We start from the raw sequence: 461,373 nt of genomic DNA on the forward strand, positions 1-461,373 counted from the left end.
CATTAATGCGCAGCTGCTCGATAAAGTTACTGCCAGAGTATTGATCAAAAAATGCCTCGCTCCAGTAATCCAAAGCCGGCTGCTCAAGATTACCTTGAGAGTTTGTACGCTGCTTGATATGGCCCTCTGTGCCATGGCCATGAACCAGGATATAGCAGTTATCTGCACTCGCTGATGTCGACCCCAAAAGCCCCGCTAATAAAAGAGAAAGGCTTGCACCCAATCGTTTATAAAGTGTCATTGTGATGTCCTTTTATTTTTGCTCGGACTTAATTCCCAATTTATTAAATTGTCTTTTTATATTGCCGAGACTGTTTTTTGGCTTACGAAAGGTATCTGGTTAATAAGTGCCAAGAATATGACTAATAGCGCCACATAGATCTCCAGGGCGACAATGAAATTGACCAATCGGTCAAGAAGGGCTTCTGAACTTAATGCAGTGTGATCCATTTCTCAAAATCTCTAATTTCCCAAGCCTAAACCGTGTCAAGTGGACCAGAGAGAAAGTGAGTAATGCTTACACAAATTTGAGATATAGCCCCCCAAAATTGAAAGATTGATATATTTGGAGAAGGTAGGCTTCGTATAAAATTTGACTTAACCCATATAAATTAAAGGAAATTATTTAAGTCTCATTTTTTATGTTTATACATATATCAAGATAGGTAATTAAGAATAAGCTATCTCCCCAAAATAAATACACATTATATTTCTAGTACAAATTCTGGCGTGGAAGTTAAACACTTAGTAGAAATTTCGAGATATAAATATATGCAGTAATCACCTTTGGGTAGAGAACAATGGTAGCCACTAAAATTCCAAAAATATGGAAAGCTTACTTCCATCCTGAAAAGTTAGCCGGCAACAACTAGAAACTATGAGAGAAATTTATATTGAGCATATTATCCACAGTTTACATAAATATCAGCAACCAAGCCTAAAGAGGGAATAAAAAGTGATAGATTCAAAAACATTTTGGGACAAAACTGCAGCCCGATACGAGAAAAGCCCAATAAGAGATTTAGATGCCTACAAAAGGAAATTGGCTATAACACAAGGGTATTTTAAATCAAACTGGTCTGTACTTGAGTTTGGATGTGGTACCGGCAGCACAGCTATTCATCATTCACCACATGTGAACAACATTATTGCTACCGACATCTCTGACAAGATGCTGGAAATTGCCAAACAAAAAATGATAGATGCCTCAATAAAAAATATTATATTTCAGCAAGGAACGTTAGATACACTGGAGCTTACCAATGAGAGTTTCAATGCCATTTTAGGATTAAATATCCTACATCTACTGCAAGATATAGATACAGCAATAGCTAGAACCTATGAACTATTAAAGCCTGGAGGTATATTTGTTTCTAGCACAGTGTTACTCAAAAAGAGCAATTGGAGACTTATATTGCCCATTATACAGTTCTTAAAGTTAGCCCCTTATGTTAATCCGCTTGACAAGCAAGACTTATCAAATAAACTCACTCAAGCTGGGTTTAGCATTGAAAAAGAGTGGCAGCCAGGAAAAGGGTCAGTATTTTTTGTCGCGAAAAAACAAGCCTCACCCAATAAAACATCACCTTAAATAATACTTAAGCTCACACCACTAAATTCCTATAAACACTAAACAACCTACAATAACCATCCACCTGAAACCCCCAAATTATTCGAGAGTTTCAAGCTCAACAAGCACAATTACTGGGATACTAATAATCCCTCAAATAAACTAATCACGAAGTAACTATGGATTACTTAAAGCTAATACCCATAAAGTCACTGGTTTTATCGCCATCTAAATCGGCACATACAACATTATCGTCCGTATGTAGTGGTCTAATCCTTCCGGACACTTCGCTAAGATGGTAAAACTACCAAGCGAGGTGAAGTATGACAACAAAAGGTACACGTCGGCATTTCAAGCCGGAATTTAAGAAAGACGCCGTAGCGCTAGTCTCTGAGCAAGGGTATTCAATTCCTAAAGCAGCAGAGGCTGTAGGAACAACAACCAATAACCTGCGACGCTGGATAAAGGAACTGAAGCAGGAAGAAGACGGTGTGAGGTTGGATGTAGGCGAGCGCGCAGAATTAGAGCGATTACGACGTGAAAATAAGCAGTTGCGGATGGAGAAAGAAATCCTAAAAAAGGCCAGCGCCTTCTTTGCGAAAGAAATGAAATAAAGTACAGCTTTATTGAAAAACAGCAAGGCAGCTTTCCTGTTAGGGTGCTCTGCCGGGTAATGCAGGTAAGTAAGACTAGTTATTACGACTGGTGTTACCGTGGCAATAGCTCAATAGATGCTCAAACATGGCAATTATGCCATCGTTTGAAGGCCCTATTTGCAGAATCTAGACAGAGTCTCGGAAGTCGTCGGCTAATGAAGCTGTTACGTAAAGAAGGCTTTGAAGTCGGGCGCTATCGAGTCCGCAAGCTCATGAAAAAGCTAGGCTTGGCAGTAAAGCGCAAGAAGCGATTTACACTGACGACAGACAGTAAACATCACCTGCCGGTCGCAGAGAACCTTCTTAATAGGGAGTTCTCACCGAGTGCTAAAAACCAAGTCTGGACGACTGATATTACATATATTTGGACTTCGCAGGGCTGGCTGTACTTGGCGGTAGTGATTGATCTCTATTCTCGCAGGATTGTTGGTTGGCATCTAGATCGAAAGATGGAAACGGCCCTGGTAACTCGTGCGTTGATGATGGCTGTCAATTTGCGTACGCCCCCAAAAGGTCTCCTGCATCACTCTGATCGTGGCAGTCAGTATGCCAGCCATACCTACCAAACGTTATTGAGTCAGCAGGGGATGGTGTGTTCAATGAGCCGTAAGGGAAATTGTTGGGACAACGCACCGACTGAACGTTTCTTCAGTAGCTTGAAGCGGGAGTGGTTAACGGAAAACCTCTATCCGACAAGGGAGGATGCGGTAGCAGATGTAAGGGCCTATATTGCTTATTACAACTCACGCAGAATACATACAACACTGGGAGACCTAGCCCCGATCGAATTTGAGAAATGTGCTTAAAGAAGTGTCCGGTTGGAGTTGACCACAACAGTATACCTGACCACAATACTTCTATCTGAGGTAATAGCAGCCATCGTCATAGACAAAATTGAATTAAGCTGGCGATCGGTTGCTTGATCAGAAGTTTTGAAGATCCAATTTCCCTCTTCAAACCTCACCCAAACATTTTCGGCGTCAAGGCCAAGCCAAACATGCTCAGGGGTAAAGGTACACTCAGTCCAAGCAAGTGCTGAATTGGAAAAACCAATCGCAGCCAAAAATAAAAAAATCTTTTTCATAACTAATACTCACTCTAGCTAACAGAATATAAATACTCACTTGCAAATACAAAACTGTAAAGGTTCAAAACCCGGATGAGATTACACCAACATTCACACCAAGTCACCCTTAAAACTATATTGTTCCTATATTAATCGCCACATGACTGAAAAGTGACAACTACCCTAATTGGTTTAGTCAAATACAGGGTAATCTTATATTTTTGGACTGGAAAAAGAGGTGACGACATCGTCCTGACAACATAACAGGTCAAAATCTATATAGTTCAAAAAAGGTACGGAAATCTTACCTTTAATAGGACTATTTAACCAGTTAAGGCATAAAAACCCCTGAAGCCATCATTAACAACCTGAGAAAAAGGATGAAGTAATACAAATGTACAAACTAGAACGTACATTATATCCTGTTGACCACAATGAATAATCAAAACTTGAACCAGAAAAATACACCATCCACAGAGCGGATGGATTAATGCGAACCAACATCATATAATAGTAAAGTCTCCCACCTTACTCTAACTATCTGTGTATTAAGATACACAAAGTCAGAAGTTGCCGATAAAACTGTGGAATAGACAATTAACACAATCATACCAAAAGCAGGGGCCAATATATATTATGAGATCTAAACTAGCAGCAATTCTAACAGCAGGTCTTCTAAGTACTCATAGCTATGCAGCAGAATACTCTGGGAGGACAACCATCGAACAGATTTCTCTTGGATGGGGCACTAAAAGAGTAAACCTAACACTAAAAGATGAAATGCCGGACCCACTTGATTGTAGCGATGCAGTGTACATGGTTCAGGCCGATGAAAGTGCACCGAATTTGGACCATATTCTTTCTATTGCCCTTAGCGCTCATACCGCAGGAAAAGAAGTAAATCTAATAATAGATGATTCAAACTGTTCAGCTGGAGGAAACATTAAATTACTTTCCATTCTAATTAGATAATCAATAGAATTTAATGTAAAAATATCCAGATCAGAATAAGAATTTTTGTTTTAACAAAAGCTAATAAAAATTACTGATCTGGATTTATCAAATAAATATTAATGTTTGACAAGATTGAAATCATCCACTAACGGTCCATCATCCTTTCATTCTACTAGAGTTTAGTATAACTTAGTGTTTTATTAGGTGAGGCTACCCACACCAATCCAAACTATAAGTTGATCACAGATAAACGTCATGGGCCTGTTATCCCTTAGAGGATTAAATTGGGCTCTATAAATTGGAGAGGTCAAAGCTAAGTCTCGCTCTTTTCATTTGAATCTAGAAAATAAACACACTCCGATCACAATGACAATTAACCAGAAAACGATTTAAATCAAAAAGGAATAAGCGCACAGCAAGCTCGAATGGACCCCCAAAAAACTACCACTTGTGGTTGGCGAGCGTATGAACACGTTTAAGAGACTGCCTTTTCAGTTAGATCGCTACTTGGTACTGGTAAACTGGAGAGCCGGACATTTAGATCCGAGGAAGCGCGGCGCTATTTCTCATGACATCTTCCCTGTTCTCAAACGGATGGGTATCTCACCAAAACACTGGCTCTACCTAAATCGAAATTTTGAAAGCCGCTTTAAAGGCCTGGTGAGTCAGCAGGGGGGGTAGATAAGCTTGCATCCAACTCGACAATGCTAGTTCAGCGTTATAAACGACTGCCGGCGCTTCCTTTCTGCTAAACCCTGCTAATTCCCATGTGGTTTCCCAACGCTATTCTTCTGCTTTTATCCAAATTCAATATTTCAAGCCCCAGGTGAAACTCTCCACAACTTCATAGCGCTTAGCGCTAAACCAAGTTGAGATGACTGTTAGAGATAGTCATCAACAATACTACTAGAACCCCTCTCTAATCTATGGAGCTTATTGCCACATTACTTTAGACTCGAGCTATTTAGCGCTGATGACCATCGGAAGAAGTTCTACTCTATTCTAAATATATCATCACCTCAACTTCTAACTTTAAGAGCTAAATCTTCACAAATTATATCAATGATAGTACTTCCATGAATTTTAATTATATGAAATTTTCTATTAATCATACTTTGAGCATCTAAATCAAACAAATAATAACTAACATCTTTTTCTTCTATTTCTCGATATTCATGAGAAACATCAACCACTGCTATCTCATCTTCCTCCATATCTAATATATCGTTGGATATGCTGAGATATAAGATTCTCAAAAACTGAACATCTTTAACACCTTCATTGGTAGACACCGTTAATATAAATTTTTTTCTATCGGACAAGTTAACATTTTCAATAAAACTAATATCAATTGATGATAAAAGTGTCACAATATCTCCTTAAGGATTAAACACTTCAAGCGGATGTTCACTATGATCCAAGTGGCGAGGGATTTCTGCACCATCTGGCCCAAGTCGCTGACCTCTATTTATTCGTGCACCATCTGCCCCATATCTAGGCGCCGCGTTTCGTACAACTCGGCCTGTCTTCCAATTAACCCATACCTCTGACCCATCACTATGTCTGAAGCGTTGATAGCCCGATTTTGCTACTGACTTTCCCTCAAACCCCGCATCCCGAAGAATCTCAGCAACTTCCGATGCACTTCTTGACCCTAGATTACCCAATTCAGATGCTGCACCATTTCCACCAACGCCTCGTGAATGAGGTAATAGTTTTTGCTCTTTGATTTTCTTTTTCTTTCCGTAATGTGCTATAGCCAGACTGGCAGCAATAGCAGCAGTAATTCCGCCAGCTTTTACACCCGTTTTAATAGATTCGTCAAGTGTGCTTTCTTCAAATAGCCTCTGATTATTGATATAAAAATCATCACCTGAAACTAAAGTATGAAATTCGGCAAAGCTCTGCGCATAATGAGGCTGGGACGAGTAAGCTAGGTAATGTAATGACATCTTCAGACTTGCCATTAGCTGCTGTTGATAAGCTAACTGCTGAAGTTGCATCTGATGCTGCAACATATCCATCTGTGTAGGAGTTGGCCCACAGTCTCCACCATACACACCCGTTGGTCTACCAGCAGAGTACCACTGATAACAAGCTTCATATCCATTTGGGTCAATTAAGCTCAGCGGGTTATTAAAGGCATAGGTGTAGCGATTAAAGCTCTGGGTATTGTAGGGCGACTGAATCAACAGATCTGCACTCATAAAGCGCCCAACAATTGGGTCAAAGACACGCCCATTCATATGCACCAAAGAGAGCTGATCCAGCATTTCATGACCGGTGAAACCCTTTGCAGTCGGTAGGGCCTCTGGGTCACCACCAGTTGGGTCGCCATCACTCCAATCATCCAGGCGGCGCAATCCAAATGGGCTGTAGGCTAACCGCTCCACCGGGTTGCCATCAGCATCGGTAATACTCTCTACAGACCCCAGGTGATCCAGGTGCATATAGAGTATTTGCGTATCGCCGGAATCAGCTTCACTGTGCAAAAGGTAGCTACCCAGGTAGCTCTTTTGGATGGTGCCGCTCTCCCCAACCACTACTTCATACTGGCCTCCCGCCAGGTAGTAAGTAGTTGCTGAATCATTGACCTGCTTATAGCGAGCGCGGTCCGGACCATAACTGAAGTAGGTGCTATCGATACGGGTGGGCTTGTTAAATACATCGTACTCCGCAGCAACACCTGCCCGGCTCGTCATATTGCCGTAAACGTCGTACTGGTATGAAAGACCGCCCGCTTCAGTTACCGCATGGACGCCAGCATTACCGCTACGCTCGTACTTAAGGGTGCCCACATCGGTACGGGAGGTCAGATTACCCAGGTCATCATAACCGTAATTGATAACCCGACTGCCAGAGGAAAGGCCCGTGGTACTCGCTTTGGTCAGGCGGTTAAGATCATCAAAAGTAAAGCTCTCGACAATAGCTTCCTGCGCAGAACCCGCACTGTCCTCTCTGCTACTCGCCCGATTCAACAGGTTGCCCATGCTGTCATACTGATAACTTAGGGATTGAATATTGCCGGTAACCGTCCCCCCCAGGCTTCCATCTCCAGTAATAATTCCGGTGAGCAAGCCACTGTCGCTATCGTAGGTACTTTTACTGACCAGGCCATTACCGAATTGCTGATAGATCAGGTTGCCCCGCTCATCCTCAGTATCATCCGCCTGCCACAGCAAGGCCGGGGCACTGAGATCGGTAATATCGTAGGCGTACAGCAGGAAACCATTGCTGTCATAGCTCTGCTCAACAGCAAACCCTCCCGGATAAGTAGCAGATTGCTCCCGGCTGAAAGCATCGTAACTATAAGAAAAACTCTTTGTGCCCAGCCCAGTGATTGTTGTCGATATCTGGTCGACTCGAGTCAGGCTGTCGTAATGATAGGATTCACTAAAGTCCGCCTTGGATTTACTACTGAGCAGACCGTACTTGGTTGTATCGTAAACCCAGCTGCTGGTCTCAGACGTACTATCTGCGGCGGTATCTATACGGGAGGTAACCCGGCCCAGTAAATCAAACTCCTGGGTAAAATACTTTTCATTAGCCGTTCCCTGCGCCCAAGTCTGCCTGCGCAACTGACCCAGCCCATCGTATTCAAAATTGAGCTGCCCCGAGTCGGGGTCTAGTATCTGAACTTTATTGCCAGACAAGTCGTAACCAATAGAAATCTGACTATTCGAATCACCGTTAACTTCAGTTTGCACCAGGTTACCCTGGCTATCGTACTCATAGGAGATAGGTGTGCTATTAGCATCAACTACACGAACAACCTGACCCAAACTATTCAAGTAGGTATAGTGCTCTTGCTGGCTACTGCCTCCATCACCATCTTCTACCGTCACCGTACGCTTTATTTTTTGTGCGTAAGTACTGTCGCTACTGTAACTAATTACAAGGCTGCCTCCTGCATCACGCTGCTTAGTCTCCATCCGCGACAGCTCGTCATAGGTATAAGTCGTCCAGGCCGTCGCTGAGCTTCCAGTAAAAGGCTCTGACTCACGGTAGACTTGGCCAGCCGCATTGTACTCAGTATCCACTTTAACGCTGCCGCCACTCATGGTGAGCTGCTCACTGCGCACCTCTCGCCCCAGCATATCGTAGTAGACCGCTGAGGTCGGGGCGCCCAGATAGCCAGGCAGCGCGTCATTGGTTACCTCAGAAATTACCGCATATACAGCGTCTGCAGGGCAAGACACTTCACCAGAATCACAGAAATAACGGAAAATTTCTGTGTAGGTGCCATCTGCAGACTGCTCAACCTCAGCACGGCCAAATGCGTCATACAGCGTAGTTTGGGTCAGCCCGTTGGCATCGGTAGTAGAGTTAACCAGGCCATACCGCGTGTCATAGGTTAAGGTGCCGGTATGTTCCAGTGCATTTTTTTCAGTCTGGGGATAGAGCTGATCCAGGAAATCACTGAGCGTTTCAATGGAGCGGCTACTTAAAGTGCCACCATCGATATCGCCACCGGTAACCTTGGTATTGGTCACCAAGCCTTGGCTATTGCGTGTGTAAGTACTTTGCAGCCAGTTATCTTCGCCCACAAACTCCTTACTGACCGCTACCGCAAGAGTATCCGGTTCTGCAGTGTAGGTGTGGGTATAGGAACGCTGGTCAGAACTACTGCCATTATTGGTGGTTACCGTACGGCTATCCACAAAGGAAATCAGCCAGTCACTTTCATTCGGGGAAACACTACTAACTGTTTTCTTAGTGCCCTCCATCCCTGTCACCGTACTGCCAGAGAGGCCTGTACCGGAGGTTAAAGTAACTGTTAGCGGGTTTCCGTAGGCATCAAAACTGCTCTCTATTTTGCTAACTTTTAGAGGAGACGATGCACTACTCGTTGTTAAGCCGTATTCACGGGTAATACTATCGGCTAAATAGGGGAAGCGATCATTACTGCTATGCAGCTTGTAACTATTGTCGATTAGCTCTACCAACTTGCCATTGGAGTTTTTAATCGTCTTGGAAGACAAAAATCCAGTATAGGGAAACTCTTGTAAGTATTCGCTGGTTGTAACCAAATCGGAAACAGTATCTTCTATTGTCTGCTCTTCGAACCCCAGATATCCACGGCCATGAAGATCTAACTTACTCCCCTTGTAGTGGTAGAAGCGATTATTAAAGCCCCCCAAACCATTACTAATTTGCGTTTTATAGACTACATGCTGGCCCCGTATTGTATTAATAACAGGAAACTTTAACCCAACTCCCCCTTCATACAGCGGTGAACCATTTACTAGGCGACTATCTAATGGACTAAATAAAAATTTAGTCTTAACACCATAGCTGCTCTCCACTTCGACAAGTAAGTCAGATTTGCTTCCTATATCAAATAGAAGCTTGGCATCACCATCAGAGTTCTCATCGCGATAATAAACATCTTTTAATCCATCATTATTTATATCCTCAAATAATGGCCCACTATCAGAGGATATATCAAAGTCAAGTAATCCATTCAGGGCACCATCAAATGGATCAGCGTCAACACTTTCAAAGTCGGCAACTACTTCTCCAGACGGCATTATTCTCTGAGTAGTTATTAATACACGCCAAGCGGATCCATCAGCTTTTTGAGAAACAATATCTGGAGTTCCATCCTTATTGAAATCTAACAAAAATGAAATTTGATTTTTGTGATCCCCAGAGCTAATCCCCGTATCTATTTCCGAACCAAAAACACCCCCCTCATTTAGATAAATCCGCCAAGATCCATCTATCTCACCATCATCAGTTACACGAACAACGTAATCGTTTAACCCATCATTATTAAGATCTACAAATATACCATTATAATTTGTTGCATAGGGTGTTGACACTTCACGCTTCGAACTGGACAACCAATAAGTAAACCCGTTTTTAGTATCATAGCGCTCAATTAAACGACCAACTGTTTGAGTGACTGTGATATCTTCTCCATCACCCCTTGGTAAGCTCACTTCAGCATATTTAACTAACTCACCATCACCGATATTTCGTAAAAAGAAACGTTCAGTATCCCTAGAAGAGATATCTAGTAGGCCATCACCATCTACATCAGTTACTAAAAGTCCTCTACTGGAGTAGCTATCTGATGACCAGAAAAGAGTTCCTTCACTTTCCACATAAGTAAAGTTATCTCCGCCGTCAATCCAATTGTTATCATTCCTCAACCAAATTCTGCCAGCAGCACCAAAAGGGCTTAGAAAAAAATCATCTAGTCCATCATTATTGAAATCTGCAACCAGAGCTGAAGCAATTGGAGAGACCATATCACCACAACAAATTCCATCCTGAGGATAAATATTCGTTACAGTTGAAGCTCCAGGGGTATCGAGATCAAAACGAAGAACATACAAATATAATGAATTTTTTCCATTTGAATCAATGCTCTTGTTGCCTAGCAATAACCCATATTCTTCTCCCAACCTTATAGGCTGAGCAATTTCACCCGAATCCGTACCATGCCTAATAACCCCCTCCTCTGTTGTAGGCTCTACAAGGGTGAAGCAACCATCATCTCTTCCACGAGCAACAGCCCAATTAAACTTAGTGAATACTCCTTCTACTTTTCCGAGCCTAAAAACTATATCTTGAAAACCATCATTATCAACATCAATAACCTTTGGTGAAAATGCATCATCTAAATAAGGAGTAATATCCAAGTCACACTGACCAAAATTGCTCTCTTCTAACTCTGTATTACCATCTTGCCAAGAAAATTTTGTTGGTCGAGCACAATCCTGAGTAAAACCATCATCGCGGTATCCGCACTCAATAACACCAGCTAAGCGATAACGATGAGAAAGGCCTCCTCGCTCATAATACAGATTGTATTCACGCACAGGGGTTCCACTGGTAGAACTCGAGGGGCTGGTAACACCAATATAGGTGGTTACAGATTTAAGAAGTTTACTAGTGACGAAACTGCCACCATCATCATAACCCCAGGGGCGATCTGTCAGATAGCTGGCACTACCAGTCTCGCGATCTTCATATTCAAAACGCACAGCTGAATCGGGACTATAATCCACTCGCTGGGGATAAAACTCACCGGAAGAATTATCCTCGTAATAGGTAACCGTATAACTATTACCAAAACGGTCGGTTACTTTATTGACAGCCCAAGTACCTATAGGACCGCTGGATTGGCCTGGGGCCTCCACCCGACTATCGGAAGTATTACCAAATTCCAGAATCAGGCCACTTCGGGTCCAGGCTTTAAAATACTTGGGCCCATTACTTTGTGAGCCACTGGAAACTATCTTGGTAAATGTATCAATCTCAGTGCGGTACTCTGTACCGCTTGCCCAGTATTGGCTATTGGTTGCAGGATCACTGGCAGCGCTAACTGCAATCAGTTTTTTCCCGTCCAGACAAAGGCGCTCACTGGTGCTGTAACGCTCCGCCCCCGACTGGGCAGACGTGCCCTCTGTTGCCAGAGTCGGCTTGCAGCGATGAATATAGGAAAGGCCGTTTAGTTGCCACCCCATTCCCAGCAAGCCGTTACCACTTTGACTGCTGTATCCTAAAGAGAGCTTAGGCTCTATCCCATTAATACCCACAGGGATCTCAAGGGGCATATTATATGAAGCTGTTCCGGTGGGCCCCACCCCGGCATTGCCTTTCGAAAGGGCAACAAAACTACTACTGCTATCCAGGTAAACCTTAAGCGCTGATAGCTCACCACTGCTATCACCGTAAGCTACTTCATGAACACTATCAGAGCCTTCAAGTAGCAGATCATCTATCCCATCACCATCAACATCCGATACCGACACCGATGCCCGATTAGATGCAAATAAATTACTATCCAAATAATCTGAGATAACAGGAGTATTCCCCGACAATAAAATCAGGCTGTCATCACTGGCGCTGGTGCCTTGCAGGAAATAGTCAGTATTACCATCCCCATCAAAATCGCCCGTCAAAAGTGATTGGTGTGCACTGGACCAACTGACACTATCCAGCGTTGACTGATTGGGAGAAGAGACTACAATGTAAGTCCCATCACCATTAGAGAGCAGTACAATTGCCTCGTACAACGAATCGGTAACAATAGGGGTAATTACATCTCCGTGAAGCAAGACATAATTAGGATTTGGTGACAGGTAGAGGTCATCATTACCATCTCCATCATAATCCCCAGTTAATACTTCATGGCCAACACTTGTCCACTCTGCTTCATCAGCGTTTGCCACTCCTGAAAAAGCTGCAAAAGTCAAAAACAATGCTAATTTAATTGGTTTCGGCAATTCCAAAAGACAACCCAACATCGATTTAACTTTTAACATGTTTCTTCATTCCCCAGAGTGATGCTTTTTTTCAGACCACTTACGATTCTCTAGCTAAAAAGTAGGGGTCCAATTCTTATTGTTTTAAGCATGGAATCGGAAAGGATAAATTAACTTCCAGAAACAACGATACTTAAAACACGGTTTTTAAAGTGCTTAAAATTGGCGGGATACTATTCCGTAAAAAAAACTTTTACAAGAAAACTTTAAATTAACAAATCACAAGTTAAATAAAATATACAAATGCAAGAAAAGTCATACTTTGATTACGCATACCCTCTGAGGTTTTTATAAGCACCTGCAAATAGAAAATCCACATTATCGTAAAAAAGATCCGCAATATCCCAAAACGCAAAAACCCGGGTTGACGTCATAAGAAAAAAAGGAATCAATTCAGCCAGAGGAATGGAGATACCTCATAAATATTTACGAAAAGGCTAAATTTAAGTTAAAGACAGATAATAAAACTTGGCGCAACCAAACAAAAAAATGGGGTATCGAGATAATTACTATTAGAAACCGATATTTACCCAGACGGAGGCGGGAGTATGAGAGCCGCTTGAAGCCACTTACAATTATCAATAAGGGGGAGACATAGCTCCCCCAAATACCATTAGTTCACACTATTCGAATGATAAATCATCGCCTGCCATATATTCTGTTGACCGCTAACATAGTTATCAAATGTTGGGTTCTTGATATATGTCCAAGCAACCTTGCCATTCCCAAGATACATGGGTTCATCAAGGCCACCCCAACCGTAGTTTGGTAATTCAATTGGACCTTCAAGAATGTTCATGTCCGCATCAATCTCCATCACATAGTAAGATTTTGGCACCAATAAACGCTTAGAACCATTAGCAGAATAAATGCGATCATAGGAAAGGTTATCGGAGATACACTGGAACTTAGCGTAACCAAACAGATAACGACCATTCTTGAGGTCAATAAGCTGAGGATCACTAATTTGACAATCATTGTCCTCTACCAGCCAATTGTAGCCCTCTCCAGAAATACTACCGCTGCCATCAGTTTTGGCAATACCAACACGAGTCAGCGAGGAAGCGTCCAACCCGTCACCTGAATAAAGAGCTTGGCGACTTATGATTGGATAATCAGTAGCATAAGCCATGTAGGAAAGAAAGCAATTAGTGGACTCATATCCCGCACAATCCTGATCAAAAGAATCACCACTGGAAGTGTCAACCCCTACTTCATCGCTAAGAAACTGCTCCATATCGGAATCTTCGATATATTTAGGCGAGACAATAACAGATAAATTAGTATTCTCATCCAAGGGTACAACTGTATGGCCTCCTCCGTTGGATACCATCGCTGAAGTAGATGGTACAAAGTGATTAAAATACCCTTCGAAGAAATCACTCCACTCCATCTTTATGGCGATAGTTCCTAACTGACCACGCGCACTTCCCATCCAGTCATTCCAGTCACTGGTACACAGAGCACCGTAGCTTTCATTGGCAGGGTTATAAAACGCACGAATGTTCACCACGTGACCATTACCGCAGGCCCAATCCCAGCCCCGATTATCCGAGCCGCCCATATTCAGAGACCAATCATTTCTATTAATGACTGTTAAGCCGGCAGAATAGTGAGAACCACCGCCATCATCGAATACCCTAGCCGAAGCAGTGAACGCGTAACTAGCACGCCCCTCACTATCCGTATCTACATAGATTAGCTCCTGAGTTCCTAAATGTGTGCCGCCGTGTATTTTACTAACAACATAAGTATCGGGCGTTTCACTAAGGGACTCATTGTCCCACTCCATTAACCATATCTGGTCGTTATACTTTTCCTCTGCATCAGTACCTTCAACCTTGTCCAGGTTATCCTCCATTCTCATGTAGGTAGTACCATATTGTTCGACAAGGTCACCCTGAATATCGTAACGCTCATGTGCTCGATACTCCGTATTACACAATACAGCCACCCGGGAACAGTCCTGGCTAACGGCAATACCATGAGACTCGTAACACTGGTTTAATATCGTCGCGTTGCCAGTCTGATCAAAACTGGAGGTATCAGGATTATATTGTAATTCATATACAGAGCCATAAGTGGTATCTGAAGCACTGGTGCCCTCCGATAAGGTGGTAGACACGAACATACGCGGTATATCAGAGCCTGTCGCGCATGTAGCTACATAGCTGCGAATGGGAATATCAATGTTATCCTCATCCTGCTCTCCGTCGGTTCGGGCAATATAGTGAGCCAATTGATACACTTCTTTAGCATTATTCATCGCTTCAGGCAAAGTCACATCTACAGCCGTCAGCGATGCAAACCCTAAATCTGTAACCTCTACCTCTCCTATAACAACCGTAGTGCCAACATTATCCGAAATCGGGGTATTGTCATCACCAGAGGAGCCTTGATCACCTCCGCTACTCCCCTGCCCACTTCCACCTTCTGTAGAAGATGTATCTGAATCCGAAGAGGAGCTCCCTCCTCCACCGCCACAGGCGGCTAGTAATGCCGTCAGAGAAAGCGCCAATAGCTTTTTATTAATCAATAAACTCATTAGTTCTGCCCAACTAAATTTTCGTTAAATATTTTTCCATCAATTGCAGTGGTGATTGGGTTTGTCCTCCCAGTCTCAAAGCAGGCGAGAAACTATAAGCGTTGCAATCGATTTTCTGTGACATGCGTCTGATAGTGAACGTAGATCGATAGATGGTAATCCCTAATTGACAAACGGTAATAATGGAACCTCTGGGTATTTTCGCAAGTCATTCAATATCAGATGAGGAACTTGTTATTAGCCGTCAGCAGTTGCCCTTGTTCCAATTGGCCGAAGACGGAAAAAACGATATAGTCTTTTATTGGAAACACCAAACCAACCAAATACTGGCTTTTACTACACACAATATGGAAGTGTTGAAATGAAGAGATTGGCCATATTAGTTAGCCTGATTATCCCCAGCCTTGCACAGGCTACTCCTGAGATTACAGGTACCCCACAAGATCTGCGTGAACTGATTTACCCTGAAGCAAGGGTTGTCACCTTACACGGTAAGGCAGAAGAAACGGCCTATTCAGATCAGGCAATTGTTAATGTAATAGTTACAACAGAAGAGTCATTACTATCAGGTGCCATCGCAGCGAACAGTTCTCTGCGTGAGAAGTTAACGGGCAGCTTAATTAAAGCCGGAATCGATCAATCCAAGATTAAGAATTCAAAATTTTCTTCCTCTCCACAGTTTGGTTGGCTTGGCAAGAATCCTTCCAGCTATAAAGTTGTTAATAGGGTAGCCATAACTATTGACACAGAAAGTCAGCTGGAGGCTATTGCACAGCTGACAGATCAAAATAAGGAAATAGAGATAGTCAGTACTTCCTTTGAACACTCAAAAGAATCTGAATACAGGAAAAAAGTACAATCCAAAGCGCTGGCAAAAATTATGGAGCAAAAAGCAGATTATGAGAAAACCTTAAGCATTCAATTAACGCCTATCAATATCCGTACAAATAGTATTCGTCACTATGGTACAGATGGTGCCGATGTAATGGAGGAGGTAGTTGTTACTGCCTCCAGGGTCAGAAGTGGCAAATATAGAGATAGCTATTCGGATTCCGACTCCTATATTGAAACGGAATCGAATTCTTTCGATGAAGTTCAATATGAAGCCTCACTATCAGTGGAGTTTCGTGTTCAGCCAGTGAATGAAATAAATTAAAAACTCACTAGTCACGGGGCCGGTAGGAACAACAATCAGAATTCCTACCTGCTAACTCTCAACTCTACAAATAGAAGTCATATCTACGCATCACCCTACCGAGAGCGATAATATCTGGCTGATTTCATTCAAACTGCGCCCAGATTGAAGCTGCCAGATTTCAATCGCCTCTTTTAATGCCGCCCAGTCCCTTTTTGATGAGGGTGATTTATCGACAACGCCCTCCCGAATAAGAGCTCGGATAGTATCACTGGCAAAAACGAGGGTATCCACCCCCATACGCCTTAAAAATACTTGTGCAGTCTTGCCCCCAAGACGATCGCCCCCCTTGCGAAGGTACTGGAGATTTTCTATATAGTTAGAAGTGTTCCAGGTAGCAAAATATTCCCCCAAACCTCCATATTCATTAGAAAGATGCCAAAAAAAATCGGCATTTCTCTGGATGGATCGAGTTTTGGTCCAGTGCTTGATCATCCCCTCCTGTCGCATTAAGTCATCCAGAGCTTCTTCCGATAAATAGCGACAAAATGAGACATCAAAATCATAGAAGATCTTTTCGATATCCGGCCATTTTTTTTCAACCACTTTCCAACTGAAACCGGCTTGAAAAACCGCCCGGGATGCCGACGATAACCACTGGTTATCGGGTATTTCTATCAACGACCGTGTAGATTTCGGCTTAATCAGCTTCGCTTGAAGACCATTTAACCCTCCAAAACGATCAATCACAGGCGCCTCAATGGCAGCGAACTCACGCATAAATCAGATCATCCAGTAAATTCATTTTCCATTCTACGCCTCTATTTAAGAATTGAAAACAAGAGGAAGTCTATCGATAAATTAAAAATATGTGCCCGGCGTGAAATAAAAAAGGGGAGCAAACTCCCCTTTTTTATCTGGTGTTTATATAAATATCTGAAAATTAGCTAACTATCCAAAGCTAATCATAAACCTATAAAGTAAACCTACTAACTTTATTGGTTAAACCAACTTACTCAACCTCTTTATCACTCTCGCTACCGTTGTAATCGAGCAAATCGAGATAAAACGCATACTGTAAAGCCGTTTCCTTATAACGGCGAAAACGTCCCGAAGAACCTCCGTGACCTGCTTCCATATTGGTATTGAATAACAGCTGATTTTCATCGGTCTTCAATTCCCGCAACTTTGCCACCCATTTCATAGGTTCAAAGTATTGCACCTGGGAATCATGTAGCCCAGTGGTTACCAACATATTGGGGTAGTCCTGAGCTTTCACCTGATCATAGGGAGAGTAGGAAAGCATATATTCATAGCTGTCCTTGTTATTAGGATTACCCCATTCATCATATTCGTTGACGGTCAGGGGAATTGACTCATCCAGCATGGTAGTTACTACATCAACAAATGGCACCGCAGCAGTAACGCCCCGATACAAATCTGGCTCCATATTGACTACCGCGCCCATCAACAACCCTCCTGCACTACCGCCTGAAGCAAAAATCTTATCAGGTGCACCGTACTTTAATTCACTCAAGCCTTTGGTAACATCGATAAAATCAGTGAAGGTATTTTTCTTATTGAACATCTTCCCATCTTCATACCAGGCGCGCCCTAACTTCTCACCACCACGGATATGGGCTATAGCAAATACAAAACCGCGATCAAGCAGGGATACCACAGAGGAGCGGAACCAGGGGTCGACGGTGCTACCGTAGGAGCCATAGGCATATTGCAGCAACGGGTTAGTGCCATCTTTCTTGAATTTATCCTTGTGATAGACCAAGGATACCGGAACCTTTACACCATCTCTTGATGTAATCAGTATGCCCTCACTCTGATAGTCCTGGGAGTCAAAGCCGCCAGGTACCTTATCTTGCTTGAGCAACTCGAGATCACCAGTTTCCAGCTTCGCTTCATAAATGCTATTGGGTGTCGTCAGGCTCGAATAAGAAACCCGCACACTTTCCGAATCCAGGTTGGGATTGGCACTCAAACCCAACCTGTAAACCGGATCATTAAAACCTACCTTAAGATCTTTATTGTTATCTAAATTAATAACCCGGAGCCCTGTTTGCCCTGCTTTTCGCTCTATCAGGGCCAGATGATGGTCAAATAAGGTGAAATCTTCCAGTAAAACATCACTATTATGAGGTATAACTTCCTGCCATTTAGTCTTATCTCCTGCATCCTTCATGGCAACCTTCATCAGGCGGAAATTTTCAGCCTGCCAGTTAGTAAGGATATAAAAATCATCTCCTAACTTTAGAGCTGAGTATTCATGATCCTCTTCGCGAGGATGTAGAGGGGCAAAGTTTGCAAGAGGGGTATTAGCATCCAGGATTGACTCGCCACTGCTGGTTGTAGAGCTGTGGTGAATTCGGACCAGCTCACCATCCCGGGATTTGGAAATCCAGGTATAAAAAGCCTTATCCATTTCTTCATAAACGACAACATCTTCACTCTGTGGCGTGCCCAACTTATGGCGCATCACTTGATAACCCAGCAGGGTCTGATGGTCTTTGTTGATATAGAAAACAGTCTGGTTGTCATTGGCCCAAACAGCAACTGGTGATGCATTTTCCAGTTTGTCTGACAGCAACTCGCCGGTTTTTAAATCTTTAAAGCGAATCGTATAAACACGACGCCCAACGCTGTCTTCCGGATAAGCGAGCAAATTGTTATCAGGGGAAACCGCCAGGCGCCCAACACTGAAGTAGCCACTGCCTTCAGCCAGGGCATTCACATCCAGCATAACTTCTTCAGGGGCTTCCTGGGTACCTTTGCGCCGCGCATGAATCGCATACTCTTTTTCCGGCAGGTAACGGCTGTAATACCAGTAACCGTTATAGTAAACCGGAACCGTCGACTTATCCTTTTCCAGCCGTCCCGTCATTTCCTCAAAGAGCAATTCCTGTAACTCTTTGGTGTGCTGCATCACAGCTTCGGTATAAGCATTTTCCGCCTCAAGGTGAGCAATAACCTCAGGAGCTTTACGTTCGTCATCACGCATCCAGTAGTAGTTATCAATACGCTCATGGCCGTGCATAACCATTTTGTGCGGCACTTTCTTGGCCACAGGGGCAGAGGGTTGCTCACTAAACAAGGGCTTCTTCTCTACTGCCTGCTTGTTCTCCGCTTCACTACACCCCACTAAACCGAGGGCGAGTATTAATGTTGCAGTGGTATTTTTCATCGTACTCAATCTCTCCAATCTATTTTTCTTTTATCCATTCGCCTGTTTATGCCACGCCTTACTTTTACCTCACAGGCAAATACTATCAGGCCAATATCAGCCAACTCATCCCCGCAATAATCAGCGATGCCGTCACACTAAGTATTGCGCCCTCTCGCACCATATCCTGTATGCGCACCTTACCGGTTCCATATGCAATAGCATTGGGCGCCGTAGCCACGGGCAGCATAAAGGCACAGCTGGCACTCATCGCCGCCGGTATCATCAGCACCATAGGCTCAAAGCCCGCTGAGGTTGCCGCTACGGCCAGAATTGGCATAAGCAGAGTTGCGGTGGCCGTATTACTGGTGATCTCTGTCAGGAAGGTCACACTCAGACACAGTATCACCAACAACAACCACAGTGGCATCTCCGTCAGGAAAGAAAGGCCGTTGCCGAGCATATCGCTCAGGCCGGAACTGGAGAAGCCTTTTGCCAGAGCTATACCACCGGCAAATAGTAACAGCATCCCCCAGGGGATCGTCTCTGCAGTCTGCCAATCCAGCAGACGCCCGCCTTTACCATTAGGTACTAAAAACATGGCAACCACTGCCGCGAGAGCCACGGTGCCGTCGCCAGCAGCATCGATACCAATCAGGTCACTCCAACCACCGAAGGGGGCGTTGCGAGTAACCCAAAGCACGATCGCCACTCCAAAAACCATCAAGGTTCGCTTCTCTTCTGGTCTCCACTCTCCCACATTTGGGGGCTCAATCTCATTTTTCAGGTGAACATGACGAGTCAACCAAAGGGCCATAATGGGCAGAGTCACCAAAGCGACGGGGAATCCAATTTTCATCCAGCCCAGGAAGCTAAACTCTCGCCCCGTTACTTCCTCATAAATCCCCATAAAAATAACATTTGGCGGTGTTCCCAATGGAGTCCCCACGCCTCCCAGGCTCGCCGCATAGGCGATACCCAGGATCAGAGCAATACTCAGGCGTTGGTTGTCGATTCTGGAAAGAATTGCCAGAGCTATAGGCAACATCATCAGAGTAGTAGCGGTATTGGATATCCACATACTTAGAAAGCCCGCAGCCAGCATGAATCCAAGCACCAACCTGCGCCCGCTGGACATACCCACTATGCGCAACATGTACAGAGCAAGCCGCTCATGCGCACCACTTTTTTCCAGGGCCTTGGACAAGATAAAGGCCCCCATCAACAACAGAATGACATGACTGCCCAAAGAAGCTGCCACATCCCGGTGATCAGCTACTCCAAATAGAGGCAAGAGGACAAAAGGTACCAGTGAAGTAGCAGGGATTGGCAACGCCTCTGTAATCCACCAAATCACTGTAAGTAAGGTAATTGCCGCTGTTACCGCAGGCAGGTACTGCATTCCCATGGCTGATAAAAAAAAGTAGAAAGCCACTGCAAGAAGAGGACCTAAAATAATAAAGCGCTGTCGCGCGATCGACATATCTGCCCCCAACTACTCAAGGGTTTAATTTTTATTAGCGTGAAACCTGGGAGGGATGCAAAGTCCGCTTCCAGAATGGCCAACAAAAATACAAGAAACTTGCCCTTTTGCGCAGCTCTTTTAGTAAGAATTTATATGGATAGTAATCTCTACCCATCCAGTCAGGTACAGACCGGTCACCAAATGCTAATCGTTTTAGTGGGTAGTCGCAGCCACCACCAAGGTTTGCAACCACTTACATACATCTGTAAATATGTATATATATGACTATTGGAACTGAAAAAGTAACACTCTCTGCCACCTACCCTGTACATCTCACTGGTATCCGTCAAACTATCGCCCACAATAGCTAGTAGCAAAAAGAAGGCGTAAGGGAATCATGAGCAATATACCCAACACTGTGGAAGTCCTGGAGAAGCTCCGCTGGAATGCCCACCTGTGCAAGCACAGCCACTTTCGTGCCTCTATGAAGGGTCGCAATTTGCATGTGCTTTGCGGGGTTCCCATCGTTGTTGTCAACCTGTTCCTCGGTTCACTGTTCTTCTCCCTGATCAATGCAGAGTTGCCTGACTGGACCAAGTGGAGTGGCGCGGCGCTGGCTCTGTTGGCTGCTTTACTTGGCGGCGTTCAGACTTTCTTCAATTTCAAAAAGAACTATGAGGGGCATCGGCAAGTTGGTAACGAGTACCTGGCAATCGCCAGGGAGTGCGAGCGACTGATCGCCCTTTACTTTGACGATATCCTGGATCTCGAACATTTATCCAAAAAGATCTCAGAGCTGAATACACGCTACAGCGAAATCAACCAGCGAGCGGAAGAGTTTATTGTGTCAGATAAGGTGTACAGACAGGCGGTGCACATCCAGAACCAAAAGGCCAATCGTGAGCCCTCTCTGGTTGAGCAGATGCGCAATCGCCAGGCTGCCGCGCAAAGGGTTGCGGAGGAAGTTCTTGAGATAGCAGAAAGCAGCCACTAACCCAATCTTCAATACCTCCGTATTATTTCGGGGAGGTAGCAACCTCCCCCTACGATATTAAACCTAAAATGCAAACAGATCACAGCAACCACCAGCCAAACGTGGACACACATCCCTTTTGCTACTTAGCGACAGACATAGGCACTCCAAGTAACGTGGGAGGGTTATTTCGCATCGCCGATGCACTCGGTGTAGAGAAAATTTACTTAACCGGTGAAAGCCTCGCTCCACCCAACTCCAAGATTCGAAAGGTCTCCCGGTCTACGGAAAAGTACGTCCCTTATGAGTATCACTTATCGGCAGTTAAGGTTGCAAAAAGCTTACAAGATAAAGGTTACCGATTAATCTGCCTGGAAATTTCCTCAAACAGTATCGAACTCAGACATGCTCCCGTTTCTAAAGGAGATAAAATATGTCTGGTATTGGGATCAGAAAAGGATGGGGTAGCCGCTGAGCTCTTGGAAATGGCAGATGTTGTGGTGCACATACCCATGCAGGGAATCAACTCATCGATGAATGTCACTTCGGCTTGTGCAATTGCAACTTATGCTTTGCTGGAAAAGATTTAGTCGGGAACTTTAACCATTATATTTTTCTGGCTCACATAATCGGGATCACCACCAAACCTTTTATTGCAGTTCAATCCATTAATTGCCTGAATCTCCGCCTGGCTTAAATTGAGGTCAGACAATAAAAAGTTGTTGCGTATATGATCCAGGCTCTCCGCCTTGGGTATTACTATGCGATGCTGCTGAATATTCCACTTGAGGATAACCTGACCAGCCCCCACACCGTGGTTTTGTGCAATGTCCAGAATTACCGGGTCTGCCAAGGGCTTCTCGCTGTCTTCTACACCACTCCAGCTCGATCCCGAGCCCAGAGGGGACCAACAACAAATAGCAATTTTATGAAACTGACAATAATCCACCAAGGGCTGCTGGGTGAAATAAGGGTGCAATTCAATTTGATTACATACAGGATGTACTTCTGCGAAAGTGGCAATTTGTTCTAAATCTGATTTACGGAAGTTCGACACCCCTAAGGCTCGCACCTTCTTCTGCTGATAAAGCGCCTCCATGGCTTCCCAGGTTTCCCGAGTGTAAGCGGGCATAGGCCAATGAATCAGATACAGGTCCATATACTCCAGCTGTAAACGCTCCAAACTCCGTGCAAAAGCATCGTGAGTTTTACTGGTCCCCTGCTCGGTATCCCAAACTTTACTGGTAATAAATAGCTCTTCCCTCGCCAGACCAGATTCTTTTATGGCCCTTCCCAGCGCTCGCTCATTGCCATAAACAGACCCTGTATCAAAGTGACGATATCCCACAGACATGGCCTTCAAGATAACTTCAGTTACATACTCATCATCTTGCTGCCAACTGCCAATCGCAGCCATCCCCATACCGAGTTGAGGTATCTCTACACCGTTACTCAATTCGAGAAAATACATAATTAATATCCTTTCAGACTACTGTGCGGCAAACCAGCAGGGACCTACGGAGAATACAACAGGGGTCACAATTATTTCGCTGAGTGTAGGCCGTCCAGAAATCAACGCGTAGAAAACAGCGAACTCACACCAACTCCTGGCCGCTAATCACTCACCACACAGCAGAAAGAAACTATTTTCTAGATTCTACATACATAACGGATTATTTTGGGGGAAGCGACCCAGCGAACACGGCCCCACGACTGACCCAGTTATCCAGGTCCTCAGCGACAGCATCTTCCTCTACATACACCATGCCTTTTAAGGGGCGCCCAGTATAATCCATAGGCCTGGTGTAGCGTTCAGCCAAAGCAGTTTGATAATCATCAGGCCCAACCCGGACCATCAGCTCCTCCCCAACTACACCGCAAGCCATATTGCCATTCAGCATAAATGCGAGCCCTCCAAACATCTGCTTTTCGCTGAGGCCTTCATTTCCCTGAAGTAATTTGCGCACTTTTTCAGCCAGAGTTTCGCTGTACGCCATAGTTTTCTCCTTAATCACTTTTACCAGGCAGGAATATCCCTTCAGATACCATTTTTCTCTGAAAAGGTTGACAACGATGAAATTAGAAAAGATTCGAATGGAATTAAATGTGAACCCTAATCCCAACAAGACATTGGATGGAGCAATGAGCAAGTAAACTGCAAATACAACAGATAACTGCACCATAGCAAAAACGTTATTTCGAATAATCGTTTAAGTATAGCAGTAGGTGAAGTTTCTACTTTAGGTAAGAGGGAAAGTGCGCCAGGAAATGAAAGGGCTGAAAAATATTAAACAAATATTTCTATTTTTGCTAAAGATTGTGGTGACCTGAAACGGCCACCACAATCTTCACGTGTACTTCGGCAGGCAAAAACCGAGGGAATGACTTGTCTTAGTCGACAAACACCCGCGCGTTGCGGAACAAGCGCATCCAGCCGGAATCTTCTTTCCACTCATCTGGATGCCAGCTATTGCTGACAGCTCGAGCAACACGCTCAGGATGCGGCATCATAATAGTCACGCGGCCATCCTCAGAACTCAGGGAGGTAATACCATTTACCGAGCCGTTGGGGTTGGCCGGATAAGTTTGGGTGATTTCCCCTTTGTTATTCAGGTAGCGCATCGCGATAGTGCCGGAAGCTTCACACTTCTCCAGCGCCTGCTGGTCAGCAAACTCCACTCGCCCCTCACCGTGAGCAACGGCAACCGGCATGTAAGTACCCGCCATACCTTTAAACAACACGGAAGGTGAGTCTTCAATGCCTACCAGTGCGAAGCGTGCTTCATACTGCTCAGAGAGGTTGCGCACAAAGCGCGGCCAGTGATCCGCACCTGGAATCAGCTCTTTGATCACTGAGAACATCTGGCAACCGTTACACACCCCCAAGCCGAAGGTATCGTTGCGATTGAAGAAGCCCTCAAACTGATCGCGGGCACGATCGTTAAACAGGATGGTTTTAGCCCACCCCTCACCGGCACCCAGTACGTCGCCGTAAGAGAAGCCACCACAGCCCACCAAACCTTTGAACTCATCCAACGCTACACGGCCAGACAGGATGTCACTCATATGTACGTCGACAGCGTTAAAGCCAGCGCGGTGGAAAGAGTGCGCCATTTCCACTTGGCTATTCACGCCCTGCTCTCGCAGTACAGCAACTTTCGGGCGAACACCTTTAGCGATATAAGGTGCGCTGATATCGTCGTTGATATCGAAAGTGAGGTTTACTGTCAGGCCCGGGTCTTCTTTGGCAATTGCAGCAAATTCCTGCTCGGCGCACTCGGCGTTATCGCGCAGGGACTGGATACGGAAGCTGGTTTCCGACCAGATCTGCTGTAATTCAGCTCGAGAGCGCTTGAAGATTTCAACACCGTTATTGGTGATGCACAGGTGTTCGTTATTGTTCAGGTAACCAATCTTGTGGGTAGGTACACCGACAGCGGCAAAGCGCTGTACCAGCATATCCGCTTCACAGGCGGGAACCTGTAATACCGCACCCAGCTCTTCACTGAACAGCGCCGCAATCGGGTCTTCACCCAATTCATAGATTTCCACATCCATACCCACGCGGCCGGCAAAGCCCATTTCCGCCAGGGTTGTAAACAAACCGCCGTCGGCACGGTCGTGGTAGGCCATGATCAGGTCTTCATTCAGTGCCTGCTGTACCACCTCGAAGAAACCTTTCAGCTTCTTGGCATCATCCAGATCTGCGGGCTTGTCACCCAGCTCATTGTAAACTTGCGCCAGACAGGAGCCGCCCAAGCGGTTTTTACCGGCACCCAGATCGATAAACAGCAACTCGCTCTCACCTTTATCGGTGCGCAGCTGCGGAGTCACTGTTTTGCGGACATCAGTTACCGGAGTAAAGGCAGAAATTACCAGAGACAGCGGTGCGGTAACCGCCTTTTGCTCGCCCTCTTCCTCCCAGGCAGTGCGCATGGACATGGAGTCTTTGCCCACCGGGATGGTAATGCCCAATTCAGGACACAACTCCATACCCACCGCTTCTACGGTTCGATAAAGTTTTTCCTCTTCACCCGGATGGCCCGCTGCACACATCCAGTTGGCGGAGAGTTTGATATCGGACAGTTGCTTCACTGGGGTACAGGCGATATTGGTAATTGCCTCACCCACTGCCAGGCGGCCCGAGGCCGGTGCATCCAGCAATGCCACCGGGGTGCGCTCACCCATAGACATGGCTTCGCCGGCGTAGCTGTCATAGGCAACGGTAGTTACCGCGCAATCGGCCACCGGCACCTGCCAGGGACCGACCATCTGATCGCGAGAAACCTGACCGGTTACAGTGCGGTCACCGATAGTGATCAGGAAGCTCTTGCTAGCAACTGTGGGCAGGCGCAGCACCCGCTCAGCCGCTTCATTCAGGTCGATATCTACTGTGGAAAATGCCTTACTTTCCACCTGGCGAGTTTCTGCTTCACGGTGCATGCGCGGCGGCTTGCCGAACAACACCGACATCGGCAGGTCCACAGGCTTGGATTCGAATTGCTTGTCATTTAACAGCAGGTGCTTGTCTTCGGTAGCTTCACCGACAACGGCGTAAGGCGCGCGCTCGCGCTCACAGATTTGCTCGAAGCGCTCCAGGTCTTCCGGCATCACTGCTAGTACATAGCGCTCCTGGGATTCGTTACACCAGATTTCCAGCGGGCTCATACCCGGCTCATCACAGGGCACATTGCGCAGTTCAAAATTACCGCCGGTACCCCCATCTTTCACCAACTCGGGGAAAGCATTGGACAAACCGCCCGCACCCACATCGTGGATAAAGGCAATGGGGTTGCTCTCACCCAGCTGCCAGCACTGGTCGATCACCTCTTGGCAGCGACGCTCGATTTCCGGGTTCTGGCGCTGTACTGAAGCGAAATCCAGATCTTCAGAGCTGGAGCCACTGGCCATACTGGAGGCTGCACCACCACCGAGGCCAATCAACATCGCCGGGCCACCCAGCACTACCAGTTTGGCGCCAGGGGAAAACTCGGGCTTGTCTACATGCTCTTCGCGGATATTGCCGTAACCACCAGCCAGCATGATCGGCTTGTGATAGCCGCGACGCTCGCCATCGAAATTTTCTTCAAAGGTACGGAAGTAACCGCAGATATTCGGGCGGCCAAACTCATTGTTAAATGCTGCACCACCGATCGGGCCTTCGATCATAATATCCAGAGCGGTAACAATACGCTCAGGCTTGCCATAGTTGGCTTCCCAAGGCTGCTCCCAGCCGGGAATGCGCAAGTTGGAAACCGTAAAACCGGTCAGGCCCACTTTTGGTTTGGAGCCACGGCCAACTGCACCTTCATCACGAATTTCACCGCCAGCCCCGGTACCAGCACCGGAGAAAGGAGCAATCGCGGTAGGGTGATTGTGGGTTTCCACTTTCATCAGCAGGTGAATGGCTTCAGTGCTGAAACCGTATTCCTTGCTGTCAGGATCCGGGTAGAAACGCCCCGCTTCGCTACCAGTAACGACGGCTGCATTATCTGCATAGGCGGACAACACATTGTCACCACCCTTCTGGTAGGTATTCTTGATCATGCCGAACAAGGAGTGCGGCATTTCTTCGCCGTCGATGGTCCAGGAGGCATTGAAGATCTTGTGGCGGCAGTGCTCGGAGTTTGCCTGGGCAAACATCATCAGCTCTACATCTGTGGGATTGCGCTCCAGCTCTTGGAAACTGGTGAGCAAGTAATCAATCTCATCTTCGGCCAAGGCCAAGCCCAAGGTGACATTGGCATCTTCCAGAGCTTCGCGACCGCCCTCGAGAATATCCACACCGCGCAACGGGCGCGGCGCTTCTTCCACAAATAATTGCTCAGCTTGAGCAAAATCGGTGAATACCGCTTCAACCATACGATCGTGTAAGCGGGAGGCCAGCACAAGGCGTTCAGCTTCGGTTAACTCGACACCAGTAACGTAGTAGGCAATGCCACGCTCCAGGCGATGAACTTTGTTCAGGCCAGTGTTATGAGCAATGTCAGTAGCCTTGGAAGACCAGGGAGAAATTGTGCCCGGACGCGGCACTACCAGGATCAACTCGCCTTTCGGCTCGTGCTTTTCCTCGGTTGGGCCGTATTGGAGCAATCGCTCCAGCAGGGCCATCTCCTGGTTATCCAGTGAGTCGCTGTCTGCAAAGTGAACGAACTCAGCGTAGAGATCGTCGATGGTCGGTTGCAGCGCGCGCAGTTGATTGAGCAGGTTTTTATGGCGGAATTTCGACAGTGCAGGAGCACCACGCAGAACTAACATTGCGGGAGATAGCCTCTTGTCTAAATGAGAAAGATTGCGCGAATGGGATTTCGCACAAGGCCCCGGAAATTTGAGAGGCGCAATTGTACCTGAAGCATCGCCACTCCAACACACCCGCCCAACACTTGGGTTCACATGAACTAATTAGTAACCTGAATGTTCAAAAGACCAGCAAGCTTGGCTGTAAATAAACCAACTTTATATCAAAGTCAGGTTCGTCTACCTAAGTCTGTAATGCTTTGCAAGCGCGCAGATCACAGTGTTCAAAAGACAAACTGGGCAGATTGTCGTCAAATAATGTAAAATTGGCGGACTGCGTCAAATTTTGCCCTCGTATTTGAGAACGAAATCGACATACAGGGCCTTAGGCACAACAGCAAATAAACCAACGGACTAGCTAGAGAGGACAGCCTATGATGATGAAAAGCCGTATGCTGCGCTACGTCCGCCGTGTGTGCAAAGGGATCGCCCTGTCCTGCTGCGCCTCCCTGCTGGTTGCCAGTAAAGCACCGAATACACTCGAGCGTGTTAAAGCCACCGGTGAATTGGTTGTCCTGTCACAAAACGGCCCCACCACTTATTACGAAGACGCCTCCGGCAACCCGACCGGCTTTGAATACGGCATGCTGCGTGCATTTGCTGAAGAGCTGGGGGTGAAATTGGTAATTCGCGACGTGCACGATCTGGACGAAATGTTCAATCAGCTGCGCGACCCGGAGGGTGGTGCGCACTTCGCGGCTGCCGGCCTCACGGTAACTCCAGAGCGTCGCGAACAAGTCCGCTTTACCCCATCCTATTTTGAAATTCGCCAGCAGGTGATCTACCGCGTCGGCGAAGAACGCCCGCGCAAGACCAGCGACCTGGAAGGAAAGAAGGTAGCTGTCATTGCCGGTAGTGCACACGCGGAAGAAATGAAGAAACTCTCCGCCCGCTATACCGAACTGGACTGGGAGGAAGTCTCCGACGTGGACGCCATGGAATTGGTGGAGATGGTGCAGGAAGGAAAATACAGTTATGCGATTGTAGATTCCAACGCTTACGCAGTTCACCGCGGCCTTTACCCCAACACTGCTGTCGCCTTTAACCTCACCCAGTTCCAACCGGTTTCCTGGGCCTTCCCGCAAAGTGACGACGACAGCCTGTACCGCAGTGCACGTCGTTTTATGTTGCGCGCCAATACCAACGGCATGATTGCCCAGTTGCGGGAAGAGTTTTTCGGCCACGTCAGTGACCTGAATGTAGGCGGCGCCCAGGCCTTTGCCAAGCGCAGCCGCGAACGCCTGCCCAAATGGCGCGGCACCATGCAAAAAGTTGCCGACCAATATGACCTCGACTGGCACTTACTCGCGGCCCTCAGTTACCAGGAATCCTATTGGAATCCCCGCGCCCGCTCCCGCACCGGTGTGCGCGGCCTGATGATGCTGACTCTGAACACCGCAAAAGATCTCGGTGTAAACCGCCTCAATCCCGAAGAGAGTATTGAAGGTGGCGCCCGCTATATCGTACAAATTCGCAACAAGCTGCCGGATCGTATTCGCGAGCCCGACAGAACCTGGATGGCGCTGGCCGCTTACAACGTGGGCTATGGCCACCTTGAGGATGCCCGGGTACTGACAGAGCGAATGGGCGGCAACCCGGATCTGTGGCCCGATGTGCGCGAGCGCCTGCCCCTTCTGGCCAAGCGCCAGTATTACAAAACCACCAAGCACGGTTATGCCCGAGGCTGGGAGCCGGTGACTTATGTACAGAATATTCGCCACTACCAGGCTCTGCTGAGCTGGAGCAGCCGCATCGAAGAGCAACGCCTGGCGGCCGCAGCCAATGATGAAAATGGCGGGATTCTTGCCGAGAACAGCGCAGTGAAAACGGAGGCCAGTGCCGCCCCCGCTCTCTAACCACTTACAAGGCCAGCTCAGACTGGCCGAATAAAACCTCCTAATTTAGTCGCGCTATCCTATATTCATCTGATCTGGGATCGGAGCACCGGAGTGATGGATAATCCAGACATCGTCAGAGAAATCGAGCAGTTTATTGACTACCTCGTACAGGCCGGGGTGTACTGCAGAGAGGATCAGCTTGAAAGTGTCTATCACCGGGATATGAAGGTCTTCATACTAGACCCATCCAGTCGAGTGACGGTGGCAGACAAAACGGCCTTCATCGATATGTTTAAGGCTAAGCGTGATGCCGGTGAATTACCTTTAAACGACTGGAAAAAAATTCACCATGTAGCGGTAAACAAACACAGTGCCCTGGTGATATTTTCTCGAAAAAACAATCTTTCTGGCCAGGAGCAGCTCCTTAAGCTAGCCATTGATATAGTCCATGAAGATGGGCGATGGCAGGTCATGCGGGAAGTTATATTTCTGGAGCCAGCTCTTCCAGATCCTACCTAGAAATACCGCTTATTCCCAATTGCTTTTTATTCAGTCCCCTGCCTTGCGCCAATAAGTTCAGCGTTTTTTAATCTACCTACCCAGAGACTACCAGGGTATCCGACAAAGTTTTGGGTAAAAATTGCAAATCCTCGGGATCATCAATATCCGCAAGCACTTCCAATTGCTGGCAATCCATATCACATTCCTGCAATCGATCCAGGGTTTGCTGGGCAACGACCTCGGTACTCCAACAAATATCTTCAAACAAGCGCGGGGCCAGTCGCTTTAATCCGAGCAGGGTGTAGCCACCATCTTTTGCTGGATACATTACCGAATCGGTATTCGCTAGTGCCACAGCTGCAACTCGGAGTCGCTCAGCATTTAATGCAGGACAGTCTGTTCCCAGTAAGAAGAGGCCCTGCCCCTCAATACGAGAACTTGTTGCAGCTTCCCAAAGGCGATGGCCGAGACTCCCTTCTGACTGGCTGTAAAGTTTTATTTCGGGGGGCAACTCGAACGACTGCCAAAAGGAATGCTGGGAATCGGGGGCGACATGCAATTCCACTGTGCCGAGACCAGCCTTCACAGCTTCTGCCAATGTATTCCTCAATAACCTCTCTGCCAGAACAGCTGCTCCGCTTTCACCCAAAGCGGGGATCAATCGAGTTTTTGCATAGCCGGGCAGCGGTGCCTTGGCCATTACGACAAGACGCACAGGTGGCAATACAGGCTTACTCATAGCGTTTTGCCAACCGCTCTGCCGATACACCGCGCCAATAATCAAAACGCAACCGCCACATCAACAGGATTGTTCGCAGTACACCAAACTTTTCCCAGCGACGCCCCGAGGTTTTCACTTTTTTCCAGAAACAATGAGGTCGGTAGTAACTTCGCAAACGGCAACTCAGTTCCACATCCTCCATCAAGGGCTGTGCAGGAAATCCACCAATGGCTTCAAATAAACTACGACGCACAAAAATAGCCTGATCCCCAGTAGCAATTCCGCTGAACCGAGAGCGCAAATTAATCAAGGTGGCGATCAAGGGAAACCAGAAACTATTTCCTACAATTTGGATATCAAACCTCCCCCAATGGACATTCTCCTTTTCAAGGCCACTAATGGATCTAAAAGCCTCTCGCGGAAGCTGGCTATCAGCATGCAGAAACAACAACCAGTACCCCTTAGCCACCAGCGCGCCAGCATTCATTTGTACCGCCCTTCCCCGAGCAGCATGGACTAACTGCAAACCGGATGGTTGCAGAGTTTCCACACTGCCATCGGTACTACCCCCATCGACTACGATAACTTCACAGCCTTCCAGGGCTTGTAAATCCTGCAAATGCCGCAATAAAGGGGCAATTTGCTCTTTTTCATTTAATATGGGCACTATCACGCTGAGTTGCATTACTTGCGTCTCCAGCGATTAAAGGTCTCCAGGAAGCGTAAAATTCCCTCTGGGGCGTGGGCGCGTTTCCAATTGCCCGCTACAAACTTATTGGCTTCACTCATGGTGGGATAGATATGAATAGTAGAAAGGATTTTATTCAGCCCCAGCCCATGTTTCATCGCTAAAATAAACTCCGCAATTAATTCTGCAGCATTCTCCCCAACAATAGAAACCCCCAGAATTTTATCTTTTCCAGGCACTGTAAGGACTTTAACAAATCCTCTCCGTGCACCATCGACTATCGCTCGATCCAAATGCTCGATATCGTAGCGGGTTATCTCGTAATTGACTCCCTGCTCATGGGCAGCCTTTTCAGAAAGGCCGGCACTGGCCACTTCCGGATCAACAAACACAGCACTGGGAACCAGAGAATAGTCTACGGCAAATTTTTTAAAGTCACCGAAAAGGGCATTTACCGCTGCATACCAAGCTTGGTGAGAGGCCATATGGGTAAATTGATATGGCCCGGCCACGTCCCCGGCTGCAAGGATATGTGGATAGCGAGTGCGCAGGTAGCCATCAAGTTGCAGCCTGCCATTTTTCAGCAATCCCAGGCTCTCGAGCCCTTCGCCAGTCACTTTCGCCTTTCTGCCGAGAGCTAGTATCACTTCATCAAACTCGAGCTTAACTCTATCGCCCTTATTTTCTACAATGAGTATGCCTCCTTCTCGATCAGGGGCACCTTCAAATTCAACAGCTTCATGATCTGTCAAAATTTTAACACCATCCTGAGTAAGTGCCTCAGTGACAACCGCGGATACGTCAGTATCCAACTCCAATAATATAGTGTCGGACCTCTCCACCAGAACCACTTCCGAACCCAGTCTGGCCATGGCTTGTGCCAGCTCACAGCCAATAGCTCCCCCACCCAGTAATACCAGCCTGCGGGGAGGCGCTTTTAACTGAGAAAACCGCTCCCATAAAGTGTCACTGGTAAGGTAATTCACTTGATCGAGCCCAGGAAAAGGCGGAACACTGGGTTCGGCACCCGTGGCCAGTACAATAGCCCTTGCTGTCAGGGTTTTCTCCCCTCCATTATTTAGTTGGGTTTTAACTGTCCAGGGATCGATAAGCTCTGCAGTTCCCTGGAGCACTTCAACTCCCAGTCTGTTATAGCGCTCCACACTATCATTGGGTTCAATAGTTTTAATCGACTCCCTGATATGTTGCATCACCCGGGGGAAATCAATGGTTGGCTCTTCGAGCACAATTCCAAACTCACCTGCAGATCGCGCTCTATGAGCCTGCCTGGCACACATAATTAATGCTTTACTGGGTACACAGCCTGTATTGAGACAATCCCCTCCCATTTTACCTGCTTCAATAAGGGTAACTTTCGCTTTTACCGCAGCAGAAATATAAGCAGTGACCAGACCAGCTGCACCAGCACCAATCACAATTAAATTACAATCAAATTTTTTTGGCTTCTGCATAAATCAATCACCCAACCTGACGCCTGCGCTTAAGCCAGTTGAGCGCATATTTTGCAATTAAGGGAAAAACACCCAATAAAACAAAGGATAAAAGCAATGGCAGAGATAAAATATCTTTTAAATTTTCTACTCGCGCCAACTGAGTGCCTGCATTGACATACACCACTGTGCCCGCAAGCATTCCCAGCTGGCTGACCCAGTAAAAAGTCCAGACTCTAATATGAGTGAGCCCCATCAGGATATTGATCAGGAAGAAAGGAAAGGCCGGCACCAGTCGCAGGGCAAAAAGGTAAAATGCCCCTTCGCGCTCGATTCCCTTATTGACTATCTGCAGGCGACCGGAGAAACGCCCTTGGATATAATCGCGGAAAAGGTACCGCGCCATTAAGAAAGCCAATGTAGCACCAATACTGGATGCAAAAGAGACTATCACTGTCCCCCAGAAAAGCCCAAATAACGCTCCGGCCGCAATAGTGAGAATTGCGGCCCCGGGAAGTGACAGGCCGGTTACCAGAATATAGAAAACCAGAAATAAGAAGCCCACCAAAAGTGGCGAAGACATTTGCCAGCGCTTAAAATCCTCCGCCCCATCTTTTAACTTTTCCAGGCTCAACCAATGATGTAAATCGAGCGTATAGAAAACCACTACCAATACTACAATAGCGACAACAAGCAGGATTTTTTTACTCATAGTTTCCAGGTTCCATTCACCATAACAGAAGCTAGAGAGCCCCACCGCAACTACTACCCTGCCCGGCTGTACAACCATAACAGTGATCTGCAACGCAAATTGCCGAGCCTTCCAGGTCCATGTCGAGTAAATCGCGCAGATGTAATCGACCGGGAATAGGCATTTTGAGCTGCTGATTAAAATCGCAATCAAACAGATTCCCCTGCCAGTCGACACTGACCAGGCTGCGACACATAACACCCGCAAGGTTATCGGCACTGTAACTGTCTTTAAGCAACGCCATATAATCGTGGAACTGCCCTTTAGAAATCAGCATGGAACCAAAGCGCTTGATTGGCATATTGGCAAGAGCGAACAAATGATTAAATTTAATAGAGAAGTGGTTAGCCAGCTCACGTCGATAGTCCGCCTCCAAAGCACTTTGCTCAGGGGGTAAAAAAGGACCCTGGGGGTTATAAACCAGGTTGAGCTGCAAACCACTACCGGACTCGCCGTAACCAAGCGAATTCAGTTTCTGCAAGGCTGCGATACTCTTATCAAAAACGCCTTTGCCGCGTTGCTTATCCACATTATCGACCGAATAACATGGCAGTGAGGCAATCACCTCAACCTGGTTTTCGGCCAGAAACTCAGCAGTATCTTCCTGGCCCGGTTCAAACAGGACAGTCAGGTTGCAGCGATCTATCACATGAACCCCGCGCTCTCGCGCCCCTCTTACCAAGGAACGAAATCCCCAGTGCAACTCCGGGGCACCTCCAGTGATATCCAGCACGCGGGTTTTACGAAGTTCCAAAACCTCCAATAACAGCATCAGGTTTTCATCGGACATCATCTCGGTGCGATTAGGCCCGGCATTGACGTGACAGTGTAAACAGCGCTGATTACAGCGGTAGCCAATATTGACCTGTAAGGTCTCAATGACTTCCCGGCGAATAGAGGGAAAATCCGATAATTCCAGCAGAGGTAAGGTCTCGCGCATCGATATCACTGCTCCATTTCTTCAAGCTCTGGTTCTGTCGGAGAAAGCAGCGGTTTTATTACAGCCTGTTTTTCCTCGGGCATTGCTTCAAGAGGGGTCACCAAACCGCTTAGCAATGCCGTATGGGCGGGGGATTCTGGCAGCTCGTCGCCCAAAATGCGTATCGTCTCCTTCGCAATCTGCTGTGCCCGCGCAGCATTTTGCTGCAGGTTGGCAATGGCCACCTCTGCGGTTACTGCCTCCTCGCGGGGATGCCAGCAATCGTAGTCAGTAGCCATGGCCAGCGTGGCATAGGCAATCTGGGCTTCACGGGCCAGCCTTGCCTCAGGCATATTGGTCATACCGATAACCGACGCCCCCATACTGCGATACCAATGGGACTCAGCACGGGTAGAAAACTGGGGGCCTTCGATGCAGATATAGCTGCCACCTCGATGTAACTCAATTGGCTCCTCAGCCTGGGTCAGCGCAAAAGCCCGCGCCAGGCTATCAGCAACGGCGGTACATACCGGGTCGGCCATAGACACATGTGCAACCGCGCCATCGCCAAAAAAAGTACTCTCCCGCCGGCGAGTCATATCAATAAACTGGTCGGGAATCAGCATATCCAGCGGACGCACTTCTTCCTGTAGGGAGCCCACAGCAGATAGAGAGAGGATATAACGCACACCCAGCTGACGCAGAGCATGAATATTCGCCCGATAGGGCACTTGGGAGGGAATCAAGCGATGACCACCACCGTGACGGGCAAGAAAAGCCACAGGGATACCCATAAGCCTACCGCAAACGATGGCGTCTGAAGTATCGCCAAAGGGGGTTGTTACCTGGACCTCTTCAACATCGGTCAGCCCTGGCATATCGTAAAGACCACTCCCCCCAATTACCCCAATCAAAGCCCTGGTCATGTTCACTCCTAAACAATTGGTTTTTCGGCAGTATAGGAGTGCTCGCTGACCGTGTATATCACTCATAAATGATCAGCTATTAACCACCGAGCGCCAGCAGGAAAAGCAGGCAAGCACAGCCAGAAAAACTCGTTCTTTATTAATGCCGCTTCGAATATCGCCATTCGGCAGAAAATTACACTTGCAGGTTAACTAGCCGACGAACTACATTTACCCGGATAAAAATATTTAATCCGGGTAAATAAGGAACAAAACTTTGAGCACCGACTATATCGCTATCGATCAGCAACAGATCATCGCCCGAGGATCACTGGAAGTCGTTATTCGCCAAGTGAAAAATATGGGGGCAAACCATGAACCCATTGTTTTCGAGGCCCAAAGCTGTAAACGGGTTGAAGTGGATTGGCATGGGGACACGGAGGAGGTGTTGGCAGTATCAGCTGCAGATACCGCGGCCCACAAGGCCAAGCGCGGACGTCCCAAATTAGGAGTTATTCCCAGGGAGATTACCCTGCTTCCCTGCCACTGGGAGTGGCTGAGTCAGCAGCCCGGCGGTGCCTCCGTCACACTTCGTAAGCTGGTTGAGCAGGCACAAAAACAGGTTTCTCCTGAAGAGCGCATCACCCGCAAACAACAGGAACTGGATAAGTTCATGTTGTTAGTTGCAGGGGATACTCCAGGCTTCGAGGAAGCCAGTCGTGCTCTGTATAGGAACAGTAGGATCAGTTTTAAAAAAGCCATCCACTCATGGCCGAGTGACCTTAAAAAGCTAGTATTCAGTAAATTTGAAGAGATTGCAGAGATGCACAGCGGCAAACTTTAAAACGGACTTACTATGAGTGAACAACAAGACAATATATTTGTTAGTGGGGACTTGCTGCCGGTTTTCTTTAAAACGGCTGCGCCTATTATTCTAATAATGCTGGTAAACGGTTCTTTTACTTTATTGGATGCCTACTTCCTGGGGGAGTATGTAGGAGCCGAGGCACTAGCCGCAGTGACTTTGACCTTTCCAGTGTTTATGTTTCTGATAGCGCTTTCTTCATTGATTTCCAGTGGATATTCGAGTGTCCAGGCCAGATTACTTGGTGCAAGGGATATAGATAAAGCGAAGAAGGCCTTCTCTCAAGCCATTACACTGGCACTAATTGTTTGCATTTTATTAATATTGCTTTTTTTAGCTGGAGGCAAACAATTAACATTATTGATTGCCAATGGCTCGGTAGACCTTGCAGAGATGGGGTACACCTATTTAACAATATTGATATTTCTTTCACCAACGCTATTTATCTGCTCAGTGAATTCCGACACTTTACGATGCGAAGGGCGATTATCTCTAATGGCCGTGGTTTCCCTATCATCGGTTATGCTCAACATTATTTTCAATTATATTTTTATCGCCCACCTGGATATGGGTGTGGCTGGCTCTGCCTATGGCACCGCCCTGGCACAGGCAATTGCCCTTCTGATAATTGCAGGCTACCGTCATTACGGCCAACCAGTGATTGATATGCAAATTATCCGACTCTCGATTAAACGGAATTTCTGGCCTGAGTACCTGTCTTTAGGCCTCCCATCCAGCTTGAGCTACATCGGTGTATCACTCACATCTATCGCTGTAATTTTCAGTATCCAGGCCTGGAGCAGTACCAACTACGATACAACAGTGGGGGCCTACGGCATTACTACCCGAATCATGACCTTTATTTTCCTGCCTCTTCTCGGATTAAGCCAGGCATTTCAAACCCTCGCAGGCAGTAACTTTGGTGCTAAAAGCTGGTCCCGTGCCGACAGCAGTATCAATATAGCTTTGACAATAGCCTTTTCTTATTGCCTGGTATTACAGCTTGGCGTGCTATTACTAAAAGACACTTTGGGAGCCCTGTTCGTCAGCGACCCGCAAATTATTGCAGAAGTTGCACGTATCCTGCCGATGATGACGCTTGTCTACTTTTTGGCGGGACCATTGATGATGATCAGCACATTTTTCCAGGCCATTGATGATGCCAAACGTGCAGCTATTCTCGGGGTGACAAAAACCTATATTTTTGTACTGCCATTAATTTTGATTTTACCGTTGATATTTGGTGAAGTGGGGATCTGGTATGCAGGACCAGTTGCAGAACTGATGCTGCTTGTTTTAACAGCTTTTGTACTTTATCACCGTAGTCGCAACCAGGGGAATAAATATGGTTTATACACTTCCCGGGTATCTGCTTAAGTAAATTCTTTGCCGGAATTCGTAGCTGCTGATTACCTCGATTAAAAATTCAGTTAAGATTTATAAATTGAAGGGAGTCTTTGACTCCCTTTTAAAGTTACGTCTCCCGCCTCTTAGCCCAAGGGGCCAGCAAAAGAACGGGGCAAGGTCTGACGATTGCCATCATAGAGGTATGAAAGCATATCCAGATCCCCAGCACTGGGATTCCAGGTAGAACTATTCACCTGATTGGCCGATATTTTACAACCGCCATCATGGGTATTACTGACAACTCCCAATGCTCTTGCCTGATCGTCATACATCATTATAGAGCTTCCATCGAAAGCAGAATTATGTGTTAAGAACCGGGATAAAGTCTGGACGCGGGTTTGCTTTTGCAGGGAGTCCAGTGTGTTCTGCACGGACATAGGGGCATCGGAACGCATATGCTCATGGGCAAGACCGAGAGTATGCCCTATTTCATGGGGAAGGGAGGCTATAGAAGCCCTGTTAGTTCGCCAGGCCACGCCGCAGTATTGATCAGTTTTATTGGTAAACCCGACTGTCGCACTGTTACGGTCATCTTTAATCGTTACCACTCCACGTCCAGCCGCATTAACCTGTAGAAATTTAACTGCAGCAAACCTGAATTTTCGATAAATACAAATCTCCCAATGTGACATTGCCTTTTTCACTGAACTGATATATCCGGCATCCAAACTAGAAGGCACATAATATTTCACAACACCATTTGGCCAAACCCCACCAACCTCCTCATTCCTGCCTAAGGAAAACCCGCCAAAATTTATCTTGTAGGATATTTTTCGAATATTTTTATCTACAGCTAACCCCATACTGCCACACCCCTCAAAATTAGTTTCACGATTAACCTCGAAGAAAATAGACACTGCAGTACCATGCACAACAAGTCAAAGGCCGGATGGAGGGACAAAAAATTAAAAAAGGAAATAAATCACAAAAAAATATTCACCTTAGCCACAAGCAATAAACCACACCAATAAAGCACACTGAATTACGCCCAACAAATAAAGCTAAAAATTCCTTACATAGCGGGAAGTTAATTTATCTAAAAAACAGGAGCAGTAAAAAAAACAAATAGAAAAGAACTTTCAGCTACAGGAAGAAAAATTAAAAAATCAAGAAATTTGCAAGCACTATGAAAATGTAAAGATTGGTAAAAGACAGAAATATAATAAATTATATCCCAACCTTATCCAGATCACCTGAACTGTTTTCAAGCATAAAAAAAGCCACCCAATGGGTGGCTTTTTTGAAAACTAAAAGTTGGCAATTACTTACCAGCCAGTAATTTCCTTCAGGGCGTCGCCGATCTGAGCCAGGGAGCGCACGGTTTTAACACCAGCGTCTTCCAGAGCAGCGAACTTCTCGTCAGCGGTGCCTTTACCACCAGAGATAATCGCGCCCGCGTGACCCATACGCTTGCCGGGAGGAGCAGTTACACCAGCGATGTAGGAAACTACCGGCTTGGTAACATTTTCCTTGATGTAAGCAGCTGCTTCTTCTTCAGCAGTACCACCGATCTCACCGATCATAACGATTGCTTCGGTCTGCGGATCGTTCTGGAACATTTCCAGGATATCGATGAAGTTGGAGCCCGGAATGGGGTCACCACCGATGCCCACACAGGTGGATTGGCCAAAGCCGTAGTCGGTGGTTTGCTTAACCGCTTCATAGGTCAGGGTACCGGAACGGGAAACGATGCCCACTTTACCCGGCTTGTGGATGTGACCCGGCATAATACCGATCTTGCACTCACCCGGAGTGATAACACCCGGGCAGTTCGGGCCGATCAGGCGTACGCCCAGCTCATCGCACTTCACTTTAGCGTCGAGCATATCCAGAGTCGGGATACCTTCGGTAATACAAACAATCAGTTTGATACCTGCGTTGGCCGCTTCCAGGATGGAATCCTTACAGAAAGGCGCAGGTACGTAGATTACAGAAGCTTCAGCACCGGTTTTCTCTACCGCTTCTTTAACGGTGTCGAATACTGGCAGGCCCAGGTGAGTCTGGCCGCCTTTACCCGGAGTTACACCACCAACCATCTTGGTGCCGTAAGCAATCGCTTGCTCGGAGTGGAAAGTACCCTGGGAGCCGGTGAAGCCCTGGCAGATTACTTTAGTGTCTTTGTTAATCAATACTGACATGATTATTTACCCTCCGCAGCTTTAACCACTTGCTGAGCCGCATCGGTCAGGCTGGTCGCCGCGATAATGTTCAGGCCGCTGTCGCTCAGCACTTTCGCACCCAGGTCTGCGTTATTACCTTCCAGACGCACAACAACCGGCACTTTAACGCCAACTTCTTTTACTGCGCCCACAACGCCTTCGGCGATCATGTCACAGCGAACGATACCACCGAAGATATTGATCAGTACGGCTTTAACGTTCTCATCAGACAGGATGATCTTGAACGCTTCAACAACGCGCTCTTTGGTCGCGCCGCCGCCAACGTCCAGGAAGTTAGCGGGCTTGCCGCCGTGCAGGTTTACGATGTCCATGGTACCCATGGCCAGACCAGCACCGTTTACCATACAGCCGATGTTGCCATCGAGAGCTACGTAGTTCAGGTCGAACTTGGCAGCGTGCGCTTCACGGGAATCTTCCTGGGAAGGATCGTGCATTTCGCGCAGATCAGCGTGGCGATACAGGGCGTTGCTGTCGATTACCACTTTGGCGTCCAGGCAGTGCAGGTTGCCTTCGGTGGTGATTACCAGCGGGTTGATTTCCAGCAGGGCCAGATCTTTTTCTTCGAACATCTTGGCGAGGCCGAGGAAGATCTTGGTGAACTGCTTAACCTGGGTCGGGTTCAGGCCCAGTTTGAAAGCCAGCTCACGCGCCTGGTAAGGCTGAGCACCTACCAGCGGATCGATGGTAGCCTTGAGGATTTTTTCCGGAGTCTCTTCCGCTACTTTCTCGATCTCAACGCCGCCTTCGGTGGAGGCCATGAAAACGATACGACGGGTGGAGCGGTCAACAACAGCGCCGAGGTACAGTTCTTGATCAATGTCGGTGCAGCTTTCAACCAGGATACGGGAAACCGGCTGGCCATTTTCGTCTGTTTGATAAGTTACCAGACGCTCGCCCAGCCACTTCCTGGCAAACTCTTCAATTTCTGCCTTGGAATCTACCAGCTTTACACCGCCAGCCTTACCGCGGCCACCAGCGTGTACCTGGGCCTTTACTACCCACTTATCACCGCCAATTTCGTCAGCCGCTGCTACTGCCGCTGCCGGGGTTTCCGCTGCAATGCCTTTGGAAACCGGCAATCCGTATGCCGCAAACAGTTGTTTGCCCTGATACTCATGCAAGTTCATAGTCAATACCAATTCACATGTGAAATGTGTTTATTAATTGCAGATCTCTCTGCACCTGAAAGACAAAACTCAAAATTTCCGTCGTTGCAAATTCTGAATTCCGTAAATGAAACCGGGGCGCTAATTAATCAATAATTAGTGCCCCGACATCGAAAAATATTCTTACTTGCGCTTCTTGCGATTTACGGTATGGATCGCATGACCATTCACGCCCAACGCCGCTTCTTTCACGGTCTCAGACAGAGTCGGGTGTGCAAATACAGTCATACCGATATCTTCAGCGCTGGAACCGAATTCCATCGCGATCGCCACTTGCTGAACCAGGTCTGCGGCAGACGGGCCAACGATGTGGGCACCCAGTACGCGGTCAGTTTCCGCATGAGCAATGATTTTCACAAAGCCCTGGGTATCGTTGGCGGCCATAGCGCGACCATTGATAGCAAACGGGAAGCTGCCTACGTTGTAGGGCTCGCCATCGGCTTTCACCTGTTCTTCAGTGCGGCCAACCGCAGCGATTTCCGGGTGAGTGTAGATAACGTTGGGGATCACGTCGTAGTTCATCATCGGTTTCTGGCCGGCGATGCGCTCGGCAACCACAACACCTTCTTCTGAGGCCTTGTGCGCCAGCATTGGGCCGCGTACCACGTCACCAATCGCCCATACGCCCGGAGCAGAAGTCATGCACAGGTCGTTGACATAGATGAATCCACGCTCGTCCATCTTCACACCGGCATCTTCAGAAAGAAGGCCTTCAGTGTAAGGGCGACGGCCAACGCAGACGATCAGCTTGTCGAAAGTTTCCTGGTGCTCTTTACCATCTTTGTCCTGGTAAGTAACAACCACTTCCTCGCCTTTCACTTCGGAGCCGGTTACGCGGCAAGCGAGGCGGATATCCAGGCCCTGCTTCTTGAAGATTTTCTGGGATTCTTTGGCAACCTGCTGATCCATAATTGCCAGGAATTTATCCATCGCTTCCAGAACAACCACTTCGGAGCCCAGGCGGTTCCATACGGAGCCCAGCTCCAGACCAATTACGCCGGCACCGATAACACCCAAACGCTTTGGAGTTTCAGTGAATTCCAGAGCACCAGTGGAATCGACAATAATTTTGTTGTCTACCGGAGCGGGCGGAATATTTACCGGTACAGAACCGGAAGCCAGAATGACGTTTTCGGCTTCGTAGACGGTGCTGTTGCCTTCGTCGTCAGTCACTTCCACTTTCTTGTTAGCCAGCAGCTTGCCGGTGCCGAAAATGGAGGTCACTTTGTTAGCTGTGAACAGGCCAGCTACACCGCCGGTCAGCTTGTTAACAATCTCGCCTTTGCGCTCGATCATCTTGCTCACATCCATCTTGATCTTGCCGACTTCAATGCCGTGCACGTCGAGAGCGTCTTTGGCCTCGTGGTACTTCCAGGAGCTGTCCAGCAGTGCCTTAGAGGGGATACAACCTACGTTCAGGCAGGTGCCGCCATTTACGTATTTACCTTCCTTGTTTTTCCACTTTTCGATACAAGCGGTTTTCAGACCCAGCTGAGCGGCACGGATGGCAGCGACATAACCACCAGGACCGGAGCCAATTACGATTACGTCAAATTTTTCGGACATGATCAGTTCCAGATATTTCTAATGCAGTGTGATCGAGGGGGCCCTTAGGCCCCTGGACTTATTTTTTAAACTTCGAGCAAGATACGCGCTGGATCTTCGATCATTTCCTTGATCGCCACCAGGAAGCCAACAGCTTCCTTACCGTCGATCAGACGGTGGTCATAGGACAGCGCCAGGTACATCATCGGCAGGATTTCCACCTTGCCATTCACCGCCATCGGGCGCTCCTGGATTTTGTGCATACCCAGAATTGCGGTTTGTGGTGGATTCAGAATCGGGGTGGACAGCAAGGAACCGAATACACCACCGTTGGTGATGGTGAAGGTACCGCCAGTCATCTCTTCGATAGACAGTTTGCCATCGCGGGCGCGAACACCCAGGTCGCGGATATTGTTTTCCATATCCGCCAGGCCCATGTTCTCCGCATTGCGCAGAATCGGCACAACCAGGCCTTTCGGAGAGGAAACCGCTACACCGATATCCTGGTAACCGTGGTAAACGATATCGTTACCGTCGATAGACGCGTTCACCGCGGTGTAGCGCTTCAGCGCTTCTACTGCAGCTTTTACGAAGAAGCCCATAAAGCCCAGACGAGTGCCGTTGTGGGTCTTCTCGAAAAGGTCTTTGTAGTTCTTGCGCAGGTCCATAATCGGCTTCATGTTCACCTCGTTAAAGGTGGTGAGCATGGCGGTGGACTGGGAAGCGTCCAGCAGGCGCTCAGCGATACGCTTACGCATACGGGTCATAGGAACACGCTTCTCTACGCGCTCACCCGGAGCAACCGCAACTTCAGCAGCAGCGGCGGCAGGTGCAGCAGCGGCAGCCGGCGCAGTGCCCGCTTTCATTACGTCTTCCTTGAGAACGCGACCACCCTTGCCAGTGCCTTCAACACCCGCCAGATCTACGCCCTTCTCAGCAGCCATTTTCTTGGCAGATGGCATAGCAATTTTGTCGCCAGCCGCAGGAGCAGCCGCTTCGGCAGCCGGAACTTCTGCTTTTTCTTCTGCGGGGGCAGTGGCTGCGCCAGCGCCCGCTTCAAACTTGGCAATCACCTCATTGGAGAGGACGGTATCGCCCTCACCCTTGATGATTTCAGTCAGGGCACCATCGGCAGGTGCAACAACTTCCAGCACAACTTTATCGGTTTCGATATCCACGATCAGCTCATCGCGGGACACAGCTTCACCGGGTTGTTTATGCCAGGTGGCGACAGTTCCGTCCTGAACAGATTCAGGGAAAGTTGGCGCTTTAATCTCGATCGTCATTTTTTCTGTTTCCTGAGATTGACTCTTCACTTATTACTGCCGCCGGTTATTTGACGGTCAGCGCCTCGTTGATGAACTTATTCTGTTCTTCAAGGTGCGTGGACATATAGCCCGCCGCAGGTGCTGCGGATGGGGCGCGGCCCACGTATTCCAGATCCAGCTTCGGATGGGTTTCCGACAACAGGCGACGCAAGTGGTGCTGGCTGGAGTACCAGGCGCCCTGATTCATGGGCTCTTCCTGACACCAGGCAACACTCTTGATCTTCTTGAATGCGGAAACCGCTTCCACAAACTCTTCGTCCGGGAATGGGTACAGCTGCTCGATTCGTACGAACGCCACATCTTCCTGCTCGCGCTCCATACGGGCTTCCAGCAGGTGGTAGTAAACCTTGCCGGAACACAGAACCAAACGCTTCACTTTGTCTGGATCTACGCCCTGGTCCTGGATCACGTTGTGGAAACGACCCTCAGCCAGCTCTTCCAGGCTGGAGGTTGCCAGCTTGTGGCGCAGAATCCACTTCGGGCTCATGATTACCAGAGGACGACGCATGGGGCGCACAGCCTGGCGACGCAGCAGGTGGAAAATCTGCGCAGGGGTAGTGGCGTTACACACCTGGATATTGTGTTCGGCACACAGCTGCATAAAGCGCTCAAGACGTGCAGAGGAGTGCTCTGGGCCCTGGCCTTCGTACCCGTGCGGCAACAGCATTACCAGGCCGCACATTCGGCCCCACTTGTGCTCACCGGAAGTAATGAACTGGTCGATCACAACCTGGGCACCGTTGGCGAAGTCACCAAACTGAGCTTCCCACACCACCAGAGACTTAGGTGTAGTGGTCGCATAGCCGTATTCAAACGCCAATACCGCCTCTTCAGACAGCAGCGAGTCGTAAATATAGAAAGGCGGCTGGTCTTCGAACATATGCTGCAAAGGCACATAGCTCTGACCGTCTTTCTGGCTGTGAATCACCGCGTGACGATGGGAGAAGGTACCGCGACCCACATCCTCGCCAGTGAAACGGACCATAAAGCCGTCTTCCAGCAGTGTGCCGTAAGCCAGGGTTTCCGCCATACCCCAGTTCAGAGGCAGGGCACCGCCGGCCATCTTGCGGCGGTCTTCATAGATTTTGGAGACCTGGCGCTGCATCACAATGCCATCGGGCACATTGGTCATGCGCGTGGCGACATCCTGCAGTTTCGGCAATGCGTAGCCAGTATCTGCGGGCTCGTTCCAGTCGTGGCCCAGGTAGGGGCTCCAATCCACAAACATGGAGGAGTCGGGCTTCTTCACAAGACCGGTAGCAACGTCTTCACCGGCATCCAGTTTGTCGCGGTAGTCGTTAGCCAGCTTGTCTGCGGCAACCTTGTCCAGGATGCCCTCGCCCACCAGCTTCTCGGAATAGAGCGTGCGGGTAGTCTTGTGCTTGCGGATGGTCTGGTACATCAGCGGCTGGGTACCAGAGGGGTCATCGGTCTCGTTGTGGCCGCGACGACGGTAGCAGACCAGGTCGATAACGATATCTTTCTTAAATTCGTAGCGGTAGTCCACCGCTAGCAGCGCGGCCAATACGACCATTTCCGGGTCGTCGCCATTTACGTGCAGCACCGGCGCATCGATCATCTTAGCGGGATCGGTGGAGTACTCAGTGGAGCGGGCGTCTTCGCGCTTGCTGGTGGTAAAGCCCACCTGGTTATTCAGTACGATGTGCACAGTACCGCCGGTGTAGTAACCGCGGGTCTGGGACATCTGCAGGGTTTCCTGCACAACACCCTGACCAGCAAAAGCCGCATCGCCGTGGATGTTGATCGGCATTACCTTCTCGCCAGTTGCATCTTTACGGCGGTCCTGGCGGGCACGCACGGAACCAACAACAACAGGGGCACTGATTTCCAGGTGCGAAGGGTTAAAGGCCAGCGCCAGGTGAACTTCACCACCGGGAGTCATCACATTGGAGGAGAAGCCCTGGTGGTATTTCACGTCGCCGGAAGTATCGAGAGTTTTCTTGCCTTCAAACTCCTGGAACAGGTCCGCCGGATTTTTACCGAGGATATTGACCAGGGTATTCAGGCGGCCGCGGTGGGCCATACCGATCACGACTTCCTTCACCCCGTAAGTGCCGGAGCGACGGATCAGAGCGTCCATCATCGGGATCAGGCTCTCACCACCCTCTACACCAAAGCGCTTGGTGCCGGGGTACTTGGAGTCCAGGTGGCGCTCCAGACCTTCAGCAGCAGAGAGACGCTGCAGAATTTCAATCTGGATATCGGTGCCGAAATTGGCTTTGGACTGGCTGCGCTCAAGACGCTGCTGGAACCACTGCTGCTCTTCCAGGTTGGAGAGATGCATGATCTCAGCGCCCAGGTTGCCACAGTAAGTGCGCTCCAGGCCCTCGACAATTTCGCGCAGGGTTGCTTCTTCTTTGCCGAGAAACAGGCTGCCGGTATTAAAGGTGGTGTCGAAGTCACCTTCGGTCAGGCCGTGGTAGCTCAACTGCAGGTCAGGCACCTGCTCGCGGGCCATCAGCCCCAAGGGGTCGAGGGTCGCTTTTTTATGGCCGCGATGACGGTAGGAATCGATCAATTGCAGAACTTTAATCTGCTTGCGCTCGTGCTCGATATTGGCAGAGCCTGCCGCACCGGGAGCCGCTACCGGGCGCGCGCGATGCTTGCTGAGCAGCTCAAAGTGCTGGCGTACAGCAGCGTGGGAAACATCACTGCTGCCTTCAACGCGGGGGAGGCTGTCGAAATAATTGCGCCACTCCTCGGGGACACCGTTGGGGTCGTGCAGATAGGTCTCGTAAAGCTCCTCCACGTAGGCAGCATTGCCCCCGGAGATATGGGAGCTACGCCACAGCTGCTCCATGGTACTTTCGTGCATGTTGATGCCTACCTCAATTGCAGTGTGCTGATCTTCTCTTGAGCCACTGCGCTTTCCTTTCACTCACAAAAGGGGAGGCGCACAAAGCCACCTCCCCTTTTCAGTTTTTTGCCGGTTAAAACCGGCTTTTGTCATTTGCTTGGCACCCTACCTGGCACCGGGTTCACAGAACGCGAACCCTTAGCGGGCCGATAATCGGCCGCAACATCCCCTTACACGGCACGGGTCAGCAGCATATTGCGGATATGGCCGATCGCACGCGTCGGATTCAAACCTTTCGGGCAGACATTGACACAGTTTTGAATACCGTGGCAACGGAAAACACTAAAGGGGTCATCCAGATTTGACAGGCGTTCATCAGTAGCCAGGTCGCGGCTGTCCGCCAGGAAGCGGTAAGCCTGCAACAAACCAGCCGGGCCGATAAACTTGTCCGGGTTCCACCAGAAAGACGGACAAGAGGTGGAACAGCAGGCACACAGGATACATTCGTACAGACCATCGAGCTTCTCGCGGTCTTCAGGAGACTGCAGACGCTCAATAGCCGGTGCTGGTGTATCGTTCTGCAGGTACGGCTCAATCTTCTTGTACTGCTCGTAGAACTGCTCCATATCCACGACCAGGTCGCGGATAACCGGCAGGCCCGGCAGAGGACGCAGAACCAGTTTACCCTTGGGGGCAGCTTCAGACAGTGGCGTAGTGCACGCCAGACCATTGCGACCGGAAATACTCATGCCGTCTGAGCCACAGACTCCCTCACGGCAGGAGCGACGGAAAGACAGGGTCGGGTCTTCGGCTTTCAGCAGCTCCAGAACATCCAACACCATCAGGTCCTTGCCCTTGGTGTCCAGTTCATAGTCCTGCATGTAAGGCGCTTTATCGGTTTCCGGGTTGTAACGGTAAATGCTTACTTTCAACATACTCTATTCCGCTCCCGAATCAGTAAGTCCGAGCTTTCGGTTCAAAGGCTTCCATAGTGTTAGGCGCGAAGTTTACCGCACGCTTGCCAACACGTTTTTCCGCAGGGAAATACATAGAGTGGCACAGCCAGTTTTCATCATCGCGCTCCTGGAAGTCCTCGCGGGCGTGAGCACCACGACTTTCTGTTCGAGTCTCTGCGGCAACCGCAGTGGCCTCGGCAACTTCCAGTAAGTTCTGCAGTTCCAGTGCTTCAACACGGGCAGTATTGAAGGCTCGGCTCCGGTCGTCGAGGCGTACATTTTCAATACGCTCGCGCAGATCTGCAAGTTTCTTCACGCCTTCAGCCATAAAGTCGCCGCGGCGGAAGACACCAAAATGGTTTTGCATCACACCCTGCAGCTCTTTGCGCAGGTCCGAAGCCTTCTCACCGGTCTCGTTGGTCTCCAGGCGATTCAGGCGAGCCATTGCGGCTTCGAGATCGGACTCTGAAGCTTCGCGGTGCTCGATACCCTCACGCAGGGATTTCTCGATAAACAGACCGGAAGCGCGACCGAACACCACCAGATCCAGCAGTGAGTTACCACCCAGACGGTTAGCACCGTGTACAGATACGCAGGCAACCTCACCACAGGCGTAGAAACCATCGATAATCTGGTCGTTACCGGCAGCGTCCTGAGTCAAAGCCTGACCGTGAACGTTAGTCGGAATACCACCCATCATATAGTGACAGGTAGGTACTACCGGGATCGGCACCTTAACCGGGTCGGCGTGGGCGAAAGTCTTGGACAGTTCACAGATACCGGGCAAGCGGCTGTTGAGCAATTCCTCACCCAGATGGTCGAGCTTTAGGAATACGTGATCGCCTTCCGGACCACAACCGCGACCGTCGAGAATCTCGAGAACCATAGAGCGAGCCACAACGTCGCGGGAAGCGAGGTCTTTGGCGTTAGGCGCGTAGCGCTCCATGAAACGCTCGCCATCTTTATTGATCAGATAGCCACCTTCACCGCGACAACCTTCAGTCACGAGTACACCGGCACCGTAAATACCAGTGGGGTGGAACTGCCACATCTCAATATCCTGGACCGGCATACCGGCACGCAGGGCCATACCGACACCGTCACCGGTATTGATGTGTGCGTTGGTGGTGGAAGCGAAGATACGACCGGCACCGCCAGTAGCGAATACAGTCGCTTTGGATTTGATATAAACCACTTCGCCATCTTCGATGCACATGGCGATCACACCCACAACAGCACCGTCCTGGTTCTTCACCAGGTCAATCGCAAACCATTCGTTCAGGAATTCGGTTTTGTGCTTAACGTTGTTTTGATAGAGAGTATGCAGCAGTGCATGGCCGGTACGGTCAGCAGCGGCACAGGTACGTGCAGCCTGGCCACCGCGGCCGAAATCTTTGGACTGACCGCCGAAGGGGCGCTGATAGATGCGGCCTTCCTCTGTACGAGAGAAGGGCAGCCCCATGTGCTCAAGCTCAAATACTGCCTCAGGGCCTACGGAACACATATATTCGATAGCGTCCTGGTCACCAATGTAGTCGGAACCTTTAACGGTATCGTACATGTGCCAGCGCCAATCGTCGTTGGGATCTGAGCTGGCGATCGCACAGGTAATTCCGCCCTGGGCAGATACCGTGTGAGAACGCGTCGGGAATACTTTGGTAATAACCGCAGTTTTATAGCCGGACTGGGCCATCTGCAGGGCAGCGCGCATACCGGCACCGCCACCACCAATTACAATCCCGTCAAAAGAAATAGTACGCATGTTCGCCATTGCTTATACACCCCAAAGAATTTCAATGCCCCACACCGTGTAGAGCACGGCAACCGCAGCCAGAATCACTTCTACGAACAGGCGCAGAACAGTGGCTTTACCACCCATCATCCGGTTGGTGATGTAATCGGTAACCACGGACCAGAGGCCAATCCAGGCGTGAATAATGGTGGACAGCAAAGCAACCAAGCTGAAAACACGCATCCAGCGCTGGGCGAACAGTTCAGACCAGGCCTGATAGCCGAAGTCCTTACTAAAAAAGATAAAACCCACTATAAAGAGGGTATACGCGAGCAGTATTACCGCTGTGACTCTCTGATAGAGCCAGTCGAAGGTACCACTACGACCAAAGCTTGTTACTGTTTTTACCACAACCATACTCCCGCAAGAAGAATAAGGATTACAGCCAGTACCAGCACTGAAACAGCGCTGCGGCGGCCGCCTTCGAGACTTTCACCCATTCCCATATCCATAAACAGATGACGTACACCTGCCAGTATGTGGTAAATAAGTGCCGCCAGTGCCGCCCAAAGAATGAGCTTTGCAGGGATACTGTTAAATATCGCTGCGACTTCGGCGAATCCCTGCTCTGATTCCAGGCTGACATCGAGCATCCACAGTAGTAGTGCAACAACAGCAAAGAGCACTACACCGGAAATACGATGCAAAATGGAAACCACAGCGGCAGCGGGAAGCTTTATAGTGGAAATGTCTAAATTGACAGGTCTGTTTTTGTTCACAGGAAAAACACCTTGTTGCCCTGAACGACCGGGCGCCCGTTAGCTTTTCAATGGAGGGACGAGCTGCTTGCTGATCACTTTGCACTCGACCTGATTAAGTCTTATACAAAGTAGCCGTACCGTGGCGCAAGCCGCGCGGATTATAGGCATTCAATAGTCAAAACACAACGAACGCCTGCGATTGCGCGGGGTTCCCGCCAGTATCGCGCAGTTTTTTAGTAGCTGCGGGATTTCCTCAGACTTTCCTGCACACTATCTAGACAAATACTCTACAAGCACGGGTCGGAGCCGGATATCCTGTCGCCAATAGACTGGTCGTCCATTCCTTTTGGTTTGACAATTTGCGGCGCGGCACTTAAGTTTGGCCCCGCTCAAAAGGCCGCTAGCACCCGAAAACAGCGGGAGAAGGCCGGCATAAGAACATTTTTAGGAGTCCGCAATGTCCGATAAAAAAGCGCACCTCACAGTCGATGGTATCGACGGCGCTCTTGAGATGCCCGTTCGCTCCGGTACCCTCGGCCCCGATGTTATCGATGTCGGCGGTCTGACCGGCAAAGGCTTATTTACTTACGACCCGGGCTTCGTGTCTACCGCCTCATGTGATTCCAAGATCACCTTTATTGATGGCGGCAAAGGCCAACTGCTGCACCGCGGCTACCCCATCGAGCAACTGGCAGAAAAATCCGACTACCTGGAAACCTGCTACCTGCTGATGAATGGCGAACTGCCCAATGCACAAGAAAAGAAGAAGTATGTAGACACTATTATGTCTCACACCATGGTTCACGAGTCCCTGGTGAACTTCTTTAAAGGCTTCCGTTACGATGCCCACCCGATGGCGATGATGTGCGGTGTAGTTGGAGCCCTCGCTTCCTTCTACCATGACTCCCTGGACATCACCAATCCAGAGCACCGCGAGATTTCCGCCCATCGCCTGATTGCTAAAATGCCAACCCTGGCAGCCATGTGTTACAAGCACTCCCAAGGCATGCCTTTCATGTACCCGGACAATAGCCTCAGCTATTCGGAAAACTTCCTGCACATGATGTTTGGCAACCCCTGTGAGCCCAGCAAGATCGACCCGGTTGTCGCCAAGGCAATGGATATTATCTTCCTGCTGCACGCAGACCACGAACAGAATGCATCCACATCTACTGTTCGCCTGGCCGGCTCCTCCGGCGCCAATCCCTTCGCCTGCATCTCCTCTGGTATTGCCACCTTATGGGGGCCCGCTCACGGCGGAGCCAATGAAGCTGTATTGAACATGCTTCAGGAAATTGGCGATGAAAGCCGCATCGACGAGTTCGTGAAGCGCGCCAAAGACAAAAACGACCCATTCCGCCTGATGGGCTTTGGACACCGCGTTTACAAAAACTTTGATCCTCGCTCCCGCGTAATGCAAGGCATCTGCGATGAGGTTCTGGGTGCCATGGGCGCAGAAAACGATCCTCTACTGAAAATTGCCAAGAAACTGGAGAAAATCGCCCTTGAGGACGATTACTTCGTAGAGAAGAAACTCTACCCGAATGTAGACTTCTACTCCGGCATTATTATGAAGGCTATCGGCATCCCCACCGATATGTTCACCGTAATCTTCGCCACCGGCCGTACCTCAGGCTGGATCGCGCACTGGAATGAAATGATTTCCAACCCGTATAAGATTGGCCGCCCTCGCCAGCTGTATACCGGCTACCCGCAGCGCGATTATGTGCCGCTTGAGCAGCGCTAATTTCAAGTATAAAAAACCCGGCTAAGCCGGGTTTTTTATTACCTAAATAGCAAAAGCTTCTCTAGTTAAGTCAGCGCTAACCAATAACTTTTCGATAAAATTACAAAAGCAAAGAGCTGAAATGTGACGCGCATCCCACTTTTGGAATTTTACCGAATCCAGTCCTTTTATAGCGGTTAAACCTGCTGTCATCCAATGTAAAATCCGCCACGCCCGCTGGGACTCAAATAGCTTTGCTTTCTTTAAGCTACCCCCAACTTCGCGGCACGATCAGACCTAATAACAACCCTTTAAAATTTACTGGGACTAAACTCATGCTTAGTTTTATCTCTGGAATGTTCCGAAGTAACAAATCAGAAGACGCGGCGGACCTTGAAGAAAAATACACTCGCAGCTCCTACGCAGGAACTAAAGGAACCCGCACCATTTCTTACGACCCGACTTTAATCAAGGCTCTGGAAGACGATCACCGCACCTTGATCGGCATTTTTCAGCGCATGTGGTCCGAGGGTTACGAAAAGCAGAACTATCGCCAGCTGTCACAGTTACTGACCCAATTTAAGTCCGGCTTTCAGGCCCACTTAATTAAAGAAAATGTGCGTTTTTATGTATACCTGGAGCAGGCTCTGGTTGGCGATGCCCACACTCTACAGGTAGTAAAAGACTTCCGCACTGACATGAACGAAATTGCAAATGCTGTTGTTCAATTTTGCAAGCGTTACAACCACGAAGCCTTTACCCCAGAAATGGTTCGCGATTTTAAAATGGATTACCAGAAAATCGGAGAGGCATTGACTCGCCGAACAGCTCTGGAAGAAAAAGAACTCTACGTCCTTTACCAACCCTCCTAAAAGCAACGTTTAGTTTTTTTATCAGGAGTGATGAGATATTTAACCTAGAAATACCAGCAAGAAACAATTCTTTACAGTAGCCATACCACTTTTTGCAGTCAGCAGCCCACAAGGACGGGGCCGCACACTTTGCGACCCGCAAATGGTCTTAAAAAAAACTGAAAAGCCGCACTTCCCATCCCGCACTTTTATACAACCAACAAAATAAGCACCTAATTTGGGCAAACTACTTTTGCCTACCTTCCAGGAATATTCCAAAACTGTGGACACCGGTTAAATCTAACCCAATTTTCCGACCTGACCTTACTTTACACCCATTTCTCTATCGTCATCATCTAATCGGCACTAGACCTTTATTTAATTTTGTTTAAACATATAGATATTAGAATTCAAAAAAATACTCCAGAGTGGGATATTAGTCTAAGAATTTTTATAAGCCATCTGGCAAACAAATTAAAAAATAGAAAGGCTGATAGAAAAACCAAAGCAGTCGGGGGGGAGGTATGACTGAGCTAGACGATACACTTGTCGAGCAATTACCAAGCGGTATACATGCTAATGACAGCAGTTACCCAATTTATGTAATTATCGGTACGGGCCCTGTGGGCGTACGCTGCGCACAAAAACTGCTGGAATTCTGTGATGAAGCTCAAATTGTTATCTACGGAGCGGAAACAGAGACTCCCTACAACCGGGTTAAGCTCTCTCAATATTTATCAAGCCATGTAGAGCTGGAGGAACTTGATAATCCTATCCTCAGCCAAAGTGATCATCGGCTTGCCGAATATATTGACCGCAAGATCATCTCTATTGATCGCTCACAAAAAACGGTTACCGATGCCGCTGGAAATATACAGCCCTACTCCAAGCTGATAATAGCGACTGGGTCAAATCCTATTATTCCAAAGATCCAGGGCGCGGATCTGCCGGGTGTTTATCCTTTTCGAAGCCTAAAAAATACCAACGATTTGCTCGACTTAAGGGAGCAAAATGCTGACATCTGTGTGGTCGGGGCTGGAGCCCTGGGACTTGAAGCAGCGACCGCATTAAAAACGCCTAAAAATAATGTCACCCTGCAATCCCGAGGCCACTTGTTGAGCGGCCTGTTAGGAGAGGAGGGAGAAGAGTTTCTCAAGTCCGCCCTTACTGCACTGGGCGTGGAATTAAAAATTTCGGATTCCCTTGTAGCTATTGAGGAGAGCGATAGCAAGCGCACACTCACTTTTGCCAGTGATGAAAAACTTTCCGTGGACGCCATCGTATTGTGTACGGGAATTCAGCCGGAAATTAGTCTGGCTGAACAATGTGGACTCGCTACTGAACGTGGGATCCTTGTCAATGAGTGGATGCAAACTTCTGACCCGGATGTTTATGCGGTAGGGGAGTGCGCTGAATTTGATCAAAAAGTTTACCAGTTGGTCCGACCAGGATACGAGCAAGCCGAGAGCTGCTGCTCGCATATTCAGCGAAATCACAGTGGAAAATTTCAATCACAACCCTATTCCGGCAGTTACACCGATATCCAACTGAAAATTGCCCATATTCCCTGCGGAATTATGGGTGAAGTAGACCCGGAAAACCTCGATCAGCAGGGGGGGGTAGAAAGCCACATTTATCGTAACCGCTTTAAAGGAATTTATAGGCGCTTATTTATCAAAGGCGAATATATCGTTGGAGCCATTTATATTGGCAGCTGGAATGAAGCCAATGAACTGCGCCAAGCTGTAGCGCAGGAAGAAAAAATTTCTCTGCGCACACTCAAGCACTTTGAAAGCGAAGGACGGATTTTTGCCAAAAAGTCCGGCAATAGCATTAAAGACTTCCCCGATAACTACCTGGTCTGTCAGTGCAACTCCGTCACCAAAGGTCAATTGTGCAAAGCAATTTCCGCAGGCAAGCGCAATATAAATGAACTGCAGCAGGCAACAACTGCGGGATCGGTCTGCGGTAGTTGTCGACCTCTGATGGCAGAGCTTCTTGATGTGCCAGCGCCCAACCTGGTGATGCGGCACTCCAAGGGAATACTTATAACCTCTGTGCTGTCATTAATTTTAATTGCATTGGCTTTCCTAATGCCGCCAGCTCCAGTTTCACCTTCAGTACAAACTGCACCTTTTTGGGAAAAACTCTGGTACGACAATTTTTGGAAGCAGGTTACTGGCTATACCATTCTCGCCATGTGCCTCTTTACTGCCGCTCTCAGTATCAGGAAGCGCTGGAAGAAACTCAGCCTCGGCCATGTCGATCACTGGCGCTATGCACACAGTGTCACAGGCCTGATTGCCCTACTCACACTTGCCGTTCACTCGGGTTTCCGCCTAGGTGAAAACCTGAATTTAGCATTAATGCTGGTATTTCTGACTGCAACCGCAACCGGTTCGCTCGTCGGTGTTTTTATGGCGCGCAACCACCACTGGACCGACTTGAAACTTCGCGAACACCGAAAATGGTGGTCCCGAGTCCACTATGCCCTGCTCTGGGCCCTGCCAGTCCTCCTCGCCTACCATATTTTTGCGGTTTACTACTTCTAGATGAAATCTTATCAATTTAAATTCTGGCATTACGGCGTATTGCTGACCCTGGTTATTGGCTCTGCAGTGGCATATAACCTTAACGTCGATGATAAATCTCTATTTATCAGTGGAGATGCCACTCACGGCCACCATCAAATTGAACTCGCTTGTACCTCTTGTCACACCGATGGCTTTGGCGGTGAAGATGCCGTTCAACAAGCTTGCCTCAATTGCCATGCTGAGGAACTGGAGCTGGTCGACGACTCACATCCACGGCAAAAATTTTTAGACCCACGCAATGCAGTGCTTTTAGAAACACTGGATGCTCGCCTGTGCGTAAGTTGTCATACGGAGCACAAGCCACAAATAACCGGGGAGATGGGCGTTACTTTGGCAGGTGATTTTTGCTTTCACTGCCACAGTGATATTGCCCAAGAACGCAGCAGCCATAAAGACCTGGGCTTTGAAACCTGTGCGAGTGCAGGCTGCCACAACTATCATGATAACGGTTCTCTCTATGAGGACTTCCTTATCGCTCATGTTGATCAACCTGACCTTTTGGAAACGGCAAATCTCCCCGCACGCACAGCCGTTCAATCCTGGCTGAGTGAACACCCACAAACAACGCCGCTGCAAGTCAGTCATGCCGATATTGAAAAAGGAGACCATGCCGCCGAAATTGCTGCGGAATGGGCACAAAGCATTCATGCAAAAACGGATGTGAATTGCAGCAGTTGCCATGTCGATGGACAAATGCAATTCAGCAGTTTGGAAGTTGTGGAGCAGTGTGCAAGCTGTCATAGCGAGCAAAAAGAATCCTTCACAGGGGGGAAACACGGTATGCGCCTGTCCAATAAACTGGAGGAAGGATTTATTCAGCAGGTCGGAGTTATCTCACCACAGCAGGCCCGCCTGCCTATGAATGCAAATGCTACTGAAGAATTGAGCTGTATCAGTTGTCATGGCCCACATGAAGTTAATATGCAATTTGCTGCTGTTGAGGCCTGCCTGAGCTGCCACAATGATGAACACAGTCTCGCTTACAAGGAGTCCCCTCATTTCGATACCTGGAATTCAAACCCCGAAGGTGGAGTCAGCTGTGCCAGCTGTCATTTACCCCGGGAAACACATGGTGAGCAGATTGTGGTTAACCATAATCAGAACCACAACCTTCGCCCCAATGAAAAAATGATGCCAGTATGCCTGAGCTGTCATGGAGCCGAGTTTTCTCTTGCCGCGCTGGCTGACAAAAATCTAATTAATAGTAATTTCAAGCATAAACCCGTAGAGAAGCATAAAACCTTCGAGCTGATCCGCGAGCGTATTGCAAGGATTTCAAAAAGCAAAAACAAGTAAAATCAATCCCAATAGGAGGGGAATAATATGCGTATTGCCGCTTGTATTATCGCTGGACTAGCCCTGCTCACAGGCTGTGAAAAAAACCAGGGAATTGCACCAGAGCGAATGGCGGATGCCATCTTTGCTGTGATCGAGGCTGACAGGGCCAACTACACCAACAAAGTTGTAAACCGCCTGCAGAATGAGGAAAAAATTCTCGACGCGGATGAACACTGGCAGGACAAGAAATTATTGCCACTCCCCGCACAGATGATGCGCATGGGTGCTGAGCGTGTTGCCGAAAAAGAGTCAGGGTTTAACTATGCCCTGCTCTCCCTGTGGCCGATCAACAAGCAAAACAAGCCGCGTACTGAAATGGAAAAAGAGGGTTTGCAGTACGTAATCGACAACCCGGGCAAGAATTTTTACGGCCGCGAAAAGCTGGGTGATACCGAATACTTCACTGCAGTCTATGCAGATGTAGGTGTATCTCCTGCGTGTGTTAGCTGCCACAATGACCACGTAGACAGCCCGCGCACCGATTTTGAGCTGGGCCATACGATGGGCGGTGTTGTTATTCGAATCCCACTCTGATCAATTACTACTGTCGCCCGACTTTTTGGTCGGGCAATGGTCGGTTGAAGTAGCCAAGGGGTGAGTAGACGTACCCATAAGAGTGGCGGCCGAATTCATTTCGACCGCTCCCTCTTTTAAGCTGACTGGCTCTACTCCCGCTACTACCTCGCTGAAATCATTCAGACCAGTGGTTACCCGCTGTGGGCCTATTTCCGGGTCAGTCCAGTCTCCATTACGGCCCGCTTTTTCTTGGGCTTTGCTCCGCAAAGCACACCTAGGCATATCTATATTAATGTCAAGTAGTCAGAGACCAAACTGGCCTAAATCAGCTAAATACTTACCCTGAAGTCAGCGCAGTGGATCGATAAGTTTCTCTAATCCCTCAACCTTTATCTCCAAAGCCAGTGTCATCAGCTGCCCCAAGCGCCCCTCGGGAAACCCCTTCTTTGCGAACCAAAGCAGGTACTCCTCGGGTAAATCTATTAAGACTCGACCTGCGTATTTCCCAAACGGCATTTTAAGACGGGCCAGTTCCACTAAGTCCTGTTTTTCGAACACTCAACAATCACCTAAATATCAGTAAAAAAAGGGAATGAAACCCCAACTTGGATTTGTTACCCGTGACAGCGGACTCTACACTGGCACCGAAATTGTTCGGCCTGTGCCGATCTCTTATACCTCAACCTTAAGTAACAGAGGTGCCTATGCGTATCAAAGCTATCAAGTATCTCAGCTTGGCCGCGGTATTGACCGCAAGCCTCGGAGGTACGGGCTGTGCCAATATGAGTGATACGGACCGCCGGATTGGCACCGGTGTCGGTATCGGTGCTGTGACAGGTGCCTTGATTAGTGGCGGACGCCCCGGCGGTACTGCTGCAGGTGCCGTTATTGGTGCCGGTGCAGGATATCTCTACGACAGGGAGAGAAAACGCAGAGATTATTATCGCTATCGCGGCCGCTACTATCGTTATTAATTTGCGGTTTCTATTTAGAAGCCAATAAAAATGGTGCGAGTGTGATTCTATCTCCACACTCGCACCATTAAATTAATCAGGGGAACCAAACTCGAGGGCAGTTAACTTATCGGGAGATAAAAATTACAGGAGCTTCGTTTTGGTCTTACCACAGCGTGCACAGCGATATTCAGTCACCAACTTTCCCTGCCTTACGTCAAACTTGCGCTCAGTAACCACTTTCCATTTGTGAAAGCCTTCCCTGCACAGGGTGCTGCCTTTATGCTTTTGCCAGGTGGTTTTTCTTTTGAAAGGAATAACATCTCCCATTAAGCCACCTCCCCTGCGGCATGTCCCGAAGCCCAGGCCCACTGAAAATTAAATCCGCCGAGCCAGCCGGTTACATCAAGAACCTCACCGACAAAATAAAGCCCTCGCTGGGTTTTACATTCCATAGTTCGAGAAGAAACCTGTGCTGTATCGACCCCGCCTAAAGTCACCTCCGCAGTACGATACCCTTCAGTGCCCGCCGGCGTTAACTTCCAGTGTTGTAATTTATCACCAGCTTGCCGCAATTCAATCTCCCCAAACTGCTTTAGGGGACGACTGCTGATTTGTGCCCGCTGCAAGAAAAACTGTACCAGCTTTTTACTCCAAATCTCAGCTAAAACGCTGTGCAAGTGGCTATCTGGACTCTGTTGTCGACGTAACTGTAACCACTCCGCCAGATTTTCTTCCGGGGCTAAGTCAAATTTTACAGTTTGCCCCTCACGCCAGTGGCTGGAGATTTGCAAAACAGCAGGACCACTCAATCCCCGGTGTGTAAACAGCATCTGCTCGTGAAAACTACCTTCAGCGCAAGAAGCTGTCACCGAAAGAGAGGTACCAGGCAGAGTGTTCTGGCGCTCCAATTGCCGTTTATTCTGGGTAAACGGCACCAGTGCTGCTCGAGTAGGAACAATATCCAGCCCAAACTGACGAGCAACCTCGTAGCCATATCCACTCGCCCCCATAGTTGGGATAGAGAGGCCACCAGTTGCCACAACCAGGGACTCACAGGTAACCGCGCCCATGTTGGTTTCGACCCGATACCCCTGCCCCAGAGCTTTAACTTGAGCAATGCTGCAGCGAGTGCGAACCTGCGCCTTAGCTACACGGCACTCCGCTAAAAGTAAGTCGACAATATCTCTTGATTTATTATCGCAAAACAGCTGGCCGAGGGTTTTCTCGTGATAGGCAATCCCATGTTTCTCAATCAGTGCTATAAAGTCCCACTGACTGTAGCGAGCCAGAGCAGACTTACAAAAATGGGGATTATTACTGTAGAAATTCTCTGCACTGGTATAGAGATTGGTGAAATTACAGCGGCCACCACCGGACATCAGAATTTTTTTCCCAACCTTATTGGCGTGATCCAGTACCAGCACGCTGCGCCCGCGCTGGCCCGCTGTAGCTGCGCACATCAGTCCCGCTGCCCCAGCGCCAATGACCAATACATCGACGCTGTCAGGTAGCTGACTGTTAGAAACCTCTAACATAGATAGGAAACAGTACCGCAGTGAGATCAATGATCAGGTGCGGGGCAGGGTTACGCCGCGCTGCCCCTGGTATTTGCCGCCGCGATCGGCATAGGACACATCACAGATTTCATCGGACTCGAAGAACAGCATCTGCGCCACACCCTCGTTGGCATAGATCTTTGCCGGCAGGTTAGTGGTATTAGAGAACTCCAAAGTCACATGTCCTTCCCACTCCGGTTCCAGTGGCGTTACGTTGACGATAATACCGCAACGGGCATAGGTGGATTTGCCCAGGCAAACCGTCAACACAGAGCGCGGAATGCGGAAATACTCCACTGTGCGCGCCAAGGCAAAGGAGTTTGGCGGGATAATACAGTAGTCGCCCTCTACATCCACAAAGCTGTTTTCGTCGAAGGTTTTCGGGTCAACCGTGGCAGAGTGTACGTTGGTAAAGATTTTAAATTCACGGGCACAACGAACGTCGTAACCATAGCTGGAGGTGCCATAGGAGATGAGCCGATCGCCATTCTCGCTATGACGCACCTGGCCTGCCTCAAAAGGCTCAATCATGCCGTTCTGCTCGGCCATGCGGCGAATCCACTTATCGGACTTGATACTCACTCCGTCCCCCCTGAATAAATTAAAAAGCGCTCAATAAAAGAGGCGGAATCATAGCGGGTTTGGGCTGTACAAAAAAGTGCCAATGCAATGATTTCTCACTTGTTGCCATTGAATGAATACTGTATAAATAAACAGTATAACTGTATACACATACAGATTTAGCCGGAGATATGGGCCAGCTAGGGTCAAAAATGAGTGGTGAAATCGTGGGCAGCGTAGAAAACCTTATAGAAAACAAACAGTTAGATAGTCATTCAAAAAAGCAGAAACTGGCACAGCTACTCGCCAGGGCCGATATCTGGCAGGCAGCCAATGAGCCCCGGCGGCGGCGGACCGGTATCTCCAGCGGCTCCTCCAGTCTCGATGCACTGCTAACAGCCCACGGCTGGCCACGAGGAGCCACAACAGAACTACTGCTCGATCAGACCGGTATTGGTGAACTCACCCTGTTACTTCCAGCAATGGCAGATCTCACCCAGCGTGGTCATATGGTGATACTGGTCAACCCACCTCATATCCCCTATGCGCCATCGCTGGCCAACAGTGGCGTCTGCCTGGAAAACCTGCTGATCCTGCATCCTCGTGGCCCCAAAGATACACTTTGGGCAATAGAGCAGTCTCTGCAATCCGGAAGCTGCGGTGCCCTGCTCAGCTGGCAAGGGCGGCAGTCACTGGGGCACAAAGACCTTCGCCGTTTGCAACTCGCTGCCCGCAATGGAGACTGCCTGCATTTCCACTTCCGCCCGCAGAGTGAATCAGCGACCCCCTCGCCGGCAAGCCTTCGCCTACAGCTCAAGCCTGGAGAGGGGCGGCTCGCACTAAAGCTATTGAAACAATTGGGCGGAACCTCTGGCCAACACCTGTACCTGGCAAGAGCAGCAAAACTGATCCGCCGCGACCGGCCGCTGCACTAAACAGTTTCAAGGGATAACATCATGCTCTGGCTCTGTATCCAATTTCCCAAGCTCCCTCTGGAGGTACTGATCCGCGCACAAGAACAAGGAGAAGATGACTCACCCCAGGTCGTGGTTGAAAAGCAGATGGTAATTGGGAGCAGTCCGGCTGCACTCCAGTGTGGGGTTGAAAGCGGGCTCAGTATTGCCACTGCAACTGCCCTATGTGCAGACCTGCAGCTATTACAGCGCGATTTGCAGCGGGAGCAACAAGAGTTACAGCAACTGGCCCAATGGGGGTACAGCTTCACCCCGCTTGTCTCACCTCAGCCGGCAGGCCCTATGAGCAATGGTGAAAGTACATCAGCTCACCTTTACCTGGAGCTAAGTGGCAGTCTAAAAGCCAATGGCGGCTTCAAGGCATTGATAAGGCAGATAGAAAGCGAACTTGAACAGATGGGGATCGACAGCCTAATGGGCCTCGGCCACAGCCCCAGCGCAGCCCATTTGCTGAGTCAGCTAGCGGAACACAGGCACTGGCTAATACAAACGAATACCCCCCCCAGCCCACAGCAGTGGAAGCAGTGGATCAGCTTTACCCCAACCAAGCTTCTTAATTGCGACAACAAAACCATTTCCAAACTCTACGCATGTGGCATCAAACGAGTAAGCCAGCTACTCGCCATTCCCCTCTCAGAGGTAGGCTCTCGTTTTGGTCGCTCATTTGTGGATTACCTGGCACGCCTTAATGGAAGTCGACAGGACCCGGTTTGCAACTACCAGCCACCAACACAATTCCGAAATGAACTGTTTTTCCCCAGCCCTCTGGATAATAGCGAGCAACTGCTATTCCCTATCGGGCGCCTGCTCCGAGAACTTTGCTCACAGTTACAGCGACGCCAGCTCTATACCCAACAATTAAACTGGCACATGGACTTCGGCAAAAACAAAGTCCAGGTAATAACTATAGAAACCTCCAACCCACAGCTCGACCCCCAGCGCTTGATAGCCCTGACCAAACTACAGCTGGAAAGAGTAACACTCGATCAGCCAGTGCAATCCATCTGTTTAAGTTGCAACCATTTACACCCCTTGGAAAAGGGATCACTGGATGAGGATTTATTTGGTGAAGGCAACCAACTTCAGCGCAACCAGCAGCTTTTAGATAAATTAAAAGCCCGCCTCGGCCATCAAGCCTTATCGGGAGTTACCTTAAAAGAAAGCTACCTGCCGGAACAAGCCTGGCAAAGTGCCGACACTCTAATAATTAAAAGTAACCCCAAGGGACAACAAGTTAAGCCCATCCAAGCATCACGCCCCAACTGGCTACTGGCCCGCCCCACTAAACTGGAAAGTAGCGAACACAAATTATATTACCAGGGGGAACTGCAACTATTACAGGGACCAGAGCGAATTGACGGTTACTGGTGGCAGCATGGACGCCACGGACGGGATTATTACATCGCAAAAAATTCAGGAGGCGAACTCTACTGGGTCTTTCAGGATCTTACCACTGAAGAGTGGTTTTTACATGGAATTTATAGCTAGCACTTAGCCCCTTATGAATGCCGGTTTTCGCCGAGATCCAGATTCCACCACAACCAATAGATAGACACCGAGAGAATCCGCATGAGGTACGCCGAACTCTTCTGTCAAAGCAACTTTTCTTTTCTACAAGGGGCCTCACACCCGCAAGAGTTAGTACGCACAGCTTATAACTTGCAATACTCAGGCCTGGCCATCACAGACGAGTGCTCTCTTTCAGGAGCTGTAAGAGCTTACAAAGAATTACAGAATATAAAATTAACAGATGAAAAGAATCCAGACTTTAAGCTGATTTATGGCAGTTATTTTCACCTACACGAAGGCAAGGAAATAGTTTTACTAGCCCCCTGCAAAACAGCATATAGTGAGCTGTGTCAGTTAATTTCAAAATCACGCTTAAGAGCTGAAAAAGGAAAGTACATCACCTACTTAAGTGACCTGGTAGAAATATGTAAAAATTTAATCGCCATATGGATTCCAAATTCCACAGAATTAGAAATACCTGAAGAAATTAAAGACAGCTTCAAAAGGCGTCTATATATTGCCATCAATAATCATCTACATGCAGAGGAAAACCTTAAGCACAATAAAATTATCGAATTTTCAAAAAGAGAAGGCATCCCCCTTGTTGCAACTAACTATGTATTGATGCATTGCAATAGTAGAAAACCACTACAAGATGTACTCAATGCAAATTATCATAACTGCACGCTGGATGATCTAGGGTATCGTATAGAGCAAAATGCGGAACGCTACCTACGTAGTTTGGACGACATTCAATCCCTAAACTCCAAAGACGCCATCGGAAACACGTATTCTATAGCCAACCAATGTACTTTCTGCTTAAGTGAGCTCAATTATGAGTATCCATCAGAAGTCATTCCAGGCGGAAGTAACGCCAGCAACTACTTAAGGGATTTAGTAGAAAAAGGAAGGTCAGTCCGCTGGCCGCAGGGTCCAGAAACGCGAATTGATGAAACAATAAAGAAAGAGCTCTCCTTAATATCTGAATTGCAATATGAGCATTACTTCCTGACCATCTACGATATAGTCCAGTTTGCCCAGAAAAATCATATTTTGTACCAGGGCCGCGGTTCTGCAGCCAACTCTGTGGTTTGCTACTGTCTATTTATTACAGAGATAGACCCTCATAAAATTGGCTTACTGTTTGAACGTTTTATTTCCCGGGAACGCAATGAGCCCCCAGATATTGACGTAGATTTTGAACACGAAAGGCGTGAAGAAGTCATTCAGTATATTTACAGAAAATATGGTCGGGAAAGAGCAGGACTTGCTGCCAGTAAAACCACCTATCGGTATAAAAGTGCCGTAAGAGATATCGGCAAGGCCCTCGGTATCAACACTGCAACAATAGAACACCTGATTGCCGAACGCGCCTGGTGGGATACTCTAGATAGTTTTCCCCAGCAGATGCAGAAAGTGGGAATAGACCCGAGCAGCGTAACAGGAAAAATGTTCCCACAGTTACTACAACAGATATATGGTTTTCCAAGACACTTATCGCAACATGTCGGTGGCTTTGTTATTACTGAGCAGCCATTGCACCAGCTGGTTCCTATTGAAAATGCCGCTATGGAGGATCGCACCCTAATCCAATGGGACAAAGAGGATATCGAAGATTTAAAGCTAATGAAGGTCGATGTGCTCGCGCTGGGCATGCTGACTGCACTGCGTAAATCCCTGAATTATATTGCTCTATACGGCCCCAAATGGCGATTGCAGGATATTCCCGCCGAAGATCCACAGGTCTATGAAATGATGTGCAGGGCCGATACCGTTGGAGTCTTTCAAATTGAATCTCGCGCTCAAATGAGCATGCTGCCAAGATTACAACCTCGAAATTTTTATGAGCTTACTATAGAAATCGCCATTGTCCGCCCAGGTCCAATTCAAGGCGGCATGGTACACCCCTATTTGAAACGCAAGCAGGGATTAGAGACCGTACGCTACCCTCATAACAGTTTACGCCCAGTGCTTGAGCGCACTCTCGGTGTGCCTATATTTCAAGAACAAGTTATTCAGCTGTCGATGGTCGCAGCAGGGTTTAGCGGCGGTGAAGCGGATGAGCTTCGCCGAGCCATGGCAAGCTGGGGAAAAAATGGGGACTTGTATAAATTCAGGGGTAAGCTTGTGCGGGGGATGCAAAGTAATGGCTATAGGGAAAGTTTTGCTGAGCAGCTCTTCAACCAGATGAAGGGGTTCGGCTCCTATGGCTTCCCCGAATCTCACTCTGCAAGCTTTGCGCTTTTAGCCTATTTTTCTGCCTGGATTAAATACCATCATCCAGCGGCCTTTTACTGTGGGCTGCTCAACAGTCAGCCGATGGGGTTCTATGCTCCGGCACAGCTAGTTTATGATGCTCAACGCCACGGAGTTAAGGTTTTGCCTATTGATGTACTTTATAGCTATTGGAATCACAGCTTAGAGATACAAGAGCTCTCTTCACCTCAAGAAAGAGCTTCATCGAAAAATTACTGCGCTAAAGGAAAATCAGTAGTTAATACGCCGGCAGTGCCGCTCAGGGAAAATTCAACATTCAGCAATAAAACTCCCGCTTTACGTCTGGGCATGCGTCTAATTAAAGGGCTAAAAGAAACCACAGAGAAAGCTATCCTAAAGCTTAGAGCGGATACAAAACTCCTTTCTTTAGGACAGTTTCAAGAACTTTTAGAGCTAAACCATGAGCAGCTTTCCTGCCTTACTAAGGCTAATGCATTTATCAGCTTGACTCGAAATCGCCATAACGACAATTGGACTTCTATAGAAACCGATCACAGCAAGCCACAGACAAGTTTTTTACCGCGAAATTATATAAAAGACAGTAGCGACATTGACTATAGTAGCACAGGGCTAACCCTTGGCGAACATCCTGTCGCATTACTAAGAAGGCAAAAAAAGTTTCAGAAATATACTAAAGCAAAGGACCTTACCTACTGTTGTGATCGGGAAAGAATTGAGATCATTGGACTGGTAACTTGCCGACAACGGCCCGGAAGCGCATCTGGAGTGATGTTTTTAACCCTGGAAGATGAAACAGGCTGCATAAATGTAGTGATTTATGAGGCCTATCAAACCTTATATAAAGCAGAGATTATCCATGGAGGCATATTGATTGTTCATGGGGAGCTACAAATCTCTAAAGAGGCCAATAACAACAGCTATAAGACCACTCATGTCATCGCCAGAAGAATATCAAGTATCAGTGAGAAAAATTACCAGAAGACAAGAAATTTTCATTAAAAAAACTCCCCTAGAGATGCCCCAGTGTTTTATCAAGCAGTTTTCAATCAAGCAGCTCCACTTCATTCAGTGACGAGAATGGAAAGAGGCGCTTGAGGTCTGCCGACTCGAAGCTAAACTAAATAACTTCGTTCAAATTTAACCCTATATAGGAGTATTCTACTGAAAGGTCAGTGACACTATGAAAAGCATATTGCAGAAGCTAAAAACCTACTAGACTTCAAGAAATGAAGTAAAAATGGAATGAGCCTCTCTACTGTCACTATCACAAAAAACGTCCTCCAAAAATGTTACACACCACTCGAAGTATTTCCAATAACACAGCCTGAGATAATGCGGTCAATAAGACAAAAACAAAATTGTTAGAGGGCACCCTTCGACGATCAGCCGAGAGCTACGACATAAGAGGATATCGTCCATGGCAAGCACATAAGCTTGCAGAACTAAGACCCCAGTAAGTGTAAAAAGCACAAAAAGTGGCTGATAGAGTGTAGCAATAAATAGACATCCTAACTCGGAAAGAATTAAATCCTCATCAGACAGCAAGCTACTTAAAGAAACAAACGGATGTATCGCTACATCATGAGACGATTTACCAACTCATTTGTTTAGGTCTGGCAAATGATGGAGACTTATACAGGCATCTTAGAATTACATCAAAGCCCTATCGCAAGCGCTACGATAAATATGATCGCCGCGGAAAGACCAAAAATAGGGTGAGCAAAGATGATCGAACAGCTGTTGTGGACCGAATGAATCGAATAGATGACCGGAAAAATGATACCACTATAGGCAAGGAGTATGGTAGAGCTTTACTGACAATGGTTAAGGGTAAGACGTTAATTACCGTTATCATTAGACTGACAAGTAAGCGATCAGACCTGATGACTGAAACAGCAGCTAGTCATATCGTGAGTTTAAAAAATGAGGTAAAAACAATTACCTTCGGCAATGGGCCTTGAATTCCCTAGCCATGAAACAATTGCAAAAGACTTCTAAGCTGGCATTTATTTTTCCTCCCATTCATCTTGGGAAAGAGGAATCAATGAAAATACTAACGGTCTCATTCGGCAGTATTTCCCAAAGGGTACCGTTTTTTATAAAGTAACAGATGAGCAGATTCAATTTGTAATAGATCACCTAAATAGGTAACCAGGAGCGAATCTGGATGGAAGGTTACTGAATGATTTATTTACGGGGCTGCAAGATGATTTTCTTGCAGCATAAAGAAATTGCAGTTATTACTTAAAAATAAGCACAATAACATTTTCTCACACATTAATTTACAAAACTTGCAGCTTATTTATGCGAGCACGCAACCCTTCCCTTTGAATCCTTTTTTGATAACTTCGGTACTCAGGAAACCTTGAAAGAAAACGCTCCTCCTCCCGCGCACGCATAAAATATATCCAGGAGATACCACTGAGGCAAATAACATTCTGAATAACTCCCCAACTGCCAAGAGGAGATACAAAGGGTACCGTCAGCAGCCACCAATAACAGACTTTACTTAAATAAGCAGGGTGCTTAACATATTTATAAGGCCCTTGATCAACCAACCCTCGATAGCTAAGATTTGAAAACCTCAGACCAAAGGAGAGCGTTGACCACCAGTAAATAACCCAGAGAGCACCCAGCATTCCACCCCAAATATAAAATTGCGCACTTCCGCTCGTAAAAAAATCCCCCCAATAAACATCATCTGAGGGCTTCAACAAAAGTTGAACAATATTATAAAAAGGCGGATAGCAAGCAAGGCAAAATATCCAGCTCCGCCACCCATCGTCCACATGCATTCCTGAACCGTTTAAACGAGAAACAAGCAAGTAACCCAGGAAGCCTATATACAGGTCAAATATCGTTCCAATTTTTATAAACTCTACAATAAAGGTTTCTGGTGATAATAGCCGTGAGATCCCGCCATCCATAAACTTCCAGATCGAAACATCAAGCCAAAGAAACATCAGTGGTAAAAATAGAGCCTTTAATACAATTCCCCTCAAAACCGGGAACAATCCTGCCTTCCCTCCATCAGCGAAAAAATATCTAAAAGCACTCCACTCATCATCTTTAAGAGCTTCAAACTTGTCGCAATAAATAAAATAAAGAACAAAAAAAAGAAATATAGAAAAAATATATGGTAAGTACCCCAAAAAGAATTTCTCATGGGGGACAGACACAATTGACAGGAACTTTACTAGCAGCACAAAAAGCAAGAAATAGACTAGAAGGCCAAATAGCTTTTGCTTTATTCTTTGAATATCTCTAGGAATTTCCTTCTGCGACCCTAAGCCCTCTTTCCAAATTGATAGCATGAAGCTAGCCAGACTAGCCAGAAGAATAATAGCCACACTATAGTTTGGAGCACCTAAAATTAGCCCCCCTAGCAAAACCACTAAAAGAAGAGCTAGAGATGCTACCCCCAAAAATAGCCCATTAACGTTATACACAAAAAACCCTACTTATTAACAATAGAGGTAGGATAATCCCACCAAAAATTTAAATTATACCCTAGATTTTCATAATAACCGATGCGCGTGGCAATAATGAAAGAAGCCAGATGACTATAGGCTGACCAGCTTCCACAAACAAGCCAGGGAATCCGCACCAACCAGTCACCCCTGAAAGAACGATACCAGATCAAAGCTCTCAATTGGGGGGAGCTATTCAACCTAAACCCTTGTGCCGTAGCTAAATCGTCCTAAAGAAAACAAAACCCCTGCAATCCCTACATTCATAAGCACTCCTTGACCCTGATGAAAAGTGCGAATCAGGCCCAGGGAGCGGTAACGCTGCCTATCGGAAAGACCCTTTGCTAGCAACTCCGGCGAAGAGAATATCCATACTACCGCTTAGCGTACGAGTGGCAATTAAAAGTGAGCAAGGTAATCAAGCGCCTGCTCAAACCTTATCAGATGGCATTTAAACTACGCTAAGTTCGACAATGGTGAAGAGCTTGCAGGGCACAAATCAATAAATTGAATACTGAAGCGTAAATCCATTCTGCAAAGTCTTATCATTCCTGGGGCGAGACCTTAACGAAAATAACAATGAGTTTCTAAGACGATTCACACAAAGAATATAGCGATCGCCATACCTTCGAAGAGTGAGCTTATTGAAGCCTTTTCGTATAAATAATCAGTTATGAAAGGTGTTAAATCATAGGAGAGCATTGAAATTTTGGTGACCAAGCGTGTGCCACTTATTCTGGGAATCTAGCCACTATATGTAATACTATTTAAGTGCCAAGCCTTACCATAACTACCAAGGAGCCAGTGCAGCTTTACTAAAATGCTGCCCGCCCCAAAAGGTTGAGATAAGCGGTCATCCCCTCCCCTTTCACAGCATCCAAAGTATCAGAGTTCCCAAGCCACACAAAGATTTCCGCCTCCTCATTTACTGCAACAAAGCCTGCAGATCCCGGCATGTACCCTTCTTTTACATTAAATCGCCGACCATTCTGCGACTGAAATAAGTAGAATGCAGCCCCATAGCAACTACGAATCTTTTTAATATCACATATAGCACTAATCTCTCTCGGCTCCCAGTGCAGAAATCCAGGAAGCTTTTTATCTAAAATACTCTTCAAAAGAAGCGCATAAGCAGAAGCACTACCGGTCATACCTGCAGTAGCAGAAACAGCTTCATAATCAAATCGGGGCAGATAGGATTCTCCATAAAAACTATTATATCGATAGTCATGCCAAACCTCGTCTGCTTCATTAGCATGCCCGGCAAATAGAATCCCTCGATCTTTCAACTTAAATAATTGTTCTACTGTCTCTCTATACCCACGCTGATAAGCTTCAGAAAGTACTTCGCCCAATACGCAATAACCAAGATTAGAATAATTTGTCTCCTCTAGTGCCCTTTCCGACAATCGAACATTTACTATATTCGACATATTATATGGGCACCATAGGGACTCACGCTTACCAAAAGCTTTCCCTTTTAAACCCGATTGATGGGTCATTAGATGCGTGACTGTTATTCTTCCCAGCTTCGAATTGCCTATACCACTCTCTATGTTGAGTAATTTTACAAGAGGCGTATCAAGGGAAAAAAGCCCCTCTTGCGCTGATAGCAATATGGATGCAGAAGTAATGGGTTTTGTCATGCTTCCATAGCGGAACCGGGTCTCTTGGCTCACTGGCTCAGAAACAAAAGGGCCATCACTCCAGCCAACATTACAATAGTGTAATTGCCCAATTTTATCTATAAAAGCAATTTGAGAAGAAAGGGCCCTAGGTTCCCACACACTTCGACGAATCATTTCCCCCATCCAATCAGGGGCATCGTCGCTACAGCGCATAGTTATTAATGAGAGAGGCGCAGAGAGCGGGTAAATTTTTCGCAGAGTATTTTTTTGATCCAGCATCCAGCTATGCACCCCAGCACCGCACAAAAAAAGCACAGCCGCCCAAGACAATACCTTGAACCAGGAAAGATTACACTTACCCATCTATAAGCCTGATTAATAACCAATAGACAAACCAGATCCCATAAAAAAGGCACCCGAAGGTGCCTTTTTGACTGCAATGCTAACTAAAATTAGCCACCACTGGTGCTGGTGCTGGTGCTGGTAGTAGTATCAGCAGCAGCAGAGCAACCAGTAGGTTCATATGCTGCGCTAACGGTACCGACGGTAGTGTTGCATTCCCAAACACCAGCGGAATCACGGGTCCAGGTCAAAGTTGAATCGTGAAGTGCGGCAGCAGCATTGCCGCCAAAAGTAGCTTCAATAGTACTATCGCCAGTAGCGCTTAACTCAACTTCCAGGCCAGTCTGAATTGTAGCACCGATCAGGTTGCTGTCAGTCCAACCCAGCTCACAGCTACTTGCGTCGGTAATACCTTCCAGTAAGCAGGTCTCAACAGCTGTTTTCAGCGCTGCAGTTTCAGTCATTACGCGGCTTACCTGGGACTTAGCCACGTAGTTTTGGTACTGCGGGATCGCTACCGCAGCGAGAATACCGATGATCGCTACTACGATCATCAATTCAATAAGAGTAAAACCCTGTTGCTTTTTCATTGTAACCGTCTCCATACAGACTTTAGATATTGAATCCCGCTAGGGAAAGCATCCCGTGAGGAAGTCGAGAAGCAAGATACAAGGTTTATGCCAACTCTGGCAAGACATACGATGGTACGGGCTTTATTAATGCGACCAGAAGCACAATTCAGTTGCTAAGGCAAAAAAGCCAAGCCGCTAGCCGACAAACTTGCATGCTAACTGACAAAAAATGTCAGAACCTGCCAAGCTGAGACTTGATAAACACTTAACGGCTTTAGGGGGACGGCCATTTGGCTAGTGACATCTTATTCGCTATATTGGAATCTTTATACAGCAGTTACTTAAAACACAAACATTTAGCTGTAGAAATAAGCCAACCTTATGGCATGGCAAAAACCACTATCAGCGACTCTTTTCGTGAGTAATTTTTCATCATGAGCACCCCCCCCTTAAGCGGCCTTGCCAAAAAATTGGTGGCAGATAATATTCTCGATGAGACAACTGCCCTATCGACACTAAAGGCAGCGCAAAGGGCCAGGCAGACTTTTGCCCAGCATGTTATAGAGACCAAGCTCGTAAAGAGTAAAGAGCTCGCTGTTATTGCATCACAGGCCTTTGGCTCACCTCTGATGGACCTCAGCAGCTTTAATTTTGAGCAGCTTCCCAGGGATGTTCTAGATGAAAAATTGATCAATAAACATTTTGCTTTACCTCTCTACCAAAGGGGAAATCGGCTTTTTATTGCTGTTGCGGACCCCACTAACCTGGCGGGTCTGGATGAAATCAACTTTAATACCGGCCTGAATACCGATGCCGTTCTGGTGGAGGCCGATAAACTCAGCAAGGCGATAGAGAGCTATCTTTCCAACGGAGAGGATATTGGAGCGGGTCTTGAAGGTATAGACGATGAGGAGCTGGACTCTTTAGATGTCAGCAATGGTGAAGATAACCAGGACAATGACGATGCCCCGGGTGGCGATGAGGCGCCGGTGGTCCGTTTTGTCAATAAAGTACTGCTCGATGCCATCCGTACCGGCGCATCTGATATTCATTTTGAGCCCTACGAAAAATCGTACCGCGTACGACTGCGCACCGACGGGGTTCTCCACGAAGTGGCCAAGCCCCCGATTCAGCTAGCACCCCGTATTTCTGCGCGCCTAAAGGTGATGTCGAAAATGGATATCTCCGAGCGACGCGTGCCGCAGGATGGCCGTATCAAAATGAAGCTGTCTAAAACCAAGGCCATTGACTTCCGAGTAAACAGCCTCCCAACGTTATGGGGAGAGAAAATTGTACTGCGTATCCTGGATCCATCGTCAGCCAAACTGGGGATTGATGCTCTCGGCTATGAAGATGAGCAAAAAAAGATCTACATGGATGCACTGGCTCAACCTCAAGGAATGATTCTGGTTACAGGCCCTACAGGGTCAGGAAAAACGGTATCCCTCTATACAGGCCTAAATATTCTCAACACGCCAGAACGCAATATATCAACCGCCGAGGACCCAGTAGAAATCAACCTGGAAGGCATCAACCAGGTTAACGTGTCTTCCAAGGTAGGACTGGACTTCGCTGAAGCCCTTCGCTCCTTCTTACGACAGGACCCCGATATCGTCATGGTGGGAGAGATTCGGGACTTAGAGACAGCCGAGATCGCCATCAAGGCCGCACAAACCGGCCACTTGGTTCTTTCAACTCTCCACACCAATTCTGCACCTGAAACTCTCACTCGCCTTATGAATATGGGTGTACCCAGCTTCAATATTGCAACCTCTGTTAGCGTTATTATTGCCCAGCGCCTAGCGAGACGACTCTGTGGTGAATGTAAAAAACCAACGACTCTTCCAAGTGAAGTATTGAAAGCCGAAGGCTTTGAAGCTGTGACTATTCCTGAAAAAGAGTGGACAATCTTTCAACCTGTCGGTTGTGAGCACTGCTCCAAAGGGTACAAAGGGCGTGTTGGTGTGTATGAAGTGGTTCGCATCACCGATGGCATAGCAAGAATTATAATGGAAGGAGGCAATTCAATTCAGATCGCTGACCAGGCAAAATCAGAGGGGTTCAATAACCTGAGGGTGTCCGCACTACGCAAGGTTGTTATGGGAGTAACCAGCCTAGAGGAAGCTAACAGGGTTACCAAAGATTAAGTAACCCCAAACTAACTTCTGGCGATGGCAGAGATAATAATCGAACACCATCAGGAGCTGTTTACACATCGTTTTCAGCGCCCCTAAACACCCAATGGTCTGATAACATTCAGAGTCCCAGCTTGAAAACTGGTATCAAGAGACAATAGGCAGGAATAATAACTATGGCCAACGCCGCAGCAGTAACATATATCTATAAAGGTATAGACAGTAAGGGCGCGAAGGTCGAGGGTGAAATCAGTGGAACTAGCCCTGCACTAATCAAAGCCCAACTTCGTAAGCAGGGTATTATTGCCAACAAGGTGCAAAAGAAGCCAAAACCCCTTTTTGGCGGTGGCAAGGGTAAGGTTAAACCTGCGGATATTGCTATTTTTACACGTCAAATGGCAACAATGATGAAAGCGGGAGTACCCCTGGTTCAAAGCTTTGACATAGTTGCAGATGGCTCTGATAACCAAGCACTAAAGGAGCTTATTTTAAAAATTCGCGAAGAAGTCGCCTCCGGTACAGGTTTCTCCGAATCCCTGCGCAAACATCCTGTTTATTTCGATGATCTATTTTGCAACCTAGTCGCCTCCGGTGAGCAGTCTGGCGCTCTGGAGACTATGCTGGACAGGATCGCCACCTATAAGGAAAAGACAGAGTCCCTTAAAGCAAAAATCAAGAAAGCAATGACTTACCCTATTGCAGTGGTTGTTGTAGCCGTAATCGTTACATCAATCCTCTTGATTAAAGTGGTACCACAATTTGCACAAACCTTCGCCGGTTTTGGTGCTGACCTACCTGCGTTTACTCAGTTAGTAGTAAACATTTCTGATTGGATGCAAGCAAACTGGTTTTTTGCATTGCTGGCTGTAGTTGCAATCATCTCAGGCACGATTGAAATAAAAAAGCGCAACAAAAAAGTAGCAGAGGCTTTTGATAGACTCATGCTTCGTCTACCAATACTTGGCACGATTACATACAACTCAATTGCCGCCCGCTTTGCTAGAACCATGTCTACCACTTTTGCTGCCGGTGTCCCTCTAATTGACGCCCTCAAATCTGTTGCTGGAGCAACCGGTAACTGCGTGTACGAAGAAGCCACACTAAAAATTCGGGATTCCGTTGCCACCGGCGTTCCCTTGAATCTGGCGATGCGCCAGTCAGGGCTATACCCAACCATGCTTATCCAAATGACAGCCATTGGTGAAGAATCTGGGGCTCTCGATGAAATGCTTGGAAAAGCTGCCGATTTTTATGAAGAGGCAGTAGATAATTTAGTAGATAACCTTACCACCCTACTAGAACCAATGATTATGGCCGTCCTGGGTATTTTGGTTGGCGGTCTAATGGTGGCCATGTATCTACCTATCTTCAACCTGGGAGCTGTTATCTAGAAAAAATGTTAGAAGTATTATCAACATACCCAGCGCTGCTCATAGGTAGCGCTTTTATTTTAGGCCTCCTTATAGGCAGCTTCCTCAACGTCGTAATCCTGCGCCTCCCCGTTATGATGGAGCGGGAATATAAGCGGGATTTCTACAGCTACTTTGGCACAGAGCCATCTGCCGAAGAGCAGAAAGAGTTAGAAAAGCCTTTTAACCTGATACTTCCACACTCCCATTGTCCAAAATGCCAGGTTGAGATCAAAGCCTGGCAAAATATCCCCATCATTAGCTACCTTTTACTTCGCGGCAAGTGCGGCTCCTGCGGTACCCCGATTTCCAAGCGCTACCCAATGGTGGAATTGGTTACCGGTATTTTGACCGCTATTGTTGTCTGGCAGCTGGGTTTCACCTGGCAGGCACTAGCTGGATGTTTCTTTACCTGGGCTCTAGTCGCCCTGACAGGTATTGATTTTGACAAACAATTACTCCCAGACAGCATCACCTTGCCTTTGCTCTGGGCCGGTTTACTGATCAATATTTGGGGAGTATTTACCTCTTTGCAGGATGCAGTGATCGGCGCTATCGCCGGTTATCTGTCACTTTGGCTGGTCTTCCATATCTTTAAGATTGTTACCGGTAAGGAAGGCATGGGAGCCGGGGACTTTAAAATCCTGGCGGCTATTGGAGCCTGGTTTGGCTGGCAAATGCTGCCGCTGGTGATACTGCTTTCCGCTGCTGTTGGCGCAGTTGCTGGCATTTCTTGGAGTATCGCAGTTGGGCGGGATCGCAACCTGCCCATTGCTTTTGGCCCCTATCTCGCTGGTGCCGGCTGGATCGCAATGCTCTGGGGTGATCAAATCATGGGTTGGTATTTCAATATCTCTGGACTTACCAGCTGAAGCGATCAGTTCACTATTTTTCACCCAATTGCATTACTATGACCCCGGCCAGCGATCTGGCCGGGGTTTTTATTTTTACTGCAACCTTTTTGGGGAGGCTTGCCATTGTTTACAGTAGGTTTAACCGGTGGAATCGGTAGTGGAAAATCAGCAGCAGCTGGGTATTTCCGAGACCTGGGTATTCATGTGGTAGATGCCGACTGGGCGGCAAGGGTTGTGGTACAACCGGGAAAGCCCGCCCTGGAACAGATTGCCCAACACTTCGGTGCTGGTGCCTTATTGGAAAGCGGCGAGCTAGACCGGAGCAAACTGCGCACATTGATATTTGACAACCCAAGCGAACGACAATGGCTTGAAAGTCTTTTACACCCGCTGATCAGAAAAGAGATAACTTCCTCACTAAACGGAAGCCAAGGCCCCTACGCGATATTGGAATCCCCCCTTCTGATTGAATCAGGCCAATATGAGCTGGTTAACAGGGTTTGCGTAGTCGACCTACCTGAGGCTTTGCAGCTTGAGCGCGCCAGTGCACGAGATAACAGCCAGCAGGAGCAAATTCGTAAAATCATGGCAACCCAACTCACAAGACAGCAAAGACTGGAAAGAGCCGATGACGTGCTGGATAACACTACAGATTTAGCCATCCTTAGGGGGCAAGTAGAACAGCTTCACCAGAAGTACTTACAGATTGCCCAGGCGGAGCAATCGGGCTAAGTTAATTAGAGTACAATTGTAACCCTGACGATTTTTAAGCCCGAATTATCTTATGCCTAAATCCAGCGTAACGCCGACACTCAATTGCCCCACCTGCAAAAAGCCCATTGAATGGAGCGATAAGTTTCCCTTCAAACCTTTTTGTAGCGAAAGATGCAAGCTGATTGATCTCGGCGAATGGGCCAGTGAGGGACACAAGATTCCCGGGGAGTCAGTGTATGACGATGTGCTGAGTGATGACCTGGATCCAAACAAACCCCGCCATTAAGAAGACTCTGAATAACTCCGTGATGCCTCTGGCATGCAGAGCGGTTCACAATCAAGGAGCGGCTTCGCAGGAATGTCTAGACCTTTCAAGAAGACGTAACGCGGAGTGTGAATCGCTCTGCAAGCCCCGGAGGGCGAGCCTTGAAGGCCACAGCTGCTGCGTTGCAGCTTTTGCAAAGGGCTACGGCCATTCACGGCGAGCTGCGCCTAACATCTGCAGCCTTCAAGACCCGCAGAGGTATTACGGAGTTATTCAAAGTCTCCTTAAGCCCTGGCCATCCAACCCCACCCGAACAGCTGCCTGCAAGCAGCTGTTCGCGCTAAAGCTTAAGAGAAGCTCCCTTTTACCGCTTCAATAATGGCTTGGTTGGCATCGGGAAAGTGGAAATTGTCCAGCTCCCCAACAGGCACCCACTTAATTTCCTGCTGCTCCCGTCCAAGAGCTTCACCGGCAAATTGCGTTACCTGCCAGGTATCCAGCAGCACAGTCTTTTCAGGGTAGTCGTGGCGAATTTCTAGCAGCGGCTGCAACTCCTGTACCTCAATAGCCACTTCTTCAAGTAACTCCCTATAGAGCGCATCTTGCACAGACTCACCAGCTTCCACCTTGCCACCGGGAAATTCCCAGCGCCCTCCCATATGCAAATGGTCGGGGCGGCGGGCAATCAGGATCTTGCCATCCCCTCGGGTTACTACACCGACAGCAACATGGACAACCTTACTCACCCTACTACCTCAAGTCCGATATTCTGCGTTGATGGTGACATACTCGTGAGAGAAGTCACAGGTCCAGATATGCTCACTGCTCGTGCCTCGACCCAGCTCAATACGAATCATAAATTCAGGCTTTGAAAATACCTGCTCTCCAGCCCGCTCTAGATACCCAGACGCGCGCCCACCGGCGCTTACCACCTGTACAGCATCAAGGAAAATCTCCACCTTATCAGTGTCCAGCTCGCCTTTGATGGCATTGCCGATCGCCATAACCAGCCGACCCCAGTTAGGATCTGAGGCATAGAGTGCAGTTTTCACCAGTGGAGAGTCTCCCACTTCAAAAGCCACAGCCAAAGCCTCTTCACTGCTGAGTGCGCCATCCACTTGCACGGTAACGAATTTTGTCGCTCCCTCGCCATCCCGGACAATAGCCTGGGCGAGCTCTATATGTATTTCTGTAATTGCCTCATGTAGCTCCCGATAGCCGATATCCTCACTGCTGCTGATCACCTCTCCACGCGCACCCGTTGCCATTAGTACACAGGCATCGTTCGTCGAGGTATCTCCATCTACGCTTATACGATTAAAGGAGGCCTCTACGGCTTCACACACCATTTTTTCCAGTAGTGGTTGCGCTACGCCTGCATCGGTGGCGACATAGGCGAGCATGGTCGCCATATTCGGTTGGATCATGCCGGAACCTTTGGCTATGCCAACCACTGTTATTTCCTCGCCATTAACTTTCAGTGTGCGACTCGCAACTTTTGGTCTGGTATCTGTAGTCATGATGGCCTCGGCCGCCCACTCCCAGCCACCGGGATCAAGCTGCGTTACAGAATCTGGGATTGCAGCAAGCAACTTATCCATTGGCAAGTGCTCGCCAATCACACCGGTACTAAAAGGCAATACCTGTTCCGCAGAAATCTCTAAAGCATCTGCCACGGCCTCACATGTAGCCCGTGCATCCACCAACCCTCTGGCTCCAGTGGCAGCATTGGCGTTGCCGGCGTTGACTACCAAAGCTCTCACACCCCCCTTGGAGATATGTTCTTTGGCGACAGTAACCGGGGCCGCGCAAAAAGTATTCTGGGTAAACGTTGCAGCGACTGATGTTCCTTCAGCAAGCTCAACCAACAACAGGTCGTTGCGCTGCCAATCTTTGATCTTGGCGGGCATACTGGCGAGACGAACCCCTTCAACAGAGGGTATAAGTGATTCAGGCATAAGAATAACGACTTAGAGCTATCACAACACTCTGCAAACCTGTAAGCAGTTCACTAGAGCGAAATTGCAGAAATGAATAGGTGGCAGACATTATCAAAGCCGCTCTTAACCAAGGCAAGTCAAAAATGAACTTATCTGCGGAATAACTCGAGATATCCGCAGATAATTCTTATCGAAATTAAAAAAATACCCTGCTAAGCAGGGTATTTCTAAATCCAGGCAGTGGAAACTTAACTCTGAGTAGAGGAAGCCAGCTTGCCGTGACACTGCTTGTATTTCTTCCCGGAGCCGCAGGGGCAGGGGTCATTCCTTCCAACTTTAGGACCGCGGCGCTCCGGTACAGGAGTCGCCGGTTGCTGTTCCTGGGGTTCACTCTTTGGAAGTGCTGAAGCCTGGGCATGCTGCAGTTCGAGCTGCTGTTTGCGCTGCTCTTCCAGGCGGCGCTGCTCCATTTCTTCTGCCTGCTCACGAGTCATCGGCTCTACGTGGGCAAGGATGCGCACTACTTCATGCTTGAGGTTCTCCAGCATGCTCTGGAACAGGTGGAAAGACTCGCGCTTAAATTCCTGCTTGGGGTTTTTGTTGGCATAAGCCCGCAAGCCAATACCCGCACGCAAATGATCCATGCTGGAAAGGTGCTCTTTCCACAGTTGATCCAATACCTGTAACATAATTTGACGCTCGATAGTCGGCATCAAATTGGCATCACCGGAAGACTCACCAATGCGTGAAACTTTTGCCGTATATGCCTCCTGAGCAGCGGCAGCAATTTTTTCCCGCAGACTCTCTTCGTGCAGGGTGCGGTCCTCGTCCAGCCACTGCTGTACCGGAAGCTGGATACCCAATTCTCCGGAGAGCTGTTGCTCCAGGGCCGGGATATCCCACTGCTCTTCCACACTCTGCGGCGGAATTGAGCTGGAGATAATGCCATCGACCACATCGTCACGAATAGCTGAGATGGTGTCACTGATGCTCTCAGCCTCAAGCAGTTCGTTGCGCTGGCCGTAAATCACCTGACGCTGGTCATTGGCCACATCATCGTATTCCAGCAACTGTTTACGAATATCGAAGTTACGCCCTTCAACGCGGCGCTGGGCTTTTTCAATAGCGTTGGAAACCATACGGTGCTCGATCGCCTCACCGCGCTCCATTCCCAGCATCTGCATAAAGTTCTTCACCCGGTCGGAGGCGAAGATGCGCATCAGGTTGTCTTCCAGGGAGAGATAGAAACGAGTAACACCCGGGTCGCCCTGGCGACCAGCGCGGCCTCGCAACTGGTTATCAATACGGCGGGACTCATGACGCTCAGTACCGATAATATGCAGACCACCGGCCTCAATAACCTGCTCGTGACGCTCCTTCCAATCCTCTTTGACCTGCGCCAATTCTGCTTCAGTCAGCTCGCGGCCTTTCTCCTGCCCCAGGGCTGCCGCTTCAGCTTCCCAGTTTCCGCCCAGAACAATATCGGTACCACGACCGGCCATATTGGTGGCGATAGTCACCGCACCCGGACGACCCGCCTGGGCAATAATCTGTGCTTCACGCTCGTGGTACTTGGCATTAAGGACCTGGTGCTTAATGCCGGCCTTCTGCAAATTGCGAGACATCTCTTCCGAGGTCTCAATAGAGGCAGTACCCACAAGGATCGGAGCCTGCTTTTCACGGCAGTGCTTCACATCCTCAATAATCGCTTCCATCTTCTCTTCCTGGCTCAGGTAAACCAGGTCATTGAGATCTTCACGCTGAATTTCTTTATTCGTGGGAATTACCACCACGTCCAGCCCGTAAATCTGCTGGAATTCAAACGCCTCTGTATCTGCAGTACCGGTCATACCGGCGAGCTTGGGGTAGAAGCGGAAAAGATTCTGGAAGGTTGTGGAGGCGAGGGTCTGGCTCTCACTCTGGATCTGAACACTCTCTTTTGCTTCCAACGCCTGATGCAGGCCCTCGGAGAGGCGACGACCGGGCATAGTCCGGCCGGTGTGCTCATCAATTAAAACCACCTGGCCATTCTGCACTATGTAATCCACATCGCGGTTAAAAAGTACATGAGCGCGCAGAGCCGCATGCACGTGGTGCAACAAACCCAGGTTCCCAGGGGCGTAAAGTGATTGATCGTCTTTCATTAATCCGCTGCGTGACAGCAGATCTTCGATCAATAAGTGCCCCTGCTCGGTAAGTTCAACCTGACGGGTTTTTTCATCAACCGTATAGTGGCCCTCGCCACCTTCTTCGGCGCGCTCCAGCTGAGGGACCAGCTTATTCATCGCCATATAAAGGTGAGAGGAATCTTCAGCAGCGCCAGAGATAATCAGCGGGGTACGGGCTTCATCGATCAGGATCGAATCTACTTCATCCACAATAGCGAAATTCTGAGGACGCTGTGTACGATCCTCTTTGCGCAACACCATGTTGTCACGCAGGTAATCAAAGCCAAACTCGTTATTGGTGCCGTAAGTGATGTCAGCCTCGTATGCTGCTTTTTTATCTTCCGGCGGCTGCTGGGAAACAATAACTCCCACAGTCATACCCAGGAATTCATACACCGGGCGCATCCAATTGGCATCCCGCGCAGCGAGGTAATCATTCACCGTAACAATGTGAACACCCTTACCTTCTAATGCATTAAGATATGCCGGCAAGGTTGCAACCAGGGTTTTACCTTCACCGGTGCGCATTTCTGCGATGCGCCCTTCATGCAAGGTCATACCGCCTATCAGCTGGACATCGAAATGGCGCATGCCCATAGTCCGGCGGCCCGCTTCGCGCACTGCGGCAAACGCTTCGGGCAGAATTTGATCGAGCTTTTCCCCATCAGCGAGACGCTGCCTGAACTCATCTGTTTTAGCCCGCAGGCCTGCATCGTCAAGCTTCTGAAAATCCTCTTCCAGAGCATTGATCTTTTCCACGACGCGTCGCATGCGCTTCAGCTCGCGGTCATTTTTTGAACCAAAGACCGATTTAATCAGTTTGCCAATCATTATCTAGAAACCACTTATCTTATTTGCGCTGTCGGCGCTAATATCGGGCAGATCAATGCACCGACGCTCCTTTATGCGAGGGGTGCAAGTAAACAGGAAGGCGCAAGCGCTGGCAACTCTTATGCCAAGCTGCCAACAATTACGCGTAAAGGAAGGATAGTTCTTATCTGCCTGTGCGGCGGATATAGGTGGCCGGATCAACCGTGCGGTTATTCTTGTAAATCTCGAAATGGACATGGGGCCCGGTAGAGCGGCCACTGGAGCCCATCAGGGCAATGACCTGGCCCCTCTTGACTACATCACCCAACCCCACTTTCAGCTCACTGTTATGCCCGTAACGAGTGGAGTAGCCATTACCGTGATTGATCTCCACCAGCTGGCCATAGCCGTGACGCTCATCGGCCCAGGTAACAACGCCTGCAGCTACTGAAACAACGTCAGAGCCCATCTTGCCAGCAAAATCCACACCCTTATGCCAGGTTCTGCGGCCGGTGAAAGGGTCGGTACGATAACCATAGCGGGAGGACATCCACCCCTTGCTGATAGGGCGGCCTGCCAGGAATTGCTCATCCTCGAGCTTGAGGTTAGCCATCAGGGATTCGAGCGTATTCAACTGCATCTGGCGATCTTCAATCTGGTGAGAGAGATCTCCAATAACATCTAGGAATTCGGGTGGCTGATATGGCAGTTCGGATGCGCCTGCAATTCCGGTATCTTCCGGTCCACCGATAGCCGGTGCACTGCCAAACTCAAATTCCCCTTCATCGAGATTGGCTACAGAGGTCAAACGCTCACCCAGCGCATCCAGGCGAGTTAAACGTGCCTGCAACTCAGCGAGTTTAAGCGTGAGGGCTGCGAGCTGCTCCCGCGCCTCCCTATCGGCTTCAGCAATTTCGTCCTGCTGCTTGCGCAGGGCGCGGCTCCAAGCCTTGGCAGTTCGGGAATCAAACAGATCGGTTTTGGTAACCGGCAGGTTGGCCCCCAGCAAAAATGCCCCCACAGGCAGGCTCAGCAGACACAAGCCCAACAGAGCTTTACTCAAGCTGCCGAAATTAAAGCTGCGAGTCGCACCGCGCTCATTGACCAGGATTACTTTCATAGGGGCTGTGAGGAGTTCGACATTTTTAATTTTCGTTAGTCCCCACTATAAGGTGAGGTGCCAAACCAAAAAGAATACCAAAAATCTACAGGCTTTCTCTGTGAAACAATCATACAAAAAAGCCGGCACTATAATGCCGGCTTCCTGCAAAAGTATCAAACTGCCAAAATAGGCTTGATATAAGAGATCGGAGCCTCTTCCTGCTCACCTTCAAAGGTGACCATTTCCCAGGCATCCTTCTGTGTCATCAGGTTGCGGAGGGATTTGTTGTTGAGTGCATGGCCTGCTTTATAGGCCTTAAACTCACCAATGAGGCTGGTGCCAAGGAGGTAAAGGTCGCCAATAGCATCCAAAATTTTATGCTTCACAAATTCGTCTTCATAACGCAATCCACCCTCATTCAAAATGCGGTACTGGTCAATCACGATTGCATTATCAAGGGAGCCACCTTGAACCAGGCCTTTGGAGCGCAAGTATTCAATCTCGTGCATAAAACCAAAGGTACGGGCGCGACTCACTTCCTTCACAAAAGAAGTGCTGGAAAAGTCCACAGATGAACTGAGGTTACGCCCCTGAAATACCGGGTGGTCAAAATCGATTGTGAAAGAAACTTTAAAGCCATTAAAAGGCAGGAAGCTGGCTACTTTATCGCCATCCTCTACGGTTACTGGCTTTTTAATACGCAGGAATTTTTTCGGAGCCGCTTGCTCCTGGATACCTGCGGACTGAATAAGGAAAACAAATGGGCCGGCACTGCCATCCATAATGGGCACTTCTTGGGCTGACAACTCGACAATCGCGTTATCAATACCAAGGCCCGCCATTGCCGAGAGCAAGTGCTCTACTGTAGCAATGCGAACATCACCCTTTTCCAGGGTGGTCGAAAGAAGAGTGTCGCCGACATTTTCCGCACGAGCCTCGATTTCAACAACCGGATCTAAATCGGTTCTACGGAACACGATTCCGGTGTCTACGGGCGCTGGTTTAAGGGTAAGTACAACTTTCTTGCCAGTGTGCAGACCTACGCCAGTGGCGCGAATAGCATTCTTAAGCGTGCGCTGTTTGATCATGAAACTATCTTTTCCCCGTCGGTGGACCACGCCCCTGAGGCGCAGCAAGCCATCGATACTAGCACAATTGCGACGCCAATACCAATTCTGGGCGAGTGGTCACTACAACTGTGCACCACCTACCTATAGAGGATAGATCAAGCAAAGATTGCAGCGCCAACGCATGTCGCTATGACAGCATTTTAAGATCGTAAGCTTCACAAGCGCTGTTAATAATTGTTAATTATTTTAGATAGTTATTGCGACCCGCCAGTTCTGATTAAAATTCACACAAACGAAGCAAGGGCCCACCCATTCGACAAGGTGGACCCGAATAAAAGCCGCACCGCAGCGGCAATACCCAGCCGGAGCCGGGCAGACATGAGCGGTGTTCTTGCCTCTGCGGTACCCTTTCCCTAGTCTGCCTGACGGCGCAGGAAGGCGGGAATATCCAGGTACTCCATATCCGCATCAGCGGGGTTCAGAGTAGAAGCTGGGCGCTTGGGACGCTCCGCTTCAGCACGGGGACGCGGATCAATAGCCTCGCGGCTTGCCAATCCTGCAGAGCTGTGGCCAGCGTGAGCGCTGTGGCTATCGCGAGCTTCACGGGTTTCCCGAACTGGCTCGCGGGGTTCCGGGCGGCGGGTGTTATCCACCACCTTGGCCGGGCGCGCTGCCGGGGTACCCTCTCCGAGGCCCGCCGCCACCACGGTAACTCGCATCTCATCACCTAGCTTGTCATCCACAGCGGTACCGATCACTACCGTCGCTTCGTCGGAGGCAATTTCCTGGACAATCTCACCCACCTCTGAGTATTCACCCAAGGTCAGTTCCTGACAGCCCGCCTCTTCGCTACCGGTGATGATATTCACCAGGATACCGCGAGCACCTGCCAGGTTGACGTTATCCAGCAGCGGGCTGCGTACTGCTTTCTCTGCAGCTTCACGCGCACGGTTTTCACCAACGGCTGAACCGGAGCCCATCATTGCCATACCCATCTCAGACATTACGGTGCGTACATCGGCAAAGTCTACGTTCATGATGCCCGGGCGAATCATCAGGTCGGCAATACCCTGAACAGCACCGAGCAAAACGTTATCCGCTTCTTTGTATGCGGACTTCATTGTGATCTTGCTGCCGAGTACTTCCAACAAGCGATCGTTGGGAATAGTAATCAGGGAGTCAACTTTATCGCGCAGCTCAAGGATTCCCTCTTCAGCCACTACAGTGCGTTTGCGCCCTTCGATCTTAAATGGACGAGTGACCACTGCAACGGTGAGGATGCCGAGCTCTTTTGCAATCTCAGCAACAATTGGCGCACCGCCGGTGCCGGTACCACCGCCCATACCGGCAGTGATAAACACCATATCCGCACCGTTTAATACCTCAGCAATACGATCGCGATCTTCAAGCGCGGACTGGCGACCAATGTCCGGGTTTGCACCCGCACCCAGACCGCGTGTAATTGTGTTACCCAGTTGCAGGATAGTGCGAGCCTCAATATCTTTGAGAGCCTGTGCATCGGTATTTGCACAGATAAAATCTACACCCTCAACATCATTGGCGATCATATGCTTAACAGCATTACCACCGCCACCGCCGACACCAATCACCTTGATGACAGGCTTATCCTGTACGCTATCAACTAGTTCGAACATTGCTGTTCCCCTTTCTTGCTCATGTCGAATTTTACAGCCATGCCTAAAAAAAATCCCTCATGGGATGGCTAAATCTGGTTGCACTCTATTACAAATTTCCGCGAAACCAGTGCTTTACCTTGTCCCACCACTGATTATCGTTGCGCACAGGTTGTATTTTGCCCTCTCGAGCCTCTTCCTGCTGCATCGCATACATCAATAATCCAACTCCAGTGGAATAAATTGGGTTGCTGACGATATCCGTCAAACCTGCAATACCCTGAGGCACTGCTAGGCGAACCGGCATATGAAAAATTTCCTCAGCCAGTTCAACTGCGCCCTCCATTTTTGAAGAGCCGCCGGTAAGTACTACACCCGCCGCACACAAGTCTTCGAAGCCGCTGCGACGTAACTCCGCCTGTACTAATGTAAACAATTCGTCGTAGCGCGGCTCAACGACCTCGGCCAATGCCTGTCGGGATAAATCCCTGGGCGCGCGATCACCAACGCTTGGCACCTTGATGGTTTCACCTTCGCGAGCGAGCTTTGCCAATGCGCACGCATATTTGATTTTCAGATCTTCTGCGTGCGGTGTCGGTGTCCGCAAGGCCATGGCAATATCATTGGTAACCTGGTCTCCAGCAATCGGTATCACACCGGTATGCCGAATAGAGCCGCCAGTAAATACTGCGATATCGGTAGTTCCCCCACCAATATCTACCATGCACACTCCCAATTCTTTTTCATCTTCAGTGAGGACAGCGTAACTTGAGGCCAATTGCTCAAGAATGACATCCTCCACTTCCAGGCCACAACGGCGAATACATTTTTCAATATTCTGCGCAGCATTCACTGCGCCGCTAACCAGGTGGACTTTTGCTTCGAGACGTACACCGGACATTCCCAAAGGCTCTTTTACCCCTTCCTGATTATCAATCAGGTATTCCTGGGGAAGCGTATGCAAAATTTTCTGGTCCGCCGGAATAGCGACAGCTCTAGCCGCATCAATAACACGATCGAGATCCTGTTGAGTAACTTCTCGATCCTTGATGGCAACTATACCGTGAGAGTTCAAGCTGCGAATGTGACTTCCCGCAATCCCTGCGTACACAGAGTGAATTTCGCAACCCGCCATCAACTCAGCTTCTTCCACAGCGCGCTGAATAGACTGTACAGTTGATTCAATATTAACCACTACGCCCTTTTTCATTCCCGTGGAACGATGAGAGCCGATACCGACAATATTGAGTTCCCCATCACCGGAAACCTCACCGACAATAGCGACTACTTTAGAGGTGCCTATATCCAGTCCAACAATCATGCGCTGATCGGTTACCTGTGTCATTTTCGTACCAACCTCGCTGAGCTGCATTCCGGTTCAGGTTCTACTATCGGACCAGAATACAGCGTTCGCTTTTAAACTTTTATCTGTAAAGCAGCCAACTGGGCTGCCTCCATATTTACTTTTCTTCGTCTTTCCACTGAATCGCTACTGCATTGCTGTAACGTGTATCAACACTGACTACTTTTTGTAAGTGTGGAGCCAGTACACCGCGACTTAAATACAGAAAGCGGTGTACCCGTTCCAATAAAGCATCATGGCCAAGTTTTAATTCAATTCCCGACACCAACTCCAGATGCCAACCCCTCAGGTCATCAAAGGACAACCGTTTTACTTCCATGTCCCGCGTCGTGAGTAACCCCGCGAGAGCTCGGTACTGCAACATAATGCGCTCTACCAGCTCTTCATCCCCTGCAAGCTCTGGCAGGGCCTGAACCCCCATGTAAGCCGGTCGCGGTAACAAATCCCCACTCGCCACCAACAATTTCTCTTCGCCCCAGGTGGCTAAGGGCTGCGCCTCAGTGATATCAACCTCAACCCCCTTCGGCCAACGCCGGCTCACTGAAGCGGAAACAATCCAGGGATTAGCGAGTAATGTCTGCCGCATTGCCTGAATGTCCGCTGAAAAAAAGCCCGCTTTCAGGTGAGGAAGGAGCGCCTCCCTTATTTCCTCTTCTGTTACCGCATTAAAAGCGCCGCGTACTTGCACCTGCTCCAGGGCATCAACATTACTGAGTTCAACCGATGGAGCCCATTGCCATAACCAGGCTACACCAAAGAGTAATGCTGAAAAGTTCACGAATATTGCCAGTAAAAAAAAACACCGCTTCCAATTCAAGCGTAGTTTATCGGGATCACCGGCCCCGAGAGGGCTTGCACCGCGAGCAGCCTTTTTTTTTCTCGAGGTTGTTTTCGTTCCAGCGCCTTTCACTACTAGCTCAGTCTCCACCGCCCCGCTCACCAAGGCGCCACTCTGCGAGTTTTTGCGAGAGCGCTCCAACATTACCTGCGCCCTGAGTCAGTACAATATCACCCGGCTCCAACAAATCTGCCAATACTGGAGGAACCTGATCAATGGTCTCCATAAAAATCGGATCTACCTGACCCCGGTTGCGTAAACTTCGCGCAAGTGTTCTTCCATCAGCACCAGCGATCGGCGATTCACCGGCACTGTACACATCCAACAAAATCAGCTTATCCACCTCGGAAAGTACCTGTACAAAGTCTTCAAACAGGTCCCGTGTCCGGGTATAGCGGTGGGGTTGGTAAATCATTACCAAACGACGATCCGGCCAACCATCTCGAACAGTCCTTACCGTAGCAGCCACTTCACGTGGGTGATGACCGTAATCATCCACCAACATCACTTTTTCAGCCTCAGTATCATCGCTAACCGCATAATCACCGTAGATCTGGAATCGACGACCAACACCCTGGAAACCTTTCAGCCCCTGGCGAATCGCCTCATCGCTGACGCCTTCATCACTAGCTACAGCAATTGCTGCTGTCGCATTGAGCACATTGTGAATACCCGGCGTATTTACAGAAACCTGTAATAGATCACCCTTGGGTCTCTGTACGGTGACGTGGCTACAAAGAGGCTCCTGCTTTACTTCAACGATGCGGTAATCATTACCCTCATCAAATCCATAGGTCAAAACCGGGCGAGAGAACTTGGGAATGACCTCCTGAACATTGGCATCATCCCCACAGACCACCGCCAAACCATAAAACGGCAGGTTGTGTACGAAATCAATAAAGATCTGCTTCACCTTTTCAAAATCGCCACCATAAGTTTCCATATGGTCCGCATCGATGTTGGTAATCACCGTAACCATAGGCTGAAGATGAATAAAAGACGCATCGCTCTCGTCAGCTTCCGCCACCAGATAACGACTTTCACCTAGGGCTGCATTAGCACCCGCAGCGTTGACCAAGCCACCGATAACGAAGGTCGGGTCTTTTTTGTCCGCCGCAAAAATTGAGGCGATCAGACTTGTAGTGGTTGTCTTTCCATGAGTTCCTGCCACGGCGATACCGTAGCGATAGCGCATCAGTTCGCCGAGCATTTCGGCACGGCGTACAATAGGGATTCTTTTCTCCCTCGCCTCGACCAGCTCCGGGTTATCACCGTGTACCGCAGAGGAATTAACCACAACATCAACGCCACGAACGTTTTCCGCGCTGTGTCCAATTTGAACTTTAACACCCAGTTTACGCAATCTGTCGGTTACCGCAGATTCACGCAAGTCAGAACCGGAAACTTCGTAGCCCTGATTTTGTAACACCTCTGCAATACCGCTCATACCGGCACCGCCGATCCCAATAAAGTGGATTCGGCGGATACGGCGCATGGCCGGTACCGCATAACTTTTATCTTCGCTTGTCCGCACTGAAGACATTACTCTAACCTTCGTCCACTTATTCTCTGTTACCTGGCCGGGGCCAGCTCTTCTCCGCAAGCATTAACCACTTGCTCCGTCGCATCGGTTTTTGCCACTTGCCGTGCAGCACTCGCCATTTGTAATAGCTTCTGGCGATCTTCTAATAAACTCTTCAATAAACCAGATAACTTCTGTTCATCCAATTCACGCTGCTGAATAACAATCGCTCCGCCGGCATTTTGCAACCACTCGCCATTACGCGTTTGATGATCATCAATTGCAAAAGGAAAAGGCACCATAATTGCGCCGACACCTGCAGCTGCAATTTCGGAAACTGTCAAAGCTCCGGACCGACAAATAATCAAGTCTGCGGAGCTATAGGCCTCAGCCATATCCGCTATAAAGGGGACTACCTCAGCCTCTACGCCCGCCTCTTTATAGGCTTCTCTGGCGACCTCCAGATGGCGCTCTCCTGCCTGGTGGAGCACTGTCGGGCGCAAAGAGGGATCCAACAAAGCAATCGCCTTCGGAACCAAATCATTTATCGCCACAGCACCGAGACTGCCCCCTAAAACCAAAAGTCGTAGAGACACCTGGCTGCCAATTCGCGCCTCTGGTTCTGGCAGCTCTGCAATTTCCTTACGCACCGGGTTGCCCACCTGTCTGGCACCAGGTAAACCACTGGGAAATGCTTCGAGCACCTGGCTGGAAATCCGCGCCAACAAGCGGTTAGTCGTTCCAGCAACGGCATTCTGTTCGTGAATAATCAGTGGTATCCCGCCGAGACGGGCCGCAACACCGCCAGGCCCAGTCGCAAAACCGCCAAAGCCGAGCACCGCATCAGGTCGTACTTTCTTAACCACCGCTCTAGCCTGGGCAATTGCTCGCAAAATTTGCAGCGGGGCCTTGAGCAAGGCCAGCTTTCCCTTTCCTCGTATGCCCTCTACCTTGATACAGTTCAGAGGAATATTTGCCTTTGGAACCAAGCGGGATTCAATCCCACGCTCGGTGCCTAACCACTCGACATCGCCTCCCTGTTCTTGCAGTGCCTTAGCCACAGCCAGTGCTGGAAATACATGGCCTCCAGTGCCACCCGCCATCAACAAAAACTTTTTCCCGGAAAAACGTTTATTTACTTCAGACATCAAACGGTTTCTCCGCTACTGCCCTTCATACTGGACTTGGGTTGATGGAATATTGGCAGCTGACGCAAAAGTTCAAGCCCCTCTCTTCCGTTTTCAGCAGGCTGCTTTAATTCAGCCCGGATCCGCATCGCCAAACCGAGTAATGCACAGCACACAATCAGGCTGCTGCCACCAGAACTGACAAATGGCAGGGTCAAGCCTTTGGTTGGCAGCAGGCCAGAAGCAACGCCCATATTGACGAAAGCTTGCCCCGCCAATAGCACAGCCATACCAAAGGCTAACAGTGCAGCAAAGAACTTCTCCTGCACAAGAGATTCCCTTACCAGCCGGAGCAATGAGTAAGTGAGCACAACAAAAAGTCCCACAAGCACTACACCGCCCAACATTCCCCACTCTTCAGCCAGAATGGCGAAAATAAAATCCGTATGGGCCTCGGGCAGATAAAATAGTTTCTGCACGCTATTGCCCAACCCCACACCAAACCACTCTCCTCGCCCAAACGCGATCAGTGACTGGGTAAGTTGATAACCACTGGCAAACTGGTCCCCCCAAGGGTCTAGAAAAGTCAGCAATCGCTGCAAGCGATAAGGGCTCATCAACGCCATTAACGCTAAGCCACTGGCAGCGGCAGCCACCAATAAAAAAGTATGGGGAAGGCGCGCTCCCGCCAAAAAAACCATTGCCAGCACAGTGCCAGAAATTACAACTACAGAGCCGAAATCCGGCTGCAAAAGTAATAACAGAGCAACGCTACCCAGAATCACCACCGGGACCATAAAACTGCTCCAATGGCGCAACTGCTTATTTCGGCGCGTTAAAAAACTGGCAAAGAAAACCAGCAAACAAAACTTGGCCACTTCTGCAGGCTGCACAGTGATACCTGCAAATACCAGCCAGCGCCGGCTACCGTTTACCTCCCGGCCAATCCCAGGCACAAGCACAGCTACCATCAACAGACAGGCAAACAACAATAGCGGCCATGATAATCGTGACCAAATTGCCAGGGGAATCTGACTGACGACGAGTCCAGCCACACCACCAACCATCAAGAAAGCCAAGTGACGTCTGAGGAAATACCAGGGATCACCGTAAATATCCGTTGCAAAGGCAATGGAAGCTGAGGCAACCATTACCACCCCGATACTGGCCAGGGCCAGAACAGTGAACAGCAGCAGTCCATCCTGACATTCGCTATCCTGATTCTTCACTGCCAGAGTGCTCACAGGACACCTCCAGCTGTATCGCGTAGCGCAAGAACTGTCTGGCGAAAATCATCACCACGGGCTTCAAAATTACGGTACATATCAAAGCTGGCGCACGCTGGTGACAACAAAACATAGTCGCCACTATTCGCCAATTTCCTGGCCTCTGCGACCGCTTGCACCATCGAAGTAGCTCTGCGAATTTCACACTGGCCATCAAAAACGCTGGCTATCTTGTCTCCATCTACTCCAATACAAACCAATCCCCGCAGCGCCCCAGCACTTTTTCGCAAGGGAGCAAAGTCAGCGCCTTTGCCATCCCCCCCGGCGATAAGCACTATTTTTTGAGTTGCCGTAGATAAGCCATCCAATGCAGCTTGAGTTGCACCTACATTGGTGCCCTTTGAATCGTTGACATAAACAACGCTTTCAAAATCTGTCACCCGCTCACAACGGTGCTTTAAGCCGCGAAAACGGCGTAAAACTCGCAGCATCGCTTCGGTCGGCAACCCCAGTGCATAGCCCATCGCCAGGGCAGCCAAACCGTTGGCAATATTATGTTTGCCTACCATGGCCAAATCGCTTACCGGCAATAAAAGTTCAGTGCCTCGAGCTAACCAGCTCTGCCCTTCATGTGAGCGCAGGCCAAACTGATTGAGATCAGGTTGATCAAGCCCAAAGCTCCACTCCCGCCGCTCACGGGAGAGAGGCCCCTGGGTTAAGGGGTCCGCACGATTTATCACGAATTGATCCGCACCACGATAAATGCGCTGCTTGGCCCGGTGGTACTCCACCATGCTGGGGTAGCGGTCCATATGGTCCGCGCTCATATTCAAAATGGTGGCAACGCTGGGAGCCAAAGAATAGGTAGTTTCCAGCTGGAAACTGGAAAGCTCCAGAACAAACACTTCTGGTAGCGGTTCCTCCAGCAAGTCCAGAACCGGCACACCGATATTTCCACCGACACCAACTGTCAGCCCAGCTTCTTCTACCATTTCCCCCAACAGTGTGGTTACTGTGCTTTTACCGTTGGAGCCCGTGATCGCGGCGATCTTTGCTATCGACTGCCTTCGTGTCAGGGCCTGGGCAAATAACTCGATATCCCCAACCACAGGGATGCCATCGGCAATCGCCTGTTGCAATACGGGTTCTGCAAGCGCAACCCCCGGACTGGCAATAATCAGACTTGCGGCTAGTAAAGTGTCTGAACGTAATGGACCCGTTTCCACGGCCACTTCTGGGAACTCCTGACGGAAAGCTTCAAGTCCGGGCGGGTTGTCGCGACTGTCTGCAACAACCGGAGTATGACCGTGACGCAGCAGGTAGCGCACCACCGATTTCCCGGTAGCGCCAAGACCTATTACCACTTTCTGCTGTGAAGAAGTCGCGATCAGGCTCATTTATCTACTTATCGAATTTTCAGTGTTGCCAAACCAGCCAAGACCAGAATGACGGTAATAATCCAAAAGCGCACAATGACTCGAGGCTCCGGCCACCCTTTTAACTCAAAGTGGTGGTGCAGAGGCGCCATGCGAAAAATTCTCTTCCCCGTTAATTTAAAGGATGCCACCTGCAAAATTACGGAAACCGTTTCCATCACAAACACACCGCCCATAATGAAGAGGACAATTTCATGACGGGTAATTACCGCAATAATGCCCAATGCTGCTCCCAGAGCCAGGGCGCCTACATCTCCCATAAATACCTGGGCCGGATAGGTGTTAAACCATAAAAATCCGAGCCCGGCACCACCGAGGGCAGCACAGAACACTGCTAACTCACCAGCACCAGGGATAGGCGGGATATGCAGATAGTTGGCAAATTCCATATGGCCAGATAGGTAAGCGATAACCCCGAGTGCACCGCCCACCATCACTGTAGGCATAATCGCCAAGCCATCGAGACCATCGGTCAGGTTGACCGCATTACTGGAGCCTACAACAACAAAATAGGTCAGCAATATAAAAGTTACCGGCCCCAGATTGATCGCAACATCCTTGAAAAAAGGTACAAAGAACTGGGTTTCCGCCGGGCTTGAAGCACTCATATACAGATAAATAGCAGCGCCCAATCCGGCAACTGACTGCCAAAAATACTTCCAACGGGCAATAAGGCCACGGGGATTTTTGTAAACGACTTTTTTATAGTCATCTACAAAACCCACCGCGCCGAAAACAAAAGTAACTAATAAAGTTACCCACACGTAGCGGTTGCTGAGATCGGACCAGAGCAGAGCCGACGCAAAAATCGAGGCGAGGATCAGCGTACCCCCCATAGTTGGGGTGCCAGATTTACTCAAATGGCTTTGCGGGCCATCATCCCGCACTGCCTGCCCCACCTGTAAATGATTCAGCCAGTGAATCATACGCGGGCCCACGAGTAGTGATATACCCAGCGCCGTCAACGCAGCAAGAATTGCGCGTACAGTCAGATAGTTAAATACCGAAAAACCACTGACGTGTTGTTGTAATAGCTCTGCAAGCCAAAGCAGCATTACTTCTCCCCTCTGCTGTTGCCAAGCAGTGCCTGCGCTACCAATTCCATACGGGCGCTGCGTGATCCCTTAACCAATACTGTGGTTTTTTCATCCAATTGTTGAGTGAGAGCTACAACCAAGGGTTCTCTCTCGCGATAATTCCGCAGTGACTCATGCCTCCCCGCAGAAAAGGCCATACTGGCGGCAGTACCCAGTGGCCCCAATGTAAACAGTGCATCCAAGCCGCGCTCCCGCGCTAAAGCTCCCACACTCCGGTGCATTTCTTCGGCATCGGGACCCAGCTCGGCCATATCCCCAAGCACCAGGATCTTTTTGCCTGAACGCTGTGATAGCAATTCAATGGCCGCACCTACAGAGCCAGGGTTAGCGTTGTAACTGTCATCAATAACGGTTGCACCGGCTATACCTGCCTGCTCCTGCAAGCGCCCAGCAACCCCGGTCACCGTGTTAAGTCCGCTGATAATTTCAACCGCAGGTATTCCCGCAGCAAAAGCACATCCAGCAGCAACCAGAGCGTTGTGAACGTTGTGCTCACCAAGCAATTTCAGGCTAACAGGGTGGGCAACGCCTTCAATTACCAAGTCAAATGAAGGGCAACCATTAGGATTCAATACAATATTATCCGCATGGATAGCACACTCATTAGATAAGCCAATACCCAGAGTCTTTACCCCTTCGGGCATATTCTCCAACCAGTAATTCGCATAGCCATCATCGGTATTGATCACCGCCGTCGCCGATACATCCAAACTGGTATAAATTTGGCCCTTGGCTTTTGCGATAGCATCAACAGAACCAAAGCCCTCGACATGCGCTGGCATTACGTTATTTACCGCCGTCACCTGCGGCTTGCCGATACTACACAGGTAGCCAATATCGTCAGGGCCGTTAGCTCCCATTTCGAGAATCAACACATCGTGTTGCACTGTCAGCCCAAACAAAGTCATAGGTAAACCGAACTGGTTGTTCAGGTTTCCCTCGGTTACACAGGGTGTATGACTCTGGGAAAAAATTGCAGACAGCATCTCCTTAACGGTGGTTTTTCCGCAGGACCCTGTGATGGCCACAACCGGACCGTCAAACTGCTCACGGCACAGTAAGCCAATTTGTCCTAATGCGACCGTCGTATCTTCAACGCGCCACTGCGGTAAACTGCAACTGGGCACTTCACGATCGACGACCAACCCCAATACCTGGCCATCCAGCTCACCGACAAAATCGTGCGCATCAAAATTTTCGCCAACCAGAGCAACAAATAAAGATTTGGGGTCCAGCTTGCGGGTATCCGTACAAACCAGTTCAAACTCCACAGAGCCATTGATTAACTCACCACCAAAACGGCTTTGCAGTTGCTGCAACGTAAGGGAATTAATCACCTTGGCTCTCCTTGCCTTCACTTGACTGGCCCGATTCATCCACGCGGGCTTTGAGAGCTGCAGCAGCTTGCTCACGATCGCAGAAGTGAATTTTTTCACTGCCGATAATTTGGTAATTCTCGTGCCCTTTACCGGCGATCAATACAATATCCCCCGGTTGTGCTGCAGATACCGCCTGAGATATCGCTGTCGCGCGATCAATTTCAACTTCGATATTACTGGCAGCCCCTTCGAGAATATCGTCGATAATTTTTTGTGGTTCCTCGCTGCGGGGATTATCGCTAGTCACAATGGCACGGTCCGCCATCTCGGAGGCAATACGCCCCATCGCCGCGCGCTTACCCGTATCCCGGTCACCGCCACAACCAAAAACACACCACAAATTACCGCGACAGTAAGGGCGCGCTGCTGCTAAAGCCGCGCGAAGAGCATCTGGTGTATGGGCATAATCCACCAATACACCCACATCATCGGAACCCTCAACCAGGACACGCTCCATACGCCCCGGCACCGCTTTAATAGTGGGGAAAGCGTCAAGAATATCTTCAAAAGGCATGCCCTCTGCCGCTGCAGCAGCTACGACAGCCAGAGCATTGTGAATATTGAAATCGCCGATTAAGGGTGCGTGCAGTTCACCGCTGCCCCAGGGGGAATTTAGCTTTACAGAAAATCCGCGCTCATGGCGACGCAGGTCAGCAACATATAAATCACCCGCCTGCAGCCCATAAGTAATAACGCGCAGGCCACGCAATTTGCAGCGTTCTGCCAACTGGGCGCCAAACGGATCATCCAGGTTAATGATTCCTCGCTTCAATTTTGGCAGTCCGAAAAGTTTCTCTTTGGCTGCGCCGTAAGCGGCCATATTGCCGTGATAATCCAAATGATCGCGGCTCAAATTGGTAAAAATTGCCGTATCAAAAATCAGCCCATGCACACGTCCCTGAGAAAGGGAATGCGAAGAAACTTCCATTGCGGCAGCGGCAACGCCACTATCGCGATAATTTGCAAAGTCCGCTTGTAAACTCACCGGGTCAGGCGTTGTTAAACCCGTTTCCTGCAATTCGATTTGGTTATCTTTCCAGACACCATTACCGATGGTGCCTATCAATGCTGCACTGCCAAAGTGGCGAGCCAGTAATTGGGAAGTCAAATAGGCGCAAGTGGTTTTACCGTTGGTGCCAGTCACGCCGACCAAGTGCATTTCAGCACTGGGATTACCGTGGAAGCGCGCGGCAATTTCCCCTACCCGCTTTGCCAGACCGGGAACACTGACCACCTGGATATCACCACGGCTTTTACATTCCAGCTTGTCGCCGTCGGCAAGCACTACCGCAGCACCTGCAGTAATTGCCGCATCGATATATTCCCGACCATCGACCACAGAACCGCGCAAGGCCATAAATACATCGCCCGCTTTTATCTTGCGGCTATCCAGGGCAATACCAGTGACAGAAATATCGGGAATACCGGCGTAACCCGGCACTAATTCTTTGATAGAAACAGAATGTTGTTCGCGCTGACTCACGATTTTGAACCCCTCTCGCTTAACTGCGCGGCCAATTGCCCTTCCGCCGATCCAATTTTTTCCGGCGGAACCTGCAACAGGCGCATAGCACCAGTCATCACCGAACCGAATACCGGTGCAGCAACTTCACCACCGTAATATTTGGCATGACTGGGATCATCAATAACAACTACCGCCGCAAGACGCGGATTATCAGCGGGGATAAAGCCCGCAAATACTGAGCGGTAGCGATTATCCGCATAACCACTACTGCCAACTTTGTGCACAGTACCGGTCTTGCCGGCGACACGATAACCTTCTACAGCGGCAAGGCGTCCGGTACCCCGGGAAATCACCGTCTCCAACATCGCTGTAACCTGCCCAGCCAAGGATTGCTCAATAACCTGCTCAGGCTCGCCCGGCACTTTGTCACCGGATAAAACCAGGGAAACAGGACGCTTAACCCCTTCATTCGCTAGCACGCTGTAGGCTTGTGCCAGTTGCACAGCGTTAACTGTTAAACCGTAGCCGAAGGCGAAATTAGCCCGCTCGATTGGATGCCAGCGGCTACGACTGGGCAAGATCCCCTGTGCTTCACCGGGGAAGCCGCTGCCCACTGCCTCGCCCAGACCCAAGCGATAAAAGAGTCCCCGCAGAGAATTTGGTTCCAAATCGAGAGCAATTTTTGTAATTCCCACCTGGCTCGACTTAGTAATAATCTTAGTGAGGTCTATTTTTCCGTAATTAACCGGGTCCACCAGGGTTTTTCCCGGCACGCGAATATATCCAGGGCTGGTGTTTATTTCTGTCTTTGGCGTATAGCGCCCAGTTTCCAAAGCGGCCAGTACCGTTAAAGGCTTTACCGTAGAGCCCGGTTCAAATTGGTCGATCAGGGCTCGGTTGCGCATGGCTGCTGACTTAGCGCCCTTACGGTCATTGGGATTAAATGAAGGCTGGTTGGCCATAGCCAATACATCACCACTGTGAGTATCGAGAATCACCATAAAACCCGAGGCGGCGCCGTTTTCCGAGACTGCTCGTTTTAATTCCCGGTAGGCCAAATACTGCAGGCGCATATCGATAGACAAACGCAGATCCCTGCCCGGTTGCGCTTCCTGGTGGATCGCTAAATCTCTTACAGTACGCCCTTTCAGGTCTTTAATTACCTGGCGGGATCCCGGCTGTCCCGACAGCCAGTCATCGTAGGCCAGCTCCATTCCTTCCTGGCCGCGATCATCAATATTGGTAAAACCGAGAAGCTGGGCTACCACCTCTCCAGCAGGGTAAAAGCGCCGGTATTCTTTTTTACTGAAAACACCTGAAATACCCAGCTCCAGCACTTCCCCAGCCTCCTCTGGAGACAGGTGGCGATGCAGATACATAAATTCTTTATTGCGGTACTTCTCCAGGCGGGCACCCAGTTTGGATGGCTGTAAATCCAGCGCGCGAGCCAAGCGCACTAAATCTTCATCACTTATTTCGCGTAACAGTTTCGGATTAGCCCACAGACTGTGCACCGGTGTACTTACGGCGAGAAGCTCACCATTTCGGTCGACGATCGAGCCCCGATACGCGGCAATTTCTTCAGTGCGCAGGGTACGAGCCCGGCCCTGATCCTGCAGAAAACGATATCCGCGCTCAGCAGCAGGCACCACTTGAAGTCTGGCCAAATGGAAAACCAGGGCCAGGGCGAGCAGGCACAGCAGAACTGCCACCAGCGCAAAACGCCAGCGGGCAATACCCGGCTGAATATCCTTTTTTTTGACTGCGCCCATGTTTTTCCAGTTGGCGTTATCTATTTATTCTGTGCCCAGGCTGAGCGTGTCACTTTCCCGGCCTGAGTCCCGAAACCCAATTAATACAAAACTCTTTATAATTATTTAAAGGCCAAAGCCCCCAAACGCAGAAACCCCACCGGGCAAACAGTGGGGTAATTACGTCTTCACCTGATGGCAGCTAGGGTTTAATCCACTACCACCAGTACCTGTTCCGAAGGCGCAGGCATGTGCATTTTTAATTTTTCTTGTGCGACCTGTTCGACCCGGCTATAGGCAGACCAGGCACTTTTTTCCAAAAGGAGACGCTCCTGCTCGTAGCGCAACTCATCGTGGGCTTTTTGCGCCTTACCCAACTCAGCGGTCAACTCCCGACTTTGCTGGGTACTTTGAATAACCGAAAGCGACGATAGGATTACCGCTACCCACATCACTCCCATTCCAAGCAGAGCCTTGCCGGACATAAACTCAGTTTCCACCCAGTTTTTCTGCCACTCGCATTACTGCACTGCGAGATCGCTGATTTTCATCCAGTTCTGCAGTGTTGGCTTTCACCGCTTTGCCCACTGAACGCAGCGACTTGGCTATCTGGCTATCCATAACCGGAAGGCCACGAGGCAACTGGGGACCGCGCTCTTTTTCCCGAATAAAACGCTTCACCATTCGGTCTTCAAGAGAGTGGAAACTGATAATCACCAGACGTCCACCCGGTGCCAGTAACTGCAGGGATTTATCCAATGCACTCTGCAGATCATCCAACTCGCCATTAATATGGATACGGATAGCCTGAAATACCCGGGTAGCAGGATGTTTACCTTTTTCCCAAGCCGGATTCGCCTCTTTCACAACCTCGGCAAAATCGAGGGTGCGCTCAAATGGCTTTTCCAGCCGGCGCTTTACAATGGCAGCAGCCATTCGACGGGCAAAACGCTCCTCTCCGTACTCCTTAAACACCCGGACCATTTCGGCCTCGGCCTCAGTGTTAACCCACTCCGCTGCACTGATACCCCGACTGGTATCCATACGCATATCCAGCGGGCCATCCTGCATAAAACTGAAACCGCGCTCGGCTTGATCCAGTTGTGGCGAAGACACTCCCAGGTCGAGCAATATTCCACTGACCTTACCGGCAGCTTGCCCGGCAGCCTTATCCATATCGGCAAAAGACCCATGCCAAATGGAAAAACGGGATTCACCGGCAAACCGCTGCTCTGCAAATTCAACAGCCTGGGGATCTTTATCCACCCCTACCAACTGACCATTGGGCCCCAAGTGCTCAAGGATTGAGGCGCTGTGCCCACCCCGGCCAAAGGTGCCATCGATATAAAACCCATCCGGCTCAGTCACCAGAGCGTCTACGGCCTCGCGTAACAACACACTGCGATGCAATTCTTGAGACACCCGGTACTCCCCTTATAAAGAGAGGGATGCCATTTCCTCAGGCATACCCTCTTCGTCTTCACTATCATCGAGCCAGGACATCCAGCGCTCCTCACTCCAGAGCTCCAGCTTTTTCCCCTGGCCCACTAACATCAATTTCTTTTCCAGCCCCGCGTACTCACGCAGAGTTGGCGGAATCAATACCCTGCCGTTGCCATCCACCTGCAGTTCACAGGCATACCCGATCAGCAGGCGCTGAGCGCGCCGAGCCACTTTGTTAAAACTGGGCAAGGCTTCTATCTTCGGGAGAATCTGCTGCCACTGGGGCGACGGGTATACCAGCAGGCAGCGCTCCTCTGTATGGGCCGTCACCACCAAGCAACCCCCACACTCATCTACCAGCCTGTCGCGAACGCGCGCCGGTATTGCCAGACGCCCTTTTGCGTCCATATTGATTGCGTGGCTGCCCAAATACACTTTCAGTGGTACTCACTTTGGAGATCGCGACTCTCGTGACTCACGCCTTTGTGGCGGGCCAGTGGAAAAAGATGTTCGATTTTAACCAGGCGGTGTGAACGCCCACTTACTTATCGCGAATAAACCACAAATTTCCACGATTTTCCACTTTTTCCCACTTTCGACACTATAAAACTGGTCGACACAAAGTCAAGGAATTCGACCCCAAAGTCCCCATAACCCCTTGTAAAATCGCGGCCTACAGAGAAGTGGCGCATATTGGCACATCGAAACTGATGGGAACAGCCCTATCTGGCACGATTGATCCCCTAACAGTTATTCAATTTTTTTTAGCCAGAAAGGGATTCACGCCGAATGAAAATGGAAAGAAATAAGCGAACGACAAGGGACTATCAGGCCGCCAGAATCAGCATAGCCCGCCAAAACCTAACAAAAAAGCCCGGCAAATGCCGGGCTTTTAAAATTGTTGAGCTGGCCTGTAAGCCGGGTTCTGTCGAGGACAATCATTCATCTGGGATGCCTGTCGCCAGACACCTCAAGCGACCTACCCGCCCTCAGTGCGGGTCACACCTGTAGAGGGCCTATTTGGTCTTGCTCCGAACGGGGTTTACCGTGCCGCGGACTGTTACCAGCCGCGCGGTGCGCTCTTACCGCACCCTTTCACCCTTACCTGTACTCCCAAAAAAGGAGCCATCGGCGGTCTACTCTCTGCTGCACTTTCCGTAGGTTCACACCCCCCAGGCGTTACCTGGCGTTCCACCCTATGGAGCCCGGACTTTCCTCCATCGCACAAGGCGACAGCGATTGCCCGGCCAGCTCGCGGCGAAGAGTAAAGAGGCGACAAGCGGATTGCAACAGGCAATTGCAGCAATCGATGCCTTATTTTTGCTCCAGACTCCAGTTGTACAGGACTTTCTTTTTAACCCCGGTTATTTCTGCAGCGATCGCAGCCGCTTTTTTCGGCGGTAACTCTGCCAGCAACAGTGACATCACACGCTGCGCCTCCCCATCCAGCTCACTGTCACGAGAGCGCTCCGCACCACGCACCATCAAAACAATCTCACCGCGCTGCTGGTTGCTGTCAGCGCGGACCCACTCAACCAACTCTGCCAGAGGCATCAACTGAAAAGTTTCAAAGGCCTTGCTGACCTCGCGGGCTATCACCGCTTCGCGATTGCCGCCAAACACGGCCGCCATTGCCTCCAAAGTGTCGGCAACCCGGTGAGGGGCCTCGTAGAACACCAGGGTACGGGTATCACTGGCCAACTCCTGTAGAGCTCGCTCACGGGCACCGGACTTAGCCGGCAGGAATCCCTCGAAACTAAACTTGTCGCTGGGGAGTCCGGCGGCGCTCAGTGCGGAGACAAAAGCACAAGCCCCCGGTATCGGGGAGACTTTGATTCCACGCTCCCGGGCTTCACGTACCAGGCGATAACCGGGATCTGAGATCAGCGGGGTGCCCGCATCGGAAATCAGGGCAATGGTCTGGCCCTGCTCCAAGCGCTGCAAAATCTGCTCTGTGCGCTTGTCATCCGAGTGATCGTGATATGCCATTAGTGGCGTATCGATATTAAAATGGGAAAATAATCGCTGACTGTGACGTGTGTCCTCCGCCGCAACCAGATCGGCACATTGTAGAACTTCGATCGCTCGCGGTACCATATCGGCCAAATTACCAATGGGCGTAGCGACAATGTAAAGCAGCGCCTGATCCGGCCCCATAGTTGTTCACTCCAAATATAAATATTGCGGGAGAAGATTATGTCCGCCTCTTCCCGGCGCACCTCTACTGTAATCACCAGAATGGCAGCTGCCTCACTGGCAGTAGCACTGGCTGCTTGCCAGACACCGGCTTCCCGGCCAAACGTTTACCAGCCGAATTACTCGGCCGGACACAATGCCAGTCGCAGTGAAGCTGTGCGCATGCTGCGCAGTGCCGAGACCCTGCCGGCGCCGGCACGGGATCAACAGCGCCTGCAAGCGGCCGCTATTCTATACGAGCTCGGGGATAAAGAGACGGCAAAAGAGGCGGTAATCAAAATTACCCCTGAACAGCTGGATGACAATCTCTTTGCCAGCTATGCACAGGTCTATGGCCGTTTGCTCGCTGCAGACGACGATTTCTTTGAGGCCCTAGACCTGGCGGCCTCTCCACGCCTGGAAAATGTTTGGCCGCAGTTGCCACAAGAGACCGCTCTGCCCTTACGCACCCTTCGCGCCGATTTGTGGGGGCTTCTGGGCAACCTGGACAGCGCAATCAATGAGCGACGGGAAATTTCTTATATTGCCCGGTCCGATAAAGCGATCACTGAGAATAACAACGGATTTTGGCACCTCCTGACGCAATTGCCGTCCAGTGAGCTACAGACCCGTGCCACCCAAAGCAACGACACCCAGATGCGCGCCTGGTATCAGCTGGCTCTCTTAGGCCGCGATACTCAAACTGACATCAGCTCACAGTTGACCGCCCTCAGCCGCTGGCGAGAGCGCTGGCCGGCCCATAGCGCCAACGCTCATCCGCCCCAGGCCTTGCAGTTACTTGAGCAGTTAGCTACCCAGCGGGCGGACCGCGTGGCGCTGCTACTGCCATTATCCGGTCCTCTGGGCAACGCCGGCAGGGCAATCCGGGATGGCTTTATGGCCGCCCACTACACCGCCCTGAATGCTGGCGGCGCCACGCCAAAAGTGATGGTCTACGACACCGGGGTCGATCAGCCTTTCGAGGAAATTTACCAGAGCGCAGTAGATGCCGGCGCGCAGATGATTGTTGGCCCCCTGGATAAGAGCAAAGTGGCCAACCTGCTCGCCACCGAAAAGCTGCCGGTACCCACCCTCGCCCTCAACTATGGCGATGAGGGGCGTCTGACCACCGACCTGGTCCAGTTTGGCCTGGCAATTGAAGATGAAGCGCGGCAAATTGCCCAGCACGCCTACCGGCAGGGCAAACGACAGGCAATGGTCCTCACCGCTGACAATAGCTGGGGACAGCGCGGCGCTGAAGCATTTGAAGAAGAGTGGTTGCGCCTCGGTGGCTCCATTAGCATTCGCCGGACGTTTAAGGACAACAGCAAGTTCTCGGCTCTGGTCAGCGACTCCCTGTTAATTCCCGCCAGTAACGCGCGCAAGAAGGAATTGCAGAGTCGCCTGGCGGCAAAGCTGGAATTTACCCCCAGACGCCGTGACGATGTCGATATGGTATTCCTGGCAGCACAACCCCAGCAGGCGCGCCAGCTCAACCCTATGCTGACCTACTACTACGCCAGTGACCTGCCCGTATACGCTACCTCCCATGTCTTTGGTGGCAGCATCAATCGCAATCGCGACAGGGACATGAACGGTATTCGCTTTACCGCTCTTCCCTGGCTGTTTGAAAGCAATCAAACCAAGCAGGATATCGAGGAGCAGGCGTCGCCCGCACCGGCTTTTGCCCGACTCTATGCCCTCGGTGCCGATGCCTTCCGCCTCTACCCGCGCTTACCGATGCTGCGCCAGTTCCCGGAACAGAAAATGCACGGTCTCACCGGCGCACTGAGCCTGAGTGCCGATGGCCGCATAGTCCGCGAGCAAATGTGGGCGCGAATCGACAAAGGGGTGCCGGTGCCCATCACTACCGTCGAGCCCCAGCTGCCACAGCGAGAGCCGATCGAGTTAAGTGGGAATCGTGAGGCTTTTTAAGGGTTCAAGCGGCACTGTCGGCAGCCAAATGGAGGCTGCCGCAGCCCGCTATTTAAAGCGCGCAGGGCTAACTCTGCTGGAGCGCAATTATCGCGGTTCACACGGAGAGATAGACCTTATCGCCCGTGAAAGCGATACTGTCGTGTTCGTGGAGGTGCGCTTTCGCCGCAAGAGCAAATTCGGCGGGGCCGCAGCCAGCGTGGATTCACGCAAGCAAGCCAAGCTACTGGCCACTGCCAGCCGCTATTTGCAGCAACAAAAACTGGATTGTCCGTGCCGCTTCGATGTCCTTGCCATAGACGGCGATGCACAAAACATTCAGTGGATTAAAAACGCCTTCGAAGCCTGAGGCGAAACCGAGATTTACCCCGTCAAGTTATGGTGAGTTTTAGCTCGCCTGAATTAAGGACACAATGGAACAGCGAGTCGTAACCCTTTTTCACCACAGCCTTGAAGCCACAATGAACGCTGGCGAGATACTGGCCCCGCTGATAGCAGAAGCCAGTGAAATGGTGGTGCATACTCTCTTGGCAGAGAGCAAAGTCCTGCTCTGTGGCAATGGTGTCAGCGGCGCCCTGGCGCAGAGTTTTAGCTCGCAACTGACGGGTGGGTTCCAACGCGAGCGCCCCGGCTTGCCGGCAATGGCGCTTAATAGCGACGGCGTTTCCATGGGAACCGTTGCCTCAAACCACGGCGGTGCGGACACCTTCGCACACCCTGTTCGCGCCCTGGGGCAACCCGGTGATCTTCTCGTGATTATCAGCAGCGACGGGCGCGACTCAAACCTGGTTCAGGCCATGCGTGCAGCTCGGGATCGGGATATGGGCATACTCGCACTCACCGGTGGTGATGGCGGCGACTGCGCCGCGCTTCTGGATACCCACGATATTGAACTCCGAGTGCCATCCGATGTCGCAGCAGAGGTACACCAAGTACACCTTCTGACTATTTTTTGCCTGTGCGACCTAATCGACAGTAGTTTGTTTGGTGGCTACGAGGAATAAACGATGAACAACAAAAAGTTGACCCTGGGGAAATATCTACTGGCTGCCCTCGCGGCGACCACTTTGCTAGCGGGATGTAGCACCCTATTGGAGGCCACCCATGACGGCCCCATTCAGCAGGACCCTGGCGAGCGATCTTTTGGCACCTATATTGATGACCAACGCATCGAGACAGTGACCACAGTTAATATTAACAAGGCCCACCCGGACCTGAAAACCTCAAATATCAATATCAATTCTTTTAACGGTGTCGTTCTGCTCACCGGCCAGGTGCCCAGCCAGGAGCTGCGCTTATTAGCTGGGCGCACTGCGGAGCAGGTGCAGAATGTCCGCCAGGTCTACAACGAAATCCAGGTACGCGGTCAGGTCACCCTGCTGGCCAGCACCAGCGATACCTGGCTGACAACCAAAGTGAAAAGCAACCTGTTCGCCAATAAAGAAGTGGACAGTGGCCGTATCAAAGTCGTGACAGAGAATGGAGTAGTGTATCTGATGGGACTGCTGACACCCGCCGAGGCAGAGCGAGCGGCAGAGGTAACCCGCTCAGTGGGCGGGGTACAGAAAGTTGTGAAAGCAGTGGAATACATCAACTAACCTTTCCCGCACTTCGCAAACAAAAACGGAGGCAACCGCCTCCGTTTTTTATTGGCCATCAAACATGCAATTTATACGCGCTCAATAGCAACCGCCGTGGCCTCACCACCCCCGATACAAAGGCTCGCCACGCCTTTCCTGGCATTGCGCTTCTCCATCGCCGCCAACAGGGTTACCAGGATCCGGGCACCACTGGCACCCAGCGGATGACCTAAGGCACAGGCACCGCCGTTAACATTAACCCTCTCCCAGGGCAAATCGAGTTCTCGCATAGCAGCCATAGTCACTACTGCAAATGCCTCGTTAATCTCGAAAAGATCCACGTCCGCAGCTGACCAACCAGCATTTTCCAACAGCTTGTGCATAGCGCCGACCGGGGCTGTGGTAAACCACTCGGGCTCACGGGCAAACTGGGACTGACCTTTGAGCACCGCCAGAACTTTCAATCCACGCTTCTCAGCTTCGCTTCTGCGCATCAGCACCAGCGCTGCAGCACCGTCGGAAATTGAGCTGGAATTCGCTGCAGTTACGGTGCCATCTTTACGAAATGCTGGCTTTAACTGAGGGATCTTATCCGGGCGGGCATTGCCTGGGGCCTCGTCAACGCTAACCTCAACCTCACCTTTGCGGGAGGCAATCGTGACTGAGGCAATTTCACGAGCAAAATCTCCACTTTCAATCGCAGCCTGGGCGCGCGCCAGGGATTCCAGGGCAAAAGCGTCTTGCTCCTCCCGGGTGAAATTGTACTTATCTGCGGTAGATTCAGCGAAAGTGCCCATCAGCTTGCCATCGGCAGCATTTTCAAGGCCATCCAGGAACATGGAGTCTTTGACCTCTCCGTGACCCAGACGCATACCAGAGCGAGCCTTGGCGAGCAGATAAGGCGCATTGCTCATACTTTCCATACCACCAGCAACGATAACCTTACCCTCGCCCATAAGCAGGGCATCGCGGGCCATCATCACCGTCTTCATTCCGGAGCCACAGACCTTATTAACGGTGGTACAGGGAGTACCCACCGGGATTCCAGCCCCCAGAGATGCCTGGCGCGCCGGAGCCTGGCCAACGCCCGCCGGCAGCACACAACCCATAAGTACTTCATCCACATCGGCAGGTGCCACACCCGCATCCTCCAGGGCTGCGCGAATTGCCGCTGCTCCCAACTGCGGGGCAGTAAGGGCTGAAAGGCTGCCCTGCATAGCGCCCATCGGCGTACGCGACATTCCGACAATCACCACGGGGTCCGAAGTTACATCACTCATTCTGGCTGCTCCAAGTTCTGTGCCGCCATCAATGTAGTGGCGGCAATTGTTTTAATGTCGCCGCATTATAGCCGAAGCGCCACCCCGCTCCGCCAGAGGCGTGCGACGGATGCACAGTAGTATCAGCCTATCGTGTTACTATTTACGCCATTAACAGGGATATATAGGGAGGCGCCATGGGGTCTACGGGACTTATTGTGTTGGTAACCATTGCCGCACTTTTGTTTTACATCATCAGTATTTTCAACAAACTGGTTTCACTCAAAAACCACAGCGAAAACGCATTTGCGCAGATTGAAATACAGTTAAAGCGACGTCACGACCTCGTACCAAATCTGGTAGAAAGTGCCAGGGCATACCTGAATCACGAGAGGGAAACCCTGGAAGCGGTTATCAGTGCGCGAAATACCGCGATTTCAGACCTCAAAACCGCCGCTAGAAACCCCACTAATGCCGCCGCAATCGATAAGCTCGGCCGCGCCGAGGGGTTTCTCAACAACGCATTAAGCCGCCTGAATATGGTGATTGAGGCCTACCCGGAACTGAAAGCCAACCAAACCCTCGCCGAACTCAGCGAGGAGCTAAACAGCACCGAAAACCGGGTGGCATTTGCCCGCCAGGCCTTTAACGACTGCGTCACCATTTACAACATCTACAAGCAGAGCTTCCCACCGGTATTCCTGGCCGGCTTATTCGGGCACAGGGCCAACGCCAAACTGCTTGAGTTTTCAGACTCAGAAACCCTGCAAGTCGCCCCACAAATCGAGTTTTAAACCATGAACTTCTATGTTCATCAGGATAAAGCCAAGCAAAGCAGTCGCTTACTGGTTTTCTTATTTAGTCTGGCGCTTATTACCCTGATTGCCCTGAGCACTCTGGCTACAGCTGCGATGGTATCACTATCCCGCGGCCAGCCCTTTCTCCCCTCGGAAGTTGTACAGGTTCTGGGCTGGGAAACCCTCGCACCAATAGCCTTTGCCATCGCCATCATTGTTGCCTTGGGCAGCCTGTACAAATTCCATCAGTTATCCCCCGGGGGGAAAGCTGTGGCCGAATCCCTTGGCGGACACAAACTCAATATTGCTGCGAGAAGTGACCGGGAAAAGCGCGCACTGAATATCGTAGAGGAAATGGCTATCGCAGCGGGTATCCCGGTGCCCGATGTCTATATCATCGAAGATGGAGCAATCAATGCATTTGCCGCAGGCCAAAACCCGACCGACGCTGTTATCGGTCTGACGCGAGGCTCATTAGAAAAACTCACACGAGAAGAGCTGCAAGGAGTTGTCGCCCACGAGTTCAGCCATATTCTGAACGGCGACATTCGCCTTAACACCCAGATCACTGGACTCCTGCACGGAATCTTAATTATTGGGCTTTTGGGGCAACTTTTGGTCAGAAGTCCTGCGCCACACAAACGTGTAACCCCGTTAAGGTTCCCTCTACTGGGCCTTGGAATAATCCTGATCACCCTTGGCTATATCGGCACACTGACCGGTAACCTGATCAAGGCTGCGGTCAACCGGCAGCGAGAATTTCTTGCCGATGCCTCTGCAGTACAATTTACCCGCAACAACCTCGGCATTGCCAACGCACTGAAAAAGATCGGTGGCCACAGTTCAGGCTCGGAGCTAAGCAGCCCCAGCACCGCGGAGTTCAACCACATGCTTTTTGCAGTTGGGGTGAAACGTTCTTTGCTCAGCCTTTTTGCCACTCATCCTCCGCTAGCTGTGCGCATCAAGAGGCTGGAGCCCACCTGGAGTGGCCACTTCGCCAATTCAGAAAAACAGGCGTACAGTGAAATGCAGACTGCAATATCCCAAGATCCGAAAAATGCGCAGCTAGCCATGGTTGCTCCTACGACTCCTTTTCAGGTCGCACTGGATGCGATCGACAACAGCATCACTAAACCAGATACACACCAAGTCGAATTTGGGCACCAGCTGCTGGAATCCATCCCGATCTTGATCCAACAGGCTGCACACGAACCCTTTACAGCCCGGGCGCTGGTTTACTTTCTTCTTTTACACAAGGAGAAAATCGAGAGAAACAAGCAGCTGCAGCTTTTGGAGAAAATTGCCCACCCCGCTGTTATCCGGGAGATGCAAAGACTTAAACCGCATATGGAGTCAATGCCTGGCAGCGCCCGCCTCGTATTAATTGACCTGTGCATCCCTGCTCTGCGCGCCCTTGTTCCCCAACAGTATCAGGTTTTTAAGCGAAATCTGATTAAGCTTCTCCACAGCGATGGGAAAGTAGAAGTTTGGGAGTGGGCCCTTTATAGGGTTTTGATGCACGCACTCGACGGCGCTCCAGATCAACAGCGCCTTTCCTCCAACAAAAATGCCAATAAGGATGCGTCGCGATTTATCATTGCCGCTATAGCCCACGCGGGAAACAGCCAATATCTCCCAGCAAAGCGTGCTTATGAGAAGGGACTTACTGCTCTCGGCCTTGAAATAACCCCGCTACCCGGTATCGCTGATATCACCCTGCCGAGACTGGACAAAGCCATTGCCATCGCCAGCCTTATTCCACCCCTGGAAAAACCTAACCTGCTGAAAGCGATAGTGACGACCTTAAATCACAACGGCGTTATTAAAGCGGAAGAAATCGAATTATTGAGAGCCGTCGCTGACAGCCTGGACTGCCCAATGCCTCCAATTATCAACAAGACTTACTAATATCGATAGCGCCGACGCAGAGGACGGCGCTGCGAGCCATCATGGAACATGATGCTGATAAACCGGCCCAATACCCACGCTCCAAAGAATTACTGAGCCAATAAGCACCGTAACCATCATTACCAGCGCGACTGTCAATACAGCGCAAGCATATAGAAAAGCCCGATCCTTATTCATATTCATCAGGATCGGAATACCGGCAAAGACCAGGTAAATCGAATACATCCCAGCAATACCCACTGATGCCATTGTCAGCCAGGGATGTGGATAAAGGACGACAATACTAGCCAGAAAAATTGGTGTAGTAATAAACACCGCAAGTGCCGTGCCCTCGTAGTGGCGTGTGGGTTCATCACCCTCAACACCGTAGGACCGCGCCATCCAGTTGATAAACTCACCGAGGCAATAGACGCCAACCAGCAACGCAAAATAGGTGACAACCGACAGAACAGCCGCGCTCTCCGGCGTCAGCTTTGCAAGGTGCCCCCCAACCTGGAAACCCACTCGGGTCACACCAAAGTAACCGGCAACAGTAGGAATCAACGCTAAAAGCGGCACATGGGTTACGAACACTTCAAAAAATGAGTGTCGATCAGCGCGTATCGCCTCCCACTCTTTTTCGGGGTTGGTAAGAATACCTATTGTATGACTGAGTAACCGCACGCCAAATCTCCCTTTTAATACCCTGTTTTGCAGTATCGGTGGCGCGCAACAGATTGACCAATGCCAAAAGGGAATTAAGCGTCAGTTTCAAATTTACTTGATTTATATCAGCTGTGAACAGACAGACAGTTTCGCCCATTTCTCTTTGCTTTATACAGCGCCTGGTCAGCCGCTTTGAGGATACCCTCAGGTTTCCTAAGCTTTTTACTGCGGTGGGCAACACCAATACTCACGGTAATTTTTAGAGGTTTTCCCCCACCCTTACCTCTCTGTGACACCCCTGTTGAGATACGCCCCGACGATCTCAGACGCAACGGATAGCATGCAATTTTTTCTCGCAACGCTTCCAGCTGGGCCTCTTTCGCCTTGCGATTTCGCCCCGGAAGATAAATAACAAATTCCTCTCCTCCATAGCGAAACACAGTACCATTAGCATGACGGACGAGCTGGACAGCAACCATTTGCAAAGCCTGATCCCCCACTTGATGGCCATAGCGATCATTCAATTTCTTAAAATAATCTATATCCACCATGGCGATACTGTAATTCCATGCAGGTGTCAGCATCTGATAGCGAAAAGCCCGCCTGGAATGAAGCCCTGTCAATTCATCGCGAAACGCCAACTCATAACTGGCTCCAAGTAGCGATGCAACCAATAATATTCCCGCTACAGACCCGGTAAATTCGAGGGGAAGCTCTATCCAAACACTAAACAGCAGCAAAAGTGTGCAACTAAAAAGACCCATTGCAGTGGGACCGGGATAGAGGAAAAGTAAGGCGAAGGCACCAACTGCAGACACACTGCCAACGAGTTGCGGCAGCGAAAATGACTCGGGGGCAAATCTGGACAACCAGCCAGGTAAATTTTCGATAGGGAAAGCCAGTCTCAGGGGAGAGCAACAATCGTAGAGCAGGACAAAACCCACACCTTCAGCCAGTAAGAGCAGAGTCCATAGCACCCCAAAAATACTGAATACACTGCGGTCTCGGCTACAGGTAAATAGTACCAAATTAACCGCGACCAATGAGAGAAAAAGCGGAAGCTCCCTGGGTGAGCCGGGTAGAAGCTGAGAACTGGCCGCCATGTAAAGAGCCATAATAAGCAGCGCTGCAAGCACCACCCGGCTCGAGCGAAAACCAAAACCGAGCAACGCCGCCATCCCCAGCAGTAAAATTGGAAATTGTGGGCTGTATAAGGGGGTCAGATCGATCCAGGGAAGATACTGCGCAACGAGAAGCACCAGAAGCATCCCTGGCAGCCAGATAAAGCGCAGCCATTGAAGATACGGCGGCATGAGATTTGCGGCAATAAAATATAACGCGCCATTATACAGACTTAGAGCAAGAGCATACCCGGAACTGGATCACAGAAAAAAAGGAAAGGGGGCTGGCAGGGCTACAGGGTTTCGCCCTGCCAGAGAAAGGGAACGTTATTTGACGACACGTAATGCCGGCTTTTTAACCGACTTTTTACCCAAACTGGTAGGCGGTGTAGGCTCTGGCGGCTCTGGAGTTTCCTCGGCCTCAAATACCATTCCCTGTCCATTTTCCCGCGCATAGATGCCGACCACAGACCCCACTGGAACCTGAATATCCGTCGGCACACCGCCAAAACGAGCATTAAACCTGATGGCGTAGTTATCCATGGTCAGGCTGGCAACCGCTGACTCCGAGATATTCAGAACTATCTGACCATCATCGTTTACATGCTGCTGCGGTACCAGAACACCAGGGAGGTGTGTATCAACCAGAATATATGGAGTGCACCGGTTATCGGTTATCCACTCGTAAAACGCCCGCAGAATGTAGGGACGATTGGATGTCATGGCCGGCTTGCTCACCAGTATTCCCTCAACGCATTTCCCGTTCGTATTCGGTCAGACTCTGCTGGAACGCCTCACGGGCAAACAAGCGGTCCATATAATCCAGCAATGGTTTAACCTGCTTGGTTTTCGGAAGGCTGATCTCAAACTGCTCAAGGCGCCACAACAGCGGAGCCATGCAGCAATCCACCAGAGAAAACTCTTCATTAAAGAAGTACGGCAGGTCGGTAAACATCGGTGCAATACCAACCAGGTTATCGCGTAACTCTTTACGAGCAGAGGCCGCGTCCTTACCGCCAGCAAGGATCTTGTCGACCAGGGGACACCAGTCGCGCTCGATACGATGCATAATCTGGCGGCTCTGTGCCCGGGCAACCGGATAAACCGGCAGCAGCGGCGGATGCGGGAAACGCTCGTCCAAGTACTCCATCATCACCTTGGTCTCAAACAGAACCAGATCGCGATCTACCAAGGTTGGCAAGGAGTTGTAAGGGTTGAGGTCAGCGAGTTCAGCTGGTTTATCGTCGGCGTCCACATCAGTGATATCGACGGAAACCCCTTTCTCGGCAAGTACAATACGTACTCGATGGCTATAGTGGCTGCGACCATCAGAGAAGAAGGTCATCGAGGAGCGCTTGTTGGTAGGCACACCCATGTTCAAACTACCTCAAACTTTAAGCCGGCTGGAGCCGGCCTTTTATTCAAAATATAAAAGGGCAGTGAGTAACCCCACCACCCATTAGAGACAAAATATCGACGGCCTTAGTGGTGCACGTCTTTCCAGTATTCGCGGTTCAGCAACCAGGCGAAGATAAAGAACACAAAAATAAATGCCAGCACATAGAAGCCAATACGTTTGCGATCCTCAGCCATCGGCTCAGCAATGTACTCCATAAAGTTGACGAGGTCATACATAGCCCCATCAAATTCTTCTGGAGTCATAGAGCCTTTCACCTTGCCTACCTCCAGGCTACCACAAGCAGCATCCATAATCGGGTTACCCAGCTCATCCCGGACAATTTTTCCGTGATCACGCTTGGGTCCGGGGGCACATTCCTGCAAACCCTGCAGTTCCATCAGGACATGAGGCATGGCCACGCTGGGGAATACCTTGTTATTAACCCCAGTTGCACGACTGTCGTCCTTATAAAAGCTGCGGAGGTAAGTGTAGAGCCATTCCGGTGAGCGAGAACGAGCAACCAGCGTCAGGTCCGGCGGCGCGGCGCCGAACCATACTTTGGAGTCATCTGGACGCATGGAGATCGCCATCAGGCTGCCGATCTTGTCGTCACCCAAAACCAGATTCTCCATCATCAACTCAACCGGGATATCCAGGTCAGTGGCCACACGCTCCCAACGGGAGTAATTGGCACTGTGACAACCCATGCAGTAGTTGACGAAGTACTTGGCACCGCGCTGCAGGGACGGTTTGTCCCGCAGGTCGATGTTGATGTGATCCAGCTCCACCTCAGATTCTGCACCTACCGCTTTAATCGGGATAAAGGTCAGCAGGCCAACAACGATAATACCGATAAACAGGATGCCGAAAGTTTTACCGCCAGACGGGCTGGTTACACGCTCGGGCTCAGGGTAGACCTCATCACGATTGGTAATCCAAGGCAGCAAAGTAAAGAAGGCAGCGAGCAGCAGAGTTACAACCACCATGAAAGTATTCACAGAGTAATTAGCTACCGCCATCCACAGGAACAGCACGCCGAAGATGACACAAACAGCCCAGGAGCCAATGCCTTTCTTACTCTTCGGATTCGTCCAAACCGGCATGGTCAGGAAGAAGGCAAAGTAGAACAGGGTCGCTACCTGAGACAGGAAGTTGCGATCCGGGGTCGGAGATTTAACGCCCAGATAGCCAAGGATAATAAATACTGCAGCAAACAGAAGCAGCAAGCCCTTCGGCAACCAACCCTTGTAGCGGATCGAGCGAACCGGGCTCTTGTCCAGCCAAGGCAGCACAAACAGGATCGCAATAGCGGCACCCATGGCTACCAAGCCAAGGAATTTCGCAGTAAGCGGACCGATATCCATAGTAACCGCACGCAGGATTGCGTAGAACGGCGTAAAGTACCAAACCGGTGCAATATGAGGTGGTGTCTTCAGCGGGTTCGCTTCTTCGAAGTTAGCGTGCTCCAGGAAAAAGCCGCCCATCTCCGGGAAGAAAAACACCACGGTAGCGAAGATAAACAGGAATACCGCGATACCTACCAGGTCGTGAACAGAATAGTAGGGGTGGAAAGGTATGCCGTCTTTGGGGATACCATTCTCATCCTTGTTCTTCTTGATCTCGATACCATCCGGGTTGTTGGAGCCCACTTCATGCAATGCCAGGATATGAAGAACTACCAGCAGCACCAATACCAGCGGCAGCGCAATGACGTGCAGGGAGAAGAAGCGGGTCAGGGTAATACCGGAAATCAGGTAATCACCGCGAATCCACTCAACCAGACTGTCACCAATGCCGGGAATCGCTCCAAACAGGGAAACAATCACCTGGGCGCCCCAGTAGGACATCTGGCCCCAGGGCAGCACATAGCCCATAAAGGCTTCTGCCATCAGCACCAGATAGATACACATGCCGAAGATCCACACCAGCTCGCGAGGCGGCTTATAAGAGCCGTACATCAGACCGCGGAACATATGCAGATACACCACTACGAAGAAGGCGGACGCACCTGTCGAGTGGAGATAGCGTATCAACCAACCCCATTCCACATCGCGCATGATGTACTCAACTGAGGCAAATGCCTCCTCGGCGGAGGGGTTGTAGCTCATAACGAGCCAAATACCGGTTAACAGCTGGTTAACCAGCACCAGCAGGGAGAAAACACCAAAGAAATACCACAGGTTAAAGTTTTTGGGCGCGTAGTACTTGCCCATGTGCTTATCCCAGGCCTGATAGATTGGCAGTCGCTGATCTACCCAATCACCGAAATTTACAAGCCATTTCATGCGGTGCCCTCCTGGTCTACGCCAATCACGATTACATCGTCGTTCTCATAGGAATAAGGCGGCACCTCCAGGTTGGTAGGCGCGGGAACACCGGTGTAAACACGGCCAGCCATATCGTACTTGGAACCGTGACAAGGGCAGAAGAAGCCACCCATCCACTCATCGCCGCCCAGGTCGGCGGCACCTACTTCCGGACGGTACATAGGCGCGCAGCCCAGGTGTGTACACAGGCCAACCAATACCAGAAGTTGTGGTTTGATGGAGCGATTTTCCGGATCTACATAAGCCGGCTGAATGGATTCCTCGGAGTTGGGGTCGCGCAGTTGAGGCTCCACTTTCTCCAGGTCTTGCAATATTTCGTCGGTACGGCGCACAACATAGACCGGCTTGCCGCGCCACTCTACGGTGACCATCTGGCCCGGTTCAATTTTGCTAATGTTGTACTTAACCGGAGCTCCAGCAGCTTTCGCCTTGGCACTCGGCTTCCAGGAAGCGACGAAGGGAACGGCAACCCCCACCGCACCCGCGCCACCAACAACTGAGGTGGCAGCGGTTAGAAAACGGCGCCGTCCTACATTTACACCGTCATCACTCATGACGTAGTTCTCCCATCACAGCGACCCCGATAGCCCGGAGATTCGCTGGCCCAAACCCAAAAAGTCTTGAAAGAAGTCCCGCCCCGGCAGATTGCCCGCGCGAATAAACCCCACAAATCAAGCGGATACAAATCGGCGCAATGTTAAAGAAAATGCCAATTTGATACAAGGCAATGCTATGGGGAACGTCGGGAATCACGCGGCGAAAGCGCGATTAATCCAGCAAAAGTCATAAGAGCGCTGAATAACCACAGATACGGGAATATAAAAAAGCCCGGCAAAAGCCGGGCCAAAAAGAAAGCTTAACGCTTGGAGAACTGCGGCTTCTTACGCGCTTTGCGCAGACCCACTTTCTTACGCTCAACCTCACGGGCGTCGCGGGTAACATAACCAGCGGCGCGCAGCGGTTGACGCAGCGCTTCGTCGTACTGTATCAGGGCACGGGTCAGGCCGTGACGGATAGCACCCGCCTGACCAAAGGAACCGCCACCTTTAACAGTAACAGTGATGTCGAATTTCTCGACCATTTCAACCTTTTCCAGCGGCTGGCGCACGATCATGCGAGCCACTTCACGGCCGAAGTATTCGTCCAGAGTGCGACCGTTTACGGTGATCTTACCTTCGCCTGCTGTGAGGAATACACGAGCAGTAGAGGTTTTGCGGCGGCCGGTACCGTAGTATTGAGTAGTTGCCATCAGATTTATTCCCGTTTAGATCGCCAGTTCAATCGGCTGTTGAGCCACATGAGGATGTTCACTGCCGCTGTATACTTTCAGCTTCTTGAACATGGCACGACCCAAAGGACCTTTCGGCAGCATGCCTTTAACGGCGCTTTGAACGGTGCGCTCGGGCGCTTTTTCGATCAGCTTTTCGAAGCTGATGGATTTAAGACCACCGGGGTAGCCGGAGTGGCTGTGGTAGATCTTGTCTTTGGCCTTATTACCGGTCACGCGAACCTTTTCAGCATTGATTACAATGATGTAATCGCCAGTGTCCACGTGGGGCGTGTATTCAGGCTTGTGCTTGCCGCGCAGGCGGGTTGCGATCTCGGCAGCAATACGGCCGAGGGTCTTGTCCGCAGCGTCAACAATATACCAGTCGCGTTTTACCGCCTCTGGCTTGGCACTGTAAGTCTTCATGTTATAAACACCTGTAATATGACCCCCAGAATTAGGGGCCGTCCCACAAAAGAGCGCGGATAGTACAAAAGGAGTGTATGCTTTTCAAGCGGAATTTACCCCGACTCGACAGACTTATTCGGGGCGGTGGGGCCGCTCCAGATATTCGCGGGACTGCATCTCCAAAAGCCGACTCACCGTGCGCTCAAACTCAAACTTAAGATTCCGGCCGACGTACAGTTCCTCAGCTGGGACTTCCGCAGAAATCACCAACTTCACGCACCGGTCGTAAAATTCATCCACCAAATTAATGAAGCGACGCGCCTGGGCATCCATACGCTCATCAAACTTGGCCACCGACCCCAGAAGCACCGTATGGAACTCCCTTGCCAGCTCGATATAGTCATTTTGCGATCGCGGCCCATCGCACAGATCCACAAAATCAAACCAAGCAACATCATCCGCTACTTTCAGGGCTCGAATTGGGCGCCCCTCCACTTGCAGCTGAACCTCGCTACGAGCTTCGCAGCCGCTGACACTCAGCTGTGAAAAACTCTGCTCCAGACTGCTATCCGCCTCAGGCCCCAGCGGAGAATGATATAACTCCAATATCTCCAGGGTACGCAGCCGGTAATCGGTACCGCTATCGACATTGACCACCTTGGTGTATTTCTCCAGCAGATCGATGGCCGGAAGAAACCGCACCCTCTGCAACCCATCCTTATATAAGCCTTTGGGCACAATATTCGAGGTCGCCACCAGGGCCACCCCCCGGCGGAACAACGCATCCAACAGACCGGCCAATATCATGGCATCGGCAATATCTGAGACGAAAAACTCATCAAAGCAGAGCACCCGAGCACGACGGGCAATCTTATCTGCCACCTTCTCCAACGGATTCTTCTCCCCAGCGTACTCCTTTAGGTCCTGGTGAACCCGCCGCATAAAGCGATGAAAATGAGTGCGCTGTTTTTCCGCGAACGGCAGAGACTCGAAAAATGCATCCATTAAGTAGGTTTTTCCGCGACCTACCCCACCCCAAAAGTAGAGACCCTTCTCAGGCTCAGTAGCACCACTGCGAAAGCGGGACAAAAAACTGACGATGGCACCGCGCTCAGACCGGGCCACCAGGCGCCGATGAAGATCCTGCAACTCCTCAACCGCCTGACGCTGGGATTGATCCTCAACAAAGTCAGGGCGCTGAAGATCGCTCTCATAACGCTCAAGAGGGGAAGAAAATAGTGGTTTGGCGGGCAACATAGAGGAAAATTTCTTCGACTACTGAATAACTGGCGCGCACTCTATCAAATTCAACCAATCTGCGCATGACCACAGAGCAACGGAGTTGGCACCCTTTACAACAATGTAACCGCCCGAAATAGCCAGCCCTCCCCACAAACTGGAACCAGGCACCAACCATTCTGTCGCAATTGACCGACAACATTAATTGTCAGCGTAATAATCGCGTATACTGGCCACTCTATTATGAGAGCCAATAGTCACGTAACAGGGGCTACCCATAGTGCAGAAGCCAGCATAGCCAGACTGAGGCTGCTTCACCTCCCCTGCGAGGTAATCTGTACAATAAAAAGTAAGTTGAGGAGGTAGTAAGTGCACTCTACATCGGTATTAATTCTAGTTGGCGTCCTCGGTATGACACTGGGTGCATTCCTCGCATTCCTTGCTGTGCGTGGGCGTACCAGTGTGGAGCGCTCAGAAGAGCTGGAACAAAGACTCCGCGAGGCCAACAACAAACTGGAAGACTTCCAGCTGCAGGTTAACGACCATTTTGACCAGACGTCACAACTTGTTCACAACCTCACCGAAAGCTATAAAGAAGTTCACGAGTATCTATCCAACAGCGCCCTGCGCCTATCCAGCCAGGATATCGGTCGCCAGATGCTGAAAGCTGGCAGTGGAAAGTTGAAAGACAACGATGAGAAGCTCCAGGATATAGAGCCCCCTCGTGATTGGGCCCCCAAAGAGCCTGGCGCCAAGGGCACCCTTGCCGAAGACTATGGGCTCGAAAAGGAAGCTCACGAGAGCAGCTAGAGGGTGAGAAAACCTCGCGCGACAGTAAAGTAGATGCAGTTTCCAGAATTAAAAAAGGCGGGTAATTACCCGCCTTTTTTAATCGACACTTACAGACTCTGATAGTAATCCATCAAAATCTGTGCAACTTCAGGACGGGAAAACTCTGGGGGCGGTGCGATACCATCACCCAACATTTCACGAACTTTGGTCCCCGAGAGCAGAATAAAGTCTTCTTTAGTGTGATCGGGAACATCACGCATCATCACCACCTTATTCAGCTTCTTTGAATAAGCGGTGTGGTCTGCACGGAAAATTTCAATCTCAAGAGCACCTTCAGGAACCTTCTCATCAAAGATTGTCTGCGCATCAAAAGCACCATAGTAGTCGCCAACACCGGCGTGATCGCGACCAACAATCAGGTGGCTACAGCCACAGTTCTGGCGGAATACCGCATGCAGTACCGCTTCACGCGGGCCGGCATACAACATATCGAAGCCATATCCGGTAACCATCACAGTATTCGCCGGGAAGTACAATTCCACCATCTTGCGAATCGAGGCATCACGCACCGGAGCGGGAATATCGCCCGGCTTGAGCTGACCGAGCAGCATGTGAATCAAAACACCATCTGCTTCTACGCCATCCAGAGCCATCTTACACAGCTCTTCGTGCGCACGGTGCATCGGGTTGCGAGTCTGGAAAGCCACAACCTTATTCCAGCCGCGCTCTTTAAATTCATTCCGAATCTCGACCGCAGTGCGGAAGGTATCCGGGAAGTCGTTCTGGAAGTAACTGAAGTTCAGCACTTCGATCGGACCTGAAACCAGGGTTCGACCAGCAGATTTGAAAGTTGCTACACCAGGATGCTTTTCATCCAATGTACCAAATACCTGCTCAGCCATAATATCCATCTGCTCTTCAGAGATGGTTTCAATCGCCTCAACATCCATAACGGCGAGAACAGGGTTGCCCTCTACGTTCGGGTCACGCAGAGCAATACGGGAAGCACCGTCAATTTCACTGGCATCTTTGATGACATTGACAACGGGTACCGGCCAAAACAAACCATCTACCGTACGCAGGGTTTTAGCTACGCTCATGGCATCAGCCAGGTTCATATAGCCGTGCAACGGATTAAAGTACCCCGCCCCAAGCATCACCGCATTAGCGGCGGCAGCAGAACTGACCACGATTGACGGCAGAGACTCTGCTTCGTGCATCAGCTCGTGATGCCTTTCACTGTCATATACAAAGCGTGGCTGTAGCTCAACACTGCCATGGGGGCGAACTAGGGACATTTAGGTCTCCAAATACAGTAGTTACCGGTTAGTCTTAAATTTTCGATTGGCCATTATACGCATCTATCGCATATGACCAATGTCAATGGGATACAGAGGGCATATTATACTCATCAAATGCGCCTCCCCCTGAGTGCTTTCTCAATTCTCCAGCCCCCCCAAACACAAAGCGAGCCCATCCAGGGAAGAGGAATCACTATAAGAAATAACCCCAGGCCCAGGGACCCTACAAAATATGCCAAACTCCGCGGCCACACCGTGATAAAAGCTCGTAGTAAATGAAGCAACAATTTCCTCTATCCAGCGCTATATGCAGCGATTCCACCTGAAGACGTGTGTATAATCAGCGCAAAGAGGAGTCACGAGTGTCCCAGAACCGATTTCTACAAGATTGGGCCCTACCCGCCCTGATAGGCCTTGCCATGGCCGCCCTGCTCTTGGTTATATTCCCACAACTGCGTGGCGTCGCCCCCAAAGCCAATGGAAATAATGTCCAGGGCCCGGTTTCCTACGCCCACGCCGTGAATATGGCTGGGCCCGCTGTAGTCAATATCTACACCCGCATGGCCATGCCTCAGCGCCAACATCCCCTGTTTAACGACCCCCTTTTTAGGCGTTTATTCGACAACATGGATGTCCCGCAAAGACAGAGGATGCAATCTAACCTTGGGTCAGGGGTCATCGCCAGCGACAATGGTTATATTTTAACTAACCATCACGTGGTCGATCAGGCAGATGCTATCGTTATTCTTTTGGCCGATGGAAGGGAAGCACAGGCCAAGCTTGTAGGAAGCGATGCAGATTTTGATCTGGCCGTTCTCAAAATTGACCTCGACGGCCTGACTTCCATCTCTGTAGGCGAACCCGACAGGGCTCAGGTAGGTGACGTCGTACTGGCAATTGGCAACCCATTTGGAGTCGGACAAACCGTTACCCAGGGTATAATCAGCGCAAAAGGTCGCCACCTCGAGAACTCTGGTACCGGTAGCTACCTGCAGAACTTTCTGCAAACTGATGCTGCGGTCAATCCAGGAAACTCCGGCGGTGCTCTGGTTGACTCACGCGGACGCCTGCTCGGCATTAACACATCAATCCTCAATCAATCCGGCTATTCCGGCGGCATCAGCTTCGCTATTCCCGCCAATATCGCCTTTAAGGTAATGCAGGATATTATTGCTTACGGCCGCGTCGTACCCGGCTGGCTGGGTATTGAAGCTCGCGGCATCAGCCCTCAAATGGCCAAGGAGTTCAATTTAAACTCTACTGGCGGCGTAATGGTAACAGCCATTTACAATGAAGGTCCCGCTCACATTGCCGGCCTCAAGCCAGGAGATGTCATTACACATATCGATGGCCTGCCCATCGGCGATGGCAAGCAAGGGGAGGCAACCATGGCCACCCTTCGCCCTGGCGACACTATCTCCATTACCTTTATTCGTAATGGAGCGTCCCACACTGTTGAAGCAACTGTTTCAGAAGAGCCCCAGACAAAGACAACAATAGAATAAATCCTTAAGGAGAAGTCTCTATGCGCTCACTGTTTTTAGCCTTGCTTTTTACAATAACTGCAACTCCCGCAGCGGCTGGGGATCGAGAAGATTTACATAAACTGCTGACCCATTTTCTTGGCAAAGCTGCCACTGACTCCAAGGCCCACCAACGATTCTGGGCCGAGGAGCTCGTATACACCAGCTCCGCAGGGAAACGCTTTGGAAAAAGCGAAATTATGCAAGGAATGCAAACCCCTCCTAAAGAGCCCATAACAATGAGTTATGCCGCCGAGGAAATTGACATCAGACTACTGGGGGATACCGCTATTGTTGCATTTAAGTTATCTGCAAACGACAGTAGTAAAGGTGAGCAAAGTTACTACTTCAATACCGGTACATTTATAAAGCGGGATGGTGAGTGGCGTGCTCTAGCCTGGCAGGCTACCCGCACCCCCTCCACAAACTAAAATTTTTTATAAAAACCCCGGCAGAAGGAAACCTGCAGGGGTCTATAAATCAAGATTCCTTGACCCGAAAACCCGCAGAGCGGGCATGGGCTTCCAACCCCTCACCGAGAGCAAGGGTACGCGCTACGCGCCCCAAAACATCGGCACCTTTTTCCGAACAGTGGATAACCGAGCTACGCTTCTGGAAGTCGTAGACTCCCAAAGGGGAGGAAAATCGGGCAGTGCCACTTGTGGGAAGGACGTGATTGGGGCCTGCACAGTAATCCCCCAAAGCCTCCGCTGTATAGCGTCCAAGGAAAATCGCTCCGGCATTGCGAATCTTTGAAAGGTAAGCCTCCGGATTATCTACCGAAACTTCCAAGTGCTCCGGTGCAATACGGTTAGAGATCTCTATCGCCTGCTCTACGGACTCTACCTGAATCAAGGCCCCGCGATCAGCAAGGGAGCGGGAAGCGATCTCAGCTCGGGACAACTCAGCCAGGAGTCGCTGCAATGAGCTCTCAACCTGATCTAAATACTCGGCGTCCGGGCACAACAAAATAGACTGCGCCTGCTCATCGTGCTCAGCCTGCGAAAGCAGGTCCATTGCAATCCAATCTGGGGAGGTTCGCCCATCGCAAATCACCAGAATTTCAGAGGGGCCCGCGATCATATCGATAGCAACATGACCAAAAACAGCCCGCTTGGCACTGGCAACAAAGATATTACCCGGCCCCACTATTTTATCTACAGCAGGGATTGACTCAGTACCATAAGCCAGCGCCGCTACTGCCTGGGCACCCCCTATCGTAAAAACCCGGTCCACTCCGGCAATTGCCGCCGCTGCCAATACCAGGTCGTTCAGGTCCCCTTTCGGCGCCGGCACTACCATATTAACCGCATCCACTCCAGCCACCTTTGCTGGAATTGCGTTCATAAGGACGGAAGAAGGGTAGCTTGCTTTACCCCCGGGAACATAGATACCGACACTTTGCATGGGGGTAATTTGCTGGCCCAATACAGTTCCATCAGCTTCCGTATAGTGCCAGGATTCCTGCCGCTGATGCTCATGGTAGCGCCTAACTCGATCAGCAGCCGTCTCCAGGGCATCGCGCTCCTCGGTATTAATACGCTCCAGAGCTGCAGTGAGCTCAGTTGCCGGAAGGGCAAACTCTTTTGCAGCTTCGAGATCTCGATGATCAAAGCGGTTGGTAAACTCGATAACAGCCTTATCACCTTGAGAGCGAACCCGCTGCAATACTTCCGCAACGATATTTTCGACCTCTTGATTTGCCACTGCTTCCCAGGCCAGTAGCTGCTTCAATTGGCCATCGAAATCTTTATCGACCGTATTTAGCCGACGAATTACTTTGTTCGTCATAATGCTTCAGAGATCTACTTGGTTTGTGCCACAGCCGCTGCCAGCTTCTCAATCAGACTGTTGATTCGTGCATATTTCATTTTCATGGCTGCTTTGTTGACAATCAATCGACTACTGATTTGCGCGATAGTCTCTCGAGCTTCAAGGCCATTGGCCTTTAGCGTATTGCCACTATCCACAATATCTACAATCTCGTCGGCCAAATTCATTAGCGGAGCAAGCTCCATAGCCCCATACAGCTTAATGATGTCAACCTGACGACCAATAGAGGCATAGTGCTTTTTGGCACTTTGTACAAACTTGGTAGCGACCTTGATTCGGCCACTGGGCAGTTGCCCTCCTTTGACACCAGCGGTCATCAGGCGACAGCGAGCAATACCGAGATCGAGGGGTTCGTAAATACCATCGGAACTGTGCTCGAGTAGCGTGTCTTTTCCCGCCACACCGATATCAGCAGCTCCATGCTGCACATAAGTGGGCACATCCACGCCCCGCAGCAGAAGAAGATGCACCCCTTCGCAATTCGTTGGAAATATCAACTTGCGACTCTTAGTTAGATCCTCAGCAGGCTCCAACCCCGCCGCTTTGAGAAGCGGCAGAGTCTCCTGCAGAATCCTTCCTTTTGTCAGTGCGATTGTAATTTGTGCAGTCATTATGGTTTACGCCAGTCCGTCAATCGGCTTTAAAGATAATTTGGCAGCAACTAGCCCGGAACACGCCGAATATTCGCGCCGAGCTGTCGAAGCTTCTCTTCGATACATTCGTAGCCGCGATCGATATGGTAAATACGGTCCACCATAGTGGTACCTTCCGCCACCATGCCAGCAATAACCAGGCTGGCTGATGCACGCAAGTCAGAAGCCATTACAGGAGCACCCTTGAGTTTTTCAACACCGGTAACAATTGCCGTGTTGCCCTCCAGTGTGATATCCGCTCCCATTCGATTCAGTTCATGCACCTGGATCAGGCGGTTCTCAAAGATTGTCTCGACTACCGTACCCTTTCCTTCCGCCACAGCATTCATTGCTGTGAACTGCGACTGCATGTCAGTGGGGAAGGCAGGGTAAGGCGCTGTGCGAAAGCTCACCGCTTTAGGGCGATTGCCTTTCATATCCAGCTCAATCCAGTCGTCGCCACAACTTAAGTGGGCGCCGGCCTCTTCGAACTTGACCATCACCGCATCGAGGATATCAGCGCGAGTATTGAGCAACCGAACTTTACCTCTCGCCGCAGCAGCTGCAGCCAGGAAAGTGCCGGTTTCAATACGGTCAGGCATAACGGTGAACTTGCAGGGGGTGAGCTTGGGAACACCGTGAACACGCAGGGTGTCAGTGCCAACCCCTTCTATCTGAGCCCCCATCGCGATAAGGAACTCTGCCAAATCGACGATTTCAGGCTCCCGCGCAGCGTTGTGCAGAGTCGTAGTTCCCTCTGCTAGTACCGCTGCCATCAGCAGGTTCTCAGTGCCACCAACCGTCACCTTCTCCATGACGATATTGGCGCCCTTAAGGCGACCATTGGAGCGAGCCCGGATAAAGCCACCATCGATAGTAATCTCCGCACCCATAGCCTCGAGGCCCTTAAGGTGTATATCGACCGGTCGACTGCCGATTGCACAACCTCCGGGGAAGGAAACATTTGCCACCCCATGCCTGGCCAGCAAGGGCCCAAGCACAAGAATCGAGGCCCGCATGGTCTTAACCAGCTCATAGGGAGCAGTCAAGTCATTTACTGAACGGGGGTCTATTTCAACACCCAGCTTTTCATCAATAGTGACATCACACCCCATACACCTGAGCAGGGTAATCATGGTGGTAATATCGTTGAGATGCGGCAAATTATCGATTTGCACAGGCCCGTCAGCCAATAAAGCAGCAGCCAATATTGGCAAGGCTGAGTTCTTCGCGCCGGAGATGCGCAAAGTTCCGGAGATTGGGCTGCCGCCCTCTATTATCAACTTATCCATTCGATCTCTTATCTAGATCGCCAACACCTCAGCGGCAATGGCAGGTTAACGACTGGCTTCTTCTGGAGTCAGAGTCTGCATTTGCACGGCATGCAAGGTGCCATCGGCGATTTTTTCACCAAGAGCGGCATAGACAAGCTGTTGTTTTTTTAAGCGACTCAGACCTTCGAAGGCACTGCTCACCACAGTCACCATCAGATGACTACCTTCGAAAGCCACTTCAACAGTGCTATCGGGAATTTGCCCTTCGATCAGGGACTTGATTTCGTCTGGTTGCATAGGAGGGAATTGCGATTAGTTAAAAACAGCACGCAAGTGTACTTGAATCAATCGGAGTGCGCAGCTGCGCACTCCGAAGTTCGCAGATCAACTCACTTTATTCGCTGCATCGTCTGCCGCCGACCAATTGGAAATCACCTTATCGATATCTCCATAAGTCTGCATTGACTGCGAGAACTGGCTGCGGAAAGTTTTACCCAGGTTAACTCCGTTTAGAATTACATTGATCAACTTCCACTGGCCCGCTCGATTGCGCACCAAGGTATACGAAACTTTTGTGATCCCCTCTTTACTGCGAACTTCCTGCAGCACATTGACGCGATTGCCCTGCGGGGTAGTACCAGGGTTAACCACTTTTACATCAAGGTCGCCAAAATTTGCCACACCGCGGGCAAATGTTGCTACCAGGTCACGGCGGAAAGCATTCGTAAAGCGTGAGCGCTGCTCCGCGGTCGCCTGCTTGGCATAGCGCCCCATAACACCCCGAGCGATAAAGTCGAAATCAACAACTGGGGTCAGCACCCCCTCAACAGCACTGTAATATCTTTGCGGATCTGAATTTGCATACTGAGCGTTGGAGCGAATTACACCCAGCAACTCATCGGAAACCCCTTTAATCATTACATATGGATTTTGGGCTGCATTGGCTGCAGGCACCGCTGCAGACGCAAAAACAACACAAAGCGCAAACCTAATCCACCGCGACAAACCGTTCCGGCCAATCCAAAATGATGCGTTCACAAATTATCTCCAATTAGCAAATCATTCCTTGGACGCATATGGCAGAATTTAGTGCCATAGCAATACCACATATCAACCTTCCCGCAGCCCAACTGAGAGTGTGTCGATCATCCATTGAGTGACATAGCTGACAGCGGAGACGGCAAACTATACCATGGCCGCACCCGGTAATGTGGCGGTGTACGAGTGTGTCATTTGACACTACTGAGAAGAATACTGGCTTTTTCCACCGCCAGCAGCCCGCTAATATAGATTAGCACGACAGCAAAAAGTCGAGTCCTTATCGAGAACTGGGCTCATATGACAAAAATTATCCACGCTGTCACATAAGGAAATATGGAAACTGCCGCATAATAAGGCAGTTCACAACAATTTGTTATAGAGCATTAGTAAGCGATTTGAGGCAGTTGATGACACAGGATCTAATTTTGGAAGCTGGGCGCCGCACCGTCCGCATGGAAACTGAAGCGGTTGCAGCACTGGAAAACAGAATTAACGGCGAATTCCAGCGAGCCTGTGAAATGATTATGCAATGTCGCGGTCGCACAATTGTTACCGGTATGGGGAAATCTGGACATATCGGCCGCAAGATTGCTGCAACACTTGCCAGCACTGGCACACCAAGCTTCTTTGTTCATCCCGGTGAGGCAAGCCACGGTGATCTCGGCATGATCACCCGAGACGATGTTGTTATTGCTATTTCCAATTCTGGTTCCTCTGCCGAAGTCCTCACCTTACTTCCTCTGCTAAAGCGCCTGGGCATCCCGTTGATTAGCATGGCCGGAAAAACCGACTCCCCACTTGCACAAGCAGCGGAAGTCAATTTGGATATTTCTGTAGCCACAGAGGCCTGTCCTCTCAATCTGGCCCCCACTTCATCAACCACGGTTACTCTCGTGATGGGAGACGCCCTTGCAGTAGCACTACTTGAGGCCCGCGGCTTTACCGCCGAAGATTTCGCTTTCTCCCATCCAGGAGGTGCACTCGGCCGAAGGCTTCTATTGAAAGTAGAAGATGTGATGCATGCAGGGGATGAACTTCCGCAGGTAACCCCAGATACCCTACTATCAAAAGCCCTATTGGAAATGACTAGTAAAGGCTTCGGTATGACAACCATTGTGAATGCCGATGACGAACTGCTCGGGGTATTTACCGACGGGGACTTGCGCAGGGTAATCGATCAAAAAATTGAACTCGACAAGGCTACTATGGAAGAAGTAATGAGCCGCCGCCCCAAAACGGTCTCCGCTGACACGCTCGCTGCAGAGTCCTTGCGAATTATGGAAGACTATAAAATCACTGCACTCGTGGTGGAAGATAAGGCGCACCATCCAGTAGGTGTACTCCATATGCACGATATTCTGCGCGCCGGTGTTATCTGAGATAATCACAAGCTATTAATACGCAGTTTTGCCCACGCGACCAAAGGCGAAGAGAGATAATCCCGGTGATACCCGAACAGCAAATAAATGATTCTTTGAAAAATATCCGTTGGCTTGTCCTGGATGTAGACGGTGTACTGACAGACGGCAAGCTTTATTTTGACAACAGCGGCAACGAACTCAAAACGTTCCACACTCTGGATGGACACGGCATTAAAATGCTGCAGAATTCCGGAGTTCGCGTAGCAATTATTACCGGCCGGCGCAGTAACGTCGTAGAGCGCCGCGCACACGACCTGGGTATCAATAAATTGATCCAAGGACGGGAAGACAAGTTTACCGCCCTACAGGAACTGCTCTCTGAGGAGTCGTGCCGTCTGGAAGATATCGCCTATGTGGGTGATGATTACCCCGATCTATTGGTGATGACCAAAATCGGATGCCCTATTGCGCCACCCAACGCTGCCCCGCCTGTGCGGGAGCGGGCCCTGTGGATTACCGGCGCCCGCGGTGGTGAGGGGGCCGTGCGCGAAGTGTGTGATCGCATAATGATTGCCCAGGGGACTTTTGACGCCGCGCTCGCCCCCTATATTGGAGAAAAGTAATGCGCTCCTGGCTGCCTCTCGTACTGGTCATTCTGCTCATCAGTGCAGGGCTCTGGTTTTCCGAGAGCCCGCCAGAACAGTTCCTTGGCAAAAGACCCACTCCACAGCAGCAAAATCGCGCTGCCGACCTTATTATCAAAGGGGCTGAGACTCGCCATTTTGACCAAACAGGCAACCTAGCTTATCGCGTCGATGCGGAACAAATTACCTATTTTCAATTTAAACGCCGAGATCGCGCCAACCTGAAAGAACCGCGCATGCTCTTCTATACGGACGACCAACCCAAGTGGGCAGCCCGCTCTAAGCGCGGTATTGCCTTCAATCGGGGGAAACGCATAGTGCTCAATGGTGATGTTCAAGTTGATGAACTCCCAACCCCGGATGGCATCCAATTAAAAACGCAACGGCTTACGATCTTCCCTGACAGGGAATTCGCCGAAACCGACAAAGTTGTTACTATTAGCTCTGGCCCCAACCGGACTGAAGGGACGGGCATGCGCGCTTACCTGAAAGAAAACCGGATGGAAATTCTATCCGACGTGAAGAGCAGCTATGACACCCAATAACCGCCACCTCCCAATCTTGAAGGCCTTCGCTGCAATTACGCTGGCAGCTTTTACTGCTGTAGCGCAGGCATTGCCCGATGACCGGACCCAGAAAATCTCTGTGGGCTCTGACTCCATGTCGGCCGACCGAGCCAACAACCTGGTGGTTTATACCGACAATGTAGTCATCACCCAGGGATCTTTGCAAATCAGGGCGGACAGAGTAGAAGTTTACTTTACCGCAAGTGATGAAATAAGCAGGGTTGTCGCCGTGGGCCGCCCGGCACACTTCCAGCAACGGATCCTGGACAGCCAGGAGCCGGTAAAAGCTCATGCTGAGCGCATAGAGTACGTCATCAGCTCTGAAGAACTACAGCTCAACGGCCAGGCTTATATCGACCGCGATGGCAACACCCTGACTGCCGAGAAAATTGACTACGATCTCGCAACCGAGCAAATGAGCGCTCGCAGCCAGCCGGGCCAAGGCAGAGTTGAGATGATCTGGAAACCTGAAAGCACCGAGACCAGCGAACCCGCCGGCACCGACGCCAATCAGTAACCCAGCAGAGCTTTAAAGCCTGTAAAAACAGCGCTATTTACAATGATGTAATCCGCAGCCTTATATGGCTGCGGCCAGATTTCAGGACTCACTATGCCAACGCTACAAGCGTTACACCTCGCCAAACAATACAAGAAAAGAAAAGTTGTTCAAGATGTCTCCGTCAGTGTCTCCAGTGGACAGGTCGTTGGCTTGCTGGGACCCAACGGAGCCGGTAAAACAACCTGTTTCTATATGATCGCAGGGCTGGTGCAAGCCGACGCCGGGCAAGTCCTGATCGACAACGAAGATATCACCCGCCTCTCAATGCACGGCCGCGCCCGTAAAGGAATCGGTTACTTACCCCAGGAGGCCTCTGTATTTCGGCGCCTGTCAGTACGCGACAACATTCTCGCAATCCTTGAAACCCGCAAGGGACTCAGCCGGGCCGAGCGCGAAAAACAGGCCCAGGAGCTGCTCGAGGAATTCAATATAACCCACATTGAAAACAGCCTCGGAATGGCCCTCTCCGGGGGGGAGCGACGCAGGGTAGAGATTGCCAGAGCCCTGGCTACAGACCCCAGTTTTGTCTTGCTCGATGAACCCTTTGCCGGTGTCGACCCTATTTCTGTGAACGATATCAAGCAAATCATTCGCCACTTGCGCGACAGGGATATCGGTGTCTTGATCACAGACCACAACGTGAGAGAAACCCTGGATATCTGTGAAACTGCCTATATTGTCAGCGAAGGCCACATTATCGCCTCTGGAACACCAAATGACGTACTGGCCAATCAACAGGTACGCGAAGTCTATTTGGGACACGAATTTACCATTTGACGGCAAATGGTGACAAATGTAATCAAACAGTCAGTATATCGAGAATCACATCATATTTTACAAGCGGACTGACTCCTCAAATCACAATAGTCGGCACGCTTATTGCTTGTAATAGTTTGTAGGCCGGGGTAGTCTGCGCCATCTCGGGTTAACTTTGACAACCCCATTGTCGCACTGGCCTGCACCCCTAAACTATGAAGCAGTCTCTCCAGCTCAAGCTCGGCACACAGCTAACCATGACCCCGCAGTTGCAACAGGCAATACGCCTCTTGCAACTCTCAACACTGGATTTACAGCAGGAAGTCCAGGCAGCCCTCGACGGCAACCCAATGCTGGAGGCTGAAGGTGAGGATCTGGCTCCAACAACAAACACAGAGACTAACGGACAGCAAGAACTGCCACCCTCCACCACAAGTGAAGAGATAAACCACACCGCCAGTGAGGAAAAAGAGCTCGGAGAGACAGACTGGAGCCAGGATATCCCCACAGAGCTGCCGGTTGATTCTCATTGGGACGATATTTACAGCAGCTACAGCGCTCCTTCGGAGGGCGAAGACCCCAACTTCGAGCGCAACACCTCCACCGACACACTCCAGGATCACTTGCTCTGGCAATTAAATCTCACTGCACTATCCAGCCATGACAAGTGGATTGGCGAGCACCTCATTGATGCCATAAACCCAAATGGCCTGCTCAACACCAGCGTTAATGACGTTGCAACTTCCCTTCAAGTTGAAGAGGATGAGGTGGTTGCAGTCCTAAAAGCCGTACAACAATTCGAACCTGCCGGCTGCGGCGCACGGAGCCTTCAGGAGTGCTTGTTACTCCAGCTCCACCAGTTGCCAGAGGAAACTCCTTGGTTAAAAGAAGCGCAGACCATTATTGAGCGCCACCTGGAATTACTAGGGAAAAGAGATTTCAGGCAGCTCAGCCGACGTACACGCCTAAATGAAGCCCAGCTCGGCGAGGTAATTCGCCTTATCCAAACCCTCACCCCTAACCCAGGAGAAGAATTTAACGGCGAACAACCCGCCTATGTCATCCCCGATATTATTGTGTCTCGCAAGGAGCATCGCTGGCTTGTCGAGCTGAACCCGGAGATTACCCCCAAGATCCGTATCAATGGCCACTACGCTTCTCTAGTAAAACGGGCTGATAACTCGCAGGAAAATAACTTCCTTCGGGACCATCTTCAGGAGGCACGCTGGTTCCTTAAGAGCTTACAGAGTCGCCACGACACCCTACTAAAAGTCGCTACGTCCATTGTGGATAAGCAGCAAGGCTTTTTTGAGGAAGGCCCAGAAGCAATGAGACCGATGGTTCTGGCAGACATTGCTGAAACCATTGGCATGCATGAATCCACCATATCCCGAGTGACCACCCAGAAATACATGCTTACACCACGCGGGGTGTTCGAACTCAAGTACTTCTTCTCAAGCCACGTCAGCACAGATTCCGGTGAAGATGCCTCATCCACTGCTATTCGGGCCCTTATTCGTAAACTGATTGATAGTGAAGTGCCACGAAAACCGCTTTCAGATAATAAAATCACCCAGGAATTGGATAAACAGGGCATCAAGGTTGCGCGCCGAACGGTAGCGAAATACCGCGAATCCATGGGTATCCCCTCGTCAAGCGAAAGGAAACGGCTAATTTAGTGCCCTCCCCTGGCCGACCAATTATTTTGACCCACGATTCACCAGCAGTCACCACCTGCTGGCGCCCTCCACCGCCCAGCCTGCAACCAAAACCCAAAATTTGAGTGTATCCTTCCATTCTGGCCCACTTCCTAGTAGGGTTGCGACCCGATAGGGGGGTGAGTGCCGGCTTGTGATGCACCGTTAAGGAGAAATCCATGCAGATCAATATCAGTGGCCACCACGTCGACGTTACCTCACCTATGCGCAGCTACTGCGAAAGCAAAATGGAGAAGCTGTCCAGGCATTACGACAACATCACCAACGCGCAGGTTATTTTATCTGTCGAGAAGCTGATCCAAAAAGCTGAAGCGACAGTACATATCAATGGTCACGACCTCTGTGCTGGATCTGAGGACAGAGATATGTACGCGGCAATTGATGCGCTCACCGATAAGCTGGACCGCCAACTGAAAAAACACAAAGAGAAGTTGCAGAACCATCGCTGAACTATGACACTGGAAGCATTACTCTCTCCCCGCCTCAGCCTTTGCCATCTGGCGGGGAGCAGCAAAAAAAAGCTACTGCTCAATATTGCCCAGGCCATCGCCGAACAATATCCCCAACACGACTCCGATACAGTTTTTAACCAGCTGATCGCCCGTGAGCGCCTGGGCTCCACCGGTATAGGTGATGGTGTCGCCATCCCCCATTGCAGGCTGCCCGGCTGTGATAGCCCCATCGGGGTTCTCTGCACCACTCAGCCCGCCATAGATTTTGACTCTGTCGATCGCCAACCTGTCGACTTACTGTTTACTCTCCTGGTCCCCGAAGATGCGGAACAGGAGCACTTGGATACGCTGGCAGAGATTGCCGCTCTGTTTTCCGATAGCTTGGTAAGAGATAAGCTAAGGCAGGCACAAAGTAGTGATGAGCTCTATGCCCTAGCTATTGACAGCACTGCGGCCGCCTGAGGACGTTTCGGTTAACGACTGACGCCCAGCACTGAAATGCGCCCCCGGTGCCCGGGTAGTGCAGCAAGCGGAATAATAAAGACTTGACCAAAGAGAAGGGCTCTCTATGCGCTTGGTGATAATTAGTGGCCGCTCTGGATCCGGCAAAAGTTCTGCCCTACAGCTATTGGAGGATGTCGGTTTTAACTGCATCGACAACCTTCCCACCAGTCTGCTCCCGGAGCTGGTTAAACGGGTAAGAGCACAGCCGCCTAAAGAAAATACCCCGCTGGCCCTGGGTGTCGATGCCCGTAATCTCTGGCAGGACATCAGACAGGCTCCGGGCGTTATTGAGTCCCTGCGCGAGGCTGGTGTCCAGTGCGATGTTATCTACCTCGATGCCCGCGAGCCGGTGTTGGTTCAGCGATTCAGCGAGACACGGCGCAAACACCCCCTCAGCAACGATTGCACTCATTTGCTCGAAGCTCTCAATCAGGAAAAAGAGCTGCTCACCCCCATCTCCACTATCGCGGATATGGTTATTGATACCAGTACCCTGAGCTTGCACCAGTTGCGCGAATTGATAAAAAACCGCGTTGTCGGTGAACAATCAAGCAGTATGGCAATCCTGTTCCAATCCTTTGGATTTAAGCATGGGGTACCTGTAGATGCGGACTTGATATTTGACCTCCGCTGCCTACCCAACCCTTATTGGGAGCCGGCCCTTAGGGAAAAAACCGGAAAGGATATTGAGGTTGCGGAGTTCTTGCGCTCACACCCTGAGACAGCAAAGATGGAGGCCGACATAACCGGCTTTCTGGAGAACTGGCTGCCCTATTACCAGAAAAGTAACCGCAGCTATACCTGTATCTCTATCGGCTGTACTGGAGGGCGGCATCGATCTGTGTACATGGTCGAGCAGCTGGTAAAGAAGTTTTCCAAAGAGTTCGATAATGTGCAGATCCGCCACCGGGAACAGCAAAAATAAATTTTCGCCAACCAGAGCTATGCAGAAACACCAGCTTACCATCATCAACAAACTCGGCTTGCACGCCCGTGCCGCAAGCAAGTTCGCTCAGACCTCCTCTCGGTTCTGCTCCAATATCAAAGTGCACTGCCAGGGCAAGGCCGTAGATGGAAAAAGCGTTATGGCCCTGATGTTACTGGCCGCAGGCAAGGGCACAGAGCTGGAATTGGAAATAGAGGGCGCTGACGAAACGGCTGCCCTGGAAGCTATCAGCTCACTGATCTCCGATCGATTCGGCGAAGCCGAATAGAGGCCGGTATACTATTGCCGGGAAAAGGCTCATCCATAAATTTTTAATCATTGGGCTTTTTCACCACCTCCCACATTCACCATTAGCAGTAAGGATTTGTTGTGCCCAGCTCCCCCCAAGCCGAAATTAAATTCCGCGCGCAGAATCAGCTGGGTGAGCTGTATGCCGCGCTGGATAGCGGTACAGGGCAAGAAGTTCGGCGCATGCTCAAGACCCTGACTCCCCAGAGTATTGCGCAGCTGCTGGAGAGCTCCCCACCGCGTATTCGCCAAGTGCTTTGGAATCTGGTGGACAGGGAAATAGAAGGTGAAGTCCTGCAGGAACTCACCGACGATGTGCGCAGCCAGATTCTCGCCACTATGGATACCGAGGAAATGGTAGAGGTGATGGAAGGCCTGGATGCCGACGACATCGCCGATATACTCCAGCAGCTGCCAGAGCGAGTCGTTGCCGAAGTGCTCTCGTCGATGACGGAGACCGACCGACTCAGGGTTGAAAGTGTCCTCGCCTACGATGAGAGCACTGCCGGCGGCTTGATGGATACAGACACCATCTCTGTCCGCCCCAACCTTACGCTGGATGTAGTACTTCGTTACCTGAGGCGCCATGAGCAGTTGCCAGAGTCCACCGACAGCCTTTTTGTTATTAACCGCAGGGGCCAGTATATCGGCCTCTTACCACTGTCCAAACTCCTTACTACCGACCCATCGGTAACAGTTCGCGAAGTGGTCAATACCGATGTGGAGCCAATTCCGGCAGATATGCCCGACACCGAAGTTGCGCGGCTATTTGAAAAGTATGACTGGATTACCGCTCCCGTAGTCGATGAGGACAATCGTCTTCTAGGGCGTATTACCATTGATGATGTGGTAGACGTAATCCGCGAAGATGCGGATCACTCACTGATGAGCCTCGCTGGCCTCGATGAAGAGGAAGATACCTTCGCCCCCGTAAGACGCACCGCACGGCGACGGGCCGTATGGCTGGGTATAAACCTGCTCACAGCACTTCTCGCCTCCTGGGTAATCAGCCTCTTCCAGAATACCCTGGACAAAGTGGTAGCACTGGCAGTCCTGATGCCAATTGTCGCCAGTATGGGAGGCGTGGCCGGCAGCCAGACGCTGACGGTTGTCATTCGCGGTATGGCCTTGGGCCAGATAGGGCGTAGCAACTTGAGTTGGCTGCTCTCCCGTGAATTGGGCTCTGCAGCGCTCAACGCCCTGCTCTGGGCTTTGGTGATGGGACTGATAACCGCCATGTGGTTTGGCGATATATGGATTGCGGTCATTATCGTTGCTGCCATGATAATCAACCTGTTAACCGCCGCACTCGCCGGAGCCATATTACCCGTTGCATTACGCGCCATGAATATAGACCCCGCACTGGCCGGCGGGGTAGCCCTGACTACAGTCACCGATGTAGTGGGCTTTATGTCTTTTCTGGGCTTGGCTACCTGGTACTTTACCTAAGCCCCCTTATCTACCGAAAGCGAATTGAAGATGTACGAATACGACGATTACGATGGCGACCTGCCAAAAAGTAAAACTCAGGTCAAAAAGGAAATGCATGAACTGCAGGATCTCGGCAAGCAGCTGACCGAACTCTCCAAGGCCCAGCTGGCCGAAGTCCCCATTGACGAGGACCTTCAGGAAGCGATCGAGACCCTGCACCGGATCAAATCCAACGAGGCCCGCAGGCGTCAAATGCAGTACATCGGCAAGCTGATGCGCAGTGCCGACCAAGAGGCCATTGAAGCGATATTAAACCGCTTTAAAGAGCGAGACCAACAGCACCTGCGATTCGACAAAATGGCCGAGGATTGGCGCAAACGGCTGCTGAAAGAGGGCAACAGTGCCCAAGGCGAATTCTTCAATCAATACACTGGTGTCGACCACCAGCAACTGCGACAACTGATTAGGGATTCCCACAGGGAAATCAAAAATAATAAGCCACCAACCAATCAGCGTAAGCTATTCCGCTATCTTCGCGACTTCTTTATTCAGGAAGCAGAATAAGGTCTCAGGGCGCTGTCGTGTAAACTAGCAGTCAGCGCCCCGCCCCCACTCAGACTACAGGGAATTATGGTGCATTCTTATCCCCTGGGGCGGGTACAAAATCCAGGGCAAGAGAATTGAGACAATAGCGAAGCCCGGTTGGCCCTGGACCATCTTTAAAGACATGCCCCAAGTGCTCCCCGCACTTCGACAGCACCTCCGTTCGCTTCAATCCCCAGCTGTAATCGTCCTTTAAAACAATATTTTGTGGGTAGGCAACATCCCAAAAACTTGGCCAACCGGTGCCCGATTCATATTTTTGCTCGGAGCTGAAAACTGGTAAACGACAGCCCGCAGTGACGTAGACCCCCTTCTCTTTGTTGTACAGAAGCTTTCCACTAAAAGCCCGTTCAGTGCCTTTTTTCCAAAGTACCTTATAGCGGTCTTCCGGTAAAATTTGCTTCCATACCGACTTCGGTATCTGATCGAGGTCTGTCCCTTCGGCAATATGCTTCTCAGCTTGAGCGACTGTCATCGTCTGGTCGCGCTGGTGGTCATCTGCCTCAGAGCACGCAGAAAGAGTGACGGCGGTAAAAAGAAGGAAGGGAAATAATGAATACAACGCCATCTACAGTGCTCCTTTCACAGGGGATCATCACTAAGATTAGATGGCTATTGCACGCTATCCCTGGATATTAAAACTCAGGCTGCAGGTGGGGACTTCTCTTCAGAACTGACCCCAACCTGTGTCTTATTCTCCTCATTCTCCAGAACCGCGCCCTCACGTTTGGCGCCATCTCCATCAAACAGTTTCTCAAATCGCATTTGCGGGTCTGCCCAGCCACCACTAATTCGGTAACTGACACTGGCGACCTTTTTAACCTGCTTTTTAAATGCCTTACTGATCAGGTAGACACCAGCAGCTGCAGGCAGACCACCGGCCAAGGCTGCAACCAGAGCCAGGTTGTTGCCTACTGGCAAAGTAGCCACCAAAGTTAAATCCAGATCCTCGCGGATTAAATTAACCCTTCCCGCCATCTGCAGCTCACTGGTGGGCCCCTCCACCTGGATGGGTACTGCGATAAGGAGCTGGCCATCGCCTTCAAAGACCACTTCACCACGCACCCGATCAAAGGCCATACCACTTTTGTAGAGATCGGTAAAATCCAGGCGCAAACGCCGGGCCCAGGTATCAAAATTAAACAGTGACAGTAGGCGCAATACAGTGGAGCCCGTCGCGCCGGTTGAACGCAGGAAGCGTCCGTCGCGAATATCAATCTTGAGCTCTCCAGAGAGAAGACTACCTTTTAGCTGGGTTGGAGGTCCGGCCCACTTCAAAGCAGTTTCAAAGCTCGCAGACTTGCTCTCAATCAACGGTTCATGGCCCATCTTCCGCTGGATATCTGCAAGATCATCAGCAACCAACCGACCGATAAACTGCGAGGATTGCTGTCCCTCAGAATCCCTCATCCACACCAGTTCTGCACCTACCTCACCACTGTGTTTGCCCTGTCCCTCAAGACGGAACCCCCTTACCGCGCCATGGATATCACTCACCACCAGGCGATCTGCTGATGGCCTCAGCTTAAACGACCAGGGACCCAGCGCCTCCTCACCAACCTGGAGGCTTTCAGTACTGAAATCGATCTGCGGCAAACTGGTAAAATCAAACTCCGCCAATGGGTCCGATACCACCTCCTCCATAAAGGGGTCCAGAGACAACACCTCTTCATCAAACCCAGGCCGCTTCTCTGGCTGAGGAAGACGTAAGTGAGCGAGTTTAAAGCGCAGCGGAGCGCTGCCATCCAACACTCCAGTTAGATCACCCGCAACCCTTTCACTATCAAATTTCAGCTTCCAGTTTGCCCCTACTCCTTCACCGGTAACATGGATATGCTCAATATCCACAGAGCCCAACTGCAACCGATCGGTACTGAGATCCAGTCGTATCGGGATCGGCTCGCTCACCACCTCGGCGACTTCTACGGGCTTTTCTTCTGCATCAACAGCGGCATTATCTTCGCTTGGGCTCACCGGCTCAGAGGATTGATAAATACCCAACAGCGCCTTCCAACGGGGAAGGTCCACACTGGAAATATCCCCGGTGACTGTTAACTCTCGATTAGAGGGCAGAATTGCCTCAGCATTCAACGCGATTGCAGCGCGATCCAACTCTCCATTGATGAGCCAAAACTGCCCCTGCAAATGCTCTCCGTAGTCCATATGGAACAGGCTGCCCTGCTCTCCAATCGGCGCACGCAATACAAAGTTGGTTTCCACTTCCGCAGTCTTGCCTAGGGGCTCAGGCAGGTTTACAGCCACACCAGCGAGGTTGGAAGTGAGTTCAAACACTGCGGCGTAAGGCGCTTCCTTTGATTTTGCAGGGATGGTAACCAAAGCCTGGTAATCCATCTCACCTTCCAACCATTGCAGCTCCGGGCGCGAACTCCAAGCGTGTACTGATTCAACCAGCGCATTGCCATCGATAACCACCTGGGTATCCCGTGCATCCCCTTCACCAAAGTGCTGGATACGCGCAGTTAGTGGCCGTCCCCACAACTTGCCATCCAGCCGGGTCCCCTCAAGACCCGACCTGGTGTCATATTTAACCAAGCCTCTCAGCTCGGTCGTATTCAGGCGCAGACCTTCCAGTTCGAGAGCAGCACGATTTAAGTTGAGTTCAACCTGCTGTTTAGGCTCTATCGATGCCTGTCCCAATGGCAGAGTCAAAGACACAGCGCCATCAAGCTGCCCGTTAAGGGTCCAATCATCAAAGGCCGTGCCTAAGTGATCCCTGAGAGGTGATTCACGCAACAGTCGCAGCCCATCGGCTGCGGGCCCAGTCACGTCAGTTTGCACATCCAGGCGCGAACCTCCGCCTGCCTGGGGAATTACCGCAACATGAATATTCCCCGCATCCATATTCCAAAGCTTGGCTCTGTCAGCGTTGACCCGCACAGTGTCATCATCCAGCAACAAGCGACCGTCAACGCTCCTGACCCCGGGCCAGTCACTGGCGTAGTCCAAGCTCGCATTAGAAAAGTCGAGCGCCAACTGAATAGTTCTGCGCTTGGCGTGAGCGCCGAGAAGTCTAAGGGCTTCATCCTTGCCATCTTTGCGATAACTACTGCCGCGATAGATAAAGGCCGCACTCTCAACTCGCCCCTGATTATCCTTGCCCAGACCGGTTTTCAACCACTTGCGCAAATCATCACTGACAACAAATGGCACCAGCTCTTCCTGGGTAACCACTCCCGTATCTTTCAATGACAGGGAGAGGACCAGATCTGCCGGCCTTGTCTGAGCGTAAAAAGGAAGTGACAGCATAAACTGGCCACCAACCTGGCCAAGTTCCCCGTCCAGCATCAGTGGTCCCGAAAAGACACTGACTTCGTTCAACTCCTTATTAACACTCCAGGCGATGGTGCCGCTGGCCTGCTCAAACCCGAAAGCGTTTTTATACAAGCTCGGAAAGTGCGCACCGAGGGGAGTGCCATCGAGTTCAACCCGACCGTTAGTGCCCTCAACCCGCAGGTATCCACTCAGCTGGTCAATAGCCGGGGCTCCCCGGAACGCCTCAACCGAAATATCTTTCAGGTTTGCACTGATCTCTAACTGCTGGTCAGCACCTGCTCGCAGACGCACTCGGTGTAACTGGCCGCTGGGCTTGAGCGCACGCAACCACTCATCGGCAGCCCCCTCAAGCAGTGACAGGCGATTTAAGATACCACTCCAACCTGCAAGATCGACCACATCGGCCATCAGGGCCAAACCCTCTTGATCGCTGCTGACCTGCAGGTTCAGTGGCGGCATCTGCAGGTCCTGCCAATCAATTTGAATATCCTGCAAAGCCAATCGCCAGTGCTCCCCCGGCAACCAGCGTCCGGACAAATCTCCGGAAAAAGCGCGCAACGGAGCCAGTGTCTGCTCCTCTATTTCAGTATCGGCTGCCTTTTCCATAGCGGCCAGGCTTTCAACCTGAGCCAGATCCACCTGTCCAACTATGCGATAGCCGCTGAAGGCATCACTGTGAAGCCACAGGCGACCGTCTGCCCACTTCTTTCCCCTCCAGTGGAATCGGTCAGGCAATGGAGTAAGTTCATGAAGCAAACTGACAATATCTTCATCGAGCAGCAACTCGTTGAGCTGCATATAGCCGCGCAGGGAAAAGTGTTCTTTATCTTTTGGGTTGCCACGCCCCTCCAGTAAAACCCTTAAAGTCTCTTCGTCAACTTGGCTATTTTCCCCCTCTCGAGAAATAAATGCCCTCGCGGTCAACCTCTGGAAATCTCCACTATTTTCCAACTGAATTTCCGGCAGATTAATTTCAGCCAACTGCTCATCGGGAAGGCGAACAGTGATAGCCGCATCACTAATCTGGATTTTGGGGCTCAACTGGAAGAGACGAGCCGGATCTGCCACCTCTGGATTGGGTGCAGTGCCGCCTTCAAGTTTTAGCGGAGCGTCGGGGAAGCCCTCCAGGCGCCAGAGACCATTTTCATCGCGACTGAGTCCTGCGGAAAACTTGTTCATCTGCAGGTCCTTCCAGACCAGTTCCCGATTCCAGAGGCTGGAAAGCAGATCCAGTTGGAACAGCCCGTGCCCCATGCGCAACTCGCCGTGTTCACCCAGGCGCAGCCCATCCAACTGTAAGGCAACTTCAAGGGCCTCCCAGCGCAAGGATATGCGATCCATTTGCACCGGAACACCGAGCTGCTCGGTCAGCCATCGACTAATCTGCGGGCGATAATTCTCTACCTGCGGGGAAAGCAGCCGGCCCGTTTGCACGATGATTGCCAGTGCAATCACCAAACTTACCGACAGCAACCAGAATTTTCTTGCGATCCAGCGTATTACAACCATCGCTATACCCTCGCCACCGAACAGACATCGGCCAAGTGCTGACAACAGACACTGAGCACCTGCGGGCGGGTGAATAATGGATTACACAAGAACAATGTCATACTGCTCCTGGTTGTAAATGGGCTCCACCTGGAACTGGATCGGCCGGCCGATAAATTCCTCAAGGTCCGCGACATTAGCCGACTCTTCATCGAGCAAGAGATCTATCACTACCTGACCGGCCAGCACCATAATTTTTTCACTGTCATAAGAGCGCGCTTCGCGGATAATCTCGCGGAAAATCTCGAAGCAAACTGTCTCCGCACTCTTTAATGTTCCCCTCCCGCTACACACAGGGCAGGGCTCACATAAAATCTGTCCCAGGGATTCCCTGGTGCGCTTGCGAGTCATTTCCACCAGCCCAAGTTCGGAGACTCCTGTAATGCTGGACTTGGCATGATCCCGCTCCAAGGTCTTTTCCAAGGTGCGCAGGACCTGTCTCTGGTGCTCGGGGTCTTTCATATCGATGAAATCGATAATAATAATCCCCCCCAGGTTCCTCAGCCGCAGCTGGCGGGCTATTGCGGTAGCAGCCTCCAGATTGGTTTTGAAGATAGTCTCCTCAAGGTTGCGATGGCCAACAAAAGCACCGGTGTTGACATCAATTGTACTCATCGCCTCCGTCTGCTCTACGATCAGGTAGCCACCAGACTTCAAGGTTACCTTGTTATGCAGCGCCCTTCTTATTTCCTCTTCAACACCATATAAGTCAAACAGCGGCCTCTCACCGGGGTAATGCTCCAGCCGGCCGGCAATTTCCGGCGCATATTTGCCGGCAAATTCTGCTGCGCGGCCGTGAGCCTCACGGGAGTCTATACGAATCTTTTCGGTATAAGGGCGTGCGAGGTCACGCAACGCGCGCATAAACAGTGGCAGGTCCTCGTAAATTACCGAAGGCACTGGGCGCTCTTTAATGCGCTCGTCCAGTTCCCCCCACAGCTTGTAGAGAAATGGGATATCACGCAGTAGCTCTTCCTCACTCACTCCCTCGGCAACAGTGCGTAAAATAAAGCCACCGTCAGCGGATAACCCCTCCTCCGCGAGACGCAGGGAAGCTGCTTCAACCAGCTTACGCAATCGCTCCCGCTCGCTTTCGTCTTCAATCCGATTGGAAATACCGATATGGCGAGTTTGCGGCATATATACCAGGTAGCGGGCAGAAACTGACAAGTGTGTCGTCAAGCGCGCTCCCTTACTGCTAATCGGGTCTTTTACCACCTGCACGACCAGTGACTGCCCTTCCCGGACCAGGGCACGGATGTCTGCCACTTCCGCATCCCGAGCCTCCATACCCTCATCATCAAGAGGCGCAATATCCGAAGCGTGGATAAAGCCCGCGCGCTCGAGACCAATATCGACAAAAGCCGCCTGCATCCCAGGCAGTACGCGAATAACCTTTCCTTTATAAATATTACCTACAATCCCACGCCGCGCACTGCGTTCCAGGTAGACCTCCTGAAGCACACCATTCTCTACCAGAGCCACCCGGGTTTCGGTCGGCGCGACATTAATTAACAGCTCTTCGCTCAAGATTGGCCCTCCTGCCAATAGGAAATCCCCGCATGTTCCAGCATCGGGACCAGGGCTTCCAAAGGAAGCCCAACAACATTGCTATAACTGCCACTAAAGCCTTCTACCAAAGCGGCACCAAAACCCTGGATGCCGTAACCACCCGCTTTGTCGGCGGGTTCTCCGGTCTTCCAATAATTTTCTATCTGGATTTTGGATAAATGACGGAATCTGACCCGCGTTTCCACCATGCGGCTAAACTGACGCTCATTTGAGCGCAGGCACACTGCTGTGAATACTGAATGCTCAGTTCCCGATAGAGCCAACATCATGGATTCGAAGTCAGTGAAGTCTTTGGGCTTTTCCAACAGCCTCTCACCCGCCATAACCACAGTGTCCGCCCCTAAGGACCAGAACCCTTCTGGAGCACCAGCAGCTTGAAATCCAGCAACGGCCTTGTCGTGAGCCAGGCGTTCTATGTACTCAAGAGGGCTTTCATTAGGTTGCTGCTGTTCTACAATTGCGGGGGAAAATTGGGAGAAAGACACCCCAATTTGAGCCAATAATTCGGCGCGGCGCGGCGAACCCGAGGCTAGAAGAAGTCGACTGTCTGAAGCGCTTTTTGTCACTCTAATACATATTCCCTGTGGGCCAGCGGCTGATTATAGCGGTACTGTTCGAAAAGTGATCGATTTTTTACACTGATTTACAGTGCCGACGAGACGGTCAACGAACGTGCAAACGCCCGGAAAGGCTCCTAAGCCATGGGATCACCCAAGGCCAGAGCAGGGCTGTAGTCAGGGCAGGCCATAGGAAAGTCAGCCCGGGCACCGATTTGCCTTCTAGACCATGCACCCAATTGCCCACTACCTGATGAATACCAACAAGAACAAATACCCACAGCAGTTGCTGGGCCGGGTTAAATGCCCGGGTGCGCTGGTAAGTGAGCAGGCTGAAATAGGCGAGGACCGACAGCGCGAGGGCGTGGGTTCCCAGGCTGGCTCCCGTAGCTAAATCCTGGACAATACCGATCATCCAAGCGAACCCCACCCCCAGGGTCTGGGGCATTCGGGTAATCCAGAATATCACCAGCAAAGCCGGAAATGCCGGCCGAAACCAGAGCCACTGCTGTGGCAGGGGCATAACCGCGAGAAGCAGTGACAGCAGAATAGTGACCGCGATAAACCAGCGGTTATTCGCTTGCAACAGAATGTCCTCCATTGCCGATAACTGCCAATACAAAACGGCTGCGATTCATGCGCCCCCTTGGCAACACTTCAGCCTCCGCAAAAGGTTTACCCGGGTCTCTCTGCACCGAGATAACCTCCCCAACCGGATAACCCGCGGGAAAGCGACTACCCAACCCAGAACTCAGCAGCAAATCGCCCTCGCGAATATCGCTGGTATTGGCTAGATGGCGTAACTTCAGGCGATACAGGTCACCAGTGCCCTCAGCGACGGTGCGCATACTGTTGCGCAGAACCTGGACGGGAATAGCGTGGCTGGAATCAGTAATCAGCAGGATACGGCTATAGGAATCACCAGCTTCAATGACCTGCCCCAGCAATCCACTGGCATCCATTACCGGCGTGCCGATATCAATGCCGTCATCGCGGCCCTTGTCGATCAGTAGCACATGCTCCAATGGATCGGGGGTAACGCCTATCACCTGCGCCACCAGTACCCGGTCGTCAACCATTTCTGCCGAGTTCATCAGCTCTTTAAGCTGGGTATTCTCCGCTTTGACGGCAGCCAATAGCTGGCTGCGCTGCTCCAGTAGCAGCACCTGGCGCTTGAGACGACTGTTCTCCTCTTGCAACTCCTCACGGGAGCGAAACTGTTCATCTGCCCAGTCGCCAACGCGCTCAGGAGCACCCGTAACCCAGTAAAGTGGGGCAATAATCCCGGATAAACGTTCGCGCACAGGCTGGAACCAATTGGTGTAATGATCGGAAACAATCAGCGAGATGGCGAGTATGGCGAGAAAGCCCAGGCGGTATTCGGCAGAGGGACCGCGGGTAAATAGCGGTTTCACAGGCAATCCCCTCTTAGCAGGTCAGTCAAAGATGGTGAGAGCATTACAAGTCACAAAGACTGCTTGCACTGTTTTTATTAAGGGAGCTTACGGATCAACCCCAGGCCCCCTACTCGTTTATACAATACCGTCTAATTAGACATCAGGTAGAGGCGGCTGCGATCCAGCATATCCAGTGCTTTGCCGCCGCCCCGAGCCACACAGGTCAGAGGGTCATCAGCAACAATCACTGGTAAGCCCGATTCTTCCATCAACAGGCGGTCCAGATCGCGTAACAGAGCACCACCACCAGTCAGCACCATACCGCGCTCAGCGATATCGGAAGCCAGTTCGGGGGGAGATTGTTCCAGCGCACTTTTTACAGCCTGAACAATACCTGTCAGAGGCTCTTGCAGGGCCTCAAGAATTTCATCGGAGTTCAAGGTAAAGCTGCGAGGTACACCCTCGGCCAGGTTGCGTCCGCGCACGTCGATTTCACGAACTTCACTGCCTGCATAAGCACAGCCGATTTCCTCTTTGATCCGTTCAGCAGTTGCATCACCAATCACGCTGCCGTAGTTGCGACGCACATAGTTGACGATAGCTTCATCAAAACGGTCACCACCGATACGCACTGAATCGGAATAAACCACACCATTCAGGGAGATAATGGCGATCTCAGTGGTGCCCCCACCGATATCCACCACCATGGAGCCGCTCGCTTCCTCGACATTCAAGCCTGCGCCTATGGCAGCAGCCATGGGCTCTTCAATCAGTGACACTTCGCGAGCGCCTGCACCCAGGGCCGACTCGCGAATGGCACGGCGCTCCACTTCTGTGGACTGGCAGGGAACACAAACCAGCACTCTCGGACTCGGGCGCATCCAGCTATTTTCGTGCACTTTCTTGATAAAGTGCTGCAACATTTTCTCGGTCACTTGGAAGTCGGCGATAACACCGTCCTTCAGCGGGCGAATAGCGGTAATATTGCCAGGAGTCCGGCCGAGCATGCGTTTGGCTTCTACTCCGACAGCCTCAACGATTTTCTGGCCATTGTAGTGACGGATTGCGACGACTGAGGGTTCGTCGAGTACTACGCCGCGATCGCGAACGTAAATCAGCGTGTTGGCAGTTCCCAGGTCGATGGAGAGATCACTGGAAAACATACCCCGCAAACGTTTAAACATGGAATTCGATTACCTTGTACTAATTATCAGCCCCCAGGTCGGGCACTGCGGGCGCGGCTTCTTTTATGGATACAAATCCTAATTAGTCCGCAAAAATAATTCTGAGTTCCGAGCCGCATTTCGAATCGGATTCTACGCAAAATACCGGAGTCTCTCATCACTCGGCAGGATTCGGCAAACTCTAACAACCGCTAAGCATCAGGGCAAGGCTGAAGGGAGGTCATTTGAGGCCCACTATCCATTACTGCCGGAGCCGGTGAGAATATACCCTCATTGTGCTAAATTTGCCGGTTCTGTCCGCCACATATCATACGGGCAGCTTTCGACTCGCAACTCAAGCTGGAGGAGTCCATCACCATGACAGTGGATACGCAAACTGTAGAAAAACTTGCGGAACTGGCCCGAATCGCCATATCCAAAGAAACCATCGAAGAAGTCAGCAACCGTCTCGGCGATGTATTGCAACTGGTCGACCAGCTGCAATCCACCAATACCGATGGTATCGCCCCGATGGCGCACCCACTGGACGAAGTCCAAAAGCTGCGTACCGACGCAGTGACAGAGACTGACAATCGAGAAGACTTCCTAAAGCTGGCTCCCCAAACCGAAGAAGGCCTCTACCTGGTTCCCAAAGTGATTGATTAGCCGGCCCAACACTGACGAAGTTCACCTAAAAACTCAGCCCTCAGCCCGTCAAGAGCCTTTAAGGGAATAACATGCATCAGCTTACTATCGCCGAGATCATCCGTGGATTGCGGAGCAAAGAGTTCTCAAGTACAGAACTAACCCACCATTTACTCGGCCGCATCCAGCAACTGGACAGCAACTACAACAGCTTTATTACCGTCACTGAAGAGAGCGCCCTAGCGCAAGCCGCGGCCGCCGACCAACGCCTGGCCAACGGGGAGGCACCAGCACTGTGCGGTGTGCCTATTGCCCACAAAGATATTATTTGCACTAACGGCGTGCGCACCAGCTGTGCCTCAAAAATGCTGGATAATTTTATCCCTCCCTACGATGCCACAGTGGTAGATAACCTCAACGCTGCCGGCACCGTCTCCCTGGGCAAGACCAATATGGATGAATTCGCCATGGGCTCATCCAACGAAAGCAGCTTTTACGGCCCAGTAAAAAACCCTTGGAATACCCGCTGTGTGCCCGGCGGTTCCTCCGGTGGCTCAGCTGCGGCAGTTGCTGCACAACTGATACCCGGCGCCACAGCTACCGATACCGGCGGCTCTATCCGCCAGCCGGCAGCGTTGACAAATACCACCGGGCTGAAGCCCACCTATGGGCGCATTTCCCGTTACGGTATCGTTGCCTACGCCTCCAGCCTGGATCAGGCCGGCCCTATAGCCCGCAATGCGGAAGACGCTGCTTATTTGCTCTCCGCCATGGCCAGCCACGACCCGAAAGATTCCACCAGTCTGAAGCAGCAGCCCACTGACTTTACCGCCGAACTGAATAACCCGATCACCGGGCTGCGGATCGGAGTACCCCGAGAGTACTTTGGGGAAGGCCTTAACCCTGAAACCGCAAGTCGGGTTCAAGAGGCTTTGAGAGCGTTTGAAAAGCTGGGGGCGCAACTGGTCGATATCAGCCTGCCACATACCGAGTTAGCGATACCTGCTTACTATGTGATCGCCCCCGCTGAAGCCTCTGCCAACCTGTCTCGATTCGATGGGGTTCGCTATGGCTACCGCTGTGAAGAGCCCAAAGACCTGCGCGATCTCTATATGCGCTCCCGTGGTGAAGGCTTCGGCGAAGAAGTGCAGCGTCGAATCCTGGTAGGCACCTACGCCCTGTCCGCCGGTTATTACGATGCTTATTACAACAAAGCCCAACAGGCCCGACGCCTGATCAAGCAGGACTTTGTCGAAGCATTCGAAAAAGTGGATGTGATTATGGGCCCCACGACCCCCTCCCCCGCTTTCGAGCTTGGCGCAAAGAGCGCTGACCCGGTAGCTATGTACCTGGAGGATATCTACACCATCGCCACCAACCTAGCCGGACTACCGGGCATGTCTGCACCCTGTGGCCTGGTGGACAATATGCCGGTGGGCCTGCAAATAACCGGCAATTACCTGGAAGAGGCGCGCATGCTCAACATCGCCCACCAATACCAACAGGTAACCGACTGGCACAAAGCCAGCGCCGTATAAGGAGATAAATTGTGGAATGGGAAATCGTTATCGGGTTGGAAATTCACGTCCAGCTCTCCACCCAGTCAAAACTCTTTTCCGGCGCTAGCATCCGCTTTGGCGCCGAGCCGAATACCCAGGCTTGCGCCGTGGACCTGGCTATGCCGGGCACACTGCCGGTACCGAATGAGGAAGCATTTCGTTTTGCAGTAATGTTCGGCCTGGCGATGAACGCAGAGATCGGCAAGCGCTCTGTTTTTGAACGCAAGAATTACTTCTATCCCGACTTGCCCAAGGGCTATCAAACCACTCAATTGGAACAGCCGATTGTCGGCCCAGGTGAAGTGGAAATTCACCTGGAAGATGGCAGCAGTAAGAAAGTGCGTTTGCATCACGCTCACCTGGAGGAAGATGCCGGTAAATCCCTGCATGAAGATTTCCACGGAATGTCCGGTATCGACCTGAACCGCGCAGGTACGCCACTGATTGAGATTGTCTCTGAACCGGATATGCGCAGTGCCGCCGAGGCTGTGGCTTACCTGAAAAAAATTCACAGTATCGTAACCTACCTGGGCATTTCCGATGGTGATATGTCCCAGGGCTCACTGCGCTGTGATGCCAATGTATCCGTGCGTTTGAAAGGCGAAGAAAAACTCGGCACCCGCACAGAATTAAAAAACATCAATTCTTTCCGTTTTGTCGAGCGCGCAATTAAAGTCGAAGCTGAACGTCAGATCGACATCCTGGAAGACGGCGGCACCATTACCCAGGAAACCCGCCTCTACGACGCGGACAAAAATGAAACCCGCTCTATGCGCAGCAAAGAAGTGGCCAATGATTACCGCTACTTCCCCTGCCCGGACCTTCTGCCAGTTGTACTCACTGATGAATATGTCGAGCAACTGCGCAACATCCTGCCAGAACTGCCTGATGCAAAAGCAGCCCGCTTCCAAGCGGAATACCAGCTATCTGCTTATGATGCAGACCAGCTGACACAGGAGCGTGCCAGTGCAGACTATTTTGAAACTGTGAGCAAATCCTGTGGCGAATCCAAGCTTGCCGCCAACTGGATTAACGGTGAACTGGCAGCGCTGCTCAACCGTCGTGAACTAACCATTTCACAATCCCCGGTTTCTGCCGACCAGCTGGCTGGACTAATCGCGCGCATCAAAGACAACACCATTTCCAGCAAAATCGCCAAACAGGTATTCGAGGCTATTGCCGACGGCGAGGGCAGTGCCGACGAAGTCATCGAAAAGCGTGGCCTGAAACAGGTTTCCGATACCGGCGCTATCGAAAAAATGGTGGATGAGGTGATCGCTGCAAGCGATGCTCAAGTGGAAAACTACCGCAAGGCCGATGAATCAAAACGCCCCAAAATGATGGGGTATTTCGTCGGGCAAATTATGAAAGCGTCCAAAGGGCAGGCAAACCCGCAGATGATTAATAAAATCCTCAAGCAAAAATTGGACGCACTACTTTAACCCTCAACATTTCAAGACCTGGGTCGGGCTTCGCCCGCCCCCTATTTATGTAGCAAGGATATAGTTTTGAGCCTGAAAAAAGACAAACAGAAAGTACTCGGAGAAGTTTTTGACGAGGAGCGTATTGCTGGATTCTTGATTGGTGAAGCCCCCGCAGGCGTAAACCGGGATTTTCATCTGCTCGAGCGCGCCTACCGAAGCATGAAAGCAGAGAGCTTTGCCACATTTGTTAAGCTGTTTCTCGCTGAAGGCCTGGATCTAAACAGCCCCGGCCCCGATGGAAAAACCCTGCTGGCACGTATTGCTGAACACCGCCAGGGCGCAGAATATAGCGAGATTTTAAAAGCCGCTGGTGCCAACTGAGAACTCTGGAAGTTTAGGCATCGTACCAGCGAAAGGTGAGAGTATGACTTCAAATCCCGTTCACGGTATCGACGCATTGGTGCGCGGTATCCACTTGATTACCCGGCGAGAGTTGCGCCCTTTTATCCTGGTGCCGCTACTGATAAATCTGGTGCTGTTTATTATTATCACCGGAATTATGATTTCTCAGCTGGGAGGACTTAGCGACTATATCGGCAGCTTGCTCTCCCACACGCCGGTAAATACGGAAAACATGTCCTGGTGGGAAGCCATTATGGCCAAGGGCGCTGCCTGGACCGCCAGTGTTTTTCGCTGGCTGGCCTGGATTATTGCACTAATAGTGCTTTTTCTATTTTTCCTTGCCTACGGCTATTTATTTAGCGTTATCACCAACATTATTGCAGCTCCCTTTAACGGTTTGCTTGCTGAGAAAGTGGAGGAGCTACTAACCGGTAAAGCTCCTCCTGCCGAGCCGATAATGCAAATGGTATGGCGTACCCTTGGCCGGGAATTGCGTAAGCTGGGTTACTTTATATTTTGGGGTTTGATCGTATTTATTATTGCCACCATCACCAGCTGGACCATTATTATCCCCGCAGTGCTCACCGCAGTTTGGGGCGCTTGGTGTATGGCTATTCAATACGTTGACTACCCACTGGATAACCACCAACGGCCATTTGATGAATTAAAAACGGTACTGCGCCGCCGTAAGCTCACCAGCCTTACATTTGGCGGGACCGTGATGCTTGCCAAAATGGTGCCGATTTTAAATATCTTTATTATGCCTGCGGCAGTAGCTGGCGGTACGGCTCTGTGGATTGAAAGATTGCGTATCGAGGGAGATCCGGGAACTCAAACTCCGGTACTTCAATAACCTTACCAGCAAAATAAAAAGCCCTCTCGTACAGAGGGCTTTTTATTTCGACACTATCTTCCCGATGTTTTCTTCTTTTTCAGTGCGCGATACCAGGGCTGCTGATCCTTGGCAACATAAGCGCTAGCCGACAGGCAATTTGCCAAATCCTCGAGTTCCTGGGTGAGCACTTCACCTGAAAATTTTTTCCTTACCATCTGCTGGAGTTTGTCTGCCAACAATGCATCACGCAATCCCTCTGGCCTCTGAATACCTGCAGAAAGAATTTCAGGAGTCCACCCAGACAGATCCCGAACCGTTATCCAATCATTTCCCTGCTCAGGATAGCCAGAAAAATCAGTATCGAATGCCAGGCCGGAATCGTTATTAAGAAAAGTATTATTTAACAAATGATTAGATTGCTTGAACCTCATAAAGAATTGCCTGGCATCACTCCTTGATGGCAGCAACTGAGAGTCATCCTCCAGCATCATTGGCTTCAGCTTAATCAATTCAGACTCCGCCACCCCCAGCTCCAGTAATTTGTGGGTCAGTAGGAACTCCTTTCTGCCTACTCCCTCATTCACCCGGCGAGCAGAAATCTCCATATCCCCATCAAGCAAAGCGAGGAAGTCACTCACAATATCACCACCGTGTAGGGCTTCCCGGCTGAAAAGCCTCACCTGGAGGGAATCAGTCCCAAATACAGTCTCCCATAGCTTCAACTTGCTAAAATAATCGTAGTAAATCTCAATATCTTTATTGAGAGTGGGAAAAGCCCCCTCACTATGGCCAAGCAACTTACTAGAGGAGCTTCGATTGGAAGCGGCCCCACGAGCTCCTTGTTTTTTAAAAGATATTGCCTGTAAATCCTGCCTGCGCAGATAAACAATCACCTTAACGTTATCAAAGTACTTGGCACACACCTGCTGAACCAGCTCAATACTCTCGCGTTGATGCAAAAAGCAAAGGTGCTCCGCCGATACAATGGTTTGCTTACCGCGGCTAGCTGCAAGTAGCTCATCGAGCCGGGAATTGAGCTTAAAACGGACCCGCCCTTTCTCCCGCAAAACTTCAATACACCCAGAGGAGTTTCCTTTTTTTCCAAGGGAAAGGAATTCAAAGCCCGCCTTATTCAGGGCTTGTGTCTGCTCCTTCATTGCCAACTGGAGAGAGCTGGAGCCGGTTTTATGGAAACCGATATGTAAGTAGAGGGTGCGCATCCGAGTATTTACTTTAATTCTTATTGAGTAATGGATGTCAGAATGCAAGCTAGCCCCATACTATAGGAGCAACTTCAACCTGCAGAGTCTTGACTCATGCAACTGGCTAAATCCGTTTAATTTTAGGACAGAAATGGACATTAGAAAGAAATATAAGCCATTAGTGGTACATTTGTCACAACTTTAACGCTAACAAAGCACAGAAAGATTGAACAGAAAAGTGGATAAAAGCCACTGCTGTCCAATTCTGGGCAGTGGCTCATAGTCACAAGTGGAGGGAAGCTGGTGTGTAAGAGAGGGGAGACTTCGATTCCTACTATTTTGAGTAGTGGTATCAGCTAACCACCTGGCCTTATATTCGAGCTCGCCATTAATAGTCGATTCATCAAGCCTGGTACCAGCATCTCTGAACCAAAAGTGCTTAGATGATCATCGTCGCGATACAGCGACCGCCCCTCCACCTGTATTTGGCATTCTGAAGGGCAAAGCTCCGGCACAAGACTACCTCGCTGTATTTCAAACTCCTCCGACAAGGCCTCAAAAGTCGCCCTTACCCGACTGTTACGCTCCACCACTTGTTCTAGTGTCGGCGCCGCTTGTACCCGAGCCCCAATAAACTCCGCGCTAGCAATAGCCAATGGTACGGAAAAAGAAATCTCTGGAATCCCCTCAATAATCACCACGCTGCGGCCCGAAGCACGAATTCTGGCGATAGTTTGCCGAAGTCCATAATCAAATAACTCATAGTTTCGACTGGATTGGACTCCATTTATCTGAGGGCCATCTTTATCTCCCGCCAATCCCAAAACTGCCGACGGCCCGCCTTCTCCAGGAGATCGAGTGCCCTCGGCTAATAGGGCCCAGCGAGCCACCAAAACAACTGTGCCTATATCAGAGCGACGCTCCAGCATCCCCATGACATCTTCATTAAAGCGGTCACACCCATGGGATGCACCCATTTCCAAACGAATTACATCCAGAAGCGGCGCACAAGCAGACTTTGCAGCTACAATTCCACTGTACCCCTCAGCCTCAAGCCAACGCTCAAACCCTGGAATAAAAGCACCCGCATGGGAATCTCCCCAGAGTAGATAGTCTACCTGGGAGTCGTCGTCGGGTGCCCCCACCTCACAAAGCCCCTCGGAGGGTGCAAGCTTCATACAGCGGCGCTCTTCGGGTGTGCGTGATCTAGCGCTCTCATAAGCTGAATATACCGGCTCCGGCAGCCTTGAGGGCACTCCTTTTTTTATATTGATAACCAGGGAAACACTCATGATAAGTGTTCCTACAGCTCCCAGTGACAAAGCCAGGCCCCGACGGGAAAGCCCCTTCGCGGGGGTACGGCGAAACGGGGCTTCTACAAACCGCCAACTGAGCCAGGCTAAAATGAGAGATAAAACAATCGCAGCCAACGCCAGTATCAGGGGAAGTTCTGCTGCCCCGTTAAGAAGCCGGAGCAAAACCAGAATTGGCCAATGCCATAAATACAGGGAATAGGAAATTAGTCCTACCGCCACTAGAATCCGTAATTGCAGCAGCCGAGCAACAACCGTTTGCCGACACCCTCCTGTCCATATAAGCGCGGCAGCTCCAATACAGGGCAACAAAGCGGCGATTCCAGGAAAGGGCGTGGAGGAATCGTAAACAAAGACACTGCAGAGAATCATCGCGATTCCGGCAGCCGCCACCAGCTCCAGCAGCCAGGCTTTACGCACCTGTGGGAAGGCCCCCAGGGCCAGTAGAGCCCCGAGCCCCAACTCCCAAATTCGAGAAGGGGTCAGGAAATAATTGGCAAAAGGCAGGGCATTGGTTGCCCAAATTGAGTAGCCGAGAGAGAGTATTGATAGCCCCGCCACAACCAGCAATTTAGAGCGCCGGCTGCGAGAAGCCAGCAAACACAGCAATAATGGGAAAAACAGATAAAACTGCTCTTCAACTGACAGTGACCAAGTGTGCAACAGCGGCTGCCAATCTGCCCCCGCGCCAAAATAATCTTCAGTGCTCTGCCAAAACCAGAAATTTGATACAAACAGGAGTGTTGCCAGTACCGACTGCCCAAGCTCTTTAAACGGTTCTGGCGGCAATACAAACCAGCTCGCGGCAATCGTGGCCGCCAGCACAAAAAATAATGCGGGCAGGATACGGCGAGCGCGACGCTCGTAAAAATTAGCCAGGGAGAAACGGTCTTCGCCGATTTCCTTCACCAGGATACTGGTAATCAGGTAACCGGAAATAACAAAAAAGATATCGACCCCAACAAAGCCACCGGAGAAACCCGGTAACCCTGCATGGGCCAAAACAACAGGAAGAACTGCTAATGCGCGCAACCCATCGATGTCTCGACGGTACCCAATACTGCTCATAGTGTATAACCGTAAAACCGTAAGTCCCTTTATCCCCAAACTTAATGTCTGCGGGAGCGACGGTTACCACCAGGGCCACCGCGTCGTCCGTCACGATCACCGTGACTGCGCTGGACCTTTACTTTAGGAGGCTCTACCAATAGCTCTTCGGGCGGAACTTCACACTTGAGCTTACCACCGAGCAGCTGCTCAATAGGCTCCAGGCGCATGGCATCATCTTCACAGGCGAAACTGATAGAGGTGCCCGTTTTACCTGCTCGGCCAGTTCGACCAATGCGATGAACGTAGTCCTCCGGCTCTTCAGGCAAGGTGAAATTCACCACATGGCTGATACCATCAATATGGATACCGCGCCCGGCGACATCCGTAGCCACCAGCACCTTGGTTTTGCCAGATTTAAAGTCATCCAGGGTCCGAACCCGCTTGTTTTGAGCCACCTCACCTGAGAGCAGGCCCGCAGAAATGCCGTGGGCCAGAAGCTGCTCGTGCAAGCGGCGGCACTGGTCTCGGCGGTTGGCAAACACAATGAGGCTGTCTACCTCCTCTCGCTGCACAATGTTGTAAAGCAAGGTGTACTTTTCTTCGCTGGCAGAAAGGTAAACATGCTGTTCTACGGTATCCGTGGCGACCCTCTCAGGCTCAATCTCAACAACCACTGGATCATCCGTCCACTGCTCCACCAGATCATCGACTTCAGGGGTGAATGTCGCGGAGAAAAACATGGTTTGACGGTGGGTTTTGCGCGGGGTCTGGCGAACAATACGACGCACCTGGGGAATAAAGCCCATATCCAACATGCGATCCGCTTCATCAATCACCAGGACTTCCACCTGATCCAGGTAGCAATCCCGATTACCGACAAAGTCCAGCAGGCGGCCCGGCGTTGCAACCAGGATATCCACCAGTCGCTCATTCAGGTTTCTCTGCTGCTTGTCGTAATCCATACCGCCAACCAAGGTATGGATTTCAAGGTCCGTATGTTTACACAACCCCTTGGCATCATCGGCAATCTGCATCACGAGTTCGCGAGTAGGAGCAATAATGAGTGCGCGAGCTTCTCCGGCATAGCGCTCACCTTCAAACGGGTGCTTTAGCAGATCATCGATCACGGTGATCAGGAAGGCTGCGGTCTTACCGGTACCGGTTTGCGCCTTACCCACCAGGTCATGGCCATTCAGGGTGTGGGGAAGGGATCGGCCCTGGATAGGCGAGCAATACTGGAAACCCAGGTCGTAGATAGCGCGCATCAACTCATTCGGCAGTCCAAGGTCGTGGAAGCGAACCTTGCCCTCTTGCTCCGGAACCTGGAATTCATCCAGGGACCAAGGGGCAACCACGGGTGCCTTTGGCTTTCTGCTGCGTTGGCGCCCTTTTTGAGCGCCTCTGCTACCGCCTCTGCGCGACTTCCCCTCCGTCTGTGCGGATTTTGTACGCCCCTTGGCAGCCTTGTCAGACGGCTTTTGCCCTTCTTTTCGGCGTCCGGAGCTGTCTTCTCCCCGGCGGGAGCCCTTATCCTCTTTGGAGGAGGATCGGCGGAACAACTTTCCTATCAAGTGAAATACTCGCTCAAATGTTCAAATAATCGGCGAGTATAACATCTCTAGGTGGTACCCTGCCCGCTATAGTGACGGCACAGCCAGTAATCCACACTAAAAAACCGCCCCGCACCACTACACAACAGTGCTAACAGCATAATGAAGTAGGTTGCCGCAAACTCAATACCATTCTTCAGGATGGTCACTCCCCCGGTTTCCACCAGCCATTCATAGTTACCGTGCTCCTTAAGCAGATCGACAATTTTTTCTTTGCGTACCGAGGCTTCATCAATCAGGTCCTTGCGCCACTCCCAAGGTACGCTCAGGGTTTTATCCGGCAGGGCCGACCAACCATTCTCCCAGTGGGCCGTAAATGCTGCTACTGCCATCACAAACATTAAGGGAATCGCTACCAACCGAGTCGCCACCCCCAGCAAAATGGCAATACCGCCAAAAAACTCTACCAGGGCCGCAATCCACGCCATCAACATAGGCGCCGGAAGCCCCAACCCCCAATCAGGATTGCCAAACCAGGCGGCAACATCTCCAATGTTATTCATCTTGTTCATACCGGCCAGGATGAAAATCGGTGCCAAATAAATCCGCAGCAACAATGGCCCCAGCCAGTCTATTTTGTGCACATAGTGTACAAAGCAGTTGTACCAGTGGCTCAGGCTATTCATAACTCCACTCATCTAGCTCAATCTCTCATCAGTGTCTTTGTTCACTTTAGTCGAGTGATACCGCCAACTCTTACACTGCCTGCACTCCAGCCATGTGAAAAGCACATCTATGCTTGCAGGATTCAAGTAACTTGAGAGTGATCAGGTGGGAAAAATTTACGTGCTGGTCCACGGGTTATTTCACGGAGGCTGGTGCTGGAGCAGGGTCGCCCATATCCTGAGAGGTAATGGACACCGGGTATTTACTCCCACGCACAGCGGCCTGGGGGAGCGCAAACATTTACTCTCTCCCTCCATCGGCCTGGATACCTTTATTGAGGACCTGATCAATATGATCCTGTGGGAGGAGTTGCAGCAGGTAACCCTCGTAGGGCATAGCTTTGGGGGAATGGCCGCCACCGGCGCTGCCGATGCCCTTCCTGAGCGGATACACCGACTTATTTATCTGGATGGGGCTGTTCCCGAATCCGGACGACCATTCAGCAGTCAGCTCCCCAGCGGTATTGAAGAGCAGCGGCTCAAACAGGCCCAAAATATCAATGGCACTCTGTGTATTCTACCCCCGCCACCAGAAGCACTGGGGATTACCCAGCCCAACGACATCCATTGGCTGAAGCGCCGTATGACTCCACACCCTATCAAAACCCTGTTGGACCCCATCCACTTACAGCGCTCACCGGAGCAGGGGCCTCCATGTACTTTTATTCACTGTACCCAACCCGAGTACCCACCGGCTATCTACAGTAGCCACAGAGCAAAGCAGATACCTGGATGGTTGTATCGGGAAGTGGAAATTAACCACGATTGCATCATCAATAAACCGGAAATGGTGGCCAAACTACTTGAGGAAAGTCCTTAATCAACTCTGGGCGCAGGCGCCATTTGTACCGTAGAATGTCGGGCCTTTTTGCAGTATCGCCTCACCAGCTCCCAAGCAGGCTGAAGGCCTTTCCGAACTTTGGCCCACCGTCCGTTTTCAGCAGCATTGCAAAGGTCAGGGCCTGTTAATACTCCCTCGCAGGATTAATTTTTTGTCAAAATTAGCCCAGACCCCAGAACCCCTTATCGAGATCAGTAACAAAAGCTCAGGTTTTTCTTTGTTCAAGCTTTACCGGAATGCCACTAAAACTGAATTGTCGCACCTGACCACTTTGGGAGGCCCTCTGGTGGTCAGCAACCTGGCAGTGGTGAGCATGGGGGTTGTCGACACCCTGGTGGCTGGGCGCGCCGGTGAAGTGAGCCTCGCTGGACTTGCACTCGGTGCCAGTATTTGGGCCGTTTGTGCAGTGACATTAATTGGCCTGCTCGCCGCTATCTCCCCTGTCGTTGCACACTTGCGCGGTGGTCGCGATGAAGCCGGCTGCGCCAGGCAATTGCACCAGGCGCTGTGGATCGCACTGATCGGTGGCATTCTGGTGTTTTCCGCCCTGCTTGCGGTTCCTATCTGGAGTCACTGGATAGACACGGAAGAGCCAGTTCGCAAGGTGATGGAGGGCTATGTACTGGCCCTGACCGTCGGCACCCTGCCTTTTGCACTCGGCACAGCGTTACGCGGTTATTGTGAAGGTATGGGGCAGGTGCGCCCGGTGATGCGCATCTATATCACTGCCGCAATTTTAAATATTCCCCTGGATATTCTTTTGGTCTTTGGTGCCGGCCCCATACCGGCAATGGGAGGAGCGGGATGCGGATGGGCTACAGCAGCGGTCAGCTGCTTGATAGCACTGGCGCTCTTCTGGCACGCAAATACCGATCCGGTTTATCACAAACTTAAACTCAAGCTGCTGCCGCCTCGCCCCCACTGGCCAACCCTGCGCCACTTACTCGCAGTTGGCCTGCCAATTTGTGTGGGTGCAGCTAGTGAAGTCACTTTTTTTGCCAGTCTTACTATTTTGCTTGCCCCCTATGGCGCTGCAATTGTCGCTGCACATCAAATTAGTATGAATGTAGGTTCAATTTTTTACCTGGTTGCTCTGGCCCTGGCCCAAGCTCTGAGTATCCGCACCGCGCACCTACTCGGTCAGGGACGGCCAAAGCGTGCCCGCTTTTGCGGCAAGGTGGGTATCAGTACCGGGCTGATCTATGCACTGGGCACTGGTGTACTTTTGATTATCCTGCGCACCCTGTTTGTTCAGGCCTACACCAGCAACGAAGAAATTATTGCAGTGGCAACCAACCTGCTACTGCTATGTGCCGCATTCCAGTTGGTGGATGTCACCCAGGCAATGACCTGGGGCGCCCTCCGCGGATACAAAGACACCAGCGCCCCAATGTTTATACAACTCTTTTCCTATTGGCTGGTGGGGCTTTCTAGCGCCTATTGGCTGGGGGAAAATTTCTGGGGCGTGTACGGCTACTGGACCGGAGTCTGCATTGGCTTGGGAGCAGCTTCAATTCTGTTGGGAATTCGCTTTTGGCGAACCAGCCGCAAAGCGATCGAGCGCACCTACGGATACGCGTAATTCGGCGCGTATCACATTCCTCGGGAACGTATTGACTATACTGGCGCTCCAAAGTCCCAATCTGTGCCGGACACAAGGCTCTCCGGCACGCCCAGATATACGAAGTTGACCGGAGTGCCGAATGACCCCGCGCCTATCCCCCATAAGGACCCGCCACCTGTTAAGCCTGGCTCTATTGCTTTCATCCACCCAGGCCCTAAGTGCAGATGACAGCGCTGATGCACAAGCCGAAGAGATGCCCCAAGCCGCCAATTTACAATTGGACCAACCTGTAATTACCGAACTGGGGCCTCCGACAAAAACCGACTCCACCGTGAAAGATACTGAGGTAGCGAGTGAGAGCTCCGAAGAAGTATCATTGCCAAAGGCGGAAAACCTGCAACTTGACCAGCCCATTCATGAACTGGAGCCTCAACAACCTGCCGCAAAGGCAGAAACAGCGCCGGTACCTGCCAAAGAAGCCGAAGTCATCAAACCAAAAGCTGACCTGCCAGAGCCCGGCACCATTTCCCTGGTCCCAGGCGAATCCGCCAAGCCGCTGCGCTTGCTGGGTTCTGAGGTTCCCCCAGCAACCTCCACACGCCTGGCCTGGTCCCCTAGCCAGCACTTCGAGGGAGTCTACAGCCCCACCGCAGTACTGGTAGTTAATGGCGCCAAACCTGGGCCGGTGCTTTGCCTTACCGCTGCAGTCCACGGTGACGAATTGAATGGTGTGGAAACTGTGCGTCGGGTTATGTACGACCTGGACGCCGATCACTTGAGCGGTGCTGTGATCGGCGTACCCATTGTCAATCTGCAGGGTTTTCACCGGGGCTCACGCTACCTGACAGACCGGCGCGACCTGAACCGGCACTTCCCCGGCGACCCCAATGGCTCCTCGGCCTCACGAATTGCCAATTCATTTTTCCACGAAGTGATCAGCCACTGTAACGCCGTAGTGGATTTACATACCGGCTCTTTTTATCGAACCAACCTCCCACAGTTACGCGGTGATTTAACCAATCCCAAAGTGGTGAAAATGACCCAGGGTTTTGGCTCCACCGTGGTACTGCACAGCGCCGGAGCCAAGGGCACCTTGCGCCGCGCCGCCGTGGAAGCCGGTATTCCCACTGTCACCCTGGAAGCAGGGGCACCGATGGTGCTCGATGAGCTATCCGTAAGTCACAGCGTCAAAGGTATTCGCACTCTGCTCAATCAACTGGGCATGGTGAGCAAATTCCGCCTCTGGGGCGATCCCGAGCCGGTTTACTACACCTCGACTTGGCAGCGAACTTCAACCGGAGGGGTTATTTTCAGTGAGGTACAACTAGGCGAGTTTGTACGCAAAGGGGACCTGCTGGGAACAGTTACCAACCCGATTACCAATGTGCGCACGGAAATTCGCTCCAAACACAACGGCCGTATTCTTGGGATGGCTTTAAACCAGGTCGTCCAACCGGGATTTGCTGCCTACCATATCGGCATCCAGGCTCCCCAGGAGCAAATTAGTCAGCCTCAGGAGGTGATAGCGGAGGAGTCGGTTGCTGACAAATCAGAGAACAAAGTACCTGCAACCCCAGAGAGTCGCCAACCACCAACAGAGGGTGAGGAGTAAATCCTCATCTAAGAGTCACTGACTTTGTCGACCACCTTAACTTCAGGCTTAATTAAAGGTTCCGGCTGAAGGGTGATGTGGTCGATATCGAAGCGCTTGACCAGGGTTTCCCGCAAGCGCTCCAATACACTGGGCCAAGCCAGCAAATCATCCACCACAATATGAGCTGAAAGGGAAATGGTGCTGGAATCCAGCCGCCAGATATGTAAATCGTGCACGGAGCGCACACCGGTTACCGCCGCTAAAGTCTCACCTACAACCGGTAAGCTCAACTCCCTAGGCACCCGCTCCATCAATACATCCACCGCATCCCTGAGAAGACGTACACAGGAAACCAGGATTAACAGGCAAATAAGAAGTGATAGCAGGGGATCAATCGGGACCCAACCAGTAAAGTAAATCACAATCCCGGAAGCCAGTGCTGCAATAGAGCCCAGCATATCACCCATCACATGCAGAAGTGCTCCGCGAATATTGAGCGTACGCTCACCTTTTAGTAAAACCCAGGCCGCAAGGATATTGATTAATAAGCCCATCGCAGCAATTAACATCACCGTACTACCGTGCACCGGCTGGGGGTTGCGCAAACGGTTAATCGCCATAAAAGAAATGCCGATCACAATCAGCAGCATAATCAGGCCATTGGTTACAGCCGCCAAAACCTCCGCCCGCCCCCAGCCGAACGACAATTCCCTATCAGCCGGTTTCTTTGCCAATACCGCGGCAATAGCCCCCAGTGCCAAGGCAAAAGTATCGGTAAGCATATGGGCAGCATCGCCGAGCAAGGCCAGGGAACCAGACAGCCAGCCACCTATGGCTTCAACTATCGAAAAACTGAGGGTGAGAACCAGTGCAATAATCAGTGGGCGCAAAGCGCCATTGCCGGTTCGGTGGTGGACATGATCATGCATAGGCTCCCTCCTCAAATCCCTGTGGTAGCTCCGCAGGTATAACTATTTTTGCCCTAAGGTAATTCGCTCCCAACCGGAATAATCCCTGCGACTTGAGACTTTATTCAATCCCGCCGCAGAAAAAATATCCCGCACACGCTCAGCTTGCTGCCAACCGTGCTCGACCATCAGCCAGCCACCGCTTTCCAGGTAATCACTGGCCGTTATGGCGATATGCTCAATATCTGCCAAACCCTGCCGCTCTGCCACCAACGCAGAGCGGGGCTCAAAGCGCACGTCGCCCTGCACCAGGTGCGGGTCAAATGCATCGATATAAGGAGGATTGCTGACGATCAGGGAAAACTGCTGTGGCTCCAAACTGGAAAACCAATCGCTCTGGATGACTTCCACATTTTGCAGCTTGAGGGAACGCCGGTTTTCCTCTGCCAGTGCTATCGCAGCGGGTGATTTCTCCGCTGCGATAATTTCCCATCCTGGTCGCTCCGATGCCAGAGCCAGTGCAATAGCACCAGTGCCAGTGCCCAGGTCCAATGCCCGCAATCTGCCCTGAGGGAAAAACTCTAGCGCGGCCTCTACCAATAATTCAGTGTCCGGGCGGGGGATCAGGGTGGAGGAATCCACCTTTAGCGGCAGGGACCAAAATTCGCGTTTACCAATAAGGTGCGCCACCGGCTCTCCCGCTTGCCGGCGCTGGAGCAACTGGTCAAAGCGCATTTGCTCAGCTTCATTTAATTCGTATTCCGGCCAGGTATAGAGCCAGGTGCGCTCGCGCCCCAATACACTGCCGAGCAGAAGTTCTGCATCCAGGCGTGCGCTGTCGCTTTCGGTTAATTGGGCGCAGCGTGCGATATTTTCCTTGACGCTGGTCATGGAGAAAAACCTATAGAAACGCCGCTCGAGGCGGCGTAAAAAATCTGGATTTATTGGGCCAGGGCCGCCAACTGATCGGCCTGGTATTCCGTGCGCAATGGCCCGATCACCTCCTCCAGAGCCCCCTGCATAATCTCATCGAGTTTGTAGAGCGTGAGGCCGATACGGTGATCGGTAACCCGCCCCTGGGGATAATTGTAGGTACGGATTCGCTCAGAGCGATCACCGCTGCCCACCAGGCTGCGGCGTGCATCGGAAATTTCCTGGGCCGCTGCCGTTTCCTGGGCAGTATTGAGCTTCGCTTGCAACAGTGCCATCGCCTTGGCTTTGTTTTTGTGCTGGGAGCGCTCGTCCTGACACTCCACCACAATCCCCGTGGGAATATGGGTTAAGCGCACAGCGGAGTCGGTTTTGTTAACGTGCTGACCACCGGCACCGGATGCGCGGTAGGTATCCACACGCAAATCCGCTTTATTAATTTCAATCGCATCGCGCTCATCCGGTTCCGGCATCACCGCTACCGTACAAGCCGAAGTGTGGATACGACCCTGGGATTCTGTTTCAGGAACCCTTTGTACCCGATGCGCACCGGACTCAAATTTTAATTTTGCGTAGACATCTTCGCCAGCGACGCGAGTGATAATTTCCTTGTAGCCACCGTGCTCACCGAGATTTTCGCTGACAATTTCTATGCGCCATCCCTGCTTCTCCGCATAGCGAGAGTACATGCGGAATAGATCGCCAGAGAAAATAGCCGCTTCATCACCACCGGTTCCTGCGCGAATTTCCAGGAAGACATTTTTTCTGTCATTGGGATCGCGCGGCAACAACAAAGTCTGTAACTCTCGCTCCAGCGGCTCCACTTGACCTTCAGCCTCACGCAACTCTTCCTGAGCCATATCGCGCATTTCCGGGTCATCTTCCCCCAGCATCTCCCGAGCCGCGACCATATCTTCCTGCAACTGCTTGTAAGCGCCATAGCATTTCACTACTTCTTCCAGCTCAGAATACTCGCGGGAAAGATCGCGGAATTGATCCTGATCAGCAATTACGTCGGCGTCGCCCAACAGCGCAGATACTTCCTCGTGGCGCTCAAGCAAGGTTTCCAGTTTATTCAGTAACGATTCTTTCATTGATGCTTTTTCTCTAAATCGATATCGGTGAGATCATCCAAGCCAACGACCTCGCGAGCGATACGCAAACGCTCAATATCACCCTCCGCCGTAGCTTTTTTCAGGCTGACGGTGGGTGCATGAATTAATTTATTAGTGAGAGAGCGCGCGAGCTGCTCCATCAGTCGACGAGGGTCCTCGCCTTTTTCCAGCTGTAACAGTACCCGTTCAAGTTCGGAAGTACTCACTTCCTGGGCTCGCTGCCGGTAGCTGCGAATACTATCCACAGCCTCCAGGGAGCGGCTCTCTTTGGTAAATTCAGCCGCAGCGGCATTCACAATTTCCTGAGCTGCCTCCGCCGCTTTCTCGCGGGATCGCTTGCCCTCGTCAATGACTCCGCGAAGATCATCCACCGTATACAGGTAAACATCATCCAGTTCACCAACCTCAAATTCGATATCCCGAGGTACTGCAATATCCACCATAAACATGGGCCTGTGACGACGCTTACGCAGCGCCGATTCAACCGCACCTTTTCCCAGAATCGGTAGCTGGCTTGCAGTGGAGCTGATCACGATATCCGCACGCGCCAGATACTCTGGAATATCCGCAAGCAAAATTGCCTCGGCCCCAAAGCTCTCGGCGAGCAACTGTGCCCGGCTCAGTGTTCGATTGGCAACGATGACCTGCTTAATCCCCTGATCGAGTAAGTGACGGGCAACCAGCTCAACTGTCTCCCCCGCACCAATCAGTAGAGCGGTCTGTTTTTTCAGGTCGGTGAAAATACGCGAGGCCAAAGAGACAGCGGCATAGGCGACAGAGACGGGGTTCTCACCAATTGCGGTTTCGGTTCGAACCTTCTTGGCGACCGTAAACACTCGCTGGAAAACCCGGTGAAGTTCACTGCCAACACTGCCGGATTCCCGCGCCACCGCATAGGCGGACTTGATCTGGCCGAGGATTTGCGGCTCTCCCAACACCAGGGAATCGAGACCACAGGCGACGCGCATCATATGGCGTACCGCTTCTTCGTCGCTGTACACATAAGCACAGCCCTTGAGCTGCTCCAGGGGCACCTGGTGGTATTCAGACAGCCATTTCAACAGGGCTTCTGACTCGACATTTCCGTATATTTCGGTGCGATTGCAGGTAGACAGGATGGCCAGCTCGCGGCACCCCAGTGCCTTTCGCGCATCTCCCAGTGCGCCGGGCATCACCTCGGGGGCAAAGGCCACCCGCTCACGCACTTCGACCGACGCGCTATCGTGGTTGATACCCAGGGTAAGAATTGGCATAGACTTCCGTTAGCATTAAATCTTAAAAGGCGGAAACCGCACTGGGAGCGCATTTTCATAGGCAGCCGCCTCCCTTGCAAGCGTATGAGACAGTAAAATTGCCCGCCGATTTGGCAAGAGCCCCTGCCCACTACCGTTCCAAACCCGATTCACGACTAGAATTATATGGCGATAATCGTTTAAAACACGCCAGTAATACCCCGCTTTCAGCAACAACGTAACGTATGGACACGATCTATGCTCCCACCTCGCGCACATCGGCTTCCAGCCCGTATTTTAAGCCACTTGCTCAAAGCTGCGGCGGTACTAACGGCACTTGTAATATTGGCCGCCTGCAGCCATAGCCAGGCTCCAGCGACCTCTTCAGGGGATCTGGCAGGCGCAGCGGTTGAGCCGAGTAACCTGAACAAAAGAGGGACCAGTGAGTCAGTCGAGCCGGAAGCGAAAACCTTCCCGATTGATACCTTCTACACCCTACTGGTTGCTGAAGTTGCTGGCATCCGCGAGCAGTACGATGTCGCACTGGCCAATTACTATCACCAAGCGGAGATCACTAAAGATGCCGGGGTCGCCGCCAGGGCAACACGCATTGCCCGTTTTCTAAATGCTCGCCAGGCCGCTTTGGATTCAGCTCAACTATGGGTGGAACTGGAGCCACAAAATGCCGATGCACAACTGGCTCTCACCGCGGAGCTAACCCTGGCAGGCGACTTACACACAGCCCTAATTCACGCCTCCAAAACCCTGGAACTCGGCGGTAATCCGCCCATGCAATCCCTCGCGGCAACTGCTATTGGTCACGAGCAGCTGACAGAACAGATCAACCGGGAGTTTGCCCGTCTGGCCAAGGTCTATCCCCTGAATGATGAGGTCGTACTCGCCTACGCCATGGTATTGCGCACGGAAAAAAAGTTCACCCGCGCACTCTCCCTGGTGCGCCGTATCCAGGAACACCACCCGGACCAACTGGATGCCCCACTGCTTGAGAGCCACTTATTAGTTGATCAAGGCAAGCGCAAAGAGGCGATTTCCCTGCTCGAACGGCTTGTCGGTATCCACCCCTCGGAGAGTCGCCTGCGTCTTCAATATGCCCGCCTGCTCATTCGAGAGGATCTGGCCCTGGCTCGCAAGCAGTTTGCCGAATTGGTCAAGCAGCGCCCAGAGGACGGCAACCTGATTTTATCCCTGGCTTTAATTCAGTATGAGACCGATCAAACTGACGAAGCCAAAATCCTGTTTACCCAGCTGCTTGAATTGCAGCAACATGAATCCGCCGCACATTTTTACCTGGGTGGCATCGCAGAAAAGTCTGGAGAATTCTCCAAAGCAATTAGCCACTTCCGCCAAGTGGGTCCCGGCAATGATTATGTGGAGGCTATTACTCGGGGCACAGAGTTGCTGGCAAATCTAAGGGAGTACGAAACCAACCGGAAATGGTTTGCTGAACTGAGAAAAAAACACCCCACTCAAGAAGAACATTTTTACCTGATGGAGGTCGAATTACTTCGTAAAAGTGGTGAAGCCAGCGCGGCTTTGCAACGAGTTGAAGAAGCACTACAAACTAACAGCACCAGCGGTCGCTTGATGTATACCCGCGCGCTGCTGCACGACCAGCTCGGCAACACACAACAATTTGAAAAGGATTTGAGAAACCTGCTGGAAAGAAACCCCGATAACGCGACGGTTCTCAATGCTCTCGGCTATAAACTGATTGAAGATAAATCCCGGCACAAAGAGGCCTACCAATTAATCAGCCGCGCCCTGGAACTCGAACCGGAGGACCCGGCGATAATCGACAGCATGGGGTGGATAGAGTACCGTCTTGGCAATTTCGACGCAGCGGAAAAGTATCTGCGACAGGCGATGGATAAATTGCCCGACCACGAAATTGCCGCACACCTCGGCGAAGTATTATGGGTTCAGGGCAACAGGGAAGCAGCGCTGAAAATGTGGAGAAAAGGTCTTCTTCTCAACCCTCACAGCAAGATTATTCCCGCTGCCATGAAGCGCCTACAAATCAAAGAGTCACTGGAACAACATGCATCAGATAGCTGAAACCACAATTGCGCGAAAAATCTATCTGTTATTGCTGGTAAGCCTGGCAATGATGATTGCCGCCTGTGCAGGGCAAAAAACCAAACCGGAAGCCGAGCCGGATTCCACCACTGAAAATCCAGCGCCGCAAACAGTAGCGCAATTTACCCAGTGGAATCTCAAAGCCAAGCTGGGGGTTCGCTCCCCCAAAGAAAATGGCAGTGCAAACCTGGCCTGGCTTCAGGGCGGTGCCGAGAATTTCCGCCTTCATTTGAGCGGCCCCCTCGGTGCAGGCACTACAGTCATCACCGGATCAGCCGGGGGCGTCAGCCTGGTACGCGGCAGCGAACCGCCAATTTATGCTCGCAATCCGGCACAACTGACCCAGCAAGCACTCGGCTGGCCCCTGCCCGCCCGGGAAATGTTTTATTGGGTGCGAGGCCTTCCTGCGCCCGGAGCCAAGACTGGTGAGCAACGCAACGCCCAGGGCCAACTACAGAGCCTGCAGCAATCGGGCTGGGCATTGAATTTCAGCGATTACCGCAGCGAGGGCAGCTTCGTCCTGCCAACCCGGATAAAAGCACAAACCAACAGCCCAACCGGTCCCGTATCGGTCACCCTGGTGATTAAAGATTGGGGTTTATAAATGCTCAAGTGACAGCATGCAGGTATTATGTCGGTCTGTAATTAATCAACCGCACAACACCTCATGCTGCTGACCCTGCCCGCTCCTGCAAAACTCAACCTGATTCTGCGCATCCTTGGTCGCCGCCCGGATGGTTACCACGAATTGCAAACCCTGTTCCAACTTCTCGATTTCGGCGACTCACTGGAATTCAGTGAGCGCAGCGATGGGGTTGTCAGTGTCGATGCCGGCCAGCTGGATGTAGCTGAAGAAGACAACCTGGTTTATCGCGCAGCCCAATTACTGCGCAAACAAGCTGAGCCGGACCGACAAAATTCTCTCGGGGTCTCTATTCAGCTGATAAAAAAATTGCCTCACGGCGGTGGCATCGGCGGTGGCAGTAGCGATGCAGCCACCACTTTGCTCGGGCTCAACCACTTATGGCAGTGCAATTTATCGATCGATAAACTGGCAGAACTGGGGCGGCAACTGGGCGCCGATGTCCCGCTTTTTGTGCGTGGACGTACGGCCTGGGCTGAGGGCGTTGGTGAAAAATTAACCCCAGTAACGACCGGGCAACAGCACTACCTGGTAGTCTCAACTGGTTGCGAAGTGAGCACTGCAAAAATTTTTCACGATTCACGTTTGACAAGAGATTCAGTCGCAATTACATTAGCGGCCCTTCGCGAGGAGCAGGCCAACGAGATGCGAATCGGCAGCGAAAAACTGGAAGCATTTTCCGGTAATGACTGCCAGCAATTAGTTGAGAAGCTCTACCCTGAAATACGCGATGCCAGAGAGTGGCTCGAGCAGTTTGCTCCAGCACAGCTCACCGGCACGGGGGGCTGTGTTTTTACAGTATTTCCCACGGCAGAGGCAGCCCTTGAGGCACATGCCAGCTTGCCAAAAGCGTGGCAGGGTTTTACAGCAGCAGGCGTGCTGGTTTCACCCACACATCGAGCGCTAGCGAAAATCTCCTCACTTTATTGAGGAAACATTACTGGGGCGTAGCCAAGCGGTAAGGCAGCGGGTTTTGATCCCGTCATGCGAAGGTTCGAATCCTTCCGCCCCAGCCACTTTCTTATATGCAATGGCACACTCAAAAACCGGTCCCGACATGATTCAGTCTACGCTGATCCAGCCGGCCCAGGCCATTCGCACAGGGCTTTGCAAAGCCACCCCCCAAGTTTTAAAGAATCCTGAAGGCAGGCTTGAATACAAGCACCCGATGGTTGTGCGAGCACGCACTCAGAGCAACCTGTTGAGCAAGGAAAAAAATTGTGGCCAAAGCCCAGTTTTTATCCACACAAAAGTGCACCGCCCAACGGAAAAGTGTTGCAGCAAAAACCCTGACTGCTAGCAAATATGCAGGCATCTACACTTCAATTCACTTCAAGACAGAATTAAAGGAACTCGCAGTGGCTGACTTAATGGTCTTTACCGGCAACGCAAACCCGGAACTGGCGCAGAAGGTTGTCGACCATATGGCGATCCCCCTGGGTGAAGCCACGGTTAAGCGCTTCTCCGACGGCGAGATTGCAGTAGAAATTACCGATAACGTACGTGGCCGCGACGTTTTCGTGGTGCAATCCACCTGCCAACCTACCAACCGCAACCTGATGGAACTGATCCTGCTGGTAGACGCCCTTCGCCGCGCCTCCGCCGGCCGCGTTACCGCAGTGGTCCCCTACTTTGGCTACGCTCGCCAGGATCGCCGGGTAAGATCCCAGCGCGTGCCGATCTCCGCAAAAGTGGTTGCCGATATGATGGTGAGCGTAGGTATCGACCGCGTACTGACCGTCGACCTGCACGCAGAGCAGATCCAGGGTTTCTTCGACGTGCCTGTGGATAACGTTTACGGTTCCTCTGTCCTGCTCGACGATATCGAGCGCCAGAAGTACCAGAACCTGGTTGTCGTATCCCCGGATATCGGTGGTGTTGTACGGGCCCGCGCCGTGGCCAAGAGCCTCGACTGCGACCTAGCCATTATCGACAAACGCCGCCCGGCGGCCAATGTTGCCGAAGTTATGAATATTATCGGTGAAGTCAGCGGCCGCACCTGCCTGCTGGTAGACGATATGGTGGACACCGCCGGCACCCTGTGTAACGCCGCCAACGCCCTGAAAGAGCACGGCGCCGAGAAAGTTGTCGCCTACTGTACCCACCCGGTACTGTCCGGCAACGCCATCACCAACCTGAACAACTCCGTTCTGGATGAGCTGGTGGTTACCGACTCCATCCCCCTGGGTGACAAAATGGAGAAGGCACCAAAAATTCGCCAGCTGACCCTGTCTGCAATGCTGGCCGAGTCCATGCGCCGCATCAGCAATGAGGAATCCCTGTCCGCAATGTTCCGCTAGGAGCTTGCCGGTCAAGGTATCCCTGCGCCCCGTATGCCGGGGCACTTTGCGTTTAGCGCTGATTCCCGTAGAATACGCGCCCGCCCGGCACTGCCGGGCAATTACTTTTGGGCCCAGTGCCCATTTAACATCCATGCCAGAGCGGTCCGGTCGCAGGTCACTCTGGACAGACAACCCGAGGTTTATCCCATGTCTGATATTAAATTGAACGCCATTGCCCGCAGCGATGAAGGGAAAGGTGCGAGCCGCCGCCTGCGTCGCCTGGAAGGCCGTGTACCCGGCATCATCTACGGCGGTGAAGCAGAGCCTGCTTCTATCTCCCTGCTGCACAAAGACCTGACCAAAGCTCTGGAAAACGAGGCTTTCTTCTCCTCCATGCTGACTGTGGACGTAGACGGCAAAGAAGAGAAAGTTATCCTGCGCGACCTGCAGCGTCACCCGGCCAAGGCCCTACTGCTGCACATCGACTTCCAGCGCGTATCTGCCAACACCAAAGTACACGTTAAAGTACCTCTGCACTTCCTGAACGAAGAGAGCAGCAAAGGTGTTAAGGCTGGCGGTATCGTTTCCCACACCCTGACCGAGCTGGAAGTTAACGCTCCCGCCGGTAAATTGCCTGAGTTCATCGAAGTGGACCTGGCTGACCTGGATATGGACGGCGTACTGCACATCTCCGACCTGAAACTGCCAGAAGAAGTTGAGTCTGTGGCCCTGAGCCACGGCGAAGACCACAACCTGGTTGTAGCTTCTATCCACAAGCCTCGAGGCGCTGTAGAAGCTGAAGCCGAAGAAGCTGGCGAAGGCGAAGAGTAATCGCCTTGGCTGCGGCACCGGACACCCCGATCCAGTTGATTGTCGGCCTGGGAAATCCCGGACCGGAATACGATCGGACGCGACACAACGCCGGTGCCGACTTTGTTGTCGAGCTGGCCCGCCAACAAGGCACCCAGCTCAGCCTCGACAGCAAATATCATGGCCTCTCTGGCCGTGTGCGGATCGGCAGCCAGGATATTCGGCTGCTGATTCCCACCACCTATATGAATCGCAGTGGCCAGTCTGTCGGCCCACTGGCGAACTTCTTCAAGATTCCCCCGGAAGCCATTCTGGTCGCTCACGATGAGCTGGACCTGGCCCCCGGTATCGCGCGCCTGAAAGCCGGCGGCGGTCACGGTGGACACAACGGTCTGCGGGATATCATTGCCGCACTGGGCAACAACCGAAACTTTATGCGACTGCGGCTCGGCATTGGCCACCCCGGCAGCTCGAGCGAAGTGGCCCGGTTTGTACTCCAGCGAGCCCCCAGGGCGGAACAGGAAACACTGGCTGATGCGATCGATCGCGCAATCGACGTACTGCCCACCGCCGCTTCCGGCGACTGGGGCGCAGCCATGAAAACGCTGCACACCAATAAATAGATCCTAACCGTCGGCTTGCCTTTTGCCGCGGAAATCTCGATAGTGTGCTGCGCTAAATTGCCGGTATTTTCCCGGCTGGCCCGGACCCTGTGGTGGCCGAGACACCCCGCCCATCCAAAATCCCGCCAGCGCAACCACTACCGGACTTCAAACGCAATTAGCAGAGCGCGCGGTACGCGCCTCGGGCAAACGGAAAAATATCACCATGGGTTTTACTTGCGGTATTGTCGGCCTGCCTAATGTGGGCAAATCCACTCTATTCAACGCACTGACCAAAGCGGGAATCGATGCGGAAAACTTTCCTTTCTGCACTATCGAGCCCAACGCCGGTGTGGTGCCGGTGCCTGATCCCCGCATCGATAAGCTGGCTGACATCGTCAAGCCGGAAAAGGTAATTCCCACCACCATGGAATTTACCGATATCGCCGGTCTGGTTGCGGGCGCTTCCAAAGGGGAAGGTCTGGGTAACAAGTTCCTCGCCAATATCCGCGAGACCGATGCTATCGCCCACGTTGTGCGCTGCTTCGAAGACGATAACGTTATCCACGTCGCCAACCAGGTACACCCGGTAGCGGATATCGAGGTAATCAACACCGAGTTAGCCCTGGCCGACCTGGACACTGTGGAGAAGGCCCTGCAGCGCTTTACCCGTGCCGCCAAGGGACAGGACAAGCACGCGATCAAGATGAAAGCGTTGCTGGAAAAAATCCAGCCACACCTGGATGAAGCCAAGCCGCTGCGCTCTTTCGAGCTTTCAGAAGACGAACTGGCGGACCTGCGCGAGCTAAGCCTGCTCACTATCAAGCCCACCATGTATATCGCCAATGTGGACGAAGATGGCTTCGAGAACAATCCGCACCTGGATGCTGTAGCTGCCATCGCCGCTGAAGAGAACGCGGTACTGGTACCTATCTGCAACAAGCTCGAAGCGGAAATTGCCGAGCTGGACGACGATGAAAAGCAGGAGTTCCTGGAAGAGCTGGGTATGGAAGAGCCCGGACTGAACCGCGTGATCCGCGCCGGCTACCAACTGCTGGGCCTGCACACCTACTTCACCGCTGGCGTGAAGGAAGTACGCGCCTGGACAATTCCACTGGGCGCAACGGCTCCCAACGCTGCCGGCAAGATCCACACCGATTTTGAGAAAGGCTTTATCCGCGCTGAAGTGATCAGCTACAGCGATTATATCGACAACAATGGCGAGGCCGGCGCTAAAGATGCTGGAAAGTGGCGCTTGGAAGGCAAGGACTACGTTGTCGCCGACGGCGACGTAATTCACTTCCGTTTTAACGTCTAACTGTCTCCCCTTTTTTGCCTCTCCAGCCCGGGGAGGCCCTCCCATCAGCGTAAAACCCATGGCGCAATCAAACTGGAAGATCGGTCTGCCCCTGGCATTGATTACCGTAATTATGTGGGCTGCCCTGCCCATCGCCCTGAAAGGGCTCCTCGAATATATCAGCCCTGGTACAGCCACCTGGTATCGTTTTGCCGGAGCAGCCCTGCTAGCAGGTCTCTACTATGGCCAGGCGCGCAAGCTGGATCTCAAACCTCTATTCAGTCGCGGGTTGCTGCTATTCACCTTCCTGGCCGTTGCCGGCCTTCTGGTGAATTATCTCGCCTACGCCAGCGGACTCAATTACATCACTCCCGGTGCCGCCCAGGTCGTGATCCAGCTGGCTCCCCTGCTCCTACTGATATCCAGTGTGCTGTGGCTGGGCGAAAGCTTCTCTCCGCGCCAGTGGGGAGGTGTAGCGCTGGTGGTCATTGGCCTGATGTTATTTTTTAACCAACGGCTGGAAGAGCTGACTAGCGGAACGGGCGGTGACTATCTGCTGGGGCTCGGCTATATCCTTATAGCTGCCGTCACCTGGGCAATTTATGGCTTCTTCCAGAAAAAAATATTGAGCCGCGCCACACCCCAGGACTTATTGGTGGTGATTTATATCGCGGGGACCCTGTGCTTCCTACCCATGGCGGACCCAATGAAAGTCTCACATCTGGGCTGGCTTGAGTGGGTGCTGCTGGCATTCCTCACCGCCAACACACTGATCGCCTACGGCGCCTTCAGTAAGGCACTGGTGCACTGGGAGGCATCCAGCGTCAGCGCAACCTTGGCACTGGTTCCCGTGATTACCCTATTGTTCAGCACGGTGATCAGCAGTATCTGGCCGGACTATATTGCAGTAGAGCCCCTCAACTGGATCAGCTGGGCCGGCGCCGGCGCAGTAGTACTCGGTTCCGCCCTAGCCGCAATCAGTTCCAGGCGCCGTTCTGAGCAGTCCCGCGCTGTAGATGAAAAAAATCGCTAACTAACTGAAAAGAATACAAAAAAAGTGTTGACACACCCAGCCCATCGATTAATAATGCGCGCCCTCGGGACAGCCGAGACAACAAAAGAAATGGCAAGGTAGCTCAGCCGGTTAGAGCGCAGCACTCATAATGCTGAGGTCGGGAGTTCGAGTCTCCCCCTTGCTACCATTTCAAACCATAGAGACTATTCTTTGTGGACCTTGAAACTGGGGCGTAGCCAAGCGGTAAGGCAGCGGGTTTTGATCCCGTCATGCGAAGGTTCGAATCCTTCCGCCCCAGCCATATTCTCAAATTACCTAGCAGGCCCAATTCAGGGCAGCAATCAAAAGAACTTAAGCCCAATATTTTTTTGCACCCTGTGAATAATTCGCAGAAGTCTTCCAGTGGGCCTTAGCTACCAATAAATTACTCAGGCAGCGGCACACCGTTAGCCCCCACCGATCCAACTCCAGCGTTTTCGGACTTCAGACTGCAAGCCGCTGTATTGGGAGCAAGAACACGTTTTTGTTCCCTGCGTAAACCCATGGCCCGCAACCATTCGAATCCCGCCAGGCAGAGCAGCAGTGCCAGCAATACAAGTGGACCGCCATACCCCTTAAGAGCATCTCCCTCAGAAACGCAGGTCCAAACAAGCTGTACAACGCATAGGAAAGCCACTATCAGCAGTGTCGGCTTGCGCCCCAGCAAACTCACCACAAAAACGCCCAGAGGCGCTCCCAGGGCCACTACCGGCGCTGCCGCCAGCCAATTCCCAAATACCCCCGGCTGCCAGTCCCCGGCAAGCGATTTCACCAGCACACCAAGCACCGAACAAAATGCCATGATTACCACCGAAGTGGGAATGGCGACCTTGAGATCGACGCGGCTTAACAGTACCAGTGCTGCGTATATCAGCATATCCACACCCACACCGGTAACCGCCACCACACAAAAGCCTGCAAAAACGCCCAGCAACAAGCCAACACGAAAATCTGTCGGGCACTGGGGGTCTCCGGCATGTTCGCAATCAGTAATTTCGCTCAGTCGGTACAAATGGAATATCCCAAAGCTACCCCACAGGACGGCGAAGGAGAGTTTCACCCAAAGCTCAGGTATCAGAGGTGCAAACAGCAGGATACCGGCAGGAGTCGCCAACAGAGAACCCAACAATGCCCCCCTTAACATCGACCAGGCCAACTGCTGGCGCCGACAGAGGATAAGCAGGCTGGCACTGACCATCCCTATAGACTGCACCGCAAAACTAAAATCGCGACCTAGACTCGCCGGCATATCAAAAAGCAGCACCAGCACGGGAAACCCAACCGTTCCCCCTCCCATAGGAGTAGAGCCAGCTGCGTAGCTACCGAGTGCCATCGCAAGCGCCATAGACCAGTGTTCAAGCGCCAAGGCCAGGTTTCCTCCCTGAAAGATCAGGAACAGCCATACACCGTAAAACAGGACTAACCCGGCAAACCAATAGCGGAGTGAGAACCGCGCCACGTTTTTCATCTTATTATTTGTGAGCTTAAGCGTCAGAGGGGGCTAATAGTGGTACGAGTATGAGATGGGATCAAGACAAGAATTGAAGAGCTGCCAACCTATCGCCAAATGCCGATGGGAATAGCTGCCCGGCAGTCACAACTGCCGGGCAAAGCGCTGTTAGTTTAAGCGCTTCTTGCGAATCAGGCTCTGAACCTGCATAGAGGACATCATGGAAGCGTAGATCGCTGGCAGGGCACCACGCTTACGCAATTCCAGGAAGTCTTCATCGGAAAGTTTATTCAGCTTCTCTTCGTCAATGACGAAGAAACCAGTCAGGTCGTATGGCTTGTCATCTTCGCTGACACGCAGGGTCAGCTTCTTCTGGGTCAACAAGTCCTTGGAGACCAGGAACTCGATAAAGGAATCGGTAACCGCAACACGCTGTGCAGTTTCCACAACCGCCTGGGCACGATTCTTCAGAAATTCAGTTTGCTCACCTTCACCATCGAACAGAGCCTCACCCTCAGAGTCGCTCAGCATCTTGGAATCTTCATCGATGCACAGCACGGCCTGATCAGCATTATCTGGATTCTTAACCAGGATAAAGGGATAAGTGCGAACCTGCAGCGGAATGTAGCTGCCGTTCCAGCCATCAGCGCCGGAGAAAAGATTTTCGCCGGGACGCAGGCCAGTCAGCGCGACTACTTTGAACTGATCGGTATTCTGGTCTTTGACGAACAGGATCGGGTAGCTCTGGGCTGCCTGTACGATCTCCTGAACCACCAGCGGCAAAATGTGGTTACCGCTTACATGATCAAAAGTAATGTCCTGGGTGAGTTTCAGGTTGGCATGTGCCTTCTTATCCAAAGCTTTGATCTGTGCCATAAGTACAACTCCTAGCTACTTTTATAGTTACTAAATTTCTGAGATACCCTAACGTACCACTTTTTTGCGCATCTACGATGACAAGAGCTTCCCGGCAGTCACCGGAAACCAAACCCAGCATTAAACAGGGAAGCGGCCCAACAGGCAAACAAAGTCCATCACAACCACCCTAAAGACAAATTTATTTGGTTATTTTTGCACCACTTAAGACTATAGAGACAGCTAAAGTCACAACCCGAGTCTCTAGTGACTCAAGCCCCCTCCCAAAGCATTATTAAAGTACCAATTAGCTATTCCTGGCAGATAGTTCCACAAAACAAACGCAGCCTACAGCTATCGTAATAGGTGGTTGTTTTTTAAGCGGTCGGGGAATGATAGGAATGAGGGCAGTACTAAAGCCGCAGGAAATCTCATCATGATGAGCCTGCTATTCCTCTTCTACCTACTGGCAATGTCCCTGGCCATTAAGAATTACCGTTCCCTCGCAACTGCAACATTCATTTTTGCTTTGGTATTAAGTTTCGCGTGGCTGGGCCACCACGCCAGTAGCACCCTCGATTTAGCCTTGTAGTCAGGCGGAGACATGGAGCAAGCGTTTAGAAATCTGAATGCACTGGGCATGATCACAATATGTGCAGTGCTCGTCGTCGCTGAATACTTTCAGTTACGCAATGGGGAATTACCCTGTCCACTGTGCTTACTTCAGCGCATCGGCCTCACAGGAGTATCATTCGGCCTGATGCTGAACCTGCTCTACGGCAACCGTCCCCAACACTACAGCCTGGCCACACTCGCGGCCCTGTTCGGTGCAGCAACTGCACTGCGCCAAGTGAGCCTGCATGTTATTCCCGGAACGCCGGGCTATGGCAGCCCAATAATGGGGTACCACTTCTACACCTGGGCATTCCTTACCTTCTGCCTGATTATCACCGGAATCGCGATTATTAGCGCATTTGAAAAGCAGTATGGAGAAAAGAAATTTGTCAGCTTTCGCGATCAAGGGTTACTGGGAAAAACAGCCATACTTGCCACACTTTCCATGGTGACAATTAACACTTTTATAACTTTCACAGAGTGCGGTCCCGGTATCTGCCCTGATAATCCAAATGGTTACTGGCTATTTGGGTCTACCTGAAGCGCTATAAGTTCGCTGGGACCATTCAAGAAAGCAACCAAGGAAACTCCGGCTGAAATATCTTTCCCCATACATCCAGAAAGCTGATTTAAAGGCGGGGTAAGGCGAAAAAAAACTTTCCTTACGCAATCTATAATACTGCCGAATATAAACCGTATATCGACAAAATAAAAAATTGGAGGCCAGGACCGGATTCGAACCGGTGGAAAACGGTGTTGCAGACCGTCGCATTTCCTCTCTGCCACCTGGCCATAAAAAAACCCGGCGCTTTCGCTCCGGGTTTTTTAGACACGACGGAAGCGAAAGCGCTTCCGAATACATTTACAGAAGCGCAGGGTTTGCCTGACAGCAACATATACAACGATATTTGTGCGCACGCTTCATAGTAAAGTGTCCTGTTAAGATGCGACCAAGAATAATTGAATAAAACTTCAATTTCAACCTTATCTAAATAGCCTCTGTGTACTGCCCGACCTTAACCTCATTACCTGGCCCCGGTTGCTCTGGAACCAACTGCGCTAACCCAAGGGAAACCAGAGCCATCAATGAACCCGCAAAAAATACCATAGCCGGAGAACTCAGCCAAAGTAAGCCAAATAACACAGGGATAACAACTGCTGCAACATGATTAATGGTAAAACTAACCCCAGAAGAGGCTGAAATATCACGCTCATCAACAATCTTCTGGAAATAAGTTTTGATTGCAATGGCCATGGAGAAGAATAAATGATCAATAATATAAAGTGCGGCCGCAACCACGGCGCTCTCTACCAGAGCATAGCCGGCAAATACCATGGCTAAACCGATATATTCCAAAGTGAGGATACGACGCTCACCAAATCGAACAATAAATTGTCCAATCTTAGGTGCGATATACAAATTAAGTAGATGGTTAACCGTATAGAGTGCAGCGATCTCCCCTACACTGTAACCAAATTTTTCCACCATCAGGAAACCGGCAAATACAATAAAAATTTGCCTCCGCGCGCCGCTCATCATAGTGAGTGCATAGTAGAGCCAATAGCGCTTTCTAATGACCAATGTTTTACGCTGGCTATGTGGCTGGGGAAACTGTGGAAAAAGAACCCAGGCTGCTAAAGCAATGATGACAGTCGCACCACCACCAATCAAGTAAACCCACGTATAACCCAGGTTCACTACATCCATCAAAATCCAAACTATGCCATAAGCTACCAAGGCGGCAAAAGAACCTGCGGCAGCCATGCGTCCCATCCAAACTGCTGCTGTTTGTTTAGGAAACCACTGGAGTGCCAGCGAGGTCTGCAAGGTTTCATAAAAATGAAATCCCGTAGACATTAATAGTGTGGTGAGCAACAACCCCGTCAATGACGGATACAGCCCTGTCAGCATCACCCCAATACCAGTTGCTACCAGGGAAATTATCGACAGCCGCTGCTCTCTAACCAAAAGTAATACAAAAACTACCAGGAAGGCTAAAAAGCCAGGTATTTCACGCACACTCTGCAGCAAACCAATATCTGCACCGGTAAATGAAGCTCTATCAATCACAAAGTTATTAAGCAGTGTATTCCAAACTGCAAAAGAAAGCGGCATTGATGCTGCCAGCAAAAGTAACAGAATTTCTGGGCGACGAAGACCTTGTAGCATGGTGGAACTCCAGCGATGAGAGCCACAATATACGCCATTTACTCTTTAAGTGAAAATTGCCCAAAGTTAATGGGTTTGTAAAAAATTAAAACTCCTTGTCATCTCCCCTGCTACCTATAATGATGGTAAATATGATACTTAGTGAGAAAACACCTCTGACATTCACCAACGAACTGGAGAGCTTTGGCTTTGCTGCCATCATCCATCCAAATACATTCACTTATGTATCTGCCAAGATTGCCACATAACTCGTGGAAGGTTTAAAGTAAACTGGCTCAATCACTAACAGGGTGGACAGAATGATCGAATTCCCTGAGTTCAATACCCTAGTCGGCCTCAATGAAATCCGAAGAAATGAAAAAATATTATCGACAAATAAACTCTTAGGGCTTGAATAGAAACCTATAAAAATCAGCTTACAAAGCTTATTATCTTTTTAATAGTTCTTTAAGATAACCACGAAATCTGAAAATAGAGACGTAATATCTCTGCATAGCCTGATGAACTCAGACGTAGTCGTAATTCTCCGCATATAATCGCAAAACTTCGTTGCAGCAGATACAGGTTTCACGAGACACCTTACTAAACTCATTTTTCTGGTGGCACTTCAATCATCACGGTTTATCACCCCCGTTAACTCCGAGGTAATAAGCCAGTCACCTATACTTGGAATAAGAAAATAAAACTATTTATCCACTATACCGATTAATCACAGGAGTCAGTAAATGTCCCCTCAAAGTAAGGCAAGCCACCACCTGCCGTTCATCATCACTGTCGCCATTTACTATCTCTTTTTTGCTCCTTACAGTTTTTCACAAAACAGTGCACTACCCGATAAACTTGATCTAAATGAGTGGAAGGTCCCATGGGAAGGCTTACCCCGTGACCCCTATGTAGATAACAAGGGAAATGTCTGGTTTTGTGGACAGGCAGGCAACTATATTGGCCGGTTTACACCCAGTGATCAGCAATTCAGGCAGTTTGAAGTTCCTGAAGGCACCCATCCACACAACCTAATTGTGGATAAACAGGATAACATCTGGTACGCCGGTAACCGCAACGCACATATTGGAAAAATGAATCCAGAATCCGGGCAAATTCGTCAATTTGTCATGCCTAAAGGGGTCAACGATCCCCATACCCTGGTCTTTAACAGCGAGGGCAATATATGGTTTACCGCCCAGCAGAGCAACCGTATTGGCCTGTTAAATGTCAACAATGGGCAAGTGAAGATCGCTGCGCCACAAACTGAAAATGCCCGCCCTTACGGTATCAAGGTTGATGCCCAGGACAGACCATGGACAGCATTATTTGGTACCAATAAATTAGCTTGGGTGGATCCAAAAACCATGGATGTCACCGAGATTAACTTGCCACGGCCCGGCGCCCGCCCACGCAGGCTCGATATCGATCCCAATGGCAACATCTGGTATGTAGACTACCCGGAAGGCTATCTAGGACGCTACTCCCCAACGACAAAGAAGTTTAAAGAGTGGAAACTACCAACCAAAAACCCACACCCCTATGGAACAGCACTCGACAACAAGAACCAACTTTGGGTAGCTGACACAGGCGCCATTCCAAATATCATCTTTGCATTTAATACATTGACAGAACAGTTCACCAGTAAAACTGCTGTACCAAGTGGAGGCAATATTAGACATATGTATTTCAATAATAAGGATGGTAGCTTTTGGTTTGGAGTTGATTCTGGGTTTCTAGATCAAGGAGTACCAAAATAAACTCAAAAATCAGAAAATCATATAAATCGAATTCAAGCAGTACCACAAAAGAAGAAGTAGATTTTATGAACCCTAAACAGACTGGAGAAGCATATAACACAATCACTCATCTATGGGATAGTGAAGTCTTCAATATGGAAAATGGTATTGACCAACATAAACGGGCACTTACTTTTGCTAAAAATAGATATACTGCACTAGATGTAGGGTGTGGCTGTACAGGGAGATTTATTAAACTCTTGAAAAATGAAGGCTTCATCCCTGAAGGAATCGATATTTCAGAGAGGATGATAGAAACTGCCAGAAGCAAGCATCCAGAGATCAATTTTTATCTTCAAGATATCTGTAAATGGGAAACCTCAAAGAAATATGATTTTGTCAGCGCTTGGGACAGTATTTGGCATATCCCAATCAGAAAACAAGAAGCAACTTTAAGAAAACTAGTTTCATATCTTGATAAAGCAGGGGTCTTAATTTTCTCTTTTGGTGGCACCAATAAAGAAAGTTACCACATAAATAATTCAATGGGCCCAGAGTTATACTATTGCACTCTAGGCACAAATAGATTTGTGAGGCTTATAACTGAGTTGGGCTGTATTTGTCGACACCTTGAATACGACCAGCCCAAAGAGCTGCATGCCTACTTGATTGCACAGAAAATATAAACTTTCTTATCTACAATCATTAGACCACTCCCGCCGATCTATGAGCATATAGTATGTTAACTGGAGCAATGCTTGTCTGGTTCTTTCTTACCTGCCTGAGCGTAACCTTCGTTATCTGGGATTCAATCACCAATGCGCCAACCAGCTGGGTACAACGCCTGGCGTGGATATTAGTTGTAGTTTATACCGGTGCCATAGGTCTATTTTTCTATCTTCTCACTTGCCGCCGCCCCTTCCCTGGGGGCCATGACAAGTTTACGAAAGCAGCCTGGAAACAAAGTGTAAATAGCGAAATGCACTGCCTTGCAGGTGATGCGACAGGAATTCTAATCGCCGCATCCATCGTGCCTACGCTAGGCCTTACTAACGGGTGGGACAGTATAGTGGAATACTTGGCCGGCTTTATCTGTGGACTATTCGTCTTTCAAGCATTGATGATGCGGAATATGTACCAGGGTAATTATTTAAAGGCCGTACGCAAAACCTTCTTTGCTGAGACAGTATCGATGAATATGGTTATGGCTGGGATGATTCCCACCATGATACTACTTACTTCTGTATGGCCTGACTCTGAAGATCCAACAAATGCAACTTTCTGGTTCCGCATGAGCTTGGCGACCATTGTCGGCGGTATCATTGCTTATCCAATTAACTATTGGCTGGTAAAAAATCATCTAAAACATGGATGCATGACCCTTCCAGGTAAAGATGGAGCTGCCCCCAATCTAGGGCATTGTTCTTATGAAAGGACCGACAATTCAAAATATCAAAGTCACATGACCGAGCATAATGCTACCGAGAAAATGGAAATGCGCTCCTTACCAAGGATTATATCAAGTGCATGGGTAGTGGGAACTTTTATAGTTCTCTTTATTGTTGTCTATATCACAAGTCAAATCACACCAATATATTTTTAAAAATCACGATTTTATATTCATAGCAATAACCTGAGTAATAAATGGAAGTTTTTCTTCTATTTAAAACAAAAGTAAACACTACTCTAAAGGCGGCAGCCAATTGATTACTGGGCTCACAGCCTCCAAATTACAAAGCCAAATGACTGCCCTAACACCATGCTCAACCCTCCCCTTTGCGTCAAACAGCCCCTCCCAATCAACATTCTGAAAAGGCTTGCTCCGGAGACGAAACTGCCCAAGAACCTCCTGCCAATTCGGCATAGTGAGATGCATATATTCATTTGTTCCGTGGTCAGTAGAAATCCATACCTTGACACCATTCCTCTCTCGCTCAAGCTTAGTAATTACCCCTTGCCAGGAAGTTAATTGATTTCGATCGCATGTCACATACTCAGGAACAGAGAGCCTTTGAGCAAAAAGATCATTACTGTTAAGAATCAAGCTAAAAAATAGAAGTAAACTTTTTCTTACTTTCATAATTTTCAGAAAAAAGGGGGATCCCCCCCTTTTTTTCAACTGTTAAAGACCTCGATAGGTTGCGCTTTGTTCATCTGCACGAGTGGCTTGCCCCTCAGTGAACTCGTACATACAACTATCGTCAGTGTAATCCATAAAGTTAGTTACTGGATCTTCCCCTTCAGAATTTCTTCCCCAAGTGCACGTATCTCTCCCTATCGGGCAACCGTAAGCAGCTGACCTCTCTGCCGGGGTATCTGAAACATAGTCTCCTCGGCCAAAACATCCCCCCTGAAATGTATGGTATAGACCCAACCAGTGGCCGACCTCATGAGTTAGTGTATCGCCCTCATTGTAAGGGGACGCATCACCTCCAGGCACTGACCCTGTCAAAATTACTACACCGTCATCCAGTGGATCAGAGGAATAGCTGCTTGGGAAGGTTGCCCATCCCAGTAAACCATCACTAATTTCAGCCACATAAATATTCAAGTCCCCCGCATTACCAACCCGCAAGGAGGATTTCATAGCTTGCTCGGCTGAAGAGTTGTAACCAACGTTATACCAGGAGTTATTCGCTGTAACAGTAGTGGAAACCAAGTTAAAGGTGAATGGTGTACTTGCATAGGCAGCGTTCAATACATCCATCTGTGCATTGATAACACTATTAGAAAGAGCTCCATTATTGGCCGTGTCAGTAATCACATGAAAGTAGACATCAACCTCTACAGAACCCACAGGACGCAGGGTATGCGCCACATTGCTATCACTTGATAAACCACGCAGTGTAGAAAAGTGTTGCTCCTTTAATGCTGCTTCTTGAATAGAAGGGTGGTCAGTCCCACAGCGTTTTAGTCCGCTATCATTATCAGCTTTCTCAACTGAAGAAATACTTTGGGCAAAACCAATGGTTGAAGATGCTAGCACACACAGAGATAAAGCAGTTTTTACTGAAAAATTGGAAATAATCTTTCTCATGACCTAAGCCTTAATTTTATTATTGATTTTCGCTCCAATTAAGAGCCAGCCAACTTTCCACGTTCATACAAACTTTTGTCAATAGCACCAATTCTTAAATTGATGATAATGACATCAAACTCTTTAATACGGCGTAACGTTCGACAAGAATAATAAAAAAACCAAAAACACCAAGATCAAAAAAACAAAATATAGATATATTTTTATTGATATTAGTTACAAATGAAATCTATTTACGAAAAAAATGATATTCGCAAAATAAAAAATCAATCAAGAAAAATTGAAAGCCTAAATTATTGACAAGCAAGCTTTCAACAAAAAAATACCAAACTTTATTTAAACAAAGGCAAAAAAACCTATTTTTTGTGATATATCACCTCAAAAAAAATAAATTCAGATAACTTAGAGTTAATTAAATAACAATTCAATCAACAGGCAAACAAAAAGGCAAACTGTGAAGGAGAAGGGCCACTTTCCTCAGATAATACTGGAGATAAGTGGCCTGTATGAGTTCTGCAGATATTAAAATAGAGTGAACACTCTACCTTCAACTAGCCCCACTGTTCTTGAGAGCTAAGGTCATTTCCTTTACTGGGTGAGCGACAGGCAGTGAAGTGAAGCTTGTTATAACCTAACTTGTTTTCAGTAATGACTTTTAGAACATCATCTAAATGAATGTGGGCCCCATCTTCAACCAAAATCAAATCATGATCATGAAGACCATTTTGCCAAGCCTTTTTAATATTATCCACATGACCAGGGCTTTTTTCATTGTATGAAAGGTTGTAGTTATAAACACTCGCACCGCCACCAGCTATAGAGTGCACTTTTCCTGACCCCATATTGAGGTACTGTACAGTTCCAAAATCTGCTTTACTATTTTCCTCTTCAGCAGGCTTACCTGTTTTTGTCAAACTCTTGACTGCATGATCAGAAGAAGCAGAGCCATGAAATGAGTAGAAATATAGGGCCAAATTCTCTGGTAATTCGGCCTTACCAAAAGAGCCATTATCAAATGAACCATGTGCATAAAGAATCGCCTCATTACCACTGGCTTGCTCTTTTTTATGAATTATTACTTTTCCAAACTGAACAGTTTTCATCACAATCCTTATTAATCAAAAGGTTGGCGAAGCCTTAATTTTGAACGCAATTATTGAAACTGGTCACAAATCTAAGACTACCTCTAGTACCCAATCGGGCCTAACTACACTCAATACTTACAGATTAATAAGTTTGGATCAATGATATAAAATATCAACGTATTACAAGATACTCGCTCAAACCTGCAAAGCCGGGGTGCTAAACAATATCATAACAATTTAACTCGATAGCAATATCAATTTTGGGATATAGATTTCGCACAAAGCACGGAAAGATATGGATTCATTAATTAAGGATTTTTTCGTTCACAATTCAAGAGTGTTACAAATAGAAATACACTGAGAGTAAAAACTCATACTTATCCGTAACAAAAAGTATGACCCAGATAAATATATCGTTCCTAAAATTACAAAATTATTAAACATCCAAATTCGGTACATGTGTAATGGCTATTCCACCAACCAAGATTGCTAAAATCTCAAGTAATACCCTTATATAAACTACTGATATTAGAAGTTACACAAGAAGTATTCAAAATATTACATCTCCATGATCGCTTATACACAAATGACAGGATAATGCTTAATGCACAGAAATTGCCAACTTGATCGATGAATAAAAAGCACCCAGACCGTCAAGGAGATACCGTTGCACCAAAATTAGAAATTTGATTTTTAAAAATTTGTGCACTGCATGTTAAGTAAACGACGATAGTCTCAATGAAATACAGTATTTGACTAATAAATTTGGTTTGCCTTCTCAATTTCTACGATTTATATACAATGGCAGCGAGAAAAATGTCTACTCAACGATAAGATTTCTCAGGTCACTCTATTTTTATTAACGATTTTTTGAAAACTTCCCTATACAGCGATGGGCAACTTTTACTAACGAGCATTTCTGAAAATGGCAATGGTTATTAAGGTCCGTCTTACTTGCCATATCGCTTTGGGTCTCATGAGGAAGAGAGGTGCGATCTCATGGGGAATCAGTTTATTAAGTATTAGCAGACTTACCCATACAGTGCTCTAAGAAGCGTATTGATAGTAAGCTCTCTAGCTTAAGCCTTTCTAAATGCACCGACTGCTGGCGACTGTTACAGCGTTAGCGGGTTTGTAGCTGTTCCCCTTTACCACGAATTTCAGCTATATGGTGCCATAAGGAAGGCTAAGTGATTGCCTTTAACTTGTGCGGCAGTGGCCTGCTGTTTGGCTTCGCTTTTTGAATTGGCGGTGGCAAAAATATTGTGTGCGGGATCGTGCATTTAATACTCTAGGTTGGGACCATCTACCTGGGTGAGGCGATCCAGGGCGTCGTAGTGGTAGCTGCGCTCCAGAATATAGTTTTGGCTGAGTAGGGTCTGCTCTGGCTCCAAGTTACCGAACAACACCCCTGACTCGGAGCACCAGCGGTTTGCTAGTCCTTACCGGGTAGAGGGCCTTCATCTCCAATCTTTTACCGATTTAGCTCGGCGCACTGGGTATCCAGAACTGTTCAAATGCAGGACAAATTTTTCTGTAGCTATCTAACTACATCAGCTGTCTCGTCTAATAATTTAAACCACTCATTCCCTAGGGGCTTTGGAACGTATAGATCAGCAAACGCTCTTGGATTCGTAATAGTAGCCAATAAACTACGAAGTAACTTACAGATTTTACTAATTTAATCGTCACTTGGCTGAGAAGTTTCAAGCTCTTCAACCCCAGTCAATATCTTTAAGGCACCCGTAAAATCAAATGGTGGACGTTTAGGATATTCATTCTTTACGGCAGAATCGATTTTTTGAAGATTATTTTTGACCAAAGTAATCATCATCCATCCTTCTTCTTCGTTTCAATAGAACCAGAAAATCTACCGCCCTCAGTTATAACCTGTTGACGCCTCCCAGGAAAAATTGTCGGGCCAAATATATCTTGATCCCTATCAATAGAACCTTTTGGCTTTTATCCACCGTTACTACCCTGGAACTATCAGTAATCTATGGGTGCCCAGAAACTTGCTCTTCATTTTTCGGCCAGGAACAACAGACGGAACAACTCTTCTTCCTTTACACAACTCTTTATTTTTCTGAAATTCCTGCACTAACTTAGCAGTTTCTTTCTGACTGATACTCATTAATCTATCTGCATCCCTCAGGCTTTGCTGCAAATATTACACTGTCCCTCCAGACTCTTCACCATTCAACCCCAGAAGTATAAAAGATCATCTATCATCTCTCTCTCTTCTGGCGTATACATAAAGTAATCTGAATATTCTTTTCTATATTTCATTAATTCCTCATGAACGTATCGAAACCCTAATCTTTTATTTTTTCTGCACACCCCCAAATAATCAAGAAATTTGCGACATGACTCCTGATTTTTAATATTTTTTTTAAAAAAAATTTCTAAGTCATCAATTGCTTCATTGTAAGGATAGTCTTTTCTATTGGACACAGGTTAGCTCTCTGGAAGAATATCAATTTTGTCGTATTTAATTTTGGCACCATCCGCATGTAACTGTTGAGCACCTCCATCTCCAAACTCAGGGTAGGCAGATGTAAAGTGTTCCAATTCGGCACCTTCCTTATCACCAAACGCTCTAGGAACTCTTACAGTAGGATTGCCATTTTCATCAAAAACCTGAAGAGTATTAAATTCACTTCTCAAACGGCTATCACTCCAAGATCGATCTTCAGGGTCAAGAGGATTCAAATGTTTTTTGGTTTTTATTTGGAAGGCATTAGCAGCCGCCTCTCCAGTATCAAATTTTTCAAAACCAAAGTAAGTTACCCTCCCCTCACCATTCTCAATTATTTTCTCTGCCCATTCGTTCTTAGTATCATCATCATTAAAATATCGATCATACCTGTATGCTGTAGAAGGAAGAGTAGCATTGGGTCCATCTGGACCAACATAAAAGTCAGGCTTAGACGCTGCTACCGATCCAGCTTGCCTTGTGGAAGACTCCTTTTGAGCTGTAAGCCCAAGTGGGTCAACCCAAACAATGGGATTGGGAGTATATTGATAGTTATTAACTCCCCCCAACAACCCAATAGGGTCCTGCTGAGTAAACTCTCCTACCTCAGGATCGTAGTACCTAAACCGGTTGTAATGCAGTCCTGTCTCTTCATCGAAGTACTGCCCCAGGAAACGAATAGGCTGCTCTACTTGATTCTCATGGGCTAACGCAATATTGCCATAGCTTTTATAAGCAACACTCCATACGACTTCACCTTCCTGATTGGTAAGGGTATCAGGTGTTCCAAGATGATCCAGATGGTAGTGGTAAAACTGTTCATCTTCTTTCAATGCAACCGGTTTGAAAGTCCCCGGCTCGAAATAGTAGGTCCGGGTACTCAGATCCTGCTGGGTGTGGATATCGGCTTTGTTTTCGCGAAGCAGAACATCCCCATCCCAGAGGAAGCTGGTTTGTTCACTGTTAGTTACCTTGCCAATACGACGGCCGAACGGGTCGTACTGGTAGTGAATCTCTTGTTGAAGCTGTTCGCCTCCCTCTTCCACCTTGAGCTTTTCAACCAGCACCAACTGCTGGCGACTGTTGTAATGGTAGCGGGTCTGCAGCTTCTGCCCTTTACCGCGCAGCTCTGCGATGCGGTTGCCGTGGATATCGTAACGGTAGTGGGTGTCACCACGGAAGGCTAAACGATTGCCCTTGACTTGAGTGGCGCTGGCTTGCTGCTTGGCTTCGTCCTTCGAATTAGCGACAGCAAGAATATTGTGCGCGGGGTCGTGCACAAAATGCTCTGGGTTAGGGCCATCAACCTGGGTGAGGCGATCCAGGGCGTCGTAGTGGTAGCTGCGGGTGCCACGTAGACTGTCCTCGATTTTGGCAATCTGCCCAGCTTTATTGTACTGGTAGCTGCGCTCCAAGATTGAGTGAGAGTTTTGAGTTGGGTCGGAGACTGGACCACTAGCTTTGTTTAGACATAGCCTTTGCAGGCGCCCTTGAGGGTCATAGTCTCGCTGACTCTCCAGCCCATTTCCGTGCTGTCGCTGACTCTCCCTGCCCTGCTCATCGTGATTAATACTGGTAATCAGCTGATCAGAGTTGCTGCCTGCCGGGCGACGGTACAGGCTCTGGAATTGGCCGGCGGGGTTGAAGGCGAAGTTGAGCACTTCACCATCGGGCAAGGTCGTGGCGATGCGATTGCCGGCGGCATCATAGTTATGGCTCAGTTTATCTTTGCCCTGCCAATCCGCAGTTACGCGTCCGTTGGCATCATATTCCCAGCGCAGCTTGCGGTGGGCATTTTCCGCTTCGATCAGCTGGCCGCTGCGGTTATAGCGGAAATTGGTTGCACCATCCGGGGTAACTTCCTCCAATAGGCGGCCAAAGGGGTCGCGCTCGAAGATGGTGTCGATACCTTTGCCACTATCAGCATCCGTGACTGCCCTGGAACTGATCAGGTGCCCGGCGCGGTTATAGGCGTAGCGAGTCACGCGTCCGTCGAAGCCCACTTCTTCAATCAGGCGTTCGTTCAGATCGTATTTGAGCTGGTACCGCTCACCATTTTCGTTGGTGAGGCCAATTAAGTTACGTTCACCATCATAGTGGTATTCCAGACGACTGCCATCCGGGTTAGTGCGTGTCTTAACCTGGCTGAGACCGTCGTAGGCGTAGCAGGTGCTGCGGCCTTCGGAGTCCATAACTTCCGCAAGCAGCCCTTGGGGGTTGTAGCTGTACTGAGTCCTGGCTCCATCTGGAGTAATTACCGCGTGGATACGGTCCTGGGCATCGTATTCATAGCGGGTTATCTGGTCGTGGGCATGCTGAACTTCTTCCAGGCGGCGGGCGCTGTCGTAGCGGTAGTGCTGGGTACGGCCCATGGGGTCTTTGACCGCTGCCAGCTTACCTTCCGGGTTCCATAGATAGCGAGTGGCGTTGCCCAAAGGATCGGTAACACTGCCAATCAAGCCTACCGGGTTATAGCTATATTGAGTGCTGTTGCCGAGCGCATCTTTGGTGGTGACGATCTGGCCTTTCTGGTTGTATTCACGCTGCCAGGAGTTACCGGCGGGGCCAGTCACTTTGGCTGGCAGACCTTCACCGTTGTACTCGATGCGGTGGCTATTGCCAGCAGCATCGGTCTTTTGTACCAGGCGGCCCTGATCGTCATATTTATAGCGTTCTTCTCGCAGGCTGCCGTCATCGCTGGGCAGCTGGACTTTGGTCACCTGCCCCAGGTCGTTATAGGTGTAGAGAGTCTCTGCACCTTCAGGGTCGCGGTGATAAATCGGTAGGGCTCGATCGTTAAAGCGGTAGCGCTCCCGACCTCCACGGGTATCCGTAACGGTAACCCCGTGACCACCCTCATCCCAGGCAAACTCATAATTGTAGGTAGCTTGCCCATCAATGGAGTCGCCCCATTGACGTACGCAACGGGCAGATGGGCCTTCTTTGTCCCATTCAAAATAAAAGCGGTAACCGGTTTTTAAAGTACGCTTCGAAATAACATGCTTGTGATATTCATATTGTTCACTGTAGCCATCCGCATCGGTGGCTTTTATCAGATCACCTTCATCACTGTATTCGTATTTAGCCAGTATTTTGATGCGGCCATCGCGAGTTTCTTTCTTCAGCTCGCCAATACGCAAGCTATTGGGCTGCCCTTCCGGCGGGCTGATATGCAGAGCTTCACCGAGGCTGCTCTCGATACAAATCAGGCGCTCATCAATATAGTGGAAGAGGTAATAGTTACCGTAGCCATCGCGGATTTCAGAGAGTTTTAGAGCCCCATTAGTACCTGTCGCCTTGAAGTGTTTTTGCACACCATTTTGGGCTCCGTAGGGGGTTACAACCCAGTGCTCATCGTTAACGCGAGTTAACGATAAATTTTCCACCACATTGTGGCTGCGGCGGCTATTACCCGGTGCGGGTAGGCTAATTACCCGGCCCTCGGCATCATGAAACTGTACCGCTTTGCCTGGACGCCATACCAGGCGCTCATTCAACGTGTGGGTCCAGCCGTGGCCCAAACCGAAATCCCTAGCGTTACTGCTGCGGTAAGTGCGCGCTAGAGTTAGTGGCAGCGGGCCATCCAGCACCGTATCCACCAAAGTCAGACGCTCTTCACCTGTTTTTAAGTTGATCGGTTCACCACCTTCACAGGCATTGGCATTGCACTGGGAGGTGTCACCATTCTGGTTTTCCCCGGTGTCGCTATTGGTATTGTCCGGCTCGTTGCTATTATTCGCTTGGCTACCTTGCGACTCACTTGAATTATTATTGGAACCACTATTGCTTTGATTGGAATTTGAGGCAGCGCTGCTGGCCCCCGAGCCACCAGAACTGCCGGAGCTGGCTGGCGGAGCTGCCGCTTCAGAGGAACTCAAATCAGAGAAGCTTGCACCGCCTCCCTTGGAATTACCGCCCCTTTTCTTGGAAACCAGCTGTTGTTGCTTTTTCAGCTTGGCCAAATCCAACATCAGCTCGCCGACATTTTTAAAAGACTTCAGCAAGCGCGCATTTTTGGCCATAGCCACAGCTGCACCGACACCCCCAGTAATCGCTGCGAGGACGATGGTGAGGATAATTTCAAAGGCACCGCCACCGGCTATTTCGGTAATTTCCAGGCTGTGCTGTGCTTTTACATAATCCTGGGCAAAGCGGAAAATAATTTCGCGCAGGGCCGGATCGTCATAAATAATTTGAGCAACGTCGAATGCCAAATCCAACTGCTGCCGGGTAATCTTTGAAGGATCAAAACCGAGTACATCCACCACTTCCTTTTGTAAGTCTGTGACGTATTCCTGGCCAGATTCTGTAAAGCTTTTGTCATTCCAGAAGTAATTTGCTGTGGCAACACCCAGCCTTTGGGATTGGCGCATGGGATTCAGCATTTGCGCCACTTCAAGCACATCTTTTGTCCATACCGCCAAGCCCCAGGCGGCATTGCCAAAACCGGTCGCGCCACTTTCAATATAGGCACCCACTTTTTCCAGCGTTGAGCGCTTCTCATGCTGCTGCTGGATCTGGGCCGCCTCTGCGCGCTCTTGAGCAATAATCTGCTGCAAACCCAGACGAATCTTAGTTATCAGTTCAGACTGTTTATCAGCAATAACAATGGCAGCCGCAGGTGCCTCTTCAATTATCAGGCGGTTCTGAATTAATGCGCGGTAGATTTCCCGTTCAGAAGAGGATAAATGGCCTGGCGGCTCAGATAGGGGCCCCAGGAAGATTGTGCCCGACGTACCAGCTTGGATACTGGTACTGAGCAAATTGCAGGAATTGCCTCCCAGGCTAAAAAAGTGCTGGTAAATTTTCTCAATAACGGCATCGTCGAACATCGAAAGCAAGTGGCTGGCATCGACCTGCACAGGAATCCCCAGCGGGTACGCCCACCCTACCCTCACTTCGTACTGGATGCCTTGCTTATTTTCAACACGTAGCTGCATGATAATCCTTTAAACACTTACGCCTATCTGGATCTAGTGAGGACCTGGTTCGGTTAATACTCACCCGAGAGCACTAGAGAAGCCCCAGAAAACTCCGGTAACTTTTTGATCGAATCAATTGATCGAGTAAAATTCCCTTTGACTGAAACCAATTAGTCACATATTAGCGATGACTTCAGACAAAGCTGACATCGATTAAAATCGAATTTTCAAGATCTGCCAATACCACGTCATTACAGAAAGAGGCCACTGGGGAGAACCGTCTCTATCAAAATAAGGGGGTTTAAGGGCTACTACGCTAGGAGAAAACTAACGATTAGGTTTTTTACTGCAATTCCGCTCTGGATAAGTAACGAACCCTGGTGGCACCTAATAAAACATAGGACTGAGATCTATTTCACGAGGGTACCGCAAATTAGATAAAGGCGATAGCTAGCAAATGTTAAGAAAAATGGTGACGATCCGTAGAGCAGGAACTAAAAGCTCAATCGCATAAAATCGATTTAACATTATTGTCGATATTTTTTTACTATATAAAGAAATTTAGTACCTCTGTATCAAAAAAATATTCTCTTAAATAATTTTTTTTGCACAATTATTATTCATTTATCGAGAATTACTAAACGACTTTTCAACAGCAGACATCAATAAACCGTTATCGATAGAGGTATCTAATTGATTAGAACTTGGCGGACAAAAAATTGGATTGTTAAATTTGTGATGCAGATCACAAATAAACCCAGTCATAAGAAGAGGGACAGCAAGTGAAAGATAAGAAGCTGAATAAACCTGGAAATTGAAATAAATTGCAAATAAAGAGTTGGAAGGAATGTAGCAGGCCCAGCGCACCTAATTATCTGGTGCCTGGGCCTTCTGTGGGAAACTCTATTCGATTTCTTTGATTCGCATAGAGTTGGTATGCCCTCCCATATTCAGGCGTTCACCTTGGGTAATCAATACGCGCTGACCTTTCTGTAAGTCAATTCGTGAATTCAATACCTCAATAACCGCTTCCGTTAAATGCCCCAGAGGTACTGAAGCGGGGTCAAAGCTCACCGTCTCTACGCCGCGCAGCAACACCAATTGACGGGCAATTCGGGGGTGCCGGGTTAAAGCATAGATCGGCAAGCGAGTATTTGCACGGGACATCATTCTCGGCGTCCGACCGGACTCAGTAAGTGCGGCTACAGCACAGAGATTTTCCACTCGCGTTGCAACGTCAATCGCCGCCTGGGCAATCACAGTATCGATTAGAGGTGAAGAACCGTGGTCATCTGCAGTATAGGGAACACTGCCCAAATACTGTTCAGCGCCGATAATCACTTCACTCATAGATTCCACAGCGGCAACCGGGTAATCGCCCGCTGCTGTTTCCGCCGACAGCATAACTGCGTCTGTACCGTCCAGAACCGCATTGGCAACATCCATTACCTCTGCACGCGTAGGAGTCGGGCTGGTAATCATCGACTCCATCATTTGTGTCGCAGTGATTACGCCGCGATTGAGGGCATTGGCGCGGTTGATCAGTTTTTTCTGCACCCCTACCAGAGCGGGATCACCAATCTCTACACCCAGGTCACCGCGAGCTACCATGATGGCATCGGAAGCGAGAATCAGGCTGTCCATTTGCTCATTGTCGGCAACGGCTTCTGCCCTTTCAACTTTGGCGACGATCGCCGCCTGGCTGCCAGCCTCGGCCATGGCTTTGCGGGCGGTATCCAGATCTTCCGCACAACGCGGGAAGCTGACTGCGAGGAAATCCACTTCGAGATCTGCTGCCAGTTTGATATCCCGGTAGTCTTTTTCTGTCAGTGCCGGTGCAGACAAGCCCCCGCCCAACAAGTTGATGCCCTTGTTATTCGACAGCTTTCCACCTTGCAAAACCCGGCAATAAAGCTTGCTTGGAGTGGTGCCGGTTACTTCGAGGCGAATCTTGCCGTCATCCAGCAGCAGAATATTGCCAGACTGGCAGTCACTGATCAGGCTTGGGTAATCAACACCAACGCGATGCTCATCTCCACCTTCAACCGGGCAATCCAGATCGAGGGTAAACTCACCATTGTTTTCCAGCTGCACACTGCCCTTGGCAAAACGGGCAATGCGGATTTTTGGGCCCTGCAAATCCCCCAATACCGCAACAATTTTTCCCTGCGCTTCGGCAGCATTGCGCACTTCGGTAACCCGCCGGCGGTGATCCTCTGCCGATCCGTGGGAAAAGTTCAGGCGTACAACATTGACTCCAGCGCGAATCATTTCATCAATTACGCGAGGTTTGTCCGTGCCGGGGCCCAGGGTTGCTACGATTTTTGTATGGCGAATCATAAGATCCCGTCATCTAATAAATTTAAGAGAAGGTTCAGAGGGCTATCAAACAGGAATTCTATTTCCATTTAATGGCCCTCAGTAATTGAATTACCAAAATATGGTGAATGAGGGGAATCAGGCGGACTCAGCAACCGGCTGGTTCAGCTGAAGTGACTCAGCCATAGCCAGGCTGGTATCCAGCATACGGTGGGAGAAGCCCCACTCGTTATCGTACCAGGCCATTACTTTCACTAAGTTGCCATTTACCCGGGTGTGGTTAGCATCAAAGTGACTGGACGCACTGGTGTGATTAAAGTCTACAGATACCAGGGGCTGATCACAGTAAGTCAGTACACCGCCACTGGCCCCGGCAGCTTCTTGCATAATCCGATTCACTTCTTCGGCAGTAGTATCGCGGCCGGCAATAAACTGGCAATCCACCAGGGATACATTGCTTACCGGTACACGGACAGCCATGCCATCGAGGCGACCTTTTAATTCAGGCAATACCAAGCCTACCGCCGCGGCCGCACCGGTTTTAGTGGGGATCATGTTGTCCGCCGCCGCACGGGCGCGGTAAATATCTGCGTGTACCGCATCCTGGGTGTTCTGGTCGTTGGTATAGGCGTGCACGGTGGTCATAAAGCCCCGCTCAATACCCAACTCACGATGCAACGCCTGGGCTACGGGTGCCAAGCAGTTGGTGGTGCAGGATGCATTGGAAACCACGCGGTGGTCTGCAGTGAGGTTGCTATCGTTCACACCATAAACAACGGTAAGATCCGCATCTTTTGAGGGTGCAGAAATCAGCACCGCAGCAGCACCGGCTTCAATATGAGCCGAAGCGGAAGCACGATCGGTAAATCGGCCGGTACACTCCAGGACCAAATCCACACCAAGTTGCTTCCAAGGCAGCTTGGATGGGTCCCGCTCCTGGCAAACCTGCACGCGATCACCACCAATAACCAGTGCATCGCCGTCGACTTTGACGTCTGTACCAAAGCGACCGTGAATAGTATCGAATCGAGTCAGGTGAGCGTTAGAAGCAACCGGGGCGAGATCATTAATTGCGACCAGCTGTACGCGATCGCTGTAGCCTGATTCGTAAATAGCGCGGGTGACATTTCTACCGATACGACCGTAACCATTAATGGCAATTTTAATTTTCATCTCGCTTTACCCTCTGTATATGCTTCTGGTTTATTAAGTGACACCCGCCTGCAGGTGCACCTTACCGAGTGTGTTATTTCAATTCCGCAGCTTGTTTTGCCAGGCGAGTCACCTCTGCCCAATTTTGTTCACGGACCAGAGCGCTGCTCGCCATCCAGGAACCACCGACACAAACCACATTGTCCAGTGCCAGGAAATCAGGGGCATTTTGCGGGCCTATACCTCCTGTGGGACAGAAGCGAACGTCCTGCAGCGGACCTCCAATGGATTTAAGCATTGGCACGCCCCCTGCTGCCTGGGCAGGGAAGAATTTCTGGTAGCGATAACCGTGCTCATAGAGGCGCATCACTTCTGAAACGCTGGCGGCACCGGGCAGCAACGGTACTGAGCTGCCTTCAGCCGCTTCCAGTAAACGGTCGGTTGCGCCGGGGCTCACCATAAAACTGGCACCGGCATCGATAGAGCGACGCAGATCATCACCATTAAGTACAGTACCGGTTCCCACATGGGCTTCCGGCAGGTGTTTTGCAATTTGTTCAACAACGTTCAGGGCTGCCTCAGTGCGCAGGGTTACCTCAAGTACTTTCAGGCCACCTTCAATTAAAGCGCCAGCGAGAGGGAGGGCATCTTCAACTTTATCTACAACCAGTACTGGGACAACACCAGCTACCTGCAAAATCTCGGCGATATTTTTCTGCATCAGTTAATTCCAAATAATTCGTTAAGGCGCCCAGTAAACAGTGACTGGTTTAAGCCCCTGCTTGAGAATACTGCGCACCGGCATTTCCATCTCATCACTGCCGAGCAACGCCTCGCGATAAACTTTTAGCTTCTCTTCGCCAGTGATCAACAACTTGATATTGCGCGCTTGCAAAATTGCACTCAGGGTCAAAGTCATACGCTCAGTATTGGAGCCGGTAACTTCACTTTGATTAGCAGTAATTGCTTTGCACAATTTTTTTGATTCAGGATTTAGTGCATCCTGTAAGCCCTGGGCATGGGGAAATAGTGATGCGGTGTGGCCGTCACTTCCCATACCCAGCAAACAGACATCAAACGGTTTTTGTAGCTCGCTATATGCAAACTCACAGGCTTTTTCACCTTCTGCAGCAGTTACATGTGAGTTTTTCATTCCAAGAAAATTGGCTTCGATGCCAAAGTTCTGTAAGAGTGACTTTTCAATAAAGGCTGCGTTACTACCACTTTCGGTTTTTTCCACCCAGCGCTCATCAACGAGAGCGGCTGTAATTTGCGACCACGGAAGTGGGCGCTTGGATAGCTCACGATAAACTGGCTCCGGCGTGCTGCCACCAGACACCAGGAAGCTTGCGTGATCGTTTTCTTTAATACCTTTTTGCAGTTCACAAGCACAATCGTGGGCTAGAGCCTGCACCAGACGCTCGCGATCTTGGAAAAACTTTTCTTCAGCCATGGATTATTCCATTTCTCTTAGTGAAAACTGGCGCGATAAAATTAATAGCTGCGCCCGCTTTCCAGATTATTACTACGCGTTAAACCAATGACGATCACTTCTAGACACCAGGTTATCTGCCTCTTCCGGCCCCCAACTGCCTGCAGGATAAGGCTGTGGCTGATTTTTAGTTTCGCGCCAATGCTCAATAATCGGATCCACCCACGCCCAGGCAGCGGCAACTTCATCGCGGTGGATAAAGAGCGCGGGATTATTTGCTGCAGCATCCAGCATCAGGCGTTTATAAGCGTCGCTGCGGAAGCTGTCATAAGTATCCGAGAGGGTTAAATTCAATTCAGCCGGTTGCAACTCGGTGGTGAGACTATCCATTTTCTTCGCCATCAGAACCAGCTTGATACTCTCTTCTGGCTGTAAGCGAATAACCAATCGATTGGGGACAATATTTCCGGCAGACTCATCGTATACATGGTGGGACACATTTTTGTACTGCACTACGATTTCAGCACAACGCTTCTCCATACGTTTGCCAGTGCGCAGATAAAATGGCACCCCCGCCCAACGCCAGCTATCAATATGTGCGCGAATAGCAACAAAGGTTTCGGTTGAACTGGTTCCACCGTCGAGTTCATCGAGGTAACCGGGTACATCATTGCCATTGATTTGCCCAGCCACATATTGGCCGCGCACAACATTTTTATCGACCAAATTACCAGTAAGCGGACGTAAAGCCTCAAGTACCTTAATTTTTTCTGCACGGATATTCTTCGCCGACATACTGTTGGGAGATTCCATAGCAATAAGGCAAAGCAACTGCAACAGGTGGTTTTGCACCATATCCCGCATAGCACCAGTTTCATCATAAAAGCCCGCACGCCCTTCCAGACCTACGGTTTCTGAAATACTGATTTGTATGTGATCAATGGTTTTGGCATCCCAAAGATGCTCGAACAATACATTGCTAAAACGCAGGGCGAGAAGATTTTGTACCGTTTCCTTACCCAGGTAGTGGTCGATGCGGAAGATGCTATCCTCTGGGAAGTAACTGGCAATCTTACTGTTAATTTCATCAGAGGTTTGAGCGTTATAGCCCAGTGGTTTTTCCACCACGACTCTGGAGTTTTCAGTAATCAGGCCTTTTAAGGAGAGATTTTCACAACAGGGGCCAAAAACCGCTGGCGGGATTGCCAGATAGAAAATACGAACCCGTTCCGGGTCGGGACCGAGGGTTTCTGCCAGGTGATCCCACTGGGTATCAGGTACTGCGATATCCAATGCGATGGGGCAGAGTAACTGACTAAATTGATCCCAACTCGAAGCACAGTACTCACCTTCACGAAGATGCTTTTGCAGTGCCTGATGGGCTGTTTCGATATACTGATCAACATCTGATTGGCGGCGACACACCGGAAGGATACGACAGCCATCAATCAAGCTGCCCTCTCTAAATGCTCGGTAAAGCGCAGGTAGCAGCTTGCGCAGTGCAAGGTCACCGCCTCCACCAAATAACACCATATCAAAAGGGTTAATCATAAATTTTGCTCTGGGGTCGTTCTTGTCTCGGAGCCTTTTGGGCTCCGCAATAATCAATAAAGAATGCTTGCACCGGTCTCTGCACCACTGGCAAGCCCGCGCATATTAGCGAATAGTTCACGGCCTGTACCACGGGCACTTTCAGTGAGATCACACTGTGCCGTTTCGCGAGCATTAAATTCAGCTTCATCTACCAGCACGCGCAGAACACCAGCCTCTGAATCAAGTTCAATCATGTCACCCTCATGCACCTTGGCAATCGCACCGCCTTCCACGGCTTCGGGGGACATATGAATCGCTGCCGGAACTTTTCCGGAAGCACCGGACATACGTCCATCAGTCACCAGCGCCACCTTAAAGCCACGATCCTGCAATACCCCCAGAGTTGGGGTCAGCTTGTGTAGCTCCGGCATACCGTTAGCACGAGGGCCCTGGAATCTCACCACCGCCACAAAGTCGCGTTCCAACTCACCGGCTTTAAAACGCTTGAGCAGATCATCCTGGTTATCCAGAACAATGGCCGGCGCTTTCACTTTGAGATGCTGAGATTTAACTGCGGAAACTTTAATAACGCTGCGCCCGAGATTGCCTTCGAGAAGCTGCAAACCACCGTGCTGGGAGAAGGGGTCGGTAACCGGGCGAATTACGGTCGTATCACCGCTCTCTTCTGGAGTTGGTTTCCAAACCACACCACTAGCATCACTATTCAGGAAGGGGTCTTCACAGTAGGGTTCGAGACCGGAGTCGCCGAGCACCGTGTGCACATCATCGTGTAGTAGGCCTGCAGAGCGGAGTTCGCGAATCAGGAACTGCATACCGCCAGCTGCGGCAAAATGATTGATATCCGCAGTACCGTTCGGGTACACATGGCAAAGCAGCGGCACCACTTCAGAGAGATCAGCCATATCCTGCCAGGTCAGCTGAATACCTGCTGCACGTGCCATCGCAATAAGGTGCAGGGTATGGTTTGTAGATCCGCCAGTTGCGAGCAACCCCACCACCCCATTAACGAAAGCTTTCTCGGTGAGGATTTTGGCTACCGAAGTGTGCTGACTGGGCTCAGTAATTTTTACCAGTTGTGCCACAGCAGCCTCATTTAAAGCCGCGCGCAAATCGGTACCGGGATTTACGAAGGAACTGCCGGGCAATTGCAGTCCCATAATTTCTACCAGCATCTGATTGCTGTTGGCAGTGCCGTAAAAGGTGCAGGTGCCGGCACTGTGGTAGGAAGCACTTTCTGCTTCCAATAATTCAGTGCGCCCGACTTTACCCTCGGCATAAAGCTGGCGAACCCGCACTTTTTCCGCATTGGACAAACCCGTAGGCATTGGGCCTGCGGGTACAAAAATTGAGGGCAGGTGGCCAAATGACAGGGCGCCAATAACCAGCCCTGGAACAATCTTGTCGCAGATCCCCAGGAATATAGCCCCTTCAAACACATCGTGGGACAGGGAGATCGCCGTGGACATGGCGATCACATCACGGGAAAACAGGCTGAGTTCCATACCGGCGCGCCCTTGAGTCACCCCGTCGCACATCGCGGGCACGCCGCCGGCAACCTGGGCCGTGGCGCCATTGCGCACAGCAGCCTCTTTCAGTTGAGCGGGATAGGCACCGTAGGGCTGGTGAGCGGACAGCATATCGTTGTAGGCATTGACGATACCCAGGTTGGGCCCACGGCCGGAGGCAATCAGCTGCTTTTCATTCTCTGGGGACGCGGCTATCGCATGAGCCAGGTTTCCGCAGGACACATGAGCTGCTGCCCGACCTTCAATATGCGCCTTCTCAATCTGCGCCAGATACTCTGCACGAGTTTCTTCACTGCGCTTGATGATGCGTTCGGTGACGGCCTGAACCTTGCTGTGAACCATGACTATTCCGTATTAACTCTGTTGGGGTGGCCCCCGAAAACAGGAACCACCAAGGTCACATTTCAGTGGCAACGGCCACCTGTGATTGTCTTTCCGTGAAAGGCCTCTCGGCGGAATGGCTCCCACTGCAACTCTACGGTTGTAGTGCCATCGGAGTCCTATTGCCCAATGGAAAATCTAAAACCCGGGGAACAAAATTGCTTTAAAAGACCACTCACAACTCAATCATTTCAGCAGCAAATTATTTAACCCTCAGGAAGACTGTCTCTGGAGCCTTACGGGGAACCTTGTTGCCGGGAGAACACCTCATTGTCGAGTTTCTCCCCTTCCATAGAGCTGAATGTTAGTGATCCACCAATGTCGGAACCTCCTCCCCACCGAGGTGGTAGAGGCTTCAGGCGCCGGAATTGAGCAATTAACCCAATTTGTAGCCACTCAATCTTATTGATGTACATTATGTAGTAAAACTACAAAAACTTTCAAGAGCTACCATTGAGATACAGGAAATGACCATTAGGGCAAGATGGTTTTCAATGGCTATTAAGCATAAAAATCAATTATTTTACTGAAAACGAAGACCAAAGGCTTACTTGTGGTCATATAGCGAGCCTGTAAGCCTGAATTCAATGTAGAATTTTTACAGGTATATGAAGAACTTCAGAATACAAAAAAAACGGGATAAAAAACTACAAGCTAACCCCAGTGTAGAAAGAGAACACTAGCCAAAACACTTACTGAAGACCCGTAACTGTTAAAATCTTATCACCCAGCAATACTTACTTATCGATAATCACTGCCCGAGGCCACGGCTTCAAAAAGAAATGAATGATGTATGAAAGTCACAATTAGCGATGTTGCAGAGCGCGCAGGCGTTTCTATCAAAACAGTGTCCAGGGTTATCAATAATGAGCCCTCTGTGCGCGCTGCCACTCGGCAAAAAGTGCTCGATGCCGTCAAAAGCCTGAACTACACGCCAAACCTCGCTGCGCGAAACCTGGCGGGAACACACTCCTACTCCATCGCATTTATTTATGACAACCCTAATGCCTACTACGTGATCGATATGCAAAACGGCATATTGGAAGCCTGCAGAGCCAAAGGGTATGAGCTGCTTATCCACCCGTGCAAATCAAAATCCCCAGTTATCCACAGCGACCTGAAAAAATTGATCGAACATGGCAAAGTAGCAGGACTGATTCTGACCCCACCTTTTTCGGAGTCATCTTCTTTTATCGAAACACTCCAATCCATGGATGTTGAATTTGTGCGGATTATTTCCTCAACCAATAAGGAACAGATAAAGGGAAAATCAGTACAGATTGACGACCGCCAGGCTGCCTACAATATTACCCAGCACCTGCTCTCACTGGGGCATAAGCGTATCGCTTATTTAAGTGGGGGCGAGGAGCACCTTTCCACCCTGGGGCGCCAACAAGGCTACAGCCAGGCACTCGAAGATGCAGGAATATCGGTAGACAAACAACTGATTATTGAAGGTAAATATTCATTTGAATCGGGTGAGATCAACGCAAGAAAGATCCTCGATAATGACAGACCACCCACAGCAATATTTGCTGCAAATGATGAAATTGCAGCGGGTGCTTTATTTACTGCACGTATGTTAAAGATTGACGTTCCCGGACAACTCTCTATTGCAGGATTTGAAGACAGCCCTTTTTCCCGGCAGACCTGGCCCAAACTTACCACTGCTCACCAGTCCAATCAGGAAATCGCACGCTCTGCGGCAAAGTTGGTACTTGAGCAAATTCAGAATAAAAGTGCGAAAGGATGCAACGGTTCTGACTCCGAGGATAAGACTCAGCGCAGCTTCATCCCCGAATTAATTATTCGGCAGTCCACCGGCCCCGCCCCTGAATAACAACCTTAATTTAAGTAGAACAGAGGATTAACCCCTTCGGTAAACCTCACAACCCCGGCTCCAGGTCCTGCTTACCTGTAATCCTTCATCCAGTAAAACCATATCTGCACGGGCGCCCTCTTTTATCACTCCCGCTCCCAGGCCGAGAAACTGTGCCGGATACAAACTTGCCATTCGCAGTGCCTCTGGTAGTTCAACTCCACACCATTCGTGGATATTTCTCACCGCGCCAATCATATCCAAGTGCGAACCCGCCAACTCTCCAGTACTGGAGGTCAGCTTATCCCCATCACGTGTCACCACACGATCGAATAGGGGGAAACTGGTAGCATCACTGCCCACTAATGACATCGCATCGGTTACCAGCAACAACTTGCCGTGTGGCTTCGCCTTTAAAGCCAGAGTAATTGCACCGGGGCTAACATGGTGCCCGTCGACGATTAATCCGCACCAGGCGTCATCTCGAATCAGTGCCGTTCCCACCATGCCTGGCTCACGAGAATGTAGCGGGGACATTGCATTATATAAGTGGGTAAACCCTGTTGCGCCGGCATCCAATGCAACCTCAACAGTGTCAGCACTCGCATTTGAGTGACCGAGGCAAACATGAACCCCCAGGGACACTAACTTTCGGATATCGGAAACCGCCACACACTCTGGTGCCAAGGTTACCAAACGGATACCCAGGTCTTCCCTGGCATAAAGGGATAGCTCCTCATCACTCAAGGAACGGATAAACCCCTGCTCATGAGTCCCCTTTTTTGCCTCGCTTAAGTGAGGGCCCTCGAAATGCACACCGATCACTCCTGGAACATCACTGGATAAGGCCTCGCTCACTGCATCAGCAGCTCGCTGCATCACGGGAAAACGATCTGTGATTAAAGTTGGCAGAAATGCACTGGTACCATACTGGCTATGGGCCTCGCTTATTTTCTGAAGTGCGGCCACGGTGGGGTCCTGATTAAAAAGTACTCCACCACCACCATTAACCTGAATATCAATAAGACCCGGTACTAATAAACCCGATAAACGCTCTGCACTGGAAATCACTCCACCCCCCACTGCAGAAATTATTCCATTGTCCCCAATAGTGACGGCAACATCCGTAAGAATGTGTTCGCCATCAAAAAGCCTCTCGGCGATCAGGGTAACCCCCACTCTCCCCTCCAAAAGTTTTTCTAATTAATTCAGACCGTCTGGGTAACCTTCTTTAAACCCGCCGGCTCATCGGGGTTAATCCCCCGACTTACCGCCACGTGGGCCACATCGATATAAAAACGCTGCAAAAGCGCCAACGGTGCCACCCTGGGATGAACTCCCTTACTGGGCACATGCAAATTAATCAGCGTCGCCCCACGCTGCCGAATTTCATCAATTTGCTGGCTGTGAGTGGGGAATGACTCGTCCTCGATCGGAACATTCACCACTGTCAACTTTCCCTCCACCAGGGTGACAGGGCCGTGTAAAAACTCCGCGCTGGAATAGGACTCCGCATGGATATTGCACACTTCCTTTAATTTGAGTGCCAGTTCCCTAGTAATTCCATAGCCCGGGCCCCGCCCCAAAACCACCAGATTTTGCACCGAGGCCAGATCCTCCGGACGCAATTGAATCTCTGCCCGCACCGCAGATCTGAGGGTTTCCGGCAGTTTCCTCAGTGCATTACAAAGGGCGGTATCCTGATTCCAATTGGCCACCATCTGCAATATGGCGGACAGGGTTGCCAAATAGCTCTTCGTTGCCGCAACCGCTTTTTCCGGGCCCGCTTTTAATGGGATCACCAGGTCGACCACATCTTTGATCGGCGCATCCTCATCATTGAGCAAGGCAACCGTGTAAGCGCCTTCCTCCCTCGCCATACGGGCCTGCGCCAGAATATCCGGACTTCTTCCAGACTGAGATATGACGATGACCAAAGCGCCATCAAGCTTTAGCTTGCGTCCATATACACTGGAAACCGATGGTGCGGCAGCGAAGGTTGGAGTACCGGTTTCGATCTCTATTAGATACTTGGCAAATACCCCCGCATGATCAGAAGACCCCCTCCCCACAATCATCACAAAACGAGGGGGCTTCTGGCGTAAGCGCTCCCCCAGGCGAGACATTATTTTGGCATTAGAATGCAACTGCTCAGCAATTCTGTCGGGTGCTTCGCGAGCTTCCGCCTCCATAACCGTGCTGATCATAATACAACCCGCCTGAATCACTCAAAATAAGGGCCCAGATCCCACACTAATACCGGGCTCCATCAATCAGTCTATGCCCTAGCACCGCGTTATCACGGTTAATTGGCGCCAATAATCTTTCCAGCTTCACTTGCGCATCTCCATGAGTTCACTTAAGCATCCCTCTAACTGTCACGAAGGAGGAAGCATTCCTATTCCTTTTTAATCTATGCTTAGGGCATACCTATCAGTCGCTACCGATCAAAGCTACAGGAAGGATCAATGCCCCAAAACCAGGGCAGTTACAACCTACAGAAGTGGCGCTTAATTGTTCTTTTTCTGGTAGCCAGCTTACTCAGCAGCTGCTCCAGTATCCAATTTGCCTATAACAATATCGACTATTGGATACGCTGGAAGCTGCGCGACTATGTCGACCTGAATTCTCAGCAGGAAATGGAATTCCAAGGGGCCCTCAATAGCTTTTTTCATTGGCATCGACAAACGCAACTCCCAAAATATGCCGATTTTCTCAATCAGTTGGCAGATAAGGTGGATAAGGGACAGTTGGAAAACCCTCAGCTGGCCCCGGTCGAGCAAGAAGTACGCCATTTTATCAGCAACGCCAGCAACAACGCTTTTAACCTGATACTTCCTATAGTCGCGCAGCTGACACCGCAACAGATCGATCGACTGCAACACAACCTGACAAAAAAGCAGCAGAAAACATTAGAAAAATGGCAGCGCTCGCCATGGAAAATCCAACGCCGCCGCGATCGGCAAATTCGCAGGGAAAGTAGACGCTGGCTGGGCACCTTGACCGAACAGCAGAAGCAGCTCATCGCAGCCTGGGTAAAGCAAGTGGAGTACAACCCTGTTTTACGTAATGAACAGCAACTGATCTGGCAAAACCATGCCATCAAGCTGCTCCGACAGAAACCGGATGGATATTTACAACAGTTGCGCGACCTGCTGGAGAACCCAGAACAACTTTGGTCCGATGAATATCGCAAGACCCAAGAGCAACGTAAGAATCAGGCTCGCGAACTGGGAGAGCAGATTTTATCCAGTACCAGTCCCACACAACGTCGTCATTTAAGCAGAACTCTGCGCGAGTACGCCCAGGACTTTCGCACATTAGCCAACCAATAATCAGATGATTAGGTAGAAACAATATCTCTGATCAAGCTACCTCAATGCAGGTCAAATCATTCAAGGGGCCGACATAATTTATGCCATATAGATTCAATAGAAACTAATTTTTATGTGTGATTTCCTGCTGACGAAACCAGCCCTGGACTGATAAGCTCGCCAACTCAAATTACCAGCCAGGGGAATTCAAGTGCATATCGAATCCGCCACACAGGAACAATTAACCGAGTGGGAAAAAGAATTAAGTGCCCACTACGACAAAATCTGTCAACACGAGTTAAGCCTGGATATTACACGTGGCAAGCCCTCGGCGGAGCAATTAAAACTTTCCGATAAACTGGATGGTATTCTCTCCGGTGACTATCGAGCAGCAGATGGCACCGACACCCGCAACTACGGCGGCTTAATCGGCCTGACCTGTGCAAGAAAACTAGGAGCCGAAATGCTCCAGATGCCGGTCAGTGAAATAATTGCCGGTGGCAACAGCTCTCTTACATTAATGTACCACGCCGTTGTCACTGGTTACCTGTTCGGCTTTGCCGGCAACACTCCCTGGCGCGAACTAAAGGCGCCCAAGTTTCTCTGCCCTGTTCCCGGTTATGACCGCCACTTTACTATCTGTGAGCAACTGGGTATCGAAATGATTAACGTGCCCATGGGAGATCAGGGACCAGATATGGAGCTTGTGGAAAAGCTCGTGCGTGAGGATGCAGAAATTATCGGCATCTGGTGTGTCCCCAAGTATTCAAACCCTACAGGGGTAACTTACAGCAAGGAAACTATCGAAAGATTGGCGCAGCTTGGGCAAATTGCCGCCCCCGGCTTTCGAATATTCTGGGACAACGCCTATTCGGTGCATGATTTGGGCAACTATGCAAACCTGCCGAATATCCGTACTGCAACTCTGGAAAACGATACAGCAGACTCCGTATTGCAGTTTGCCTCGACTTCAAAAGTAACCCACGCAGGTGCAGGTGTTGCATTCGTCGGGGCCAGCCAGGCAAACCTGGATTCGCTTAAGTCCCAAATGCAGGCAATGACCATTGGACCCGACAAAGTCAACCAATTGCGGCACTCACGCTTTTTTACCGAATACACCAGCCTAACAGAACATATGCATAAGCACGCAGATATTCTGCGCCCTAAGTTCGAGTGTGTTCTGGAGCATTTGCACAATGCCCTGACGGATGCAGCTATGGGCGCCTGGGAAAAGCCCGAAGGTGGATATTTCGTTTCCTTTAATACACTTCCAGGTTGTGCAAAAGCAGTCGTAAAAATGGCTGCGGATGCTGGGGTAAAATTAACACCCGCCGGTGCGACATTCCCTTATGGGCGGGACCCTGATGACAGCAATATTCGAATTGCACCGAGTTTTCCACCGCTGGAAGAATTGGATACCGCAATGTCTATTTTCGTCCTCTGCGTCAAACTGGTGAGCTTACGTAAAAAACTCGGAAAGATTTAGTAATCAGCAATATTCAACAAGAACTTCTAAATGATAAAAAGGCGGCTTTAAGCTGCCTTTTTATCAAATAAATATCTTCAATATCAGGCGCCCAAATAGCGTTTGGCAAACTTCTCATCCACTTTGGATAAATCAACAACTACCAGGCCATCCACTGCATCGCAAAAATCCGGGTCAATATTAAAGGCGTGAAAGCTGGTTCCTCCCGGCTTGGTAAGAGAGGCGTACTTCTTAAAAAGCGGAGGTAACATGACGCCTTCCTCGCGCAGAACCTGCTTCAATTGGCGCATATCTGACACCGAATCCCCAAGCAGTTCGGGCAATTCAGATTGCGCTTCTGGAAATGGCAACCGCGCATCTCCCAGTGAATTTTCAGGGGCGAAATAGTGAGAAAAATAGCGCACAATAACGGACTTTGCTCTTACTGAAAATGTACCGGGCATTGATACGGGACCAAACAGAAAGCGCACTTTATTGCGTAAAACCCACTGACCAATAGCACACCAAAGCAAGTCCAACCCGCGTCCTCTCCAATAATCCGGCAATAGGAAACTACGTCCCAGCTCAGCGGAATCCGGCAGGCACTGCCGAGGCGGCCGCGGGTAATTAAAGAGGGTGCTGCTGTATATCTCATCATCCGAGAGTGCCTCGGTTGCCGCTATACGGTAGGCCCCTGCAATCTGTCGATTTTCTCCATCCCATAAAAGAAGATGATCATAATGCGCATCAAACGCATCCCAGTCCCGGCTCTGCCCGGTCCCCTCTCCCACTGCACGAAATGCAATTTCCCTCACCCTTGCCAGTTCCCGCATAACGGGGCAATCCGCTCTCTGCCGATACAGGCGAACGGAAAAAGTACCCGACTCTGAAAGCGGTATGCAGGACTCAACTACTCTCGCAACCTCAACTTCTGGCTCCGCCTCAACAATTAATTCGGGCCCCAAGGGGGACGGTGAGCGATGTAACTGGTAGACATGTTTGCGCCATAGGGCGGCCTTGGCACGGGGTGTCAGAGGCCAGCTGCGAAAATGTTCCGCTTCCAGTGGGCGCCCGATACGAATATCGATACTGCGGCTGGCTTGTTTAAACATCTCCCTGATAAGCCATAAAGTCGAGAGCGGCTTATTCAGCATGGAAAGACCATAAAACCACCAGGAGTTCCGCCCCAGTACCTGTACTGGCAATATTGGCGCATTGGTTTTTTCCGCAAAACGGGCAAATCCCGGGTTCCAGCGTCCATCGCGTACACCCTGGGGAGTGAGCCTGGATACCTCACCCGCCGGGAAAATAATAATGGCTCCCCCTTCGCCTAAATGACTGTAGATACCCTCAATATCCGATCGACGAGTACGGCCATTAAAATTATCTACGGGCAACAAACAGGGGCGCAGGGATTTTATATTCCACAATAGTTGACTCGCCACTGCGCGCACATCTTTGCGTACTCTAGCAATCATATCGATAAGTGCGAGGCCATCCAGGCTCCCCAGGGGGTGATTGGAAACAATCACCAGCGGACCGCTAGTTGGGACCCGAGCCAGTTCCGATGGATTTAATTCGTAGCGAAAATTCAGGTCATCAAATACCTGGCGAATAAAATCCAGGCCACCAAGATGGGGGTAACTGCTGGTAAATTCCTGTAACTGCTCTTCACAACATATTTTCTTTAATGTCGCTGAGACCAGTTTGCGCGTGGTTTTCTGCGGGGCCGCGCTGTACCAGGCATTTTTCTGTAAAAGGCTTTCAAGTTGAATCATGCCGCAACCACCTCTGTCATTATGCTGGCAATTTTGGGGGTCCGGTACCAATGCAAAAGATCCAGATTGCCATCTTGTTGTTCTACAACTGCACTCATAGAGTCAACCCAATCACCACAGTTGGCATAGGTCACACCACTCCCTGATACAGTTTTATGTCTCAGGGCTGGTCTATGGATATGGCCACAGATAACACCGTCAAGTCCTCGCGATATAGCCTCGCGGGTCGCAACATCCTCAAAGTCACTCATCATCTGCCGGGCGGCACCCACACGATTTTTTATTTGGCTGGCCAGCGACCACCATGGCTTATTAAAGCGATTACGCCAGTAATTAATCCAGCGGTTAAAACGCAGCATCAGGTAATAACTGCGGTCGCCAATGTGATAACTGATTGGGTTAATTTTGATTCGATGTTCAAACTGATCGCCGTGGGTGACCCAAAAGCGGCGCCCATTGGAAGCGGTGTGGATATAGTCTTTTTCAATTCGGATATTGCCGAGCTGCTTTCCGGCCCAGCTGCGCATTGGGGCATCGTGATTTCCGGGAATATAAATAACCTCAGGCGTCAAGCTGCTTAACTCGGAAAGCATCCCCAGTAGCAGCGAAGAGGCCTGGCACCATGTACCTCGTCCTTGAGCGAGTGCCTGCATATCAAAAATATCCCCAACCAGATAGACCGTATCGGCGCGATTCTGAGCCAGAAAATCTGCAAGTCGATGGGGCTCACTGTCCTTGCTGCCCAAATGGACATCGGAAATCCACAGTGCGCGGTAGCGATTGCTCATAGCAAAGTTCCAATCTGTACCAGTTATCGACCCACAATTACCTGGGGCGGATATGCGGCAAAATGTAGGTCGTCGCCTGAGCTAACTTGAGAAAAATCGATAAATCCGTATTTGCTCTCTTGCTAGCAAATTGAGACCAACTGAATACAGTGCACAGTCGATCGTCAGCGCAACCACTTTGCAGCGATTTGATGACAGACAGGAGGATTTTTATTGAAGCTTATATTGCAGAGGAAAAAAAGGTGCAGCAGTTGAATTTGGCGCTAAAAACCGGGCGCAAAGCCCGGTCTAGCTCGGAGTAAGAAATGAAACTTACTCAGTATCCTGAGGATGTCGAATCGGTGGGGCAAAGGGGAACTGGGCGATTTTGTCACCCTTTACTTCAACAATCTTACCAGTTCCTTCTTTCTCCACTTCATCGATACGCACAATACTGTGCATCGGAATATAGGAGCGGGCTACCGAAGCAAATTCGGTTTTCAGCTTTTCCTCACTGGGATCTACCACGAGCTGAGCCTTTTCCCCAAATACAAACTCTTCCACCTCGATAAAGCCGTACATATCACTTTGATAGATAGCCCGAGCGTAGAGTTCGTACACCTGGTTTTGATTGTGGAAAATAACTTTATAAATCGGGTTGGCCATAAGTCTCTCAGGATGGGGATGACCCCGAAGCTCAAATTGATCAAAGAACGGGCAAAGCCCGAAAAAGCGCGCAAGAATAGCACAGGTTCGCAACAGCTAATATAGCCATCTATGCAGTGCCGGGCCGGATCGCTATAATGCCCCCCCTAATTGTTGACCAGTTTTTAACCAGGCACGATATGTCCGAAACATCGGTGAAAAAGCTATATATTAAGACCCACGGCTGCCAAATGAATGAGTACGATTCCGCGAGGATGCGCGATCTGCTCGGCGAGTCCCACGACATGGTACCTACCGACGACCCCGATGAGGCGGATGTACTACTGGTCAACACCTGTTCTATCCGCGAGAAAGCACAGGAAAAACTGTTCCACCAGCTGGGCCGCTGGAGACACCTCAAAGAAAAAAATCCCGAACTGGTGATTGGTGTTGGCGGCTGTGTAGCCAGTCAGGAAGGCGAGGCAATTGCCAAGCGCGCCCCCTATGTAGACCTGATCTTTGGTCCGCAGACCCTGCATCGACTGCCGGAGATGATGGAGACCAAAGAGCAAAAAAGCGGCGCCGTTATCGTCGACGTGAGCTTCCCGGAAATCGAAAAGTTCGATCGCCTGCCCCAACCAGAGGCCGACGGCGCTACTGCGTTTGTCTCCATTATGGAGGGGTGTTCCAAGTACTGTACTTTCTGCGTGGTTCCCTACACCCGCGGTGAAGAAGTCAGCCGCCCCGTAGCCGACGTACTCGAAGAAGTTGCCCACCTGGCAGATCAGGGTGTTCGCGAGGTAAACCTGCTCGGACAAAATGTAAACGCCTACAGAGCGGCTGGAGAAGACGGCCACGATGTCGATTTTGCCGAACTGATCACCTATGTAGCGGCTATCGATGGCATCGACCGCATTCGCTATACCACCTCACACCCAGTTGAATTTTCCGATGCGCTGATAGATGTCTATGCACAAGTACCAGAACTGGTTAGTCACCTCCACCTACCGGTACAAAGCGGCTCTGATCGCATATTGATGGCGATGAAACGCGGACACACCGCCCTGGAGTACAAATCCAAGATTCGTCGCCTGAAGAAGATTCGCCCTGATATCTGCCTGTCTTCGGACTTTATTATCGGGTTCCCCGGCGAGACCGACAGGGACTTTGAGGCCACCATGAACCTGATCCAGGATGTTGGCTTCGATATCTCCTTCAGCTTTATATATTCTCCACGCCCGGGCACCCCTGCTGCCGACTTGGCCGATGACACTCCGGAAGAGGTGAAAAAGCAGCGCCTACAACTGCTGCAAGCACGGATTAACCAGCAGGCGGCAGCTATCGCCCGCCGTATGGTTGGCAACACCGAGCGAGTGCTGGTAACTGGCGTTTCCAAAAAGGACCCCGGACAATTGCAAGGCCGCACCGAGAACAACCGGGTGGTCAACTTCCGTGCGGACGACCTCGCCCTGATCGGCAAATTTGCCGATGTTGTGATTGAAGAGGCCCTGCCAAACTCCTTGCGCGGCACTTTAATTACATCCGAGCTGGAAGAAGACCTGTTCTAAGGCTCCGAGATCACGCCAAATAGCGGCAGTATGTACCCCAAAAGCACATACTGCCGCCAAATTAGGCTCAACTTCCCCCGCAAATTACCCCCTGTAATTAAAATTAGGTACAGTTAGAACCTATTTGTAGGAATCACCTCTTTCCCCTTTAGGGAAAATGGGTATACCCTAGCAATATAACCCCTGGATTAAAGGTGCCGGAAACCAATTTGGAAACACAAACCCTCGCTCACAGCATCACTCTCGAGCCCAACGACGCACGCCGTCTCGCCAATCTCTGCGGTCAGTTCGACCAACATCTCCGCCAAATAGAACAGCGCCTGGATATCGAAATTCGAAATCGCGGCAATCAGTTTTCATTTTTCGGTGATGCAAAGTCCGCCCGTGCTGCTGGCGAGCTGCTCAGTAGGCTTTACAAGGAAACCGGTACCAAGGACTACCTCACACCAGATGAGATTCACCTGGCTCTGCAACAAGCGGGGATTGAAGAACTCACCAGCAACGATGATGGCGGTGATTCCGGTGAAGCTGACCAGGTAGTACTGATCCGTACCAAGAAATGTTCGGTACGCCCCAGGGGGCTCAACCAGCGCAAGTATGTTCGCGCTGTACAGACCAACGATATCAATTTCGGTATCGGGCCTGCAGGTACCGGCAAAACCTATCTGGCGGTAGCCTGTGCGGTAGAGGCACTGCTAAAGGATGAAGTTGAACGAATTCTTCTGGTCCGCCCCGCCGTCGAGGCCGGCGAGAAACTGGGCTTCCTGCCCGGTGACCTGAGCCAGAAAGTAGACCCCTATCTTCGCCCTCTCTACGACGCTCTCTACGAAATGCTCGGTTTTGAGACTGTCGGCAAGTTGATTGAACGCAACGTTATCGAGGTGGCTCCCCTAGCCTATATGCGCGGACGCACCTTGAACAATGCCTTTGTTATCCTGGATGAAAGCCAAAACACCACCCGTGAGCAGATGAAAATGTTTCTGACGCGGATTGGCTTTGGCTCCACTGCCGTTATTACCGGAGACCCCAGCCAGGTGGACCTGCCACGCGGCCAAGCCTCCGGCCTGCGACACGCCGTTGGAGTACTGGGACGGGTCAATGGAATCAGCTTCACCCACTTTGGAGCCAAGGATGTGGTTCGCCACCCCCTCGTCCAGCGTATCGTGGAAGCCTACGATATTCATGAAGCCGAGCTGGAAATGGCCTCAGCAGATCGAATCTCCAGCAAAGCCGATGAGAACGCTGCTTAGAGCCCGCACCTGAGTTATGACTGATTTAACACTCGATGTGCAGCGGGCCAGCCGCTGCCAGGACCTCCCTTCCGATGAGGCTATCAGTAGCTGGGTATCCAATGCTTTGCACGGTCATCGCAACGAAGCGGAACTGTCAGTGCGAATAGTGGACGAAAGTGAAAGCCAGGAACTTAATCACCAATACCGTGACAAGGACAAACCTACCAATGTTTTGTCCTTCCCTACCGATTTTCCTGCGGAGCTGGATCTCCCCATGCTCGGCGATCTTGTGATCTGTGCCCCAGTAGTTCAACTGGAAGCGGAGCAACAGAGCAAATCACTATCGGCACACTGGGCACATATGGTAGTCCATGGCACACTGCACCTTCTAGGTTATGACCATATCGAGGATGCAGACGCTCAGGTTATGGAAAGTCTGGAAACGAGACTGCTCGCCAATCTCGGTATTGCAGACCCCTACGCCCCACTGGATGAAGTGGGATGACAACCGCTGTACCACCGAATTAATGGCAAACTGCTACTGAATTTACCTACAAACGAGAGAACCCCGGAGCATGGCCACTTCCATGACCACAGACGAGCCCCCAAGTAGTCACTCAGCGAGCAAATCCCGCGCGAGTGAAAAAAGTTGGCTGGAAAAACTGTTCAGCGCTTTTTCAGCTGAACCCAAGTCTCGCGACGAATTATTGGACATCATAAAGGACGCCGCTGAAAACCAGCTGGTAGATGCTGAAGCACTCTCTATTATCGAGGGAGCCCTGGACGTTTCCAGCCAGCAAGTCCGCGAGATTATGATTCCACGCTCGCAAATGGTTGTGGTGGGCCTGCACGATAAACCGGAAGAGTTCCTGCCCAAAATTATTGACTCGGGGCACTCCCGATTCCCTGTCGTCGGCGAAAGTGTCGATGATATTCGCGGTATACTGCTCGCCAAAGACCTGCTCCCTCTCCTGTTGAAAGGTTTCGATGGATTTCAGCTCGAAGACCTGATCCGCCCCGCCAATATTATTCCCGAGAGCAAGCGCCTGAATATCCTGCTGCGCGAGTTCCGTGAAAACCGCTACCATATGGCCGTCGTGATAGACGAGTACGGCGGTGTATCCGGCGTTGTGACTATCGAAGATATCCTCGAGGAAATTGTCGGCGAAATTGAAGACGAAACCGATGAGGAAGAAGCGGATAGCTATATCCGCAAAGTTGGGGAAAACGATTTTATCGTCAAGGCCCTGACTCCCATTGAGGAATTCAATGAATTTTTCGAGAGCGCCTTTAGTGACGAAGAATTCGACACTGTCGGCGGTCTTATTATGCAATCATTTGGCCATCTGCCGGGCCGCGACGAAGTCACCCGACTCGGTGACTTTATGTTCCGGGTACTCTATGCAGACAGCCGCCAGATACACCTTTTGCGGGTTGCCCATATGCGCAAACCGCCGGAAGAAGACATCTGAGTGCAGCTTCGACACAGCAAGCTTTAACACACTGATACCCCGCGCGAACGGGGTATCCTGACAACAAACCTATGCGCAGATTATTTTCTCCTCTCGCCAGCGCTGTAGCTGGCGGGTTGATGACACTTTCGCTTGCCCCATTCAACTATTGGGTCTGCGGCCTGCTGTCTCTGGCACTATTCGCCTGGATTCTGCTCTCCGCAGCCAAAGGGCGCTTACTGCCGGGCCGCAAAACCTTCTGGCTCGCTCTTTGTTACGGGTTGGGCCTTTTTGCCAGCGGTGCCTCCTGGGTTTATGTATCAATTACAAATTTTGGCAATTCATCAGTCCCATTAGGCCTGGCCCTGACCGGGGGCTTTGTAGCGATTATGGCGTTGCTGTTAGCCGCGCCTTTCTACTTTCTCGGCCGTTTCACGGATAACAAATTCAGCTTCGCTCTGGCTTTTGCCGCTCTATGGTTTATCAGTGAATGGCTGCGCAGCTGGGCCTTCACCGGTTTCCCCTGGCTCTTCGCCGGTTATGGCCACACAGAGACCTGGCTATCGGGCTGGGCACCGGTGCTGAGTGTCTATGGCATAGGCCTGCTATTAGCTTTTACCGGTGCAGTGCTGGCCCTGGTTGTCAGCGGCCGCCTGTCACCAATCAAGCGCCGAAGCCATATCGCTCTGCTCTCTGCGGCACTGGTGCCCTGGCCAATTGGAGCTGTGCTCTCCCAGGTGGAGTGGACCTCTCCTATGGGCCGCCTTATCAGTGTTGGACTGGTACAAGCCAATATTCCCCAGGAAAAGAAATGGCTGCCGGAGTTTCGCGGGGAGACTATCAGCCGCTACCAGGAGGGCACTCGCGTCCTCAGCGATCAGGACGTAGACGTTATTATCTGGCCCGAAGCCGCCCTGCCCATGCTCTATGGGCAGGCCCCCAACCTGATGCAGGCCCTGCAACGCAATGCTGAGAGCACCGATATCGATTTGATCACCGGTATTCTTTATGACACACGGGACCCGGCACAGGGGGGGAGAAGTATTCACAACTCCGCAGCAGTATTTGGGCGGAGCCCCAGCGTGTACCACAAGCGCCACCTGGTCCCCTTCGGTGAGTATGTACCGCTGGAGGATTTTATTCGGGGCACTATCGAGTTTTTTAACCTGCCCACCTCTTTTATCCGTTCAGGACCCGATGAGCAGTCTCCGCTCAATGCTGCGGGCGCAAGCTGGGCGCCGCTTATCTGTTATGAAATCGTCTACCCCAGACTGGTTGCCGACTCAGCACTGGCATCCCAGATCCTCCTGACCATTAGCAACGATGCCTGGTTCGGAACCTCCATTGGCCCTCTGCAGCATATGCAAATGGCACAGATGCGCGCACTGGAAACTGGTCGCTACCTGGTGAGAGGTACAAATACCGGGGTCACGGCGATTGTGGACCCCAAGGGGAAAATTGTTAAAGAGCTACCCCAATTTGAGCGCGCCAATATGACCGGGGACATCAGAGCTATGAGCGGCACTACCCCCTTTATGCTCGCCGGCATCTCACTGGTCTTTGCCCTGGCAGTTCCCATGCTGGCGCTGGCCCTGTTTTTACGCCGCAGGGTGGAGCCTCAATCCAGCTCTCCCCTTAGCGGCGAACTTCCCGATTAAGACCCGCCTCCCGGCCACCCCCAATAAAACCCGGGGTGGCCTATTTACAATCCCCCGCCATTGAATATCACTGCTATGCTGCATTCAGTTTTCTAGCGAAGATAAGGCAAGGTGATTCCCCAATGCATTGCTTGATTAGCGGTGGCACCGGACTTATAGGCAGGCTCTTTTGTCAGCGCTGGTTGGAGCGAGGCAATACCGTTACGGTATTAAGCCGAACCCCCGACAAGGTTCGAGATTTGTGCGGCGAATCAGCCAGTGCCTGCCGTGACCCCTCTGAGGTTAACCAGCCAGTAAACATCGTCGTAAACCTTGCCGGAGCCCCCATTTCCCGTCGCTGGACAGAGCGCTATCGCACTGAAATCCGCAGTTCACGCCTGGAGACAACAGAGAAACTGGTTCGCTGGACCCTGAGCCAGAGAGACAAGCCGACTTACTTCCTGTCCGGTTCCGCAATCGGTTATTACGGCAATCGTGGAGGGGAACTGTTAAAAGAGAACAGTGCTCCAGGAGGTGGTTTTGCGGCACAGCTATGTCGGGATTGGGAGGCAGCCACTACCCCCCTGCACCACTCCGGGGTTAAAGTGGGCATTATTCGCACTGCCATCGTTCTCTCAATGCGCGGCGGTGCCCTGCCCCAGATGCTGCCTCCATTTCGCCTGGGGCTCGGTGGCCCAATGGGCTCAGGCGAGCACTGGATGAGCTGGATACACGAAGAAGACGAAGTCGGGCTGATGTTACACGCCATAGACAATCAACTCAGCGGTCCATTCAACGGAAGCGCACCGGAACCTGTGACCAATAACAGCTTTGCCCGGATTCTGGCCAAAGAATTGCACCGGCCAGCGGTTTTTCGTTCACCCGCCTGGGCATTAAAGATGGCTTTTGGGGAGATGGCTGATGAATTGTTGTTAGCCAGTGATCGGGTCGAACCCTGTATGGCCCTGGAAACTGGCTATACCTTCCAGTTTCCAACCCTTGAGCAGGCCCTCTCAGATCTGCTCAAGGGTGACGGCGCTGCCACTAAAGCCAGCGCCTGACCTGAATAGTGTATTTAAGCGGCAACCATATCGCCCTCAAGCGCCTGAGCCAGGTAGCGGCGGCTGGATTCGCTGGTAACCAAGTCACTGTGGCACTCCATCGGTGCAGACCCAACCCACTGGGCGTGCCAGCGATACCATTGGGACTCCTCAGCTTTTGCACGAAGCTCTATAAACTCCACCTCAGCGGGTGCAAAGCCGAACTCCCGGACTATCTGCCCGGCAAAGGTTTCAAAGTTCTTACTGAGTTGGGCGCCGCTTTCACCACCGGCACACAGAAAAACCAGTGTGCGGCCATCTTGCTCAACCCGCTTGAAGCCGATCCAAACAGCCCGGTTCAACCGGTTATGTAACTGTATCGGAGAGAAAAAAAGTGGGATGCCCTTCATCATAAGGTTATCTCGATTATTGTTATGTTTCTTATCCACAGCCGCTACTCCATACAAAAAGGTAATCAATGGGTAAGTCCTGTGGCGCCAGTCATCCTAAGCCCGGTACAACTAGCAATCAAGAGCTCTCAATTATTTGGGCTCGACGCCTGATCCCTCAAATCCTGTAGGCCTCTGAGATTACATTTACCAAAAAGTTCCTTGAAGAGCCTTAACAATCTCTGATTGGCGGCAGCGGATTCCATCGGTACCACACCCGCGCCAGTACTTCCCGCCAATAGACCTGAGTCCTCAGCTGGGAGACAGCATTGGGCAGCCAGCGTCCAAGTCCACTCTGGGCCCGGGCCATCAACTCACCGGCACTTCCTATCGGCAGAGGCTGAACCTGTAAGCCAGCGCGGGAAAATATTTCCGCTGCGCGAGGCATATGCCACCAGTGAGTGGCCAGCAATACTGATTTCACGTCAGCGCTGCGCAAAATATCAGCACTATTCACTGCATTCTCTGCAGTAGTACGACTGCAATCATCACGCCAAGTAACAGGAGTGGAAAACTTCCCCTCCAACAAAGCAGCCATCAACTCGGACTCTGCCAGTTGCTCCCCGGGGTGGACCCGGCCGCCAGATACTAATATCGGCAATTCCTCTGGCGCTTGCTTGACAGCGCCCACGACTCTTTCGAGGCTCGCCGCAGAAAGCCTTTCCTTGCTCGAATACCTATCGCGGTAACGCCCCGCACCGAGAATCACAACGGCTTCGGGCCTTAAATAGGGCTGGTCGGGGGCCTTGCCTAAGCGGTTGCCAAGCCAGGATGAAAATGCCGGGGTTGCACCTAGCCAGAGCACGCAAAAGGAAATTACAGCCAGCGGCAGGGAACATTTCTCCAGCAGTGACCCTGTTGTAGAAAATCGCAACAGGAATGCAACCAACAACCCCAACAGCGGAGCAGCCGGAGGCATCAGAAGGGTAGCTGCCGCTGTATAGAGCCCATTCAATACTCGAGACCACCCTCAATCTGACGGAAGCATCCGTAGCCACACCGATGACAGGGGGTGATCTGGGTATTTGCCGGTGGCATAGCCCGGTATCCGCAGCCCAGACATTGCAACTCCTCATCCGGCCCTACGAATTCCCCCGCCAGGGCCCAGGGCTTGCCCTCTTTGATACAGCGCATTAAATTTGGCCATGCAGTTTCCGTCGGGTCTGCCGCGTCCAGTAACCAATCACCACTGCGCTCTTCCAGGGTCTTCAACTCACCACCGAGCCCTCGTATGTAATCGGCAGCCCGATGCAGGTCATCTTTTAACCAGGCGCGCAAAAAGGCCATTTTATTGGCGGTGAGATTCTCAACAGCCAGCTCACCTTCGACCAAATCCTCAAAGTCTTCACGAAACTCATTAATGAGATCGTCCTTCGGCGGCAACTTTGGTTCCTTCGTCACGGTATCCCTCCTATAATCCCGCGTTTACGCATCGTAAAAGATGCACCGGGAGCGGAACTTGATCGCGATCAATCTTTACCTATTGTGATGCGCTCACCGCCCCCAATTCACACTGAACAGTTTCCCGCTAATTTTGATCACAGAGTATAGGTCCCGAATCGATGGAAGAGCAGTACAACCCCTCCGCAGTCGAAGCTTCCGCCCAGGAATTCTGGGAGGCCGAGAAGAGCTTTGAAGTAAAGGAAGACGCCGGCAGGGAAAAGTTCTACTGCCTATCCATGTTCCCCTACCCCAGCGGCAAACTGCATATGGGACATGTGCGCAATTACACCATTACCGATGTAATTACCCGCTACCAGCGCATGCAGGGCAAAAACGTATTACACCCCATGGGCTGGGACGCTTTTGGCCTGCCCGCAGAAAACGCAGCGATCCAAAATAAGACCGCGCCAGCCAAGTGGACCTATGCCAATATCGAATACATGAAGGGCCAGTTGAAAGCCCTGGGTTTTGGTTTCGACTGGTCCCGCGAGCTGGCCACCTGCCAACCCTCTTACTACCGCTGGGAACAGTGGTTCTTCACTCGCCTCTACGAAAAAGGGCTGGTCTACAAGAAAAACTCGGCAGTGAACTGGTGCCCTCACGACCAAACCGTACTGGCTAATGAACAGGTCGAAGATGGCGCCTGCTGGCGCTGTGGCACCACCGTTGAGCGTCGCGAACTGGCCCAGTGGTTTATCAAGATCACCGATTACGCGGAAGAGCTGCTCGAAGACCTGGACAAGCTGCCCGAGTGGCCGGAGCAGGTGCGCACCATGCAGCGCAACTGGATCGGCAAGAGCCGGGGTGTAGAGCTGAGCTTCGCCCTGCCAAGGCCCGTTGCGGGTATGAACCACTTCGATGTGTACACCACCCGCCCGGATACACTGATGGGGGTTACCTATGTTTCCCTCGCTGCCGAGCACCCCATCGCCCTGGAACTTGCCGAGTCCAACCCTGAGCTCAAAGGCTTTATCGCCGAGTGCAAAAAGCAGTCCCTGTCCGAAGCCGATATGGCAACGATGGACAAGAAAGGTATGGATACCGGGCTAAAGGCGATTCACCCCATCAGCGGTGAAGAAGTCTCCATATGGGTGGCCAACTACGTACTGATGGATTACGGCTCCGGTGCAGTGATGGCGGTACCGGCGCACGACCAGCGCGACTGGGAGTTTGCGCAAAAATACCAGCTGCCCGTCACACAAGTTATCGGGGCTGCCGATGGCGAGCCTGTCGACCTGGAAAAAGAAGCTTACACAGACAAAGGCAAGCTGGTGAATTCCGGCAGTTTTGACGGCCTGGATTTTGATGGTGCCTTTACGGCTATTTCTGAAGCATTGATAGCCGCAGGCAAAGGCCGGGTAAAAACCAACTACCGCTTGCGGGACTGGGGTGTCTCACGCCAGCGCTATTGGGGCGCGCCCATTCCCATGTTCAACCTGGCAGATGGAGGGGAGATCCCGGTACCGGCCGACAAGCTGCCGATCCTGTTACCGGAAGATGTCGAACTCGACGGCGTTCAGTCACCCATCAAAGCCGACCCGGAGTGGCGCAAGGATGTGCTTAACGGTACTCCTGTAGAGCGGGAAACAGACACCTTCGATACCTTTATGGAGTCCAGCTGGTACTATGCCCGCTATACCTGCCCAGATTTTGAGGAGGGTATGCTGGATCCGGACCGCGCAAACTACTGGCTCCCCGTCGACCAGTATGTAGGTGGTATCGAACACGCTATTCTGCACCTTCTCTACGCGCGCTTCTTCCATAAGCTGATGCGGGATGAGGGGCTGGTTAATAGCGATGAGCCCTTCAAGCAGCTGCTGTGTCAGGGCATGGTGTTGGCCGAATCCTTCTATAAGGAAGAGCACGGCCACAAGACCTGGATCAACCCCGCAGATGTGGACGTCGAGCGCGATGACAAGGGCAAGCCGACCAAAGCGATTGAGCGAGCCACCGGCGAAGAGATTATTGCCGGCGGCGTGGTAAAGATGTCCAAATCCAAGAACAACGGCATAGACCCTCATGCTGCGGTTGAGGAGTACGGTGCCGATACCGTGCGCCTGTTCACCATGTTTGCCGCCCCTCCGGAGCAGACCCTTGAGTGGCACGATGCCGGTGTGGAAGGTGCGAGTCGCTTCCTGCGCAAACTCTGGAAGACCGTTCACGCCCATATTGCCGCAGGCTCCAGTGAAGCACAGATCGACCAGCAGTCCCTCAATGACAAGCAACAGCAGCTGCGCCGCAAAACCCACGAAACGATCCAGAAAGTGGGCGATGACTATGGCCGCCGCCAAACCTTTAATACCGCTATCGCTGCGGTAATGGAACTGCTGAATGAGATCGGTAAGCTGGCGGATCGCAACAGTGGTCAAGGACTGGCAGTAGAGAGAGAGGCACTGCAGGCAGCAGTTTTACTCCTGGCTCCGGTAACCCCTCATATCTGCCATCAGTTGTGGCAGGTTCTGGGTAATATCAGCGCCCTGATTGATGCACCCTGGCCGGCAGTAGATGAAAAAGCACTGGTGCGCACCTCGATTACCTTGGTAGTCCAGGTCAATGGGAAGGTGCGCGCAAAGCTGGATGCGCCCGCCGACGCAGACAAAGAGAGCCTGGAAAAGCTCGCCCTTGCCGATGAAAACGTCCAGAAATTTATCGGTGAAGCTACTGTGCGTAAAGTTATCGTAGTGCCTGGCAAATTAGTAAATATTGTCGCCAAGTAAAGACCCACAATAAGATCGCCGGGAGCTGTACTCCCGGCCCGCTTAAGTCAGCTTCCTGTAGCCGACAAGACCAAGGCAAGTAGTTTATGAAAACAATCGCAAGTCGAGTCTTTATTTTCCTTCTCGCTATCACCATTGCCGGTTGTGGCTGGCATCTAAGAGGCGCACCTAAAAACTTTCCTCCTGGAAGCACACTATATATATCTACAGAAAATCCCCGCAGTGACATTGCAGATCAATTAACTCGACTGCTAAACAATGCTGGTATACCTATGGCGGAGTCTCCTGCAGAATCAGACTATGTTTTGATTATTCACCAGGAAACTGAGCGGAAACTGACGGTAGCTGTGGACTCTGAAGGCCGGGCCTCAGAGTACGAGCTGATTACCAGTGCAATATACAGTGTACGAACTGCTAGTGGAGAAGTACTCCTTAATAAAGCGCAGGCCGATGTTTACCGAACCTTGGAATGGGATACCGATGAAATTGTCAGTAAGAGTGAAGAGGAAAATACGTTGCGTGCTGAAATGCAACGGGAGCTTATCGGCCGCATTATCGACCGCTTACGACGCATAGACGTGAATGCCTCATTAGAAGACAAGAGCTACTAGGTTAGTTTTATTAATGCGCGTTAACCCCCATCAATTATCACAAAATCTAAAAAAGGGCCTATCACCAATCTTTATTATCACTGGTGATGAGCCCTTAATAGTACAAGAGTGCTGCGATTTAGTTCGCTCAACAGCAAAAAAGCACGGTTTCACCGAGCGAGAACTTATTCACGCAGAACATAATTTTGACTGGAGCACGCTGGTTGCTTCAGCCGGAAATATGTCTCTTTTTGCAGAAAAAAAACTCGTCGAGCTGCGTTTGCCCGGAGGTAAACCGGGGGATAAGGGCAGTAAAGCCCTGCAAGAGTTTGCTTCACTAGCAAGTGAGGATCTTTTGCTTTTACTGGTATTACCGAAACTTGATAAATCACAGCTCAACAGCAAATGGGTCAAGGTCTTAGAACAATCGGGAGTACTGGTTCAGGTATGGCCTGTGACTATTCAGGAAATGCCCCGTTGGATCAACCAGCGCCTTACATCAGCAGGCCTCTCAGCCGAACCCGAAGCAGTACAAATCCTGGCAGAAAGAGTAGAAGGCAACCTGCTTGCCGCAAGCCAGGAGATAGAAAAGCTTAAGCTTTCCAGCCCCGGGCAAGAGATCACCCGGGAAATGATGGAGCATAGTGTTACCAGCTCCGCACGCTACAGTGTCTTTAACCTAATCGATACCGTTTTATCTGGTGACTCAGTTAAGGCTGTCAAAACACTCGACGGATTACGGATTGAAGGTATTGAGCCGCCCATTGTACTTTGGGCCATAGCAAGAGAAATTCGCACCCTTCTCGATATCATGGAAAAACTGGATCAAGGCCAACCTCTTGCAAGGTTAGTCAGGCTACAAAAGCGACAACCACTGATCCAGGGAGCCCTCCACAGACTTAACAAAAGGCAGCTGGAGAGTCTGTTAATTCGTGCACGAGCGATAGATGTTTCTATCAAAGGGGGAAGTGGGCAGCAATCTCCATGGACAGGGCTATTAGAGTTGACTCTCAATTTTTGCGGACAGAGAACCATTTAATCGATCTTACTCTGGATAAAACTCAGTTTCTCTTTTTATATATAAAAAACCGCCCCTTTGGGGCGGTTTTTTCATATCTGAAACTTTTTAGAATCAGTTCTGGGAGATAGTAGCAACGTTGCTGGTACCAACCTGCTCAATGCTAGCCATATTATATGCACTGGACTGATTAACAGTAGCGATATTCTCGTAACCGCCCTGCCCAACATGAGCGGAATGCTCGTAGCCAGTTTGAGCCACAGTAATCAGGTTATCGCCACCAAAGTCTTGGTGAACATCTGCCAGGTTCAAATCTCCCGCCTGATCAATATCTACAGTATTTGCAACACCAGCACTGTAACCATAGGCATAGTTGCTGTTGCCTGTCTGACCAATATTTGCCAGGTTTGCATCGCCATACTGACCGAAGTCAGCACTATTCATGTCACCGGTTTGAACAAGATTAGCAGTGTTATCAAAGCCGGATTGAGCCATATAACCCAAGTTATTGGTCTCATTCTGGGTAATATTGGCAACGTTGTTAGCACCTGATTGGTAACCAAAAGCAGCGTTAGCATCACCTTGCTGCAGGATAGTAGCGGTGTTGCTAATGCCTGATTGAGACAGGTCGAGCAGGTTAATATCACCGTTCTGCATCAGGTTTGCAGTGTTTTCAGCACCTGACTGATAGACAGCACCCACGTTGAAGTCACCTACCTGACCCCCAGCAAAACCATCAAATGAAGAGTACCATGTGCTGTTCCAAACACCGTTATTATCGCCTACCTGGGTGCTGACGAAATAGTTACCATCACCTTCCTGTTGCAGAACACCCATGTTGTCGTTGCCGTCCTGATACATATCGGCATAGCTGAAGTTTGAGTCAGTATACTGATCCAAGTGGATCATATTCTCACTACCAAACTGCGCAGCGTAGGCTCTATTGTAAGAACCGGTCCACTGGTGGATAGTTCCTGAGTTACCTTCCCCATCCTGGTAGGCCATAGCCTCACTGCCCATTTGGTTCGTTTGGCTCGTGTAAGCTATGTTGCGGTTACCAAGTTGGGTTTGATCGATGTAGTTATCATCGGCTGACGCCTGATATGTAGTAGCTACGTTATCATTACCTTCCTGCCACTGATAGGCAGCGTTGTTGTTAGCGGCAGATACCTGGGTAACATCTGCATAGTTATCCTCACCGAGCTGTACCTGATCACCGTAGTTACTATCAGCTACAGCCTGGCCTGCGCTAGCAATCAAAGCAATAGCAGCAGCAAGTGTAATCTTTTTCATCTATCAATCTCCCTCAGAATAAAATTATAAATACAAGTAAAATAGTGCAATGCCTTAATCGTACTGCACCAGTTGCACCGCATGGTCGTCACCGAACTGCGCGACAAAACCAAACAATCCATCACCATTTTGAATAATATTTGCAGAGTTTCCGTAGCCCACCTGGCTGATTAAAGCCACATTGTCTACGCCATTCTGTATCGCTGTAGCTTGGTTGTAGGCTCCCGACTGAGATATCGCAGCATAATTAGAATCGCCTGTCTGATGCACCAACGCCGCATTGGAGTCACCCTCCTGTATCAGGACAGCCTGGTTGTAAAGGCCAGACTGGGTAACTTCAGCAAGGTTGTGATCACCCACTTGTGAAACCTGAGCCAGGTTACCCGTAATAGAATCTTTCCTTAACAGGAGAAGATCCAGAGCTCCCTGCCCTGCAGACAATTCATTGTGGTCATCTAAATCAGAAGCCCAGCAAACCGAAAGCGGTAAAACCAGAAACAGAAATAAAATTGCCGTTACTCGTTTAGCTGTAGCAATCACCAACCACCTCTCTATAAAGAACGGTTAACAACTATAAGAAACAACGTAAACAACTATAGGTAAAAACAAATAAATATTAAATCAGAAGAAAGATTATATTTAATGAAAAAGAGCAAGAGGAACGTAAAACTTTTGTATTAGGCTTGAATATAAACCTAATACACACAAAATTTAATAAAATTCCATTCCATTAAATTACATATAAAAACAGAGATATACACCAACAATTTTTAAATATCTTTAAAGATTTATAAAATTTTAACTGGAGTAGCCGCATATTCACTAAGGACAGACATAGGATACTGACTGTTATCTTCCAAAGCCCACAAATTAGCATTCACCCCCTGGGATATTAGGTGAATTACCGCAGACTCTATTGCTGATAGAACGCATAACTGGGCGGGGTCATTAGTTGTCATACCAGCTTCAATTTCAAGTAAGCGTTTATACTCTACAAAAGTATATACATCACCCTGAACCTGCCTGGACAAGATTTTTTTGCTAGTTAAAACACTGCTGAGTACTCGCCCGCTTCGCACATCCACCGCACGCAGATTTACCGTGACTTCATCCACACGATATTGTTCAGAAATGCCAATTCCAAAATATCGGGCACCCGCTCCCCCCGTCTTAATATTGGTATCGTAACCGACTATCCCACCTTCAAGCATAATGTTGGCTGACATAAGTGAAGGTAGATCAAATACAGGACTGGCAGAGTTATCCTGCTCCTTTAGTGCTGCACGAATTATCTTTCTCTCAGTCAGAAGGTTTTGCAGTCCCTCGCGCTCAAGCGTAACAAACCAGCCAGATTCATTTAGGACCTGGACCAGCATGGCAGCAGCTCCTTGAGTAACAGCTGTAGAGAATGAGCTGGAGGGCGCAGGTCTGTATTGGCCAGTCTGATCACTAAAACCATACACAGCTGCAACTATTTTTCCTCTGGGAGCAGGTAAACTGACTAAGTCAGAATAGGTACTCATTCGATCTGTCAGCGTTGCTTTCTGCTGGCCGGGACCAAATAGTGCTTCCTTGACGGAACTGCATCCACTTAGACTGAAAATAATTAGAAAAACAAATATTCGAGACAACATCTCACCACCCCACAAAACCAAAGCATTTAAATAATATTTATTAGTTACTTGGATTGAGACCCACTACTACAATCTCTGATATTTCGCCGGTAACGGCATCAGTAATTGTTATTGTTAACTCACCATCCAGATCGACAATATTTACGATATAGTCATCGGTTACCAAAGTGCCATCATTGCCATTTCCCACATCTGTTAATAGTTGTGACAACAGTCGTGATTCCAATGTATCAGTAAATCTATCCAAAGAAGACGAGTCAGAGTAAGGTGATTTCTTAGCATCAGGGTCTTTTTTGCTATTCTGTGCACTGGCATTATTTAGCAAATAATTACCATTGAGAGGGTTTCCTCCAAACGAAGGATTAACTGGTGTATACACCAACTCCGTTGCATTCACTAAATTAGAAAAAGAAAAAAGGAACACAACAGCTGTAAGAAAATTTTTCATCATATTTCATCCCCCGCCAAGTCAATATTTTGCGATAAAAGGTCCTGCAGCCTTTGCTGTCGCACATTGTTATTTATTTGTGCAGCAGCCTGCTCAACGATTGCACCAAATTTTCTACGCCCTGGATAAATAACTGTCTTAAAAACCTGCTTGCTCTCAAAGGTTACCCAGACAACACTGCCCCACCTGGCGGATGGCCTCTCATGTACCGTAAGGTTGTAATCAAAACCCACTAAATTAGTCGTAATATAAATAGAAAGAGATCTGGCAAATTCATGACCGATGCCACTTACTGTATTATCAATCACTAATCCGGTAAGTAAGGATTCCTCTCCATCCTGATCATCCGTTTCCTGAGCGTGGATTTTGCAAACGATACACGAAAGCGCAACTGTAAACACAGCTGCACGCAAAAATAACAATTTCATAATATTACAAGTTTTGACTGGCCCAGCTACTGGCTTCGAGGCGATTCTTACAGCCTATTTTTCTATATATTTTATATAGATGACTCTTAACTGTGTGCTCACTGACACACAGAGTTTCGGCTATATTGGCATTGGTATTACAGTCACAGATCAACTGCAAAATTTGCCTTTCCCTCTGTGTAAGATTTGAAGCCTTATCGCACCATTTTTTTGGCTTTCTATGCTGTCTGAGAAAGTTATGGAGAACATCTCTTGGGAACCAGTACTCTCCTGAGAATATTCTACCCAACCTCTCCATAATGACTTTTGCTTCACATTCGGAAGGTATTAATCCTAGTACTTTCTCCCAGTGAAGAACAAAATCAATATCCGATTTCTGGTCGACATTAATCAGCACAATATTGGGTGGAGTGGGCAGGGAATGTAAATCCCTCAAAAGCTGCTCAAGATCTGCGGAGGAAATATCGGCACAATCAAGGAGAAGATATTCAGCCTTAATACCACTTATGGAGGAAAGCGTGGAGCGCTGTACAATAGCGCAAGTCGTTTTAAATTCATCTTCAATCCGCCCGGCAAATATTGAGGATTGTAGATTCACGCATGCAGTTAAAAAGGCAACTGTAACCCCTGTTTTTTCTGACTTAGGGCTAACGACCTTTAGCGGTGCATAATCCTTATGCAAATTCATCTGGGTTCCCCCAATGTGCAGTCCTTTTATATTTCAGCCTGTTACCAGCCTAACTATTTTTATCAATTTTCCGCGCTCATCTTACGCTGTGAGCTAAATCTATTCGATCAACTCACTGACTGCAACCAGTAGTGATCTAGATATCAAAAATTCAATCTTAAGTGTGCCAACCTGGTTCCCTCATACCATTTTATAATACAAAGGTATCACGAAAAGGTAAGCTAAAATGAAAAAGCTACATGCTTTGGTATAGATTTTTTAGCTGAAACATAAACTCCAAAATATCAAACTTTTTGTACTGATCCACAGTATTATCAGATTTATTTTGAGTAATTTTAGATAAAAAAACTCAATCTGGAAAATATGGCGACAAACATAAGATAACTCGAGGCTCAACAGAGATAGGGAGACGAAATAGTATTCGATAGTAATAAAATATAAATTTCACACCATTACTTTTAAGCCATATTTGATCGAGTAAATATCACTGAAAAGTCACAACATCATTGGCTGCAAGCAAAAACAGCATAATTACTTCGTATCGACAAGCAGCTTAAATAGTAATCAGGAGAAGCTTGTTTTATGCTCACATTCAGCTATTTCTTGAACTATTTCCTCCGGGAAATTGGCAATATTGTACAACTTAGAGTGCTGTACTGAGTAAAATAAACCCACATCCACTAGGGTGAAGTTATGAACAGTAAAAGCTATACGCCGGATTACAAATCTAACTATCAGGTTGCCAACCAGCCCCCCCCACTTTCTGGCCATAACCTTTATATTGGTGACCAAGCGTTACAGGAGGCCGTACTTATCAATGGGGCCCACTGGGCTGAGGATGAGCTACAGCGCTATGGGGAGGTGTGCGGCAGACCGGAAATGATTGAGCGGGGTTATGCTGCCAATGAATTTAAACCTATCTTTGAAAGCCACGATCGCTCTGGTCACCGCATAGACTTAGTTCGATACCACCCCTCTTACCACCAACTCATGCAGCTGGCACTTTCCGAGGGGTTACATAGCTCACCCTGGACCGACCCTCGCCCTGGAGCCAACGTAGCCAGGGCCGCTAAAAACTATCTGCACTCTCAACTTGAGACCGGCCACGGTTGTCCGGTGACAATGACTTTCGCCTCGGTGCCATCTATAGAGTTAAACCCAGAAATTGCGCGTGAATGGATACCCAAAATAACCAATCGTACCTATGACGGGAGCAACCGCCCCTATTTTGAAAAAAGCTCATTAACCATAGGTATGGGCATGACTGAAAAACAGGGAGGATCAGATGTCAGGGCAAATACCACAACCGCGATACCTTTTAGCGATGGCACCTATGAGTTACTGGGACACAAGTGGTTTATGTCCGCACCCATGTGCGATGCATTCTTAATTTTGGCCCAAGCACCTGGAGGCCTATCCTGCTTCCTGGTGCCACGATGGAGGCCGGATGGGTCTAAAAATCAGCTGGAAATTCAGCGCCTGAAAACAAAGTGTGGCAATGTATCCAATGCATCTTCTGAAGTTGAAATACGCGGCGCACTGGGATGGCTTATTGGTGAGGAAGGTCGCGGAGTCAGCGCCATTATCAAGATGGTGGCGCTGACCCGGTTTGACTGTATGGTGGGCTCATCGGCAGGACAACGACAAGCTGTTATACAGGCAATATATAATGCAACTAAACGGAAAGCTTTTGGAAAAAAGCTGATTGATCAACCACTGATGCAAAATGTATTGGCAGATTTGCAATTGGAAGTTGAGGGCTCAATTGCCCTTACTATGCGCATGGCCAGAGCTATGGATCAAGAGGACAACGAACACGAGAGAATGCTATTGAGGCTTGGTGCCGCTGTCGGAAAGTACTGGATATGCAAGCGCAGCCCTCACCATGCTTATGAGGCTATGGAGTGCCTGGGAGGTAACGGAGCTATTGAGAACTTTATTACAGCGCGACTGTACAGGGATGCCCCGATTAATGCAATCTGGGAGGGCTCTGGTAATATCCAGGCCATGGATGTCTTGCGCGCCATCACTAAAACCCCTGCAGTAATTAGCCACTGGTTTGATGAGTTGGCAATTAGCCGGGGTATTACTACAGAATTTGATACTGCAGTCGACAATCTGCGAAGAGACCTTTCCGACTTAGACCAATTTGAATATCGCGCTCGCCATATTGTTGATCAAATGGCTCTCACCATGCAGACACACTTGCTCCTGCAGGGAAATAATAGCGGTGTAACTGACGCTTTTATCAAGTCGAGAATGACACTCAGCAGCGTACACAATACCGGGTGCCTTCCAACTGGTATCGATATTGCCACGTTACTTGAGCGTGCCAACCCACTCACTCTCTGAATATTACAGAGCCCTCTGTATACACTGAACTTTCGTTGAAGAGGCGTTGCTGCCGACTGCTTGCAAGGCGAGGAGATTCAGAGATTCAGAAGGCATACAAGAAATAACAGCTGTTACTCACGAAAGTATTTTGAAAACTGGCTCTACCAGGGTATTTGACTTCCATCCCAGGACAGTAATTTACCTGTATCTGCTGGTGCTAACTGGCTTAGAACATCCACAATCCGATTAGCGCTCAATTCAGGGCTATAGAGTTTATCTGGAGGTAAATTAGACTGAAACGGCTTGGATAGTGAAGTATCCGTAGTACCAGGATGAATTGCAACCACACAGCTCTCTTCCAGCTTCCGCGCCCACTCGATAGACAAGTTTTTAACCAGCATATTTAATGCCGCTTTACTAGTACGGTAGCTATACCATCCACCGAGCTGATTATCGGTAATACTTCCCACTTTTGCCGAGAGCGATGTCCACAATAGAGGCAGTCTACGCTGTAAAAACCCATCCAATGCCCGCGCCAAATGTAAATGGGAGAGCACATTGACCTGTATGGACTGCAAAAACCAGTGATCATCACATTGTGAAAGTGACTTTTCTGGCCCATGAAATTGATCGTGCAATATACCGCAACAGTTAATTACCCAGTCTGGAGGTACTGAGTGCTCGGTCAAAAAGTTTTCCACAATATCTATGGACTCAGCTTCTTCTAAAGAAACCGATAAATGATGACGCTCACCCACATGGCCAGGAATCATATCGACTGTAATTCGGCTCAGGGTAAGCAAAGTGACTTGCGGATGGCGCCGAATAATTTCGGCGCCAATTGCCTGTGCGATGCCACCGGAGGCGCCGGCAATTAACACAGATTTTGGTTTTTCAAGCATACCGGCCTCCATGCCGGATTGTGAAGCTTTACGATTTCCCCGTCTTTTTCCCTGTGGGAGATGGCGCTTTATTAGATTTAACTTTGGAAACTTCCTTTACCACTCTCAACATCGGTTCATCAGAGCGGAAAATCAGGCCGTGGATTTCGGTTGTATTTTGTCCCTGAAGCAGTTGCTGTAAAAACTGTACTATTTGAGCAGATATCTCCTGGCCAGGTACAAGGACAGGAATACCAGGAGGATAGGGAACAATTTCATCAGCACTGGTCCGGCCAACCAGATTTTCGATAGCATCAGTTCCATTATCCATCAAGGGCAATTCTTCTGCTTCCGAGAAGTAAGCATCTGCCGGCAAGCAAGTAAAACGTGTAAATTCTGGCAGACGTCTCGGCGATCCAATATGGATCCGCTTGTGAGTATTTCCAGCCAATTGTTTAAGAGCATGAATCAAGCGAAGCAACTTGCTCTCAGTGCTACCAAGGGTCACAAGCACAGTGATGGTATTGTAGGTGGTCTTTTCCACCTGGATACCATACTGGTCAAATAATTTAATCTGCATCTCATTGCCAGAGTAACCACTCTTGGAAATATCAATGGTTACCTTGGTGGGATCAAGGCGGATATTGTCACCGGCAAGGGGCTCAGCAATCAGGTCATCGCGAGTTAACGCACGGAATACTCCAGTCTCATTTACCGCGTTACGCAAAGTTTCTACCATTTGTAGACATTGCTTTAAGCGGCCATACCCCTCCATCGCCATCTGCTTACGAGCCACGTCAAGGCTCGCAATCATTGCGTACTGTGGACTGGTAGAAGCGTGCATATTCAGGTTTTCGCGAAAACGGAATTCATCAAAATCCGGGTCTTGCACGTGAATCATACTGGCCTGGGAGAAGGCGGATAACATTTTATGGGTACTTTGAGTCACATAATCTGCGCCACACTCCAGCGCCGTAGGGCGCAACTCGGGATGGAAGAAGCCGTGAGCGAACCAGGCCTCATCCACCAGCACTTTCACACCACGCTCATGGGCATAATCGATAATTGGCTTGAGGTCATAGCGCAAACCATCATAGGTACAGGAAGTAATGACCAACAGGCGTGCATCACCATGTTCATCCAAAGCGGCTTCAATATCTGAACGCTTCACCGGCCCATAAATACCAAATTCAGGGTGCAGGACAGACTTAAGGTAAACCGGCTCACAGCGATTCATCACAATCGCGTGATGGACTGACTTGTGACAAGCCTGGTCAACAACAATTTTACCGCCACCGCCAAGAATTTGTTGAATAACCACTTTATTGGCGGTGGAGGTGCCATTGGTCAGGAAAAAAGTGTGACGAGCTCCGAAGGCCTGAGCGGCTAAATCCTGAGCTTCCTGAATAACCGAGTGGGGCTCCAGCAAACTATCCAGAATTTGAACCGACACGGACAAATCCGTATTGAAAACATGCTCACCCATAAAGCGGTAAAAATCCCCCACCCAGGGGCTATTGCGCAAACTGTCACCACCTGAATGGCCTGGGGTGTGCCAGGCATCCCTCGCCGAGAAAACATACTCTTTTAGAGTATCGGCAAAAGGCGTCGATGCCCTTCGAGCAATAAACGCTTGCACCAAGCGAAACATGTGATTGAAATTGCCTTCACGACGGTCGAACAACTCATCAAAGCGGCGGCGTAAATTTGACAGGGATTTGGAGCCGGATTTACCCGGCTTGGAAGAAGTGCCCGCAAAGCCACTGTGAGCAACCAGGAAGATATTAAGCTGGGAGCGCAATGCGTGGACCTGGTCAGCAAGATCATCTGCGGCATCCAGACCATGACCATCACTTCCACCATCAACAATAATTGCCTGCAGACAATCCTCTTCTCTTGCCAGTCTCTCCACATCTGCTGGCACTACCGCCTCAAAGCAGAGGCCGAAAGGATTGTCGTGCGCTGCCGCAGTAGTATTGAGAGCAGTAATCCACTCATTGGCCAATTTGCTGTCAGAACTGACCAGAGCGACCCGGCACTCCAGCTTAAGGCTGCTTTCACTTAGGTTGCCCAACTCAGGCATCTTCAATTCCAAACCCATAATTCTTATCCATCAGCATAGCCTGCAGCTGTGTACAGCTTGCTGTATCAATTATTTAACTATTTGATTTTATTTACTTTTATACGGCCCCTGCGCATTACAGAGACTCTGGAATTCCAGGGCAATAAACACCAGGGGGCAAATACTAATGTAGGCGAGAGGGGAATTCTGCGACTGCAATGCATTTGGCGATTTTCGCCAAATGTACCCAGACACACCAGATCTATTGCCAAGGAAGATAATAAAGTTAGAACTTTGCGCTACGCACAATGCCGTCAAAGCTCAGGCAATCCTCAACCCTATAGCGCTGCACCTCAGATAATTTATGCAGGGGAAAGTAAGCCCATTGAGAGTGCTCATCGGAGAGAATGCAATCACCCTCGCTAATAAAATGGGCTCGAAAAATAAAGACGTGAGAATTGTAGGCATTGTGGTAATAGACGCCACTGAGATACTCAACTCCTACTCCACGGCCAAGTTCTTCCTGGCACTCTCGCAGTAAAGCCTCGTGTACGGTTTCACCCGGATCTATTGCACCGCCAGGTAAGCCCCAGCTCCGCTCAGCGTAAGTTGCTTTCAGCTGCAATACTTCTCCAGCATTATTCGTGATTACAGCATGAGCACTTAGGCGATAGCTATCATCAAAGGCCATGAATGAACCCTGACATTGAGTCAGTTTAAAAAGGAAAAACGAGAGCCTATTCATAGCGAATACACTCTCGTCGTTAAAACTAAAACCCCTGGGCTAAAATAAATCCGAAGCCCAATGTCTGTACCGACTCATCGTAATCAAGAAGGCTTTCACCGTAGCCATTGAAATAGCGGATATAACCATCAACGCGCCTCCCGAGGGGGAAGCCCCAGGTCAGCTCCACTGCACCGCGATTATCTGAGCGCAAGTTGTTACGCAACATCAGGGAAACGGAGTGATTACCATCCCGATAGCGCCCACCCAGTTCAAAATGCCCGAGGTAATGCTCGATATCCGGGTTATCGTCGTCATCTTTGTCTTCTGGGACTCTATACCAGGGCTTTAGGCTGATCGAATAATTATCACGCTCAAAAATAAAATTCGCATATATCCGGTTCCAGCTACGAGAATAAGGTTCACTGCGACCATTTGACTGGTGATTGATCGCGACCTGATTGGCGACGTTATTCCAGCCAAAAAGACTCCAGTCGTTAAGCCAGCTTAAAATCAATTCCGGCTCGTGGTTTGTCTCGCGGAAGGGAGCAGAATCATCGGAGTTATATGCCTGCCAGAAGCTGCGGTTTGTATAGGCCACACTCAGAACAGAAGCACTCCCCAAAAAACCCCGCCAAACGGGCACCTGGACAGAGAGTTGGAATTGAACCTCTACGTTATCCAGCTCCTCTGCCTCAGCCAACCCCTCAATATCCGCCACTCCCCCCTCTTCAGGAGCCGGGTTATAGACCATAGGCAGCACGTAGTTGGCTTTATGAGACGCCAAAGTAAAAGGGTTATTGGCGGCATCCCTAATCGCCTGAGCCCTGCCTCCCAACAATACCTTGTCGGTCGGCAATTCCTCTTCATATTCATCGACGATGAAGTCCGCTATCACAGGATCCTCTTCCAGTGTGAGCTCGGCTCTAACCCTTTCAGCGCAGATACGTCGAATCTCCCTTATTGTGACATCGGCATCTGAAACCAGGATTTGCTCATGCAAACAGCGCTCGTGCAGAGTTTGCGGGCTTTCCTCCTCACCTATAGAGAAAGTTGATTTAGGTGCTTCTTCAGCGTAGGCAGTTGGCAGCTGTGTTATGAATCCAACAGCAGAAAGTAGTGTGAGCCCAACATAAACCCCTCTCCGATAGTAGGACAAATCGCTTCTCCCCAGTCATTTATTGCAAACTTGATGCAAGCTTACACCGGAGAGGATTACAAGTCCCACTACATAATTTCGCGATTATCGTGACAATAAATACAAATGAGCTTGAGAAATTATTATCTCAGTTTATGTAAAAAAAATGACTCAAATACTTGGCTATTTAAGAAATCTGATCTTATTCCCAGATAAATCTGTGACTAAAATCAAACATTTAGTCTAAAAAGATAAGGTTAAAGCAGGCCTTTCAGGCTTGACGACCATTCCAAGTCCCTCAGTCGAACCTGCCAAAGGCGTCCGGTGCTAGACGGCCAGTCATACCCCACCAACAGGCTTCGGCTATCGACATAACAATGAGCATCTCTCTCAGCTTCATCCCCCTGATAAATATAAGCACTGATATCGGGCCCCAACTCCTGGGCTCTCTGGCTGGAAACATCCCCAGCCATTGATCTTGCGGTGCGATGGCTAACCCTTGGTGAGAGCAACTTGCCCCGCTGGGATGGGTCGACAATATCTGGAGAGACAACTTCCAATCCCCCCTCGTACTGCACCAGTCTTGACAGCAGAGGCCCCATGAAAACCCGCATCAAAGGGAATAAGAGACGCTGCTCTCCTTCAAGGTTGAGATGCTGTGGGCCATTGGGTCCTGTCCAGCTCGCTTCAATATCATCTCCTAACGCCGGAGACTTCCCCTCCTCCGATACCAGCTTGTAGTGAGCACTTACATCATCAACTTCATCCCGCCAGTGCACAACACACTCACTCACCAGCCCTTCCGTCAGGAGGGCAATCACTTCGATACCAAATCCCTTTTCACCCACTAAGCGCCGGCTAACAAGCGAACGTCGGCCCTGCTCATCATCGCCTAGCTGCCAACTATCCTGCACAGGCATTTCCCTGCCATCACAGCTGTAGTGATAGCGGCCCTGAGCCAAAGTTGAATTTAAACGCATAGCAGGTTCCCTCCTTGCTCAGTGCACACCAGACCGATGGTCCAATACCCAAAAAGTATTGCACATGGGAGAAAGCTAACCTCGTTTTTTACGCCACCTTTAATATAAACTTATATTTAAAGAACGGTGATTACTACAGTTACGAAAAAGCGCCTGAATAAAGTGAAATGGCAAAGTACTTCAAATTTGAAAAACTCAGGTCATTTAGGACATTTCTAGACAGATGCACCAACAGGGTGAAAGCTCCACCTATAACGTAAGTGCGAATAGTTTATGACTCCTAAAAACAGGATTGCAGAGAAATAGAAAATCTCCAGTCAACCTGTCTTTTGCGATCAAACATTGATATCTGTAAAAGTACTTACAAACTTCTCTTTTATTCTTATAGTTCCAAATGGGAGTTCATAATCACTTGGGTGAAACCATTTCAAAATTAATCTACCCAAAGTGAACTTTATAAAAGGCAGAGTAGTACTGACATTAAAATCTTATAAAAGTAAACTTTAAACAAAAATGGCACTCCATACCCGACTCAAGGATGATCACCCTCTATGCCTACTTTTGCCTATCAATCCATTAATTCCAATGCCAGTGCGAATTGTGGAGTTGGCGCGTCTAACAGCCAATATTTCACCCGAATGGCGCATAATCATCAAGCCTCTGACCAGGACCGCTGGCATTTAGTCATGCCAACAGCAGCGGGATTAAAACCCCAAATCCCAATCCACGGTCCAGCCCAACTGGTAGCACAGGCACCCATGGGGTATATGGGTAAAAATCAGCACAGCAATGCCCAATTCCTGAGTATGATCGAGGGAAAAGCACGCCAAACCCACCAACACCTCTACCGCTCTCTCGGTCAAGCCTGTGATTTTTTGGTTTATGGCGAAATGGATGGTAGCAATAGCGAGTGGAATTCCATGCAGCATCACGCGGGAAGTTTGGTTGGCTCAAATACAACAGGAAAAGCCTGTAACAGTTTTAGCATTCATGCAGCCAACACCGCACAGCATACAATTTTGGGATCAGGCATGGGTTGGACAGCCGTAAGAACAGGAAACGTTAATGCCGTTTTTGTACATGTACCCAACAGCATTGCGAAAAAACAAGATGACGCAATCAGTTTCTATCGTTCGATCAACAATCACTTGATACACGCAGGCTATGGCGCCATCGACTTAGTTATGGGAGATACCAATCAGGGAACGGATAGTTTTACCGCCGATGTGCTTAGCAAAGCTACAGGGACAACCTTTTCAGACGCCCACAGTGAAGCCAGTATCCACCCCTCTGATTCCTATCATCGCAGTTTCTCTGGTACCAACAGCACTGCAAGTAAAAAGTATGATGTGGCCATCTACAACACAAAGACCATTCACGTAAACAAAGTGGATTACCTCTCACAAAGCACTCCGGTTACAGTCAATGGTGAAAGCGCATCCGCTGCCGTGACCGATCATATGGGAATCTTTATAGATGTCAGTAAATAATTATTGTTCTTCTCATATCGGTTAACAGAATAAATTATTAAACGTATTAAAAAGTTAACTCAGCAATTACCTGTTTTAAGTGATAATTGCTGATTTAATATATGAAATCGAATTTCTAACAGTTTAAATTTAAAGGTAGCGTTGCCAAAACTCTGCTTGACCCAGCTCTTCATCCAGCGTGTATGGCTTAAATCCTGTCTTAAGGTAAGCAGCTTGGGCAGTATAATTTTTTTGCAGGACTTCCAGGGTGAGTTTGCAACATCCCCTGCTTTTAGCTTCTTTTGCGAGGAAGTCCATCATTGCGGTACACACACCCAGCCCCCGAGCAGATTCACTGACAATAACATCGTGAATATTAATCAAGGGCTTACATAAAAACGTAGAAAACCCAGTAAAACAGTTAACAAGTCCAACCGCACTTTGATCTTGATAGGCGAGGATACTAAAAGCCCCGGGGAAACCCCTCAATGCCGGAAGCAAGCCAGATCGACAGTTATCGCTTAAGGGTTCGCCCCCACCAAACGGATGTTGGGCATATTCATCCATCAGAGCCAAAATATCATCTGCATGGCGCAGGTCGTCATAACTCGCCAAACCAATCTTTAATTCGGTACCAATTTCACAGTCTGGTAAAGCCATAAATCTCTATATCCCACCTAAAAATCACTTCAAAAGATTACCCAGTGATGCCAGTTCGAAAAATTAATTCAAGCCACCGATGTACCGGACACATTACTCAATAAATGCACCAGGGGGAAATATCCGATTCACTCAACTGTTTCAATATCAACCCGCTGTGCATCCTCCCCTGAGCCAGTCTTATCGTCGTTCAGGAAGTACTGTAAATAACTGCGCAAGCGGGTTCTTCTAGCCAACAATTGGCGCACCCTGAGTCGATGGCGGCCAGCCGTCTTGGAATGCCGGGAGACCCTTTGCCTCCTGCCGGGAATGGAGCTTTTTTTTCTTCCCATAGTCCTTAAATCCTTTTTAGACCCAGTATGGGCTGGTGGTCACACTTTAGCTTAGACTACCTATACTTGGCGCGCACGAACAAAGCCGCTATCCTGCTTCCTTAATGTCCAAATGGTCACATCAGGATACAACTGCATTGCACCCGCTAAATCATTTATTAAAAAATAACCAACAATGGTCCGAGGCTACCCGTCAAGACGAGCCTGACTTTTTTCTCAAGTTATCTGAACAGCAAACCCCTGAATACCTGTGGATTGGCTGTGCCGATAGTCGTGTTCCCGCCAACGAAATAGTCGGCCTACTTCCCGGCGAGCTGTTTGTACACCGAAACGTCGCCAATGTGGTTGTACACACAGATCTCAACTGCCTGTCGGTTCTGCAATACGCCGTAGAAATATTAAAGGTAAAGCATATTATCGTCTGTGGTCATTATGGTTGTGGCGGTGTTCAAGCAGCCCTGAACAATGATCAGCTGGGCCTGATCGATAACTGGCTGCGACATATCCAGGATGTCAGAGATAAACATCACACCTTGATCGACCTTTTTCAACAGCAACAGCGCACAGACCTGCTCTGCGAGTTGAATGTACTAGAGCAGGTCATACACGTTTGCCAGACAACCATAGTTCGAGATGCATGGCGTTCCGGCCAGGAGCTCACCGTGAATGGATGGGTATATGGCCTTAAAGATGGTCTGGTGCACGATTTAGGCATTTCAATCAAACACCCCGGGGAAATTGCTGATGTTTATCAAGGCGCCCTAAGCAAAATCGCCCAGCACAGCGACGACTAATACAACCTAGCCACAACCCTTATCGTTTTTACCACTATAAATGGGAAAGACCCGGTAATTTTGGCTTCCGGGCCAACCCTGTTTGGTGGAGAAACATGTCGGTTTACAAAAAGTGGCAATGCCAGAACTGCGGCTGGATTTATGACGAGTCCAAAGGTTGGCCTGAGGATGGCATTGCTCCAGGTACTCGCTGGGAAGATATACCTGACGACTGGTACTGCCCACAGTGTGGTGCAGCCAAGCAGGATTTCTCCATGCTGGAGATCTGCGGCGATACCACTGGAGAGAATCCAGAAAAAAGCGCTGGTTTTCGGATCTGGGAGTGTATGGTTTGCGGCTGGACGTATAACGAGGCCGAAGGGTATCCACAGGATGGCATTGCGCCTGGAACTCGCTGGGAGGACATACCAGACGACTGGAGCTGCCCACAGTGTGGCGTTAGTAAGCAAGAATTCGATATGGTTCTGGTGGGACAAGCCCCCACCAAACCGCTTTCTTCTGCCAGCCAACAAAGCAACACTACCACTGCAGCGTCGTTGGTAATTATTGGGACAGGGCTGGCCGGGTATAATCTTGCGCGGGAATTTCGCAAGCTTGCCCCCCGGTCTCCCCTTCTATTAATCACCGCCGATGATGGAGCCTTTTACTCCAAACCTCTACTGTCAGCCTCTTTCTCCCACGGCAAGACAGCACAGAAACTCAGCACTTCCAGTGCCGAAGAGATGGCCCGGGAACTGGACGCGGAGATTCTGGTACACACACGGGTAATACATATAGATCGCCCCAAAAAAATACTGACGATTCAGCAGGATGGCACAGAGCATGTTTCCAAGGTTCACTATGGGCAGCTGGTGCTGGCAACCGGAGCCAAATGCCGGAAGCTTCCCCACTATGAAGGCGACGCCCAAGCGCATATTTTCCGTATCAATAACCTCAGGGACTACCACCGCTTTCGCACTGCCATGATAGGCCGCAAACGCATATTGCTCTTGGGTGCAGGTTTGATCGGCTGTGAATTTGCCAATGATCTGATACAGGCCGGCTTTGAAGTGGACCTGGTTGATCAGGAGAAATGGCCGCTGGCAACACTGTTACCGGAAATCGCCGGCCGCGATCTCCAGAGCGCCCTGGAGGGTTATGGCGTGCGCTTTCACGGGGATACATCACTGACCCGTATAGAAAAATCGGGTGCCAGTTTCAAAGCCCAATTGGACAATGGAGAAGTGATAAAAACTGATATCGTTCTCGCCGCATTGGGACTTGAAGCCAATACAGGTTTGGCGAACATGGCCGGCTTATCTGTGCAAAGAGGAATTGCAGTGGATAGGAACCTGCAAACAAGTGATCCCTCTGTTTACGCTCTCGGCGACTGTGCAGAAATCGACGGCCACCAATTGCTCTTTGTCGCCCCTCTTATCGCTTGCGCGAAGAGCCTGGCACAAACCTTATCTGGCAACCCTAGCCAAGTTAATTTTGGCGTAATCCCGGTAGCCGTTAAAACGACCCTGCATCCAACTACCATTTGCCCTCCTCGCCCGGGCGCTGAGGGTGCTTGGCAAATCAGTAGAGAAAAGTCTGGCGTTTGCGCCGAATTTCGCAACAGCAGGGGTGATTTGCTCGGTTTTGCACTCACCGGAAATGCGATTGCCCACAGGGAAAGACTCAGCCAGGAGTGTCAACCAATAATGAATAACCAGTCAACAAACAATCGATAATCGTATTTGTTTCAACAATGACTCGAGGTAAAGCGCGCAAATCCTTCTCATTTGCCTTAAAATGGCCGCCCTTTACAGTTTTGGTACAAGTAGCCTTAGTATGACGACAGAGAATAGCCGTACGATTTCCCCATCACCCGAGCGAAGCCGGCTGCTGCGGGACACCCTCGGCCACTTTGCTACTGGTGTGACTGTCATTACCACTCAGGATGCCAACAGCCAACCAGCCGGCATGACGGCCAACAGCTTTAATTCTGTCTCCCTGGACCCTGCCCTGGTTTTATGGAGTATCGACAAGCAGTCCATGGGCTATAAGGCATTTACCACTCAAGAGCACTTTGCCGTGCATATCCTGCGAGCAGACCAGCAACATGTCTCCAACCTCTTTGCCGGTCGAGGGGCAGACAAATTCGGACAGGTCAACTGGTATGAAGGCCCCAACGGGATACCCCGTCTTGACGAATGTGCAGCCTACTTCCACTGTCGTCGCGCGCAATGTATTGATGCGGGTGATCACACAATACTTTTAGGAGAGGTTCTGGAATTTGCCGCCTTTGGCGGTGAACCTCTGGTTTTCCACCAAGGGTGTTATCGGGCCCTGGCTGGAGACTAACGGCAAAGTTTCCAAGCTAGCACTTCTTCCCATAGGCTATAAGAATTAATTTTTAATGCCAATTAATCACTATTTGGCAGAAACTTTGGTGTTGCTTTAGTGGCCTCGTAATAATTCAAGGGCAGTCTGCAACAAACCGTGAGAATGGACTGATAAGCCATGACTTCAGCTACGCTCTTCTGTTTCGCCCACCGGGGCTATCAGCAGCGAGCCAGTGAAAACACCCTCCAAGCGATCGGGCATGCGTTGGAACTCAACGTAGGAGGCATCGAAATTGATGTATGGAATATCGGCGGGCAACTCCTGGTCAAGCACGACCGGCGACTTGGGCGCCTGATTGCAGGCTCTGAGCTAATCACTGAAATGCGCCCAGAGGCACTGAAAGAGAGGCCTCTACCTTGCGGAAACAAGGTTCCCACATTGCGGGAAGTTCTCCAGCTGGTGGGAAATAATGTCCAGCTCAATATCGAACTAAAAGGGCCCAATTGCGCGGGCCTTCTCGCGGAAGAAATTCACACTTTTACCAAGGATACTGGTGCAAGCTACGAGCAATACATCGTTTCCTCTTTCGATCACCGACAGCTCTACCAGTGCTTGCAATTAGTTCCACAAGTCCGCCGCGGTGTTCTGGTTTCCGGCGTTCCGCTCGATCTTGCCGCCTGCTCCGCGCCCTTAAAAGCCTACTCATTACATACGAATGTAGATTTTGTAAATGCAGATTTAATAGCTGACGCAAAACAGCGCGGACTTAAAAACTATGTATTTACGGTCAACGACCCCAACGACCTGATACTGCTGGCGGCTCAAGGGGTCGATGGAGTTTTCACCGATGAACCCCAGATCGTTTTAGATTTCAATGCCCGCGCTGAATTCACAAAAACTGGCTCTTAGGAAATAGCTAAAAGCCCGTCAAAGTTAATCCAGAACATCAGGAAGCTGGCACGGGGGGCAGCGCTACTGTTGTGGATTGGAGTGTAAATCAAGGATAGTACCGGCCTCTCAGATACTATCCTTGCACCAGACTAACTAAAAATCCGCGCTCGCACGTAAATACCAATAACCACCATTAAATCCAAACGGCGATGTGAGGGCATGGCGCACTCCGAGATATCGAAGGGTTGGCTCCTGTTCATCATCAGGCATAACGTCAAAAATATTCTCCCCCCCGAACGACAATTTGTAATTTTCATATAGAGTAAAAGTCGCTTCGATATCTACGAGAATTTCACTGCTATAACTGTAGGTATCACTGGCATCACCTGCACCAAACAATCCACCCGTAGACTCCCAGCTGCCATAGCGGTTAAAACGCAAATACCCGTTAAAAAAACCGCCGGTGTCGAGATCTAAGGTTAAAGTCGTCCTATCGTTGGGAACCTGATTCTCAAGATCAAATACTCTTGAAGCATTGATCGTATTTGCAGCAACACTGGTTACCTCCTGGCGATTATGATTGTGACGCAAGTCCACCACCAATAGACTCTCAAAAATCTCAAAATCACTGGTAATTGCCAAGTCCACACCGGACACTTCAGAGTCATAAGCATTGACGAAATAATTCGCATTACTGCCGTTGAGCAATGCTGCATTTTCTATACCGGCATTTTGCAGCAGAACTACTTCATCATCCCCAATGGCATTGTTGCGCAGGGCCAGTCGATCTTCGATATCGATGTTGTAGTAATCAATTGTCACACTGGTATTGTCTATTGGAGCGAAAACCGCGCCCAATGTAAAACTGGTGGACTCTTCAGGCTCTAACTCAACGGCTCCCAGGGCTGAAGCTACTGGATGCGCTACAGGATAGGTACCATTGGGAATCAGGTTGCCACTGGAGTCCGTCGTAGTGGTAACGTTCAAGGTGTTAACCTGGCCTGGAGTAGGAGCCCTAAACCCGGTATTCATTGTCGCTCGAAGTGCCAGCTGCTCATTTACATCATATCGAGCTGACAACTTCCAATCCGATGTCGAGCCAAATTCATCATACTCCTCTAAACGCAGGGCAGCTCCCAAGGTCAGTGCGTCAGTGACATCGGCTTCAAGATCAATGTAAGCCGCGATACTCTCACTGCTGAAACTGCCTACCGCCTCAACCGGGAACCCCTGGAAACCATCTGAACCCAGACCAAAATACGCCGCTGTTGGACCTACTGCGATAGATGCCGCATCCCCCCGACTAATTGAATAGGTCTCTTCGCGCCATTCAGCTCCAAATGCAAGGTTTAGCGCGGACGCAAAAGCCATAACATCAATGGGATAGACAAAATCTGCATTGAGGCTGGATTCTTCCTGCGTCAGACTGCCCGGCTTGAAAGAAGTAGGGGACAGTAAACCCAAGCTTGGGTTTATTGAATTTTTCAGGACATAGTCCACTTCATTTTCAGCCAAGCGTCCACGCAGATCCCACGACAGGCCACTGGCAAACTCCCCGCGCGCGCCCACTACAGCAGCGATATCATAAATGTCTGCGCCAAATTCAGGGTTATAGCCGCCGGGAAACTGGGTATAAATTGGGTTGCGCAACACGTAGCCACTGTCGCTGGTTGAATCTGCCACCAGATAGTCCGAGGGGTTGAGGCCCTGTGCCAAAATAGAATCCACTAAGGATTGAGGGGCCGGGTCGGGAATGTAGTCAATACTACCTGGGTCCAGGGGGTCATTTGGGCTGTCTACTTGCAGAGTACCTCTCGCTGTGAATTGATACTCAGGATCGAGTACCGGGCCACGATAAAAGAAGTCTGAAATCGTCTCATTTTCTGAATACCCCAGATTTCCATAAAGTTCCAGCGAGTCAGAAATTTCCAGGCCACTGTTAATGAAAAATTTTAGGGACTCTACATCGGGATCACCCCACCTCTGTCCCAGACCATCCAGGGGCACCAGATTGTCGCCGACGACTGATCCTACAAATTCAGCGTCCGGCCGTGCTTCACCGCGCCAGGTTTTATCAGCTTGGGAAAACTCCACAGTACCGTTAACAAATCCGGCCTCACCCACAGCAAACCCTGCATTCGCGGCAAGACTCATCCTGGTCCCATCCCCTTCAAAATACTCCCCGGTCTGGGCAGACAAGCTGAATCCCTCTGCATCATCCTTCAGGATAATATTAATAACGCCCGCAATCGCATCGGAACCGTATTGTGCAGAGGCACCATCCCGTAAGACTTCAACCCGTTCAATAGCCATGGAGGGCAGCGCGGCAAAATCTACAGCTTGAGCCCCCTGATTTACTGTACCCAGGGGAGCGAGCTGCAAATTGACCAGTGCGGAGCGGTGGCGACGTGTCCCATTTACCAATACCAGGGTTTGGTCTGGGGATAAATTGCGTAACGTTACTGGACGGATAAAAGCCGTACCATCTGCAATAGGATATCTCTGCGTGTTAAATGACGGGGCAATTTTTGCTAAAGACTCAGTGAGATCAAAACTCGCCTGGTCAGCAATATCTTCTCCACCAACAACATCTATCGGAGAAAGTGTCTCAGTGGGAGATACACCCTCTTTGCGTGTACCTGTAGTTATAACTTCTTCCATTGTTTGGTCGGCCGTATTGGGTGCTCTCTCCTCCCTATCTTCAGCAACAGCCTGTCCACCGGAATTTAAAATAACAGCGGCTACTGCCAGTGACAAAGGCCTCAACAAGTAACGCTTCATATTCACCACCCTCTCTTCTCATAATTAACGTCAAACAGAAAATTTTCGAGTAAGCAGAGCAATGCACTCTGGGATCGGCAGTAGTACGGAAGCTAACCCCAATAAAAACCGGCATACTAAAATTCTGTTAATTTGCATCCATGCCAGAATTTAGTGCACGCTTGGGATAGATCTTTTACGCGAATAAATGCCAACTTCCAACAAATCAAAAAATTAATGACGCTTTATTTCTTATGAAAGAAGGGAGTACACGTTCAGCAAAAACCAAAAACTGCCAAACGTGACTTTTTGAAAGGCTGCAATTTAATTGATTAATGCAAATTCATTAAAAAAATGCAACACACAAATTAGAACTGATTATTGAGGCGTATAGGTAACATCAACTTCATAATCTGATCCCAGGCGGCTGTAACCCCGCACCATAAAATAGGCTTCACTTTCACCACTCGGCACGGTTAAAGAGCAACTCTCAGAGCTATCTCCCTCGTAGGGGCGACAGTCGTAATAGCGCCAGGTAGGTGCTGCACCAAAACGAACATACAAATCAGCATCATTGGTGCCTGTCATATCCGCAATAAAATCAGTACCGGGAGTCACACTGAAGGGGCCATAGTGTTCTTCCGAGCCACGGTCAACATTACCACTGAAGGTTTCTGTCTGCTCCTCACCTGGATCGGGGTCGGGGTCGGGGCCCGGATCGTCTCCTATATAGCCCTTAGCCAACTCAGCCACATAGGCAGCCGCAAGTTTTCCGAATTTCACTGCGTGACTGGCATCCCCACCGCTATTAGCAAGGGTGTCACTCGAGGTGTGGATATAAGGATTTGATCCATTAAAAGTCGCTTCAAAAGGGAAAGAAACAGGATAACCCTGGTTGTACCAGGAGGCGTGATCGGAACAAGCATATCCGCAATAAGTCGTTCCGACAGTGAGATCACTCAAATAGGTCTCTGCCAGATCCTCAAGGAAGTTATTTTGATCACTATTGGTGTAATCACCAATAATATAGATATCACTATTTGAACCATAATAATTAGTCATATCCAGTTGCAAAGCACCGATCACATTCTTGTTCTGGGACTTGTAGTCACTAGCGATATCATCTGAGCCACGCAATCCCACTTCCTCGGCGGCGTACCCCATAAAAGCCAATGTTTTATCCGGTTTATAATCTGTGGCTACAATCGCATTAATAACATCCGTCAGTGTTGCGATCCCCGAAGCATCGTCATCTGCCCCCGGCGCTCGGGTGCCCTCCCCCGTTCCAAAACCGACCGTAGAATCCAGGTGTGCCCCCAATACAATAATCTCATCCGGGTCTGTTTGGCCCTGAATCGTCAAAATTACAGAGGGTTGTGCCCAGCTATGGTTATAAAGTTCAACAGAGGCATCACTGCGTGAACCTGTTATCGCCTGCCACTCATCTCTTATCCACTCCGCGCTATCTACACCGGTTGAGGTTGTGTAATAGCGATTGGTAAAATTCGACAAACTTTGAATAGTTGACCGGATATTGGACTCTGAAATCTCGGCCTGAAGAGCATTAACCACATCCGCATTATCAATGGAGTAGGTGACCAAGGTATTCACTGTTGTCGTTAACGATGAAACCTGTGCAGCCTGTGCTTCCTCCAGTGAATCGTGCACCATAAAGCCACCGCAGCGATTGTGGTTTATATGCATCAGTGTCGAGATACTGGAAAGGTTCTTCTCATCAACCTTTAAAATGGTAACTCCATTGCGCTCCTCACCATGAGTCGTCAGTGATTGTTTGGCGACCAGGCTACTATTTGTCTTTAGTGTTTGATAACCATCGCTACCTATAGTTATCCACAGCTCCTCTGCCATGACAGCGCTGGGGATTGCAAGGACCCCAACCAAAGACCTACTAATAATTTTTTTCATTATCTTCTCCACATTGAGTTAGCCCCCTGCGAATTCCTAACATTTCAAAAACACACGCAGGCAATAAACAAACATGCAAGAAGCCTGCACAAACAGCAGTTTTGAATTTCAATAATATTCAAATAACGCAAAAACTATCGAGAATGGAACTTCAGACCTTACCAACAAAAACCCGCAGACAATCCAGAAATATTTTTATTATTCGAATTTTGAAAAACGCAGAGGGAGCAAACAAAACCGGATTGATCAATCCAGCAAAGAAAAACTAGCACATTCAAAAAAATACTAAAACAATTTGGCACCATTCAACATAGGAGCCACAATAAACTTTAAGTGGATCACAAATACACGAAAAACATAGAATATAAAAAAGCTATTAATAGCAAACGGAGCTAGGAATAATTTCTGAACTAAAGGGTTTTTATATCCTTTATTAAAATTGGATCTACAAGAAAATTTTCAAACTGAAACTTACACTGTTTTCACCCAGTCAGGGAGGCCCACTTTTAACCCTTGCCTACTTTGCAGGGCAGCAGCGGCACACAAAACAATCTCATCAGCATATTTTCTGCCCACAATCTGCAATCCAATCGGCAGACCACTCTTTGAAAAACCACAATTGAGTGATATCGCCGGATGCCCGGACAAATTGAAGGGATAGGTATATGGTGTCCAGGAGTACCACATCGAACCGGGATTATTCTCAGGAACATTGACACCTGCAGCAAAGGCCGTAATCGGCAATGTCGGGGTCACCAACAGATCATATTTCAGAAAAAAAAGCTGCAAACGCTCAACAAAGTTATCGCGCCATTTCAGTACATCAAGGTAATCGGGTAAGGATATTTTGTCTGCTTGCTCTGCGACCTCCAATAACTGGGGTTCTACCAGTTGACGCCTAGTGGAATCCATCGCCCTTAAGATACTCGCTATTCCAGCGCAAAACAGACATCCAAAAGCTGCACTGGGGTCATCTATATCAGGATCAACCGCTACAACATCAGCACCCAACTCCTGGAATAGCATGACACTATCAGAAACACTGCGCTCAACGATGGGATCAGGGTTTGCGTAGCCGAGACTGGGGCTATAGGCAATACGTAATTTTTTTATCCCCGCAACCTGTCTGCCCCCTATCGCCGCGAGGAAATCAAATTTACGTCGCGGTATTCCCCGGATATCCCGGTAATCCGGCTCACTGATTACATTCATCATCAGTGCGCAATCCTCCACAGTCGACGCCAGCGGTCCCACATGCATCAAAGAAGAGAAGGTTCCTAATGGCCAGTGGGGAACCTGCCCAAAACTTGGTTTAAATCCCACAACCCCGCAGAAACTGGCTGGAATCCGAATAGATCCGCCGCCGTCGGCTCCCACTGCCAATGGGCTCAGCCCCAGTGATATAGCCACCGCTGCCCCACCGCTGGAGCCTCCCGGAGTTCTATCCCTATCCCATGGATTTCTCGTGATACCATCAATGGCATTATCTGTAACCGCTTTCCAACCAAATTCCGGTAACGTGGTCTTTCCAATTGGAATGTAACCATGGCGTTGCAGCGCAGCGATACAGGGCGCTGCACAACCCAGTGTTGTCTCTGGATCAATCACTTGGGAGCCAAAAACCGTAGGCCACATCGGCGTATAAAAGACATCCTTTACTGCCACCGGTACCCCATCGAGTAATCCTTTCGCAGCATCGAACATATAGCGGCGCTCCGATTCCCGCGCATAGGCGAGGCTCGTCTCTCTATCAACCAGGCAAAAGGCATTAACATGCCTGTTTAATCGCTCAATTTGGTTGAGCAGCTCTTCGGCAACCTCAACCGGTGAAAAAGTTTTCGCCCTATATCCACGCAACAGTTCAAGGGCTGTCATCCCAACGAAATCGTTCATTGGCAAAGAGTTCCAGTTACTGGCCCGCTGACACCTTCAGACTAGCCGTCAGTAGAAAATTACTGGCGCCACCTTCCCTTAAAAAGAGCTGGAGAAATAATTTCACGCAATACAAAAGCTTCAGCTTCCAGTCAGGATCGGGAGAGTAAGCTGTGGTGAATTCACCGATATGGAAAACCGCCGTGAAATTTACTTCTGTAATTGCCCTCCTCTCTCTTTCAGCTTCACTGATCTCAGGATGTGCCACCATGAGTGAAGATGAATGCTATGTCGCAGATTGGCAGGCAATTGGGTATGAAGATGGTGCAGCAGGCCGGGACTTCTCCTATTTAGGTGAGCGCCGCGAGGCCTGTGCCAAGTACGGGGTATCGGTCAATACCAGTGCTTACCGCAATGGGAGAAATGAGGGGCTGGAGCTGTTCTGCACGGAACTACGTGGATTTGACCAAGGGCGTTCTGGCAACAATTACAACGGTGTTTGCCCCACAGATCTCGAAGGGTTATTCCTTCGCGGATACAATTCGGGCCAGGATATTTTTCTTGCCAAATCAGCCGTAGAAGCTCTCGTTTCAGCAATTCACGACCTGGAGCTTGAGAGAGAACATATTCTCGATGATATGACAGAAATCGGCGCACTGTTGGTGGTTGATACAGTCGACAACTCTGAGCGGGTGACACTCCTTGCCGATATCGCCCGCCTCAACGTTAGACATTCAGAGCTGGGGATGGAGATAACAGACTTACAATTCGAACTGATGCAAAGAGAAGCCGAATATCAGGAAGTCCTGGCCCGCTCTCCCTACCTATAGCTCTCCACTGTAAAAACCCACAAGCATCTAAGAATACCTCTGCGGGAATTTGAATCCGTGGAGGTTAATTCCCACTGATATTTATTCCCCTTACCTATCGTCAAAAGCCTACCCCAGATTACGGTAGGAGGAACCTGTTTCACGTACAACAGGTAGGGAAAGCCGTACTACGGCACCAGTTAAAATAAGCTTAGAGAAAAACCTTTCTCCGCTCCCAGAGAAATCCAGTCAATTCTGATCTTTGATCCTGCCCCTCATTGCTTTCACCTTAGAGCGGCGATTTTTTGCTTGTAGACGACGCTCCTTTGCACCACGACTGGGCTTGGTTGCCACGCGAAATTTTGGCTTGAAAGCAGCTTTATCTATCAACTCCTGCAGCCGATCCAAGGCATCCGCACGGTTTTTTTCCTGGGTGCGAAACTTCTGAGCTTTAATGACTACCACTCCATCAGAGGAAATTCGGCGATCTTTTAACTTCAAAAGACCATCCTTAATCCGCTGTGGAAGTGAAGAAGCCATAATGTCGAAACGCAGGTGAATTGCACTAGAAACTTTATTTACATTTTGGCCTCCGGCACCTTGAGCACGTATTGCACTCATTTCGATCTCATCTTGAGGGGCCGACACCCTGCCTTTCTCATGAACCATAAATATTCAAAGCCCGCGCTACATCATTTTACTAAAAGTACAAATTTCAGTGACCATTCTGCTCAAACAGTGTGGCTAATAACCAGACCAGCCATACAGATACAATTCGCCATTGACAGAAATCAAATTATAAAAAATTGGTTCCTATAAAGTGAGAGTATCGAGGGTTAAACCTCATTTACCGGAAAACTCTCGTTAAGTAATATTGCGCCAGCCGAATAAAAGCAATCAAAGCGGCCTTGAAGACCAGCCAAAATAAGCGGAATGATTTGTGACTTATTTTAAAGTTTTAGTCAAATCCGCTAACATTGCTCAGCTTCCTCGAAGTACTGGAGCAAAGAACAATAAAGACTCGCGCCCTGTAGTTTCCTCTGGACTGCTCCCGATGTCTCCGCGGGTGTGAGATTACCGCGACAAGGAGAAAACCATGCAAAATGCCAAGCGTAGCCTCGCAGCGGCCATTGCACTCGCAACAATGACAAGCTCTGCGGCCTTTGCCAAAGACACAGCCTTTTCCCAGGTTATCGCCTTTGGTGACAGCCTGACCGATGTCGGCAACTACGATGTCTTCACAAACGGTGGCGATGATCGTGAAGTAGCCATTAGTCTTTTATCCCAGAATCTGGGCCTGGGTGCCGTAACTCCGTCTTGTGCAGGTATGCAATCTTCCTTCTGCCTACCCACCATAGATCCCACTTTGAGTGAAGAAGAGCTTGAAGCTTCAGTTACAGCTCAAATTGCGGAAGGCATGAGTAATGGCGGCACCGGCTGGGCTGTAGGTGGCCATAAAGCTGCCGACGTGCTGATGAATATTATCGGCCCGGACAACTACGAGGCTTACCTGCAGGCCTATGGTCTGGAGGCTGACCCCAACCGTCATAACCTTCTCAGTGCTCTGATGCCTACTACTGGTGACGACGGTTTAACTCCCAGCTACCCGGACTCCGAGCTCCTGACCCAATTACTGGTACAACAGGCCACCGAAGCCCAATTGGTAGCCCAGGCCGAAGCTGCTCAAGCGGAAGGTGATACGGCAACTTATGACGAGCTGATGGCCCAAGCCGACGCTATGAGCGACGCCATTGATGGGACCTTTGCTGATCTTATCGCCACTACTGGAACCTCCGGTAACCCACACCCTCTGGGAATGGGCTACTTGGAAAGCACTCTCGGAAGTGCTGATCACAACGCTCTTTACTGGGTAAACGGCGGTGGTAACGACCTGCTCAGCGGTTTCGAAGAGGTCGTCGCTGGCACCTCAACTATCGAAGAAGTCACCGCGGACCTCGACGTTGCATCAACGATGCTGGCGAGCGCAGCTGGCGCCCTGTCCGATGCAGGCGCCAATTACATCCTGGTATCCAATGTACCGGATGTTAGCAAGACCCCCGGCGTTTACGCTGCTGCATATGAAGCCGTTTACTCCGGCGACGATGCCGATACTCTGCAAGCCGCAGTTGATGCTGGACTGATGAGCCAGGAAGATGCGGATGCCCAATTGGCCACAGCCTTCGAGGAAGTAATCCTGGAGGCCAGTGCCACATCTGAAACTTTCAACTCAGCACTCTTAGCTAAGGCCAAGGATATTGACGGCGTTCTGATGGTTGACCAGGCAGGTATCCTGAAAGTCGCCCTTAATAACCCGACCATCTTTGGATTATCCTCCTCGGAGGACCAACTGTACTGTTACGATGGCAGTGGCAACGACTGTATTGAGCACACAGTTTATGGCATTAATGGCACCTCCCCCGATGCGGACAAGCTGATCTTCAACGACAGTGTTCACCCCACCCAGATTGGCCAGGAAATCCTCGCTGACTACTACACCGCAATCGTCAATGCTGCTCAGGTTGCCGGCCAGCTACCGGATATCGCAATCCAGGCTACTCGCACCCACACCAACAGCCTCGACGAGAGCCTGGCCAGTGTTCGTTATCGCTCAGCTCAGACTGGCGTTTTCACCGGCAGCTCCCTGGGTAACGTCGACTACGATACCGATTACATCGCCAATATCAGGGGAGACGGCTACGCCAATATTCTCGGCCTGACTTACGCCGTACGCGACAATGCGGAAATCGGTTTTGCAGTGAGCCGCTCCAATATTGATGTGGATAATTCACAGCTCGCTATTGATTCCACCTCAACCAACTACAGCGTATTTGGCCGCATGCACTACGACATTTTCTTTGTCGAAAGTAACGCGACCCTGACCGATGTAGATTACGATGACGTCAGCCGTTCTGTCTCTCTGGGCGACACTTATAACGGTAACCTGACCGGGAATACCTCTGGCGAGAACTTGTCCTTAGGTATTACTGCCGGTGCAAACCTGCTCAATAGCGAAACCTTCCAGTTCGGCCCATTTGTAAGCTTTACCAAGGTAACTACGGATGTAGACGGCTACACCGAAGACGCTATCGAAGGCTTCACGTATACCGACCTGAGCGGTAATGAGCTCGACCCTCTGGGTATGCACTACGGTGATCAGGAACGCCGCCTGAGAAATATGCGTTTTGGTGCCTTCGCTAATAAGAACTGGGATACCATTAATGCCTATGCAGAAATCTGGTACGAAGACACTAACGGTACCGAAGAAGACACTATTGAAGTGGGCGTGAAGTCCATGGAAGGCAATATGAGCGCTATGCCTAGCTATGCCAGTGTCGACGAAGGCATCTTCAATGGTGGTATGGGCATGATTGCCGGTATTCGCTGGCAGGCGGCTGACGCTATCGCAGTTAGCGCAACTGTCGCTTCCCGCCCAACGACTGAATCTGCTTCCGTCAATTTGACTTACCGCTTCTAAGTGGTAACTGTGCCCCCTGCCGGGGGCACAGTCCCCTCCCTCTCTGTATCTAAGATTTTCCACTTCCCAAAACCTTCCCTCACCGGTGAAGCCGAAAAAATAGGGGCTATCCAAATGCTCGGGTTGGAAACTGCCAACCTGATTATTCAAGAGTTAAATGAAGACCGGGATGCCAGGTTAATGCTGGCACTGCTTAACGATTCGGATTTTCTACAAAATATTGGCGATCGCGGCGTTCGGTCTGAAGACGATGCACGCAACTACCTCCTGAACGGTCCTATCGCCATGTATCGAACACATGGCTTTGGTATGTATAAAGTTTCCATGAAAAATGGAACTGCAATAGGCATCTGCGGGTTGGTTAAGCGTGCGGGGCTCGATGGCGTGGATATTGGTTTTGCTTTATTGCCCGATTTTCGCGGCCTAGGCTTTGCTTTGGAATCTGCGCAAGCTGTAATGGAATATGCCAAGAATGAGCTGGGACTACAGAGAATCCTCGCTATTACACAGCCGGAAAATACACCGTCTATTCGATTGCTGGAGAAGCTCGGCTTAAACCGCGAGTCAAATGTTGTCCTGCCTGGTGAGACTGAGGTTCTGGATCTGATGGTCTGGCACAAAGAGGCAGCAGAAATAAATAACTAGAAAGAATATAAATTACTCATAAATACACTTATTGCGATAAATAGTGCGACTGAATATCAATTACAAAAATACCCCACGGGTTCTATGGTTTTTTCGTTGACATGTAACTAAGCTGAGCTAGTCTCCAACTTACCAGTAAGGAGAGGACTGCCATGATTATCGCAACAGATATGCCAGAAGTCAGTCGATGTGCCGCCAGCCAATGCGCCTATAACTCCAATGATGCCTGCCACGCCAGAGCAATTACTATTGGTGACGGTGCAGATCCCGACTGTGACACTTTCTTCACAAACTCCCGCCACACAAACAGTTCCCGCACCGCCGGTGTCGGTGCCTGCAAAATGGAAGACTGTAAATTTAATGATGATTTCGAGTGCTCAGCAGATAGCATTCAAGTTGGGTTGAGAGGAAAATCCCAGCACTGCCAGAGCTATACGCACTAATTGCATACCAAGAATCCAATAAAAAAGCCCGGCTCAATCTTTGCCGGGCTTTTTTGTTACAGCTGGAGGATATTAACTGACGGGCTCAAGTGAAGCCTCTTTTGAGCTTTCACTAACTGGGGCTCGTGGCTCCCATACAATCCCTTTGGTATCGACATGCTGATTAAATAGTGGCTGGTAGTGTGCCTCAAGTACCTTGCGCTTGATCTTTAGCGTCGGCGTAAGGAACTCATTGAGGGGTGTCCACTCCTCCTTGGTAATAAAGATAGTTTTAATTCGCTCATGTTGAGGCAACTTATCATTCACTGAAGCCAGCAACTTCTGCAAGTGTTCATTAACTTCCTCGCGGGGTAATTTTTCAGCAGATTCGGAAATAGTCACCAGCATTACCGGCTGGTCCATACCGTGCCCTAATACGCAAAGCTGTGCCAACAATGTCTCATTGCCAAAATAACCTTCAAGACGACTAGGCTGAATAAACTTACCCTTACTGGTTTTAAAGGTTTCTGAAATACGCCCGGTAATATGTACCAGACCGTCCTTATCAATAAATCCCGAATCTCCGGTATGGTAATAACCGTCCTGTATTACCTCTGCGGTTTTTTCCGGTTCGAGATAATATCCCTTCATCAATGAACCGCTCTTAAATAGTATCTCCCCGTCCTCAGAAATCTTAACTTCACATCCATGGTAGGGCTTTCCAACGGTTCCCGGCACAGGATCTTCCCCCGGTGGTGCAAAGCAACCATAAATAAAGTTTTCAGTCATACCGTAACCATCGGCTACCTTCATCCCCATACGGTGGTACCAACGGAGCAGCTCAATAGAAATGGGGGACGCGCCGCTAACCAATATTTCTGCATCATCCAACCCCAGACCATTGCGAACTTTCTTTCTCAACCAGGTGTTGATTCCAGGAATACGCAGCAGTACTTCTTGCAGTGACGGCGGGATTTTTTCATCAATTCCCTCTTTAAACTTGGTCCAGAGTCGGGGAACCGAAAAGAACATCGTAGGCCGCGTACGCTTTAAATCTTCCAGGAAAGTGTCCAAGGATTCGGGGAAATGAATTGGAGTACCAGAATACAAACAATGGAATTCAACCAGTATCCGCTCTGCAGCATGGGCTAAGGGCAAATAGGAAAGAACACGGTCATTTTCATCCATTCCATAGCCGCGAATCATATTTGGTGAGACAAAAACCACCGAAGACCAGCTATGCATAACACCTTTTGGATTACCGGTGGTTCCAGAGGTGTACATAATCGTAAAGGTATCGTCCAAATCGAAGACCGGCTTCTCCTCAAAACGGTCGCTCTCTTTAATTAAGGACTCCAGATCCTTATCACAACGGATCTCGCAACGCTGAATTGCGACGGAAGGCAGTAGGTCAGCAACTTCCTGCAGAGCAGCATTATTATCTGTAGCTCCACAGAAAAGCATCTTTGATTCAGAGTGTTGCAATACATAGGTCATCGAGGAAACAGATTGACCCGGGTAGAGAGGCACGCTGATCATTCCAGCCAGCATGATACCCACGTCCACAATAATCCAATCTGCACAGTTCTTGCCGTGAATAGCGATGCGGTCACCGGGCTCAAACTGGCTACGCAAATACCCAGCTATCCTGCGCGCCCGATCCATTACTTCTCCCCAGGTATAGTCTCTCCACTGCCGCTGCTGCATTTGGCGAAGAAAGACCGTATCAGCCTGCTGTGCCTCCCTCTGGTAAAGAATCTCCAAAGGTTGCAGGCCTTTCACCTTCTCGTACTTTTCTTCCGGGGTCATCGCTAGTCCTCTCTGATTATTGTGTTTTTTTAATTATGAGTAGTGTCGTTCACCCGGGCAGATTGCACCAATATGCAGCACACCCTGCGCAGAGCTACCAAGATCACTAAGCACTAAAGCCATTAAATAACGACTTTTACCCAGCTTGGCTAGATCAGCCTAATGAATATGGCAGATGAGACACCTAATAAGGCAGAATCTCTGACAATTATTGTTTTACCTTAAGTTACTGAAGATCGGCTATTAGTGCAATTATTGTTATCAACTGGGAAATGCGGATGGCTGGTCACAAATAATCAGCATCTTTGTTGCCTAATTGGGACATTAAGCCTAACAAAATATCCCTTTTATCAGAGTTTTATTCACTAGCTGGGCTTATGAAGCTAAAGCATTGTGGTACACAGTGTTACATGAATGTAATTCAAAATTACTTTTTGATTTCTTAAAGAGTTAATCCACACCAATTTCTAAGTTGGTATCAGGGTTACAGAAAAGTAACCCGAGGCAACAAGTTAAAATAAATAGCGACACCCAACTTAAAAAATCTGCAAACTACAACAGCTTCCTTTTAGCAAGAGCGAACATCCAGGCAAAATATAAAAATCAAACACGACAAAAAAATCGTGGAGACTTAAAACCTACCAGAAGAAATAAATACGTTAATTTCAATTTAATTGATAAAATTAATGACTCTTAAATATTGGAAATAACAAGCTCAATACGTTAGAGAGACCAACATTAGTATCTCAACCAAGAATAAATCTACAGGACTCGTAACATCGAAAGTACTGTCAGAAATTAATAAAAAGAAACGTGATTAACTGGAGGTTAAAAGCGAGATGATGAAAGGAGAAATGGGGAGAGGAATGTAAAAAAACACTTCCCTCTCCTACAAAGTATATTAACCTACCTTTTCTCCGTGAGCCTGTTTATCAGCGTGGTAGGAAGAGCGTACCAAGGGACCACAGGCCGCGTGCTTAAAGCCGATTTGCTCAGCGTAGCGGCGATATTCTTCAAACTCGTCCGGGTGAACGTAGCGCTGTACCGGTAAATGTTCTTTACTGGGCTGCAGATACTGGCCGATCGTGAGCATATCGATATCATGCTCGCGCATATCGTCCATCACCTGGAAAATTTCCTCTTTCTCTTCACCCAGGCCAACCATCAACCCGGACTTGGTCAGTACGTCAGGGCGGCGCTTTTTGTATTCCTGCAGAAGTTTTAAAGACCACTTGTAATTGGCACCGGGGCGAGACTCTTTATACAGGCGGGGTACAGTTTCCAGGTTGTGGTTAAACACATCTGGAGCTTCCTTTTCCAGGATATCCAGTGCTACATCCATACGGCCACGGAAATCTGGCGTGAGAATTTCCACCTGTAGGTTCGGGGATTGCGCTCTCGATTCACGAATACAGTTGGCAAAGTGCTCAGCGCCACCATCGCGTAAATCATCCCGGTCAACGGAGGTAATTACCACATAGCGCAAACTCATAGCAGCAATCGCATCTGCCAGGTTCTTTGGCTCTTCAGGATCGAGCGGGTTGGGCTTCCCGTGGCCCACATCGCAGAAAGGACAGCGACGGGTACAAATTTCCCCCATGATCATAAAGGTTGCGGTACCACCGCTAAAACACTCTCCCAAATTAGGGCAGCTCGCCTCTTCACAAACCGTTGACAATTTTTGTGAGCGGAGAATACTTTTAATGCGATCCACTTCTTTTGAAGCAGGAACCTTTACACGAATCCAGTCGGGCTTGCGCAGCAGGTTATCACTGGCAATCACCTTCACTGGAATACGCTCTACCTTATCACCGTCGCGGAGTTTCTCCCCCTGCTGGAGGCGGCGAGTGCGCTTAACGGGCACCAGATCAGGTTTATCAGCCATTACTTAATTCCTGCTGTTCTGCGCTCAGTTGCGCAAATACTTTTTCATCTATGGGTTGCCACTGGGCATCGGGCAACTGTAGGGTGCGAAGCAACTCCCGTACGAAAACTTCGGCAACCTGGCTCCAATTCGGAGCCGGCTCTAATATTTCCGCCATCTGCACCATCTGCATTTCAGCATAGCCACAGGGATTGATCCGTAGGAATGGGGCCAGATCCATATCGATATTGATGGCAATACCATGGAAGCTGCATCCCCGCCGTACCCGCAAACCAATAGAAGCGATTTTATTTCCCACACGGGGCCCTTCAGTGAGGTAGACCCCGGGCGCATCGGGCCTGGGTGCCGCTGCGACACCAAAGGTTTCCAGCATTGCCACCGTGGCGGTTTCCAGTGCAGTTACCAGATCCCGCACACCAATTTTTGCTCTGCGCAGGTCCAGTAGTGGATACACCACCAGTTGGCCGGGGCCGTGATAAGTCACCTGCCCCCCGCGGTCCACCTGTACTACCGGTATATCACCGGTATTGAGCAGATGCTCAGCTTTGCCCGCCTGGCCCTGGGTAAACACCGGTTCGTGCTCGACACACCAGATCTCATCGGCGCTGTCGTTATCGCGGGTATCGGTATAGCGAGACATGGCCCGCCAGACATTCTCGTAATCGCGCCGCGCCAAGTTGCGAACAATGGTCATCACAACACCATATGGACAGCGGGGTGCTGCTTCAATTCTTCAAATAACGCTTTCAGCTGCTCCTCCCCGGTGGCGAGGATAAAGAAAGTCATCGAGGTAAATTTGCCGGTACTGCTGTCCCGCAAAGTAACGCGCTCTTCGTCCAGACCGGGGGCATGGCGACGCATCACATCCAGAACAAATTCGTGCGCCTCATCATTGGCATCACGCACGACCTTGACCATGTAGTCTTTGCAGGGAAATTCAATTTTCGGGGCTTTTTGATTGGGATCTTGACTCATACCACTCTCCGGGGCCGGGCTGTTAGATATTGAGAAAAGCTTAGGCACAGCCGGGCGGCGATTATACAGCGGCTAAACAGTAGTGGACAGTGAGCAAAAGGGGAAGTGGACAGAGAGTGGGGAGAGATGGACAGGGATGGGAATCATTCCCATCCCTAAATCAGCAATTAGCTAAAAAAGCCCATTACAAAACGCTTGATGGAGTCCCACATACGCTTGAAGAAACCGGCACGTTCCACATCTTCAGCGGCAACCGCTTTAACGTCTGCAACAGTTTCACCATCCAGGGTCACAACAACTTTACCCACTGGCTGGCCCTTCTGCACCGGCGCCTCCAGCTCTCCATCCACAATCAGATCAGCCTTAATGCCCTCTTCACCACCGCGGGGAATAGTCACAAATACGTCTTTAGCGACAGCAATACCAACGCTAGGCTCCTGACCGCCCCAAACACGCTCGGTCTGCAGCTCTTCACCCTGGCCGTAGACCTTGTGGGTCTGGTAATAGCGGAAGCCGTAGGCCAGTAGTTTCTGAGTCTCGGAAGCGCGCTTTTCATCACTGTCGGTACCGACAACAATAGCAACCAGGCGCATGCCGCGCTTCATTGCTGACGCGACCAGGCAGTAACCCGCCTCTTCCGTATGGCCGGTCTTGATACCATCTACAGAGGAGTCGCGCCACAGCAGGCGATTGCGATTTGGCTGGTTAATACCGGAGTAGCTGAAGTACTTCTCGGAATAAATATCGTAGTGCTCAGGGTGATCCATAATCAGCGCGCGCGCCAATACACCCAGGTCGCGGGCAGTAGTCATATGCCCTTCCGCTGGCCAACCCGTGGCGTTGACAAAGTGGGTGTCTTCCATGCCCAGCAGCTCCGCCTGCTGGTTCATAACTTCAGCAAACACCTCTTCGCTACCGGAGACGTGCTCTGCCAGCGCGATACTCGCATCGTTACCAGACTGAATTATCACTCCGCGCATCAAGTCGATAACCGGTACCTGGTCACCCACTTTGACAAACATCTTCGACCCACCCTTGCGCCAGGCCTTCTCAGAGATGCGAACCATATCGCTCTCTTTGACACTGCCCTTGAGGATTTCCTCAGAGACGATATAAGCCGTCATCATTTTGGTCAGGCTGGCAGGGGGTACCTGGGTATCTGCTTCGTGCTCAACCAGCACTTGCCCAGTATTGGCATCCAAAAGGAGATAGGATTTTGCTGCCAATTGGGGCGGTGCGGGGATAAGAGATTGCGCCTGGGCCAGGCCCGCACATAACAACAGGAAAGAACAGGCGATAATCCGTGTGATCATAGGTGTATGTCTCGTCATTCCTCGTTTTCGTTGGCTATGGACTAACCTGCAACGAAGACTACAGGGTTAATCAGCGGCACCAAGGCTTGTCGCCAGACGCCGCCCATCATTACAAAATTACAAAATACAAGAAAAAACGCGTCAATGCGCACTATTTTGTGAACGGGTATTCAAATGACCGTCACTTTCGATATCAGTCATGGGGTTTCATGAGTATTTGCCACCCTGCCGTATTAATACCCAAAAGCCCTGAAATATTAATCGTAAACAACTTGTGGCTGTCCAAACCGCTTTTGTTCAACAGTTTCTCGCGCTGTTGCCAGAGCTCTCTGTTGAGTTAAAGGGCCGATACGAACCCGATAAAAAGTCTTGCCTCCACGCTGAACAGAACTAACGGCAACAGGATAGTCAATGGCTGCGGCCAACTGGGCTCGAATTTCCTGAGCCTGCACGGAGCTGCTATAGGCGCCTACCTGCAAGTAAGTATTGTCGGGCAACTTGATGGTCGTATCTTCCGCCAAACCAGCGGTGCCATCGCTATTGGCCAACACTTCATTGGCCGCCGGCAGCGAGGCCGGATCCAGCGCTTCTACTTCAACCCGAGCAATACCTTTATCAATGTACCCTAGCTTCTGTGCCGCAGTATAACTCAGGTCGATAATACGCCCGTGTACGAAGGGTCCCCGATCGTTCACCCGCACTATAATACTGCGACCATTGTCGAGATTGGTGACCTTGGCATAGCTGGGCAACGGCAGCGTTTTGTGAGCAGCGGACATGGCATACATATTGTAGACCTCGCCATTTGCTGTACGCCGACCGTGGAATTTTGTCCCGTACCAGGAAGCCTGCCCCACCTCTTTATAGCCTTTGACATCATCCCGTACACGGTAGGTGACGCCGTTGACCTTATATGGTGATTTATTGCCAGCATCGCCGATGGGCTCACGGACGGGGATAGGTTCGGGGGCGGCCTGCATATTTACCGGAGCAGAGGGACCGCTATCTTTGACGCTGTTAAAGTCCGGTTCTTTGGTATTTTTGCTTTTCTGTGGTTTTGGCTGCGGGCCACTACAGGCCGCTAACAACAGGACCGCCAGGGCCACTCCCCAACGCGCTTTGCACTGAAACATATTCCCCCCGGCGCGCGACAGTTGTTTGCCGCCGTCTCTAAGCCGCTATTATCTAAAACTGCTGAATAAGATAGAAAGTATCAGAACGCTGGCGGCACAAATGGTTCCATACCATTTGTGCCGAATTTAAAGGCGAACCAGATGCTGCCTCAGGACTTACCACCCCTCGCTTTAACAATCTCCTGGGCCAGGTCATTGACAGCCATAGCGTAGAGACGACTGCGATTGTAGCGGGTGATGGTTGCGAAGTTATTCAGGCCAAGCCAATACTGTTTCCCCTGCTCGGTTTGCAGGGAAAAAACGTTAGCCGGCATTTCCGGGGCCACCTGGCTGGTGGCATTAAAGCCTTTATCCGCCAACTCTCCAACCGTCCACTGCGGTTGTAGCGTATCGTTGACGATGGTCATATCCGCATTGGGGCGTGGGCTCGCCAGTACGGCCACTGGCTCTCCGGGCTTCCATCCGTGTTTGACGAAATAGTTAGCCACACTGCCGATAGCATCGGTAGGATTGTTCCAGATATCTGCCTTGCCATCTTCACTGAAGTCCACCGCGTAAGAACGATAGCTGGAAGGCATGAACTGCCCGTAACCCATAGCGCCAGCATAGGAGCCTTTGAGGGCCAGCGGGTCCATTCCCTGCTCGCGGGTCAAAAGCAGGTAATTCTCCAGCTCTTTAGTAAAAAACGCGGAACGACGGGGATAGTTAAATGCCAGGGTGGAAAGTGCATCCAGTACCCGATAACCGCCCATATTACCGCCGTATCGGGTTTCAATTCCGATGATGGCAACAATCATCTCTGCCGGTACACCGTATCTCTTTTCCGCTTCCGCCAGGGCCTCTGCATTTTGATCCCAGAAATCCACTCCACCGGCAATACTTTGCGGAGTGAGGAACATTTTGCGGTATTCGTGCCAGGGTTTAGCCTTTTCTGCGGGGCGCTTGATGGCCTTAAGAATGGAGTCCTTACGCTTGGCTTCACGCATTAAAGTCTGCATGTCTTCGCGGTTAAAATCGTGCTCCTGCACCATATAATCAACGAATTCCTGCGCCTGCCGATTGTTGGCATGCCCCGGTTCCTGCGCACAGGCGGCCAGGGCCAATCCCATCCCGATTAGTAATCCCGAGGTCCACTTCAAAACGACCGCTCCTGTCTTCATCTCGCGTCTCTAAATCCAGTTATTGTCCCTATGCATCGCCCACTAAAAGTGCACTCTGCGCCGCTCCGTGCCAACAGCCATCAATAGGCCAAAACCAGCCATCAATGTAATCAAGGATGTCCCGCCGTAACTAATCACTGGCAAAGGCACCCCCACTACCGGCAACAATCCTGTAACCATACCAATGTTTACAAATACATAGACAAAAAAAGTGAGGGTAATACTCCCCGCCAACAGTCGGCCAAATACGTGCTGGGCCATAAAGCTAATGTAAATGCCACGGGAAATAATCAGTACATATAGCAAAAGCAGCAACAGAGCGCCGCGCATGCCCCACTCCTCCGACAGCACCGCGATAATGAAATCGGTATGGCTCTCCGGCAGGAAGTCCAGCTGTGACTGGGTTCCCTGCAGGTAGCCTTTGCCATAAACACCACCGGAGCCGATAGCCGCTTTGGAGTTAAATATATTCCAACCTGCACCAAAACGGTCAACATCCGGGTTGAGCAAAGTCAAAATTCGCTGCCGCTGGTAGTCGTGAAGCCCCCAGTGCCAGATAGGATAGGCGGCCACCACCAGCGCCATCGCCGCCGCACCAATCATCTTCCAGCTCAAACCCGCCAGGTAGAGTGCAAATAGGCCCGAAGCGGCAATCAGGATTGAGGTCCCCAGATCTGGTTGGCGCACGATAAGGGCAGCGGGTATTGCTACGATTGCCAGAGCTCCCACCACCGTGGGCAGAGAGGGGGGCAAACGGCGTTGATGCAGATAAGCCGCCACCGCCATGGGAACACCGAGCTTCATGACTTCCGAGGGCTGGAAGCGGAATCCACCTATCTCCAGCCAACGCTGGGCACCCATAGCCTTGGTGCCAAAGAACAATACCCCAACCAGTAGCGCACACCCCGCCAAATAGGCCCAAGGGGACCAGCGCCGGTAAAAATCCAGGGGGATTTGCGCCACGATAAACATGCCCACAAAGGCCACGCACATAAAAATTGACTGGCGCCGTACATAGTTCATATCGCCGCCAGAGGCGCTGTACAACACCCCAAGTCCTACGGCTGCCAACACCAACAACAGCACCAATAGCGGTATATCGATGTGCAGGCGGCGTGAGAGACTGACCGGTTTGCGCAGACTGCCGTGGGCATCTGACAAACGGTGGGAGAAATCGCGACTAGCCATTGCCAGCCCCCTCGCTCAAATAAGTGGTATCCGCCGTCTTCTGCGGTTCCAACTGCGGGCGTGACATCCACTCCGCAAATAGCTCCCGCGCCACCGGCGCCGCTACCTTACCTCCGCCCTCGCCGTTCTCGACGAGCACCGAAACGGCGATACGGGGCTTATCCACAGGAGCGAAGGCCACAAACAGGGCGTGGTCTCGATGCCGCTCCTGCAAGGCCTCTGAGTCATAACGCTCCCCCTGGGCAATTCCAACCACCTGGGCGGTACCAGACTTACCCGCTACGCGGAAATCCAGGTCCTTACCGGCTCGTTTACCCGTGCCGGTACTGTGGTTGACCACAGCCTCCATCCCCTCAAACACCAGGTCCCAATGATCCGGACGGGCTTCGAGGTTATGCAGTATCTCTGGCGGCTGCTCTACCCCATCGATCGACTTGACCATCTGCGGGCGATAGTGGGTACCGCGGTTGGCAATCGTGGCAGTCATTACTGCAAGCTGCAGTGGCGTCGCCAGTACAAACCCCTGTCCCAGCACCGCATTTAAGCTGTCCCCGGGAAACCAGGGCATACCCCGGGCACCGCGCTTCCAATCTCTAGAGGGAAACAACCCGGAGCGCTCCATAGGCAAGTCGATTCCGGTCTTTGTCCCCAGGCCAAAGTGGGAGGCGATAGTGTGCATATCGTCAATGTCCCAGCGATGCGCCATATCCCAAAAGTAGACGTCACAACTCTGTGCCATGGCCTGTATCAGATCCACTTTCTCACCGTGCCCCCAGCGCACATGGTCACGGTAGATACGCGGGTCGTTGGGCAGCTTGTAAAAGCCGGGGTCCTTAACCGTACTCTCTCGGGTAATAATACCCGCCTGGAGCCCACCCAGCCCCATCAGCGGCTTTAAAGTAGAACCCGGTGGATACTGCCCCTGTACGGCACGATTAAACAGGGGTACATCGAGGGAGTCGCTAAGGGCTCGATAGTCCGCGAAGCTGATGCCAGTCACAAACAGGTTGGGATCAAAAGAGGGCTTGCTGACAAATGCCAGTACACCACCGCTGTTTACATCGATCGCAACTACTGCACCGCGACGATCACCAAGAGCATCGGAGGCCACCTGTTGCAGCCGTGCATCCAGATTGAGAACCAGGTCTGAACCGGGCCTGGGGTCCTGACGCTCCAGTACTCGTAAAACCCGGCCACGGGCATTAATTTCAACATTTTCATAACCGACCTCTCCGAGCAGAAGGTCCTCGTAGGAGCGCTCCAATCCCACCTTACCGATACTGCGGGTACCGCGATAGCGACGCACATCGTCTTCGGTAAAGTTACTCAGATCGCGGTCACTGATTCGCCCCACATAACCCACACTGTGGGCAAATAAGTCCCCGAGGGAGTAATAGCGCACCAGCTCCGCTTCCACCGACACCCCCGGCATACGGAATTGGTTAACACTGATCCGAGCGATCTCATCTTCGTTCAATCGAAATCGAATGGGCACCGGCTCATAGGGGCGTCGGCGTCTGAGGCGTTTCTGGAATTTGGTGACATCGCTTTCATCCAGTCGTACCAAATTACCGATCAGCTCCAGGGTGGCGTCCATATTGCGAACGCGCTCACGCACAATTGACAAGTTATAACTGGCGCGGTTATCCGCCAATAAAATACCGTTGCGGTCGTAGATTAATCCCCTGGTCGGCGCAACCGGGCGCACCTGGATTCGGTTTTCATCGGATTGGGTGCGGTAATCCTCGTAATTAACTACCTGCAGGTTATAGAAACGCGCAACGAGAACGCCCAGTAAGAAAACAACCCCCACAAGCGCCACCAACATACGATTGCGAAACAGTCGCTGCTCGGTATGGGGGTCCTTGAGGTGGTAATCGTGCGGCATCAGAATTTATTCGATGGTTTTTGACTGGCGTGCAAAAAATCTAATTTCCTACATTAACACAGGGCGAGTCAGGAGAGAGAACCGAGTCGGCAAATCTCTCCGCGACTTATCGCAAATATTTTATTTGTGATAGGGGTGGCCAGCCAATAATGTCCAGGCGCGATAAATTTGTTCAGCCAGAACCACCCTCACCAGCGGGTGCGGTAAGGTCAGTGGTGACAGGGACCAGCGCTGGCGCGCGCGGGCAAGGCAATCTTCGAATAAACCGTCGGGCCCGCCAATCAACAGGCTGACATTTTCCCCCAGCATTTGCCAATCGCTTAACTGCGTTGACAACTGCTCGGTGCTCCAGGGCTTGCCTTTCACATCGAGAGCCACCACGTGATCCCGCGGTCCCAAAGCGGCGAGCATCGCCTCGCCCTCTTTTTTTCGCGCTTTTTCAATCAGGGCGGCAGAACTCTTTTGACCCCGCTGACCGAGAGGAATTTCCACCATTTCCAGAGCAATTTCCCGGGGCAGGCGCTTAGCGTACTCGGCGTAGCCCTCCTGCACCCAAGCCGGCATTTTTCCACCGGCGGCCAGAATGCGGATTTTCACAGCAATTAACCCTGGTGTGGATCACTGCCATCGGCATCGTCACGGGTATTCGGAGTCATAGACCAGAGTTTTTCCAGGTCGTAGAAACCGCGAACATCGGCGAGCATTACATGAACAACCAGGTCGCCGTAATCCACCAGTACCCATTCCCCCTGCTCCACACCTTCAACACCAATGGGGCGAATACCTTCTTTTTTCAGCTCGTCTACAACGTTCTCTGCCAGGGACTTAACCTGGCGGCTGGAAGTACCAGTACAGATCAGCAGATTGTCCATTACATCTGAAAGTCCGGAAACATCCAGGGAAACAATATCCTTACCTTTCAAATCTTCCAGCGCATTGAGAGCGATATCTTTAATATTTGTCATAACACCTTGATTCATTGCGGGTCGCCCGAAGCAACCTCTGTATAAAGTCGATGATCTTCTATGTACTGCAACACAGTTGCGGGCAGTAAATAGCGTGGCGACTGGCCACTCTTAATTAATTCACGAATTTGCGTCGCGGAAATTGGCAGCATGGTCTGCTCCCGCAACAGCAGGCAACCACAAGCTCGGGAATGCAAGTCTGCAACCGTGCCCTGATGATTCTCCAGCAGTTCTGCCAGAGGGCCATGCTCTTCGCTATCGCGATCTGGCAGGTGCCAGCCTGGCCGTGTTACCACTACCAGATGTGCCAGCTCCAAGAGGCGCTCCCAGCGGTGCCAGCGGTGCAGACTCAACAGGGAGTCCAGCCCCATGCAGAAACTAATGGAGACTTCATCTCCCAGTTCACTGCGCAGTTCCTCCAGGGTATCCACCGTATAGGTGGCTCCGCCGCGGTGGAGCTCCCGCTCGTCCAGGCTTAATTCCTCACATCCCTCCAATGCCAGTGCCAGCATTTCACTGCGCTGGCGGGAAGACACACCGGGGGTCTGTCGGTGAGCAGGTTGATGACTCGGCAGCAAGCGCATCTCATCAAATTCGAGCACCTGTCGCAGCTCCAGCGCCATACGCAGGTGACCGAAGTGGATCGGGTCAAAGGTCCCGCCAAACAGGGCTAGTTTGTGCCTTTTGCTCGCCACTAATACCTCTCGCGCTCGCAGCCCCTTTGGGAAAAGTGGTTACTGACGGATATGGCCATCCCCGAACACAATCCATTTCTGCGAAGTGAGCCCTTCCAGGCCAACCGGGCCACGGGCGTGAATTTTATCAGTACTAATACCAATTTCCGCCCCCAAGCCGTACTCGAAACCGTCAGCAAAGCGGGTTGAGGCATTAATCATCACTGAGCTGGCATCCACAGCACTCATGAAGCGGCGGCTGCGACTGTAATCCTGGGTGACAATTGCCTCAGTGTGGCCGGATCCGTAACGGGCGATATGCTCCATGGCCGCGTCCATGTCCCCAACAACACGCACAGCGAGAACTGGGGCAAGGTATTCCTCACTCCAGTCATCTTCTGTCGCCGCTACACAGTGAGGAATGATTTCACGGGTGCGGTCACAACCGCGCAATTCAACCCCTTTTTCTTCGTAGGCACTAGCCAAGCGCGGCAGTATATCCGCCGCAACCATCTCGGCAACTAAAAGTGTCTCCATGGCGTTACAAACACCATAGCGATGAGTCTTGGCATTGAGGGCGATATCGAAAGCTTTGTCCAGGTCAGCCCGATCATCGATATACACATGACAAACACCGTGCAGGTGCTTGATCACCGGCACCCGGGCTTCGCGACTGACCCTTTCAATCAGGCCGGTTCCGCCCCTGGGTACAATCACATCCACATATTCCGGCATGGTGATCAGGGCACCCACCGCAGCGCGATCGGTAGTATCGACAACCTGGACAGCGGTTTCCGGCAATCCGGTTTCACACAGACCGGCAACAATGCAGGCGGCTATCGCTTTATTGGAGTGCAGTGCTTCACTGCCTCCGCGCAAAATTGTGGCATTGCCGGATTTGAGGCACAGGCTGGCAGCATCAATGGTCACATTGGGCCTGGACTCATAAATAATGCCCACCACCCCTAGGGGCACACGCATTTTGCCCACTTGAATACCACTGGGGCGGTAGCGTAAATCTTCAACTTCTCCCACCGGGTCGGGCAGCTCCGCAACCTGCACTAAGCCCTCAATCATACCGTCGATACGAGCGTCGTTAAGCTCCAGGCGATCGAGTAGTGCAGCATCCAGGCCGCGCTCGCGACCCGCCTGCATATCCAATGCATTGGCCTCCAGCAAAGACGCCCGCTGTGACTCTAGCTGGGCAGCGATGGCTTTGAGAGCATTATTTTTGGTGGAGGTATCCGCGGCAGCTATTTGTTTAGCTGCGGCACGGGCGGCGCGCCCCATTTGTTCGAGCTTGGCGCGAGTGGATTGCTGATCAGCGGTGTCTATGGCGGTCACTTGGCTCTCCGTGCAAAATCCGGTCGGCCGCGCAGTATAACCCAGCGAGACCCGGTTGAAAGTGCCGATTGCCGGGCCACACAGCTTTGTAGAAGGCTAATCCCGAGTCCAACGGTCCAGGTTCTCAGCGATGGTGGCGAGCCGCACGAGAGGATCTTCCACTGCCAACAGGTCTGTACGCACCTTATCCTCCAGCGGCAGAAGCTGCGCCAGCTGCCATGAGAGTGAGTCAGCGGATTCCACCGGCTCAAATTTAAGTGATAGCGACTGCGCCCGTTCCTTCAACTCTTCCAACACCGACAGGAGGCCATCGCAATCAGCCGGAATCGGCTTTTCATCTTCATCTGGTATCCATTCCACGTCCCCCAGAAGCAGATCATCTTCTGCGCGACGGGTGTGGACAATACGAAAGCGGCGCCGGCCTTTCACCTCCACATGCAGCAGCCCCCCTTCACCCTGCCCCCAGTCGACGATATCGACATAAACACCGAGAGGCCATACAGAGGCTCGCCCCACTTCGCCCCCGGAGCGTATCAATACAATGCCAAAGCCACTGTTGGTTTTCATGGACTCACTGACAAGGTGAATATAGCGCTGCTCAAAAATCCGCAGGGGCAAGGTCACACCGGGGTATAGAGGGACACTGAGGGGAAATAGAGGTATCTGTTGCAAAGTCATCACTCATTATTTTTGATGTGTTCTAAAGATACCATCGCCAGAGGTTACCCTGCGGCAGGATAAGAAACTTTTTACCGCCAATCCGTTGGATTGGGAGCAACTTTTTCTGCCTGCGGGAAATTGTCGCTGGCAAGCCCAACACCCAGCCTATAAGCTGCTGCGGTAAATTGACCAAACGGAGATTTTTCATGCCTACAGCAACCGCTCGCCATATCCTGGTTGAAAGTGAACAGCAGTGCCAGGACCTGAAACAGCAAATCGAGAACGGCGCTGACTTCGGTAAAATTGCCGAGCAGTACTCCCAGTGCCCCTCTAGCCGTTCCGGCGGTGACCTGGGCTCTTTCAGCAAGGGGATGATGGTTCCCGAATTTGACAAGGTCGTATTTTCCGAAGAGCTGCACAAGGTGCATGGCCCAGTCAAAACCCAGTTTGGCTACCACCTGCTGGAAATCACCAGCCGCCAGGACTAAGTCCCCGCTAGATAAGCAGACATGAAAAAGCCGGGGTTATCCCGGCTTTTTTATACTCAAAATTCCTTCGATTCAGGCGCTGGGCGCCTCCTGCATCGGCACCTCCGGCTCAACTTCATCAGCTCGTCTCTGACGACCGAGCGGCTTGAACATCACCAGCAACAGTGGCAGAAGGGTCAGGGAACCCAGCAAAGCGGCGGACATCGCCAGTGCGGTGAGCAGGCCGAAATAGATCGACGGAACAAACTTTGACAGCGCCAAAATTGAGAAACCGACAATAATCGTGATAGCGGTGTAGAACATGGCGCGGCCGATAGTCGCATGACTGCGGTGCATGGTCGCCAGATAATTACCGTCTTTGGCAAACTCGGCGCGGAACCGATACAGGTAGTGAATCGCATGATCCACACCGATACCCACGGTAATCGCGGCGATAGTGATCGTCATCATATCCAGCGGAATACCCGCGAGCCCCATACCACCAAGTACCACACAGGCCGCCAGCATATTTGGCACCAGTGCAATCAGAGCAATCCACAGAGAGCGGAACAGCACCAGGAACATCAACAGGATGCCAACAAAGACGGCACCCAGGGTCAGGATCTGGGACTTAAACAGGCTCTGTAACATATTGTTGTACAGAACCAACAGGCCGGTCTGATGAACATTCTCTGGAGCAATACCCATCTCATTGTGAGCGTAGTTGTAGATGCGCTGGATCAGCTCATCGCGACGCAGGGTGGGGTCTGTCTCCATCACTCGTAAGGTGATACGAGCCTGGTTGTTCTCCGCAGATAGATAGGGATCAACCAGGACAGAGCGGATTTCGGCCGGCAGGCTGGTATTGGCCACCGCCAACTCAAAGTCATTGAGGGGACCGCCATTCAGATCCACGGCAACTTTATACAGGGTCGCCAGAGATTGAACCTTACCTATCTCCGGCTGTTGCTCCAGGTAATCGTGCAGTTGCTCCAGCTTTGTCAAACCGGCAACCGTAAACCAGTAGCTCTGCTCCGCAGACTCCTCTTCGCTACCAAATGGATCATCGGAGGCAAAGGGGTCCTCCTCTACAGCGAAGGGATCTTCCTCTGCTTCCATAGCGAAGGGGTCTTCTTCTCCCTCGAAAGCCGCCTCCTGCTCCTCGGGCTGATCCAGGATAATATCCAGAGTCACAGTGCCACCCAAGCGGCGGTCGATCACCAGCATGCCCTGATAAATTTCCGTGGAATCATCGAAGTAATCGATAAAGCGGTTTTCCACTTTCAGCTGGGATATGCCCACCACACTCACGACGGCTGCCAGCAGTGAAATACCTAGCACCACAAACTTGTGGCGCTCGGCAAAGCGGGAAAATTGCAGGGTAAATGCGTGGGAGTTATCTTCACTCACACTGCCCACGCGCTTCGGCAGCACCATCAGGAAACTGGGAATAATCAGGAACGACAGCAGCAGAGCCACGGTCACACCCATAGTCATCATCCAGCCAAAATCGATAACCGGGCGAATGCCGCTCACCACCAGGGACACAAAAGCCACGATGGTGGTCAGTGCGGTATACAGGCAGGGCTTGGCCATAAAGCGCACTGTCTGCAATACCAGTTTTTCAAGGTCCCAATCCGGGTTCTGGGCAATATATTCCCGGTAGCGCACCGCCAGGTGGATGGTGATTGCCAAGGTAATGATTAACAGCAGTGCGACAAAATTGGCCGAGATCACTGTCAGTCGCCAGTCCAGCCAGCCGAGTAGCCCCAGCATCACCACCGCAGTAGTAACACAAGTCATCAGCGGCAACAGCACCCAGCGCGGCTGACGGAAAATCAGCAACAGCGTAATCACGATAAAAGCGAGAATTCCCACACCGAACACCAGCAGGTCGCTTTTAATAAACGAAATCATATCGGCGGTAATCATGGTGACACCACCGAGGAAAAGCTCCGCTTCACCGTTGTAGCCAGCCAGGATTGCGCGCACGGTATCGACTCTTTGGTGGGCAACTTTTTCTTGCTCAGTACGGTGGGCCAGATAGACGGCGCTGATCTCCTCCAGGCGAACGGCCTCTTCAGGGGTCAATCCCTCAGTATTGCGCTTGCTGCGCAGAGCATCCCGCTCACGCACCATCTCGATGCCGCGGCTATCCAGTTTCAGGTTCGCCAGTATGGCCGTCGTCTGCCCGTCCGGGCTCAGGATCAACTCCCGATAAATCGGGCTGGAAAGGAACTCTTGCCGGGCCATATCCCGGTCGACATCGGGCCTGGAGAGCGTGCGCACCTCATCACTGATATCGGTGAGAACCAGCTTGGGGCTGTACAGCAGTGGGACATCGAGAATGCTCTGCACACTGGACACGCCATCTACCTTGGCCAATTCATCCCGCAACTTGCCCAGGGTTTCCAGGGACGCATCACTGAACAGGTCCCCAGTCTTGGAGCGGTAAGTAACAACCAGGAAATCGCCACTGGCATAGCGCTCGGAAATCTCGCGGAAATAATCCAGGGATTTATCAGCTTCCAGAGTGAGGGAATCGGCGGAGGCGTCGATCTTCAGGCGGGACAATCCAAGGGCTGCCAGCAGGGTTAACAGGCCGATAACCACCAACACCGCAGCGGGCCGCTTGGTCACCAAGTATTCATAAGACTTCTGTAAAGCTGACAGCATAAATTTCCGCTTCTTTCCAAACTAAAAACTGGCCGCATTGCGGCGTGCATATTGTTCGCCTATGCGATGAATTAGCAAACCTAAAATTTGCCATCGCACCGTTTTATTGGAACTTTTTTCAGGGATTGTCGATATGCCCCAGGTCGCGCTCGGGAAACAGGGTGTCCCTTACGCGACGTTTGAGCTCCTTGGCACCGGGAAAGCCGCCGTCGCGCTTGCGTTCCCAGATCAAAATTTCGCCAATCCGAATCTCGAATACTCCCCCAGTACCCGGTTGCAATGCAACCTGATTGAGGTCATCGGCGAAAGTGTGCAGCAATTCTTGGGCCATCCAGGTGGCTCGCAACATCCAGTTGCACTGCACGCAATAGTGAATAGTAATACTCGGTTTTAACCCATTACCCATCCTGGTCTCCCCAGCTGGGCAACAGTTTCTGTTCTATGCCCAGTTGGTCGAGCAGTCGCGCCACCACAAAGTCCACAATATCCTCCACCGAGTTCGGTTTCTGGTAAAAGCCCGGGCTGGCCGGCAGGATCATGGCCCCCATGCGGGTGAGCTTCAGCATATTTTCCAGGTGAATCTCGGAGTAAGGCGCCTCGCGGGGAACAAGAATTAGCTGGCGGCGCTCTTTCAGAGCTACATCTGCAGCCCGCTCAATCAGGTTATTCGATGCTCCGCAGGCCACCGCAGACAGGGTGCCACCACTTGCCGGGCAGATCACCATACTGGCTGGCGCCCCGGTTCCAGAAGCCACCGGGGAAAACCAATCGCGTTTGCTGAACAAGGTCAGCTGGCCTTCCTGCGCAGCAAAACGATCGGCGAGGAAATTCTGCAACTCGCGTTCATCGCCCTCCGGCAATTGCATATCAGTTTCGGTGTTGATGACCACCTGAGCCGCCTCAGACAGCAGCAGCCATACGCGCACATTCGAAGCCAGCAGGCATTGAAGCAGGCGTAAACCATACTGGGCACCGGAAGCCCCGGTCATGGCCAGGGTTACGGTCTTCTCGAAAGAGGATTGATGCAAAGTCGATACCTTATTAAGCCCTGCGAGCACGGGACTACAGGGAGCACTAGTTTTCTGACTTACAGATCGTATTTCTGTTCCAGGGCACCGATCAGGCGTTGGTGAATACCGCCAAAGCCGCCGTTGCTCATCACAACGATATGGCTGCCGGAATCGGCCAGTTGCAACACAGATTCCACACCGTCTTCAATCGAACCAAAAGTTTTGGCCGGCACCGATGAGTGGTGGGCGACGTCCTCCAGGGACCAGTTAACTCCCTCCGGCTGATACCAGAGCACCATATCGGCCCCGGAGCAGGAGTCGGCCAGCTTGCCCTGGTGCACTCCCATACGCATGGTATTGGAACGCGGTTCAATCAAGGCAATGATTTTGTCTTCCCCTACCTTCGCTCGCAGGCCATTGAGGGTGGATTCAATCGCGGTGGGGTGGTGGGCAAAATCATCGTAGACACGAATGCCGGCCACTTCTCCCAGGCACTCCATACGGCGTTTAACCCCCTGGAAGCGCCCGAGGGCCGCGGAACTCAAATCTGGGGTGACACCCACATGCCGCGCCGCAGCCATAGCCGCGAGGCCATTTTGTACATTGTGTTGTCCGGTCAGGTTCCACTCGACTCGAGCTACGGCTTCACCTTCAAATTGAACCGTAAAACTGCTGCCATCGGCGGCAATATCCACTGCACACCAGTCTCCAAGCTGCACACCATCACTGCTAACCCGCTGTACTTGGCTCCAGCAACCTTTGTCCAACACCTGCTCTACGTTCTCTTCCGCAGAGGCTACGATCAAGCCGCTGGCGGGCACTGTACGCACCAGATGGTGGAACTGTTTCTGAATGGCCGCGAGGTCCTCAAAGATATCCGCGTGATCAAATTCGAGGTTGTTGATAATCACAGTGCGCGGGCGGTAGTGCACGAACTTGGAGCGCTTGTCAAAAAAGGCAGTGTCATACTCATCCGCCTCGACAATAAAGAAGGGAGATTCTCCCAAACGAGCAGAGACGCCAAAATTAGCCGGAACCCCACCAATCAGGAAGCCCGGCTGCATATCTGCCGCTTCCAGAATCCAGGCCAGCATACTGGCGGTGGTGGTTTTGCCGTGGGTCCCTGAAACCGCCAATACCCAGCGGCCACCCAGGAAATGATCGCACAACCACTGAGCGCCGGAGGTATAAGCCAACCCTTTTTCCAGCACCGCCTCTACTGCCGGATTTCCCCGGGACATGGCATTGCCAATAATTACCAGGTCAGGGGCGGGCTCCAGCTGTGCGGGATCATAGCCCTCGGTAATTTGGATACCCGCCTGTTGCAACTGGGTGCTCATAGGTGGATAAACATTGGCGTCACTGCCGGTTACGCGGTGCCCTTCCGCCACCGCCAGTTGGGCCAAACTGCCCATAAATGTGCCGCAAATACCTAAAATATGAATATGCATAGCGGAAAAATGTACTCCTACGGGTTGCGGCGCAAGCTTAACATGGCAAATCGAGCCAGTAATTGCCAAATACCCCAGTTACCATGCAATTTACTCGCTATTCCATTAGACTCCGCCCCCGCATTGGTCGGCCTCATCCCCGGTACGGTGGTAGGAACTTTCCCGAAAGGGTCGACACCCGATACGAGCTCCCGGTTATCCCCACTGGCACAAATGTTTAGAACTAGATGCGAGGCGGACTACCGGATCGGGATACTTCTCTATATCTCTATAAGCACAGGATAACCATGTCGAAAAAGAACGCCTTTTATGCGCAGTCCGGTGGCGTTACCGCCGTGATCAACGCATCCGCCTGCGGCGTAATTGAAGCTGCGCGTGAAAACCCGGACCAGATTGGCAATGTCTACGCAGGGCTAAACGGTATTCTCGGCGCACTCCGCGAGGAACTGATCGACGTGAGCCAGGAGAGCGCAGAGGATATTGCTGCACTGCGCCACACCCCCTCCGGTGCCTTTGGTTCCTGCCGCTATAAACTGAAAAGTCTGGAAGATAACCGCGCAGAATACGAGCGCCTGATCGAAGTCTTCAAGGCGCACAATATTGGCTACTTCTTTTACAACGGTGGTGGCGACTCCGCAGACACCTGCCTGAAAATATCCCAACTATCCGAGACCATGGGTTATCCAATCCAGGCCATCCATATCCCCAAAACTGTGGATAACGACCTGCCCCTGACCGACAGCTGCCCGGGATTTGGCTCCGTTGCTAAATATGTTGCTGTGTCCACGAAGGAAGCGGCAATGGACGTAGCCTCCATGTGCGCCACTTCCACCAAAGTATTTATTCTCGAGGTGATGGGCCGTCACGCAGGCTGGATTGCCGCTGCCGGCGCTCTGGCCCAGGAGCAGGAAGGCGATGCCCCCCACATCATCCTGTTCCCGGAAATCGCTTTCGATAAAGAGAAGTTCCTCGCCAAGGTACAAAAGACCGTAGACGAGAAAGGCTACTGCGTTATCGTCGCCTCCGAAGGCGCCCAATACGAAGACGGCACCTTCCTCGCCGATGCCGGCACCACCGATGCCTTTGGCCACAAGCAGCTGGGCGGTGTTGCACCGACCCTGGCCAACATGATCAAAAGCGAACTCGGCCTCAAATACCACTGGGCCTTGGCAGATTATCTCCAGCGCGCCGCCCGCCATATCGCTTCTGCTACCGACGTTGAGCAAGCCTACGCCGTAGGTCGCGCCGCGGTGGAAATGGCTGTAGCAGGCAAAAATGCCATTATGCCAGCCATTATTCGCGCAGAAGGTGAAGAGTACAGCTGGTCCATCGCAGAGGCACCACTGTCTGAAGTCGCCAACGTAGAAAAGTTTATGCCGCGCGAATATATCAGTGAAGACGGCTTTGGTATCACCGAAGAGGGACGCAAGTACCTGCTGCCATTAATTCAAGGCGAGGACTACCCTCCCTACAAAAATGGCATCCCTCAGCACACCACCCTGAAAAAGCAGCTGGTGGAAAAGAAGCTGGGTACCGATTTCGAAGCTTAATAGAAACGGTTGCCAAAGTTAATAAAGCCCCCGAGTAAAACCGGGGGCTTTATTATTTGGATATTTCAGCTATTGCATTTTAGCCCTGCCCGCTAAGCCTCCTCCACATCAGACCAGACTGCAAACTCATTGCCGCAAGGCTCCTTAAAATGAAAGCGCCTACCGCCGGGAAAGGAAAAAATTGGCTTGGCGATTTCGGCTCCGCACCGCACAATTTTTTCCAGGGTACCCTCCAGGTCTCGGCTGTATAACACCACCAGTGCAGCTCCATTCTCTGTAGCGCTTTGCAGCTTCGCCCTGAAGAAGCCACCGTCCAATCCTGCATTGGAAAAAGCACTGTAATCTGGTCCGTAATCAGTAAAGATCCAATTAAAAGCCTCAGTAAAAAATGCCTTAGTCTTATCTAAATCCCTGGAGGGCAACTCAATATAATTAATTTTTTCATACTCTTTCATAAGCTCTCCATTTCCGGTGTTTTCAGTTATCAGGCCGTGGGTCGTACCGGGGTATTCACCACCTGAAAACTGCCATTTGCCAATGCCAGTGGCCGCTCCCTATAAAGGATAATGGCGCGATCCATCATCTGTACAAAATCAAGCATCGCATAAAGCACCACCCCTTTTCGCCCCTGATAAATATCAGGCCGATAAATCAGCGCCGCCATTCGATCGTCCATAGCCTCATAGGTATATGAAGCTTCTCCTACTAACTTACCAGCCGCCGTAACGTAACAATGGGTTGCGGTTTCATAGGTTACCGTGTGGGTAGACAGGTCCGGGAAATCACCTTCTTTTGAATAGTGAGTGCCAGTCCACTCCAGGCTCAACCCTTCTAATGTTTTAAGTGCCTGCATGCTTTTCTCCCCACAGTAATTCAACAAGGTCACCAACTGGTAACTGACAGACTCAACCGATAAACTGCACCGCCTTTGGCCGATAGGTATAACCGAAATCTAAACTTTCCGTATCATTAGCCTGATCCCTTGCATGTCCTTCATCACGACGATTCCAAGGGTAATTAAAATGGCTTAACCTGACCATGGATTCAAACTTGTCTGGTTCCCGCAAGGGGATACAAGTAAAGAAAAGACCATCCAATGGGAAACGCAATTCCATTGGAATTTTACTCTGCATAGCTTCCAGTTCTGGCAAGTAACTGTTGTAGTAGTTTTTAATCGACTTACTAGCCTTTGAACCCCTTCTATTTTTTCCCACAGAATTGGTACCGATAAAGTGCTCTCCCAGGCGCTTTCGCAATGAACGTCTATGCTTGCCCACATACATTGGGTAAAAACCTGTCGGGTAGCCAACAGCGTGTAAACCAAAAGCCGTATTTTGCAATGCCATATATTTATCTTTCCTAAAACCTATCTCGTAGACACCAGCAGTGTCTGGAGCATCCAGGTAATGGCTCAGCGGGCGCAACGGTTCCCACGAAGGTGTTACTATCATTTTTCAAATTCCTTTGACTAACGGCACTTTTAAGTCCTTGAGTATTACTCCGCGGGCACACCATACCCTGAAACTGGAGTAGCCCGTTCAGCAACAGAATATTATCACCATGCCAAGCCATTAAACGGAGTATTTCCATACACGGCTATACGCCGATTGTCTGGACTCGGTAAAGTAAAAAGATAAAAGTAAAAAAGGGGCGCCAATAGCGAGGAAAGAGGAAAGAAAACGGCCGGATATCTCTTGCCTTAATATCCGACCGCTCAATATGTGGAGTTAATTATTTATTGTTGTTGATATTCATCTCAGTGCCAAAACGGCTTGCGAACCTCGATTTCACGGTAGGCTTTATCTTCATTACCGAAATCGTCTTTAACTGTCAGGGTAATTTCATAACTACCACCGTTAGAATAGCGGTGTAGTGCCCAGGGGCCGGAGCGGCTGGTGCCATCGCCAAAGTCCCACTCGTAGCTCAGGCTACCGTCGCCATCGTAACTACTGCGCTCTTCAACCCATACCCAACGCAGGAAGCTGTGCACCTTAAAGTCAGCCTGAAGTTCAACAACTTCCTCAATTTTTACAAGCTGCTCAATTACGGAAATCGCCCCCCGATCATCTTCAACCTGCAGGATTACAGAGTAGGTACCTGCAGCATCGTAACTATGACTGGGGTTTTGCTCAGTACTGGTAGTGCCATCACCAAAGTCCCAGGCCCAGCTAACGATAGTGCCATCGGTATCGACGCTGCTATCGAGGTAGTTCACTTCAAAGCCTTCAATGCTCCACTCAAATCCAGCAACCGGTTCCAGGTTATCTGCTCCCAGGTCCAGCTCAACCACTAACGGATCGTGATCTGAAGCGCGAAATGCATCAGTCGAGTAGAAACTCTCCACCTGCTCATCGGTTTTATTCTCGATGTTGTAATCCAGCACCCGAGGTTCGTCGGCATTGATATGCCAGTCGGCAGCACCAGTTACCAAAGGGGCCAAAGCTTCACTGGCTAGGGCGTGATCCAGGTATCCGGACTCACCGCTGTAGACATAGGAGTAAGCTTCGCCCTCACCGAATACTTCCAGCAAGTCGGTGTAACCGGCATCCTTTAAGGTAGTAATCGGATTTTCGCGGGCGTAGCTATTGAGGTCACCGAGCACCAGAACACGGTCAGTGCCGCTACCTGTTGGGTCAGTATCAATCCATGACACCAGAGCGTCCGCTGCTTCTGTGCGCAGGGAGTTCCAGCAGCCCTGACCATCATCCTGGTCATCGTTCAGGCTGCCATCACCCGGGCAACTACCTTTTGATTTAAAGTGGTTGACCACCACGGCCAGCTCTTCACCACTTGATGATTCGGCGAAGGCTTGCAGAAGAGGCTGGCGGTTACCGTCATCGAATGGGTAGCTATCGGTTGTTGCAGCAGCACCCACAGGCATTACCCGATCACTGCGATAAATCAGCCCCACAGTAATCTCATCGGTGCCCAATTGGGTCAGATCAGGGTTAATGAATTGATAATTTTCACTGCTGGTAGCGGCATTGAGGCCATTAATCAAATCCTGGATAGCGCTGTCAGAATCGTAGCCATCATTCTCAATTTCCATTAGGCCTACTATATCGGCATCCAGGCCTAAAATAGCGGAAACAATTTTACTTCTCTGGCGCAGGAATTCTTCTTCAGTATCAGCGCCTCGGGAAGTAGGGAATCCCTCACCGTTGCCATCGCCATTGAAATAATTCAAAACATTAAAACTGGCAATTTTCAAACTGCCCATACCCGGTAATTCCGGAGCACTTTCACGCAGGTTGGCGGCAATAAATTCCGGCGCTTCCACGGGATGTACACGATATGCGCTGTAGCTATACCCCATTACACCGCGTAATCCCTCTACCGTATCGCCGTTGCGTAAGGTATTACTGGCACTGAGGCCGGAAACGGGGAAAGGCACCTCTTCGGGGTTTTGCACACTGGAACCATCATCCAGCACAACCCTGTTCAGATCGTTGGCACTTTCCTGCACAACGGCTGCAACACCTGGTTCATTATTATGGGTGGGAATATAGAGACGGCCATTGGCAAGGGTAACTTCACCATAGCGCCCCAGGTTATAGTGATCATTCACCATCAGGGCTTGCGGGAACTCAACCAGCATCCCCTCGTATTGCTCCTGCTCTTCGACAGAACTAAATGGCAAGGAGACTTCCTCGGCAGTGACACTGTAGCCGCTACCACAAACCGTTACACCATCAACTTCATCTAATTCGGTAAAGTCATAGTATTCAGTGACCACACCACCGACGCGAACCAGGTCTCCGACTTGTACATCTACACCGAAGCCTTTGTCATGTACAAACAGACCCTCAGAAGTATTGACCTGGCCATCCTGATCACTGTCTTCCTCTTGCAGGAAGAAGCCGGAAAGGCCTGTACTGGTGTCTTGGAAATCACCGACAACAACCGCTTCAATTTCGTGGCGCTCGTCTTCCAGAGCGCTTTCAAAGTCATCACCCTGAATCTGGCTGATTAAAGTAGAAATATCTCCACAATCGCCGAGCACAACATCGTCATCACCGCCGCCGTCTCCGCCACCGGTGCCATCTTCGCTGTGCCAGCCAAGATTAGAAAAGTCGTCCTGACCTGCGCTAGACCATTCTGATGCGGGGTCAAAATCCGTGCTGCCATCAGCACGGCCTTCGCTCACACTCCAGTCGCGGATTAAGGTTTGATTCTGGGTGCCCAGACTGCTGCCGCCCCATTGGCTACCGGGATCAACACCGATCTGGCCGATAACATCCACATGCCCATTGGGCCCGCTCAGGGCAACAGCATCATCCCCATTAAACAAGCCGCTGGTATAAATCTGGTCAGCAACAGAAAGAATTGAAGAGTCTGCACTGCCATGGGCGAATACATAAACATCGCCATCTGCCAAACTTCCAGTCAGAGCGATGGTTGAAGCCGCCGTAGCGGAGCCATTGAAGTAAAGCTCAATGCTATAGCTACTCAGGTCAACCGCTGCACCAGTGCCGTTGTAGATTTCGAGGGCTTTGTTATTGCTGCTGCCCTCGATGTATTCAGAAATAATGAGGTCGCTGGCTTGGACCTCTTCCGCCGCAAATGGTAACCCCAGGGCTGCAAGGGCAGCCAAGCCAATCTCTTTCATAGTTTTTCCTTCACGTTGTACCTGACACAGATCAAGCGGCGCAAAGATTGGCGGTTAATTCCTAAAGTTCGATGAATGAAATATGAAATTTCAATTTCAAACCTGTGACCGAAAATCCACTTCACAGTGAACTCGCAAAGTTCGTCACACAAAGAAAAAACGACATTGTATCTGCGAAGGGATAGAACGGCGCTCAATGGGCTTGAAAAGTACACACAATATTATATAGTCACTTATATAACTACTTATGGATATATGTGATGAAATACAGCCAGCTGGGAACTCAGCTCCGCTACCTTCTGGAGTTACTGGATGGTGATGTTGCGGAAAGCTATAACCTCTGTGGCCTGGAAAGTTATAAACCTCGCTATACACCGATAATACGTGCGCTTTTACATAAGAGGGATATCACTATTAGCGAGGTGGTTGCGAGTACTCATATTTCCCAGCCAGCAGTTAGCCAAACCGTGAAAGGCATGATCAAACAGGGGCTGGTACAGGCTTCTTCCGGAGAGGATGCGCGCCAACGAAAAATTCGCCTGACCCGCAAAGGTAGAGCGTTAATACCCAAGCTTAAGCAACAGTGGTTAGCAACGGTGGAAGCTGAGCATTCCCTCAGTGCCGAGTTATCTGTACCACTATCAGAAATACTCAATGAGGCGATTCAAGCTTTGAAAGAGCGCCCTTACCTGGAACGCATACAAAAAAACCTACCAGCGGAGGCTATACAGACATGAAACGCCAGCTCAAAATGAGTTTAGCGGTATTTATCAGTTTTTTTTCCACGTCTCTCGCGGCCAGTTCCAGTGCAGCGATTTCCTGCCAGTTTGAGACAGCTCAAATTATTCAAGCTGCAGCATCGGCGATTCAAGAGCGCTATGTGCTGGAAGAGAAAGCAGACACATTATCTGCTCAGCTCAACAGGCTGGCAAAATCTAAGCGCTTTAATCACCTTTGCAGTGACTACCAACAATTTGCTCACACCCTGACTGAAGAAATTCGCACCCTGTCCGGGGATAAACATTTCTACGTGGAGCATGTCGACACACGCATAGAAGCCCACAATTGGATTGAACAATGGCAAGCTGAAGCGCCCAGCAATAACTTTGGCGTTAAGAAAATTGAGATTCTTCCGGGTAACATTGGCTACCTTTCCCTCTCCTCCTTCCACACCTTTGAAAATGCCCAGCAAACCCTGGCTGCCGCTTTTATTCTGCTTAGCCACAGCGAGGGCTTTATACTGGATTTACGCAATAATGGCGGCGGAGACGAAGAAACAGCCTATGCTGTTCTGCAATCATTCATTGACCCCCAATCTCCCTTTCCCTTTTTTATTGAAAGTCGCAAGAGGAGAGAAATACCGAAACGTATTTCACCTCAACCCTGGCCCGCCTATGGTAGTGACAGGCCACTGGTGATACTGATTGATGAGAGATCCTTCTCCGCATCAGAGAGTACCGCCTTTGCACTACAGCAGCTGGGCCGAGCCACGGTTATCGGTGCTGCCAGCGCCGGTGGGGCACATATGATGGAATCACCCCAGTCCCTCCCAAATGGCTTTGAAATCGGCATCCCTGATAAGCGCCCGGTTTCCACTATTGTCGACAGCCGCCTCAACTGGGAAGGACTGGGTGTAATTCCCGATATTGAAGCCGGTAACCGGGAAATCATTCAGATCGCTTTAAAAGTAATGGCAGGCAATCGTCAATAAGATCTCTACTAACCTGCAAAATTATGCATTAACCAAACGGGCATACGGGCTTGACTCCGCTCCACACAGGCAGAGCCAGATCTTCGTTATTATCTGAAGGAGCGCCAGTTCGGCTCTTGAAAGCCCCCTCCTTGATCGTCAGGCGCATTAAGGCCGTTCCCTTGCGCTCCTGCAAACTGGGTGGGCGTACTTGATCCCAGCGCCCCGGCTCTATATCGTCAATAATCGCTTTAAAGGCTGCATCAAACTCCCCCTGGTCCGTAACCCGTTCACCGCAGCAAAACAATACAGCAGAGCGATAATTTGCGCTGTGATGATAGGCCGACTTGGCCAATACCCACTCATCACATCGGGCAAGAGAAATACATATCTGCCCCCCTTTCTCCAATAGTTTTTGCAAGCGGCTTTTATTTGCTAAATGAAAATACAAAAACTCTCCCAGGCGCCAAACTGTTAAGGGGATAATGATGACGTCACCATTTTCAATAAAGCCCACATGGCCCAGCTTTAATTCATCGACAAGCTGAAAAACATCCTCACGGCGGTAACTGGCACGCTTGGGCGCGCGACGTATACGGCTTTTCGCCGAGGTTTGCAGTTCATCAGAGACTGGCAAATGTAAATCCATAAACCCTCCCTCAATTCACTCAGGTGTAAAATGGATATCGCCAATGTAGAGGCTTACTGGTACGCTGATAAGAACCAGTTTTAATTATTTGATGGTGCCAGTTTTGACTAGCCACGAGCTTGCAGACCTAAACCTCGACCCAGGCCAGCCACTGCAGAGCCAGTTGTATCGGCAACTGGTGCGGTGGATTTGTGTAGGCCGATTGGCCGCTGGCACCAAGCTGCCCTCATCACGCCGACTGGCAGAGTCCCTCGCCATCAGCCGCAATACTGTCACTCAGGTCTTGGATCAAATGAAAGCGGAAGGCTTCCTTACCAGCTACCCAGGTAAAGGCGTATTCGTATCCCCGAAACTACCGTCCTATGTCGAGAAACCTGAAGGGCAAGATTGGCAGGCGCAGTCGAACAGATGTTTGCCGCCACTCTCTGACTATGGTGACTTGGTACAAGCCTTTCCGGGAAGCAGGGAGAACGAAGATCTATTAATCCCATTTACCCCCGGCTTACCAGATCTAAATGCATTTCCATTCACTATCTGGAATAAATTGTACCGCCGCCATCAATCCAGGTTGGCCCTGGCTGGTTACGGACAGAGCCAAGGTTATTTACCTTTGCGCCAAGCACTTGCCGAGTACCTTCGCAACTCACGCGGCCTTCGCTGCAATGCTGAACAGGTAATTATTACTAACGGAGCTCAAGAGGCGCTGAATCTGTGTGCGCAAGTTACTGTCAACCGAGGGGATAGAGTTTATATAGAAAACCCTGGCTATCGCCGCGCTCGATCAGCCTTTCTGGCTGTTGGGGCAAAACTCATGCCTGTAAGCCTGGCAGATAAGCACCTTGATGTGGATAAATTGGTAAAGAGCGCAAAAAAAGCCAAATTACTTTTTATCACGCCAACACATCAATACCCCATGGGTGGTGTTATGCCCGCCAGTGAACGTATCAAGTTATTGGATTGGGCGACACAAATGGGCTGCTGGATCATTGAAGATGATTACGACAGTGAGTTTTCTTTTCAAAACAAGCCCGTCGCAGCGCTTCAGGGTATGGGAGAAAAAACACCCGTGCTCTATATGGGAAGTTTCAGTAAAACCTTATTACCTGGCTTGCGGCTCGGCTACTTAGTGACCCCCAGCTCTACTGTACCTGCATTTGCACAAGCAAAAGAAATGCTCTCTGGTCACTCCCCCTTAGTCACCCAGGCTGTCGTGGCAGACTTCCTCAACGAGGGGCATTTTGTCCGGCATCTTCAAAAAATGCGTGCTAGCTATATGCAAAAGTGGGAACATTTTTGTCAGCTTATTCGCGATACACTACCCTCGCCAGCAAGACTAATTGCCAGTAGTACCGGCATGCATCTGGTAATTTCAACACCAGGACATGATGATATTACCCTGTCGAAAAAATTACGCAGCCACGGGTTAGGAAGCACACCACTATCTCTCTTTTTCCCGAACAAAGTGGAAAATACGGGATTGGTACTCGGATTTGCCAATACAGAACACAAACAGAGAGAGGAATGTGTAAAGGTTCTCACAAAGCTACTGGAAAAATAAATACCGAACAAATAAATAATATTTATTTAAAAGTAAATATTGCTTTATTTCACACACCAATATTACGCAAACAAAAAAAAACAAATGAGCAAATACTTTAATAGAATAAAAAACTCATACTATCACCAGCATATCAAATAAAAGCCAATTAATTAGGGAAAATTTCCTATGGCCCTTTTCCAAGCCTAAGTCACAATCTCCTTGCTTTGGGTGTTCTCTCTTATTTTCAATTACTCACATAATTAGGGAAATTTGATATGAAAAATAGAAATATGAATCCAATAAAAGCAGCATTGTTAACTGTTACCGGCGTAGCCAGCCTGTCACTATCTGCAGTGACCTCCGCCGTCAGCTGTGGAGATACCATAACCACAGCAGAAGTATGACTAGCGATATTCTTCTCTGTACAAGCCATCCGGCTCTCATCATTGGAGCTGGCGGATCACTCGATATGAACGGCTACACACTTAGCTGTGATGGCGATGGAATTGGTGTCCGATTGACTGACTCCGACACTGTTCTCGAAGATACTGCCGGAGGAGGCAGTATCGAAAACTGCAATAACGGTGTTTCTGCGGAAGGGGGTGGCGGGCATTCAATTTATGATATCAATGCTACCGCAAACTTTATTGCAGGAATTGCCCTTTGGAGCTCTGGCAACAGCGTAGAAACTTCCTATGCCAACGGAAATTGGGGTATGGGCATACGTCTTATGGGAGACGGAAACCGTGTAAGAAATTCCGAAGCTATGGGGAACTCTCTGCAGGGAGTAAAAATCGTCGGGAATGACAGCCTAATTCAATTAAATGATACCAGTTCGAACGGAGCGAGTGGAATTGCCATTGATGGCGGCGATGGTGGCATTATCGCTGACAACCTCTCAGATAATAATGGAACTCACGGAATTAAGATGCTGGGTTTGGGGCAGGTGGGGTACCTTATAATCGGCAATACCGCTATGGGTAGTGGAGGCGCCGATATGGCAGATGACAGTTTTCCAGCTCGCAATGGCAATGTGTGGATTCGAAATGACTTTGATACTGCTAATAATGCCTGCATCCAATAAATAGATTACCCACTATCAACAGGCCTATCAGGTTTAGTTACACACGAAATATAGGCCTGTTTTTTCAATTCAGTAAACACATAGATCTCGAACGCTATTGACCATGCTCAATTCTTAGCTTGAAGAAATTTTAAAATTATCGTTTATTCCACCTCTTAATAGCACGCTATAAATTGTTTATATTGATTTTAGCTTGAAGATAAATAAGAGTTTTCACAATCAGCCATACAACTAATTATCTTTCGATCAGATCACAAAAAAACCAATGATAAATCTCAGAAAATATAGAGGTTGTTTTAAAGGTCTAGCCATCGGTGATTCATATGGCGCGCCTTACGAAGGCGGAGTACTGGAAAGACAACTGTGGAAAATCATCGGTAAAACAGACAAGGGAAAAAGGCGCTATACGGATGACACTCAAATGTCTATAGATATAGCAAGCTCCTACCTTGAGTATAATTATTTTGATCAGGATCACATCGCCAAAAACTTTGCTCAAAGTTACCAATGGAGCAGAGGTTATGGACCCGGTGCAGCGAAGCTGCTCAAAGGTGTCAGGGACGGTAAGCGATGGCAGGATTTAAACCGAAAAAGGTTCAAACAGGGCTCTATTGGTAATGGAGCCGCCATGAGGGCACCAATTATCGCCCTCTGCCACCCCAAAAATGATCATCTTCTCAAGCAACACGTACAATCCGTCTCCGAAATCACCCATGCCCACCCTATCGCTGTCGAAGGGGCATATCTGATCGCCATCACCATCTGTGAGTCCCTGCAGGATCGATCAAACAGGGAGATATTAGACAAGCTGGAGATGAGCAGTGAATCTGAAATATATCAGCAAAAACTCAAAAAATGTGCGACTCTTTTGTCCAACCTCAACTTTCCACATCCACAGCAGATCAAGCAGTGGCTAGGTAATGGAATAACGGCTCCAGAATCCTGTATCACCGCCATTTACTTTGGACTGATGTATCGAAACTCGCCTTTAACTTCGTTACTGGCGAATATATTTTCCCTAAGCGGTGATACGGATACTATTGGCGCCATGGCAGCAAGTATTTGGGGAGCATTTAATGGCGAAAGCCGAATGAAAAGTCTGGCTGCAGAGGTTGAAGACATCGAACTTATTAATGAGCTCTCTGAGAAACTCTATTTCACCCAGCACCAACATGAACAAGCTTTACAACCGGCATAATTCAGCCAACGATTGCAGCCTATAAATCGTAACAGAGCTGCCCTGGACGGGGATTAAAAAGACTGAATACTTCTCACCCTGGCCCGCAGCTTTTCTATTCGATCAACCGTCGTTCGCGCCCCTATAGATCCAACGAAAAAGAAATGATTACCCGAGACAATTTGTGAAAAATAGTCTGAAGATGAGCGGGTTAAGAGCTGCACCAACTCCCATTTATCCCTCGGAATCTGCTCCGGAGACACCGAACCCAAAAGCTTATTCACAAGCACCCGATTGCGAATAAAGGCCCAGTCATCAATATTGCACAGCACATTTTCCAAATCCCCCATAGAGTCACTCTGAATAACGACAGGAATCGGATAATCCAGAAAGCCAAAAGTATTTGCTGTCTTTAATGCCCTGGAAAGATCTTCCTTAAACCCTCGCCCGTCGTACATTAGTCCAGTTCCAATCAGAGCGACAGGGATTGCGCCGAGAAACTCACTCCGATATCTATCCTCGGGAATAATTGTGTGCTGATTAAAGGTACTCTGTTCATTGAGCGCGGCAAAAAATGTGGGGTAAATACCGCTGCGGCTAGCCATGCCGTCAGCGGTCATTTCTATGGCTTTGACATTAGCAATGGGTAGGAATCCTGGCAATGGAGGATCTGCAGCCATGGCAACCAAGCATTCGATCGAAAAGCCCGCAGTTTTCGCCGCCCTCGCTAGAGCCCCTGCAATTTTCCCCCCCATACTCCAGCCACACACTATCACTGAACTCGGGAGGTGGTTTTCGGAGAGAATTTTGGCAATAACGTCCGCTGCCTGATTGCCCCAATCTTGAATGGTAAACTCGGGATGCGTGCTACTAAAAACCGCGTTCGCCACAGGATAGGAAATAGCCAGGAAAGGGAAACCCGCTCGAGTGACCCAGTGGCTGATAAAATCGTCAGGGCGACCACCGGGATAGCCATAAAAAATACGCGCTAGATGAGCCGCTCCAGGAATAAATACCATTAGCGGCTTGGAACCGCTGCTCTGAATATAGCGGTAAAGTACAGGGAAACCATTCACCGTTTCCAGAACCTCACCGTCATACAAAGAAGTACCAGGTATCATTTTCAACTGCTGGGTGAGTGAACGTCAGCTTGACGCTTTTCCCCAGACCTCCTCCAGGCGCTTATCGCGTCCGCAGCGGTAGCGATAATACTTGTAGCGCAGGGGGTTACGCTGGTAATAGTCCTGATGGTAAGCCTCTGCGGGATAAAAGGTCGCAGCGGGCTTTATCTGTGTAACCACTTTTTTGCCCAGTTCCGCCTCCACCTTCTTCTTGCTCTCCTCAGCTAAGGCCTTTTCCTCATCATTACCATAGAAGATTTCAGCACGATATTGGTCGCCGCGATCACAAAACTGGCCACCCGCATCAAAGGGGTCAATGTTGTGCCAAAAAATATTGAGCAGGTCAGAATAGCTGACTTTGTTCGCATCATATTTTACCTGAACAACCTCGGCATGACCGGTACCGCCGGAAGATACCTGTTCATAAGTTGGGTTTTTGACATGGCCACCACTATACCCGGAAGTGGTTTCTAGCACGCCATCAACCTTGTCAAATGGTGGCTCCATACACCAAAAGCAGCCACCCGCAAAAATAGCCGTGCGAATATTCGATGAATCCTGAGCCAGGGCAATACCAGCCAGCGAGAGGAACAAGAGAGCAATAATACTGCGCATCATTCAGTCCTTTACCGATTATCGATGGAACACATTCTCTTCTGTCGCTTATTCACAGGGATTTATTACAGTGTGATACTACCTTCACAAGCGCGCAGGAAAATATCCCGGTACTCAATCCCATTAAAACGCATCGGGTTAGTGCTGGCGGAAGGTTCCACAGACGCCATTTTCCCAACTCTATCCGCATCGGTATCATCAATGCCGATCTCCGCCAGGCTATGGGGAATCCCCACCTGCTTGCGCAAGCCGAGCACCCAGTTGAGCACCGCGTCAAATCCACTGTCGAACATGTCATTACCAGCCAATTGTAGATAGAGCGCCAGATGCCCCATCGGCACTTGGATGGCTGGGCGATTGGCGATAAGGACATAGGGCATCAAAATTGCGTTAAGGAGACCGTGGTGCTTGTCATATAGGGCACCAAGGGGGTGAGCCAATGCGTGGATAGCCCCCAACCCTCGCTGGAAAGCCGTTGCGCCCATACAGGATGCGACCAGCATTTGCTGACGCGCCTCGAGTTCTGCACCTATGGCATAAGCTCGTGGCAGATACTCCTTGATCAGGCGCATCCCCTCCAGGGCAATCCCTTCGGCCATGGGGTGGTATTGGGGGGAATAAAAAGATTCCAGATTGTGGGATAACGCATCCATTCCCGTCGCCGCAGTGAGGTCCGGGGGCAGCCCCATCGTCAGCTGAGCATCCAGAATAACAATGTCCGGCATCATACGAGGGTGAAAAATCAGCCTCTTAGCCTGGGCTCTTTCATCGGTGATTACCGAAACCCGACCAACCTCCGAGCCAGTACCAGCAGTCGTGGGAATTGCTATCAGCGGTAAAATACCCTTTGGGTCCACGCGCCTGTAGTTATCGCCAATATCCTCAAAATCCCAAATACTGTGCTGTTGCCCTGCCATAAGGGCAATAGCTTTACCCGCATCAAGAGCCGAGCCGCCACCGAGGGCAATAACCCCATCGCACTTGTGTTCGTGCAGCTTGGCTACACCATCGGCAATATTGACTTCGTTGGGATTACCCTTAATTCTGGAGAAAATACTTACTTCCAATCCCACCTGGTGGCACGGATTGATCGCGCTATCGATCAGTGGCAATGCGGCGACGGTAGGGTCTGTGACTATCAGTGGGCTGCGAATATTCAGCTCCTGGCAAGCTTCAGCCAACTCGGTAATTCGGCCGGGACCAACCCAAATGGTCGTGGGATAATTCCAATTGACATGGTATTTATCCACAATTTCCTCTCTAAATTTGTGTCACTTATATAGACTCAATGTGGAATGTGACCCTTCGAGAAGGCGGGGAGGTAATTTACCCTCAACATCCTCCAATTCCCGCTAACCATTGAGCTTAAAATGAAATGACTTGGGCCGGGTTAAACTCTCAAACCCAATTTTAGAAAGAGTACATCCCCGGCCAGATTGCTTGACCCCGGTCCAAGCCAGTTCCGGGTCCAAGTAATCACATCGATTTAAAAAAACGGTACCCGCCTCAAGATAATCCCCCATCTCCAATGCAACGTCTTTATCGCGGGAGAAAATAGCCGCAGTAAGACCGAAGGGGCTGTTATTCATAAATTCTAGAGCTTCGCCGTCATCATGCACTTTCTGCACCCCCAGTACGGGTCCAAAAGTCTCCTCACGCATCACTCGCATATGATGTCGCACCCGGGTTAACAATTGTGGTGCCATATACTGGGTACCCCGTTTGTCCATTGGAAATTCATTCACATCCAAATGGACTTTCGCGCCCTCAGCTACCGCCTCATCCACCTGCGCCCGAACCCGATCAGCCGCTTCTGCGCGCACCAACGGCCCCAAAGTGGTCTCAGCTTGATCCGGGCGCCCCAGTCGGTATTCACGCAACAGGTCGACCGCCTGGGAAATAAACTCAGAAAAAATATCTTCATGCACATAGGCCCGCTCAATACCACAACAGGACTGCCCGGAATTAAAATAAGCGCCGTCGACTACTGCTGCTACAGCCTGGGTAATATCGGCATCAGCACGAACGTAGGCAGGGTCTTTCCCCCCCAATTCGAGCCCAACCTGAATAAACCGACCGGCAACTGTGCGCTCCAGATTTATCCCGGCACCAACCGAGCCGGTGAAGGCAAGGTGCTGGATTTCCCCCGCGCACGCCAACCGCTGGGTATAAGCATGATTTAAGTGAAGGAACTGGAAAACACCGTAAGGTAATCCCGCCTCCCGAAAAATTTCCACCATTCGCTCAGCGCAAAGTGGTGTCTGAGTCGAGTGTTTTAATATAACCGCATTCCCCGCCAATAGTGCCGGCACTACAGCATTAACTGCTGTCAGGTAGGGATAATTCCATGGAGCAATCACCAGGGAAACACCGAGAGGCTCCCGGCGGATAAATCGGGTAAATCCTCGTTTCTCAGGTAAGTCAATATCGGCAAGAGCTTCAGTGGCAAGCTTTGCCATAGTCTGTGCTCTCTCAATAAATCCACTAATCTCCCCTCCTGCATAGCGGATTGGGCGCCCCATCATCCAGCACAGCTCCCGCCCCAAACGCTCTTTCTTGGAGGAAAATATGTCCACTGCTCGCTCGACAATAGCAATACGCTCGCTGAGAGGTGTCCGCCGCCAGGCTTGCTGTGCCTTATTGGCCCGGTCCAGCACCACTCGAATCTCCACCTCACCCGCCAGGGCACGCTCAACATAAACGCTGTTATCAATAGGGGAAATACACTGGAGATGGTGCATGATTTTTGTCGTTTTCATCGGCGTCGATACTCCCAATTAAATTATTTCGAAGTACCGCTCCAATTCCCAATCACTGACATGGCGGCGATATTCCCGCTCCTCCCACTCACGACTGGCAGAAAAGTGCTCAACAAATTCACTGCCAAATAATTCCTGTGCCGCCTCTGACGCCTTAAATTGTTGGGTAGACTCCCACAGTGTACCTGGTAGTTCTTGCTCGCCCTCCAATTCCAGCGAGTAGGCATTACCAGCGATAGGCTCACTGGGCTGCCATTGCTGCATAACACCATAGAGGCCGGACCCCAAGGCAGCGGCCAGTGCTAAATAGGGGTTTGCATCGGCAGCGCCCAAACGGTACTCGATACGCTGGGAGGCATCGCCACCGGGGATAACTCGGAGCGCCGTTGTGCGGTTTTCCACACCCCAGTTGGCCCCTGTCGGAGCCCAGAACCCCGGAACCAAACGGCGATAACTGTTTACGGTCGGAGCCATCAAAGCCAGGAATTGCGGCATCAGCCGTTGCTGACCAGCAATAAACTGACGCATTATCTGGCTAACCCCGTCGGGCTGGCTGGAATCGAAAAAGGCGGAATCGCCGCTGCCGCAATTTCTCAATGACAAATGGATATGCCCGCTCTGCCCCGGATAGTCGCTGGACCAACGGGACATAAAAGTGGCCATCATCCCCATTCGCTGCGCCAACACTTTTATAAAAGTTTTAAACAGCGCCGCTTTATCCCCGGCAGCCTCCGCACCATCCACCGCAATGGCTGCCTCTAACACCCCCGGGCCAGTTTCCGTATGCAGTCCCTCAAGGGGGAAGTCCATACCCTCACTCAGGTTCAGAATTTCCCGATACAGCTCGCCGTGCACTGAATTACGCAGCATTGAGTAGCCAAAAACATCGGGGGTAAAAGGTTTTAAGTTGCGGAATCCCTTTTCCCGCACCGATTCGGGAGTTTCGTCAAACAGGAAGAATTCGTACTCCAGGGCCGCATAGGGATCAAATCCCAGTGAGCGGCAGCGCTCTAGCACTCGCCGCAACACTGCACGCGGGCACAGCGCCTGGGCACGACCGTCAAACTCCGCCAGAAACAACAGCATATCGTCTTCAAAAGGCACATCCCGGCAACTCTGCGGGAGAATGCGTACCGGGGCGTCCGGGTATCCGGTATGCCAACCGGTATAGGGGGTGTTGTCGTAGAGCTGGTCCTTTACATCCCAACCCAGGACCACATCACAGAAAGAGAAGCCTTTTTCCAGGGATGAGAGGAATTTTGCGCGGCTCATATATTTGCCACGCATCACGCCATCGGTATCGAATAAACCCACTTTGACATGACTGAGGCCTCGCTCTTCGACAATTGCGCGGGCCTCCTGAGCGGTTTTTACCTCCCGTGCCTGTACCATGACTGGTCCTGCCCTGTTGTTGTTATATCCGAGTTACAGGATAGACCCGCCAGACGAGCTACGACGCCATTAGCCAGGTGCAGGCGTGACTTTCAGCCAGGCTCCACAGCATATATAATCCGCGCTCCAGATTTTCAGTTACCTATTCATTCAGGACCAGCAATGAGTTTCGACAAGATCCCGGCAGGTAAAGAGCTGCCCAACGATATCAACGTAATCATCGAGATCCCTGCCAACCACGACCCGATCAAGTACGAGGTGGACAAGGACTCTGACGCAGTATTTGTGGATCGCTTCGTCGCCACTCCAATGTTCTACCCGGCTAACTACGGCTACGTACCCCAGACCCTGTCAGAAGACGGTGACCCCCTGGACGTGCTGGTAGTAGCACCTTACCCGGTAATGGTTGGTTCTGTAATCCGCTCTCGCGTTGTTGGCGTTCTGAACATGACCGATGAATCCGGTGTTGACGCCAAGCTTCTGGCCGTTCCGCACACCAAGCTGACCAAGCTGTACGATCACGTTGAAGAAATCAGTGACCTGCCCGAGCTGCTGATCAAGCAGATCGAGCACTACTTCGAAAACTACAAAGCCCTGGAAGCAGGCAAGTGGGTTAAAGTAGAAGGCTGGGCTGATGCCGAAGCTGCACGCAAAGAAGTTATGGCTTCCCGCGAGCGCTACCTGAAAGAAGAAGGCTAATCCCCTTTTCTTTGAGCAATAAAAAACCGGCCAAGTGCCGGTTTTTTATTGCCTGTTTGGAGAGACCCTGTCAGTTAACTACCCAATTGGGAACAGATACAGGAGACGGCTCCTCCCCCTTGCGCTCACTCTCATCCAGAAGCTGGCCTTCCGCTGCACGCAGACTGAGGTGCTCTACCTCAACGCTGACCGGTTCCACCGACTTGCGTTCGTGCTCCTTTACGAGGTTTCCCTCCATGGGTGCCAGAGTCCACTGCGAACTGAAAGCAGTTTCAGGCTTTGACTTCGGCTGTTCGGTAACAGCTGTTCCACTGTCCTCGCTCTTGATACTTACCTGAGCACCAATTTTGGCCAGGTTGGCCTGAAACTGCTGCGCCTGGAGCAGAGATAAACCTTTCTTCAATGTCAGCGGGCGTCCACTGAACAGTTTCTCTATGGCCTGGGGATTACTCTTGAACAGGCGCACCATGCTGGCCTTTACATCACCGGCAGTATATCCCGCCACCAAATCTCCGCGAAAAACCAAGCTGTAGGTGGATTGCGACATCAATAATATTTCCCTTCGTTACTCTTCCGAATCCAGAGTCTGATCCATGGTGTAAGCCGGTGCCCCCTCGACACGCCCCCCTACCTGGCGGGCGGGAACACCAGCTACAGTTGTGTGGGCGGGTACATCGTGTAAAACCAGGCTGCCGGCGGCAATTTTAACGTCTTCTCCCACTCTAACCGGTCCCAGGACTTTGGCACCGGCTCCAATCATCACCCCGGGGCCAATTTTCGGGTGGCGATCGCCGCTGCCAGAGCCACTGCCCCCCAGCGTCACTGAATGGAGAATGGAGACATTGTCTTCCACTACACAGGTCTCCCCCACCACTAATCCTGTAGCGTGGTCGATCATAATGCCGCAGCCAAATCGCGCTGCTGGGTGGATATCCACCGAGAACTGCTCCGATACCTGGCTCTGGAAATAGAGCGCCAGGGTGTGGCGGCCCTGGTTCCATAGCCAGTGCGCTATGCGGTGGGACTGCAGGGCATGAAAGCCCTTAAAGTACAGAAAAGGGGTAAGGTACTGGTCGCAGGCCGGGTCCCGGTCATACCAGGCACAAATATCCTCACTCAAACAGCGGGAAATGCTCGGATCACTGGCCAGAGCCATGGCGATTACTTCCTGCAACGCCGTTGCTGTGAGTGCATTGTGCTCGAGCACTGAAGCAAGGTGATCCGCGATGGCATCTTCCAGGGACTTGTGGCGCAAAATAGTATTGTGGAAATAGCTTGCCAGGATAGGCTCACCGGCAGCGGCCTCCGAGGCCTCAGCCCTCATGGCCTGCCAGATATCCCGCCGGCCTTTAACGGCCACTTCCTCACCCATAACTCATCTCCCTTACATTGCCCCCGGCACACTCTGCGGCGCAGCTTGGCAGGATCGACTGTCCCTTTCAAGGTAAATCCCCCGCCTCAAAGCGGCCTTCTACCACTCCTCATATGGTCTAGTAACGAACTGTAACCAGGCTTTCGCGACAGGCCGCTATAGTTGCTCACTAAACGAGGGATAGCAGTGATCCGGGACCCAGATAAAGCACGTATAGATATCCTGAAGGTGCTCACAAACCGCAGCGCCCAGGGATATATCTGACTCTCGTAGTAGTTCTGACAGGCGCTCCACACTGAGCAGCTCCTGTAACTCCCGGGCCCTGGGGGCGTAACTCAAGTGCCAGCGCTCCGGTGCGACACCGCCGCGATCCTCAGCATAGGGCCGGAACAGGCCATAGCTGTTACCTGCGCTGATTTGATTATCCAGCCAGCGGTGGAAGGGGCCGAATACACCGTCATCCGCCACCTCCTGGGGAATGAGCTGGACCGTATAGTCAGAAGTTACTGCCGACGCATCGATAATATCAAAATCGGTACCCCAGTGGTGCCGGGATGCTCCCGGCAAAGCGGACCAGCGCAGTATAGCGAAGGCCAGTTCCCGCTCGCTTAATTGCCCGATATCCAGGGGGTTACCTTCGCTATCGAGAACTGGACGCTGCCCTTGGGCTTTTGCATTCCAGATCAACAGCTGTCGATCAAAGGCGCGGAAACCGGATACGACTTTAGGGGAAAATCCCGCGTCACGGGCATCTCTGCTCAGGCGCTGAAAGGCAATCAGGGCCTCGGGGTGTAAAAGCTGGTCGGAAGCGGGATCGACAATGACATGCTCATCGCCGAGTCCAAACAACATACGCTTCAGCGGTGTCGATAACATTTGTATCTCATTGTTAGGCGAACCCCAAAGGGCAGGCTAAATTATTCAACAGGCTATGCCTACTTTAACAGAGAGCAAACAGTCACCCTCAACTGAGGCACCAAAAGCAGGCGCGCCGTACAATAATCTGGCGGTAATGTTTGTTAGCCATCTGTTAATTTATGTTAAGTTCAAAGCCGCAGTCGAGGGTTTGGCTGTGACAACGGACGCTCAAACTGGTAGGGAAAACCGAATGCACCCGAGTCAATCAGAACTATTAAAACTAAAAAACCTGGGCCTGGCCTCGGTCAATATTCTCCACTCTATTGGCATTCGCTCCCACGATGACCTGCGCAGGGTTGGGCCGGTCGAGGCCTTTATCAGCATCCGAAACCGGGGGATTAACGCATCCAAGGTGATGCTCTACGCACTTCAGGGCGCACTGATGGATGTGCACTGGAACGACCTGGAGCCGGAGCTGAAACAACATCTCACCAGTGAAGTCGACCGCCTCCTTGCCACCCAGAACTCTGACTAGCGATCCACTTCAAGCGCCACTGGTGCACGGATTAGACGGACTACCGGCGCAGCGGGATCTGCTGTGCCGCTCCACAGAAAGGCAAGTTGCGCCAACCCTATCTAAACTTACCGGTAGAGCCGCGGAATAATTCCGTAAAGACACTCACTCAAAGGAGAGATCCGATGTTGCGCATTGGGCTATTCCTGCTGACCAACCTTGCTGTCCTTGTATTGGTCGGCATCATTTTCAATATTTTTGGAATTGGGGGAATTCTTCAAGCAAACGGTGTTGATCTCAACCTTGGCGCCCTGTTACTGATGTGCGCGATTTTTGGCTTTGGCGGGTCTTTTATTTCCCTGCTCTTATCGAAAACCATCGCCCGGATCAGTACCCGCACACAAATTATTGAGCAGCCGCGCAGCGCCGATGAGCAGTGGCTGGTAGAAACCGTACGGGAACTCTCCCGCAAAGCAGGCATTGGTATGCCGGATGTGGGGATATTTCCAATGCCCCAGGCGAATGCCTTCGCCACCGGCTGGAATCGCAACAGCGCCCTGGTCTCCGTCAGCGCCGGACTGTTGCAGCGCTTTAGCCGAGAGGAAGCCCGCGCCGTGATTGGCCATGAAATCGGTCACGTGGCCAATGGCGATATGGTGACGCTGGCACTGATCCAGGGTGTAGTAAATACCTTTGTGATGTTCCTCGCCCGCTTGGTTGGATTCTTCGTGGACCGGGTTATCTTGCGCAACGAACAGGGCTTGGGCATCGGCTATTTTGTCACATCCATTGTTATGGATATCATATTCGGCTTCTTCGCCATGATGATTGTCGCCTGGTTCAGTCGCCGCCGTGAATATCGGGCCGACCATGCCGGCGCCACACTCGCCAGCCCCCAATCCATGATTGCCGCACTGCAACACTTGAAGGTGGAGTCTGATCGGGGCCACGAGGAACCCCTACCCGGCAACATGAAAGCCTTCGGTATATTCGGCAGTATGGGAGCGCTTATGGCCACGCACCCACCACTGGATGATCGTATTCTCGCCCTGCAAAATTTCCGTAATTAGTGCCTAATTAGATAGTTATGTATCCCTACCATATCAAGGAAGAGATATGAAATATCTAACAATTTTGATTTCGCGTGGGTTATATATATTCGTGGGTAATGCCAATGCACAAAATCAGGTGCCTCAGAATCCAGCTGCCGGATCTGACACAAATATGCTTGTTTCAATGCTCAAGGCATAGTTAAAAGCGCTAAGTAATCCTGAGCTTTTAGACGCGCAGGCAAAGTATTTTAGGGAGTTGTATCTATCTCTTAAAAAGCAAGGTTTTACCGAAGAGCAAGCAATGCAAATAGTGGTAGCCTTAGCAGCATCGCGGAATTCAAGATGAGTGGCACATCGATACATAACAGTCATAGGTAGTTTGCGCTGGCCCCTTTGGGCCTCTGCGGGCGATAATTGATCTCAGCTTTACGTTCAATTTTTCACAGAGTTGTCACTTAAAAGGGTCTCTTTCTGTTTAGAAAGACGTAAATTATTAAAGCATTCATAAAAAGAGGGGTCGTGAAGTACATCCCGCTACTCATCGCCATATTTTTAATTGGGTGTTCTCCTTCATGGAATGACGGCCCTTACGAGATTTATTGGATAGATGGCGAAAAAGCCCTTGGTTTTAATTTGGGGAACGATGCCAATATCCGTCGTATCGATGAACCACAACATATCAGTGCAAACGAGATGTTCGTCTCAGTCTACGCTTGCCCTGAAGGGGCCTGCGCTTACTATTACATAGATCGTGTTCAAGACCACAAATTCGCAGATTCTTCCGAATTTGTTTTTGGCCCCTACACAGAAAAAACCTTTGTCAAATTACAACAAAAGCTACGACTACCAAAACTAGAACAACGATAAAAACATGAAAAAAGCATCAAGATTTATGCCTAAATACAAGTCCAAAAAGGCAAGTAAAGTTACGTTATTTTCTTTTCTAACAGCGGTGCTAGCCCTCCTTATTTACCTGCCTATGTATTTTTTAGCTTTAGTTGGTTTAGGAATATTGACCATAATTTGGGGTACTATTGAACAGCCCAAAATTGACAGGCATTTCCAACGACTATGTAACAGCCGCAAAGGATTATCTATTTGTGAATTTGCCCAGGAGTTTGATCGCAAAATTGTAGACACATGGATAATCAGAGCCGTGTATGAACAACTACAAGCGGCACTTCCCACCAAACAACTGGTCCCAATTCAAGCGTCAGATGAACTCTTTAATACTCTAAAACTAGATGAAGATGATCTCGATCTGGACTTAATAGAGGAAATCGCACAAAGAACCGGGCGGACCCTTGAGGACTATCAAAGCAACCCCTATTACGGCAAGGTAACAACGGCCCGGAATCTGGTGCTGTTTTTTAATTACCAGGCCCGTGGCGAGGCAACCTGACAGGCCGAAAGAGGTTTTGTACTACGAGGCAAAACTACCGTGTATGTCATCTCCATAGCCCCCAGCTTTAAATCTCGCCAATAGCCCCCAATAAACAGCCGACACCGCAAAACGATTGCAAACAAGATACACTTTTCAAAACAGCGGCAAACAAAAAGGAAGACGGCAGTTTCATAAGTCTCTTCCAGTCCGGTAGTTCAAAGGGAGGATTGTATTTATGGCTCTACTTAAAACTCTACACACCAGCTTAATCTCAGTCTTTTTGCTGCTTACCCCGGCAATATCTGCGCAGGCGGAAACCTTTGCCACCGACGACGAGCGCAACACCATGCAGGTGTTCAATTTTGCCAGCCCGTCGGTGGTCTATGTCACCAATGAGACTCTGGTACGGGATCGCAGGACCCTGCGCTTGCACTCGGTTCCCAAAGGCGCAGGCAGTGGATTTATTTGGGACACGCAGGGCCATATTGTCACCAATTTCCACGTTATCGAGGGTGCACGGCAAGTCACTATCACTTTGCAGGATCGCAGTGAGTGGCCGGCCGAGCTGGTGGGATCTGCGCCGGAAAAAGATCTGGCCGTTCTGAAAATTGACGCTCCCAGGGAGTTGCTAAAACCGCTGGTTGTGGGCACTTCCAGCAATCTCGCGGTAGGCCGCAAAGTACTGGCTATCGGCAATCCGTTCGGCCTGGATACCACTCTCACCACCGGTGTGGTCAGCGCCCTGGGCCGGGAAATTGAAGCCGCCAACAACCGCACCATTCGCAATGTTATCCAAACTGATGCGGCTATTAATCCAGGCAACTCCGGCGGCCCGTTGCTGGATTCCCAGGCGCGTTTAATCGGGGTTAACACCGCAATTTACAGCCCCAGTGGCGCCAGTGTCGGTATTGGTTTTGCGATTCCAGTGGATACTGTCAAAAAAATTGTGCCGGAACTGATCAATCACGGCCGCCTGGTGCGCCCGATTATTGGTATCGAATCCGCCCCGGATCAGTGGAGTAGCCGCTACGGCTTTGAGGGGGTTGCCGTATTGCGTACCGCTCCCGGGCTTCCCGCAGAGAAAGCCGGCTTGCGCGGTATCCATCGCACCCGGGGTGGAGGCTGGGAATTGGGCGATGTGATTGTAGAAATAGAACAGCAGCCGATTCGCAGCTACGACGATCTGCTCAATGCCCTGGAAAAACACAGTGCCGGTGACGAAATCACTATCGGCATACTGCGTGACGGGACAATTCGTTACACGTCCATTAGACTCGCGGCACCCGAATAAGCAGGCGCTTGCGCCCTGAACAAGAATTAGGCCGGGAGCCGATAATCTATGCAGAAGTACTTCCTGTGTCGCTATGACGAGTTAAGCGAAGGACAATCCAAAGGTTTCTCCCTCGGAGACACTGCCGCCGGCACTGACAATGTGTTTGCTGTGATGAAGGATGGCGAGGTCTACGCCTACAAGAACACCTGCCCTCACCGGGGCATCAATCTGGACTGGCAGGAAGACCAGTTCCTCGATCCCGATGGCGCACTTATTCAGTGCGCCTCCCACGGCGCGCTATTCCTGATTGAATCTGGGGAGTGTATCGCCGGGCCCTGTACTGGTGATGCCCTGACGCCAGTACCCGTGGAATATGCACAGGATGGTCTCTACGCATTACTGGCCGACTGACAGCTCCCTGCCTTTCCCTCACGGGAGAAAAGGCAGGGCCTCCACCAGCTCGACGCCTTCAGCACCGAGCTTCGCGCGGTATGCGAGCACTTGCACACCAGCACCAATAGCGGAATCCAGAGCCTCAGCATAAGCGAGGTCAATTTCCCGCGCCACCTGCACCGTCTCGATACCGCTGTGTTGGACGCAGTAAAAAAGTACCGCCCGCACACCGCTATCAGCCAGCTTTTGCAATTCGCGCAGGTGCTTGGCGCCCCGGGCACTTACCGCATCGGGGAAGTAACCCTGCGCCCCATCTGCCAGGGTCACATTTTTCACTTCTACGTAGCAGTCCCCATCGGCACCGGACAACAACAGATCGATACGGCTGTTTTCCTCTCCGTAGCGCACTTCCCTGCGCAGGGATTCATAGCCCTGTAACTCGCTGACTACGCCGGACAGAATGGCTTCTTCAACCAGAGCATTGGCGCGGCCTGTGTTCACCCCCGCCAGGGCTCCATCTGGGGTCGTACAAATTTCCAGAGTGTGGCGATACTTGCGCTTGGGGTTGCCAGAATCGGAGTACCAGCAGTCTCCCCCCTCCACCCAACAATTCTTCATAGACCCCGTATTTGGGCAGTGGATGGTAAACACGTCGCCACTGGCAGATTCCACATCGGCGAGAAAGCGCTTGTATCGGCGCAAAAGTGTTGCCTTTTGCAACGGGGGGGTAAATTTCACGGGCTGGACCATTTGGCTGTAATTTCAGGCGCCACAAAATAGCAGACAACTATTTGTGGCGCGAATCGCGCAGATTTGATAGCTTCCTCGCTCTCGGTCGCCAGGGGTATCGGTACCGAGAACAGGATTAGCCTGACACCGCAGCGAATTTCATAGGTGAAAAAAGCATCACTTAGAAAGATTCCGGTCTAGGCTAGATTGAATTTGGTGGTATCGCCCCCATAAAGGGGGGCCCGTATAGAAAGAGAGGCAACGACTATGCCCAAAACTGCTGCGAGCACCGAATCTCTGCACGGCTTTGAGCCCTACAAGGAGACGCAGGGCGAAGAGTACATGAATGAGAAGCAGCAGGAGCATTTCCGCAACTTGCTGTTGGCCTGGAAGGCCGAGCTGATGGCGGAAGTGGACCGCACCGTTTCCCACATGAAAGACGAGGCCGCAAACTTCCCCGATCCCGCAGACCGCGCCAGCCAGGAAGAAGAATTTAGCCTGGAATTGCGCACCCGCGATCGCGAGCGCAAGCTGATCAAGAAGATCGATGCCACCCTGGAGCTTATCGACCAGGATGACTACGGTTTCTGCGAAGCCTGTGGTGTTGATATCGGCATTCGCCGCCTGGAAGCCCGTCCAACCGCCACTCTGTGCGTAGACTGCAAAACCCTCGCGGAAATCAAGGAACGGCAGATCTCCGGCTGATCCACAACCGATAGCGGCACGGCGTTCGCTTGCGATCGCCCTGCTCGGAGGGGGCGATCAATGTATCGCCCCTATTCATTTTGAACAGCACAACTCCCTATATTGGTCGCTTCGCACCCTCCCCGAGTGGACCGCTCCACTTCGGCTCACTGGTGTGCGCCGTCGGCAGCTACCTCGACGCCCTCGCCCATGGCGGACACTGGCTCCTGCGCATGGAAGACCTCGACCCTCCCCGGGAAGAGCCCGGCGCGGCAACCCGCATCCTGAAATCCCTGGAAGCCCACGGACTGCACTGGCACGGCCCCGTCGAATGGCAGAGCAAGCGCTACGCACTCTACGAGGAAACCCTGTCCACACTGCGCCAACGGCAACTGATTTACCCCTGCGACTGCTCACGCAGCCAGATTAAGAAAAATGGTGGACATGCGAACGACTTCTGTCGCCTTAAATACGATGTGAGCGAACCCTCAGCGCTGCGATTGCAATGCGCAGGCGGCGAGGAAGGCTTTGTGGATATTTGGCACGGAGAGCAACGGCAGCTAATCCGCGAAGACACCATTCTCAAGCGCCGCGACGGCCTATATGCCTACCAACTGGCAGTCGTAGTCGACGATATCGACCAACAGATCAATCAGGTGGTGCGCGGCTCAGACCTACTGGATACCACCGGTGCACAACAGCGCCTGTTTAAAATCCTCGGCGCCACTCCACCCCAGTTCGGCCATCTGCCGTTGGTGATGGGCCCTGACGACAGGCAAAAACTCAGCAAGCAAAATCACGCGCCGGCTATCGACGACAACATGGCTTCCGATAACCTGTGTAAGGCTTTGCAGTTCCTCGGCTTCAAATTACCAAACAGTGCCCTTACAGAACCCCCCGAGCATATTCTCAAGTGGGCCACCGCCCGCTGGCGCCGCCACCAGATAGATAGGCGCAACCGCCAATTGCACTGATTCCAAGCTGCACTTACCATTTCCGCGCCAGCCGCCCTTAGGGGGCCGGCTGATAGCCCGCGTTGACGATTACACAGGGATGACTTCTCATCGGTACAGTGCGCGGACAACAAATTTCTCTAGCGGGTTTTCAAGGCGATCTATGAGTAACCGCACACTATTAATTCTGCTGGTGCTGGTGGGTTATGTATTCTCCCCCACCATCTTTACCTGGATGATCAATCCCGTCGGCGCCTGGTACCGGCCTTTTATCCTCTGGTTCGTGCTGATCCTACTGGCGATTTTTATCCAGTGGAGGCGCAAATCGAATGAGCTTTGATATTGCCCACATTGCCCTGGTGGGAGTGGCCTATATCGCCACCCTGTTTTTTGTCGCCTTCGCCACCTCCAAGGGCTGGCTACCTTCCCGCTGGGTGCGCCATCCATTGGTTTATGTGCTCTCCCTCGGCGTATCGTTATCGGCCTGGACCTTCTACGGTATCGTCGACCTGGCCTGGCAATATGGTTACGGGGTGCTCGCCTACTATCTGGGCACCGGCGCCATGTTCCTGTTTGCGCCGGTAGCCCTGGAACCACTGGCGCGCCTGGCACAGCGCTACCAGCTTTACTCCCCGGCAGATCTTCTGGTGTTCCGCTATCACAGCCGCCAGGCGGGGACTCTCGCCACCCTGTTTATGCTGTTGGCACTGCTCCCCCTGATCGCCCTGCAAATCCAGGCGGTATCTGAGACCCTGGCCCTTTTGTCGCGGGATAGTGTGGCTGCCCTGGCACTGCCAGACAGCGGTGTATCGAGCAAAAATTTAATCGCATTTTTCTACTGCGTGCTGCTGGCGGTATTCACCAGTATGTACGGCGCTACCCGCGAGCGTGGCGAGGGCCTGGCCAGTGCCATGGCCCTGGAGTCCCTGGTAAAACTGGTGGCCCTCACCGCTGTGGGCGGCTATGCCATTTACGGCGTCTTCGGTGGGTTTTCCGGCCTGGATGAGTGGCTGCTGGAGAACCCCGATATGCACCAGCTGCTCTACACCCCCATCAAGCAGGGCTCATCCCATACCCTGCTACTGGTGTTTATCGCCACTGCCGTGGCTATGCCACATATTTTTTACCTGAGTATTGCCGAGCGCCCCACCGGACAGGCAATGCGCACCGCCAGTTGGGGCTTCCCCCTGTTCCTGCTGCTGATGGCCCTGCCCATCTTCCCCATCATGTGGGCAGGCTTTGCCCTGGATGTGGCCGGCCCGGTGCAGTACTTCTCCCTGGCAGTTCCCCGCGCCAGTGGCTCAGCACTGCTCACCACCCTGGCCTTTATCGGCGGCCTGTCAGCAGCCACTGGCGCATTAATTATGATCACCTTGGCCCTCGCCACCATGGTGATGAACCACTGGCTGCTGCCCGGCACCCGCTGGCATTCTGAGGACAATATGTACCGGCAGCTGGTGTGGCTGCGCCGCGCGCTGATCGCCGCTCTATTTATTGCCGGCTTTGCCTTTTACCTGTTACTCAACAACCGACTCTCCCTGTCGGATCTGGCCCTGCTGGCATTTATCGGATCACTCCAATTTCTGCCTGGGATTTTTGCTGTAATCCACTGGCCGCGAGGCAATCGACGCGGATTTGTCGGTGGCCTGCTGGCGGGCATGTTACTTTGGGGGGGCGGCCTGTTAATTCCGTCAATTTTTGGGATTACCGGCATCACCCTGCCCGGCACCTCCCTCCAAATTCCCCTGGGAATGTCTATCTGGACACAGATCACCACCCTGTCATTGGGGGTCAATGTCCTGTTATTTGTCGGCCTATCTCTGTTCACCCGCACCAGCAGCCTGGAGCAGTACGCCGCTGACCTGTGTAGCGACGACACCATCGCCCAGGCTCTGCGCCTGGGACTGGATGTGGAATCCGCCGCAGATTTTCGCCTGCGCTTGGCTGAAAGCCTCGGGGCCGCTACGGCAAATAAAGAGGTTAAACGCGCCCTCGCCGCCCTCAACCTGCCGGATAACGAGCGCCGCCCCTACGCCCTGCGCCAACTGCGCAACAAGCTGGAGTCCAATCTCTCCGGCCTGCTGGGACGGGTTCTGGCGGTGCAAATTATCGATCGACACTTCCCGTTCAAGAACAGCGACCAGCCGGCGAACAAGGACATTCACCTGATCGAGACCCGATTGGGCCGCTATAAGCACCAGCTCACCGGCCTGGCCGCAGAACTCAACAACCTGCGCCTGTATCACCGCCAAATGCTGGAAGAGCTGCCGATGGCCGCTTGCTCCCTGGGGCGCGACGGAGAAGTCCTGTTGTGGAACTACGCCATGCAGGACCTCACCGGTATCAGTGCCAGCGAGGTAATCGGCTCAAAACTGGAATACTTGGCGGAACCCTGGCGCAGCCTGCTGGGGGAATTTGCCCTATCCACCGATGCCAGTCGCTTTAAGCAACAGGTGAGCCTCGAAGGCAACAGCCACTGGCTCAACCTGCACAAGGCGCGGCAAAAACGCAGCCGCAGCGATCGCTCCCGCGACGAGCGCGGCGATGCACAAATGTTGTTGCTGGAGGACATCACCGAAACCCAGGTACTGGAGCAGGAACTTATCCACAGCGAGCGCCTGGCCTCTGTGGGCCGCTTGGCCGCCGGCGTGGCCCACGAAGTGGGCAACCCAGTAACCGGGATCGCCTGCCTGGCGCAAAACCTCCAGTACGACTGTGACAACCCCGAAGTCCTGGATACTGCCGACCAGATCCTGAGCCAGACCCAGCGCATCAGTCGTATCGTCCACTCGCTAGTCAACTTCTCTCACAGTGGCAGCCAGGAAGACAGCGAGCGGGCCCCAGTGGACCTTTACGCTTGCGTACAGGAAGCGGTCAACCTGCTGTCCCTGCAGCGGGACAAGACCGAGGTCCAGTTTGAAAATCGGGTGCCCGAAGACCTGATCGCCCCCGGAGACAACCAGCGCCTGATCCAGGTGTTTATCAACCTGCTAAGCAATGCCCGCGATGCAAGCCCCGATGGTGGCCAGATTGTGATCGAGGGCTATCGCAAGAGCGGCAGCGCCTGTGTCTCTGTTACCGATAGTGGGCCGGGAATTTCAGCTCAGCACAGGGAGAGAATTCTGGAGCCTTTTTTCACCACGAAAGAGCCCGGCGAAGGTACGGGACTGGGACTGGCAATGGTTTACAGCATTGTCGAGGAGCACGGCGGCCAGCTGGAATTAGTCAGCCCCGCCAACCAGGAAACCGGCACTGGCGCCCGCTTTATTGTGCAACTGCCACTAGGCGACTGAGATGTCTGACCATCAATATCGATCATTATTTGTTCAAAAATAACCCGATTAACAGTTTTTGAGTTGCATCGAAACGGCGCCCGGGTAAAACTAGGCGCTTACTGAGCATTTTGTAACCAGGCGTAACATATGAGCCACATCCTCATCGTCGAAGATGAAGCCATTATCCGAACGGCGCTGCGCAAGCTTTTAGAGCGGCACCGCTACAAAATCAGTGAAGCGGGTTCGGTGAAGGAGGCGCTCAGCAAGTACCGTCTCAATGAAGTTGACCTGGTTATCTCCGACCTGCGCCTGCCTGGCGCACCGGGCACCGACTTGCTCAAACACGCCGGTGATGTGCCGGTGCTGATCATGACCAGCTATGCCAGCCTGCGCTCTGCAGTGGATTCCATGCGTATGGGCGCCGCAGACTATATCGCCAAACCCTTTGACCACGACGAAATGCTCGCAACCGTGCGCCGGGTCATTGGCAAAGCGGAGCAGAATCGCGCTCAACCGGTTAACGAAAAGGAAAACACCAGCACAATTGCCGGCATGATCGGCAGCAGCCCGGTGATGAGGGAGCTCTACGGTCGCATCCATAAGGTTGCTCCCACAGACGCTACCGTTCTGGTTCACGGCGAAACCGGAACTGGTAAGGAGCTGGTGGCCCGCGCTATCCACGAAGAGAGCCGCCGGGCCAACAAACCTTTGATCTCTGTTAACTGTGCTGCTATCCCCGATACGCTGATTGAATCGGAGCTGTTCGGCTACGAAAAAGGTGCCTTTACTGGTGCCCAGAGTTCCCGAGAGGGATTGGTAGCGGCAGCCGATGGGGGAACCCTGTTCCTCGACGAGATAGGCGAGCTGCCCCTCGAAGCACAGGCCCGCCTGCTGCGTGTACTGCAAGAGGGCGAAGTTCGCCCAATCGGCTCAATCGAATCCCGCAAAGTGGATGTGCGCCTGGTAACAGCCACCCACCGCAACCTGCGCCAGCTATCAGCGGAGCGAAAATTTCGCGAAGATCTCTACTACCGCATCAATGTAGTGCAAATGACGCTTGCGCCCTTGCGCGAGCGAGGCAGAGACGTCCTCGCACTGGCAGAGCACCTGTTGGAAAAGTTCTGCACCAAGATCGAGCGCCCCTTATTGCGCCTGTCACCGGAAGCCATCCAGGCTGTTACCACCTACACCTGGCCCGGTAACGTGCGCGAACTCGAGAACGCCATTCAGCGCGCTGTGATCCTAACGGATAAGAACAGCCGCGAGATCGACCACAAAACCCTGGATATCGATCTGGACCTGGTACCCATCGAAGAGGCCGACGGCATCCCGCGCCCTCGCAGTCTGCATACCGACCCCCGCGAGGACCTGTCCTTGGAAGACTACTTCGCCCGCTTCGTTATTGAGCACCAGGACACCATGAGTGAGACGGACCTGGCCAAGAAGCTCGGCGTCAGCCGCAAATGCCTGTGGGAGCGACGCCAAAAACTGGGTATCCCCCGCAAGAAGAGCCGCCGCAGCGCCACCGCAGAAGCGTAAAAACTAACACTATCCTCTGGGGGCTCCGCCCCCTGCTCCCATTCCTGACCCACTTGCCGCACTCCTCCGATCACTTTGTTACCCCACTCCCACAGGGGTTACCGACCAGAGTGTTACCCACACCCACCCAGAAGTAACAACTCTCGCACCTTCCGTAACGCAATAGCTCTTGGAAAAGTTCCGTCAAATTTCGTAAAGATTGTAAGCCATTGATTTATAAGAATTTTTAAAAGTTGGCATACTAAGTGCTTTACTCTTAGTACAAAAACTGAAAACAGCCAACAATAAAAATAAATGACTGTTACAAGCCCTATAACAACTAACAATAAGTGGGGCGAAACATAATAAAAATAATGGGGCGGCCGACAATAAAAGCAATGAGTGGCCAAAACCGCAAGAACAACAATAAACAATAACAATAAAACTCAAGAAGAATAAGAATAACAACAAGCGCGTTGCAAACTGACTGAACTGTACCTGGGAGAGGGTGTTTGCTTGAAAGCAAATTGAGAGCGCAAGGAAGCCGCTGCCTTCATACTGGTAATAATAATTCCCATATTTCTTTTCCCCCGAAATTACAGGCACCCGCATATTGCGGGCGCATTCCTTTGCGTGTGTTAGAATCGCGCCCGCGAGTCCCGATCTCTGAGGATAAACAGCCACTGAGGCTCCCTTTCCGGTCTCGCTTCTGGGTCAACCCAGGTATAGAGGCTCCAGCAGTGCCATCGTGAATCTCCCTAAGGGACCACCACTTACACAGGCCGCCAACCAATGCGTGGCCAAGCACAGCGGGGCTTTCCCGGCCATCCCTAAATGGCAGCAGTCAACATAGACAGCCGTATGCTCAACAACCTGATTAGTAGTATCAAACGCTGGCGCAAGCCAGCCAGTAAAGGCCCCAGGGTTATCGCCCGCAACGACCACAATATCTCGCGCCGGGAGATCAGCCGCGCGGCCTTAACGGTTATGAAGCGCCTGCAGGATGCCGGATACCAGGCGTATATCGTGGGTGGGGGCGTACGGGACCTGATGCTCGGCGGTCACCCCAAGGATTTCGATGTCGCCACCGATGCCACCCCGGAACAGGCCAAGGTGCTGTTTCGTGGCGCCCGCATCGTCGGTCGTCGCTTTCGCATTCTCCACGCTCGCATAGGCCGCGAGGTCATCGAAGTCACTACTTTCCGCGGCCACCACAGCGACGGTGAGGACCACGAGGCCAAACAGTCCGAGCACGGTATGCTCCTGCGGGACAATGTCTATGGCGACCTGGAAAGTGATGCCATGCGCCGGGATTTCACGGTCAACGCGCTCTACTACACCACCAAAGGTTTTGAAATCCACGACTACACCGGCGGTGTCGAGGATATTGAAAAGCGCCTGATTCGAATGATCGGCTCGCCTGAAGTCCGCTATAAGGAAGACCCTGTGCGTATGCTGCGCGCAGTGCGCTTCGCCGCCAAACTGAATTTCACTATTGAGGGCAAGACCGAAGCTCCCCTGCATGAATTGGCGCCTCTATTACGCAATATTGCCCCGGCACGCCTGTTCGATGAGATTCTCAAGCTGCTGATGAGTGGCCACGGCGAGCGCACCTTTGAGCTGCTGCGCCAGTACCAGCTCTGGCAACACCTCTTTCCGGATAATGCTGCACAGATTGAGGCCAACAGCGCAGCTCTGGTGCTGTCCCAGCAAGCCCTGCGCAATACCGACAAACGTATTCGTGCCGATATGCGTGTTACCCCAGCTTTCCTCTATGCCGCCCTGCTGTGGCCTGCGGTGAGCACCGAACAACAAAAGCTGATTGCCAAGGGCACCCCGCCAGCGCCGGCGCTGGCCCAGGCGGCACAAAAGATTACCAGTTCACAGCTGGCCCACACAGCTATCCCCAAGCGTTTCTCAATCCCCATGCGCGAAATCTGGGACCTGCAACAGCGACTGCCCCAGCGCGGTGGCAGTCGTGCCCAACGCCTGGCGGAGCACCCCCGTTTCCGCGCCGCCTACGACTTCCTGTTACTTCGGGAGGAGAGTGGTGAGATTGAAGCGGGCCTGGGCAAATGGTGGACCGATTTCCAACAGGCCGACGATGATCAGCGCCAGCAAATGGTGCGCAAGCTACAGCGCACAGGCAGTGGTGGGCGCCGCAACCGCAACTCTCGCGGCCGCCGCCGCAAGCCGAGAGCAGAACAATAATGGAAACCGTCTATATCGGCTTGGGCAGTAACCTGGCGGAACCCGGACAACAACTGCGCAGTGCCCTGTCAGCCATGGAACAAATCCCCAGTACAGAATTATTGGGGTATTCGAGCTTTTACCGAAGCGCTCCGATCGGCCCCGGCGACCAACCTGATTACATCAATGCTGTCGCAGCACTGAAAACAGCACTGTCCCCGCTGGCACTACTGGAGCAGCTCCAATCTATCGAGCTGTCCCACGGGCGCGAGCGCTCCATCCGCTGGGGCGCCCGCACCCTGGACCTGGATATCCTGTTGTTTGGCCAGTCTCAAATCGATGAGCCCCGCCTACAGGTCCCACACCCGCGCATGGCCGAGCGCAACTTCGTACTGCTACCCCTTTCTGAGTTGGCTCCCGCGATGGAACTGCCCGGATTGGGAACCTTGCCAGCACTCTTACAGGGCTGCCCGGATAACCGCCTGGAAAAGGTTTGATCGACTGAGGCTCCCCGACTACTCGACGGGCGGCCCTCTCAATAGTACTTTTGCGTTTGCAACTCATCAGGGAAGACCCCAGACAAAGAGGAGTCGCTCAAGTGGTTATCGAAAAACCCGAGACCAGCACAGCTGAATTCAACCTGTCTGATAAAAAACCGCCGAAGTTTATCGCGGTGGAAGGCAATATTGGTGTGGGCAAAACCACACTGGCAAAGAAGCTGGCCTCAACATTCAATTACGACACACTGTTGGAATTACCCGAAGAAAACCCTTTTTTGGAGCGTTTCTACCGGGACCCCAAAAATGCTGCACTGCCCACACAGCTGCACTTTCTCCTACAGCGATCACAACAGATCCAGGCGCTACGGCAGGACGATATCTTTGAGCCAGTGCGGGTATCGGACTTTTTAATCGAAAAGGACCAGCTGTTTGCTGAAGTCACACTGGATAAGGATGAGCTGCACCTGTACCAACAGGTATACAAGCACCTCACTTTAGAAGCCCCCAAACCGGACCTGGTGATCTATTTGCAAGCGCCCGTAGAGGTACTGCAGGCCAGAATCCGCAATCGAGGTATCCCGTCAGAGCAGGCAATAAGCCATGAGTACCTCGCCACCCTCAATAACGCCTACACCCGTTTTTTCCACTTTTACGATGAAGCGCCTCTACTCATCGTCAACACTGAAGAGATCGACATTGTCGATAGCTCAGAGGATTACCAACAGCTGGTCGAATATCTGTTCACGATTACCAGTGGCCGGCACTATTACAACCCAGGAAGTTAATCGTTATGTATGCACCCTCTGAATTAGAAAAGCTCGTAACCGTTCAAACCCTGCGAAAAATGAAAGCGAGTGGCGAGAAGTTTATTACCGTTGCTCTCTACGATGCCCCCATGGCTGCGATGGCGCAAAAGTCCGGGGTTGAGACGCTGCTTGTCGGTGATTCCCTGGGCATGACCGTGCTGGGTTACGACAGCACCGTGCCAGTGACCATGGAGCAAATGATTTACCATGTCGAGGCGGTAGCGCGCGGCAATAAGAAGTCCCTGATTATGGGGGATATGCCGTTTATGACTTACGCTACTTCGGAGCAGGCACTGACCAATGCCACCCGAATCATGCAGGCCGGCGCCCACATGGTGAAGATTGAGGGGGGCGCCTGGTTAGCCGACACTGTTAAGATCCTGACTGACCGGGGTATTCCCGTTTGCGCCCACCTGGGCCTAACGCCCCAGTCAGTGCACAAGCTGGGTGGCTATCGCGTTCAGGGGCGCGATGAGGAGCACGCCAAGCAAATTTTGGAAGACGCCCTGCTGCTCGACGAGGCCGGTGCCGACCTGTTGGTGTTGGAATGTGTACCCGCCGACCTGGCAAAGCGTATTACCGAATCCGTATCCATGCCCACCATCGGTATAGGTGCAGGTCGCGACTGCGATGCCCAGGTATTGGTCATCAACGACATTCTCGGCCTCACTGAAAAGCCACCTAAATTTTCCAAAAACTTCCTGGTGGAAGCCGAGGATATTCCCGGAGCCCTGCGCAAATACGCCGAGGACGTCAAGCTGGGCTCTTTCCCCGGCGAGGAACACATTTTTAAATAATACTCCCCTCATCCAGGAGCTTCTCTCCCGGAACTTTTCTGCGGCAGGTGTCCCTGCCGCTCTCAAGCGGTAAAACTATGACTTTCGACCAACTTATCCAGGATTGGCTTTCAGCTAAAGGTGCCTCTTCTGTGCCCGAAGGCTGGACCCAGGGGCGGGCCACATTTGGCGGCCTTGTAGCCGCGATGCTGTATGAGCAAATGGCTTCAGAACTGCCTTCTGACAGCAGCTTACGCTCTTTTACTACCTCATTCGTAGGCCCGGTTGCCCCGGGGGCGATTAACACCTGCGCAGATGTCCTTCGCGCAGGTCGCTCTGTCACCCAGGTGCAGGGGCACCTCGATCAGGATGGTGCCGTTATGCTGGCGGGCCTCGCCAGTTTTGGCCGGGGCAGGGAGTCATCAGTTCTCGCCAAAGGTCCCTCAGCACCGGATTACCCTACCCCGGATAAATGCCTGCCCCTGCCCTATATCGAAGGTGTAGTGCCGGAGTTCACACAGAAGTTCGATTACCGCATCGCTTGTGGGGGCCTCCCTTTCAGCGGCGCGAAAGAGAGAGTTTTAGGTGGGTGGGTACGATTTAAGGATGGCAGTGAAGGCCGTACCGGTATCAGCCACTTACTCGCACTGATCGATGCCTGGCCACCGGCGACACTCCCGATGATGAAGGAGCCGGCTCCCGCCAGCTCATTAACATGGACAGTGGAGTTTATGGAGCCACTTCCAGAGTGCACCGCTTCTGATTGGTGGCAATACGAGGCCGAAGTGGAACAGGCCGAGGATGGCTACGCAGTAATACAGGCCCGCTTGTGGGATGCCGATGGGCATTTAACCGCCCTGTCCCGCCAAATGGTCACTATCTTTGGTTAACCCGTACTCGTCGATCAACTACCTATCTACCTGCGCTCATTAATTGCTTTGGCTCCAAGGATGGAACCATTTAAGCGACTCTAAAGAATTTTGTATTTTTTCTGCGGTCTTCAGACTACCCTCAACAATATTTCCCGAGCCTGCTTAACCCGTCTAACAAACCAATTATTACCCTCAGTAGAATATAAAATTTTCGTGATTTTTATTATTTTTTTATGAAAAAAAATAATTCGCGCCGCTCTTACAGGAAAATAAAATAAAATAAACCTCCCTTACTCCAATTTGTAATCTACGCTATCCATCATCCCCACCTTCGAATAAAAGAGGCCGCCAGAGAAATGGCCTCAATTTTCGATCCCACTACAAAACAATCGGTAATAACAATTTTGGAGAGCAATAATGATAAAAAGAATATTTATTTCCCTCACACTTTTATTCAGCTATCCCGCTGCCGCTGCAGATTTTGAGGATGTATGGGATGCAATTACCTCATGCAACTGGTTTGAATTTATTGATGATGTCGATGATACCGGTTCAAAAGACCTGGATGGCTATGAATACGGTGATACTGAGTTTGCCGACGCCAGCTCAGGCAGCTTTGACATGATCGTCTACAACATGGATGGTTTCTTGGAGTGTATTGGCGGCAATAGCAAGTCTGAGTTCAAGCAAATTATTAACACTTTTGACAGCAACCCCAAAGACCTCTGGCTAATGCAGGAAGCCTGGAACAAAACCAAAGCCAATTATTTGGACGACGACGATAAGCTCGATAACAATACAGTTCCCTATCGCTCCAAACACTGGAAAGGCACTGGTACCAGCTTCGGCAATGGCCTGCTGACCTTCTCCAAGTTTCCGTTTGATCGCGATAACCGCGACGACGACGACTACACCTTTGCCACTTATGAAGAGGAAACTTTTGACAAGTGCGCCGGCAACGACTGTGATACCGAAAAAGGCTTTACGGTGGCAAAAGTTGAAGTGACCAAAAACTTCCATGTCCATGTGTATAACACCCATATGGATGCAGGGCGCCAAGACGATGATCTAAATGCCAAGGCCAAGCAACTCGACCAGATTGCTGACATGATTGTCGCCCATTCAAGCGATGCCACAGTTATCCTGGCCGGTGACTTCAATATGGCATTTGATGAAAATGATGACGACTGGCGGGGCGCCAACTACCAGGCCTGGAAGGATTTTTTTGCCAAGACCGGCGGCAAACATGCGTGCCAATATATGCTGTCTGGCAACGATACCAGCCTGGAAGCCTGTGCCGATGAGCTTCAGGATGATACCGATCATGTAGTCGTCATTAACAACAATCCCAATTACACTCTGGATGTAACCAACTACTACATTGGCTCTTCGGAGTACACAGGACTGAGCGATCACGATCCTGTATTTGTAGACTTCTCATGGGTTAAGCACTAAACAATAGACACAGCCTCTTCCGCAGGGGATCGGAAGGGGCTATTACAACTACTTTTCCAGTAAAAGTGGCTAACCAGGGCCGCAATTACTACCACCACTATAATTCCATTTATAGAGAAAGGTTTTTAACAAAGGTATAAAACGGGGGGTTGACGGCAAGAGGTCGCAGTGAACAGGATTAAAAATCTAGTTGTCGGAAGTGGTTCTGCGAGTATCGCAACTGTTAAAGTACTTCAAGATATTGATCAGACAGTTGAGGTCATTGATGTTGCATACGATCTCGAGAACGATACCAAGGGTTAGGTTAATGCCTTATCCAGAAAAGGCGTTGACCCTTGGACACAGGAGGAAGTGGATCAACTATTCCCTCCAGCGTTAGCGTCTCGCAAAGGCATTGAGAGAAGATTCATATTTGGATCTGACTTTCCTTATAGAGTTCCAGAACAACTCACCATTACAACAAAAAACTGTAAAACAGAATTCTCCCATGGCTATGGTGGACTTGGAAACGTATGGGGAGCAGCTGTTATGCCCTACAGTGAGCACCAACTACGCAAGTGGCCCATTTCCTTAAATGAACTAAAACCGTCCTACAAAAATATACTCCGCTATATGCCGATAAGCGCGGAAGCAGATAACCTCCAAAAAAAATACCCGCTTTTTACCGATAAGCCTGAAGCCTTAAAGAGAAATGCGCCGACGGATTTTTTACTAAAAAAATTGACGGAAATTGAACACCACCTTCAGAGAAACGGCATTGAATTTGGCAGGGCTCGACTGGCGGTAGATGCAAGCATGGGAGAGCAAGGATGCAGGTATTGTGGCCATTGCTTTGATGGCTGCCCATATCAATCCATCTTTAACCCTAGATACTTATTTGAAAATCTGCAGAAAAGTGGACTGACTATACATAAAGGATTTCTTGTACTGGAAGTACGAGAAATAGAGAATAATGTTGAAGTAATTGCAGTTGAGGTAAGTAATGGCCGGACAAGGAAGTTTACTGCTGAGAAAGTATTTCTAGCTGCTGGTCATTTTGCAACAACGTTGATTCTGGCAAGATCTCTAAACTTATTAAACTCACCCATCAACATTAAAAGTAGCCAGTTCTTTTTCTTTCCACCCTTCTTATACAAAGGGCACCGTTATGATATCAGTTTTACACTCGCAGATATTTTTATAGAGCTTATAAATCCCTATATAAGCTCAGAGCAAGTGCACCTACAGTTTTATAGCCGCAGTCAAATTATTGAGGAACAACTGAAGTCTTTACTACCCGCTTTTTTCCCAAAAAATATTGCTTTCGATCGCGTGCACATAATCCAGGGTTTTCTGTCCTCAGAGGATTCTGATTCAATAGAGCTAACTCTAACGGACAAGTATTCGGATGGCTCGAAAGTAGAAATAAGAGGGATTGAAAATACTAGCACCCACAAAGCAGTAAAAAGAACACAATCATTAATAATGACGCTCTCTGTTTAGGATTGGGGTAGTACCACCTTTCCTTATGAGCGTATTACCAACTGGAAAAAGCTTTCACCTTGGAGGCAGCTTCCCGATGGGAGGGAGCCACAAGATTTTATACTCAGATCTTTTAGGGCGACCGGCACACTTTAAGAAGTTTCATATTGTAGATTCTGCCAGTTTTCCAAACATTGCAGGCTCAACCATTGCCTATACGATAATGGCGAATGCAGATCGAATCGTTAGAACTATAGATTTTGCATAGCTTAACAGGTTGTTACAGCCACTTTTTCCAGTAAAATAAAGCGATCTGCCCTGCTAATGCAATTGTCAACATAATACAAAAAGCGATAAACCCCAGTGAGGATTGCCCCCAGGGAATACCGCCGACATTTATCCCAAACAATCCTGTGAGAAAACTCAGCGGCAGAAAAACCGCCGCCACCACCGACAGCACATACATACGGCTATTCAACTGATCCGAAGTGCGGCTCAATAATTCCTCCTGGGCGATTGCTGCGCGCTCTCGTACTGTATCGATATCATCAATATGGCGCTGCAATCGATCAATTACCTCACCCAAAAGGGCGTGGCTATGCTCATCAAACCAGGACAGGGATTCCTGCTGCAAACGTCCGAGCACTTCCCTCTGCAGGCACAAGTAACGTCGCAATACGATAGTTCTCTTGCGCAGACGAACCAATAAGGAAGAGAGTTCCGCCCCTCCCCTATCCAACAGCAGGTTTTCCAGGTCATCTATCTTTTCTTCGAAGTCTTCGGCCCGATCACACATACGCAGGACCAATAGATCTGCCAGTGACATCAAAAGAGCCGAAGTTCCACGGGGACCAAAGCCGTTGCGCAAGCGAGAAAGCAAATCATCCTCTGAAAGTAACTTCCGTCGGCCGGTACTAATAATACGATTTTCCTCAGCCCAAATACGGATAGCGATCATATCCTTTGCACGTGGTTTGGACTTTCGCTCAATACCGTACATAGCCAATATCAGTCCCTGATCCACAGTCATCACACTGGGGCGTACTGTCTTCGCAGACAGGGTCTCTATCGCCGTAGTTGTGAGCCCACTATCCTGTTGCAGCCACTCGGCGCTCTCAGTGCTGTCGTAGTCAAAATGCAACCAGAGAATTCCCTGGCTTGGTTGCCAGGATTTCACCTCCGCCCAGGAAAGCTCCCGACCCGAGCCTTTGCGATCAAGTAAGACTGCGTAGACCAGACCAGTTTCCATAAGCGCTCATATCACCTGATATTGATCGGAGCATCACTTTCTTTCTGCAATTTACTTGCTGAGATGGGCCATCTCCGCAGCATTCTGCTCCCAGTTTTGACCATCAAAAGGTTTTACTTCCAGGTCCCTTGGCCGCTTGTCGAAACAGCGCGCATTAAGACTATATCCATCGGGATTGGAGCGCGGCACGTAAAAAGACTTAACCCCACAGTGGCGGCAAAACAAATGCTTGGCCACCCCAGTATTAAAGGTATAACAATTCAGATATCCTTCCCCTGATTCCAACTCAAAGTTTTCAGCGGGAATAATGACGTGCAAAAAACCCACCTTCTCACACATGGAGCAATTGCACGCAAGGGCTACCAGTTTCTCCCCTGAGTTGCGCTCATGCCTGGCCCTATAGCGAACGGCACCACAGTGGCAGCCTCCGCGAAGTTCGGTATTGATTTTACTCACTTGATTTATTGTCCTTCACAAATAAAGGGCGGGCTGCCAGCAGAGAAAACAGTGAAAGTCCGAGTAACAGGTGGAACCAGTTCGTACGTGCCAACCCCAATACCCGGGGGGCGCCGGTGCCCACAAATAGCCCATCCATTGCAATTACTACGGCCCCCGCCCCCAGCAACAGCGGGCCCGGTGGCGACAGTCGACGCGGTGACATCAACTCCATCATTGCGACCCACAGCCACAGCAGAAGCCCCAGCGCCGAAAATGCCTCCGTTACTTCCTGTGGCGACAGCGTGCCACTTTCAGAGACTCCAATAGCAGAGGCCAGTACCAGCACTAATACCACGTAAGCAGGCCCCCGGGTACTTTGCCCAATACCGATCTCGAAACGCGCCCAAGCCAGGCCAATTCCAATCAGCAGAAGTGAACTAAACCCGGAAAGCTGCAAAAGGGCTAGATGTAATTGGGTTGCCCCGGGATCAATGCCATAGCGATAGGCACCGACAATCGCAGTGACAGCGATAAATAGAAGTCCCGCCATCACCAACAGTGCAGCAGATTGAAAACGAGCATTAGTAAGACGCCAGTACTGATTGGCAATCAGCAGTGCGGCAAGAGTGAGGAGAATGTCGATCAGCCAGAAGTTATCCAATGTTTTGCCCTTTTTTTCCAGAATTCTAATAGAAAACTGGTAGCAAGCGACAAATCCCCATTGGCAGATACAAAAAAACCCGACTTAAAAGCCGGGTTTTTTTCAGTCCGTAGACTTAAGCTTCGTCAGAAGCCTGCTTGGCTTCTTCAGCGGCAGCTGCGTCGGCCTTGGCTTCCTTGATAGAAAGCTTGATACGTCCACGCTGGTCAACATCGAGTACCTTAACCTTAACCTTCTCACCTTCAGTCAGGTAATCAGTTACTGCATTTACTCGCTCTTCAGCGATCTGGGAGATATGCACCAGACCGTCTTTGCCCGGCAGGAAGTTAACGAACGCACCGAAGTCCACGATACGCACCACGGTGCCCTCGTAGATAGCGCCGATCTCAGCTTCCGCAGTGATTTCCTCGATGCGGGTTACCGCAGCTTCCAGGCTCTCACCGTCTTCACCGAAGACCTTGATAGTACCATCGTCTTCGATATCGATGGAGGCGCCAGTCTCTTCAGTGATGGAGCGGATAGTCGCACCACCCTTACCGATCACGTCGCGGATCTTGTCCGGATGGATCTTCAGGGTCGCATAGCGCGGTGCATTCTCATTCACCGTGGTACGGGAAGAGTCGATCACCTTGTTCATTTCCGCCAGGATGTGCAGACGCGCTTGCAGGGCCTGCTCCAGAGCGGTTTCCATGATCTCTTCGGTAATACCTTCGATCTTGATATCCATCTGCAGCGCGGTCACACCAGAGGCGGTACCCGCTACTTTGAAGTCCATATCGCCAAGGTGGTCTTCGTCACCGAGGATGTCGGTCAGAACCGCATAGCCTTCGTCTTCCTTCACCAGGCCCATAGCGATACCGGCTACCGGTGCCTTCAGCGGAACACCCGCATCCATCAGCGCCAGGCTAGAACCACATACGGAAGCCATTGAGCTGGAACCGTTGGATTCAGTGATCTCGGAAACCACGCGCACGGTGTAGGGGAAGCTGTCTGGGCTCGGCAAAACCGCAGCAATACCGCGACGAGCCAGGCGACCGTGACCGATTTCGCGACGACCGGTAGCACCTACACGACCCGCTTCACCTACAGAGTAGGGAGGGAAGTTGTAGTGCAGCATAAAGTAGTCTTTGCGCTCACCTTCCAAGGCATCGATGATCTGTGCATCGCCGGTGGAACCTAGGGTAGCCACTACCAGAGCCTGGGTCTCACCACGGGTGAACAACGCGGAACCGTGGGACTTGGGCAGAGCGCCAACTTCCACAGTGATCGGGCGTACAGTTTTGCTGTCACGGCCGTCGATACGGGGCTCGCCGCGTACTACAGAACCGCGCACCAGCTTCTTCTCAAGCTTGCCGAAGTAGCTCTTCACTTCATCAGCGGGTACTTCTTCAGTAGCCAGGGCTTCAGCAGCTTCACTGCGCAGTTCCGCCAGGCGGGTGCTGCGCTCCTGCTTGTTGGTGATGCGGTAGGCTTCAGCAACCTTCTCACCAAACTGAGCGTCCAGGGCAGCTTTCAGCTCGGTGTTTTCTGCCGGAGCCTGCCAGTCCCACTGGGGCTTGCCCGCTTCCGCTTTCAGCTCTTCACAAACCTTGATAATGGCCTGCATTTCTTGGTGTGCGTAGAGTACGGCACCCAGCATGATGTCTTCCGGCAGCTCCTGGGCTTCGGACTCCACCATCAGTACGGCGTCTTTGGTACCGGCAACGACCATGTCCAGCTCGGAGGACTTCAGAGCCTGGTAGCCCGGGTTCAGCAGGTAGCCGTCTTGCTGGGTGTAACCCACGCGCGCAGCACCGATTGGGCCCGCGAAAGGAATACCGGAAACAGACAGCGCTGCGGAGGTACCGATCATGGCGGCGATATCCGGGTCCATGTCCTTCTCAGCGGAGAGAACGGTACACATCACCTGAACTTCGTTCATAAAGCCGTTCGGGAACAGCGGGCGGATCGGGCGGTCGATCAGACGGGAAGTCAGAGTTTCTTTTTCAGACGGGCGGCCTTCACGCTTGAAGAAACCACCGGGAATTTTGCCAGCCGCGTAGGCTTTTTCCTGGTAGTGCACGGACAGCGGGAAGAAGTCCTGGCCGGCTTTCATTTCTTTAGCGCCGACAACAGTACACAGGACGACGGTCTCACCCATGCTAACCAGGGCAGCACCGGAAGCCTGGCGCGCGATGCGGCCGGTCTCGATGGTGACTTGGTGTTGTCCGTATTGGAAAGTTTTGCTTACTGGATTCACTAGTTTTTTTCCTATTTCCTTACGGTTACTGGCCCATTCCAGTAACCCCTACATTAGTTGCCTGGGCAGAGGTTCCAAACCTCCTATCCAGAGCGATACGGGGATGTACCGCTACCGACCCGGGTGGCCGGTGCAAACGCAGCACATCCGCCGGGATATTGCCCCTGGGGTTGTACTGCGAAACTGCCGAAAAGTGACAACAGCGCCACTTTTCAGCAAGCATTAAAAAAGAATGCCCGCCAGAGGCGGGCATTCCAGGGTCTTAGCGACGCAGGCCGAGCTTAGCGATCAGCTGTGCGTAGCGACTCAGATCCTTACGCTTCAGGTAATCCAGCAACTTGCGGCGCTGGTTTACCATGCGGATCAGACCACGGCGAGAGTGGTGATCCTGCTTGTGCGCAGAGAAGTGACCCTGCAGTTTGTTGATGTTGGCAGTCAGCAGGGCTACCTGGACTTCCGGAGAACCGGTGTCGCCTTCAGATTGGCCGTGCTCTTTCAGGATTGCTGCTTTTTCTACTGCAGACAGTGCCATAACGAATAACCTCGTCGTAATATGCTTTAAAAGATTCGGCTGGCCCGTGCATATTTACAGACCAGCTACTCACTATTGCAATACTCTCACATCAACCGCTATCGGCTCTCACCAATATAGCGTTTTCTGCTTAAGTACTACTTACCAGACGCCGAGGCGCTACGCACCCGTCGTCAGTAATTTCTCCTACGCCCAGAAAATCGCCATTTTCCAGGAAGAGGCGCACCATATCACCTTCTTCACCGATACGGTAGACCTGCAAATCCATTACCGGCTGCCCCTGACGCACATAGTAACCAGACTCGTCCGGAAGGGTGAGTTTGGGTAGCGAAGAGGCGGGAGAATCCACCGATAACAGGTGGTGATCCAACTCCTCCGCCATACCCTCACCGCGCTCCGCGGTGAGTTCATCCAGGGTCACTGAATCGGCCTCGACGTAGGGACCGGCGGCGCTGCGGTGTAACTCTTCCACATAGGCACCAACACCCAGGGCCTGGCCCAGGTCTTCGGCAATACTGCGAATATAAGTGCCCTTGGAGCAATGAACCTCAACTTCTGCACGGGGCTGGGCGCCCGGTGTGAAGCTCAGCAGTTCAAATTCAAAAATCTCTACTTCCCGCGCCTCGCGCTCCACTTCCAAGCCCTGGCGTGCCAACTTATACAGCGGCTGCCCCTTGTGCTTGAGGGCCGAGTACATGGACGGCACTTGCTTGATGGGACCGCGAAAGGCTTCCATCGCCTTCAGCACAGCTTCTTCGGTCAAACCGGAAGCATCTTTAGTTTCCAGTACATCGCCATCGGCATCGCCACTGGCTGTAGTCATACCGAAAACAAAAGTACTGCGATAGCGCTTGTCCGCATCGAGTAGGTACTGGGAGAACTTGGTCGCTTCGCCGAAACAGATCGGCAACACGCCGGTTGCCAGGGGGTCCAGCGCTCCGGTATGACCGGCGCGATTGGCGAAAAAGAGTCGTTTGGCTTTTTGCAGGGCGTCGTTGGCGGTAATCCCGGCGGGCTTGTTCAATAACAGCACGCCGTGAACCGGCCGGCCCCATTTTGGTCTGCGGCCCATGGATTAATCTTCGTTGGAGTCGCTATCGTCGTCTTGGTGTTTGCGATCTTCTTTCACCGCCTTGTCGATCAGGGCAGACAGTGCCTGGCCGCGCACCGAGGTCTCGTCGTAGCGGAAGTGCAAACGGGGAATAGTGCGAATCTGGATTGCACGCGCGAGCTGCGTGCGCAAAAAGCCGGCGGCTTTATTCAGCACTTCGATAGAGGTATTAATTTTGCTGCGATCATCCTCACCCACCAGGGTGACAAAAACTTTAGCAACGGTTAAGTCGCGGCTGACTTCAACATCATTGACGTTGATCATACCCAGACGAGGATCGCGAATCTCGTGTTGGATCAGCTGGGCCAGCTCGCGGCGCATGGCGTCGGCGACGCGGTCTGCGCGATGAAATTCTCTTGCCATTGTTTACCTATTGAGAATGGCGGTTTAAAGACAGGAAAACCCGCACGGCTAGCGCCGCGCGGGTTTATCCTCGATCCGCTGCGGAACTCCTTAGAGTTCGCGAGCAACCTTAACGATATCGTAAACTTCGATCTGGTCACCGGACTTAACGTCGTTGTAGTCCTTAACCCCGATACCACACTCCATGCCGTTGCGCACATCTTGCACATCGTCTTTGAAGCGACGCAGGGATTCCAGTTCGCCCTGGTAGATCACAACGTTGTCGCGCAGTACGCGGATCGGCTTGTTGCGGTAGACGGTACCTTCGGTAACCATACAACCGGCAATGGCGCCAAACTTCGGTGAGCGGAACACATCGCGAACCTGGGCAATGCCCACAATTTCTTCGCGTATTTCCGGATCAAGCATACCGGACAGCGCCTGCTTCACTTCGTCGAGCAGGTTGTAGATTACGCTGTAGTAACGAATCTCTACGCCTTCTGTCTCAGCAACCTTTCGGGCAGCCACATCAGCACGGGTGTTGAAGCCCAGTACGATAGCGCCGGAGGTCAGGGCCAGGTTGATATCGTTCTCGGCGATACCACCTACACCGCTGGACACGATGTTGACAGAAACTTCTTCGTTGCCGATATCCGCCAATGCGCCCAGGATAGCTTCCAGGGAGCCGCGAACGTCCGCTTTGATAACAACCGGCAGTACTTTGCGCTCGCCGGCTTCCATGTTCGCAAACATGTTTTCCAGCTTGGCCGCTTGCTGGCGCTGCATGCGCTCGCGGCGCTCTTTATCACCGCGCTGTTCGGCTACTTCACGAGCTCTGCGCTCATCCGCAACCACCATGAACTCGTCACCGGCGTTGGGTGTGGTGTCCAGACCCAGCAGCTCAACCGGAGTTGAAGGGCCAGCTTCTTTAACCTGCTTGCCCAGCTCGTTGGTCATGGCGCGAACACGGCCGTAGCTCTGGCCTGCCAGTACGATATCGCCGCGCTTCAGCTCGCCGTTCTGTACCAACAGGGTGGCCACAACTCCGCGACCTTTTTCCAGGCGGGATTCGATCACAACACCCGTTGCCGGTACCTTGACCTTGGCCTTCAGCTCCAGCATCTCTGCTTGCAGGGAAATCGCTTCCAGCAGGTCGTCAATACCTTCACCCGTGTGTGCAGACACGTTGATGAACTGGGTATCGCCGCCCCAGTCTTCAGGAATTACATCTTTCGCAGCCAGCTCGTTTTTAACGCGATCTGGATCGGCAGCTTCTTTGTCGCACTTGTTGATTGCAACAACCAGCGGTACACCGGCAGCGCGGGCGTGGTTCACAGCTTCTTCAGTCTGCGGCATCACACCGTCGTCAGCGGCCACAACCAGAATCACGACGTCAGTCGCCTGGGCGCCACGGGCGCGCATTGCAGTAAAGGCGGCGTGTCCCGGGGTATCCAGGAAAGCGATCTCGCCCTGGCTGGTTTTTACTCGGTAAGCACCGATGTGCTGGGTAATACCACCAGCCTCACCGGAAGCCACCTTAGTCTTACGGATGTAGTCCAGCAGGGAGGTTTTACCGTGGTCAACGTGCCCCATAACGGTAACTACCGGTGCGCGGGACACCTCAGTGCCTTCACTGGCCTGGGTCTCGGCAACCAGCGCTTCCTCCAGCTCGCTCTCAGAGCGGAATACCACCTTGTGGCCCATCTCCTCGATGATCAGCTGTGCAGTTTCACGGTCCAGGCTCTGGTTGATAGTAACCATCTCGCCCATTTTCATCAGGCGCTTGATCAGGTCACCGGCTTTCACATTCATCTGTTTGGCCAGCTCGCCAACAGTGATGGTTTCGCCCAACTGTACTTCGTACACCTGTTTCTCCGTGGGCCTTTTAAAGCCGTGCGTAGGTTTAACCTTCAAGGTCGGACGAGACAGGGAGCGCGTGCTGCGCTTGGATGCTTCGTCTTCCTCAAATACTTCCAGCGCCTGTTCGTACAGAGCGGTTTTGCTGGATTTTTTCGGGCCGGACTTGGAGCGGCGACCGCGACGTTTACGCGGCTCATCCTCAGAGCGATCAGCTTCAGCGGGGGCGGTGGTTGCCGCCTCCAGCTTGCGACGCAGAGCAGGCTTGACCTCACTAGTCTTTTCGGCACCTTTCGCTGATGCCGGCTTAGCCTTGACTGCCTGTGCAGCTTTGTCTTTCTTTTCCTGGGCTGCGCGTCGGTCAGCTTCTAATTTGGCTTTCTTCTCTTCAAGTTCACGCTTTTCCTGCTCAGCCTGTTGCTTGCGACGCTCCATCGCGGCAATTCGCATTGCCTCGATATCGTCTGAATAGCTTGAGCGGATTGGTGCGGCGGGCTCTGCCTTTTTCACTACGTTTTCCGCGGTCTTATCCTCTGCTTCAGCCGCCTTCTGGTCGGCTTTTACTTCACTTTTTGCTTTTGCCTTCGCTTCCGCTTCAGCCTTGGCTTTCGCTTCTGCTTCGGCCTTGGCTTTGGCTTCCGCTTCAGCCTTGGCTTTCGCCTCGGCTTCAGCTATCGCCCTTTCTTCCGCCGCTATGCGTGCAGCTTCTGCCTCAGCTTCAGCGCGCGCACGCTCTGCTTCGGCCTCCAGTCTTTCCTGCTCGCTGTGCAGGGCTTCAACTGCCGTTTCCTGTTCGGGGCTACCGGATTCCTCACCTGCCGCTACGGTTTCAAGCTCCGCTTGAGGGCGCTTCACATAGGTGCGCTTCTTGCGCACTTCCACATTCACAGTCTTGCGGCCGGTGCCAGAGCCGGTCTTCAGTGTGGTTGTGGTTTTGCGCTTCAAGGTGATCTTGCGCGGCGTCGCACCCTGCTCCCCGTGACTGCTTTTCAGGAAGCTGAGCAAGACCTGCTTTTCCTCGTCTGACACCACTGCATCTGCAGAGGTGTGAGGCAAACCCGCTTCTTTCATCTGCTTCAGCAGACGGTCTTCGGTGGCACCAACCGATTTGGCGAGTTCGCTAACTGTTACTTCGGCCATTCTCTCTCCTAAAAGTCACTTGGTCGGAGGGGGTTACTTATACGTAATTTATCTATTGCTGCTGCGCTTAAGCTTCTTCTTCGCCGCTGTCATCGGCAAACCAGGGCTCACGCGCTTTCATAATCAGCGCTGCAGCGCGCTCCTGGTCGAGACCTTCGATATCCAGCAGGTCATCAACGGCTTGCTCTGCCAGGTCTTCCATCGTGGCAATGCCACGGCTGGCCAGTTGGAATGCCAGCTGGCGTTCCATACCGTCCATATTTAACAGATCATCCTGGGGCTCGGACGCATCCAGTTTCTCTTCAGATGCCAGCGCCTGGGTCAACAGACTATCCTTGGCGCGGGCGCGCAGCTCTTCAGCGATATCCTCATCGAAACCCTCGATAGCGAGCATTTCTTCGATGGGCACGTAAGCTACTTCTTCCAGAGAGGCGAAGCCCTCTTCAACCAGTACGCCAGCAACGTCTTCATCGATATCCAAGCGATCCATAAACACCTGCATGATGGAGCTGGACTCGGCTTCCTGCTTGCTCTGCCACTCGTCACTGCTCATGACATTAATCTGCCACTGTGTCAGTTCGGAGGCCAGGCGCACATTCTGACCGCTGCGGCCAATAGCCATTGCGAGGTTTTCCTCTGCTACCGCCACATCCATGGAGCCGGTATCTTCGTCGACAACGATAGATTCAATTTCTGCTGGCGCCATTGCGTTGATCACGAACTGAGCGGGGTTCTCATCCCACAGTACGATATCTACGCGCTCACCAGACAGTTCGTTAGAAACCGCCTGAACACGCGCTCCACGCATACCCACACAGGCTCCCACAGGATCGATACGGCCATCGTTGGTATTTACAGCGATTTTTGCACGCAGACCGGGGTCGCGGGCGGCACCTTTAATTTCGATAACCTGCTCGGAAATTTCCGGCACTTCAATGCGGAACAGTTCGATAATCATTTCCGGGCAGGAGCGGCTCAGCATCAACTGAGGGCCGCGGGCTTCCGGCTGGATTTCCAACAGGATTGCGCGCACGCGATCGCCGAGTCGGAAAATTTCGCGGCCAACCAGCTGATCGCGGGGCAGGCGCGCTTCGGCGTTATTACCCAGGTCTACAGCGATAAAATCGCGGGTCACCTTCTTCACAGTGCCGCTAACCATCTCGCCGACGCGATCGCGGTACTCGTCTACAACCTTGGCGCGTTCGGCTTCACGTACCTTCTGTACGATGACCTGCTTTGCGGTCTGTGCGGCGATGCGGCCAAATTCTACATTTTCCACCTGTTCGCGGAAAACGTCACCTGCTTTCAGGTCAGCATCTTTTTCGTGAGCTTCTTCCAGGGTGAACTGGGTACCCAACTCAGCCAAGACATCATCACCGACCACTTCCCAGCTGCGGAAAGTCTCGTAATCGCCTGAACGACGGTCAATGATAACCTCAATGGTTGAATCTTCGTCGTAGCGCTTCTTCGTGGCCGTTGCCAATGCCGCTTCGATGGCCTGGAAAATAATCTCCTGGTCAACGCCCTTCTCGTTGGATACCGCCTCGGCTACCAGCAAGATCTCTTTGTTCATGCAACTGTGCCTCAAAATCGCCTGAGCTCAGGCTCCTACAGGTTATTTGGTAAATTGGGGAATGATATTTGCTTTTTCGATACTGTCGATCGGCAAAAGGTATTCGTTTTCACTATCTACACGCAGAACCACTTCATCACCCTCTACACCGGCCAGAAGTCCGCGCCACTTGCGCTGCCCATCCAGAGGCATACGCAGGCGCACTTCAATCTGGGCGCCAATAAAGCGCTCGTACTGGGCCAGCTTATAAAGAGGGCGGTCGAGCCCTGGAGAAGAGACTTCAAGTGTGTACTTACTACTAATGGGATCTTCCACATCCAGTACAGCACTGGATTGGCGGCTCACTTTCTCGCAATCCTCAACGGAAATACCGTTTTCGGAGTCGATATAAATGCGCAGCAGCGCGTTGCGACCGTGGGTTTGGTACTCAATACCCCACAATTCACACCCCAGCGATGCCACCACCGGCGCCAGAAGCTCTTCCAGCAATTCGCGTTTGCTCGCCATTCTCGTCACCACATACAAAAAATGGGCCTACGGCCCACTTCGAAAAATACCTGCAACTTTTCTTGCAGATACGAAAAAGCCCCTGACGGGGCTTTGACCGCACATTCGCGCAGTCAGTGTGCACGAATGCAAAATTTGGTAGCGGGGGCAGGATTTGAACCTACGACCTTCGGGTTATGAGCCCGACGAGCTACCAGGCTGCTCCACCCCGCAACAACGAAAGCGCAATCAAAGTTTTGCCCTAAGGCAAGTTGGTAGCGGGGGCAGGATTTGAACCTACGACCTTCGGGTTATGAGCCCGACGAGCTACCAGGCTGCTCCACCCCGCAACAACAAAAGCGCAATCAAATTTTTCCCTAAGGAAAATTGGTAGCGGGGGCAGGATTTGAACCTACGACCTTCGGGTTATGAGCCCGACGAGCTACCAGGCTGCTCCACCCCGCAACAACTCCAAGAAACAAAGCCTGGTTGATCTTTGTTTCCCTGCGGCGGGACCAGCCCAACCACTCAAGAGGCTGCGCATTCTATTGGTGCTGATCCGGTGAGTCAAGCCGTAATTGGCATTTGTTTTCACCGATGGGTTAAAGACGTCTTTACCATCTCGCAGATCAGTATAGAAAAGGAAGAAAATCCCGCAAGCGGGCAACTTCTATTACTTTCTTTTTTTCCTGCCCATTCATTCTTATTAAAAAACGAAGGCAGGCCACCATCTATAAGCTAGCGGGTTAACTGGTGCACTATTGCTTTTCGAATAGGGGGGAAGCGATCACTGACTCGCAACACCATTTTGCGCAGCAACTTGGCCGGTAAGCGATCGTCAGTAAATAAATCCACCACCCTATTAGTCCCAGAGTAAATCGGCTTGGATTCAACCCGGTGCAGCATCTGGTAACGGGCCAGGGCCCGAGTCAGCTTGGCTGGATTATATAGACGACTAACGCTATCCAGTTGGCGGGCCAAAGTATCCGCACCGGCTAAGCCCAAATTAAATCCATGTGCAGTCACTGGATGCATCCCCACAGCGGCATCTCCCACCAAGGCAAAGCGCTCAGTGAAAAAGTGATGTGCGTATACCGCAACCAATGGATAACAGTGGCGCTCGCCAAAAGCTTTGACACTGCCGAGCTGGGACGCACTTTCGCGAGATACGTGCCCGGCGAACTCATCATTACCCATCGCCATAATTTGGGCAGAGAGGCTGGCGGGAACAGTAACCACGGCCGATGAAATATTTGGCTTGGGCAAAGGCAGCAGTGCCAGTGTCGAGCCGTAGCGGAAACACTCCCGGGCAATACCATCGTGGGGCAATGCGGTGCGTACAGGGCCAACAATCGCCACTCGGCCAAAGTCGCGCATATCGGCGCCAATGCCCGCCATGCGCCGCACTTCAGAAAAACGACTATCGGCCGCAACCACCAGGGAAGCGCGCACGCCCTCCCCCTCTGCCAGCTCAAGATGACGCATAGCACCGCTCAATGTCATCCCGGTAACAGTTGAGTTATCAAGCAGCGCTATATTCTCGGCCTCCAAAACTGTCTCATATAAGATTCGCCGGATCGCAGAGTTGGAGACAATAAAACCCAGGGGCCCCTTCTCTCCCGGGCTAAAGTGGAGTGTCGAAGGGGAATTGCCATCGACTACTTCGGCAGCATTTAGTGGACTGATCTCTTCCGGGGATAATCTCTGCCAGGCCCCCAGTTCTTGCAGCAGCTTGTAGGATTTGTGTGTCAGGGCAATCTCGCGACCATCGTCAACGGGAGCGGACAGCGCCGACTTATCCTGGCGCTCAATAATTACTACCTGACACCCTTTACGGGCGAGCATCACCGCCAAGGAAAGCCCAGCCGGTCCAGCACCTACGATAGCTACATCGGACTCCGTCATTTTCACACCCCTGATTTGCACGCAACAAATACAAGTCACTCTATTGACTTACACCCGGGATAAACTGATCCAGATCAGGTTAAAGCCAATCCCAAGCTGCTCTACAGAGGTATAAAATGGTGAACTTTAGGAGTATAAGATATCAATCCCGCCACCAGCGCTCCCGAAAAAACTGGAGCACCATGGAGCTCAAATATGGAACTTAAAATTCATTTTATTAACGCATTTACCGACAAAGTCTTTCACGGAAATTCAGCCGGAGTTGTTGTTACTGAGGATTGGCTGGATGAAAATTTAATGCAGTCCATCGCCGCAGAAAATAATCTTTCCGAAACCGCTTTCCTGGTAAAACGCCCAGACGCCAGTTATAAAATTCGCTGGTTTTCACCGTTAACGGAAATTGATTTTTGTGGTCATGCCACCCTGGCCTCAGCCCATGTTCTTTTTTCTCAAAACCCTCAATGCGAGCAACTCCAGTTCCATGCGACCGCTGTGGGAAAAATGACAATAAACCGAGGAGAAAATGGAATTATTTCCATGGACTTCCCACGAAGGGAGCCGCAGCCTGTAGATCGCATACCACCGGAATTACTGGAGGGGCTTTCAATAACACCGACCCAGGTGTTACTTAACAACCAAGCTTACTTTGCCATCTACGATAGTGAGCGAGAGGTATTAGATGTACAGCAGGATGCGAGCAGCCTGCGAAAGCTCGCCCCCTACGATGTGGTCGTCACGGCAAAATCCGATAAGTACGATTTTATCTCCCGATACTTCTGGCCATCCAATGGTGGTGCCGAAGATCCGGTGACCGGCTCTATTCACACAGGGCTCGCCCCTTATTGGTCGCAAATTCTGGATAAGAAAGAGTTGATCGCCTATCAGGCCTCCACGCGCGGCGGCCTGATGAATTGCACTATCGCCGGGAACAGGGTCATTATCTCAGGCAAAGCAGTACCCTACCTTGAAGGCACAATACAGGTATAAACAATAAACCGCATATCTACTGAAAGGAAGCTAGGACTGATGAACAAAACAGGATCCTGCCTTTGTGGCACCGCACGCTACGAGATCGACGGAGACTTTGAGGGCTTTTTTCTCTGCCACTGCGGCTACTGCCGTAAGGACACCGGCTCTGCCCACGCCGCCACTTTATTTTCCTCTACAGCTAAGCTCAAGTGGATGGCCGGTAGTGAGGCCAGCAAAATTTTTAAACTGGCAGGAACCCGACACAGTAAAAGTTTTTGTACAGAGTGTGGCTCGGCCCTGCCACTGGAGGATAAAGAACTCGGACACCTGGCAGTCCCAGCCGGTAGCCTGGACAGCCCGATAGAAATAAAACCTAACGCCCATATTTTTATGGCCAGTAAAGCCGAGTGGGATCAGGATCTTGAAGGAATTCCACGAGTTGATACCTTTCCACAAATGGACAAGGTCGATTCAGATTAGAATCACAGTCCCGCAGCTGCCATAACTGTTAACAGCGGGACTGGATAAAAACTCTTAGCCGGGATGACCATCAACACGAGGCTGGAATAACACTGGAGTGTAATACAGTAGGAAAAGTGTATAACCGATCACCCAGGCAATAATTGCAGCTAGAAAGCCGCTCGGGGCGGGTGCCCAAAAAACACGTGCGAGCGCGGACAACGCCAGAGCTATAAAAGCCAAAGGCATCAAGCGAGGCGCCTTCAGTATTCGGCCGGTATGACCGAGGCTGACACGGCTGGTCATCGATAAAATCAACCCACCGATACCACCAACGGCAAAAGCGTGTAAGGCAGGGCTCTGCCAGGAGGGCGCAATTTTGCTCCACGCCAGAGCGGCCAGGAAACAACCCAAAATAACCAGCCAATAACTCACATGCAGGGACCAAACCATAGGTTCTGACCATATTTTGCTGGGGTGCCAACGCGCCACGCGAATCACCTGCAAAATACCCAGGAAGCAAGCAAAAAAGGCCCAAACCATTTGTGGCAAACCAATAACCACAGACAGCAATAAGCCTACTGCAGAAACATGGGTACCCCACTCCACAGCCGGCAGCTTATCCTTGGGACTCAAATGGAAGCGGCGCGCAGTAAAGAATGGGATAACACGCCCGCCAATCACCAGAATAATTGCAGTCACCAGCAGTAGAGCCAGCAAGGCAATGCGGCTCTGAGCAGCCGGCACCAGCCAATGACTGGCCGATAAAGCAGCAAACATCAGCATCGCTGGCAAGACAAACATATTCCGCCACTGCTTGGTTCTCAGCACCCGGGCTCCAAGCAAGAAGGCTGAGAACAGGAAAAAGGACACTTCAGCAATCACCGGCATCCAGATAGGGACTGCCGCCAACAGGTAGCCCAGACGAGCCAAGAGCCACAAGCCGACCAAAGCAATAAGCTGGGTTCCCTTTGGAGAGGGTATACCTGTCCAGGTTTGCATGGCTGTTCCCAGGAATCCCACCACAACAGTAGCCGCGAAGCCGAACAGCATCTCATGGGAGTGCCAGACTACTCCCATACGAAATGCCGGCATTTGCCAACCGAGCAGCTGCCCCTGCCAGATCACCAGGGCAACCATACTCCACAGGGCCGCCCCCCAGAAAAAGGGGCGAAACGGCATACGCCAGATAGGTGCAATAGACTCCGCACGCGCGCGGTCAACAATAGGTATCAAAATCCATTCTCCTTACCAACTACGGGAGAGCCAGGCTCCCTACTCAAATAATTCGCAGTACAAGACCACCCCGACAGGCCTGCTTTGTTTGGAGAATCAAAGGCGTCCTATAAAAAGCAGGACACAGAGGTTTTATCTGTCCGGCGGCGCCGCTAGCTAAGCGGAAGCACCGACTTTTCAGTCATCCGCATCAGTGCGGGATATCGCCCGAGATTCCATTTCCAGGGATTGGGAAAGAACCCTATTCTTACTCAATTAACAAAAATAGTTAACAAAAAAATGAGCAGTCTGTGAATTAATCTCTTCGTAGCGAGAAAATTTTTATCCGTGTAAAGGAGAAACAAAAACCCCATATTTTATAGGGTTATTTCCATTATTTAGAGGGATAAAGTGTGACAGAGATGAAGTGCACTTGAAGTATCGCACAGGCCTGCTATTTCTGGGAAGTACTTCCCTTCACAAAAAGCAAACTCACGATGAGTGCTGCAGCGGCCAAACATGCATTGACCGTAAATGCCCGATCAATTCCTTCAGACAGCTCCGGAGCCATTGCCACAACAGTTGTGTTCATTGCCAGTCCAATAGCTCCACCAACAATTTGGAACATGTAAATTAATGCCGCCGCTAAACTTGCCCTAGCGGGCCCCAATACAGTAACAGCAGTAGTCGTTATGGTGGGAAAATACAAACCCAAGCCCACACCTAAAACAAGCATCCCCGGAACCAGGTGAAGATATCGATCGTGGATAATTAACCCGGAGAGCAAAAACATTCCAAACCCTAAAAAAAGGGCTGCGGCAGCTAAAATCATTTTGGCCCCCATAACTTCATAAAGCCATCCCGCGATATAAGATACCACCGCATAGGTAACCATAACCGGCAGCAAACCGGCACCGGACCACACCGCAGAAAAGCTCAATTCCTTAATCAGGAACTGGGGTATATAGAGGAGCATAGATACGAAAGTGACCGATAAAAATAATGTAACTAAAGCAATACTAAAGAAGTGCCAATTGCTAGCTACGTCTGATGGAATAAGCGGATCCGAGCGGGTGTGGGGCTCTATCCAGGCAAACATTAGAAAAAATAAAACTGAAGTTACAAAGAGTCCGATAACTAACGGGCTTCCAAAGCCTACATCAATAACAAAATCCAGAGACAGCATTAGTGCTAAAAGGCTAATAGATAGGGAAACCATCCCCAAGTAGTCGACTTTTTTATTTCTTTCGGCCGGCTTATCAGCTTCAATAACTTTCCAGCCGACTAACATCGCCGCCAAAGCAATAGGAAAGTTAATAAAAAATATCCAGCGCCAACTGAAAAAATCTGTAAAAAACCCACCCAGCAATGGACCAACTGAATTTGCAAAACCACATACGGTCATTATCAAACCACCCGCTTGCCCCGCCCTGTCTTCTGGCATAATCTGGTAAGTCATTCCAAGAACAGCAGGCCACATCAGGGCACCACCAACCCCCATCAATGCCCTACTTCCTAGCAACATCCACTCATTTACCGCAAGACCACCCATAACAGAAAAGAACACAAAGATTGAAGTTCCAATAAAGAAAAGACGACGCCGACCAAACATATCCGCCAAACGTCCGCCCGTAACAATAAGAATACCAAACACCAGGGCATAACCATTTAGCACCCACTGAAGAGTGGAGATATCAGCATTAAAATGCTTTTCCATTGCGGGAATAGCAACAGAGAAGGCGGTAAAATCATTGGCCACCAAAAATACAGCAAACGACAAGGCTGTCAGGCCAATTATCTGTGATCTGGATAGCGGGGTCTTTGAGACTGCCATATAAACAGGACTTCAAATTTTATAAACGCAGTACCTGAAATAGAAGCTTGGACCAATTAGATCTAAACCGCTAGAATTTTTAGCGTGCATTCTTTAACAGCCATACTAACGATAACTTCCTACAGACTTTATTACTAGTATTTGAGTGCTTTTATCCTATACAACTAACAACGCCTATTGGCAATACTATTTTCAACAAATTAGGACTAGATATTATCGACACCTGTTTTTACGTGTCATTATCATTTTTTAAATGAGGCAAACCGCCGGCATGAAGACAGTAGGAACAAGCACAAAATTTTTTGAGTCATGGAGGTATTACTCAAAGATAAATTAAGGATCACTGCCCAGGCATAGCCAAGTATTAATGCCAACAATAATGGCTTGGAGCCAGTGCAAGCAAGCAGTCTCACTACTTCCTCCCATCATTCAGGGCTGATCAAGTTAACCCTGTACTTTCCCTACATAACTGGCAGCAGTTTGCCAGGACACACTGACAGCAGGTATCAATATAGATTTCATCTGCGAAATATAGGAGTTTTTCTGTCTCCAATCAGCAGCCATAAATAGCCAATTGAAATATAGGAATATTTGTGAAAATCATCCTGTTAACGATCACTTATTCTTCCCTAGAAATTACTGACTTAGCACAAGCAGACAGTACCTATCTTATCTATCAAGCGGGCACTGGCAATACTGTAATGGGGGGGGCAAAGTGATCCAACAATTATTAAGAACTTTTTACAGAAACAGTAAAAACTGAAAAAAACGAAGTAATAGTGATCCGCAAATCTAATCATTCAGGAACTTCAGTCCCAACTTAACTGCAATTTGTAAAGGAGTTTATCCGTGATAAATTAAATCCATTATCACTGGACTGTCAACTCTAGCCATGATACAGGTAGCACAGGCCAGTAATACTTATATTGTCAACCAAACCGGCAACGGCAACACTGCTATGGGAGACCAAAGTGACCCCACCGTTACAAATAACCTGATCGTACAAACCCAGAATGGTGATAACAACACCGCAGAGGCGGAACAGATCATTAACAGCAGTGATGGCGTGATTATTCAGATCTAGTTTGGAGATGGAAACTTAGCCACAGCAAGCCAGGAGGATAGTACTGGCACAACGCTGACAACCTTACAAATGGGTAATACTAACGAAGTTACATCCAGTATGCTTGGTGACTCTAATAACACCAACTTTGTCTCCCAAACCGGTGACATAAATTTCACTGAGACTGTAAATTTTAACTCCAGTTTAAATAGCACAAATATCGTTCAGATTGGTACTGATAATCAATCTGCAGCTTCTCATTTCAATAATTCAAATAATAATTCCATATTTATTAGCCAGGATGGATCTCAAAATATTGGTTCTGCATCTGCAAGCCTTAATACAAACAACACACCTCCCTAGTTTTACAAACTGGATCACTTAACAACGGTGGAATTTCCCAGTTCGACAACTCTGACTTTATGACAAGTACAGCTATTCAAAACGGCAATGATAATTTGGGGGGAACCAGTAATTCAAACAGTAGTTTTGGTAGTACTTTTATTAATCAGATCGGGAACTCAAACCTTGGAGGCTCAAGCCAACTTGACAGTACACAAAGCCATTCGTTTTCCCAGCAAATAGGGAATGATAATTTAGTAGGTGGTGTGCAGGCAATTTCAAGTTCCAATGTAATCGGCTCTGCGGCCCAAATCGGCGATCAAAATATTATTGGAGGTATGGGCCATTTTTCCAGTAGCAACGGTACCGTAGAGGTCACTCAGATAGGCATTGCTAACGATGCAGTTGCTTTTCAAATTATGAGCGACTCAGGGATGTTAACGCTTTTTCAGACTGGCCAGCAAAATATAGCAACAGCTTCCCAGACAGGATTATCAAACACCCTCCTGGGGACACAAGAGGGCATGCAAAATTTGCTCTCCACTATTCAGGATGGTGACTTAATCTCTGCCGACACAAACCAAAGTGGTATGCTTAATGAAATCGATCTTAATCAGGCCGGCATGAGTAGTATGGCAGCGCTAACACAAATTGGTAATAATAATTTACTACAAGCCATGCAAACAAATCTCTCAGCCTCAGCCACCGTGACACAGCTTGGAGACAACAATACCGGAAACATTATGCAATAGGCTACATCGGAGTAAAACCTGATTCAATATCAAAAAGCTTTTGTAAATAATCAAAAACTGGGAATACATTGTTATTAATACAGGACAACCGATATTCAATATCGATATCTCATAGTTAGCGTCCAAGATGCATTCCCTTCTTTGATTATGAATCGATTAGCCTCCTACTTAACACCAGCCAATGGATATTAATCATGGTGAAGAATATGATTTATAGGAAAATATTACTACACTCCCTTTAATCGGAGTACGTACCTTAATTTATATGACGCAAACTGTAATTACTGATCCTAGAAAGGGAAAAGTTGAAATCCTACTTTATTCCCAATATTGCCACACTTATTTCCTATAGCTACTTGCAGCTTTATCGACAAAAATACTATTAATCGTTGATTGATATTGCTTCGAAAGTCTATGATTAGAGAACTTATCAGATTTATGATCTCTAAACCGTATCATCATGAAGTAAAGTGATATTTTTTATGCATTAACCTCTATCAGAAACTCAGAATACTGTTTACTGCTCATTCTATTTAAGGTATCCAAGGATAATACTATGTCTTTAGATGGATTTTAAAGGCACCTGCTACCTCCCCATTACTAGAAGTCAAAGTTAGTAAAGGAGTTATCCAATGAAGACACTCTCATCCACATATTATTACCCCAAGCTACCATTGGACATAGCTAAATGGGAAATACTGCCATTTAAAGCCAAGCTGGTATAGACATACTACTGACCCAATTGCCCCACCGAGTATAGTGCGACATGTATTAATGACCTATTGGGATTTTAGTTACAACTAATACCCGTCTTAGAGATTTTGTAGTCAAGGAGTATCGTATGAAAATCTCAGCTTTCACTCTCACCTCTCTTACATTAGCCATTAGCTACACGGCCATCGCTGACAATAATTTTGTTATCCAGGAGCAGATTGGTGTTGGCAACACTGCCACAGCCAATAATGCTCAATCAGATGTTAACAACAGTACAATTATTCAAACCCAAATCGGTGTCAATAATAGCGCAGACGCCTTGCAAATTGACGGCACCTTCCTTAGCACCATTATCCAACTCCAAATCGGAGATGCCAATGAAAGTGAAACGGCCCAAGAGAATACAACCAGTAGCGAGATAAATTCTCGACAGCTTGGGACCAATAACAGCGTTAATGCCGGTCAAGGGACTGTCACCGACAGCATACTCGCCGTAAACCAGTTAGGTACATCGAACACTGCCAATTCACAGCAAGTGGTGGCTGACGCAATTTTCTCACTGGCTACACAGGTAGGCACGCAGAACTCTGCTGAGATCTATCAGGAAAACCTAAATTCTGGATCAGGTACTTTACAGCAATTCGGAAGCTTAAATACTGGGAATATACTCCAGCTTGCTAGTGGTAACCCCAACGCAGCCCTACTGCAAGTAGGTCTTCAAAATACGGCCAGGGTTGACCAACTGAGTGTCACCGATTCTTTTACCTTCATTAGCCAGTTTGGAGAAAATAATGATGCTCAAATCAATCAAATAGATGCCGCAGCAGATAGCGCCCAGATAGTTCAGGCTGGAGCGGAAAACTCAGCAGAAGCGACACAAGATGTCAGCAATTTTAATACTGTTTTTATCGCTCAGGTTGGTACACTGAATACAGCCACAACCAACCAGAATACTTCAGAGAATGGTACTTTAATTGTAACCCAGGCAGGTTCGGCAAATAGTGTCGAAGCCGATCAAAGTACCGATCTTAGCAGCGCACTTATTATTCAAGCCGGAGACCAAAACTCAACAGCTACAGACCAGGTGGGAGCTGATGTAAATCTGACAGTTACCCAGTTCGGCTCTAGCAACTCAGTCACTCTCCAGCAGGACGGCACTCTCCTCAATGCAACAACAGCACAATTTGGCACAACCAATGAAGCCGTAATTGCTCAGAGTGGTTTAGGTAACACCCTAACATTGTTACAAATCGGCGATGGGCACTATAAGGAAATATCACAATCCGGAGTAGACCAGTCATCCTTTACTGTTCAAATAGGCAGCTCAAACTTTGTCAGCGTTATGCAGTAGTTTTAACACTAAGGGACTTCAAATAGGGGCAGTGTTAACTCTGGCACTAATAAAAAAGTGACCTGGCTGCGGGGGAGAACCAGGTCACTGAAAGGGTTTGAGCGGGGGCTATTCAGCCCCCTGATTTTTAGTCTTGGTAATCGATGGTCATATCAAAGTTACCCTCAACACACTTGGCATAGTCGCCCTCATTCAGCGCTGAGTAAGCGGTCTGGTAATTCACCAACTGACACGCGTAGCTCTCGTTATTGGGGGTATCCGCCGACCAACCCCAGTCTTTATCCCAGTAGATATCCAGGGATGCCGCACCGCCGGTCTGGAACTGCCCCATATTGGCACAACCGAGTTCTTCATCCTCTGGAATTTCTACGCCGAAGTATTCAGCCGTACTCTGGTAGTACTCGATCCGGTACTGGGAGCGGTAGTCCTCGGTACCTGAACTACATTCGATCGCACCATTGATAATATTCGTCGTGACACCGAATCCTGCGGTGAGGTTATTCGCCAAGTCCACACTGTTCGGCTCCCAGGTGCCATCAATCACGTGCAGAATGCTCGGCTTGGGCGGCTGTGGGTAGACGAAGAAGAAAATAGAGCTGGCCAGATTCAACCAGGTATCCGCTACCAGCTCAGGTGCTTCCAGCAGTGTGTAAATATCGCTGTACATCGCCTGGGAGAAGGGACCGTAGTTATAGTTCCAGCTCAACTGCTTGGCACCACGTCCGAAATAGCTCTTGTAGCCGCCGTCATCATTGATCGCACAAGGCCATGCTTCGGCAGCCCAGCTACTGCTGGCATCACAGGCACCATAGCCACCGGAAGTATCCTCAGTCCAGCCGATTTCACGTAACCAGTACAGACCTTGGCGCCATTCCGGTACCTCCCAGCCTGTCGCATGAGCACCGGTTTCCTGGGCATAGTGCGCAAACATTACGGCCATCGATTTGCGGCAGATAGCATCGGCATCGCGACCATCAGTGTAGTCACCACAGAATGCGGGAAACTTGGCTACGGCGCGGAGAAAATTTGTGTAGGTATACTCTTCCGCTCTAAGAGCGAAAAGATAATCCCAGTCTTCTTCGGACAAAATACTCTCAACCCGGAGGACGTTTTCAGGGTTTGCACTGCGGCCGGGTTGTACCGCCTCAACAACAGCGTTATCCCGAGTCTCAACAGTATCCTTGACTTCCTCCAGCAAGGAATCGCCGCTGGTAATCGACTCTTCAGCAGCTTCCAGTTCACTGATCCCCATTACATAGCCATCAGCTGAAGCACAACCGTCCTGACTGATAGACACTTCAGCCACATCACTGGCTTGAGTGGAGTCAGAAGCTGTCAGCTGGAAGGTATAGGTTACATCGCTGTAAACTTCAGACAGAGTTACGGAGGTAGAGCTGCCGGTATAGTTGCTCATCTTAACGACCGGGCCGCTGGTTTGACTCCAGATATAGGAGATATCGCTACCACCGGTGGTACCGGAACCATCTAGGGTAACCGTTCCGCTACAGCCAACATTGATACTGGACACTGAAATATTTGCGGTTACTGAGCTTTCAGAACCATCGGTATTATCATCGCTGTCATCTTCATCAGTGTCATCCAATGCGAGATTTTGAACGGTTACCTGCGCTTCTTCTGTGATCTCGCCATCACTGACGATCAAGCTAAAGACATAGCTCACATCGTAAGTGCTGGAAGGCAAGGTAACGGAAGTCGATGCACTGGTCGCGGAAGCAATATCCGCTTCAGGAGAGGCCGGGGACAACTGGGCCCAGCTATAAGATAGATTGCTGTCGCCACCAGAGGCACTCGCGTCAAGTGTGATAATACCGCCACCAGTTATTTGGGATTGTGACGCTGAAGCACTGACAGTAATGGGTGTGCTATCGGAGTCATTTCCGCTGTCGTCACTATTATCATTATCGCTGTTGCCACTATCGTCGCTATCACCACCGGTATCGTTATCATCGTCGGAATCACCACTGCTGGAGCAACCATCCGCTTCTTTAAGAAGCCAGGGAGAGCCCCAGGTATTTTCCGCCGTTAATGCATCTGTGGGATGGTCATCACCATTGGCCCACCACTGGGCAATGAACAAGTCGCCGTCGTAGCAAACTTCCTCGCCCTTACGATAATTTTGACCGGAGATATAAGTATCGGAGTCATCGGAACCACCACTGTCTCCGCCATTGCCGGAATTTGTATTATCGCTGTTGTCCGAATCCGTGCCTCCGTTATTGCCAGAGTCTGTATTGTCATCACCCGAGTCTGAATTATCACTATTACCGGAATTGGAATCATTATCGCCGCTGCTCTCACAAGCACCAGACGCCTCCAGAATCCAGGGAGAATCCCAGCGGTTTTCAGATGTCAGGGCATCTGATGGAATTTGAGAGGCCGTTGCCCACCATTGAGTTTTATAGAGGTTTCCTTCATAGCAAACCTGGCTGCCACCGGTATAACTTTGCCCCGCAACGTAATCATCGGCTGGCTGTGCCGCACCTACCCCCTGGCCCCCAAGCATCAATGCTGATGCTATGGCTGTGCGAATAAAAATATGGCTCATAGAATCTCCAACTATCGTTTTTAGGGTTCTATTAAAAGTTTTACGCGATGAGACACCTACCAAACTGACAGGTATAAATTCCAAAAATGAAGATCAAGAACTCATGTGAATAATCTGTAACGGGAAGTGTTAGTAAATAAAGAGCCCATTCGTAGCATGAATCTGCACTTTCAATGCCAGGCTTTTCTAGACAGAAAGGAATAATCTTCCTTCCCCCGTTTTTATCTATTCGGTTGGATGCAACTGCCCCTGCATCTTCTAACAATTCTCACAAACACTGACTTTATTTCTGTACGCTGTTCATCTAACCCCATAGGTACACTGCATGTTCGATAAATACGAAAGGGAATGGTTCCAGACTCAAGTAGAATATTTCATGACCATATCGACACAGCTATCGTGAGGAAGTAAACAAATGTGAGAAATTAAGGTGAAAAGTATCAAAAATTTCACCATAAAAGACCTAAATTTCAACTTAATGAACCTTTATGGGAAATAATTTCAAAGGCTACATAAGATACCAGGTTAAGGAGTATACCTGGCCAGCATATGATTCTTAGAAAAACTCAATAGTGACCTTAGATCAGCCAAGGCATCTAATTAGCTACAGTGTAAGAATATATTCTCAACCTTCTGTGCCTAAGCAGTAAAAATAAAATCTCAAAAAGCGCCGCTGGCTTTCGCAGGTGACTTTACTCTCAGGTTAAGAGTACTTCTCTCCTATGGTACTCCTCCTGATTCATAGCTACACTTTAAATCGGCAATATCAGCAGTAATAAGACCAAACAGGCGGCAGCTCAGCCCATAGCCAATTCAAACTGAATCCCTGCGACTTTAGCAGCAACCGCCTTAACATGATCAAAAAAGGGAGATTTCTTGTGAAGCTCTACCATATCCTTTTTACAATCATTCTTCTTTTAGTAAGTACTGTCGGTCACACCGATAGTAGTACTACCACAGTGGAACAAAACGGCGATGGTAATCTGGCGACTGCCGACCAGTCCGATCCAACCATTGAAAATAATTTAATAGAACAGTCACAGACAGGAAATGGCAATTCTGCCGAGGCAACGCAAATTGTAAACTCTTCTATGAGTTCAATACTCCAAGTTCAAAGCGGTGACAACAATGACGTCTCCGCCAGTCAACAGGAAAGCAGCTCAACCATGGTGCAAATAGTGCAGGCGGGAGACAGTCAAATTGCACTGAGCACACAGTGGATCACAAATAACACTATTGGAGAGATCTATCAGGAAGGCCAACTGAATGATGGCGAACTCTTCCAGTCTGACTCAGTTAATGATACTGGCTACCTGTTCCAATCTGGACAAAGCAATATGGGTTTTGTTCGCGCCACCAGCGGTGAATTCCATTCTGGCACACTTCTCCAAACTGGGGTTCTGAATGATGGTAATGTTATTCAACTACGCGGTGCTTTTTACACCGCCACGGTCACACAGAGTGGAACAGGAAACCAAGCTTCCAGTGCACAGAATTTTGGCGAATCCCTTATCAGTGAAATCACTCAGAGCGGCGACGCCAATACTGCTTTTCTTTTACAAATATTTAATGAAAACAGCTACGCACTAGCAAGTCAGAATGGATCTGATAACTTCTCATCTATTCAGCAAGAAGGGGAGTTTATGAATGTGAATACGATACAGAATGGCATGCTTAATGAGGTTATTGCCAACCAGGATGGTGCAACCAGCTCTACCCTGGCCCAACAAAATGGGATAGATAACTTTATCGAAATTTCACAAAGTGAAACGAGTGGAAGTATCACAGCCAATCAGATAGGTAATGGCAATATTGGGATGATATCCCAGTAACAAATATTCAAAATCTGTTAATCAATCATTGAGACTAAGCAGTAATTTAAAGTTTAATCCAACCTTTAATTGCCCGTTAGCAGACTGCCAGCGGGCACCTTTAGGAGCATTTTATAGATATTTTACACTACACACATCAGATTTCAGCCTTTACTTTGTTCACCTCTATCTACTTCTTCTGAGTTCTCGCACATCCAAAATTTTACACGAGCTGGATACGTCTATAAGTACATTTATAAATTTCTGCTACGTGAAACCCCAGCGTTCCAATATACCTACAACAGTCCTAATAGCGACTTTACGGGTAAATTATTGCTTGACCACTTACCCCTGATCTTCCGACGCAGGTATGGACTCTTTATCTAGCCAGTAAATCCTCTGGCGCTATGGGTAATATACGCACAATACCATTCCCTAATAATTTCAAATTAGACATCAACAATAACGTCAACAACTTTATATAAATGACTTTTAACGTGACAGAATAGCTTGTTTGCAATTTTATTCTTAAGCAGAATTGAGGGCCGTGTGTGTATCTTCTTTTAATATGTACATTATATCTTCATCAGACAACAACCGGATTGATAATTACAGCATAAGAATATACTCTCAACCTCACACACTTTGTCTGCATAAACGAAAGCTCAACCAGTACCAACGCTTTCTCTGGTGACTTTACTCTCAGATTTAAAGTACTTTTCTCCTATAGTATTCCACTGGATTGATAGCAACACTTTAAATCGGCAATATCAGCAGTAATAAGCCAAAATCCGTGATCGTTCATCTATGTTCAGCTCGAACTAAATATGCGTCCTAAGCATTCGATCGCTTCATAAATTTCAAAAGAGGGAGATTCCAGTGAAGATCTATCGGGTTCTTTTTTCTGCCATAATTATTTTACTAAGTGTTAACAGTCACGCCAACAGCAACACCACCATAGTTGAACAAAGTGGCGTTGGTAATCTGGCTACTGCAGACCAATCTGATCCAACCATTGACAACAATTTAATAATTCAATCACAGACGGGAAACAATAATTCTGCCGAAGCAATTCAAACGGTAAACTCTTCGCAAAGCTGGATAGAGCAAATACAAACCGGTAATAGCAATACTGTTGTCGCCAGTCAGGAGGAAACTAGCTCAACTGTGATACTGATTGAACAGGTAGGTGAGAATCAAACCGCAGAGAGTACCCAGTTGATCACGACTAATACTGTTGGAAAGATTTATCAGGAAGGGCAACTGAATGATGGAGATATTTTTCAAGCAGATGTAATTAGTACTACTGGTTTTTTATTTCAGTCTGGGCAAAGTAATGATGGTCTGGTTCGTGCTGCAGGCGGTGAATCCTACTCCGGCTCACTAATGCAAACGGGAACTCTAAATATCGGTGTCGTCAATCAACTACCCGGCATTTCCTACACTGCTAATGTCGTACAGAATGGAACAGGAAACAGGGCAACGAGCATACAAACTCAAGGAGAATCACTTATCAGTGAAATCACTCAAATGGGCAATGATCAACGTGTCTTTCTTTTACAACAATTCAATGAGAATAGTTATGCCCAAGCCAGCCAAAGTGGTTCTGATAATATTTCAACTATTCGGCAAGAAGGGGAATTTATGAATATCAATACGATACAGGATGGTACGCTTAACGAGATTATTGCCAATCAGGATGGTGCTACCAGCTCCGTCTTTGCCCAGCAAAGTGGTATGGATAACTTCATGGAAATTTTACAGAGTGAAATAAGCGGAAATATCATAGCCAATCAGATAGGTGACAGCAATATTGGGATGATACTTCACTAATAGCGGCTCAAAATTTTCTATATGTTTCTTGATCCTGAGTTGTGACTTAAAATTTAGCCCTATTTTTAATTGCCCGCTGACAATCTGCCAGCGGGCCCTTTGAGAGAGTGGAAAGAGCAGATTTTTGGATAAAATTTACAATAAAAATAGGGCACAGAGGTGCATCATTTTCAGCTACCGCCCCCTATTTCACAGTTTATTTATTATGAATAAACTTTAAGCCGCCCCTCACGCTTCTCCTCACTAAAGTCACAACTGGTTAATCTAAACATCAATACATATTCAGAGCGGCATCGGGTATCGTGAATATCACCGGGAAGAAAAGCACTGCAATCGCCAGGCTTCATTGAATAGCAACCGCGACTTACCAGTTGTTCGCGATCGTCCTGCCGAAATATTCCATAGGTGGACATCTCTACCTGGCCAAATTGAACCGCATAGAATGCCCAGCCATTGCCATGATTGTGCGGCTGTCGATAGAGGCCTCGGGGCTCTACATGAGCCAGCAGGACAAAGCCCTTATCATTATCGCGATAAAGTTCCACGCTTGGTTCCTTGCGAACATGCAAATCGACCAGCCATGCCTCATCAGGGGGCGACACTGCCAATTTCTCCAAAGCTTCTCGACACCTAGCGATAGATAAAGAATCCAGTCCTTTCCAATTGGTTTTAAGTGCTTCAATACACTGTTGCAAAGAATCAGTTGTCACTATTTAGGTCCTCCAATAGCTCTTTCAGTACCTTGTAGAAAATTACTGTGAGTTCACAATTTCAAGATACAACTTAAAGCCAGCTTTAAGTCAACCAAATCTATCATCGAAAGTTATCAATCGATGGAAGTAGTCGTTGATACAAAAGTTAGATAGGCTGGGCTTCAACGAGGGGGCCAAATAGGTACCAACAACTCGAATGGTTATTGATACACAAGGGAATCAAATGCGATCAATTACTCTTCACTAAAGCGTATTTAGTAGCTGTGGAATAAATACTAGTCCTGGGTTTTAACAGCAAGCCTAACGGCAAGAATAGATATCAACTGTATAACAAATGCCATTAACAACAGTAGCGATGCCAGACGATAAACGGCATTGAGACCATCCGCTATTTGTACCGGGCTCATTGCTTGCAAAGGCAAACTGGGCACAAGCCCTACAAAAACCACACTCATCAATGAGGCACCGGTCAATAAACCCAAGCTTCGCGACAGGCTGAGCAAGCCAGAAATTCGCCCCCGAACTTCAGCTCTGGCACTATTCATTGTCAGTGTATTTACTGTCGACAAGTAGGTTCCATAGCCAATTGCCACAGTAATGGAAAATATCAGATAGCCGATCAACCCCTGCTCTACCCTTAGCAGCCCCATCCCGAGGGCTCCGCTAAGCATAATAAAGAGGCCCAGTAAGATGATACCGCGACTCTTAAATCGATCCACCGCGCGACCGGCAAGGTTAGAACAGGTGGCTACCACAAATGACCCTGTCGTCATCACCAGTCCAGCGATAAACAGATCAAGCCCCAGTGCCAGAGTCAAATAAAAGGGCCCCACAATCAGGCTGCTCATTACCGATGAGGCCACCAGAAAATTCCCAGCCAGATTGGCCAACAATGTCTGCTTCCCCGATGGCTCACTAAACCCCTGGCTCAACGGCTGCACTCTCTGCCTGAAGTAGAGCAACGCTACACCAAATACCGCAGACAGAGCAATAGCGATTCCGTTGACGACGGAGTACTCCTCTCCTAAAGGTTTGATAGCCAGGGTATAAAAAACAATACTAAAAAACAGCAAAGCTGCGGCCAGGTAACGCTTAAACCGGCTCCGCCCATCCGCAACTTCACCAGCTTTATTTTCCGGCAGGATACGATATGCGAGAAAAAATACCCCAAGCCCCACCGGTACTATTAGCCAAAAGATAGCCTGCCAGTTCAGGCTTTCTACAATCAGGCCACCCACAATAGGGCCCATACCGGTACCTACCGCTGACAGGCTGCCCAGTAAACCTATGACCTTTCCAGTTTCAGATTTATCGAAAACATCGCTGGCAATAGCCATGGACACAGCTACAAACATCGCAGCACCCGCCCCCTGTATTGCACGGAAAAATACCAGACTCCACACATTAAATGAAAGTGCGCAAAATAGTGTGGACAAGGAAAATATAAGACCACCGGCAAGAAATAACTTTCGCCGGCCAAGCTTATCGCTGAGACTGCCGGCAATTGGCAAGGTGGCAGTCATGCACATCATGTAGGCCACGGTAATCCATTGGGTATTACTAAATGAAGTTCCCAACTTGTCGATTAATACGGGCAGCGCCATATTAATTGCGCTGACGCCCAAAGCCGCTAACAAGGTTGCCAAACACAAGGTGATCAGGACACCCCTTTTTGAAATCCGGTTGGCCTGTTGGGTGGCTGGGCCTTTGCAATAATCTTTCGCGGTGTGCATAAGCTGAACTTTGACTTGCCAGTAATGACGCGTGGAACTAGCATACAACTTCAAGTGAGCTTGAGGTCAATAAGCGATGAACAACATGGAAGAACTGGATATTCGCCAAGTCTCCAAACTGTCGGGACTCCCCTCTTCCACACTGAGGTATTATGAAGAAAAAGGCCTGATAAAGTCATGTGGTCGCCGGGGAATTACCCGAATTTTTAAGGCCTCTGTGGTAGAACAGCTGTCCCTTATTTCTCTTGGCCGTTACGCCGGTTTTTCTCTGGATGAAATTGGCGAGATGTTTTCCTCTAATGGCAACCCCTCTATCGACAGGGAACAACTCCTTGCCAGAGCCGACGATCTGGAAAAGAGTATCCGCCGGTTAGAGGCCATGCGCGATGGACTCCGCCATGTCGCCAACTGTCCTGAGAAAAATCAGCTGGAGTGCCCCAACTTCCAAAATCTGATTAGAAAGGCGACCAAATTACAACACAAAGAGGATAGGAAACATAAGCAGCGCTGACTGATTAGCTGCGAATCGAGTCAGGAGACACTGAACTCCGTCATCATTCCCGAATCCTCATGCTCCAATACATGACAGTGCACCATATAGGGCATATCGGGCATGGCCGGCAATGGGAAACGAACATAAATTTCCGCTTTTCCACCATCGGATATGGGTACTGTATCTTTCCAGCTACGCATATAGAGTGGCGGCTCCGCATCATTGTATTTTATTACTCGAAACTGGCAGCCGTGGATATGCACTGGATGCAGCATTCTGTCTTGCCCTTCTGAGATCTCCCAACGCAAGCCCTCGTTCCTCGCAACCTTAAACCCCGGCTCGGTAAATGCGAAGGAAACCCCATTAATCGCATTCGCGGTTAACTGCTCTTTCAGAGGCAATGCCGGCCCCTCGGTAATCAGCTTAACCACCTTGGCCACCACATCAGGGTTTGTGTTACCGGCAGCGATCATCTGCGGCAGCCCTGTCGCGCTGATTACCGCCTGCTCCTGCTTTTGCCGATTCATTTGCATCACCAGCCTCTGGCTGATTGGTGGCAAATTTTGTGGAACTGGCGGCAGTGAAACGAGACTATCGGGCAGTTGTCCTTGCCCTTCTGACGTACCGGGAATCACACTGAGAAAACTGTGGGCCCGGTCAAATGGTGGCAGGCGCATCACTGGTTGGGGCACTGGCAGTGTTTGAAAATCGAATGGCTTGCCATCGCTGGTATCGATCATCACCTCATAACGCTCACCTGCAGCAATCGGCAACTGGTCTACTTTTACCGGCTCCCGGAGAAAACCGCCATCACTGGCAATAACATAGAGCGGACGTTTATCACTGGTCGCCAATAGGTAGTTGCGACCGTTGGAACCATCCAGAATACGAAAGCGAACCCATCCTTTAGGCGGCCTGACCACAGGATTCATCGCACCATTGACCAGCAGGTGATCACCGCAATAGCCCGCCGCAATCGTCACTTCATTAAAACGATGAAAAAACTGGCCATCATCGGTAAAACGGCGATCCTGAATTATCAGGGGGATATCATCAACGCCCCAGCGAGAAGGTACTGACAACCCATCGCTTTCCTCATCATCGATAATGATCAACCCCGCCAACCCTTTTAACACCAGCTCAGCAGTTGCCGGATAAAGGTGGGGATGAAACCAGAGAGTGGCGGCGGGCTGGATAATATTCCAATCCACCGTCCAGGTATCACCGGGCTTCAGTGGCATATAGGGGCCGCCATCTGCGCTGCCTGGAACGATTAAACCGTGCCAGTGAGCCGTCACGTTTTGAGGTAATTGATTAACCACACTGACGGTTACTTTTTCGCCCTTGCGCACCCGTATCGCCGGGCCTAAAAATGGGCCATTGAACCCGTAGGTACGGGTGGTCAACCCCGGTAGAAAAGATTGCTTACCCGGGCGAGCTGCCAATTTAATCCGGCCTTGCGCATCTGCACGCAATTCCGGTGGAATAGGGAGTGTGTGCCGACGGCCCTCCTTTGCCTGGGCAGCTTTAGGACTCGACACGCCAGTTAATAGGGCAGCCCCCATTGCGCCAGTGGTAAAGCAAAACTCCCGTCTCGACAGTTGAGCCATTGGCCCTCCCCTCCCTGTGCGCCATAGTTCCAAGTGCCTGTAACACTAGCGGTTTTAATCCTATGGAATCTTAGACCGCTTATCCAATGAGCCAGTAGTAAGCTGCGACAACTACAGCTTAAAAAGTAAGTGGTACCCAGGTACGGTATTTCGTCAACCTCAACTATTGCGTTCTAAAAGGACTCGGTTAACCTTCCTCACGATAAAAACAGCCTCACAACAGGAAGAGTAATCCCTATGCCGTTTCTTGTTCTATCCATCCTTATTCAGGCAGCTTTTGTTATTCACGTGGTCAAAACCGGACGCAACAGCACTTGGATCTGGATTCTGGTGATGCTGCCCATGGCTGGAGCTATTGCCTACCTGATTCTGGAAATCCTGCCGGAATTGAATCAATCTCGCAGTGCTAAATATGCGCGCAGGACAGTTCAGGAAACACTGAATCCTAACCGGGATATCCACCAGGCCGCACAGGAGCTGTCCCGTTCCAATAATGTGGAAAACTCTATGCGTATGGCCGATGAATGCGTGAAGCGTGGTCTTTATCAAGAGGCAAAAACTCTCTATGAAAAGTGCCTCCAGGGGGTTCATCAGGATGATCCTGAACTGATGTTTGGGCTGGCGCGCTGTCAATTTGCTCTCAATCTATTTGAACCGACCAAAGAGACACTGGATCAATTAATTGAAAAGAACCCCGATTATAAAAATCAGGATGCCCACTTACTTTACGCTCGTACTCTAGCATCATTGAAGCAAGTAAAAGAAGCCTACCACGAGTATGAAACGCTGTATCAATACTACAGCGGGCCTGAAGCAACTTTTTACTTTGCCCTGTTTTTAAAGAGTCAATCCCAAGCAGAAAAGGCGAATATCTTATTCAATGAAATCCTTGATAAATCCAAAACACTGGGCAAGCACTACAAAGCCACTCATAAGCAGCTGTTAAAGCAGACAAAACTGGAAGTATCCTGAGCTAACGGCAACACTCGGCTCCATAGTAAAAAGGCACCCTGTATGATTTTGGCGGTAGATGTAGATTACCGGGACTCCGGTGCGGTGGTAGCCGGGGTCGGCTTTGAGGATTGGTCAGCTCCTGACCCCGAGCAACTATATCGCAGTAAAATAGAGAGTACCTTGACCTATGAGCCCGGTGCTTTCTACAAGCGAGAGCTCCCTTGTATCCTCACCCTACTCGAAGAACACCAGATAGAGACAGAACTGATTGTTATTGATGGTTATGTATTTCTCGGAGAGGAACAAAGACTTGGCCTTGGGGCTCATCTCTATTCGGCACTACAGCAAGAAGTTTCTATCATCGGTGTCGCCAAGAAACCGTTTAAGGACACTCCCGCAGAAGCGGAGCTGCTGCGAGGTAAAAGTGTAAAACCACTATATATCAGCAGCCTTGGTCTCCCTTTAACGGAAGCCAAACTTTTGATACAAACGATGCATGGCGACCACCGTATACCCACTTTATTGAAACGAGTGGACCGCGAGTGTCGAAAGTCCACGCAATAATTCTCGAGAGAATGAAAGGCGGTTATCCCCGCCATTTCCCAATCCTTACACTGAGAATTTCTTCCTACATTTTCAATACTTATTTCTCATATCCTACCCCTTTGATGCCGGCGATAATTTTTCTATTCGGCGGGAAATAGCTACTGAAAGTAATAGTGACCTGGCATCCGTTTATAGCAAAGGAATAATCTGGCACTTAGATAGACGAATAGAAGTAGCTAATATCCCATACCGATATATTCGGCTCGTAGTTTTTGATGTCCACTTGTGAAGTTTGAGTGGACGATGTTCATTAACAGCCCCGAATGGGCTCCTTGGAAGTTTTGCAGTAAAGGAGTTACTCATGAAGTTATGTACCAGTATTGCGACGCTCGCACTGGTTGCTTTTAGCGGCAATGCGCTGGGGACTAACTCTGCCGACTTGGAACAAATCGGCTCGGGTAACTCAGCGAACTCCAATCAAACTGGAGCGGGTTTCGGTAATACTATTATCAAGCACCAAGTAGGTGACACCAATACAGTCACTGCCACACAAAGTGGCGGTGTTATTAACAGTAGTATTCTGGGTACCCAGATCGGCAATCAAAACGAGTCCACGATATCCCAATCCGGTGGTGCTTCTTTAAGCGCAACCAATACACAAATCGGCTCACAAAATACTTCCGAGATCACCCAGGAGCTTTCAATCGACAGCCAGGTATCTATTCTGCAACTCGGTACCTCCAATGCTTCCAATATCGAACAGCGCTTTGGCAGCGGTAATTCCCTTACCAATATCCAGAACGGAGAGAGTCATTTTTTTATTGGTCGCCAGGAAGCCAGTACTAACGGCAGCATTTTTGTATTCCAGGACGGCGAACGGTAAAGTGCCGTGGTAGAGGAAACCGCAGGCAATATAGGAAGTTCCGTTTTAATCTTTCAATTTTATCGGGACGACTTCGCCACCGCCAGCCTGGTTGCTACTATCGATGGTACCCTGGATATTTTTCAGGATGGTAGCGACAGCTATGGTGGGCTCGCACAATTTGCCAGTGTCAGCAGCAGCATGACCCTGCGGCAAACGAACAATCGCCACTTCGCCTTTGCCTTTGCCTCCCAAGTGGACAGTCTGTTCAATGACCTGCTGATTATCCAAAGGCTCAGCGACGCCAATATCACCTCAATTACCCAAACCGGCGCCTTTAATACCCTTGAGTTGCGCCAAAATGGTGGGGGCAACAACGCGGCTTTAGAACAATCCGCACTGAGTAGCAATATCGATATACGCCAGACCGGTACCACCAACCAGATCACTGGTTCCCAGCTGGGTGCCGAATTCAACTCCATGAACAGCGAACAGTTCCTGATTGATAATGTGGTTGTTATTAATCAAGGCGGCTTACTGATCAGCGCGACCAATGAACAAACCGGGTTGCAGAATGTTGCCAATATCGAGCAGGCTGGAACAGAGGTAGATATATTCACCCGTCAATTGGGTTTTGATAACCGGGCAACGTTCGAACAGGCTGGTGAGCCTCTTTCAATAAGCTCCCGACAATTTGGCGATAGTAATAACATCACCATCACCCAGAGCGGTGACTCCAACTCAGCCTTTAGCCTGCAAGTTGGTAACAATCACACCAAGGAAATTACTCAGACAGGTTCTAATGGCCGCGCTTTTAACTTCCAGATCGGCGGTGAGAGTAATACCGACGTGATAATCCAATAATTTCAGCCAAAATTAAGAAGCTCCCGGTAATACACTGCGCGGCATTTAATTACGACCGCTGCGGGAAAAATAAGAAGGGGAAAGTTGTGTGCAGCCCCGCGAGAGCGGGGAACAACTAAGATGCACTCCGACAACTTCTCCATCGTCGGTTTATCCCCGAGCATTCAGGGAACACTTTGCGCAGAGCACAAAGGCCATGCCTTATCCGGTTTATCCCTGTACAAACAGGGAACAGTCACGCAAAAGGAGCGCGATCATAGCATATCCCCACCATAGCCCCGAGCTTTCGGGGAAACATTTTTAGAGCCAATGCCCGTACGCTATCGGCTACGGTCCAGCCCCGCCCAGCGGGGGAACAAACTCAGGTGTCGGCACAACCAACCCCACACTCGGTTTACCCCCGCAGCAGCGGGGAATAGCCCGAATAATTACTGTGCAGCTTTGACGATTTTCCACGGTTTAACCCCGCCTGGGCGGGGAACAGCCTCAGTTAAGACTGCCTTATTGCGCAATTACCGGTGCAACTCCGCTTAAGCGGAGAACCTATTCGGAAAGGAGTGTATAACAGGATACCCTCCGGTTTAGCCCCGTATATACGGGGAACAGTATGAAGCCAACTTGACCATCATCTCACCGGTCGATTTATCTCCGCTGATGCGAAGAACTCTCTAAATATGCCTATTTGCTATCCGCTAAAGTCTTAGTATCGTTGCCGATACTTTTGAATCCCAGCCCTCGCTCTCAAACACTTCCAGCTGTATAACAACTCTATTTATCCCAATCAGATTCGGCGGATTAACATCAATCCACAACCAAATGCTTTGGCCGGTCCCATACCCGCAAAAATATTTTTTATAAATAATTCGGGTTCAGTAACCAAAAGCTCTCCCCGGTAATCCACAGAACTGAAGCCAGCACCGCGCTGCTTTTTATGTAACAAATTCCAACGATACCCATTGCAGTGAAGCTTTGGTGGGTAAATATCAAATCCGAGGCGCGTCCCCCGGTGAATTAACCAGCTGCGGGCAGCAGTTTGGCTGACATCCTGTAACCGGGTTTCAATCTGCCCCTGGTCAAACTGCTCCGGCTTTTCCTGCACCAAGCTCTGCTTCAGCTGCCCTTTGCCACCTTCAACAGGTAAACCATGCAATTCGCACTGCTCCCGCAACCAATGGTATTGGGCATCCATCAGCACATCGTGCCGCTTGCCGCGCTTTTGCCCTTCGGTTTTACGGGCGACTGTAGGGTTCGCCCGCAGGCGAAAGGCCAGCCGATCGCCGGGGTTTAAGCAGGGCTCGAAGATTTTAGTCTCTACCAAAAATATCGGATTGTCCTGCGCAGGCCGGGCTTTTGACAGCAGGTAATACACCGGTAGATTGCGTTTGCTAAGCAGCTGTTCCCGCGAGGATTCCTCACGAAATAGAAAACGCTCATCACCATCAAAAAGATCCCACAAGATTTGATGAATACCGTAGCTATTTTCGCTGAGCAACCGTGCCAGCTGCTTCTGCACCGCCAGCGAGGGAGATAGTTGAACTCTGGATAAATACATAGCCGCTCCCTTAAGACTGCCAGAGATTTTCAATACGCGGCTGGAACTGCCAGCGCTTGCGAGATAGGGGCTGATCGAGACGGCTAAGCCGCTGTACAGATCCGGCTGAAAACTCTCCATCTTCCGCAGAGAAATCATCCAAGCTACCCTCCCAGTAGTAACGACAACTCTCTTCAGTGGGCAACCAGCGCTCCTGCCGGGCCCATTCCGGTTGGTAATCTAGCAGTTCCGGGGATTCGTAATGATCCAGGGCACTGCGGAAATTGTCCGCACCGATCACCCGTGCGGCAGTGGGGGCTGAAAGGGGAAATGCCTTGCGCCCCAGGTAGAGGTGATACTTTGGTCGGGCCAGGGCTTCACACAACTCCGCCAGAGTCCAGTTAGCCTCCTCACAGGATCGCAGAGCCACTACCGCCTGCGCATCCACCAGATACTCCCTGCGGGATAACAGGGTTCCCAGGCGTGCTTTCCCTACAACCAGCTCATCCCGGCGTGTATGGTAGCGACGCTTGCCGGCGGAATCTGGGACCTGCACCGTGTGGAAATCCTTCAGCAAAGTACCTACATTCAGTACCTTTACCGCCTGGCGATATTGCTGGGCCAGGTTCTGGTGTAAGTCCTCTCGCTCCCGGGGTATCCCCAGTGCCGCACCAAATAGTCCCGCAATAGCGGATTTACCCGGATAGTGTGCGCTATGGCGGGACTCCCCCACAGCCACGTTCCCCCAGGAAGCCATGGCACCGTAAAGACGAAATACTAGGTATTCCATAGCGCCACCTACTCGCTGACAAAGGCTAAAAGTTCCTTGATATTACCTTCACCAGTTACGGCATTGAGAACATAGCGACTATCGGCACAATCCCCGTACACATTATCGAAACTCTGCAATTGCTTTTGCAGTGCATCAATAGCGTCATGGGCGTAATCCTCGCTATAGCGATCAACGGGCTTCAGGTAAGCCGCAGATAGAGAGCGCGGTTGCTGGTCACCAGCTTCGGCAACAACATAAGAGGCATAGGCGCGGCTGGCATAGCTGTTTTGTTTACCGCTGGGGGAAACTTTAAGAATTGTCTCAGTCAGCGCAGCTACGGCTCGATCGGCCAGGGACTTATCCCCACCCAGGTTTTCAATCAGCAGCTCTTTGTTAATGCAGATATAGGAATAAAATAATCCCGCAGCAAAACCAGCCTCACCCAAGTGAGCAGCACCGGCATCCTCGCTGCGATCATTCAGGTCGTCTACCGCAGTAAAATAATCGTCTTCAATCACTACAGAATGTGCCGACAGCGCATGAGCCACCTGGCACGCAGCTTCAACGTTATAGGTAGGCTTGGAAGCGAGCATACGGCCAAACAAGGCGATATCTACTGCCATATTTTCCTTGCGCAATAAATCCAACTCCGCCTTCTCAGGCTCCCGCCCTTCTTCTGCCAAGGTTTTCAGTAGAGCATTGATCCCATTTTGCTCGGCACTACTGAGGTGAACCAACTGCTCGATTTCCAAATCGGCCAGAGGATTATCTTTTTCCGGCTTTTTTAACTTACCGAATTGCTCTGCAATTTTCTGCGCCCACAATTTGGCCTTTTTCTCAGAGACGCCCAGTTCCAATAAAGTATCATAGGCCAGTACCCCCTGACGCTTAGTTCTGGTACCAATTAGGCTATCCCCCTGCTCCGTAGCCAATACCTGCTGGAACAACTCCGACGTTCGCCAGTGACGCTTGAGGCTCTGGGAGGAAATTCGCAGGCGATCACAACCCCCCATCTTCGCTGTTTTTGGCCGCCCCAAGTCATCCCGGTTCAGGTTCGCAGGGGGATAGGCGGTCAATACATGCAATTGAATAAAGCGGCTCATAAATCTCTCCTTGTTGCGACCGTCAGGCCATCACATTACTTCGATTCATTTCTCAGGCATCCGATCAACCGCCACGGTCAATCGATCTGGATTTGCTCTGTGCTTAGTGTTGTTATGGGAATAGCATTTAAAATTTGTTTAGGTCCCTAAAATCCCTTTAATCTGGAAATCTATAAATATTTATCAGTCGGGTAACACAGCGTAGTAATCAATTGCCCAACGAACAGCCAGACGTTCCTGTGGATCCCGTGCAGGAATCGTGCGCATCTCCCTTTGCCAGTGCAGCAAATCATTGGCAAGTGAAGCTATATTGGCTCTGCCATCTAACAGAGCCAGGGCCCGCACTATGCGGCGGTAAAACTCAGCTGTATCGCGGCTTTTTTGTAACTGAAAAAAGCGCAGCTCGCTTAAAGGGGGACGCCCGCCTCTCTCCCTAGGCATAGCGAGGGATCGGGCAAAACTGATATCCATAGCCTCGATGTTATCAACATCAATTGTTTTGCTGGTGTTATCGGTTTTTACATGTGCAATTACCGTTGCCACCAGAGCGGCATCTTCGATACGGATTTGCTCATCTTTCTGCCAGCGCTCGGGCATATCCTTTAAAAAACGGATAAAAGCGGGAGTGGGCATTACATCCATAGGCTCTACCGCACGGCGCAAACGCGCCCGGTCGGCCCGGCCAGCTTTGTCATTGAGCCAGCGGTGCCACTCGCGCAGTCGGCTCACATCTGTATCGCTAAGATATTGATATCCGGCCATCACAACTCCTCCTGTTGTTACTCAACTTTGGCTGCATTATCCAGAGTCTTTAAACTTGCCAAGCTGCAGAGCTTGTTCCTTAAAAAACGTCGCGCCCGGGTCACTCGCTGCAATTGCAGGTCCTCCGTAGAACCCTCCATTGACCAATGGTCAAACTGTGCCAAAGCCGTTTCTTTCAATGTGTATGCCCAGGCAATAGCCACTGGTGCATATGTAAATTGGGATTTCTTGGATTCGAGAGACAACTGGTTGAGCAAGCGGTAAAACTGACATTCCGTTGCCTGCCAAAATGACTGATCGACAAATGAAAAATCCCCTTTAATCTCATTAGGGTTATTAAACCAGGCAGCCTTGACCCTGAAGCGCAGCTCTTTCAAGGTATCTTTCGCAGCTGCTAAAAGCTGCCCTGCTAGCATAAAAAATAACGGCTGATGCTCGGGGGAAATATGTAGCACTGGCATTTCCTGTTCATACCAGCAACGCGCTTTCATATTGTCCATGTCATAGCCAAATCCCCACAGGCGCACAACGACATTCGAATCCAGTACTTCAAGGATTTCCGCATAGTTCTCATGGAACAATCGCACTGCCCGGCTCGCTTCAGCACCATTTGAATGGTCATTCCACATAAGTCCCAACCAGTGTCGATAACCGAGACCGCCCTGTTGACCTTTAAAACTCAAGGGCGGGGCTTTTTTCTTGGGATCACGACGATAGGGCGTTAGGGGATGAATCCAGGGCCCCTCGTAATTAATGCCGTAATTCTTAGTGGTATATTCCCGGATTAGCTGGTTCGTCTGCTCTCCACAAAGGTCACAGTACCCCTTCCCATCTCTCGCGATATTGAAACGTATCCTGCGCGGCATACCCCAGTACATTTGCAGGGGATGGGTATCACTGGGAGGCGTAGAAGAACCTTGTTTGTCAGAGAGGCGGGAGGGAGCAAGCCAGGGGAAGATACAACTATCAGAGCTTTCAGACCTCGCTCCAAACTCCTCTTGTGGCAAGATATTGAGCCACAATTTCTGCCAGAGGCTGGCAACTTCTGCCTCTGGCATTATCAATGTGGTCAGAGGGCCACCACCGCGCAAACTGGTTCTATGCCCCACTCCCCCAGAGGGGGCATTAATTTGCAAGGTAAACAAGGCGCTGGCGGTACAGCTGGGGCATAAGCCTTGCACCCTACCGCTCTTAATAAATAGATCCTGATTATCTCTACAAGTTTTACTACCCGGTGCCTCAATCAGTAGAGCGGTAATTGACTTTGATTCCCCCTCTATCAGTTCCAAATCCTGCATAAATGCAGGCCCGGACTCTTGAAATAATTCAAAGTTGGGAACGTAGCTTTGTAGCCGTGATTTTAATGTTTCCTCAGTAGGCGCCTTTTTCCAGTAGACTCCCCAATCATCAACACTTTCAGGTGCAAAAGCCGTTTGCAACAGGCCGATTAAAAACTGGAACAGCGCCCCGCGAAAATCCGGTCGTACCGTGCAGATATCTACAACAGGATTATCGGCCTCGGCAATTTGCCAAGGAGCAATTCTTTCCTGCTTACCGCATCGCCGGATAATTGGCAGCCAGGAATCTTCAACCAAATTCACCACGATCCTCCCTGATCCAGTCTCCGCCCTCTTACTCTGCTTTAGCCATGCTTTTTTCAAGAGCTAGAGGGAACAGTTACACTCAGAGCAGTGCGAGCGCCTCTGCCTCATTTTTTGAGTGCTCAATCTCTCAGCGTCACTGCTGGGACACTAATTCCATTACCTTATGCCACTCTGACTAGGGAAAAATGATCTGGCTCAAGTCTGGGCATCTTTCTCACTTTCCGCACCGGAAATCAGGGTAGCGCCTACTACCTGACACAAAGAAAAGTGCTCAGTTATCGCATAGACCACACATAACATAAGGATATTTATCCCATTCCCTTCTCTATATGCGAGTATTCCTGTACAGACAATTCTCCCACCCTTTAGCCTGCATCAGCTATTGACCTCAATTGTTAATCAACAGATACAAAAAAACCCCTTGATAGGGCTCAAAACTAGCAACAGATTCTATTGTGAAGGAAATTTAACGAATCGGTATCCAGCTCAATACTAAGCTCATCACTTTTAACCGGCCGGAATCCATCGACACTGAATCGCCATTACTAAGCCGTTCAACCCTTACCGACTTCAGATAAAAGAAAAGACTTTATTAAATGCTTCTGACTCTGCTACAGAGCTGACATCATTTCTGTCAGATGTGCGGTGATCTACTACTTTTGATTGTATGGATATACTAGGTTGGAGTTCGACTGTGAAAGTGCCGGCAATTATTACCGACACCTTCATACTATCAACTAGAAAGCTTCATAGGTGAAAACTTTTAAATCTACATCGTCAATAGATTCTAAATCACCCTGAATATCGACAGTCAAGATATCGCATTTATCAGATGCAATTGAACCATTATCTATCGTTAAGACCACCTCATTGCGAAAATCTGAGATAGGCACATTGGTATAAATATTCTTATCGTCCCGATCAATCCCTATTGCAGTTTTACTACCGTCTTTGGCAATACAACTTGCCGTGATCGAAACGTCATACACATAGTCGAAAATTCTAGGATGATTTCTAGTATAGCAATGTTCTCCCCCATACGAATAACGGCAAACGACGTCTGGCCTCAACCGCCCCAAACCGGATACAACCGCAGTAATATCAAAGCGGATTTCTTGCGCACTATCACCTAAGACATCAATTTCAGCAACTCGCCGAGTATCCGAATTATAAGAATACTCAGTAATATTGTGCTTAACACCGCTAACAAAAACCATCTCTGCAAACGACTGACTTGTTAACAACAAGACAAACACTGGCACCATAGATTTCAAAAAATTCATTTTTCATTCTTAAAAAAATAATCGAAAAGGCAGTATAAATATCCAAATATTAACTAGCAAGAAAATCCAACCAAACAATTAAAATTATAAACACTTCAACAATCAAGGCAAAAAACTTATATATTCAGGCTGCATTCACACTCAGTTTGCCTTACAAAAATCTCAGAAAAAATATAAACCCAAACTTAAATTAACCAATTATTTAAATCTCCATTTATCTTTTCTCGCTACAAAATGGCAGATCGCAGCATCCCAACCAAACAACAAGAAACCACTTACAGAAAAGCTTAGCTTTTATTTAAATCTTGCCCTGCGATCAAAAAGCAATAATTAACGAAGCATAGGAAACATCAACCACATCGCAGACATCGACAACATGTTTAAGAGTTTTCTGATATTTAAAAAGCTAAAACAAGCAAATTAATAAATTATCAATTCGGGCAGCCTAAAGCTTATTCTCGATCGAATTACATCTTAAGCTACTCTTTTAGTTTACTTAAAGTACACCACCTCGATTACGAGCTAGCGCCTGGGTTATCTCAAGCTGATTAAGTTGATTTCACTCGCTCCAACCACTTTTCTTTATTACTAAATCCAGCATCAATACTCTTCAATCAGTTTTCTGCCATCACTTGATCTACTGGTGGAGAAGAAGTAGCAGATATTGACTCCAACTATCCACTCTTTTCCTTATTATCAGCTGATACCCTTCAGAGTTGAAATCTGGTGACCTACCATCTAAAGAGAAATCAATATCAGGGGAAAGACCCGTACTGTATTCCAGACTATGAAGACCACAGAGAGCTTATAAAGACTATTGCTCAATGTTGTCTTAACTGTGAGAATATTGGACAAGTGAAAAGAGCTGCAAGGGAATATCATCCAAAGGCTAAACATGTATCGGAAGCTGTAGAGGCTTTCTTAGCTCAACATAAAACTATCAACCTGTTAAAGCACGACGGCCTAGCACTACAACACCTTGATAGTAAGGTCGTAACCCAAACCCTCTCCCTAACTGATGTACCTTTTCTCCCAATCCATGACTCTTTCATTATACCCTCCCATCTGCAAGGAAAATTCCTAGAAGCAATGGTTCTTGCTTATGTATCGGTAATGAAATCATCCTCACCGTACACAACTAAAGACAGTAGCGCTGTCATCCGGCGAGAACGGGATAAGAAAGTTCTCTATCCAGCCACTCAGGTAACCAAGGCCTTTAAAAACGTGATGAGCACTGGTAGTGCCGTTGCATCTACCGTGGACGCCTCAGGAACCACTGTCAGCCGTCCGACTGGATACGTCCAGTAAGCCGGTTGAAGATGCCTATAGAGCCTGTTAGGGGCTTTGCAGGCATTTTTTGTGGGTCTTTCTCCATGAAAAGGGCGTTTACATCTGAAAGGGATATTTACTGAATTATTATTGTCAGTGTTCCCTTTGTGATATTTCGAATTGGTGAAGCACAAAAAGTCCCCGTTGGCAATTTACTGATATCCGAAAACCCAAGCTGATTAGCACCGCTAATATCTATCTCACTTCCATGGGCCTGAAGTTGTCCTTGTGAGATGTGGCTTTGACATGAACCGCCGATATCTATTTGTCTGCCCGAGTAGCCTGCATTCCCAATCAAGCTAATTGACTGGGAACTCAATTGAGCGACTGATCCAATAATTGAGAAAATGCTGTTTAAGGTTGCTATTATATTTTGCTGTAGGGTCGGGTTAGGTTCAATGCTGTTAATATCAAGGGACCATGTATAAGAAATTCCCTGTGATACACTTGAATGGACACCAGGCCCCCCATCTCCCCCTGTGATATACGCCATCAAAGATAAGCTATCAATACGAACTTCCATAATATTTTATTGGATATAATTAATTTAAGCATTTTATATCAAATTTTTTGAGAACTGACATTATGATATTTATATAAAGTTATCCGAATAAATTATTTTATTATTCCGTTTAGTTAGAATTGGTTGTGCTTACAGGCACAGCCGCGCTTAGAATGGGGGCTTTTTCGTAAGCCCTGATATTACTTAGCCACTACTGCTGATTCATGAGGCTTCCCTCCGAAGTTGATGGAGGGGGTATCATGACAGCCTGCCAGAGCAAGTTAAATAATATAGATCATCTACCGCAAACAAGTACTGGCAAAGATAATCATGTGCCTTTAAGCGCCTTCCTTATTCTCTATTGTTGACACTAGGTACACATCATCACGTCTATTAACACGCCAACCCACGCCTTTCACCTCCACTCCGAATATTCTGAAGCTCACATGGTTACTGGGCTTGGAATTTTTCCGCCCTAAGGCAATATTTTTTTCGCTGGTTCGCCGGGATTTTGGTTTTTAGGGTTATAGGAGGCTCCGTACCGAAATCCTACTTATAAGTATCAGAAGTGACCTGTATAAACAATCAATCAGGGCCGTCTTAGTTTTGAGGGTGTTGGGCAAGACCGCTCCGGTTTCTTTGAAGGAATATATATCGACAACGACTCTACTGAACTTCAGTAGCTTTAGCCTCAACCATCAGGCATAGGTCAGCAGCCTCTGGGAACTCTTTAGCCAGCCACTTTATGGAACAAAACAGTGCTTTTTATACATTACAGACGGAGTCCCATCAGAAAGTGTACACAAATAAACTTCATTTTCTTCAACTTTAGCCATTGCCGCCGGCACGAAAACAATACCCTCTTCATCTATCCCGAATGACCGCACCCACTCAGGAAACCCCTTTATAGCGGAATTCTTAACAGAAAACCATTTCATGGACAAATCCTTTACTCATAATAAATAGGCACTACACCTTAGAAAGGGTCAAGTAAACCCTCATCAAACCGTAAACCTTGAATTCCAAATTCAGAACACAAAGATTTAAATAAAGAAGAACAATATAGAGCGCCACAACCTTGCATTTTTGATTTAAAGAGAAATCTATTAGCAACATCAGCCTCATCAAAAACAAGGGTTTCCAGTCCATCCTCATAACCATCTAAGTATTTTTTGAGGCATTGACTGGCATCTTCTTTTCCGAATGATAGACAGTTGAATATCTGCATTTCTTCCCCATCAGCTATGACTGGTAAAAACTCCCCTTCACCTTTCAGATATTCATTCAGTGACTTATAAGCTTTTTCATTCAATATCAGGCTTGTGTGACCCCACAAAGATATATCTGATATCTCCACGCTAGTTGAAGACAAAGGAGTAAATTTGTCTGACACCCTCCCCCAGTGCTGAAGAAGCGGCTCATTAGTCAAGGGGAATTCCATCAAGAGTGGCAACAAACCTTCATCTCCGAGTTGCTCGGCCAATGATAAAATATCCAGTTGAAATGCTTTAAATCGCTTTGGAGAATATTTGAGCTGATAAACCTTCATGGTGAGCCATCCCACTCGCAGTCTTTTGCTTTAGTAATTTGTTGAGGATAACCGCCATGCTTCAACCTTGTTTTCACCTCTCTCAATCGGTTTCTTAATACCAACTCTGGAAGTCCCGACTGAGAAAACTTTGCCACAATCCATGTTTCATAATTGTAGCGGTGAATTTCTTTATGTGCGGGAGCTTTCGGCGTAGCCCAGTGCCCTTTATATTCATATTTCCGTGGTAACCAAACACCATTTACAGGGTCATTGATACCAACACCATGAGCATGCAGGTTTAATCGGGCCATTGTCACCCTACCAACCTGCCAGCGCCCTTTGTAGTGGTCTAATCCTTCCGGACACTTCGCTAAGATGGTAAAACTACCAAGCGAGGTGAAGTATGACAACAAAAGGTACACGTCGGCATTTCAAGCCGGAATTTAAGAAAGACGCCGTAGCGCTAGTCTCTGAGCAAGGGTATTCAATTCCTAAAGCAGCAGAGGCTGTAGGAACAACAGCCAATAACCTGCGACGCTGGATAAAGGAACTGAAGCAGGAAGAAGACGGTGTGAGGTTGGATGTAGGCGAGCGCGCAGAATTAGAGCGATTACGACGTGAAAATAAGCAGTTGCGGATGGAGAAAGAAATCCTAAAAAAGGCCAGCGCCTTCTTTGCGAAAGAAATGAAATAAAGTACAGCTTTATTGAAAAACAGCAAGGCAGCTTTCCTGTTAGGGTGCTCTGCCGGGTAATGCAGGTAAGTAAGACTAGTTATTACGACTGGTGTTGCCGTGGCAATAGCTCAATAGATGCTCAAACATGGCAATTATGCCATCGTTTGAAGGCCCTATTTGCAGAATCTAGACAGAGTCTCGGAAGTCGTCGGCTAATGAAGCTGTTACGTAAAGAAGGCTTTGAAGTCGGGCGCTATCGAGTCCGCAAGCTCATGAAAAAGCTAGGCTTGGCAGTAAACATCACCTGCCGGTCGCAGAGAACCTTCTTAATAGGGAGTTCTCACCGAGTGCTAAAAACCAAGTCTGGACGACTGATATTACATATATTTGGACTTCGCAGGGCTGGTTGTACTTGGCGGTAGTGATTGATCTCTATTCTCGCAGGATTGTTGGTTGGCATCTAGATCGAAAGATGGAAACGGCCCTGGTAACTCGTGCGTTGATGATGGCTGTCAATTTGCGTACGCCCCCAAAAGGTCTCCTGCATCACTCTGATCGTGGCAGTCAGTATGCCAGCCATACCTACCAAACGTTATTGAGTCAGCAGGGGATGGTGTGTTCAATGAGCCGTAAGGGAAATTGTTGGGACAACGCACCGACTGAACGTTTCTTCAGTAGCTTGAAGCGGGAGTGGTTAACGGGAAACCTCTATCCGACAAGGGAGGATGCGGTAGCAGATGTAAGGGCCTATATTGCTTATTACAACTCACGCAGAATACATACAACACTGGGAGACCTAGCCCCGATCGAATTTGAGAAATGTGCTTAAAGAAGTGTCCGGTTGGAGTTGACCACAACAGACTTTCCTTATAGCAGCCTTAGACTTAACCGCCTTTCCCTCCTCATCATTGATGCTGAAGTAAGTAATACCATCCTGCTCCCTTACATCCTCGGCTCTAAGCTGTGCTATCTCACCACATCTTGCACCAGTAAATAGCGCTATCATCAACGCTCAAAAATGCGACTGCCGTGCAGACCGCTTCCAGTATGAACTACCAGAAACAAATAGCGGTGACTTGAAGATACGCTCCAAATCTTCCTGCGAGTAAGCTGGCATCTTTGGAGTATCCCTTTGTACCGTAATGCCTTTAAAGGGATTCTTACTGATGTACTCAAACCTTACCCCATACTCAAAAATTTGAGAGACATAGAGCAGGCGCTCCCCAACCGTGGTAGCAGACATCCTCTTACCAAACTCTGCATCACCAGATAAAACTGCCTCAGGTGTAAGATCGGGATATTTCTTTCTGTTACTTGGGCCTATCAGCAGCACATCCCTAAAATGCATTGCATCCTTTACCTTGAAAGCATTTAAAGAAATATCCCCAAATACCCACAAGAAATCCTCTGCGGCCAGACGAAGTGCATCATAGGTTCCTTGCCCTAGTGGGTTCGCTATGGTCTCGGCCTTCTTGTTATCCACACAACCTTGATACAGCTCTGAGAATTTCGGAGAGGGACTACTTACTTTATCAACAGCTATGGCAGCCGAAGCTGCTTGGCTAGTAGTGTTTAACAACTCGGTAACGCGTTCAGGCCGCCTATGTTGCTCAAGGGCTTCTATTGTTAATTGGGCTCCGAGTAAATCCACTAAATCATCTTCAACTTCATCGGGAGTAGACAAACCAGAAACAAGGCGTTGTTGAGCCCTCAATAACTGTCTCTGTAACTTCCCTATCCGTGCCCGAAGTGTTGTAGCCTTTCTTTCAGGTCTTACACCTCTACTAAGAAGCTCTTCCTCGGTCTCCTCTAAATCCAATTCAACCTGAGGACCACTCTCAACACTCTCCCCTAAATGCTCCGCTAAAAGCTGCTTTGCATCATAGCTATATAGAGCGTATCCCCCTTCACTAAAGAACTCATCCAGCCAATCATCACGAAATTTTATTGCCTGCTCATAGGCGTTACGTTTTATCTGTTCGTAGTCCATACCCAACCAGTGCCATTGCTTGACCTTCCTTGCTAGGTATAACGCTCTCTTAGAAGCCTTATCTCTGTCAACTGTATGTAAGGAGAAGCGCAAGAACCGCGATGATTTAGGGAGGCGTAGATTGAAGTAAAGGTGGGGGCTATCCGGCCGCTTCAACAGGTGCATGAGTGTGTACCAATTGTGTGCCAGCGGAGTACCAGACATAAAAAAAGGAGGCCGAAGCCTCCTTTTAACTCTTTGATTTAACTGAGGTTTTCTCTCAGTTTCATGTGTGGTGCCCAGGGCGGGACTTGAACCCGCACGAGCATAGCTCACTACCCCCTCAAGATAGCGTGTCTACCAATTCCACCACCTGGGCAAAAATCTTTTACTGCTGTTCCTCATTCTCCTGGCCAGCAGCGGGTTCTTCTGAACCGGTACTGTCTGTAGGAATCTGTGGGATATCGCCAGTTTCCAAATCTGTTTCGAGCTGCGGGATATCGCTATCGATAGCCGGCAGTTCATCGACTGGGCCAATCTGCTCCACCGCCGCTGGAATTTGCGGAAGGTCCGCATCAACATTAGTTTCTGCACTTTGTCTTGCCAGGATGGCCAGGCCGAAACTGGTGACGAAGAATACCGTCGCAAAAATTGCTGTCAAGCGGGAAAAGAAATTTCCGCTACCTTGGCTACCAAAAACTGTCTGGGACGCGCCCGCGCCAAAAGATGCACCAGCTTCAGCACCCTTACCCTGTTGCAGCAAAATCAGGCCGATAATGCTCAGCGCAGTCAAAACGTGTACAACTAATACCAATTTTTCCATTTTCTGGAAACTCTCTACGGGGGTCTAAACAACCCGTTATTCAGTATTCGCTAACCCGCGTGCTGTTAAATCAAACAGCAGCGCGACAAATCTCAGCAAACTCGCCGGCATCCAGCGAAGCTCCACCCACCAGGGCGCCATCAATATCTGCCTGGGCAAAAAGCTCCCTGGCATTTGCGGATTTTACACTACCGCCATATAAAATCTGTACTTCAGCGCCCAAATCGCCCAACTGCGAGCGAATAGACGCATGTACAGCTTGGGCTTCATCAGGGCTAGCAGTTTTTCCGGTGCCAATGGCCCATACCGGCTCATAGGCAATCACGGACTGCTTCCAGCCAGCCGAATCAATGATATCGGCAACCGCTTTAAGTTGTTCAGCAACCACTTCGAGAGTGCGCTCCTGTTCGCGTTCTTCAAGGGTTTCCCCGACGCAAAGTATTGGATTCAGTCCCGCCTTCTGGGCCGCAACAAATTTTTTCGCCACTAACTCACTGGTTTCTCCGTAGAGACTACGGCGCTCAGAATGCCCAACAATAACGTAACGGGTATTCCAATCCAGCAACATGCTAGCGGAAACCTCACCAGTAAATGCCCCTTTGGGCTCCTGGCTAAGGTCCTGGGCACCCAGGCTAAAACATCCGCTCTTTTCCGCTGCATCAGCCACTAGGCCGAGATATGGAAAAGATGGGCAAACAACAACACCGGACTTCACACCTTCGAGGTTGAGTTCGGTGAAAAAACGTTCGGCAAACTCGCGGCTGCCGTTCATTTTCCAGTTTGCTGCTACTAGCGGTGTTCGCATGTGTGCTCCTTCAAGGGGCGCAAATCTTAGCGACATTGACGCCAACATACAACCAAAATTATACGAGTTTCTTCTGCGTCCCCAGAGGACCGATTTACTACGGGTTAAATCGCAGCAGATCAGTTATTTCCTATTCGCTCCACCACGGAGGAAATATCTTTGGCCAGCTGTTCCACCAGGGCGCTGTCGCGACCTTCAACCATTACCCGGATCAGAGGCTCTGTGCCCGATGGCCGCAGCAGCACACGTCCGCTGTCCGCCAGCTGGCGTTCCGCATCGACAACAATGGCCTTAACGTCTGTGTGATCGAGAACACCATCGCGATGAGCCAGTTGCACATTAATCATGTGCTGGGGGAACATTGTCATACGGGACTTAAGCTGATGCAAGGGCTCATCAAACTCACACAGGCCACGCAGTACCTGCAGTGCGGCAATAATACCGTCGCCGGTGGTAGAAGCATCGGCACAGATAATATGGCCTGACGACTCGCCTCCCAGCTTCCACTGATTGACTGACATTTTCTCAAGCACATGTCGGTCGCCCACTTTAGCTCTCTCAAACGGGATTTTGCTTTCGCGCAAGGCGAGCTCAAAACCGTAGTTGCTCATCAAGGTGCCGACAACACCACTGCAGCCTCCCAGGAATTTATGCTGGTGCATGGCGATGATATACAGCAGCTGATCGCCATCAACCAATTCCCCATTGGCATCGACGAACAACACCCGATCCCCGTCGCCATCAAAGGCTATCCCCAGGTCCGCACCGCGCTTAACCACGGCCCGTTGTAACTGCTGTGGTTTAGTGGAGCCGCAATCAAGATTGATATTGAGTCCATCAGGACCTGCTCCAATTACGCTGACTTCTGCCCCCTGCTCACGAAATACCATTGGTGCTACGTGATAAGTGGCACCATTGGCGCAGTCGAGAACAATTTTCAGACCCTCCAGGGAGAAACCCCAGGGCGTAGAAGCCTTACAGAACTCAATGTAACGCGCGGCTGCATCATCAACACGATAGGCGCGACCGAGGTCGTCCGAGGTCTCCATCGGCAACTCGAGAGCGGCTTCAATCTCCAGTTCAACCTCATCCGGTAACTTGGAACCTTCAGCGCTGAAAAACTTGATGCCATTATCGTGGTAAGGGTTATGGGAGGCGCTGATAACAATACCTGCACCGGCATGGAAAGTCCGGGTCAGGTAGGCAATCGCCGGAGTCGGCATTGGCCCCAACAGGGCGACATCCACGCCAGCATTAATCAGGCCCGCCTGCAGCGCTGCCTCAAACATGTAGCCGGAAACCCGAGTGTCCTTACCGATAAGGATGCGGGGACGCCGGTGGTGTTTAGCTTTGGAAATTCTTCCCAGTACCTTGCCCGCTGCATATCCCAGGCGCAGCATAAAATCGGGAGTAATTGCTCCCTCGCCAACGCGACCACGAATACCATCAGTGCCAAAATACTTTCTTTCCATAACGCTTCTCAATTGTGTACTTCACCGCTTTTCTGTTCTGTCGGAAAACCACAACAGGACCCTGCGGCTTAAGGTCTCTGTAAGACATCACTCATCAAATTTCGCTGCAAACCAATTGCTGCATGCGCAACACATCCACGGTTTCCGCAACATCGTGGACACGTAAAATTCTTGCACCCTTTTGCGTAGCTAACATGGCCAGGGCCAGGCTACCGGGGAGGCGGCCATCTACATCTCGATCGAGCAGGCGGCCGATCATCGACTTGCGCGACAAGCCTGCCAGTATGGGCATATCCGCCGGCGCCAGCTGCGACAAATTACGCAACAACGCCAAATTGTGCTCATCGGTTTTGCCAAAGCCAAAACCCGGGTCGAGAATAAGCCGGTCCCGTGTCACCCCCAGATCGATACAGAGATCGACCCGTTTCTGCAGATACCTGGCGACATCCTCTACAACATCAGTGTAAGACGGATCATCCTGCATAGTGCCGGGCTGACCCTGCATATGCATCAGGCAGATCGCCAGGCCACTCTTGACGGCTGCATCCAGTGCACCGGGGCGCTCCAGGGCGCGAACATCATTGATCAGTCCCGCCCCTACCGCAGCTGACTCACGCATCACTGCCGGAGTACTGGTATCGACAGAGATAATCGCGTCAAAGTTCGCTTTGATTGCCTCCACCACCGGCACTACCCGATCCAGCTCCTGCTGCTCGGTGACCGGCGATGCGCCAGGGCGTGTCGATTCTCCGCCAATATCCAAGATTTTCGCTCCCTCAGATAGCATCTGTTCTGCTCTCTGCAGAGCCAGGGTCAAGTCCAGGTTACCGGAGGCATAGTAATTGCCACCGTCGGAAAAGGAGTCCGGCGTTGTATTCAGAACCCCCATAACCACCGGTTGAGAGAGGTCTAAGGTGTGGTTACCACAAATAATTTTCATTGGTTGAAATAAAAAAATGCCGGATCGGAACAGGCTATCGCCCTATCCCCAACCCGGCATTTGGTTTTGTCCAGTTAGTCGCTTCGGAGGATCAGTGGCCGTTTAATGGGCCGCCGACGGTATTGCTCTTATCCGCCTCAGTTGAGGCCTCTGTGGTTTCAGTATCCTGGGTCGGGCTGTTTCCACCAGAGCCGAAGTTATTGTCTTCCCAGTCCCTTGGTGCGCGAACTTTGCGGCGAGCCATCAGGTCATCCACCTGCTCCGCATCCAGGGTTTCATATTCCATCAGCGCATCTTTCATCGCTTCAAGAATATCTCGATTGTCTTCCAGCAGTTTCTGCGCTCGCTCGTAGCAGATATCGATAATACGGCGCACCTCCACATCAATTTCATTGGAAGTCTTGCCGGAAACCGGATTGCCTTGGCCGGGCTGACCACTTTCATCTTCGCCGTAGTGCAATGGACCGAGCTTTTCAGACAAGCCCCACTTGGTCACCATACTGCGCGCCAAGTCAGTGGCCCGCTCGATGTCGTTGGAAGCACCGGTAGTAACACCGTCGATACCCAGGGTCATTTCCTCAGCAATACGGCCACCAAACAGGGAGCACAATTGCGATTCAATCGCGCGCTTGGACAGGCTGTACTTGTCTTCCTCAGGCAGGAACTGGGTGACACCCAGGGCGCGGCCACGGGGAATAATAGTTACTTTGTGTACCGGATCATGCTCGGGTACCAGTCGACCAATAATGGCGTGACCGGCCTCGTGGTAGGCGGTATTCACCTTTTCCTTTTCATTCATCACCATGGACTTGCGCTCGGCACCCATCATGATCTTGTCACGGGCACGCTCGAACTCTTCCATGGTCACGGTGCGTCTATTGGCCCGCGCAGCAAACAGGGCAGCTTCGTTGACCAGGTTGGCCAGATCCGCACCGGAGAAACCAGGGGTTCCACGAGCAATCGTCTGCGGGTTCACCTTGTCGTCCATTGGCACTTTGCGCATATGAACCTTGAGGATCTGTTCGCGGCCGCGAATATCCGGCAGCCCGACAAATACCTGGCGGTCAAAGCGGCCTGGGCGCAGCAGGGCATGGTCCAGTACATCCGGGCGGTTGGTCGCTGCAATAACGATCACACCCTCATTACCTTCGAAACCATCCATCTCAACCAGCAGCTGGTTCAGGGTTTGCTCGCGCTCATCGTGACCGCCGCCAACGCCGGCTCCACGGTGGCGGCCAACAGCGTCGATCTCGTCGATAAAGATGATGCAGGGAGCCTGCTTCTTGGCCTGGTCAAACATATCCCGCACCCGGGAAGCGCCCACACCAACAAACATCTCAACAAAGTCAGAACCGGAGATGGAGAAGAAAGGTACTTTTGCTTCGCCGGCAATTGCTTTGGCAAGCAGGGTCTTACCGGTACCGGGAGGACCACACATCAATACGCCACGGGGGATATTGCCACCCAGTCGCTGGAACTTGGTGGGATCGCGCAGGAACTCGACCAGCTCCTGTACCTCTTCCTTAGCTTCATCTACACCGGCAACATCGGAAAAAGTTGTCTTGATCTGGTCTTCGCCCAGCAGGCGCGCCTTGCTCTTACCAAATGCCATAGGACCTGAGCGACCGCCGGCTCCGCCTTGCATTTGGCGCATAAAGAACATAAATACAGCGATAATAATCAGGATCGGGAAGCTGGCTACCAAAAGCTGCTGCCAGATACTCGGTGACTCAGGCTCGCGACCAACGAATTGCACATTGCTGCGAACCAGCTCATTGGTGAGTTCATCGTCGATAATCTGTGGCTGGATAGTCTTGAAGCGGCTGCCATCGGCTTTCTCGCCGGTGATTACCAAGCCGTCCACGATCACGTTCTTAACTTGGCCCGACTGCACATCCTGAACAAAGTCGGAGTAACTGAGAGCCTCATCCCGTGACTGCGGTTTAAAGTTTTGAAAAACCATCAGCAGTACCGCTGCGATGATCAACCACAGTACCAGGTTCTTTGCCATATCATTCAAAGGGATAGCCCTCTCGCTTTCGCAATCAAAATCCGTTCATTCCGGCAACGCCGGCCACATCAATACCGGATAAAACCAGTATAGGTGCGGGGGGTCAACAGCCTTCGCCCCCGATACAGGTATCGCTTATACCATATGGGGAGTCAGACTAGAAATACGCCGATGTTCTCAGCCCTTAAATCCTCGCGCCACCACGTATACTTCACGTGAACGGGGGCGGGAAGCGCCAGGTTTGCGAGTTACGACACTGTTGTAGCTCCCACGCAAGTCGCGGATCAACTCGTCGAAACCCTCTCCCTGGAATACCTTTGCAACAAATGCGCCACCGGGCTTAAGTACCTGCCGGGCCATATCGACCGCCAGTTCCACCAAATACATGGAGGCGGGCTGATCAACATCGCGTATCCCACTCATATTGGGGGCCATATCGGAAATCACAAGGTCTGCCAGTTCATCGCCCATGCGCTGTAACAGTTCACTGAGCACCGACTCCTCGGTAAAGTCCCCCTGGACAAAGTCCACACCGGCCAGCGGGTCCATCGGCAATATATCTGACGCCAAAACCTTGCCTTTGTGCCCTACCAACTCCATCGCTACCTGGGACCAGCCCCCTGGAGCCGCACCCAGGTCGACAACAGTCATTCCCGGCTTGAATAAGCGGTCCTTATTTTGTAGCTCCTGCAGCTTGTAGCTGGCACGGGAGCGGTAGCCCTCTTTCTGGGACTGTTTGACGTAATGGTCATTAAAATGTTCACGCAGCCAACGGTGGCTGCTCTTAGATCGGCCCATCGGGTACAATGCCTACAATCACTACAGCTTAATTGTAAGAGCGGCCACTGGCCGCGATCGGGTCCGCCGAACAAACGCTGGCGACGATCGCGGTCTGTGGCCGCTCCCACATCGAATTCCACAAAGTGGTAATGGAGTATTGTATGCCTTTAACCGCCGACCGCAAAAAAGCTCTTCGCTCTCTAGGTCACAATCTGAAACCTGTCGTGACCGTAGCCGGCAATGGGCTGAGCGAGGGGGTGATGGAAGAACTGAACCGTGCACTCGAAGACCACGAGCTGATCAAGGTCAAACTGATGATCGCCGACCGGGAAGTACGCCACCAAATCGTTGGTGAGCTTTGCGAAAAATCCTCATCCGAGCTGGTACAGGAAATCGGCAAGATTGCCCTGATTTTCCGCGCAGCGCAGAAGCCGGATATTCGCAAGTCCAACCTGCTGCGTTAAACAAAAAGGGGAGCTAATGCTCCCCTTTCTTTTCTCAACCAGTGGAAACTGGCTTACACATCACAGGCAACTCCCAAGATTCTCCATTGGACAATCGCCTCAACCAGCATTTCTCACCATTGCCGACTAGTTGAAACTTGATCGGACGCCCCATATCCCGGCCAATCAGAGCCATCTTTTTGGGATCATTCTCAATCACCAAAATAGTATTGTCCACAAACACCCTCGGGCCCAGGGTCACATTAACCCCGCCCAGCGCTTGCGAAACTGCCACCTGCAACTTGCCCTGAATCTCCGGGCTCGTTTCCTGTAACAGTGCCGGTTGTGCAGTCTCAATATTTTGCTGGGAGGAGCAGCCAAGACACATCAATGCAAAACCACAAAGTTTAGCCAAAGCTGCCATTTTCATTTTATTTCACCATTATGCGGTTACTGCGAGAGACTTCCTTGGTCACTCTCGCATTAAAAATGGGAGCATCTTCACTTTCACCTGATGTGGAGAATGCACTGGTGGAAATATCTCCACACTCTCCGGTCTCGATGTAATTCAGTGCGGTAGCAAAGCGCGCTTCATCAGCATCACCCAAGAGATTGTCAAAATCGTCACCGATCACACACCCAGGCAAATCGGCATCAGTTCCGTAATCACCATTGGGCATAAAGCCATCGGAGTAATCACCAAAGCCTTTTGCATTCACACCGGAGAACTGAATTGTGAAATAAGTGGTGCCACAATTATCCAAAGGATAAAAACCATAGGGCTTACCACAGGTAGTCTCACCTATCTGGATAACCTCGACATCAATTCCGCGCAAGCCATTGATAATGGCCTCACTGGCTGAGCAGGTATTTTCACTAGTCAGGACAAACAGCCGCGACAGGTTTAAAGTCGGCAATTCTTCCCCGTATAACGACTCATCAACAAAGCCCAGACCGGTCGAATAGAATGGAGTCCCATCCAATGGCGCTCCGGTAATTGGGTTAGTTTCCGGATGCTGATCGTTAAACTGGGCAATTTCAAATACCTGCCCCACAGTATTATCGCCTGCGATCATATAGGCTAACTCTGCAGCGATATCGAGATAACCACCGCCGTTATAGCGAAGGTCAAGCACTAACTCTTCAACAGATTCCGATTCAAGCTCAGTAACAGCATCAATCAGCTCCGCTTCCGCTGTCGCAATATGATCATTGAAAAGCATATACCCGACTTTACGGCCCGAATCTGTCACTTCAGTTTTAACATATTGAACAGGATCAGATTGCACAGGTGATGCAACCAGAGTGACAGTCTCAATCGTTGAAGAACCTAAAGGTCTTATTTCAAATACGTGGGACTCACCATCATTTTCTGGCCACATGCCGTAATTTAAGGTATCGACATCATCACCGTAGGCCAGATCAACACCGTCCACACTGATAACTTCTGCACCACGGGTCATAATATCGGGCAAATCGCCACCACTTTCCTCATCCAGATAAGCGACTACCGCTTTACGTGGTGGCGTGCTGGAGAGCAGGGCCCACTGAATACCGTAACCAACGTAAACTCCGGATTCGGTTTGTGAATACCATTCATCCGATGGAACCGTGTAATGGAATCGATCCTTTTCTCGACCGGAGGGGGTCAGTGCAAAAGTTTTCAGCTCTTCGAAATAAGCTAAAGAATCATCGAAACTAGCTGGATCCTGGTCCTCAATCTCTTCGTACCATAGGTAGAGCTCATTACTCATTGAGCGCAGCCAGTTATTCTCGTCCTCACGAGTGCCTGCTACGTCCGCATAAGCAGAGCCAGTTGCAGGGTCTGTGCCGCTGCGGGGAGAAACACATCGATTTACATAAGTTGTGGACGGCAGAAAGTTATCCACTTCCCAGGTACCGCCAACCGGAGTCGGCGAAGCTGACTCACTCCCACTATCGGAATCGGAACTGCCACCACCTCCGCAGGCCGCCAAGCCCAAAGCTCCCAGAGTAAAAACTCCAGCCAAAGCTAGCTTACTTAGACGGATTTCCATCCCCAAACTCCTTTTAACCCTTCTATTTGTAAAGATCCGTAAAGGAGTGGAGCCTATCATTATTTGGCAGGAGCTTCGATAACCAAAATTTTCATCAAAAGAAATTGCCAAGCCTAAATACAGAAAGGCCCAAAGAGGCAGTTTCCAGTCTCTACCCCTCCAGGCCCTTCAGTACAAAATAGGTAAATTACCTTTCGTAACCCAATTCAGTGATTAACTGCTGACTTTTCCCAAAACACCCTGCAGGCTGTCTTTTGCATCACCGAACAGCATCCGCGCGTTTTCTTTGTAAAACAGTGGGTTTGCAACACCAGCATACCCCGAAGCCATAGAGCGCTTGAGGACAACTACCTTACCGGCCTTCCACACCTCCAGTACTGGCATACCCGCGATAGGAGACCCAGGCTTTTCCACTGCATCAGGGTTTACTGTATCGTTAGCACCGATTACCAAGGCCAGATCAGTACCGGGGAAATCTGGATTGATTTCATCCATTTCCATAACGATGTCGTAGGGCACATTAGCTTCGGCTAAAAGGACATTCATATGTCCTGGTAGACGACCGGCTACAGGGTGAATGCCAAAGCGAACAGTTTTTCCCATTTTTCGCAATCGATCTGTCAGGTCACTGACAGCTTGCTGTGCATGGGCAACTGCCATCCCAAACCCGGGCACAATAATCACACTATCCGCTGCACTCAGCTCATCAGCCAACTCCTGCTGATCAAAGGCAACGACTTCACCATCAACTTCTTCATCGGCAACCTCACCGCCATCAGAACCAAATCCGCCAAGAATAACGCTGATAAAAGAGCGGTTCATTCCCCGGCACATGATGTAACTGAGGATGGCACCGGAAGAGCCGACCAGTGCGCCGACTACAATCAGCAGGTCATTGCCCAGCATAAAACCGGTAGCCGCAGCAGCCCAACCGGAGTAGCTATTCAGCATGGATATAACCACTGGCATATCAGCTCCGCCAATAGCGGCCACCAGGTGAACGCCCAATAGCAAAGCAATCGCAGTCATTATCACCAAATTGATAACCGTACCCGCATTTACCTCTGCCGGTACAAACAGCACACCAAGAACAATACAAGCCAAAATGGCAATCAGGTTGAGCCAGTGGCGGGCCGGTAGCATCAGAGGCTTCCCTGAAACCAGTCCCTGTAACTTACAGAAAGCAACCAAAGAGCCGGTCAGTGTAATTGCCCCAATAAATACTCCCAGGTATATCTCAGTGCTGTGGACAACGTGGGCGGAACCATGCAACTCCACAATAGGATCCAGGAAACCACCCCAGCCAATCAAAACTGCAGCGAGACCGACAAAGCTGTGTAGCAGGGCCACCATCTGTGGCATTTGGGTCATAGCTACACGCTTCGCCAGTGCCAACCCAATCACCGCACCGACGACCATAGCGATCGCCACCATCCAATAGGCTCCAGCGGCCACTCCAGCTATCGTGGCGATAATGGCAACTGCCATTCCCACCATTCCATAAATATTTCCCCTGCGTGCAGTCTCGTGGCTGGATAAGCCTCCGAGACTCAAAATAAACATCACTGCAGAGAAGAGATAAGCCATTGCAATCATACCGTTCATCACTCACCTCTCCCTTACCGGCGAAACATTTTCAACATGCGGTAGGTCACAAAGAAACCACCGAATATATTAATACTGGCAACCAGCACCCCTATAAATGCGAGCAAACTAACCAAACCTGAACCGGTAACGCCCAGTTGTACCAGCGCGCCAACGATAACAATACCGGAAATTGCATTAGTAACACTCATAAGTGGCGTGTGTAGCGCGTGAGTCACATTCCAAATCACCTGCCAACCGACAAAAATTGCCAGGACAAATACGGTGAAGTGAGAGACAAAATCCGGTGGGGCCACACGTCCCAACCACAGCAATAAAACTGCAGCAACAGCCCAGAAAGCAAAAATAGACAGGGGAGACTTTCGCTTCTCAGCTTTCCCCTCAACAATTTTTACTTCTTCAGCAGCTTTCGCCGATGGCTGGGGTTGGGCAGAAATTTTTGGCGCGGGCGGGGGCCAGGTAATCTCACCAGATTTAACCACCGTGGCACCGCGAATAACTTCATCATCAAAGTTAAGGTCAATCTCCCCATCCTTTTCTGGAGTCAACTCCCCAAGCAGATGAGCAAGATTGGTGGAATACAAGCGTGAAGATTGAGCAGCTGCACGGCTGGGCAAATTGGTATAACCGAGAATGGTGACGCCATTGTGCTCCACTTTTTCATGAGCCACCGTATAGTCACAGTTACCACCCATTTCCGCCGCTAAATCCACGACCACAGAGCCCTTAGGCATACTGTCGACCATATCTGCAAGCCACAACTTGGGAGCGGGTTTTCCCGGGATCAAGGCAGTAGTGATCACAATATCCACTTCTTTGGCCTGCTCGCGAAACAGTGCCATTTCAGCATCAATAAATTCCTTGGACATCTCCTTGGCATAACCACCGGAACCGGAGCCTTCTTCCTCAATCTCAACAGTAAGGAAGTCAGCCCCCATAGACTCCACCTGCTCGCGCACTTCAGCACGGGTATCGAAGGCTCGCACAATAGCCCCCATACTTTTTGCCGTACCAATTGCGGAGAGGCCCGCTACGCCAGCACCAATAACAAGCACTTTTGCGGGGGGAATTTTTCCTGCTGCTGTGATCTGCCCGGTAAAGAAACGACCGAAATTATGAGCCGCTTCTACAACCGCACGATAACCGGCAATATTTGCCATGGAGCTGAGCGCATCCATTTTTTGCGCACGGGAAATTCTTGGAATCGACTCAACCGCTAGTGCATTGATATCGCGCTCGGCGAGCTTCTGCAGGAACTCGGCATTTTGTGCCGGTTTCAGAAAGGCGATCAACGTAGCCCCTTTGGGAATCAAAACCAACTCTTGATCAGTTGGTGCTTGTACTTTTAGTACTATACCCGCATCGGCCAGGCACTGTTGTATATCCTCGCGGATTTCTGCACCGGCTTCAGCATAAGCTTCATCAGTAAAACTGGCCCTGTTACCAGCCCCCTTCTCCACCGCTACGGAAAAACCCAAATCGCGTAATCGTCTTACGCTATCGGGGGTTGCTGCAACGCGTGCTTCCCCCTCTGCGGTCTCTCTAGGTATGGCTATAATCACCGCCGTGCCCCTCTTAGTTGGTTTTATGAACTTACAGCTACATCTACCTCAAAAAGTATTGGATTGCCCAATTTATAAACAGATCGAGTGTAAACGTCGTCACGAGGTATGAAAAGAGGGATAACCTGATAGCCATAATTGGTGAAATTAATAAGACTACAAATGCAGGAAAGGCTATATAGAGCTGAGATGAATACCTACAAATCTGTCTCATCTGCAACCTTTTCTCTTTGAAAATGAATATTAACTACCCCTTGCCAGAAATACTTAAAAATACAGCTCTGTGAGTAATTTTCACTTCGCTACCCGGTAATTCATTAGAAAAGTTGAATCTAAAAAACAACCTTCTGTAGAACTGATACCACTGAATAATCAAAATTTCACAGGAAAACAGGCACTGTCAGCTATTTTTTAAAGCAATAATCATCCCTTTCAGAGTATCAGGCTAACCAAATAATATCGATAAAGACTCCTTGCCTATTATATTTGTAATAAAAAATAAGGCGCCAAGTGATAGTCAATTCGTACCAGCTGTCAAAATGCAGATAAATCTGCCTTAGTAAAACCAGTTCACAGTTTTCTGTCCAAAAATTTGAGTAGGCCCCCTACTTGTGCAGGAAAAACAATATCCGCAGAATGACGCACCAGGAAAAAGCAGTAACTACAAGATTTACCTCATGGAATTAGAGAAATATATTCACTCACCTGTTTCAGCGTATTTGGCACAACTATTGATTAAAAATTGGGAAAGCCCAATAAAAATTATTAGATGAGCGCCGCTGTAAACTGTGACTAATCCAAGCCCTGGAATCATGCTGGTTGATGACGATCCCGAGCGAGCCCACTTGGTTTGTGAGCGATTACGTGCTGCTGGCTACAGTGTTCTCGCACAGATTAGCAGTGCTGAAGGGCTGCTCTTCCAGGTTGAGAAATACCGTCCAGATATTGTGCTGATTGATATCGAATCTCCAGACCGGGATATTTTAGAAAGCCTGGCCATAGTCAATCGAGAAGCCCCTACTCCGGTAGCCATGTTTTCGAGTAGCGGCAATGCAGACTTTATCAGCCGCGCTGTCGACTCTGGTGTGAGTGCATATATGGCTGAGGGAATAACCCCTGAGCGCGTGGCACCGGCGATAGAAATCGCCATGGCACAATTCAAACACTTCCAACAATTGCGCCTGTCTCTTGAACGCACCAAGCAGCAACTAACTGAGCGAAAAGCCATCGAGCGGGCTAAAGGCCTATTAATGGCGAAGAAAAACCTCAGTGAAGAGGATGCCCATAAAACCCTGCGCAACCTCGCAATGAACAGTAACTCAACTATTCATGCAGTTGCTGAGCAAATTATTCACTATTTCCAGAATGAGCGTTAGAGTACCGATGTCAGCCCTTCTGTGCCCGGAAAAGAAGACCGTCAAACTGCTTTACTTACGCCTGACCGACAGCGCACCGCTGATTGTCGCTCAGGAACGAGGCTACTTCCAAAAATATGGATTAAAGGTACAGCTGCAAAGAGAGACAAGCTGGGCCACCCTGAGGGATAAATTAATTGCTCGTAAAGCGGATGCTGCAGCGATGCTCGCCCCCATGCCTCTGACGCTGGAACAAGCATTACCTAATTGCCACGAACGGTTATTAACTGGATTAATTCTCAGCTGTAACGGTAACGCTATTACCTTATCGGCTGAGTTATTCCAGCGTCTGCAAAATTACTGCGATGGTGATTCGCAAAGTGATATTGCCTCGGCACTGAAGCGTTACCTTCACGATAATAAATCCCCCCCCACAGTCAGGCTAGCTACGGTGTATCCTTTTTCCAGCCACAGCCTACAATTGCGCTACTGGTTGCGATCCGCCGATATCGATCCCGACCGGGATATAAAACTGGTTGTACTACCACCCGAACAAATGCTGGAGAACCTTCACAGTGGCGTCATAGATGGCTACTGCGTCGGCGAGCCCTGGAATTCCCTCGCCGCACATAAAGGGTCCGGCGTGGTTGTTGCAGCCTGCAATACACTGCTGCCAGCCATGCCGGAGAAAGTCCTGACTGTTACCGACAGCTGGCATCAAGCTAACCCCGCAACCCACCTGGCGCTCAGGGCTGCCCTTCTTCAAGCCTGTACCTGGCTTGCCACACGTGCAAATAGGGGAGTAGCTGCGAGGCTTTTATCCCAGGGGCAGTACCTCAACCTGCCTGAAGATCTGATCCAACGCTCCCTCAATGACCAGCTTCTCTATCGGCGCGACCGCCATATCCTCGCCAATCCCGGCTGGCACCTCTTTGCTCATATCGATAACGACTGCGGTCGCCCAAGTCAGGAAAAAGCTTGGCAACTTCTGGAAATGTATTCAAATCTGGAGGACTCAAAATTCCGAGCCGCTGAAGCCTTCCGTACAGATCTCTACCGACAAACAGTGGACTTCCTGCTCGCAAATAAATAGTGGCACACTAATTGAATGGAAATAATTCGATGATGCAATTGCCTTCCCTCAGGCGCATCAGCGCGGTGAAGCGGTTGTTCGCCGAACATAACGGGCAACGAAGTCCATTGTCTGCAGCTAACCAGCTGCAGCCTTGGGCTTTTTTTGTGCCTGGGAATTAGCAAACAAAGGAAATGCGCATGTCCAGTGACTCACTCAATCTATTCTCGTTCCGCGGGAAGATAAAAGTTCTCCACCTAACCTGGGTGGCCTTCTTTATCACTTTCTTTGCCTGGTTTAACCACGCCCCCCTGTTAATGGCCATCTCAAAAAGCCTTTCATTAACACCGGACCAGGTAAAAACCCTGCTGATTTTAAATGTCGCCCTAACAATTCCCGCACGTATTGTGATCGGGATGCTTACCGATAAATATGGCCCCAGGCTTACTTACTCACTACTGCTGGCAATCGGCAGTGTGCCCTGTTTTATTTTTGCCCTGGCAGATAACTTTATGCAGGCGGCAATTGGACGTTTCCTGTTGGGCTTTATTGGCGCGGGCTTTGTTGTGGGAATTCGCATGGTGTCAGAGTGGTTCCCCGCCCGCCAGTTGGGCACGGCTGAGGGTATCTATGGAGGCTGGGGAAATTTTGGCTCGGCAGCCGCCGCCATGTCCCTACCCACCATCGCTCTGTTCTTTGGCGGTGATAACGGCTGGCGCTACGCTATTGGCCTCACCGGTGTTATCGCACTGATTTATAGCGTAATTTATTACTTCTCAGTGACTGATACTCCCAAGGGTTCAACCTATTTCAAACCAAAAAAAATCGGCGCAATGGAAGTAACCAGCAGCGGCGACTTTATCCTGCTACTGGTGATGAAAGTGCCCATGTATGCGGCGCTGGCCTTGCTCACCTGGAAATTATCCAGCGGGGTAGCATTAATATCCAACCTTACCGCCAACCTGATTTATACCGGCCTGGCATTACTCTATCTTCTGGATGCACGTAAAACCTACAGCATTAATCGAGAGGTGCTCAGCAACCCTCCGGCACCCGTTCACCGCTATAAGTTTAAGCAAGTAGCCGTTTTGAATCTGCTCTACTTCGCAACTTTCGGTTCCGAGTTAGCAGTGGTGTCCATGCTGCCACTATTTTTCTCCGAGACCTTTACCCTTGATCCGGTAAAAGCCGGTTTGCTGGCCTCCGCCTATGCCTTTATGAATCTGATGTCGCGCCCTGCCGGCGGGTTAATCAGTGACCGCTGGGGGCGGAAGTCCACCCTGTTGGTTCTTACTGCTGGCCTGGCACTAGGCTATTTCACCATGAGCCTGATTGACGCCGAATGGCCACTGTACCTGGCGGTAGCTGCCGCTATGGCCTGCTCTTTCTTTGTACAGGCTGGGGAAGGTGCTGTATTCGCTGTAGTGCCTTTAATCAAACGCCGCCTCACCGGGCAGATTGCTGGTATGACCGGTGCCTATGGTAATGTGGGTGCGGTTTTCTATCTCACCGTTCTGAGCATGGTGTCTTACCAGACCTTTTTCCTGGTAATCTGTGCTACTGCACTGCTCGGCTTTGCCGCACTGCTTCTACTGGAAGAACCAGAGGGACAAATGGCAGAAGTACACCCTGATGGCAGCGTCTCCATGATTGATGTCGCCTGATAACGGTACATCAATCACAGTGGGCTCCTCTAATGAAGGGCCCCCAGCAGCTGGCAGTTCGCAATGCAATAACAGGGCACTGCAATTGTTCAGTGCCTCCTGCGCTGGCCATCGCCAACACAACGACGATGCCTGCGCAGTGCGACTGCCTGAAGGTGCAGAATTACAGCGCCACGGCAGCCTCGCCGCGGTGGCCGACGGCGTTGCCAATGCCGAAGCCGGCGGTGAAGCAGCCCGCGCCGCCATCAATGGATTTTTCTCCGACTATTACAGCACCCCGGAAACCTGGTCCACTAAGCATGCCGTTGCAAGGGTTTTACACTCTCTCAACAGCTGGCTATTTCGACAAAGTGGTGGCAGTGCCGAGATTAAACGGGGCTGGTTAACTACTTTTTCCGCGGCAATATTTAAAGGGAGCAGCGCTCACCTGATTCATATTGGTGACTCCCGAATCTACCGACTGCGCGATGAAAAGTTAGAGTGCCTGAGCCGCGATCACAGCCACAGACTTGGACCTGGACGCACCTTTTTGAGCCGAGCCCTGGGTATGGATGCCCATATTGATGTGGATTACCGCTGCGAAGAATTGCAGCCCGGAGATGTTTTCCTGATTAGCAGTGATGGTATCCACGATTTCCTGACGGATCGTGAAATAGTCGAACTACTCCTCAACTTCTCCGAACTCACCCCCCAACGATTGATCGATAAAGCCCTACAAGCAGGCTCTACCGACAACTTAAGTGCTGTCATTTGCCGGGTTAATTCTGTGGGGCTTCCTCAGTGCGACGAACTGGCTATGCGAAATCGGGAATTACCCTTCGCACCAGATCTGCACCCCGGACAACGGCTCGACAACTTCATTATTTTACAGGAACTACATGCCAGTAGCCGGAGCCACCTGTACCTGGCTAGAGACCAGGAAACCGACTCACTTCGAGTGATAAAAACCCCCTCAGTCAATTTTTGTGATGATCCACTTTATATAGAGCGATTTATTGCTGAGGAATGGACAGGACGGCGAATCTCCCACCCCGGAATTATTAAAGTTTTTGCACCGGCTAAAGAACGGCGCTGTCTTTATCATATTCTCGAATATATTGAAGGACAAACCTTGCGTCAGTGGATGCAATTAAACCCCCAACCACCGATTCCCCAAGTGAGGGAATTACTGAGCCAGTTGGTCAGCGCGCTACGGAGCCTGCAGCGAATGGAAATCGTACACGGTGACCTCAAGCCAGAAAATATTATGATGCGTCACGATGGGCGATTGGTAATCATCGATCTCGGCGGCGCCGATGGGCCTGGGCTCAGGGAGCAGTTACACCTGTCTGGTGAATGTGCTCCCGGCAGCAAAAATTATGCTGCTCCTGAATTCTTTTTTGGCGATAGCGCCAGCCACCGTTCTGATATCTTTTCACTTGGTGTTATCGCTTACGAATTACTCACTGGTAAGTATCCCTACCCAGAGCGCTTGGGCAGCTATCATTACCAACTGAAAAGTTACAGCCAAATGCGCTTCAACCGCGCTTCTTTGTATCGAGACGACATTCCCTATTGGATTGACGGTGCTCTGCAAAAAGCCTGTGCAGCAGATCCCAAGAAACGCTACAACGCACTGTCAGAGTTTATTCATGACCTGCAAACTCCCAACCCTGAATTCAAGCCACCACAAAAACGTCCACTACTGGAAAGTAACCCGCTACTTATTTGGCAGCTGTTAACAGTAATTTTACTGCTGTCCCATCTTTTCTATTTATTTTAGCGTTAGCACACAATATTCGATTAAGCCCTTTTGCAGCGCAGAAAAATAATTAAATGCACCACATTGTCGCAAAAATTGTGGACAATCAGGCCAAAACACCATTATTACTAATAAAAAATTGGCACAGAGTTTGAATGTATTTAATTACCAACAAATTAATCCCCCTTACGAGGCAACGGCGCCTGTACTCTTCGGCAGAAGAGGAGGCCCCCTTGCCATTCCAGTCGGGCTCATTCTCTGCCGAACAAAACGAATCGAGACGGCAGGATTGTAAATGACGGAAAATGTTCAACATCAAAAGCTGATTGTGATTGGCAACGGTATGGTCGGGCACCATTTCCTGGAGCAGCTCGCCAATCATCAACGAGCTAACCAGTTTGATATCACCATATTCTGTGCAGAACCCCGCCCCGCTTACGACCGGGTTCACCTCTCCGAATACTTTGCCGGGCGCACCGCTGAAGATTTGTCCATGGGAGATTTACTGCAGTATCAGCAGTGGGGATTTAATATCCTGCTCAATGACAAAGTGGTGCAAATTGATCGAGAAAATAAAACTGTCACTGCAGAAAGCGGAGCCTGTCACTCTTATGATCAATTAATATTAGCCACAGGCTCCTACCCGTTTGTTCCACCAATACCCGGACACCAACACCAGCGCTGCTTTGTCTATCGAACCCTGGAAGACCTGGACTCCATTCGTTCAGTTGCCACTACCGCTAAAAGTGGTGTTGTTGTCGGCGGTGGCCTACTGGGCCTGGAAGCCGCCAATGCCCTGAAAGCTTTGGGGCTCGATACACATGTTGTCGAGTTCGCCCCGGGCCTTATGGCCACCCAGCTAGATGATGGTGGTTCCGCTCTGTTAAGAACGAAAATTGAAGCGCTCGGGGTCCAAGTACACACAAGTACCGCTACTGAATTGATAGAAGAAGTAGACGGCCGCCTGCGTATGCAGTTCAAGGGGGATAAAGAACTGCTTACCGATATGATTGTTTTCTCCGCAGGCATTCGCCCTCAGGACGAGCTGGCAAAATCCAGCGGGCTGGAAGTTGGCGAACGCGGCGGTATCGTAATTGACAGCAGCTGCCGCACTTCAGACCCGAATATTTTCGCTATCGGCGAATGCGCCCTCTACGATCAGAAAATTTTTGGCCTGGTCGCTCCCGGCTACAGCATGGCGCGTACCGCTGTCGCTCAACTGACCGACGGAGAGGAGTGTTTTAGCGGTGCCGATATGAGCACCAAACTAAAACTCCTGGGTGTGCAGGTTGGATCTATCGGCGACGCTCATGGTCGCACCGAAGGTGCTGCCGCTATTACTTTTGTGGACGAGCAGAGCGGCATTTACAAACGTATGATCACCGACAGCGAAGGAAAAAAGCTCTTAGGCGCGGTGATGGTAGGAGATACGGATGACTATGACACCCTTCTGCAATATCACCTCAACAATATTGATCTGCCCGAACACCCGGAACAATTAATTTTACCTGCAGCAGACGGTGCCACTCCCGGTTTGGGTGCAGCTGCACTCCCCTCCTCTGCTACTGTATGTTCCTGTCACAATGTGAGCAAGGGCCAAATAATCGATGCCGTTGCCGGTGGCTGTCACTCACTGGCTGATGTTAAAGATGCAACAAAAGCATCCACAGGTTGTGGCGGATGTGCTGGGCTGCTGAAAAATATTGTCGACGAAGAGTTGGCGGCGCTGGGTATGGAAGTGAACAATCACCTATGCGCACACTTCTCATTCTCTCGCCAGGAGTTATTCCACATTATCCAGGTAGAGGAAATAAAAACCTTTACTGAATTATTAGGTAAACACGGTTCAGGTCGCGGCTGTGAAATATGTAAACCCGCAGCGGCATCTATATTCGCCTCCCTCTGGAATGAGCATATCCTCGAGCAATCTCATGTGGGCTTGCAGGACACCAACGATACTTTTATGGCGAATATGCAGAAAAACGGCAGCTATTCCGTAGTTCCGCGTATTCCCGGCGGCGAGATCACACCGGACAAGTTAATCGTGATCGGCGAAGTGGCCAAACGCTACAACCTCTATACTAAAATTACCGGTGGCCAGCGTATCGACTTGTTTGGTGCACGCCTGGAACAACTGCCAGAAATCTGGCGGAAACTGATCGATGCCGGTTTCGAAACCGGTCATGCCTATGGTAAATCCTTACGAACGGTCAAATCCTGTGTTGGCAGCACCTGGTGTCGCTTTGGGGTTCAAGACAGCGTTTCCATGGCCCTTCAGGTGGAAAATCGTTACAAAGGTCTGCGCTCTCCACACAAAATCAAGATGGCCGTTTCCGGCTGCACCCGTGAATGCGCTGAGGCACAGAGCAAAGATGTAGGAGTCATCGCCACTGAGAATGGTTGGAATATGTTTGTGTGTGGCAATGGCGGTATGCGCCCTCGTCACGCAGATTTATTTGCCACTGACTTGGATGACGAAACACTTATCCGCTATATCGACCGCTTCCTGATGTTCTACGTTCGCACTGCGGACAAATTACAACGCACATCTGTTTGGTTGGAAAGCCTCGAAGGCGGCCTGGATTACCTGCGCGAGGTAATTATCGAAGACAAGCTGGGAATTTGCGCTGAGCTGGAAGTCCAGATGGCCCGTGTAGTAGATACCTATCAGTGCGAATGGAAAACCGCCATTAACGATCCAGAAAAACTGAAGCGCTTCCGACAGTTCGTTAACAGTAACGAAACTGATGAAAAAATTGTTTTCGTTAAAGAACGTGGACAACCGCGTCCAGCGACCACTGATGAGATTGTGGAAGCTGCGGAGTCCGCCTGACGATTCACCCGGCGACGCAAGCCGCCGGTTTTTTTTCCAAAAAATTAATCGCTTTTAAATCCTTTCCATCCACTGCGAGGAAATTCTTATGAGCTTGGCTGCCCTGCAAAAAAATCCCACAAATTCAGTTGCCATAACCCACCCCCAATGGTCACCAATCTGTCAGCGATCAGATTTGGTCACCAACTCAGGGGTATGTGCGCTTTGGGGCGATACCTCCATATACCCAATGGAGGCTTTGAATACAGTGACTAAAACTGTCGATCAAAGAAGCATCGCCCTGTTTTTTTTACCCGACCAGGATCAACAACTTTATGCCGTTGACAACTGGGACCCAATCGCACAAGCTGGTGTGATTGCAAGAGGAATTATTGCGGAATTGGAAGGGGAGTTAACCATTGCTTCCCCATTGTATAAAAACCATTTTCGCCTAAGCGATGGAGTCTGCATGGAAGACAGCAATATCAGGCTTGCCACCTACCCACTGGCATTTGATGGCGATACAGTTTACATCGGCAGCAATCAGTTACAGTAATGGCGATACAGGAATCTCTGAGTGCGCACCGCTCCTGTACAACCTGCCCATATTGCGGTGTAGGTTGCGGGGTTTCGGTCAACAAGGAAGAGCGCGCTAATACCACCGCAATCGCTGTCAGTGGCGACTCCCAGCACCCTTCAAATTTCGGCAAATTGTGCGTTAAAGGTTCTGCGCTCGGTGAAACACTGGGCGAACACGGCCGTCTCCTGCACCCTCGCCTGCGCGGAAAAGATTGTGACTGGGATACCGCGCTGTCTTATATGGCCGATGCCTTTAAGCAGACAATTCGCGACCATGGCCCTGACTCGGTAGCTTTTTACCTGTCTGGTCAGCTTCTCACTGAAGACTACTATGTAGCCAACAAGTTAATGAAGGGATTTATTGGCTCTGCCAATATTGATACCAATTCCCGGCTTTGTATGGCCTCTGCGGTGGTGGGATATAAACGCGCATTTGGTGCCGATGCGGTACCCTGTTCCTATGAGGACCTGGAACAGGCTGAACTTATCGTGCTTATCGGTTCCAATGCAGCCTGGACACATCCGATCTTATTCCAGCGAATGCAGGCAGGTACTGCAAAGCTGATCGTTATCGACCCCCGTGGCAGTGCTACCAGCGAAATGGCGGATCTGCACCTGGCAATTAAACCCGGCACTGATGCGGCACTATTCAATGGACTACTGCGTTTTCTCAGCCGGCACTATTATCTAGATACTGACTACATAAAAAATCATACACAGGGATTTGCCGATACCTTAGCTGCGGCTCAAGACTGGTCGCCAGAATTAACTGCTGCTACCTGTGGCATATCTATCGAAAAACTATTGGAATTTTTTCAAGCATTTGCAGCAACTGAGAAGACCATTAGTTTTTATTCCATGGGAATCAATCAGTCCAGCAGCGGCACTGATAAAAACAACGTAATCATAAACTGCCATTTAGCCACCGGACGCGTGGGCAAAATTGGTGCAGGACCATTTTCTATTACCGGCCAACCCAACGCGATGGGTGGACGCGAGGTGGGGGGACTTGCCAATACCCTCGCCGCGCATATGGAGTTTAACGAACAGGATATTGACCGGGTATCACGATTCTGGAATTCCGATCAAATTGCTACCAAGCCGGGGATGAAGGCTGTGGATATGTTCCGCGCGGTAGAAAGCGGAAAAATTAAAGCCATTTGGATTATGGCTACCAACCCCGCTGTCAGTATGCCCGAAGCCGATAGAGTCAAAGCTGCGCTACAGAAATGCCCGCTGGTTATTGTCTCCGACTGTATTGCCAATACCGATACCGCTCGCTGTGCCGATTTGCTACTTCCCGCAACGGGCTGGGGAGAAAAAAACGGCACTGTCACCAATGCAGAACGACGTATATCTCGGCAACGTGGATTTTTATCTCCTGCGGGAGAAGCTCGCCACGACTGGCAAGCCCTGTGCGGACTGGCCCAACATTTGGGCTATGGGGATCAGTTTAATTATTCACACCCCGCCGATATTTTTCGTGAGCACGCCCAGCTTTCCGGCTTCGAAAACCACGGCTCCAGGGCTTTCGATATCTCCGCACTCGCCAATATCAATCGCAGTGATTACGATGCACTGGCCCCGGTGCAGTGGCCGGTCAACCAGGAGCACCCAGCCGGGTGCAAACGCTTATTCACCAGTGGACAGTTTTTTACCCCGGACAAGCGTGCGCGCTTTATCCCCATAGCGCCGCAGCCTCCAAAACAGCAGATCAGCAGCGACTACCCCATATGGCTCAATACTGGCCGTATGCGCGACCAGTGGCATACCATGACCCGAACCGGGCGGGTAAGAAAATTACTCGATCACAGCGAACTGCCGGAAATACAAATAAACCCCAAGGATGCCGCTTGCTTCCAGGTTAACGATGGGGAATTAGTTCGGTTAAACAGCGCCTCATCTAAAATGGTCGGCCGCGCCGCTCTCAACGGAGGGCAAAAAAGAGGGGAGATCTTTGCCCCCATTCACTGGAGTGAAACCTTCTCACAGGATTCCAAGCCCAGTGCCCTGGCGGACTCCAGTATTGATCCCTATTCCGGCCAACCTGAATTCAAACAGGTTCCCGTCAATGTCAGTCCCCTGGCAGCTGAATACTTTGCCACAATGATCTGTGCCGAAGAAACTGCCGATAGAATATGGAATTGGTTACAGCGGGCCAACGACAGCAGTATCCTGCACTGGTATCGAGTCCCCTTGGAAAATGGCTTTCGCTATGAAATTGCCGCGAACCAACTTATCCACGGGCGGGAACTGACATCCAGGATAATGGACGAGCAACCCCAATTGTTCTGGCAGGAATTGGTTACCCCCAAAAGTCAGCGCTGGATCGCCTACGATGATAGCTTAAAACTGCTGATTTTCTCTGGTAAAGACTGGCATCAATTACCCAGCCGACAGCACCTGGAAAATTACCTGGCCACTCCCCTGCCTGAGTCACCGGGGCAACTGCTTCATCCCATAAAGCCTGGTGTGAAGATGATTTGTACCTGCCTCCAGGTTTCCCGGCCACAAATAGAGGAGGCCATCGCCCAGGGCATTAACACCGTCGAGGCACTGGGTGAAACCCTTGGCTGCGGTACCAGCTGCGGTTCCTGCAAACCAGAAGTCGCCAGTATTATTCGCACGGTTAATGCCTCTGAAGACACATCTATGGAGTCAACTCCGGTAAAGCAAGGCCCAGCTAAGACAGGCAGAAATATCCAAAGAAATATGGTTCAGGAATTTATTCCACAGTAGGGTTTTAAATTCCCCCTTGAATAAAAGGACCTCTGCCCGCAAATGGCCAACTTTTTGGGCAGAGGCTTCTAACGAAGAACTAATGAGAACCTTCCGGGATAATCAATCAACAACTTCTGCAGCTAGCTTTTGCGCTAAATCGCGAGGATGGCAGGCGGCCAGCTGAGTATCACTATCGGCCAAATAATCAATCAATTTTTGTATAGGACCTTCAGAGACTCCGTTTGAAGGTCTAACTGCATAGGCGGGTAAATTCGGAAGCTGCCAGTCTGGCAATAATTCTTGTACATCATCCTGTGCGCTTATTAAAAATCGAGGTGGCGCCGATAGTCCCAGGCCGCAGTTCGTCAGTCGATAAGCAGCTTCAACGCTGTCGACAGTCGCTACCGGGGTGTAGTTAACTTCGTATTCGCCCCGCTGCCGATGTAGAAATTGCCGGTGATTGGGCCGCATTGTCAGCCCAATCCAGGGCCAGGCTGCAAGGTCGCGAGGATGACTCGGAAAACCATAACGATCCAGCATATCGCCACTGGCAATTAACACCCGCTCTAGCTCAAATATCTTACGTGCTTTCAAATTGCTATCGGGCATATTACCAAGGCGAATTGCCAAGTCAAAACCACGGCCAATAACATCCTCGTGCTGGTCGCTGCATAGAAGTTGCAAGTGAATCCCCAGATCCCGCCGAACAAAGCCCACTATTTTGCTCAGCAAGCGGCTGTGGATCAAAACGGCGGGAATAGCAATTTTAAGCCGACTGATACTGTGTTCCTCTCGCTCTTTGTATTCTCCGAGACCATCAGCGTACAAATCCAATATATTCTGTGCCGTTTTATAAATCTTTTCCCCATCTTCGGTCAGGGACAATTTGCGGGTATTGCGATACAAGAGCGCAACGCCAAGACTTTCCTCCAACCTCGCCACATAGGAACTAACGCTGGCGACAGAAATATCCAGTTCCGAAGAAGCGCCTCTAAAAGAGCCGCTTTCCACAACCTTGGCAAACACCAGTAAATAGCGAATATCCTTTAGCACAATAGCAACTCCCTATGAATTCTCTAAAGATACTTCTGGGTCAACAGGAAAGAATACACCGCTCTTGCGAAGATCTGTGAATATATTGCTGTTAGCACGTAATCGGCATCCAGTCTCATGCAGCACACTCTTCCATACTTACTACTGGGGTGGAAGGAAAGAATACACTGCACTCGAGACACGCAGTGAATACATCCCTGTAAGCTCCTAATCGGCATCCATGCCTCATAGGGTCCCGAGTGCAGTGTATTCTTTCCTTCTCCCTTTTTAGTAAGTAAATTTTTATAAACAATATATTTCAGTTTTAAGTATCTAATCATTTTCCTACCAGGCCATTAAAGTCTCCAAACAATTGATAACTGCCAGGAGCAGCGAATGTCACTACTTCTCGCTATGTTTGGGTTTTCCCTGGCTATGTCCATTACACCGGGGCCGGTGAATATGGTTATCATTTCCTCCGGGGTGAATTATGGATTTATCCGCACTTTGCCCTTTGTATCAGGAGCCACAATAGGCTTTACACTGTTACTTGCGACTATAGGCCTTGGGCTCTATCAGGCAATAGAAATTTATCCCCAGTTATTACGATATGTTGCGATACCAGGATCAATTTATGTGGCTTATACCGGCTACCAAATAGCGGCTGCACCTACTAATCATGCGGATATTGAGCGGATACAGGAGCCACGCTTCTACCAGGGGTTTTTATTGCAATGGCTTAACCCGAAGGCCTGGATCGCCTGCCTTTCTGGAGTGTCTATTTTTTCGAGCAGCGATAACCACAGCAATCTACTCACATTTACCCTGATTTACTTTCTGGTTTGCTACATATCTTTAAGTATTTGGGCTATTGCCGGGGATCGGGCTCGCCTATTATTAGAGAGTCATTACCGGCGCAAAATTTTCAACAGATCCATGGGGAGCCTCCTGATTATTTGCGCTGTATACCTTGTCTACGGCCAAGCTTTCAAAGCTTAACTGAAAAATCTTTAACGGTTTATTCACTCGACAACTGTCTTAGGGTCCATCTAGTCTTAGTAAAAACTAAGCTTGGGCCGCCTATGATTAAGCTCCACCATATCGACCATATTGTATTGCGTGTCCAATCCCTTAAACCCATGCTCGACTTTTACCAAAATATTCTTGGGTGCAGCATTGTGCGCCAACGGGACGATATTGGCCTCTACCAACTCCGTGCAGGCACTTGCATGATTGATTTAGTGCCAGTTGATAAACCTATCGGCCAGAAAGGGGGAGCAGCACCGGGAAAGGAAGGGCGGAATCTGGATCATTTTTGCTTCCGGGTTGAACCCTTTAATCCGGAGAGTATTGAGGCATTTTTAGCACAGGAGCAGGTAAAGTTCTCGCCACCAGAAGAGCGCTTTGGCGCCGATGGAGTTGGCCTGTCAATTTATATATCAGACCCCGAGGGCAATATGGTTGAACTGAAAGGGCCACCCACTGGCAACCACTGAGGTTTGTGCCACTCTTGCGGAGAATCAGGCACTTTACCGGTTTTCCCAACTAGTATTTATTTCTCGATCAGCCAGGTGACTCACTATGGAAGCGGAAGTTATTGATTACACCGTAAACGGGGACACTTTTTGCGGCTATCTCGCATGGGATGAAAGTATCAGTGACAAACGGCCGGGGGTTTTACTGGTACACGAGTGGTGGGGCCACAATGCCTTTGTGCGCGAGCAGGCGGAGAAACTGGCCAACTGTGGCTATCTCGCCTTTGCTGTGGATATGTTTGGCGCTGGCAAAAATACTGACGATCCACAGGAAGCACAACAGTTCAGGGATGAAGCCCTGAAGAACCCGGTAGCCCTGGAAGCGCGCTTCCGCACAGCTTTGTCATTGCTCCAGCAACACGCCATGGCGGACGCGGACCGGGTCGCCGCACAAGGCTATTGTTTTGGCGGCGGAGTCGTACTTGCCATGGCTCGTGTCGGCGTGGACTTGCGCGGCGTAGTCAGTTACCACGGGGCGCTGGCCAGAAGTACTCCCGCACAAAACAAGCCTATTAAAGCCGAGATACAAGTCTACACCGGCGGCGCAGATGTAATGGTCCCACCAGATCAGGTCGGCCAGTTTGTCACTGAGATGCAGGAATCCGAAGCCAAATTAACGCTGGTCAGTTACCCGGGTGTGCTGCATGGATTTACCAACCCCTGCGCAACAGACCGGGGAGAAAAGTTCGGCCTGCCGCTGGCCTATAACCGCGAGGCCGCTGTGGACTCCTGGCGAGGAGCACTGGCGTTCTATGAAAAGATTTTCTCTTGAGCCAAGTGTCAGAATATAACTGGTAATTTCTCTGTAGTCGTTAAAGTCGACTCTGAGAGCTCGCAGAGTATTACCGATATACGCGTACTGCTAAGTTCCTAGTCCCCCAAGTCCAAATAGCGAGCTCCTCCTCCCTGCTCTGCTGCCTCATCGCCAGGATTGCGCAAAGGGCATTTCTGCATAGACAGACACCCGCAGCCAATACATCCCTCAAGGTCATCGCGCAACTTGGTTAACTGCTGGATACGCTGATCCAACTCTTCACGCCAGTGAGAAGAGAGTGATGACCAATCTCCCGCATTGGGCGTGCGTTTATTGGGAAGCTCCCCGAAGGCCTCGCGTATTTCCGACAGGGGAATCCCGGTACTCTGAGCCACCTTAATAATGGCCACTCGGCGCAACACATCCCGCGAGTAACGCCTTTGATTTCCGGAGGTCCGCCAGCTGGTAATCAGCCCTTTGCTTTCATAGAAATGCAGGGCACTGACTGCCACGCCGCTGCGCTCGGCCACCTCGCCAACAGTCAGCTCCCGCTTGATTTGCTTTGACTTTACAGCTCCTTTTTTGGCCGATTCTTCAGCTGCCATAAAAATGCCTATCAACCATTGACCTAAACATTGGTTGAGGTTTTACACTGCTGCGCAACCTAATGCAAGCGAGGGAGAAAAGTGATGGAAAAGCGCCAAGCAAACAGCGTTGCGCAACCAGCCAGTCAAGCCACCCCCAACCTGTTCTTACTACTAGTGGCAGCTGCAAGCCTGAACCCCAAATTTGCTACTGAAATACGTGAGTCTGGAGATACCGCGAAGAGAAACCCAGGGACCTAGGGAGCCACTGAATAACTCCGTAATGCCTCTGCGGGTCTTGAAGGCTGCAGATGTTAGGCGCAGCTCGCCGCAAATGGCCGTAGCCCTTTGCAAGAGCTGCAACGCAGCAGCTGTGGCCTTCAAGGCTCGCCCTTCGGGGCTTGCAGAGCGATTCACACTCCGCGTTGCGACTTCTTGAAAGGTCTAGACATTCCTGCGAAGCCGCGCCTTGATTGTGAACCGCTCTGCAAGCCAGAGGTATCACGGAGTTATTCAGTGGCTCCCTAGAAGCAGCGACCAATAATCATGAAGCACACGACCAGCGGGATACCGTCTCAGAGCCGTATCACATTACTGTGCCTGGCAGCACTCACTATCATGTCGGGGGCCACTGTAGCCCCGTCATTACCTGCACTGCAGCAGTATTTCTCAGGGACACCCAATAGTGATTTGTGGAGCCGACTGGTAGTGACCCTGCCCGCTTTGAGCATTGCCCTCTGCGCTCCATTAGCAGGCTGGATTGCTGATCGCCATGGCCGCCTGCAATTATTGAAAGCAGCCCTGGTACTCTATGGACTATCCGGTCTATTAGCCCTATTTCAGGATAGTCTCGCAGGTATCCTGACTAGCCGCCTACTATTGGGAGTTGCAGTGGCCGGAACAATGACCTCGGTAACAGCCCTGGTGGGGAATTATTTCAGCCGGGAGCAACGCCTAACTTATTTGAGCCAGCAGAGTACTTTTATCAGTATCGGTGGAGTCGTATTTCTAACTCTGGGCGGACTGCTGGCCAGCATACATTGGCGCGCCCCCTTCGCAATTTACTTTTTGGCCTTACTACTAGTTCCAGCAGTTAAAACTTTCCTTTGGGAACCCGCGCAAGTAAGCTCTTTCAAGCACAGGGACCCAAAAAAAGAAAAACAAGCTAATTCACTCGCATTTTATGCACTACTGGCGGCGGCAACTTTAAATAGCCTGGCTTTTACCCTGATTCCAACTCAGGTCTCCTTTTACTTGCGCGAGATAGAAATCTCCTCACCCAGCCTTATTGCTATGGCTATCGCCTCCAGTAATGTTATGGGAGCCATCGCCTCATTACTGATTTACCGGCGAGCCCGGAATCAACTGGGAGTGCTCGGCGTTTTTATCGCAAGCTTTACTATTATGGCCGCCAGCTTTGGGCTGCTCGCCGGCGCTCAAAACCTGACGGAAATAGTTGCTTTTATTGCCCTCTACGGACTTGGAATGGGTACCCTGATACCACATATCTTTTCTACGGCTCTCGAGTCTGCTCCGGAGTCAAAAAGAGGGAAAACTGCGGGATTTCTGACGACTGGAATTTTTCTTGGGCAATTTATTTCGCCTTTCGTCAGACAGCCCTGGATTGATAAAATGGGGTATTCCAGTGCATTTTCATCCATGGCTTTAATTTTGATGTTCGCCGCCTCCAGCGCCACTTTGATATACATCATTAAAATTAAAAAAGAATTCGCATTAGCATATACTTCCGGGCTGGGATCGGGAAACTGATCCGACAGGAAAGGTATTCCTCCTTTCTGCCCGATAAATCCACCAAACAACACACAGTCAAAGCCGTACGGTAATTTTGGCAAGGAGAAAAAGTGGAATCGATTATTTCCATCAAAGGCTTGGGAAAAACCTATTCCGAGGGGTTTACCGCCCTGAAGAATATCGACCTGGAAATTCAGCGGGGAGAACTGTTTGCCTTGCTCGGCCCCAATGGCGCGGGCAAGACAACCATGATCAGCATTATCTGCGGCATCGTAAATCCGAGCTGCGGTGAAGTCACTGTCAATGGTTACAATATTCAGCGGGACTATCGCAAGGCTCGCAATGAGATTGGTCTGGTGCCCCAGGAGATATCCACTGATGCCTTTGAAACCGTTTGGGCAGCAGTGAAATTCAGCCGCGGCCTATTTGGCAAGGCTCCCAATCCCGCCTATCTGGAGAAAATTCTACGGCAGCTATCCCTGTGGGAGAAAAAAGATAACAAAATTATTACGCTTTCAGGAGGAATGAAGCGCCGCCTGATGATCGCCAAGGCGCTATCCCACGAACCCAATGTGCTCTTCCTCGACGAACCCACCGCCGGGGTCGATGTGGAGCTGCGCCAGGATATGTGGCAAATGGTGCGCGAACTGAAGGAGTCAGGGGTAACCGTTATCCTCACCACCCACTATATCGAAGAGGCCGAGGAAATGGCCGATCGTGTCGGTGTTATCAATCACGGCCAACTGGTTCTGGTTGAGGAGAAAAATGCACTGATGAAAAAAATGGGGGAGAAAGAACTCAGCCTGCAACTGCCCACACCACTGCAACAAATTCCAGAGAGCCTTGCCGACCTGCCACTTAGTCTCAGCAGCGATGGCAGCCAGCTGGTTTACCGCTTTGATATCAAAAGCGAGGACACCGGTCTTGCGGAGTTTTTGCGCCGTTTAAATGCCGCCAATATTGAATTCCGTGATTTACACACCCGGGAAAGCTCCCTGGAGGAAATATTCGTCAACTTGGTTCACGGTGCTCGACTTGAACGGGAAGAGCAGCTCAGCAGGGAGGCACAGGCATGAATTGGTATGGAATTGGCGCCATCTATAAATTTGAGATGGCCCGCACCTGGCGCACCCTGATGCAGAGCATCGCCTCACCGGTGCTCTCCACATCTCTCTATTTTATTGTCTTTGGTGCGGCGATTGGATCGCGTATGGGGGATATCGACGGGGTCAGTTATGGGGCCTTTATTATTCCAGGATTGGTAATGCTGGCACTGCTCAGCGAGAGTATTTCCAACGCCTCTTTCGGAATATTTTTTCCCAAATTTTCCGGCACCATTTATGAAGTATTGTCAGCCCCCATATCCTCATTCGAAATCGTCACCGGATATGTAGGTGCCGCAGCCACAAAGTCCATTTTATTGGGGCTGTTGATACTGCTGACTGCGCGCTTTTTTGTGGACTACGAAATCGTGCACCCCTGGTGGATGCTGACCTTCCTGGCGCTTACTGCGGTCACTTTTAGCCTGTTCGGATTTATTATCGGGGTTTGGGCTGATGACTTCCAAAAGCTGCAGGTTATCCCACTAATGATCATCACACCGCTCACTTTTCTCGGTGGTGCATTTTATTCAATCAGTATGCTGCCGGAAGTGTGGCAGAAAATTACCCTGTTCAACCCGGTAGTTTATTTGATCAGCGGCTTCCGCTGGGCTTTTTACGGTGTGGCCGATGTTAACCTGGGACTGAGTATCGGCATGACATTACTCTTTCTGGTGCTGTGCCTCACCACCGTCTGGTGGATTTTCCGTACCGGATACCGTATCAAAACTTAATCTCACCCCACACCGCTGTGCCAACCTTTAATGAAGACAGTACAGCGGTGGACTCACTATGGTGGAGGAATATCACGAAGGGGGCTGTGTTTGCGGACAACTGCGCTTTCGCGCCCTCGGCTCCCCCCACCGGGTCAGCCTGTGCTCCTGCCAATGGTGCAGAAAGCGCAGCGGTAGCCCCATCGGCTTATCGGTCTACTTCAAAAAGAAACAAATAGCCTTTCTACAGGGCCATTTGCAAACCCACACTCTTTACTCCGATGCCGGTCGTTGGATAAAGAATCAGTTCTGCCCCGATTGCGGCAGCCCACTTACCTGGACACTGGAGTTCCTACCCGAGTACCGAGGATTCGCTGGCGGTGCATTTGATGCACCAGAATTTATTTATCCCGAACGCTATATTTACAGCCGCAGTAAACCGGAGTGGCTACAGGTCGCCAGTGATATCGCTCTATGCCCTACAATGGCGGGGCCACCCAAAAATACCGACGACAACTCCGAACCGGGGCCCTAGTGGTGGGCACACATAAATGTCCTCACGGCTTTTTGTACACGCTCGCGACGCTCTTCCGGAGTCGCCATTTGCCGACAGCCGATCAATACCTGCATATGGTTACAGCCGAGTAGTAGACCTATAAAGTCTTCCGCAGCCACGGCAGGGTCATCCACCTTCAGCATCTGCAACTGGTTGGCCCTGCGCAGTAACTGCTCTATCTCCCCCAAGATCCGCTGTGGACCGGCATCAAAAAACAGCTGGGACATTTCCGATTCCTGGGATGCCAGGGCGCACAAAAGGCGTAACAGACGCACGCTATCCTCATTCTCCACCATCCCCAGGAAGGCGTCACCGATACGCTCCAGAACCTGCTCTACCGACTCCCCTTCTTCCAGGGCAAAGATGGGCAGAGGCATCATCATTTCACAGCGAGAGGCAATGGCGGCGCTAAAAAGCGTCTCCTTATCGGAGAAGTGGCTGTAGACCGTGAGCTTGGACACTCCCGCGGCCGAAGCCACCGCATCCACACTGGTGGCGGCAAAACCGTGGGATAAAAACAGGTCCCTGGCGGCATCCAGGATGGCCTGGCGTTTCACCGGATCCTTGGGGCGACCGCGCGGGGCGGTCGTCTGGGTCTGCTCAGACATAGCTCTCCATATACTAGACTCGTTAGTTCATTAAATATACTATACTCGCCAGTATAACATTGATGGCCGTCCGGCCATGCTTGACCCAGTCACGGATCTGCCTCGACGCGCCAGCGCCGGGGAAGGAAGCCAATATGTACCAAATGCTAATCCTCGCTGTGCTTTCATTCAGCCTTTTGCTGAGCGCTTGTGCCCCCTCTGAATCCAAAGAAAAAGAAACCAAACCGCGCCCCGCTGTTATGGTGCGTCCCACCCTGGCCAGCGCGCAAACCGATGTCTACCCCGGCGAGGTAAGGGCCCGCTTCGAACCGGCACTGGCCTTCCGTATCGGAGGAAAAATCCAGCGGCGCCTGGTAAATGTCGGCGACCGTGTGGAACAGGGCCAACCTCTTGCGGAACTGGATACTGAAGACCTGCTGTTGCAACTGGATTCAGCCCGCGCCAGCCATACTTCCGCCGAGGCCGACCAACGCCTGGCTAGCAGCGAACTCGCGCGCCACCGCAAGCTATTGGAAAAGCAGCTGGTAAGTCTCTCCCAATTCGATACCGTAGAAACCCAGTTCGAAGCCAGCGAAGCGCGTCTACAGCAGGCCAAGGCACAGCTGGATGTGGCCCGCAACCAGGCTGCCTATGCCGTACTTAAGGCACCGGAAAGTGGCGTGATCGCCCGCCGCATGGCCGAGGCTGGCCAGGTCGTTGCCTCCGGGCAGGGCATTTTCGAGCTGGCAGCTGATGGTGAACGGGAAGTGCGTATCGACCTGCCAGAGCAATCCATCAGTCGCTTTAAAGTAGGCCAACTGCTAACTGTCGAACTTTGGTCCCAACCGGGCCAATCTTTCCCCGCACGCATCCGCGAACTGTCACCAGCAGCCGATCCCATATCCCGCACCTTTGAAGCCAGGGTCGCTTTCGAGAATAAAGTAAGCGGTGTAGAAATCGGCCAGAGTGCACGGGCATTTGTCCCCAGGGCGGAAAAAACCGATGTACTCCAAGTTCCTATGTCAGCGGTCAGTGCCGACGATGGTGCCGCATTTGTATGGGTGTTAAACCCAGAGACAAAAACACTGCACAAAACCCCTGTCAGCCTGGGTCCTTACGGTGAAGAATTTGTCTCGGTATTTTCCGGGTTGGAACGCAACGACTGGATCGTGGCCGCAGGTACCCATTTATTACAGGAAGGTATGGTGGTGCGCCCTGTGGACCGTATGAACCGCCCCATTGAACAGGGGCCGTCTCTCGCCCATCAGGAATAAATTAAAGGCGCGGGAACAATAATACCTGCCCGCGCAAATTAATTCCCAATAAAGCCTCGATAACAATTTCCAAAGTGCGGCCGCGAACAGTAGAGCCGCCCTTGAAACAGAGAAACTGCCATGGGTTTTAACCTTTCCGAGTGGGCCTTAAAAAACCGCCCGCTGGTGCTTTACGCAATGATCGTCCTGGGACTGCTGGGAACCTTCTCCTATACCCAATTGGGGCAAAGTGAAGATCCACCCTTTACCTTTAAGGTGATGGTGATCAACACCGTCTGGCCCGGCGCCAGTGCCGAAGATGTGTCCCGCCAGATTACCGAACGGGTAGAAAAGAAATTACTGGAGACCGGTGATTACCAGCGTATCTCCTCTTTTTCCCGTCCGGGGCAATCCCAGGTATTGTTTGTTGCCCGGGACGATATGCACTCCCGTGACATTCCCGATCTCTGGTATGAAGTGCGCAAAAAGGTGGGGGATATTCGCCACACCCTGCCGCCGGATATCCAGGGCCCATTTTTTAACGACGAGTTTGGCACCACCTTCGGCAATATTTATGCCCTCACCGGCAGTGGCTTCGATTACGCACTGATGAAGGACTACGCTGAGCGGCTGCAACTGGCCCTTCAGCGAGTTAAGGATGTAGGCAAGGTCGAGTTACTGGGATTGCAGGACGAAAAAATTTGGGTGGAAATATCCAATACCAAATTGGCCTCCATGGGCATTCCCCTGTCTGCGGTTCAAAACGCCCTGCAAGCGCAAAACCAGGTCACCGATGGCGGCTTTGTAGATACTGTGAGTGACCGGGTGCGTATCCGTGTGAGCGGACAATTTACCTCAGTCAATGAAATACGCCAATTTCCTATTACCGCAGATGGCCGTACCCAGCGCCTGGGAGATATCGCCCAGGTACATCGCGGCTTTAGCGATCCGGCCCAGCCCCGTATGCGCTTTATGGGAGAGGACGCCATCGGCCTCGCCGTTTCCATGAAGGAAGGGGGAGATATTTTAAAGTTGGGTAAAGCCCTTGATAAAACCTTTGCCCGACTACAGGAAGATCTGCCCATAGGTATGGAACTGCGCAAGGTCTCCGACCAACCGGCGGCAGTAAAACGCGGTGTCGGCGAATTCCTGCAAGTGCTGGCCGAAGCTCTGGGTATCGTACTGCTGGTGAGTTTTTTCTCCCTTGGCAGCCGCCCGGGATTAATTGTGGCGCTATCGATCCCATTGGTATTGGCGATGACCTTCGCGCTGATGCACTACTTCAATATCGGACTGCACAAGATCTCGCTGGGGGCACTGGTACTCGCCCTGGGCTTGATGGTGGACGATGCCATTATCGCGGTAGAGATGATGGCGATAAAAATGGAGCAGGGGCTCAGTCGGCTAAAAGCCGCCGGCTTCGCCTGGACCAGCACCGCTTTTCCCATGCTCACCGGTACACTGATTACCGCCGCCGGTTTTTTACCGATTGCCACCGCCCAATCCGGTACCGGTGAATACACCCGATCTATTTTCCAAGTGGTCACCCTGTCGCTAATCGTTTCCTGGATTGCCGCCGTGGTCTTTGTACCCTATCTGGGCCACTACCTGCTGCCGAACCTGGCGCGACACGGACAAGGCGGTGAAGTGGCAGACCCCTACCAGAAACCCTTTTACCAGCGCTTCCGCCGCTTTATTACCTGGTGCCTGCGCAATCGCAAAACAGTGATTGCGGCCACCCTGGCAATTTTTGTCGGCTCGCTCGCTTTGTTTAAACTGGTTCCGCAACAATTCTTCCCCTCCTCCGGACGCCTCGAATTGATGGTGGACCTGAAACTGGCCGAGGGTGCCTCGCTGAAATCCACCGAGCATCAGGCCAAAAGGTTGGAAACCCTGTTGGCGCAGAACGATCAGGTAGAAAATTACGTCGCCTATGTGGGCACCGGCTCCCCGCGTTTCTACTTGCCTTTGGACCAGCAACTGCCCGCTGCCAGTTTCGCCCAGTTTGTTGTGATGACCCGCAGTGTCGAAGAGCGCGAGCAAGTGCGCAGCTGGCTGATCAATACGATGAATGAGGAATTCCCTACCCTGCGCAGCCGTGTGTCCCGCCTTGAGAACGGCCCACCCGTGGGATACCCGGTGCAGTTCCGTTTATCCGGCGAACATATCCGCGAAGTGCGGGGGCTGGCTCGGGAAGTGGCTGAGCGCCTGCGGGATAATCCACAGGTGACCAATGTGCACCTGGACTGGGAAGAACCCAGCAAGTCCATCAACCTCAATATCGACCAGGACCGCGCTCGCGCCATGGGCGTCAACAGTGCAACCTTGTCCCAGGCTCTGCAAAGTTCCTTGACCGGTATCACTGTGAGCCAATACCGGGAAGATAACGAGTTGATCGACGTGCGTGTGCGCGGTAATGAAGACGATCGCTATGCCCTGCGCCAATTGGGTAACCTCGCGGTACAAACCGACAGCGGCCGCAGTGTACCGCTGAACCAGATTGCTACCCTGGAGTACGGTTTTGAGGAAGGTATTATCTGGCACCGGGACCGCTTGCCCACCGTTACCGTGCGCGCTGATATTTATGGGGAAGAGTTACCGGCAACCGTCATCAATGCCGTGTGGCCTCAGCTTCAATCCATTCGCGATAAATTACCGCCGGGCTACTTGCTGGAAGTGGGTGGTACCGTGGAAGAATCTGCGCGGGGGCAAAAATCGGTCAATGCTGGTATGCCGCTATTTGTGCTGGTGGTCTTTACCCTGCTGATGCTGCAACTGCGCAGTATGTCCCTATCCACCATGGTATTCCTCACGGCTCCCCTGGGCCTGATCGGCGTTACCCTGTTCCTGCTGCTGTTTGGCAAGCCCTTTGGTTTTGTCGCCATGCTGGGCACCATCGCCCTGGCGGGAATGATTATGCGTAACTCGGTGATTTTGGTGGACCAGATACAGCAGGATATCAGCCAGGGCCTCAGTCCATGGGATGCAATTGTCGAGTCGACGGTAAGACGCTTCAGACCGATTGTATTAACCGCACTGACTGCGGTATTGGCGATGATTCCGTTATCCCGCAGTGACTTCTTTGGCCCTATGGCCGTCGCCATTATGGGGGGATTGATTGTTGCAACAGGGCTCACCCTGCTATTCCTTCCAGCACTCTATGCCGCTTGGTTCCGGGTGCGAGAGGAACACAATGAAGAGACTGTGGAAAATAATCCTGAGTTTGGCGGGCCCATAACCCCAAGTGCCGCTACAGAATAAGACCTCTTACCAACCCATTAAAAAGGCGGCGCAGGTTTTCCTTGCGCCGCCTTTTTATTTATATTTTCTAAGATCGCGTCAGAGAATCGTAAACAATCCCGGTCCAAATATCCGGTGTCATAAATCCCTGGCCATATTGCGCATCAAATTCCGCAGTGGGTTTTGCAGAGATTACTTCCTGCCGTGTTTTACCCTCATCCACCATCGCTTTCACTTTGTCCCTGAGCCCTGCCAGTATATTGCGCTGCTGTTGCAGTTCTGCCCGATTACTGAGAGGACCGTGACCGGGAATAATTTTGGTATCTTCCCCCGCCATCGCCAAAGCGGTGTCCATAGCTGCAATCATGCCATCCACCGAGCCGCCGGATGAGAGATCGATAAAGGGATAGTTACCGTTAAAATAAATATCCCCCATGTGAATCACATCAGCTTCAGCAAAATGCACGATGGAGTCACCATCCGTGTGCGCCGGCCCCACATGCTGGACCTTTACCCTATCGCCATTCCAGTAAAAAGTGGTGGCGTCGGTGAAGGTAATCACCGGTAATGCTTCTGGGGGCGAAGGTTCAACTTTGCGTTTAAACGCCTCAATAAACTGTTCGGTACTTACCCGTTTGCGCACATTTTCGTGAGCCACAATCAGGGCACCGCTTTTACCCAGGTTTTCATTACCGCCAGTATGATCCCCATGCCAATGGGTATTAATTACGAAACGCAAGGGTTGTTTGGCCAACTCAGCAACCGCCTGTTGAATTTTTGCTGTCAAAGGCGCGTACTGGTCATCCACCATAAAGGTGCCGTCCTCTCCTACCAGTACAGCAATATTACCTCCAGCCCCTTTGAGCATATAAACATTGCCAGACACGGGCTCACTACTAATTTCCACATTGGCAAAACGATCCTGCGCAGAGGCAAAAGATGCAGCCAACATAGAAACCGCCAGGGCGGCGGAACGTACTACGTTCTTCATAAAAACTCCCAGTTGTTATTATTTCTTTCCAAAAACCGCTGGCAGCAGATTATTTTATTCAAGCTGCCTGCTTCAATAAAGTTTCTCGCTGCTGCTCCAGTATCTCCATCAGCAGATCCGGCCTGTCAGTGACAATACCGTGTACACCCAGGTCAATATAGCGCCGGTAGTTTTCCGTACCATTCACTGTCCATACCGCCAAGTGGACTTTCTTCTTGTTAGCGGCACGTACCATACTTTCAGTAACTACGGGAATACCTTTTTGCTCCATCGGTAGCTGCATTGCGCTATAGCTTGGACGCAGGAGATTCTCTGCGTGAAGCAATTGCGCAATATAAAACACCACCGCCTCTACGGTAGGTGTGCCTGTCGCCACTTGCGGACAGAGTCGGCGAAACTCATTAATCACGCCTTGGTGAAATGAGGAAACAACCACTTGGTCCTGTTTTTCACGCTTTGCCAACACATCGCACATCACTTTTGCCGCGCGGTACTGGCGGCTCTTGATCTCCAGTATCATCGGCATATCCCCCACCATTTCCAGCGCCTCTTCCAGGGTTAAAACACGCAGGGGAGTATCTCTGTAGGGATATTCCTCTCCGTCTCGGGTCCAGAGATAGGCAACATTTAACTGGCGCAACTGGTCGAGAGTTTTGTCTTCCACAAAACCAGTACCATCGGAGAACATTTCCAGCTCTCTATCGTGAATGAGCACTAAATGGCCATCAGCGGTGAGCCATAGATCCACCTCAATAGCATCCACACCCAGCTGAACCATTTTTTCAAGATAGAGCGCCGTATTACCCGGGTAAAGACCATTGCCACAATCGTTACCATGCGCGATTACCATCGGCCCCTTCCCTTGTGGAAACCATAGAGGGCCAGCTTTACCCTGGCTTGAACGGGCATAGAGAAACAGGACAACCAGGGCAATTAAAAGAAACGACAACCAAAGCATGCTTCACCGCATCTATTATTTGTAAATTTTAAAACCCGAAAGGACTAGCTCAAACCTTAATCACACTTCTTCCGCCACTTTGGCCACAGGGTCTGGGCGGGTGAGTGTCACATCCTTTACAGACTGAGTTTGCTCTGTCGATTCTAAATCTTCCCTGCCGGCCTCTTGCTTGCGACGGAGGTATAACCCCTGCAGCCAGAGAGGAATAAAAATAACGATATCGTAAAAACGGTTTATTAAAACACCCAAGTGCAGCGAAACCATCGCCAAAAAACGCAGGACTAATGTCGACCCCCGTAGGGATAAACCTACGCCGATACCGATTACCGTCCGCGCGGAACGGATAAACTGCTCCAGTGGAATTGCCAGAAAAGCCAAAATCAAGGGAAGAACAAACCCGAGCCCCATCTGCGCCATCGGAATTGGCCACAATTGTTCAGAACCCAGCAATTGCTGCTGCAGAATCAACTCCCGTGAGAAAGCCAGGTTTCCACCCACCACAGCCAAAATCACTAATAGGGCCAGGGCCACTCCCAATAACGACCTGCGCGTACCCTCTCCCAGGGAGCCTAGCGAAGGAAACATGCGTGTAACCTGAAGGCACTCCATGATCACCAATCCCACACTGACCTGTAAAAAGATAATCACCGCTGCTGAAATATTGGCGAGGCTATAACCGCCAAGTGAGGCGTCGGGCCCCAACACTGCCACCATAGGTTGTGCCAGTAATTGAAAATTCACCAAGGCGCCAGCTAAAGCAACCATTAATACCAGAGAGGCAGTCAGGAAACGGCTGAAAGAGGATGAAGAAAGCAAATGAAGACTCTTATCCGTTTCCTGCAAAATTTCCTCATAGCGCTCCATATGAGCATCCAGAGCTTTGGCTCGCCGAATAACTGACTCAACATTTTTGTTAATACGTCCCAGAGTTGAAAGCATAGCGCGCCAACTGGGCAGCATACGCTTTAGTAATTGATGCCTCTCCCGAGTGGACTCACGGTAAGACTCCAGAGCTTTGGACTCGGCCTTGCGCATAGACTGGTTAATAGTATCGAGCACATCGGCTACCAGCGGGTCTTCTTTGCCGGGAATTTCCGAAACGGCGCGAATAGCTCTGGCCCAGTTGGATGGTTCCGGCGCTATCTCAGCACTGCGTACATAGTCTTCATCCAAACTACTGAGCTGTTCACAAAGCTTACGGTGTAATGTTGGATACAATGCCAGATCCCGCTGAACCGTTTGCTCTATACGCTCAAACTCCCTCTCAATTTGGCGCTCTGCCGCATCCCTTCCCTCGGCAAAAAGCACTTCACGATTACGTTCTACCAGGCGCTGCTCTGTAGAGTCGATATTACTCGCGATAAATCTCAAAGCTCGATGGCCCAGGCGCGCTAAAGCATAAACAGCGCGATGAACAGGCTCACGGGCCAGGAACAAAATAACCAGCCCCAGGATGCCCCATAGCCAAAATGGTAAACTTTGTATTAGTTGACTCATATCTCCCCCCTTCGATCGGCCCAATTGGCCTCCATCCTAACAGCTGCGGACAATACATTCGCCCAAAAGTTCACAATTTGTACAGGAGTACGGCGACATTTGCGCAATGGTAAATAACCCAAACCCCGTAGATCACAGGAAAACCTGCCACAGTAATCAACTATTAAGTCCTGCCCTGTAACAGTCAGTCAAAAGAGGAACAGCTAGAAGGACATCTAAAAATAGTTTTTCCAGGTATCGCTTTAACAATTCTGCAGCCGCGAAATAAAACCTGTATCCAGTTGAAACTGAGTACAGGGAGATGTCAATTAAACACAATACTTGCCAAAAAAAAACAAACAGCACCACGAACAAGCCACTAAATGCCAAAAACGCAATTTACACGCTTATATATTGAAAGCTTTAAAAGCAAAAAACTCTTTATCTTTTGAAAAATCACAAAAACATAAATATAAAAATATTCACACAGAATAAATAAGGCACATTTTTTCCTTGGTACTACCACTCCTACGTCTACACTCCAAACTAAATTCTCATTGAGTGAGTGTTTTTCCCTAACACGCTAAATATGTTTTTTACGCTGACTCCCACGTCGTCATGGAGATAACGTGGGGTAATTTTGGAAACCTAAACGACAGGAGTCGATGGAAGATCAAACTCTTATTTTAAGAGAGATCTATCTATATCAAGGAGAGGTACGAGGTATATGCCGGTTCTTTTTTTTAGCAACTCCGGCCTTCAAGGCGATCTTTTATTTTCACTATTCTCTCAATCCATCTTGCTTTCCTGGGAAAAGGAAAGTATTGGAAAACAACGACATTGCCTTCAGCACTACGAGGCAATCATTATTGACTGCTGGAAAATTGGCATCCCCTCACAATCCCAGGAATTTTTATCCGAATTAAAAAAGATAAAACACCCAAAATCTTTCCTTATTAATTTTCCAGCAGATATGCCAACAAGCGTCATGGAGAGACTACGCCAAAGTGGTTTCTATTTACTTTGCGACAGCAATACTTGCCAGGAAAACTTGATACATAAACTAAATACCGCTATTCACAGTTGCGAAAGCAGACAAAATCACAGCAATCCAAATATCCGACCACTGACACGCAGAGAACAGGAAATTTTGGAACAGCTAACCACAGGTGAACCAAATAGTGCGATTGCTACCAAGCTGCACTTGAGTGAACACACAGTTAAAAACCACATGTACAATATTTTCCGAAAAATCGGTGTAAAGAACCGTATACAAGCTAGCAATTGGGCAAAAATCAATCTTCAGGAAGAGAAAATATGAGGCTAAGTCCTCTGATTATGCTCGTCTGCACATCACTTGCCCTAGCCCAAGACGATACAACTGTCCCCACAGCAGACACCGACTCAGGGAAGTTAGAGGATGAAATAAGCGGGTTTAACATCGACCGCACAATAACACGCACCGGGCATGATTTTTCTCGTTACTTGAGCGAATACAGAAATCTGAACTATCCAGATTCCACATACAACTTAACCGTTTACGAACGCCCCTCCGCACGGTGGGGCAACCTGATCTGGGTAACGTATAACGACAAAATTGTTTTTCGACGCTTTATCAGCCCGAGCACAAATAACATACATCAGTTGGCTGATGAAGCAGCACAGTATATCCACCAAGCAGTCTTACAAGATCGCGTAACAAGTGTGTTTATTGATAATTTTGATTTAGGAAAGGATGAGTTCTAATGAAAATCAGATCTTTGATAAATTCCACCGCCCTGTCCGTAGCATTGCTTTTATCCAGCAATGGAAATACCACTGAGTTAATTTACGAGCCGGTAAACCCTAATTTTGGTGGAAATCCATTAAATGGAACCTATCTACTACAAAATGCCCAATCACAGGACAGAAATGAGGATCCTGATAAGCCGGATAGCTTGTACGAACAACCTAGCGCACTGGATCGTTTTACCGACTCCCTGGAAACCCGACTACTCAATCAGCTGCTCACCGATGTAGGTGATGGCAACAGTGGTGAATTAATTACAGATGATTTTATCGTGCAGATCGTTGACAACGACGGTGTATTAACTGTGTTGATCACCGACCGCGGTACTGGAGATAAAAGCGAAATCATTGTGAGTGGGCTCAATCCGACTAACTAGTGTAATATCCAACTCCGAAGGAAAAACTGGCAATGCGTAATGCAATAAAAAAAGCCATAACTTTGCTCGCACTGGCGTTCTTACTAACACTTAGCGGTTGCTCCGCAGTGAAGAGTCTTGGTGACGCACTTTTCGGCCCTGGCCATACTGATGCAATGCTAACTCCCCGTATGAATACCTATAGGGATCTGCTCAATCTACCTGAGCCCAGAGGTAAAATTCTAGCTGCAGTATATAGCTTTCGCGATCAAACTGGGCAATACAAACCAGCTCCAAATAGTAGCTTCTCAACCGCTGTCACTCAGGGTGGTGCAGCGATGTTAACGGATGTATTGAATGAGTCAGGGTGGTTTATCGCTCTTGAGCGTGAAGGGCTACAGAATTTATTGACCGAACGTAAAATCATCCGAGCCGGACTCACCAAACCAGATGCACCTGCCAATAACACCGTCCCTCTGCCAACCTTGATCGCTGCAAATGTATTACTAGAAGGGGGAATTGTCGCTTACGATCAGAACATTCAGACTGGTGGTGCTGGCGCACGATACTTTGGTATTGGTGCTGATGAGCAATATCGTGTCGACCAAGTAACAGTTAATTTACGTGCAATTGATATACGTTCCGGACAAATTCTTCACTCCGTACTCACGTCAAAAACAGTATACTCAAAAGCAATCAGTGCCGATGTATTCCGCTATATCAGATTCAGACGCCTATTAGAACTTGAGGCAGGAACAACATTTAATGAGCCCGCACAGCTTGCTATGCTTTCTGCAATGGAATCGGCAGTGATCCACCTGATCAGCGAGGGTATTATCCACAACTCCTGGGCACTGGCGAATCCCGACGATATCAACAATCCCGTGCTGCAATACTATTTGAATGACAGCACTGTGATCATGTAATGAGTTTGCTCATGACAGGTCGAACTTAAGAGGCTGAGGGAAAAATATTGAGCATTTACAAGCACCATAAATCACTAGACCTTGCCGTCGCTCTTCTTTTAACTTCTGGATTCTGCTGTGCCTCCGATCTGGATTCCAGCAGTGAACTGGCAGTATCTGGTGAGCTGAGTGCTGCAAATCTACTCTCGGTATCCAACCTAACAGTTACAAATCAGGAAGGCGGTGTAAATCATATCAATGTACGCCAGACCGGACAGGCTAATTACACTTCGGCACACCAGGATGGTAATCGAAACAGCCTCTCTGTCACCCAGGCCGGTGAAGACAATGTTATTCTTTCCCGTCAGGTCGGGGATCAAAATTTGAGTGGGCTAATCCAGGTAGGCTATGAGAACCTTATTGATATAGAGCAGTACGGTATGGGAAATACGGCAGGCATCTCCCAGTTCGGTATACAGAACAGCGCCCATGTGCAAGAAATTGGCATATTACACAAGGTCCACATATACCAAAGCGGGAATGGCTTACACACCTCTGTTACGGTAACAGGCAGCGCAACCACCACCTATATTAGCCAATACGACTGAAGCTAATTTTTACCGGATCTTGAATAGTATCGCCGCACAACCCTCTCTACATTCTGCCTGAGATATCTCTATTGACTATTTACGCTCTAACCTAATACGATTGACATATTTATTTCTATTACACAGTAAAAATCCCAGACTTAAGAAAATCTAAGCGAACACCTTCCTACCAGGATCAAATACAAAGCCTGTCATTTAAATAAAAAATAATATTATTTTTAACAAAAATTAACACAAGAAAATTGAACTATCTTCCTATTTTTTTGTGACTTTTCTCCCATAGCCAATCTAACTGATTCAAACAACACTATAAATATATCTAATTCATTGTTGTTACACCTTTTGGACATAAAGTCATGCATACATTAGGCAGCCGTATAGATATCTTCCTCTCTAGACCCAGTCGATTCTTCTTCAGCAAGGTTTCAAATTTAGCAGCTTGGAAACATCTGAATTATCAAACTAGCACCAGAGCAATATCGCCATCCTAACGAAGTTTATCCAGTTCCAAGAAAGTATCTGGCACTGGTAGTAATATTCATTCACGGATTCAAAGTTCGTTTGACTCTTTACAAGAGTTAAATAGTTTTTTAGTAATCTTTGACACCAGGATAGGTGTCAATTAATCACAGCGCTGAATTTCGCTGGTATCAAATGCGTCTGCAGTAAAGGAGTATCTAATGAAGACATTAACCCCAATAGCAGTAGCGATTGCTGTTGCCGTAAGTGGTAGTGTGTTTGCAGCTAATAACACTACAAATCAAAATCAAGCAGGAGTCGGTAACATAGCAAGTTCCACTCAAGTTGGCCCAGGTAATGACAACAACCTGGTATTGCAAACTCAGGTCGGCACTGTCAATAATTCAACTGTATTACAAACTCTTGGCAGTGACCTAAATACTATCAACCACCTCCAAACTGGCGCTCTTAACAGTGCCACATCCACCCAGTCTGGCGGGGTTCTGAACACAGCTTCCATAGTTCAGGTTGGTAATGGAAACACAGGCATTACCACGCAATCTGCACCGGCATTCGCATCCACAGCACTTATCAACCAAACCGGTAATTTTAATAGTGGTATCGTAACTCAAACTGCTAGCACACAGGACCTCTCCTCAGTCAACCAAGTGGGTGATTTTAACATTGCAAATATTACCCAAACGCTCAGTAGCGCTAATACTGCCGTTGTCAATCAAGCTGGCGAAATCAATACAGCCACTCACATCCAAACAGGGTCAGTCAATACTTCAGTTTCAACTCAGGTGGGCACTCTCAATAACGCTTTTGTTTTTCAGGCTGGCTTAGGTAGTGAATCATTAACATTGCAGACTGGTTTCAGTAACGTCTCCTTTCATACCCAAACCGGCTCCTTCCACAGTGCCCTCACCAATCAACTGGGTATACTGAACATTTCTACCGTTACCCAGCTTGGATTAGGTCACGATGCAACCGTCAATCAGGTGGGCACTGCAAACCTGCATACCATTACCCAGTTTGGATTTAATGAATCCGCTGTTGCCACTCAGGTCGGTACTGGCAACGTCGGCATAATAGTGCAGTAGGAATACCGGCCAAACCTTTTGAATATGGATATCAAATCACTCGTAATAGGAAGTTAGAGGTTTAACATGAAAAACTTAGCTCCAATCGCAGCAGCACTTGCCCTTACAGTATCCGCAAGTGCTTTCGCGGCAAATAACACAGCTGTTCAAGACCAGCTTGGAGTTGGAAACCTGGCCACCGCAACGCAGGTCGGTCCCGGGGTTATCAACAACACCATTCTTCAAACCCAGGATGGGTTATTTAATGTGTCAACCGCATTACAGTCCGTAGGAAATAGTAATAGCATTATCAGCCATACCCAAGTTGGTGCATTTAATGCGGCCACATCCTCCCAGGTCGGCTCTACTGCGACTACCGCAACTATTACCCAGGCTGGGACCGCAAATGTTGGGACAACAACACAAACAGCACCATCCATAGGCAGTTCGGCCAACATTGCTCAAACTGGATCTGTAAACTTTGCGACTACTCTGCAGACTATCAGTTTCTTTGATATTGCTAATATCAGTCAAAATGGACTACTCAACCTCGCTTCAGTGGTACAACCCCTGGGTGCGTTCAATACTGCCACAGTCTCTCAAACCGGAGTATTAAATAGCGGGTTCCACACCCAAGTTGGCACCTTTAACAATACGTCTTCAATCCAGCTGGGTGCTTTAAATAATGCTACATCAATTCAAACTGGCCTCTTTAATGATTCCGGCATACTTCAGACCGGCGGCTTGAACTTTGCACTGCATTCTCAGGTAGGCGGATTCAATGATGCACAATCCAACCAGGTTGGTCTATTGAATGTTGCCACCAAAAACCAAATTGGTTTCCTTAATAACGCGACATCTACCCAGGTTGGATTACTCAACATCCATTCCACCACACAGACAGGGTTTAACGAAACTGCAATAGCTAGCCAAGTTGGCATAGGTAATGTCGGCGTGGTTACGCAATAGCTCCCCAGAGAGAATAGCTTATGGCGGTCATTGATTGACCGCCTTTTATCAATTTTTGGTGAAATTTATGTCTTGGTTTCATTCGACAGTAATCTCCAAAAGATACCGGCATTAATAAAGTAATAAACGAGCAGGTTCAATTTTTAATAGATCGTCTGAATAGTAGACCAAGAGCGAGCCAGGGTGGAAGGTCACCGACTGATTTTTTTATGGGCAACAAGGTAATCATGTTTTCAGAATAAGGGAATTGCAGGTATTACTTGATTCCAAGTGTGTTTATGCACAGCTATTTATAGTTTGGTAAGGATGATAATTAGGCAAGTTTATTATCCCTCAGAAGATTAATGTGATCTTAAAATCTGAATTAGATTTTAGAAATCAAGCATAAATTTAAAGAGAGCAGTACAAATGAACGCCTTCAAAGATAAAACTACAAAGGCACTGATTTCCTGTTCGATTCAGCTAGAATTTTTCAGTACAGGTTTTTTATCTTTTTATGTGTTCAAAAGTCTATGAATCCGCAGAAATTAAAGTTGATATGAATATATTTTAATTACGGGAGTACACAGTGAGGAAGGTTACGATTTTACCTCTTGCCATTCTTATGTCGGCAGTTGGTATCACCCATGCTGCAGACAATACGTCAATTGTTTTACAGGATGGCAGCAATAATGCCGCTACTGTGGATCAAACTGACAACAGCGCTATTGACAATCATGTCGAAGTAACTCAAAACGGCAGCCATCACAATGCTGAGGCGATGCAGGTTAACGAGACCGACAGCACCATTTATCAAGTTCAGGATGGAGCGCTGAATGACGTATATAGCTTACAGGTGGGTGGCATTCGTAATACTGTGCAGATCTATCAATTAGGAATGGACAATAGTGCCAGCACATATCAGGTATCAGTACAGAATAGCGAAGCGATAATTCGTCAAAGTGGCGCTAATAGCCAAGCGGAAATACACCAACATTTTGGTAGCGACAATGTTTCGGTTATCGAGCAGGTTGGCGACATACATGGTGCTCTTATTGGTCAGTATGCGAGCTTTAACTCAGAGGCTTATATCTATCAAGAGGGCTCTTATCACGACGCTATGATCAGCCAGGAGGGATCAGGCCACTACGCCAACATCAGTCAGTCAGGTACTTCCCAAGTTGCTGACATTACCCAGTCTGACATGTATAACGAAGCCGATATAATCCAAAATGGTGAAAGCAATAACACCACAATTGTGCAGGTTTCCTGGTACAACAGCGCCTTTGTCCATCAGGACGGATTCATGAACCAGGCCACTATTATGCAATCTGGCGACAGCGGTCTCGGCGGAGGCCATACTGCAATTGTGAATCAATCTGGAGGCATGAACAGTGCCACTGTAATCCAGACAGGGTTTGCTGAGTCTGCAAATATCACTCAGGTTGGTACCGGAAATACCGCTATCGTGCATCAGTAGGTTTTAGATACTATACCCGGGGCCTCACAGACCCCGGTATTTTTCAGCCAGTCGTTTCTACTAAATTTGACATCAGCATCTATGCGAGAAAAAATCTCCATGTACCGACTGAAGTGGAATTCAGGCTTCTCTGTTCTGTCTTACCCACCACAAATCGGCCGCCCTTTTCGGCAAGTACATCTAACTTGCAACACTGCCAAAGATCACTTTTCTTGCTACAGCTTTTAAATCAACATGTAAAACTTTATTCCCAACAAATTAGGACTTACTTCCTATAGCCGCATCCCATTGCAACAACAAGACTGAGGAGGACGGAACGAATTATTGGACCCCTAAGCAGTATCAGGGAAGCCATCAAAATGTATCAGTCCCACTCTCCCGTTTTTCTATTTAACTGGCGGCAATGCCTTTATGGCAACGCTGCTCCCCCCCTTTACAGTGATACCCGGCCTTACGGCTAGGTGCACCTGCTGTAAAATCCCTGGCGCAGGATGACGTGCCACCACTTTTCAGCCACTCAGGCTGTTATTTCACCGTGTAATGCTCATTGAAGTTTGTAGTAATGGAGACATTCATGAAAACCTTGACCCCTATCGCCGTAGCTATAACCCTGGCCATCAGTGGAACCGCTTATGCGGGTGGTAACACTGCAACTCAGGACCAGCATGGTGGCCACAACAGCGCCACTATCACTCAGACCGGACCTCTGACCTGGAATAACAACGCCATGCAAGAACAGCATGGCGATCACAACAGCGCGGATATTGTTCACAACGCCGAATTCGGCAGCTATGGCTATCAGTACCAGGAAGGGGATCACCATTCAGCGGAATTACTGCAAACCGGCGGCGTCGGCAATGAGTCTTTCAGCTTCCAGTCAGGAACTTACAACGTTTCCGAAACTCTCCAGTATGGACAAATTGGCAGCTATTCTGCGCATCAGCAGTCCGGTAATAATCACTATGCCCTCACCTACCAGTTTTTAGGTGCTGACAACTCCGTAATCATCATTCAAAACGACAGTCACAACACCGCAACCGCTACCCAGGTTGTCAGTGTCGGTTCTGATGTGGTTATCCGTCAGAGAGGCGAACTGCACAATGCGGATACCTACCAGAGCGGCTTCGGCCACGATGCGGGCATGCGCCAGTCCGGTGAATCCAACGATGCTGATATTCGCCAGGTAGGTGGTGATCACTATGGCCGTATACGTCAGCGTGGCCACAACCACGAAGCAGATATTTCCCAGGCTGGGTACAACCACACAGCACGTACCCGTCAGAGAGGCCACCACAACGATGTCTACCTGGGACAGATCGGTGTAGGGCACACTGCAATGGCCCATCAATCAGGACACAACAATTACAGCCTGGTGGGACAATTTGGTACCGAAGAAACTGCCATGGTCATGCAGTCCGGCCACGCTAACCAGAGCTACATTTTCCAGTAGACCTGGCAATAATAAAAAAGGGCGGCCCATGGCCGCCCTTTTTTATCACCTGAAATTTACAGGTGCTCAACCGCGTCGATTTCGTATTCCACAGCACCGGAAGGAGTGTGTACTACCACCACATCACCGACTTCCTTGCCAATTAGCGCACGGGCAATCGGGGAGTTCACCGAGATCTTGTGCTGTTTCACATCGGCTTCATCGTCGCCAACAATTTTGTAAGTGACTTCTTTATCGTCATCCAGGTGAATAATCGTTACCGTAGTGCCGAAAATTACCTTGTCGCTGGGCTCGATGCTTTTCACATCAATGACCAGAGAGTGGGAAAGCTTACTTTCGATTTCCTGGATACGACCCTCGATAAAGCCCTGCTTCTCTCGCGCCGCGTGGTATTCGGCATTTTCCTTCAAATCACCGTGTTCGCGCGCTTCGGCAATCGCCTGTACAACTGTAGGGCGTTCAACTTTTTTCAGATTGTCCAGTTCTGAACGCAGCGCCTCTGCGCCTTCAACGGTCATTGGTACCCGGTTCAATGTGGGACCTCCATTATTGTTACGACGAAACCGGGCCCGGTGAGTTCACGGGGCCCGGTTGGATTTCACAAATTGGTTTTAAAGCTATTAGGAAAGCTTTACGACACGCTGGTGAAGGTCTTGCAGACGGCGAACCTGTAGCGGCTGCTCCTGACGCATGGCCATCGCCATGGCCTGGGCCGCCGCCAGGGTGGTGGTGTAACACACCTGGTGGTTCTCAGCACTGCGACGGATATCCGCAGAGTCGCGAATCGCCTGGCGCCCTTCGGTGGTATTAACCACCAGTGCAATCTCGTCGTTCTTAATCATATCGACGATATGCGGGCGACCTTCACTCATCTTGTTGACGGTTGTAACGGGAATATCGTTTTCTTGCAAGACCTTGGCGGTGCCGCGGCTGGCAATTACTTCGAAGCCAAGCTCTACCAGATCGCGAGCTACGCCCACTGCATCCGCCTTATCGAAGTCACGCACAGAGATAAATGCGCGTCCGGACTCCGGCAGGCGATCGCCAGCGGCAACCAGGCCCTTGTCGAAGGCCTCTGCGAAGGTAGCGCCTACGCCCATCACTTCGCCGGTGGACTTCATCTCGGGACCGAGAATCGGGTCCACTTTCGGGAACTTGTTGAACGGGAATACCGACTCTTTCACGGAGTAGTAGTCCGGTACGATCTCTTCAATGAAACCTTGCTCTTTCAGGCTGATACCTGCCTGACAACGCGCAGCCACTTTCGCCAGTGAAGTACCGATGCACTTGGAAACGAAAGGCACAGTACGGGAAGCGCGCGGGTTCACCTCGATCACGTAAATCTCGCCGTCCTGGTAGGCCAGCTGGGTGTTCATCAGGCCGACTACGCCCAACTCGCGAGCCATGGCTTTCACCTCTTCACGCATACGGTCCTGCACATCCGCCGGCAGGCTGTAAGGCGGCAGGGAGCAGGCGGAGTCACCGGAGTGAACACCACACTGTTCAATGTGCTGCATGATGGCGCCAATCACAACGTCTTTGCCATCGGACACCGCATCGATATCCACCTCAATGGCGGCGTTGAGGAAGTGATCCAGCAGTACCGGCGCTTCGTCGGAAACCTGCACCGCTTCTTTCATGTAAGTGAGCAGCTCGTCTTCTTTGTAGACGATCTCCATAGCGCGGCCGCCCAGTACGTAAGACGGGCGCACAACCAGCGGGTAGCCCACGTCTTTCGCCGCCTGGATGGCTTCGGAAACAGAGCGCACGATAGCGTTCTTTGGCTGCTTGAGGCCGAGACGCATAATCATCTGCTGGAAGCGCTCGCGGTCTTCGGCGCGGTCGATCTGCTCTGGGGTGGTACCAATAATCGGCACACCTTCGTTGGCCAGGTAGCGCGCCAGGTTCAGCGGAGTCTGGCCGCCGAACTGTACGATCACGCCTTCCGGCTTCTCTTTGGCAACGATTTCCAGAACGTCTTCCAGGGTTACCGGCTCGAAGTAGAGGCGGTCGGAAGTGTCGTAGTCGGTGGAAACAGTCTCCGGGTTACAGTTGACCATGATGGTCTCATAACCGTCTTCGCGCATCGCCAGAGCGGCGTGTACACAGCAGTAGTCAAACTCGATGCCCTGACCGATACGGTTGGGGCCACCACCGAGTACCATGATTTTCTTTTTGTCAGACGGCTGCGCTTCGCACTCCTCATCGTAAGTGGAGTACATATAAGCAGTGGAGGTGCTGAACTCAGCGGCACAGGTGTCTACGCGCTTGTAAGACGGGAATACACCCAGCTTGTGGCGGAATTCACGCACACTCTTTTGGCTCACCCCCAGCAAGTCTGCGAGGCGACGATCGGAGAAGCCCTTACGCTTGAGGAAACGCATATGCTCAGCAGTCAACGCTGAGGTAGGTAGTGACTTGAGCGGCTCTTCAATTTTGATCAGCTCTTCGATCTGCACCAGGAACCAGGGATCGATACCGGACAGGTCGTAAACTTCGCCGACGCTCATGCCCATGCGGAAGGCGTCGCCCACATACCAGATACGCTCGGCACCGGGCACGGAGAGTTCGCTGCGCAGACGGGTCTCAGCGCCGTCTTTGCTCGGGTCAATCTTGCTTTCCAGGCCGAAGCTGCCCACTTCCAGGCCGCGCAGGGCTTTCTGCATGGACTCCTGGAAGGTGCGGCCGATGGCCATCACTTCACCCACAGACTTCATCTGGGTGGTCAGGCGCGCATCGGCTTCACCGAATTTCTCGAAGGTAAAGCGCGGAATCTTGGTGACAACGTAATCGATGGACGGCTCGAAGGACGCCGGGGTAGCACCGCCGGTGATATCGTTCTGCAACTCATCCAGGGTGTAACCCACAGCCAGCTTGGCCGCGACCTTGGCGATCGGGAAGCCGGTGGCCTTGGAGGCCAGTGCGGAGGAGCGGGATACGCGGGGGTTCATCTCGATCACCACCACGCGGCCAGTCTTCGGGCAAACGCCGAACTGTACGTTGGAGCCGCCGGTTTCAACGCCGATCTCGCGCAATACCGCGATAGAGGCGTTGCGCATCAGCTGGTATTCCTTATCGGTCAGCGTCTGCGCCGGGGCCACGGTGATGGAGTCACCGGTGTGTACGCCCATCGGGTCGAAGTTCTCGATGGAACATACGATGATGCAGTTGTCGTTCTTATCGCGAACCACTTCCATCTCGTACTCTTTCCAGCCGAGCAGGGATTCGTCGATCAACAGTTCGTTGGTGGGGGAGAGGTCGAGACCGCGCTTACAGATCTCTTCAAACTCCGGCCAGTTGTAGGCCACACCGCCACCGGAACCACCCATGGTGAAGGATGGACGGATAATGACCGGGAAGCCGAACTCTTCCGGCACCTTCTTCGCCTCTTCCATGGAGTGGACGATCTTGGCGCGCGGAGTTTCCAGGCCGATCGCCTTCATCGCCTTGTCGAACAGGTCGCGGTCTTCCGCTTTCTCGATAGCGTCTTTGTCCGCACCGATCAGCTCGACATTGAATTCCTTCAGGACACCGTGCTTGTCCAGGTCCAGGGCGCAGTTCAATGCAGTCTGGCCGCCCATGGTAGGCAGGATGGCGTCGGGGCGCTCCTGCTCGATAATCTTGGCAACGGTGCGCCACTCCACCGGCTCGATGTAAGTGGCATCGGCCATGGCCGGGTCGGTCATGATGGTGGCCGGGTTGGAGTTCACCAGGATCACCCGGTAACCCTCTTCGCGCAGCGCCTTACAGGCCTGAGCGCCGGAGTAGTCAAATTCGCACGCCTGGCCGATCACGATGGGGCCTGCGCCGATAATCAGAATGCTTTGGATATCTGTGCGTTTTGGCATCTTTCTTCCGTTCTACTACCGGCTAAGGCCGGCTGCGCTAAATTTCATTCGTTTCTTGTTAAGGAGACTCTAAACAACTCCGTGATGCCTCTGGCTTGGAGAGCGGTTCACAATCAAGGCGCGGCTTCGCAGGAATGTCTAGACCTTTCAAGAAGTCGCAACGCGGAGTGTGAATCGCTCTGCAAGCCCCGAAGGGCGGGCCTTGAAGGCCACAGCTGCTGCGTTGCAGCTCTTGCAAAGGGCTACGGCCATTCGCGGCGAGCTGCGCCTAACATCTGCAGCCTTCAAGGACCCGCAGAGGTATTACGGCGTTATTCAGAGTCTCCTTATAACCGCCGCAAAAGCGGCGGTTATTTGCCCGACCCTGGGCGGCTACGCCCTTAGGCGCGCTCTTTCATCAAATCGATAAAGTGGTCGAACAACGGCGCCACATCGTGTGGGCCCGGGCTCGCTTCCGGGTGTCCCTGGAAGCTGAAGGCCGGCTTGTCCTTCAGGTGAATACCCTGCAAGGTACCGTCGAACAGGGACTTGTGGGTAACTTCCACATTGTCCGGCAGGCTGTCGGCGTCCACTTCGAAGCCGTGGTTCTGCGCGGTGATCATCACCTTGGTGCTGTTCAGGTCCTGTACCGGGTGGTTACCACCGTGGTGACCGAACTTCATCTTGGCAGTTTTACCGCCCACCGCCAGGCCCAACAGCTGGTGGCCCAGGCAGATGCCGTAGGTGGGAATCCCCGCGTCCAGGATTTCGCGGATAGCGGTGATTGCGTATTCACAGGGCTCGGGGTCACCGGGGCCATTGGACAGGAATACACCGTTGGGATTCATCGCCAGGACTTCGGAAGCTGGAGTCTCCGCCGGTACTACGGTGATGTCACAGCCGCGATCCACCAGCATACGCAAAATATTACGCTTCACACCGAAGTCGTAAGCCACTACTTTGAAGGGCTGTTCCGGCGCGGCCTTGTGGCCTTCGCCCAGTTCCCAGGTACCTTCGCTAAAGGGGTAGGCTTCCTTGGTGCTCACTACCTTGGCCAGGTCCATCCCTTTCAGACCGGCAAATTCCCTGGCCTTGGCCAGGGCTTCTTCGCGGTCGATATTGTCACCGGCAACGATGCAACCGCTCTGTGCACCCTTGTCGCGCAGCAGACGGGTCAGGCGACGAGTGTCGATATCGGCGATACCAACGATATTGCGCTCGCGCAGGTAGTCTTCCAGGGACTGTTCGTTGCGGAAGCTGCTGGCCAGCAGCGGCAGGTCGCGGATTACCAGGCCGGCAGCCCAGATTTCAGCGCACTCCTCATCTTCCTGGTTAGTGCCAGTGTTGCCGATGTGCGGGTAGGTCAGAGTCACAATCTGGCGGGCATAGGAGGGGTCGGTGAGGATCTCCTGGTAACCGGTCATGGATGTGTTGAACACTACCTCGCCAACAGAACTGCCATGGGCACCGATTGCGCGTCCTTCAAAGACACTACCATCAGCGAGCACCAGCAGCGCGGGAGTTGTACTCTGCATAAAGTTGTGGGGCATGAAAGCCTCCGACGTAGGGACAGCTTTAGTCAAATTGAACTCCAATCTTCAGAACTGCTTCCGGGCGGGGTTTGTGGGCTTTGGAGCACGCGACTCCTGACTGTCTCGCGCATAAAAAAGCGAGATGAAACATCGCAGCTTCATCTCGCTTTAAAAATCTTTTCACGCGCGGCTCTCACAAATTGGCCGATGCTTGCCACCGGCTTTTTGGTGGGCTCGCGCTGCGCGATTAAGCTTCGCGGCACCGGCCCAAATTCGGGCGCAGATTCTACGCGATTTCGCCTCTGGGCGCTAGTGCAAAAATACGCCAGGCCACTTTCGCCAAAATACTCACTCCGGCTTGCGGCCCAGGCGGAAAAGACTGCTGCCCATTTTCAGCTCCGCCTTCTCCAGCATGGTCTTGTTCATACGCAGGGCCACTTCCCGGCCGCTATCGGCAAACTCGATCATACCCCCAGTGGCGGCAAAGCGCTCGGCATCGCTAACTGTCAGCACCGGGAAGAACTCCAGTGCAACCAAGGCCTTGATAATCGTGGGGCGATCCAGGGTGCTCAGTACCACGATCTGGCACTTGCGCGCACGCAGCATCTCCTTAACCTCAATTTTCTCAAGCTCCACATCGCGCCCATCGATACGCTGGTTCTTGAACCGGGCTGCCAGTGGCTCGCTGAGGGAGTCCCCGCCCATCAGACATACCTTGAAAGGGGCACTGCTGTTGGAAAAGGCATTGACCGGCCACTGCAGGTGGTAGGCAAAGTGCACGATATAGTCCACCATCACCCGCCGCCCAAGAGGCGTATCGGAGAGCTGCACCGCCGCCAGCGAAGCGGGGCTGGCAAGTGAAACGGCTAGAAGAAGGATGAGTAGAGCCGGAATAGCGCGGAGTGAACGGAGGCTGCATATCGTCATAGAAGCTCAAACCCTGCGGTTTGCACCTCCCGAAAGGAAGCTGCGGTGGGCTGGTACCCGCAGCGACCAGGCCTCGCTGCGGCTCTATTTGCGCGCCAGCGAAAAGCCCGGCCACCTACTCAGGTTAGCCCACCGCAAAGCCCACCGCCGGGGGCCAAAGTTACAGCCCCTGACGGTCCTCCCCCGCCACAATTGGGCGCCACTTCAGCGCCTTTTCAATAGAGACGATCATGGCCCCGGCAACATCCTTGCGTGTAGCGCTCTCAATCCCCTCAAGCCCCGGTGAAGAATTTACCTCCAGCAACAGCGGCCCCTTGCGGGATCGGATAATATCCACACCCGCCACTTTGAGCCCCAGCACCTTAGCCGCCTTGATCGCCAGGCGTTTTTCCTCTGCAGTGACTTTCACTACCGAAGCGGTGCCACCCTGGTGAATATTGGCGCGGAACTCTCCCGGCGCAGCCTCTCGCTGGATCGAGGCCACCACGCGACCATCGATGACAAACAGGCGCAGATCCTTACCTTGCGCTTCGCGAATAAACTCCTGTACCAGAAGATTTGCCTTCAGGGACTTAAACGCATTAATCACCGATTCACCGGCCTTGCGGGTTTCCGCAAGGACAACACCGCGCCCCTGGGTCCCCTCCAGCAATTTCACCACCAGCGGTGCTCCCCCCACCATTTCGATCAACTCGTTGGTATCCACCGGAGAGTTGGCAAATCCGGAAGTGGGAATATTCAAACCACTTTGCTGCAACAACTGCAGAGAAAACAGTTTATCCCGCGATTGGCTGATAGCGGCCGAACCATTCAGTGCAAAAATATCCAGGCTCTCAAAGTGCCGCGTCAGTGCACAACCGTAAAACGTCTGGCTGGGACGAATACGGGGAATCACCGCATCCAGGCTGTTAAGTATGCGGCCGTCCCGGTAGTGCACTTCCGGTTCATCGGGATCGAGTTTCATATAACACTGGCGGATATCGAGAAAACTCATACGGTGCCCGCGCTCGGCCCCCGCCTCCATAATGCGCCGGTTGCTATAGAGGTCCGGATTCGATGCCAGCAATCCAATGCGCAGGCCAGTACCGGCAATATGGTGCTCATCCCGATAATATTCATCCAATTGGCTTTTCGGGATATCACCAATACAGAAGCTCTCTGCCGGATCCACCAGCATGCGCCCCATCATGGCCTCTCGCCCCAACAACATGCGATAACCCATGCTGTCACGGTTGGTCAGGGTTAATTCGATATCCCAGACACTGCCACCGATGGAGATAGATGTGCGAATCACCGGACGCCTCTCACTTTCTCCAGAAGAGCTGCGCACCAGCCGCTTATCCAGAAGCCTCGCCTCGCAACGCACCGATGGACGCCGCTGGTGTTGCAGTGGATGCGCTTCAAAGCTAACCCAGGGTTCGCCGTCGCGCTTAAAGGTATGGATGTTATAGGCATGCAAACAGGAAGTTTTTGCTCCGGAGTCCACACGCGCCTTAATCGCCGGGATACCTAGCGCGGGAAATCCGCACCACTCCTCGCTGCCGACAATCAACTTCTTTTCCAATCAAGAATCCTCAAAGGAAGTTACAGGGTAACCGGTCGAGCGAATGCCACCGGCTTTTTAGTTTTACCCGCAAAAATGGCGGGAAAATGAAAACCACAAAATTTTCAAAGCGCCCCTGCAGGCGCTGAGATTATCTACTTGAAATCTAATTAGTTAAGACCCAGCACATCCCGCATATCATAGTGCCCCGGTGCCCGTGTAGTCCCCTCCTCCCCTATCATCCACAGGGCTGCGCGCACGGCACCGCGGGCAAAAGAGAGCCTGCTGCTGGCGCGATGACTGATCTCAACCCGCTCACCTTCTGCCAAAAACATTACCGAGTGCTCACCCACTACATCGCCACCGCGCACTGTGGCAAAACCGATAGTGTCCCTATCGCGGGCACCGGTTTGTCCCTCTCGGCCGTAAACTGCGACTTTATCCAGATCGCGCCCCAGAGTTTCCGCGATCACTTCCCCCATACTTAGTGCCGTACCGGAAGGCGCATCCACTTTATGGCGATGATGGGCCTCGACAATCTCAATATCGGCCTCTTCTGCCATTACCCGTGCAGCGGTTTCCAGCAATTTAAAACACAGGTTTACCCCGGTGGAAAAATTACTGGCAAGACACAGCGGCACCTGATCCGCATGGGCCAGTACCGCTGCTTTTTGCTCGCTATCAAAGCCCGTAGTGCCGATCACAATGGGGAGGTTTTTCTCCGCACAATAGGCAGTATTTTCAACAGTAGCTTGGGGGGCGGTAAAATCGATAAGTACATCGAAGTCCGCCTTGTCGAGACTATCCACAATAGCGAGACCGCTGCGGCCCAGACCGGCAACTTCACCGGCATCAGCGCCTACCAGACTGGAACCCGGCCGCACCACGGCTGCTGAGAGTTCGGCCTTATCAGAAAGGGACAAAGCCTCTGCTAATGCCCGCCCCATTCGACCACCAAATCCTGTCACCGCCACTTTTACCGCCATCTCAGCACTCCAGTCTGAATCTATAAAGTTCTGGATTCTACAACGCGCCAGATAGAGCGCATAGATACCAGTAAGCCAGTATCAGTGACTCTGAAATCTCCCGACCGCCCCCGAAAAGTAAAACAAAAAGAAATATCCACTTATTTTTAAATTACCAAGAGGATACTTGCGCAAAAAGCGATATCAGCGGCCACTGCTACGCTTTACTGAGAGGGGTAAATGGAGCGCCAATATGCGACTGATGATCCTGTCCAACCATCTACCACACATCCTGGTGGTAGTGATCTCCCTAAGCCTGGCTTTTGGCAGCACGCCGGCATCCGCCCAGCAGCAAAATGCCAACGCTGACTTTTGGGAGAAGTATGACGACATTACCGATTGGGTGACGCTGCGCTTGCAGCTCACCCCGGCACAGGAAAAAACCGTATTGCCCATTATGCAAAAAAGCTTTGCAGAGAAAAAAGCGGTATTGGAAAAGTACGGTCTACTTAGCGCGAATAAAGTCACCCTTACCCCCAAACAACGCGGCGAAATTGGCGCTCAGTTCGCGGCGATCAGCCTGGAAACACACAAAGAGCTCGAAGGTATTTTAAATAAGGAACAACTGCGTAAGGCACAAAAAATCCAACAGGAATTCCTGAGCGAATTCGCAGCACGGTTGAGAGCCAAAACTTCTCAATAGCCCCTTTTATTGGGAAGCCAAGCTTTGTTTTGAAATAAAAAAGGCCCGGAAGCCATGGCTCCCGAGCCCTTTTGAAACAGCAACCCGCAAAACAGTTTTGAGTTTTGCCGGTGCGATAACTGCAATTAAAGCTTCATATCCCCAAAGAAGTTTTTCACCCCTTCAAACCAGCCGGTCTGACGCGGTGAGTTTTTCTTTTCGCTGAGAGTATTGGCAAATTCCTGCAACAGGTCTTTTTGCTTGCCGGACAGGTTCACCGGAGTCTCTACAACAACGCGGCACAACAGGTCGCCGGTTGCACCACCGCGCACCGGGGTAACACCCTTGCCACGCAGACGGAACAGTTTGCCAGTCTGGCTCTCTGCCGGGATCTTCAGCTTCACCTTGCCGTCGAGAGTTGGCACTTCCAGCTCGCCACCAAGGGCTGCGGAAACAAAACTGATCGGCACTTCGCAGTAGAGGTTCTTGCCATCGCGCTGGAACAGATCGTGCTCTTTCACCACAACCTGCACATAGAGATCGCCTGCGGGGCCACCGTCGGGCCCGGCTTCACCTTCGCCGGAGAGGCGAATGCGATCACCGGTATCTACGCCGGGCGGAACCTTCACAGACAGAGTCTTGGTTTCCTCTACACGACCGCGACCATGGCAGCTGCCACAGGGATCGGAGATAGTGGTACCGCGACCGCGACAGTTGGGACAGGTTTGCTGAACAGAGAAGAAACCCTGCTGCATACGCACCTGGCCAGCACCGCCACAGGTGCCACAGGTTTGCGGAGAGGAACCAGGCTTGGCGCCTGAGCCGTTACAGGTGCCACAGGCCGCCAGAGTCGGAACGCGAATCTTGACCGTGGTGCCGCGCACTGCGTCTTCCAGGTCCAGCTCCAGGTCATAGCGCAGATCGGAACCGCGAGCAGGGCCGCCGCGACGGCCACCGCCGCCACCACCGAAGATATCGCCGAACACATCGCCGAAAATATCGGAGAAGCCACCGAATCCACCGGCGCCGCCACCGCCCATCTGGCCTTCCACACCCGCGTGGCCAAACTGGTCATAGGCTGCGCGTTTCTCGGAATCCGACAAAACCTCGTAGGCCTCATTGGCCTCCTTGAATTTGTTCTCCGATTCCTTGTCATCGGGATTGCGGTCCGGGTGAAACTTCATTGCCACCCGGCGGTAGGCTTTCTTCAGCTCTGCATCCGAAGCGCCGCGCTCGACGCCGAGGACTTCGTAATAATCGCGTTTCGACATAAAACTATGTTCTCTGGTCCGGCATCAAGAACGGCCAAACTCTCTTTCTACTTCTCGGTTTCTAACTAAGCCCCGGGTGCGGGGCGCCACCAAAACTGCAAAAACACGGCAAATATTGGTGGATACCTGAAACAACACAGGGCGCGGGCCTCTGAAAGTAAGGCGCCGCGCCCCTGAAGTTCTCCGGCGGCCACTTTAAAAGCTGCCGCCGGAATTGCAAGCGAACGCTTACTTACCTTCTTTTTTGTCGTCCTTAACTTCTTCGAACTCTGCGTCTACCGCATCGTCACCACCGGAGGACTGCTGCTGTTCACCCTGGGCACCAGCACCGGCGGCACCTTCAGCACCAGCGGCTTGAGCCTGTTCGGCGTACATCTTCTGGGCAACTGGACCGGAAGCTTCAGTCAGCTTGGTAGTAGCGGCTTCCATAGCAGCCTTGTCGTTGCCTTTAACTGCCTCTTCCGCTTCAGTGATAGCCGCTTCAATCGCGGACTTCTCTTCAGCGGTAGCTTTGTCGCCAGCTTCTTCCAGAGTTTTCTTGGTGGCAGAAATCAGGCCGTCGAGAGTGTTGCGAGTCTGCACCAGCTCTTCAAACTGCTTATCCGCTTCGGCATTCGCCTCAGCGTCCTGAACCATTTTATCGATCTCGTCCTCGGACAGACCGGAGGAAGCCTGGATCACAATGGACTGTTCTTTACCAGTGGCCTTGTCCTTCGCGTGTACGTGCAGGATACCGTTGGCATCGATGTCGAAGGTTACTTCGATCTGCGGCATGCCGCGAGGTGCCGGTGGGATATCGGCCAGGTCGAAGCGACCCAGGGATTTGTTCTGTGCAGCCTGCTTGCGCTCACCCTGAACCACGTGAATGGTTACCGCAGTCTGGTTGTCATCCGCAGTGGAGAAAACCTGGGACTTCTTGGTGGGGATAGTGGTGTTCTTGTCGATCAGCGGAGTCGCAACGCCACCCATGGTTTCGATACCCAGGGTTAGCGGAGTTACGTCCAGCAGCAGTACGTCTTTAACGTCACCGGACAGTACGGCGCCCTGGATAGCAGCACCCATGGCAACGGCTTCGTCGGGGTTAACGTCTTTGCGCGGCTCTTTGCCGAAGAACTCGGTTACTTTCTGCTGTACCAGCGGCATGCGGGTCTGACCACCCACCAGGATCACTTCGTCTACACCAGAAGCGGACAGGTCGGCGTCTTGCAGAGCGATTTTTACCGGCTCCAGGGAGCGGGTAACCAGCTCTTCTACCAGGCTTTCCAGCTTGGCGCGGGTCAGCTTAACAACCAGGTGCTTGGGACCAGTGGCGTCTGCAGTGATGTACGGCAGGTTTACTTCGGTCTGCTGGCTGGAGGACAGCTCGATCTTGGCTTTTTCTGCAGCTTCTTTCAGGCGCTGCATCGCCAGGGGGTCGCCTTTCAGGTCGATGCCCTGGTCTTTCTTGAACTCGTCTGCGAGGTATTCGATCAGGCGCAGGTCGAAGTCTTCACCACCGAGGAAAGTGTCACCGTTGGTGGACAGTACTTCGAACTGCTTCTCACCGTCTACGTCGGCAATTTCGATGATGGAGATATCGAAGGTACCGCCACCCAGGTCGTATACCGCAACAGTGCGGTCACCGCCCTGCTTGTCCAGGCCGTAAGCCAGTGCAGCGGCAGTCGGCTCGTTGATAATGCGCTTAACGTCCAGGCCCGCGATGCGGCCGGCGTCTTTGGTGGCCTGACGCTGGGAGTCGTTGAAGTAAGCCGGTACGGTAATTACTGCAGCTTCAACTTTCTCGCCGAGGAAATCTTCCGCAGTCTTTTTCATTTTCTTCAGGACTTCGGCAGAGATCTGCGGCGGAGCTTTTTTATCGCCTTTCACTTCTACCCAAGCGTCGCCGTTGTCAGCTTCAGTGATGGTGTAAGGAACCATCTTGATATCTTTCTGCACAACGTCGTCTTTAAATTTACGGCCGATCAAACGCTTAACCGCAAACAGAGTATTTTGGGGATTGGTCACCGCCTGACGCTTGGCAGACTGACCTACCAGAATTTCATTGTCGTCAGTGAAGGCAACAATAGAAGGTGTAGTGCGATCGCCTTCGGCGTTTTCGATTACACGCGCTTTGTCACCATCCAGTACCGCTACACAGCTGTTAGTGGTACCCAGGTCGATGCCGATAATTTTTCCCATCTGTAAAATCCTCTTTTGATGCGCGCTGCCAGCTCTGTTCTGTTTGCACCGCGCGAATAATTCTTGATGTCAGCTATATTGGTGCCGGCCGTTAAATTTCAAGGCCGCTTTACATTTCAGCCGTTACGGCGCTTTGCTGACCACCACCATGGCCGGGCGAACCAGGCGACCGTTGAGGCGATAACCTTTCTGAAACACATCCAGAACCGTGTTCGGCTCTACATCGCCGTTGGGCACCTGGGTCATGGCCTGGTGCAGTTCCGGATCGAAGGGCTCTCCCGCTGGATCGACAACTTCCACCGAATTTTTCGTCAGGGTTTCAACGAAAGATTTGTGAGTCAGCTCGATACCTTCGATCAAAGCCTTATTGGCTTCATCGGCCGTATCGATAGTCGCCAGCGCGCGCTCGAGGTTGTCCACAACAGGCAACAAATCCTGCAGCAGTTTCTCTACCGCAAATTTGCGTGCGCGCTCGATATCCTGTTGCGCGCGGCGGCGGGCATTCTGCTCTTCCGCCTGGGCGCGCAGAGCCATATCCTTGTGCGCTGCCAGTTGCTCCTGCAACTTGATAATTTCCTCGTGCAGGGCATCGGCACCTTCGGCCTCTTCCTGCAGGGCTTCCTCCGCGAGTTCACGCTCTATAGAGGAAGGGTCTTCAACCTCTGCTGAAACGCCCTCGTCTGTAGCTGGTGCGTGCTCCGCCCCCTCTTTAATCTGATCTTCTTCGCTGCGCTCTCTGGCCACTGCTTTCTCCGTCGCGTCGACTCTGTCAGTAATGTGAGTTGAGCCCGTCCTGCGGGCACTGGAGCCTATATGGGGACAACCCCGCACAGTTCAAGTGGTTTTTCGCGCTAGCGCACATCCTCAGAGTAATGTGACCCCGTCCCTATAGCTAACCAGGAACGAATACTGTATAAATAACCACTAATTGGGCCGAGTGCCCGCCGATTAGCAAGGACACAAGCGATCTCTATGCTGCTGCATCTGTCTATCAGTCAATTCACCCTGGTGGACCAACTGGAGTTGGAGTTTGGTCCCGGTACCAGCACCCTGACCGGCGAGACCGGCGCGGGTAAGTCAATCACTCTCGATGCCCTTGGCCTGGCACTGGGCGGTCGCGGCAGCGCTGAGCTTGTGCGCACCGGCGCCAATCGCGCCGATATCAGTGCCACCTTTGATATCGTCGAGCACCCCAGCGCCGCCAGCTGGCTTGAATCCCAGGAGCTGGATGCTGGGCAGGAAGTCATACTGCGCCGCACCATTGGCGCTGACGGCCGCTCCCGAGCCTATATCAACGGCCAACCGGTAACCCTGTTGCAACTCCGCGCCCTGGGCGAACAGCTGATCGATATCCACAGCCAGCACGAACACCAATCCCTGTTGAAGAAAGAAACGCACCTGCGCCTGCTGGATGAATATGCCCAGGCCCAGGAACTCGCCGCAGAGACCCGCAGCCGCTTCAAAACCTGGCGGGATCACTATCGCCGCTATCGCACCCTGGCCGACAGCGCCGAAGAAGCCGAAGCCCGCCGCCACTTGCTGGAATACCAGCTTAAGGAGCTGGATCAACTTGGCTTGAGCGAAGGGGAAATAGAGTCCCTCGAGAGCGAACAGCAACAGCTGGCCAATGCCGGGGAAATCCTCAGTGGCAGCTACCAGTTGGCCGCTTTCCTTTCCGGCGGTGAGGGCGATATTGCCGAGCAACTGCACCGCGCCCTCCAACTGCTGTCATCCATGCCCGGGCAAGCTCCGGCCCTGGTGGAAGTGGCTCAGATGCTCGACAGCGCGCGCATCCAGGTAGATGAAGCCGCAGCTACCCTGTCCCGGCATATCGATCGCTTCGAGATGGACCCGGAGCGGCTCTCCGAAGTTGAAGACAGGCTCAGCGCCATCTACCAGGCGGCGCGCAAACATCGAGTTCAGCCGCAAGAACTACCGGCACTACAACAGCAGTTGCAGGCAGAGCTGGACGATATCGGCAGCCCTGACGCCCTGGAACGCCTGGCCACTGATTGTGAACAACTGGAAAAGCAGTACAGAAAAGTCGCCGGCAAACTCAGCAATCTGCGCAGTAAAGCCGCAGAGTCACTGGCGGAGGCGGTGAATTGCCAACTGGCGGACCTGGCCATGCCCCACGCCCGTGTTGAGCTATCCCTGCAAGAGCTGGATACACCCAACAGCCAGGGGCTGGAAGAAGCAGAAATATTAATTTCCACCAACCCGGGCCAACCGCCTCGCCCTCTGGGCAAGATTGCCTCCGGCGGTGAACTCTCCCGGGTCAGCCTGGCAATCCAGGTGGTAACTGCGCAAACCTCCCGCACCCCCACCCTGGTATTCGACGAGGTGGATGTGGGTATTGGCGGTGCCACCGGTGATGTGGTTGGCCGTCTGCTGCGCCAATTGGGGGAAACCCGCAACGGCCGCAGCGGCCAGGTGATCTGTGTAACCCACCTGGCCCAGGTAGCAGCGCGGGCCCACCGCCAGTACCTGGTGGAAAAGCACAGCGATGGCGAAAGCGTATTTGTAGCCCTGCGCGAACTCACCAACGGCGAGCGCCGCGAAGAAGTAGCGCGTATGCTCGGCGGCGCACCTACCGCCCAGTCCCTGGCCCATGCCGAGGAGATGCTGGAGAGAACCTGACCTTCAGTATCACTCCGAGGATGGCTAAAGAGTTAGCCCTAACTGAAGCAAAGCTCCAAGACGTGAAACGTCACAAAATGGTAAAAATGGTGCATTTGGGCAAGCAATCTTGTGCCATAGATCAATAAATGACCGCCATACAATCCGGTAAATCACCCCTTTCGTCCGATATATGTGCCGAATTAGAACAAACGAACAAATATGACTGGGAGCGGCAGCTAAAGTCACCATATACTTGGCGGCTTGTTTTTCGATGTGTGAGTAGTCCTGGCCGAGGTTATGCAGAGAACGATTTTCAACACCCCCATTGTCACCCCGATCCTGCGCTTCGCTGCACGGGTGCTACTGAAGCTGCACGGTTGGCGTGTCAAAGCTGACGAACAGTCTCTTAAACTTAAGCAGTACGTACTGATCGGCGCCCCCCATACCACTAACTGGGACGGCTACTACTTTATCCTCGCCGCACTCAAACTGAAGATGACCCCACAGTGGATGGGCAAGGACAAGCTGTTTACCTTCCCGCTGGGAGGCCCCATGCGCTGGTTCGGCGGTATCGCTGTAGACCGCAGCAAGGCCAACAACCTAGTGGATGCCACCGCCAGGCAGTTCAAGCTGCGCAAAGAACTGGTTATCGCTATACCCCCCGAGGGCACTCGCGGTTTGGCGGAACGCTGGAAAACCGGCTTTTACCATATCGCCCGCAGCGCCAAGGTGCCGGTGGTATTGGGTTATATCAGTTTTCCCAAGAAGGAAGTAGGCATCGGCCCTATCGCACAGTTCGGGGAAAACCTGGAAGCTGAGCTGCTGAAGCTCAAAGAATACTATTCTGACAAAATTGGCAAGTTCCCAGAGCTTTACACGCCCCCCTGCCAGTCATAATTGCCGTTACGGGCATTTGAAGGGTGCGGTGAATACCGCACCCGGAAGATCTACTTCTCTTTTTCTGTCACATACAGGACCAGGCTGTGGCCAGTCAGCTCATAGCCGTGTTCTTCAGCGATCTGACGCTGTAGCTCCTCAATCTCTTCATTGTGGAACTCGATCACCTTGCCGGTATCGGTACAGACCATATGATCGTGGTGATCGCCTCGGTCCAGCTCAAATACGGAATGGCCACCATCAAAGTTGTGGCGCACAACCAGACCCGCGCTCTCAAACTGGGTTAATACCCGGTAAACGGTTGCCAGACCAACATCCTCTCCCGCTTCCAGCAACAGCTTGTACACATCCTCAGCACTTAAATGCTGCTCACTGGTGTTCTCGAGCAATTGCAGAATTTTTACTCTCGGCAGAGTGACCTTGAGGCCAGCCTTACGCAGTTCCTGGTTTTCGTTCGACATGAATCAATATTTCCTGACAGGATTTCTAAAAGGTATCCGTGCTTGCCAAAGCCCACTATGCCAATCTTCAGACGGTTCCTGACCCTGGAGTCTCGTCTGTCAGCGAGCCAACTCTTCAGGTATTATCCCATGCCCTACGGAGTCAGAGGAACCCCGGACTGCCACTAAGCGCAGAACTGGGAGCTGGAGGAACTTTTTTTCTCCACTTAAGACTAAACTGACTGCTTGTAAGAATTCAGCGAGAGCGCTGCCGTTTGAAACCGAGTAATGGAGCAATGAATGCCGCCTAGTCTGAGATTTCTCACCATCGCCTTCCTGTGCACCCTGTTGGGCGCCTGCACACTGGTAAAATTCCCCGGCGTACACCGTATTGAGGTGCAGCAGGGCAATATTATTACCCAGGACATGGTGGATCAGCTGAAGCCAGGGATGACTCGCCGCCAGGTACAATTTGTCCTGGGCACTCCACTGCTGGAAGACACCTATAACCCCAACCGCTGGGATTACGTGAACCGTCTGCGCGACAAGAAAGGCAAGATCACCCAGAAAACCTTCAGTGTTTACTTTGACGAAGACTCACTCGTAGCCACCAGCGGTGACTGGCAGCCAACAGGCTGGCCCTAAGTAGAGGTTCCCTCGGCACCTTTCCTCTTCTCAGCCATACGTTTGGCCTTCTCGGCGCGCTGTTTGCGCGCCTCTTTGGGATCGGCGATCAGGGGGCGATACACTTCAACCCGGTCCCCGGGTTGCAAGGCATAGCTATCCGCCGGCGGCAACCCCTTACTCCCCAGCACCTGGCCAAAAATTCCCATCTTTGCAGTATCTGGATCAACTTCGGGGTACTCCTTGGGGATTCCCGAACGAATCAACGCCTCCCGTGCAGTAGTACCCTCAGCCACCAACAGACGCATCAGCCGCTGCTCGTGGGGCAGTGCATATACCACTTCTACCGAGATCGTTTTCTTCTCTGTCATTGGGGCTTCCCGTAAACTTCTTCGGCGCGCTCGCACATAACCGCAACCATTTGGTTGGCCAGGTCACTGAAAATTTTTCCCGCTGCCGCCGCGATCAATCGGTTTTTCATCGAAAACGAAAGAGTAAAACTTACCTTACAGGCGTTTTCTGCCAAGGGAGTAAACTCCCACAAACCCTTGAACTGCTCGAAGGGACCATCTACCAAGGTGAGCGTCATAGTCTCGGGACGCACCAGCTGGTTGCGAGTCACAAAGCTCTGCTTGATGCCCGCACGGGACAAAACCAGGCGCGCCTCTAAAGTAGTATCGTCGCTGTGGATAATCTCCGTAGCGCGACAGCCGGGCAAAAACTGCGGGTAACTGGCCACATCATTGACCAGATCAAACATTTGTTCTGCGCTGTACATCACCAACGCGCTGCGTTCTATTTCAGTCATTCCTACTGTCTAATCCAGTCCATCAGGCAAAATTACCTGGGATTGCCATTGAAGGGCTAATTTTGCCAGCCGGCGCTACTCAAGCAAGACAATTCCTGTAACAATCGCATTTTTTACCGGTGGGCAGCCATTTGCCCCAGCCGCAGTATCAAAAACTACAAGCATTCAAAAAATAATAGCGAGAGTACTTATGACCGCAGTGAGAGAGCATTTTGGGTCAAGGCTGGGCTTTATCCTGGCCGCCGCAGGTTCCGCAGTTGGTATTGGCAACCTGGTTGCATTCCCTGTAGCAGCTACCAAAAGTGGAGGTGGCGCCTTCTTACTGGTCTACGCTCTCTTCGTATTCCTGATCTGCCTGCCGGTGATGATGGCCGAACTGGCCATGGGACGCCGCTCTGATAAAGACCCCGTCGGGGCCTATCGCGAGATTTCCAAGGGCTCCAAACTGTGGAGTATCCCCGGTTGGCTAGCCCTGATCACGCCCTTTATGATCGCGGTTTTTTATCTGGTGGTCACCGTTTGGGTAATGGGATACCTGGTAGAAATCTTCTCCGGCAACCTGGATAAGCTCGCCACCCCGGATTTCTTTATCCACTTTATCAACACACCCACGGTATTTATTTACCTGGTTATTCTGATGCTGATCATCAACGCCATTCTCGCTATGGGCGTTAAAGACGGTATTGAACGAGCCGCTAAAACCCTGATGCCCATGCTGTTTGTTATGTTGCTGGGACTCGTGTTCTTTGTACTGACTCTGGAAAATGCCGCCCTCGGTTTGCAGTACTACCTGGTACCCGACTTCAGTAAAATTGATGGTAACGTAATCAGTAAAGCCATGGCCCAGGCCTTCTTCTCCTTATCACTGGGAATGGGCATCATGATTACCTACGGCTCCTACATGAAGAAGAAGGACTCCATCCCTGGTTCTTCCCGTGCCGTAGCCATTACCGATACCCTGGTGGCCTTTACAGCCGGCCTGCTGATTTTGCCGAGTATTTTCCACTTCAATCCACAGATTGATCCCACTGAACTGAGCGATTCCTCAGCGGGCATGATCTTCCTGTTCCTGCCGAAAATTTTCCTCGCACTACAAGACAGCATTGGCTACCTTGGCGCCAGCGCCGTAGCAGCCGTGTTCTTCTTTCTGGTACTGGTTGCCGCAATTACCTCACTGGTTTCCATTATCGAAGTGCCTATCGCCACCCTGCGCGATGAGCGCAACATGGAGCGCAAGAAGGCCATCTATATTGTTGCAGCCGTTCAATTTGTGCTGGCCATCGCTTGCGCCGTATCATTCGGTATGGCCACTTGGTTCACAGAGTTTGTACAACTGGCCGGCGCAAACAAGTCGTTCTTCGATTTGGTGGAGATCATCTTCTACGACACCATCCTGCCTTTAAACGGCCTGCTGGTTTGTCTTTTCGTGATCTACAAATGGAAGAAAGCCAATTTTGATAAAGAGCTGCAAGAAGGTGACAGCGACTTTGCAGGCTCGTTTTCGCAAAAATACGTTAACTTCTCCCTGGGCACTTTTATCCCATTGATACTGCTGCTTATCTTTATCAATACCGTGGCCCTGAAGTTTTTTGGACACAGTTTTATATAGTCACTCGTAGTTTTCATGGCCAAGAAAAAGAAAGCACAAACATCCAATACCATCGCCCTCAACAAGAAGGCCCGCCACGACTATTTCATTGAAGAAAAGTTTGAGGCGGGCGTTGAGATGAAAGGCTGGGAAGTCAAAAGCTGTCGGGAGGGCAAAGCTCAGCTGACCGACAGCTATGTCATTTTCAAAAACGGGGAAGCCTGGCTGCTGGGTGCCAACATCCAACCCTTGCCCAGTGCCTCCACCCATTTTGTCACCGAGCCCGACCGCACCCGTCGCCTGCTGCTCACTAAGCGCGAGCTTTCCAAGCTGATCGCCGCTGTTGAGCAGAAGGGCCACACCGTGGTTGCCACAGCCATGTACTGGAAAGGGCATCTGGTGAAATGTGAAATCTGCCTGGCCAAAGGTAAGGCGAGCCATGACAAGCGCGAGACTGAGAAGAAGCGCGATTGGAACCGCGAAAAGCAGCGCCTAATGCGCTCAGCGCACAAATAGTGCACAGTGAACTATTAGAAGAATAATTACGGGATTTACCATGAGTGCACCGCGAGGACAGTTCAGCTCGAATATTGGCTTTTTGATGGCTGCGGCGGGTTCCGCCGTTGGTCTCGGCAATATTTGGGGTTTTCCGACTAAAGCCGCCAGTAACGGCGGCGCCGCCTTTGTAGTCGCCTATTTATTTCTAGCCTTTGCGCTTGCCTACCCGGCCCTGATGGCCGAACTCACCATCGGCCGCCACGCGCGCCGCAATATGGTGCAGGCGCTGCGCTCCATTTCCAACGGACCCATCAGCCGCTTTTTCGGGGGCCTGACTGGCTTCGGCGGCATTCTGGTAGCCTCCCTGATCCTGAGCTTCTACGCCATTGTCGCGGGCTGGATGGTGGCCCACCTGGCCGAACCTTTCGCCAGTTTGTTCGGCGCCCAAGAGGCGGCCCAATGGCTGGCCGGCAACAGCACCGGCCGCAATATGATCATGACCGCCATCTTCAGTGGCCTCACCATGCTGATTATCGCCAGTGGTGTTGAGAAGGGGATCGAGCGCTGGTCCACCCTGTTGATGCCATCGCTGATCATCCTGTTATTGCTGTTGATCTGCTACGTACTCACCCAGCCCGGCGCCCTGACCGGCCTGGAAGTGTACCTGATGCCCAACTTCGACCACTTCACCCCGGATCTGCTGATCTCCGCCATGGGTCAGGCCTTTTTCTCCCTATCTCTGGGTGTAGGCACCATGCTGATCTACGGCTCCTACCTGAGCCAGCAGGAGAGCCTGCCGCGCCTCGGCGCCTTGGTGACCCTGATTGATGTGGGCATCGCATTTACCGCTGGCCTGCTTATCCTGCCCGCCATGTACGTAGCCCAGGAAGCTGGTACCCAGATCTTCTCTGCCGACGGTTCCCTGATCGCCGGCCCGAGCTTGATTCTGCAAGTGCTGCCCGCGCTGTTCGACACCATGGGTGAAGCCGGGATATTCGTCGCCATCGCCTTCTTCGCGCTTATGGTCATCGCCTCTCTCACCTCTTCCATCTCCATGCTGGAAGTGCCGGTGGCCTTCTCTATCGAGAATCTGAATATCCCCCGCCGCATCGCCACCCCGATTGTTGGCCTGATCATCTTCGGAGTCAGCAGCGGTATCATCTACAACTTCGATGCCCTCTTCGGACTGGCAGTCAGCATCAGCACTGAATACGGCCAGCCCCTGCTCGGCATTGCCCTGTGTATCTTTGCCGGCTGGATCTGGCGCCGCGACCAGCTGCTGAGCGAGCTGAAGAAAGGCCATGAAGACATTGAGCAAACCCTGTTCTGGAAGATCTGGCCCTGGTACGTGCGCATCGTCTGCCCATTATTGATCCTGACCGCCTTCGTACAATCCGTTCAGTAATCTGTCTTCCCTCCCGGCGGTACCTCACCGCCGGAAACCCCCTTCCCACCTAAGCCCTCCCTCAAAGTGCCTGACTAAAGCGACCCTGATCGCTCAAATGCCAATTACATAAAATTTATTGCTAACGTGAATTTTGAGGTATACTTAGGTGACACACATGAGTGTTTCTTATCGGGGATGACTTGGATTCGACGCCGGTTACGAAACCTTGGGTGCATGCCGAGATGGCAGCGAATCTCGTAAATCCAAAGCTGTATTTTATTAGTTGCCAACGACGACAACTACGGTGCCCAACTCGCTGCGTAAGCAGCTTGTGAAGCGCTAACTAAGGGTTCGTCCCTTAGCAGTCTTCAGCAAGGTTCCAGTATCGCGCTGCAGACTGTTATACAGAACTGGATCGCCGCAAGCCATACCCGTGGGTAAGCGGTTAAACAACTTTCGGGATCGCCCTATACGTCCTGACCGCCGGGCTGTAATGGGTTAAATCAATAGACGGAGCTAAGCATGTAGAGCCTCTGGCAGAGTGCTGACGGACGCGGGTTCGACTCCCGCCATCTCCACCAAATTGCTGTCTCAGACAGCCCACGAAAGCCCCGTAAACCTAGTGTTTCCGGGGTTTTTGTTTATCTGGGCCATCCCAATTAATCTAACCCAAATCCAGCCATTTTTAGTGGGGTTAATTGCGGGGGCGAGCAGGTTTGCGCCACTGCCCCACCAAGAAAAAGCACCTGGCAGCAATTGCAGACCCTACTGAAATCGGGCGCCTACTAACTGCCATAGACGACCCCAATAGTAAGAGCAGCCCTAAAACTACCCCCTCTCTTACTCTGCCCGCTAGAGAATTGCGAAAACTTGAGTGGACGGAAATCAATTGGGATGCCAAGCACATAAAACTGCCCAACGAAAAAATGAAAATGGGCCAGCCACACATCAACCCTCTTGCTGAACAGGCTCTAGCCCTGGTCACTGGGCTATGACAATGAAACCATGACCGCCCCGGCTCCCGTACAATGGCCCGTACTCTATTAGACCGCGACACTCGGCAGATTTAATTTAGAATTCGCGTTTTCATCAAGCAAAAACCTGAATGTGGCACATTCATCTCAAATCAGAGAGGTGGAACACATTCTTCAATGGATTTACGAGGATAAAGGGATATGTCCATCAACGAACATGCAACCAAGATACAGGTGAGTCGACTGGTTAACACCGCTCTGACAGCGATTAAGGATAAAGATCCGAGATTTGATCAGACTCTGGTTCGCACCCTGGATCAACTCAACTTAATCAGCCGGAACCTGAATACCGCCAAACATAACGTACAGCACTTTGCTGGAATGATGGCGAGCGGCGCTCATGGACAAAACGCCTACCGAGTCAATCAATCCATGAACTCGAAGCTGAGAACCCTTTCATCACTTGAAGCCTTCCTCGCAGAAGAGTGGAAAAAGCTTGGTAAAGCAGTTGACGCATATAGGACACAGCTACCATGGGAAGGCAAGACCGAATTGGAACTCCTGGATATGCTTGCGGGAGAAATCGAGTCGTTCGATAAATTACTTAAGAAAAACGTCATTCAGGTTCCAAAGCACCAGACCAACCCACACCAAACGATGACCCTTCAAAGAGAAATCACGCAATTAAAGGCAATACCCGCTCATACAGCGCCAAGTATGCTTGTCTTAATTTCCATCGGCCTTCGTTTATTTGCAATGTACGTCGGCTCTAAAAGAGTGAATAGCAATAGATAATCTCGATTTCCCTTTTGGCAGCTCGCTAGGCGCTGGACGTTTTTCATCTGACAGGCTCAATGCCTGTCGGAACCTTCTAAATAAGCGGGGCAAATCAATATTGTGTTAGGAATACCCATATTTCTACCCATTAACCTGCTTAAAACAATACCTTAAAGAACCCACTTAGCCTCTCACCTCAAAAAGAACAAAGCCTCATCAATCATGTGATGCACTCCTTACAATACTCACGAGCTGCACCTATACACGAGAGAAAGGTTTATCAATAATCACGGAGGCCGCTCGCCTGATGACAATTGTTGACACCGATAAAGGTTTTTTTTCACATCAGTAAGAGCCCCGGGAATGCCTGCTGAGCCATGACGCTTAGAGAGTGCCTAGAACAGACACAGTTGAGCTAGATAAACCATACGCCAAATTGGGGATACTTTGCTCTAGTGGTGGGGTTATCTGTGGGGTATCGTGATTAAAGCAAATAAAAACCAAGCAAATTCGGTAGCTATAACCGATTATTCAACTCCGGCTATCTCCACCAAGTTGCTGTCTCAGACAGCCCACGAAAGCCCCGAAAATCTAGTGTTTCTGGGGCTTTTGTTTATTTGGACCATCCCCCATCCAGATCTGGTCTCAAGTTGACAGATTAATAGCAGTGTCACCCTCCACCCCCTCTAGAGGGGATGCCATGCCGCAGCCTAACAGCTAAGCGCGTCCTCAAGCCACCAGATAAAAACTCCATAGAGTCGAATGAGAAAGTGTTGGCTCTCGAAGTGACCCCGACCAGGCCTAAGTGTTACCTATTCCGTTTCCACCTACATAGCAAACGCCGGGAGATGACACTAAGCCTCTATCCAGATGTGAGTCTGGAATGTGCCTGTGAATTTCGTAATTTAGCCCAACAGAATATTGCCGAAAGCATCAGCTTTCTCGATACAAAAACGCATCCGCAAAGAGTCCGCCATAGAGGCCAACCGCAACAGCCTTGCCGCTGTAGGTAATGAGTGACTAGCTGCAAAGCTGGAAATGTAATCACGGCGAACTTTAGTAATCGTTAACGAAAGATCAAATTTCATCCCCGAAGATAGCTTCCTCCCTTGATGGCCTAGCGGTGAACAAAGCTTAAAATTAAAGGGGAGGGCATAGGCAACTCTATTCCAACAAATAACCAGCCAAATTTATTAAAAATTGAAAGGTACGATCAACTAGATAACTTACCAAATTACTCCTTACATCAAGAGTTTTGGTGAGAACACATTACTTAGGGTTAAATGTAACCTGTCTAATTGTCCCAATTTCTTCAAAACTCGACAGTACTGTGACACCGACCAACTTCGAAGTAACCAAATCTAATCTTGACAATTTTTTTAAACCGTAAAACTGCCTCCCTCTAAGTGAGTTCATAGAATCCTTCAATTGGAAGGGTTCCCCTTTCAATGAAAGCAAGGTCTCAAGCACACCATTTGAAAGCTGTAGAAAAGCCAAGAAAGGAAAAATTTTGACAAAGTTTATACAACACATAGATGGGCCTACTCACTCAGATCAAAGTTGAAAAATGGAAATACCAGTGAGAAGTACTAGTATCCACTTTTCGACCGGAAGAGCCCAAACATGACATTTTCATTTAGCTCGTCCGAAATCAATAACCAATCGGGGACAAAAGGTACTTACGGGTTATCGAGAAGGACATTCCGGCAAGGAACAACTAGGAGGACAGAGGGAAAACATATTCTACAAAAATGCTCACAACAGTCTTGTTTAAGTACGACCAATCACTATGGCGCTCCGAAGTAATTAGAAATGAATTCAGTAAGCACAAAAAGCCCTTTCCTGACTTACCGTTACAATGAAATTAACTAACCGGCACTGAAAGTTGAAGCTAAAATCACAAATATCAACACTAAAGTACAAGAGAAACTTATTTATTACTTACCCAGTGGATGGTAAGCTCGTGGCCAAAATTTTAACCGCTTTACTAAAACCTCTAAACATAACGATATTTATTAACGTCGAACTCGCATTAAAAAAGTAAAAAATACGAATTAATCTGCGTTTCTTTTACTACATATAGAATGGTTTAAGTACAGAAAATCGACAAATTTTCCGCGTTCTATTGCGGAAGTTGAGAAGAAAATCACCTGAGAGTCTTTTTCACACCAGTCAGGAAGCCTTTGTGCACTGTATGAGCGTAAGTTGAAATAACAGAAAAATGATATCAACAAAATATAAAGCTTGCACGAGTCACAAATATATTGTATCGCCAAGGATAATGATAAAAAAGCTGTATGAATATGACAGTAAAACCTCTATTGCCTCTACAGCTAAAGATAGCGTTATTCTAACTCCTGTAGATCACCAGAGAATAATCACGATAGCAAGACCTTAGATATAAGGATTAGCATGGCCAAAGAGATTTGATAGCCCAGGAGAGAGAGAAGGTGGCCGAAAGTGCGAAAATAGTTTCGCCCTAGCTGCATCAAAAAAACAATCCCTACCAGTGAGGAAAGAAGCGGATAAGTACTAGCCTAGAGCCGCAGTTAAGCTGTTAATTGATCACCAAAATATTGATTTTTACTATCAAGAAAATTCCCTAAATGTAGAGTGGGCGATGCGATCACACCATTCATTGTCGTATGCACCAGGGATTTAAGGAAATGGATAATTAAGGCACTGGAATCTTTTTATTTCACCCTAAAAAAGCACTTTCATCAACTTCATTAGCCTCTAATCCACTCGCGCTAACAATATGGCTTTGCATACAGTTTGAAAGCTGAAGCTAGCAAGAATGATCTCGTAGTCCCACGCCGCCCAGTAATGGACGTGGGTATTTGTTTTTTGTCAGGGTCGACTACTTAAATAGGAGGTTTACTATGCGTGTCAAACCGATTCTGCTGTATCTGGCATCGACCGCCTTGGTTGCATTACAGCAACCCGCAGCAGCCAACTCCGGGGAAAAAGCTTCAGAGTCTCGAGTTCCGCGATTAAGCGTACCCCACGAAGGCACACTTCAGGCGGAGCACAACAAGCAAGCCTGGCCAGAGGTGATCAGATATCGTCCGGATGAAGAGGTGCGCATCATCATCGAACTGCACGGGCCTTCTGCTGCGGAGCAGGCCGGCTTGCGTGCATCCGGCGCTATCGGTACACGGCGGGATATGCGCGCTTTCGTCGCCCGACAACAAGAGTTGGGCCTGCGCCAGCAGCAAATGGTCGCCAAACTTCAACAGCGCAAGCTGATCGCGGGCCACAGCCACCGCTTTACTCGTGCAGTCAACGCCATCAGCGCAACCGCCAGGGTGGACCAGCTGCCCGCTATCGCCGCCATGCCAGAGGTGCGCGCGGTAACCCGGGACCGGCAGGTGCGCGCTTTTCAGGCCGGTAGTCCACAGCAGGTCCGCGCCCCCGAGGTGTGGGCAATGCGCGATTCGCAGGACAGGGCCGTCAAAGGACAAGGGACCAGCATCGCCATTATCGATACCGGTATTGATTACACCCACGAAGACCTGGGCGGCTGTTTGGGCAGCGGCTGCCGCGTGGTCGGTGGCTACGATTTCGTGAACGGTGATAGTGATCCGATGGACGACGACTTCCACGGTACTATGGTGGCCGGCGTGGCTGCGGCGGTGGCACCCGAAGCCAAGCTCTACGCCTACAAGGCGCTGGATAGCTATGGCTTTGGTAGCGAGAGCGACATCATCGCCGCCATTGAGGCTGCGCTGGACCCAGACGGAGATCCGCAAACGGACGACGCAGTGGACGTGATCAATCTGAGCCTGGGCGGCGCCGGTGGAAACAACTCGGTTGTGTCCGTCGCCGCCAACAATGCCATGCGCGCCGGTGTCGTAGTGGTCGCCGCCGCCGGCAACGACGGCCCCCTTCTCAACTCCATTGGCAGTCCCGGTTCCGCAGAGGAAATAATTACCGTGGGCGCGGTGGATGGGGCGGGCAACCTGGCGGACTTCAGTTCTCGAGGCATGTTCGGTACCAGCCTGGACCTGAGCAGCAATAGCATCAAGCCGGAGATACTCGCACCAGGTGTAGACATCACCAGTACCAACCTGGGAGGTGGCCTCCGCACCGAATCCGGTACTTCTTTTGCCGCGCCCCATGTGGCAGGCGCTGCGGCGCTACTGCGCCAGCTGCATCCTGAACTAACCAGCGCTGAGATCAAGGCGCTACTGGTCAACCGCGCCTCGCCGGTGGCCGGCAAAATGGCCGAGGTGGGCAACGGGCAATTGGATGCCTTCGCAGCTGCAAGCGCGCGTTTCCTGGTCAGCCCACCAACTCTCTATGCAGGGCACTTTGGACAAGGTGCTCACAGCCAGAGATCCCTGCAGGTGACGATTAAAAACCTAAGCGCTTCTGTAGAATTCGCAGTTGCGGACGGGGGTACTTTCCCCGCTGGCGCCGACTTGGATCTTTCCACCGACCAGTTCGATTTGGAAGTGGGCTCGAGCAGAGCCGAGCTCGTCGACCTAAATGTCGATCACAGTCAGGTGCCCTACCACGAACCGTTGGAAGTCGCCTACGATTCGACACTTGAATATTTATCCGGCGATGAGCGGGTACGCCTGCCAGTGGCCTTCCATCGCGCGGAGGTGCTGAAGATGCGTGAATCCGAGGCGCCGGGAGAATACTGGTCCTATTCCGCATTTTTGTTCAATGAGGGCTGGTCTGCTCGGGAGCAGCTCTCCAATTTCGAAAGTGCTGAACCGGTCCTGCATATGGCGGTGCGTGACGAGCCTATTAATATTCTGTTCGGGACGGACGTCTTTGCCGATGGAGAGCAGTATGACGTCTGGCACGCGTTTGAGAATCGACACGTGTCCGATGGTGAACTAGTCGTGCCTGCTAGAGTTCGGGGGGCTGGTATTCCCCCTCTACAAACAGAAAGCGGCGAGACGCTCCTGTTTATGGATCAGGCACTTGAGCTCACCTACCCCGATATTCCCGAATTCGCCTTACACCTGAATTACAGTGGGGATGTGCCGATGAAAACCCTGCGCAACCTATCCGATAACTTCCATATTACCTATATAGGTCTGGCGGAAGAAGGGAACGCGCACCCACAGGACCGCAAGCTATATACGGTTAAGCACGGACAACAAGGCATGCCCGAAGATCTGCACTTCGATCTCAGTAATCCCGGTAGTGTGCAGTTGCTAATCGGCAACCCAATCTGGAATCAGGAGGGATATGCCATAGGTCACGGGCTTCCAATGTACGAGGTAGCTTTGAACTGGTGGACGACGCCGGGAGAGCTGACCCATAAATCGTCATTGCTTACCCTGCATGGCCACGAGGAGGATATAACCGCTTGGCCAGCATTTTTGAATTTGCATGTGCCACTGGGGGAAGATTGGGCCACGGAGACCCACAGCAACGATATTTCCATTGGTCGCACGGTCTACCGCAAGCTGCGACGTAGCGATGAAGACTTCACTACCCCCGAGGTAATACTGGAGCGGTCCAGTGGAATCATGCTTATGGGCCAAGGACCCATCTACTTTGCCGGGGGCTTGCGCAATGAGGAAGGCGATCACCGCTTGCTTCCCAGCCAAATCGGCAACATTTCTTCGAGCTGGATAATGGACAGCTGGGGCAATGGCTATAGACCAGAGTCCAGATACCGCGCCCTATGTCTGCCCGGCAATAATGAGTTGAGCAGCGGCGACTTTATTCCAGAGTACCTGTTCTTCGCCGACAGCCAATGTACCTCTGTGCAAGTGGATTTCGAGTACACCACGTATCTCGGTGAAGATGAATATACCTCCAGCGCTCGGGTGCAACTCAACAATCTGGACGGTGCCGCCGCGCCGCGCATTGCTATGCTGGAACTGCTGGACGACGGCGTAATTTCGCACTATGCGCGCCGCAACGCCAAGCTGTATTTGTCCTTCGAAAGCCAATTGCCGCTCGACTCTGTGACCACCGAGATGGCGCTGGACGGGGGTGATTGGTTATCGCTAGAAACCACACCAGAAGACGGTCGCTACCTTACCCTGCTGCCCGAAGTGTCGGAATCCTCCGTCGTCGACCTTCGCATTGCCGCCACAGACGATGCCGGCAACAGTGTTCAGAACACGATTCGCGGCGCCTTTGTACTGGGCTTGGATGCGGCAACGGTAGTGGATACCGATAATGACGGCGCTGTAGACAGCGAAGATGCCCAGCCCTTTAACCCCCGCTTCCAGCAGGGATCGAGTTCCGGTGTGAAGTTTAATTCGGGAACTGCGAGCGATCTCGAGGCAAGTCCCGGCGAGAAGGATGTGGTGGTACAGGTATTTAGCCTGGAGACGGACGTGGAATCGGAACTCAACACCCTGACCTTACAAGCATCCGGCAGCGGGGATGACGGACTGGAGATCGTCCAAGCAAAACTCTACCTGGATAAAAACAGCGACGGAGCCCTGAATGAGAGTGACACCATGCTTGCCAGCAGCGAGTTTGAAGCAGATGACAGCGAGCTGACTTTCCAAGTCGACCTGCCGGGACCGCTGGCGCTGAAGTCTGGCGTGAGCCATTTCATCGTCACTTACGATTTTGTGCAATGAAGGAGCGCAAACTAATGAACGGGAAAAACTTCATACTCAAATCTGCGGTCTCAGCTCTACTGCTATTAGCCCTGAGTGCGTGTGGCGGCGGGGGCGGTGGCAGTTCCAGTAGTTCCAATAGCGGCGGCGGTTCCGGTGGTTCCGAATCCAAAACCTTCTCTAGCAGTATTACCGCCGTGAATATTAGCCGAAAGGACAGCGGTGATTCGCTGCCGGTATCTGGATTGCCTAGTGAAGGTGCAGAAATTACGCTAAGCAAATGAATTGCTTTTGGGTATAGGGAGTCTGAAAACCCTTTTTGCCACCTACGAGTAAATGCCAACTATAGCGTTCCACTTTGGATTCTGTCGCAAACTTTGCGACAGAATCCAACAATAGTCACTCTATAACTTTGCTCAAAGATATCTTTAGCTGTTTAGAATTTCTTAGCCTTCTCACCACAGCTAGTTAGTACATCACAATCAAAGGCTTATTATTTCGTTAACCTGAGCAGAAACCTTATCAAAGAAGGGGCTTGGATACCCCAATTATTGGACCCGGCCAGCTCTCAGGAGCATCAGCCAATCAGCACCCTACACAACTCGCACCTGCACAAAAATAGCCCCCAACTCCCGTAGTTTGCTCTATTAGGTAGACTCATTAACGGGCTATCAAATGCACGAAACTTTCAACTTGTATTTACCAAAAAAATATTTTCAACCTTTAACATCTCCTCTAAAGCGAAAATGCCAGCATCTAGGTTAGCCTTTTTTATCATTTGCCTGTGCTATATTCCGAGAAAATACCCCTTCCTCTCGCAGAATCTTTTCGGTTAGCTCTTGTACTTTTTAGGTACAACTTAGCGATAAATTCCAGAATTAAATTTATTACCTAGGGTAAGAGCCGCACTAGTGGAAAACCCAAATCTACTAATAATAGACTTTGCCTTGGCTGTCAGTGATATATCAATAAAGCTCTACACTCTATACTTCAAGCGCCCTTAAAAAATTAAATAAAGGACTGCCATGAGAAAATCTGAGCACGAAGCGTTTATGCAAGCAGCCATTGAGGAAGCGCGTAAGGGCTTGGCCGCAGGAGGTGTTCCCACCGGCTGTGTAGTAGTGCGTGATGGAGAAATTATCGGCAGAGGCCACAATCAGCGTATCCAACAGGATAGTGTTATCAAGCATGCTGAAATGGACGCATTGGAAAAGGCTGGAAGGTTACGAGCAGTCGAGTATCAAAAGTGTACGCTTTATACGACCCTTTCGCCCTGCCCTATGTGCAGCGGAGCCATACGTCTATACGGCATTAGGAATATTGTTATCGGTGAAAACAAAACCTTTCAGGGAGATGAACTGTTACTCAGATCTGAAGGCATAAGCCTAACCATCCTAAATAATTCTGACTGCATTAATCTTATGAATAAATTTATCCAGCAGCACCCTGAAATCTGGCATGAAGATATTGGCGAGTAAAAAATATAAAAATATTGAATAAAAGTGGAATTAAATTAAAAACAACAAAATAATCATTGCCGCACCTAGAGAATGAGCATTCAACCCCTCGATTTTATGAGTACCCCACTATCCAAAGCCTCGCTACAGAGCGAGCTAGAAATACGTGATTAAAAGAAAACCCAGCTAACACAGAGTCGGAATTAATTAGGTCAGTATGTTGACTAGCTTCTACCAGATAGGCTTTAGATCTTTTCTTTTATCATTTAGCCCAGAGTCGTGCAGGTTTCCCACCATGAATATCGTGCCACATCGCATTTTCACCCCCAACTAAAAAGCCCAGTCTTATCCGGCTCATCAAAATCTGATAACAGCTTTTTGGCACGTTATTTAGCCCTCTCCTTCCTCCGCTTTTCATATCCAAGGGGACGTTCTTGATCTGTCACACAATACTCATCCAGTAGCAATAACCTCGAGAGCTATGGAAAAAGCCTTTGCTGCTGCAATAGTCCCGTAACTTTTCACCGAAAGATTCCTTATAGAACATCCCAATAACGGCGCAAAAAATGTTATCAAACAAAAGACATCAACATTTACCCTGATAATGCCTTCGACCTTGTTGGCTGGTGCCCTTTTGAAGAGTAACTTAGGGCGGGTGGCAATTTTCTAGTAGGCCTGATGTTCGATTGCCGCATCAAAGAAGGCTCGTGGTGTTACCCGGCCACTCGCCTTTTCAAAAAAATCAAACTAATGAAGATTACGGAGCATCATCATGGAAGAGACTCTCACACTCTCTCCCGACAGCCTGCAGCGCCGACTCAAAAAGCAAACCGCGTCCCTCACACTCTCTCCTGACGACCTGCAGCGCCTGCTAGGCAAGCAAGCCACACAATTAAATAATTCGACCTCTCTCTCTTTCGAATTCACACCAACATCTCAAACAGACCCACTGCGACGAGATCCCACCCTGAGCAACCTATTGCAACATGAAGCTCGCATGCTTGAGTGGCTCAGTGAATCTGAAGGCAATGCACGTCAGTTCGCGCTCGACCCAATTTCTACCTTTCAGCGGGTATGCGACCCGAGCCCCGAGCTGGTCGAGGAGCTGCGCGGCCTGTTTGACCGAGAAGAGCCAAGCGACTTAATTGAAGAAGAAATTGAAGAGCAGCAAGGTCTTCAAGAAGTTGAATCCTCGCCAGATCCGGACCTTTCACAAGGCTGGGACTTGATCGGTGCCTCGACCCAAGGAGCGGTCAACAATTGGATTAGCGAGATCTTCGAAGGCGACTCCGGCCAATGGTCCTTCAGCGGAAGTGTCGGCAAGGGCCCCGCCAAGGTTCGCTACGAGTTCGCATTTGATTGTCCCGCCTTCATCGCTCCCGAAGACCAAAAGGCGACGCTCGACCTGCCCATCACAGGGTTCATCAAATTCCCAGGTATCACAAGCAACATCGAAGATGCACAGGGCCAAAGCCCCGGTCACGCCCGGCTCGTTCTTGACCTCGACAAAATGCAAGCCAGCGCCAGCATCAACCACTATGGGCAAGTCACCGTGACCATCAAGAAGCCCAACTGGGACATGATGGAACTTGACCTCAGCGATATTCAACTTTCAAAGTCGATCAAGGGCCTCGACATTACCGACGCGATGAAAGGAGCAGTCGACCAACTCATCTCAAGTTTTGATTGGCCCATCAAGTACACGGTTGCTCAACACACCCCTCTGCCCGCCGGGAACCTGGATATCGGGGTGATGTACACAGCCTTTGATGGCAACTCCGACTCAAACCTGTTCGGACTTGGGATATGCCGTGGGAATCGCCAGCCAATAGACGCGCTTCTACCACAGACTGTCCCTAGCAACTGTACATCGGCACTCATCGTATCCAACGACATCATTTTGACTTCGGTGGCTGCGGCGATTGCTGAAGCAACGCCACTGACCTCATCGCAGCTGACGGTGACCGATACCTACCCCGAAAAAATGTACCTCAACACAGACGTCGAGGATGTGATTGAGGGTGCGCATATCAAAATCAAAGAAAATAACCTCCAAGCGGCGTTCAACAACGACGGCGATCTTGTTATCAGTGCCGACATCAGAGTGAAGCGTGGGGCCATGACCCTGTGGGTCTACCAGACCTTAAAGCTCTCTGCGACGATAAGCTTCAACGCCTACGACGATGTGCTCAACATTCAGGTGAAGACCAAAGCGAAGCTCCCCTTCTGGTGGGCATTCGTTCCGCTTGGCTGGGTCATTCAATTGATCATCTCAATTTTGAGTTCGAAGAAAGGGAGTGTCGACATCGCGATTCCCGGCTTTCAGGTCAAGAAGACGAATTCGCCCGCTTATCTCCAGGTTGGCGGTGACTGGGCCTATATGCCAATCAAGCTTCATTCCACCCCAATCGCGCCTCCGAATATTCAGATGATGCACATCAATCAGCAGCTGGATGAAAACGGCGGAAGGTTCCGGTTTGACTTCAGCAGATACGGCTCAGAAGTGACGAGCTTCATCGTTGCCGCCACCTACTGGTTCTTCAAATACGAAGGAAGTACGGACCACCAGACGCAAACGCTGGGCCTGTCACTAACCCAGGTTCACAACAAGAATGCCGTCCTCACCGTCACTCCTGACGCCACCTTGTTCGGCCAGAAGAAAGGTTTAAGCCCCTCAGACTCCCAATTGACATTGTCCTGCATCGCAGTGGTCGACGGTCCTAAAGACGGTGTGATCCTACCGAGAACCATCACCGATATCCCCGATGAATCAACCAGCCCATACATCCCCCTCGATGAGCCAGAGGCTTATGCTGCCCTTGGAGGCTGGGCGTGCGAGTACCACAAGGACAACGACCCGAGCGAACCCCCAAAGTCACACCACGTTCGCACCATTGAGCTCGATGCAACCACCGCGGTTCCTAACAACTACGAAGTGGGTATCCAATCGACTGCACAGATGCACGATGACTCAGGCAACAATGCCATCGCATCAATTGATGGCAATCTCATCGAGCTGAGCAAGAGCCCCCCTTTGATCGCAAAGTACGTGACAAACCTCCAAAGCACGAGTGATGACGTCCCTGTTGAGATGGGCCAGCCCATAAGCGACGCGGTAGTATTCCTGTCTGGCTATCGCGTCCACTACGACAGCAGTGACCACGACATCCGGCAAGTCGGCGGAGGTTCGGAAACCTATTCCACGTCAGGCTCGCAGGTCATACTGCACAATCCACACGCACTGATCGGCGACGGCGACTCGGGAAACAGCAAGCACACTCAAGAAAACAGTGAATCGCATGTGTCGTTCCTAATTATCGCGGTACCGGAGTAATTCGCGCGGTTGCTCGGGTGGCCACTATACGCCCGGGCAACCTATGCGGTTTCTGCGACGGTGTACGCGCCCAGTCTTTTTTGGATGACGCACCGTCGATGACCCATGACAAACCGTAGTGGCCCGCAATTTTTTAGCGAAAAGTAAGTGGTGTGCGAACTAAGTACTGTATTGAATACAGTGATTTATGTACCGCTTACTTTGCAACGGCGTATAGAGCCTTCACCCTCAAAAGCTTTAGGGGCTATCTCAGAGGTTGTATAGGAGTTCAGAGGCCGCTTTATCCTAGGTAGATATAAATTTTCTAGCAGGCGGTTTTTTCGCATCGCAGACATAAGTTGGCTTCAAGGCGAATTGTATCTGCAATTAATGAAGCACCACTGCAATAAATTATTGGGATAACCTACTGCGCTATTGATTCTTTTAATAATTACACTTGGGAGTCCACTCTACAATTTCCGCTAATGTCTCCAGACTGCCGCTAACACCATTCCATGAGGCCACATCTCAAACCCTTCAGCCAGTACAATGATCTTATCAAAATGAGCTATCCCGCATCGCATAAACTATTAATTAACATCGTTTAAATCCGGCTTCCCATCGGGATTATCATCCCGCATTGCATCTTTCCTCCCACTCAGTAGCCCTGTCTGATCCACATCTTCAGAACATGATAACAGCTCTTCAGCACGCTTTTTGGCGCGCTCCTTTCTCCACTTTTCATATTCAGGAGTGCTCTTTAGGGGGCGTTTTTCATTGGTCATACAATGCTCCCCCAACAGTAATCACCACAAGAGTTATAAGTGAAGCCCTTGCTGGAGTAATAGTCGCGTACCTTTTCGTTAACAGGCTTCATAATACGAATCTCATGAGCGCCTATCTGTTCTGCATATTCCTCCAATGCCAATAGCGTTAGAGGTAAAATCTTCGCACGCAGGGGGTGGTTATGTGGTGCCGCTTCGAGGGAGTCTAGCCGAAGCCGTGCCCCACTCCATGTGGGGCGCCCCAATGACAGTGCGCACAACTGATGACGATGCCAAATACTCAGCTCAAAACGCTTTGGGTTGGTAAATGAATACAAGTCATATTCCCTGGACCAGTCCCAATCCAGTTTTCTAAGTGGGCTGTCATTACAGGACTTGGCTTGCACCAACGCCCGAAAGTTAATTTTATTATTATGGGAATAAAAAAGGCGCTACAGCGCCTTTAGGTAAAAAATAATATTTACTCTCAATCTTTAAATTCTACGAAGTCATCGTCATCAGTGTCAGAGAGAGGATTCTTCTTTCGATGTTCTTCAAACTGTTTACGGAACGGCTTGCCAAAACTTTCTTCATCTTGTGCTGGCCAACCCACGTCTATTCCACCAAGCAGCTCCGCTAGAGGAATCCAACCTACTATTTCAGCACTGTATCCGAGTTGCCATTGGCCATCTACCCATGAAGCCACATCGTAAGCACCAAATCCATGAGGATAACGAACTGCAACAATATACTCACCAGATGTTGTTGGCTCACTTTTTTCTTGCCACATAGCTTGAAAACTACTGTCTTCGGCCACTGTTATTTCCTCATTCGAAACTGTTCAGCTTTATCGATCAACCAATTCATGTAATTGAAATCCCGCGCTTTCTGGTGGGCTCCGGCAGCAATAAAGTCGATCACATAGTATGTGTTAGGTGTCATCGAAGCTTCTGTATAAATCAATGCACTATCACTGGTTCCTGCACGAATATGTACAGTCTTTACTTTGTCAAGGATATGTACATGACGCAACTTGGCTCTTTCTGCGTAAGGTTTTGGGTCATGATATGGAACATCCTTACCAAAGTAGTGAACCGTATTTCCAGACTTCCAACGTTTAAAGTCACTAATAAGTGCTCGCAAATCGCTATTGGACTGACTTTCCTGATCAAGCTCTTTGCGGACGAATACTTTAATTGTTCCTTCTTTCACTATAAGGCCCAGCCGTTATCTATTTAACTTCCACGTAATCAAGGGGGCTGCTACTGTTCTTGGCCTTATCGGCTTTAGTTTTAGCACGCTCAAACCCTTTCGCAACCTTTTCCAAGGATGCCTTATTTGGGGTAAAGGCCTGTTTTACTCGCTTCCTTTCACTCATGCATTTCACCTTCGGACATTAAATGCTTATAAATTGTACGCCAGCGATTGAGAATATCTCAAGATTAAAAAGTACAAATATTACGTCAACTCCACCTGATGTTTCTTAAAGTTCTCCGCCTGCTCCAGAATCTCTTTAAACACATCATCATTGGCAATCGGTGGATAGCCGAACTCCGCTAACAGCAGAATCAGCTTCACTTGCAACTCAGCCTTAATATCTTCCCGCTGGTTCCAGGCGGGAAAGCTGGCGACACTGTCGACTTCCTGTTTGGCGCGCCTGGCGAGTTCGATAAGCTTGTCTTCCGGGTAAGAAAAGTCGTACTTCACCGAGAGAGACTTAAGGATATCGTAAAAGGCTTTTTCTTCGTAATTGATCCCCATATCTGCAAATGAGGTCATTTCAGTTTTGAGATCCTGGTAGAGGTCAATAATCTCGTTGGAGAAGTCCTCCAATACACTGCTGACCAGCACATCCTCTTCCTTGCGCTCGTTGTACTTTTCTACCAGGGCTTTGAACTTCTTACTGAAGTCGACACTTTGCATTTTATTGGTTTTGGCCACCTCGCCGATGGCTTTTTCCAACAGTTTCTGTAACAGCTTGATCTTGGTATTTGGCAGTTTGATTTTTTCGATTTTGGCCAAATAGTCTTCATCGAAAATATCGATGGGGCCGCCGCCCTTTTCTTCACCGAGTTTAAAGATTTCCTCTACCCCATCGCTGCGAATCGCTTCGGCGATCATCTCACGCACTTTGATATTCATCTGTGCAGTATCTGGAGCGTCACCTCGGGTGAGTTTGAAAATAATCGAGCGGATGGCCATATAGAAGTGAATCTGGTCCCGCTCGGTTTGTGTAATTTCCTCATTGCCACAGCAAATGTCATAGGCCGCCTTTAAGCGCTTGGCGATATCCATAAAGCGCTTTTGGGTCTTCTCGGTTTGCAGGGCATACTCGGCCGCTTCATTGAGGCAGTTAAGCTGGCTTACCGGGTCGCCGCTAAAGTAGCCGCTGCTGTCGAAGTGGTGAAACGCTCGGTTGAGCAAATCCAGATGATTGCGCACTTCTACAATAGAAGCCGCGATATCTTCAAAGTTGTCCGTATTGCTGCCGCCAAAGGTTTTCAGTGCTTTATTCATATTGGTTTTGATACCAATATAATCCACCACCAACCCTTTACTCTTGCCCTCAAATTTGCGGTTTACCCGCGAAATCGTCTGGATCAGGTTGTGCTTTGATACCGGCTTATCGATATACAAGGTATCGAGAAACGGCACGTCAAAGCCGGTGAGCCACATATCCACAACAATGGCGATTTTGAAGTTGGATTTAGCCTGCTTGAATTGGCGGTCCAGTTCTTTGCGATCTTCTTTGGTGCCGAGTTTGTCCCACAGCACCTTGTCATCATCTTTGTTGCGGGTCATCACCATACGGACCCGCTCGGAGGGTTTTAGCTCCTTGCGCTCTTTCTCGGTTAACTGCTCACCCTCGGCACAGGCCAGTACCTCAAACCACTCTGGGCGCAGGGCTTCCAACTCTTGATAGAATTGATAGGCAATTGGGCGGGAGCTGCTCACAAACATCGCCTTGCCGGCGACGGTGGAGCCCTCTGCCAGGCGGTTTTCGTAGTGGGCGACAAAGTCCTTGGCCAGGGCGCGGATACGATTCTCGTCCCCCAGTATGGCGTTCATACTCGCCATGGCTTTTTTGCTTTCGTCTATTTGATACTCGTTCGCGCCGTCTTTCTCACACTGCGCGTAGTACTCCTCAATTTCCTTGAGCTTGTCGTTATCCAGAATCACTTTCGCCGCGCGGCCCTCATACACAATGCGCACGGTGATTTCATCTTTCACCGATTCATTCATGGTGTAGCGATCTACCGTGGGACCGAAGACATCCAGGGTGGCGTCGATGGGGGTTCCGGTAAAACCGACATAGGTGGCGTTGGGCAGTGAATCGTGCAGGTACTTGGCAAAACCGTAAGTTTTCTTAACCCCTTTATACTCTCCCTTCTCTACCACTGTGATTTTTTGATCCAGGTTAATCTGGCTGCGGTGGGCCTCATCACTGATACAAATCACATTGCAGCGCTCAGTCAGCAACTCAATATCTTCGGTAAATTTATGGATGGTGGTCAAAAAGACACCACCGCTCTGGCGACCCTGCAATTTTTCACGCAGATCCGCGCGGGAAGTTACGCTTTCTACAATCTGGTCGCCAATATAAATTTTGGCATTGGTAAATTGCTGTGACAGCTGGTCGTCCAGGTCTGTGCGATCGGTAATCAACACAATGGTGGGGCTTTCAAAGGCAGCGCTTTTCATCAGCAGGCGGGTTAGGAACTGCATGGTAAAACTCTTACCGCAGCCGGTGGCACCAAAATAGGTACCGCCTTTACCATCGCCGCTGTAGCCCCCTTTGCCATCGGGCCTTTTTAGGTGTGAATAAATATTCTGGTAGAGCTTGGTGGCCGCGTAGTACTGGGGATAGCGGCACACGATTTTGATTTCCTGATGGGTTTTATCGGGGAAAAAGATAAAGTGGCGCAATACCTCGCGCAGGCGGCGCTGGTCGAACAACCCCTGCAATAAAGTGGTGAGTGAGTCCAAGCCATCTTTACTGAGGGTTTCCTCACCGGTAATTTTTCGCCAACCGTAGTAGAACTCATAGGGCGCAAACAGGGTGCCCATTTTATTGTTGACGCCATCACTAATCACACACAGGGCGTTATACACAAACAGCTGCGGAATATCCCGGCGGTAGCGGGTGCAGATTTGGGTATAGGCATGGTAGATAGTCGCTTCCGGCCGGATGGCACTTTTAAATTCAAACAGCACCAGGGGCAGGCCGTTAATATACAAAATGCCATCGGGGATACGCCGCTCGCCACCGCTGGCCGAGGCCACACCCTCAATTTCCAGCTGGTTAACGATCTTATAGATATTGGTCGCACCTGTTCTATAGCCTGCGCCCCCCTCTTTGACAGGTGTGGCTGGCAGTGTATCCACCTCACCCTCAGTGGGGATGCGCATCTCGGTCAGGTCGCTGTAATCAATCAGCTGGATATAGAGATCTTTTTGCGTGTGATCTTCCCGCTTAAACAAGAAGCCATCACTGAGCCATTTGCAGAACTTTTTATTGCTGTCATACAAATCACTGGGGGAGAGCAGCTCCAACTGGCGAATAATGCTCTCCACCTCGCTTGCAGTAATACCTTCCGCCGCATACTGCCTGCTCAGAAAACTGCGTAGATCTTCCTTGATCAAGACTTCCGTCGCCCCTCGGGGCCCATCGGTACTTTGAGAGAGCGCCTCCCCAGTAATATGGGGATAACCCTGCTGTCCCAATAGCTGAATTATGGCGTTTTCTAGTTGGGCTTCGGTAAACTTCATTGAAAATCCTTTTTCATTCTGCCTTTAGGCTACTGCATCACTCACTTCTGTTTCCAGATCTGGAATACGCAACTCACCTGAGATTAATTTAGGGAGAAGCGTGTCACGGAGTCTGGCTAATACTTGACTTTCTTTGCTTAAGGAAACTGCTTTATAAGAAAAATGCTCTAACTTTTTGTCGATCACGGCCAATGCCTCTTTACCAGGCACTAGGATTTTTTGTTCCGACAATATTTTTCGACTCAGTTCGGTCTGACCAGTGCTGCCTTCTCCCAGAGACTCAACATAGGACTCAAGTGAAAGCATCATTTGTCCAAAGGCAAAAATTGGATACACATCCTCCCTAGGCCGAACAACAGTAACATGTGAATCCACAACTGTTGTTTCGGGCAGATACTTAACCTGAGCCATCCGGCCTAAAGTGCCAACGCCTGTTGAATTAATTAGCATGTCGCCAATCTTTAGCTCTCGCCCAATTGTTTTTCTTAAACTGGGGTCATTTCTTCGTGAAAGTTCAAAATTAACCTCATGATTTCTAATACATTTCTGATTAAGTACAACCGTACCTTCCTCTTCAGTATATTTAGGAGATATACCACGGCGTAACTCTGTCGTAATTTCTGCAAGACTATTTATCCCCCACCCCTTCGGCACCCAACCCAAAGCCTCAGTTTGCTCGAACTCACAGGGAAAGTGCTGACGAATAGCTTCCGGCAGGGGTTTATGATCCGGCTTGGCCAGTTGTTGCTGGCGGCGTTGGGCGCGGGCTTGCAGGGCATCGGGAATGGGCTTGCCTGCCGCGAGGGCGTTATCGATAACCGGGTCAAAATCTACAAACCAACTTTTAAACAGGGCCTGGGCCATTTGTTCTAGGGTTTGGTTGGTTTGGCGGTTGAGATGAATTTTATTCTCGTATCTTTCTAGGGCTACACCAATTTTCTTTTGCTCATCTTTATTCTTGGTAGCCCAAACTAAAAATGGATATACTGCATTTCTATTTAACGATTTTTGAGCACTTCCAGAATTGAATTGATCAAAATCTATCTGAGATAATAAGTAATAAATATAGCGTTCATCATTTCCTTTGAAGTCTGTTACATACAGAGCTGTATTTAAAGGCCAAAAATCGCTATCTGAGTAACTAACAACTCCCATAGAGTTTCCGCTACGACCAATGACTATCCCTGGTCCCTTGCATTTAGCCTCATCATGATAACCAGTAAGACCTGAGGACCCCATAATCGGTATTTCCCCTTTTCGCCGGTCTTGTGATGGAAGGTCATGCCCTCTTTGGAGAGCTACGAGATCACCTAATGGAATTTTTCCCCACTCACTTGCCATAACCCAGCACCCCCAGATTCTGGCAAATAGCTTTATCCAACGCTTCGGCTTCACCCATCTGTCGATACAATGTCTGGCTTAACTCACGCATTTTCTCTTCGAAAGGAATACCATCATCTTCCAGCTCAGCAGCCCCCACATAGCGCCCTGGAGTCAAGACATAGTCGTTGGCTTTAATCTCTTCGAGGCTGGCGGCTTTGCAGTAACCGGCAATATCCTCATAGTCACCGTCTTTTTCTTCACCGCGCCAAGCGTGATAGGTTTGCGCAATTTTGGCGATATCGTCAGTGGTCAGCTCTTTGTGGATACGGCTGGCCATAGTGCCCATCTGGCGGGCGTCGATAAATAGGGATTCGCCTTTGCGCTCCCGGTAGCCATGTACCTTGTCTTCCCCTTTATTTTTGGTGAGGAACCACAGACATACGGGAATTTGCGTGGTGTAAAAAAGTTGGCCCGGCAGGGCGATCATGCAGTCCACATGGTCGTTATCGATAATCTCCTGGCGAATGGTGCCTTCACCACTGGTATTGGAACTCATAGAGCCGTTGGCCAATACAAAGCCGGCAGTGCCGCTCTCGCTCAGCTTGCTTAACATATGCAAGATCCAGGCGTAGTTGGCATTGCCGGTGGGCGGTACGGTATAGCCGCCCCAGCGGGGATCATCAGTCAGCTCATTATCTGCCCGCCACTGTTTCTGGTTAAACGGCGGGTTGGCCAGTATATAATCGGCCTTCAGGTCCGGGTGCTGGTCCTTAAAAAAAGTATCCCCAGCTACTTCTCCCAGGTTGCCGCTAATACCGCGTATGGCCAGGTTCATTTTCGCCAGTTTATAAGTGGTGCTGGTGTATTCCTGCCCGTAGATAGAAATATCTTTTTGGTTGCCGTTGTGGCTGTTCACAAACTTAATGGACTGCACAAACATTCCACCGGAGCCGCAACAAGGGTCGTAGATCTTGCCCTTGTAGGGTTCGAGCATTTCCGCCAGCAGTGCCACTACCGATTTCGGTGTATAGAACTCGCCACCACCCTTGCCTTCAGATGCGGCAAATTTACCCAGGAAGTATTCGTAAACCCGGCCCACCAGATCCTCTTCACTGATATGACACTCGCTGGCAAGGGTCTCGATATTGTTGATGGTATCCAGCAGTGCCGCCAGCTTACTGGCTTCCAGGCCCAGGCGGGAGAAGTAGTTATCCGGCAGTGCACCGGCCAGAGATTTATTGGCCTTTTCAATGGTGTGCAAGGCGGTATCGATTTTAAGGGCGATATCGTCCTGCTTGCTGTGCTTGATAATGTAATCCCAGCGCGCGGCTTCTTCCAGATAGAAGACATTACTCTGGGTGTAAAACGGCACGGTATCGACAAACGCCTCTTTGCCATCCTCAATCAGCGCCTGGCGGTGGGCCTCAAACTTATCGCTAATAAACTTGAGGAAGATCAGGCTCAGGACGATATGTTTGTATTCGGAGGACTCTACTGAGCCGCGCAACTTATTGGCGCTGTCCCAGAGGGACTCTTCAAAAGAGACGGTTTGCTTGGGTTTTGCGGACTTCTTGGCCATATACAGCGTATTCCTTGGTGTTTTCGCCCTCCCCGGCATCACTATTGGGCAAGGCGACAGATCTTATTGCGCCTAATTTTGCCCGATTCCGGGGGGACTGTCGCCCCGCACAAAAGTCAGTCTCTCCAGTCATTAAGGCCCTACTTATCGCCGCGCAGTGTTGGCACATTGGTACCCAGTAATAACCCATTAGCCAACCGCAGCTTTTCAGGTTTATCGCTTCCGACTAATACAGTTAGCCATGTGCCGATTGTACAAATTTTCGACAAAATCATTTCGGCTTTTACCCATGGGATTTGCCTGATTGGTAGCCACTCACATTTAACCCACTTTTAATTTCGGGCCAGGCTTCGCCCTTGACACGCCTACAGCGAGTTTCAATGATTGCAACCACCAGCGGCCAGTTCAGCCTCCGCCCCTGCGCAAGCCATACAAAAAGCTCAGCGGGACGGCCAACGAGTTAAAAAATTTAAGCAATAGGGAATCGAAGTATGACCAACGCATGGATGATCCGCGCCGGGCGCGGTGGTATTTACAGTGAAGACTTCGAGAAAGGCTTTGCCGCAATCGGTTGGTCACAACTGGGAGACCTAAGCCAGTATTCAAGCACCGAGCGCTTGCGGGACGAATACATCAAGATTTACGGCAATGACAAACCCTCGGCCACCGCCAACGCCCTGGCTATGATCCTGAAGTTTCGCGATCAGATTGCCGCTGGCGACTATATTGTGAGCTACAACCCGGAGACACGGAACTACCTGTTGGGCGTCGATAAAGGGGAGTATCTCTACCAACCGGATATTATCGGCGACTACGCCAACTTACGTAAGGTGGAATGGCTCGGTAAAGTCAGCCGTGACCAGCTGCCCCAGAAAGCAAAGAACTCCCTCGGCTCCACCCTCACCCTCTTCTCCTTAAGCCAGGAAACCATTGACGCCTTCCTAACCATATTCGAGGGCCGTACGCTAACGCCGCAGGAAGACGAAGCCGCAGAAACTGATAGCGCACAGCTCAAAGATGAAACCGTGGCCCAGAGCCACGAACTAATCAAAGACAAGATCGCCGCACTGTTGCCCGAGGAAATGGAAGAATTGGTTGCGGCGATACTGCGCGCAATGGGTTTTAAGGCCAAGGTGTCCCCCAAAGGCCCTGATCGCGGTGTCGATGTGATCGCCTCACCGGACGGCCTGGGCCTTACCCAGCCGCGCATTAAAGCGGAAGTGAAACATCGCGATGGCTCCATGGGTGCCCCTGCCATACGCGGCTTTATCGGCGCCCTGCGGGAAGGGGACTCGGGCCTATTCGTCAGCACTGGCGGCTTCACCCGCGAAGCCCGCTACGAAGCCGACCGCTCCACCTTCCCCCTCACTCTGGTGGACCTCGACGACCTGGCCGATCTTATCGTCAGCCACTATGAAAGCTTCGATTTGGAAGGACGGGCACTGATGCCTCTGGTGCGTATTTACTGGCCAGTGGATTAAGACAGGCGGGCTAGTACCGTGATCGAATATCGCTATCCAGAAGAGAAAACCGTTGCCCTGTTTTTTGCTGAAATACTGCAAGATGTAGTGGCAATGGATATTTTAGAGCGTGGATATGTAACCTCTTCAGAAGAAGCCACTCATCTCAGCAAGTTCTTCTGGGCCATGGTTGATAAATCCGCTCAAGAGCCAGAGCTACCTTGCGAGGCCAGCTCTGAATACTGGCTAGAAAAGCTGTATAACAGCTTTGGCGGACACCTTTTCGAAAAGGGTTATGAGCAGCAGTGGGATGAAGAAATTGATAATGCTTAAAATCCCACCCATTTATGTATAAGCTGAAAAATGGGATAGCCGAAGTGACATATAAAATCAGCTTTAATTACACGGACTTCTATAACTTAGATTTTAATCTTGAAGAACTTGGGGATACTCTTGATGAAACTCTGGGTGAAGATGAGTTCTACAGTTATAGCTGGGACAATATCTCTCTTAAAGAGTATTGGGTAGATATAGGCGCAAAGTTTGTAGATGTTGGGCTTAACAACAATGCAAATCCCGATATTACTACATGGAACGGCGCAAACTTAGTATTATCGCCGCATGCCTATGGCAAACTGAAAAACCACCTCAGACCACTGGGGGAGTTTCTACCACTCACTATCAACAATCAGATTTATTGTGTTTTCAACTGCCTAAATACTGTGCAGGCGGACAAGCGTGTAAGCAAAGCAGACATTGTGGATAATTTATGGATGGGAGTGAAAAGCATAGGATTTGATGAACGTAGTGTTAAAGACAATCTAATTTTCAAGAGCAAGTTTGACCGCTGTTCAGCGCTCTATTGTGGAGACAAGTTCAAAAGTTTAGTAGAAGAGCTAGGCCTTAAGGGGCTTATATTCAACAAAGACCTCCTAACCTCTTTCTAATTTGTACGTTAGTGGCACAATCAATTGGAAAGTTAATCCGTACAAGATAATTAGTATATTGAGCAAACTTAAAACCTAATATTTGCAAGCGATGATTGAATTTAGCGAGCACGAAACCACTATCAAGGGTGTGGTATTATATTATTCCAGAAAATTAGAAAATCAATTTGCCGAGGATCTCGTACTCGGAATAAATGATATCACTTCCGCTAACGAAGCCAGAAATCTCACCCAGTTTTTCTGGGACATGGCAGACCAAGCAGCTGAAGATTACCAGGTCGACAAAGAGTTAGAGTTTGAAGTGGATCTTGAGAGCTGCATGGAAAAGCTAATGAATATTTTCATCGGACATATCAAGAAAGCAGGCTTTAACCAACAATGGGTTGAAGAATCCAACAGAATTAACGGCGCGAAAAATAGTTTGCAAAATTGATATTTAGCGATTCTAGCTGTCAGGAATATTGGTAGATCTAGATTAATCCTAATCTGGATCTACCAATTT

Annotated in this window: 398 protein-coding genes, 8 tRNA genes, 2 other RNA genes and 6 pseudogenes (1 of these 414 only partly in view); 182 read left to right on the forward strand and 232 right to left on the reverse strand. The window is 50.3% G+C overall.

The window, feature by feature from the left end; all coding sequences use genetic code 11:
- Positions 1 to 241 carry the 5' end (the start) of a hypothetical protein gene (locus BTJ40_RS16555; protein WP_108734128.1) on the reverse strand. Its footprint begins 977 nt before the window's first position, so only the first 241 of its 1,218 coding nucleotides appear in the window; the start codon lies at positions 239 to 241; the stop codon falls past the left edge of the window.
- Between the two features lie 714 nt (positions 242 to 955).
- Here BTJ40_RS16555 and BTJ40_RS16560 point away from each other — a divergent pair.
- On the forward strand, positions 956 to 1,591 hold the full coding sequence (locus BTJ40_RS16560) for a class I SAM-dependent methyltransferase (RefSeq protein ID WP_108734129.1): 636 nt from the start codon (positions 956 to 958) through the stop codon (positions 1,589 to 1,591).
- A gap of 302 nt (positions 1,592 to 1,893) precedes the next feature.
- A protein-coding gene (locus tag BTJ40_RS16565) for an IS3 family transposase (protein WP_108733978.1) occupies positions 1,894 to 3,032 on the forward strand; the annotation gives its coding sequence in 2 pieces (ribosomal slippage) (positions 1,894 to 2,143 and positions 2,143 to 3,032; 1,140 coding nt in all).
- On the opposite strand, the gene BTJ40_RS16570 is transcribed toward BTJ40_RS16565, so the two are convergent.
- Complete coding sequence (locus BTJ40_RS16570; protein WP_108734130.1) at positions 3,029 to 3,310, reverse strand: hypothetical protein; 282 nt, start codon at positions 3,308 to 3,310, stop codon at positions 3,029 to 3,031. The genes BTJ40_RS16565 and BTJ40_RS16570 overlap by 4 nt on opposite strands.
- A gap of 618 nt (positions 3,311 to 3,928) precedes the next feature.
- On the opposite strand from BTJ40_RS16570, the gene BTJ40_RS16575 reads away from it, so the two are divergent.
- Entirely contained in the window at positions 3,929 to 4,264 is a 336-nt protein-coding gene (locus BTJ40_RS16575; protein ID WP_108734131.1) for a hypothetical protein, read from the forward strand.
- Between the two features lie 447 nt (positions 4,265 to 4,711).
- Positions 4,712 to 4,927 (forward strand): hypothetical protein, encoded by a 216-nt coding sequence (locus tag BTJ40_RS16580; protein WP_108734132.1) that lies wholly within the window; start codon positions 4,712 to 4,714, stop codon positions 4,925 to 4,927.
- 338 nt (positions 4,928 to 5,265) lie between these two features.
- On the opposite strand, the gene BTJ40_RS16585 is transcribed toward BTJ40_RS16580, so the two are convergent.
- The 3 genes from BTJ40_RS16585 to BTJ40_RS16595 all read right to left on the reverse strand — a co-directional run bounded on the left by BTJ40_RS16585 (position 5,266) and on the right by BTJ40_RS16595 (position 15,070).
- On the reverse strand, positions 5,266 to 5,616 hold the full coding sequence (locus BTJ40_RS16585) for a hypothetical protein (protein WP_108734133.1): 351 nt from the start codon (positions 5,614 to 5,616) through the stop codon (positions 5,266 to 5,268).
- A gap of 9 nt (positions 5,617 to 5,625) precedes the next feature.
- Entirely contained in the window at positions 5,626 to 12,525 is a 6,900-nt protein-coding gene (locus BTJ40_RS16590) for an FG-GAP-like repeat-containing protein (RefSeq protein ID WP_108734134.1), read from the reverse strand.
- 613 nt (positions 12,526 to 13,138) lie between these two features.
- A complete protein-coding gene (locus BTJ40_RS16595) occupies positions 13,139 to 15,070 on the reverse strand; it encodes a hypothetical protein (protein WP_108734135.1) in 1,932 nt (643 codons plus the stop codon).
- Between the two features lie 301 nt (positions 15,071 to 15,371).
- Here BTJ40_RS16595 and BTJ40_RS16605 point away from each other — a divergent pair, with 301 nt between their 5' ends.
- Positions 15,372 to 16,226 carry an SIMPL domain-containing protein gene (locus BTJ40_RS16605; RefSeq protein WP_157954128.1) on the forward strand — a complete coding sequence of 285 codons (855 nt, stop codon included), beginning with the start codon at positions 15,372 to 15,374 and terminating at the stop codon, positions 16,224 to 16,226.
- A 90-nt stretch (positions 16,227 to 16,316) separates the two neighbouring features.
- On the opposite strand, the gene BTJ40_RS16610 is transcribed toward BTJ40_RS16605, so the two are convergent.
- The 3 genes from BTJ40_RS16610 to BTJ40_RS16620 form a co-directional block, all read right to left on the reverse strand.
- Entirely contained in the window at positions 16,317 to 16,985 is a 669-nt protein-coding gene (locus tag BTJ40_RS16610) for a DNA-3-methyladenine glycosylase I (protein WP_108734138.1), read from the reverse strand.
- Positions 16,986 to 17,217: 232 nt separating this feature from the next.
- Positions 17,218 to 19,401: a S9 family peptidase gene (locus BTJ40_RS16615; protein ID WP_108734139.1), complete on the reverse strand. Its 2,184-nt coding sequence runs from the start codon at positions 19,399 to 19,401 to the stop codon at positions 17,218 to 17,220.
- Positions 19,402 to 19,486: 85 nt separating this feature from the next.
- Complete coding sequence (locus tag BTJ40_RS16620) at positions 19,487 to 20,863, reverse strand: DASS family sodium-coupled anion symporter (protein WP_108734140.1); 1,377 nt, start codon at positions 20,861 to 20,863, stop codon at positions 19,487 to 19,489.
- A 379-nt stretch (positions 20,864 to 21,242) separates the two neighbouring features.
- Here BTJ40_RS16620 and BTJ40_RS16625 point away from each other — a divergent pair, with 379 nt between their 5' ends.
- Both BTJ40_RS16625 and BTJ40_RS16630 read left to right on the forward strand, forming a co-directional pair.
- Positions 21,243 to 21,839 (forward strand): SLATT domain-containing protein, encoded by a 597-nt coding sequence (locus tag BTJ40_RS16625; protein ID WP_108734141.1) that lies wholly within the window; start codon positions 21,243 to 21,245, stop codon positions 21,837 to 21,839.
- 68 nt (positions 21,840 to 21,907) lie between these two features.
- A complete protein-coding gene (locus BTJ40_RS16630; RefSeq protein WP_108734142.1) occupies positions 21,908 to 22,408 on the forward strand; it encodes a TrmH family RNA methyltransferase in 501 nt (166 codons plus the stop codon).
- Here the strand turns inward: BTJ40_RS16630 and BTJ40_RS16635 are convergent.
- From BTJ40_RS16635 to purL, 3 genes are all read right to left on the reverse strand, one after another.
- The gene (locus BTJ40_RS16635) at positions 22,405 to 23,289 is read right to left on the reverse strand and encodes an aldo/keto reductase (RefSeq protein WP_192879344.1); all 885 of its coding nucleotides are present in this window, start codon (positions 23,287 to 23,289) and stop codon (positions 22,405 to 22,407) included. The genes BTJ40_RS16630 and BTJ40_RS16635 overlap by 4 nt on opposite strands.
- A gap of 202 nt (positions 23,290 to 23,491) precedes the next feature.
- On the reverse strand, positions 23,492 to 23,815 hold the full coding sequence (locus BTJ40_RS16640; RefSeq protein WP_108734144.1) for a TfoX/Sxy family protein: 324 nt from the start codon (positions 23,813 to 23,815) through the stop codon (positions 23,492 to 23,494).
- Positions 23,816 to 24,209: 394 nt separating this feature from the next.
- Positions 24,210 to 28,076, reverse strand: coding sequence for a phosphoribosylformylglycinamidine synthase (purL, locus tag BTJ40_RS16645; protein WP_108734145.1), 3,867 nt, complete (start codon positions 28,074 to 28,076; stop codon positions 24,210 to 24,212).
- Between the two features lie 413 nt (positions 28,077 to 28,489).
- On the opposite strand from purL, the gene mltF reads away from it, so the two are divergent.
- Both mltF and BTJ40_RS16655 read left to right on the forward strand, forming a co-directional pair.
- Complete coding sequence (gene mltF / locus BTJ40_RS16650; RefSeq protein ID WP_108734146.1) at positions 28,490 to 29,971, forward strand: membrane-bound lytic murein transglycosylase MltF; 1,482 nt, start codon at positions 28,490 to 28,492, stop codon at positions 29,969 to 29,971.
- A gap of 96 nt (positions 29,972 to 30,067) precedes the next feature.
- Positions 30,068 to 30,472 (forward strand): hypothetical protein, encoded by a 405-nt coding sequence (locus BTJ40_RS16655; RefSeq protein WP_108734147.1) that lies wholly within the window; start codon positions 30,068 to 30,070, stop codon positions 30,470 to 30,472.
- Between the two features lie 76 nt (positions 30,473 to 30,548).
- On the opposite strand, the gene BTJ40_RS16660 is transcribed toward BTJ40_RS16655, so the two are convergent.
- The 6 genes from BTJ40_RS16660 to mtnP are packed head-to-tail and all read right to left on the reverse strand — an operon-like array spanning position 30,549 to position 35,910.
- A complete protein-coding gene (locus BTJ40_RS16660) occupies positions 30,549 to 31,193 on the reverse strand; it encodes a TIGR04282 family arsenosugar biosynthesis glycosyltransferase (protein ID WP_202862820.1) in 645 nt (214 codons plus the stop codon).
- Positions 31,186 to 31,860, reverse strand: a complete 675-nt coding sequence (locus BTJ40_RS16665; protein ID WP_192879345.1) for a TIGR04283 family arsenosugar biosynthesis glycosyltransferase — start codon at positions 31,858 to 31,860, stop codon at positions 31,186 to 31,188. Before BTJ40_RS16665 ends, BTJ40_RS16660 begins: the two co-directional genes overlap by 8 nt.
- Positions 31,860 to 33,335: an NAD(P)/FAD-dependent oxidoreductase gene (locus tag BTJ40_RS16670; protein ID WP_238152036.1), complete on the reverse strand. Its 1,476-nt coding sequence runs from the start codon at positions 33,333 to 33,335 to the stop codon at positions 31,860 to 31,862. The genes BTJ40_RS16665 and BTJ40_RS16670 overlap by 1 nt, the downstream gene beginning before the upstream one ends.
- 7 nt (positions 33,336 to 33,342) lie before the next feature.
- Complete coding sequence (locus BTJ40_RS22835; RefSeq protein WP_238152037.1) at positions 33,343 to 34,026, reverse strand: TVP38/TMEM64 family protein; 684 nt, start codon at positions 34,024 to 34,026, stop codon at positions 33,343 to 33,345.
- A gap of 31 nt (positions 34,027 to 34,057) precedes the next feature.
- Positions 34,058 to 35,005: an arsenosugar biosynthesis radical SAM (seleno)protein ArsS gene (gene arsS / locus BTJ40_RS16675; protein ID WP_108734149.1), complete on the reverse strand. Its 948-nt coding sequence runs from the start codon at positions 35,003 to 35,005 to the stop codon at positions 34,058 to 34,060.
- Positions 35,006 to 35,010: 5 nt separating this feature from the next.
- On the reverse strand, positions 35,011 to 35,910 hold the full coding sequence (gene mtnP / locus BTJ40_RS16680; RefSeq protein WP_108734150.1) for an S-methyl-5'-thioadenosine phosphorylase: 900 nt from the start codon (positions 35,908 to 35,910) through the stop codon (positions 35,011 to 35,013).
- A gap of 256 nt (positions 35,911 to 36,166) precedes the next feature.
- Between mtnP and BTJ40_RS16685 the strand changes: the two genes are divergently transcribed.
- Positions 36,167 to 36,733 (forward strand): DUF2239 family protein, encoded by a 567-nt coding sequence (locus BTJ40_RS16685; RefSeq protein ID WP_108734151.1) that lies wholly within the window; start codon positions 36,167 to 36,169, stop codon positions 36,731 to 36,733.
- 12 nt (positions 36,734 to 36,745) lie between these two features.
- Positions 36,746 to 38,131 carry an MATE family efflux transporter gene (locus BTJ40_RS16690; RefSeq protein WP_108734152.1) on the forward strand — a complete coding sequence of 462 codons (1,386 nt, stop codon included), beginning with the start codon at positions 36,746 to 36,748 and terminating at the stop codon, positions 38,129 to 38,131.
- Between the two features lie 113 nt (positions 38,132 to 38,244).
- Here BTJ40_RS16690 and BTJ40_RS16695 read toward each other — a convergent pair whose 3' ends face one another.
- From BTJ40_RS16695 to sdhC, 10 genes are all read right to left on the reverse strand, one after another.
- Entirely contained in the window at positions 38,245 to 39,018 is a 774-nt protein-coding gene (locus BTJ40_RS16695; protein ID WP_157954131.1) for a M12 family metallopeptidase, read from the reverse strand.
- Positions 39,019 to 39,426: 408 nt separating this feature from the next.
- Positions 39,427 to 40,299: a succinate--CoA ligase subunit alpha gene (sucD, locus tag BTJ40_RS16700; RefSeq protein ID WP_108734154.1), complete on the reverse strand. Its 873-nt coding sequence runs from the start codon at positions 40,297 to 40,299 to the stop codon at positions 39,427 to 39,429.
- A gap of 2 nt (positions 40,300 to 40,301) precedes the next feature.
- A complete protein-coding gene (gene sucC, locus BTJ40_RS16705; protein WP_108734155.1) occupies positions 40,302 to 41,468 on the reverse strand; it encodes an ADP-forming succinate--CoA ligase subunit beta in 1,167 nt (388 codons plus the stop codon).
- A gap of 162 nt (positions 41,469 to 41,630) precedes the next feature.
- Positions 41,631 to 43,073 (reverse strand): dihydrolipoyl dehydrogenase, encoded by a 1,443-nt coding sequence (gene lpdA / locus BTJ40_RS16710; protein WP_108734156.1) that lies wholly within the window; start codon positions 43,071 to 43,073, stop codon positions 41,631 to 41,633.
- Positions 43,074 to 43,138: 65 nt separating this feature from the next.
- Positions 43,139 to 44,338 (reverse strand): 2-oxoglutarate dehydrogenase complex dihydrolipoyllysine-residue succinyltransferase, encoded by a 1,200-nt coding sequence (gene odhB, locus BTJ40_RS16715; RefSeq protein WP_108734157.1) that lies wholly within the window; start codon positions 44,336 to 44,338, stop codon positions 43,139 to 43,141.
- Positions 44,339 to 44,384: 46 nt separating this feature from the next.
- A complete protein-coding gene (locus BTJ40_RS16720) occupies positions 44,385 to 47,216 on the reverse strand; it encodes a 2-oxoglutarate dehydrogenase E1 component (RefSeq protein ID WP_108735307.1) in 2,832 nt (943 codons plus the stop codon).
- A gap of 212 nt (positions 47,217 to 47,428) precedes the next feature.
- Complete coding sequence (locus BTJ40_RS16725) at positions 47,429 to 48,133, reverse strand: succinate dehydrogenase iron-sulfur subunit (protein ID WP_108734158.1); 705 nt, start codon at positions 48,131 to 48,133, stop codon at positions 47,429 to 47,431.
- A 19-nt stretch (positions 48,134 to 48,152) separates the two neighbouring features.
- The gene (sdhA, locus tag BTJ40_RS16730) at positions 48,153 to 49,925 is read right to left on the reverse strand and encodes a succinate dehydrogenase flavoprotein subunit (RefSeq protein WP_108734159.1); all 1,773 of its coding nucleotides are present in this window, start codon (positions 49,923 to 49,925) and stop codon (positions 48,153 to 48,155) included.
- 3 nt (positions 49,926 to 49,928) lie between these two features.
- Positions 49,929 to 50,297 carry a succinate dehydrogenase, hydrophobic membrane anchor protein gene (gene sdhD, locus BTJ40_RS16735; protein ID WP_108735308.1) on the reverse strand — a complete coding sequence of 123 codons (369 nt, stop codon included), beginning with the start codon at positions 50,295 to 50,297 and terminating at the stop codon, positions 49,929 to 49,931.
- Positions 50,291 to 50,665 carry a succinate dehydrogenase, cytochrome b556 subunit gene (gene sdhC / locus BTJ40_RS16740; RefSeq protein ID WP_108734160.1) on the reverse strand — a complete coding sequence of 125 codons (375 nt, stop codon included), beginning with the start codon at positions 50,663 to 50,665 and terminating at the stop codon, positions 50,291 to 50,293. Before sdhC ends, sdhD begins: the two co-directional genes overlap by 7 nt.
- Positions 50,666 to 51,104: 439 nt before the next feature.
- Between sdhC and gltA the strand changes: the two genes are divergently transcribed.
- The 5 genes from gltA to BTJ40_RS16765 all read left to right on the forward strand — a co-directional run bounded on the left by gltA (position 51,105) and on the right by BTJ40_RS16765 (position 57,690).
- Positions 51,105 to 52,394, forward strand: coding sequence for a citrate synthase (gltA, locus tag BTJ40_RS16745; RefSeq protein ID WP_108734161.1), 1,290 nt, complete (start codon positions 51,105 to 51,107; stop codon positions 52,392 to 52,394).
- Between the two features lie 314 nt (positions 52,395 to 52,708).
- Positions 52,709 to 53,245 carry a hemerythrin domain-containing protein gene (locus BTJ40_RS16750; RefSeq protein WP_108734162.1) on the forward strand — a complete coding sequence of 179 codons (537 nt, stop codon included), beginning with the start codon at positions 52,709 to 52,711 and terminating at the stop codon, positions 53,243 to 53,245.
- Between the two features lie 503 nt (positions 53,246 to 53,748).
- Positions 53,749 to 55,776, forward strand: a complete 2,028-nt coding sequence (locus BTJ40_RS16755) for an FAD-dependent oxidoreductase (protein WP_108734163.1) — start codon at positions 53,749 to 53,751, stop codon at positions 55,774 to 55,776.
- Positions 55,777 to 57,114 carry a cytochrome c3 family protein gene (locus BTJ40_RS16760; RefSeq protein ID WP_108734164.1) on the forward strand — a complete coding sequence of 446 codons (1,338 nt, stop codon included), beginning with the start codon at positions 55,777 to 55,779 and terminating at the stop codon, positions 57,112 to 57,114.
- Positions 57,115 to 57,141: 27 nt separating this feature from the next.
- The gene (locus tag BTJ40_RS16765) at positions 57,142 to 57,690 is read left to right on the forward strand and encodes a DUF3365 domain-containing protein (RefSeq protein ID WP_108734165.1); all 549 of its coding nucleotides are present in this window, start codon (positions 57,142 to 57,144) and stop codon (positions 57,688 to 57,690) included.
- A gap of 330 nt (positions 57,691 to 58,020) precedes the next feature.
- On the opposite strand, the gene BTJ40_RS16775 is transcribed toward BTJ40_RS16765, so the two are convergent.
- Positions 58,021 to 58,230 carry a DUF3820 family protein gene (locus tag BTJ40_RS16775; RefSeq protein ID WP_108734167.1) on the reverse strand — a complete coding sequence of 70 codons (210 nt, stop codon included), beginning with the start codon at positions 58,228 to 58,230 and terminating at the stop codon, positions 58,021 to 58,023.
- Between the two features lie 146 nt (positions 58,231 to 58,376).
- Here BTJ40_RS16775 and BTJ40_RS16780 point away from each other — a divergent pair, with 146 nt between their 5' ends.
- Positions 58,377 to 58,646 carry a hypothetical protein gene (locus BTJ40_RS16780; protein WP_108734168.1) on the forward strand — a complete coding sequence of 90 codons (270 nt, stop codon included), beginning with the start codon at positions 58,377 to 58,379 and terminating at the stop codon, positions 58,644 to 58,646.
- Positions 58,647 to 58,769: 123 nt separating this feature from the next.
- Here the strand turns inward: BTJ40_RS16780 and BTJ40_RS16785 are convergent, their stop codons facing one another.
- Genes BTJ40_RS16785 through dcd form a run of 3 tightly spaced genes read right to left on the reverse strand, consistent with a single transcriptional unit; the run spans position 58,770 to position 60,766 of the window.
- Positions 58,770 to 58,955: a hypothetical protein gene (locus BTJ40_RS16785; protein ID WP_108734169.1), complete on the reverse strand. Its 186-nt coding sequence runs from the start codon at positions 58,953 to 58,955 to the stop codon at positions 58,770 to 58,772.
- Entirely contained in the window at positions 58,955 to 60,163 is a 1,209-nt protein-coding gene (locus BTJ40_RS16790; protein ID WP_108734170.1) for an NAD(P)/FAD-dependent oxidoreductase, read from the reverse strand. Before BTJ40_RS16790 ends, BTJ40_RS16785 begins: the two co-directional genes overlap by 1 nt.
- A 33-nt stretch (positions 60,164 to 60,196) precedes the next feature.
- The gene (dcd, locus tag BTJ40_RS16795; RefSeq protein ID WP_108734171.1) at positions 60,197 to 60,766 is read right to left on the reverse strand and encodes a dCTP deaminase; all 570 of its coding nucleotides are present in this window, start codon (positions 60,764 to 60,766) and stop codon (positions 60,197 to 60,199) included.
- Between the two features lie 191 nt (positions 60,767 to 60,957).
- Here dcd and imuA point away from each other — a divergent pair, with 191 nt between their 5' ends.
- From imuA to BTJ40_RS16810, 3 genes are all read left to right on the forward strand, one after another.
- Entirely contained in the window at positions 60,958 to 61,680 is a 723-nt protein-coding gene (gene imuA, locus BTJ40_RS16800; protein WP_108734172.1) for a translesion DNA synthesis-associated protein ImuA, read from the forward strand.
- 21 nt (positions 61,681 to 61,701) lie between these two features.
- The gene (locus BTJ40_RS16805; RefSeq protein ID WP_108734173.1) at positions 61,702 to 63,207 is read left to right on the forward strand and encodes a DNA polymerase Y family protein; all 1,506 of its coding nucleotides are present in this window, start codon (positions 61,702 to 61,704) and stop codon (positions 63,205 to 63,207) included.
- Positions 63,208 to 63,288: 81 nt separating this feature from the next.
- A complete protein-coding gene (locus tag BTJ40_RS16810) occupies positions 63,289 to 66,465 on the forward strand; it encodes an error-prone DNA polymerase (RefSeq protein WP_108734174.1) in 3,177 nt (1,058 codons plus the stop codon).
- A 1,283-nt stretch (positions 66,466 to 67,748) separates the two neighbouring features.
- On the opposite strand, the gene BTJ40_RS16820 is transcribed toward BTJ40_RS16810, so the two are convergent.
- From BTJ40_RS16820 to BTJ40_RS16830, 3 genes are all read right to left on the reverse strand, one after another.
- Positions 67,749 to 68,915, reverse strand: coding sequence for an isoprenylcysteine carboxylmethyltransferase family protein (locus BTJ40_RS16820; RefSeq protein WP_108734176.1), 1,167 nt, complete (start codon positions 68,913 to 68,915; stop codon positions 67,749 to 67,751).
- 836 nt (positions 68,916 to 69,751) lie between these two features.
- Entirely contained in the window at positions 69,752 to 70,927 is a 1,176-nt protein-coding gene (locus BTJ40_RS16825; RefSeq protein ID WP_108734177.1) for a serine hydrolase, read from the reverse strand.
- A gap of 89 nt (positions 70,928 to 71,016) precedes the next feature.
- Positions 71,017 to 71,496: a pilin gene (locus BTJ40_RS16830; RefSeq protein ID WP_108734178.1), complete on the reverse strand. Its 480-nt coding sequence runs from the start codon at positions 71,494 to 71,496 to the stop codon at positions 71,017 to 71,019.
- 416 nt (positions 71,497 to 71,912) lie between these two features.
- Between BTJ40_RS16830 and pilB the strand changes: the two genes are divergently transcribed.
- The 5 genes from pilB to yacG all read left to right on the forward strand — a co-directional run bounded on the left by pilB (position 71,913) and on the right by yacG (position 76,876).
- Complete coding sequence (gene pilB, locus BTJ40_RS16835) at positions 71,913 to 73,625, forward strand: type IV-A pilus assembly ATPase PilB (RefSeq protein WP_108734179.1); 1,713 nt, start codon at positions 71,913 to 71,915, stop codon at positions 73,623 to 73,625.
- Positions 73,626 to 73,789: 164 nt separating this feature from the next.
- Positions 73,790 to 75,004 carry a type II secretion system F family protein gene (locus BTJ40_RS16840; RefSeq protein WP_108734180.1) on the forward strand — a complete coding sequence of 405 codons (1,215 nt, stop codon included), beginning with the start codon at positions 73,790 to 73,792 and terminating at the stop codon, positions 75,002 to 75,004.
- A 5-nt stretch (positions 75,005 to 75,009) separates the two neighbouring features.
- Positions 75,010 to 75,894 (forward strand): A24 family peptidase, encoded by an 885-nt coding sequence (locus BTJ40_RS16845; protein WP_108734181.1) that lies wholly within the window; start codon positions 75,010 to 75,012, stop codon positions 75,892 to 75,894.
- 105 nt (positions 75,895 to 75,999) lie between these two features.
- Positions 76,000 to 76,608, forward strand: coding sequence for a dephospho-CoA kinase (gene coaE / locus BTJ40_RS16850; RefSeq protein WP_108734182.1), 609 nt, complete (start codon positions 76,000 to 76,002; stop codon positions 76,606 to 76,608).
- A 52-nt stretch (positions 76,609 to 76,660) separates the two neighbouring features.
- The gene (yacG, locus tag BTJ40_RS16855) at positions 76,661 to 76,876 is read left to right on the forward strand and encodes a DNA gyrase inhibitor YacG (RefSeq protein WP_108734183.1); all 216 of its coding nucleotides are present in this window, start codon (positions 76,661 to 76,663) and stop codon (positions 76,874 to 76,876) included.
- A 326-nt stretch (positions 76,877 to 77,202) separates the two neighbouring features.
- Here yacG and mutT read toward each other — a convergent pair whose 3' ends face one another.
- From mutT to rsmI, 21 genes are all read right to left on the reverse strand, one after another.
- Positions 77,203 to 77,601, reverse strand: a complete 399-nt coding sequence (mutT, locus tag BTJ40_RS16860) for an 8-oxo-dGTP diphosphatase MutT (RefSeq protein WP_108734184.1) — start codon at positions 77,599 to 77,601, stop codon at positions 77,203 to 77,205.
- Positions 77,602 to 77,610: 9 nt separating this feature from the next.
- Entirely contained in the window at positions 77,611 to 78,813 is a 1,203-nt protein-coding gene (gene argJ, locus BTJ40_RS16865; protein ID WP_108734185.1) for a bifunctional glutamate N-acetyltransferase/amino-acid acetyltransferase ArgJ, read from the reverse strand.
- Between the two features lie 230 nt (positions 78,814 to 79,043).
- Positions 79,044 to 81,794 carry a preprotein translocase subunit SecA gene (gene secA, locus BTJ40_RS16870; RefSeq protein ID WP_108734186.1) on the reverse strand — a complete coding sequence of 917 codons (2,751 nt, stop codon included), beginning with the start codon at positions 81,792 to 81,794 and terminating at the stop codon, positions 79,044 to 79,046.
- A 163-nt stretch (positions 81,795 to 81,957) separates the two neighbouring features.
- On the reverse strand, positions 81,958 to 82,893 hold the full coding sequence (locus tag BTJ40_RS16875; RefSeq protein ID WP_108734187.1) for a M23 family metallopeptidase: 936 nt from the start codon (positions 82,891 to 82,893) through the stop codon (positions 81,958 to 81,960).
- A 155-nt stretch (positions 82,894 to 83,048) separates the two neighbouring features.
- Entirely contained in the window at positions 83,049 to 83,963 is a 915-nt protein-coding gene (lpxC, locus tag BTJ40_RS16880) for a UDP-3-O-acyl-N-acetylglucosamine deacetylase (RefSeq protein WP_108734188.1), read from the reverse strand.
- A gap of 395 nt (positions 83,964 to 84,358) precedes the next feature.
- Positions 84,359 to 85,600 carry a cell division protein FtsZ gene (gene ftsZ, locus BTJ40_RS16885; protein ID WP_108734189.1) on the reverse strand — a complete coding sequence of 414 codons (1,242 nt, stop codon included), beginning with the start codon at positions 85,598 to 85,600 and terminating at the stop codon, positions 84,359 to 84,361.
- An 88-nt stretch (positions 85,601 to 85,688) separates the two neighbouring features.
- Positions 85,689 to 86,924, reverse strand: coding sequence for a cell division protein FtsA (gene ftsA / locus BTJ40_RS16890; protein WP_108735309.1), 1,236 nt, complete (start codon positions 86,922 to 86,924; stop codon positions 85,689 to 85,691).
- Between the two features lie 115 nt (positions 86,925 to 87,039).
- The gene (locus BTJ40_RS16895; RefSeq protein ID WP_238152038.1) at positions 87,040 to 87,720 is read right to left on the reverse strand and encodes a cell division protein FtsQ/DivIB; all 681 of its coding nucleotides are present in this window, start codon (positions 87,718 to 87,720) and stop codon (positions 87,040 to 87,042) included.
- 139 nt (positions 87,721 to 87,859) lie between these two features.
- Positions 87,860 to 89,323, reverse strand: coding sequence for a UDP-N-acetylmuramate--L-alanine ligase (gene murC / locus BTJ40_RS16900; RefSeq protein ID WP_108734191.1), 1,464 nt, complete (start codon positions 89,321 to 89,323; stop codon positions 87,860 to 87,862).
- Positions 89,324 to 89,352: 29 nt separating this feature from the next.
- On the reverse strand, positions 89,353 to 90,450 hold the full coding sequence (gene murG / locus BTJ40_RS16905) for an undecaprenyldiphospho-muramoylpentapeptide beta-N-acetylglucosaminyltransferase (RefSeq protein WP_108734192.1): 1,098 nt from the start codon (positions 90,448 to 90,450) through the stop codon (positions 89,353 to 89,355).
- Positions 90,450 to 91,673 (reverse strand): putative lipid II flippase FtsW, encoded by a 1,224-nt coding sequence (gene ftsW, locus BTJ40_RS16910; RefSeq protein ID WP_238152039.1) that lies wholly within the window; start codon positions 91,671 to 91,673, stop codon positions 90,450 to 90,452. The genes murG and ftsW overlap by 1 nt, the downstream gene beginning before the upstream one ends.
- Complete coding sequence (murD, locus tag BTJ40_RS16915; RefSeq protein ID WP_108734193.1) at positions 91,670 to 93,052, reverse strand: UDP-N-acetylmuramoyl-L-alanine--D-glutamate ligase; 1,383 nt, start codon at positions 93,050 to 93,052, stop codon at positions 91,670 to 91,672. Before murD ends, ftsW begins: the two co-directional genes overlap by 4 nt.
- 8 nt (positions 93,053 to 93,060) lie before the next feature.
- On the reverse strand, positions 93,061 to 94,146 hold the full coding sequence (gene mraY / locus BTJ40_RS16920) for a phospho-N-acetylmuramoyl-pentapeptide-transferase (protein WP_108734194.1): 1,086 nt from the start codon (positions 94,144 to 94,146) through the stop codon (positions 93,061 to 93,063).
- Positions 94,146 to 95,525: a UDP-N-acetylmuramoyl-tripeptide--D-alanyl-D-alanine ligase gene (murF, locus tag BTJ40_RS16925; protein WP_108734195.1), complete on the reverse strand. Its 1,380-nt coding sequence runs from the start codon at positions 95,523 to 95,525 to the stop codon at positions 94,146 to 94,148. The genes mraY and murF overlap by 1 nt, the downstream gene beginning before the upstream one ends.
- The gene (locus BTJ40_RS16930) at positions 95,518 to 97,050 is read right to left on the reverse strand and encodes a UDP-N-acetylmuramoyl-L-alanyl-D-glutamate--2,6-diaminopimelate ligase (protein ID WP_108734196.1); all 1,533 of its coding nucleotides are present in this window, start codon (positions 97,048 to 97,050) and stop codon (positions 95,518 to 95,520) included. The genes murF and BTJ40_RS16930 overlap by 8 nt, the downstream gene beginning before the upstream one ends.
- Complete coding sequence (locus BTJ40_RS16935; protein WP_108734197.1) at positions 97,047 to 98,804, reverse strand: penicillin-binding protein 2; 1,758 nt, start codon at positions 98,802 to 98,804, stop codon at positions 97,047 to 97,049. Before BTJ40_RS16935 ends, BTJ40_RS16930 begins: the two co-directional genes overlap by 4 nt.
- Before the next feature lie 188 nt (positions 98,805 to 98,992).
- Positions 98,993 to 99,283 (reverse strand): cell division protein FtsL, encoded by a 291-nt coding sequence (ftsL, locus tag BTJ40_RS16940; RefSeq protein ID WP_238152040.1) that lies wholly within the window; start codon positions 99,281 to 99,283, stop codon positions 98,993 to 98,995.
- Positions 99,273 to 100,205, reverse strand: a complete 933-nt coding sequence (rsmH, locus tag BTJ40_RS16945) for a 16S rRNA (cytosine(1402)-N(4))-methyltransferase RsmH (protein WP_108734198.1) — start codon at positions 100,203 to 100,205, stop codon at positions 99,273 to 99,275. Before rsmH ends, ftsL begins: the two co-directional genes overlap by 11 nt.
- Positions 100,206 to 100,217: 12 nt before the next feature.
- Positions 100,218 to 100,661, reverse strand: coding sequence for a division/cell wall cluster transcriptional repressor MraZ (mraZ, locus tag BTJ40_RS16950; protein WP_108734199.1), 444 nt, complete (start codon positions 100,659 to 100,661; stop codon positions 100,218 to 100,220).
- Between the two features lie 463 nt (positions 100,662 to 101,124).
- Positions 101,125 to 101,481: RNase P RNA component class A (gene rnpB, locus BTJ40_RS16955), an RNA gene on the reverse strand.
- Positions 101,482 to 101,540: 59 nt separating this feature from the next.
- On the reverse strand, positions 101,541 to 102,383 hold the full coding sequence (rsmI, locus tag BTJ40_RS16960) for a 16S rRNA (cytidine(1402)-2'-O)-methyltransferase (protein WP_108734200.1): 843 nt from the start codon (positions 102,381 to 102,383) through the stop codon (positions 101,541 to 101,543).
- A gap of 39 nt (positions 102,384 to 102,422) precedes the next feature.
- Between rsmI and BTJ40_RS16965 the strand changes: the two genes are divergently transcribed.
- From BTJ40_RS16965 to BTJ40_RS16980, 4 genes are all read left to right on the forward strand, one after another.
- The gene (locus tag BTJ40_RS16965; protein WP_108734201.1) at positions 102,423 to 104,336 is read left to right on the forward strand and encodes a penicillin-binding protein activator; all 1,914 of its coding nucleotides are present in this window, start codon (positions 102,423 to 102,425) and stop codon (positions 104,334 to 104,336) included.
- Entirely contained in the window at positions 104,323 to 104,685 is a 363-nt protein-coding gene (locus BTJ40_RS16970; RefSeq protein WP_108734202.1) for a YraN family protein, read from the forward strand. Before BTJ40_RS16965 ends, BTJ40_RS16970 begins: the two co-directional genes overlap by 14 nt.
- 64 nt (positions 104,686 to 104,749) lie before the next feature.
- Positions 104,750 to 105,340, forward strand: coding sequence for an SIS domain-containing protein (locus BTJ40_RS16975; RefSeq protein WP_108734203.1), 591 nt, complete (start codon positions 104,750 to 104,752; stop codon positions 105,338 to 105,340).
- 3 nt (positions 105,341 to 105,343) lie between these two features.
- Positions 105,344 to 105,934 (forward strand): BON domain-containing protein, encoded by a 591-nt coding sequence (locus tag BTJ40_RS16980; RefSeq protein WP_108734204.1) that lies wholly within the window; start codon positions 105,344 to 105,346, stop codon positions 105,932 to 105,934.
- Between the two features lie 71 nt (positions 105,935 to 106,005).
- Here BTJ40_RS16980 and BTJ40_RS16985 read toward each other — a convergent pair whose 3' ends face one another.
- On the reverse strand, positions 106,006 to 107,196 hold the full coding sequence (locus BTJ40_RS16985) for an acetyl-CoA C-acyltransferase (protein WP_108734205.1): 1,191 nt from the start codon (positions 107,194 to 107,196) through the stop codon (positions 106,006 to 106,008).
- 176 nt (positions 107,197 to 107,372) lie between these two features.
- Between BTJ40_RS16985 and BTJ40_RS16990 the strand changes: the two genes are divergently transcribed.
- A complete protein-coding gene (locus tag BTJ40_RS16990) occupies positions 107,373 to 107,969 on the forward strand; it encodes a LemA family protein (RefSeq protein WP_108734206.1) in 597 nt (198 codons plus the stop codon).
- 3 nt (positions 107,970 to 107,972) lie between these two features.
- Positions 107,973 to 109,880: a M48 family metallopeptidase gene (locus BTJ40_RS16995; RefSeq protein WP_108734207.1), complete on the forward strand. Its 1,908-nt coding sequence runs from the start codon at positions 107,973 to 107,975 to the stop codon at positions 109,878 to 109,880.
- Between the two features lie 39 nt (positions 109,881 to 109,919).
- Here BTJ40_RS16995 and BTJ40_RS17000 read toward each other — a convergent pair whose 3' ends face one another.
- From BTJ40_RS17000 to zapE, 9 genes are all read right to left on the reverse strand, one after another.
- Positions 109,920 to 110,543 (reverse strand): Yip1 family protein, encoded by a 624-nt coding sequence (locus tag BTJ40_RS17000; protein WP_108734208.1) that lies wholly within the window; start codon positions 110,541 to 110,543, stop codon positions 109,920 to 109,922.
- A 107-nt stretch (positions 110,544 to 110,650) separates the two neighbouring features.
- Entirely contained in the window at positions 110,651 to 111,838 is a 1,188-nt protein-coding gene (locus BTJ40_RS17005) for a diguanylate cyclase (protein WP_108734209.1), read from the reverse strand.
- 135 nt (positions 111,839 to 111,973) lie between these two features.
- A complete protein-coding gene (locus BTJ40_RS17010) occupies positions 111,974 to 112,369 on the reverse strand; it encodes a ClpXP protease specificity-enhancing factor (RefSeq protein ID WP_108735312.1) in 396 nt (131 codons plus the stop codon).
- Between the two features lie 25 nt (positions 112,370 to 112,394).
- Positions 112,395 to 113,021: a glutathione S-transferase N-terminal domain-containing protein gene (locus BTJ40_RS17015; RefSeq protein WP_108734210.1), complete on the reverse strand. Its 627-nt coding sequence runs from the start codon at positions 113,019 to 113,021 to the stop codon at positions 112,395 to 112,397.
- A 107-nt stretch (positions 113,022 to 113,128) separates the two neighbouring features.
- Positions 113,129 to 115,330: a ubiquinol-cytochrome c reductase gene (locus BTJ40_RS17020; RefSeq protein WP_108734211.1), complete on the reverse strand. Its 2,202-nt coding sequence runs from the start codon at positions 115,328 to 115,330 to the stop codon at positions 113,129 to 113,131.
- Positions 115,327 to 115,926 carry a ubiquinol-cytochrome c reductase iron-sulfur subunit gene (petA, locus tag BTJ40_RS17025; protein WP_108734212.1) on the reverse strand — a complete coding sequence of 200 codons (600 nt, stop codon included), beginning with the start codon at positions 115,924 to 115,926 and terminating at the stop codon, positions 115,327 to 115,329. The genes BTJ40_RS17020 and petA overlap by 4 nt, the downstream gene beginning before the upstream one ends.
- Positions 115,927 to 116,228: 302 nt before the next feature.
- Complete coding sequence (rpsI, locus tag BTJ40_RS17030) at positions 116,229 to 116,621, reverse strand: 30S ribosomal protein S9 (RefSeq protein WP_108734213.1); 393 nt, start codon at positions 116,619 to 116,621, stop codon at positions 116,229 to 116,231.
- Between the two features lie 15 nt (positions 116,622 to 116,636).
- Positions 116,637 to 117,065, reverse strand: coding sequence for a 50S ribosomal protein L13 (rplM, locus tag BTJ40_RS17035; protein ID WP_108734214.1), 429 nt, complete (start codon positions 117,063 to 117,065; stop codon positions 116,637 to 116,639).
- A gap of 114 nt (positions 117,066 to 117,179) precedes the next feature.
- Positions 117,180 to 118,304, reverse strand: a complete 1,125-nt coding sequence (zapE, locus tag BTJ40_RS17040) for a cell division protein ZapE (RefSeq protein ID WP_108734215.1) — start codon at positions 118,302 to 118,304, stop codon at positions 117,180 to 117,182.
- Positions 118,305 to 118,655: 351 nt separating this feature from the next.
- On the opposite strand from zapE, the gene BTJ40_RS17045 reads away from it, so the two are divergent.
- Positions 118,656 to 119,096 carry a YhcB family protein gene (locus tag BTJ40_RS17045; protein ID WP_157954137.1) on the forward strand — a complete coding sequence of 147 codons (441 nt, stop codon included), beginning with the start codon at positions 118,656 to 118,658 and terminating at the stop codon, positions 119,094 to 119,096.
- A gap of 89 nt (positions 119,097 to 119,185) precedes the next feature.
- Here the strand turns inward: BTJ40_RS17045 and sat are convergent, their stop codons facing one another.
- The gene (gene sat / locus BTJ40_RS17050; RefSeq protein ID WP_108734217.1) at positions 119,186 to 120,376 is read right to left on the reverse strand and encodes a sulfate adenylyltransferase; all 1,191 of its coding nucleotides are present in this window, start codon (positions 120,374 to 120,376) and stop codon (positions 119,186 to 119,188) included.
- 365 nt (positions 120,377 to 120,741) lie between these two features.
- On the opposite strand from sat, the gene BTJ40_RS17055 reads away from it, so the two are divergent.
- Positions 120,742 to 121,884, forward strand: a complete 1,143-nt coding sequence (locus BTJ40_RS17055) for a S1C family serine protease (RefSeq protein WP_238152041.1) — start codon at positions 120,742 to 120,744, stop codon at positions 121,882 to 121,884.
- Between the two features lie 20 nt (positions 121,885 to 121,904).
- Positions 121,905 to 122,333: a nuclear transport factor 2 family protein gene (locus BTJ40_RS17060; protein ID WP_108734218.1), complete on the forward strand. Its 429-nt coding sequence runs from the start codon at positions 121,905 to 121,907 to the stop codon at positions 122,331 to 122,333.
- Between the two features lie 49 nt (positions 122,334 to 122,382).
- Here the strand turns inward: BTJ40_RS17060 and hisD are convergent, their stop codons facing one another.
- From hisD to BTJ40_RS17085, 5 genes are all read right to left on the reverse strand, one after another.
- Complete coding sequence (gene hisD / locus BTJ40_RS17065; RefSeq protein ID WP_108734219.1) at positions 122,383 to 123,693, reverse strand: histidinol dehydrogenase; 1,311 nt, start codon at positions 123,691 to 123,693, stop codon at positions 122,383 to 122,385.
- A 14-nt stretch (positions 123,694 to 123,707) separates the two neighbouring features.
- Complete coding sequence (gene hisG / locus BTJ40_RS17070) at positions 123,708 to 124,346, reverse strand: ATP phosphoribosyltransferase (RefSeq protein WP_108734220.1); 639 nt, start codon at positions 124,344 to 124,346, stop codon at positions 123,708 to 123,710.
- A gap of 50 nt (positions 124,347 to 124,396) precedes the next feature.
- Positions 124,397 to 125,659 carry a UDP-N-acetylglucosamine 1-carboxyvinyltransferase gene (murA, locus tag BTJ40_RS17075; protein ID WP_108734221.1) on the reverse strand — a complete coding sequence of 421 codons (1,263 nt, stop codon included), beginning with the start codon at positions 125,657 to 125,659 and terminating at the stop codon, positions 124,397 to 124,399.
- A gap of 45 nt (positions 125,660 to 125,704) precedes the next feature.
- On the reverse strand, positions 125,705 to 125,938 hold the full coding sequence (locus tag BTJ40_RS17080) for a BolA family protein (RefSeq protein ID WP_108734222.1): 234 nt from the start codon (positions 125,936 to 125,938) through the stop codon (positions 125,705 to 125,707).
- Between the two features lie 87 nt (positions 125,939 to 126,025).
- The gene (locus tag BTJ40_RS17085) at positions 126,026 to 126,679 is read right to left on the reverse strand and encodes a phospholipid-binding protein MlaC (RefSeq protein ID WP_108734223.1); all 654 of its coding nucleotides are present in this window, start codon (positions 126,677 to 126,679) and stop codon (positions 126,026 to 126,028) included.
- 410 nt (positions 126,680 to 127,089) lie between these two features.
- On the opposite strand from BTJ40_RS17085, the gene BTJ40_RS17090 reads away from it, so the two are divergent.
- The 12 genes from BTJ40_RS17090 to yjgA all read left to right on the forward strand — a co-directional run bounded on the left by BTJ40_RS17090 (position 127,090) and on the right by yjgA (position 136,471).
- Complete coding sequence (locus BTJ40_RS17090; protein ID WP_108734224.1) at positions 127,090 to 128,061, forward strand: KpsF/GutQ family sugar-phosphate isomerase; 972 nt, start codon at positions 127,090 to 127,092, stop codon at positions 128,059 to 128,061.
- A 68-nt stretch (positions 128,062 to 128,129) separates the two neighbouring features.
- Positions 128,130 to 128,666, forward strand: coding sequence for a KdsC family phosphatase (locus BTJ40_RS17095; RefSeq protein WP_369974290.1), 537 nt, complete (start codon positions 128,130 to 128,132; stop codon positions 128,664 to 128,666).
- Positions 128,666 to 129,232 carry an LPS export ABC transporter periplasmic protein LptC gene (gene lptC, locus BTJ40_RS17100; protein ID WP_108734226.1) on the forward strand — a complete coding sequence of 189 codons (567 nt, stop codon included), beginning with the start codon at positions 128,666 to 128,668 and terminating at the stop codon, positions 129,230 to 129,232. The genes BTJ40_RS17095 and lptC overlap by 1 nt, the downstream gene beginning before the upstream one ends.
- Positions 129,219 to 129,770 carry a lipopolysaccharide transport periplasmic protein LptA gene (lptA, locus tag BTJ40_RS17105; protein WP_108734227.1) on the forward strand — a complete coding sequence of 184 codons (552 nt, stop codon included), beginning with the start codon at positions 129,219 to 129,221 and terminating at the stop codon, positions 129,768 to 129,770. The genes lptC and lptA overlap by 14 nt, the downstream gene beginning before the upstream one ends.
- A 93-nt stretch (positions 129,771 to 129,863) precedes the next feature.
- Positions 129,864 to 130,589 (forward strand): LPS export ABC transporter ATP-binding protein, encoded by a 726-nt coding sequence (lptB, locus tag BTJ40_RS17110; RefSeq protein WP_108734228.1) that lies wholly within the window; start codon positions 129,864 to 129,866, stop codon positions 130,587 to 130,589.
- A gap of 194 nt (positions 130,590 to 130,783) precedes the next feature.
- Positions 130,784 to 132,247 carry an RNA polymerase factor sigma-54 gene (locus tag BTJ40_RS17115; protein ID WP_108734229.1) on the forward strand — a complete coding sequence of 488 codons (1,464 nt, stop codon included), beginning with the start codon at positions 130,784 to 130,786 and terminating at the stop codon, positions 132,245 to 132,247.
- Between the two features lie 197 nt (positions 132,248 to 132,444).
- The gene (gene hpf / locus BTJ40_RS17120) at positions 132,445 to 132,735 is read left to right on the forward strand and encodes a ribosome hibernation-promoting factor, HPF/YfiA family (protein ID WP_108734230.1); all 291 of its coding nucleotides are present in this window, start codon (positions 132,445 to 132,447) and stop codon (positions 132,733 to 132,735) included.
- Between the two features lie 3 nt (positions 132,736 to 132,738).
- Positions 132,739 to 133,200, forward strand: a complete 462-nt coding sequence (gene ptsN / locus BTJ40_RS17125) for a PTS IIA-like nitrogen regulatory protein PtsN (protein ID WP_108734231.1) — start codon at positions 132,739 to 132,741, stop codon at positions 133,198 to 133,200.
- A gap of 106 nt (positions 133,201 to 133,306) precedes the next feature.
- Positions 133,307 to 134,167: an RNase adapter RapZ gene (gene rapZ, locus BTJ40_RS17130; RefSeq protein WP_108734232.1), complete on the forward strand. Its 861-nt coding sequence runs from the start codon at positions 133,307 to 133,309 to the stop codon at positions 134,165 to 134,167.
- 19 nt (positions 134,168 to 134,186) lie between these two features.
- The gene (locus BTJ40_RS17135; RefSeq protein WP_108734233.1) at positions 134,187 to 134,456 is read left to right on the forward strand and encodes an HPr family phosphocarrier protein; all 270 of its coding nucleotides are present in this window, start codon (positions 134,187 to 134,189) and stop codon (positions 134,454 to 134,456) included.
- Positions 134,457 to 134,557: 101 nt separating this feature from the next.
- Entirely contained in the window at positions 134,558 to 135,925 is a 1,368-nt protein-coding gene (mgtE, locus tag BTJ40_RS17140; protein WP_108734234.1) for a magnesium transporter, read from the forward strand.
- A 30-nt stretch (positions 135,926 to 135,955) separates the two neighbouring features.
- Entirely contained in the window at positions 135,956 to 136,471 is a 516-nt protein-coding gene (gene yjgA, locus BTJ40_RS17145; protein ID WP_108734235.1) for a ribosome biogenesis factor YjgA, read from the forward strand.
- Between the two features lie 64 nt (positions 136,472 to 136,535).
- Here the strand turns inward: yjgA and msrB are convergent, their stop codons facing one another.
- The 7 genes from msrB to BTJ40_RS17180 all read right to left on the reverse strand — a co-directional run bounded on the left by msrB (position 136,536) and on the right by BTJ40_RS17180 (position 146,062).
- Positions 136,536 to 137,078, reverse strand: a complete 543-nt coding sequence (gene msrB, locus BTJ40_RS17150) for a peptide-methionine (R)-S-oxide reductase MsrB (protein ID WP_108734236.1) — start codon at positions 137,076 to 137,078, stop codon at positions 136,536 to 136,538.
- A 74-nt stretch (positions 137,079 to 137,152) separates the two neighbouring features.
- On the reverse strand, positions 137,153 to 141,313 hold the full coding sequence (locus BTJ40_RS17155; protein WP_108734237.1) for a YhdP family protein: 4,161 nt from the start codon (positions 141,311 to 141,313) through the stop codon (positions 137,153 to 137,155).
- An 81-nt stretch (positions 141,314 to 141,394) separates the two neighbouring features.
- A complete protein-coding gene (rng, locus tag BTJ40_RS17160) occupies positions 141,395 to 142,882 on the reverse strand; it encodes a ribonuclease G (protein WP_108734238.1) in 1,488 nt (495 codons plus the stop codon).
- Positions 142,879 to 143,490 (reverse strand): nucleoside triphosphate pyrophosphatase, encoded by a 612-nt coding sequence (locus BTJ40_RS17165; RefSeq protein ID WP_108734239.1) that lies wholly within the window; start codon positions 143,488 to 143,490, stop codon positions 142,879 to 142,881. The genes rng and BTJ40_RS17165 overlap by 4 nt, the downstream gene beginning before the upstream one ends.
- A 97-nt stretch (positions 143,491 to 143,587) precedes the next feature.
- Positions 143,588 to 144,082, reverse strand: coding sequence for a rod shape-determining protein MreD (gene mreD / locus BTJ40_RS17170; protein ID WP_238152042.1), 495 nt, complete (start codon positions 144,080 to 144,082; stop codon positions 143,588 to 143,590).
- Complete coding sequence (gene mreC / locus BTJ40_RS17175) at positions 144,054 to 144,896, reverse strand: rod shape-determining protein MreC (RefSeq protein ID WP_108734240.1); 843 nt, start codon at positions 144,894 to 144,896, stop codon at positions 144,054 to 144,056. Before mreC ends, mreD begins: the two co-directional genes overlap by 29 nt.
- A gap of 131 nt (positions 144,897 to 145,027) precedes the next feature.
- A complete protein-coding gene (locus BTJ40_RS17180; protein WP_020412569.1) occupies positions 145,028 to 146,062 on the reverse strand; it encodes a rod shape-determining protein in 1,035 nt (344 codons plus the stop codon).
- A 357-nt stretch (positions 146,063 to 146,419) separates the two neighbouring features.
- Here BTJ40_RS17180 and gatC point away from each other — a divergent pair, with 357 nt between their 5' ends.
- From gatC to cysZ, 5 genes are all read left to right on the forward strand, one after another.
- The gene (gene gatC, locus BTJ40_RS17185) at positions 146,420 to 146,707 is read left to right on the forward strand and encodes an Asp-tRNA(Asn)/Glu-tRNA(Gln) amidotransferase subunit GatC (protein ID WP_192879346.1); all 288 of its coding nucleotides are present in this window, start codon (positions 146,420 to 146,422) and stop codon (positions 146,705 to 146,707) included.
- Positions 146,708 to 146,778: 71 nt separating this feature from the next.
- Complete coding sequence (gatA, locus tag BTJ40_RS17190) at positions 146,779 to 148,224, forward strand: Asp-tRNA(Asn)/Glu-tRNA(Gln) amidotransferase subunit GatA (protein ID WP_108734241.1); 1,446 nt, start codon at positions 146,779 to 146,781, stop codon at positions 148,222 to 148,224.
- An 11-nt stretch (positions 148,225 to 148,235) separates the two neighbouring features.
- A complete protein-coding gene (gene gatB, locus BTJ40_RS17195; protein WP_108734242.1) occupies positions 148,236 to 149,687 on the forward strand; it encodes an Asp-tRNA(Asn)/Glu-tRNA(Gln) amidotransferase subunit GatB in 1,452 nt (483 codons plus the stop codon).
- Positions 149,688 to 149,753: 66 nt separating this feature from the next.
- Positions 149,754 to 150,050: a PA4642 family protein gene (locus BTJ40_RS17200; protein ID WP_108734243.1), complete on the forward strand. Its 297-nt coding sequence runs from the start codon at positions 149,754 to 149,756 to the stop codon at positions 150,048 to 150,050.
- A 43-nt stretch (positions 150,051 to 150,093) separates the two neighbouring features.
- A complete protein-coding gene (gene cysZ / locus BTJ40_RS17205; protein WP_108734244.1) occupies positions 150,094 to 150,924 on the forward strand; it encodes a sulfate transporter CysZ in 831 nt (276 codons plus the stop codon).
- A gap of 53 nt (positions 150,925 to 150,977) precedes the next feature.
- On the opposite strand, the gene BTJ40_RS17210 is transcribed toward cysZ, so the two are convergent.
- The 4 genes from BTJ40_RS17210 to BTJ40_RS17225 all read right to left on the reverse strand — a co-directional run bounded on the left by BTJ40_RS17210 (position 150,978) and on the right by BTJ40_RS17225 (position 156,707).
- Positions 150,978 to 152,126 (reverse strand): hypothetical protein, encoded by a 1,149-nt coding sequence (locus tag BTJ40_RS17210; RefSeq protein ID WP_108734245.1) that lies wholly within the window; start codon positions 152,124 to 152,126, stop codon positions 150,978 to 150,980.
- A gap of 338 nt (positions 152,127 to 152,464) precedes the next feature.
- Positions 152,465 to 154,489, reverse strand: a complete 2,025-nt coding sequence (locus tag BTJ40_RS17215) for an acyltransferase family protein (protein WP_202862821.1) — start codon at positions 154,487 to 154,489, stop codon at positions 152,465 to 152,467.
- Positions 154,490 to 154,530: 41 nt separating this feature from the next.
- Positions 154,531 to 156,042 carry an ATP-dependent RNA helicase RhlB gene (gene rhlB, locus BTJ40_RS17220; RefSeq protein WP_238152043.1) on the reverse strand — a complete coding sequence of 504 codons (1,512 nt, stop codon included), beginning with the start codon at positions 156,040 to 156,042 and terminating at the stop codon, positions 154,531 to 154,533.
- Between the two features lie 47 nt (positions 156,043 to 156,089).
- Positions 156,090 to 156,707, reverse strand: coding sequence for a DoxX family protein (locus tag BTJ40_RS17225; RefSeq protein ID WP_238152044.1), 618 nt, complete (start codon positions 156,705 to 156,707; stop codon positions 156,090 to 156,092).
- 145 nt (positions 156,708 to 156,852) lie between these two features.
- Here BTJ40_RS17225 and BTJ40_RS17230 point away from each other — a divergent pair, with 145 nt between their 5' ends.
- From BTJ40_RS17230 to BTJ40_RS17240, 3 genes are all read left to right on the forward strand, one after another.
- On the forward strand, positions 156,853 to 157,566 hold the full coding sequence (locus tag BTJ40_RS17230; protein WP_108734248.1) for an alpha/beta fold hydrolase: 714 nt from the start codon (positions 156,853 to 156,855) through the stop codon (positions 157,564 to 157,566).
- Positions 157,567 to 157,738: 172 nt separating this feature from the next.
- A complete protein-coding gene (locus BTJ40_RS17235; protein ID WP_238152045.1) occupies positions 157,739 to 159,169 on the forward strand; it encodes an MATE family efflux transporter in 1,431 nt (476 codons plus the stop codon).
- A gap of 121 nt (positions 159,170 to 159,290) precedes the next feature.
- The gene (locus tag BTJ40_RS17240; protein ID WP_108734249.1) at positions 159,291 to 160,763 is read left to right on the forward strand and encodes a succinylglutamate desuccinylase/aspartoacylase family protein; all 1,473 of its coding nucleotides are present in this window, start codon (positions 159,291 to 159,293) and stop codon (positions 160,761 to 160,763) included.
- Between the two features lie 8 nt (positions 160,764 to 160,771).
- On the opposite strand, the gene BTJ40_RS17245 is transcribed toward BTJ40_RS17240, so the two are convergent.
- The 4 genes from BTJ40_RS17245 to hemA are packed head-to-tail and all read right to left on the reverse strand — an operon-like array spanning position 160,772 to position 164,951.
- A complete protein-coding gene (locus tag BTJ40_RS17245) occupies positions 160,772 to 161,674 on the reverse strand; it encodes a cation diffusion facilitator family transporter (RefSeq protein WP_108734250.1) in 903 nt (300 codons plus the stop codon).
- 42 nt (positions 161,675 to 161,716) lie between these two features.
- Positions 161,717 to 162,544: a peptide chain release factor N(5)-glutamine methyltransferase gene (gene prmC / locus BTJ40_RS17250; RefSeq protein WP_108734251.1), complete on the reverse strand. Its 828-nt coding sequence runs from the start codon at positions 162,542 to 162,544 to the stop codon at positions 161,717 to 161,719.
- Positions 162,545 to 162,594: 50 nt separating this feature from the next.
- Positions 162,595 to 163,677, reverse strand: coding sequence for a peptide chain release factor 1 (prfA, locus tag BTJ40_RS17255; RefSeq protein WP_108734252.1), 1,083 nt, complete (start codon positions 163,675 to 163,677; stop codon positions 162,595 to 162,597).
- Complete coding sequence (gene hemA / locus BTJ40_RS17260) at positions 163,674 to 164,951, reverse strand: glutamyl-tRNA reductase (RefSeq protein ID WP_108734253.1); 1,278 nt, start codon at positions 164,949 to 164,951, stop codon at positions 163,674 to 163,676. The genes prfA and hemA overlap by 4 nt, the downstream gene beginning before the upstream one ends.
- 237 nt (positions 164,952 to 165,188) lie before the next feature.
- On the opposite strand from hemA, the gene BTJ40_RS17265 reads away from it, so the two are divergent.
- From BTJ40_RS17265 to BTJ40_RS17315, 11 genes are all read left to right on the forward strand, one after another.
- Positions 165,189 to 167,006 carry a tetratricopeptide repeat protein gene (locus BTJ40_RS17265; RefSeq protein WP_108734254.1) on the forward strand — a complete coding sequence of 606 codons (1,818 nt, stop codon included), beginning with the start codon at positions 165,189 to 165,191 and terminating at the stop codon, positions 167,004 to 167,006.
- Positions 166,990 to 167,631 carry a lipoprotein insertase outer membrane protein LolB gene (gene lolB, locus BTJ40_RS17270; protein WP_108735318.1) on the forward strand — a complete coding sequence of 214 codons (642 nt, stop codon included), beginning with the start codon at positions 166,990 to 166,992 and terminating at the stop codon, positions 167,629 to 167,631. Before BTJ40_RS17265 ends, lolB begins: the two co-directional genes overlap by 17 nt.
- Positions 167,632 to 167,694: 63 nt before the next feature.
- Positions 167,695 to 168,600, forward strand: coding sequence for a 4-(cytidine 5'-diphospho)-2-C-methyl-D-erythritol kinase (ispE, locus tag BTJ40_RS17275; protein ID WP_192879347.1), 906 nt, complete (start codon positions 167,695 to 167,697; stop codon positions 168,598 to 168,600).
- Positions 168,601 to 168,611: 11 nt separating this feature from the next.
- Positions 168,612 to 168,686 (forward strand) — tRNA-Gln (locus BTJ40_RS17280).
- A 354-nt stretch (positions 168,687 to 169,040) separates the two neighbouring features.
- Positions 169,041 to 169,970 (forward strand): ribose-phosphate pyrophosphokinase, encoded by a 930-nt coding sequence (locus tag BTJ40_RS17285; protein WP_108735320.1) that lies wholly within the window; start codon positions 169,041 to 169,043, stop codon positions 169,968 to 169,970.
- Positions 169,971 to 170,159: 189 nt separating this feature from the next.
- Positions 170,160 to 170,783 carry a 50S ribosomal protein L25/general stress protein Ctc gene (locus BTJ40_RS17290; RefSeq protein WP_108735321.1) on the forward strand — a complete coding sequence of 208 codons (624 nt, stop codon included), beginning with the start codon at positions 170,160 to 170,162 and terminating at the stop codon, positions 170,781 to 170,783.
- A gap of 5 nt (positions 170,784 to 170,788) precedes the next feature.
- Positions 170,789 to 171,385, forward strand: coding sequence for an aminoacyl-tRNA hydrolase (pth, locus tag BTJ40_RS17295; RefSeq protein WP_108734255.1), 597 nt, complete (start codon positions 170,789 to 170,791; stop codon positions 171,383 to 171,385).
- A gap of 205 nt (positions 171,386 to 171,590) precedes the next feature.
- Entirely contained in the window at positions 171,591 to 172,682 is a 1,092-nt protein-coding gene (gene ychF, locus BTJ40_RS17300) for a redox-regulated ATPase YchF (RefSeq protein WP_108734256.1), read from the forward strand.
- A gap of 58 nt (positions 172,683 to 172,740) precedes the next feature.
- The gene (locus BTJ40_RS17305; RefSeq protein ID WP_108734257.1) at positions 172,741 to 173,694 is read left to right on the forward strand and encodes a DMT family transporter; all 954 of its coding nucleotides are present in this window, start codon (positions 172,741 to 172,743) and stop codon (positions 173,692 to 173,694) included.
- Between the two features lie 92 nt (positions 173,695 to 173,786).
- A tRNA-Met gene (locus BTJ40_RS17310) sits at positions 173,787 to 173,863 on the forward strand.
- 39 nt (positions 173,864 to 173,902) lie between these two features.
- Positions 173,903 to 173,977: transfer RNA gene (locus BTJ40_RS17315), tRNA-Gln, on the forward strand.
- Positions 173,978 to 174,100: 123 nt separating this feature from the next.
- Here BTJ40_RS17315 and BTJ40_RS17320 read toward each other — a convergent pair.
- Both BTJ40_RS17320 and BTJ40_RS17325 read right to left on the reverse strand, forming a co-directional pair.
- Positions 174,101 to 175,183 (reverse strand): sulfite exporter TauE/SafE family protein, encoded by a 1,083-nt coding sequence (locus BTJ40_RS17320; RefSeq protein WP_108734258.1) that lies wholly within the window; start codon positions 175,181 to 175,183, stop codon positions 174,101 to 174,103.
- A gap of 150 nt (positions 175,184 to 175,333) precedes the next feature.
- A complete protein-coding gene (locus BTJ40_RS17325) occupies positions 175,334 to 176,041 on the reverse strand; it encodes a SapC family protein (protein ID WP_108734259.1) in 708 nt (235 codons plus the stop codon).
- Between the two features lie 415 nt (positions 176,042 to 176,456).
- On the opposite strand from BTJ40_RS17325, the gene BTJ40_RS22375 reads away from it, so the two are divergent.
- Both BTJ40_RS22375 and BTJ40_RS17330 read left to right on the forward strand, forming a co-directional pair.
- Positions 176,457 to 176,612 carry a DUF5993 family protein gene (locus BTJ40_RS22375; protein WP_157954139.1) on the forward strand — a complete coding sequence of 52 codons (156 nt, stop codon included), beginning with the start codon at positions 176,457 to 176,459 and terminating at the stop codon, positions 176,610 to 176,612.
- Between the two features lie 12 nt (positions 176,613 to 176,624).
- Positions 176,625 to 177,176 (forward strand): disulfide bond formation protein B, encoded by a 552-nt coding sequence (locus tag BTJ40_RS17330; protein ID WP_108734260.1) that lies wholly within the window; start codon positions 176,625 to 176,627, stop codon positions 177,174 to 177,176.
- A gap of 176 nt (positions 177,177 to 177,352) precedes the next feature.
- Here the strand turns inward: BTJ40_RS17330 and BTJ40_RS17335 are convergent.
- Positions 177,353 to 177,427, reverse strand: a tRNA-Cys gene (locus tag BTJ40_RS17335).
- 196 nt (positions 177,428 to 177,623) lie between these two features.
- The gene (locus BTJ40_RS17340; protein WP_108734261.1) at positions 177,624 to 178,805 is read right to left on the reverse strand and encodes an MFS transporter; all 1,182 of its coding nucleotides are present in this window, start codon (positions 178,803 to 178,805) and stop codon (positions 177,624 to 177,626) included.
- Between the two features lie 725 nt (positions 178,806 to 179,530).
- On the opposite strand from BTJ40_RS17340, the gene BTJ40_RS17345 reads away from it, so the two are divergent.
- The 3 genes from BTJ40_RS17345 (at position 179,531) to BTJ40_RS17355 (ending at position 182,129) form a co-directional block, all read left to right on the forward strand.
- Positions 179,531 to 180,547: a lyase gene (locus BTJ40_RS17345; RefSeq protein ID WP_202862822.1), complete on the forward strand. Its 1,017-nt coding sequence runs from the start codon at positions 179,531 to 179,533 to the stop codon at positions 180,545 to 180,547.
- Between the two features lie 65 nt (positions 180,548 to 180,612).
- The gene (locus BTJ40_RS17350; RefSeq protein WP_108734262.1) at positions 180,613 to 181,212 is read left to right on the forward strand and encodes a class I SAM-dependent methyltransferase; all 600 of its coding nucleotides are present in this window, start codon (positions 180,613 to 180,615) and stop codon (positions 181,210 to 181,212) included.
- Between the two features lie 53 nt (positions 181,213 to 181,265).
- Positions 181,266 to 182,129 carry a DUF4396 domain-containing protein gene (locus BTJ40_RS17355; RefSeq protein WP_108734263.1) on the forward strand — a complete coding sequence of 288 codons (864 nt, stop codon included), beginning with the start codon at positions 181,266 to 181,268 and terminating at the stop codon, positions 182,127 to 182,129.
- Positions 182,130 to 182,648: 519 nt separating this feature from the next.
- On the opposite strand, the gene BTJ40_RS17365 is transcribed toward BTJ40_RS17355, so the two are convergent.
- The 13 genes from BTJ40_RS17365 to edd all read right to left on the reverse strand — a co-directional run bounded on the left by BTJ40_RS17365 (position 182,649) and on the right by edd (position 200,371).
- Positions 182,649 to 183,563: a zinc metalloprotease gene (locus BTJ40_RS17365; RefSeq protein WP_108734265.1), complete on the reverse strand. Its 915-nt coding sequence runs from the start codon at positions 183,561 to 183,563 to the stop codon at positions 182,649 to 182,651.
- Positions 183,564 to 184,114: 551 nt separating this feature from the next.
- Positions 184,115 to 184,666 (reverse strand): putative adhesin, encoded by a 552-nt coding sequence (locus BTJ40_RS17370; protein ID WP_108734266.1) that lies wholly within the window; start codon positions 184,664 to 184,666, stop codon positions 184,115 to 184,117.
- Positions 184,667 to 185,808: 1,142 nt separating this feature from the next.
- Positions 185,809 to 185,931, reverse strand: a complete 123-nt coding sequence (locus BTJ40_RS22965; protein WP_255422761.1) for a hypothetical protein — start codon at positions 185,929 to 185,931, stop codon at positions 185,809 to 185,811.
- The gene (locus BTJ40_RS22970) at positions 185,932 to 186,057 is read right to left on the reverse strand and encodes a hypothetical protein (protein ID WP_255422762.1); all 126 of its coding nucleotides are present in this window, start codon (positions 186,055 to 186,057) and stop codon (positions 185,932 to 185,934) included.
- Between the two features lie 272 nt (positions 186,058 to 186,329).
- Positions 186,330 to 186,482 (reverse strand): hypothetical protein, encoded by a 153-nt coding sequence (locus tag BTJ40_RS22380; protein ID WP_157954140.1) that lies wholly within the window; start codon positions 186,480 to 186,482, stop codon positions 186,330 to 186,332.
- A 365-nt stretch (positions 186,483 to 186,847) separates the two neighbouring features.
- On the reverse strand, positions 186,848 to 187,102 hold the full coding sequence (locus BTJ40_RS17375) for a hypothetical protein (RefSeq protein ID WP_108734267.1): 255 nt from the start codon (positions 187,100 to 187,102) through the stop codon (positions 186,848 to 186,850).
- A gap of 3 nt (positions 187,103 to 187,105) precedes the next feature.
- The gene (locus tag BTJ40_RS17380; RefSeq protein ID WP_238152046.1) at positions 187,106 to 192,064 is read right to left on the reverse strand and encodes an RHS repeat-associated core domain-containing protein; all 4,959 of its coding nucleotides are present in this window, start codon (positions 192,062 to 192,064) and stop codon (positions 187,106 to 187,108) included.
- An 885-nt stretch (positions 192,065 to 192,949) separates the two neighbouring features.
- A complete protein-coding gene (gene pyk / locus BTJ40_RS17385) occupies positions 192,950 to 194,386 on the reverse strand; it encodes a pyruvate kinase (protein WP_108734268.1) in 1,437 nt (478 codons plus the stop codon).
- Positions 194,387 to 194,503: 117 nt separating this feature from the next.
- On the reverse strand, positions 194,504 to 195,538 hold the full coding sequence (gene gap / locus BTJ40_RS17390; RefSeq protein ID WP_108734269.1) for a type I glyceraldehyde-3-phosphate dehydrogenase: 1,035 nt from the start codon (positions 195,536 to 195,538) through the stop codon (positions 194,504 to 194,506).
- A gap of 73 nt (positions 195,539 to 195,611) precedes the next feature.
- Positions 195,612 to 196,238, reverse strand: coding sequence for a bifunctional 4-hydroxy-2-oxoglutarate aldolase/2-dehydro-3-deoxy-phosphogluconate aldolase (gene eda / locus BTJ40_RS17395; protein WP_108734270.1), 627 nt, complete (start codon positions 196,236 to 196,238; stop codon positions 195,612 to 195,614).
- A gap of 21 nt (positions 196,239 to 196,259) precedes the next feature.
- Entirely contained in the window at positions 196,260 to 196,970 is a 711-nt protein-coding gene (pgl, locus tag BTJ40_RS17400; RefSeq protein ID WP_108734271.1) for a 6-phosphogluconolactonase, read from the reverse strand.
- A gap of 72 nt (positions 196,971 to 197,042) precedes the next feature.
- Positions 197,043 to 198,500, reverse strand: coding sequence for a glucose-6-phosphate dehydrogenase (gene zwf, locus BTJ40_RS17405; protein WP_108735323.1), 1,458 nt, complete (start codon positions 198,498 to 198,500; stop codon positions 197,043 to 197,045).
- Positions 198,501 to 198,553: 53 nt separating this feature from the next.
- Positions 198,554 to 200,371, reverse strand: coding sequence for a phosphogluconate dehydratase (edd, locus tag BTJ40_RS17410; RefSeq protein WP_108734272.1), 1,818 nt, complete (start codon positions 200,369 to 200,371; stop codon positions 198,554 to 198,556).
- Positions 200,372 to 201,203: 832 nt separating this feature from the next.
- Between edd and BTJ40_RS17415 the strand changes: the two genes are divergently transcribed.
- Positions 201,204 to 202,250, forward strand: coding sequence for a LacI family DNA-binding transcriptional regulator (locus tag BTJ40_RS17415; protein ID WP_108734273.1), 1,047 nt, complete (start codon positions 201,204 to 201,206; stop codon positions 202,248 to 202,250).
- Between the two features lie 27 nt (positions 202,251 to 202,277).
- Here BTJ40_RS17415 and nagA read toward each other — a convergent pair whose 3' ends face one another.
- Both nagA and nagB-II read right to left on the reverse strand, forming a co-directional pair.
- On the reverse strand, positions 202,278 to 203,408 hold the full coding sequence (gene nagA, locus BTJ40_RS17420) for an N-acetylglucosamine-6-phosphate deacetylase (RefSeq protein WP_108734274.1): 1,131 nt from the start codon (positions 203,406 to 203,408) through the stop codon (positions 202,278 to 202,280).
- Between the two features lie 29 nt (positions 203,409 to 203,437).
- Positions 203,438 to 204,436, reverse strand: coding sequence for a glucosamine-6-phosphate deaminase NagB-II (gene nagB-II / locus BTJ40_RS17425; protein WP_108734275.1), 999 nt, complete (start codon positions 204,434 to 204,436; stop codon positions 203,438 to 203,440).
- A 261-nt stretch (positions 204,437 to 204,697) separates the two neighbouring features.
- Here nagB-II and BTJ40_RS17430 point away from each other — a divergent pair, with 261 nt between their 5' ends.
- Together BTJ40_RS17430 and BTJ40_RS17435 are read left to right on the forward strand one after the other, a co-directional pair.
- Positions 204,698 to 205,564, forward strand: coding sequence for a DUF6279 family lipoprotein (locus tag BTJ40_RS17430; RefSeq protein ID WP_108734276.1), 867 nt, complete (start codon positions 204,698 to 204,700; stop codon positions 205,562 to 205,564).
- A 190-nt stretch (positions 205,565 to 205,754) separates the two neighbouring features.
- Positions 205,755 to 207,029, forward strand: coding sequence for an aminotransferase class I/II-fold pyridoxal phosphate-dependent enzyme (locus tag BTJ40_RS17435; RefSeq protein ID WP_108734277.1), 1,275 nt, complete (start codon positions 205,755 to 205,757; stop codon positions 207,027 to 207,029).
- An 83-nt stretch (positions 207,030 to 207,112) separates the two neighbouring features.
- On the opposite strand, the gene BTJ40_RS17440 is transcribed toward BTJ40_RS17435, so the two are convergent.
- The 3 genes from BTJ40_RS17440 to BTJ40_RS17450 form a co-directional block, all read right to left on the reverse strand.
- Entirely contained in the window at positions 207,113 to 208,786 is a 1,674-nt protein-coding gene (locus BTJ40_RS17440) for a lysophospholipid acyltransferase family protein (RefSeq protein WP_108734278.1), read from the reverse strand.
- Positions 208,783 to 209,574, reverse strand: coding sequence for a UDP-2,3-diacylglucosamine diphosphatase (locus tag BTJ40_RS17445; RefSeq protein WP_108734279.1), 792 nt, complete (start codon positions 209,572 to 209,574; stop codon positions 208,783 to 208,785). The genes BTJ40_RS17440 and BTJ40_RS17445 overlap by 4 nt, the downstream gene beginning before the upstream one ends.
- Positions 209,575 to 209,886: 312 nt before the next feature.
- The gene (locus BTJ40_RS17450; protein WP_192879348.1) at positions 209,887 to 210,219 is read right to left on the reverse strand and encodes a DUF1820 family protein; all 333 of its coding nucleotides are present in this window, start codon (positions 210,217 to 210,219) and stop codon (positions 209,887 to 209,889) included.
- Between the two features lie 179 nt (positions 210,220 to 210,398).
- Between BTJ40_RS17450 and miaB the strand changes: the two genes are divergently transcribed.
- From miaB to BTJ40_RS17480, 6 genes are all read left to right on the forward strand, one after another.
- Entirely contained in the window at positions 210,399 to 211,766 is a 1,368-nt protein-coding gene (gene miaB, locus BTJ40_RS17455; RefSeq protein ID WP_108735325.1) for a tRNA (N6-isopentenyl adenosine(37)-C2)-methylthiotransferase MiaB, read from the forward strand.
- Positions 211,767 to 211,960: 194 nt separating this feature from the next.
- Positions 211,961 to 213,016, forward strand: a complete 1,056-nt coding sequence (locus BTJ40_RS17460) for a PhoH family protein (protein ID WP_369974258.1) — start codon at positions 211,961 to 211,963, stop codon at positions 213,014 to 213,016.
- 16 nt (positions 213,017 to 213,032) lie between these two features.
- Positions 213,033 to 213,503: an rRNA maturation RNase YbeY gene (gene ybeY, locus BTJ40_RS17465; protein WP_108734280.1), complete on the forward strand. Its 471-nt coding sequence runs from the start codon at positions 213,033 to 213,035 to the stop codon at positions 213,501 to 213,503.
- Between the two features lie 70 nt (positions 213,504 to 213,573).
- The gene (locus tag BTJ40_RS17470; protein ID WP_369974259.1) at positions 213,574 to 214,470 is read left to right on the forward strand and encodes an HlyC/CorC family transporter; all 897 of its coding nucleotides are present in this window, start codon (positions 213,574 to 213,576) and stop codon (positions 214,468 to 214,470) included.
- A 71-nt stretch (positions 214,471 to 214,541) separates the two neighbouring features.
- Positions 214,542 to 216,107, forward strand: coding sequence for an apolipoprotein N-acyltransferase (gene lnt / locus BTJ40_RS17475; protein ID WP_108734281.1), 1,566 nt, complete (start codon positions 214,542 to 214,544; stop codon positions 216,105 to 216,107).
- Positions 216,108 to 216,229: 122 nt separating this feature from the next.
- On the forward strand, positions 216,230 to 217,147 hold the full coding sequence (locus BTJ40_RS17480) for a TIGR01777 family oxidoreductase (protein WP_108734282.1): 918 nt from the start codon (positions 216,230 to 216,232) through the stop codon (positions 217,145 to 217,147).
- 14 nt (positions 217,148 to 217,161) lie between these two features.
- Here BTJ40_RS17480 and BTJ40_RS17485 read toward each other — a convergent pair whose 3' ends face one another.
- The 3 genes from BTJ40_RS17485 to BTJ40_RS17495 all read right to left on the reverse strand — a co-directional run bounded on the left by BTJ40_RS17485 (position 217,162) and on the right by BTJ40_RS17495 (position 218,976).
- Entirely contained in the window at positions 217,162 to 217,575 is a 414-nt protein-coding gene (locus BTJ40_RS17485) for a hypothetical protein (RefSeq protein ID WP_108734283.1), read from the reverse strand.
- Positions 217,576 to 217,747: 172 nt separating this feature from the next.
- Positions 217,748 to 218,530, reverse strand: a complete 783-nt coding sequence (locus BTJ40_RS17490) for a YdcF family protein (RefSeq protein ID WP_238152047.1) — start codon at positions 218,528 to 218,530, stop codon at positions 217,748 to 217,750.
- A complete protein-coding gene (locus tag BTJ40_RS17495; protein WP_108734284.1) occupies positions 218,527 to 218,976 on the reverse strand; it encodes a hypothetical protein in 450 nt (149 codons plus the stop codon). The genes BTJ40_RS17490 and BTJ40_RS17495 overlap by 4 nt, the downstream gene beginning before the upstream one ends.
- Before the next feature lie 161 nt (positions 218,977 to 219,137).
- Between BTJ40_RS17495 and leuS the strand changes: the two genes are divergently transcribed.
- The 3 genes from leuS to holA all read left to right on the forward strand — a co-directional run bounded on the left by leuS (position 219,138) and on the right by holA (position 223,364).
- Positions 219,138 to 221,735, forward strand: coding sequence for a leucine--tRNA ligase (gene leuS / locus BTJ40_RS17500; protein ID WP_108734285.1), 2,598 nt, complete (start codon positions 219,138 to 219,140; stop codon positions 221,733 to 221,735).
- An 86-nt stretch (positions 221,736 to 221,821) separates the two neighbouring features.
- The gene (gene lptE / locus BTJ40_RS17505; RefSeq protein WP_108734286.1) at positions 221,822 to 222,346 is read left to right on the forward strand and encodes an LPS assembly lipoprotein LptE; all 525 of its coding nucleotides are present in this window, start codon (positions 221,822 to 221,824) and stop codon (positions 222,344 to 222,346) included.
- Positions 222,347 to 222,359: 13 nt separating this feature from the next.
- Positions 222,360 to 223,364, forward strand: coding sequence for a DNA polymerase III subunit delta (holA, locus tag BTJ40_RS17510; RefSeq protein WP_108734287.1), 1,005 nt, complete (start codon positions 222,360 to 222,362; stop codon positions 223,362 to 223,364).
- A gap of 93 nt (positions 223,365 to 223,457) precedes the next feature.
- Here the strand turns inward: holA and BTJ40_RS17515 are convergent, their stop codons facing one another.
- The 6 genes from BTJ40_RS17515 to BTJ40_RS17540 form a co-directional block, all read right to left on the reverse strand.
- The gene (locus BTJ40_RS17515; RefSeq protein ID WP_108734288.1) at positions 223,458 to 224,636 is read right to left on the reverse strand and encodes a hypothetical protein; all 1,179 of its coding nucleotides are present in this window, start codon (positions 224,634 to 224,636) and stop codon (positions 223,458 to 223,460) included.
- 54 nt (positions 224,637 to 224,690) lie between these two features.
- Positions 224,691 to 225,176, reverse strand: coding sequence for a hypothetical protein (locus tag BTJ40_RS17520; RefSeq protein ID WP_157954142.1), 486 nt, complete (start codon positions 225,174 to 225,176; stop codon positions 224,691 to 224,693).
- A 248-nt stretch (positions 225,177 to 225,424) separates the two neighbouring features.
- Complete coding sequence (locus BTJ40_RS17525) at positions 225,425 to 226,270, reverse strand: CsgG/HfaB family protein (RefSeq protein WP_108734290.1); 846 nt, start codon at positions 226,268 to 226,270, stop codon at positions 225,425 to 225,427.
- Positions 226,271 to 226,310: 40 nt separating this feature from the next.
- On the reverse strand, positions 226,311 to 226,721 hold the full coding sequence (locus BTJ40_RS17530; RefSeq protein WP_238152048.1) for a curli assembly protein CsgF: 411 nt from the start codon (positions 226,719 to 226,721) through the stop codon (positions 226,311 to 226,313).
- Entirely contained in the window at positions 226,718 to 227,146 is a 429-nt protein-coding gene (locus tag BTJ40_RS17535; RefSeq protein ID WP_108734291.1) for a CsgE family curli-type amyloid fiber assembly protein, read from the reverse strand. Before BTJ40_RS17535 ends, BTJ40_RS17530 begins: the two co-directional genes overlap by 4 nt.
- Positions 227,147 to 227,150: 4 nt before the next feature.
- Complete coding sequence (locus tag BTJ40_RS17540) at positions 227,151 to 227,834, reverse strand: helix-turn-helix transcriptional regulator (protein ID WP_108734292.1); 684 nt, start codon at positions 227,832 to 227,834, stop codon at positions 227,151 to 227,153.
- 693 nt (positions 227,835 to 228,527) lie between these two features.
- On the opposite strand from BTJ40_RS17540, the gene BTJ40_RS17545 reads away from it, so the two are divergent.
- Positions 228,528 to 230,186, forward strand: a complete 1,659-nt coding sequence (locus tag BTJ40_RS17545; protein WP_108734293.1) for an acyl-CoA dehydrogenase family protein — start codon at positions 228,528 to 228,530, stop codon at positions 230,184 to 230,186.
- A gap of 143 nt (positions 230,187 to 230,329) precedes the next feature.
- On the opposite strand, the gene BTJ40_RS17550 is transcribed toward BTJ40_RS17545, so the two are convergent.
- The 5 genes from BTJ40_RS17550 to BTJ40_RS17570 form a co-directional block, all read right to left on the reverse strand.
- Positions 230,330 to 231,070 carry an SDR family NAD(P)-dependent oxidoreductase gene (locus BTJ40_RS17550; RefSeq protein ID WP_108734294.1) on the reverse strand — a complete coding sequence of 247 codons (741 nt, stop codon included), beginning with the start codon at positions 231,068 to 231,070 and terminating at the stop codon, positions 230,330 to 230,332.
- A gap of 28 nt (positions 231,071 to 231,098) precedes the next feature.
- Positions 231,099 to 233,150, reverse strand: coding sequence for an aminotransferase class I/II-fold pyridoxal phosphate-dependent enzyme (locus BTJ40_RS17555; protein WP_108734295.1), 2,052 nt, complete (start codon positions 233,148 to 233,150; stop codon positions 231,099 to 231,101).
- Positions 233,151 to 233,397: 247 nt separating this feature from the next.
- On the reverse strand, positions 233,398 to 233,802 hold the full coding sequence (locus BTJ40_RS17560) for an NUDIX hydrolase (RefSeq protein ID WP_108734296.1): 405 nt from the start codon (positions 233,800 to 233,802) through the stop codon (positions 233,398 to 233,400).
- A gap of 79 nt (positions 233,803 to 233,881) precedes the next feature.
- Positions 233,882 to 234,994, reverse strand: a complete 1,113-nt coding sequence (locus BTJ40_RS17565) for a phospholipase A (RefSeq protein ID WP_108734297.1) — start codon at positions 234,992 to 234,994, stop codon at positions 233,882 to 233,884.
- A gap of 236 nt (positions 234,995 to 235,230) precedes the next feature.
- A complete protein-coding gene (locus tag BTJ40_RS17570) occupies positions 235,231 to 235,953 on the reverse strand; it encodes a hypothetical protein (protein WP_108734298.1) in 723 nt (240 codons plus the stop codon).
- A 551-nt stretch (positions 235,954 to 236,504) separates the two neighbouring features.
- Here BTJ40_RS17570 and BTJ40_RS17575 point away from each other — a divergent pair.
- Positions 236,505 to 237,443 (forward strand): hypothetical protein, encoded by a 939-nt coding sequence (locus tag BTJ40_RS17575; protein ID WP_108734299.1) that lies wholly within the window; start codon positions 236,505 to 236,507, stop codon positions 237,441 to 237,443.
- 129 nt (positions 237,444 to 237,572) lie between these two features.
- Here the strand turns inward: BTJ40_RS17575 and BTJ40_RS17580 are convergent, their stop codons facing one another.
- Together BTJ40_RS17580 and BTJ40_RS22385 are read right to left on the reverse strand one after the other, a co-directional pair.
- Positions 237,573 to 238,082: a GNAT family N-acetyltransferase gene (locus tag BTJ40_RS17580; protein ID WP_108734300.1), complete on the reverse strand. Its 510-nt coding sequence runs from the start codon at positions 238,080 to 238,082 to the stop codon at positions 237,573 to 237,575.
- A gap of 128 nt (positions 238,083 to 238,210) precedes the next feature.
- Entirely contained in the window at positions 238,211 to 238,414 is a 204-nt protein-coding gene (locus tag BTJ40_RS22385) for a hypothetical protein (protein ID WP_157954143.1), read from the reverse strand.
- Positions 238,415 to 238,551: 137 nt separating this feature from the next.
- On the opposite strand from BTJ40_RS22385, the gene can reads away from it, so the two are divergent.
- The 6 genes and pseudogenes from can to BTJ40_RS17600 all read left to right on the forward strand — a co-directional run bounded on the left by can (position 238,552) and on the right by BTJ40_RS17600 (position 242,427).
- Positions 238,552 to 239,208 carry a carbonate dehydratase gene (gene can / locus BTJ40_RS17585; protein WP_108735330.1) on the forward strand — a complete coding sequence of 219 codons (657 nt, stop codon included), beginning with the start codon at positions 238,552 to 238,554 and terminating at the stop codon, positions 239,206 to 239,208.
- A 95-nt stretch (positions 239,209 to 239,303) separates the two neighbouring features.
- A pseudogene (locus BTJ40_RS22845) lies at positions 239,304 to 239,474 on the forward strand (rubredoxin); the annotation flags it as partial.
- Positions 239,475 to 239,534: 60 nt separating this feature from the next.
- Positions 239,535 to 239,672, forward strand: a pseudogene (locus BTJ40_RS22850) (rubredoxin); the annotation flags it as partial.
- The gene (locus BTJ40_RS17590; protein ID WP_238152226.1) at positions 239,667 to 240,923 is read left to right on the forward strand and encodes an NAD(P)/FAD-dependent oxidoreductase; all 1,257 of its coding nucleotides are present in this window, start codon (positions 239,667 to 239,669) and stop codon (positions 240,921 to 240,923) included. The pseudogene BTJ40_RS22850 and the gene BTJ40_RS17590, both read left to right, overlap by 6 nt.
- 100 nt (positions 240,924 to 241,023) lie before the next feature.
- Positions 241,024 to 241,536 carry a flavin reductase family protein gene (locus BTJ40_RS17595; RefSeq protein ID WP_108735331.1) on the forward strand — a complete coding sequence of 171 codons (513 nt, stop codon included), beginning with the start codon at positions 241,024 to 241,026 and terminating at the stop codon, positions 241,534 to 241,536.
- Positions 241,537 to 241,695: 159 nt separating this feature from the next.
- Positions 241,696 to 242,427, forward strand: coding sequence for a glycerophosphodiester phosphodiesterase (locus BTJ40_RS17600; protein WP_108734302.1), 732 nt, complete (start codon positions 241,696 to 241,698; stop codon positions 242,425 to 242,427).
- Between the two features lie 135 nt (positions 242,428 to 242,562).
- On the opposite strand, the gene BTJ40_RS17605 is transcribed toward BTJ40_RS17600, so the two are convergent.
- From BTJ40_RS17605 to BTJ40_RS17615, 3 genes are all read right to left on the reverse strand, one after another.
- Positions 242,563 to 245,190, reverse strand: coding sequence for a TonB-dependent siderophore receptor (locus tag BTJ40_RS17605; RefSeq protein WP_108734303.1), 2,628 nt, complete (start codon positions 245,188 to 245,190; stop codon positions 242,563 to 242,565).
- 357 nt (positions 245,191 to 245,547) lie between these two features.
- Complete coding sequence (locus BTJ40_RS17610; RefSeq protein WP_108734304.1) at positions 245,548 to 247,095, reverse strand: M28 family peptidase; 1,548 nt, start codon at positions 247,093 to 247,095, stop codon at positions 245,548 to 245,550.
- Positions 247,096 to 247,566: 471 nt separating this feature from the next.
- The gene (locus BTJ40_RS17615; RefSeq protein WP_108734305.1) at positions 247,567 to 248,988 is read right to left on the reverse strand and encodes an amidase; all 1,422 of its coding nucleotides are present in this window, start codon (positions 248,986 to 248,988) and stop codon (positions 247,567 to 247,569) included.
- Between the two features lie 248 nt (positions 248,989 to 249,236).
- Here BTJ40_RS17615 and BTJ40_RS17625 point away from each other — a divergent pair, with 248 nt between their 5' ends.
- Positions 249,237 to 249,797: a DUF2799 domain-containing protein gene (locus tag BTJ40_RS17625; protein ID WP_108734307.1), complete on the forward strand. Its 561-nt coding sequence runs from the start codon at positions 249,237 to 249,239 to the stop codon at positions 249,795 to 249,797.
- Between the two features lie 228 nt (positions 249,798 to 250,025).
- Here BTJ40_RS17625 and arfB read toward each other — a convergent pair whose 3' ends face one another.
- The gene (gene arfB / locus BTJ40_RS17630; RefSeq protein ID WP_108734308.1) at positions 250,026 to 250,445 is read right to left on the reverse strand and encodes an alternative ribosome rescue aminoacyl-tRNA hydrolase ArfB; all 420 of its coding nucleotides are present in this window, start codon (positions 250,443 to 250,445) and stop codon (positions 250,026 to 250,028) included.
- Positions 250,446 to 250,872: 427 nt separating this feature from the next.
- Here arfB and BTJ40_RS17635 point away from each other — a divergent pair, with 427 nt between their 5' ends.
- The 3 genes from BTJ40_RS17635 to BTJ40_RS17645 all read left to right on the forward strand — a co-directional run bounded on the left by BTJ40_RS17635 (position 250,873) and on the right by BTJ40_RS17645 (position 254,339).
- Entirely contained in the window at positions 250,873 to 253,251 is a 2,379-nt protein-coding gene (locus tag BTJ40_RS17635) for an autotransporter domain-containing protein (RefSeq protein WP_108734309.1), read from the forward strand.
- A gap of 114 nt (positions 253,252 to 253,365) precedes the next feature.
- Positions 253,366 to 253,896 carry a GNAT family N-acetyltransferase gene (locus BTJ40_RS17640; RefSeq protein WP_108735332.1) on the forward strand — a complete coding sequence of 177 codons (531 nt, stop codon included), beginning with the start codon at positions 253,366 to 253,368 and terminating at the stop codon, positions 253,894 to 253,896.
- A gap of 152 nt (positions 253,897 to 254,048) precedes the next feature.
- Positions 254,049 to 254,339: a DUF1540 domain-containing protein gene (locus BTJ40_RS17645; protein WP_192879349.1), complete on the forward strand. Its 291-nt coding sequence runs from the start codon at positions 254,049 to 254,051 to the stop codon at positions 254,337 to 254,339.
- A 72-nt stretch (positions 254,340 to 254,411) separates the two neighbouring features.
- Here the strand turns inward: BTJ40_RS17645 and BTJ40_RS17650 are convergent, their stop codons facing one another.
- The 14 genes from BTJ40_RS17650 to BTJ40_RS17715 all read right to left on the reverse strand — a co-directional run bounded on the left by BTJ40_RS17650 (position 254,412) and on the right by BTJ40_RS17715 (position 269,324).
- Entirely contained in the window at positions 254,412 to 256,127 is a 1,716-nt protein-coding gene (locus tag BTJ40_RS17650; protein WP_108734310.1) for an AMP-binding protein, read from the reverse strand.
- 901 nt (positions 256,128 to 257,028) lie between these two features.
- On the reverse strand, positions 257,029 to 258,012 hold the full coding sequence (lipA, locus tag BTJ40_RS17655; protein WP_108734311.1) for a lipoyl synthase: 984 nt from the start codon (positions 258,010 to 258,012) through the stop codon (positions 257,029 to 257,031).
- Positions 258,005 to 258,706, reverse strand: coding sequence for a lipoyl(octanoyl) transferase LipB (gene lipB, locus BTJ40_RS17660; protein WP_108734312.1), 702 nt, complete (start codon positions 258,704 to 258,706; stop codon positions 258,005 to 258,007). Before lipB ends, lipA begins: the two co-directional genes overlap by 8 nt.
- Positions 258,706 to 258,987: a YbeD family protein gene (locus tag BTJ40_RS17665; protein WP_108734313.1), complete on the reverse strand. Its 282-nt coding sequence runs from the start codon at positions 258,985 to 258,987 to the stop codon at positions 258,706 to 258,708. The genes lipB and BTJ40_RS17665 overlap by 1 nt, the downstream gene beginning before the upstream one ends.
- A gap of 167 nt (positions 258,988 to 259,154) precedes the next feature.
- Positions 259,155 to 260,300: a D-alanyl-D-alanine carboxypeptidase family protein gene (locus BTJ40_RS17670; RefSeq protein ID WP_108734314.1), complete on the reverse strand. Its 1,146-nt coding sequence runs from the start codon at positions 260,298 to 260,300 to the stop codon at positions 259,155 to 259,157.
- Between the two features lie 257 nt (positions 260,301 to 260,557).
- On the reverse strand, positions 260,558 to 261,433 hold the full coding sequence (locus BTJ40_RS17675; RefSeq protein ID WP_108734315.1) for a septal ring lytic transglycosylase RlpA family protein: 876 nt from the start codon (positions 261,431 to 261,433) through the stop codon (positions 260,558 to 260,560).
- Positions 261,434 to 261,582: 149 nt separating this feature from the next.
- Positions 261,583 to 262,593 carry a lytic murein transglycosylase B gene (mltB, locus tag BTJ40_RS17680; protein WP_108734316.1) on the reverse strand — a complete coding sequence of 337 codons (1,011 nt, stop codon included), beginning with the start codon at positions 262,591 to 262,593 and terminating at the stop codon, positions 261,583 to 261,585.
- Between the two features lie 42 nt (positions 262,594 to 262,635).
- Positions 262,636 to 263,781, reverse strand: coding sequence for a rod shape-determining protein RodA (rodA, locus tag BTJ40_RS17685; protein WP_108734317.1), 1,146 nt, complete (start codon positions 263,779 to 263,781; stop codon positions 262,636 to 262,638).
- Positions 263,774 to 265,669 (reverse strand): penicillin-binding protein 2, encoded by a 1,896-nt coding sequence (mrdA, locus tag BTJ40_RS17690; protein WP_157954144.1) that lies wholly within the window; start codon positions 265,667 to 265,669, stop codon positions 263,774 to 263,776. Before mrdA ends, rodA begins: the two co-directional genes overlap by 8 nt.
- Positions 265,670 to 265,789: 120 nt before the next feature.
- Positions 265,790 to 266,266 carry a 23S rRNA (pseudouridine(1915)-N(3))-methyltransferase RlmH gene (gene rlmH, locus BTJ40_RS17695; RefSeq protein ID WP_108734318.1) on the reverse strand — a complete coding sequence of 159 codons (477 nt, stop codon included), beginning with the start codon at positions 266,264 to 266,266 and terminating at the stop codon, positions 265,790 to 265,792.
- Positions 266,267 to 266,271: 5 nt separating this feature from the next.
- Positions 266,272 to 266,649 (reverse strand): ribosome silencing factor, encoded by a 378-nt coding sequence (rsfS, locus tag BTJ40_RS17700; RefSeq protein WP_238152049.1) that lies wholly within the window; start codon positions 266,647 to 266,649, stop codon positions 266,272 to 266,274.
- Positions 266,646 to 267,329: a nicotinate-nucleotide adenylyltransferase gene (gene nadD, locus BTJ40_RS17705; RefSeq protein WP_108734319.1), complete on the reverse strand. Its 684-nt coding sequence runs from the start codon at positions 267,327 to 267,329 to the stop codon at positions 266,646 to 266,648. Before nadD ends, rsfS begins: the two co-directional genes overlap by 4 nt.
- Positions 267,330 to 267,368: 39 nt before the next feature.
- A complete protein-coding gene (locus BTJ40_RS17710) occupies positions 267,369 to 268,652 on the reverse strand; it encodes a glutamate-5-semialdehyde dehydrogenase (RefSeq protein WP_108734320.1) in 1,284 nt (427 codons plus the stop codon).
- 96 nt (positions 268,653 to 268,748) lie between these two features.
- Positions 268,749 to 269,324: an LON peptidase substrate-binding domain-containing protein gene (locus BTJ40_RS17715; protein ID WP_108735336.1), complete on the reverse strand. Its 576-nt coding sequence runs from the start codon at positions 269,322 to 269,324 to the stop codon at positions 268,749 to 268,751.
- 194 nt (positions 269,325 to 269,518) lie between these two features.
- On the opposite strand from BTJ40_RS17715, the gene BTJ40_RS17720 reads away from it, so the two are divergent.
- A complete protein-coding gene (locus BTJ40_RS17720; RefSeq protein WP_108734321.1) occupies positions 269,519 to 269,800 on the forward strand; it encodes a peptidylprolyl isomerase in 282 nt (93 codons plus the stop codon).
- Between the two features lie 72 nt (positions 269,801 to 269,872).
- On the opposite strand, the gene BTJ40_RS17725 is transcribed toward BTJ40_RS17720, so the two are convergent.
- From BTJ40_RS17725 to mpl, 4 genes are all read right to left on the reverse strand, one after another.
- Complete coding sequence (locus tag BTJ40_RS17725) at positions 269,873 to 272,455, reverse strand: RND family transporter (RefSeq protein ID WP_108734322.1); 2,583 nt, start codon at positions 272,453 to 272,455, stop codon at positions 269,873 to 269,875.
- 118 nt (positions 272,456 to 272,573) lie between these two features.
- Entirely contained in the window at positions 272,574 to 272,861 is a 288-nt protein-coding gene (locus BTJ40_RS17730; RefSeq protein ID WP_108734323.1) for a SelT/SelW/SelH family protein, read from the reverse strand.
- Positions 272,854 to 273,444, reverse strand: coding sequence for a flavin prenyltransferase UbiX (locus tag BTJ40_RS17735; RefSeq protein WP_238152228.1), 591 nt, complete (start codon positions 273,442 to 273,444; stop codon positions 272,854 to 272,856). Before BTJ40_RS17735 ends, BTJ40_RS17730 begins: the two co-directional genes overlap by 8 nt.
- Positions 273,445 to 273,542: 98 nt before the next feature.
- Positions 273,543 to 274,916 (reverse strand): UDP-N-acetylmuramate:L-alanyl-gamma-D-glutamyl-meso-diaminopimelate ligase, encoded by a 1,374-nt coding sequence (gene mpl / locus BTJ40_RS17740; protein WP_108734324.1) that lies wholly within the window; start codon positions 274,914 to 274,916, stop codon positions 273,543 to 273,545.
- Between the two features lie 287 nt (positions 274,917 to 275,203).
- Here mpl and BTJ40_RS17745 point away from each other — a divergent pair, with 287 nt between their 5' ends.
- Positions 275,204 to 276,466, forward strand: a complete 1,263-nt coding sequence (locus BTJ40_RS17745) for a 6-phosphofructokinase (RefSeq protein WP_108734325.1) — start codon at positions 275,204 to 275,206, stop codon at positions 276,464 to 276,466.
- A 92-nt stretch (positions 276,467 to 276,558) separates the two neighbouring features.
- On the opposite strand, the gene BTJ40_RS17750 is transcribed toward BTJ40_RS17745, so the two are convergent.
- The 4 genes from BTJ40_RS17750 to BTJ40_RS17765 form a co-directional block, all read right to left on the reverse strand.
- On the reverse strand, positions 276,559 to 276,921 hold the full coding sequence (locus tag BTJ40_RS17750; protein WP_108734326.1) for a VOC family protein: 363 nt from the start codon (positions 276,919 to 276,921) through the stop codon (positions 276,559 to 276,561).
- A gap of 29 nt (positions 276,922 to 276,950) precedes the next feature.
- A complete protein-coding gene (locus BTJ40_RS17755) occupies positions 276,951 to 277,319 on the reverse strand; it encodes a hypothetical protein (protein WP_202862823.1) in 369 nt (122 codons plus the stop codon).
- Between the two features lie 52 nt (positions 277,320 to 277,371).
- Positions 277,372 to 277,917, reverse strand: a complete 546-nt coding sequence (locus BTJ40_RS17760; RefSeq protein ID WP_108734327.1) for a hypothetical protein — start codon at positions 277,915 to 277,917, stop codon at positions 277,372 to 277,374.
- Between the two features lie 305 nt (positions 277,918 to 278,222).
- On the reverse strand, positions 278,223 to 281,075 hold the full coding sequence (locus tag BTJ40_RS17765; RefSeq protein WP_108734328.1) for an ExeM/NucH family extracellular endonuclease: 2,853 nt from the start codon (positions 281,073 to 281,075) through the stop codon (positions 278,223 to 278,225).
- A 260-nt stretch (positions 281,076 to 281,335) separates the two neighbouring features.
- On the opposite strand from BTJ40_RS17765, the gene BTJ40_RS17770 reads away from it, so the two are divergent.
- On the forward strand, positions 281,336 to 281,812 hold the full coding sequence (locus BTJ40_RS17770) for a MarR family winged helix-turn-helix transcriptional regulator (protein ID WP_108734329.1): 477 nt from the start codon (positions 281,336 to 281,338) through the stop codon (positions 281,810 to 281,812).
- Entirely contained in the window at positions 281,809 to 282,786 is a 978-nt protein-coding gene (locus BTJ40_RS17775; RefSeq protein ID WP_108734330.1) for a S41 family peptidase, read from the forward strand. Before BTJ40_RS17770 ends, BTJ40_RS17775 begins: the two co-directional genes overlap by 4 nt.
- A gap of 28 nt (positions 282,787 to 282,814) precedes the next feature.
- Here BTJ40_RS17775 and BTJ40_RS17780 read toward each other — a convergent pair whose 3' ends face one another.
- Entirely contained in the window at positions 282,815 to 283,414 is a 600-nt protein-coding gene (locus tag BTJ40_RS17780) for a pyridoxamine 5'-phosphate oxidase family protein (RefSeq protein ID WP_108734331.1), read from the reverse strand.
- A gap of 103 nt (positions 283,415 to 283,517) precedes the next feature.
- Here BTJ40_RS17780 and BTJ40_RS17785 point away from each other — a divergent pair, with 103 nt between their 5' ends.
- The 4 genes from BTJ40_RS17785 to BTJ40_RS17795 all read left to right on the forward strand — a co-directional run bounded on the left by BTJ40_RS17785 (position 283,518) and on the right by BTJ40_RS17795 (position 287,236).
- Complete coding sequence (locus BTJ40_RS17785; RefSeq protein ID WP_202862824.1) at positions 283,518 to 284,972, forward strand: PLP-dependent aminotransferase family protein; 1,455 nt, start codon at positions 283,518 to 283,520, stop codon at positions 284,970 to 284,972.
- Between the two features lie 257 nt (positions 284,973 to 285,229).
- Positions 285,230 to 285,358 (forward strand): hypothetical protein, encoded by a 129-nt coding sequence (locus BTJ40_RS22975; RefSeq protein WP_255422763.1) that lies wholly within the window; start codon positions 285,230 to 285,232, stop codon positions 285,356 to 285,358.
- 65 nt (positions 285,359 to 285,423) lie between these two features.
- On the forward strand, positions 285,424 to 286,038 hold the full coding sequence (locus tag BTJ40_RS17790) for a NosD domain-containing protein (RefSeq protein ID WP_157954145.1): 615 nt from the start codon (positions 285,424 to 285,426) through the stop codon (positions 286,036 to 286,038).
- Positions 286,039 to 286,303: 265 nt separating this feature from the next.
- Positions 286,304 to 287,236: an ADP-ribosylglycohydrolase family protein gene (locus BTJ40_RS17795; RefSeq protein WP_108734334.1), complete on the forward strand. Its 933-nt coding sequence runs from the start codon at positions 286,304 to 286,306 to the stop codon at positions 287,234 to 287,236.
- A 53-nt stretch (positions 287,237 to 287,289) separates the two neighbouring features.
- Here the strand turns inward: BTJ40_RS17795 and BTJ40_RS17800 are convergent, their stop codons facing one another.
- The 5 genes from BTJ40_RS17800 to BTJ40_RS17820 all read right to left on the reverse strand — a co-directional run bounded on the left by BTJ40_RS17800 (position 287,290) and on the right by BTJ40_RS17820 (position 293,102).
- Positions 287,290 to 288,336 carry an alpha/beta fold hydrolase gene (locus BTJ40_RS17800; RefSeq protein WP_108734335.1) on the reverse strand — a complete coding sequence of 349 codons (1,047 nt, stop codon included), beginning with the start codon at positions 288,334 to 288,336 and terminating at the stop codon, positions 287,290 to 287,292.
- A 24-nt stretch (positions 288,337 to 288,360) separates the two neighbouring features.
- The gene (gene msrA, locus BTJ40_RS17805; RefSeq protein ID WP_108735339.1) at positions 288,361 to 288,951 is read right to left on the reverse strand and encodes a peptide-methionine (S)-S-oxide reductase MsrA; all 591 of its coding nucleotides are present in this window, start codon (positions 288,949 to 288,951) and stop codon (positions 288,361 to 288,363) included.
- Between the two features lie 65 nt (positions 288,952 to 289,016).
- A complete protein-coding gene (locus tag BTJ40_RS17810) occupies positions 289,017 to 290,201 on the reverse strand; it encodes an iron-containing alcohol dehydrogenase (protein ID WP_108734336.1) in 1,185 nt (394 codons plus the stop codon).
- A gap of 102 nt (positions 290,202 to 290,303) precedes the next feature.
- Positions 290,304 to 291,710, reverse strand: a complete 1,407-nt coding sequence (locus tag BTJ40_RS17815) for an aldehyde dehydrogenase family protein (protein ID WP_238152050.1) — start codon at positions 291,708 to 291,710, stop codon at positions 290,304 to 290,306.
- Positions 291,711 to 291,728: 18 nt separating this feature from the next.
- Positions 291,729 to 293,102, reverse strand: coding sequence for a glutamine synthetase family protein (locus BTJ40_RS17820; protein ID WP_108734337.1), 1,374 nt, complete (start codon positions 293,100 to 293,102; stop codon positions 291,729 to 291,731).
- Positions 293,103 to 293,264: 162 nt separating this feature from the next.
- Between BTJ40_RS17820 and ppa the strand changes: the two genes are divergently transcribed.
- A complete protein-coding gene (ppa, locus tag BTJ40_RS17825; RefSeq protein WP_108734338.1) occupies positions 293,265 to 293,801 on the forward strand; it encodes an inorganic diphosphatase in 537 nt (178 codons plus the stop codon).
- Between the two features lie 70 nt (positions 293,802 to 293,871).
- Here ppa and BTJ40_RS17830 read toward each other — a convergent pair whose 3' ends face one another.
- The 3 genes from BTJ40_RS17830 to BTJ40_RS17840 all read right to left on the reverse strand — a co-directional run bounded on the left by BTJ40_RS17830 (position 293,872) and on the right by BTJ40_RS17840 (position 296,049).
- Entirely contained in the window at positions 293,872 to 294,348 is a 477-nt protein-coding gene (locus BTJ40_RS17830; RefSeq protein WP_108734339.1) for a hypothetical protein, read from the reverse strand.
- Positions 294,349 to 294,366: 18 nt separating this feature from the next.
- Positions 294,367 to 295,173: a serine O-acetyltransferase gene (gene cysE / locus BTJ40_RS17835; RefSeq protein WP_238152051.1), complete on the reverse strand. Its 807-nt coding sequence runs from the start codon at positions 295,171 to 295,173 to the stop codon at positions 294,367 to 294,369.
- Positions 295,174 to 295,329: 156 nt separating this feature from the next.
- A complete protein-coding gene (locus BTJ40_RS17840; protein WP_238152052.1) occupies positions 295,330 to 296,049 on the reverse strand; it encodes a M15 family metallopeptidase in 720 nt (239 codons plus the stop codon).
- Positions 296,050 to 296,281: 232 nt separating this feature from the next.
- Here BTJ40_RS17840 and BTJ40_RS17845 point away from each other — a divergent pair, with 232 nt between their 5' ends.
- From BTJ40_RS17845 to BTJ40_RS17875, 6 genes are all read left to right on the forward strand, one after another.
- Entirely contained in the window at positions 296,282 to 296,566 is a 285-nt protein-coding gene (locus tag BTJ40_RS17845) for a TfoX/Sxy family protein (protein WP_108735343.1), read from the forward strand.
- 164 nt (positions 296,567 to 296,730) lie between these two features.
- Positions 296,731 to 297,615 (forward strand): protease HtpX, encoded by an 885-nt coding sequence (gene htpX / locus BTJ40_RS17850; RefSeq protein WP_108734340.1) that lies wholly within the window; start codon positions 296,731 to 296,733, stop codon positions 297,613 to 297,615.
- A 501-nt stretch (positions 297,616 to 298,116) separates the two neighbouring features.
- Entirely contained in the window at positions 298,117 to 298,464 is a 348-nt protein-coding gene (locus BTJ40_RS17860) for a hypothetical protein (protein ID WP_108734341.1), read from the forward strand.
- Positions 298,465 to 298,468: 4 nt separating this feature from the next.
- A complete protein-coding gene (locus BTJ40_RS17865; RefSeq protein WP_108734342.1) occupies positions 298,469 to 298,999 on the forward strand; it encodes a hypothetical protein in 531 nt (176 codons plus the stop codon).
- 217 nt (positions 299,000 to 299,216) lie between these two features.
- Complete coding sequence (locus BTJ40_RS17870; RefSeq protein ID WP_108734343.1) at positions 299,217 to 300,272, forward strand: S1C family serine protease; 1,056 nt, start codon at positions 299,217 to 299,219, stop codon at positions 300,270 to 300,272.
- 48 nt (positions 300,273 to 300,320) lie between these two features.
- Positions 300,321 to 300,665, forward strand: coding sequence for a Rieske (2Fe-2S) protein (locus tag BTJ40_RS17875; RefSeq protein WP_108734344.1), 345 nt, complete (start codon positions 300,321 to 300,323; stop codon positions 300,663 to 300,665).
- An 18-nt stretch (positions 300,666 to 300,683) separates the two neighbouring features.
- Here the strand turns inward: BTJ40_RS17875 and sfsA are convergent, their stop codons facing one another.
- Positions 300,684 to 301,397 (reverse strand): DNA/RNA nuclease SfsA, encoded by a 714-nt coding sequence (gene sfsA / locus BTJ40_RS17880; protein ID WP_369974260.1) that lies wholly within the window; start codon positions 301,395 to 301,397, stop codon positions 300,684 to 300,686.
- A 246-nt stretch (positions 301,398 to 301,643) separates the two neighbouring features.
- Between sfsA and dksA the strand changes: the two genes are divergently transcribed.
- The 12 genes from dksA (at position 301,644) to BTJ40_RS17935 (ending at position 315,887) form a co-directional block, all read left to right on the forward strand.
- A complete protein-coding gene (dksA, locus tag BTJ40_RS17885) occupies positions 301,644 to 302,081 on the forward strand; it encodes an RNA polymerase-binding protein DksA (protein ID WP_108734345.1) in 438 nt (145 codons plus the stop codon).
- A gap of 80 nt (positions 302,082 to 302,161) precedes the next feature.
- A complete protein-coding gene (gene gluQRS, locus BTJ40_RS17890) occupies positions 302,162 to 303,034 on the forward strand; it encodes a tRNA glutamyl-Q(34) synthetase GluQRS (protein ID WP_108734346.1) in 873 nt (290 codons plus the stop codon).
- 142 nt (positions 303,035 to 303,176) lie between these two features.
- Entirely contained in the window at positions 303,177 to 303,353 is a 177-nt protein-coding gene (locus tag BTJ40_RS22525; protein WP_169337099.1) for a hypothetical protein, read from the forward strand.
- On the forward strand, positions 303,343 to 306,306 hold the full coding sequence (locus tag BTJ40_RS17895; protein ID WP_108734347.1) for an ATP-binding protein: 2,964 nt from the start codon (positions 303,343 to 303,345) through the stop codon (positions 306,304 to 306,306). Before BTJ40_RS22525 ends, BTJ40_RS17895 begins: the two co-directional genes overlap by 11 nt.
- Positions 306,307 to 306,435: 129 nt before the next feature.
- Positions 306,436 to 307,827: a sigma-54 dependent transcriptional regulator gene (locus tag BTJ40_RS17900; protein WP_108734348.1), complete on the forward strand. Its 1,392-nt coding sequence runs from the start codon at positions 306,436 to 306,438 to the stop codon at positions 307,825 to 307,827.
- A gap of 813 nt (positions 307,828 to 308,640) precedes the next feature.
- Complete coding sequence (pcnB, locus tag BTJ40_RS17905; RefSeq protein ID WP_369974261.1) at positions 308,641 to 310,017, forward strand: polynucleotide adenylyltransferase PcnB; 1,377 nt, start codon at positions 308,641 to 308,643, stop codon at positions 310,015 to 310,017.
- Positions 310,017 to 310,493 (forward strand): 2-amino-4-hydroxy-6-hydroxymethyldihydropteridine diphosphokinase, encoded by a 477-nt coding sequence (gene folK, locus BTJ40_RS17910; RefSeq protein ID WP_108734349.1) that lies wholly within the window; start codon positions 310,017 to 310,019, stop codon positions 310,491 to 310,493. The genes pcnB and folK overlap by 1 nt, the downstream gene beginning before the upstream one ends.
- Positions 310,494 to 310,594: 101 nt before the next feature.
- Positions 310,595 to 311,281, forward strand: coding sequence for a deoxynucleoside kinase (locus BTJ40_RS17915; RefSeq protein ID WP_108734350.1), 687 nt, complete (start codon positions 310,595 to 310,597; stop codon positions 311,279 to 311,281).
- Positions 311,282 to 311,286: 5 nt separating this feature from the next.
- Positions 311,287 to 312,099, forward strand: coding sequence for a 3-methyl-2-oxobutanoate hydroxymethyltransferase (gene panB / locus BTJ40_RS17920; RefSeq protein ID WP_108734351.1), 813 nt, complete (start codon positions 311,287 to 311,289; stop codon positions 312,097 to 312,099).
- Positions 312,100 to 312,176: 77 nt separating this feature from the next.
- Entirely contained in the window at positions 312,177 to 312,968 is a 792-nt protein-coding gene (locus tag BTJ40_RS17925; protein WP_108734352.1) for an acyl-CoA thioesterase II, read from the forward strand.
- Positions 312,969 to 313,367: 399 nt separating this feature from the next.
- Positions 313,368 to 314,405, forward strand: coding sequence for an endonuclease/exonuclease/phosphatase family protein (locus tag BTJ40_RS17930; protein WP_108734353.1), 1,038 nt, complete (start codon positions 313,368 to 313,370; stop codon positions 314,403 to 314,405).
- A gap of 351 nt (positions 314,406 to 314,756) precedes the next feature.
- Positions 314,757 to 315,887: a hypothetical protein gene (locus BTJ40_RS17935; protein ID WP_108734354.1), complete on the forward strand. Its 1,131-nt coding sequence runs from the start codon at positions 314,757 to 314,759 to the stop codon at positions 315,885 to 315,887.
- Positions 315,888 to 316,146: 259 nt separating this feature from the next.
- Here BTJ40_RS17935 and BTJ40_RS17940 read toward each other — a convergent pair whose 3' ends face one another.
- The 15 genes from BTJ40_RS17940 to ubiM all read right to left on the reverse strand — a co-directional run bounded on the left by BTJ40_RS17940 (position 316,147) and on the right by ubiM (position 329,399).
- Positions 316,147 to 317,115, reverse strand: a complete 969-nt coding sequence (locus BTJ40_RS17940) for a zinc transporter ZntB (RefSeq protein ID WP_108734355.1) — start codon at positions 317,113 to 317,115, stop codon at positions 316,147 to 316,149.
- A gap of 51 nt (positions 317,116 to 317,166) precedes the next feature.
- Positions 317,167 to 317,571: a GFA family protein gene (locus BTJ40_RS17945; protein WP_108734356.1), complete on the reverse strand. Its 405-nt coding sequence runs from the start codon at positions 317,569 to 317,571 to the stop codon at positions 317,167 to 317,169.
- Positions 317,564 to 318,214, reverse strand: a complete 651-nt coding sequence (locus BTJ40_RS17950) for a hypothetical protein (RefSeq protein ID WP_108734357.1) — start codon at positions 318,212 to 318,214, stop codon at positions 317,564 to 317,566. Before BTJ40_RS17950 ends, BTJ40_RS17945 begins: the two co-directional genes overlap by 8 nt.
- Positions 318,215 to 318,329: 115 nt before the next feature.
- Complete coding sequence (pnp, locus tag BTJ40_RS17955) at positions 318,330 to 320,453, reverse strand: polyribonucleotide nucleotidyltransferase (RefSeq protein ID WP_108734358.1); 2,124 nt, start codon at positions 320,451 to 320,453, stop codon at positions 318,330 to 318,332.
- A gap of 25 nt (positions 320,454 to 320,478) precedes the next feature.
- The gene (locus tag BTJ40_RS22395) at positions 320,479 to 320,676 is read right to left on the reverse strand and encodes a hypothetical protein (protein ID WP_157954147.1); all 198 of its coding nucleotides are present in this window, start codon (positions 320,674 to 320,676) and stop codon (positions 320,479 to 320,481) included.
- Between the two features lie 39 nt (positions 320,677 to 320,715).
- Complete coding sequence (gene rpsO / locus BTJ40_RS17960) at positions 320,716 to 320,985, reverse strand: 30S ribosomal protein S15 (protein WP_108734359.1); 270 nt, start codon at positions 320,983 to 320,985, stop codon at positions 320,716 to 320,718.
- A gap of 130 nt (positions 320,986 to 321,115) precedes the next feature.
- Positions 321,116 to 322,057, reverse strand: coding sequence for a tRNA pseudouridine(55) synthase TruB (gene truB, locus BTJ40_RS17965; RefSeq protein WP_108734360.1), 942 nt, complete (start codon positions 322,055 to 322,057; stop codon positions 321,116 to 321,118).
- Positions 322,058 to 322,060: 3 nt separating this feature from the next.
- Complete coding sequence (gene rbfA, locus BTJ40_RS17970; RefSeq protein ID WP_108734361.1) at positions 322,061 to 322,459, reverse strand: 30S ribosome-binding factor RbfA; 399 nt, start codon at positions 322,457 to 322,459, stop codon at positions 322,061 to 322,063.
- 90 nt (positions 322,460 to 322,549) lie between these two features.
- The gene (infB, locus tag BTJ40_RS17975) at positions 322,550 to 325,435 is read right to left on the reverse strand and encodes a translation initiation factor IF-2 (protein WP_108734362.1); all 2,886 of its coding nucleotides are present in this window, start codon (positions 325,433 to 325,435) and stop codon (positions 322,550 to 322,552) included.
- Positions 325,436 to 325,502: 67 nt separating this feature from the next.
- Positions 325,503 to 327,008 carry a transcription termination factor NusA gene (nusA, locus tag BTJ40_RS17980; protein WP_108734363.1) on the reverse strand — a complete coding sequence of 502 codons (1,506 nt, stop codon included), beginning with the start codon at positions 327,006 to 327,008 and terminating at the stop codon, positions 325,503 to 325,505.
- 42 nt (positions 327,009 to 327,050) lie between these two features.
- On the reverse strand, positions 327,051 to 327,515 hold the full coding sequence (gene rimP, locus BTJ40_RS17985) for a ribosome maturation factor RimP (RefSeq protein WP_108734364.1): 465 nt from the start codon (positions 327,513 to 327,515) through the stop codon (positions 327,051 to 327,053).
- 136 nt (positions 327,516 to 327,651) lie between these two features.
- A tRNA-Met gene (locus BTJ40_RS17990) sits at positions 327,652 to 327,728 on the reverse strand.
- Between the two features lie 39 nt (positions 327,729 to 327,767).
- Positions 327,768 to 327,844: transfer RNA gene (locus BTJ40_RS17995), tRNA-Met, on the reverse strand.
- Positions 327,845 to 327,882: 38 nt separating this feature from the next.
- Positions 327,883 to 327,959: transfer RNA gene (locus BTJ40_RS18000), tRNA-Met, on the reverse strand.
- Positions 327,960 to 328,232: 273 nt separating this feature from the next.
- Positions 328,233 to 329,399: a 5-demethoxyubiquinol-8 5-hydroxylase UbiM gene (gene ubiM, locus BTJ40_RS18005; protein ID WP_108734365.1), complete on the reverse strand. Its 1,167-nt coding sequence runs from the start codon at positions 329,397 to 329,399 to the stop codon at positions 328,233 to 328,235.
- Positions 329,400 to 329,594: 195 nt separating this feature from the next.
- Here ubiM and BTJ40_RS18010 point away from each other — a divergent pair, with 195 nt between their 5' ends.
- Positions 329,595 to 330,386: a PhzF family phenazine biosynthesis protein gene (locus BTJ40_RS18010; RefSeq protein WP_108734366.1), complete on the forward strand. Its 792-nt coding sequence runs from the start codon at positions 329,595 to 329,597 to the stop codon at positions 330,384 to 330,386.
- Positions 330,387 to 330,425: 39 nt separating this feature from the next.
- On the forward strand, positions 330,426 to 330,848 hold the full coding sequence (locus tag BTJ40_RS18015) for a GFA family protein (RefSeq protein WP_108734367.1): 423 nt from the start codon (positions 330,426 to 330,428) through the stop codon (positions 330,846 to 330,848).
- 54 nt (positions 330,849 to 330,902) lie between these two features.
- On the opposite strand, the gene BTJ40_RS18020 is transcribed toward BTJ40_RS18015, so the two are convergent.
- Together BTJ40_RS18020 and BTJ40_RS18025 are read right to left on the reverse strand one after the other, a co-directional pair.
- On the reverse strand, positions 330,903 to 332,063 hold the full coding sequence (locus BTJ40_RS18020; protein ID WP_108734368.1) for an NnrS family protein: 1,161 nt from the start codon (positions 332,061 to 332,063) through the stop codon (positions 330,903 to 330,905).
- A 433-nt stretch (positions 332,064 to 332,496) separates the two neighbouring features.
- A complete protein-coding gene (locus BTJ40_RS18025) occupies positions 332,497 to 333,876 on the reverse strand; it encodes an MFS transporter (protein ID WP_108734369.1) in 1,380 nt (459 codons plus the stop codon).
- Positions 333,877 to 334,768: 892 nt separating this feature from the next.
- Between BTJ40_RS18025 and BTJ40_RS18030 the strand changes: the two genes are divergently transcribed.
- The 3 genes from BTJ40_RS18030 to BTJ40_RS18045 all read left to right on the forward strand — a co-directional run bounded on the left by BTJ40_RS18030 (position 334,769) and on the right by BTJ40_RS18045 (position 338,098).
- Positions 334,769 to 334,960 (forward strand): hypothetical protein, encoded by a 192-nt coding sequence (locus BTJ40_RS18030; protein WP_108734370.1) that lies wholly within the window; start codon positions 334,769 to 334,771, stop codon positions 334,958 to 334,960.
- Between the two features lie 401 nt (positions 334,961 to 335,361).
- On the forward strand, positions 335,362 to 336,033 hold the full coding sequence (locus BTJ40_RS18040; RefSeq protein WP_108734372.1) for a hypothetical protein: 672 nt from the start codon (positions 335,362 to 335,364) through the stop codon (positions 336,031 to 336,033).
- A gap of 841 nt (positions 336,034 to 336,874) precedes the next feature.
- Positions 336,875 to 338,098 (forward strand): hypothetical protein, encoded by a 1,224-nt coding sequence (locus BTJ40_RS18045; RefSeq protein ID WP_108734373.1) that lies wholly within the window; start codon positions 336,875 to 336,877, stop codon positions 338,096 to 338,098.
- A 127-nt stretch (positions 338,099 to 338,225) separates the two neighbouring features.
- On the opposite strand, the gene BTJ40_RS22630 is transcribed toward BTJ40_RS18045, so the two are convergent.
- Positions 338,226 to 340,664: a glycoside hydrolase family 19 protein gene (locus tag BTJ40_RS22630; RefSeq protein WP_108734374.1), complete on the reverse strand. Its 2,439-nt coding sequence runs from the start codon at positions 340,662 to 340,664 to the stop codon at positions 338,226 to 338,228.
- 878 nt (positions 340,665 to 341,542) lie between these two features.
- Between BTJ40_RS22630 and BTJ40_RS18055 the strand changes: the two genes are divergently transcribed.
- Positions 341,543 to 342,496, forward strand: coding sequence for a hypothetical protein (locus BTJ40_RS18055; RefSeq protein WP_157954148.1), 954 nt, complete (start codon positions 341,543 to 341,545; stop codon positions 342,494 to 342,496).
- 858 nt (positions 342,497 to 343,354) lie between these two features.
- Positions 343,355 to 344,308 (forward strand): hypothetical protein, encoded by a 954-nt coding sequence (locus BTJ40_RS18060; RefSeq protein ID WP_108734376.1) that lies wholly within the window; start codon positions 343,355 to 343,357, stop codon positions 344,306 to 344,308.
- Positions 344,309 to 344,511: 203 nt separating this feature from the next.
- Here the strand turns inward: BTJ40_RS18060 and BTJ40_RS18065 are convergent, their stop codons facing one another.
- Positions 344,512 to 344,910: a hypothetical protein gene (locus BTJ40_RS18065; protein WP_238152053.1), complete on the reverse strand. Its 399-nt coding sequence runs from the start codon at positions 344,908 to 344,910 to the stop codon at positions 344,512 to 344,514.
- 386 nt (positions 344,911 to 345,296) lie between these two features.
- A complete protein-coding gene (locus tag BTJ40_RS18070) occupies positions 345,297 to 346,754 on the reverse strand; it encodes an MFS transporter (protein WP_108734378.1) in 1,458 nt (485 codons plus the stop codon).
- A gap of 76 nt (positions 346,755 to 346,830) precedes the next feature.
- Here BTJ40_RS18070 and BTJ40_RS18075 point away from each other — a divergent pair, with 76 nt between their 5' ends.
- Positions 346,831 to 347,265 carry a helix-turn-helix domain-containing protein gene (locus tag BTJ40_RS18075; protein ID WP_238152054.1) on the forward strand — a complete coding sequence of 145 codons (435 nt, stop codon included), beginning with the start codon at positions 346,831 to 346,833 and terminating at the stop codon, positions 347,263 to 347,265.
- A 20-nt stretch (positions 347,266 to 347,285) separates the two neighbouring features.
- Here BTJ40_RS18075 and cueO read toward each other — a convergent pair whose 3' ends face one another.
- Complete coding sequence (gene cueO, locus BTJ40_RS18080; RefSeq protein ID WP_108734380.1) at positions 347,286 to 348,857, reverse strand: multicopper oxidase CueO; 1,572 nt, start codon at positions 348,855 to 348,857, stop codon at positions 347,286 to 347,288.
- A 237-nt stretch (positions 348,858 to 349,094) separates the two neighbouring features.
- Here cueO and BTJ40_RS18085 point away from each other — a divergent pair, with 237 nt between their 5' ends.
- From BTJ40_RS18085 to BTJ40_RS18100, 4 genes are all read left to right on the forward strand, one after another.
- Entirely contained in the window at positions 349,095 to 349,829 is a 735-nt protein-coding gene (locus BTJ40_RS18085; protein WP_108734381.1) for a tetratricopeptide repeat protein, read from the forward strand.
- A 42-nt stretch (positions 349,830 to 349,871) separates the two neighbouring features.
- A complete protein-coding gene (locus BTJ40_RS18090; protein ID WP_108734382.1) occupies positions 349,872 to 350,375 on the forward strand; it encodes an endonuclease V in 504 nt (167 codons plus the stop codon).
- A 343-nt stretch (positions 350,376 to 350,718) separates the two neighbouring features.
- Positions 350,719 to 351,240: a hypothetical protein gene (locus tag BTJ40_RS18095; RefSeq protein WP_108734383.1), complete on the forward strand. Its 522-nt coding sequence runs from the start codon at positions 350,719 to 350,721 to the stop codon at positions 351,238 to 351,240.
- 6 nt (positions 351,241 to 351,246) lie between these two features.
- Positions 351,247 to 352,083 carry a hypothetical protein gene (locus BTJ40_RS18100; RefSeq protein ID WP_108734384.1) on the forward strand — a complete coding sequence of 279 codons (837 nt, stop codon included), beginning with the start codon at positions 351,247 to 351,249 and terminating at the stop codon, positions 352,081 to 352,083.
- Between the two features lie 781 nt (positions 352,084 to 352,864).
- Here BTJ40_RS18100 and cas6e read toward each other — a convergent pair.
- The 6 genes from cas6e to BTJ40_RS18130 form a co-directional block, all read right to left on the reverse strand.
- Positions 352,865 to 353,635: a type I-E CRISPR-associated protein Cas6/Cse3/CasE gene (gene cas6e, locus BTJ40_RS18105; protein ID WP_157954149.1), complete on the reverse strand. Its 771-nt coding sequence runs from the start codon at positions 353,633 to 353,635 to the stop codon at positions 352,865 to 352,867.
- A gap of 10 nt (positions 353,636 to 353,645) precedes the next feature.
- Positions 353,646 to 354,404, reverse strand: a complete 759-nt coding sequence (gene cas5e / locus BTJ40_RS18110) for a type I-E CRISPR-associated protein Cas5/CasD (RefSeq protein ID WP_108734386.1) — start codon at positions 354,402 to 354,404, stop codon at positions 353,646 to 353,648.
- 8 nt (positions 354,405 to 354,412) lie between these two features.
- Positions 354,413 to 355,489 (reverse strand): type I-E CRISPR-associated protein Cas7/Cse4/CasC, encoded by a 1,077-nt coding sequence (gene cas7e / locus BTJ40_RS18115; protein ID WP_108734387.1) that lies wholly within the window; start codon positions 355,487 to 355,489, stop codon positions 354,413 to 354,415.
- A 183-nt stretch (positions 355,490 to 355,672) separates the two neighbouring features.
- Entirely contained in the window at positions 355,673 to 356,251 is a 579-nt protein-coding gene (gene casB, locus BTJ40_RS18120) for a type I-E CRISPR-associated protein Cse2/CasB (RefSeq protein WP_108734388.1), read from the reverse strand.
- 17 nt (positions 356,252 to 356,268) lie between these two features.
- Positions 356,269 to 357,852, reverse strand: a complete 1,584-nt coding sequence (casA, locus tag BTJ40_RS18125; RefSeq protein ID WP_108734389.1) for a type I-E CRISPR-associated protein Cse1/CasA — start codon at positions 357,850 to 357,852, stop codon at positions 356,269 to 356,271.
- A gap of 740 nt (positions 357,853 to 358,592) precedes the next feature.
- Positions 358,593 to 359,138, reverse strand: a complete 546-nt coding sequence (locus BTJ40_RS18130) for a hypothetical protein (RefSeq protein ID WP_108734390.1) — start codon at positions 359,136 to 359,138, stop codon at positions 358,593 to 358,595.
- 726 nt (positions 359,139 to 359,864) lie between these two features.
- Between BTJ40_RS18130 and BTJ40_RS18135 the strand changes: the two genes are divergently transcribed.
- Positions 359,865 to 360,446: a hypothetical protein gene (locus BTJ40_RS18135; protein WP_108734391.1), complete on the forward strand. Its 582-nt coding sequence runs from the start codon at positions 359,865 to 359,867 to the stop codon at positions 360,444 to 360,446.
- 97 nt (positions 360,447 to 360,543) lie between these two features.
- Here BTJ40_RS18135 and BTJ40_RS18140 read toward each other — a convergent pair whose 3' ends face one another.
- The 4 genes from BTJ40_RS18140 to BTJ40_RS18155 all read right to left on the reverse strand — a co-directional run bounded on the left by BTJ40_RS18140 (position 360,544) and on the right by BTJ40_RS18155 (position 362,811).
- Complete coding sequence (locus BTJ40_RS18140) at positions 360,544 to 360,990, reverse strand: hypothetical protein (protein WP_157954150.1); 447 nt, start codon at positions 360,988 to 360,990, stop codon at positions 360,544 to 360,546.
- Positions 360,991 to 361,712: 722 nt separating this feature from the next.
- A complete protein-coding gene (locus BTJ40_RS18145) occupies positions 361,713 to 361,907 on the reverse strand; it encodes a hypothetical protein (protein ID WP_202862825.1) in 195 nt (64 codons plus the stop codon).
- 38 nt (positions 361,908 to 361,945) lie between these two features.
- Complete coding sequence (locus tag BTJ40_RS18150; protein WP_108734393.1) at positions 361,946 to 362,518, reverse strand: hypothetical protein; 573 nt, start codon at positions 362,516 to 362,518, stop codon at positions 361,946 to 361,948.
- The gene (locus BTJ40_RS18155) at positions 362,515 to 362,811 is read right to left on the reverse strand and encodes an AHH domain-containing protein (RefSeq protein WP_108734394.1); all 297 of its coding nucleotides are present in this window, start codon (positions 362,809 to 362,811) and stop codon (positions 362,515 to 362,517) included. Before BTJ40_RS18155 ends, BTJ40_RS18150 begins: the two co-directional genes overlap by 4 nt.
- Before the next feature lie 92 nt (positions 362,812 to 362,903).
- Between BTJ40_RS18155 and BTJ40_RS18160 the strand changes: the two are divergent.
- Positions 362,904 to 364,005: pseudogene (locus tag BTJ40_RS18160) on the forward strand (IS3 family transposase).
- 183 nt (positions 364,006 to 364,188) lie between these two features.
- Here BTJ40_RS18160 and BTJ40_RS18170 read toward each other — a convergent pair.
- The 8 genes from BTJ40_RS18170 to rlmE form a co-directional block, all read right to left on the reverse strand.
- Positions 364,189 to 365,166, reverse strand: coding sequence for a hypothetical protein (locus BTJ40_RS18170; RefSeq protein ID WP_157954151.1), 978 nt, complete (start codon positions 365,164 to 365,166; stop codon positions 364,189 to 364,191).
- Positions 365,167 to 365,438: 272 nt separating this feature from the next.
- Positions 365,439 to 365,524 (reverse strand) — tRNA-Leu (locus BTJ40_RS18175).
- A 9-nt stretch (positions 365,525 to 365,533) separates the two neighbouring features.
- Positions 365,534 to 365,968 (reverse strand): preprotein translocase subunit SecG, encoded by a 435-nt coding sequence (gene secG, locus BTJ40_RS18180; protein ID WP_108734397.1) that lies wholly within the window; start codon positions 365,966 to 365,968, stop codon positions 365,534 to 365,536.
- A gap of 70 nt (positions 365,969 to 366,038) precedes the next feature.
- Complete coding sequence (gene tpiA, locus BTJ40_RS18185; protein ID WP_108734398.1) at positions 366,039 to 366,773, reverse strand: triose-phosphate isomerase; 735 nt, start codon at positions 366,771 to 366,773, stop codon at positions 366,039 to 366,041.
- 119 nt (positions 366,774 to 366,892) lie between these two features.
- The gene (gene glmM / locus BTJ40_RS18190) at positions 366,893 to 368,245 is read right to left on the reverse strand and encodes a phosphoglucosamine mutase (protein WP_108734399.1); all 1,353 of its coding nucleotides are present in this window, start codon (positions 368,243 to 368,245) and stop codon (positions 366,893 to 366,895) included.
- A 94-nt stretch (positions 368,246 to 368,339) separates the two neighbouring features.
- Complete coding sequence (gene folP / locus BTJ40_RS18195; protein WP_108734400.1) at positions 368,340 to 369,185, reverse strand: dihydropteroate synthase; 846 nt, start codon at positions 369,183 to 369,185, stop codon at positions 368,340 to 368,342.
- A 91-nt stretch (positions 369,186 to 369,276) separates the two neighbouring features.
- Positions 369,277 to 371,196 carry an ATP-dependent zinc metalloprotease FtsH gene (ftsH, locus tag BTJ40_RS18200; protein WP_108734401.1) on the reverse strand — a complete coding sequence of 640 codons (1,920 nt, stop codon included), beginning with the start codon at positions 371,194 to 371,196 and terminating at the stop codon, positions 369,277 to 369,279.
- A 177-nt stretch (positions 371,197 to 371,373) separates the two neighbouring features.
- Positions 371,374 to 371,994, reverse strand: a complete 621-nt coding sequence (gene rlmE, locus BTJ40_RS18205) for a 23S rRNA (uridine(2552)-2'-O)-methyltransferase RlmE (protein WP_108734402.1) — start codon at positions 371,992 to 371,994, stop codon at positions 371,374 to 371,376.
- 143 nt (positions 371,995 to 372,137) lie between these two features.
- On the opposite strand from rlmE, the gene yhbY reads away from it, so the two are divergent.
- On the forward strand, positions 372,138 to 372,440 hold the full coding sequence (gene yhbY / locus BTJ40_RS18210) for a ribosome assembly RNA-binding protein YhbY (RefSeq protein ID WP_108734403.1): 303 nt from the start codon (positions 372,138 to 372,140) through the stop codon (positions 372,438 to 372,440).
- A 34-nt stretch (positions 372,441 to 372,474) separates the two neighbouring features.
- Here yhbY and BTJ40_RS18215 read toward each other — a convergent pair whose 3' ends face one another.
- The 4 genes from BTJ40_RS18215 to BTJ40_RS18230 all read right to left on the reverse strand — a co-directional run bounded on the left by BTJ40_RS18215 (position 372,475) and on the right by BTJ40_RS18230 (position 377,622).
- Positions 372,475 to 372,849, reverse strand: coding sequence for a hypothetical protein (locus tag BTJ40_RS18215; protein WP_108734404.1), 375 nt, complete (start codon positions 372,847 to 372,849; stop codon positions 372,475 to 372,477).
- A gap of 1 nt (position 372,850) precedes the next feature.
- Positions 372,851 to 374,455 (reverse strand): S41 family peptidase, encoded by a 1,605-nt coding sequence (locus BTJ40_RS18220; RefSeq protein ID WP_108734405.1) that lies wholly within the window; start codon positions 374,453 to 374,455, stop codon positions 372,851 to 372,853.
- Positions 374,456 to 374,668: 213 nt separating this feature from the next.
- Positions 374,669 to 376,060 carry a Re/Si-specific NAD(P)(+) transhydrogenase subunit beta gene (gene pntB, locus BTJ40_RS18225; protein ID WP_192879350.1) on the reverse strand — a complete coding sequence of 464 codons (1,392 nt, stop codon included), beginning with the start codon at positions 376,058 to 376,060 and terminating at the stop codon, positions 374,669 to 374,671.
- Between the two features lie 14 nt (positions 376,061 to 376,074).
- A complete protein-coding gene (locus BTJ40_RS18230) occupies positions 376,075 to 377,622 on the reverse strand; it encodes a Re/Si-specific NAD(P)(+) transhydrogenase subunit alpha (RefSeq protein ID WP_108734407.1) in 1,548 nt (515 codons plus the stop codon).
- A 788-nt stretch (positions 377,623 to 378,410) separates the two neighbouring features.
- Between BTJ40_RS18230 and BTJ40_RS18235 the strand changes: the two genes are divergently transcribed.
- From BTJ40_RS18235 to BTJ40_RS18265, 7 genes are all read left to right on the forward strand, one after another.
- Positions 378,411 to 378,998 (forward strand): ANTAR domain-containing response regulator, encoded by a 588-nt coding sequence (locus BTJ40_RS18235; protein WP_238152055.1) that lies wholly within the window; start codon positions 378,411 to 378,413, stop codon positions 378,996 to 378,998.
- A gap of 7 nt (positions 378,999 to 379,005) precedes the next feature.
- The gene (locus BTJ40_RS18240) at positions 379,006 to 380,070 is read left to right on the forward strand and encodes a CmpA/NrtA family ABC transporter substrate-binding protein (RefSeq protein WP_108734409.1); all 1,065 of its coding nucleotides are present in this window, start codon (positions 379,006 to 379,008) and stop codon (positions 380,068 to 380,070) included.
- Between the two features lie 179 nt (positions 380,071 to 380,249).
- Positions 380,250 to 381,713 carry a NarK family nitrate/nitrite MFS transporter gene (locus tag BTJ40_RS18245; protein WP_108734410.1) on the forward strand — a complete coding sequence of 488 codons (1,464 nt, stop codon included), beginning with the start codon at positions 380,250 to 380,252 and terminating at the stop codon, positions 381,711 to 381,713.
- Positions 381,703 to 383,475, forward strand: coding sequence for a bifunctional protein-serine/threonine kinase/phosphatase (locus BTJ40_RS18250; RefSeq protein ID WP_108734411.1), 1,773 nt, complete (start codon positions 381,703 to 381,705; stop codon positions 383,473 to 383,475). The genes BTJ40_RS18245 and BTJ40_RS18250 overlap by 11 nt, the downstream gene beginning before the upstream one ends.
- 274 nt (positions 383,476 to 383,749) lie before the next feature.
- On the forward strand, positions 383,750 to 386,287 hold the full coding sequence (nirB, locus tag BTJ40_RS18255) for a nitrite reductase large subunit NirB (protein ID WP_108734412.1): 2,538 nt from the start codon (positions 383,750 to 383,752) through the stop codon (positions 386,285 to 386,287).
- A gap of 88 nt (positions 386,288 to 386,375) precedes the next feature.
- The gene (gene nirD / locus BTJ40_RS18260; RefSeq protein ID WP_108734413.1) at positions 386,376 to 386,822 is read left to right on the forward strand and encodes a nitrite reductase small subunit NirD; all 447 of its coding nucleotides are present in this window, start codon (positions 386,376 to 386,378) and stop codon (positions 386,820 to 386,822) included.
- Positions 386,822 to 389,584 carry a nitrate reductase gene (locus BTJ40_RS18265; protein ID WP_108734414.1) on the forward strand — a complete coding sequence of 921 codons (2,763 nt, stop codon included), beginning with the start codon at positions 386,822 to 386,824 and terminating at the stop codon, positions 389,582 to 389,584. Before nirD ends, BTJ40_RS18265 begins: the two co-directional genes overlap by 1 nt.
- A 102-nt stretch (positions 389,585 to 389,686) precedes the next feature.
- Here the strand turns inward: BTJ40_RS18265 and BTJ40_RS18270 are convergent, their stop codons facing one another.
- Positions 389,687 to 390,619, reverse strand: a complete 933-nt coding sequence (locus BTJ40_RS18270) for a LysR family transcriptional regulator (protein ID WP_108734415.1) — start codon at positions 390,617 to 390,619, stop codon at positions 389,687 to 389,689.
- A gap of 375 nt (positions 390,620 to 390,994) precedes the next feature.
- On the opposite strand from BTJ40_RS18270, the gene BTJ40_RS18275 reads away from it, so the two are divergent.
- From BTJ40_RS18275 to BTJ40_RS18285, 3 genes are all read left to right on the forward strand, one after another.
- Complete coding sequence (locus BTJ40_RS18275) at positions 390,995 to 391,597, forward strand: LysE family translocator (protein ID WP_108734416.1); 603 nt, start codon at positions 390,995 to 390,997, stop codon at positions 391,595 to 391,597.
- 83 nt (positions 391,598 to 391,680) lie between these two features.
- On the forward strand, positions 391,681 to 392,094 hold the full coding sequence (locus BTJ40_RS18280) for a VOC family protein (protein WP_108734417.1): 414 nt from the start codon (positions 391,681 to 391,683) through the stop codon (positions 392,092 to 392,094).
- Between the two features lie 85 nt (positions 392,095 to 392,179).
- Positions 392,180 to 392,905 (forward strand): dienelactone hydrolase family protein, encoded by a 726-nt coding sequence (locus BTJ40_RS18285; protein WP_108734418.1) that lies wholly within the window; start codon positions 392,180 to 392,182, stop codon positions 392,903 to 392,905.
- Between the two features lie 98 nt (positions 392,906 to 393,003).
- On the opposite strand, the gene soxR is transcribed toward BTJ40_RS18285, so the two are convergent.
- Positions 393,004 to 393,492 carry a redox-sensitive transcriptional activator SoxR gene (gene soxR, locus BTJ40_RS18290; protein ID WP_108734419.1) on the reverse strand — a complete coding sequence of 163 codons (489 nt, stop codon included), beginning with the start codon at positions 393,490 to 393,492 and terminating at the stop codon, positions 393,004 to 393,006.
- Positions 393,493 to 393,576: 84 nt separating this feature from the next.
- Between soxR and BTJ40_RS22405 the strand changes: the two genes are divergently transcribed.
- From BTJ40_RS22405 to BTJ40_RS18310, 5 genes are all read left to right on the forward strand, one after another.
- Entirely contained in the window at positions 393,577 to 393,732 is a 156-nt protein-coding gene (locus tag BTJ40_RS22405) for a hypothetical protein (protein WP_157954152.1), read from the forward strand.
- A gap of 285 nt (positions 393,733 to 394,017) precedes the next feature.
- Positions 394,018 to 395,241 carry an MFS transporter gene (locus BTJ40_RS18295; protein WP_108734420.1) on the forward strand — a complete coding sequence of 408 codons (1,224 nt, stop codon included), beginning with the start codon at positions 394,018 to 394,020 and terminating at the stop codon, positions 395,239 to 395,241.
- Positions 395,242 to 395,333: 92 nt separating this feature from the next.
- Positions 395,334 to 396,299 (forward strand): ABC transporter ATP-binding protein, encoded by a 966-nt coding sequence (locus tag BTJ40_RS18300; RefSeq protein WP_108734421.1) that lies wholly within the window; start codon positions 395,334 to 395,336, stop codon positions 396,297 to 396,299.
- A complete protein-coding gene (locus BTJ40_RS18305) occupies positions 396,296 to 397,057 on the forward strand; it encodes an ABC transporter permease (protein ID WP_108734422.1) in 762 nt (253 codons plus the stop codon). Before BTJ40_RS18300 ends, BTJ40_RS18305 begins: the two co-directional genes overlap by 4 nt.
- A gap of 58 nt (positions 397,058 to 397,115) precedes the next feature.
- Positions 397,116 to 397,571 (forward strand): GFA family protein, encoded by a 456-nt coding sequence (locus BTJ40_RS18310; protein WP_108734423.1) that lies wholly within the window; start codon positions 397,116 to 397,118, stop codon positions 397,569 to 397,571.
- Here BTJ40_RS18310 and BTJ40_RS18315 read toward each other — a convergent pair.
- On the reverse strand, positions 397,568 to 398,200 hold the full coding sequence (locus BTJ40_RS18315) for a TetR/AcrR family transcriptional regulator (RefSeq protein ID WP_108734424.1): 633 nt from the start codon (positions 398,198 to 398,200) through the stop codon (positions 397,568 to 397,570). The two genes, BTJ40_RS18310 and BTJ40_RS18315, sit on opposite strands and share 4 nt — an antisense overlap.
- Positions 398,201 to 398,334: 134 nt before the next feature.
- Here BTJ40_RS18315 and BTJ40_RS18320 point away from each other — a divergent pair, with 134 nt between their 5' ends.
- Positions 398,335 to 399,453, forward strand: a complete 1,119-nt coding sequence (locus BTJ40_RS18320) for an efflux RND transporter periplasmic adaptor subunit (RefSeq protein WP_108734425.1) — start codon at positions 398,335 to 398,337, stop codon at positions 399,451 to 399,453.
- Between the two features lie 120 nt (positions 399,454 to 399,573).
- Positions 399,574 to 402,693 carry an efflux RND transporter permease subunit gene (locus BTJ40_RS18325; protein ID WP_238152056.1) on the forward strand — a complete coding sequence of 1,040 codons (3,120 nt, stop codon included), beginning with the start codon at positions 399,574 to 399,576 and terminating at the stop codon, positions 402,691 to 402,693.
- A 67-nt stretch (positions 402,694 to 402,760) separates the two neighbouring features.
- Here the strand turns inward: BTJ40_RS18325 and BTJ40_RS18330 are convergent, their stop codons facing one another.
- From BTJ40_RS18330 to BTJ40_RS18340, 3 genes are all read right to left on the reverse strand, one after another.
- Positions 402,761 to 403,663 (reverse strand): MBL fold metallo-hydrolase, encoded by a 903-nt coding sequence (locus tag BTJ40_RS18330; RefSeq protein ID WP_108734426.1) that lies wholly within the window; start codon positions 403,661 to 403,663, stop codon positions 402,761 to 402,763.
- Positions 403,664 to 403,721: 58 nt separating this feature from the next.
- Positions 403,722 to 404,513, reverse strand: coding sequence for a glycerophosphodiester phosphodiesterase (locus tag BTJ40_RS18335; RefSeq protein WP_157954153.1), 792 nt, complete (start codon positions 404,511 to 404,513; stop codon positions 403,722 to 403,724).
- 168 nt (positions 404,514 to 404,681) lie between these two features.
- Positions 404,682 to 406,118 carry a hypothetical protein gene (locus tag BTJ40_RS18340; RefSeq protein ID WP_108734428.1) on the reverse strand — a complete coding sequence of 479 codons (1,437 nt, stop codon included), beginning with the start codon at positions 406,116 to 406,118 and terminating at the stop codon, positions 404,682 to 404,684.
- Positions 406,119 to 406,824: 706 nt separating this feature from the next.
- Between BTJ40_RS18340 and BTJ40_RS18345 the strand changes: the two genes are divergently transcribed.
- From BTJ40_RS18345 to BTJ40_RS18385, 9 genes are all read left to right on the forward strand, one after another.
- On the forward strand, positions 406,825 to 407,418 hold the full coding sequence (locus tag BTJ40_RS18345; protein WP_108734429.1) for a helix-turn-helix transcriptional regulator: 594 nt from the start codon (positions 406,825 to 406,827) through the stop codon (positions 407,416 to 407,418).
- The gene (locus BTJ40_RS18350) at positions 407,415 to 407,843 is read left to right on the forward strand and encodes a curli production assembly/transport protein CsgE (protein ID WP_108734430.1); all 429 of its coding nucleotides are present in this window, start codon (positions 407,415 to 407,417) and stop codon (positions 407,841 to 407,843) included. The genes BTJ40_RS18345 and BTJ40_RS18350 overlap by 4 nt, the downstream gene beginning before the upstream one ends.
- Positions 407,843 to 408,262, forward strand: coding sequence for a curli assembly protein CsgF (locus BTJ40_RS18355; RefSeq protein ID WP_108734431.1), 420 nt, complete (start codon positions 407,843 to 407,845; stop codon positions 408,260 to 408,262). The genes BTJ40_RS18350 and BTJ40_RS18355 overlap by 1 nt, the downstream gene beginning before the upstream one ends.
- 32 nt (positions 408,263 to 408,294) lie before the next feature.
- On the forward strand, positions 408,295 to 409,167 hold the full coding sequence (locus BTJ40_RS18360) for a CsgG/HfaB family protein (RefSeq protein WP_108734432.1): 873 nt from the start codon (positions 408,295 to 408,297) through the stop codon (positions 409,165 to 409,167).
- A 47-nt stretch (positions 409,168 to 409,214) separates the two neighbouring features.
- Complete coding sequence (locus tag BTJ40_RS18365) at positions 409,215 to 409,754, forward strand: hypothetical protein (protein WP_108734433.1); 540 nt, start codon at positions 409,215 to 409,217, stop codon at positions 409,752 to 409,754.
- 680 nt (positions 409,755 to 410,434) lie between these two features.
- Positions 410,435 to 411,316, forward strand: a complete 882-nt coding sequence (locus tag BTJ40_RS18370; protein WP_108734434.1) for a hypothetical protein — start codon at positions 410,435 to 410,437, stop codon at positions 411,314 to 411,316.
- A gap of 66 nt (positions 411,317 to 411,382) precedes the next feature.
- Entirely contained in the window at positions 411,383 to 412,264 is an 882-nt protein-coding gene (locus BTJ40_RS18375; protein ID WP_108734435.1) for a hypothetical protein, read from the forward strand.
- A gap of 568 nt (positions 412,265 to 412,832) precedes the next feature.
- Complete coding sequence (locus BTJ40_RS18380) at positions 412,833 to 413,723, forward strand: hypothetical protein (protein WP_157954154.1); 891 nt, start codon at positions 412,833 to 412,835, stop codon at positions 413,721 to 413,723.
- 574 nt (positions 413,724 to 414,297) lie between these two features.
- On the forward strand, positions 414,298 to 415,173 hold the full coding sequence (locus BTJ40_RS18385; RefSeq protein WP_157954155.1) for a hypothetical protein: 876 nt from the start codon (positions 414,298 to 414,300) through the stop codon (positions 415,171 to 415,173).
- Between the two features lie 56 nt (positions 415,174 to 415,229).
- On the opposite strand, the gene greA is transcribed toward BTJ40_RS18385, so the two are convergent.
- Positions 415,230 to 415,706: a transcription elongation factor GreA gene (greA, locus tag BTJ40_RS18390; protein WP_108734438.1), complete on the reverse strand. Its 477-nt coding sequence runs from the start codon at positions 415,704 to 415,706 to the stop codon at positions 415,230 to 415,232.
- 87 nt (positions 415,707 to 415,793) lie between these two features.
- Positions 415,794 to 419,021 carry a carbamoyl-phosphate synthase large subunit gene (gene carB, locus BTJ40_RS18395; RefSeq protein WP_108734439.1) on the reverse strand — a complete coding sequence of 1,076 codons (3,228 nt, stop codon included), beginning with the start codon at positions 419,019 to 419,021 and terminating at the stop codon, positions 415,794 to 415,796.
- Between the two features lie 169 nt (positions 419,022 to 419,190).
- Between carB and BTJ40_RS22410 the strand changes: the two genes are divergently transcribed.
- Positions 419,191 to 419,430 (forward strand): hypothetical protein, encoded by a 240-nt coding sequence (locus BTJ40_RS22410; protein ID WP_157954156.1) that lies wholly within the window; start codon positions 419,191 to 419,193, stop codon positions 419,428 to 419,430.
- On the opposite strand, the gene carA is transcribed toward BTJ40_RS22410, so the two are convergent.
- The 5 genes and pseudogenes from carA to dapB form a co-directional block, all read right to left on the reverse strand.
- A complete protein-coding gene (gene carA, locus BTJ40_RS18400; RefSeq protein WP_192879351.1) occupies positions 419,402 to 420,550 on the reverse strand; it encodes a glutamine-hydrolyzing carbamoyl-phosphate synthase small subunit in 1,149 nt (382 codons plus the stop codon). The two genes, BTJ40_RS22410 and carA, sit on opposite strands and share 29 nt — an antisense overlap.
- A 330-nt stretch (positions 420,551 to 420,880) precedes the next feature.
- Positions 420,881 to 421,459, reverse strand: a complete 579-nt coding sequence (locus BTJ40_RS18405; protein ID WP_238152057.1) for a YfiR family protein — start codon at positions 421,457 to 421,459, stop codon at positions 420,881 to 420,883.
- 160 nt (positions 421,460 to 421,619) lie between these two features.
- Complete coding sequence (gene rimK, locus BTJ40_RS18410) at positions 421,620 to 422,537, reverse strand: 30S ribosomal protein S6--L-glutamate ligase (RefSeq protein WP_238152229.1); 918 nt, start codon at positions 422,535 to 422,537, stop codon at positions 421,620 to 421,622.
- A gap of 129 nt (positions 422,538 to 422,666) precedes the next feature.
- Positions 422,667 to 423,023, reverse strand: a pseudogene (locus tag BTJ40_RS22855) (ATP-dependent zinc protease); the annotation flags it as partial.
- Positions 423,024 to 423,172: 149 nt separating this feature from the next.
- On the reverse strand, positions 423,173 to 423,988 hold the full coding sequence (gene dapB, locus BTJ40_RS18415; RefSeq protein ID WP_108734442.1) for a 4-hydroxy-tetrahydrodipicolinate reductase: 816 nt from the start codon (positions 423,986 to 423,988) through the stop codon (positions 423,173 to 423,175).
- Positions 423,989 to 424,220: 232 nt separating this feature from the next.
- Here dapB and BTJ40_RS18420 point away from each other — a divergent pair, with 232 nt between their 5' ends.
- Complete coding sequence (locus BTJ40_RS18420) at positions 424,221 to 424,670, forward strand: hypothetical protein (protein WP_108734443.1); 450 nt, start codon at positions 424,221 to 424,223, stop codon at positions 424,668 to 424,670.
- A 125-nt stretch (positions 424,671 to 424,795) separates the two neighbouring features.
- Here BTJ40_RS18420 and dnaJ read toward each other — a convergent pair whose 3' ends face one another.
- The 3 genes and pseudogenes from dnaJ to grpE all read right to left on the reverse strand — a co-directional run bounded on the left by dnaJ (position 424,796) and on the right by grpE (position 428,842).
- The gene (gene dnaJ / locus BTJ40_RS18425; RefSeq protein WP_108734444.1) at positions 424,796 to 425,920 is read right to left on the reverse strand and encodes a molecular chaperone DnaJ; all 1,125 of its coding nucleotides are present in this window, start codon (positions 425,918 to 425,920) and stop codon (positions 424,796 to 424,798) included.
- A 228-nt stretch (positions 425,921 to 426,148) separates the two neighbouring features.
- A pseudogene (gene dnaK, locus BTJ40_RS18430) lies at positions 426,149 to 428,113 on the reverse strand (molecular chaperone DnaK); the annotation flags it as partial.
- A gap of 108 nt (positions 428,114 to 428,221) precedes the next feature.
- A complete protein-coding gene (gene grpE / locus BTJ40_RS18435) occupies positions 428,222 to 428,842 on the reverse strand; it encodes a nucleotide exchange factor GrpE (RefSeq protein WP_108734446.1) in 621 nt (206 codons plus the stop codon).
- Between the two features lie 228 nt (positions 428,843 to 429,070).
- On the opposite strand from grpE, the gene recN reads away from it, so the two are divergent.
- Entirely contained in the window at positions 429,071 to 430,738 is a 1,668-nt protein-coding gene (recN, locus tag BTJ40_RS18440) for a DNA repair protein RecN (protein ID WP_108734447.1), read from the forward strand.
- Between the two features lie 279 nt (positions 430,739 to 431,017).
- Complete coding sequence (locus BTJ40_RS18445; RefSeq protein ID WP_108734448.1) at positions 431,018 to 431,617, forward strand: 1-acyl-sn-glycerol-3-phosphate acyltransferase; 600 nt, start codon at positions 431,018 to 431,020, stop codon at positions 431,615 to 431,617.
- Positions 431,618 to 431,667: 50 nt separating this feature from the next.
- Here the strand turns inward: BTJ40_RS18445 and fur are convergent, their stop codons facing one another.
- Complete coding sequence (gene fur, locus BTJ40_RS18450) at positions 431,668 to 432,078, reverse strand: ferric iron uptake transcriptional regulator (RefSeq protein ID WP_108734449.1); 411 nt, start codon at positions 432,076 to 432,078, stop codon at positions 431,668 to 431,670.
- Between the two features lie 279 nt (positions 432,079 to 432,357).
- Here fur and BTJ40_RS18455 point away from each other — a divergent pair, with 279 nt between their 5' ends.
- Positions 432,358 to 432,702, forward strand: a complete 345-nt coding sequence (locus BTJ40_RS18455; protein ID WP_108734450.1) for an outer membrane protein assembly factor BamE — start codon at positions 432,358 to 432,360, stop codon at positions 432,700 to 432,702.
- Here the strand turns inward: BTJ40_RS18455 and BTJ40_RS18460 are convergent.
- On the reverse strand, positions 432,699 to 433,052 hold the full coding sequence (locus BTJ40_RS18460) for an RnfH family protein (protein ID WP_108734451.1): 354 nt from the start codon (positions 433,050 to 433,052) through the stop codon (positions 432,699 to 432,701). The genes BTJ40_RS18455 and BTJ40_RS18460 overlap by 4 nt on opposite strands.
- Positions 433,049 to 433,489 (reverse strand): type II toxin-antitoxin system RatA family toxin, encoded by a 441-nt coding sequence (locus tag BTJ40_RS18465; protein WP_108734452.1) that lies wholly within the window; start codon positions 433,487 to 433,489, stop codon positions 433,049 to 433,051. Before BTJ40_RS18465 ends, BTJ40_RS18460 begins: the two co-directional genes overlap by 4 nt.
- 190 nt (positions 433,490 to 433,679) lie before the next feature.
- Here BTJ40_RS18465 and BTJ40_RS18470 point away from each other — a divergent pair, with 190 nt between their 5' ends.
- The 7 genes and pseudogenes from BTJ40_RS18470 to BTJ40_RS23215 form a co-directional block, all read left to right on the forward strand.
- Complete coding sequence (locus tag BTJ40_RS18470; protein ID WP_108734453.1) at positions 433,680 to 435,098, forward strand: sodium-dependent transporter; 1,419 nt, start codon at positions 433,680 to 433,682, stop codon at positions 435,096 to 435,098.
- Positions 435,099 to 435,113: 15 nt separating this feature from the next.
- The gene (smpB, locus tag BTJ40_RS18475) at positions 435,114 to 435,593 is read left to right on the forward strand and encodes an SsrA-binding protein SmpB (protein ID WP_108734454.1); all 480 of its coding nucleotides are present in this window, start codon (positions 435,114 to 435,116) and stop codon (positions 435,591 to 435,593) included.
- 40 nt (positions 435,594 to 435,633) lie between these two features.
- Positions 435,634 to 436,980 carry a sodium-dependent transporter gene (locus tag BTJ40_RS18480; RefSeq protein ID WP_108734455.1) on the forward strand — a complete coding sequence of 449 codons (1,347 nt, stop codon included), beginning with the start codon at positions 435,634 to 435,636 and terminating at the stop codon, positions 436,978 to 436,980.
- Between the two features lie 173 nt (positions 436,981 to 437,153).
- Positions 437,154 to 437,543: a transfer-messenger RNA gene (gene ssrA, locus BTJ40_RS18485) on the forward strand.
- Positions 437,544 to 437,678: 135 nt separating this feature from the next.
- A complete protein-coding gene (locus BTJ40_RS18490; protein ID WP_157954157.1) occupies positions 437,679 to 437,957 on the forward strand; it encodes a hypothetical protein in 279 nt (92 codons plus the stop codon).
- Between the two features lie 180 nt (positions 437,958 to 438,137).
- Positions 438,138 to 438,731, forward strand: coding sequence for a hypothetical protein (locus BTJ40_RS18495; RefSeq protein ID WP_108734457.1), 594 nt, complete (start codon positions 438,138 to 438,140; stop codon positions 438,729 to 438,731).
- A gap of 677 nt (positions 438,732 to 439,408) precedes the next feature.
- A pseudogene (locus BTJ40_RS23215) lies at positions 439,409 to 439,594 on the forward strand (Arm DNA-binding domain-containing protein); the annotation flags it as partial.
- Between the two features lie 24 nt (positions 439,595 to 439,618).
- Here the strand turns inward: BTJ40_RS23215 and BTJ40_RS18500 are convergent.
- The gene (locus BTJ40_RS18500) at positions 439,619 to 439,801 is read right to left on the reverse strand and encodes a hypothetical protein (RefSeq protein ID WP_108734458.1); all 183 of its coding nucleotides are present in this window, start codon (positions 439,799 to 439,801) and stop codon (positions 439,619 to 439,621) included.
- A gap of 1,905 nt (positions 439,802 to 441,706) precedes the next feature.
- Positions 441,707 to 442,318 (reverse strand): hypothetical protein, encoded by a 612-nt coding sequence (locus BTJ40_RS22860; protein WP_238152241.1) that lies wholly within the window; start codon positions 442,316 to 442,318, stop codon positions 441,707 to 441,709.
- Between BTJ40_RS22860 and BTJ40_RS18505 the strand changes: the two genes are divergently transcribed.
- The 4 genes from BTJ40_RS18505 (at position 442,229) to BTJ40_RS18520 (ending at position 450,049) form a co-directional block, all read left to right on the forward strand.
- Positions 442,229 to 445,279, forward strand: coding sequence for a S8 family serine peptidase (locus BTJ40_RS18505; RefSeq protein WP_238152230.1), 3,051 nt, complete (start codon positions 442,229 to 442,231; stop codon positions 445,277 to 445,279). The genes BTJ40_RS22860 and BTJ40_RS18505 overlap by 90 nt on opposite strands.
- Positions 445,280 to 445,293: 14 nt before the next feature.
- Positions 445,294 to 445,542: a hypothetical protein gene (locus BTJ40_RS18510; protein ID WP_157954158.1), complete on the forward strand. Its 249-nt coding sequence runs from the start codon at positions 445,294 to 445,296 to the stop codon at positions 445,540 to 445,542.
- Positions 445,543 to 446,283: 741 nt separating this feature from the next.
- Complete coding sequence (locus tag BTJ40_RS18515; RefSeq protein WP_108734461.1) at positions 446,284 to 446,736, forward strand: nucleoside deaminase; 453 nt, start codon at positions 446,284 to 446,286, stop codon at positions 446,734 to 446,736.
- 751 nt (positions 446,737 to 447,487) lie between these two features.
- On the forward strand, positions 447,488 to 450,049 hold the full coding sequence (locus BTJ40_RS18520) for a hypothetical protein (protein ID WP_108734462.1): 2,562 nt from the start codon (positions 447,488 to 447,490) through the stop codon (positions 450,047 to 450,049).
- Between the two features lie 569 nt (positions 450,050 to 450,618).
- Here BTJ40_RS18520 and BTJ40_RS18525 read toward each other — a convergent pair.
- The 8 genes from BTJ40_RS18525 to BTJ40_RS18555 form a co-directional block, all read right to left on the reverse strand.
- Positions 450,619 to 450,813 carry a hypothetical protein gene (locus BTJ40_RS18525; protein ID WP_108734463.1) on the reverse strand — a complete coding sequence of 65 codons (195 nt, stop codon included), beginning with the start codon at positions 450,811 to 450,813 and terminating at the stop codon, positions 450,619 to 450,621.
- On the reverse strand, positions 450,810 to 451,199 hold the full coding sequence (locus tag BTJ40_RS18530) for a hypothetical protein (RefSeq protein WP_157954159.1): 390 nt from the start codon (positions 451,197 to 451,199) through the stop codon (positions 450,810 to 450,812). Before BTJ40_RS18530 ends, BTJ40_RS18525 begins: the two co-directional genes overlap by 4 nt.
- Before the next feature lie 80 nt (positions 451,200 to 451,279).
- Positions 451,280 to 451,609, reverse strand: a complete 330-nt coding sequence (locus BTJ40_RS18535; protein ID WP_202862826.1) for a hypothetical protein — start codon at positions 451,607 to 451,609, stop codon at positions 451,280 to 451,282.
- Between the two features lie 2 nt (positions 451,610 to 451,611).
- Positions 451,612 to 452,004, reverse strand: coding sequence for a type II toxin-antitoxin system YafO family toxin (locus BTJ40_RS18540; protein ID WP_202862827.1), 393 nt, complete (start codon positions 452,002 to 452,004; stop codon positions 451,612 to 451,614).
- A gap of 19 nt (positions 452,005 to 452,023) precedes the next feature.
- The gene (locus BTJ40_RS22415; protein WP_157954160.1) at positions 452,024 to 452,170 is read right to left on the reverse strand and encodes a hypothetical protein; all 147 of its coding nucleotides are present in this window, start codon (positions 452,168 to 452,170) and stop codon (positions 452,024 to 452,026) included.
- A gap of 80 nt (positions 452,171 to 452,250) precedes the next feature.
- Complete coding sequence (locus BTJ40_RS18545; protein WP_108734466.1) at positions 452,251 to 455,562, reverse strand: type I restriction endonuclease subunit R; 3,312 nt, start codon at positions 455,560 to 455,562, stop codon at positions 452,251 to 452,253.
- A gap of 24 nt (positions 455,563 to 455,586) precedes the next feature.
- Positions 455,587 to 456,903: a restriction endonuclease subunit S gene (locus tag BTJ40_RS18550; RefSeq protein WP_108734467.1), complete on the reverse strand. Its 1,317-nt coding sequence runs from the start codon at positions 456,901 to 456,903 to the stop codon at positions 455,587 to 455,589.
- A complete protein-coding gene (locus tag BTJ40_RS18555; protein WP_108734468.1) occupies positions 456,893 to 458,464 on the reverse strand; it encodes a class I SAM-dependent DNA methyltransferase in 1,572 nt (523 codons plus the stop codon). The genes BTJ40_RS18550 and BTJ40_RS18555 overlap by 11 nt, the downstream gene beginning before the upstream one ends.
- A gap of 491 nt (positions 458,465 to 458,955) precedes the next feature.
- Here BTJ40_RS18555 and BTJ40_RS18560 point away from each other — a divergent pair, with 491 nt between their 5' ends.
- From BTJ40_RS18560 to BTJ40_RS18575, 4 genes are all read left to right on the forward strand, one after another.
- Positions 458,956 to 459,945, forward strand: a complete 990-nt coding sequence (locus tag BTJ40_RS18560; RefSeq protein WP_108734469.1) for a restriction endonuclease — start codon at positions 458,956 to 458,958, stop codon at positions 459,943 to 459,945.
- A gap of 18 nt (positions 459,946 to 459,963) precedes the next feature.
- Complete coding sequence (locus BTJ40_RS18565; RefSeq protein WP_108734470.1) at positions 459,964 to 460,257, forward strand: hypothetical protein; 294 nt, start codon at positions 459,964 to 459,966, stop codon at positions 460,255 to 460,257.
- A 44-nt stretch (positions 460,258 to 460,301) separates the two neighbouring features.
- The gene (locus BTJ40_RS18570) at positions 460,302 to 460,871 is read left to right on the forward strand and encodes a hypothetical protein (protein WP_157954161.1); all 570 of its coding nucleotides are present in this window, start codon (positions 460,302 to 460,304) and stop codon (positions 460,869 to 460,871) included.
- Positions 460,872 to 460,962: 91 nt separating this feature from the next.
- The gene (locus BTJ40_RS18575) at positions 460,963 to 461,304 is read left to right on the forward strand and encodes a hypothetical protein (protein ID WP_108734472.1); all 342 of its coding nucleotides are present in this window, start codon (positions 460,963 to 460,965) and stop codon (positions 461,302 to 461,304) included.
- Positions 461,305 to 461,373 lie beyond the last annotated feature (69 nt).

Origin of the sequence: Microbulbifer sp. A4B17, assembly GCF_003076275.1 — a bacterium.
Lineage (GTDB): Bacteria > Pseudomonadota > Gammaproteobacteria > Pseudomonadales > Cellvibrionaceae > Microbulbifer.

What these genes read in the sequence shown, in the direction of transcription:
- BTJ40_RS18025 (WP_108734369.1), bottom strand. Translation starts at nt 333,876, where the DNA reads ATGGCAGTCTCAAAGACCCCGCTATCCAGATCACAGATAATTGGCCTG.
- BTJ40_RS17215 (WP_202862821.1), bottom strand. Translation starts at nt 154,489, where the DNA reads ATGAGCAGTATTGGGTACCGTCGAGACATCGATGGGTTGCGCGCATTA.
- BTJ40_RS16590 (WP_108734134.1), bottom strand. Translation starts at nt 12,525, where the DNA reads ATGTTAAAAGTTAAATCGATGTTGGGTTGTCTTTTGGAATTGCCGAAA.
- yhbY (WP_108734403.1), top strand. Translation starts at nt 372,138, where the DNA reads ATGCCTTTAACCGCCGACCGCAAAAAAGCTCTTCGCTCTCTAGGTCAC.
- BTJ40_RS18305 (WP_108734422.1), top strand. Translation starts at nt 396,296, where the DNA reads ATGAATTGGTATGGAATTGGCGCCATCTATAAATTTGAGATGGCCCGC.
- BTJ40_RS18480 (WP_108734455.1), top strand. Translation starts at nt 435,634, where the DNA reads ATGAGTGCACCGCGAGGACAGTTCAGCTCGAATATTGGCTTTTTGATG.
- BTJ40_RS17225 (WP_238152044.1), bottom strand. Translation starts at nt 156,707, where the DNA reads ATGAATAGCCTGAGCCACTGGTACAACTGCTTTGTACACTATGTGCAC.
- rsfS (WP_238152049.1), bottom strand. Translation starts at nt 266,649, where the DNA reads ATGAATCAAGGTGTTATGACAAATATTAAAGATATCGCTCTCAATGCG.
- rlmE (WP_108734402.1), bottom strand. Translation starts at nt 371,994, where the DNA reads ATGGGCCGATCTAAGAGCAGCCACCGTTGGCTGCGTGAACATTTTAAT.
- BTJ40_RS17940 (WP_108734355.1), bottom strand. Translation starts at nt 317,115, where the DNA reads ATGGAAACTGGTCTGGTCTACGCAGTCTTACTTGATCGCAAAGGCTCG.
- BTJ40_RS18495 (WP_108734457.1), top strand. Translation starts at nt 438,138, where the DNA reads ATGTCCATCAACGAACATGCAACCAAGATACAGGTGAGTCGACTGGTT.
- BTJ40_RS17060 (WP_108734218.1), top strand. Translation starts at nt 121,905, where the DNA reads ATGCGCTCACTGTTTTTAGCCTTGCTTTTTACAATAACTGCAACTCCC.
- BTJ40_RS18170 (WP_157954151.1), bottom strand. Translation starts at nt 365,166, where the DNA reads ATGGACTACGAACAGATAAAACGTAACGCCTATGAGCAGGCAATAAAA.
- BTJ40_RS18140 (WP_157954150.1), bottom strand. Translation starts at nt 360,990, where the DNA reads ATGGAAGTTCGTATTGATAGCTTATCTTTGATGGCGTATATCACAGGG.
- BTJ40_RS17135 (WP_108734233.1), top strand. Translation starts at nt 134,187, where the DNA reads ATGCAGAAACACCAGCTTACCATCATCAACAAACTCGGCTTGCACGCC.
- BTJ40_RS18385 (WP_157954155.1), top strand. Translation starts at nt 414,298, where the DNA reads ATGAAAACCTTGACCCCTATCGCCGTAGCTATAACCCTGGCCATCAGT.
- purL (WP_108734145.1), bottom strand. Translation starts at nt 28,076, where the DNA reads ATGTTAGTTCTGCGTGGTGCTCCTGCACTGTCGAAATTCCGCCATAAA.
- BTJ40_RS18295 (WP_108734420.1), top strand. Translation starts at nt 394,018, where the DNA reads ATGAAGCACACGACCAGCGGGATACCGTCTCAGAGCCGTATCACATTA.
- ppa (WP_108734338.1), top strand. Translation starts at nt 293,265, where the DNA reads ATGAGTTTCGACAAGATCCCGGCAGGTAAAGAGCTGCCCAACGATATC.
- BTJ40_RS18075 (WP_238152054.1), top strand. Translation starts at nt 346,831, where the DNA reads ATGAACAACATGGAAGAACTGGATATTCGCCAAGTCTCCAAACTGTCG.
- BTJ40_RS16760 (WP_108734164.1), top strand. Translation starts at nt 55,777, where the DNA reads ATGAAATCTTATCAATTTAAATTCTGGCATTACGGCGTATTGCTGACC.
- BTJ40_RS17115 (WP_108734229.1), top strand. Translation starts at nt 130,784, where the DNA reads ATGAAGCAGTCTCTCCAGCTCAAGCTCGGCACACAGCTAACCATGACC.
- ftsA (WP_108735309.1), bottom strand. Translation starts at nt 86,924, where the DNA reads ATGACACAGGTAACCGATCAGCGCATGATTGTTGGACTGGATATAGGC.
- cysE (WP_238152051.1), bottom strand. Translation starts at nt 295,173, where the DNA reads ATGGGTGAGGAAGTGGCCGTTAAAGGCCGGCGGGATATCTGGCAGGCC.
- BTJ40_RS22405 (WP_157954152.1), top strand. Translation starts at nt 393,577, where the DNA reads ATGGAAAAGCGCCAAGCAAACAGCGTTGCGCAACCAGCCAGTCAAGCC.
- BTJ40_RS17930 (WP_108734353.1), top strand. Translation starts at nt 313,368, where the DNA reads ATGATAAAAAGAATATTTATTTCCCTCACACTTTTATTCAGCTATCCC.
- BTJ40_RS17365 (WP_108734265.1), bottom strand. Translation starts at nt 183,563, where the DNA reads ATGAGAAAGATTATTTCCAATTTTTCAGTAAAAACTGCTTTATCTCTG.
- BTJ40_RS16610 (WP_108734138.1), bottom strand. Translation starts at nt 16,985, where the DNA reads ATGCGTGAGTTCGCTGCCATTGAGGCGCCTGTGATTGATCGTTTTGGA.
- leuS (WP_108734285.1), top strand. Translation starts at nt 219,138, where the DNA reads ATGGAAGAGCAGTACAACCCCTCCGCAGTCGAAGCTTCCGCCCAGGAA.
- BTJ40_RS17635 (WP_108734309.1), top strand. Translation starts at nt 250,873, where the DNA reads ATGCAAAATGCCAAGCGTAGCCTCGCAGCGGCCATTGCACTCGCAACA.
- BTJ40_RS17840 (WP_238152052.1), bottom strand. Translation starts at nt 296,049, where the DNA reads ATGTTATCGACACCGCTGAAGCGTATGTTGTTTGGACTCGGCGATGAG.
- lipB (WP_108734312.1), bottom strand. Translation starts at nt 258,706, where the DNA reads ATGACCATTGTTCGCAACTTGGCGCGGCGCGATTACGAGAATGTCTGG.
- recN (WP_108734447.1), top strand. Translation starts at nt 429,071, where the DNA reads ATGCTGCTGCATCTGTCTATCAGTCAATTCACCCTGGTGGACCAACTG.
- holA (WP_108734287.1), top strand. Translation starts at nt 222,360, where the DNA reads ATGCGCGTTAACCCCCATCAATTATCACAAAATCTAAAAAAGGGCCTA.
- sfsA (WP_369974260.1), bottom strand. Translation starts at nt 301,397, where the DNA reads ATGGTCCAGCCCGTGAAATTTACCCCCCCGTTGCAAAAGGCAACACTT.
- dapB (WP_108734442.1), bottom strand. Translation starts at nt 423,988, where the DNA reads ATGGCGGTAAAAGTGGCGGTGACAGGATTTGGTGGTCGAATGGGGCGG.
- BTJ40_RS17800 (WP_108734335.1), bottom strand. Translation starts at nt 288,336, where the DNA reads ATGATACCTGGTACTTCTTTGTATGACGGTGAGGTTCTGGAAACGGTG.
- BTJ40_RS17570 (WP_108734298.1), bottom strand. Translation starts at nt 235,953, where the DNA reads ATGCGTTTAAATTCAACTTTGGCTCAGGGCCGCTATCACTACAGCTGT.
- BTJ40_RS18330 (WP_108734426.1), bottom strand. Translation starts at nt 403,663, where the DNA reads ATGAAGAACGTAGTACGTTCCGCCGCCCTGGCGGTTTCTATGTTGGCT.
- BTJ40_RS17755 (WP_202862823.1), bottom strand. Translation starts at nt 277,319, where the DNA reads ATGCAGGCACTTAAAACATTAGAAGGGTTGAGCCTGGAGTGGACTGGC.
- BTJ40_RS17895 (WP_108734347.1), top strand. Translation starts at nt 303,343, where the DNA reads ATGAGCTTTGATATTGCCCACATTGCCCTGGTGGGAGTGGCCTATATC.
- imuA (WP_108734172.1), top strand. Translation starts at nt 60,958, where the DNA reads ATGAGTGGTGAAATCGTGGGCAGCGTAGAAAACCTTATAGAAAACAAA.
- dksA (WP_108734345.1), top strand. Translation starts at nt 301,644, where the DNA reads ATGCCCAAAACTGCTGCGAGCACCGAATCTCTGCACGGCTTTGAGCCC.
- ftsZ (WP_108734189.1), bottom strand. Translation starts at nt 85,600, where the DNA reads ATGTTCGAACTAGTTGATAGCGTACAGGATAAGCCTGTCATCAAGGTG.
- miaB (WP_108735325.1), top strand. Translation starts at nt 210,399, where the DNA reads ATGTCCGAAACATCGGTGAAAAAGCTATATATTAAGACCCACGGCTGC.
- arfB (WP_108734308.1), bottom strand. Translation starts at nt 250,445, where the DNA reads ATGGTTCATGAGAAAGGCAGGGTGTCGGCCCCTCAAGATGAGATCGAA.
- BTJ40_RS16580 (WP_108734132.1), top strand. Translation starts at nt 4,712, where the DNA reads ATGAACACGTTTAAGAGACTGCCTTTTCAGTTAGATCGCTACTTGGTA.
- truB (WP_108734360.1), bottom strand. Translation starts at nt 322,057, where the DNA reads ATGGGCCGCAGACCAAAATGGGGCCGGCCGGTTCACGGCGTGCTGTTA.
- BTJ40_RS17005 (WP_108734209.1), bottom strand. Translation starts at nt 111,838, where the DNA reads ATGCCGCCGTATCTTCAATGGCTGCGCTTTATCTGGCTGCCAGGGATG.
- BTJ40_RS16665 (WP_192879345.1), bottom strand. Translation starts at nt 31,860, where the DNA reads ATGCAACTCAGCGTGATAGTGCCCATATTAAATGAAAAAGAGCAAATT.
- BTJ40_RS17440 (WP_108734278.1), bottom strand. Translation starts at nt 208,786, where the DNA reads ATGATTCAACTTGAAAGCCTTTTACAGAAAAATGCCTGGTACAGCGCG.
- rsmI (WP_108734200.1), bottom strand. Translation starts at nt 102,383, where the DNA reads ATGGGGCCGGATCAGGCGCTGCTTTACATTGTCGCTACGCCCATTGGT.
- BTJ40_RS17765 (WP_108734328.1), bottom strand. Translation starts at nt 281,075, where the DNA reads ATGAAAGAGATTGGCTTGGCTGCCCTTGCAGCCCTGGGGTTACCATTT.
- BTJ40_RS17380 (WP_238152046.1), bottom strand. Translation starts at nt 192,064, where the DNA reads ATGCAGCTACGTGTTGAAAATAAGCAAGGCATCCAGTACGAAGTGAGG.
- cas5e (WP_108734386.1), bottom strand. Translation starts at nt 354,404, where the DNA reads ATGGAATACCTAGTATTTCGTCTTTACGGTGCCATGGCTTCCTGGGGG.
- BTJ40_RS17340 (WP_108734261.1), bottom strand. Translation starts at nt 178,805, where the DNA reads ATGCTACAAGGTCTTCGTCGCCCAGAAATTCTGTTACTTTTGCTGGCA.
- murG (WP_108734192.1), bottom strand. Translation starts at nt 90,450, where the DNA reads ATGTCTGAAGTAAATAAACGTTTTTCCGGGAAAAAGTTTTTGTTGATG.
- arsS (WP_108734149.1), bottom strand. Translation starts at nt 35,005, where the DNA reads ATGCGCGAGACCTTACCTCTGCTGGAATTATCGGATTTTCCCTCTATT.
- smpB (WP_108734454.1), top strand. Translation starts at nt 435,114, where the DNA reads ATGGCCAAGAAAAAGAAAGCACAAACATCCAATACCATCGCCCTCAAC.
- lpxC (WP_108734188.1), bottom strand. Translation starts at nt 83,963, where the DNA reads ATGATCAAACAGCGCACGCTTAAGAATGCTATTCGCGCCACTGGCGTA.
- lptC (WP_108734226.1), top strand. Translation starts at nt 128,666, where the DNA reads ATGCGCTCCTGGCTGCCTCTCGTACTGGTCATTCTGCTCATCAGTGCA.
- BTJ40_RS17865 (WP_108734342.1), top strand. Translation starts at nt 298,469, where the DNA reads ATGAAAAAAGCATCAAGATTTATGCCTAAATACAAGTCCAAAAAGGCA.
- BTJ40_RS17575 (WP_108734299.1), top strand. Translation starts at nt 236,505, where the DNA reads ATGCCTACTTTTGCCTATCAATCCATTAATTCCAATGCCAGTGCGAAT.
- BTJ40_RS17550 (WP_108734294.1), bottom strand. Translation starts at nt 231,070, where the DNA reads ATGCTTGAAAAACCAAAATCTGTGTTAATTGCCGGCGCCTCCGGTGGC.
- BTJ40_RS18525 (WP_108734463.1), bottom strand. Translation starts at nt 450,813, where the DNA reads ATGACCAATGAAAAACGCCCCCTAAAGAGCACTCCTGAATATGAAAAG.
- infB (WP_108734362.1), bottom strand. Translation starts at nt 325,435, where the DNA reads ATGGCCGAAGTAACAGTTAGCGAACTCGCCAAATCGGTTGGTGCCACC.
- cueO (WP_108734380.1), bottom strand. Translation starts at nt 348,857, where the DNA reads ATGGCTCAACTGTCGAGACGGGAGTTTTGCTTTACCACTGGCGCAATG.
- BTJ40_RS17610 (WP_108734304.1), bottom strand. Translation starts at nt 247,095, where the DNA reads ATGAAAAAAATTATTAGTAGGTCTTTGGTTGGGGTCCTTGCAATCCCC.
- BTJ40_RS16690 (WP_108734152.1), top strand. Translation starts at nt 36,746, where the DNA reads ATGAGTGAACAACAAGACAATATATTTGTTAGTGGGGACTTGCTGCCG.
- BTJ40_RS17720 (WP_108734321.1), top strand. Translation starts at nt 269,519, where the DNA reads ATGCCTACAGCAACCGCTCGCCATATCCTGGTTGAAAGTGAACAGCAG.
- cysZ (WP_108734244.1), top strand. Translation starts at nt 150,094, where the DNA reads ATGACTTCAAATCCCGTTCACGGTATCGACGCATTGGTGCGCGGTATC.
- BTJ40_RS18360 (WP_108734432.1), top strand. Translation starts at nt 408,295, where the DNA reads ATGCGTAATGCAATAAAAAAAGCCATAACTTTGCTCGCACTGGCGTTC.
- BTJ40_RS18155 (WP_108734394.1), bottom strand. Translation starts at nt 362,811, where the DNA reads ATGGCCCGATTAAACCTGCATGCTCATGGTGTTGGTATCAATGACCCT.
- BTJ40_RS17540 (WP_108734292.1), bottom strand. Translation starts at nt 227,834, where the DNA reads ATGAATTTGCATAAGGATTATGCACCGCTAAAGGTCGTTAGCCCTAAG.
- BTJ40_RS17875 (WP_108734344.1), top strand. Translation starts at nt 300,321, where the DNA reads ATGCAGAAGTACTTCCTGTGTCGCTATGACGAGTTAAGCGAAGGACAA.
- BTJ40_RS18455 (WP_108734450.1), top strand. Translation starts at nt 432,358, where the DNA reads ATGCCGCCTAGTCTGAGATTTCTCACCATCGCCTTCCTGTGCACCCTG.
- BTJ40_RS17470 (WP_369974259.1), top strand. Translation starts at nt 213,574, where the DNA reads ATGGCCACTTCCATGACCACAGACGAGCCCCCAAGTAGTCACTCAGCG.
- lpdA (WP_108734156.1), bottom strand. Translation starts at nt 43,073, where the DNA reads ATGTCCGAAAAATTTGACGTAATCGTAATTGGCTCCGGTCCTGGTGGT.
- BTJ40_RS18275 (WP_108734416.1), top strand. Translation starts at nt 390,995, where the DNA reads ATGTCACTACTTCTCGCTATGTTTGGGTTTTCCCTGGCTATGTCCATT.
- BTJ40_RS16595 (WP_108734135.1), bottom strand. Translation starts at nt 15,070, where the DNA reads ATGAGTTTATTGATTAATAAAAAGCTATTGGCGCTTTCTCTGACGGCA.
- BTJ40_RS18470 (WP_108734453.1), top strand. Translation starts at nt 433,680, where the DNA reads ATGACCGCAGTGAGAGAGCATTTTGGGTCAAGGCTGGGCTTTATCCTG.
- BTJ40_RS17180 (WP_020412569.1), bottom strand. Translation starts at nt 146,062, where the DNA reads ATGTTTAAACGTTTGCGGGGTATGTTTTCCAGTGATCTCTCCATCGAC.
- BTJ40_RS17640 (WP_108735332.1), top strand. Translation starts at nt 253,366, where the DNA reads ATGCTCGGGTTGGAAACTGCCAACCTGATTATTCAAGAGTTAAATGAA.
- BTJ40_RS16840 (WP_108734180.1), top strand. Translation starts at nt 73,790, where the DNA reads ATGGCCAACGCCGCAGCAGTAACATATATCTATAAAGGTATAGACAGT.
- BTJ40_RS16965 (WP_108734201.1), top strand. Translation starts at nt 102,423, where the DNA reads ATGTCCGCCTCTTCCCGGCGCACCTCTACTGTAATCACCAGAATGGCA.
- rpsI (WP_108734213.1), bottom strand. Translation starts at nt 116,621, where the DNA reads ATGGCAACTACTCAATACTACGGTACCGGCCGCCGCAAAACCTCTACT.
- BTJ40_RS18245 (WP_108734410.1), top strand. Translation starts at nt 380,250, where the DNA reads ATGTCCAGTGACTCACTCAATCTATTCTCGTTCCGCGGGAAGATAAAA.
- BTJ40_RS18555 (WP_108734468.1), bottom strand. Translation starts at nt 458,464, where the DNA reads ATGGCCAAGAAGTCCGCAAAACCCAAGCAAACCGTCTCTTTTGAAGAG.
- BTJ40_RS17480 (WP_108734282.1), top strand. Translation starts at nt 216,230, where the DNA reads ATGCATTGCTTGATTAGCGGTGGCACCGGACTTATAGGCAGGCTCTTT.
- BTJ40_RS18460 (WP_108734451.1), bottom strand. Translation starts at nt 433,052, where the DNA reads ATGACAGAGAAGAAAACGATCTCGGTAGAAGTGGTATATGCACTGCCC.
- BTJ40_RS17815 (WP_238152050.1), bottom strand. Translation starts at nt 291,710, where the DNA reads ATGAAAACGACAAAAATCATGCACCATCTCCAGTGTATTTCCCCTATT.
- lptA (WP_108734227.1), top strand. Translation starts at nt 129,219, where the DNA reads ATGACACCCAATAACCGCCACCTCCCAATCTTGAAGGCCTTCGCTGCA.
- BTJ40_RS17730 (WP_108734323.1), bottom strand. Translation starts at nt 272,861, where the DNA reads ATGGGTAATGGGTTAAAACCGAGTATTACTATTCACTATTGCGTGCAG.
- BTJ40_RS16975 (WP_108734203.1), top strand. Translation starts at nt 104,750, where the DNA reads ATGGAACAGCGAGTCGTAACCCTTTTTCACCACAGCCTTGAAGCCACA.
- prfA (WP_108734252.1), bottom strand. Translation starts at nt 163,677, where the DNA reads ATGAAAGAATCGTTACTGAATAAACTGGAAACCTTGCTTGAGCGCCAC.
- gltA (WP_108734161.1), top strand. Translation starts at nt 51,105, where the DNA reads ATGTCCGATAAAAAAGCGCACCTCACAGTCGATGGTATCGACGGCGCT.
- BTJ40_RS16755 (WP_108734163.1), top strand. Translation starts at nt 53,749, where the DNA reads ATGACTGAGCTAGACGATACACTTGTCGAGCAATTACCAAGCGGTATA.
- BTJ40_RS17650 (WP_108734310.1), bottom strand. Translation starts at nt 256,127, where the DNA reads ATGACCCCGGAAGAAAAGTACGAGAAGGTGAAAGGCCTGCAACCTTTG.
- BTJ40_RS18575 (WP_108734472.1), top strand. Translation starts at nt 460,963, where the DNA reads ATGATTGAATTTAGCGAGCACGAAACCACTATCAAGGGTGTGGTATTA.
- BTJ40_RS17830 (WP_108734339.1), bottom strand. Translation starts at nt 294,348, where the DNA reads ATGTCGCAATCCACCTACAGCTTGGTTTTTCGCGGAGATTTGGTGGCG.
- BTJ40_RS17210 (WP_108734245.1), bottom strand. Translation starts at nt 152,126, where the DNA reads ATGCGCACCCTCTACTTACATATCGGTTTCCATAAAACCGGCTCCAGC.
- mreD (WP_238152042.1), bottom strand. Translation starts at nt 144,082, where the DNA reads ATGGAGGACATTCTGTTGCAAGCGAATAACCGCTGGTTTATCGCGGTC.
- BTJ40_RS17605 (WP_108734303.1), bottom strand. Translation starts at nt 245,190, where the DNA reads ATGAAGCGTTACTTGTTGAGGCCTTTGTCACTGGCAGTAGCCGCTGTT.
- msrA (WP_108735339.1), bottom strand. Translation starts at nt 288,951, where the DNA reads ATGCGCAGTATTATTGCTCTCTTGTTCCTCTCGCTGGCTGGTATTGCC.
- BTJ40_RS18085 (WP_108734381.1), top strand. Translation starts at nt 349,095, where the DNA reads ATGCCGTTTCTTGTTCTATCCATCCTTATTCAGGCAGCTTTTGTTATT.
- BTJ40_RS16825 (WP_108734177.1), bottom strand. Translation starts at nt 70,927, where the DNA reads ATGGGTAAGTGTAATCTTTCCTGGTTCAAGGTATTGTCTTGGGCGGCT.
- secA (WP_108734186.1), bottom strand. Translation starts at nt 81,794, where the DNA reads ATGATTGGCAAACTGATTAAATCGGTCTTTGGTTCAAAAAATGACCGC.
- BTJ40_RS18545 (WP_108734466.1), bottom strand. Translation starts at nt 455,562, where the DNA reads ATGAAGTTTACCGAAGCCCAACTAGAAAACGCCATAATTCAGCTATTG.
- BTJ40_RS18095 (WP_108734383.1), top strand. Translation starts at nt 350,719, where the DNA reads ATGAAGTTATGTACCAGTATTGCGACGCTCGCACTGGTTGCTTTTAGC.
- BTJ40_RS18560 (WP_108734469.1), top strand. Translation starts at nt 458,956, where the DNA reads ATGACCAACGCATGGATGATCCGCGCCGGGCGCGGTGGTATTTACAGT.
- BTJ40_RS17020 (WP_108734211.1), bottom strand. Translation starts at nt 115,330, where the DNA reads ATGAAATGGCTTGTAAATTTCGGTGATTGGGTAGATCAGCGACTGCCA.
- BTJ40_RS22835 (WP_238152037.1), bottom strand. Translation starts at nt 34,026, where the DNA reads ATGAGTAAAAAAATCCTGCTTGTTGTCGCTATTGTAGTATTGGTAGTG.
- rimP (WP_108734364.1), bottom strand. Translation starts at nt 327,515, where the DNA reads ATGGCGAGCAAACGCGAATTGCTGGAAGAGCTTCTGGCGCCGGTGGTG.
- BTJ40_RS17415 (WP_108734273.1), top strand. Translation starts at nt 201,204, where the DNA reads ATGAAAGTCACAATTAGCGATGTTGCAGAGCGCGCAGGCGTTTCTATC.
- lolB (WP_108735318.1), top strand. Translation starts at nt 166,990, where the DNA reads ATGCATCAGATAGCTGAAACCACAATTGCGCGAAAAATCTATCTGTTA.
- BTJ40_RS18130 (WP_108734390.1), bottom strand. Translation starts at nt 359,138, where the DNA reads ATGAATTTTTTGAAATCTATGGTGCCAGTGTTTGTCTTGTTGTTAACA.
- BTJ40_RS17790 (WP_157954145.1), top strand. Translation starts at nt 285,424, where the DNA reads ATGAACGGCTACACACTTAGCTGTGATGGCGATGGAATTGGTGTCCGA.
- odhB (WP_108734157.1), bottom strand. Translation starts at nt 44,338, where the DNA reads ATGACGATCGAGATTAAAGCGCCAACTTTCCCTGAATCTGTTCAGGAC.
- hisG (WP_108734220.1), bottom strand. Translation starts at nt 124,346, where the DNA reads ATGACTGCACAAATTACAATCGCACTGACAAAAGGAAGGATTCTGCAG.
- ychF (WP_108734256.1), top strand. Translation starts at nt 171,591, where the DNA reads ATGGGTTTTACTTGCGGTATTGTCGGCCTGCCTAATGTGGGCAAATCC.
- BTJ40_RS18280 (WP_108734417.1), top strand. Translation starts at nt 391,681, where the DNA reads ATGATTAAGCTCCACCATATCGACCATATTGTATTGCGTGTCCAATCC.
- BTJ40_RS17735 (WP_238152228.1), bottom strand. Translation starts at nt 273,444, where the DNA reads ATGACCGGGGCTTCCGGTGCCCAGTATGGTTTACGCCTGCTTCAATGC.
- BTJ40_RS18375 (WP_108734435.1), top strand. Translation starts at nt 411,383, where the DNA reads ATGAAAAACTTAGCTCCAATCGCAGCAGCACTTGCCCTTACAGTATCC.
- BTJ40_RS17240 (WP_108734249.1), top strand. Translation starts at nt 159,291, where the DNA reads ATGACCCCGCGCCTATCCCCCATAAGGACCCGCCACCTGTTAAGCCTG.
- zapE (WP_108734215.1), bottom strand. Translation starts at nt 118,304, where the DNA reads ATGTTGCCCGCCAAACCACTATTTTCTTCCCCTCTTGAGCGTTATGAG.
- BTJ40_RS18010 (WP_108734366.1), top strand. Translation starts at nt 329,595, where the DNA reads ATGGAACTTAAAATTCATTTTATTAACGCATTTACCGACAAAGTCTTT.
- BTJ40_RS17530 (WP_238152048.1), bottom strand. Translation starts at nt 226,721, where the DNA reads ATGATGAAAAATTTTCTTACAGCTGTTGTGTTCCTTTTTTCTTTTTCT.
- nirB (WP_108734412.1), top strand. Translation starts at nt 383,750, where the DNA reads ATGACGGAAAATGTTCAACATCAAAAGCTGATTGTGATTGGCAACGGT.
- BTJ40_RS17600 (WP_108734302.1), top strand. Translation starts at nt 241,696, where the DNA reads ATGACTTCAGCTACGCTCTTCTGTTTCGCCCACCGGGGCTATCAGCAG.
- BTJ40_RS17780 (WP_108734331.1), bottom strand. Translation starts at nt 283,414, where the DNA reads ATGGATTTACATTTGCCAGTCTCTGATGAACTGCAAACCTCGGCGAAA.
- BTJ40_RS16655 (WP_108734147.1), top strand. Translation starts at nt 30,068, where the DNA reads ATGGATAATCCAGACATCGTCAGAGAAATCGAGCAGTTTATTGACTAC.
- msrB (WP_108734236.1), bottom strand. Translation starts at nt 137,078, where the DNA reads ATGGCGTTGTATTCATTATTTCCCTTCCTTCTTTTTACCGCCGTCACT.
- pgl (WP_108734271.1), bottom strand. Translation starts at nt 196,970, where the DNA reads ATGGCTGAAGAAAAGTTTTTCCAAGATCGCGAGCGTCTGGTGCAGGCT.
- BTJ40_RS16785 (WP_108734169.1), bottom strand. Translation starts at nt 58,955, where the DNA reads ATGGGAGATGTTATTCCTTTCAAAAGAAAAACCACCTGGCAAAAGCAT.
- BTJ40_RS18090 (WP_108734382.1), top strand. Translation starts at nt 349,872, where the DNA reads ATGATTTTGGCGGTAGATGTAGATTACCGGGACTCCGGTGCGGTGGTA.
- hisD (WP_108734219.1), bottom strand. Translation starts at nt 123,693, where the DNA reads ATGACGAACAAAGTAATTCGTCGGCTAAATACGGTCGATAAAGATTTC.
- BTJ40_RS18445 (WP_108734448.1), top strand. Translation starts at nt 431,018, where the DNA reads ATGCAGAGAACGATTTTCAACACCCCCATTGTCACCCCGATCCTGCGC.
- BTJ40_RS17725 (WP_108734322.1), bottom strand. Translation starts at nt 272,455, where the DNA reads ATGCTGTCAGCTTTACAGAAGTCTTATGAATACTTGGTGACCAAGCGG.
- BTJ40_RS16630 (WP_108734142.1), top strand. Translation starts at nt 21,908, where the DNA reads ATGCAAACAGATCACAGCAACCACCAGCCAAACGTGGACACACATCCC.
- BTJ40_RS18215 (WP_108734404.1), bottom strand. Translation starts at nt 372,849, where the DNA reads ATGAAAATGGCAGCTTTGGCTAAACTTTGTGGTTTTGCATTGATGTGT.
- BTJ40_RS17545 (WP_108734293.1), top strand. Translation starts at nt 228,528, where the DNA reads ATGAACAGTAAAAGCTATACGCCGGATTACAAATCTAACTATCAGGTT.
- BTJ40_RS22525 (WP_169337099.1), top strand. Translation starts at nt 303,177, where the DNA reads ATGAGTAACCGCACACTATTAATTCTGCTGGTGCTGGTGGGTTATGTA.
- BTJ40_RS18355 (WP_108734431.1), top strand. Translation starts at nt 407,843, where the DNA reads ATGAAAATCAGATCTTTGATAAATTCCACCGCCCTGTCCGTAGCATTG.
- sat (WP_108734217.1), bottom strand. Translation starts at nt 120,376, where the DNA reads ATGTCCCTAGTTCGCCCCCATGGCAGTGTTGAGCTACAGCCACGCTTT.
- mltF (WP_108734146.1), top strand. Translation starts at nt 28,490, where the DNA reads ATGATGATGAAAAGCCGTATGCTGCGCTACGTCCGCCGTGTGTGCAAA.
- sucD (WP_108734154.1), bottom strand. Translation starts at nt 40,299, where the DNA reads ATGTCAGTATTGATTAACAAAGACACTAAAGTAATCTGCCAGGGCTTC.
- BTJ40_RS17760 (WP_108734327.1), bottom strand. Translation starts at nt 277,917, where the DNA reads ATGATAGTAACACCTTCGTGGGAACCGTTGCGCCCGCTGAGCCATTAC.
- BTJ40_RS18370 (WP_108734434.1), top strand. Translation starts at nt 410,435, where the DNA reads ATGAAGACATTAACCCCAATAGCAGTAGCGATTGCTGTTGCCGTAAGT.
- lipA (WP_108734311.1), bottom strand. Translation starts at nt 258,012, where the DNA reads ATGGCTGATAAACCTGATCTGGTGCCCGTTAAGCGCACTCGCCGCCTC.
- BTJ40_RS18250 (WP_108734411.1), top strand. Translation starts at nt 381,703, where the DNA reads ATGTCGCCTGATAACGGTACATCAATCACAGTGGGCTCCTCTAATGAA.
- BTJ40_RS18510 (WP_157954158.1), top strand. Translation starts at nt 445,294, where the DNA reads ATGAACGGGAAAAACTTCATACTCAAATCTGCGGTCTCAGCTCTACTG.
- BTJ40_RS17900 (WP_108734348.1), top strand. Translation starts at nt 306,436, where the DNA reads ATGAGCCACATCCTCATCGTCGAAGATGAAGCCATTATCCGAACGGCG.
- BTJ40_RS16575 (WP_108734131.1), top strand. Translation starts at nt 3,929, where the DNA reads ATGAGATCTAAACTAGCAGCAATTCTAACAGCAGGTCTTCTAAGTACT.
- mrdA (WP_157954144.1), bottom strand. Translation starts at nt 265,669, where the DNA reads ATGCCGCACGATTACCACCTCAAGGACCCCCATACCGAGCAGCGACTG.
- nirD (WP_108734413.1), top strand. Translation starts at nt 386,376, where the DNA reads ATGAGCTTGGCTGCCCTGCAAAAAAATCCCACAAATTCAGTTGCCATA.
- BTJ40_RS22385 (WP_157954143.1), bottom strand. Translation starts at nt 238,414, where the DNA reads ATGGGAAGAAAAAAAAGCTCCATTCCCGGCAGGAGGCAAAGGGTCTCC.
- BTJ40_RS22415 (WP_157954160.1), bottom strand. Translation starts at nt 452,170, where the DNA reads ATGAGTGAAAGGAAGCGAGTAAAACAGGCCTTTACCCCAAATAAGGCA.
- murD (WP_108734193.1), bottom strand. Translation starts at nt 93,052, where the DNA reads ATGAGCCTGATCGCGACTTCTTCACAGCAGAAAGTGGTAATAGGTCTT.
- BTJ40_RS17155 (WP_108734237.1), bottom strand. Translation starts at nt 141,313, where the DNA reads ATGGTTGTAATACGCTGGATCGCAAGAAAATTCTGGTTGCTGTCGGTA.
- BTJ40_RS17285 (WP_108735320.1), top strand. Translation starts at nt 169,041, where the DNA reads ATGGTCTTTACCGGCAACGCAAACCCGGAACTGGCGCAGAAGGTTGTC.
- mraY (WP_108734194.1), bottom strand. Translation starts at nt 94,146, where the DNA reads ATGCTGCTTTGGCTTGCAGAGCTATTACAACAACACGTCAGTGGTTTT.
- pilB (WP_108734179.1), top strand. Translation starts at nt 71,913, where the DNA reads ATGAGCACCCCCCCCTTAAGCGGCCTTGCCAAAAAATTGGTGGCAGAT.
- BTJ40_RS16805 (WP_108734173.1), top strand. Translation starts at nt 61,702, where the DNA reads ATGCTCTGGCTCTGTATCCAATTTCCCAAGCTCCCTCTGGAGGTACTG.
- BTJ40_RS18285 (WP_108734418.1), top strand. Translation starts at nt 392,180, where the DNA reads ATGGAAGCGGAAGTTATTGATTACACCGTAAACGGGGACACTTTTTGC.
- BTJ40_RS18465 (WP_108734452.1), bottom strand. Translation starts at nt 433,489, where the DNA reads ATGACTGAAATAGAACGCAGCGCGTTGGTGATGTACAGCGCAGAACAA.
- mtnP (WP_108734150.1), bottom strand. Translation starts at nt 35,910, where the DNA reads ATGACCAGGGCTTTGATTGGGGTAATTGGGGGGAGTGGTCTTTACGAT.
- BTJ40_RS18240 (WP_108734409.1), top strand. Translation starts at nt 379,006, where the DNA reads ATGTCAGCCCTTCTGTGCCCGGAAAAGAAGACCGTCAAACTGCTTTAC.
- BTJ40_RS17370 (WP_108734266.1), bottom strand. Translation starts at nt 184,666, where the DNA reads ATGAAAACTGTTCAGTTTGGAAAAGTAATAATTCATAAAAAAGAGCAA.
- BTJ40_RS17670 (WP_108734314.1), bottom strand. Translation starts at nt 260,300, where the DNA reads ATGATCACACGGATTATCGCCTGTTCTTTCCTGTTGTTATGTGCGGGC.
- BTJ40_RS17845 (WP_108735343.1), top strand. Translation starts at nt 296,282, where the DNA reads ATGCACCCGAGTCAATCAGAACTATTAAAACTAAAAAACCTGGGCCTG.
- BTJ40_RS18520 (WP_108734462.1), top strand. Translation starts at nt 447,488, where the DNA reads ATGGAAGAGACTCTCACACTCTCTCCCGACAGCCTGCAGCGCCGACTC.
- BTJ40_RS18265 (WP_108734414.1), top strand. Translation starts at nt 386,822, where the DNA reads ATGGCGATACAGGAATCTCTGAGTGCGCACCGCTCCTGTACAACCTGC.
- BTJ40_RS16640 (WP_108734144.1), bottom strand. Translation starts at nt 23,815, where the DNA reads ATGGCGTACAGCGAAACTCTGGCTGAAAAAGTGCGCAAATTACTTCAG.
- BTJ40_RS17925 (WP_108734352.1), top strand. Translation starts at nt 312,177, where the DNA reads ATGACTTTCGACCAACTTATCCAGGATTGGCTTTCAGCTAAAGGTGCC.
- BTJ40_RS16845 (WP_108734181.1), top strand. Translation starts at nt 75,010, where the DNA reads ATGTTAGAAGTATTATCAACATACCCAGCGCTGCTCATAGGTAGCGCT.
- BTJ40_RS16990 (WP_108734206.1), top strand. Translation starts at nt 107,373, where the DNA reads ATGGGGTCTACGGGACTTATTGTGTTGGTAACCATTGCCGCACTTTTG.
- ubiM (WP_108734365.1), bottom strand. Translation starts at nt 329,399, where the DNA reads ATGACGGAGTCCGATGTAGCTATCGTAGGTGCTGGACCGGCTGGGCTT.
- lptB (WP_108734228.1), top strand. Translation starts at nt 129,864, where the DNA reads ATGCCAACGCTACAAGCGTTACACCTCGCCAAACAATACAAGAAAAGA.
- BTJ40_RS17795 (WP_108734334.1), top strand. Translation starts at nt 286,304, where the DNA reads ATGATAAATCTCAGAAAATATAGAGGTTGTTTTAAAGGTCTAGCCATC.
- BTJ40_RS17355 (WP_108734263.1), top strand. Translation starts at nt 181,266, where the DNA reads ATGTTAACTGGAGCAATGCTTGTCTGGTTCTTTCTTACCTGCCTGAGC.
- BTJ40_RS17590 (WP_238152226.1), top strand. Translation starts at nt 239,667, where the DNA reads ATGGTTCTGGTGGGACAAGCCCCCACCAAACCGCTTTCTTCTGCCAGC.
- BTJ40_RS17515 (WP_108734288.1), bottom strand. Translation starts at nt 224,636, where the DNA reads ATGAAAAAGATTACACTTGCTGCTGCTATTGCTTTGATTGCTAGCGCA.
- BTJ40_RS18015 (WP_108734367.1), top strand. Translation starts at nt 330,426, where the DNA reads ATGAACAAAACAGGATCCTGCCTTTGTGGCACCGCACGCTACGAGATC.
- ptsN (WP_108734231.1), top strand. Translation starts at nt 132,739, where the DNA reads ATGACACTGGAAGCATTACTCTCTCCCCGCCTCAGCCTTTGCCATCTG.
- BTJ40_RS18515 (WP_108734461.1), top strand. Translation starts at nt 446,284, where the DNA reads ATGAGAAAATCTGAGCACGAAGCGTTTATGCAAGCAGCCATTGAGGAA.
- mltB (WP_108734316.1), bottom strand. Translation starts at nt 262,593, where the DNA reads ATGAAGACAGGAGCGGTCGTTTTGAAGTGGACCTCGGGATTACTAATC.
- BTJ40_RS17770 (WP_108734329.1), top strand. Translation starts at nt 281,336, where the DNA reads ATGAAATACAGCCAGCTGGGAACTCAGCTCCGCTACCTTCTGGAGTTA.
- BTJ40_RS17555 (WP_108734295.1), bottom strand. Translation starts at nt 233,150, where the DNA reads ATGGGTTTGGAATTGAAGATGCCTGAGTTGGGCAACCTAAGTGAAAGC.
- BTJ40_RS22375 (WP_157954139.1), top strand. Translation starts at nt 176,457, where the DNA reads ATGATGAGCCTGCTATTCCTCTTCTACCTACTGGCAATGTCCCTGGCC.
- BTJ40_RS18310 (WP_108734423.1), top strand. Translation starts at nt 397,116, where the DNA reads ATGGTGGAGGAATATCACGAAGGGGGCTGTGTTTGCGGACAACTGCGC.
- BTJ40_RS17525 (WP_108734290.1), bottom strand. Translation starts at nt 226,270, where the DNA reads ATGTTGTCTCGAATATTTGTTTTTCTAATTATTTTCAGTCTAAGTGGA.
- hemA (WP_108734253.1), bottom strand. Translation starts at nt 164,951, where the DNA reads ATGCCAATTCTTACCCTGGGTATCAACCACGATAGCGCGTCGGTCGAA.
- panB (WP_108734351.1), top strand. Translation starts at nt 311,287, where the DNA reads ATGTATGCACCCTCTGAATTAGAAAAGCTCGTAACCGTTCAAACCCTG.
- BTJ40_RS17305 (WP_108734257.1), top strand. Translation starts at nt 172,741, where the DNA reads ATGGCGCAATCAAACTGGAAGATCGGTCTGCCCCTGGCATTGATTACC.
- BTJ40_RS17345 (WP_202862822.1), top strand. Translation starts at nt 179,531, where the DNA reads ATGTCCCCTCAAAGTAAGGCAAGCCACCACCTGCCGTTCATCATCACT.
- petA (WP_108734212.1), bottom strand. Translation starts at nt 115,926, where the DNA reads ATGAGTGATGACGGTGTAAATGTAGGACGGCGCCGTTTTCTAACCGCT.
- BTJ40_RS16875 (WP_108734187.1), bottom strand. Translation starts at nt 82,893, where the DNA reads ATGAAAGTAATCCTGGTCAATGAGCGCGGTGCGACTCGCAGCTTTAAT.
- BTJ40_RS17675 (WP_108734315.1), bottom strand. Translation starts at nt 261,433, where the DNA reads ATGTTTCAGTGCAAAGCGCGTTGGGGAGTGGCCCTGGCGGTCCTGTTG.
- BTJ40_RS16750 (WP_108734162.1), top strand. Translation starts at nt 52,709, where the DNA reads ATGCTTAGTTTTATCTCTGGAATGTTCCGAAGTAACAAATCAGAAGAC.
- BTJ40_RS18070 (WP_108734378.1), bottom strand. Translation starts at nt 346,754, where the DNA reads ATGCACACCGCGAAAGATTATTGCAAAGGCCCAGCCACCCAACAGGCC.
- ispE (WP_192879347.1), top strand. Translation starts at nt 167,695, where the DNA reads ATGCTGCTGACCCTGCCCGCTCCTGCAAAACTCAACCTGATTCTGCGC.
- hpf (WP_108734230.1), top strand. Translation starts at nt 132,445, where the DNA reads ATGCAGATCAATATCAGTGGCCACCACGTCGACGTTACCTCACCTATG.
- BTJ40_RS18040 (WP_108734372.1), top strand. Translation starts at nt 335,362, where the DNA reads ATGACAAGTACAGCTATTCAAAACGGCAATGATAATTTGGGGGGAACC.
- rodA (WP_108734317.1), bottom strand. Translation starts at nt 263,781, where the DNA reads ATGGCTAGTCGCGATTTCTCCCACCGTTTGTCAGATGCCCACGGCAGT.
- yjgA (WP_108734235.1), top strand. Translation starts at nt 135,956, where the DNA reads ATGTACGAATACGACGATTACGATGGCGACCTGCCAAAAAGTAAAACT.
- BTJ40_RS17580 (WP_108734300.1), bottom strand. Translation starts at nt 238,082, where the DNA reads ATGGCTTTACCAGACTGTGAAATTGGTACCGAATTAAAGATTGGTTTG.
- BTJ40_RS18345 (WP_108734429.1), top strand. Translation starts at nt 406,825, where the DNA reads ATGCCGGTTCTTTTTTTTAGCAACTCCGGCCTTCAAGGCGATCTTTTA.
- BTJ40_RS16995 (WP_108734207.1), top strand. Translation starts at nt 107,973, where the DNA reads ATGAACTTCTATGTTCATCAGGATAAAGCCAAGCAAAGCAGTCGCTTA.
- BTJ40_RS17010 (WP_108735312.1), bottom strand. Translation starts at nt 112,369, where the DNA reads ATGACATCCAATCGTCCCTACATTCTGCGGGCGTTTTACGAGTGGATA.
- BTJ40_RS18420 (WP_108734443.1), top strand. Translation starts at nt 424,221, where the DNA reads ATGCGACTGATGATCCTGTCCAACCATCTACCACACATCCTGGTGGTA.
- BTJ40_RS17625 (WP_108734307.1), top strand. Translation starts at nt 249,237, where the DNA reads ATGAGTGAAGATGAATGCTATGTCGCAGATTGGCAGGCAATTGGGTAT.
- BTJ40_RS17450 (WP_192879348.1), bottom strand. Translation starts at nt 210,219, where the DNA reads ATGGCCAACCCGATTTATAAAGTTATTTTCCACAATCAAAACCAGGTG.
- BTJ40_RS16725 (WP_108734158.1), bottom strand. Translation starts at nt 48,133, where the DNA reads ATGTTGAAAGTAAGCATTTACCGTTACAACCCGGAAACCGATAAAGCG.
- BTJ40_RS16790 (WP_108734170.1), bottom strand. Translation starts at nt 60,163, where the DNA reads ATGTTAGAGGTTTCTAACAGTCAGCTACCTGACAGCGTCGATGTATTG.
- sucC (WP_108734155.1), bottom strand. Translation starts at nt 41,468, where the DNA reads ATGAACTTGCATGAGTATCAGGGCAAACAACTGTTTGCGGCATACGGA.
- BTJ40_RS22965 (WP_255422761.1), bottom strand. Translation starts at nt 185,931, where the DNA reads ATGCACGATCCCGCACACAATATTTTTGCCACCGCCAATTCAAAAAGC.
- htpX (WP_108734340.1), top strand. Translation starts at nt 296,731, where the DNA reads ATGTTGCGCATTGGGCTATTCCTGCTGACCAACCTTGCTGTCCTTGTA.
- BTJ40_RS17745 (WP_108734325.1), top strand. Translation starts at nt 275,204, where the DNA reads ATGTCGAAAAAGAACGCCTTTTATGCGCAGTCCGGTGGCGTTACCGCC.
- secG (WP_108734397.1), bottom strand. Translation starts at nt 365,968, where the DNA reads ATGGAAAAATTGGTATTAGTTGTACACGTTTTGACTGCGCTGAGCATT.
- murC (WP_108734191.1), bottom strand. Translation starts at nt 89,323, where the DNA reads ATGTCTTCAGTGCGGACAAGCGAAGATAAAAGTTATGCGGTACCGGCC.
- BTJ40_RS17290 (WP_108735321.1), top strand. Translation starts at nt 170,160, where the DNA reads ATGTCTGATATTAAATTGAACGCCATTGCCCGCAGCGATGAAGGGAAA.
- gatC (WP_192879346.1), top strand. Translation starts at nt 146,420, where the DNA reads ATGACAGTGGATACGCAAACTGTAGAAAAACTTGCGGAACTGGCCCGA.
- folK (WP_108734349.1), top strand. Translation starts at nt 310,017, where the DNA reads ATGGAAACCGTCTATATCGGCTTGGGCAGTAACCTGGCGGAACCCGGA.
- BTJ40_RS22380 (WP_157954140.1), bottom strand. Translation starts at nt 186,482, where the DNA reads ATGATGATTACTTTGGTCAAAAATAATCTTCAAAAAATCGATTCTGCC.
- BTJ40_RS17595 (WP_108735331.1), top strand. Translation starts at nt 241,024, where the DNA reads ATGACGACAGAGAATAGCCGTACGATTTCCCCATCACCCGAGCGAAGC.
- BTJ40_RS18220 (WP_108734405.1), bottom strand. Translation starts at nt 374,455, where the DNA reads ATGGAAATCCGTCTAAGTAAGCTAGCTTTGGCTGGAGTTTTTACTCTG.
- BTJ40_RS17750 (WP_108734326.1), bottom strand. Translation starts at nt 276,921, where the DNA reads ATGAAAGAGTATGAAAAAATTAATTATATTGAGTTGCCCTCCAGGGAT.
- BTJ40_RS18350 (WP_108734430.1), top strand. Translation starts at nt 407,415, where the DNA reads ATGAGGCTAAGTCCTCTGATTATGCTCGTCTGCACATCACTTGCCCTA.
- BTJ40_RS17665 (WP_108734313.1), bottom strand. Translation starts at nt 258,987, where the DNA reads ATGAGTCAAGATCCCAATCAAAAAGCCCCGAAAATTGAATTTCCCTGC.
- BTJ40_RS16980 (WP_108734204.1), top strand. Translation starts at nt 105,344, where the DNA reads ATGAACAACAAAAAGTTGACCCTGGGGAAATATCTACTGGCTGCCCTC.
- pcnB (WP_369974261.1), top strand. Translation starts at nt 308,641, where the DNA reads ATGGCAGCAGTCAACATAGACAGCCGTATGCTCAACAACCTGATTAGT.
- BTJ40_RS18145 (WP_202862825.1), bottom strand. Translation starts at nt 361,907, where the DNA reads ATGAAATGGTTTTCTGTTAAGAATTCCGCTATAAAGGGGTTTCCTGAG.
- argJ (WP_108734185.1), bottom strand. Translation starts at nt 78,813, where the DNA reads ATGCCTGAATCACTTATACCCTCTGTTGAAGGGGTTCGTCTCGCCAGT.
- casB (WP_108734388.1), bottom strand. Translation starts at nt 356,251, where the DNA reads ATGGCCGGATATCAATATCTTAGCGATACAGATGTGAGCCGACTGCGC.
- BTJ40_RS16810 (WP_108734174.1), top strand. Translation starts at nt 63,289, where the DNA reads ATGAGGTACGCCGAACTCTTCTGTCAAAGCAACTTTTCTTTTCTACAA.
- BTJ40_RS16765 (WP_108734165.1), top strand. Translation starts at nt 57,142, where the DNA reads ATGCGTATTGCCGCTTGTATTATCGCTGGACTAGCCCTGCTCACAGGC.
- dnaJ (WP_108734444.1), bottom strand. Translation starts at nt 425,920, where the DNA reads ATGTCGAAACGCGATTATTACGAAGTCCTCGGCGTCGAGCGCGGCGCT.
- BTJ40_RS17245 (WP_108734250.1), bottom strand. Translation starts at nt 161,674, where the DNA reads ATGCATGATCATGTCCACCACCGAACCGGCAATGGCGCTTTGCGCCCA.
- zwf (WP_108735323.1), bottom strand. Translation starts at nt 198,500, where the DNA reads ATGATTAACCCTTTTGATATGGTGTTATTTGGTGGAGGCGGTGACCTT.
- rpsO (WP_108734359.1), bottom strand. Translation starts at nt 320,985, where the DNA reads ATGGCACTGTCTGCAGTAGAAAAAGCAGCAATCCTGAAAGAGCACGGC.
- BTJ40_RS22395 (WP_157954147.1), bottom strand. Translation starts at nt 320,676, where the DNA reads ATGCTTGCTGAAAAGTGGCGCTGTTGTCACTTTTCGGCAGTTTCGCAG.
- BTJ40_RS18405 (WP_238152057.1), bottom strand. Translation starts at nt 421,459, where the DNA reads ATGACGATATGCAGCCTCCGTTCACTCCGCGCTATTCCGGCTCTACTC.
- BTJ40_RS16615 (WP_108734139.1), bottom strand. Translation starts at nt 19,401, where the DNA reads ATGAAAAATACCACTGCAACATTAATACTCGCCCTCGGTTTAGTGGGG.
- rapZ (WP_108734232.1), top strand. Translation starts at nt 133,307, where the DNA reads ATGCGCTTGGTGATAATTAGTGGCCGCTCTGGATCCGGCAAAAGTTCT.
- BTJ40_RS17775 (WP_108734330.1), top strand. Translation starts at nt 281,809, where the DNA reads ATGAAACGCCAGCTCAAAATGAGTTTAGCGGTATTTATCAGTTTTTTT.
- BTJ40_RS16720 (WP_108735307.1), bottom strand. Translation starts at nt 47,216, where the DNA reads ATGCACGAAAGTACCATGGAGCAGCTGTGGCGTAGCTCCCATATCTCC.
- fur (WP_108734449.1), bottom strand. Translation starts at nt 432,078, where the DNA reads ATGTCGAACGAAAACCAGGAACTGCGTAAGGCTGGCCTCAAGGTCACT.
- soxR (WP_108734419.1), bottom strand. Translation starts at nt 393,492, where the DNA reads ATGGCAGCTGAAGAATCGGCCAAAAAAGGAGCTGTAAAGTCAAAGCAA.
- BTJ40_RS17560 (WP_108734296.1), bottom strand. Translation starts at nt 233,802, where the DNA reads ATGGCCTTTGATGATAGCTATCGCCTAAGTGCTCATGCTGTAATCACG.
- BTJ40_RS17445 (WP_108734279.1), bottom strand. Translation starts at nt 209,574, where the DNA reads ATGAGCAATCGCTACCGCGCACTGTGGATTTCCGATGTCCATTTGGGC.
- BTJ40_RS18335 (WP_157954153.1), bottom strand. Translation starts at nt 404,513, where the DNA reads ATGGTAATCGCGCATGGTAACGATTGTGGCAATGGTCTTTACCCGGGT.
- BTJ40_RS18315 (WP_108734424.1), bottom strand. Translation starts at nt 398,200, where the DNA reads ATGTCTGAGCAGACCCAGACGACCGCCCCGCGCGGTCGCCCCAAGGAT.
- BTJ40_RS17430 (WP_108734276.1), top strand. Translation starts at nt 204,698, where the DNA reads ATGCCCCAAAACCAGGGCAGTTACAACCTACAGAAGTGGCGCTTAATT.
- tpiA (WP_108734398.1), bottom strand. Translation starts at nt 366,773, where the DNA reads ATGCGAACACCGCTAGTAGCAGCAAACTGGAAAATGAACGGCAGCCGC.
- BTJ40_RS16670 (WP_238152036.1), bottom strand. Translation starts at nt 33,335, where the DNA reads ATGCAGAAGCCAAAAAAATTTGATTGTAATTTAATTGTGATTGGTGCT.
- BTJ40_RS16660 (WP_202862820.1), bottom strand. Translation starts at nt 31,193, where the DNA reads ATGAGTAAGCCTGTATTGCCACCTGTGCGTCTTGTCGTAATGGCCAAG.
- gatA (WP_108734241.1), top strand. Translation starts at nt 146,779, where the DNA reads ATGCATCAGCTTACTATCGCCGAGATCATCCGTGGATTGCGGAGCAAA.
- ftsH (WP_108734401.1), bottom strand. Translation starts at nt 371,196, where the DNA reads ATGGCAAAGAACCTGGTACTGTGGTTGATCATCGCAGCGGTACTGCTG.
- BTJ40_RS17330 (WP_108734260.1), top strand. Translation starts at nt 176,625, where the DNA reads ATGGAGCAAGCGTTTAGAAATCTGAATGCACTGGGCATGATCACAATA.
- lptE (WP_108734286.1), top strand. Translation starts at nt 221,822, where the DNA reads ATGAAAACAATCGCAAGTCGAGTCTTTATTTTCCTTCTCGCTATCACC.
- BTJ40_RS17535 (WP_108734291.1), bottom strand. Translation starts at nt 227,146, where the DNA reads ATGAAATTGTTATTTTTGCGTGCAGCTGTGTTTACAGTTGCGCTTTCG.
- BTJ40_RS16985 (WP_108734205.1), bottom strand. Translation starts at nt 107,196, where the DNA reads ATGAGTGATGTAACTTCGGACCCCGTGGTGATTGTCGGAATGTCGCGT.
- nusA (WP_108734363.1), bottom strand. Translation starts at nt 327,008, where the DNA reads ATGAACAAAGAGATCTTGCTGGTAGCCGAGGCGGTATCCAACGAGAAG.
- pyk (WP_108734268.1), bottom strand. Translation starts at nt 194,386, where the DNA reads ATGATTCGCCATACAAAAATCGTAGCAACCCTGGGCCCCGGCACGGAC.
- BTJ40_RS17015 (WP_108734210.1), bottom strand. Translation starts at nt 113,021, where the DNA reads ATGGGTGTGCCTACCAACAAGCGCTCCTCGATGACCTTCTTCTCTGAT.
- BTJ40_RS17820 (WP_108734337.1), bottom strand. Translation starts at nt 293,102, where the DNA reads ATGGTACAGGCACGGGAGGTAAAAACCGCTCAGGAGGCCCGCGCAATT.
- BTJ40_RS18045 (WP_108734373.1), top strand. Translation starts at nt 336,875, where the DNA reads ATGAAAATCTCAGCTTTCACTCTCACCTCTCTTACATTAGCCATTAGC.
- cas6e (WP_157954149.1), bottom strand. Translation starts at nt 353,635, where the DNA reads ATGTATTTATCCAGAGTTCAACTATCTCCCTCGCTGGCGGTGCAGAAG.
- folP (WP_108734400.1), bottom strand. Translation starts at nt 369,185, where the DNA reads ATGAAAATTATTTGTGGTAACCACACCTTAGACCTCTCTCAACCGGTG.
- BTJ40_RS17320 (WP_108734258.1), bottom strand. Translation starts at nt 175,183, where the DNA reads ATGAAAAACGTGGCGCGGTTCTCACTCCGCTATTGGTTTGCCGGGTTA.
- glmM (WP_108734399.1), bottom strand. Translation starts at nt 368,245, where the DNA reads ATGGAAAGAAAGTATTTTGGCACTGATGGTATTCGTGGTCGCGTTGGC.
- BTJ40_RS16570 (WP_108734130.1), bottom strand. Translation starts at nt 3,310, where the DNA reads ATGAAAAAGATTTTTTTATTTTTGGCTGCGATTGGTTTTTCCAATTCA.
- BTJ40_RS22630 (WP_108734374.1), bottom strand. Translation starts at nt 340,664, where the DNA reads ATGAGCCATATTTTTATTCGCACAGCCATAGCATCAGCATTGATGCTT.
- mpl (WP_108734324.1), bottom strand. Translation starts at nt 274,916, where the DNA reads ATGCATATTCATATTTTAGGTATTTGCGGCACATTTATGGGCAGTTTG.
- BTJ40_RS16635 (WP_192879344.1), bottom strand. Translation starts at nt 23,289, where the DNA reads ATGTATTTTCTCGAATTGAGTAACGGTGTAGAGATACCTCAACTCGGT.
- BTJ40_RS18500 (WP_108734458.1), bottom strand. Translation starts at nt 439,801, where the DNA reads ATGAAATTTGATCTTTCGTTAACGATTACTAAAGTTCGCCGTGATTAC.
- BTJ40_RS16625 (WP_108734141.1), top strand. Translation starts at nt 21,243, where the DNA reads ATGAGCAATATACCCAACACTGTGGAAGTCCTGGAGAAGCTCCGCTGG.
- rbfA (WP_108734361.1), bottom strand. Translation starts at nt 322,459, where the DNA reads ATGGCAAGAGAATTTCATCGCGCAGACCGCGTCGCCGACGCCATGCGC.
- BTJ40_RS17090 (WP_108734224.1), top strand. Translation starts at nt 127,090, where the DNA reads ATGACACAGGATCTAATTTTGGAAGCTGGGCGCCGCACCGTCCGCATG.
- yacG (WP_108734183.1), top strand. Translation starts at nt 76,661, where the DNA reads ATGCCTAAATCCAGCGTAACGCCGACACTCAATTGCCCCACCTGCAAA.
- BTJ40_RS18550 (WP_108734467.1), bottom strand. Translation starts at nt 456,903, where the DNA reads ATGGCAAGTGAGTGGGGAAAAATTCCATTAGGTGATCTCGTAGCTCTC.
- BTJ40_RS16620 (WP_108734140.1), bottom strand. Translation starts at nt 20,863, where the DNA reads ATGTCGATCGCGCGACAGCGCTTTATTATTTTAGGTCCTCTTCTTGCA.
- cas7e (WP_108734387.1), bottom strand. Translation starts at nt 355,489, where the DNA reads ATGAGCCGCTTTATTCAATTGCATGTATTGACCGCCTATCCCCCTGCG.
- BTJ40_RS17080 (WP_108734222.1), bottom strand. Translation starts at nt 125,938, where the DNA reads ATGCAACCAGACGAAATCAAGTCCCTGATCGAAGGGCAAATTCCCGAT.
- murA (WP_108734221.1), bottom strand. Translation starts at nt 125,659, where the DNA reads ATGGATAAGTTGATAATAGAGGGCGGCAGCCCAATCTCCGGAACTTTG.
- BTJ40_RS18320 (WP_108734425.1), top strand. Translation starts at nt 398,335, where the DNA reads ATGTACCAAATGCTAATCCTCGCTGTGCTTTCATTCAGCCTTTTGCTG.
- BTJ40_RS17325 (WP_108734259.1), bottom strand. Translation starts at nt 176,041, where the DNA reads ATGGCACAGATCAAAGCTTTGGATAAGAAGGCACATGCCAACCTGAAA.
- BTJ40_RS17615 (WP_108734305.1), bottom strand. Translation starts at nt 248,988, where the DNA reads ATGAACGATTTCGTTGGGATGACAGCCCTTGAACTGTTGCGTGGATAT.
- sdhA (WP_108734159.1), bottom strand. Translation starts at nt 49,925, where the DNA reads ATGGCGAACATGCGTACTATTTCTTTTGACGGGATTGTAATTGGTGGT.
- BTJ40_RS18340 (WP_108734428.1), bottom strand. Translation starts at nt 406,118, where the DNA reads ATGAGTCAACTAATACAAAGTTTACCATTTTGGCTATGGGGCATCCTG.
- rplM (WP_108734214.1), bottom strand. Translation starts at nt 117,065, where the DNA reads ATGAAGACTTACAGTGCCAAGCCAGAGGCGGTAAAACGCGACTGGTAT.
- BTJ40_RS17350 (WP_108734262.1), top strand. Translation starts at nt 180,613, where the DNA reads ATGAACCCTAAACAGACTGGAGAAGCATATAACACAATCACTCATCTA.
- nagB-II (WP_108734275.1), bottom strand. Translation starts at nt 204,436, where the DNA reads ATGATCAGCACGGTTATGGAGGCGGAAGCTCGCGAAGCACCCGACAGA.
- carA (WP_192879351.1), bottom strand. Translation starts at nt 420,550, where the DNA reads ATGCCCCACAACTTTATGCAGAGTACAACTCCCGCGCTGCTGGTGCTC.
- BTJ40_RS18150 (WP_108734393.1), bottom strand. Translation starts at nt 362,518, where the DNA reads ATGAAGGTTTATCAGCTCAAATATTCTCCAAAGCGATTTAAAGCATTT.
- BTJ40_RS16780 (WP_108734168.1), top strand. Translation starts at nt 58,377, where the DNA reads ATGCGTATCAAAGCTATCAAGTATCTCAGCTTGGCCGCGGTATTGACC.
- eda (WP_108734270.1), bottom strand. Translation starts at nt 196,238, where the DNA reads ATGCAGAAAAATATCGCCGAGATTTTGCAGGTAGCTGGTGTTGTCCCA.
- BTJ40_RS22975 (WP_255422763.1), top strand. Translation starts at nt 285,230, where the DNA reads ATGAAAAATAGAAATATGAATCCAATAAAAGCAGCATTGTTAACTGTT.
- ybeY (WP_108734280.1), top strand. Translation starts at nt 213,033, where the DNA reads ATGACTGATTTAACACTCGATGTGCAGCGGGCCAGCCGCTGCCAGGAC.
- carB (WP_108734439.1), bottom strand. Translation starts at nt 419,021, where the DNA reads ATGCCAAAACGCACAGATATCCAAAGCATTCTGATTATCGGCGCAGGC.
- BTJ40_RS17870 (WP_108734343.1), top strand. Translation starts at nt 299,217, where the DNA reads ATGGCTCTACTTAAAACTCTACACACCAGCTTAATCTCAGTCTTTTTG.
- pntB (WP_192879350.1), bottom strand. Translation starts at nt 376,060, where the DNA reads ATGAACGGTATGATTGCAATGGCTTATCTCTTCTCTGCAGTGATGTTT.
- BTJ40_RS18325 (WP_238152056.1), top strand. Translation starts at nt 399,574, where the DNA reads ATGGGTTTTAACCTTTCCGAGTGGGCCTTAAAAAACCGCCCGCTGGTG.
- BTJ40_RS16935 (WP_108734197.1), bottom strand. Translation starts at nt 98,804, where the DNA reads ATGGGCGCAGTCAAAAAAAAGGATATTCAGCCGGGTATTGCCCGCTGG.
- prmC (WP_108734251.1), bottom strand. Translation starts at nt 162,544, where the DNA reads ATGACCAGCGTCAAGGAAAATATCGCACGCTGCGCCCAATTAACCGAA.
- BTJ40_RS17265 (WP_108734254.1), top strand. Translation starts at nt 165,189, where the DNA reads ATGCTCCCACCTCGCGCACATCGGCTTCCAGCCCGTATTTTAAGCCAC.
- gap (WP_108734269.1), bottom strand. Translation starts at nt 195,538, where the DNA reads ATGAAAATTAAAATTGCCATTAATGGTTACGGTCGTATCGGTAGAAAT.
- BTJ40_RS17645 (WP_192879349.1), top strand. Translation starts at nt 254,049, where the DNA reads ATGATTATCGCAACAGATATGCCAGAAGTCAGTCGATGTGCCGCCAGC.
- edd (WP_108734272.1), bottom strand. Translation starts at nt 200,371, where the DNA reads ATGGTTCACAGCAAGGTTCAGGCCGTCACCGAACGCATCATCAAGCGC.
- lnt (WP_108734281.1), top strand. Translation starts at nt 214,542, where the DNA reads ATGCGCAGATTATTTTCTCCTCTCGCCAGCGCTGTAGCTGGCGGGTTG.
- BTJ40_RS18030 (WP_108734370.1), top strand. Translation starts at nt 334,769, where the DNA reads ATGATACAGGTAGCACAGGCCAGTAATACTTATATTGTCAACCAAACC.
- BTJ40_RS16830 (WP_108734178.1), bottom strand. Translation starts at nt 71,496, where the DNA reads ATGAAAAAGCAACAGGGTTTTACTCTTATTGAATTGATGATCGTAGTA.